Source organism: Brevibacterium sp. JSBI002 (genome assembly GCF_026013965.1).
GTDB lineage: Bacteria > Actinomycetota > Actinomycetes > Actinomycetales > Brevibacteriaceae > Brevibacterium.
In genome coordinates, this window is record NZ_CP110341.1 from 2,188,543 (window position 1) to 2,649,915 (window position 461,373).

388 protein-coding genes, 7 tRNA genes, 3 rRNA genes and 10 pseudogenes (2 of these 408 cut by a window edge) are annotated in these 461,373 nt (G+C 64.2%); 120 read left to right on the plus strand and 288 right to left on the minus strand.

From position 1 onward, the window contains the following. Nucleotides 1-2,432, plus strand: the 3' portion of a protein-coding gene (locus LJ362_RS10025; protein WP_264798900.1) for a DUF3488 and transglutaminase-like domain-containing protein. Its footprint begins 100 nt before the window's first position; 2,432 of the gene's 2,532 nt are visible here — the last part of the coding sequence; its start codon lies beyond the left edge, outside the window; its stop codon occupies nucleotides 2,430-2,432. 123 nt (nucleotides 2,433-2,555) lie between these two features. Here the strand turns inward: LJ362_RS10025 and LJ362_RS10030 are convergent, their stop codons facing one another. The 3 genes from LJ362_RS10030 to dinB form a co-directional block, all read right to left on the minus strand. After that, on the minus strand, nucleotides 2,556-3,269 hold the full coding sequence (locus LJ362_RS10030) for a YdcF family protein (RefSeq protein WP_264798901.1): 714 nt from the start codon (nucleotides 3,267-3,269) through the stop codon (nucleotides 2,556-2,558). A gap of 49 nt (nucleotides 3,270-3,318) precedes the next feature. Continuing rightward, entirely contained in the window at nucleotides 3,319-3,726 is a 408-nt protein-coding gene (locus LJ362_RS10035; protein WP_264798902.1) for a DUF3040 domain-containing protein, read from the minus strand. A 131-nt stretch (nucleotides 3,727-3,857) separates the two neighbouring features. Next, complete coding sequence (gene dinB, locus LJ362_RS10040) at nucleotides 3,858-5,093, minus strand: DNA polymerase IV (protein WP_264798904.1); 1,236 nt, start codon at nucleotides 5,091-5,093, stop codon at nucleotides 3,858-3,860. Nucleotides 5,094-5,153: 60 nt separating this feature from the next. Here dinB and LJ362_RS10045 point away from each other — a divergent pair, with 60 nt between their 5' ends. Both LJ362_RS10045 and LJ362_RS10050 read left to right on the plus strand, forming a co-directional pair. Then, the gene (locus LJ362_RS10045) at nucleotides 5,154-5,699 is read left to right on the plus strand and encodes a hypothetical protein (protein WP_264798905.1); all 546 of its coding nucleotides are present in this window, start codon (nucleotides 5,154-5,156) and stop codon (nucleotides 5,697-5,699) included. Beyond that, nucleotides 5,696-7,018: a polyprenyl synthetase family protein gene (locus tag LJ362_RS10050; protein ID WP_264798907.1), complete on the plus strand. Its 1,323-nt coding sequence runs from the start codon at nucleotides 5,696-5,698 to the stop codon at nucleotides 7,016-7,018. The genes LJ362_RS10045 and LJ362_RS10050 overlap by 4 nt, the downstream gene beginning before the upstream one ends. Nucleotides 7,019-7,108: 90 nt before the next feature. On the opposite strand, the gene LJ362_RS10055 is transcribed toward LJ362_RS10050, so the two are convergent. Continuing rightward, on the minus strand, nucleotides 7,109-7,459 hold the full coding sequence (locus LJ362_RS10055; RefSeq protein ID WP_264798908.1) for an Rv2175c family DNA-binding protein: 351 nt from the start codon (nucleotides 7,457-7,459) through the stop codon (nucleotides 7,109-7,111). Between the two features lie 129 nt (nucleotides 7,460-7,588). Here LJ362_RS10055 and LJ362_RS10060 point away from each other — a divergent pair, with 129 nt between their 5' ends. Further along, a complete protein-coding gene (locus LJ362_RS10060) occupies nucleotides 7,589-8,728 on the plus strand; it encodes a LysM peptidoglycan-binding domain-containing protein (protein ID WP_264798910.1) in 1,140 nt (379 codons plus the stop codon). Next, nucleotides 8,725-10,980 (plus strand): protein kinase domain-containing protein, encoded by a 2,256-nt coding sequence (locus LJ362_RS10065; RefSeq protein ID WP_264798912.1) that lies wholly within the window; start codon nucleotides 8,725-8,727, stop codon nucleotides 10,978-10,980. The genes LJ362_RS10060 and LJ362_RS10065 overlap by 4 nt, the downstream gene beginning before the upstream one ends. A 151-nt stretch (nucleotides 10,981-11,131) precedes the next feature. On the opposite strand, the gene LJ362_RS10070 is transcribed toward LJ362_RS10065, so the two are convergent. Genes LJ362_RS10070 through gcvH form a run of 4 tightly spaced genes read right to left on the minus strand, consistent with a single transcriptional unit; the run spans nucleotide 11,132 to nucleotide 14,543 of the window. Then, nucleotides 11,132-12,526, minus strand: a complete 1,395-nt coding sequence (locus LJ362_RS10070; RefSeq protein WP_264798914.1) for a class II 3-deoxy-7-phosphoheptulonate synthase — start codon at nucleotides 12,524-12,526, stop codon at nucleotides 11,132-11,134. A gap of 10 nt (nucleotides 12,527-12,536) precedes the next feature. After that, nucleotides 12,537-13,022 carry a bifunctional nuclease family protein gene (locus LJ362_RS10075; protein WP_101546269.1) on the minus strand — a complete coding sequence of 162 codons (486 nt, stop codon included), beginning with the start codon at nucleotides 13,020-13,022 and terminating at the stop codon, nucleotides 12,537-12,539. Between the two features lie 10 nt (nucleotides 13,023-13,032). Then, nucleotides 13,033-14,139 carry an FHA domain-containing protein gene (locus LJ362_RS16945; protein ID WP_320109115.1) on the minus strand — a complete coding sequence of 369 codons (1,107 nt, stop codon included), beginning with the start codon at nucleotides 14,137-14,139 and terminating at the stop codon, nucleotides 13,033-13,035. Then, nucleotides 14,139-14,543 carry a glycine cleavage system protein GcvH gene (gcvH, locus tag LJ362_RS10085; protein ID WP_264798915.1) on the minus strand — a complete coding sequence of 135 codons (405 nt, stop codon included), beginning with the start codon at nucleotides 14,541-14,543 and terminating at the stop codon, nucleotides 14,139-14,141. Before gcvH ends, LJ362_RS16945 begins: the two co-directional genes overlap by 1 nt. A 230-nt stretch (nucleotides 14,544-14,773) precedes the next feature. On the opposite strand from gcvH, the gene LJ362_RS10090 reads away from it, so the two are divergent. Continuing rightward, nucleotides 14,774-14,850, plus strand: a tRNA-Pro gene (locus tag LJ362_RS10090). Nucleotides 14,851-15,039: 189 nt separating this feature from the next. Here the strand turns inward: LJ362_RS10090 and LJ362_RS10095 are convergent. The 4 genes from LJ362_RS10095 to LJ362_RS10110 form a co-directional block, all read right to left on the minus strand. Further along, nucleotides 15,040-16,212, minus strand: a complete 1,173-nt coding sequence (locus LJ362_RS10095) for an MFS transporter (protein ID WP_264798917.1) — start codon at nucleotides 16,210-16,212, stop codon at nucleotides 15,040-15,042. Beyond that, a complete protein-coding gene (locus LJ362_RS10100) occupies nucleotides 16,209-17,600 on the minus strand; it encodes a sodium:proton antiporter (RefSeq protein ID WP_264798919.1) in 1,392 nt (463 codons plus the stop codon). The genes LJ362_RS10095 and LJ362_RS10100 overlap by 4 nt, the downstream gene beginning before the upstream one ends. 235 nt (nucleotides 17,601-17,835) lie before the next feature. Next, nucleotides 17,836-18,339: a DedA family protein gene (locus LJ362_RS10105; protein WP_264798920.1), complete on the minus strand. Its 504-nt coding sequence runs from the start codon at nucleotides 18,337-18,339 to the stop codon at nucleotides 17,836-17,838. Between the two features lie 152 nt (nucleotides 18,340-18,491). Next, nucleotides 18,492-19,706, minus strand: a complete 1,215-nt coding sequence (locus tag LJ362_RS10110) for a metal-dependent hydrolase family protein (protein WP_264798922.1) — start codon at nucleotides 19,704-19,706, stop codon at nucleotides 18,492-18,494. A 256-nt stretch (nucleotides 19,707-19,962) separates the two neighbouring features. Between LJ362_RS10110 and LJ362_RS10115 the strand changes: the two genes are divergently transcribed. Further along, the gene (locus tag LJ362_RS10115; protein ID WP_264798924.1) at nucleotides 19,963-23,916 is read left to right on the plus strand and encodes a Pls/PosA family non-ribosomal peptide synthetase; all 3,954 of its coding nucleotides are present in this window, start codon (nucleotides 19,963-19,965) and stop codon (nucleotides 23,914-23,916) included. Continuing rightward, nucleotides 23,852-25,372, plus strand: coding sequence for a M1 family metallopeptidase (locus tag LJ362_RS10120; RefSeq protein ID WP_264798925.1), 1,521 nt, complete (start codon nucleotides 23,852-23,854; stop codon nucleotides 25,370-25,372). The genes LJ362_RS10115 and LJ362_RS10120 overlap by 65 nt, the downstream gene beginning before the upstream one ends. A gap of 104 nt (nucleotides 25,373-25,476) precedes the next feature. Here LJ362_RS10120 and LJ362_RS10125 read toward each other — a convergent pair whose 3' ends face one another. Both LJ362_RS10125 and LJ362_RS10130 read right to left on the minus strand, forming a co-directional pair. Then, nucleotides 25,477-26,361: a GNAT family N-acetyltransferase gene (locus LJ362_RS10125; protein ID WP_264798927.1), complete on the minus strand. Its 885-nt coding sequence runs from the start codon at nucleotides 26,359-26,361 to the stop codon at nucleotides 25,477-25,479. Then, nucleotides 26,358-27,674 carry an MATE family efflux transporter gene (locus tag LJ362_RS10130; protein ID WP_264798928.1) on the minus strand — a complete coding sequence of 439 codons (1,317 nt, stop codon included), beginning with the start codon at nucleotides 27,672-27,674 and terminating at the stop codon, nucleotides 26,358-26,360. Before LJ362_RS10130 ends, LJ362_RS10125 begins: the two co-directional genes overlap by 4 nt. A 341-nt stretch (nucleotides 27,675-28,015) precedes the next feature. Between LJ362_RS10130 and LJ362_RS10135 the strand changes: the two genes are divergently transcribed. Further along, nucleotides 28,016-30,934: an HNH endonuclease signature motif containing protein gene (locus LJ362_RS10135; protein ID WP_264798930.1), complete on the plus strand. Its 2,919-nt coding sequence runs from the start codon at nucleotides 28,016-28,018 to the stop codon at nucleotides 30,932-30,934. A 191-nt stretch (nucleotides 30,935-31,125) separates the two neighbouring features. Here the strand turns inward: LJ362_RS10135 and LJ362_RS10140 are convergent, their stop codons facing one another. Beyond that, complete coding sequence (locus LJ362_RS10140) at nucleotides 31,126-32,325, minus strand: acetyl-CoA C-acyltransferase (protein WP_264798932.1); 1,200 nt, start codon at nucleotides 32,323-32,325, stop codon at nucleotides 31,126-31,128. 51 nt (nucleotides 32,326-32,376) lie between these two features. Continuing rightward, nucleotides 32,377-33,118 (minus strand): annotated as a pseudogene (locus tag LJ362_RS10145) (SDR family oxidoreductase). Nucleotides 33,119-33,565: 447 nt separating this feature from the next. Here LJ362_RS10145 and LJ362_RS10150 point away from each other — a divergent pair. From LJ362_RS10150 to LJ362_RS10175, 6 genes are all read left to right on the plus strand, one after another. Beyond that, on the plus strand, nucleotides 33,566-34,780 hold the full coding sequence (locus tag LJ362_RS10150) for an ABC transporter substrate-binding protein (RefSeq protein ID WP_264798934.1): 1,215 nt from the start codon (nucleotides 33,566-33,568) through the stop codon (nucleotides 34,778-34,780). Between the two features lie 84 nt (nucleotides 34,781-34,864). Then, nucleotides 34,865-35,731 (plus strand): branched-chain amino acid ABC transporter permease, encoded by an 867-nt coding sequence (locus tag LJ362_RS10155; RefSeq protein WP_264798935.1) that lies wholly within the window; start codon nucleotides 34,865-34,867, stop codon nucleotides 35,729-35,731. Between the two features lie 5 nt (nucleotides 35,732-35,736). Further along, on the plus strand, nucleotides 35,737-36,777 hold the full coding sequence (locus tag LJ362_RS10160) for a branched-chain amino acid ABC transporter permease (RefSeq protein WP_264798936.1): 1,041 nt from the start codon (nucleotides 35,737-35,739) through the stop codon (nucleotides 36,775-36,777). Continuing rightward, nucleotides 36,774-37,406 carry an ABC transporter ATP-binding protein gene (locus tag LJ362_RS10165; protein ID WP_264798937.1) on the plus strand — a complete coding sequence of 211 codons (633 nt, stop codon included), beginning with the start codon at nucleotides 36,774-36,776 and terminating at the stop codon, nucleotides 37,404-37,406. The genes LJ362_RS10160 and LJ362_RS10165 overlap by 4 nt, the downstream gene beginning before the upstream one ends. Nucleotides 37,407-37,408: 2 nt before the next feature. Continuing rightward, the gene (locus LJ362_RS10170; RefSeq protein ID WP_264798938.1) at nucleotides 37,409-37,546 is read left to right on the plus strand and encodes a hypothetical protein; all 138 of its coding nucleotides are present in this window, start codon (nucleotides 37,409-37,411) and stop codon (nucleotides 37,544-37,546) included. Continuing rightward, nucleotides 37,546-38,250 (plus strand): ABC transporter ATP-binding protein, encoded by a 705-nt coding sequence (locus LJ362_RS10175; protein WP_264798939.1) that lies wholly within the window; start codon nucleotides 37,546-37,548, stop codon nucleotides 38,248-38,250. Before LJ362_RS10170 ends, LJ362_RS10175 begins: the two co-directional genes overlap by 1 nt. A gap of 230 nt (nucleotides 38,251-38,480) precedes the next feature. Here the strand turns inward: LJ362_RS10175 and LJ362_RS10180 are convergent, their stop codons facing one another. The 24 genes from LJ362_RS10180 to LJ362_RS10295 form a co-directional block, all read right to left on the minus strand. Beyond that, a complete protein-coding gene (locus LJ362_RS10180) occupies nucleotides 38,481-39,107 on the minus strand; it encodes an L-threonylcarbamoyladenylate synthase (RefSeq protein WP_101546252.1) in 627 nt (208 codons plus the stop codon). Nucleotides 39,108-39,187: 80 nt separating this feature from the next. Further along, nucleotides 39,188-40,498 (minus strand): AI-2E family transporter, encoded by a 1,311-nt coding sequence (locus LJ362_RS10185; protein ID WP_264798941.1) that lies wholly within the window; start codon nucleotides 40,496-40,498, stop codon nucleotides 39,188-39,190. Then, on the minus strand, nucleotides 40,499-42,010 hold the full coding sequence (gene der / locus LJ362_RS10190; RefSeq protein WP_264798943.1) for a ribosome biogenesis GTPase Der: 1,512 nt from the start codon (nucleotides 42,008-42,010) through the stop codon (nucleotides 40,499-40,501). After that, on the minus strand, nucleotides 42,007-42,666 hold the full coding sequence (cmk, locus tag LJ362_RS10195) for a (d)CMP kinase (protein ID WP_264798945.1): 660 nt from the start codon (nucleotides 42,664-42,666) through the stop codon (nucleotides 42,007-42,009). The genes der and cmk overlap by 4 nt, the downstream gene beginning before the upstream one ends. Further along, complete coding sequence (locus tag LJ362_RS10200) at nucleotides 42,663-43,751, minus strand: prephenate dehydrogenase (RefSeq protein WP_264798946.1); 1,089 nt, start codon at nucleotides 43,749-43,751, stop codon at nucleotides 42,663-42,665. The genes cmk and LJ362_RS10200 overlap by 4 nt, the downstream gene beginning before the upstream one ends. Next, a complete protein-coding gene (locus tag LJ362_RS10205; protein WP_264798948.1) occupies nucleotides 43,748-44,608 on the minus strand; it encodes a pseudouridine synthase in 861 nt (286 codons plus the stop codon). Before LJ362_RS10205 ends, LJ362_RS10200 begins: the two co-directional genes overlap by 4 nt. Nucleotides 44,609-44,625: 17 nt before the next feature. Beyond that, the gene (gene scpB, locus LJ362_RS10210) at nucleotides 44,626-45,279 is read right to left on the minus strand and encodes an SMC-Scp complex subunit ScpB (RefSeq protein WP_264798950.1); all 654 of its coding nucleotides are present in this window, start codon (nucleotides 45,277-45,279) and stop codon (nucleotides 44,626-44,628) included. Continuing rightward, nucleotides 45,276-46,064 (minus strand): segregation and condensation protein A, encoded by a 789-nt coding sequence (locus LJ362_RS10215; RefSeq protein ID WP_264798951.1) that lies wholly within the window; start codon nucleotides 46,062-46,064, stop codon nucleotides 45,276-45,278. Before LJ362_RS10215 ends, scpB begins: the two co-directional genes overlap by 4 nt. 101 nt (nucleotides 46,065-46,165) lie before the next feature. Next, entirely contained in the window at nucleotides 46,166-47,032 is an 867-nt protein-coding gene (locus tag LJ362_RS10220; RefSeq protein WP_139908278.1) for a ParA family protein, read from the minus strand. 38 nt (nucleotides 47,033-47,070) lie between these two features. Beyond that, nucleotides 47,071-48,021: a site-specific tyrosine recombinase XerD gene (gene xerD / locus LJ362_RS10225; protein ID WP_264798953.1), complete on the minus strand. Its 951-nt coding sequence runs from the start codon at nucleotides 48,019-48,021 to the stop codon at nucleotides 47,071-47,073. Nucleotides 48,022-48,027: 6 nt separating this feature from the next. Then, nucleotides 48,028-48,732, minus strand: coding sequence for an NUDIX domain-containing protein (locus tag LJ362_RS10230; protein WP_264798954.1), 705 nt, complete (start codon nucleotides 48,730-48,732; stop codon nucleotides 48,028-48,030). An 88-nt stretch (nucleotides 48,733-48,820) separates the two neighbouring features. Beyond that, nucleotides 48,821-50,500: a CTP synthase gene (locus LJ362_RS10235; protein ID WP_413774252.1), complete on the minus strand. Its 1,680-nt coding sequence runs from the start codon at nucleotides 50,498-50,500 to the stop codon at nucleotides 48,821-48,823. An 8-nt stretch (nucleotides 50,501-50,508) separates the two neighbouring features. Next, the gene (locus LJ362_RS10240; RefSeq protein ID WP_264798957.1) at nucleotides 50,509-51,645 is read right to left on the minus strand and encodes a group 1 glycosyl transferase; all 1,137 of its coding nucleotides are present in this window, start codon (nucleotides 51,643-51,645) and stop codon (nucleotides 50,509-50,511) included. 33 nt (nucleotides 51,646-51,678) lie between these two features. Beyond that, nucleotides 51,679-52,905: a glycosyltransferase family 4 protein gene (locus tag LJ362_RS10245; protein WP_264798958.1), complete on the minus strand. Its 1,227-nt coding sequence runs from the start codon at nucleotides 52,903-52,905 to the stop codon at nucleotides 51,679-51,681. Beyond that, complete coding sequence (gene murJ / locus LJ362_RS10250) at nucleotides 52,902-54,659, minus strand: murein biosynthesis integral membrane protein MurJ (RefSeq protein WP_264798959.1); 1,758 nt, start codon at nucleotides 54,657-54,659, stop codon at nucleotides 52,902-52,904. Before murJ ends, LJ362_RS10245 begins: the two co-directional genes overlap by 4 nt. Continuing rightward, on the minus strand, nucleotides 54,656-55,522 hold the full coding sequence (locus tag LJ362_RS10255; RefSeq protein ID WP_264798960.1) for a hypothetical protein: 867 nt from the start codon (nucleotides 55,520-55,522) through the stop codon (nucleotides 54,656-54,658). Before LJ362_RS10255 ends, murJ begins: the two co-directional genes overlap by 4 nt. Then, nucleotides 55,519-56,511: a copper transporter gene (locus tag LJ362_RS10260; RefSeq protein WP_264798961.1), complete on the minus strand. Its 993-nt coding sequence runs from the start codon at nucleotides 56,509-56,511 to the stop codon at nucleotides 55,519-55,521. The genes LJ362_RS10255 and LJ362_RS10260 overlap by 4 nt, the downstream gene beginning before the upstream one ends. Next, complete coding sequence (gene steA / locus LJ362_RS10265; RefSeq protein ID WP_264798963.1) at nucleotides 56,504-57,736, minus strand: putative cytokinetic ring protein SteA; 1,233 nt, start codon at nucleotides 57,734-57,736, stop codon at nucleotides 56,504-56,506. Before steA ends, LJ362_RS10260 begins: the two co-directional genes overlap by 8 nt. 15 nt (nucleotides 57,737-57,751) lie before the next feature. Then, on the minus strand, nucleotides 57,752-59,455 hold the full coding sequence (gene recN / locus LJ362_RS10270) for a DNA repair protein RecN (RefSeq protein WP_264798964.1): 1,704 nt from the start codon (nucleotides 59,453-59,455) through the stop codon (nucleotides 57,752-57,754). After that, the gene (locus LJ362_RS10275; RefSeq protein WP_180345671.1) at nucleotides 59,456-60,397 is read right to left on the minus strand and encodes an NAD kinase; all 942 of its coding nucleotides are present in this window, start codon (nucleotides 60,395-60,397) and stop codon (nucleotides 59,456-59,458) included. Next, on the minus strand, nucleotides 60,394-61,200 hold the full coding sequence (locus LJ362_RS10280; protein ID WP_264798965.1) for a TlyA family RNA methyltransferase: 807 nt from the start codon (nucleotides 61,198-61,200) through the stop codon (nucleotides 60,394-60,396). Before LJ362_RS10280 ends, LJ362_RS10275 begins: the two co-directional genes overlap by 4 nt. Then, nucleotides 61,197-61,409, minus strand: a complete 213-nt coding sequence (locus tag LJ362_RS10285) for a hypothetical protein (protein ID WP_264798967.1) — start codon at nucleotides 61,407-61,409, stop codon at nucleotides 61,197-61,199. Before LJ362_RS10285 ends, LJ362_RS10280 begins: the two co-directional genes overlap by 4 nt. Further along, on the minus strand, nucleotides 61,406-62,383 hold the full coding sequence (locus LJ362_RS10290; protein ID WP_264798968.1) for an HAD-IIA family hydrolase: 978 nt from the start codon (nucleotides 62,381-62,383) through the stop codon (nucleotides 61,406-61,408). The genes LJ362_RS10285 and LJ362_RS10290 overlap by 4 nt, the downstream gene beginning before the upstream one ends. Next, a complete protein-coding gene (locus tag LJ362_RS10295; RefSeq protein WP_264798969.1) occupies nucleotides 62,380-64,197 on the minus strand; it encodes a hypothetical protein in 1,818 nt (605 codons plus the stop codon). Before LJ362_RS10295 ends, LJ362_RS10290 begins: the two co-directional genes overlap by 4 nt. A 612-nt stretch (nucleotides 64,198-64,809) precedes the next feature. Here LJ362_RS10295 and LJ362_RS10300 point away from each other — a divergent pair. Both LJ362_RS10300 and LJ362_RS10305 read left to right on the plus strand, forming a co-directional pair. Further along, nucleotides 64,810-66,288 carry an aldehyde dehydrogenase family protein gene (locus tag LJ362_RS10300; RefSeq protein WP_264798970.1) on the plus strand — a complete coding sequence of 493 codons (1,479 nt, stop codon included), beginning with the start codon at nucleotides 64,810-64,812 and terminating at the stop codon, nucleotides 66,286-66,288. Nucleotides 66,289-66,336: 48 nt separating this feature from the next. Further along, the gene (locus tag LJ362_RS10305) at nucleotides 66,337-67,899 is read left to right on the plus strand and encodes a GMC family oxidoreductase (protein WP_264798971.1); all 1,563 of its coding nucleotides are present in this window, start codon (nucleotides 66,337-66,339) and stop codon (nucleotides 67,897-67,899) included. Between the two features lie 142 nt (nucleotides 67,900-68,041). On the opposite strand, the gene LJ362_RS10310 is transcribed toward LJ362_RS10305, so the two are convergent. Beyond that, a complete protein-coding gene (locus LJ362_RS10310; protein ID WP_264798972.1) occupies nucleotides 68,042-69,865 on the minus strand; it encodes a BCCT family transporter in 1,824 nt (607 codons plus the stop codon). A gap of 537 nt (nucleotides 69,866-70,402) precedes the next feature. Between LJ362_RS10310 and LJ362_RS10315 the strand changes: the two genes are divergently transcribed. After that, the gene (locus LJ362_RS10315; RefSeq protein WP_264798974.1) at nucleotides 70,403-70,969 is read left to right on the plus strand and encodes a hypothetical protein; all 567 of its coding nucleotides are present in this window, start codon (nucleotides 70,403-70,405) and stop codon (nucleotides 70,967-70,969) included. Between the two features lie 207 nt (nucleotides 70,970-71,176). On the opposite strand, the gene LJ362_RS10320 is transcribed toward LJ362_RS10315, so the two are convergent. The 4 genes from LJ362_RS10320 to LJ362_RS10335 form a co-directional block, all read right to left on the minus strand. After that, nucleotides 71,177-71,572: a hypothetical protein gene (locus LJ362_RS10320; protein WP_264798975.1), complete on the minus strand. Its 396-nt coding sequence runs from the start codon at nucleotides 71,570-71,572 to the stop codon at nucleotides 71,177-71,179. Between the two features lie 154 nt (nucleotides 71,573-71,726). After that, nucleotides 71,727-71,845: ribosomal RNA gene (gene rrf, locus LJ362_RS10325) — 5S ribosomal RNA — on the minus strand. A gap of 177 nt (nucleotides 71,846-72,022) precedes the next feature. After that, nucleotides 72,023-75,141: ribosomal RNA gene (locus LJ362_RS10330) — 23S ribosomal RNA — on the minus strand. Between the two features lie 418 nt (nucleotides 75,142-75,559). Beyond that, nucleotides 75,560-77,084 (minus strand): 16S ribosomal RNA (locus LJ362_RS10335). The 16S, 23S and 5S rRNA genes sit together here, the layout of an rRNA operon. A 626-nt stretch (nucleotides 77,085-77,710) precedes the next feature. On the opposite strand from LJ362_RS10335, the gene LJ362_RS10340 reads away from it, so the two are divergent. Then, nucleotides 77,711-78,553 carry a formate/nitrite transporter family protein gene (locus LJ362_RS10340; protein WP_264798976.1) on the plus strand — a complete coding sequence of 281 codons (843 nt, stop codon included), beginning with the start codon at nucleotides 77,711-77,713 and terminating at the stop codon, nucleotides 78,551-78,553. Between the two features lie 9 nt (nucleotides 78,554-78,562). On the opposite strand, the gene LJ362_RS10345 is transcribed toward LJ362_RS10340, so the two are convergent. Then, entirely contained in the window at nucleotides 78,563-78,964 is a 402-nt protein-coding gene (locus LJ362_RS10345; protein WP_181272123.1) for a YccF domain-containing protein, read from the minus strand. Between the two features lie 314 nt (nucleotides 78,965-79,278). Further along, nucleotides 79,279-80,565, minus strand: coding sequence for a tyrosine--tRNA ligase (tyrS, locus tag LJ362_RS10350; protein WP_264798977.1), 1,287 nt, complete (start codon nucleotides 80,563-80,565; stop codon nucleotides 79,279-79,281). Between the two features lie 174 nt (nucleotides 80,566-80,739). Between tyrS and LJ362_RS10355 the strand changes: the two genes are divergently transcribed. Beyond that, a complete protein-coding gene (locus tag LJ362_RS10355; protein WP_264798979.1) occupies nucleotides 80,740-80,994 on the plus strand; it encodes a hypothetical protein in 255 nt (84 codons plus the stop codon). Between the two features lie 53 nt (nucleotides 80,995-81,047). Here the strand turns inward: LJ362_RS10355 and argH are convergent, their stop codons facing one another. The 7 genes from argH to argC all read right to left on the minus strand — a co-directional run bounded on the left by argH (nucleotide 81,048) and on the right by argC (nucleotide 88,760). After that, nucleotides 81,048-82,508, minus strand: coding sequence for an argininosuccinate lyase (argH, locus tag LJ362_RS10360; protein ID WP_413774205.1), 1,461 nt, complete (start codon nucleotides 82,506-82,508; stop codon nucleotides 81,048-81,050). Between the two features lie 121 nt (nucleotides 82,509-82,629). Further along, on the minus strand, nucleotides 82,630-83,151 hold the full coding sequence (locus LJ362_RS10365) for an arginine repressor (RefSeq protein ID WP_039206772.1): 522 nt from the start codon (nucleotides 83,149-83,151) through the stop codon (nucleotides 82,630-82,632). Continuing rightward, nucleotides 83,151-84,071 carry an ornithine carbamoyltransferase gene (gene argF, locus LJ362_RS10370; RefSeq protein WP_264798984.1) on the minus strand — a complete coding sequence of 307 codons (921 nt, stop codon included), beginning with the start codon at nucleotides 84,069-84,071 and terminating at the stop codon, nucleotides 83,151-83,153. The genes LJ362_RS10365 and argF overlap by 1 nt, the downstream gene beginning before the upstream one ends. A 102-nt stretch (nucleotides 84,072-84,173) precedes the next feature. Continuing rightward, complete coding sequence (locus LJ362_RS10375) at nucleotides 84,174-85,454, minus strand: acetylornithine transaminase (protein WP_264798986.1); 1,281 nt, start codon at nucleotides 85,452-85,454, stop codon at nucleotides 84,174-84,176. Beyond that, complete coding sequence (gene argB, locus LJ362_RS10380; RefSeq protein ID WP_264798987.1) at nucleotides 85,451-86,479, minus strand: acetylglutamate kinase; 1,029 nt, start codon at nucleotides 86,477-86,479, stop codon at nucleotides 85,451-85,453. Before argB ends, LJ362_RS10375 begins: the two co-directional genes overlap by 4 nt. Then, entirely contained in the window at nucleotides 86,476-87,654 is a 1,179-nt protein-coding gene (gene argJ, locus LJ362_RS10385; RefSeq protein ID WP_264798988.1) for a bifunctional glutamate N-acetyltransferase/amino-acid acetyltransferase ArgJ, read from the minus strand. The genes argB and argJ overlap by 4 nt, the downstream gene beginning before the upstream one ends. Next, nucleotides 87,651-88,760 carry an N-acetyl-gamma-glutamyl-phosphate reductase gene (gene argC / locus LJ362_RS10390; RefSeq protein WP_264798989.1) on the minus strand — a complete coding sequence of 370 codons (1,110 nt, stop codon included), beginning with the start codon at nucleotides 88,758-88,760 and terminating at the stop codon, nucleotides 87,651-87,653. Before argC ends, argJ begins: the two co-directional genes overlap by 4 nt. Nucleotides 88,761-88,804: 44 nt before the next feature. On the opposite strand from argC, the gene LJ362_RS10395 reads away from it, so the two are divergent. Further along, a complete protein-coding gene (locus LJ362_RS10395) occupies nucleotides 88,805-89,779 on the plus strand; it encodes a quinone oxidoreductase family protein (RefSeq protein ID WP_264798990.1) in 975 nt (324 codons plus the stop codon). 58 nt (nucleotides 89,780-89,837) lie between these two features. Here the strand turns inward: LJ362_RS10395 and LJ362_RS10400 are convergent, their stop codons facing one another. Then, complete coding sequence (locus LJ362_RS10400) at nucleotides 89,838-90,539, minus strand: hypothetical protein (RefSeq protein ID WP_264798991.1); 702 nt, start codon at nucleotides 90,537-90,539, stop codon at nucleotides 89,838-89,840. Nucleotides 90,540-90,744: 205 nt separating this feature from the next. On the opposite strand from LJ362_RS10400, the gene istA reads away from it, so the two are divergent. Together istA and LJ362_RS10410 are read left to right on the plus strand one after the other, a co-directional pair. After that, nucleotides 90,745-92,298, plus strand: coding sequence for an IS21 family transposase (istA, locus tag LJ362_RS10405; protein WP_264798992.1), 1,554 nt, complete (start codon nucleotides 90,745-90,747; stop codon nucleotides 92,296-92,298). Next, entirely contained in the window at nucleotides 92,295-93,041 is a 747-nt protein-coding gene (locus tag LJ362_RS10410; RefSeq protein WP_283255771.1) for an ATP-binding protein, read from the plus strand. The genes istA and LJ362_RS10410 overlap by 4 nt, the downstream gene beginning before the upstream one ends. Here LJ362_RS10410 and LJ362_RS10415 read toward each other — a convergent pair. Then, the gene (locus LJ362_RS10415) at nucleotides 93,005-93,874 is read right to left on the minus strand and encodes a hypothetical protein (protein WP_264798993.1); all 870 of its coding nucleotides are present in this window, start codon (nucleotides 93,872-93,874) and stop codon (nucleotides 93,005-93,007) included. The two genes, LJ362_RS10410 and LJ362_RS10415, sit on opposite strands and share 37 nt — an antisense overlap. Before the next feature lie 206 nt (nucleotides 93,875-94,080). Between LJ362_RS10415 and LJ362_RS10420 the strand changes: the two genes are divergently transcribed. Next, on the plus strand, nucleotides 94,081-94,950 hold the full coding sequence (locus LJ362_RS10420) for a hypothetical protein (protein ID WP_264798994.1): 870 nt from the start codon (nucleotides 94,081-94,083) through the stop codon (nucleotides 94,948-94,950). Nucleotides 94,951-95,085: 135 nt separating this feature from the next. Here LJ362_RS10420 and brxL read toward each other — a convergent pair whose 3' ends face one another. The 6 genes from brxL to LJ362_RS10450 are packed head-to-tail and all read right to left on the minus strand — an operon-like array spanning nucleotide 95,086 to nucleotide 106,903. Next, a complete protein-coding gene (gene brxL / locus LJ362_RS10425; protein WP_264798996.1) occupies nucleotides 95,086-97,143 on the minus strand; it encodes a BREX system Lon protease-like protein BrxL in 2,058 nt (685 codons plus the stop codon). Next, nucleotides 97,140-99,473 carry a BREX-1 system phosphatase PglZ type B gene (gene pglZ, locus LJ362_RS10430; RefSeq protein ID WP_264798998.1) on the minus strand — a complete coding sequence of 778 codons (2,334 nt, stop codon included), beginning with the start codon at nucleotides 99,471-99,473 and terminating at the stop codon, nucleotides 97,140-97,142. Before pglZ ends, brxL begins: the two co-directional genes overlap by 4 nt. Further along, nucleotides 99,470-102,655, minus strand: coding sequence for a BREX-1 system adenine-specific DNA-methyltransferase PglX (locus tag LJ362_RS10435; RefSeq protein WP_264798999.1), 3,186 nt, complete (start codon nucleotides 102,653-102,655; stop codon nucleotides 99,470-99,472). The genes pglZ and LJ362_RS10435 overlap by 4 nt, the downstream gene beginning before the upstream one ends. 2 nt (nucleotides 102,656-102,657) lie before the next feature. Then, nucleotides 102,658-106,116: a BREX system P-loop protein BrxC gene (gene brxC, locus LJ362_RS10440; protein WP_264799000.1), complete on the minus strand. Its 3,459-nt coding sequence runs from the start codon at nucleotides 106,114-106,116 to the stop codon at nucleotides 102,658-102,660. Next, a complete protein-coding gene (locus LJ362_RS10445; protein ID WP_264799001.1) occupies nucleotides 106,113-106,661 on the minus strand; it encodes a DUF1788 domain-containing protein in 549 nt (182 codons plus the stop codon). The genes brxC and LJ362_RS10445 overlap by 4 nt, the downstream gene beginning before the upstream one ends. A gap of 5 nt (nucleotides 106,662-106,666) precedes the next feature. Further along, nucleotides 106,667-106,903 carry a hypothetical protein gene (locus tag LJ362_RS10450; protein ID WP_264799003.1) on the minus strand — a complete coding sequence of 79 codons (237 nt, stop codon included), beginning with the start codon at nucleotides 106,901-106,903 and terminating at the stop codon, nucleotides 106,667-106,669. 1,082 nt (nucleotides 106,904-107,985) lie between these two features. On the opposite strand from LJ362_RS10450, the gene LJ362_RS10455 reads away from it, so the two are divergent. The 5 genes from LJ362_RS10455 to LJ362_RS10475 all read left to right on the plus strand — a co-directional run bounded on the left by LJ362_RS10455 (nucleotide 107,986) and on the right by LJ362_RS10475 (nucleotide 110,371). Further along, nucleotides 107,986-108,294, plus strand: a complete 309-nt coding sequence (locus tag LJ362_RS10455; RefSeq protein WP_009883324.1) for a transposase — start codon at nucleotides 107,986-107,988, stop codon at nucleotides 108,292-108,294. Between the two features lie 175 nt (nucleotides 108,295-108,469). Beyond that, nucleotides 108,470-108,754, plus strand: a complete 285-nt coding sequence (locus tag LJ362_RS10460; RefSeq protein ID WP_264801821.1) for a dual specificity protein phosphatase family protein — start codon at nucleotides 108,470-108,472, stop codon at nucleotides 108,752-108,754. Next, nucleotides 108,751-109,182, plus strand: coding sequence for a hypothetical protein (locus LJ362_RS10465; protein WP_264799005.1), 432 nt, complete (start codon nucleotides 108,751-108,753; stop codon nucleotides 109,180-109,182). Before LJ362_RS10460 ends, LJ362_RS10465 begins: the two co-directional genes overlap by 4 nt. Next, the gene (locus LJ362_RS10470) at nucleotides 109,183-109,566 is read left to right on the plus strand and encodes a hypothetical protein (protein WP_264799006.1); all 384 of its coding nucleotides are present in this window, start codon (nucleotides 109,183-109,185) and stop codon (nucleotides 109,564-109,566) included. It abuts the gene before it with no gap. A 97-nt stretch (nucleotides 109,567-109,663) separates the two neighbouring features. Next, nucleotides 109,664-110,371 carry a hypothetical protein gene (locus LJ362_RS10475; RefSeq protein WP_264799007.1) on the plus strand — a complete coding sequence of 236 codons (708 nt, stop codon included), beginning with the start codon at nucleotides 109,664-109,666 and terminating at the stop codon, nucleotides 110,369-110,371. A gap of 55 nt (nucleotides 110,372-110,426) precedes the next feature. Here LJ362_RS10475 and LJ362_RS10480 read toward each other — a convergent pair whose 3' ends face one another. The 5 genes from LJ362_RS10480 to LJ362_RS10500 all read right to left on the minus strand — a co-directional run bounded on the left by LJ362_RS10480 (nucleotide 110,427) and on the right by LJ362_RS10500 (nucleotide 122,141). Next, on the minus strand, nucleotides 110,427-111,980 hold the full coding sequence (locus LJ362_RS10480) for an IS1634 family transposase (protein ID WP_264799008.1): 1,554 nt from the start codon (nucleotides 111,978-111,980) through the stop codon (nucleotides 110,427-110,429). A gap of 1,662 nt (nucleotides 111,981-113,642) precedes the next feature. Then, complete coding sequence (locus LJ362_RS10485; protein WP_264799009.1) at nucleotides 113,643-114,329, minus strand: HEPN domain-containing protein; 687 nt, start codon at nucleotides 114,327-114,329, stop codon at nucleotides 113,643-113,645. A gap of 379 nt (nucleotides 114,330-114,708) precedes the next feature. Next, the gene (locus tag LJ362_RS10490; RefSeq protein WP_264799011.1) at nucleotides 114,709-115,806 is read right to left on the minus strand and encodes a hypothetical protein; all 1,098 of its coding nucleotides are present in this window, start codon (nucleotides 115,804-115,806) and stop codon (nucleotides 114,709-114,711) included. Nucleotides 115,807-115,884: 78 nt separating this feature from the next. Continuing rightward, complete coding sequence (locus tag LJ362_RS10495) at nucleotides 115,885-119,277, minus strand: UvrD-helicase domain-containing protein (protein WP_264799013.1); 3,393 nt, start codon at nucleotides 119,275-119,277, stop codon at nucleotides 115,885-115,887. Further along, the gene (locus tag LJ362_RS10500) at nucleotides 119,274-122,141 is read right to left on the minus strand and encodes a PD-(D/E)XK nuclease family protein (protein ID WP_264799015.1); all 2,868 of its coding nucleotides are present in this window, start codon (nucleotides 122,139-122,141) and stop codon (nucleotides 119,274-119,276) included. The genes LJ362_RS10495 and LJ362_RS10500 overlap by 4 nt, the downstream gene beginning before the upstream one ends. A 171-nt stretch (nucleotides 122,142-122,312) precedes the next feature. On the opposite strand from LJ362_RS10500, the gene LJ362_RS10505 reads away from it, so the two are divergent. Then, nucleotides 122,313-124,940 (plus strand): sigma-70 family RNA polymerase sigma factor, encoded by a 2,628-nt coding sequence (locus LJ362_RS10505; protein ID WP_264799016.1) that lies wholly within the window; start codon nucleotides 122,313-122,315, stop codon nucleotides 124,938-124,940. Between the two features lie 155 nt (nucleotides 124,941-125,095). Here the strand turns inward: LJ362_RS10505 and LJ362_RS10510 are convergent, their stop codons facing one another. From LJ362_RS10510 to LJ362_RS10535, 6 genes are all read right to left on the minus strand, one after another. Continuing rightward, the gene (locus tag LJ362_RS10510) at nucleotides 125,096-127,207 is read right to left on the minus strand and encodes a DUF262 domain-containing protein (protein WP_264799017.1); all 2,112 of its coding nucleotides are present in this window, start codon (nucleotides 127,205-127,207) and stop codon (nucleotides 125,096-125,098) included. 133 nt (nucleotides 127,208-127,340) lie between these two features. Further along, nucleotides 127,341-128,645, minus strand: coding sequence for an MFS transporter (locus tag LJ362_RS10515; protein WP_264799018.1), 1,305 nt, complete (start codon nucleotides 128,643-128,645; stop codon nucleotides 127,341-127,343). Then, a complete protein-coding gene (locus LJ362_RS10520; protein ID WP_264799019.1) occupies nucleotides 128,642-129,976 on the minus strand; it encodes an MFS transporter in 1,335 nt (444 codons plus the stop codon). Before LJ362_RS10520 ends, LJ362_RS10515 begins: the two co-directional genes overlap by 4 nt. Before the next feature lie 36 nt (nucleotides 129,977-130,012). Beyond that, nucleotides 130,013-131,161: a galactonate dehydratase gene (gene dgoD, locus LJ362_RS10525; protein ID WP_264799021.1), complete on the minus strand. Its 1,149-nt coding sequence runs from the start codon at nucleotides 131,159-131,161 to the stop codon at nucleotides 130,013-130,015. Between the two features lie 44 nt (nucleotides 131,162-131,205). Continuing rightward, entirely contained in the window at nucleotides 131,206-131,820 is a 615-nt protein-coding gene (locus LJ362_RS10530; RefSeq protein ID WP_264799023.1) for a 2-dehydro-3-deoxy-6-phosphogalactonate aldolase, read from the minus strand. Further along, nucleotides 131,813-132,790 carry a 2-dehydro-3-deoxygalactonokinase gene (locus LJ362_RS10535; protein WP_264799025.1) on the minus strand — a complete coding sequence of 326 codons (978 nt, stop codon included), beginning with the start codon at nucleotides 132,788-132,790 and terminating at the stop codon, nucleotides 131,813-131,815. The genes LJ362_RS10530 and LJ362_RS10535 overlap by 8 nt, the downstream gene beginning before the upstream one ends. A gap of 76 nt (nucleotides 132,791-132,866) precedes the next feature. Between LJ362_RS10535 and LJ362_RS10540 the strand changes: the two genes are divergently transcribed. After that, complete coding sequence (locus LJ362_RS10540) at nucleotides 132,867-133,637, plus strand: IclR family transcriptional regulator (protein ID WP_264801822.1); 771 nt, start codon at nucleotides 132,867-132,869, stop codon at nucleotides 133,635-133,637. A gap of 129 nt (nucleotides 133,638-133,766) precedes the next feature. Here the strand turns inward: LJ362_RS10540 and LJ362_RS10545 are convergent, their stop codons facing one another. Then, nucleotides 133,767-135,083: a restriction endonuclease gene (locus tag LJ362_RS10545; RefSeq protein ID WP_264799027.1), complete on the minus strand. Its 1,317-nt coding sequence runs from the start codon at nucleotides 135,081-135,083 to the stop codon at nucleotides 133,767-133,769. A 258-nt stretch (nucleotides 135,084-135,341) separates the two neighbouring features. Then, nucleotides 135,342-136,259, minus strand: a complete 918-nt coding sequence (locus LJ362_RS10550) for a patatin family protein (RefSeq protein WP_264799029.1) — start codon at nucleotides 136,257-136,259, stop codon at nucleotides 135,342-135,344. 181 nt (nucleotides 136,260-136,440) lie between these two features. Between LJ362_RS10550 and LJ362_RS10555 the strand changes: the two genes are divergently transcribed. The 5 genes from LJ362_RS10555 (at nucleotide 136,441) to LJ362_RS10575 (ending at nucleotide 143,084) form a co-directional block, all read left to right on the plus strand. Further along, nucleotides 136,441-137,337 (plus strand): universal stress protein, encoded by an 897-nt coding sequence (locus LJ362_RS10555; RefSeq protein WP_264799030.1) that lies wholly within the window; start codon nucleotides 136,441-136,443, stop codon nucleotides 137,335-137,337. Between the two features lie 12 nt (nucleotides 137,338-137,349). Beyond that, nucleotides 137,350-138,858: a PLP-dependent aminotransferase family protein gene (locus LJ362_RS10560; protein WP_264799032.1), complete on the plus strand. Its 1,509-nt coding sequence runs from the start codon at nucleotides 137,350-137,352 to the stop codon at nucleotides 138,856-138,858. Between the two features lie 157 nt (nucleotides 138,859-139,015). Beyond that, on the plus strand, nucleotides 139,016-140,407 hold the full coding sequence (locus LJ362_RS10565) for an aspartate aminotransferase family protein (RefSeq protein ID WP_264799034.1): 1,392 nt from the start codon (nucleotides 139,016-139,018) through the stop codon (nucleotides 140,405-140,407). 10 nt (nucleotides 140,408-140,417) lie between these two features. Beyond that, on the plus strand, nucleotides 140,418-141,497 hold the full coding sequence (locus LJ362_RS10570; RefSeq protein ID WP_264799035.1) for a phosphotransacetylase: 1,080 nt from the start codon (nucleotides 140,418-140,420) through the stop codon (nucleotides 141,495-141,497). A 15-nt stretch (nucleotides 141,498-141,512) separates the two neighbouring features. Continuing rightward, nucleotides 141,513-143,084 carry an APC family permease gene (locus LJ362_RS10575; protein WP_264799036.1) on the plus strand — a complete coding sequence of 524 codons (1,572 nt, stop codon included), beginning with the start codon at nucleotides 141,513-141,515 and terminating at the stop codon, nucleotides 143,082-143,084. 149 nt (nucleotides 143,085-143,233) lie between these two features. Here LJ362_RS10575 and LJ362_RS10580 read toward each other — a convergent pair whose 3' ends face one another. The 3 genes from LJ362_RS10580 to LJ362_RS10590 form a co-directional block, all read right to left on the minus strand. Further along, entirely contained in the window at nucleotides 143,234-144,952 is a 1,719-nt protein-coding gene (locus LJ362_RS10580; protein ID WP_264799037.1) for a cobaltochelatase CobT-related protein, read from the minus strand. Next, entirely contained in the window at nucleotides 144,952-145,902 is a 951-nt protein-coding gene (locus LJ362_RS10585) for an AAA family ATPase (RefSeq protein ID WP_264799038.1), read from the minus strand. The genes LJ362_RS10580 and LJ362_RS10585 overlap by 1 nt, the downstream gene beginning before the upstream one ends. Before the next feature lie 63 nt (nucleotides 145,903-145,965). After that, entirely contained in the window at nucleotides 145,966-146,784 is an 819-nt protein-coding gene (locus LJ362_RS10590) for an IclR family transcriptional regulator (RefSeq protein WP_264799039.1), read from the minus strand. 207 nt (nucleotides 146,785-146,991) lie between these two features. On the opposite strand from LJ362_RS10590, the gene xsc reads away from it, so the two are divergent. After that, a complete protein-coding gene (gene xsc / locus LJ362_RS10595) occupies nucleotides 146,992-148,812 on the plus strand; it encodes a sulfoacetaldehyde acetyltransferase (RefSeq protein ID WP_264799040.1) in 1,821 nt (606 codons plus the stop codon). Between the two features lie 90 nt (nucleotides 148,813-148,902). Here the strand turns inward: xsc and LJ362_RS10600 are convergent, their stop codons facing one another. After that, nucleotides 148,903-150,918 carry an ABC1 kinase family protein gene (locus LJ362_RS10600; RefSeq protein ID WP_264799042.1) on the minus strand — a complete coding sequence of 672 codons (2,016 nt, stop codon included), beginning with the start codon at nucleotides 150,916-150,918 and terminating at the stop codon, nucleotides 148,903-148,905. 337 nt (nucleotides 150,919-151,255) lie between these two features. Here LJ362_RS10600 and LJ362_RS10605 point away from each other — a divergent pair, with 337 nt between their 5' ends. Beyond that, on the plus strand, nucleotides 151,256-151,672 hold the full coding sequence (locus LJ362_RS10605; RefSeq protein WP_264799043.1) for a GIY-YIG nuclease family protein: 417 nt from the start codon (nucleotides 151,256-151,258) through the stop codon (nucleotides 151,670-151,672). A gap of 59 nt (nucleotides 151,673-151,731) precedes the next feature. Here the strand turns inward: LJ362_RS10605 and dctP are convergent, their stop codons facing one another. The 4 genes from dctP to LJ362_RS10625 all read right to left on the minus strand — a co-directional run bounded on the left by dctP (nucleotide 151,732) and on the right by LJ362_RS10625 (nucleotide 156,299). Continuing rightward, nucleotides 151,732-153,009 (minus strand): TRAP transporter substrate-binding protein DctP, encoded by a 1,278-nt coding sequence (gene dctP, locus LJ362_RS10610; RefSeq protein WP_264799044.1) that lies wholly within the window; start codon nucleotides 153,007-153,009, stop codon nucleotides 151,732-151,734. A gap of 154 nt (nucleotides 153,010-153,163) precedes the next feature. Then, on the minus strand, nucleotides 153,164-154,768 hold the full coding sequence (locus tag LJ362_RS10615; protein WP_264799045.1) for a TRAP transporter large permease: 1,605 nt from the start codon (nucleotides 154,766-154,768) through the stop codon (nucleotides 153,164-153,166). Next, nucleotides 154,765-155,259 carry a TRAP transporter small permease gene (locus tag LJ362_RS10620; RefSeq protein ID WP_264799047.1) on the minus strand — a complete coding sequence of 165 codons (495 nt, stop codon included), beginning with the start codon at nucleotides 155,257-155,259 and terminating at the stop codon, nucleotides 154,765-154,767. The genes LJ362_RS10615 and LJ362_RS10620 overlap by 4 nt, the downstream gene beginning before the upstream one ends. Next, nucleotides 155,259-156,299: a LysR family transcriptional regulator gene (locus LJ362_RS10625; RefSeq protein ID WP_264799048.1), complete on the minus strand. Its 1,041-nt coding sequence runs from the start codon at nucleotides 156,297-156,299 to the stop codon at nucleotides 155,259-155,261. The genes LJ362_RS10620 and LJ362_RS10625 overlap by 1 nt, the downstream gene beginning before the upstream one ends. 121 nt (nucleotides 156,300-156,420) lie before the next feature. Here LJ362_RS10625 and LJ362_RS10630 point away from each other — a divergent pair, with 121 nt between their 5' ends. Then, a complete protein-coding gene (locus tag LJ362_RS10630) occupies nucleotides 156,421-157,134 on the plus strand; it encodes an aspartate/glutamate racemase family protein (protein WP_264799050.1) in 714 nt (237 codons plus the stop codon). Between the two features lie 140 nt (nucleotides 157,135-157,274). Here the strand turns inward: LJ362_RS10630 and LJ362_RS10635 are convergent, their stop codons facing one another. The 7 genes and pseudogenes from LJ362_RS10635 to pheS form a co-directional block, all read right to left on the minus strand. Continuing rightward, nucleotides 157,275-158,141, minus strand: a complete 867-nt coding sequence (locus LJ362_RS10635; protein ID WP_264799051.1) for a hypothetical protein — start codon at nucleotides 158,139-158,141, stop codon at nucleotides 157,275-157,277. Nucleotides 158,142-158,165: 24 nt separating this feature from the next. Continuing rightward, on the minus strand, nucleotides 158,166-159,014 hold the full coding sequence (locus LJ362_RS10640) for an aminotransferase class IV (RefSeq protein WP_264799053.1): 849 nt from the start codon (nucleotides 159,012-159,014) through the stop codon (nucleotides 158,166-158,168). Further along, a complete protein-coding gene (gene pabB, locus LJ362_RS10645; RefSeq protein WP_264799054.1) occupies nucleotides 159,011-160,690 on the minus strand; it encodes an aminodeoxychorismate synthase component I in 1,680 nt (559 codons plus the stop codon). Before pabB ends, LJ362_RS10640 begins: the two co-directional genes overlap by 4 nt. A gap of 248 nt (nucleotides 160,691-160,938) precedes the next feature. Then, a pseudogene (locus LJ362_RS17100) lies at nucleotides 160,939-161,579 on the minus strand (anthranilate synthase component II); the annotation flags it as partial. Next, nucleotides 161,470-162,351: an SDR family oxidoreductase gene (locus LJ362_RS10660; RefSeq protein ID WP_264799056.1), complete on the minus strand. Its 882-nt coding sequence runs from the start codon at nucleotides 162,349-162,351 to the stop codon at nucleotides 161,470-161,472. The pseudogene LJ362_RS17100 and the gene LJ362_RS10660, both read right to left, overlap by 110 nt. A gap of 178 nt (nucleotides 162,352-162,529) precedes the next feature. Beyond that, on the minus strand, nucleotides 162,530-165,115 hold the full coding sequence (gene pheT, locus LJ362_RS10665) for a phenylalanine--tRNA ligase subunit beta (RefSeq protein WP_264799057.1): 2,586 nt from the start codon (nucleotides 165,113-165,115) through the stop codon (nucleotides 162,530-162,532). A 1-nt stretch (nucleotide 165,116) separates the two neighbouring features. Next, entirely contained in the window at nucleotides 165,117-166,160 is a 1,044-nt protein-coding gene (pheS, locus tag LJ362_RS10670) for a phenylalanine--tRNA ligase subunit alpha (protein WP_264799058.1), read from the minus strand. A 247-nt stretch (nucleotides 166,161-166,407) separates the two neighbouring features. Between pheS and LJ362_RS10675 the strand changes: the two genes are divergently transcribed. Continuing rightward, on the plus strand, nucleotides 166,408-168,039 hold the full coding sequence (locus LJ362_RS10675) for an acetolactate synthase large subunit (RefSeq protein ID WP_264799059.1): 1,632 nt from the start codon (nucleotides 166,408-166,410) through the stop codon (nucleotides 168,037-168,039). Nucleotides 168,040-168,118: 79 nt separating this feature from the next. Here the strand turns inward: LJ362_RS10675 and LJ362_RS10680 are convergent, their stop codons facing one another. Then, on the minus strand, nucleotides 168,119-168,778 hold the full coding sequence (locus LJ362_RS10680; RefSeq protein WP_264799060.1) for a pentapeptide repeat-containing protein: 660 nt from the start codon (nucleotides 168,776-168,778) through the stop codon (nucleotides 168,119-168,121). 73 nt (nucleotides 168,779-168,851) lie between these two features. On the opposite strand from LJ362_RS10680, the gene LJ362_RS10685 reads away from it, so the two are divergent. Then, the gene (locus tag LJ362_RS10685) at nucleotides 168,852-169,268 is read left to right on the plus strand and encodes a VOC family protein (protein ID WP_264799061.1); all 417 of its coding nucleotides are present in this window, start codon (nucleotides 168,852-168,854) and stop codon (nucleotides 169,266-169,268) included. 255 nt (nucleotides 169,269-169,523) lie between these two features. On the opposite strand, the gene LJ362_RS10690 is transcribed toward LJ362_RS10685, so the two are convergent. The 5 genes from LJ362_RS10690 to infC form a co-directional block, all read right to left on the minus strand. Further along, nucleotides 169,524-170,306 (minus strand): hypothetical protein, encoded by a 783-nt coding sequence (locus tag LJ362_RS10690; protein WP_264799062.1) that lies wholly within the window; start codon nucleotides 170,304-170,306, stop codon nucleotides 169,524-169,526. A gap of 487 nt (nucleotides 170,307-170,793) precedes the next feature. Beyond that, entirely contained in the window at nucleotides 170,794-171,615 is an 822-nt protein-coding gene (locus LJ362_RS10695; protein WP_139908370.1) for a TrmH family RNA methyltransferase, read from the minus strand. A gap of 191 nt (nucleotides 171,616-171,806) precedes the next feature. Next, a complete protein-coding gene (gene rplT / locus LJ362_RS10700; RefSeq protein ID WP_025779787.1) occupies nucleotides 171,807-172,196 on the minus strand; it encodes a 50S ribosomal protein L20 in 390 nt (129 codons plus the stop codon). Nucleotides 172,197-172,324: 128 nt separating this feature from the next. After that, nucleotides 172,325-172,531, minus strand: a complete 207-nt coding sequence (gene rpmI / locus LJ362_RS10705; RefSeq protein ID WP_039206667.1) for a 50S ribosomal protein L35 — start codon at nucleotides 172,529-172,531, stop codon at nucleotides 172,325-172,327. Between the two features lie 100 nt (nucleotides 172,532-172,631). Next, a complete protein-coding gene (infC, locus tag LJ362_RS10710; RefSeq protein WP_229664191.1) occupies nucleotides 172,632-173,282 on the minus strand; it encodes a translation initiation factor IF-3 in 651 nt (216 codons plus the stop codon). A 278-nt stretch (nucleotides 173,283-173,560) separates the two neighbouring features. On the opposite strand from infC, the gene LJ362_RS10715 reads away from it, so the two are divergent. Beyond that, entirely contained in the window at nucleotides 173,561-173,932 is a 372-nt protein-coding gene (locus LJ362_RS10715) for a DUF1844 domain-containing protein (RefSeq protein WP_039206663.1), read from the plus strand. A 158-nt stretch (nucleotides 173,933-174,090) separates the two neighbouring features. On the opposite strand, the gene LJ362_RS10720 is transcribed toward LJ362_RS10715, so the two are convergent. The 3 genes from LJ362_RS10720 to LJ362_RS10730 form a co-directional block, all read right to left on the minus strand. Beyond that, nucleotides 174,091-174,453, minus strand: coding sequence for an ArsR/SmtB family transcription factor (locus LJ362_RS10720; RefSeq protein ID WP_166823805.1), 363 nt, complete (start codon nucleotides 174,451-174,453; stop codon nucleotides 174,091-174,093). Beyond that, nucleotides 174,450-174,647, minus strand: coding sequence for a hypothetical protein (locus LJ362_RS10725; protein WP_264799067.1), 198 nt, complete (start codon nucleotides 174,645-174,647; stop codon nucleotides 174,450-174,452). The genes LJ362_RS10720 and LJ362_RS10725 overlap by 4 nt, the downstream gene beginning before the upstream one ends. A gap of 410 nt (nucleotides 174,648-175,057) precedes the next feature. Continuing rightward, the gene (locus LJ362_RS10730; protein ID WP_264799068.1) at nucleotides 175,058-175,738 is read right to left on the minus strand and encodes a TetR/AcrR family transcriptional regulator; all 681 of its coding nucleotides are present in this window, start codon (nucleotides 175,736-175,738) and stop codon (nucleotides 175,058-175,060) included. A 135-nt stretch (nucleotides 175,739-175,873) separates the two neighbouring features. Here LJ362_RS10730 and LJ362_RS10735 point away from each other — a divergent pair, with 135 nt between their 5' ends. Further along, complete coding sequence (locus LJ362_RS10735) at nucleotides 175,874-176,893, plus strand: NAD-dependent epimerase/dehydratase family protein (RefSeq protein ID WP_264799069.1); 1,020 nt, start codon at nucleotides 175,874-175,876, stop codon at nucleotides 176,891-176,893. Between the two features lie 12 nt (nucleotides 176,894-176,905). On the opposite strand, the gene LJ362_RS10740 is transcribed toward LJ362_RS10735, so the two are convergent. The 9 genes from LJ362_RS10740 to LJ362_RS10780 form a co-directional block, all read right to left on the minus strand. Beyond that, complete coding sequence (locus LJ362_RS10740; protein WP_264799070.1) at nucleotides 176,906-178,555, minus strand: AbgT family transporter; 1,650 nt, start codon at nucleotides 178,553-178,555, stop codon at nucleotides 176,906-176,908. Between the two features lie 49 nt (nucleotides 178,556-178,604). Beyond that, on the minus strand, nucleotides 178,605-179,951 hold the full coding sequence (locus LJ362_RS10745) for an amidohydrolase (RefSeq protein ID WP_264799071.1): 1,347 nt from the start codon (nucleotides 179,949-179,951) through the stop codon (nucleotides 178,605-178,607). 67 nt (nucleotides 179,952-180,018) lie between these two features. After that, the gene (locus LJ362_RS10750; RefSeq protein WP_264799072.1) at nucleotides 180,019-180,855 is read right to left on the minus strand and encodes an SseB family protein; all 837 of its coding nucleotides are present in this window, start codon (nucleotides 180,853-180,855) and stop codon (nucleotides 180,019-180,021) included. A gap of 4 nt (nucleotides 180,856-180,859) precedes the next feature. Further along, complete coding sequence (gene priA / locus LJ362_RS10755) at nucleotides 180,860-181,597, minus strand: bifunctional 1-(5-phosphoribosyl)-5-((5-phosphoribosylamino)methylideneamino)imidazole-4-carboxamide isomerase/phosphoribosylanthranilate isomerase PriA (RefSeq protein ID WP_139470134.1); 738 nt, start codon at nucleotides 181,595-181,597, stop codon at nucleotides 180,860-180,862. A gap of 58 nt (nucleotides 181,598-181,655) precedes the next feature. Beyond that, nucleotides 181,656-182,339 (minus strand): imidazole glycerol phosphate synthase subunit HisH, encoded by a 684-nt coding sequence (gene hisH, locus LJ362_RS10760; RefSeq protein WP_264799073.1) that lies wholly within the window; start codon nucleotides 182,337-182,339, stop codon nucleotides 181,656-181,658. After that, nucleotides 182,336-182,938, minus strand: a complete 603-nt coding sequence (locus tag LJ362_RS10765) for a hypothetical protein (protein ID WP_264799074.1) — start codon at nucleotides 182,936-182,938, stop codon at nucleotides 182,336-182,338. Before LJ362_RS10765 ends, hisH begins: the two co-directional genes overlap by 4 nt. Continuing rightward, the gene (hisB, locus tag LJ362_RS10770) at nucleotides 182,935-183,531 is read right to left on the minus strand and encodes an imidazoleglycerol-phosphate dehydratase HisB (protein WP_172174436.1); all 597 of its coding nucleotides are present in this window, start codon (nucleotides 183,529-183,531) and stop codon (nucleotides 182,935-182,937) included. Before hisB ends, LJ362_RS10765 begins: the two co-directional genes overlap by 4 nt. Next, nucleotides 183,528-184,706 carry a histidinol-phosphate transaminase gene (locus tag LJ362_RS10775; RefSeq protein WP_264799075.1) on the minus strand — a complete coding sequence of 393 codons (1,179 nt, stop codon included), beginning with the start codon at nucleotides 184,704-184,706 and terminating at the stop codon, nucleotides 183,528-183,530. The genes hisB and LJ362_RS10775 overlap by 4 nt, the downstream gene beginning before the upstream one ends. 138 nt (nucleotides 184,707-184,844) lie before the next feature. Continuing rightward, nucleotides 184,845-185,183: a LysM peptidoglycan-binding domain-containing protein gene (locus tag LJ362_RS10780; RefSeq protein ID WP_264799076.1), complete on the minus strand. Its 339-nt coding sequence runs from the start codon at nucleotides 185,181-185,183 to the stop codon at nucleotides 184,845-184,847. Between the two features lie 234 nt (nucleotides 185,184-185,417). On the opposite strand from LJ362_RS10780, the gene lexA reads away from it, so the two are divergent. Then, the gene (gene lexA / locus LJ362_RS10785) at nucleotides 185,418-186,173 is read left to right on the plus strand and encodes a transcriptional repressor LexA (RefSeq protein ID WP_092012603.1); all 756 of its coding nucleotides are present in this window, start codon (nucleotides 185,418-185,420) and stop codon (nucleotides 186,171-186,173) included. 66 nt (nucleotides 186,174-186,239) lie between these two features. Here the strand turns inward: lexA and LJ362_RS10790 are convergent, their stop codons facing one another. Both LJ362_RS10790 and hflX read right to left on the minus strand, forming a co-directional pair. After that, on the minus strand, nucleotides 186,240-188,210 hold the full coding sequence (locus LJ362_RS10790; RefSeq protein WP_264799077.1) for an ATP-dependent DNA helicase: 1,971 nt from the start codon (nucleotides 188,208-188,210) through the stop codon (nucleotides 186,240-186,242). Beyond that, on the minus strand, nucleotides 188,207-189,679 hold the full coding sequence (hflX, locus tag LJ362_RS10795; protein ID WP_264799078.1) for a GTPase HflX: 1,473 nt from the start codon (nucleotides 189,677-189,679) through the stop codon (nucleotides 188,207-188,209). The genes LJ362_RS10790 and hflX overlap by 4 nt, the downstream gene beginning before the upstream one ends. A gap of 85 nt (nucleotides 189,680-189,764) precedes the next feature. Between hflX and LJ362_RS10800 the strand changes: the two genes are divergently transcribed. Continuing rightward, nucleotides 189,765-190,379 carry a class I SAM-dependent methyltransferase gene (locus tag LJ362_RS10800; protein WP_264799079.1) on the plus strand — a complete coding sequence of 205 codons (615 nt, stop codon included), beginning with the start codon at nucleotides 189,765-189,767 and terminating at the stop codon, nucleotides 190,377-190,379. Nucleotides 190,380-190,400: 21 nt separating this feature from the next. On the opposite strand, the gene dapF is transcribed toward LJ362_RS10800, so the two are convergent. The 15 genes and pseudogenes from dapF to LJ362_RS10870 form a co-directional block, all read right to left on the minus strand. Next, complete coding sequence (gene dapF / locus LJ362_RS10805) at nucleotides 190,401-191,390, minus strand: diaminopimelate epimerase (protein WP_264799080.1); 990 nt, start codon at nucleotides 191,388-191,390, stop codon at nucleotides 190,401-190,403. A gap of 75 nt (nucleotides 191,391-191,465) precedes the next feature. Further along, nucleotides 191,466-192,386 (minus strand): tRNA (adenosine(37)-N6)-dimethylallyltransferase MiaA, encoded by a 921-nt coding sequence (gene miaA / locus LJ362_RS10810; protein ID WP_264799081.1) that lies wholly within the window; start codon nucleotides 192,384-192,386, stop codon nucleotides 191,466-191,468. 6 nt (nucleotides 192,387-192,392) lie between these two features. Then, on the minus strand, nucleotides 192,393-193,058 hold the full coding sequence (locus tag LJ362_RS17105) for a hypothetical protein (protein ID WP_413774206.1): 666 nt from the start codon (nucleotides 193,056-193,058) through the stop codon (nucleotides 192,393-192,395). Nucleotide 193,059: 1 nt separating this feature from the next. Next, a pseudogene (gene miaB / locus LJ362_RS10815) lies at nucleotides 193,060-194,555 on the minus strand (tRNA (N6-isopentenyl adenosine(37)-C2)-methylthiotransferase MiaB). A gap of 35 nt (nucleotides 194,556-194,590) precedes the next feature. Beyond that, the gene (locus LJ362_RS10820) at nucleotides 194,591-195,544 is read right to left on the minus strand and encodes a regulatory protein RecX (RefSeq protein WP_264799083.1); all 954 of its coding nucleotides are present in this window, start codon (nucleotides 195,542-195,544) and stop codon (nucleotides 194,591-194,593) included. Continuing rightward, nucleotides 195,525-196,616: a recombinase RecA gene (recA, locus tag LJ362_RS10825; protein ID WP_264799084.1), complete on the minus strand. Its 1,092-nt coding sequence runs from the start codon at nucleotides 196,614-196,616 to the stop codon at nucleotides 195,525-195,527. Before recA ends, LJ362_RS10820 begins: the two co-directional genes overlap by 20 nt. A 191-nt stretch (nucleotides 196,617-196,807) precedes the next feature. Next, complete coding sequence (locus LJ362_RS10830) at nucleotides 196,808-197,215, minus strand: VOC family protein (RefSeq protein WP_264799085.1); 408 nt, start codon at nucleotides 197,213-197,215, stop codon at nucleotides 196,808-196,810. A 121-nt stretch (nucleotides 197,216-197,336) separates the two neighbouring features. Then, complete coding sequence (locus tag LJ362_RS10835; protein ID WP_264799086.1) at nucleotides 197,337-197,564, minus strand: DUF3046 domain-containing protein; 228 nt, start codon at nucleotides 197,562-197,564, stop codon at nucleotides 197,337-197,339. Continuing rightward, nucleotides 197,564-197,893: a helix-turn-helix domain-containing protein gene (locus tag LJ362_RS10840; RefSeq protein ID WP_139470108.1), complete on the minus strand. Its 330-nt coding sequence runs from the start codon at nucleotides 197,891-197,893 to the stop codon at nucleotides 197,564-197,566. Before LJ362_RS10840 ends, LJ362_RS10835 begins: the two co-directional genes overlap by 1 nt. 177 nt (nucleotides 197,894-198,070) lie before the next feature. Next, nucleotides 198,071-198,613 (minus strand): CinA family protein, encoded by a 543-nt coding sequence (locus tag LJ362_RS10845; protein WP_320109117.1) that lies wholly within the window; start codon nucleotides 198,611-198,613, stop codon nucleotides 198,071-198,073. Next, entirely contained in the window at nucleotides 198,606-199,274 is a 669-nt protein-coding gene (gene pgsA, locus LJ362_RS10850) for a CDP-diacylglycerol--glycerol-3-phosphate 3-phosphatidyltransferase (protein WP_264799087.1), read from the minus strand. The genes LJ362_RS10845 and pgsA overlap by 8 nt, the downstream gene beginning before the upstream one ends. 125 nt (nucleotides 199,275-199,399) lie before the next feature. Next, nucleotides 199,400-202,183, minus strand: a complete 2,784-nt coding sequence (locus tag LJ362_RS10855) for an FtsK/SpoIIIE family DNA translocase (protein WP_320109118.1) — start codon at nucleotides 202,181-202,183, stop codon at nucleotides 199,400-199,402. Between the two features lie 427 nt (nucleotides 202,184-202,610). Beyond that, entirely contained in the window at nucleotides 202,611-203,270 is a 660-nt protein-coding gene (locus LJ362_RS10860; RefSeq protein ID WP_264799089.1) for a response regulator, read from the minus strand. Then, nucleotides 203,267-204,679 carry a sensor histidine kinase gene (locus tag LJ362_RS10865; protein WP_264799090.1) on the minus strand — a complete coding sequence of 471 codons (1,413 nt, stop codon included), beginning with the start codon at nucleotides 204,677-204,679 and terminating at the stop codon, nucleotides 203,267-203,269. Before LJ362_RS10865 ends, LJ362_RS10860 begins: the two co-directional genes overlap by 4 nt. A gap of 143 nt (nucleotides 204,680-204,822) precedes the next feature. After that, nucleotides 204,823-205,026, minus strand: a pseudogene (locus LJ362_RS10870) (sensor histidine kinase); the annotation flags it as partial. Nucleotides 205,027-205,268: 242 nt separating this feature from the next. Here LJ362_RS10870 and LJ362_RS10875 point away from each other — a divergent pair. After that, entirely contained in the window at nucleotides 205,269-206,762 is a 1,494-nt protein-coding gene (locus tag LJ362_RS10875) for a CitMHS family transporter (protein WP_264799091.1), read from the plus strand. A gap of 13 nt (nucleotides 206,763-206,775) precedes the next feature. Then, nucleotides 206,776-207,237: a universal stress protein gene (locus LJ362_RS10880; RefSeq protein WP_264799092.1), complete on the plus strand. Its 462-nt coding sequence runs from the start codon at nucleotides 206,776-206,778 to the stop codon at nucleotides 207,235-207,237. 98 nt (nucleotides 207,238-207,335) lie between these two features. Here the strand turns inward: LJ362_RS10880 and LJ362_RS10885 are convergent, their stop codons facing one another. Then, nucleotides 207,336-208,490 carry an FAD-binding oxidoreductase gene (locus LJ362_RS10885; protein ID WP_264799093.1) on the minus strand — a complete coding sequence of 385 codons (1,155 nt, stop codon included), beginning with the start codon at nucleotides 208,488-208,490 and terminating at the stop codon, nucleotides 207,336-207,338. Nucleotides 208,491-208,652: 162 nt separating this feature from the next. Further along, on the minus strand, nucleotides 208,653-210,257 hold the full coding sequence (aceB, locus tag LJ362_RS10890) for a malate synthase A (RefSeq protein ID WP_264799094.1): 1,605 nt from the start codon (nucleotides 210,255-210,257) through the stop codon (nucleotides 208,653-208,655). A 281-nt stretch (nucleotides 210,258-210,538) separates the two neighbouring features. Between aceB and LJ362_RS10895 the strand changes: the two genes are divergently transcribed. Beyond that, nucleotides 210,539-212,455, plus strand: coding sequence for an L-lactate permease (locus LJ362_RS10895; protein ID WP_264799095.1), 1,917 nt, complete (start codon nucleotides 210,539-210,541; stop codon nucleotides 212,453-212,455). A gap of 288 nt (nucleotides 212,456-212,743) precedes the next feature. On the opposite strand, the gene LJ362_RS10900 is transcribed toward LJ362_RS10895, so the two are convergent. Together LJ362_RS10900 and dapA are read right to left on the minus strand one after the other, a co-directional pair. Beyond that, complete coding sequence (locus LJ362_RS10900) at nucleotides 212,744-214,390, minus strand: ribonuclease J (RefSeq protein ID WP_264801824.1); 1,647 nt, start codon at nucleotides 214,388-214,390, stop codon at nucleotides 212,744-212,746. 34 nt (nucleotides 214,391-214,424) lie between these two features. Next, nucleotides 214,425-215,348 carry a 4-hydroxy-tetrahydrodipicolinate synthase gene (gene dapA / locus LJ362_RS10905; protein ID WP_139468766.1) on the minus strand — a complete coding sequence of 308 codons (924 nt, stop codon included), beginning with the start codon at nucleotides 215,346-215,348 and terminating at the stop codon, nucleotides 214,425-214,427. A gap of 155 nt (nucleotides 215,349-215,503) precedes the next feature. On the opposite strand from dapA, the pseudogene LJ362_RS10910 reads away from it, so the two are divergent. Continuing rightward, nucleotides 215,504-216,022, plus strand: a pseudogene (locus tag LJ362_RS10910) (AAA family ATPase); the annotation flags it as partial. A 38-nt stretch (nucleotides 216,023-216,060) separates the two neighbouring features. On the opposite strand, the gene LJ362_RS10915 reads toward LJ362_RS10910, so the two are convergent. The 3 genes from LJ362_RS10915 to LJ362_RS10925 form a co-directional block, all read right to left on the minus strand. Continuing rightward, nucleotides 216,061-216,684: a TetR/AcrR family transcriptional regulator gene (locus tag LJ362_RS10915; RefSeq protein ID WP_264799096.1), complete on the minus strand. Its 624-nt coding sequence runs from the start codon at nucleotides 216,682-216,684 to the stop codon at nucleotides 216,061-216,063. Continuing rightward, the gene (locus LJ362_RS10920) at nucleotides 216,681-218,681 is read right to left on the minus strand and encodes an FAD-dependent oxidoreductase (RefSeq protein WP_264799097.1); all 2,001 of its coding nucleotides are present in this window, start codon (nucleotides 218,679-218,681) and stop codon (nucleotides 216,681-216,683) included. The genes LJ362_RS10915 and LJ362_RS10920 overlap by 4 nt, the downstream gene beginning before the upstream one ends. Nucleotides 218,682-218,842: 161 nt before the next feature. Continuing rightward, a complete protein-coding gene (locus LJ362_RS10925) occupies nucleotides 218,843-219,721 on the minus strand; it encodes a neutral zinc metallopeptidase (RefSeq protein WP_264799098.1) in 879 nt (292 codons plus the stop codon). A 68-nt stretch (nucleotides 219,722-219,789) separates the two neighbouring features. On the opposite strand from LJ362_RS10925, the gene LJ362_RS10930 reads away from it, so the two are divergent. Then, nucleotides 219,790-221,070: a DUF1624 domain-containing protein gene (locus LJ362_RS10930; RefSeq protein WP_264799099.1), complete on the plus strand. Its 1,281-nt coding sequence runs from the start codon at nucleotides 219,790-219,792 to the stop codon at nucleotides 221,068-221,070. On the opposite strand, the gene LJ362_RS10935 is transcribed toward LJ362_RS10930, so the two are convergent. From LJ362_RS10935 to LJ362_RS10970, 8 genes are all read right to left on the minus strand, one after another. Beyond that, on the minus strand, nucleotides 221,033-221,491 hold the full coding sequence (locus tag LJ362_RS10935; RefSeq protein WP_264799100.1) for a tetratricopeptide repeat protein: 459 nt from the start codon (nucleotides 221,489-221,491) through the stop codon (nucleotides 221,033-221,035). The two genes, LJ362_RS10930 and LJ362_RS10935, sit on opposite strands and share 38 nt — an antisense overlap. After that, on the minus strand, nucleotides 221,491-222,237 hold the full coding sequence (dapB, locus tag LJ362_RS10940; protein ID WP_264799101.1) for a 4-hydroxy-tetrahydrodipicolinate reductase: 747 nt from the start codon (nucleotides 222,235-222,237) through the stop codon (nucleotides 221,491-221,493). Before dapB ends, LJ362_RS10935 begins: the two co-directional genes overlap by 1 nt. 222 nt (nucleotides 222,238-222,459) lie before the next feature. Beyond that, nucleotides 222,460-223,029: a GNAT family N-acetyltransferase gene (locus tag LJ362_RS10945; protein WP_264799102.1), complete on the minus strand. Its 570-nt coding sequence runs from the start codon at nucleotides 223,027-223,029 to the stop codon at nucleotides 222,460-222,462. Nucleotides 223,030-223,149: 120 nt separating this feature from the next. Then, entirely contained in the window at nucleotides 223,150-223,776 is a 627-nt protein-coding gene (locus tag LJ362_RS10950; protein ID WP_039210893.1) for a superoxide dismutase, read from the minus strand. A gap of 184 nt (nucleotides 223,777-223,960) precedes the next feature. Further along, on the minus strand, nucleotides 223,961-225,127 hold the full coding sequence (locus LJ362_RS10955) for an acyl-CoA dehydrogenase family protein (protein WP_264799103.1): 1,167 nt from the start codon (nucleotides 225,125-225,127) through the stop codon (nucleotides 223,961-223,963). A 70-nt stretch (nucleotides 225,128-225,197) separates the two neighbouring features. After that, entirely contained in the window at nucleotides 225,198-226,832 is a 1,635-nt protein-coding gene (locus LJ362_RS10960) for a thiamine pyrophosphate-binding protein (RefSeq protein ID WP_264799104.1), read from the minus strand. Nucleotides 226,833-226,834: 2 nt separating this feature from the next. Further along, a complete protein-coding gene (locus tag LJ362_RS10965; protein ID WP_264799105.1) occupies nucleotides 226,835-228,922 on the minus strand; it encodes an acetate--CoA ligase family protein in 2,088 nt (695 codons plus the stop codon). Nucleotides 228,923-228,926: 4 nt separating this feature from the next. Further along, nucleotides 228,927-230,111: a Glu/Leu/Phe/Val dehydrogenase dimerization domain-containing protein gene (locus LJ362_RS10970; RefSeq protein ID WP_264799106.1), complete on the minus strand. Its 1,185-nt coding sequence runs from the start codon at nucleotides 230,109-230,111 to the stop codon at nucleotides 228,927-228,929. A 115-nt stretch (nucleotides 230,112-230,226) separates the two neighbouring features. Here LJ362_RS10970 and LJ362_RS10975 point away from each other — a divergent pair, with 115 nt between their 5' ends. Beyond that, complete coding sequence (locus LJ362_RS10975) at nucleotides 230,227-230,892, plus strand: SDR family NAD(P)-dependent oxidoreductase (RefSeq protein ID WP_264799107.1); 666 nt, start codon at nucleotides 230,227-230,229, stop codon at nucleotides 230,890-230,892. 106 nt (nucleotides 230,893-230,998) lie between these two features. On the opposite strand, the gene LJ362_RS10980 is transcribed toward LJ362_RS10975, so the two are convergent. From LJ362_RS10980 to rimP, 15 genes and pseudogenes are all read right to left on the minus strand, one after another. Further along, on the minus strand, nucleotides 230,999-231,661 hold the full coding sequence (locus LJ362_RS10980) for a TetR/AcrR family transcriptional regulator (protein ID WP_264799108.1): 663 nt from the start codon (nucleotides 231,659-231,661) through the stop codon (nucleotides 230,999-231,001). Between the two features lie 77 nt (nucleotides 231,662-231,738). After that, nucleotides 231,739-231,915 (minus strand): hypothetical protein, encoded by a 177-nt coding sequence (locus tag LJ362_RS10985; RefSeq protein ID WP_264799109.1) that lies wholly within the window; start codon nucleotides 231,913-231,915, stop codon nucleotides 231,739-231,741. Then, nucleotides 231,912-233,009, minus strand: a complete 1,098-nt coding sequence (locus LJ362_RS10990) for a M16 family metallopeptidase (protein WP_264799110.1) — start codon at nucleotides 233,007-233,009, stop codon at nucleotides 231,912-231,914. Before LJ362_RS10990 ends, LJ362_RS10985 begins: the two co-directional genes overlap by 4 nt. Nucleotides 233,010-233,071: 62 nt before the next feature. Next, nucleotides 233,072-235,294, minus strand: coding sequence for a polyribonucleotide nucleotidyltransferase (locus LJ362_RS10995; protein ID WP_264799111.1), 2,223 nt, complete (start codon nucleotides 235,292-235,294; stop codon nucleotides 233,072-233,074). 388 nt (nucleotides 235,295-235,682) lie between these two features. Beyond that, the gene (gene rpsO, locus LJ362_RS11000; RefSeq protein ID WP_101547286.1) at nucleotides 235,683-235,952 is read right to left on the minus strand and encodes a 30S ribosomal protein S15; all 270 of its coding nucleotides are present in this window, start codon (nucleotides 235,950-235,952) and stop codon (nucleotides 235,683-235,685) included. A 91-nt stretch (nucleotides 235,953-236,043) separates the two neighbouring features. Then, a complete protein-coding gene (locus LJ362_RS11005; protein WP_264799112.1) occupies nucleotides 236,044-236,982 on the minus strand; it encodes a bifunctional riboflavin kinase/FAD synthetase in 939 nt (312 codons plus the stop codon). An 89-nt stretch (nucleotides 236,983-237,071) separates the two neighbouring features. Further along, nucleotides 237,072-237,443, minus strand: coding sequence for a hypothetical protein (locus LJ362_RS11010; RefSeq protein ID WP_264799113.1), 372 nt, complete (start codon nucleotides 237,441-237,443; stop codon nucleotides 237,072-237,074). Then, nucleotides 237,433-238,053: a hypothetical protein gene (locus LJ362_RS11015; protein WP_264799114.1), complete on the minus strand. Its 621-nt coding sequence runs from the start codon at nucleotides 238,051-238,053 to the stop codon at nucleotides 237,433-237,435. Before LJ362_RS11015 ends, LJ362_RS11010 begins: the two co-directional genes overlap by 11 nt. 99 nt (nucleotides 238,054-238,152) lie before the next feature. Then, on the minus strand, nucleotides 238,153-239,091 hold the full coding sequence (gene truB / locus LJ362_RS11020) for a tRNA pseudouridine(55) synthase TruB (RefSeq protein ID WP_264799115.1): 939 nt from the start codon (nucleotides 239,089-239,091) through the stop codon (nucleotides 238,153-238,155). Between the two features lie 11 nt (nucleotides 239,092-239,102). Then, nucleotides 239,103-239,984: a ligand-binding protein SH3 gene (locus tag LJ362_RS11025; RefSeq protein ID WP_264799116.1), complete on the minus strand. Its 882-nt coding sequence runs from the start codon at nucleotides 239,982-239,984 to the stop codon at nucleotides 239,103-239,105. Between the two features lie 194 nt (nucleotides 239,985-240,178). Continuing rightward, nucleotides 240,179-240,613, minus strand: coding sequence for a 30S ribosome-binding factor RbfA (gene rbfA, locus LJ362_RS11030; protein WP_139468786.1), 435 nt, complete (start codon nucleotides 240,611-240,613; stop codon nucleotides 240,179-240,181). A gap of 190 nt (nucleotides 240,614-240,803) precedes the next feature. Next, a pseudogene (gene infB, locus LJ362_RS11035) lies at nucleotides 240,804-243,724 on the minus strand (translation initiation factor IF-2). A 130-nt stretch (nucleotides 243,725-243,854) separates the two neighbouring features. Next, nucleotides 243,855-244,193, minus strand: a complete 339-nt coding sequence (locus LJ362_RS11040) for a YlxR family protein (RefSeq protein WP_320109119.1) — start codon at nucleotides 244,191-244,193, stop codon at nucleotides 243,855-243,857. A 9-nt stretch (nucleotides 244,194-244,202) separates the two neighbouring features. Beyond that, nucleotides 244,203-245,165 (minus strand): transcription termination factor NusA, encoded by a 963-nt coding sequence (nusA, locus tag LJ362_RS11045; protein WP_264799118.1) that lies wholly within the window; start codon nucleotides 245,163-245,165, stop codon nucleotides 244,203-244,205. A 137-nt stretch (nucleotides 245,166-245,302) separates the two neighbouring features. Then, nucleotides 245,303-245,767 (minus strand): ribosome maturation factor RimP, encoded by a 465-nt coding sequence (gene rimP / locus LJ362_RS11050; protein ID WP_169252659.1) that lies wholly within the window; start codon nucleotides 245,765-245,767, stop codon nucleotides 245,303-245,305. 295 nt (nucleotides 245,768-246,062) lie between these two features. Between rimP and LJ362_RS11055 the strand changes: the two genes are divergently transcribed. Together LJ362_RS11055 and LJ362_RS11060 are read left to right on the plus strand one after the other, a co-directional pair. Beyond that, entirely contained in the window at nucleotides 246,063-247,061 is a 999-nt protein-coding gene (locus tag LJ362_RS11055) for a hypothetical protein (RefSeq protein ID WP_264799119.1), read from the plus strand. Further along, a complete protein-coding gene (locus tag LJ362_RS11060) occupies nucleotides 247,058-248,077 on the plus strand; it encodes an aminoglycoside phosphotransferase family protein (RefSeq protein WP_172174321.1) in 1,020 nt (339 codons plus the stop codon). The genes LJ362_RS11055 and LJ362_RS11060 overlap by 4 nt, the downstream gene beginning before the upstream one ends. A 68-nt stretch (nucleotides 248,078-248,145) precedes the next feature. On the opposite strand, the gene LJ362_RS11065 is transcribed toward LJ362_RS11060, so the two are convergent. Further along, nucleotides 248,146-248,913 (minus strand): TSUP family transporter, encoded by a 768-nt coding sequence (locus LJ362_RS11065; RefSeq protein WP_264801825.1) that lies wholly within the window; start codon nucleotides 248,911-248,913, stop codon nucleotides 248,146-248,148. A gap of 51 nt (nucleotides 248,914-248,964) precedes the next feature. Then, nucleotides 248,965-250,812, minus strand: a complete 1,848-nt coding sequence (locus tag LJ362_RS11070; protein WP_264799120.1) for a proline--tRNA ligase — start codon at nucleotides 250,810-250,812, stop codon at nucleotides 248,965-248,967. 205 nt (nucleotides 250,813-251,017) lie between these two features. Here LJ362_RS11070 and LJ362_RS11075 point away from each other — a divergent pair, with 205 nt between their 5' ends. Next, the gene (locus LJ362_RS11075) at nucleotides 251,018-251,878 is read left to right on the plus strand and encodes an NUDIX hydrolase (protein ID WP_264799121.1); all 861 of its coding nucleotides are present in this window, start codon (nucleotides 251,018-251,020) and stop codon (nucleotides 251,876-251,878) included. Next, nucleotides 251,878-252,294, plus strand: coding sequence for an RNA-binding S4 domain-containing protein (locus LJ362_RS11080; protein WP_139468792.1), 417 nt, complete (start codon nucleotides 251,878-251,880; stop codon nucleotides 252,292-252,294). The genes LJ362_RS11075 and LJ362_RS11080 overlap by 1 nt, the downstream gene beginning before the upstream one ends. Before the next feature lie 12 nt (nucleotides 252,295-252,306). Here the strand turns inward: LJ362_RS11080 and LJ362_RS11085 are convergent, their stop codons facing one another. Both LJ362_RS11085 and ispG read right to left on the minus strand, forming a co-directional pair. Continuing rightward, on the minus strand, nucleotides 252,307-253,188 hold the full coding sequence (locus tag LJ362_RS11085; RefSeq protein WP_264799122.1) for a DUF4081 domain-containing GNAT family N-acetyltransferase: 882 nt from the start codon (nucleotides 253,186-253,188) through the stop codon (nucleotides 252,307-252,309). Nucleotides 253,189-253,269: 81 nt separating this feature from the next. Beyond that, nucleotides 253,270-254,433, minus strand: coding sequence for a flavodoxin-dependent (E)-4-hydroxy-3-methylbut-2-enyl-diphosphate synthase (gene ispG / locus LJ362_RS11090; protein ID WP_264799123.1), 1,164 nt, complete (start codon nucleotides 254,431-254,433; stop codon nucleotides 253,270-253,272). A 199-nt stretch (nucleotides 254,434-254,632) separates the two neighbouring features. On the opposite strand from ispG, the gene LJ362_RS11095 reads away from it, so the two are divergent. Further along, nucleotides 254,633-256,033, plus strand: a complete 1,401-nt coding sequence (locus LJ362_RS11095) for a serine hydrolase domain-containing protein (RefSeq protein ID WP_264799124.1) — start codon at nucleotides 254,633-254,635, stop codon at nucleotides 256,031-256,033. Nucleotides 256,034-256,118: 85 nt separating this feature from the next. Here LJ362_RS11095 and LJ362_RS11100 read toward each other — a convergent pair whose 3' ends face one another. Then, nucleotides 256,119-257,669, minus strand: coding sequence for a M50 family metallopeptidase (locus LJ362_RS11100; protein ID WP_320109120.1), 1,551 nt, complete (start codon nucleotides 257,667-257,669; stop codon nucleotides 256,119-256,121). Next, nucleotides 257,666-258,886, minus strand: coding sequence for a 1-deoxy-D-xylulose-5-phosphate reductoisomerase (dxr, locus tag LJ362_RS11105; RefSeq protein ID WP_264799125.1), 1,221 nt, complete (start codon nucleotides 258,884-258,886; stop codon nucleotides 257,666-257,668). The genes LJ362_RS11100 and dxr overlap by 4 nt, the downstream gene beginning before the upstream one ends. A 159-nt stretch (nucleotides 258,887-259,045) precedes the next feature. Here dxr and LJ362_RS11110 point away from each other — a divergent pair, with 159 nt between their 5' ends. After that, a complete protein-coding gene (locus tag LJ362_RS11110) occupies nucleotides 259,046-260,245 on the plus strand; it encodes an acyl-CoA dehydrogenase family protein (protein WP_264799126.1) in 1,200 nt (399 codons plus the stop codon). A gap of 200 nt (nucleotides 260,246-260,445) precedes the next feature. On the opposite strand, the gene LJ362_RS11115 is transcribed toward LJ362_RS11110, so the two are convergent. The 9 genes from LJ362_RS11115 to rpsB form a co-directional block, all read right to left on the minus strand. Continuing rightward, nucleotides 260,446-261,261 (minus strand): N5-glutamine methyltransferase family protein, encoded by an 816-nt coding sequence (locus tag LJ362_RS11115; protein ID WP_264799127.1) that lies wholly within the window; start codon nucleotides 261,259-261,261, stop codon nucleotides 260,446-260,448. A 109-nt stretch (nucleotides 261,262-261,370) separates the two neighbouring features. Beyond that, a complete protein-coding gene (locus LJ362_RS11120) occupies nucleotides 261,371-262,045 on the minus strand; it encodes a hypothetical protein (protein WP_264799128.1) in 675 nt (224 codons plus the stop codon). Continuing rightward, nucleotides 262,038-262,598 (minus strand): DivIVA domain-containing protein, encoded by a 561-nt coding sequence (locus LJ362_RS11125; protein WP_025777300.1) that lies wholly within the window; start codon nucleotides 262,596-262,598, stop codon nucleotides 262,038-262,040. Before LJ362_RS11125 ends, LJ362_RS11120 begins: the two co-directional genes overlap by 8 nt. Nucleotides 262,599-262,698: 100 nt before the next feature. Beyond that, the gene (gene rlmN, locus LJ362_RS11130) at nucleotides 262,699-263,928 is read right to left on the minus strand and encodes a 23S rRNA (adenine(2503)-C(2))-methyltransferase RlmN (RefSeq protein WP_264801827.1); all 1,230 of its coding nucleotides are present in this window, start codon (nucleotides 263,926-263,928) and stop codon (nucleotides 262,699-262,701) included. 186 nt (nucleotides 263,929-264,114) lie between these two features. Continuing rightward, on the minus strand, nucleotides 264,115-265,137 hold the full coding sequence (locus LJ362_RS11135) for a phosphatidate cytidylyltransferase (protein WP_264799129.1): 1,023 nt from the start codon (nucleotides 265,135-265,137) through the stop codon (nucleotides 264,115-264,117). Beyond that, nucleotides 265,137-265,694 (minus strand): ribosome recycling factor, encoded by a 558-nt coding sequence (gene frr, locus LJ362_RS11140; protein WP_101544639.1) that lies wholly within the window; start codon nucleotides 265,692-265,694, stop codon nucleotides 265,137-265,139. Before frr ends, LJ362_RS11135 begins: the two co-directional genes overlap by 1 nt. 197 nt (nucleotides 265,695-265,891) lie before the next feature. Beyond that, nucleotides 265,892-266,644, minus strand: a complete 753-nt coding sequence (gene pyrH / locus LJ362_RS11145; RefSeq protein WP_264799130.1) for a UMP kinase — start codon at nucleotides 266,642-266,644, stop codon at nucleotides 265,892-265,894. 184 nt (nucleotides 266,645-266,828) lie between these two features. Beyond that, nucleotides 266,829-267,656, minus strand: coding sequence for a translation elongation factor Ts (tsf, locus tag LJ362_RS11150; RefSeq protein WP_101544635.1), 828 nt, complete (start codon nucleotides 267,654-267,656; stop codon nucleotides 266,829-266,831). Between the two features lie 33 nt (nucleotides 267,657-267,689). Next, the gene (gene rpsB, locus LJ362_RS11155; RefSeq protein WP_101544634.1) at nucleotides 267,690-268,607 is read right to left on the minus strand and encodes a 30S ribosomal protein S2; all 918 of its coding nucleotides are present in this window, start codon (nucleotides 268,605-268,607) and stop codon (nucleotides 267,690-267,692) included. Between the two features lie 644 nt (nucleotides 268,608-269,251). Between rpsB and LJ362_RS11160 the strand changes: the two genes are divergently transcribed. Beyond that, nucleotides 269,252-270,229 (plus strand): D-alanyl-D-alanine carboxypeptidase family protein, encoded by a 978-nt coding sequence (locus LJ362_RS11160; protein ID WP_264799131.1) that lies wholly within the window; start codon nucleotides 269,252-269,254, stop codon nucleotides 270,227-270,229. A gap of 35 nt (nucleotides 270,230-270,264) precedes the next feature. Here the strand turns inward: LJ362_RS11160 and LJ362_RS11165 are convergent, their stop codons facing one another. The 20 genes from LJ362_RS11165 to smc all read right to left on the minus strand — a co-directional run bounded on the left by LJ362_RS11165 (nucleotide 270,265) and on the right by smc (nucleotide 289,904). Next, nucleotides 270,265-271,320, minus strand: a complete 1,056-nt coding sequence (locus tag LJ362_RS11165; RefSeq protein WP_264799132.1) for a tyrosine recombinase XerC — start codon at nucleotides 271,318-271,320, stop codon at nucleotides 270,265-270,267. A gap of 77 nt (nucleotides 271,321-271,397) precedes the next feature. Next, complete coding sequence (locus LJ362_RS11170; protein WP_264799133.1) at nucleotides 271,398-272,072, minus strand: maleylpyruvate isomerase N-terminal domain-containing protein; 675 nt, start codon at nucleotides 272,070-272,072, stop codon at nucleotides 271,398-271,400. A gap of 63 nt (nucleotides 272,073-272,135) precedes the next feature. Then, nucleotides 272,136-273,365, minus strand: a complete 1,230-nt coding sequence (gene dprA, locus LJ362_RS11175; protein ID WP_264799134.1) for a DNA-processing protein DprA — start codon at nucleotides 273,363-273,365, stop codon at nucleotides 272,136-272,138. Next, nucleotides 273,362-275,017, minus strand: coding sequence for a YifB family Mg chelatase-like AAA ATPase (locus LJ362_RS11180; protein WP_320109122.1), 1,656 nt, complete (start codon nucleotides 275,015-275,017; stop codon nucleotides 273,362-273,364). Before LJ362_RS11180 ends, dprA begins: the two co-directional genes overlap by 4 nt. Next, nucleotides 275,014-275,433: a YraN family protein gene (locus LJ362_RS11185; protein ID WP_264799135.1), complete on the minus strand. Its 420-nt coding sequence runs from the start codon at nucleotides 275,431-275,433 to the stop codon at nucleotides 275,014-275,016. The genes LJ362_RS11180 and LJ362_RS11185 overlap by 4 nt, the downstream gene beginning before the upstream one ends. A 169-nt stretch (nucleotides 275,434-275,602) precedes the next feature. Then, nucleotides 275,603-275,920, minus strand: coding sequence for a DUF2469 domain-containing protein (locus LJ362_RS11190; protein ID WP_025777313.1), 318 nt, complete (start codon nucleotides 275,918-275,920; stop codon nucleotides 275,603-275,605). Beyond that, nucleotides 275,917-276,705 carry a ribonuclease HII gene (locus LJ362_RS11195; RefSeq protein ID WP_264799136.1) on the minus strand — a complete coding sequence of 263 codons (789 nt, stop codon included), beginning with the start codon at nucleotides 276,703-276,705 and terminating at the stop codon, nucleotides 275,917-275,919. The genes LJ362_RS11190 and LJ362_RS11195 overlap by 4 nt, the downstream gene beginning before the upstream one ends. After that, nucleotides 276,705-277,412, minus strand: a complete 708-nt coding sequence (gene lepB / locus LJ362_RS11200; RefSeq protein ID WP_264799137.1) for a signal peptidase I — start codon at nucleotides 277,410-277,412, stop codon at nucleotides 276,705-276,707. Before lepB (LJ362_RS11200) ends, LJ362_RS11195 begins: the two co-directional genes overlap by 1 nt. Before the next feature lie 105 nt (nucleotides 277,413-277,517). Next, nucleotides 277,518-277,946 carry a signal peptidase I gene (gene lepB / locus LJ362_RS11205; RefSeq protein WP_264799138.1) on the minus strand — a complete coding sequence of 143 codons (429 nt, stop codon included), beginning with the start codon at nucleotides 277,944-277,946 and terminating at the stop codon, nucleotides 277,518-277,520. Then, complete coding sequence (locus LJ362_RS11210; protein ID WP_264799139.1) at nucleotides 277,928-278,140, minus strand: S26 family signal peptidase; 213 nt, start codon at nucleotides 278,138-278,140, stop codon at nucleotides 277,928-277,930. The genes lepB (LJ362_RS11205) and LJ362_RS11210 overlap by 19 nt, the downstream gene beginning before the upstream one ends. 31 nt (nucleotides 278,141-278,171) lie before the next feature. Next, nucleotides 278,172-278,513: a 50S ribosomal protein L19 gene (gene rplS, locus LJ362_RS11215; protein ID WP_025777317.1), complete on the minus strand. Its 342-nt coding sequence runs from the start codon at nucleotides 278,511-278,513 to the stop codon at nucleotides 278,172-278,174. 173 nt (nucleotides 278,514-278,686) lie between these two features. After that, the gene (gene trmD / locus LJ362_RS11220; protein WP_264801829.1) at nucleotides 278,687-279,505 is read right to left on the minus strand and encodes a tRNA (guanosine(37)-N1)-methyltransferase TrmD; all 819 of its coding nucleotides are present in this window, start codon (nucleotides 279,503-279,505) and stop codon (nucleotides 278,687-278,689) included. Between the two features lie 56 nt (nucleotides 279,506-279,561). After that, on the minus strand, nucleotides 279,562-280,062 hold the full coding sequence (rimM, locus tag LJ362_RS11225) for a ribosome maturation factor RimM (protein ID WP_264799140.1): 501 nt from the start codon (nucleotides 280,060-280,062) through the stop codon (nucleotides 279,562-279,564). 180 nt (nucleotides 280,063-280,242) lie between these two features. Next, nucleotides 280,243-280,473 (minus strand): RNA-binding protein, encoded by a 231-nt coding sequence (locus LJ362_RS11230; protein WP_039210974.1) that lies wholly within the window; start codon nucleotides 280,471-280,473, stop codon nucleotides 280,243-280,245. Nucleotide 280,474: 1 nt separating this feature from the next. After that, on the minus strand, nucleotides 280,475-280,906 hold the full coding sequence (rpsP, locus tag LJ362_RS11235) for a 30S ribosomal protein S16 (RefSeq protein ID WP_264799141.1): 432 nt from the start codon (nucleotides 280,904-280,906) through the stop codon (nucleotides 280,475-280,477). Between the two features lie 157 nt (nucleotides 280,907-281,063). Then, the gene (gene ffh, locus LJ362_RS11240) at nucleotides 281,064-282,674 is read right to left on the minus strand and encodes a signal recognition particle protein (protein WP_264799142.1); all 1,611 of its coding nucleotides are present in this window, start codon (nucleotides 282,672-282,674) and stop codon (nucleotides 281,064-281,066) included. 308 nt (nucleotides 282,675-282,982) lie between these two features. After that, on the minus strand, nucleotides 282,983-284,203 hold the full coding sequence (locus tag LJ362_RS11245) for an ammonium transporter (protein ID WP_264799143.1): 1,221 nt from the start codon (nucleotides 284,201-284,203) through the stop codon (nucleotides 282,983-282,985). Nucleotides 284,204-284,412: 209 nt separating this feature from the next. Beyond that, nucleotides 284,413-285,555: a signal recognition particle-docking protein FtsY gene (gene ftsY, locus LJ362_RS11250; protein WP_172171297.1), complete on the minus strand. Its 1,143-nt coding sequence runs from the start codon at nucleotides 285,553-285,555 to the stop codon at nucleotides 284,413-284,415. Nucleotides 285,556-285,715: 160 nt separating this feature from the next. Next, a complete protein-coding gene (locus LJ362_RS11255) occupies nucleotides 285,716-286,117 on the minus strand; it encodes a hypothetical protein (RefSeq protein ID WP_025777325.1) in 402 nt (133 codons plus the stop codon). Nucleotides 286,118-286,355: 238 nt separating this feature from the next. Then, nucleotides 286,356-289,904, minus strand: coding sequence for a chromosome segregation protein SMC (gene smc / locus LJ362_RS11260; protein WP_264799144.1), 3,549 nt, complete (start codon nucleotides 289,902-289,904; stop codon nucleotides 286,356-286,358). Between the two features lie 87 nt (nucleotides 289,905-289,991). On the opposite strand from smc, the gene LJ362_RS11265 reads away from it, so the two are divergent. From LJ362_RS11265 to LJ362_RS11275, 3 genes are all read left to right on the plus strand, one after another. Then, nucleotides 289,992-290,064 (plus strand) — tRNA-Asn (locus LJ362_RS11265). A 141-nt stretch (nucleotides 290,065-290,205) separates the two neighbouring features. Continuing rightward, nucleotides 290,206-292,017 carry a BCCT family transporter gene (locus LJ362_RS11270; protein WP_264799145.1) on the plus strand — a complete coding sequence of 604 codons (1,812 nt, stop codon included), beginning with the start codon at nucleotides 290,206-290,208 and terminating at the stop codon, nucleotides 292,015-292,017. A gap of 88 nt (nucleotides 292,018-292,105) precedes the next feature. Beyond that, nucleotides 292,106-292,588, plus strand: a complete 483-nt coding sequence (locus LJ362_RS11275; RefSeq protein ID WP_264799146.1) for a hypothetical protein — start codon at nucleotides 292,106-292,108, stop codon at nucleotides 292,586-292,588. 231 nt (nucleotides 292,589-292,819) lie between these two features. On the opposite strand, the gene LJ362_RS11280 is transcribed toward LJ362_RS11275, so the two are convergent. The 8 genes and pseudogenes from LJ362_RS11280 to LJ362_RS11315 form a co-directional block, all read right to left on the minus strand. Further along, nucleotides 292,820-293,215 carry a DoxX family protein gene (locus tag LJ362_RS11280; protein ID WP_264799147.1) on the minus strand — a complete coding sequence of 132 codons (396 nt, stop codon included), beginning with the start codon at nucleotides 293,213-293,215 and terminating at the stop codon, nucleotides 292,820-292,822. 308 nt (nucleotides 293,216-293,523) lie between these two features. Continuing rightward, the gene (gene mutM, locus LJ362_RS11285) at nucleotides 293,524-294,447 is read right to left on the minus strand and encodes a bifunctional DNA-formamidopyrimidine glycosylase/DNA-(apurinic or apyrimidinic site) lyase (RefSeq protein ID WP_264799148.1); all 924 of its coding nucleotides are present in this window, start codon (nucleotides 294,445-294,447) and stop codon (nucleotides 293,524-293,526) included. 60 nt (nucleotides 294,448-294,507) lie between these two features. Further along, nucleotides 294,508-295,211: pseudogene (rnc, locus tag LJ362_RS11290) on the minus strand (ribonuclease III). Nucleotides 295,212-295,215: 4 nt separating this feature from the next. Continuing rightward, nucleotides 295,216-295,419, minus strand: a complete 204-nt coding sequence (rpmF, locus tag LJ362_RS11295; protein WP_025777330.1) for a 50S ribosomal protein L32 — start codon at nucleotides 295,417-295,419, stop codon at nucleotides 295,216-295,218. A gap of 2 nt (nucleotides 295,420-295,421) precedes the next feature. Next, nucleotides 295,422-295,985 carry a YceD family protein gene (locus LJ362_RS11300; RefSeq protein WP_264799149.1) on the minus strand — a complete coding sequence of 188 codons (564 nt, stop codon included), beginning with the start codon at nucleotides 295,983-295,985 and terminating at the stop codon, nucleotides 295,422-295,424. Between the two features lie 74 nt (nucleotides 295,986-296,059). After that, a complete protein-coding gene (locus LJ362_RS11305; RefSeq protein ID WP_264799150.1) occupies nucleotides 296,060-297,247 on the minus strand; it encodes an MFS transporter in 1,188 nt (395 codons plus the stop codon). A gap of 3 nt (nucleotides 297,248-297,250) precedes the next feature. Beyond that, nucleotides 297,251-297,757, minus strand: coding sequence for a pantetheine-phosphate adenylyltransferase (coaD, locus tag LJ362_RS11310; RefSeq protein ID WP_264799151.1), 507 nt, complete (start codon nucleotides 297,755-297,757; stop codon nucleotides 297,251-297,253). Between the two features lie 25 nt (nucleotides 297,758-297,782). Further along, nucleotides 297,783-298,586, minus strand: a complete 804-nt coding sequence (locus LJ362_RS11315; RefSeq protein ID WP_264799152.1) for a GntR family transcriptional regulator — start codon at nucleotides 298,584-298,586, stop codon at nucleotides 297,783-297,785. 116 nt (nucleotides 298,587-298,702) lie between these two features. Here LJ362_RS11315 and LJ362_RS11320 point away from each other — a divergent pair, with 116 nt between their 5' ends. The 4 genes from LJ362_RS11320 to ehuA are packed head-to-tail and all read left to right on the plus strand — an operon-like array spanning nucleotide 298,703 to nucleotide 301,869. Further along, nucleotides 298,703-299,581 (plus strand): transporter substrate-binding domain-containing protein, encoded by an 879-nt coding sequence (locus LJ362_RS11320; protein WP_264799153.1) that lies wholly within the window; start codon nucleotides 298,703-298,705, stop codon nucleotides 299,579-299,581. A 20-nt stretch (nucleotides 299,582-299,601) separates the two neighbouring features. Beyond that, nucleotides 299,602-300,414: an ectoine/hydroxyectoine ABC transporter permease subunit EhuC gene (ehuC, locus tag LJ362_RS11325; RefSeq protein ID WP_264799154.1), complete on the plus strand. Its 813-nt coding sequence runs from the start codon at nucleotides 299,602-299,604 to the stop codon at nucleotides 300,412-300,414. Continuing rightward, nucleotides 300,414-301,070, plus strand: coding sequence for an ectoine/hydroxyectoine ABC transporter permease subunit EhuD (gene ehuD, locus LJ362_RS11330; RefSeq protein ID WP_264799155.1), 657 nt, complete (start codon nucleotides 300,414-300,416; stop codon nucleotides 301,068-301,070). The genes ehuC and ehuD overlap by 1 nt, the downstream gene beginning before the upstream one ends. Further along, the gene (ehuA, locus tag LJ362_RS11335) at nucleotides 301,057-301,869 is read left to right on the plus strand and encodes an ectoine/hydroxyectoine ABC transporter ATP-binding protein EhuA (RefSeq protein ID WP_264799156.1); all 813 of its coding nucleotides are present in this window, start codon (nucleotides 301,057-301,059) and stop codon (nucleotides 301,867-301,869) included. Before ehuD ends, ehuA begins: the two co-directional genes overlap by 14 nt. On the opposite strand, the gene rsmD is transcribed toward ehuA, so the two are convergent. From rsmD to thiL, 4 genes are read right to left on the minus strand one after another with little or no spacing between them, the layout of a single operon-like run. Continuing rightward, nucleotides 301,866-302,468: a 16S rRNA (guanine(966)-N(2))-methyltransferase RsmD gene (rsmD, locus tag LJ362_RS11340; protein ID WP_264799157.1), complete on the minus strand. Its 603-nt coding sequence runs from the start codon at nucleotides 302,466-302,468 to the stop codon at nucleotides 301,866-301,868. The two genes, ehuA and rsmD, sit on opposite strands and share 4 nt — an antisense overlap. Before the next feature lie 10 nt (nucleotides 302,469-302,478). Then, nucleotides 302,479-304,626 (minus strand): ATP-dependent DNA helicase RecG, encoded by a 2,148-nt coding sequence (locus tag LJ362_RS11345; RefSeq protein WP_264799158.1) that lies wholly within the window; start codon nucleotides 304,624-304,626, stop codon nucleotides 302,479-302,481. Next, entirely contained in the window at nucleotides 304,623-306,254 is a 1,632-nt protein-coding gene (locus LJ362_RS11350) for a DAK2 domain-containing protein (protein WP_264799159.1), read from the minus strand. The genes LJ362_RS11345 and LJ362_RS11350 overlap by 4 nt, the downstream gene beginning before the upstream one ends. A 1-nt stretch (nucleotide 306,255) precedes the next feature. Further along, the gene (thiL, locus tag LJ362_RS11355) at nucleotides 306,256-307,293 is read right to left on the minus strand and encodes a thiamine-phosphate kinase (RefSeq protein WP_264799160.1); all 1,038 of its coding nucleotides are present in this window, start codon (nucleotides 307,291-307,293) and stop codon (nucleotides 306,256-306,258) included. A 32-nt stretch (nucleotides 307,294-307,325) separates the two neighbouring features. On the opposite strand from thiL, the gene LJ362_RS11360 reads away from it, so the two are divergent. Continuing rightward, nucleotides 307,326-307,850 carry a DUF3515 domain-containing protein gene (locus tag LJ362_RS11360; protein WP_139468830.1) on the plus strand — a complete coding sequence of 175 codons (525 nt, stop codon included), beginning with the start codon at nucleotides 307,326-307,328 and terminating at the stop codon, nucleotides 307,848-307,850. A 4-nt stretch (nucleotides 307,851-307,854) separates the two neighbouring features. On the opposite strand, the gene LJ362_RS11365 is transcribed toward LJ362_RS11360, so the two are convergent. The 7 genes from LJ362_RS11365 to leuC all read right to left on the minus strand — a co-directional run bounded on the left by LJ362_RS11365 (nucleotide 307,855) and on the right by leuC (nucleotide 315,048). Next, the gene (locus tag LJ362_RS11365) at nucleotides 307,855-308,970 is read right to left on the minus strand and encodes a D-alanine--D-alanine ligase family protein (protein ID WP_264799161.1); all 1,116 of its coding nucleotides are present in this window, start codon (nucleotides 308,968-308,970) and stop codon (nucleotides 307,855-307,857) included. A gap of 90 nt (nucleotides 308,971-309,060) precedes the next feature. Beyond that, nucleotides 309,061-309,594, minus strand: a complete 534-nt coding sequence (locus LJ362_RS11370; RefSeq protein WP_264799162.1) for a YbhB/YbcL family Raf kinase inhibitor-like protein — start codon at nucleotides 309,592-309,594, stop codon at nucleotides 309,061-309,063. Between the two features lie 44 nt (nucleotides 309,595-309,638). Then, complete coding sequence (locus LJ362_RS11375; RefSeq protein WP_264799163.1) at nucleotides 309,639-310,652, minus strand: NAD(P)H-dependent glycerol-3-phosphate dehydrogenase; 1,014 nt, start codon at nucleotides 310,650-310,652, stop codon at nucleotides 309,639-309,641. A gap of 79 nt (nucleotides 310,653-310,731) precedes the next feature. Next, nucleotides 310,732-311,430 carry a lysophospholipid acyltransferase family protein gene (locus LJ362_RS11380; RefSeq protein WP_264799164.1) on the minus strand — a complete coding sequence of 233 codons (699 nt, stop codon included), beginning with the start codon at nucleotides 311,428-311,430 and terminating at the stop codon, nucleotides 310,732-310,734. Next, nucleotides 311,427-312,743 (minus strand): UDP-N-acetylglucosamine 1-carboxyvinyltransferase, encoded by a 1,317-nt coding sequence (gene murA / locus LJ362_RS11385; RefSeq protein WP_264799165.1) that lies wholly within the window; start codon nucleotides 312,741-312,743, stop codon nucleotides 311,427-311,429. The genes LJ362_RS11380 and murA overlap by 4 nt, the downstream gene beginning before the upstream one ends. A gap of 205 nt (nucleotides 312,744-312,948) precedes the next feature. Further along, nucleotides 312,949-313,548 carry a 3-isopropylmalate dehydratase small subunit gene (gene leuD / locus LJ362_RS11390; protein ID WP_101544568.1) on the minus strand — a complete coding sequence of 200 codons (600 nt, stop codon included), beginning with the start codon at nucleotides 313,546-313,548 and terminating at the stop codon, nucleotides 312,949-312,951. Between the two features lie 15 nt (nucleotides 313,549-313,563). Beyond that, nucleotides 313,564-315,048, minus strand: coding sequence for a 3-isopropylmalate dehydratase large subunit (leuC, locus tag LJ362_RS11395; protein ID WP_264799166.1), 1,485 nt, complete (start codon nucleotides 315,046-315,048; stop codon nucleotides 313,564-313,566). 176 nt (nucleotides 315,049-315,224) lie between these two features. Between leuC and LJ362_RS11400 the strand changes: the two genes are divergently transcribed. From LJ362_RS11400 to LJ362_RS11415, 4 genes are all read left to right on the plus strand, one after another. Further along, nucleotides 315,225-315,941: an IclR family transcriptional regulator gene (locus LJ362_RS11400; RefSeq protein ID WP_166972796.1), complete on the plus strand. Its 717-nt coding sequence runs from the start codon at nucleotides 315,225-315,227 to the stop codon at nucleotides 315,939-315,941. Nucleotides 315,942-316,008: 67 nt separating this feature from the next. After that, nucleotides 316,009-316,767, plus strand: a complete 759-nt coding sequence (locus tag LJ362_RS11405) for a DeoR/GlpR family DNA-binding transcription regulator (protein ID WP_264799167.1) — start codon at nucleotides 316,009-316,011, stop codon at nucleotides 316,765-316,767. Between the two features lie 149 nt (nucleotides 316,768-316,916). Beyond that, nucleotides 316,917-318,614 carry a sodium:solute symporter family protein gene (locus LJ362_RS11410; protein ID WP_139468839.1) on the plus strand — a complete coding sequence of 566 codons (1,698 nt, stop codon included), beginning with the start codon at nucleotides 316,917-316,919 and terminating at the stop codon, nucleotides 318,612-318,614. Nucleotides 318,615-318,631: 17 nt separating this feature from the next. Next, nucleotides 318,632-318,925 (plus strand): hypothetical protein, encoded by a 294-nt coding sequence (locus tag LJ362_RS11415; RefSeq protein ID WP_264799168.1) that lies wholly within the window; start codon nucleotides 318,632-318,634, stop codon nucleotides 318,923-318,925. 24 nt (nucleotides 318,926-318,949) lie between these two features. Here the strand turns inward: LJ362_RS11415 and LJ362_RS11420 are convergent, their stop codons facing one another. The 4 genes from LJ362_RS11420 to galT all read right to left on the minus strand — a co-directional run bounded on the left by LJ362_RS11420 (nucleotide 318,950) and on the right by galT (nucleotide 322,469). Beyond that, entirely contained in the window at nucleotides 318,950-319,894 is a 945-nt protein-coding gene (locus LJ362_RS11420) for an alpha/beta fold hydrolase (protein WP_264799169.1), read from the minus strand. A gap of 99 nt (nucleotides 319,895-319,993) precedes the next feature. Continuing rightward, on the minus strand, nucleotides 319,994-320,632 hold the full coding sequence (locus LJ362_RS11425; protein ID WP_264799170.1) for a galactokinase: 639 nt from the start codon (nucleotides 320,630-320,632) through the stop codon (nucleotides 319,994-319,996). Further along, on the minus strand, nucleotides 320,629-321,252 hold the full coding sequence (locus tag LJ362_RS11430) for a galactokinase (RefSeq protein WP_264799171.1): 624 nt from the start codon (nucleotides 321,250-321,252) through the stop codon (nucleotides 320,629-320,631). The genes LJ362_RS11425 and LJ362_RS11430 overlap by 4 nt, the downstream gene beginning before the upstream one ends. Continuing rightward, complete coding sequence (gene galT, locus LJ362_RS11435; protein ID WP_264799172.1) at nucleotides 321,249-322,469, minus strand: galactose-1-phosphate uridylyltransferase; 1,221 nt, start codon at nucleotides 322,467-322,469, stop codon at nucleotides 321,249-321,251. Before galT ends, LJ362_RS11430 begins: the two co-directional genes overlap by 4 nt. Before the next feature lie 118 nt (nucleotides 322,470-322,587). Here galT and LJ362_RS11440 point away from each other — a divergent pair, with 118 nt between their 5' ends. Together LJ362_RS11440 and LJ362_RS11445 are read left to right on the plus strand one after the other, a co-directional pair. Then, on the plus strand, nucleotides 322,588-323,589 hold the full coding sequence (locus LJ362_RS11440; RefSeq protein ID WP_264799173.1) for an aldose 1-epimerase family protein: 1,002 nt from the start codon (nucleotides 322,588-322,590) through the stop codon (nucleotides 323,587-323,589). Nucleotides 323,590-323,695: 106 nt separating this feature from the next. Beyond that, nucleotides 323,696-324,358 (plus strand): DUF4282 domain-containing protein, encoded by a 663-nt coding sequence (locus LJ362_RS11445; protein WP_264799174.1) that lies wholly within the window; start codon nucleotides 323,696-323,698, stop codon nucleotides 324,356-324,358. Nucleotides 324,359-324,559: 201 nt separating this feature from the next. Here the strand turns inward: LJ362_RS11445 and LJ362_RS11450 are convergent. The 5 genes from LJ362_RS11450 to LJ362_RS11470 form a co-directional block, all read right to left on the minus strand. Next, a tRNA-Glu gene (locus LJ362_RS11450) sits at nucleotides 324,560-324,632 on the minus strand. A 38-nt stretch (nucleotides 324,633-324,670) separates the two neighbouring features. Next, nucleotides 324,671-324,742: transfer RNA gene (locus LJ362_RS11455), tRNA-Gln, on the minus strand. A gap of 181 nt (nucleotides 324,743-324,923) precedes the next feature. Next, nucleotides 324,924-326,219, minus strand: a complete 1,296-nt coding sequence (locus LJ362_RS11460) for an alpha/beta hydrolase (protein WP_264799175.1) — start codon at nucleotides 326,217-326,219, stop codon at nucleotides 324,924-324,926. Continuing rightward, entirely contained in the window at nucleotides 326,216-327,682 is a 1,467-nt protein-coding gene (gltX, locus tag LJ362_RS11465) for a glutamate--tRNA ligase (RefSeq protein WP_264799176.1), read from the minus strand. The genes LJ362_RS11460 and gltX overlap by 4 nt, the downstream gene beginning before the upstream one ends. A gap of 111 nt (nucleotides 327,683-327,793) precedes the next feature. Beyond that, the gene (locus LJ362_RS11470; RefSeq protein ID WP_101544555.1) at nucleotides 327,794-328,600 is read right to left on the minus strand and encodes a fumarylacetoacetate hydrolase family protein; all 807 of its coding nucleotides are present in this window, start codon (nucleotides 328,598-328,600) and stop codon (nucleotides 327,794-327,796) included. Nucleotides 328,601-328,683: 83 nt separating this feature from the next. Here LJ362_RS11470 and LJ362_RS11475 point away from each other — a divergent pair, with 83 nt between their 5' ends. The 3 genes from LJ362_RS11475 to LJ362_RS11485 all read left to right on the plus strand — a co-directional run bounded on the left by LJ362_RS11475 (nucleotide 328,684) and on the right by LJ362_RS11485 (nucleotide 333,642). Then, a complete protein-coding gene (locus LJ362_RS11475; RefSeq protein WP_264799177.1) occupies nucleotides 328,684-331,497 on the plus strand; it encodes an ATP-dependent RNA helicase in 2,814 nt (937 codons plus the stop codon). A 37-nt stretch (nucleotides 331,498-331,534) separates the two neighbouring features. After that, a complete protein-coding gene (locus LJ362_RS11480) occupies nucleotides 331,535-332,503 on the plus strand; it encodes a 3-methyladenine DNA glycosylase (RefSeq protein ID WP_413774207.1) in 969 nt (322 codons plus the stop codon). An 83-nt stretch (nucleotides 332,504-332,586) separates the two neighbouring features. Then, complete coding sequence (locus tag LJ362_RS11485; protein ID WP_264799178.1) at nucleotides 332,587-333,642, plus strand: zinc-binding dehydrogenase; 1,056 nt, start codon at nucleotides 332,587-332,589, stop codon at nucleotides 333,640-333,642. Nucleotides 333,643-333,730: 88 nt separating this feature from the next. On the opposite strand, the gene LJ362_RS11490 is transcribed toward LJ362_RS11485, so the two are convergent. The 12 genes from LJ362_RS11490 to LJ362_RS11545 all read right to left on the minus strand — a co-directional run bounded on the left by LJ362_RS11490 (nucleotide 333,731) and on the right by LJ362_RS11545 (nucleotide 346,625). Further along, nucleotides 333,731-334,165, minus strand: a complete 435-nt coding sequence (locus tag LJ362_RS11490) for an HIT family protein (protein WP_264799179.1) — start codon at nucleotides 334,163-334,165, stop codon at nucleotides 333,731-333,733. An 82-nt stretch (nucleotides 334,166-334,247) separates the two neighbouring features. Further along, nucleotides 334,248-334,826 carry a maltokinase N-terminal cap-like domain-containing protein gene (locus LJ362_RS11495; protein WP_264799180.1) on the minus strand — a complete coding sequence of 193 codons (579 nt, stop codon included), beginning with the start codon at nucleotides 334,824-334,826 and terminating at the stop codon, nucleotides 334,248-334,250. A gap of 119 nt (nucleotides 334,827-334,945) precedes the next feature. Further along, the gene (gene thyX / locus LJ362_RS11500) at nucleotides 334,946-335,731 is read right to left on the minus strand and encodes an FAD-dependent thymidylate synthase (RefSeq protein ID WP_264799181.1); all 786 of its coding nucleotides are present in this window, start codon (nucleotides 335,729-335,731) and stop codon (nucleotides 334,946-334,948) included. Nucleotides 335,732-335,844: 113 nt separating this feature from the next. Beyond that, nucleotides 335,845-336,687 carry a peptidase E gene (locus tag LJ362_RS11505; protein WP_264799182.1) on the minus strand — a complete coding sequence of 281 codons (843 nt, stop codon included), beginning with the start codon at nucleotides 336,685-336,687 and terminating at the stop codon, nucleotides 335,845-335,847. Next, nucleotides 336,666-337,745 carry a biotin/lipoate A/B protein ligase family protein gene (locus LJ362_RS11510; protein WP_264799183.1) on the minus strand — a complete coding sequence of 360 codons (1,080 nt, stop codon included), beginning with the start codon at nucleotides 337,743-337,745 and terminating at the stop codon, nucleotides 336,666-336,668. Before LJ362_RS11510 ends, LJ362_RS11505 begins: the two co-directional genes overlap by 22 nt. A gap of 10 nt (nucleotides 337,746-337,755) precedes the next feature. Continuing rightward, nucleotides 337,756-339,942, minus strand: coding sequence for a prolyl oligopeptidase family serine peptidase (locus LJ362_RS11515; RefSeq protein ID WP_264799184.1), 2,187 nt, complete (start codon nucleotides 339,940-339,942; stop codon nucleotides 337,756-337,758). A gap of 74 nt (nucleotides 339,943-340,016) precedes the next feature. Continuing rightward, on the minus strand, nucleotides 340,017-340,337 hold the full coding sequence (locus LJ362_RS16950) for a GNAT family N-acetyltransferase (RefSeq protein WP_320109172.1): 321 nt from the start codon (nucleotides 340,335-340,337) through the stop codon (nucleotides 340,017-340,019). Further along, entirely contained in the window at nucleotides 340,225-340,683 is a 459-nt protein-coding gene (locus LJ362_RS11525; protein WP_264799185.1) for a hypothetical protein, read from the minus strand. Before LJ362_RS11525 ends, LJ362_RS16950 begins: the two co-directional genes overlap by 113 nt. 79 nt (nucleotides 340,684-340,762) lie before the next feature. Further along, the gene (locus LJ362_RS11530; protein ID WP_264799186.1) at nucleotides 340,763-342,520 is read right to left on the minus strand and encodes a DUF222 domain-containing protein; all 1,758 of its coding nucleotides are present in this window, start codon (nucleotides 342,518-342,520) and stop codon (nucleotides 340,763-340,765) included. A 173-nt stretch (nucleotides 342,521-342,693) separates the two neighbouring features. Continuing rightward, the gene (locus tag LJ362_RS11535) at nucleotides 342,694-344,130 is read right to left on the minus strand and encodes an MFS transporter (RefSeq protein ID WP_264799187.1); all 1,437 of its coding nucleotides are present in this window, start codon (nucleotides 344,128-344,130) and stop codon (nucleotides 342,694-342,696) included. Nucleotides 344,131-344,281: 151 nt separating this feature from the next. After that, on the minus strand, nucleotides 344,282-345,373 hold the full coding sequence (locus tag LJ362_RS11540; protein ID WP_264799188.1) for a branched-chain amino acid aminotransferase: 1,092 nt from the start codon (nucleotides 345,371-345,373) through the stop codon (nucleotides 344,282-344,284). 214 nt (nucleotides 345,374-345,587) lie between these two features. Further along, a complete protein-coding gene (locus LJ362_RS11545) occupies nucleotides 345,588-346,625 on the minus strand; it encodes a 3-isopropylmalate dehydrogenase (RefSeq protein WP_264799189.1) in 1,038 nt (345 codons plus the stop codon). A gap of 297 nt (nucleotides 346,626-346,922) precedes the next feature. Between LJ362_RS11545 and LJ362_RS11550 the strand changes: the two genes are divergently transcribed. Then, nucleotides 346,923-347,774: an HpcH/HpaI aldolase/citrate lyase family protein gene (locus LJ362_RS11550; protein ID WP_139468861.1), complete on the plus strand. Its 852-nt coding sequence runs from the start codon at nucleotides 346,923-346,925 to the stop codon at nucleotides 347,772-347,774. Next, nucleotides 347,771-348,472 (plus strand): phosphatase PAP2 family protein, encoded by a 702-nt coding sequence (locus LJ362_RS11555; RefSeq protein WP_264799190.1) that lies wholly within the window; start codon nucleotides 347,771-347,773, stop codon nucleotides 348,470-348,472. Before LJ362_RS11550 ends, LJ362_RS11555 begins: the two co-directional genes overlap by 4 nt. 22 nt (nucleotides 348,473-348,494) lie before the next feature. Here LJ362_RS11555 and serA read toward each other — a convergent pair whose 3' ends face one another. From serA to LJ362_RS11580, 5 genes are all read right to left on the minus strand, one after another. Beyond that, entirely contained in the window at nucleotides 348,495-350,087 is a 1,593-nt protein-coding gene (gene serA / locus LJ362_RS11560; protein WP_264799191.1) for a phosphoglycerate dehydrogenase, read from the minus strand. Between the two features lie 127 nt (nucleotides 350,088-350,214). Next, entirely contained in the window at nucleotides 350,215-351,507 is a 1,293-nt protein-coding gene (locus tag LJ362_RS11565; protein ID WP_264799192.1) for a GNAT family N-acetyltransferase, read from the minus strand. Nucleotides 351,508-351,703: 196 nt separating this feature from the next. Further along, nucleotides 351,704-352,735: a ketol-acid reductoisomerase gene (gene ilvC, locus LJ362_RS11570; RefSeq protein ID WP_264799193.1), complete on the minus strand. Its 1,032-nt coding sequence runs from the start codon at nucleotides 352,733-352,735 to the stop codon at nucleotides 351,704-351,706. A 106-nt stretch (nucleotides 352,736-352,841) separates the two neighbouring features. Beyond that, complete coding sequence (gene ilvN / locus LJ362_RS11575; RefSeq protein WP_101544532.1) at nucleotides 352,842-353,357, minus strand: acetolactate synthase small subunit; 516 nt, start codon at nucleotides 353,355-353,357, stop codon at nucleotides 352,842-352,844. Continuing rightward, nucleotides 353,354-355,288 carry an acetolactate synthase large subunit gene (locus LJ362_RS11580; protein ID WP_264799194.1) on the minus strand — a complete coding sequence of 645 codons (1,935 nt, stop codon included), beginning with the start codon at nucleotides 355,286-355,288 and terminating at the stop codon, nucleotides 353,354-353,356. The genes ilvN and LJ362_RS11580 overlap by 4 nt, the downstream gene beginning before the upstream one ends. 371 nt (nucleotides 355,289-355,659) lie before the next feature. Here LJ362_RS11580 and LJ362_RS11585 point away from each other — a divergent pair, with 371 nt between their 5' ends. Beyond that, nucleotides 355,660-357,450 (plus strand): ABC transporter ATP-binding protein, encoded by a 1,791-nt coding sequence (locus LJ362_RS11585; protein ID WP_264799195.1) that lies wholly within the window; start codon nucleotides 355,660-355,662, stop codon nucleotides 357,448-357,450. After that, nucleotides 357,447-359,267 carry an ABC transporter ATP-binding protein gene (locus LJ362_RS11590; protein ID WP_264799196.1) on the plus strand — a complete coding sequence of 607 codons (1,821 nt, stop codon included), beginning with the start codon at nucleotides 357,447-357,449 and terminating at the stop codon, nucleotides 359,265-359,267. Before LJ362_RS11585 ends, LJ362_RS11590 begins: the two co-directional genes overlap by 4 nt. 2 nt (nucleotides 359,268-359,269) lie before the next feature. On the opposite strand, the gene LJ362_RS11595 is transcribed toward LJ362_RS11590, so the two are convergent. Then, a complete protein-coding gene (locus tag LJ362_RS11595; RefSeq protein WP_264799197.1) occupies nucleotides 359,270-359,884 on the minus strand; it encodes a protein-L-isoaspartate O-methyltransferase family protein in 615 nt (204 codons plus the stop codon). A gap of 90 nt (nucleotides 359,885-359,974) precedes the next feature. Between LJ362_RS11595 and LJ362_RS11600 the strand changes: the two genes are divergently transcribed. After that, the gene (locus LJ362_RS11600) at nucleotides 359,975-360,493 is read left to right on the plus strand and encodes an adenine phosphoribosyltransferase (RefSeq protein WP_264799198.1); all 519 of its coding nucleotides are present in this window, start codon (nucleotides 359,975-359,977) and stop codon (nucleotides 360,491-360,493) included. 25 nt (nucleotides 360,494-360,518) lie between these two features. On the opposite strand, the gene LJ362_RS11605 is transcribed toward LJ362_RS11600, so the two are convergent. Beyond that, nucleotides 360,519-360,971 (minus strand): PTS glucose transporter subunit IIA, encoded by a 453-nt coding sequence (locus LJ362_RS11605; RefSeq protein WP_264799199.1) that lies wholly within the window; start codon nucleotides 360,969-360,971, stop codon nucleotides 360,519-360,521. 123 nt (nucleotides 360,972-361,094) lie between these two features. Further along, on the minus strand, nucleotides 361,095-361,457 hold the full coding sequence (locus LJ362_RS11610; RefSeq protein ID WP_264799200.1) for a PTS glucose/sucrose transporter subunit IIB: 363 nt from the start codon (nucleotides 361,455-361,457) through the stop codon (nucleotides 361,095-361,097). On the opposite strand from LJ362_RS11610, the gene LJ362_RS11615 reads away from it, so the two are divergent. After that, nucleotides 361,445-362,815, plus strand: coding sequence for a PTS transporter subunit EIIC (locus tag LJ362_RS11615; RefSeq protein ID WP_264799201.1), 1,371 nt, complete (start codon nucleotides 361,445-361,447; stop codon nucleotides 362,813-362,815). The two genes, LJ362_RS11610 and LJ362_RS11615, sit on opposite strands and share 13 nt — an antisense overlap. A gap of 3 nt (nucleotides 362,816-362,818) precedes the next feature. On the opposite strand, the gene LJ362_RS11620 is transcribed toward LJ362_RS11615, so the two are convergent. Next, nucleotides 362,819-363,766 carry a hypothetical protein gene (locus LJ362_RS11620; RefSeq protein WP_264799202.1) on the minus strand — a complete coding sequence of 316 codons (948 nt, stop codon included), beginning with the start codon at nucleotides 363,764-363,766 and terminating at the stop codon, nucleotides 362,819-362,821. A gap of 236 nt (nucleotides 363,767-364,002) precedes the next feature. Between LJ362_RS11620 and LJ362_RS11625 the strand changes: the two genes are divergently transcribed. Further along, on the plus strand, nucleotides 364,003-364,824 hold the full coding sequence (locus LJ362_RS11625; protein WP_264799203.1) for an aldo/keto reductase: 822 nt from the start codon (nucleotides 364,003-364,005) through the stop codon (nucleotides 364,822-364,824). 141 nt (nucleotides 364,825-364,965) lie between these two features. On the opposite strand, the gene mdlC is transcribed toward LJ362_RS11625, so the two are convergent. Both mdlC and LJ362_RS11635 read right to left on the minus strand, forming a co-directional pair. Then, on the minus strand, nucleotides 364,966-366,603 hold the full coding sequence (mdlC, locus tag LJ362_RS11630) for a benzoylformate decarboxylase (protein WP_264799204.1): 1,638 nt from the start codon (nucleotides 366,601-366,603) through the stop codon (nucleotides 364,966-364,968). 95 nt (nucleotides 366,604-366,698) lie between these two features. Continuing rightward, nucleotides 366,699-367,640, minus strand: a complete 942-nt coding sequence (locus LJ362_RS11635) for a D-2-hydroxyacid dehydrogenase family protein (RefSeq protein WP_264799205.1) — start codon at nucleotides 367,638-367,640, stop codon at nucleotides 366,699-366,701. 56 nt (nucleotides 367,641-367,696) lie between these two features. On the opposite strand from LJ362_RS11635, the gene LJ362_RS11640 reads away from it, so the two are divergent. Continuing rightward, on the plus strand, nucleotides 367,697-368,278 hold the full coding sequence (locus tag LJ362_RS11640; protein WP_264799206.1) for a PH domain-containing protein: 582 nt from the start codon (nucleotides 367,697-367,699) through the stop codon (nucleotides 368,276-368,278). Nucleotides 368,279-368,355: 77 nt separating this feature from the next. On the opposite strand, the gene LJ362_RS11645 is transcribed toward LJ362_RS11640, so the two are convergent. The 11 genes from LJ362_RS11645 to cysK all read right to left on the minus strand — a co-directional run bounded on the left by LJ362_RS11645 (nucleotide 368,356) and on the right by cysK (nucleotide 381,953). Then, nucleotides 368,356-370,053, minus strand: coding sequence for an ABC transporter family substrate-binding protein (locus LJ362_RS11645; protein WP_264799207.1), 1,698 nt, complete (start codon nucleotides 370,051-370,053; stop codon nucleotides 368,356-368,358). 52 nt (nucleotides 370,054-370,105) lie between these two features. Next, the gene (locus LJ362_RS11650) at nucleotides 370,106-372,211 is read right to left on the minus strand and encodes an ABC transporter ATP-binding protein (protein WP_264799208.1); all 2,106 of its coding nucleotides are present in this window, start codon (nucleotides 372,209-372,211) and stop codon (nucleotides 370,106-370,108) included. Continuing rightward, the gene (locus LJ362_RS11655; RefSeq protein ID WP_264799209.1) at nucleotides 372,204-373,121 is read right to left on the minus strand and encodes an ABC transporter permease; all 918 of its coding nucleotides are present in this window, start codon (nucleotides 373,119-373,121) and stop codon (nucleotides 372,204-372,206) included. The genes LJ362_RS11650 and LJ362_RS11655 overlap by 8 nt, the downstream gene beginning before the upstream one ends. Nucleotide 373,122: 1 nt before the next feature. Then, the gene (locus LJ362_RS11660; protein WP_264799210.1) at nucleotides 373,123-374,106 is read right to left on the minus strand and encodes an ABC transporter permease; all 984 of its coding nucleotides are present in this window, start codon (nucleotides 374,104-374,106) and stop codon (nucleotides 373,123-373,125) included. Nucleotides 374,107-374,604: 498 nt separating this feature from the next. Beyond that, nucleotides 374,605-376,317, minus strand: a complete 1,713-nt coding sequence (gene ilvD / locus LJ362_RS11665; protein ID WP_264799212.1) for a dihydroxy-acid dehydratase — start codon at nucleotides 376,315-376,317, stop codon at nucleotides 374,605-374,607. A gap of 182 nt (nucleotides 376,318-376,499) precedes the next feature. After that, nucleotides 376,500-377,444 carry a 2-hydroxyacid dehydrogenase gene (locus LJ362_RS11670; protein ID WP_264799213.1) on the minus strand — a complete coding sequence of 315 codons (945 nt, stop codon included), beginning with the start codon at nucleotides 377,442-377,444 and terminating at the stop codon, nucleotides 376,500-376,502. Nucleotides 377,445-377,534: 90 nt separating this feature from the next. Next, nucleotides 377,535-377,999 (minus strand): MarR family winged helix-turn-helix transcriptional regulator, encoded by a 465-nt coding sequence (locus LJ362_RS11675; protein ID WP_264799214.1) that lies wholly within the window; start codon nucleotides 377,997-377,999, stop codon nucleotides 377,535-377,537. A 1-nt stretch (nucleotide 378,000) separates the two neighbouring features. Then, complete coding sequence (locus tag LJ362_RS11680) at nucleotides 378,001-378,714, minus strand: NAD(P)H-dependent oxidoreductase (protein WP_264799215.1); 714 nt, start codon at nucleotides 378,712-378,714, stop codon at nucleotides 378,001-378,003. Then, nucleotides 378,711-379,913, minus strand: coding sequence for an LLM class flavin-dependent oxidoreductase (locus LJ362_RS11685; RefSeq protein WP_264799216.1), 1,203 nt, complete (start codon nucleotides 379,911-379,913; stop codon nucleotides 378,711-378,713). Before LJ362_RS11685 ends, LJ362_RS11680 begins: the two co-directional genes overlap by 4 nt. Nucleotides 379,914-380,205: 292 nt before the next feature. Beyond that, on the minus strand, nucleotides 380,206-380,880 hold the full coding sequence (epsC, locus tag LJ362_RS11690) for a serine O-acetyltransferase EpsC (RefSeq protein ID WP_264801832.1): 675 nt from the start codon (nucleotides 380,878-380,880) through the stop codon (nucleotides 380,206-380,208). Nucleotides 380,881-381,026: 146 nt separating this feature from the next. Further along, entirely contained in the window at nucleotides 381,027-381,953 is a 927-nt protein-coding gene (cysK, locus tag LJ362_RS11695) for a cysteine synthase A (protein WP_173155842.1), read from the minus strand. 382 nt (nucleotides 381,954-382,335) lie between these two features. Here cysK and def point away from each other — a divergent pair, with 382 nt between their 5' ends. Beyond that, nucleotides 382,336-382,908, plus strand: coding sequence for a peptide deformylase (gene def, locus LJ362_RS11700; RefSeq protein WP_208634987.1), 573 nt, complete (start codon nucleotides 382,336-382,338; stop codon nucleotides 382,906-382,908). 76 nt (nucleotides 382,909-382,984) lie between these two features. Here the strand turns inward: def and LJ362_RS11705 are convergent, their stop codons facing one another. The 10 genes from LJ362_RS11705 to LJ362_RS11750 form a co-directional block, all read right to left on the minus strand. Next, the gene (locus tag LJ362_RS11705) at nucleotides 382,985-384,019 is read right to left on the minus strand and encodes a hypothetical protein (protein WP_264799217.1); all 1,035 of its coding nucleotides are present in this window, start codon (nucleotides 384,017-384,019) and stop codon (nucleotides 382,985-382,987) included. 213 nt (nucleotides 384,020-384,232) lie between these two features. Beyond that, entirely contained in the window at nucleotides 384,233-385,714 is a 1,482-nt protein-coding gene (gene gatB / locus LJ362_RS11710) for an Asp-tRNA(Asn)/Glu-tRNA(Gln) amidotransferase subunit GatB (protein WP_264799218.1), read from the minus strand. A gap of 7 nt (nucleotides 385,715-385,721) precedes the next feature. Further along, nucleotides 385,722-387,209, minus strand: coding sequence for an Asp-tRNA(Asn)/Glu-tRNA(Gln) amidotransferase subunit GatA (gene gatA, locus LJ362_RS11715; RefSeq protein WP_264799219.1), 1,488 nt, complete (start codon nucleotides 387,207-387,209; stop codon nucleotides 385,722-385,724). Nucleotide 387,210: 1 nt separating this feature from the next. Further along, nucleotides 387,211-387,516: an Asp-tRNA(Asn)/Glu-tRNA(Gln) amidotransferase subunit GatC gene (gene gatC, locus LJ362_RS11720; protein WP_062862017.1), complete on the minus strand. Its 306-nt coding sequence runs from the start codon at nucleotides 387,514-387,516 to the stop codon at nucleotides 387,211-387,213. A gap of 153 nt (nucleotides 387,517-387,669) precedes the next feature. Next, nucleotides 387,670-388,248, minus strand: coding sequence for a hypothetical protein (locus tag LJ362_RS11725; RefSeq protein ID WP_264799220.1), 579 nt, complete (start codon nucleotides 388,246-388,248; stop codon nucleotides 387,670-387,672). Nucleotides 388,249-388,417: 169 nt separating this feature from the next. Continuing rightward, nucleotides 388,418-390,646, minus strand: a complete 2,229-nt coding sequence (gene ligA / locus LJ362_RS11730) for an NAD-dependent DNA ligase LigA (RefSeq protein ID WP_264799222.1) — start codon at nucleotides 390,644-390,646, stop codon at nucleotides 388,418-388,420. Next, the gene (locus LJ362_RS11735) at nucleotides 390,643-391,731 is read right to left on the minus strand and encodes a hypothetical protein (RefSeq protein ID WP_264799223.1); all 1,089 of its coding nucleotides are present in this window, start codon (nucleotides 391,729-391,731) and stop codon (nucleotides 390,643-390,645) included. The genes ligA and LJ362_RS11735 overlap by 4 nt, the downstream gene beginning before the upstream one ends. After that, nucleotides 391,724-393,775: a S9 family peptidase gene (locus tag LJ362_RS11740; RefSeq protein ID WP_264799224.1), complete on the minus strand. Its 2,052-nt coding sequence runs from the start codon at nucleotides 393,773-393,775 to the stop codon at nucleotides 391,724-391,726. Before LJ362_RS11740 ends, LJ362_RS11735 begins: the two co-directional genes overlap by 8 nt. A 66-nt stretch (nucleotides 393,776-393,841) precedes the next feature. Beyond that, on the minus strand, nucleotides 393,842-395,056 hold the full coding sequence (gene mnmA / locus LJ362_RS11745; protein WP_264799225.1) for a tRNA 2-thiouridine(34) synthase MnmA: 1,215 nt from the start codon (nucleotides 395,054-395,056) through the stop codon (nucleotides 393,842-393,844). Beyond that, on the minus strand, nucleotides 395,053-396,264 hold the full coding sequence (locus LJ362_RS11750; RefSeq protein ID WP_264799226.1) for a cysteine desulfurase family protein: 1,212 nt from the start codon (nucleotides 396,262-396,264) through the stop codon (nucleotides 395,053-395,055). Before LJ362_RS11750 ends, mnmA begins: the two co-directional genes overlap by 4 nt. Before the next feature lie 114 nt (nucleotides 396,265-396,378). Between LJ362_RS11750 and LJ362_RS11755 the strand changes: the two genes are divergently transcribed. Continuing rightward, nucleotides 396,379-396,729 carry a hypothetical protein gene (locus LJ362_RS11755; protein ID WP_025778593.1) on the plus strand — a complete coding sequence of 117 codons (351 nt, stop codon included), beginning with the start codon at nucleotides 396,379-396,381 and terminating at the stop codon, nucleotides 396,727-396,729. Between the two features lie 113 nt (nucleotides 396,730-396,842). Further along, nucleotides 396,843-397,235, plus strand: coding sequence for a hypothetical protein (locus LJ362_RS11760; RefSeq protein WP_264801833.1), 393 nt, complete (start codon nucleotides 396,843-396,845; stop codon nucleotides 397,233-397,235). Between the two features lie 30 nt (nucleotides 397,236-397,265). On the opposite strand, the gene LJ362_RS11765 is transcribed toward LJ362_RS11760, so the two are convergent. The 4 genes from LJ362_RS11765 to LJ362_RS11780 all read right to left on the minus strand — a co-directional run bounded on the left by LJ362_RS11765 (nucleotide 397,266) and on the right by LJ362_RS11780 (nucleotide 401,854). After that, nucleotides 397,266-398,909, minus strand: coding sequence for a hypothetical protein (locus LJ362_RS11765; protein ID WP_264799227.1), 1,644 nt, complete (start codon nucleotides 398,907-398,909; stop codon nucleotides 397,266-397,268). A 188-nt stretch (nucleotides 398,910-399,097) separates the two neighbouring features. Further along, nucleotides 399,098-400,078 carry a tetratricopeptide repeat protein gene (locus tag LJ362_RS11770; RefSeq protein ID WP_264801835.1) on the minus strand — a complete coding sequence of 327 codons (981 nt, stop codon included), beginning with the start codon at nucleotides 400,076-400,078 and terminating at the stop codon, nucleotides 399,098-399,100. A gap of 157 nt (nucleotides 400,079-400,235) precedes the next feature. After that, nucleotides 400,236-401,465, minus strand: a complete 1,230-nt coding sequence (locus LJ362_RS11775) for a hypothetical protein (RefSeq protein WP_264799228.1) — start codon at nucleotides 401,463-401,465, stop codon at nucleotides 400,236-400,238. Beyond that, nucleotides 401,381-401,854 carry a hypothetical protein gene (locus LJ362_RS11780; RefSeq protein ID WP_264799229.1) on the minus strand — a complete coding sequence of 158 codons (474 nt, stop codon included), beginning with the start codon at nucleotides 401,852-401,854 and terminating at the stop codon, nucleotides 401,381-401,383. Before LJ362_RS11780 ends, LJ362_RS11775 begins: the two co-directional genes overlap by 85 nt. Nucleotides 401,855-402,126: 272 nt before the next feature. On the opposite strand from LJ362_RS11780, the gene orn reads away from it, so the two are divergent. After that, nucleotides 402,127-402,762: an oligoribonuclease gene (gene orn / locus LJ362_RS11785; RefSeq protein ID WP_264799230.1), complete on the plus strand. Its 636-nt coding sequence runs from the start codon at nucleotides 402,127-402,129 to the stop codon at nucleotides 402,760-402,762. Between the two features lie 5 nt (nucleotides 402,763-402,767). Here the strand turns inward: orn and LJ362_RS11790 are convergent, their stop codons facing one another. Then, nucleotides 402,768-403,688 (minus strand): SCO6745 family protein, encoded by a 921-nt coding sequence (locus LJ362_RS11790; RefSeq protein ID WP_264799232.1) that lies wholly within the window; start codon nucleotides 403,686-403,688, stop codon nucleotides 402,768-402,770. 309 nt (nucleotides 403,689-403,997) lie between these two features. On the opposite strand from LJ362_RS11790, the gene LJ362_RS11795 reads away from it, so the two are divergent. The 8 genes and pseudogenes from LJ362_RS11795 (at nucleotide 403,998) to LJ362_RS11830 (ending at nucleotide 411,804) form a co-directional block, all read left to right on the plus strand. Further along, nucleotides 403,998-404,993 (plus strand): (Fe-S)-binding protein, encoded by a 996-nt coding sequence (locus tag LJ362_RS11795; RefSeq protein ID WP_264799233.1) that lies wholly within the window; start codon nucleotides 403,998-404,000, stop codon nucleotides 404,991-404,993. Continuing rightward, the gene (locus LJ362_RS11800; RefSeq protein WP_264799234.1) at nucleotides 404,990-406,513 is read left to right on the plus strand and encodes a lactate utilization protein B; all 1,524 of its coding nucleotides are present in this window, start codon (nucleotides 404,990-404,992) and stop codon (nucleotides 406,511-406,513) included. The genes LJ362_RS11795 and LJ362_RS11800 overlap by 4 nt, the downstream gene beginning before the upstream one ends. Then, on the plus strand, nucleotides 406,510-407,232 hold the full coding sequence (locus LJ362_RS11805) for a LutC/YkgG family protein (RefSeq protein ID WP_264799236.1): 723 nt from the start codon (nucleotides 406,510-406,512) through the stop codon (nucleotides 407,230-407,232). The genes LJ362_RS11800 and LJ362_RS11805 overlap by 4 nt, the downstream gene beginning before the upstream one ends. 73 nt (nucleotides 407,233-407,305) lie before the next feature. Beyond that, nucleotides 407,306-408,040 carry a DUF2993 domain-containing protein gene (locus LJ362_RS11810; RefSeq protein WP_264799237.1) on the plus strand — a complete coding sequence of 245 codons (735 nt, stop codon included), beginning with the start codon at nucleotides 407,306-407,308 and terminating at the stop codon, nucleotides 408,038-408,040. A 78-nt stretch (nucleotides 408,041-408,118) separates the two neighbouring features. Then, nucleotides 408,119-409,626, plus strand: a pseudogene (locus LJ362_RS11815) (SulP family inorganic anion transporter). A gap of 52 nt (nucleotides 409,627-409,678) precedes the next feature. After that, nucleotides 409,679-409,831: a hypothetical protein gene (locus tag LJ362_RS11820; RefSeq protein WP_264799239.1), complete on the plus strand. Its 153-nt coding sequence runs from the start codon at nucleotides 409,679-409,681 to the stop codon at nucleotides 409,829-409,831. A 142-nt stretch (nucleotides 409,832-409,973) separates the two neighbouring features. Then, entirely contained in the window at nucleotides 409,974-411,314 is a 1,341-nt protein-coding gene (gene nhaA, locus LJ362_RS11825; protein WP_413774208.1) for a Na+/H+ antiporter NhaA, read from the plus strand. 139 nt (nucleotides 411,315-411,453) lie between these two features. Then, nucleotides 411,454-411,804, plus strand: a complete 351-nt coding sequence (locus LJ362_RS11830; RefSeq protein ID WP_264799240.1) for an antitoxin — start codon at nucleotides 411,454-411,456, stop codon at nucleotides 411,802-411,804. A gap of 139 nt (nucleotides 411,805-411,943) precedes the next feature. Here LJ362_RS11830 and LJ362_RS11835 read toward each other — a convergent pair whose 3' ends face one another. Together LJ362_RS11835 and LJ362_RS11840 are read right to left on the minus strand one after the other, a co-directional pair. Continuing rightward, complete coding sequence (locus LJ362_RS11835) at nucleotides 411,944-412,603, minus strand: hypothetical protein (protein WP_264799241.1); 660 nt, start codon at nucleotides 412,601-412,603, stop codon at nucleotides 411,944-411,946. A gap of 74 nt (nucleotides 412,604-412,677) precedes the next feature. Next, nucleotides 412,678-413,544 carry a hypothetical protein gene (locus LJ362_RS11840; RefSeq protein ID WP_264799243.1) on the minus strand — a complete coding sequence of 289 codons (867 nt, stop codon included), beginning with the start codon at nucleotides 413,542-413,544 and terminating at the stop codon, nucleotides 412,678-412,680. Between the two features lie 247 nt (nucleotides 413,545-413,791). On the opposite strand from LJ362_RS11840, the gene LJ362_RS11845 reads away from it, so the two are divergent. Both LJ362_RS11845 and LJ362_RS11850 read left to right on the plus strand, forming a co-directional pair. Further along, nucleotides 413,792-415,123, plus strand: coding sequence for a glutaminase (locus LJ362_RS11845; RefSeq protein ID WP_264799244.1), 1,332 nt, complete (start codon nucleotides 413,792-413,794; stop codon nucleotides 415,121-415,123). A gap of 156 nt (nucleotides 415,124-415,279) precedes the next feature. After that, nucleotides 415,280-416,098 carry a siderophore-interacting protein gene (locus LJ362_RS11850; RefSeq protein ID WP_264799246.1) on the plus strand — a complete coding sequence of 273 codons (819 nt, stop codon included), beginning with the start codon at nucleotides 415,280-415,282 and terminating at the stop codon, nucleotides 416,096-416,098. A gap of 139 nt (nucleotides 416,099-416,237) precedes the next feature. On the opposite strand, the gene LJ362_RS11855 is transcribed toward LJ362_RS11850, so the two are convergent. The 4 genes from LJ362_RS11855 to LJ362_RS11870 form a co-directional block, all read right to left on the minus strand. Next, nucleotides 416,238-418,463, minus strand: coding sequence for a choice-of-anchor I family protein (locus tag LJ362_RS11855; RefSeq protein WP_264799247.1), 2,226 nt, complete (start codon nucleotides 418,461-418,463; stop codon nucleotides 416,238-416,240). A gap of 179 nt (nucleotides 418,464-418,642) precedes the next feature. After that, complete coding sequence (locus LJ362_RS11860) at nucleotides 418,643-419,536, minus strand: dihydrodipicolinate synthase family protein (RefSeq protein ID WP_413774253.1); 894 nt, start codon at nucleotides 419,534-419,536, stop codon at nucleotides 418,643-418,645. 132 nt (nucleotides 419,537-419,668) lie between these two features. After that, entirely contained in the window at nucleotides 419,669-420,514 is an 846-nt protein-coding gene (locus LJ362_RS11865) for a PfkB family carbohydrate kinase (protein WP_264799249.1), read from the minus strand. Between the two features lie 138 nt (nucleotides 420,515-420,652). Continuing rightward, nucleotides 420,653-420,725, minus strand: a tRNA-His gene (locus LJ362_RS11870). A gap of 227 nt (nucleotides 420,726-420,952) precedes the next feature. Between LJ362_RS11870 and LJ362_RS11875 the strand changes: the two genes are divergently transcribed. From LJ362_RS11875 to LJ362_RS11910, 8 genes are all read left to right on the plus strand, one after another. After that, the gene (locus LJ362_RS11875) at nucleotides 420,953-422,623 is read left to right on the plus strand and encodes a hypothetical protein (RefSeq protein WP_264799250.1); all 1,671 of its coding nucleotides are present in this window, start codon (nucleotides 420,953-420,955) and stop codon (nucleotides 422,621-422,623) included. Between the two features lie 131 nt (nucleotides 422,624-422,754). After that, on the plus strand, nucleotides 422,755-424,383 hold the full coding sequence (locus tag LJ362_RS11880) for a hypothetical protein (protein ID WP_264799251.1): 1,629 nt from the start codon (nucleotides 422,755-422,757) through the stop codon (nucleotides 424,381-424,383). A 6-nt stretch (nucleotides 424,384-424,389) separates the two neighbouring features. Further along, a complete protein-coding gene (locus LJ362_RS11885; RefSeq protein ID WP_264799252.1) occupies nucleotides 424,390-425,112 on the plus strand; it encodes an ASCH domain-containing protein in 723 nt (240 codons plus the stop codon). Between the two features lie 96 nt (nucleotides 425,113-425,208). Next, complete coding sequence (locus tag LJ362_RS11890; protein WP_062862037.1) at nucleotides 425,209-425,493, plus strand: DUF3618 domain-containing protein; 285 nt, start codon at nucleotides 425,209-425,211, stop codon at nucleotides 425,491-425,493. Further along, nucleotides 425,486-425,806: a GroES family chaperonin gene (locus LJ362_RS11895; RefSeq protein WP_039209700.1), complete on the plus strand. Its 321-nt coding sequence runs from the start codon at nucleotides 425,486-425,488 to the stop codon at nucleotides 425,804-425,806. Before LJ362_RS11890 ends, LJ362_RS11895 begins: the two co-directional genes overlap by 8 nt. Nucleotides 425,807-425,956: 150 nt before the next feature. Continuing rightward, a tRNA-Lys gene (locus LJ362_RS11900) sits at nucleotides 425,957-426,029 on the plus strand. A 290-nt stretch (nucleotides 426,030-426,319) separates the two neighbouring features. Next, the gene (gene nhaA / locus LJ362_RS11905; RefSeq protein ID WP_264799253.1) at nucleotides 426,320-428,173 is read left to right on the plus strand and encodes a Na+/H+ antiporter NhaA; all 1,854 of its coding nucleotides are present in this window, start codon (nucleotides 426,320-426,322) and stop codon (nucleotides 428,171-428,173) included. Nucleotides 428,174-428,617: 444 nt separating this feature from the next. Beyond that, the gene (locus LJ362_RS11910; RefSeq protein ID WP_264801837.1) at nucleotides 428,618-429,811 is read left to right on the plus strand and encodes an alcohol dehydrogenase catalytic domain-containing protein; all 1,194 of its coding nucleotides are present in this window, start codon (nucleotides 428,618-428,620) and stop codon (nucleotides 429,809-429,811) included. 410 nt (nucleotides 429,812-430,221) lie between these two features. Here the strand turns inward: LJ362_RS11910 and LJ362_RS11915 are convergent, their stop codons facing one another. Then, the gene (locus LJ362_RS11915; RefSeq protein ID WP_264799254.1) at nucleotides 430,222-430,860 is read right to left on the minus strand and encodes a GntR family transcriptional regulator; all 639 of its coding nucleotides are present in this window, start codon (nucleotides 430,858-430,860) and stop codon (nucleotides 430,222-430,224) included. A gap of 323 nt (nucleotides 430,861-431,183) precedes the next feature. Between LJ362_RS11915 and LJ362_RS11920 the strand changes: the two genes are divergently transcribed. From LJ362_RS11920 to LJ362_RS11955, 8 genes and pseudogenes are all read left to right on the plus strand, one after another. Then, on the plus strand, nucleotides 431,184-432,356 hold the full coding sequence (locus tag LJ362_RS11920) for an NRAMP family divalent metal transporter (protein WP_264801838.1): 1,173 nt from the start codon (nucleotides 431,184-431,186) through the stop codon (nucleotides 432,354-432,356). 2 nt (nucleotides 432,357-432,358) lie between these two features. Next, on the plus strand, nucleotides 432,359-433,144 hold the full coding sequence (locus LJ362_RS11925) for a LamB/YcsF family protein (RefSeq protein ID WP_264799255.1): 786 nt from the start codon (nucleotides 432,359-432,361) through the stop codon (nucleotides 433,142-433,144). Continuing rightward, a complete protein-coding gene (locus LJ362_RS11930) occupies nucleotides 433,141-433,959 on the plus strand; it encodes a putative hydro-lyase (RefSeq protein WP_264799256.1) in 819 nt (272 codons plus the stop codon). The genes LJ362_RS11925 and LJ362_RS11930 overlap by 4 nt, the downstream gene beginning before the upstream one ends. After that, nucleotides 433,956-435,671 (plus strand): urea amidolyase family protein, encoded by a 1,716-nt coding sequence (locus LJ362_RS11935; RefSeq protein ID WP_264799257.1) that lies wholly within the window; start codon nucleotides 433,956-433,958, stop codon nucleotides 435,669-435,671. The genes LJ362_RS11930 and LJ362_RS11935 overlap by 4 nt, the downstream gene beginning before the upstream one ends. A 3-nt stretch (nucleotides 435,672-435,674) precedes the next feature. Next, nucleotides 435,675-437,442, plus strand: a pseudogene (locus tag LJ362_RS17110) (acetyl/propionyl/methylcrotonyl-CoA carboxylase subunit alpha). Nucleotides 437,443-437,581: 139 nt separating this feature from the next. After that, the gene (bcp, locus tag LJ362_RS11945) at nucleotides 437,582-438,055 is read left to right on the plus strand and encodes a thioredoxin-dependent thiol peroxidase (RefSeq protein ID WP_101553572.1); all 474 of its coding nucleotides are present in this window, start codon (nucleotides 437,582-437,584) and stop codon (nucleotides 438,053-438,055) included. A gap of 136 nt (nucleotides 438,056-438,191) precedes the next feature. Next, a tRNA-Leu gene (locus tag LJ362_RS11950) sits at nucleotides 438,192-438,273 on the plus strand. Nucleotides 438,274-438,403: 130 nt separating this feature from the next. Continuing rightward, a complete protein-coding gene (locus tag LJ362_RS11955) occupies nucleotides 438,404-438,868 on the plus strand; it encodes a GNAT family N-acetyltransferase (RefSeq protein ID WP_264799258.1) in 465 nt (154 codons plus the stop codon). 117 nt (nucleotides 438,869-438,985) lie between these two features. Here the strand turns inward: LJ362_RS11955 and LJ362_RS11960 are convergent, their stop codons facing one another. The 3 genes and pseudogenes from LJ362_RS11960 to LJ362_RS11970 form a co-directional block, all read right to left on the minus strand. Continuing rightward, a complete protein-coding gene (locus tag LJ362_RS11960; RefSeq protein ID WP_264799259.1) occupies nucleotides 438,986-439,615 on the minus strand; it encodes a maleylpyruvate isomerase family mycothiol-dependent enzyme in 630 nt (209 codons plus the stop codon). Beyond that, nucleotides 439,612-440,048: pseudogene (locus LJ362_RS11965) on the minus strand (ASCH domain-containing protein). The gene LJ362_RS11960 and the pseudogene LJ362_RS11965 overlap by 4 nt, the downstream one beginning before the upstream one ends. A gap of 80 nt (nucleotides 440,049-440,128) precedes the next feature. Then, the gene (locus LJ362_RS11970) at nucleotides 440,129-440,758 is read right to left on the minus strand and encodes a TetR/AcrR family transcriptional regulator (protein WP_264799260.1); all 630 of its coding nucleotides are present in this window, start codon (nucleotides 440,756-440,758) and stop codon (nucleotides 440,129-440,131) included. A 131-nt stretch (nucleotides 440,759-440,889) separates the two neighbouring features. Between LJ362_RS11970 and LJ362_RS11975 the strand changes: the two genes are divergently transcribed. The 4 genes from LJ362_RS11975 (at nucleotide 440,890) to LJ362_RS11990 (ending at nucleotide 445,774) form a co-directional block, all read left to right on the plus strand. Beyond that, a complete protein-coding gene (locus tag LJ362_RS11975) occupies nucleotides 440,890-442,536 on the plus strand; it encodes an amidohydrolase (protein WP_264799262.1) in 1,647 nt (548 codons plus the stop codon). Between the two features lie 15 nt (nucleotides 442,537-442,551). Next, a complete protein-coding gene (locus LJ362_RS11980; RefSeq protein WP_264799263.1) occupies nucleotides 442,552-443,913 on the plus strand; it encodes an APC family permease in 1,362 nt (453 codons plus the stop codon). A 545-nt stretch (nucleotides 443,914-444,458) separates the two neighbouring features. Next, complete coding sequence (locus LJ362_RS11985; RefSeq protein ID WP_264799264.1) at nucleotides 444,459-444,806, plus strand: PadR family transcriptional regulator; 348 nt, start codon at nucleotides 444,459-444,461, stop codon at nucleotides 444,804-444,806. Then, nucleotides 444,803-445,774 (plus strand): HAAS signaling domain-containing protein, encoded by a 972-nt coding sequence (locus LJ362_RS11990; RefSeq protein WP_264799265.1) that lies wholly within the window; start codon nucleotides 444,803-444,805, stop codon nucleotides 445,772-445,774. Before LJ362_RS11985 ends, LJ362_RS11990 begins: the two co-directional genes overlap by 4 nt. A gap of 56 nt (nucleotides 445,775-445,830) precedes the next feature. Here LJ362_RS11990 and LJ362_RS11995 read toward each other — a convergent pair whose 3' ends face one another. The 7 genes from LJ362_RS11995 to LJ362_RS12025 all read right to left on the minus strand — a co-directional run bounded on the left by LJ362_RS11995 (nucleotide 445,831) and on the right by LJ362_RS12025 (nucleotide 455,048). Continuing rightward, nucleotides 445,831-447,099, minus strand: coding sequence for a class I SAM-dependent methyltransferase (locus tag LJ362_RS11995; protein WP_264799266.1), 1,269 nt, complete (start codon nucleotides 447,097-447,099; stop codon nucleotides 445,831-445,833). 53 nt (nucleotides 447,100-447,152) lie between these two features. Next, complete coding sequence (locus LJ362_RS12000) at nucleotides 447,153-447,434, minus strand: HPr family phosphocarrier protein (RefSeq protein ID WP_264799267.1); 282 nt, start codon at nucleotides 447,432-447,434, stop codon at nucleotides 447,153-447,155. A gap of 121 nt (nucleotides 447,435-447,555) precedes the next feature. Beyond that, nucleotides 447,556-449,226 carry a phosphoenolpyruvate--protein phosphotransferase gene (gene ptsP / locus LJ362_RS12005; protein ID WP_264799268.1) on the minus strand — a complete coding sequence of 557 codons (1,671 nt, stop codon included), beginning with the start codon at nucleotides 449,224-449,226 and terminating at the stop codon, nucleotides 447,556-447,558. Between the two features lie 38 nt (nucleotides 449,227-449,264). Beyond that, nucleotides 449,265-451,415 (minus strand): fructose-specific PTS transporter subunit EIIC, encoded by a 2,151-nt coding sequence (locus LJ362_RS12010; RefSeq protein WP_264799269.1) that lies wholly within the window; start codon nucleotides 451,413-451,415, stop codon nucleotides 449,265-449,267. Beyond that, nucleotides 451,412-452,599, minus strand: coding sequence for a 1-phosphofructokinase family hexose kinase (locus LJ362_RS12015; protein ID WP_264799270.1), 1,188 nt, complete (start codon nucleotides 452,597-452,599; stop codon nucleotides 451,412-451,414). Before LJ362_RS12015 ends, LJ362_RS12010 begins: the two co-directional genes overlap by 4 nt. Beyond that, nucleotides 452,596-453,390 carry a DeoR/GlpR family DNA-binding transcription regulator gene (locus LJ362_RS12020; RefSeq protein ID WP_264799271.1) on the minus strand — a complete coding sequence of 265 codons (795 nt, stop codon included), beginning with the start codon at nucleotides 453,388-453,390 and terminating at the stop codon, nucleotides 452,596-452,598. The genes LJ362_RS12015 and LJ362_RS12020 overlap by 4 nt, the downstream gene beginning before the upstream one ends. A gap of 281 nt (nucleotides 453,391-453,671) precedes the next feature. Continuing rightward, nucleotides 453,672-455,048 (minus strand): MFS transporter, encoded by a 1,377-nt coding sequence (locus LJ362_RS12025; RefSeq protein WP_264799272.1) that lies wholly within the window; start codon nucleotides 455,046-455,048, stop codon nucleotides 453,672-453,674. 315 nt (nucleotides 455,049-455,363) lie between these two features. On the opposite strand from LJ362_RS12025, the gene LJ362_RS12030 reads away from it, so the two are divergent. Further along, entirely contained in the window at nucleotides 455,364-455,774 is a 411-nt protein-coding gene (locus LJ362_RS12030) for a universal stress protein (RefSeq protein WP_264799273.1), read from the plus strand. Nucleotides 455,775-455,892: 118 nt separating this feature from the next. Here the strand turns inward: LJ362_RS12030 and LJ362_RS12035 are convergent, their stop codons facing one another. The 4 genes from LJ362_RS12035 to sucC all read right to left on the minus strand — a co-directional run bounded on the left by LJ362_RS12035 (nucleotide 455,893) and on the right by sucC (nucleotide 460,171). Continuing rightward, nucleotides 455,893-456,681 carry a 5'-nucleotidase, lipoprotein e(P4) family gene (locus LJ362_RS12035; protein WP_264799274.1) on the minus strand — a complete coding sequence of 263 codons (789 nt, stop codon included), beginning with the start codon at nucleotides 456,679-456,681 and terminating at the stop codon, nucleotides 455,893-455,895. A 111-nt stretch (nucleotides 456,682-456,792) separates the two neighbouring features. Beyond that, entirely contained in the window at nucleotides 456,793-457,935 is a 1,143-nt protein-coding gene (locus LJ362_RS12040) for a threonine aldolase family protein (RefSeq protein WP_264799276.1), read from the minus strand. A 151-nt stretch (nucleotides 457,936-458,086) separates the two neighbouring features. Beyond that, the gene (gene sucD, locus LJ362_RS12045; protein ID WP_139468939.1) at nucleotides 458,087-458,983 is read right to left on the minus strand and encodes a succinate--CoA ligase subunit alpha; all 897 of its coding nucleotides are present in this window, start codon (nucleotides 458,981-458,983) and stop codon (nucleotides 458,087-458,089) included. 18 nt (nucleotides 458,984-459,001) lie between these two features. Then, nucleotides 459,002-460,171: an ADP-forming succinate--CoA ligase subunit beta gene (sucC, locus tag LJ362_RS12050; RefSeq protein ID WP_139908545.1), complete on the minus strand. Its 1,170-nt coding sequence runs from the start codon at nucleotides 460,169-460,171 to the stop codon at nucleotides 459,002-459,004. Between the two features lie 197 nt (nucleotides 460,172-460,368). On the opposite strand from sucC, the gene LJ362_RS12055 reads away from it, so the two are divergent. Both LJ362_RS12055 and LJ362_RS12060 read left to right on the plus strand, forming a co-directional pair. After that, complete coding sequence (locus LJ362_RS12055) at nucleotides 460,369-460,863, plus strand: MarR family winged helix-turn-helix transcriptional regulator (RefSeq protein ID WP_173151983.1); 495 nt, start codon at nucleotides 460,369-460,371, stop codon at nucleotides 460,861-460,863. A gap of 75 nt (nucleotides 460,864-460,938) precedes the next feature. After that, nucleotides 460,939-461,373, plus strand: partial view of a GNAT family N-acetyltransferase gene (locus LJ362_RS12060; protein ID WP_264799277.1) — the 5' portion only. Its footprint extends 255 nt past the window's final position; 435 of the gene's 690 nt are visible here — the first part of the coding sequence; the start codon lies at nucleotides 460,939-460,941; its stop codon lies off the right edge, out of view.

The following is a 461,373-nucleotide window of genomic DNA, read 5'->3' on the forward strand; positions in this document are numbered from 1 at the left end:
GCACGGGTTGGCTCGAGGCGATCGTCGTCTTCGTCGCCATGGCCCTGACCGTTGTCGCCGTATCGGCGGTCTTCAAGGACTTCGCCTGGGTCTCGCCCGTCCTGGTCGCCGTCGCCGTCGTCGTCATCGTCGGCGCCGTGTTCCGCACCGTTCCGGCACTGCGCTCGACCGGAACCGCGGTCATCGCCCAGTGTGTGGCCGGTCTCATCGCGGTCTTCATCGTCTGTGCCGGGGATTCGCTGCTGCTCGGGTTCATCCCGACCGGTGAGTCCTTCGGAACGGTGATCGATCTGCCCTCCGAGGGGGTCAGCGACCTCTACGCGACCGCTCCCCCGGCGGCGAGCACACCGGGCTTCATCGCGATGCTCACGATCGCCTTCACCCTCATCACGATCCTCATCGACGGCCTCGTCTCGGATCTGCGGGCGCCGAAGGTCGGCGGTGTGCTGCTGCTGGTGCTGTGGATGATCCCCGTCTACTTCGCCGCGCAGGAGGTGAAGTGGTGGCACATCGTCGCGATCCTCGCGGCGTTCCTGCTGCTCATGCTCAGCCCCTATCTGCCCGCGACCCGGTGGCGCGGAGGCATGACGGCGATCCTCGCCGGAGCTCTGGCTCTGGCGATCGGCATCGGCCTGCCCATTCTGCTGCCCCCGGTGCCCACCCTGCCCGACCGGGCGTCGAAGGGCCAGGGCGACCTGACGGTGACGAACCCATTCCTCAACCTGCGCCAGAACCTCGGTGACCGGGATGACACGACGCTGTTCAGCTACCAGACGACGGACGAGGACGCGGATCCGATCCGGTTGACCTCGATCGACGACTTCGACGGTGAGAACTGGGCACCGAGCCCGTTCAGCCTCGATCCGTTCGCGATCGCCGCCGACGGAATGCCATGGCCCGCGGGGATGCCGCGGGACAAGAACTTCAAGGAGCAGACGATCAGCGTCGCCGTCGGCGACAACTACGACCAGCAGTACCTGCCGTCTCCGTATGCTCCGCAGCAGCCGAAGGATCTGAGTCGTCGGTGGATCTTCGACGAGAAGACCCTGACGGTCGTCGGCAACGGTGAGAAGACCGGTGGACTGCAGTATTCGATGGACTATCTGTCCCCGAATCCCGACGTCGAGGATCTGCAGTCGGCGACTCCGGTGTCCGAGAGCGACTTCGAGACCGAACTCGCCGTCCCCGATTCCCTGCCGACCAGCGTGAAGGAGACCGCAGAGCGGGTCACCGCCGATGCGGATAACCAGTGGGAGGCCGCAGTCATGCTGCAGGCGTACTTCCGCGGCGGCGACTTCGAGTATTCGCTCGATGCCCCCGAACGGGCCAGCGGCGACGCGATCTCGGACTTCCTGGCCGATAAGCAGGGCTACTGCGTCCAGTTCTCCTCGGCCATGACGATCATGGCCCGGACGATGGGAATTCCGGCCCGCATCGGCGTCGGATACGCCGGCGGGGACGAAGCCGAGAACGGCATCGACGTGAGCATGCAGGATTCGCATGCCTGGCCGGAACTCTACTTCGAAGGTGCCGGTTGGGTCCGCTTCGAACCCACCCCCGGCGGTCCCGCCGGCGATCCGCCGAAGTGGACCCTCGCCGATGGCGCCGACCAGCAGGAGGAGGGCGACGAGTCGGAGTCTGCGAGCCCGAGCGAAGAGCCGACCGAATCTGCTTCGCCGACCGGTGGCTCCGAGGAACCCACCGAGGAGGGGACGAGCACTCAGGCCGCAGAGCCGGTTGGTTCGAACTTCGGCACTGTCTTCGGCATCGCAGCCATCGTGCTCGTCCTGCTGCTGCTCGCCGCACTGCCCGCGATCTGGCGTTCGATCCTGCGCTCGCGCCGGACGAAGGATCCGCAGAACCTCGAGGCAGTGTGGACAGAGGTCCGTGCTCTGGCCACCGACTACGGGCAGAGCTTGGATTCGAGCCGGACCCTGCGCTTCAACGAGCTCGTGCTCGCCGGTGCCGTCCCAGCGGCCGGAGCTGCCGGTGCCGCCGGCGGTGGTGGCACCGAGGCTGCGGATGCCGCGAGCTCGACCGATGCGGATGCTGGCCCCACGGCACCGGAGATCGATGCGGACACCGGCGAACCGATCCGAAAGTCCGCCGCCGAGGCGGCTGCCGGTTCCGGTGCCGCCGGTGAGAATGCAGCCGGTTCCTCGACGTTCGATCGTTCGGACGAACGGTTGCGGCGCTTGAGCAGTCCGGCCCCGTCACGTCCGTCCGAGTCGGGTCGTGATGACTCTGCGCTCGGAGCGTTCGTCGATGCCCTCGAAGCTCAGCGCTACGGTGCCGCTCCCGAGTCGCTCGATGACTCGGAGGTAAGTGCGCTCGTCGACGAGGTGAGGACGGACCTGTCGGAGAGGGCCACGCCGGGCAGTCGGATCTCTGCGAAGATCTGGCCGGCCAGCCTGTTCAATCGTCCGAAATGACGAGGAGCTGACGATCCAGGCCGGTACCTGACGGTCCTGATCGATGTGCGAAGAGGCGGTCCTGCGGGGCCGCCTCTTCGCTGTCTCGCAGAGTCTGGGCGCTCAGTGCGAGAGTCTGGGACCTCAGCGCCCTGCCGCGCGTTTCGAGTCCTCTCGATCGAGTGCACGCAGGGCGAGCAGGCCGCGCACGGCGGCGATGGGCTTCACCAGCGGCTGTTCACCGAATCGGTAGTCTCCCCCGCGGACCAACCGCCTGGCCAGGTCCGGGCGCATCTGCCACAGGTGGTCACGGGCTTTCTCGGCATGGTGGGAGTTCGAGACGATGCTGATCGTCGTGGCCGGGGTGAGCTCGCGATCGATGATGGGGATCGCGTTGGCTATGTTCTCCCACGTCGTTGTGCTCTGCTCCTCCAGCACAGCTCGGCCGGTGTAGCCGAGTTCGTCCCGGGCGAAGCGTTCGAGGATGAGGGCCTCCGGTGTTCGTCCTGTGACGGCGCCTCCGCAGAAGATGAGGAGAGTCGACCGGGCTGCCGGAACGATCGACCGCAGACCCGCGCGGACCCGGAACCGGTTGATTCCGTTCGGTCGCTGACCGCGGTTGGCATATCCGAGGACGATGATGATCTGGTCGCTGTCGGCTGTGGTCTCGTCTCTGCCTGCCGCGGTCAGGGCCCGAACGCCTGGAATCGACCGTCGATCGCTCCGTGGTCGCCGGCCACCAGAGGCATCACAGGCTCCCAGCCGACGGCGGCTCGATCGCCAGTGCGCTGCCTCGGCGAAGGCGGAGCCGCCGGCAAAGACAGCAAGGGCAGAACCGGCGAGTACGCGGACCGGCATTGAAAAAGGCACCCTCATGTCGAGAGTGCCTTGATCGCAGAGAGCAGGATCATTCGCCGCGCTGGCGCTTCTCCCACCGGTCTTCCATTCGGCTCATGAATCCGGAGTTGCCCTTGGACTCGGTCTTCGCTCCGGAGGTCCGGGAGTCCGTCTGAGTGGTGTGCACATGGCCGGGACGGCTGAACGCCCAGTACATTCCGGTGACCATGAGGCCGAAGCCGACGACGCCGAGGGCGATCCACCAGGCGGAGTTGGAGACGAGCGAGATCGCGAGGATCGTCGCGGCCAGTCCGGCGAGAGCGATGAGGATGCCGAGGACGAAGCGCTTGGCGGAGAACCCGGGCCCCGTGGCCGCGGCCTGGGTTTCCGAGATATTCCGGGCAAAACGAGGGTCTTCACTGCGCAGCTGCTTCTCCAGTTGATCCAACAGCTGCTGTTCGTGATCGGAGAGTGGCATCTCGAACCCCCGTTTCGCTACTCAAGTCTTTCCCACAATCATAGTCTCTGAGGCTTGAAAAAACATCTCCGGGGGCCGTCAGGAGCAGGATTCCCACGGGGTCTTCAGACTGTGCTCCCGCTCACCCGGTCTCAGGCCTCGGGACGCTTGCGCAGAAGTGAGGCCTGAGAGATCGCTTCGCTGCCGAATCGCCGCCTCACCTCGTCGAGGGCGACCTCGGCTTCACGTCCGGAATGAACTGGTTCGTCCAAGGTGGCCTGCCGCCCGGTGACGGCGAAATCGCTGAGGCCGGCGGCGCGGACGCCGAGCAGCCTGACTCCCTGGGGACGCTGCTCACGCAGCTTGCGCAGGGCCGGCCGCAGCGCCTCGTACATCTCCCGGGCCAGATCAGTCGGTGCCGACAGAGTCACAGACCTCGACAGAGTCGTGAAATCGCCGAGGCGGTACTTCAGTCCGAGGCTTGTGACGACCTTTCCCTCCGCACGGACTCGGTAGGCTACCTTGTCGGCGAGGCGCAGCAGTTCGTGCTCGAGCACGGCGATGTCCCAGATGTCCTCGCCGAAGGTGTTCTCCGCACTGATCGAGTGCTCCTTGGCCTGGTGGTCGAAACCGGACGAGTCCTGACCGTGGGCAGCTCGCCACAGCTGATGGCCGTGCGCACCGAAGACACGTGCGGCCCAATCCTCGTCGACTGCGGCGAGGTCGCCGATGAGGCGGATTCCGTAGCGGAAGAACCCCTCCTGAGTCTTCTCCCCCACGCCGGGCAGCGCTTCGATCGGCATCGGGTCGAGGAACTCCTGGGTCGCGGCCGCGGGCACGAGCAGCTGACCGTTCGGCTTCGCCCTGGTCGAGGCGAGTTTGGCCACGACGCGGCTGACGGCGATGCCGACCGAGGCGCTCAGACCGGTGCGCTCCTGGATCTGGGCGCGCAGCTGCGTGGTGATCTCCACCGGAGAGCCGAGCCGGCGCACGGCTCCGGAGACGTCGATATAGGCTTCGTCGACGCTGACCTGCCGCACATCGGGGGTCACCCTGGCGACGAGATCGAAGACTTGGCGGGAGTACGAGGAATACAAGCCGTGGGACGGCGGGATCACCTCGGCGACGGGGCACAGGTTCATGGCCCGCGACATCGGCATCGCCGCATGCACACCGAACTCGCGGGCTTCATAGCTGGCCGAGACGACGACTCCGCGTCCGCTGCGTCCGCCGACAATGACCGGGCGGCCGACGAGGTGCGGGCGGCTGAGCAGCTCGACGGAGACGAAGAACGAGTCCATGTCGAGGTGGAGCATGGTGGCACCGGTGTCGTCCGTGCCCAGACGGCTCAGATCACCTCCGGATCGCGCCAGCTGCTTCCGACTCATCGCCTGCCCCTCGCCTTCGTTCCTTTCGGCTCCGCCGAACAGTCCAGGTACTCTTGAAGCATGGTATCGCGCACCGCTGTCATAACACTGCCCATCGTTGCCGCGTTCGCTCTCGCGGGCTGCTCGGGAAACGGTGGAGACAAGGCCGAATCGACCCCTTCGGCTTCTCAGGAGGCCTCGGCTTCCGCGTCCCCGTCCGAGGACCAGACCGCCTCGTCCGAAGCATCGACCGAGGCCACGGGCTCGGACCCCGACACATCGAACGATGTGAAGGATCTGCCCGAATACATCAAGGCGTACCCGGATTCCGAGGTGCTCTCGGCTTCGATCGTCAAGGCTCACAACGACAAGGACAAGAAGCTGCCCGAGCAGGTCAGTCTCGTCGTCACGGCGAAGGCCGATGCCAAGGACATCTTCGAGTTCTACGAGAAGGAGCTCGGCAAGGCGGACTTCGAACGCCTCGGCGATGAGGTGAAGACGAAGAGCGCCCGCGTGGTCAACTTCAAGCACAAGGACAATGACAGCGTCCTCGTCGTCACGGTCGCCGAGGATTCGGAGGACAAAGCGAATTCGATCGTGTCCGTCGGCGGAAACATCAGTTCATGACCTCGCGCAGATCAAGGTTGACCGGCGACTCCCCTGAGTCCGCCCCGTCCGACTCCCCTGAGTCCGCCCCGTCCACCGCGCCCGCCTCGTCCGACGCTCCCAGCTCGGCCGACGCCTTTCCCATCCTCGTCGAGTCCCTCGACTCTCCCGAGTCCATAGCCGCTGAGGTGTCCGCCCAGCTGGAGGCCTTCCTCGCTGAGAAGGCTGCCGAATTCGAGGCTATCTCACCCGATGCGACAGCGATCGGCGATGCGCTCATCGAGTTCACCCGCGGCGGCAAGAGGGTCCGTCCCGTCCTGCTGTGGTGGGGCTTCCAGCTCGCTGGCGGTGACCTCCGCGCCGGCGTGGCAGGCGGGACCGCAGCCGACCGGGCAACCGGCTCTGCAGCCGACGTCACCGTCGGTCTGGCTCAGGCAGCCGGTTCGCTCGAGCTGCTCCACGCCGCCGCGCTCATCCATGATGATGTCATCGACAATTCGGACACCCGTCGCGGCCGTCCGGCCCTGCACCGACAGTTCGAGGCCCGACACCAACGCTTCGGCTTCCATGGCGACGGCGCGTCCTTCGGCGTCTCCGCCTCCATCGTCATCGGCGATATCTGCCTGGCGCTGAGCGAGGAGCTCTTCGAACGTTCCCAGGAGACCCTGGGCAACGGCCGCACGGCCCTCGAACTGCGGGGAACCGTGCGCCGCGATGTCATGGTCGGCCAGTACCTCGACGTGCTCGCCGAGGTCATACCTCTTGGCGACGACCGGATCGCCGACCGCGCATGGGAGGTGCTCAGCTATAAGTCCGCGAAGTATTCGGTCGAACAGCCGCTCCTCCTCGGCGCGGCCCTGGCTGGTGCGGACTCCGAACAGCTGCAGGAGATCTCCGCTTTCGGCCTTCCGCTCGGACAGGCGTTCCAGCTGCGCGACGATGTGCTCGGCATCGCCGGTGACCCCGCGGCCACCGGCAAACCCGCCGGCGACGATATCCGCGAGGGCAAGCGGACCGTGCTCATCGCCGAGACCGCGGCCCGGATCTCGGCGGATCAGCTCGAGATCCTCGCCGCACGATTGGGCGATCCGGATCTCAGCGACACCGAGGTGGCCGATTGCGTTGACATGATCACGGACTCGGGCGGACTCGCCGCCGTCGAATCCTTCATCGCGGACAAGCATGCCCACGCAGCGACGATCGTCGATACGTGGGCAGAAGGTGCCGCAGGTGCAGCATCAGCGGAACGGTCGGCCGCCTCGGCGCAGGTGCGCATCGGGTCGGCCGCGCAGGAGCGGCTCAAGGGATTCGCGAAAGCCCTGAGCTACCGCTCCAGCTGAATCCGTCAGACCGCTTCAGGCGTACCCGACGGATCAGTTCGCTCACGGCGCTTACGGCTGAAAGCGCTCACTCTGCGCGGGAAGCCCAGATCAGAACGCGAGGGCCTGAGCGCGGCGACGCACTTCCTTCTTGTTGCCGGCGCGAAGCAGGTCGATGGGTCGGCCGGGCAGGGACTCGTCGTGAGTGAAGAGCCACACGATGGCTTCTTCGTAGTCGAATCCGGCGTCATAGAGGGTGTGCAGGGTGCCCTTGAGCGGTTTGACGACCTCGCCGTCGACGAAGAAGGCCAACGGAACCCGCAGAACCTTCGGATTGCCGATCTTGATTCCGCAGATGGCGCCGTCTTCGAGCAGCCTCCGCACTTGGGAGATGCCGAGCCCGGTGAGCTCTGCGATGTCGGGCAGCGGGGCCCAGTCCTGGACGAGTTCTTCGGTATTCACGCCCTCAAGCGTAGCAATATTCGGCAGAAACACCCCGCCATGCGGTGCCGAATGCTCGGGTCGAGCCCGCCTACTCGTTAGGCTGGAGACCGTAGCTTCCCCACTCGACATGAAGTCAACAGGTGACAGATGACACGACCGCGACGGCACAGGCCCGTCACCGCCGCTCCTGACATCCGCGCCGCATCGAAGGTGAATTCGACCGGTCCGATCCCAGGAGCCGAACGGGTCGACCCCGAAAACGACTCCCCCACCGAGATGGCTCCCACCATCGAATCCCCCGACGATCAGTCCGATGACGCCGTCGAGTACACATCCGACCGTCGCTCCGCTGACGAAGACGCAGCCACCTCGAGCACCGGTCCGCAGTGGATCTCGGGCACCGCGAGTGCCACCGTTCCCGTCACCCACGGCGGCCGCACGTACAAGGTCAAGCAGGGCGACACCCTCTATGGTGTGGCCAGCAAGCACGGCGTCTCCGTGCCTGCGCTGGCAGAACTCAACCGCATCTCGCCGCGCCAGAACCTCCACCAGGGTCAGGTCCTGTCCCTGCCGGAGAAGAACGATCTACCCGATGACGATCCCTCACACGTCGTCGCGCCCGGTGAGACCCTGCAGGGAATCGCGGCGCGGCATGGAATCTCGCCGGCGACCCTGCGGCAGGCCAACGCCATGGGCGATGACTCGTTCATCATGGTCGGCGAACTCCTCCTGCTGCGTCCGTCGAAGGCCCGCCCGCGTCGCACAGCCCCCGAAGCGCCACGTGACATCCCCCGCGTCGCCGCCAGCGCGCAGGTCGAGGGCATCCGCCCCTCGGTGCTCCACGCGGCGCGACTGAACAAATACACCCTGCTGCACCGCCGCCATCCGGCCCCGGCTCAGGCGAAGCTGCTCGTCGCCTCACTGGCTGTCGAACTCGGCGCAGATCCCGCCCTCATGCAGGCCGTCGCCGCCGCGGAATCCGGATTCCAGCACACGACGGTCTCGGCCGGCAACGCGATCGGAATCATGCAGGTCACTCCCCGATCCGGTCGCTGGGCGTCCGATATCGTCGGTCGCGGACTCGACCTGCTCGACATCGAAGACAATATCGTCGCTGGCACTGTCATCCTCGGCTGGCTCATCGAAACCGCCGAATCGGACAACGAAGCCATCGCCGGCTACTACCAGGACCTGCGCTCGGTTCGCGTCGACGGGCTTCTGCCGGAGACGAAGGCCTTCGTCCGCGCCGTCCAGCTGCAGCGTGCGCGTTCGGAGGAGGCCCTGTGACCGCGCGCCGAGACCCCCTCATCGGCACGGTGCTCAATGACCGCTACCGCATCGATGCCAAGATCGCCCGCGGCGGTATGGCCATGGTCTACCGCGGCACGGACCTGCGACTCGACCGAGAGATCGCGATCAAGGTCATGCACGAGCACCTCATCTCCGATGACACCTTCGTCGAACGCTTCCGTCGGGAGGCCATCAACGCCGGTCGGCTCACCCACCCGAACCTCGTGGCCATCCACGATCAGGCGCGCGACGGCGACATCGTCTACCTCGTCATGGAATACCTGCCGTCGGTGACGCTGCGCCGCGAGCTCAAGCACCGCGGAACCTTCACGCCCAGACAGGCGATCGTCGTCCTCGATGCGATCCTCGCCGCGCTCGAGGCCGTGCACTCGACCGGGATCATCCACCGGGATCTCAAACCCGACAATGTGCTGCTGGGCACCGACGGTCAGGTCAAGCTCGCCGACTTCGGACTGGCCCGTGCCGTGACCACGGCGACGACGACCAAGACCCTCATCGGCACGGTCGGCTATGTTGCACCCGAGCTCGTCACCCGAGCCGGAGCCGATGCCCGCACCGATCTGTACACGGTCGGCATCATGTTCTACGAGATGCTCACCGGTGCTCAGCCGTATACCGACGACGTACCGATCCAGGTCGCGTACCGTCACGTCCACGACACGGTTCCGCCGCCGTCGGACGTCGTCACCCGCCTGAGTCCGCGCTTGGACGCACTCGTGCTGTGGGCGACGTCGAAGGACCCCGAAGACCGCCCTGCCGATGCCGCCGAATTCCGTCTGGCCCTGGCCGAAGCACGTGCGGAGATGTCCGAGGCCGATCTCGACCTCGGAGATCCGCAGATCGCCACCGGTGAGCACTCCCCCGCGCTCACCGCGAGCATCGACCTCGGCGAAGAGGTGCCGAAGGAGAAGCGCTCCCGCACCGACGAGATCCCGTATCTCGAAGGCGAAGAGGACGACACCGAGGCGGACACCCGTGCGGCCGGTCCCGACAATGCCGATGACGACGAGTCCTCCGCCGAGGAGGCTTCCCACGACGATGCCGACGGGGTCGACGGCACCGAGTCGGACGACTCTGATCCTGACGATGACGCCGACTCCGATGACTCAGGTCGTGGCGATCACGACCACGCGGACGGTGCTGACGGCGCGGCCGCCGTCGCTGCGGCCGGAGTCGGAGTAGCCGGTGCCGCGGTTGCCGGTGCCGGTGCCGCCTCGGAATCCCCCGACGCAGACACGACAAGCGCCGATTCCGCAGGCGCTGCCGACGCCGCTGCAGACTCGGACGCTTCGGACGACTCCTCTGACCGAGCGGACGCCGACGACGAACCGGAGTCGCAGCATTCGGATTCCGACCGCAACGATAAGGCCGCGGTCGTCGCCGGCTCCGCCGCAGCCTCGGCGGTGGCCTCTCCCGCCCGACGTCGCCGACGTCGCGTCCTCACGGGACTCGTCGCCGTGGTCGCCGTCCTCGCTCTGGTCGCCTGGTTCGTGGTGGCGAACCTGCCCACACCGAAATCCATCGTCCCCGGTGAGTTGGCCGGCAAGCCCGTCGGGGAAGTCACCTCGCAGCTGGAGGACAACGACCTCAACGCCGAGCCCAAAGAGGTCTTCGACGACAAGGTTCCCGCCGGGACTGTCATCGGCACCGAACCCGTCAGTGGTGCGGAGCTGGCCCCCGACTCTTCCGTCACCGTCGTCGTGTCCAAGGGAGAAGAGAAGTTCGCGGTCCCGAAACTCGAAGGAACGAGCCGCGCCGAAGCTGAAGCTGCGCTGAAGAAGGTCAACCTCAAGGTCGGCAAGGTCGAAGAGAAGTACAGCGACACTGTCACCAAGGACACCGTCATCTCGGCATCGCAGAAGGCAGGGACGAAACTGTCGAAAGGCGAGAAGATCGACCTCGTCGTGTCCAAAGGCGTCGCGCCGATCCCGGTTCCCAACGTCGAGGGGCTGACCTTCGACGCCGCCTATGCGACCCTGGCCAAGCGTGGATTCCGCGTCGGCAAGGACGAGGTGTTCTCCGACGACGTCCCCAAGGGCAAGGTCGTCTCGCAGTTCCCGAAGAGCACCGAGGCTAAGCCCGCGAACTCGCTCATCATCGTCCGCGTGTCCAAGGGCAAGGAGAAGAAGGAAGACTCCGGCTCGAAGGAAGACAAGAAAGACGAGAAGGACGACTCCAAGGACAAGAAGTCTGACGACGATAAAAAGGACGACGACAAAGACAATTAGGACTCGCCCATCAGCCACGTTGGTCGGTCAGGCACCACTGTCGGTCGGGCACCAGGGTCGGTCAGGCGAAGGTGTTCCCGTCGGTCAGACGACAGAGCCGGGGGCTCCGCAGAATCTTCTGCGGAGCCCCCGGCTCTGTCAGTTGTGGCGGTTACTGCCGGCGAGTGAGGTACTCGGCGACCTGGAACGCCATCTCCAGCGACTGATCGTGGTTGAGGCGCGGGTCGACGAGGGTCTCGTAACGGCGACGCAGGCCCTCGTCGTCGATCTCGGTGGCCCCGCCCATGATCTCGGTGACGTCATCGCCGGTGAGTTCGATGTGCAGTCCACCGGGGATCGTGCCCGCATCGCGGTGGGCGTTGAAGAATCCCTCGACCTCGGCCATCACATCTTCGAAGCGGCGGGTCTTGTACCCGGTGTTCGAGGTGATCGTATTGCCGTGCATCGGGTCGCAGACCCATGTCACATGCGGCAGACGGTCGCCGACGCCTTTGAGCAGAGCAGGCAGCGACTCACCGATCTGACCGGCACCCATGCGGGTGACGAAGGTCAGGCGGCCGGGCTCGGCGTCCGGGTCGAGCTTCTCGGCCAGGGCCAGGGCGTCATCAGACGTAGCAGTGGGGCCGAGCTTGACGCCGATGGGGTTGCGCACCTTGGACAGGAAGTCGACATGGGCACCGTCGATCTCGCGGGTGCGTTCGCCGATCCACAGGAAGTGGCCGGACACGTCGTAGGCTTCACCGGTGCGTGAGTCGATACGAGTCAGTGCACGTTCGTATTCGAGCAGCAGCGCCTCGTGGGCGGCGTAGAACTCGGTGGTCTTGAGCGCATCGAAGTCGGCTCCGCAGGCATCCATGAAGCGGATGGCACGGTCGATCTCGGCAGCGGTCTGCTCGTAGCGCTGGTAGCCGGGGTTCGATGCGAGGAAACCGCGGTTCCAATCGTGGACGAAACGCAGATCGGCGAAGCCGCCCTGGGTGAACGCACGGATGAGGTTCAGCGTGGAAGCGGAGATGTGGTACGCCTTGAGCAGACGCTCGGGTTCGTGGCGGCGGGATTCCTCGGTGAACTCGTAGCCGTTGACGATGTCGCCGCGGAACGACGGCAGGGTGACTCCGTCACGGGTCTCCATGTCGGCGGAGCGCGGCTTCGCGAACTGACCGGCCATGCGGCCGATCTTCACCACGGGCATCGATCCGCCGTAGGTGAGCACGGCCGCCATCTGCAGAACCGTCTGCACACGAGCCCGGATCTTGTCCGCCTGGGCTCCGTCGAAGGATTCGGCGCAGTCGCCGCCGGCGAGGACGAAGGCTTCTCCGCGCGAAGCTGCGGCGATCCGCTGCTTGAGCACATCGGCTTCACCGGCGAAGACCAGCGGAGGTGAGTTGCGCAGATCGGTGAGCACCTCGTCGAGCGCGGCACTGTCGAGATACGTCGGCTGCTGCTTCGGATCCATCTCTCGCCAGTCGTCGAGACCGCGGAGATTGTCGTGGCCGGCAGCGGCGATTTCTCTGTTGGACAAGACCGGATCGGTGTGGAGACTCAATGTTTCACTTTCATGGGTTTTCGGTACCGGTCTCGAAGTCCTCGGCCGACACATTGTCGAGGAAGTCTCTGAACTGTGCGACTTCCTCTTCATCGGCCTCGGGAGCTTCGATTCCGGACTCTTCAAGCAATTGTGTTTCGACGAACACGGGGCAGTCGGCTGTCAGCGCCAGAGTCACCGCGTCCGAAGGGCGCGCGGAGATCGACTTCCCGTCATTCGTGTGCAGCTCTGCCAGGAAGATCTGACCGTCCTTGCCGGTGATCGTCACATCCTGCAGCTCGGCCCCGTACTTCTCGAGGACGTCGAGGAGCAGAGCATGTGACATGGGGCGCGGCGGGGTCAGTCCCCGCTGCGCGATCGAGAGCGCATTGGCCTCGATCGCACCGACCCAGATCGGCAGATAGTAAGCAGGTTCGCTGGCCTTGAGCAGCAGAATCGGTTGGTTGGCGGGCATTTCGATGCGGACGCCGACAACCTCGACTTCGACTTTTGACATTATCCCCCGGTCAGGAGCGCGGACGCTGCTGGAAGATCATTCGGAACTTGCCGATCTGCACATCGGCTCCGTTCTGCAGTTCGATGGAGTCGATGAGCTGACGACCCACATAGGTGCCGTTGAGCGAGCCCGTGTCGCGCAGAGTGAACCCGCTGGGTGTGCGGATGAACTCGGCATGCTTACGCGAGACGGTGACGTCATCGAGGAAGATATCGGCGTTCGGGCTGCGGCCCACAGTGACCACGTCCGTGTCGAGCAGGATCTGCGAACCGGAGTCCGGTCCGGAGACCACGACGAGCAGAGCATCGGCATCCTGCAGACCGTCGAGGTCGGGAACCGGGTGGATCTCACCGGTGTGCGGATCCAGGATTCCCTGGAACTGCTGGCTGCCCGAATCGTTCATCGCGTCCTGTCCGCCGTTCCTCGGCGCGCCCTGCGGCTGACCGGACTGAGGCTGACCGTACTGGCCGGGGCCGGGCTGGCTGCCCTGCTGCTGATTGGGATCGAACTGGCCGTACTGGCCGGCCCCGTTCGAACCGTACTGCTGCTGGCCGCCCTGCTGCGGATAGTTCTGCTGCTGACCTTGGCTGCCCTGAGGCTGCGCGAACTGGCCGGCACCATTGGAGCCGTACTGCTGCTGACCCTGGCCGCTCTGCGGCTGGCCGTAGTTCTGCGGCGGATACTGATTCTGCTGAGGCTGATACTGCGGTTGCCCCTGGCTGCCCTGACCCTGTCCGGCATACGGCTGATTCGCCGGCTGCGACGCACCATAGTTCTGTCCGCCCTGCGGGGCACCGCCGACCTGCTGACCGTTGCTGTACTGCTGGCCGCCGTGAGGCGTGCCACCGTAGTTCTGGCCGCCCTGCGGCGTTCCGCCGTGGTTCTGGCCGTTGCCGTACTGCGGTGCCTGCGGGGCGCCGTCGGCAGGCTGCTGACCGTAGGGAGGAGTGTTCCCCTGACCGTTCTGGTCGACCTGAGGATTCATCCGAGTCGCCGACTCGTCAGCGCCGTTGCCGTTTCCGGCTCCGAACGGGAACTTCTTCGACTGCGGGACCTGTCCGTTGTCATACCAGGGCTGCGAGGGGGTCGGACGATTCTGATCGTGGTTCTGCGACATTACGGCTCCTCGCTCTGAATGAGCTCTTTGTACGCTTCGCTGTCCATCAGCGATTCGAGCTGTGCGGGGTCACTGAGTTCGACGAGGTACATCCACCCGTCTTCGAAGGGAGACGAGTTCACGGTCTCCGGTGAATCGTCGAGTGAGTCGTTGACCTCTGTGACGGTCCCCGACACAGGTGCGATCAGGTCGGAGACACTCTTCGTGCTCTCGACTTCGCCGCAGGACTCCCCTGCGGTGACCGAATCCCCGGTTTCAGGCAGGTCGACATAGACGACGTCACCCAGCTGTTCCTGGGCGAAATCAGTGATACCCACACGGACTACTGCGTTGTCTTCCGTGGTCGCAACCCACTCGTGGTCGCGCGAGTACCGCAAAGACACTGGATAATCCAGATCTGCCATGTCGACTCCTCTAGTTTGTCGGTGTACCAAGCATAGCCGCCTGGGCCACCTTCATAACAATCACGAAACGGAAATGTTACTGAGTCACCCTGTCAGGCATCTGCACGTCCCGGTTCTTCGGTATCTACCTGGGATGATACCTGTTTTTCGAAGGTCACGGAACGCGGTTTTGGCAGTTGGCCACTGATCGGTATAAGCTAGTTCTCGTTGCCCACGAGGGAGTACGGTAACGGGCTATGGCGCAGCTTGGTAGCGCGCTTCACTGGGGGTGAAGAGGTCGTGGGTTCAAATCCCGCTAGCCCGACCACCGGGGTCACCACCCGCCTTCAATAGAATGTGTCGCCACTTCGCTGAGACGAAGGAGCGGCACATTTTTCGTTGCCCGCAGCTATGAGACCCGCGTTGCGGCGTCGCCTATCCAGCTCAGGTCAGGAGACTCAATTCGAGCCAGGGAACATCCCCCAGTCCGAGCCAGGGAACTTCCCGCCCACATCCGTCAAGCCCGATGCACGTCCAAGCGGTCTGCAAAGACCACAGTCACGAGTCCGACGAGCACGAGGATGCCGAGTCCCCACCGCAGTCCCGCTCCCGTGGCGACGACCCCGACCAGCGGACTCGTCCCGAGGTATCCCACCCGCATCAGCCAGTTCACCAGAGTCACTCCCCCGGCACGGCCGACCCCGGGCAGACGACCTGCCGCTCCGAGTGCGCCGGGCACGAGCGTCGCTGAGCCGAATCCGAGTGCTCCCATCGCAACGAGCAGCAGACCGGGTTCTTGGGCTGCGATGACGCCGACTCCGCCGACGGCGATGAGTCCGCCCCCGAGGCGGGCGATCCGACCGACCCCGAACCTCATCACGAGCACGTCCCCGCTGAATCGTCCGAAGCATTGGCTGCCGATGACGACGCTGAAGGCGATCCCCGCCGAGGCGGCCGGAAATCCCGCGAATTCGACCGCGGCCAGCCCCGCCCAGTTGTTCGCAATGTCTTCAACCGTGGCCCCGCAGATCGCGACGATCGCCAAGGGCAGCGCAGCCCAGAGGACCATCCGTTTCGATCGCCCCACGGCTCCGTCTCCGCTACGGCATTCAGGTGCGGCGTCGGAATCGGCGACCCGCCTGGGCGAGGCATAGTCTCCGATCAGTCGGCGCCCCACGATCGTGATGACCACGGCCGCGACGCCGATGAGCCCCAGCCATATTCGCATGTCGGCACCGGAGCTGGCGGCCGCAGTTGCGGCGGCTCCGCTGAGCAGACCGCCGAGGCTCCACAGCGCATGCATCGACGACAGGATCGTGCGTCCGGCCCGCTCCTGGACGGAGATGCCGACGACGTTCTGCGCGACATCGACGATCGCATCGCAGCATCCCAACAGGAGCAGGCAGATCGCCATCATCACGCCGTTGACCGACCACGCCGTCGCCGAAGCGGCCACACCGAGCAACACCGTCCCGCCGATGACGACGCGGTGGGCTCCGAATCGGGCGATGAGAGCGGCGGGCAGAGCCGAGGACAGCAGCGATCCGACAGCGAAGCAGGCGACGACGAGGCCGAACTGCCAGGAGCTCAATCCGAGTCGGTCGACGAGCAGCGGATACCACGGCAGGAGGGCGGCGAAGACGGCGCCGTTGCCGGTGAAGTAGAGGCCGACCCCGGCCGCGGCCCTCATTCTGCCTTCACGGCTTTCGCCGCGCGCAGGTCACGCCCGGCCTGCCCGAGGATCACGAGCGCGACCAGGACTCCGAGCAGAATCCACCACAGTGAACCGGTCATGAAGATGAGCGCCATCGAGGCGAGGATCGGCGCCAGACGGCGCAGCGACCACCACACGTAGCCGCCGAAGCTCGGCATCGCCACGTACGCCGATTCTGCGACGGACTTGACCATGAAGTTCGGTCCGTTGCCGATATACGTGATAGCTCCACCCATGACGGCGCCGAGCGAGACCGCGATGAGCAGCGTTTCGGGCACTCCCGCCACCTTCGGTTCGCCCGGCACCTGGGCCGCCATCTCGAAGAAGGTGACATAGGTCGGAGCATTGTCGAGGACGGAGGAGAGGCCTCCGGTGAAGATGAACAGGGAGATCTCGCCCAGCGGGATCTTGTGGGCGACCTGCCCAAGGTACTGCAGGGCGGGCATCATCGTGAGGAAGATGCCGATGAAGAGCGATCCGACCTCGAGGATCGGCGTCCAGGTGAACTTGTTGAGGTTGAATCGAGCACCGCGGTCACCGCTGAGGAACGACGCCACCGCGGAGCCGAGCATGACGAGCTCACGCCACGGCACGAAGTCCGAGGCGCTCGCATGTCCTGTTTCGATCGCATGCATGTCGACCGAGGGGATGAACGCGACGGCCACGATGATGATCGCGAGGAACAACAGACCGCTGGCGCCGCGCAGACCGAGCTTCGTCGCATAGTCGGCATCTTTGGCCAGCGCCTCGGCCGGTTCCTTCGCGTACATCTTTGAGTCGAGGGTGAAGTAGCTGATCAGCAGCAGAGCGTTGACGAACAGCCAGTACGGCCAGAGCCCGAATGTCCATTCGAAGGGCACGCCGCGCAGCATGCCGAGGAACAGCGGCGGGTCGCCCAGAGGCGTGAGCAGACCGCCGCAGTTCGCGACGATGAAGATCGTGTAGATGACGGTGTGGGTGCGGTGCCTGCGGTCTTGGTTCGTGTTGAGGATCGGGCGGATGAGCAGCATCGCCGCACCCGTGGTGCCGATGAATGAGGCGAGCACGCCGCCGACGGCGAGGAAGATCGTATTGTTCCGAGGTGTCGCCTTGATGTCGCCGACGAGGAAGATCCCGCCCGAGGCGACGAAGAGGCTGCCGATGAGCATGATGAATTGGAAGTACTCGAGCAGCGCGTGGATGACGGTCGTCGTCTCTCCACTGAGCAGGAACCACACGGCGATCGGCACACCGAGGATGAGCGCGACGATGAGCTTGACGAGGTTGCGATCCCAGATCTTCTCCGTGGCCGGAATGAGCGGGAGCACCGCGATGCACACGAGCAGCAGAACGAACGGAATGATGCTCCACCAGGCCACGACCATCCGGGACTCCTTTACTCACTCTTGACGAGCAGGCTCGTCCAGTCGACGTTGACGCTGTCTTACTCTACTGAACTCGCACAGCGCATCGGGCCATGGTCGGACACACGGACTCAGCTTGCCGAATGGACACAGTGAGCCGCGGGCGAGGATCATCAATTTCGCCGAGGCGGCCCGTCAGTCGGCAGGGGTGCCGGTAAGTCAGCAGGGGTGCCGATCAGTTCGCCGAAGCAGCCGGTCAGTTCGCCGAGGCGGAGGTCGACTCCTCGGCGGGAGTGCGATCCTTGCGCAGTCCGATGAGAAGACCGCCGATCGCGACGACGAAGACGAGGCCGAGCCCGACGGTGAGTCCCGGTTCGGCTTGGTAGGCCTTGGCCACTGCTTTGAAGCCGAGGAACCCGACGGTCGAGTAGATGAGTGCCCACAGCGATCCGCCGACGGCGAGCGCCGGGACGTAGCGGCGGTAGCGCATCCCCGTGGTTCCGGCAGCCAGATTGACCACTGACTGCAGTCCGACGGTGAGGAAGCTCAGAGCCACGACGGGCGCCCCGAAGCGGTCGATGGTGTCTTCGGCACGCCGGTACTTAGGTCCGGCCATGATCTTCTCGACCCGGTGGAACTTGCGGATTCCCTTGCGGGCGAAACGGCCGAGGAGGAAGGTGCCGCCGGCGCGGACGACGATGATGCCGAACATGATCAGCCATGTCACTGCGATCGGAAACGACCAGTCGAGCGGGTTCATCGTCGGGGCGCACTCCTCTCTCTGGGCATTCCGCTGTGCGGACGCACTGCGGCTTCACGGATCGGTCGCTCCCATCATAGCCCCATTAGGTTAGGTTTCCCTCACAGGGCGGCCGGTCGAGACCGATCTCACCCACCGAGGCGGTGAACCGCTCAGACGAGCCCACCATCGAGGTAGACCGCGTTGACCCGGTTCTCGATTCCGCGGACGTCGGCGGTGCGCAGGTCGCCGTCCACGACGACGAGGTCGGCCAGTCCGCCCTCGCTGATTCGGCCGACCCGATCGTCTTCGAGCAGGCGGGCGGCCACGGAGGTTCCGGCGGCGAGCGCCTCCGTCGTGGACAGTCCCACCTCGGCCAGCAGGCTGATCTCTTCGAGGTTCTCCCCGTGCGGTCCGACTCCGGCATCGGTGCCCAGCGCGATCGGTATTCCTGCTTCGTTGGCCCGGCCGATCGACTCCTGGTGGGCGTCGACGACGCGACGGGCCTTGTCCACGACGGAGGCGGGCAGTCCGGCACCGGCGTCGGCGGCTTTGATGACGGCCTGCGGGGCCTGCAGGGTCGGGACGAGGTAGGTGCCGTGCTCACACATGAGGTCGATGGCTTCGTCGTCGAGATAGATTCCGTGTTCGATCGAACGCACCCCGGCGCGCACGGCGTTCTTGATTCCCGGTGCGCCCTGCGCGTGGGACATCACATGCGCGCCTTGGGCGGCCGCCTCGGCGACGATGACGGCGATCTCGGCTTCGGTGAACTGGGAGTGGCGCGGATCGTCGCGTGGGGAGAGCACTCCCCCGGTCGAGCAGATCTTGATGTGGTCGGCCCCGGCCCGCAGCAATTCGCGGGTCTTCTTCTGCACCTCTTCGAGTCCGTCGGCGACGCCCGAGGGCCGGCCGGGGTGCGGGGCCAGGAAAGGAGACTCCGCCCCGGAGACGAGGTGGAAGTCTCCGTGGCCACCGGTCTGGGACATGATGTTGACGGCGATCGTCAGCCGCGGCCCGCACACCACACCGGTCTCCACGGCCACCTTCGCACCGAGGTCGGTGCCTCCGGCATCGCGCACGGTCGTGACTCCGCCCTTGAGGGTGGCCTCCATATTCTTCACGGAGTCATAGAACTGGAGCGAGAACGGGTCGTGGAAGTTCGAGGTGGCTGCCGCTCCGCTGCTCGTGAGGTGGACGTGACAGTCGATGACTCCGGGGATGATCGTCTTCCCCGTGCAGTCGATGTGGTCGTCTCCGGCGTTGTGCGAACCCTGCCCTCCTTCCGCCACCGAGGCGATCCGTCCGCCGTCGATGACGACGTCCCGGGTGCCAGGCAGGAAGCGGGTTCCGTCGAAGACCGTGGCGTGGGTGAGAACTGTGACCATGGGCGTGCTCCTCATCGTTGAAAATCAGCTGGTCGACCGTGGATGGCCGTCTCCTCACATCTATCACGGACGACCGCTTCGTGACGATCAGTGCGGTGACTGGGAGAACGGTGGCTTAAGATCAGACATCGGAACCGGAATGCGCACAGTTCGCGCCCCGACCCGTGTTCACGTCCGCGACACCTTCTTGGGTTATGGTCACCGGCGGCGCCGGTCGGCCCGGCGCCGATCAGCTCCCGAACGACCCGGAAGACACGTGAGAGAATACGCACCGCAGTTCCCGTCCCCCGTACGGCCCCGTGAGGACCGCACCCTCATCGACGTCCTCCTCGAGTCGGCCGCCGCGCATCCCGATCAGCCGGCCCTCGACGACGGCGCACGGGTGCTCAGTTACTCGGAGCTCATCACCGCGATCCGCGATCTCGCGCTGAAGATGGCCGAAGCCGGGATCGGTCCCGGTGACAAGGTCGGCGTCCGTGTCCCCTCAGGATCGGTGGATCTGTATCTGGCGATCCTCGCCACGCTCATGCTCGGCGCGGCCTACGTTCCCGTCGACGTCGACGACCCGGATGAGCGGGCGCGCACCGTGTTCACCGAGGCGGCCGTGACCGGAGTGGTGACCGCCGGACCACACATCGAGTCCCGCACCGACCGTGGCCCTCTCGACCGTTCCGAGCTGCGGTCCCCCACTCCCGATGACGACTGCTGGGTGATCTTCACCTCCGGGTCGACGGGCACTCCGAAGGGCGTTGCCGTCACCCACTGTTCGGCAGCGGCATTCGTCGACGCCGAGGCAGCCCTGTTCTGCGTCGAGGAGCCGCTGGGTCCCGGCGATCGCGTCCTCGCCGGACTGTCCGTGGCCTTCGACGCCAGCTGCGAGGAGATGTGGCTGGCGTGGCGGAACGGCGCGTGCCTGGTCCCCGCCCCGCGTGCGCTGGTGAAGTCCGGGATGGATCTGGGCCCCTGGCTGTCGTCGCGGCAGATCACCGTCGTCTCGACCGTTCCGACCCTGGCCGCGTTGTGGCCGGCGGAGAGTCTCGACAATGTCCGTCTCCTCATCTTCGGCGGCGAGGCGTGTCCGCCCGAGCTGGGGCGCCGGCTCAGCGATGACGACCGCGAGGTGTGGAACACCTACGGGCCCACCGAGGCGACGGTCGTCGCCTGTGCCGCCATGCTCGACGGATCCGAACCGGTGCGCATCGGCCTGCCGCTCAAGGGCTGGGACCTGGCCGTCGTCGATGCCGAGGGCACGCCCGTCGCCGAAGGTGAGACCGGTGAGCTCATCATCGGCGGAGTCGGACTGGCCCGCTATCTCGATCCGGCCAAGGACGCCGAGAAGTTCGCTCCCATGCCGAGTCTCGGCTGGGAGCGGGCGTACCGATCTGGAGATCTCGTCATCAATGATCCGGCAGGGCTGATCTTCGTCGGCCGCGCCGACGAGCAGATCAAGCTCGGAGGCAGGCGCATCGAGCTCGGCGAGATCGATGCTGCACTGCAGGCCCTGCCCGGTGTCGAAGGTGCCGCCGCGGCGGTGAAGAAGACCGCAGCCGGTACAGACGTCCTCATCGGCTACCTGGCCCCCGGTGCGGGTTCGGGCGAGGCCGATCTTCCCGCCTGGGAGGCCCGACTGCGTGACGAACTGCCGGCCGCGCTCGTTCCCCGTCTGGCTCTCGTCGAGGACCTGCCCACGAAGACCTCGGGCAAGGTCGATCGCAATGCTCTGCCCTGGCCGCTCGATGACGGCGCCGATGCGGCCGGGTCCGATGAGGTCTTCGACGCGGACACGGAATGGGTTGCCGAGCAGTGGGCCGCGGTCCTCGGTGCCCGGCCGGGCAGAGATTCGGACTTCTTCACCGCCGGCGGCGGTTCCCTGGGCGCGGCGCAGCTCGTCTCCCGGCTCCGCACCCGCCATCCCAGCGTCACCGTCGGCGATATCTACGCCCATCCTCGCTTCGGCGCCCTGTCCAGGCTCTGCCGCGGCGAAGAAGGGTCCGGCATCGGACCGACGGGACCCAAGCGCACGATCACACGGACCTCCCGGGGGATGCAGGCCTTCCAGGTTCTGCTCGGGATTCCGGTGCACATCCTCGGCGGGGTCCGATGGGTGGTGCTGGCGATGCTGGCGGCCAATATCGGGGTCGGACTCGGCGCGGATCTGCCGCTGACTCCGTGGCCGGTCGTCGCCGTCCTCTTCCTCGTCTTCGTCACCGCCTGGGGACGGATGCTCATCTCAGCCGGAGCAGCGCGTCTGCTCATGATCGGAATCCGGCCCGGGGACTATCCGCGCTCGGGCTGGGTGCACAAACGGCTGTGGCTGGCCGAGCACATCGCCGATCTCGCTGCGGCAGTCTCGGTGGCGAGCGCACCCTGGGTGACCTGGTATGCGAAGCTGCTGGGCAACCGCATCGGGCCCGATGCCGATCTGCACTCGGTGCCGCCGGTGACCGGTTTCCTCACCCTCGGCGAGGGTGCGGCGGTCGAACCCGAGGTCGATCTCAAGGGCTGGTGGGTCGACGGCGATCTGCTGCGCATCGGACGAATCGACATCAGTCGCAATGCCACGATCGGCGCCCGGTCGACGCTCATGCCCGGCGCCGAGGTGGGGGTCGGCGCCCTTGTCGAAGCCGGATCCGCAGTGACCGGTCGGGTTCGGAAGAACCAGATCTACTCGGGTTCGCCGGCCGTTCGCGTCGGGAAGGCGAAGAAGTCCTGGCCCGCTCCCCCGCCCAGGCGGCGTCTGCCGTTCCTGTTCTATGCCGTCGGCTCCCAGATCAATGCGCTTCTGCCGTATCTCTCTGTGGTACCGGGCGTCGCCTTGATGCTCGCCGTCTCCGGGATCGAGGTCGTTGAGTCACCCTGGCTGCTGGTGGCGTGGTCACCGGTGGTGGCCTGTCTGTGGTTCTTCACCACTGCACTGTTCATCCTCATCGCTGTGCGGCTCCTGGCGATCGGCATGGAGGAGGGAGAGTTCCCCGTCCGCTCGGCCCGCGGTTACCGGGTGTGGGCGACGGAGCGGCTGCTCGACATGGCGCGGGACCTGCTGTTCCCCCTCTACGCTTCGATGCTCACCCCGTGGTGGCTGCGCCTCCTCGGCGCGAAGGTAGGGCCGGGCACTGAGATCTCCACGGTCGTCTTCGTACCGAAGATGACGACGATCGCGGCCGGTGCCTTCCTCGCCGATGACACGATGGTCGCCAGCTACGAGCTCGGCCATGGCTGGATGCGGGCCGGCCGAGCGAAGGTCGGCAAACGTGCCTTCCTCGGCAACTCGGGAATCGCCTCTCCCGGTCGCAGGGTGCCGAAGAACTCCCTCGTGGCGGTGCTCTCGGCGGCTCCGGCGAAGGCGAAGAAGGGATCGTCGTGGCTCGGCTCTCCCCCGGTGCAGCTGCGCCGCGCCGCCGTGGAATCCGACGAGTCGCTCACCTATGCCCCGACCTTCGGGGTCAAGGCCGCTCGTGCCTTCTGGGAGACCCTCCGGATCTCCTCGATCATCGCCGGCGGTGTGCTCATCACCGCTGTCGTGCTCACCATCTGGTTCCTCCTCGGTCTGCCTGGCGGGGTGGCCGCTCAGTCGACGACGTTCATCGCCTCCGTGCTGCTGGCCCTGCTCACCTCGGGGATCGTCATGATGGCCGCCGGTGCCGTGGCGGCGGGACTGGCCGTGGCCGCGAAATGGATCCTCGCCGGACCGATCCGGCCCGGGGAGCATCCTCTGTGGTCGTCATTCATCTGGCGCAACGAGGTCGCCGACTGCTTCGTCGAACTCGTGGCCGCCCCCTGGTTCGCCCGGAACGCCGTGGGCACTCCTGCCATCGTGTGGTACCTGCGGGCGATGGGTGCGAAGATCGGTCACGGCGTATGGTGCGAGTCCTACTGGCTGCCGGAGGCCGACCTCGTCGATCTCGGGGACAACTCGACGGTCAACCGCGGCTGTGTGGTCCAGACTCACCTGTTCCATGATCGGGTGATGAGCCTCGATACCGTTCAGCTCGATCCCGGTGCCACTTTGGGGCCCAACAGCGTCATCCTCCCAGCCTCCACCCTGGGCGAGAACGCCACGGTGGGAGCGACGTCGCTGGTCATGCGCGGCGAGTTCGTGCCGGCCCATGCCTACTTCAGCGGCAATCCTGTCATACCCTGGGTGGATGCCCCAGAACTTCCCGCGCTCGAAGAAGACGGCCTCCATGAAGCAGGCCGATCGCATGCTTGATTCCTATACCCAAGGCGTCGGCAACGCCGACCTTCGCATCGACCACTACGATCTCGACCTCGACTACCGAATCGGTCCGAACCGTCTCTCGGCCAGGGCGGTACTCAAAGGTCGAGTGCTCACGGACACCTCGTCGATCGTCCTCGACCTCACGGGCCTGCGGGTGACCAAGGCCAGCGTCAACGGCAAGAAGGTCCGCTTCTCCGCGCAAGGGAAGAAGCTGCGACTGACCACCCCTGCGCTGAAGAGCGACAAGCCGGTGGTCATCGACATCAGCTACACGGGCAATCCGGAACCGGCGATCGGCACCTGGGGCGATGTCGGTTGGGAGGAGCTCGAAGACGGGGTGCTCGTGGCCGGTCAGCCCGTCGGTGCCTCGACCTGGTTCCCGTGCAATGACCATCCGTCGAACAAATCCCAGTACAGGATCTCGGTGCTCGTCGAGTCCGAGTACACGGTGGTGTCCAATGGGTCGCTGACGAAGAAGACCCGCAAGGCCGGACGGACCCGCTGGACGTATGAGTCGGCGACTCCCTTGGCGACCTACTTGGCGACGGTGCAGATCGGTCGCTACAAATACGGGCAGATCCCGTTGAGTTCCGGAACCTCGGGGTTCGGTGCTGCGATGCGGGGCGCGGCGAAGGATGCCGTTGCCGGCTCGGCCAGAGATGCCCTCTCCAGCGCCGTCCGAGGAGTCACCGGCCCTGCCGGCAAGGACGTGTCTGTTCACGATTCGTCGGGCAAGCGTACAAGGCACAGCCGGACCGAGTCCCCTGTTCCCCTCGGCGTCTACGCCGACGATCATTGGGATGTGGCCGTCGAGCGCCTCGGCGTCCAGCACGGAATGATGAATCTGTTCATCGAACGCTTCGGCCCGTACCCGTTCGACGTCTACGACGTGGTCGTGACCGATGATGTGCTCGAGATCCCGCTCGAGTCGCAGCCGCTGTCCGTGCTCGGGCCCAATCATCTTGGGCCCGAGTGGGAGGCCGAACGTCTCGTCGCCCACGAGATGGCCCACCAGTGGTTCGGGAACTCGCTCACGCCGTCCCGGTGGAAGGACATCTGGCTCAACGAGGGCTTCGCCTGCTATGCAGAGTGGCTGTGGTCGGAGGAGTCCGGGCGTGCGAGTGCCGATGAGCGTGCGCGGCAGTGGTGGGACGAGCTGTCCGCTCAGCCGCAGGACATCATGCTCGGTGATCCGGGAGGGCCGGACATGTTCGACGACCGCGTGTACAAGCGCGGCGCACTCTGTCTGCATGCCCTGCGCCTCGAACTCGGCGATCCAGATTTCTTCACCGCAGTCGGCGAGTGGACGAAGCGGTACCGTCATTCGTCGGTGAGCACCGGGGAGTTCATCCGCTGCGTCTCGGAGGCGGCAGCCCGTGACATCGCCGAGGTGGTCCGCCCCTGGCTCGAGGAGCTGGAGCTCCCGAAGCTGCCGGAGCTTCAGTAAGGGCCTGGCTGCGCCTCAGCAGGGTTCGGCCGCGCCTCGGCTGGGACTGGCACGCTTCAGCCGAGACCGGACGCTCCTCGGCCGAGTTCGCCCGTGCTTTTCTCTCAGCCGAGCTTGCGAACGAGCACGTCCGAGTCGCCGTTGCGTCCGACGGACACGAATCCGTGGTCGGCGTAGAGTTTCGCCGCCCCATTGCCGTCTTCGACGGACAGGCTGACCGCGGGGAAGCCGCTCATCCGCGCCAGAGCACAGACCGTGTCGAGAAGGGCGCCGCCGATTCCCTGCCCCTGGTGGTCGGGCAGCACTGCCATCGAGAGTTCAGGGATGTCGGCCGCCACCCAGCCATATCCGGTGAAAGGCATCTGGTCATCCGTAGGCGTCAGATCGGCGGCCGTGGTCGATGCGGTACCCTCGTCTGCTCCACCAACCGCGGGGCTTTCTCCGGCTGACTCGGCGTAATCAGCGCCCTTCACAGCCCGTGAATCGTGCTCGACTTCGTCTGCCGCATCCTCGGGCACAACTTCGCTGCGGACGACCTCGTTGCCGGTCTTATCCAGGGCGGCGGCGAAGTCTTCGCCCACCCGCTCATCGGCTTTGCCGACAACGTCGTCGATATTCGCCAGTCGCACCCAGGCGAGGCCGACGATCGGTGACTGCGCATCGGCTTCGGCATGCGCGGCGACGGCGATGTCTCCCTCGCGTCCCCAGCCGCGGTAGTAGAAGACGGCGTCGCTGCGGTATCGGAGGTCCTCGAGTTCGATTCGGGCCCTGTCCATCGACCAGTTGAAGCACAGGTCGAGGAACGGCAGGAAGGTCTCGTCATCGGTCTCGGCCGGGAGCGGACGGATCCGTCCGCGCAGGGAGGCGGCGGCCGCCTCGGCGGTGGTGTCCTGCGAATCAGCTGTGGGGTTTTGCGAATCGGCGGTGGTGTCCTGCGAATCTGCGGAAATGTTCTGCGAATCATGAGCGTCAGTGTGTGCAGCGTTCATGAGATTCCTTTCTCGACGGCGCGTTCGATCCACGCCCGGTTACGTACTCGCCAGCCCAGTGTCAGGGCGCGGAAACCGACGAATCCGATGCAGAAGCCGGCCCAGAGCCCGGGTGCTCCCGGCCAGATGTTGATGATCGGAATGAGCAGAATCGCGTATCCGATCACAGCGACCAATTGTGCCAGAGCCAGATACTTCGCGTCCTCAGCTCCCATGAGCACTCCGTCGAGGACGAAGACGTACCCGGCGATCGGCATGCTCAGGGCGAGGACCGGCAGGAGCGCGGCCAGGGCCGTGACCACCGCCGGGTCGGAGGCGAAGGCGCGGGGGATGATTCCGGAACCTGCGAACAGGACGACACCGACGACGATGCCGAAGACGATCCCCCACAAGCACAGGCGACGGTTGATCGCGGCAACCGCCTCGGTGTTCTTCGCCCCCAGCTCGAGGCCGATCATCGCCTGGCCCGCGATGGCCAAGGAATCGAGGGCGAGCGCAAGGGCGAAGAAGATGCTCTGAGCGACCTGGATCGCGGCGAGGTCCGTCGTGCCCATTGCGGTGGCCAGGAAGACGAGGAGGATGAGGGCCGCGCGCAGCGAGGCGTTGCGCACCAACAGCCATCCGGAGGTCTTCGCCGAGGTGAACACGCCTGTCCAGTCAGGGCGGATGCTGGCGTGGAGGCGACGCGCCGCGCGGATGGAGATGGTGAGGTAGACCGCGCACATTCCGGCCTGCGCGATGACCGTGCCCATCGCCGATCCCGCGACTCCCATGTCGAGGCCGTAGATGAAGATGGCATTGAGGCCGATATTGGCGATGCAGCCGGCGGCGGCGACGACCAGCGGGGTCTTCGTGTCCTGGAGTCCGCGCAGCAGTCCGGTGGCCGCGATGACCATGAGCATGAATGGCAAGCCCCACCATGAGATCGCCAGATAGGAGTGTGCTCCCGCGGTGATGGTCGGATCCGGGCCGAACGCTTCGACCGCCGTATTCAGAAGGGGCAGTCCGATGATAATGAGCAGGACGGAGGTTCCCAGTGCCAGCCAGATTCCGTCGAATCCGGCCGTGATCGCGCCCGGCCGGTCCCCAGATCCCATCCGTTTCGCCACCCGCGGTGTGGTGGCATAGGCAAGGAAGATCATCAGACCGAGCACCGTCTGCAGGATCGTCGAGGCGATCGCCAGCGATCCCAGAGCACCGGCACCGAGGTGGCCGACCATGGCCGTGTCAGTGAGCAGGAAAATGGGTTCGGCGATCAGGGCTCCGAGTGCGGGAAGGGCCAAACGGAGAATGTCTTTGTCGATCGCTGCCACGTCCCCGATTCTAGCGAACCGGTCTCGCTGGGCCCGAGTGCCGAGGATCGCCCCTGCGCGAACGGGGGCCTCCAGGTTTCCAGGTTCCGAGGATCGCCCCTTCGCGAAGGCGGGCTCACCTCGATCGCACTGTCGTGTCAGTGCCGAACTGTAGAGTCAGAGGACAAACAGATCAGTCTCGATTATTTTGATAGCGAATTGGTTTTGATCTATCCTATTAGATTTTCTGTTCTATTTGTAATCGCATTGTTACATCAATTTATAGCGACAGATCATATAATTGAGATAGGCGACTTTCCTGGTGACTGGCTTCCACAGAGGCGTGGAGAGGTGAGAGACCGATGAAGAACATCGGAGACAGCGACGGACGGGTATTCGGCCTGCCCGCCGCTCCCCCTGCGGAGGCGGAAGGCCGAACTCTGTCCCAGTTCCGCCGCGCTCATGGACTTCGCGTGGAGGTCGCCGAGGATTACGAACTCGTCGACCTGCTGGATGCCTATACGCGGAGCAGCCTCGCGCAGGTCAATTCCCTTATCGCCACCAGTCATGTCGTGGCGCAGGACGTCGCCTACGCTCTCGGGCTCAAGGACGGTCAGCTCGACGCGGTCTACGAGTTCGCGTCGTTCACGGAAACGTCGACCCGTTACTCCTCTCCAGAATCACGCAGCACAATTGCCGCTCGCCACGAGAGGAAGGCTCAAACCGAAGCAGCCGACAGCAGCCCCGTCACGCGCCAAGGCATCAGCGCCGAAGCCATCGACCAGAAGACCTGCGCCGTCGACATTCCTTCCGAGGATCTCTTCTCCACTCGCAGGACCTGGACCAACAGAGAGAATCTGGCATGGACCCAGGCTGTGGCTCAGGTCGAAGCGGAATCTGGAACGGAAATCGGCGTCAGCGCCGGTCCGAAGAAGGACCGCGCCGCCGGTCGCCGCCTCCGCCGAGTCCGGAAGTTGGCCGAAGAGCTCTTGTCCGACCCCGCACTGCTGCCGGACTTTCCCGGTTTTGACCCGGAACTGACTTTCTTCACATGGCTGCGCGGCAGCATCGAGCCGACCGAAGCAGGCGTGTACTCAAGTCTCCTCGGCACGACCACGAGCAAGTCGCTTCAACACATGACCTCGTCGATGACGCTGGCACATGGTCTTCCGCGGTTCCTCAAGCGCTGCCTGGCTGGAGACTTCACGATCGAATATGTCGACTGTGTGACTCGTGCATGCCGCGACCTGCACTTCAAGCATTTGCCTGCGATGGACGACTACCTGGCGCACAGGCGCGCCGACATCACGATTGAGACTTTCAAGCGCTCGCTCGCCCTGCACATTGCAGTGCTTCAACCGAGTGAGGATACGTTGAAGAGTGTTTCGCTGCGTCGCCGAGTTGACTTCTGCACCGGTGACGACGGAACTGCCTACCTCACGCTGACCGGTCCCGCCCCGGAGCTTCAGGCCTGCTTCAGGAGGCTCGATGCTTTCGCTCGTGCAGTGCATAAGAACAATACAAGTGCGTTCTCGAGCCAGCTCAAGGCAGGTGACTGCTTTGAGGAGGAGCGTTCGGTCTCCGCTCTGATGTTCGACATCCTCACGCGCACCCGTCCTCAGCTGAAGCTGCGCATCATCAGCACGAACGAGGCAGACGGCTCGTCAACGAGCTCCGACTTCTCCCTCGACGGCCTCTTCGCCGGCCCCGAGGGCATCCCGATGCACGAAGGCGAGGCCCTGCTCGACTACATCGAGCGGGTATTCGACGATATGGACACGAACGGTGACGAGGCACCGCCGCAGACTGCGTCGGCCGATTCGGGAGCCACAGCAGAGAGCGTACCCAGCCCCAAGGCGCCGATCACTCCGGCAGGACGCACTTTCGAGTCCCGGCTGCTCGAGGCCATCCTCAGCAGCAACAGCACGACCAATCACAACACGGCCGATTCGCTCTCGGCCCTCATCGGCTCGCGTGCGGACGGAGCCCGCCCCGCCGCCGAGGGCACCGCTGCTGCAGCAGCCGGCGCTGTCGACGCGTTCGGCAAGCCCATCCTCGATGCCGGCGAGCGCCGCATCAGCTTCGAATTCCTCCTGGATATGCCGACCAGCGAGTATTGGCTGGCGAATCAGGCGAGCACATTTATCACTGTTCCTCTGCTGACGCTGCTCAGCCAATTCCAGTCGGAAGACGGCAGTCCTCCGCTGCCGCCCACGGATCCCCCGGGTGCACCACCGGCGAGCAGCGAACCCTCAGGTGCACCGCCGCCGACGACGGACGCCTCAGCTCCCCCACTTCCCCCCGAGTCACCAACACCCCCGATCACCCCAACAGCGCAGCCCACAGGCCCTGACGTACCGCTAACCTCAAGTGAGGTGTGTGATCTGGCGGGCATGCTTCCAAACGGGTCGCCGATCCCTGCCGACATGGCACGACGAGTCGCCGGCTACTCCACCACGTGGACCAGGCTGCTCACCGACCCGGCGTCCGGAACACCTGTCGACGCGAAGGCAACGTCCTACGCGATTCCCAACAGCGTGCGCAAAACTCTCGTCGCCCAGTTCGTGACGTGCACATTCCCCGGGTGCACACAGCCCGCTGAAGTGACAGAGGTCGACCATATTGATCCGTTCAATCACTCCGACCCGACCCAAGGTGGCCTCACCCGCTTCGGAAATCTCCACTGCCTGTGCAAGGCCCACCACCTGCAGAAGACCAACGGCAATTTCGACGTGCGGATGACCGAGCCCGGCCACCTGGAGTACGTCTTCCGCCAGGGTGTCACCGCGGAGGTCATCTCCCCGGACAACCCCATCAGCGTCGAACATGCCCGGCTGTTCCTCGAACGATTCGGCAGTGGCCTGTCCCGACAGGACCGAGCAGTCACACCGGAGCAGTCGAGCGCTGAGGATCTGCTTGAACACGAGTATGTTCCGGGGCCCGAGCGCGATTCTGACATCGAGCGAGAACCTGACGTTGGCCGTGGATCTGACGCGGAGCCGCCTAGTGCTCACGCTGAGCCATCTATTGCTGACGGCGGTAGGGCAGATGCGGACCACCCTGTTCCCGGCGACCGGAAACAGGCGAGGGAATGCCCGGAACCAGCGGCAGCTGCCGGAACCCCCGGCTGGAGAGAACTCGTTGCCGGGGATCTCTACACATTCACACCGAAGCCTGCGACGTGCACCCCCGATCAAGCATCTGGCGCCGGGCAAGCGGACGAGGACAACTCCGAGCTGCGCGACTGGTTCTGGGACTCGGGCGAACCTCCGCCGTTCTGAGGCGGCATTCATCCGGCGAGACGAGGAGCACCGCTTCACCCGGGCCTCACAGTGACGAAGATCCACCTCACGTGTTTGTCAGACACAACGAAGGCCGACGCCACTCGGATCAGAATCGATCCGAGTACCGTCGGCCTTCTCAGCTCAGCGGCATAGTTTCATTGTTCCGGCTCAACGGCTGGCTGAAACCCTCAGCAGACTTCGAACAGTGCGGCAGCGCCCTGCCCGCCGCCGATGCACATCGTGACGACGGCGTACTTCACTCCGCGGCGACGTCCTTCGATGAGTGCGTGTCCGACGAGACGAGCGCCGGTCATCCCATAAGGATGCCCGACGGAGATGCCACCGCCGTCGACGTTGTACTTCTCCGGGTCGATGCCAAGCCGATCACGGCAGTACAGTGCCTGCACGGCGAACGCTTCGTTGAGTTCCCACAGGCCGATATCGTCGATCGACAGACCATGGGTCTTCAGGAGCTTCGGAATGGCGAAGACGGGACCGATGCCCATTTCGTCCGGCTCGCAACCGGCCACAGCCATACCGCGATAGATGCCCAGCGGTTCGAGTCCGCGTCGGCTGGCCTCATCGCCCGACATGACCACCGAAGCGGATGCTCCGTCGGAGAGCTGAGAGGCGTTGCCGGCGGTGATGCTCGGAACCTTCGATGCGACACCAGGCTCGAGCACGGGGTTGAGTCCGGCCAAGCTCTCAAGAGTCGTCGACGGGCGGTTTCCCTCGTCGGCTTCGAGCAGCACATCCTGACGCGAGGTCTCCTTCGTCTCCTTGTCGACGACGACCTTCGTCGTCGGCAGGGGCACGATCTCGTCATCGAACCGTCCGGCTTCCTGAGCGGCGGCCGTACGCTGCTGCGAGGACATAGAGTACTCGTCCTGAGCCTCACGGCTGACACCGTAGCGTTCGGCAACGACCTCGGCGGTGGCCAGCATCGGGTAGTAGATGCCCGGAATGCGTTCTTCAAGCCACGGATCCTTGGCCCGGAACGTATTCATCTTGTCGTTCTGGACCAACGACACCGACTCCACGCCACCGCCGACGGCGATCTCCTGGCCGTCGAAGAGGACCTGCTTCGCCGCGGTCGCAATGCCCATCAGCCCGGACGCACACTGCCTGTCGATCGACATTCCCGGAACCGTCACAGGAAGGCCGGCTCGCAGCGCTGCCTGACGAGCGACATTCGTACCTTGGCTGCCCTGCTGGAGGGCGGCACCGAAGACGACATCCTCGACCTCTCCGCCTTCCAGACTGGCACGCTCCACGGCGTGCTTGATGGCGTGGCCGGCCAGCTCCTGAGCCTGGGTGTCGTTGAACGCACCACGGTAGGCCTTGCCGATCGGCGTGCGCGCCGTCGACACAATGACTGCTTCTCTCATGGGACTCACCTTTCGAAGATGTTCGTGAACTTGTCGTGAGGACGGTGGCGATCAGTCCTTCGGACCGCCAGCGACGTAGATGACCTGACCGGAGACGAACCCGGCACCCTCGGAGGCGAGGAACGACGCGGTGTGGGCGATGTCCTCGGGCTTGCCCGATCGTGCCACGGGAATCTGCTGGACCGAGGCTTCGACGAATTCCTCGAAGCCCATACCTACGCGCTCGGCGGTGGCCTTGGTCATGTCGGTTTCGATGAAGCCGGGAGCGATGGCGTTCGCGGTGATGCCGAACTTGCCGAGCTCGATCGCCCAGGTCTTCGTGATTCCCTGGATACCGGCCTTGGCGGCTGAGTAGTTCGTCTGTCCGCGGTTGCCTGCGCAGAGGTGGAGGACATCGAGATGATGCGGCCGAACTTCTCTTCGACCATGTACGACTGCACGGCCCGAGCCATGAGGAACGCTCCCCCGAGGTGGACGGAGAGAACCTTGTTGAACTCCTCGTGAGTCATTTTGAACAGGAGGTTGTCACGCAGGATCCCTGCGTTGTTGACCAGAACGGTCGGCGCGCGAGGGTCTCGGCGACCTGCTTGACCGCAGCGTTGACCGAGTCCTCATCAGAGACATCGGCTTCGAGGCCGAGCGCTTCGCCGCCGGCTTCCTTGATGGCGGCAACGGTCTCATCGGTGGGGCCCATATCAAGAACGGCGACCTTGAGTCCGTCGGCTCCGAGTCGCTTGGCGATGGCGGCTCCGATGCCGCGGCCCCCACCTGTGACGATTGCTGTACGAGTCATGAACAAGCTCCTAAAGATGATGTTGCGTCATTGCCGTGGCGAACCGAGTGTTCGGCTGCGGTTCGTGGCTGCACCGGAACCGATGTGACACAGCTCTCCCATGCAGCTAAGGCCACTGTAGACCAATTCCGTTACTGAACGATTGTTTGCTCACCTTTCAGACATATAGCCGGGTCCAGCGCCTCAAAATCTCGACGCCGTTCTGCGAAGCTCCGCTCGCAAGCACCCCGACCTCGCCTTATGCTCTCCGCGCCTGGGTCAGCCCCGAAGATTATCGAACGTTCAAAAATCTAACCCAAAACCATTGACTTCACCAGGGTGATTTGGAATTGTTCACATCAGTCGAAGTCCATTACGGATTGCCGACGACTCCGAGCACCGTCACTGACGACGGCTCGGGCAACGTGTGGAGCAAACGTGTTCCAAGAGCTTTTCAAAGGAGAAAAGATGAACTCTATCTCGCGAAGTCGCCGCCGCAGACTCTCGGCAGCCGCAGTTTTGGGAGCAATCGCATTGACTGCCACAGCCTGCGGAGGCGGTGGTGGCTCGGGTGAGGGCGACACGGTCGTCATCGGCTATACCGGACCGCTCAGCGGAGGTGGCGCTGCGTACGGCGAGAATGTGAAGATCGGTCTCGAAATGGCCATCGACGATCTCAATGCAGACGGCGTAGAGGTCGACGGCAATCCCGTGACTCTGGAGTTGAAGTCCCTCGACGACAAATACGCACCATCCACCGCCGCTAGCAATGCTCAACGATTAGCAGATCAGGACAAGGCGCCGGTCGTCGTCTCCCCGAACGCCGGAGCCATCAAGGCGATTCAGCAGATCAACAGCGGCAGGTCGAACTTCCTCATCTCCGCCTACACCTCTGACCCGGCAATCGTGCAGGCCGACAACCCTCTGACGATGATGATTCCTCCGAACTTCGAGTCCTATGCCGAGGAATTCTCCGAAACTGCCATGGAGCACGGAGGCAAGAAGCTCGCTCTGCTCGGAACTCAGAGTGAGTACGGACAACAGTGGACCAAGTCGATCAAGGATGCGTGGAGTGAGGCCGGTGGGAAGATCGGAGGCGACAACAGCGTCGACTACGCCACCGTGTCCGACTTTGCGGGCCCCGTCTCGAAAGCCCTGTCAGAGAAGCCCGATGCCATCTTCGTCGGCGGACCTTCCCAACCGACAGCGCTGATCATGGAGGAAGCTCGAAAGCAGGGCTTCAAGGGCAGCTTCCTCGTCATGGACCAGGCGAAATTGGATGAAATGGCCACGGTGACGAAGCTCGACAATCTCAAGAATTCGGTCGGAGTCCTGCCGGTCTCCGAATATGAGGATCCCGGTACCGAGGACTTCCTGAAGAAATTTGCCGAGAAGGCCGGAGAGAAGAAGGTTCCGACCAGTGAAACGGCGCTGAACTATCAGGGTATTGCGATCATCGCGAAGGCGATGGAGACTGCGGGGACAACCGACGATCCCGAGAAGATTCGCGAAGCCATCAGTGAGGCACTGCCTGAGGTCGATGACAAGTACAAGGTCAATGGCTTCCCCGACGAGATCACGGAGCAGGGTCACCTCCTCAATCCCAACCTGGAAGCAACCTTCCTCAACGAGGACGGCGAATACACCAAGGTGCCGATCAAACAGGTATCCGACGACAAGTAATCTCCGTCAGCGGCCATTCTGAAGGTGAGGCGCATCGATGCGCCTCACCGGGCCGCTCTCATGCCTGCAGAGGACCCGAAAATCATGACCCTCTTCATCCAGCAACTCTTCAATGGCCTTGCACTGGGCGGTGTCTACTGTCTTGCTGCCATCGGTCTGACATTGGTGTTCGGAGTGCTGCGCATTCCCAACCTGGCACACGGTGCGCTGTATATGCTCGGTGCTTACATCACCTATTTCTTCCTCACAACGGTCGGCGTTCCCTATATCGCCGCGATCGGCATCGCGGCGATCATGCTCTTCGTCGTCGGTGTTGGGCTCGAACGCCTCGTATTCCACCCCTTGCGCAACTCCCCGCATACCCACCACATGATCGCGGCCGTCGGTGCGATGTTCTTCTTCCAAGCCCTGGCTCAAGCGATCTGGGGTGCTGACTTCCGACGCATGGACACACCCATCACCGGCGAACTGCGCATCCTCGGTGCCGAGATCTCTGCTCAGCGGATCGTCATCATCGTCACTGCGGTGATCGTCTTGGCGCTGTTGGCGCTGTTCATCAAGCGGTCCATCCACGGCCAGACGATCGAAGCGATCGAACAGGACCGCGTCGGTGCATCGCTGGTCGGCATCAACCCGTCGATGGTATCGATGCTGACGCTGGGGCTGTCCGCCCTGCTGGCCACAATCGCGGCGGGCCTCGTCGCACCGATCAATCTCCTGTCTCCGACGATGGGCGATGCGCTCAACCTCAAAGTGTTCGCCATCATCATCCTCGGTGGTCTGGGTTCGATTCCGGGCGCCATCGTCGGCGGATTCGCACTCGCCATCGCAGAGACGATGACGGCGACCTACATCTCCTCAGCTGTCGGAGAGGCCGTGGCATTCGTCGTTCTCGTCGCTGTGCTGGCCATCAAACCGAACGGACTGTTCACGAAGGCGGTGCAGCGATGAGCTCAATGAAGAATCCTCGGATCATCGGCACCATCGCCGTCATCGTCCTGCTCGGCCTCACACCCCTGGCGTTTGCGCAGGAGAACTACACGATGCGAGTGATCACCGTCGGCATGTGCGCGGCGATCGCTGTCTACGGTCTCAACATCATCCTCGGCTTCACGGGACAGCTGAACCTCGCCCAAGGAGGGTTCTTCGGCATCGGCGCCTACGGAGTCGGGCTGCTCACCACCGATTACGACTGGAGCTTCTGGACCGCATTCGTCGCAACCGTCATCGGAACTGCGGTCATCGGCTACCTCTGCGGGCTGATCGCCCTGCGCACGAAGGATGAGTACTTCGCCATCTTCACCATGGCCATCGGCTTCATCATCTTCCTCGTCATCAGCCGTTGGGAGTCCGTCACTCACGCACATTCCGGCGTCAACAACGTGAAATTCCCCGAAGGCGGAGGACTCATCGATTTCGAATCTCCGGTTGCGATGTTCTACCTGGTCTTCGCCACCCTGCTCGTGTGCATCTACACGACGTACGCGATTCGGCGCTCGAGTGTGGGTCGCACGCTGCTGAGCATCAGGACGAGCGAAGATCTGGCGGATGCGATAGGTGTGCGCGTCGGATTCAGCAAACAGCTCGCATTCGCCGCCTCGGCTGTCCTCGGAGGAATCGGCGGCGGGCTCTACGCAACTGTGGTCGGATTCATCGGCCCCCATGCGGCATCGATCGACAAGACCTTCGAATTCCTTATGTTCATCCTCGTCGGAGGCATGGGCACTGTCGCAGGTCCGCTGCTTGGAACCATGATCGTGACATTCCTGTTCGAACTCTTCCAGGACTTCCAGGCCTATCGATTCATCGTGCTGGGACCCATCATCGTCGCCCTCGTGATCTTCGCACCGCGGGGAATCGTCGGATACCTCGGCGGATTCGTCGACAAACGCAATCGACGACGAAGGAGTGCAGAGGCCCGCGGTTCAGAACACAACGAGTCCTCACGATCGGATTCAGCCGCCTCAGTCGGCACCAACTCCGAGGAGGAGAAATGACGCTGCTCGAAATTCGCGGTCTCGGTAAGCGCTTCGGCGGGCTCGATGCGGTCAAGGACGTCAGTCTGGACGTCGAGGCAGGTCAGATCACCGCAGTCATCGGTCCCAATGGAGCAGGCAAATCAACGCTGTTCAACCTTGTCCATGGTTTCTATCGGCCCACAGCCGGGACCATCAGCTTCAAAGGCGAGGACATCACTCATTCGTCTCCACACCGGACTGTAGCCGGCGGCATTGCCCGCACATTCCAGACAACGAACCTGTTCGATGACAGCACTCTGTTGGAAAACGTCTTGGCTGGTCGAATCGTCCGTTCGAAATCCAACGTCTTCGACGCGGTCTTCCACACGCCTCGGCACCGTCGTGAATCACGCATCAACGAAGGCAAGGCGATGGAATCTCTTGAGTTCTGCGGCGTCGCGGAATATCGGCACGATCTCGCGTCCAATGTTCCGCAGGAGGTGCAGAAGCGCACCGCAGTGGCCATGGCGCTGGCCACGGAGCCCGAGCTGCTGCTGCTCGACGAACCGCCGGCGGCATCCCCGAAGAGGAGACTGTCGATTTCGGCGACCTCATTCGGTCGTTGCCACAGCGAGGCGTCTCCGTCCTCCTCGTCGAACACAAGATGACGATGATCATGGATCTCGCGGACACGATCCTCGTCCTCGACCACGGGCAGAAGCTGGCCCTCGGCGCACCTGCGGAGATCCAATCGAATCCGGATGTCATCCGCGCCTATCTCGGTTCGACTGCACAGGAGGAGAACTGATGCTCACTCTCGACAATGTCAGCACCGGGTACGATGCCACCGATGTGCTCCATGGGGTGAGCATCACGGCGAATCCAGGAGAGCTCACCGTGGTCCTCGGTGCGAACGGATCCGGCAAGACGACTCTCTTCAAGACCATCAGCGGACTCATGCGTGTTCGTGCCGGGTCGATCGCCTATGAGGGCCGTCAGCTTCATCGAGCTCGCCCGAATGCCATCGTCAAGGCCGGTATCGCGCACTGCCCCGAAGGTCGCCACCTGTTCGGCAAGATGTCGGTGGAGAAGAATCTGCGTCTGGGGTCTTATCCTCACCGGAACAAGTCGCGAACCGAAGAGATCTACGCTGACGTCCTCGATATGTTTCCTATCCTCAAGGAGAAGGCGAAGCAGCCGGCAGGCTCCCTGTCCGGCGGACAGCAGCAGATGGTCGCAATCGGCCGGGCATTGATGTCGGATCCGAGCCTGCTGATCCTGGATGAGCCGTCGATGGGCCTGGCTCCCATCGTCGTCGAGCAGGTCCTTGAGTCAGTCGCTCAGATCAATCGAAACGGCATCGGCGTCCTGCTCAGCGAGCAGAACGCGAAGGCATCACTGGCGATCGCCCACAGAGGATACGTCCTTGCGGAGGGGCGGATCGTCCTCGCTGATGATGCTTCCCGGCTGCTCGACAACCCCGAAGTGCAGGCCGCCTACCTCGGTCTCTGACAAGTGAACGCCACCCATTCCTTCAGGGAGGCAGCGCAGAACAAGAATCTCGCCGAGGCGGCTTGGCCACCTCGGCGAGATTTCGTTGAGTTATTCTGCCAGATCGTTGAGACCCTCGGTCACGCTCGTTCAGTGCGGCGGGTTCATCAAGACCGACTTCCATTCCGTCTGACTCATCACGGTCAGAATTCAGCCAGCCGGACACATCATTGGAGACGTTGCCCGCTGTCTCACTCGTCTTGGAACCGGGAGACGTCCCCGGCTCCGACGCGAGCCACCTCGGGATACCGTCCGGTGAAGTCGATGACCGAGGTCGGCACGACTCCGGGGACACCGGACTCGATGACGATGTCGAGGTCATTGCCGAGCTGGTCCATGACATCCTCGGCGTGGGTCAGCGGATCCTCATCGCCGGGCAGCAGCAGCGTCGAGGACAGGATCGGCTCCCCCATCGCCTCGACGAGGGCGAGTGCCGTGACATTCTGCGGAATCCGAGCGCCGACGGAATGCTTCTTCGGGTGCATCATCCGGCGCGGAACCTCCTTCGTCGCCTTCATGATGAACGTGTACGGCCCCGGCGTCATCGATTTGATGGCGCGGAAATCGGAATTGTCGACGATGACGAACTGACCCAGCTGAGCGAAGTCATGGCACATCAGCGTGAAGTGGTGCTTCGAACCGAGGTGCCGGATGCGGGTGATCCGCTCGATGCCTTCCTTGTTGTCCAAAGCGCAGCCGAGGGCATAACAGGAATCCGTGGGATAGGCGATCAGGCCACCGTTCCTGAGTGATTCAGCGGCCTTCTCGATCAGTCGGTCCTGCGGGTTCTCCGGATGGATATTCAGTAGTGTCGCCATACTTCATGCTAACCACTCAGCCGTCACAGTGCGAGGGGTTGACAGGCAGCCGACTCATCAGCCCGAACCCGCGGGACACGTCAGGCCGAGGTCACCGGTTTCTTCAGGCCTTTGACCAGCTCGGCTCGACCAGTGCGCGGATCGGAGGCGAGCAGGATATTGACCCACCTGGCCCTCGGATCCGCGTCGACCAGCAGAGCCTTGATCAGCAGGGTCGCCGGCAGCGCCAGCAGAGCGCCGAGCCAACCGAGGACCCACACCCAGAACAGCAGAGACAGGAACGAGATCAGCGGAGTCACACCCACCGACTCACCCGTGAACTTCGGTTGGATGATCGACTGAATGACGAAGTTGAGCACGCTGTAGGCAATGACCACCCACAGTGCCGACTGCCATCCGCTGTCGACCAGGGCCAGCACAGCGGGCGGGAGAAGACCGATGACGAAGCCGATGTTCGGGATGTAGTTCGTCAGGAATGCAAGCACTCCCCACACCCAGATGAGCGGGACGTCGATGATCGCCAAGGCGATGACGTCGAGGAATGCGACGATGAGACCGAACACCGTGGCCACCACCCAGTATCGGCGCACGCCGACCGCGAAGTCGCCGATCGACGCGGACAGCGAAGGCTTCACATCAAGCAGCATCACCATCCGCTTATCGATGCCCATCGAGTCCATCGCCACGAAGAACACCGCCATGATCACCGTGGTCAGCAGGCCCGCAACCGATGACAGATTCGTCAGCAGCGGGTAGACGGCGTCGAGGACGGAACGGACGTCGAAGCCCGAGAGCTGCTGCTGGATCACCGAGGAGGTCACCCCGATGTCAGACAGCAGCGCCAAGGTGCTCTGGTAGGTGGCCACGAGCTCGTTGCTGTAGCTGGGGATGAGGATGACGAGCTCGGCAACCGACCATGCAGTGAGTCCGAAGAACGCGAAGATCATACACAGCACGAGCACGACCGAGATACACGCCCCGATCGCCCGCGGCACCTTGATCCTAGTGAGCAGCCGCTGCACCGGGTAGACGACGATATAGAAGTTGAGCGCGAGGAACACCGGAGCCACGATGTCCTGGAGGCCGCGGAAGAACATCAGCGCGTACGCCAGCCCTGCCAGCGTCACCGCGATCATCAGCGCTCGCGCCGGCGGCCGCGCGTGCCAGGGCCGTGCCTCGCGTGCTGCGCCGGAGGCGGCGTATCCGACCTTCCCCGACGCAGAGTCAGCGTGTGCAGACTCCGAGTCCGCCACAGGGCCCGTGGGCCCGGACGACGAACCGGCTACCGGTGTTGAGGACGGCGCAGGCTCGGCTGGGCGCGCGGCATCGCCGGCTGATCCGGCCGCACCGTCAGCGGCGCCCGACGCCTTCGCCTGCTCGTCCTCGTTCATTCAGCGTCCCCGACGCTTCTCACGGATGCGCATCGACACCTCGATGGGAGTGCCCTTGAATCCGAAGGTCTCGCGCAGTCGGCGGATGATGAACCGGCGGTAACCGGGATCGAGGAAGCCTGTGGTGAAGAGCACGAACTTCGGCGGACGCGACTGCGCCTGAGTGCCGAAGAGAATGCGCGGCTGCTTACCTCCGCGCACCGGGTGCGGGTTGGCCGCGACGAGCTCACCGAGGAATGCGTTGAGTCGTCCCGTCGGAATGCGAGTGTCCCAGCCTTCGAGAGCGGTCTCCATCGCCGGCACGAGCTTCTCCGCATGACGTCCGGTCTTCGCCGAGATGTTCACGCGCGGTGCCCATGCCACATGGCCGAGATCCCGTTCGATCTCCCGCTCCAGATAGAAACGACGTTCGTCATCGAGCAGATCCCACTTGTTGAACGCCAGCACCACGGCACGTCCCGCCTCGACGGCGGTCGTGACGATGCGGACGTCCTGCTCGCTCAGCGGATCCTGGACCTCCATGAGGACGAGAGCCACCTCGGCGCGTTCGAGCGCGGTCTGCGTGCGCAGCGCAGCATAGAAGTCGGCACCGCTGGCCTGATGGGCACGACGGCGGATACCGGCAGTGTCGACGAAGCGCCACTGCTTCCCGCCGAGCTCGATGAGTTCGTCGACGGGGTCACGAGTGGTTCCGGCGACATTGTCGACGAGCACCCGGTCGGTACCGATGAGCTGGTTGAGCAGGGAGGACTTGCCGACGTTCGGGCGACCGACGAGGGCCACACGACGCGGTCCGCCTTCTTCGACACGGGTGTCGACGGCCGAGACCTCGGGCAGGATCGTGAGCACTTCGTCGAGCAGGTCGGCGACTCCCCGACCGTGCAGCGCCGAGACGGTCCATGGCTGGCCGAGGCCCAAGCCCCAGAGTTCGGCGGCCATGAGCTCGCCGCGCTCGTCGTCGACCTTGTTCGCAGCGAGGAGCACCGGCTTCTTCTTCCGGCGCAGCATCTTCACGACCATCTCATCGGTCGAAGTCGGGCCGGTCGTGGCATCGACGACGAGGAGCACGGCATCGGCCATGTCCACGGCGACCTCGGACTGGATCGCGATCCGCGAGGCCATGCCCTTCGAGTCCTGGTCCCAACCGCCGGTGTCGACGAGGGTGAATTCCTTCGTGTTCCACTCCGCCCGGTAGCTCACGCGGTCACGGGTGACTCCCGGAACGTCCTCGACGACGGCTTCACGGCGGCCGAGGATGCGGTTGACCAGCGTCGACTTGCCGACGTTGGGGCGACCGACGACGGCCAGCACCGGGGCGGCGCCGAGGGCCTCGTCTTCGTCGTCGTCGAAGCCGTAGGCATGCAGCAGCGCACGGTCCTCGTCTTCGAGCTCATAGCTTTCGAGCCCGGCCTCGAGCGCGGTCGCCCGCTGCTCGGCCTCCTCGTCGCTGATGCTCTCGACACGGTCGACGAGGTCGTCGTCGGGTGTCTCATGGAATTCGGATTCGCTCATTGTGAGTCCTTCACCAGTTGCAGCACCGTCTCGACCACCTGGTCGAAGTCGATGTCGCTGGTATCGAGTGTGTACACTCCGTCGGCGGCCTCTAAGAAGCTCGTCGTGGCGGAGTCCTTGGCGTCACGGCCCGTGACGAGGTCTTGGGTGGCGGCGATCGCCTCGGCGTCGGCATTGCCGTGCACTTCCTTCGCCCGGCGGGCCACGCGGACCTCGTCGCGGGCGGTCATGAGGATCCGCACGTCGGCGTCGGGGGCCACCACGGTGGTGATATCCCGGCCCTCGACGACGATGCCCTCGGGTGCGGCGGCGATATAGGCCCGCTGCATGTCGATGAGCTCCTCGCGGGCGTCGATGACGCCGGAGACCGTCTGCACGTTCGCCGACACGTCCTCACCCCGGATGTCCTCGGTGACGTCGATGTCGTCGACGGAGACGAAGAATTCGTCGGGGCTGAGCGAGATCTCCAGATCCGCCCCGCGCACCTGCTCGAGCACGTCGACGGGGTCGGTGACTCCGCGATTGAGGCACAGCCACGCCATCGCCCGGTACATCGCACCGGTGTCCAGGTACTGGTAGCCCAGCCGACGCGCCACCTCCTTGGCGGTGCTCGACTTGCCCACTCCGGACGGTCCGTCAATGGCTACGACGCTCATGCAGTTCCTTCTTTCTCGATGGCGGATTCGGGGATCTGCCATCCCTTCGACAGCAATCCGATCTCCAGCTCCTGCTGGATGGCCGGGACCACGGACACGTCGACCATGCCCAGCTTCCGACCGGAGGCGTGATCCATCCGGAAGTCCTCGACATTGACGCCGAGGTCGCCGATGTCCTTGAACAGCCGGGCCAGCATTCCGGGCGTATCCGGAACCAGGATCGTGACAACAGCATAGGTGGTCGGCGGCTGCCCGTGCTTGCCGGGAATCCGGTCGTGTCCCTCGTTGCCCAAAGCGATCGCCTTGGCGAGCAGCCCCGTCGACCCGGGTCCGAGTTCGAGTGCGCCGATGACCTCGTCGAGCTCGGTGCGCAGATCGACGAGGACCGAGCGGACCTCTTCGGCGTTCCCGGTCAGGATCTGCGTCCACAGACCCGGGTCCGAGGCGGCGATGCGGGTGACATCGCGCAGTCCCTGCCCTGCCAGCGAGATCTCCTCCAGAGGTGCGTGCCGCAGCTGGGAGGCGACCAGGGAGGACACGATCTGCGGCACATGCGAGACCTTGGCAACCGCGGCATCGTGGATGCGCGGATCCAGGTGGAGCACCGAGGCGCCCGTGTCCTCGGCCATGGCGATGACCTCGCCGAGGCGGTCGGCCGGGGTTTCCTCATCCGAGCAGATCACCCAGGGCCGGGCCGTGAACAGGTCCGACTGGGCGGCGATCGCCCCGGACTTCTCGCGTCCGGCCATGGGATGGCATCCGATATAGCGATCAAGCTGAGGTCCGGTGACCAATTCGCGCACCGCCTCGAGGAGGCGGGTCTTGACGCTGGCGACGTCGGTGACCGTGGCGTTCGGGTAGTCCTCGAGCGCCGAGGCGATGACCCGTGCGGCGACGTCGGGCGGAGTGGCCACGACGACGATGTCCGGGTGTTCGGGTGAACTGACCTGACCGGCACCGAGATCCGCGGCGAGCTGCTGTGCGGTCGGTGAGGTGTCTTCGAGGGTCACCTGATGGCCCTTCGCGCTCAGCGCCAGCCCCAGGCTGGCACCGAGCAGGCCGGTGCCGATGATGTGGACTCTCACAGACCGACGGCCTCGAACAGTGCGCCGACCTCATCGGAGCGCAGCGGGCGGATCTTGCCCTGCTTCTGCTCGTCGAGGACGATCGGTCCGAACTTCAGCCGCACGAGGCGCTCCACCGGGTGGCCGATCTCGGCGAGCAGGCGGCGTACGACGCGGTTGCGGCCGGAATGGAGGGTGAGTTCGACGACGGACTTGCCCGGGGTCGAATCGACGAGCTTGAAGTCGTCGACCTTGACGAAGCCGTCTTCGAGGTCGATTCCCGCCTTGAGGATGGCACCGGCGTCCTTCGCCAGCTGCCCCTTGACCTTTGCGAGGTAGGTCTTCGGGATCTCGTAGCGCGGATGGGCCAGGCGGTTGCTCAGCTCCCCGTCGTTGGTGAGCAGGATGATGCCCTCGGTCTCGGTGTCGAGACGGCCGACGTGGAAGAGGCGCTCGGTGTTGCTGCGCACATAGTCGGCCAGGCAGGGGCGACCCTCGGGGTCGCTCATGGTCGACACGACTCCCGCGGGCTTGTTGAGCACGAGGTAGACCTTCTTGGTCTGTGTCGAAATTCTCACTGTGTCCACGTACACAGATTGTGTTTCGGGGTCGATACGGGTGCCCAGTTCGGTGACGATGGACCCGTCGACCTCGACACGGCCGTCGGCGATGAGCTGCTCACAGGCACGGCGCGATCCCAGACCCGCCTCGGCGAGCACCTTCTGCAGCCGCACACCCCCACTGACGTGGGCGTCTGATTTCTGACCGGCTCCCGAACCGCCCTTGTTGGAGGCCTGATTCGCCGTCGCTGCGCGCTGTTTTCGGCTGGGTCGGTTCTGGCGCCCGCCGGGGGCGCGGTGATCACGGTAGGGACTCATACTTCCATTCTCTCAAATCAATCAGCGACTCGTGACATCTCGGCGGCCGAATCGGAATCGTCGTCGAGATCGTCGTCGAGGGCGCCGTCGATTTCGGCGAGCACTTCGGTGTCCTGCGAGCCGAGTTCGGCGACGTCGGCGTCTTCGGGCAGGTAGGGGGCGATATCGGGCAGATCGTCGATCGCGTTCATGCCCATCGTGTCGAGGAACTGCGGCGTGGTGGCATAGAGCAGCGCCGAGGTGGACGCCTCCTTGCCGGCTTCGACGATGAGTCCGCGCAGCAGCAGGGTGCGGATGACGCCGTCGACGCTGACTCCGCGGATGGCTGCGATGCGGGGCCGGGAGATCGGCTGCCGGTAGGCGATGACTGCCAGAGTCTCGAGCGCGGCTTGGGAGAGCTTCGCACTCTGCCCGGCGGTGAGGAAGTCCTTGACGACTTCGTGGTAGTCGCCGCGGGAGAAGATGCGGAAGCCGCCGGCGACATGGCGGATCTCGAATCCGCGCTGCCGGTGGTGCTCGTCTCCGTCATAGTCGGCTTTCAGCGTCTGGATGGCTTCCAGCACGGTGTCCTCATCGAGGCCGAGGGAACCGGCGAGGTCGGCGGCGGACACGGCCGAATCGGTGATCATGAGTACGGCTTCGATACCGGCGAGGATCTCATCGTCGATCATGTTTGTTCCCCTTCTGCTTCGTCTCCGCTCCAGTCGCCCTCGGTGCGCAGGTCGACTCCGTCTTCGTTCATCTCGGTGCGGTGGATGAGCAGCCGTCCCAGAGGTTCGGGCTGGTCGAAGTCGCAGAGGCCGACCTTGAACAGTTCGAGCAGAGCGAGGAACCTCGCCACGACGACCAGGGTGTTCTCGGCTGTTTCGAGCAGATCCTGGAAGTCGACGTCTCCGGCGCGCAGCAGGGACAGGATGTGCCCGCGCTGCTCGGACACGCTCACGAGCGGCAGGTGGATATGGTCGACGGCCACGCTCGGCGGGGTGTGGTCGCGTTGGAGCACGGTGGCGAAGATGCCGGCTAGCTCACCGGGACCGATGTTCAGCTCCAGCGGCGGCAGCACATCTTGGAACTCCGGTTCGAGGTCGACATCGCGTGGGGCCCGGATCGACCCGGCGGCCATTGCTTCGGCGAGATACCCGGACACGGACTTGTAGGCCTTGTACTGCAGCAGCCGGGCGAAGAGGAGATCGCGGGCCTCGAGCAGCTCGAGGTCGAGGACCTCTTCACCGTCTTCGTGCGGCAGCAGTCGCGCGGTCTTGAGGTCGAGCAGGGTCGCGGCGACGAGGAGGAACTGGGAGATCTCGGCGAGGTTCGCCTGATCCTTCAGCTCTGTGGTGTAGGCAATGAATTCATCGGTCACCTCGGCCAGCGCGATCTCCGTGACGTCGAGGCGGCGCTTCGAGATCAGTCCGAGCAACAGGTCGAAAGGACCGGTGAAGTTGTCCAACCGCACCTGGAAACCCTGCGCTGAGTCATTCTCGGAGGCCGTGTCATCGCCGGAAACGGCCTCGGTCGGATCAGACGCCGCTTCCTCCAAGTCTGTTACGGAGTCGCTCAGGGTGCGCCTCCGCGGGCGATGAGCTCCCGGGCGAGTCGGCGGTAGGCTTCGGAGCCGGCGTGCTTCGGGGCGAAGCTCGTGATCGGTTCGGCGGCCACCGAGGCGTCGGGGAACTTCACGGTGCGGTTGATGACGGTCTCGAAGACCTTGTCGCCGAAGGCTTCGGTGACTCGCGACATGACTTCCTTCGAATGCAGGGTCCGCGAGTCGAACATCGTGGCGAGGATTCCGTCGACCTCGAGCGAGGGGTTGAGCCGGTCCTGGACCTTCTCGATGGTCTCGACGAGCAGGGCGACGCCGCGCAGGGCGAAGAACTCGGTCTCGAGCGGGATGACGACACCATGGGCGGCGGTCAGAGCGTTGACGGTGAGCAGTCCCAGCGAGGGCTGGCAGTCGATGAGGATGACATCGTATTCGTCGGCGACCTTCGACAGGGCACGGGCGAGCACCTGCTCGCGGGCGACCTCGCCGACGAGCTGGACTTCGGCGGCGGAGAGGTCGATATTGGCCGGCAGGATGTCGATGTTGTCGAATTCCGTTTCGACGATGACCTCGTGCGGGTCCAGTCGCGGGTTCATCAGCAGGTTGTAGATGCTGATGTCGAGCTCATAGGGGTTGAGTCCCAGCCCGACGGACAGTGCGCCCTGCGGGTCGAAGTCGACGAGCAGCATCTTGCGGCCGTAGGCGGCCAGAGCCGCACCGAGGTTGATCGACGAGGTCGTCTTGCCGACCCCGCCCTTCTGGTTGACCATCGCGATGATGCGGGCGGGTCCGTGTGAAGCCAGGGGTGCCGGCTCCGGGAAGTCCTGGGGCTCGTCTGCGGTCCGCTGCTGGGGGATCTCCAACGCCTCTTGCGTATTCATCTCTCGGATGGCCACCTTTCGTTGCTCTACGTCCAACCCTACCGCGCTCGGGGGTGCGAGGTCGCGTACACTTCCCGCAGTGTCTCCTCGGAGACTTTCGTATAGATCTGCGTCGTCGTCACCGAGGCATGGCCGAGCAGCTCCTGGACGACGCGGATGTCCGCACCGCCTTCGAGCAGATGCGTGGCGAACGAGTGTCGGAACGTATGTGGAGACACCTCGGCGTCGATCTTCGCGGCCTCTCCTGCATCCTTGACGATCTGCCATGCCGAGACTCGGGAGAGCCGGGTTCCGCGTGCGTTGAGGAACAGCGCCCCGGCCGCAGCCGAGGATCTCGCCTTCGCCGCCATCGACGGGCGCACCCGTGACACCCACGCTCCCAGGGCTCGGGCGGCGTGGGATCCGAAGGGCACGATCCTCTCCTTCCCGCCCTTGCCGTAGAGCCGGACGAGTCCGGAGTCGAGGTCGACATCGTCGAGATCGACTCCCACGGCCTCGGAGATGCGGGCTCCCGTGGCGTAGAGGAGTTCGAGCAGGGCCGCGGCTCGGATCTGCACGGGTTCCTCGCCGTCGGTGGTGGCGATCATCGATTCGATCTCGTCGAGGGCCAGTGCTTTGGGCAGCCGCAGCCCTTCCTGCGGTGGGCTGACCTCGGAGGCCGGGTCCGTGGGCGCGAGGTTCTCCCCCAGCGCGAACGTGTGGAATCGTCGCACCGCGACGAGCGCGCGTGCCCGACTCCGCGGTGCCAGCCCAGAATCGAGCAGGTGCAGCGCAAAGCTCTCCACCTTCTGCCGATCGATCTCGCCGAGGCGGCTCACCCCGTCCTCGGTCAGCCAGGTTCCGTATCGGGCGAGGTCACGAGCATAGGCGTCGATCGAGTTCATCGACAGTCCGCGTTCGAACCGCAGGGAGGCGAGATAGGACTCGAAGGCGCGCCGCAGGTCCTCAGGGCTGTCCTCCGGCAGAAGTTCGGCACCGTGCCGAGCCACAGGTTCTCAGTCCTCGCTCGAATCGGTCGTCTCGACCTGTGCGCCACGGCCGAATTCGGGGCGGCCGTCGACGAGCCGTCTCGGCGCATCGACGGGACGGAACTCCACCGGTGCTCCCGACGCTTCGGCGCGCAGCACCCGGTCGACCTGGAAGATCGCGAGCTGGGCGATCGCGTTGGTGATCCGTCCATCGGCCACGGCGTCAAGTGCGTCGTCGATGCCGACCCAGGCGTAGCGGAATCCTGCCTCTTCTTCGCCGCGTTCGTGACGGTCGGCTTCGGGAACAGAGGCCAGCCCGCGGGCCAGGTAGAGACGCATCGTCTCCGAGCTGCCGCCCGGTGTCAGACAGGAGTCGCTGAGGACGTCCCAACGATCGGCCGTGAGGTCGGCCTCCTCGACGAGTTCTCGCTTCGCCGCCTCGAGCGGGTCCTCTCCGGGGACGTCGAGCAGACCGGCCGGGACCTCCCACAGCCTGGCCCGGACGGGATGCCGGTACTGCTGCGCCAGGAGGATCCGCTGCTGATCATCGACGACGGCGACGCCGACGGCACCGGTGTGCGCCATGAGATCGCGGACGAGCCCGGACGCCTCGGGCAGGTCGAAGGTCTCCCTGCGGATGTCCCACACCGCGCCTTCGTAGACGACCTCGGAGTGGGTGATCGGCGGGATCACGGGATCGTCCTGCAGGATCTCATCGTGCTGAGTGCTCATCGGCTGCCTCCCGAAACTCGACGGTGGTGGAACGGCGAATGCCGCCGGCGCTCTGGCCGACGGCATTCGCTGTGAAGATGGACAACGGTCACTGACGCTCGAGCGCGGCGGCGACCAGACCCGCGAACAGCGGATGCGGTGAGGTCGGACGCGACTTCAGCTCGGGGTGCGCCTGAGTGGAGACGTAGAACGGGTGCGTCTCGTGCGGAAGCTCGACGAATTCGACGAGCTCACCGTTCGGTGAGGTTCCGGAGAACTCGAGCCCCGCCTCGGCGAGCTGATCCCGGTAGGTGTTGTTGACCTCGTAGCGGTGACGGTGACGCTCACTGATCGTCGTGTCGCCGTACACGCCGGCCACGACGCTGCCTTCGGTGAGCTTGGCCTCGTAGGTGCCCAGGCGCATGGTGCCGCCCAGGTCGCCTTCGCCCTCGACGATCGAAAGCTGCTCGGCCATGGTCGCGATGACCGGAACCGTGGTCTCGGGGTCGAATTCGGACGACGAAGCCGCCTCGATGCCGGCGACGTTGCGTGCGTACTCGATGACCATGCACTGCAGACCCAGGCACAGGCCGAGGGTCGGAATGCCGTTGGTGCGGGTGTATTCGAGTGCGCCGAGCTTGCCTTCGATGCCGCGGATGCCGAAGCCGCCGGGCACGCAGATCGCGTCGAGTCCGGACAGTGCCGACGCGGCGCCGGCTTCGGTGGAGCAGTCATCGGACTGGATCCACTTGATCTTGACCTTCGCGTCGTTGGCGAAGCCGCCGTGGCGCAGTGCCTCGGTGACGGAGAGGTAGGCGTCGGGCAGGTCGATGTACTTGCCGACGATGCCGATGGTGACTTCCCGGGACGGGTTGTGCACGCGTTCGAGTACCCAGTCCCACTTCGTCCAGTCGACGTCACGGAAGGGCAGGTTGAGGTTGCGGATGACGAACACGTCGAGGCCGCCGTCGTGGAGGACCTTCGGGATGTCGTAGATGCTCGGGGCGTCGACGCAGGACACGACGGCTTCGGTCTCGACGTCGCAGGCACCGGCGATCTTCGCGCGGATCGAATCCGGCAGCTCACGGTCGGAGCGCAGCACGATCGCATCGGGCTGGATGCCGATGGAGCGCAGGGTGGCCACCGAGTGCTGGGTCGGCTTCGTCTTCAGCTCTCCGGAGGGCCCGAGGTAGGGCACGAGGGAGACGTGGATGAAGAACACGTTGTCCCGGCCGATGTCGTGACGGACCTGGCGGGCCGCCTCGAGGAAGGGCTGGGATTCGATATCGCCGACGGTGCCGCCGATCTCGGTGATGATGACATCGGGGCGGTCCGCCTCGGGGCGTTCGGCCTGGGCACGCATGCGCGCCTTGATCTCATCGGTGATGTGGGGGATGACCTGGACGGTGTCGCCGAGGTACGCACCGCGGCGTTCCTTCGCGATCACCGAGGAGTAGATCTGTCCGGTGGTCACATTCGCGGCGCCGTCGAGGTCGTTGTCGAGGAAGCGCTCGTAGTGGCCGATGTCGAGGTCGGTCTCGGCGCCATCCTCGGTGACGAAGACTTCACCGTGCTGGAAGGGGTTCATCGTGCCGGGATCCACGTTGAGGTAGGGATCCAGCTTCTGCATGGCCACGGTGAGGCCGCGCTGAGTGAGCAGATGGCCGAGGCTCGATGCCGTCAGACCCTTGCCCAACGAGGAGGCGACGCCTCCCGTGACGAAGATGTGCTTTGCCGTATGTGTGCCGCCTGGGCCAGTTCGATTCACCACGGGATTTGATTCTATCAAAGTCCGGCTCACGAATCCGAGACGGCGTCGACCTCGGCGTACAGATCGAGCAGCGTCTCGGAGATCGCCGCACCATTGCTCACGTCGATGACCCGCTTCTTTGCTGCCACAGCGGAGGTTCCGCGTCCGGCCGGGTCGTCGAGAAGATGATTGATCTCACGCAGCAGCGCCTCCGTGTCGTCGGCGGGAACGGCCTTCGCGGCCTCTCCCCAGATGCCGGCGCGGCGTTCGCTGCCGATGAAGACCGCGGGCTTCGACAGCTGCATGAGGTCTTCGTGGGACAGTCCCGTCATCGTCTCGCTGGCGATGACGACATCCGAGGCGGCCGCGACATCGACGAGGTCTCCGGCGGGTGCCACGAGGACGCCGCGGTCGGCGAATTCGCGGGAGATCGTCGAACGGTCCTTGCCGGTGCCGGTGAGGACGAAGACGACCTTGCGGTCACGGCGACGCTGGTTGATCTGGTCGGCGGCGTCGAGGACCGTCGCCAGGGCGGTGTGGTCACGCAGCGCGATGGGGCTGGCGACCATCCAGGTGCCTTCGGACAGGCCGAGTTCGCGACGGACCTCGGCGCGCGGGGTGCGCACTGTGAGGTCGACGTCGATGTCCGGGTGAACGAGTTCGGCGCGTTCGACGACCGGGACGCGGCCGCCGTAGTAGTCGACGACGGGTTCGGTCGTGCCGAGCACCGCGGTGGCCGTGCGACCGACGATCTCGGCTCCGGTCTTCTCGATGACGTTCGCGGAGTCGAAGGATTCGATGGTGGCGACGACCTTCGGGTGCAGGCGGGCGGGCAGACCGGTGAAGGCCAGTCCCGCGAGCGTCGCCGCATGCAGTCCGTGCGCGTGGACGATGTCCACGTGCTGGTAGTACTTGTGAAGAGTGAAGGCGGTGTTGGGGTCGGCCATCGAGAAGCGTCTGCGTGCTGCGAGTTCGATCTCGCGGAATTCGCCGGCCAGTTCCTCAGGGACTCCGAAGGTGCCCAGCAGTGACCGGTGCGCGGCGACGGCGACCTTGAAACCGGCCCGGAGGTGACCGAGCACGGCGAGCTTCGCCACTTCGACGACGGGACCGGTGGTATCGGCGAGCACGTGCAGAATCCTCGTGTCTGCGCTCAGTGGGTTGACCTCGCCGGATTCGCTCATTTCCTCATCCTCTTCTTTCGTTCGACGCTGGTTCTAGCCTACCTGGGCAGGCACGAGATCCGTGTAAAGACCTGCGAGTTCTTCGGCAACTTCCCTCTCATCGGGAAGCTCCGCTCCGCGCGCCAGGGCCCTGGCACCGAGTTCAGCGCGGCGGGCCGGATCGACGGCGAGTTCGGCCACGGCTGCGGCGAAGGCGGCATCGTCGTCATGGTCGATCAGCATCCCCGCGTCGCCGACGAGTTCGGCGCTGCCGCCGGTGGCGGTGGCCACGATCGCCTTGCCGGTCATGAGCGCCTCCTGGAGTACGAGCGCCCGAGCCTCCCACACGCTGGTGAGTGCGTAGATGTCCGCAGCCGCTGCGAGTTCGGCGATGTCATCGCGGGGTCCGAGGAAATGCAGGGCCGGAATCGCCGAGGCGGCTGCGGCGTCGTCGTACTGAGCGCGGACATCGGCGAGCACCTCCTCGTCGGCGGCTCCGGCGATGAGGGCGACGATCTCGCCGTGTTTGTCTGTTCGGCTCTGTCGGTTCTCCTCGCCGAGGCGGGTTGAGGAGGCGCGGCTCTGGGGCGAGTCCGTCGTGGCGGGTCGGTCCTCGCCGAGACGGGCGAGTGCGCGCACGAGCATCGGGTAGTTCTTCTGTTTGGCGACGCGGCCGACGGCCAGCACGATGAGCGCCCCGGGATGGAAGTCGAACTCCTCGGCCAGCGCCGCTCGGGTGGCGGCGGCCGCCTCGGCGGATATGGTCGTCACCTCCGGTGCGGCGGCCGGGAGGAACCGGGCGTTCTGCGCACCGAGTTCGCGGGCGCGATCGACGAGGTCGGTGTTGGCACCGAGGACGAGGTCGGATCCGCGGGCGAGCATCGTCTCGACTCGGGTTTCGACCCGACCACGCAGTCCCTGTCCGCTGGCCTGGTTGTGGAGGCTGAGGACGAACTTCGGTCGGATCTTCAGCGTGCGCAGGGTCAACAGAGTGATGAGACCGGCGCGGAAACCGTGGGCATGGACGATCTGCGGGGCGAAGCTGCGCAGCAGTATGCGCTGCCGGCGGACAAGAGCGGCGTCGGAGACGCCGATTCCGGTGCCGAGTTCGAGGACGCCGAACCGGACTCCGGGCAGCAGCGAGAAGCCGAAGTGTTCGTCGGTGGCGGCCGGTCCGATGACGCCGATCTCATGTCCGGCGGCGGCGAGGTCACGGGCGAGTGCATGCACATGGGTGCCGACTCCCCCGGTCGAGGTGCCGATGGTGAAGACGATTCTCATGAGTCTTCCTCCCTGTCGGTGTCGCTGGTTCTGTCGATGTCGCTGGGTCCGTGGTCTCTGGTCTTCGCTTCGGCGGCGTGCACGGTCGTCTCGTCGTTGACACCGGCCCGGTTCCGGTCGGCGAGCAGACCGCGGACTTCGCCGAGGAACCCACGGTCGACGACGAGCACGATGATTCCGAAGACGACGCAGCCGAGGAGGGCGGCGACGATTCCGGCGGTGACCGCGGAGCTGGCGGAGTTGTCGAGGAGTCCCCCGAACCACTGCGAGGTCACGACTCCGGCGGTGCCCGCGACGACGGCGGCCCCGAGTGCGAGCAGCGACCGACGTCCGACGAGAGCGAGTCCCGCGGGGCCGAGGACGCGGCGCATATTCACGAGCAGGAATACTCCGGCGACGGTCATGCCCAGCACATAGCCGCTGCAGATGCAGATGAGGGTCAGTCCGGGATTGCCGTTCGAGCCGGTGACGAGGATGGCTCCGACCATGCCGACGATGACGAGGATCCACCCCGTCGTCGTGGCGGCCGCCGAATAGCGGGAGCGTTCGACTGCGTAGAAGACGCGGGTGCCCCACGCCACGAAGGACCACCCGGGCACGGCCAAGGCCATAACCATGATCGCCGTGGCCATGGAGTCGAAGGGTGCGGCGGATTCGCTTTCGGCGTCGATGGCGATGAAGAAGGTCTGCAGGGGGCCGGCTGCCGAGAGCAGGATGACGGCGCCGAGTCCGCCGATGGCGATGATGAGCGCCGTCGTCGTCGAGGTCACCGACCGCATCCGCACCCCGGCTTCCGCACGTCTGTGCTCGGTCGCCTCGGGGTCGGTGGATCGTCCCACCCAGGTCGACAAGGTCGGGAAGACCACCGTCGCCACGGTCACGGCGAGCACCGCGTAGGGCAGCAGGTAGACGGCGTTGATGTAGCTGAAGAGGACGAGCGTGCCGTCCCCACCGACATGGTTGGCCAGGCTCAGGGTTGCGAGCACGGCGGCCTGCTGGGCGAGCAGGGCCGACATTCCGGCGCCGGCCAGGCGCAGCGCACGGTGAGCGACTCCGGGTGGGAAGGAGAAGGTGGGACGCAGCTTCAGCCCGGTCGTGGCCATCGGCAGGGCGAGCGGCAGCGCGAGGGCTGCCACGCCGACGGTGGTGCCCCAGCCGAGCCATCCGAGGTGGGTCTGCCAGGTGTCGTCGCTGCCGCCGACGGAACTGTAGGCGATGTAGCTGCCGATGACGATGAGGCTGGACAGAAGCGGGGCGAACGCCGGCCACAGGAACTTCCGGTGGGCCTGCAGCACTCCGGTGAGCACGGCGCCGATTCCGTAGAGGACGAGCTGCGGGGAGAACATGAGCAGCAGCTCCACTGTCGCCTGCACTCCCGCGGCGCTCGTCTTCGTGTCGACGAGGATCCTCGCGATCTGCGGGGCGAACACGGCCAGCAGGATCGACAGGGGCAAGGTGACGCTGACCGCCCAGGTCAGCAGACCGGAGGCGATGCGTCCGGCGGTCTCCCGGTCCGATCGGGCCAGCGGCACTGCAAGCAGCGGGATGACCGCTCCGGCCAGGGCGCCTCCGGCGACGACCTCGAAGAGGATGTTCGGGACCTGGTTGGCACTCTGGTAGGCGGTGCCGACGGTGCCGGCGCCGACGTTTGCCGAGAACACCAGCCAGCGTAAGAAGCCGACCAGTCGGGTCAGCAGGGTGATGATCGATACGAGCAGCGCCGTGGAGGCGAGGACTCGAACGAGCTTGCTCACTGAACCTCGCGGCCGAACGAGTCGATCTCCCGCAGTCCCGGAGTCGATTCGATGACGGAGGTGAAAGAGACCTTCTCGCTGGCCAGGGTGAGTCCGGCGAGGACAGCGAGGATGAGGCGTCGCTGTGCCGATGTGGCGGTTTCGGCGAGGATCACGCCGATCGCCGCTCCCAGGGCATTGGCTCCGGTGTCGCCGAGCATCGCATCACCGGCGAGGTCGTCGGGCCAGGCGGCTGCCGTGGCACCGGCGATCGCTCCCGACGGAGCCCATGACACGCGGCGTTCGTGGTCGGTGAAGGCCAGGGTCAGTGCTCCTGCCTTGAGTGCCCGGCCGGGCCGCAGGTCGAGGAGGTTGAACAGGTTCGCAGAGCCCGCGATCACTCCCCCGGTGACGATGACATCCGCGGCGGCCGCGTACCAGGGCCGGTCGTCCTTATGGCTGATCCCGAAGATCCCAGTCGGGCGGGTGCGGCTGCGCAGGATCGCTGCGGCCGCGATCGATGCGAGCGGAATGCCGGTGACCTTGATGGCCCCGGTCGTGATCTCCCCGCGGGCCAGGGCCGAAAGATGACCGCGCAGTCCCTTGGAGGTTCCGGATTCGCAGAAGTCGTCGACGGCACCGAGGCTGCCCGCCGCGGCCGTGGCCAGCAGGGTCGCCGACCGCTGCCGAGGATCTTCGATGAGGAGGCTGCCTGCCACCAGTCCCGCTGCGACGGCAGGGCCCTCGGCGAGCGAGACGTCGTGTCCGGCGTGGTTGGTGCGCACCACGGAATCGTGGGTGCGCAGCCGTGATCTGAGCACGGCTTTCGTCGCGGCGAAGCCGGCGAGCCCGGCGACGGCGGTGCTGACGATGGAGCGGATCATTTCTCGTCTCCCTTCGAAGTGTCGTCGGTCGACTCCTCTTCGATCTTGCCCGGCAGGATGCCTTCGGCGTCCTCGGCGAATCCGAAGTGTCCGTGCTTTCCGGCTTCTCCGGAGGCCAGTGCCCGCACGGTGATGACGGGACCGGCGCCGAGGCCGAGGCCGTCGACGGTGCTGGCACGGGACTTCTCCGTCCGCAGCACGTTGACGAGTCCGTTCTGTGCCGATCCGGCGTCGCCGGCGACGACCACCGAGTTCGCTTCGGCGGTGAGCGCGGTGATGAAGTCGGTGACGAGGGTGCGGGTGCCCTTGTCGTCGGTGGCCTTCGGGCTGGGTTCGGTGTCCTCGGCCAGTGTCGAGTTCTCATCGTCGATGACGATGAACAGCGAAGTGGTCTTGTGGTCCGTGTCGGTGCGCAGACGGTCGGCTTCGACGAAGACGTCGTAGAGCTTCGCAGCCTGCTTCTCCGCATCGGCCTGATCGTCTTCGTCTTCGAGCATCGAGGCGTCCCCGGTCAGGGCGATGACGAGAGCGGCGCGGATCGCGGTCGAGTCGTCTTTCGGCAGGTGCGGCACGACAGTGCGCAGCCTCTTGAGGAACTGGGTGGAATCCTCGAGGCTGAGCGTATTCGGCACGAACGAGACGTCGCCGGCGATGGTGCCATCGGCTTCCTTGACCCGGTTGCTGACCTCTTCGACCTGTTCGGAGTCCGCCTCGGGGGCGGCGATGATGCTCACTTCCTGCCCGTCGAGGGTGCCGTCGATGAGTTCCGGGGCCGCGGCGGTGACGAATTCGTTCTGCTTGTCGATATTGCCCTTGGCGGCGTCGAGGTCGGAGCGCAGACTGTCGCGGTCCGAGCGCAAGGCGTCGACCTGGCTCTGCAGGGACTCCCCGATCGGTTCCTTCAGCGGTCCCGCGCCGAGGACGATGCCGACGGCCAGCGCCAGGAACACCGAGACGAGGGAGACGAGGTGGTAGCGGAAATCAATCACTGGTCAGTCCTTGGATGAGGCCGGCGGAGTCGGTCGATGCTGCGGGGTCGCCGCCGAAGAGGGAGCCTATCCAGCCGAAGAGGCCGTCGAGTTGGGCGCCGATGAGCCCGAGGAAGGTCTGTCCGGCCGAGGTTGCGGTCATCGCCACACCGAGGGCGACGAGTCCGGCGATGATGAGCACGGCCAGCTGCAGGCTGGAGATGCGCTGCCGGTAGAGCAGGGACACGCCCTTGGCATCGATGAGCTTCGAACCCACACGCAGTCGGGTGATGAAGGTCGAGGCCATGCCCTTGCGGCCCTTGTCGAGGAACTCCATGACGGTGTCGTGGGTGCCGACGGCGACGATGAGTTCGGCACCCTTGTCATCGGCGAGCAGCATGGCTATGTCCTCGCTCGTACCCGAGGCTGCGAAGGCCACGCATTCGACTCCGAGGGCTTCGACCCGTTCGGTGCCCGGGGCGGTGCCGTCGCGGTAGGCGTGGACGACGATCTCGGCCCCCGAGGTCAGAGCGGTATCGGACACGGAGTCCATGTCCCCGACGATCATGTCCGGTCGGTAGCCGGCTTCGATGATGGCATCGGCTCCGCCGTCGACGCCGATGAGCAGCGGCCGGTATTCGCGGATATAGGAGGCCAGCATCGCCAGGTCCTCCTTGTAGTGGTATCCGCGGACGACGATGAGCACATGCCGGTCGGTAAACGTCGTCTTCACCTCCGGCACGACGAGCTCGGCCGAGAGCAGATCGGAGTCCTTGCGGATGTATTCGATCGTGTTGTCGATGAAGTCCACCAGCACGGAGTTCATTCCGGCCTCGGCGGCGTGCATGTCCTCGGAGATCGTCTCGGCCGTCTGCCGGACTCCTGTGGCCACCTCGGTCTCACCTGCGAATACGGTGGCGCCCTCGATGGAGATCTCGGCGTTCTCGTCGACCGCATCGAAGATATCGGCTCCGGCGGCGTCGATGAGGGGGATGCCTGCGTCGACGATGATGCTCGGGCCGAGGTTCGGGTAGCGGCCGGAGATCGACTTGTCGGCGTTGATCACCGCGGCCGGCCGGCAGGCGACGAGGGCTTCGGCGGAGATGCGGTCGATATCGGAGTGCTTGATGACGGCGATGTCGCCTGCTTGGAGGCGTTTCGTCAGATTCTTCGTGCGTCGATCCAAGCGGGCAGGGGCGGGGCCGAACCGGGTCGGTGCGGTGAGGTTCTGTCTGCGCACTTTCATGGTCCGCCCATTCTCTCATCTGCTGCCAACGCCGGCCTCCTTGACCTGCCGAGCGTTGTCGAGCAGTTCGGCTGCATGGGCCTTCGCCGAGGCGGAGTCGTCCATGCCCGCCAACATGCGGGAGAGTTCGACGACGCGTTCGGCATCGGTCAGCTCCTGCACTCCCGAGCGCACGGTCTCGGCGTCGTCGTCCTTGACGATGGTCACATGGGTGTCGGCCCAGGCGGCGACCTGCGGCAGGTGGGTGACGACGATGACCTGGGCGCCCTGGGCGAGTTTGGCCAGCCGACGGCCGATCTCCACGGCCGCTTTGCCGCCGACTCCGGCATCGACTTCGTCGAAGACGTAGGTGGGGATGGATTCGCTGGCAGCCCTGACGACTTCGATGGCGAGCATGACACGGGAGAGCTCACCGCCGCTGGCGATCTTCGCGATGTCGTCGGGGATCGAGGATTCGTGGGCGGCGAAGGTCAGCCGGACCTCGTCGGCCCCGTGGGTGGTGGGTTCGCGTTCGGAGATCTCGAAGGCGACCGTGGCCTTCGGCATCGACAGGGCGGTGAGCTCTTCGCTCACCGCAGCGGAGAATTCGTCCGCGGTGGCCCTGCGGATCTCGGTGAGCGCCGAGGCGGCCGCCTCCATGGTCTCGCGAGCCTCGGTGAGTTCGGCGTCGAGTCCGTCGAGGTCGCGGTCCTCGGCTTCGAGTTCGGCGAGTTCCGCGGCCGAGCGGGATTCGAAGTCGAGGACTTCGGCGACGTCCTGGCCGTAGGGAGCCAGGGTGCCGAGCTCCGCGCGGCGTGCTTCGGTCTCCTCCAGCGAGGTTTCGCCGAGTTCGTCGAAACCGGAGAGGTAGTTCGACAGTTCCGCGGCGGAGTCGGATAGACGCAGCACGGCGTCGCCGAGGGCTTCGCGTATGGTGACGAGTTCCTTGTCGGAGCCTTCGACATCGGCGATCGTGCTGATGGCCTGGTGGACGAGGTCGACGGCGGCGCCGGCATCGTCGATCTCCGAACCGAGCAGCAGGTCGTGGGCGGCGCCGACGGCGCGAGTGATCTCGGCGGCGGCACCGAGTTTCGCCGACTGCGCGGCCAGGGTCTCGTCTTCGCCGGGTTCGGGGCGGACCTTGTCGATGGTCTCCAGACAGCCGCGCAGCCACAGGATGCGTTCGCGGCGGGCGGCGGTGGAGTCTTTGATGCGGCTGACGCGGGCTTCGGTCTCGCGCCAGTTCTCGAAGGCGGCGCGGTAACGGTCGGCCACCTCGGCGAGAGCAGTGCCACCGGCGGCATCGAGGAGGTGTCGCTGTTGGGCGGCGCCCTTGAGGCGCAGCTGTTCAGACTGGCCGTGGAGGGTGATGAGGTCCGAGGAGATGTCGGTGAGCACGGAGATCGGCACGGTCCGGCCGCCGGCCGTGGCCCGGGCACGGCCCTTGAGCGCGACGGTGCGGGAGATGATCGCTTCATCGTCGGCGCTGCCGCCGGCCTCTTCGATGCGTTCGCGCACGGGTTCGGCCACATCGGTGAAGATGCCTTCGACTTCGGCCTTCTCTGCGCCTTTGCGCACGACTCCGGAGCCGACCTTGCGGCCCATGAGCAGGGACAGGGCGGAGACGAACATGGTCTTTCCCGCACCGGTCTCACCGGTGACGACAGTGAAGCCGGTGTCGAGTTCGACGGCGGCCTCGGCGATCACGCCGAGATGGGAGATGCGCAGTTCGGAGATCATTCAGGCCTCCTTGATCGGTCCTCGCCAGCCGGAGACGGGCAGGCGGAACTTCGCGACGAGTCGGTCGGTGAAGGGGCCGGTGTGGAGGCGGGCGAGTCGGATCGGTGATTTTGAGCGGGTGGCTTCCACGCGGGCCCCGGACGGCAGTTCGAGGGCGCGGCGGCCGTCGCACCACAGCACTGCGGAGAATTCGGGGTTCATCTGGGAGATCTCCACGCCGAGGCGGGAGGTCGGGTTGACGACGAGCGGTTTGGAGAACAGCGCGTGGGCGGAGATCGGAACGAGGATGAGTGCTTCGACCTCGGGCCAGACGATGGGTCCGCCTGCGGAGAACGAGTACGCGGTAGAGCCGGTGGGGGTGGCGAGGATGACGCCGTCGCAGCCGAAGGAGGACACGGGGCGGGCGTCGACACCGAGGACGACGTCGATCATCCGGGATTTCGAGGTCTTCTCGATGGTCACCTCGTTGAGTGCCCAGGCGTTGAAGATGTTCTCGCCTTCGTGCCACACGGACACGTCGAGCGCGAGCCGCTCCTCGACGGAATAGTCACGTTGGGAGGCGCGGTGGACCGCCTCGGCGAGGTCTTCCTTCTCGCTTTCGGCGAGGAAGCCGACATGGCCCAGGTTGATGCCCATGAGCGGGGCGCCGGAGCCGTGGAAGCGTTCGGCGGCGCGCAGGATCGTGCCGTCGCCGCCGAGGACGATGACGAGTTCGCAGGCGTTCTTCCACTCACCGAGTTCGGAGGGGTCGATGATGACGCAGTGGTTGAGGATGGGTTCGTCGTCGACGGCTTCGGCCTGGCGGGCGCGGATGCCGACGATTTCATCGGAGAGGACGACCGGGGTGACCCCGTCGTCGAGGAGGGCCTTGAACACGCTGACGGCGGCCACGGCCGACTCATCACGCTGGGGGTGCAGCAGCACCATGATGTGTCTGGTCACGACTCTCCTCTCATCATTTCGTCCAGGTGGGTGGGGATGTCTGCTTGGTCGAGCCTATCGGACTGGTCATGTGTTCGGCCTGGCCGAACACGCAGGAAGTACTCCCGATTCCCGCTGGGGCCCGGCAGCGGTGAGGGTGCGATGTCGGTGACGCGGGCGTCTTTGTCGGTCACGGCGTCGAGGACGGAGTCGATGGCGCGGCGGCGTTTCTCCCGGCTGGTGACGACTCCGTGTTTGTCCAGGGAGGCGCGTGCCAGTTCGAATTGCGGTTTGACCATGAGGAACAGTTCTCCCGTCGCGGCAGTCGCGGCCAGCAGCGGTCCGATGAGCAGGCGCAGGGAGATGAAGGAGACGTCTGCGACGACGAGGTCGACGGTCGGCACGTCGGAGTCGGACAGGTCGCGGAGGTTGAGTCCTTCGCGGACGTGGACGCGCGGATCGTCGCGGAGGACGGTCGCGAGTTGGTCGTGGCCGACATCGACGGCCCAGACGTGTGCGACACCGTGATGCAGGAGGACTTGGGTGAAGCCACCGGTGGAGGCGCCTGCGTCGAGGGCCGTCAGACCCTGAAGTCGGTTGGTGAGGTCGAAGGCCTCGAGCGCGCCGAGGAGTTTGTGGGCGCTGCGGGCGACCCAGGGGTCGGGTTCGGTGACGGAGACGTCGTCGGTGTCTCGCACATCTTGGGAGGCCTTGGTCGCGGTGCGGCCGTTGACGCTGACGCGACCGGCGGCGATTTCGCGGGCGGCGCGGGAGCGGGAGTTCAGCAGTCCGCGGTCGACGAGTGCCCGGTCGAGTCTGCTCACAAGGAGCCCACCTGCGCGTCGAGGTCGCCCAGCAAGGAGTTGAGAAGTTCGTGCCGTTCGGCCGCCGGTGCTTCTTTGGCCTCGTCGAGGCTGGACCGCCAGGTCTCGATCGGCACGTCCCCGCTCACCGAGGCGGGGGTTGGGGCAGGACCTGGGCCGGGAGTCGAGTTCGGGCCGGGATTCTGGCCGGGTGACGGGGTCTGGCTCATGAGTCCTCCCCGATCCGTCGAGGCAGGTGTCCTTCGGACAGGACCGCCTCGGCGTCGGTCTCCCCCGCATCGATGGCTGCCCAGGCTCGGCGGAGTTCGGCTTCGATCCGGGCGGACTCGCCGCGGTCGGTACCGGTGATGAGCGCTTCGAGTCCGCGCAGATTCGGCAGGATGAACGCCGGTCGACGCTCCGGGCCAGCACGCAGGGCATCGTGGATGTCATGGATTCCGGTGAGGACGAGGGCGGTGTCGATGCCGGCGGCACAGCCGCCTTCGATATCGGTGTTGAGACGGTCGCCGACCATGAGGGGCCGGTGCGCGCCGAGGCGTCCGGCTGCGAAGTCCATCATGTGCGGTGCAGGTTTGCCGACGATGACGGGGGTGGCGTCGGTGAGTCGGGCGATGAGTTCGACGAAGGCACCGTTGCCGGGGACTTTCCCGGTTTCCGTGAGGAGGGAGAAGTCGGGGTTGCTCGCCCACCATTCGGCGCCCGAGCGGATGATTTCGCAGGTGCGCACGATCTTCGCGTAGTCGATCTCCGGGTCGAGTCCCTGAGCGACGGCGACGGGTGACGCCTCGAGTGAGTCGGTGATCTCGAGGCCCGCCTCTTCGAGTGCGACCCGCAGTCCGGTCGTGCCGAGGAGGTGGACGTGGGCGCCCGGCCCGAATCGATCGGCTAAGCGTTCGGCGAGCACCTGCGCCGAGGTGGTCACTTCGTCCGCGGAGACGTTGACGCCCATTCCGGTGATCTTCTCGGCGGTGGCTGCGGCCGTGCGAGTGGCGTTGTTCGTGACGTAGTTGACCGGGATCGACTGGGAGTGGAGCCAGTTGATGCCGTCGACGGCGCCATCGACGGCGTGGGTTCCGTGGTAGACGACTCCGTCGAGGTCGAACAGGACACAGTCGATGGGCGTGCCCGTAGATTCGGGCAGGCGCCCATCTGCTGAGCTGTGCTGATCGGCGGTCAGTGTCACTGCTCTCCGTCGGCCTCGGGTGCTGTTGTGCCGGGCTCGGAGCCTGCGTCGGCGTCAGTCTCGACGTCAGCCTCGGCGTCGGCGAGGATCTCGTCGAGTTCGGCTTCGATCTCGTCGTCGGTGACCTTGACCGACTTCAGTTCCTTCGCCGAGACATGTGTCTTCGACTTCGGTGCTGCGGCTGGGCCGGCGGTGTCGTCCCCAGCTTCTGATCCCTCCGCGGAAGCGGCGACAGCGTCGGCAACGTCAGATTCCGTCTGCGACGTCTTAGCTTCGGGCTCGCTGGCCGAGCCTTCTGCGGCTTCGGCCGTCTCAGCGGTTTCAGCGTCGGCAGGCTCAGAGTCGGTTGTCCCGTCATCGGCGGCCTCACGTTCGGCTGACTCAGCGTCGGCGCCTTCGGAGGTCTCGGCTTCGGGAGCTTCGGGCTCGTCCTCGACTTCTTCGACTGTCTCGATTTCGACGCCGGCGTTGAGGTCGGGCTCTTCGTCGCCGAAGAGGGTGCCGGTCGCCTTGGCGGTCCGGCGGGAGAGCTCTTCGTATTTGTCGGCGAGCTCGGTTTCGCCGTCGATGCGCAGGACCTCGGCGTAGGCGGCCATCAGACGGACGAGTCCGCCGCCGGGCTTCTGGGTGAAGTCCTCGGCTTCGATGAGTCGGCGCGCACCGGCGATGTCGTCGAGGTCCGACTTGGCTCCGGCCGCGACGATGACGAGTTCGGTCCGGGTGTCGTTGTCGAGGTCGAGCTCTTCTGCGTTCTTCAGCAGCTCAATGGCCTTCTCGGGCTTGCCGCGGCCGCGTTCGGCGTCGGCGATCAGCGCGATATTGTCATTCGAGCCGGAGATGCGGCGGTGGGTGCGCAGTTCGCGGACGGCTTCGTCGTAGTTCTCCACGTAGTACGCGGCGATGCCGAGTGCTTCGCGGACGACGGCGACACGACCGGCGCGGGCCATGGCGGCCTTGGCGTGTTCGTGGGCGCGCTCCGGGTCGAGATCGAGCAGCCCGCCTGCGGCGACGAGGTGCTTGGCGACCATGTCGGCGTTCTCTTTGTCGAGGGAGCGCAGCTGTGACGAGATCTCTTTGTCGAGTTCGCGGCCGGTGACGCCCTCGGGGATCTCGGGCTCCTGAATGCGCGGACGGCGGGCGCGCTGTTCGCGTGCGTAGTCGCCTGTGTCGGTCTTGCGGGATGCACGGCGATCGTTGTCGTTGCGGCCGTAGCCGCCGCGTCCTCCGCGGTTGTCGTCCCGTCGGTTTCCGCGGTAGCCGCCCCGGCGATCGTCACCGTCGCGACGATCACGGTTGAAGCCACCTCGGCGGTCATCGTCGTTGCGGCGATTGCCCTGGTAGCCGCCCCGGCGGTCATCTCCATCACGACGGTCGCGGTTGAACCCACCACGGCGATCGTCGTCGTTCCGGCGGTTGCCCTGGTAACCGCCTCGGCGGTCGTCGTCGTTGCGACGGATACCTTGGTAGCCACCTCGACGGTCGTCACCATCACGGCGATCCCGGTTGAAGCCACCACGACGGTCATCGTCGTTTCGGCGGTTCTGTCCGTAGCCGCCTCGGCGGTCGTCGTCGTTGCGGCGATTGCCCTGGTACCCACCGCGACGGTCGTCATCGCGACGGTCTCGGTTGAATCCGCCACGGCGATCATCGTCGTTGCGACGATTGCCCTGGTAGCCGCCTCGGCGGTCGGACTGGCGTGGCCCGCGACCGTCCCGGTTGTCCGGTCGACGGTTGCGATTGTTGTCGCGATCTGAGCGGTGACCGCCATCTGCGCGGCGGTTGTCCTGGCTGTCTCGCGAATCCCCTTGGGCCACGATTCTCCCTATGAAGTCTTTTCGGTGTTCCGCTCTATTCTAGTCCACTTACCGTTTCATCGCCGTGTGGGCGGGGACACGTCAGCACCCTACTTCTCCCCGTCACTGTGCCCGTCGTTCTGTGAGCCGATGCCCAGGTCACCGCCTCAGCGCTCTGTTAGAATCAAGGCGAATCCAGTGGAACGGCCGACGGCAATCGAAGAGGTTCGGCGGCAGCGGATGCCCGCGCCGCCTCGACACCAGGGGATGAATGACATCTGACGTGGAAGCTCATTGTGCGGATGACGGATGTCTCCGCGATTCCACGATCAGAATTTCCGGCGCCATTGCCTGCATGCCCCCCATTGCCGCCGCCGTCCCCCGCCACGCGATGACCAAGATCACTTGCCGGTGTGACCAGCATCATCGGATTGCGCATTCGGCCCCGGACTTCGCTTATTGTGATTGCCGGAAGCATGTGCATGAGTGCCGCCGGAGCAGTTCGAGTCGCAGGTCAAACGGCAGTTCCGCGGCAGTTCGGAAACGCCCCGACACCTCAGGCTCCACTGCCGCGACTGCGCGTTCGGCCCTTCAGGTCGCACAACCGTTCACCCGCTAGGAATAGGAGAAATCGTGCCAAACACACTTTTCATCGACGGACAGTGGGTTTCAGCCGTCAATGGTGGAACCCGAAAGATCCATAATCCGGCCGACGGCAGCTTCGTCGCCGAGGTGGACGAAGCCAGCCCTGAGGATACCGAGCTGGCGATCGAGGCCGCTCGCCGTGCCTTCGACTCCGGCGTCTGGTCGTCGGTACCCGCCAGCGAACGCGGCGATCTGCTCCTGAAGTTCGCTGCCGTTCTGCGTGAGCGCAAGGACGAGTTCGCGCGTGCCGAGTCCCTCGACACCGGCAAGCGCTTCGTCGAATCGCAGATCGACATGGACGACATCGCGAACTGCTTCGACTACTTCGGCAAGCTCGCCGCAAACGATGCCGGTCGAGTCGTCGACGCCGGCACCGACACCGTGGCCTCGAAGATCGTGCACGAGCCCGTCGGCGTCTGTGCGCTTATCACCCCGTGGAACTACCCGCTGCTGCAGGCAGCGTGGAAGATCGCCCCGGCCATCGCCGCTGGTAACACTTTCATCCTCAAGCCTGCCGAGCTCACCCCGCACACGGCGATCCTCACCATGCAGGTGCTCGAAGAGCTGGGTCTGCCGGCTGGAGTCGGCAACCTCATCCTCGGTGCGGGTGCCGATGCCGGTGCCCCGCTGTCGACGCATGAGGACATCGACATGGTCTCGTTCACCGGTGGCCTCGTCACCGGTCGTCTGCTGTTCCGCAACGCCGCCGACTCGATCAAGAAGATCGCCCTTGAGCTCGGCGGCAAGAACCCGAACGTCGTCTTCGCCGATGCCGACTTCGATGCGGCTCTGGATAATGCTCTCAACGGCGCCTTCGTCCACTCCGGTCAGGTGTGTTCGGCCGGCGCCCGACTCATCGTCGAGGAGTCCATCGCGGAGGAATTCGTCAACCGCCTCGTCGAGCGTGCCGAGCAGATCCGCCTCGGCGGCCCCTTCGATGAGAACGCCGAGACCGGTCCCCTCATCTCCGCCGCTCACCGCGACAAGGTGCATGCCTATGTGGAGAAGGGTGTGGCCGAAGGTGCGCGTCTGCGCTGCGGCGGCAAGTTCGGTGAAGGTGACCTGGAGAACGGGTTCTACTACCTGCCGACCGTGCTCGACCAGGTCAAGCGCGGAATGTCCGTCGTCTCCGACGAGGCTTTCGGTCCCGTAGTCACGGTCGAGACCTTTTCCACCGTCGACGAGGCCGTCGAGATCGCCAATGACACCTACTACGGTCTGGCCGGGGCAGTGTGGAGCCAGGATGCGGGCAAGACCCAGCTGGTCGCTCAGCGTCTGCGGCACGGCACCATCTGGATCAATGACTTCCACCCCTACCTGCCGCAGGCCGAATGGGGCGGCTACAAACAGTCCGGCTTCGGGCGCGAGCTCGGCCCCACGGGTCTGGCCGAATACCAGGAAGCCAAGCACATCTACCAGAACCTCGAGCCGGCAGTCACCGGATGGTTCCCCGATCACACTAAGTGATCCGCCGCAGCCTGTAGACGAATACCGCAGTTTAAGGAGAGATGAACAGTGAAGACTACTCATAGCTTTGATTACGTCGTCGTCGGCGGCGGCTCCGCCGGCGCAGCGGTCGCGGCCCGACTGAGCGAGGACCCCGAAGTCACCGTCGGACTCCTCGAAGCCGGCCCCACCGACACGGACAAGGACGTCGTCCTTGAGCTCAACCGCTGGATGGAGCTCCTCGAATCCGGCTACGACTGGGACTACCCGATCGAAGAGCAGGAGAACGGCAACTCGCACATGCGCCACGCCCGCGCCAAGGTGCTCGGCGGCTGCTCCTCCCACAACTCGTGCATCGCCTTCTGGGCTCCGCGCGAAGACCTCGACGAGTGGGAAGAGAAGCACGGCGCAGCCGGATGGGGTTCGAAGGACACCTTCGGCCTGTACAAGAAGCTCGAGAACAATGAGCTGCCCGGCGACCACCACGGCCATGACGGTCCGGTCCGTCTGATGAACGTGCCCCCGGTCGATCCCTGTGGTGTCGCGCTCCTCGACGCCTGCGAGCAGGCCGGCATCCCACGTGTGCAGTTCAACGAGGGTCAGACCGTCATCAACGGTGCGAACTTCTTCCAGGTCAACCGCAAGGACGACGGCACCCGTTCGTCCTCCTCGGTGTCCTACCTCCACCCGATCCTCGACCGTGAGAACCTCACGATCCTCACCGACACTCAGGCCAAGGAGCTCGAGTTCGACGAGGACGACAACTGCACGGCCGTACTCGTGGTCAACAATGCCTTCGGCAAGACCAACCGGATCGAGGCGAAGAAGGAAGTCATCGTCTCCTCCGGCGCGATCAACACCCCGCAGCTGCTCATGCTCTCGGGCATCGGCCCGAAGGCCCACCTCGCCGAGGTCGGCATCGAAGCTCGCGTGGATTCGCCGGGAGTCGGTGAGCACCTCGGCGATCACCCGGAGGGCGTCATCTCCTGGGAGGCCAAGAAGCCGATGGTCGAGGATTCCACCCAGTGGTGGGAAATCGGCATCTTCTCCCCCACCGAGGAGGGACTCGATCGTCCGGACCTCATGATGCACTACGGTTCGGTGCCCTTCGATATGCACACCCTGCGGCAGGGCTACAAGACCTCGGAGAACTCCTTCTGCCTCACCCCGAATGTCACTCATGCGAAGTCGCGCGGCACCGTGCGCCTGCGTTCGAAGGACTTCCGTGACAAACCGAAGGTCGATCCCCGCTACTTCACCGATCCGGAAGGCCATGACATGCGCGTCATGGTCGCCGGCATCAAGAAGGCCCGCGAGATCGTCGCCCAGGACGCCATGTCTGAATGGGCCGGCGAGGAGCTGTTCCCCGGCAAGGACGTCCAGACCGACGAGCAGATCGCCGACTACATCACCCGCACCCACAACACCGTCTACCACCCGGTCGGCACGGTGCGCATGGGAGCTGCCGATGACGAGATGTCGCCGCTGGATCCGCAGCTGCGGGTCAAGGGCGTCAACCGTCTGCGCGTCGTCGATGCCTCAGCGATGCCGGAGATCACCACGGTCAACCCCAACATCACCGTGATGATGATGGGTGAGAAGTGCGCGGAGATGATCAAGAACGGTCAGTGATCTGACATAGCTATCTGATCCGAAGATGCGAAGGGGGCGCTGCAATCGCAGCGCCCCCTTCGTCGTGTCCGGCCGCGCCGATCAGGCTGATCGCCCCGGGTCGCGACAACCAGACTGTCGCCGCTGGCCACGGTGAGCCACCTCAGTCTGCGCCGTCGTCCTGCCCTGGGTCACCGCCCTTATCGTGGCCTGAGCTCCTCGAACGGCTGCCGGTGCGGCTGGCCAAGGTCCCCTCGCGCCGGCTCTTCTTCTCGCGGGATTCCTCGATATACGGATCCCGGAACTCCGGTGCCGGTTCGACCGCTTCGGGTTCGGTGACGACTTCCTCATCGTCGTCGTATTCGTGTCCGAACTGTTCGTCTCCGCCGAGTCGGCGTTCGACCTCTTCGGGTGGCAGGACCTTCTTCCAGCGTCGCATGCGAACGCGCGGCAGAACGCCCGCATCCTCTCGCAGGGCTCGCATGAGAGCGTAGATCTGGAAGTAGGCGATGATGAAGAACGGCAGGCCGACGAGGATGATCGTCGACTGCAGCGCTTCGAGTCCGCCGGAACCGGAGAAGACAAGCAGTGCCGCGGTGACGACGGCGACGGCGAGGGCCCAGAAGATCCGCTGCGGCAGCGGGTTGAAGTCCTCGTGGCCGTTGTTCATCGTGTCGACGACGAGTGCCGCGGAGTCGACCGAGGTGACGAAGAAGACCACCACGAGCACGATCGCGATCACCGAGACGGGTGCGGCCAACGGATAGTGGTCGAGGAACGCGAACAGCGCACCGGGGATGTCGCCTTGGTCGACGACTCGGTCGACCAGTCCTCCGCCTTGGTTGAGCTCGATGTCGAATGAGGCGTAGCCGAAGATGCCGAACCACAGAATCGAGAAGGCCGAGGGGATGGCGAGCACGCCGATGACGAACTGGCGGATGGTGCGTCCGCGGGAGATGCGGGCGATGAAGATGCCGACGAACGGCGACCAGGTGATCGTCCACGCCCAATAGAAGACCGTCCAGGTGTTCTGCCAGCCGGTGTCGGCGAATGTGTCGTTCCACAGCGCGAGTTCGGGCAGCTGTTGGATATAGGAGCCGAGGGATTCGAAAACGCCCTTGGCCATGAACAGGGTCGGGCCGAAGACGACGATGAAGACGAGCAGCAGCACAGCCACGACGATGTTGAGGTTCGACAGGACCTTGATGCCTTTGTCGAGGCCGAGCGAGACCGAGATCGTAGCCAGTCCGCAGACGACGCCGATGATGATCAGCTGCCACAGAGCGTTCTCGGGGATGCCGATGACCTGGGCGAGACCGCCGTTGATCTGCAGCGTGCCCAGACCGATCGAAACGGCGACGCCGAAGACGGTGCCGATGATGGCGACGACATCGATCGTCTTGCCGATGGGACCGTGGATCTTCTCACCGAGGATGGGCTGGAAGATCGAGCTCACGCGCGGCGGCAGATTCCTCTTGTGGATGAAGTAGGCGAAGCACAGCGCGGGCAGGGTGAAGATCGCCCAGGTGTGCAGGGTGAAGTGATAGTACGTGAAGTTCATGGCATCGACCGCGGCGGCAGGCGTGCCCGGTTCGATGCCGAGGGAAGCACGCGGTGGATCGCCGAAGTGGCTGACGGGTTCGGCAACGCCCCAGAACATGAGGATCGAGCCGATGCCGGCGGCGAAGAGCATGGCGAACCAGGCGCCGTTGGAATGCTCGGGCGGTTCGTCGTCGGGGCCGAGTTTCGCTCGCCCGTAGCGGGAAGCGGCGACGTAGATGAGGAACGCGACGAAGACGGTGACGCCGAGGATGTAGAACCAGCCGAGGTTCGTCAGCAGCCAATCCGAGGCCACCGAGACGCCTGCGTCGAGCTGATCGGTGAAGAAGATCGTCCCCAGGACGAAGATGATGATCACGGCCGCTGAGGAGAAGAAGATGGCAGGGTTGGTGCGGAGTCGAAGTGCGTCGTGCAGCTTATCGAGCATAGGGTGCCTTCCTTAGGATCTTGCCGTACACACTACAGAAGCATCAATCGATTTCAACGCAACCGCTTGTCACGAATTCGTGTCGTTGTTCTCAGCTCGATCCCTCGCCGAGGCGGCTGTTCCCATCCGAAGCACGATCGCTTGCAGTGCCCGGAGGTCCGAGACCAACGAGACGGTGCCCGAACCGTGAGTGGTTCGGGCACCGTCTCATCTGACTCAGGCCGATGATGCGTCAGTGTTTCGGAACGTCGGGGTCCCCTCCGTCATCGAACGGATCCACCCTCCGATCGCCGCGAGCGTAAGGGTCGTGAGTGCCGCGTCGGTCGACTCGAGGATCGGCCTCCTCGGCTAGCGGTTCCTCGGCGTGGGGCCGGACTCCGTTTTCCGGCGGTCGTTGGTCCGCGCGGATGTCCTGCTCCGCGTACGGATCGCGGCGCACGGGTTCCTGAGGGCCAGGCTGGTCCGGACGCGGCGCATCCTTCCGAACAGGCTGTTCCACATAGGCGTCATCACGATGACCATGATGGTCCTGACGAGGTGCGTCCGGCCGAACAGGCTGTTCATGGCGGACATCGTTTCGCTGGACTGGCTCGTCTGGCCGATGCCCGGCCTGCGGTACGGTTTCGTCGGGGCGGTGCTCAGTCTGGCTGTTCGTCGACGTCCCATGGGCCCCGGCCGCGGCGCCCCAGCAGCACCGGCGTTGTCTGCACGACGAACGTCACCGGAATCCTGCTGTGTATCCGGGTCAAGTTCGTCGGCATGTTGCAGCCTGCGGTCGTGCTCGAGCCGTTCGGCCTTCACAGCTTCTTCGCGCTTCGCGGCCTGAGTATCCAGCTGTTCAGCCTCGGCCGCCTGACGATCAGCCTCGGCAGCTCGAGCATCGGCCTCAGCCTTTGCGCGCTTTGCATCTGCCCTCTGTTTCTCGACTTCGGCCTCTCGAGCACGAACATCATGTTCGGATTCAGCAGCTTCCTGTCGAATCTGGGCGGCTTCTTGTCGCTGGTGTTCGCGCTTCTTCGCCGCCGCTTTTCGGCTGACTGCGATGATGATCCCGACGATGATCAGGACCACGACGATGGCGACGACGATCCAGACGATGGTTGATACGTTCATGCGGTCTCTCCCTTGCTGTCTATTCGGATGTCACTATTCACTTGCATCCGGCGCAGCGGACAGTTTCATCGTGACATGCAACATAACTATGGACAAGCATTTGAGCTTCGGTAGGAGAACGCGTCGCCTACCATCCGGAAGGGATCTCCTCCGGACGACACCGGGTTGAAAGTCGTCATTGGACTGTCGGGATGAAAGTCAGATCGGGTTGCCGCGTTCCATCAGTTCCATGACGATCCATTTGGCCAGATCTTCCGGATCGACCGTGAGCATATGCGGCAGACGCAGCGAACGCCGGCGGTCAGGGGTATCGGGAGTTCTGATGCTCACATCGATATACGAGCTGACGTTCACCTTGGTGATGTGGACTTCGAGAATACGAGCCCATGGCACGCCGCCTTCGGGGAATCCGTCCACGGCGGCCCACAGACCGAAGTTGTTGACGATCACCTGTGGTGAGGGCGGAGAGGAACGGCGCAGCCCGAGAAAACCTGCAGGGTTCCGCAGAAGCTGTTTCGCCCGGTTGAACCCGATCGCCACCTCACCGTCGCGAGCAAGCTCGGCTCTGAGAGCGTCAATTGTCTTCGCCTCCATCCCTTCCCCTCTCCTCTCCTAATTGCTACCTGACGGGGGCCCAGCAACCTGGCGCCAGGTAGCTGCGCCCCCGTCAGGTAGCAATAACCGGTGAATACAGTGATGGCCCCGCCCAACCCAAAGGATTGAACGAGGCCATCACCACTAAAAAATATTGCGGCAGTCACTTACTCTCCCACAACCACCAAGTTGCAGTACCATCAGCGCGAATGGGCTTAGCTACCGGGATCGGAACGGTTAACCGGGCGTTTCCCCACCACTATCACCACCGCAAAACCAACAAACCACACTCACCCAAACCCATGTTTGGGTGGTAGTGGTCCAAGAACCGCACAGCGAACGCGAACACCAAAAACTTATACAACATGCACACCCGAAAGTGTGAACTCTTCAAGCCATCCCAGAAAAGACGAAACAATCTCTCACACACACCAACCCCACATTGGAATGGTTGATGAGTGATCGGTGTATTAGTACCAGTCAACTCCACACCTCACAGTGCTTCCATACCCGGCCTATCAACCCCATCATCTATAGGACACCTCCCCTGACTCAAGGTCAGTTGGAAATCTCATCTCGGAGCCGGCTTCCCGCTTAGATGCTTTCAGCGGTTATCCATCCCGAACGTAGCCAACCAGCCATGCTCCTGGCGGAACAACTGGCACACCAGAGGTTCGTCCGTCCCGGTCCTCTCGTACTAAGGACAGACCTCCACAAATTTCCTACGCACGCAGCGGATAGGGACCGAACTGTCTCACGACGTTCTAAACCCAGCTCGCGTACCGCTTTAATGGGCGAACAGCCCAACCCTTGGGACCGACTCCAGCCCCAGGATGCGACGAGCCGACATCGAGGTGCCAAACCATGCCGTCGATATGGACTCTTGGGCAAGATCAGCCTGTTATCCCCGAGGTACCTTTTATCCGTTGAGCGACCACGCTTCCACAAGCCATGGCCGGGTCACTAGTCCCAGCTTTCGCTCCTGCTCGACACGTCCGTCTCACAGTCAAGCTCCCTTGTGCACTTACACTCGACACCTGATTGCCAACCAGGCTGAGGGAACCTTTGGGCGCCTCCGTTACTCTTTAGGAGGCAACCGCCCCAGTTAAACTACCCATCAGGCACTGTCCCTGAACCCGATCAGGGTCCGAAGTTAAGGAATCCACTATGGTCAGAGTGGTATTTCACCGATCGACTCCACCCCAACTAGCGTCAGGGCTTCCCAGTCTTCCACCTATCCTACACAAACCACACCGAATCCCAATACCAAACTATAGTGAAGGTCTCGGGGTCTTTCCGTCCTGCTGCGCGTAACGAGCATCTTTACTCGTAATGCAATTTCGCCGAGTTCGTGGTTGAGACAGCAGAGAAGTCGTTACGCCATTCGTGCAGGTCGGAACTTACCCGACAAGGAATTTCGCTACCTTAGGATGGTTATAGTTACCACCGCCGTTTACTGGGGCTTAAATTCTCCGCTTCACCCTTACGGGTTAACAGGTCCTCTTAACCTTCCAGCACCGGGCAGGCGTCAGTCCGTATACATCGACTTACATCTTCGCACGGACCTGTGTTTTTAATAAACAGTCGCTTCTCTCTGGCCTCTGCGACCACCACCAGCACATCCCACAGCAAAGTGTGGTTCACCGGGATGGTCCCCCTTCTCCCGAAGTTACGGGGGCATTTTGCCGAGTTCCTTAACCACGATTCTCTCGATCACCTTAGTATTCTCTACTCGACCACCTGTGTCGGTTATAGGGTACGGGCAACACACACCCTCACGTCGATGCTTTTCTCGGCAGCAGAGGATCACCAGATCACCCCACCAATGTGGGGCGCCCATCAGCTCTCACACTCTATGCGGGGACGGATTTACCTACCCCCACGTGCTACAACCTTAGACCGTGACTACCATCGCACGGCCTGGCTACCTTTCTGCGTCACACCTCACGCTTACCGACTCCACACTCAGGTCCCCCACTCAAACCCAACCACAGGCCCGAAGGCCTGACGGGATCATCACGGGGTTAGTATCGTGTGTTTTGGTACTGTCGGTTGTGTGTCGGTACCAGAATATCAACTGGTTGTCCATCGACTACGCCTGTCGGCCTCGCCTTAGGTCCCGACTTACCCAGGGCGGATTAGCCTAGCCCTGGAACCCTTGGTCATCCGGTGGACGGGTTTCTCACCCGTCTTTCGCTACTCATGCCTGCATTCTCACTCGAATCGCCTCCACCACTCGTTCACACGGCAGCTTCTCCGGCAACTCGACGCTCCCCTACCCAACACCACACCATTACGGCTTAACTGTGGTGCTGCCACAACTTCGGCGGTGTACTTAGCCCCGCTACATTATCGGCGCTCAATCACTTGACCAGTGAGCTATTACGCACTCTTTCAAGGGTGGCTGCTTCTAAGCCAACCTCCTGGTTGTCTTCGCAACTGAACATCCTTTCCCACTGAGCACACGCTTAGGGGCCTTAGTTGATGGTCTGGGCTGTTTCCCTCTCGACAATGAAGCTTATCCCCCACTGTCTCACTGCCACGCTGAACCTTGACTGGCATTCGGAGTTTAGTTGACGTCAGTAACCCGGTAGGGCCCATCAGCCATCCAGTAGCTCTACCTCCAGCAAGAACCACGCAACGCTGCACCTAAATGCATTTCGGGGAGAACCAGCTATCACAGAGTTTGATTGGCCTTTCACCCCTAACCACAGGTCATCCCCTCCATTTTCAACTGAAGTGGGTGCGGGCCTCCACGCGCTCTTACACACGCTTCACCCTGCCCATGGCTAGATCACTCCGCTTCGGGTCTAGGACACGCGACTGACTCGCCCTATTCGGACTCGCTTTCGCTACGGCTACCCCACACGGGTTAACCTCGCCACGCACCGCTAACTCGCAGGCTCATTCTTCAAAAGGCACGCCATCACAGTCATCAAGATACTGCTCTGACGGATTGTAAGCACATGGTTTCAGGTACTCTTTCACTCCCCTCCCGGGGTACTTTTCACCATTCCCTCACGGTACTTATCCGCTATCGGTCATCAGGAAGTATTTAGCCTTACCAGGTGGTCCTGGCAGATTCACACGAAATTCCACGAGTTCCGTGCTACTCGGGCATGCACACACTGCGAACAGTCAATGTTTCGTCTACGGGACTCTCACCCACTCCGGTCCTGTTTCCCACCAGGTTCGACTACACCAACAACACTCACAGACCGGCCATGCTGGACCGGACCACGTACACCCCACAACACCCCTGCAGCAACACCAGCACGCTTGACACTGCACAGGTTTAGGCTCATCCAGTTTCGCTCGCCACTACTCCCGGAATCATTGTTATTTTCTCTTCCTGCGGGTACTGAGATGTTTCACTTCCCCGCGTTCCCTCCACATGCCCTATATATTCAGACACGGGTCACCACCCTCACGAGTGGCGGGGTTTCCCCATTCGGAGACCCTCGGATCAACGCCTGTTTATCGGCTCCCCGAGGCTTATCGCAGATTTCCACGTCCTTCATCGGCTCCTGATGCCAAGGCATCCACCATGCGCTCTTACACACTCACCCAACCCCCAAAGGGACCGGCTTCGTGTGTGCGAAAAATTGTTTCATTCACCTTAACTAGATGATGACAAGAAAAATCACATTACATAAACACCACTTACTCGCGGTGTTTGATGCTCGCGTCCACTATACGATTCTCAAACCACTACCAAACACCCACCACCACACACCAGAAATCTCTGCTGCTTGGTGGCCGGGTTGGTCCTGTTGGTTGAAACCACACCCAACAACCGTTGGGGTTTGTGATTCCAGGACCCAATAACGTGTTCGTCCTAGCCCACCCAAAAACCACATCCGCACCCGGGGCATTGACCCCAGCCAGGCTGTGTGAGCGAGCGAGTGTTGTGATGTTCCACCCTTGAGCTCCCAACCAGATGACGCATTCGATCACTGCGTTGGGGTTCTTATGTGTGCTCCTTAGAAAGGAGGTGATCCAGCCGCACCTTCCGGTACGGCTACCTTGTTACGACTTAGTCCCAATCACCAGTCCCACCTTAGACGGCCCCCTCCACAAGGGTTGGGACACCGGCTTCGGGTGTTACCGACTTTCGTGACTTGACGGGCGGTGTGTACAAGGCCCGGGAACGTATTCACCGCAGCGTTGCTGATCTGCGATTACTAGCGACTCCGACTTCACGTAGTCGAATTGCAGACTACGATCCGAACTGAGACTGGCTTTAAGGGATTCGCTTACCCTCACGGGTTCGCCTCTCTCTGTACCAGCCATTGTAGCATGCGTGAAGCCCAAGACATAAAGGGCATGATGATTTGACGTCATCCCCACCTTCCTCCGAGTTGACCCCGGCAGTCTCCTATGAGTTCCCACCATCACGTGCTGGCAACATAGAACGAGGGTTGCGCTCGTTGCGGGACTTAACCCAACATCTCACGACACGAGCTGACGACAACCATGCACCACCTGTACACCAGCTCCAAAGAGAAGAACTGTTTCCAGAACGGTCCAGTGTATGTCAAGCCTTGGTAAGGTTCTTCGCGTTGCATCGAATTAATCCGCATGCTCCGCCGCTTGTGCGGGCCCCCGTCAATTCCTTTGAGTTTTAGCCTTGCGACCGTACTCCCCAGGCGGGGCACTTAATGCGTTAGCTACGGCGCGGAGAACGTGGAATGTCCCCCACACCTAGTGCCCAACGTTTACGGCATGGACTACCAGGGTATCTAATCCTGTTCGCTCCCCATGCTTTCGCTCCTCAGTGTCAGTTACAGCCCAGAGTCCCGCCTTCGCCACCGGTGTTCCTCCTGATATCTGCGCATTTCACCGCTACACCAGGAATTCCAGACTCCCCTACTGCACTCTAGTCAGCCCGTACCCACTGCACGCGCAACGTTAAGCGTTGCGTTTCCACAGCAGACGTGACCAACCACCTACGAGCTCTTTACGCCCAATAATTCCGGACAACGCTCGTACCCTACGTATTACCGCGGCTGCTGGCACGTAGTTAGCCGGTACTTCTTCTGCAGGTACCGTCACTTTCGCTTCTTCCCTGCTGAAAGCGGTTTACAACCCGAAGGCCGTCATCCCGCACGCTGCGTCGCTGCATCAGGGTTTCCCCCATTGTGCAATATTCCCCACTGCTGCCTCCCGTAGGAGTCTGGGCCGTGTCTCAGTCCCAGTGTGGCCGGTCGCCCTCTCAGGCCGGCTACCCGTCGTCGCCTTGGTGGGCCATTACCCCACCAACAAGCTGATAGGCCGCGAGCCCATCCCTGATCGAAAAACTTTCCACCAACCCTCATGCGAGGGTTGGTCGTATCCGGTATTAGACCCGGTTTCCCAGGCTTATCCCGAAATCAGGGGCAGGTTACTCACGTGTTACTCACCCGTTCGCCACTCATCCACCAGAAGCAAGCTTCTGGCTTCAGCGTTCGACTTGCATGTGTTAAGCACGCAGCCAGCGTTCGTCCTGAGCCAGGATCAAACTCTCCATAAAAAAATTATGTTACGAATGAATCCCAGCAAGACAGCCAACCCCTCACGGGGTGAGAAGGTTGACCAAAAAAACACTGACCAAACACGAAGGCCACCCATGTGATGCGGGAGGTTCGGCGAAGAACCACCCACACGAGGCGACACCATGTTCGATCAGATGATTGTCTTACCAGAAAATAAAATGTTCTGGCATCACAACTTGTTCAAACAAACACGCTATTGGATTCTCAAACCACAAACACACACCCATCACCACACCACAAAAACAGCGTGTTCACTGGGGGTATCAGTTTCATTTTTTGGTTCCCCACCCGGTGTTCTGAACCCTTGGATCAAACTGTGTTTGTCCTGGTCAGACCCGGTAGAAACTCTGTCTCGAAGACGGTGTTTCCGGCGGGGCAACGAGATATAACTCTAGACCACCCCAGAGGCGACGTGCAAATCGAAAGCGGGAATTCCGCTGTGACACCCGTCACTGGCTCCAGAAGCCCGGTTTCGCGCCTACTTCCACAGGCACAAACGCACGGCCGCAGAACCCCGCCACACGCTTGACGGCGGCGGCCGATTGCCCTCACCGTGCAGATGGTTCCCAGCGTTTCGCCCCGCCCCTGCCCCTACACTGGCGGAATGACTCAGAAAGAGCAGCGAAAACGACTCGGCCGCAACGATCTCGATCTCGAAGACGCCCTCATCGACGAGGCGGCGAATACAGTCACGGAGGGTGCCAAGCGGCTCAACCGGAAGTGGACGGAACTCATCGTCACCGGGCTCTTCGGCGGCATCGATGTCGGTCTCGGCATATTGGCCATGGTGCTCGTCAAGCAAGCAACCGGGTCGGAGATTTTGGCAGGGATGGCGTTCGGCATCGGGCTGTTGGCATTGAGGCTGGCGCATTCTGAGCTCTTCACCGAAGAGTTCCTCCTTCCGATCAACGCCGTCATCGCCGGCCAAGCGAATTGGGTACAGGTATTCCGCCTCTGGTTGACCACCCTCGTGACAAACATGGTTGGCGGCGCGGTCTTCGCCTGGCTGATCGTCATCGCCCTCCCGGACTATCACAAGACGATCGCGGATATGGCGCTCGGCTATATCAACCAGTCGTCGCTCATCGTCATGCTCGCTCTCTCACTTCTCGCCGGCGCGACGATCACTTTGTCGACCCGTATGCAACAGGGAACGTCGAATGATGTCGTCAAGGCCATCGTCTGTATGATCACCGGCTTATTGGTGATCGGCGTCAGCATGTTGCACGGAGCCATCAATGCGATTCTCATCCTTGCCGCCATGATGACGGGCGCGGACGTTGCGATCCTCGATTTCCTGCAGTGGTTCGGAATCGTGATCCCGTTCAACATGCTCGGCGGACTGCTGATCATTACCCTGCCCCGAATCGTGCGCACTCGCCGCGTGCTCTGGGCAGTACGCCAAGGCCGCATCTCTCTCGAGGACCTCGAAGAACAGAGTTCCTGAATCCGTGGTTCAGGCTCCGCGGTAGCCGGGCATCAGCCGGTCGCTGTCGACGATCTGCTTGCCCAGCGGCATGAGCGAGACGGGGATGAGTTTGATGTTCGCCCAGCCGAGTGGGATGCCGATGATCGAGACGAACAGCGGGATCGAGGTGACGACGTGTCCGATGGCGAGCCAGACGCCGGCGACGATGAGCCAGATTATGTTGCCCAGGGTTGTCGCCACTCCCGCCGGGCGGGTTTCGATGACCTCGCGGCCGAAGGGCCACAGTGCGTAGTTGCCGATGCGGAAGGACGCGATGCCCCACGGGATGGTGACGATGAAGATGCAGGCGATGATCCCGGCGGCCCAGTATCCGAGCGCCAGCCAGAGACCGGAGAAGATGAACCAGATGATGTTGAGCAGGGTGCGCATGATCTCCTCGTGCGTTCGTCAGTCGGTATTCGTTCGGTTGTCCGTCAACTGCCAGTCTGCTCGATGACCGCTTGCTTTTCCATGGTGATGGCCCCACATCGCCGGTCCGGTTGCCCGCAGGCTGCCAGAGCGCACGCTGATTGACAGCATTCCCTTGACCGCAATGCTGCCGTTGAAGCCGTCTCTACAATGCGACCTCTTGTATTCGTCGATGACAAGGATTCCCGTTGTCGAACGGGCCCAACCGTCATGAATACGACAATGCCGCGCCCTCCGGGTGCGGAGAACACGGCATTATCAGTAACGGAGGCTGCTCAGCCGACGATGTCGACAGCACCCAGGGTCTTCTTGCCTCGGCGCAGGAGGACGACTCCTCCCGCTTCTGTCGAGAGCACATCACCGGAAGTCAGAGTCTGCTCCTGGTCGGCGACCTTGACGTTGTTGACGTACGCTCCCCCGTCCTTGATGGCACGGCGAGCCTCACCCTTGGACTTGACGACGCCGGAAGCGACGAACGCATCAGCAACAGGCAGGCCTTCGGCCAGCTGGGTCGTCGACACCTCACCGCGCGGCAGCTCGGAAGTTGCGGCACCCAGCGTCGAGGCATCGAGACCGGCGAGCTCTCCCCCGCCGAAGAGGGCGGAGGCCGCGGCGATGGCCTGTTCGTAAGCCTGGCGTCCGTGGACCAAGGTGGTGACATCCTCGGCGAGGGCCTTCTGCGCCACACGGGTGTGCGGGGCGGCGGTGAACTCGGCTTCGATGGCTTCGATTTCGTCGAGCGGGCGCAGCGAGAACACCTTGAGGTACTTCACCACGTCGCGGTCGTCGGCGTTGAGCCAGAACTGGCTGAACGCGTACGGGCTGGTCAGCGACGAGTCGAGCCACACGGTGCCGGATTCGGTCTTGCCGAACTTCGTTCCGTCGGCCTTCGTGATCAGCGGGGTGGCCAGGGCGTGGACGGACTTCTGCTCGACGCGGCGGATGAGGTCGACGCCCGAGGTGAGGTTGCCCCACTGGTCGGAGCCGCCGGTCTGCAGGGAGCAGCCGTAGCGGCGGTTGAGCTCAAGGTAGTCGTTGCCCTGGAGGATCTGGTAGGAGAACTCAGTGAAGGAGATTCCGGCTTCGCTGTTGAGGCGCGCGGAGACGGATTCCTTCGCGAGCATCCGGTTGACCGGGAAGTGCTTGCCGATGTCGCGGAGGAAGTCGATGGCCGACAGCTGCGAGGTCCAGTCGAGGTTGTTGACGATCTGGGCGGCGTTGGGGCCGTCGAAGTCGAGGAACTTCTCGACCTGGGCGCGGATCTTCGCGACCCATTCCTCGACGACCTCACGTGGGTTGAGCGTCCGCTCCCCCGACATGCGCGGGTCGCCGATGAGGCCGGTAGCGCCGCCGACGAGGGCCAGCGGGTTGTGTCCGGCCTGCTGGAGGCGGGCGGCGGTGAGCAGCTGGACGAGGTTGCCCATGTGCAGGCTCGGGGCCGTCGGATCGAAACCGACATAATAGGTCAGCGACTCCTCGGCCAGGGCTTTCTGCAGGGCGGTCTCGTCCGTGGAAACTGCGACGAGCCCGCGGGCCTTGAGTTCGCTGAAGATGTCGGTCACTTCGGTCCTTTCGAATCTTTGGTCTGTGCCGGCGCGGAGCCGACGGGGTCAATTCTACGTGTTCGCCGAGGCGGCACTTCCCTTGCCTGCCATCTGAGCAACAGCGACGGACTGAACAACCCGCGGTTCGCCATCTCGCCCTCGGCGCAGGAGCACTATCCCTGCACCCGCGCCGTGGCCAAGGCCAACCATGGGTCTACGCAGAATCTAGCGGGAATCGTCTGGCACTCTCGCCAGACTGAGCTCAGCCACCATACCGACTCCGAAGCCCTGATCCTTTTCGCTGCTCGATTGGCCAAAGGTCGCAATGCTCTGGATCTCACACATTCACTGACAGCGGTCGGAGCGATCGGCGAAGAAGCCGGATGCATCGTTTTGGACGAACTGCTCGAGGATCTCGGCGTTACCGTAGTCTCGCCGCTCAGCTGAGGCCGCATCCCGACTCACCGGCATTCCGAGGAGTGTTTAATCAACCGAACCAGTCACACGCTGCGAGCCGACCCGGCGAACTCACGCAGACGCGTGACCTCGGCCTTCGCGTTGGCGATCTGCTGATCGACGGCCGAGCGAGCCGTGCCGCCCTTGGCATTGCGCGAATCGATCGACCCGAGCGTCGTGAGTACCTCACGAACGGCCGGCGTCAGATGCTCGGAGATCCCCGCAAAATCCTCATCGGTCAGGTCCCACAATTCGACGTCCCGCGATTCGGCCAACTGCACGCACGCCCCCGAGAGCTCGTGGGCCACACGGAACGGCACGCCCTCACGCACAAGCCATTCGGCGATGTCCGTGGCCAGGGCGAATCCACGCGGAGCCAGGTAGGCCATCCGCTCGGTGTCGAACTTCAGCGTCGCCACCATTCCGGTGAACGCCGGCAGCAGCAGCTCGAGGGTGTCCGTGGCGTCGAAGACCGGCTCCTTGTCCTCCTGCAGGTCCCGGTTGTACGCCAACGGCAGCGCCTTGAGCGTCGAGAGCAGACCGGTGAGATCACCGATGAGGCGACCCGACTTGCCGCGGGTGAGCTCGGCGACGTCGGGGTTCTTCTTCTGCGGCATGATCGACGACCCCGTCGAATACGCATCGTGGAGGGTGACGAACGAGAACTCCTTCGTCGCCCACGCGATGACCTCCTCGGACAGACGCGAGAGGTCGATGCCGATCATCGTCGTGATGAACAGGTACTCGGCGAAGACATCGCGCGACGCGGTGCCGTCGATGGAGTTCTCCACCGAATCGTTGAATCCGAGGTCCGCGGCCACAGCCTGCGGATCGAGCCCCAACGACGACCCGGCCAGAGCACCCGAACCATACGCAGAGACACCGGCCCGCGCATCGAAATCGACGAAGCGGGCGACGTCGCGCAGCAGCGGCCACGCATGAGCAAGCAGATGATGGGCCAGCAGCACCGGCTGAGCGTGCTGAAGGTGGGTTCGTCCAGGCATCGGCGCCTCGGGGTGCTCTTCGGCCTGAGCGATGAGCACCTCGACGGTGTCGAGGACGAGACCGGCGACCTCACGAGCATGGTCACGCAGGTACATCCGCCCCATCGTCGCGATCTGATCGTTGCGGGACCGTCCGGCACGCAGCTTCCCGCCGAGCTCGGGCCCGGCGATCTCGATGAGCCCGCGCTCGAGCGACGAGTGCACATCCTCGTCGGATTCAGCGGCGACGTATTCGCCGGCTTCAACGCGGCGCAGCAGCTCGTCGAGGGCCGAGTGCATCCCCGACAGCTCGTCATCGGTGAGCAGTCCCGCGTGGTGGAGGACCTTCGCGTGGGCCTTGGACCCGGCGATGTCGTACTTCGCCAGGCGCCAGTCGAAGTCCGTGGACTTGCTCAGCGCGGCCAGGGCATCGGCCGGACCGTCGGAGAATCGTCCGCCCCACAGGCTCAGTCGTTCGCTCACAGATCGTCCTTTCCCACCAGCACGGATGCGCCGGCCCATTTATTGAAATGATGAAACTCAGTTGTCATTGTTCCAGTATTTTTCTCGCCGAGGCGGCCGTCCGTCCCGTGGAATCCCCGCCGAGGCGGCACACCCAATTCCAGGTCCAACCGACCGAGGTTCACCCCTCGGCCAGCCCGCCCGCTGCGTATTCGAGGAAGGTTTCGGCCAGGGCCGCTCCCCCGACGGCGGCATCGGCGATGACGAGCACGGTGTCATCGCCTGCGAGGGTGCCGAAGATCCCGACCATCGATGATCGGTCGATCGCCGAGGCCAGATACTGTGCGGCTCCCGGCGGTGTGCGCAGCACGACCGTGTTGTCCTGAGACACCGCGGAGACGAGCAGTTCCTCGAGGATCCGCGGCAGCTTTGCGTCGAGGCTCTCCCCCGTCGACTGTTGCAGGGACCGGTCCCCGCCCTCACCGGGAACGGCGTACACGGATCCTGCGGTGGACCGGATCTTCACGGCCCCCACCTCGGCGAGGTCGCGCGACAGGGTTGCCTGGGTCACGGTGATGCCCTGCGTCGCGAGCGCCTCGGCGAGTTCGATCTGGGACCGCACGGACTGCCGGGTGATGAGATCGATGATCTTCTGCTGTCGGGCCGTCTTCGTCAGCGGCGCACTGTTATTCGTCTCGGCCATCATCGCTCCAGGAGGAAGGTCATGAGTGCCTTCTGCGCGTGGAGGCGGTTCTCGGCCTCAATGAAGACCACCGAGGCGGGGCCGTCCATGACCTCGGCCGTGACCTCTTTGCCGCGGTAGGCGGGCAGGCAGTGGAGGAAGATCGCGTCGTTGCCAAGGTTCATGAGTTCTTGGTTCACCTGGAACTTCGTGAACGGTGAGGCCTCGTCGTCGCGTCCGGCGGCGTCCTGCCCCATGGATACCCAGGTGTCGGTGACGAGGACGTCGGCGCCGGTGGCTGCGGCCACCGGGTCGTCGGTGACGGTGAGCGATCCCCCGGTCTGGGCCGCGAGGGCTTCGGCTTCGGCGACGATCGCTGCGTCGGGCTGGTAGTCGGCTGGGGCGGCGATGCGCACGTGCATTCCGGCGTTGACTCCACCCAACGCGTAGGAGTTGGCCATGTTGTTCGCCCCGTCGCCGAAGTACGTCATGGTCTGGCCCTTCACGTCACCGCGGTGTTCGCGGATGGTGAGCAGGTCGGCGAGGATCTGGCAGGGGTGGAAGTCATCGGACAGGGAGTTGATGACGGGCACCGAGGAGAATTCGGCCATCTCTGCGAGGCCCGCCTGGGCGTAGGTGCGCCAGATGATCGTCGAGACCATCCGGGACATCACCTGGGCGGTGTCGGCGATGGATTCCTTGTGCCCGAGCTGCGCCTCACCGGGGTTGATGATGAGCGGCTGCCCGCCGAGCGCGGCGATGCCGGCGGCGAACGAGACCCGGGTGCGCGTCGAGGTCTTGTCGAAGATGACGGCGGCGGTCTGCGGGCCGGCCAGCGGGGTCCGCGAGTAGGGGGCGGCCTTGAGTTCGACGGCGAGGTCGAGGACCTCGGCCTGCTCGGCCGGGCTGAGATCCGTGTCCTTGAGGAAGTGGCGTGTCATAACGTGTCCTTCGAAAGTCTGAGTGAGTGGTGCCGGCGCCGAGGCGGCCCGCCGATCCGTGCGAACCCTGGTTTGCGATCAGCGCTGGGTTCGCGGGGCGGCTCAGCCGGTGATGAAGCCGGGCAGGGCCTCGATGAACGGGGTGAGCTCGTCGGTGGTAATGGTCAGCGGCGGGGCGAGGCGGAGGCGTCCCGGGGCGACGGGGTTGATGATGAACCCGGCTTCGAGGGCCCGGGCGGCCACGGCCTTCGAGTCCGGGACCTGGCCGTCGGTCTGTCCGGCCGCGCCGTCACCCGACGCACCGGCTGTCAGCTCGAGCCCGAGCAGCAGTCCCTTGCCGGTGATCTCGCCGATGCCGTCGACCTCCGCCAACTGGGCCTTGAGCCAGTCGCTGACCTCGGTGACGTGGTCGAGGAGGTTGTCCTTCTCGATCGTCTCGAGCACGGCGAGTCCGGCAGCACACGACAGAGGGTTGCCGCCGAAGGTCGTGCCGTGCTGACCGGCTTCGAGCAGACCAGTATTCGCGTCACCGACGGTGATGGTCGCGCCGATCGGCATGCCGCCGCCGAGCCCCTTCGCTGAAGTGATGATGTCGGGCGTGACGCCCTCACCGATCTCGGGATCCTGGTGAGCAAACCAGGAACCGGTGCGGCCGATGCCCGACTGCACCTCGTCGAGGACCATGAGCGCCCCGACCTTCTGCGTCAGTTCCCGTACCGCAGTGAGGTAGCCGGCCGGATGCGTTCGCACGCCGACCTCACCCTGCACGGGTTCGATGAACACGGCAGGGGTGTTCTCGTTGATGGCAGCCTCGAGGGCCTCGACATCCCCATAGGGCACGTGGACGACTCCGGGGACTCCGGGTGCGAAGGGGGCGCGGTACGCTTCCTTCGCGGTCAGGGCGAGCGCTCCCATGGTCCGGCCGTGGAAGGCGCCGTCGATGGCGATGATGAAGGGCCGTCCCCCACCGGCGGCGCGGCGGGCCATCTTGAAGGCCGCCTCGTTGGCTTCGGCTCCCGAGTTCGAGAAGAACACGGCGGACCCGGCCGGTAGGTTGAGGATCTCGTGGAGCTTCTCGGCCAGGCCGATCTGGGCTGGGGAGGTGAAGAAGTTCGAGATGTGGCCGAGCGTCGAGGCCTGCTCGGTGATGGCGCTGACCCATGCGGGGTGGCAATGGCCCAAAGCGTTGACGGCGATGCCGGCGAGCAGGTCGAGGTACTTCTTGCCCGAGGCGTCCCACACGTACGAGCCCTCACCGCGGACGATGTCGAGCTGCGGGGAACCAAACACCGGGGACAGCACCCGCGAGAAATCGTCGCGCCACGTCTGTGCTTGGTCAGAAGCCTGCGCAGCCGAATCCTGCGTACCCGTCTGATCACTCATGAACGTCCTCCGTTGCTGTCGTTGCTAGCGTTCAAACCGTCCGTCGGGGCCGCCTCGGCGGGGTTCGCTTGGTGCCCGTCGCCCAGCGGTGCGGGTTCGACGATGGTGTCTTCGACCATGGTGCCGATCCCTTCCGAGGTGAAGACCTCGAGGAGGAGGGAATGCGCCATCCGGCCGTCGATGATGTGGGCCTGCTTGACCCCGTGCTCGATCGCCTCGAGCGCCGCGGTCATCTTCGGGATCATTCCCGAATCGAGCGACGGCAGGAGTTCGCGCAGCTTGTCCGGGTCGATGCGGGAGATGAGCGAGGACGTGTCCGGCCAGTTCGCGTAGAGGCCGGGCACATCGGTGAGCATGATGAGTTTGTGTGCCTTCAGCGCCTTCGCCACCGCCGAGGCGGCCAGGTCCGCATTGATGTTCAGCGGCTTCCCCGCTTCTCCCCCGATCTCGGAGGCGATGGAGCAGATGACGGGGACCCGGCCGGCGTCGAGGAGTTCGGTGAGCACGGTCGTATTCACCTGGGCGAGCTCGCCCACCCGGCCGAGGTCGATGACTTCGCCGTCCACCTCGGCGGTGGTTTTGTGCGCGAGAAGGAGGTCTGCGTCTTCACCGGACAGGCCGATCGCGGCGTCACCGTTCTGGTTGATCCGGGACACGATATCGCGGTTGACCTGGCCGGACAGCACCATGCGGATGACCTCGGCGGCTTCCTCGGTGGTCACGCGCTGTCCGGCCTTGAACTCGGATTCGATGCCCAAGCGTTTGAGCATCGCCGAGATCTGGGGGCCGCCGCCGTGGACGACGACGGGGCGGATGCCGGCGAAGCGGAGGAACGCGATGTCATCTGCGAAGGATTGCTGCAGCTCCGGGGAGACCATGGCGTTGCCGCCGTATTTGATGACGATCGTGGCGCCGGCGAAGGTCTTGATCCAGGGCAGCGCCTCGGTGAGCGCTTCGGCCTTGACCTGGGCGGCGGCGAGCCGGGCGGCCGTGGATTTCGTGGACATGTCGACAGGGGTGTTCATGAGGAGTAGGCGCTGTTCTCTTCGACGTAGTCGTGGGTGAGGTCCGAGGTCCACACGGTGGCGGTGTCGTCACCGGCGTGGAGGTCGATGACGACGTCGACGGTGCGGTCGAACGTGACGTTCGCGGGGTCTTCGTCGGGGCCGGAGGCCGTGCACACTTGGACGCCGTTGATGATCACGTCGATCTGTGTGGGATCGAAATCCGCCGAGGTGGTTCCCACCTGAGCGACGACACGACCCCAATTCGGGTCCTCCCCGAAGATCGCGGCCTTGAAGAGAGCCGACCGTGCCACAGAGCGGGAGACTTCGACGGCGTCGGTCTCGCTGGCGGCACCGCGTGTGGTGATGGCGATGTCGTGGTGGGCGCCTTCAGCGTCGACATGGAGTTGGTGCATGAGGTCGAGGCAGAGTTCGCGCAGCAGGGTTGTGAACTCGTCCGTGTCGACGACGGCGTCGTGGGCGCCGGAGGACATGAGGATGACGGTGTCGTTCGTCGACATGCAGCCGTCAGTGTCGAGTCGGTCGAAGGACTGGCTCGTCGAGGCACGCAGAGCCTGGTCGAGCGTGGTCTGGTCGAGTTTGGCATCGGTGGTGATGACGACGAGCATCGTGGCGAGTCCCGGTGCGAGCATGCCCGCGCCCTTGGCCATGCCGCCGATCGTGTACCCGCTGGAACCGGTGCGGGTGGCAACTTTTGCGACGGTGTCGGTGGTCATGATCGCTTCGGCGGCGGACTGTCCGGCTTCGACGCTCGTGTCGGCGGCAGCGACGAGTGGGGCGAGGTTGCCCACGATGGAGTCGCGGAAGTCCTGTCCGCCGACGCCGATGAGGCCTGTCGAGCAGACGAGTACGTCTTCGGCCGGGGTGGTGGTGCCGGCGTCGGTGAGGAGTTCGGCGGTGGTCTGCGCGGTCAGCGTCGTCGTCTCGTAGCCGAAGTCACCGGTGTAGCAGTTCGCTCCCCCGGAGTTGAGAACGACGGCGCGGGCCTGCCCGTTGGCCGAGGCCTTCTGCGACCACAGCACCGGGTTGGCCTTGCACCGATTCGATGTGTAGACGGCGGCGACGGCGGTGTCGGGGCCGTTGTTGATCACCAGGGAGAGGTCTTTGGTTCCGGAGGGCTTGAGGCCTGCGGTGAGTCCGGCGGCGGTGAAGCCGAGTGGGGCGGTGACGCTCATGGGGCGACTCCTGTCAGCGGAAGGGCGGTGGTCTCGTCGAGACCGAGGGCCAAGTGGATGGATTGGATGGCTTGTCCGGCCGTGCCGCGGACCAGGTTGTCCAGTGCAACGACGACGAGGATCTTCTCGGCGCGTTCGTCGACGGTGAACTGGATCTGCGCGACATTCGACCCGGTGGTGGCCGCGGTCTGCGGCCACTGGCCTTCGGGCAGGACACGGACGAATGGTTCGTCGGAATACGCCTGGTCGAAGGCGGCGGCGAGCTGGTCCTTGAGCGCGGCAGTGTCGAGGAGTCCCTCGGCGGTCCGCGGCGCGGCTTCACCGGCGTCGGCGGTGATGGTCGCGAGGATTCCTCGGGCCATGGGCACGAGTGTCGGGGTGAAGGAGATGCGGGTGGGGCCATCGGTGGCGTCGGCGCCGAGGACTCCGTTGAGGTTCTGTTCGATCTCGGGCACATGCCGGTGCGTGCCGCCGGTGCCGTACGGCGAGGCGTTGCCGAGGATCTCGGCGGCGGTGAGGTGCGGCTTGAGCGCCTTCCCGGCGCCAGAGACACCATTGGCGAGCACGGCATTGAGCCCGGCCGGCGCGGCGAGACCTGCCTGGATGAGTGGTGCGAGGGCGAGGCTCACTGCGGTGACATTGCAGCCAGGCACGGCGACGCGCTTCGCGGACTTCAGCGCCTCGCGCTGTTTGGTGCCGTCGGCGGTGAGGAGTTCGGGCAACCCGTAGGTCCAGGTGCCCTGGTGTGCGGAGCCGTAGAACTTCTCCCACGCGGCTGCGCTGATGAGCCGGTGGTCGGCGGCGAGGTCGACGATGAGGGTGTCCGGGCTCGACTGCTCGAGCTCGGCGGCGATCTGTCCGGACTGACCGTGCGGCAGCGCGAGGATCACGACATCGTGGCCGGCGAGCACCTCGGCGGTGGACTCTTGGACCACGAGGTCAGAGAATCGGGGAAGATGGGGTTGATGTCGGCCGAACTTCTCACCCGCGGTGGAATGTCCGCACACCGTGGTGACGTTCAAGTGGGGGTGAGTGCTCAGCAGCCGGAGGACCTCTCCCCCGGCGTATCCGGTGGCACCGGAGACGGCAACCGTAAGATCGTTCATATGTATAACCATACCAGGCAATTAATTTATATGCAGGAGGCGTCATGACCCAGGCAGTTCGTGCAATGCAGGCCGGCGGACCCGAGGTCCTTGAGTTCGGAGAGATCGAGACCCCGAAGCCAGGCCCCGGTGAGGTGCTCGTCAACGTCGAGGCTGCCGGCGTAAATTTCATTGACACGTACCGTCGTTCGGGTGTCTATCCGATGGAGTACCCGCATGTCGTCGGCGTCGAGGGCACCGGGCATATCGCCGAGGTGGGCGAGGGCATTGAGAGCTGGCAGGTCGGCGACCGTGTGGCCTGGCACGAGGGTCCGGGTTCGTATGCGACGCAGGTCGTCGTCAACTCCGATTTCCTTCTGCGCGTACCGGAAGGCGTGTCCGCCGAGGTGGCTGCGGCGATGCCGCTGCAGGGCCTGACCGCGCAGTACCTGGCGACGAGTTCGCATGAGATCAAGCCGGGCCAGACGGCTCTCGTCCATGCTGGCGCCGGCGGCGTGGGTCTATTGCTCACGCAGATCATCAAACACTTGGGTGGCAATGTCATCTCGACGGTGAGCACGGATGAGAAAGCGGAACTGTCGCGGAAGGCCGGCGCGGATGAGGTGTTCCTCTATGGCGAGGGCGTCGACATCACAGCGAAGGTCAAGGAGCTCACCGATGACGAAGGTGTCGATGTCGCGTATGACGGTGTCGGTAAGGATACGTTCGATGCCTCGTTGGCGTCGATCAAGCCGTTGGGTTCGATGGTGCTCTTCGGCGGAGCTTCGGGCCAGGTGCCGCCGTTCGACATCCAGCGCCTGAACTCCTCGGGTGGAATCTTCCTCTCCCGCCCATCGCTGGCCTGGTTTGTTCGCAACTCGGAAGAGCTGGCAAAGCGTTCGGCTATGCTCTTCAACGGCATCGAGCACGGCTGGCTCAACTTCCGTGTCGGGGCGACGTTCCCCCTGGCCGAAGCCGCGGATGCACACCGTGCGCTGGAGGGCCGCAAGACCACTGGCAAGGTTGTGCTGACCGCTTGATCCGGAGGCTCAAACTGGATGGGGTCGGGTTCTCTGAAAGCAGAGAACCCGACCCCATTCAGTTTCGTCTGTTCACTTCTCTAAGCTGTTTGCGCACTTCGGCCCTGCGTTGCACCTGAACGAGTCGCTTCTGTTTCCAGCCTTCGACCGCTTTGAGCACAGTCGCTTGAAACTCATCGAAGGCCATAGCGACGTCAATGAAACGGACTTCTTGGTCATTGACGCTCACCCCGCGGTACCGAGTCCTATCGTAGTCTCGCAGAACCCTTACATCAGGCCTGCCTGATTTAGCTTTTCCGCTGTCCGACTGGCCGCCCGGATCCAGGCACGGTGAGAACTCCAACAAGAGATGAGCCACGTTGTTGTTCTTGCTGAGGAGCGAACCAAAGTTCTGTACGTATCGAGCGACCACGGCTCGCACTGCCGCAGAGCAAACCGCGCCGATGACACCCCCGGGAATCGCCTCTGAAAGCGCGTCCAACTGCGCGATTTCAGACTTCGCAAATACAGCGAACACTGACTCCAGCTCAACCAGAGTCTCCCAAATCTCAGCTCGCAGTTCTTTCAGTTGCTCAAGCTCGTCGACCGATTGCTGAGACTCGCCTATGGGCGAAGCGTCATAGCCCAAACCGTCTTCGCACGTTGTCTCGTACCCCCTATTGGCGGGCAGTTTGGCGGAAAGCAAACGTTCGTCGGCCTTGAGCTGTTTGAGGTCGCTGCTCAATTCAGCAGTTCGATCGAACAGTGAATCGTCAATCATCTCTTGTAGTCACCACCATTACTCGGGAATATAGCCTCGCCATTGAATATCCGCTTTATTGGGGGCCGTCAATCGTGGGTTCGGGGGCCGGACGCCTGATCAGATAATCGTGTGGTTCGGGGCCAGCTATGGCGTGCATGGGGGCCACTGACGTATAAGCTCCTTCCGCCGCGTGTATAGGGCACGCGGCAGAAGGAGAATATTCATGGTACGCAAGATCAGAGCGAAGCTGGTTCTACAGCTTCGGGCCGAGGGGCTCTCGGGAAGAGCTATTGCATCGTCTCAGGCGATGTCCCGTAAGTCTGTCACCCAAGTCCTCGATGCCGCGAATGCTGCCGGCCTGAGTTGGGATGATGTCAAAGACTGCCCCGATGGTGAGGTGTACAGTCTGTTGTTCCCGGGCCGCGGCGACCATCACAGTGTGTTCGCCCAACCCGACTGGGAACGAATCCATAAGGAGATGGCTCGGGTCGGGGTGACGCTGAAGCTCCTCCATGGCGAGTATGTCGATGCATGCGCTGCTGCTGGTGATGCGGCGATGAGCTACGACCGGTTCTGCCGCACCTATCAACGTCATGTGCTGGTCACTGGCGCCGCTTCCCGAGTCGGTCACAAGGCCGCGCAGACGATCGAAGTCGATTGGTCGGGGCCGACGATGCGACTGTATCCGTCGGGGGCGAGTCAGCCTGTGACCGTGTATCTGTTCGTCGCGTGTCTGCCATTCAGCCGGTACGCGTTCGTGTATCCGAGTCTGGATATGAGCCAGGATTCCTGGTTGCGGGCGCATGTGGCAATGTTCACCGCTTTCGACGGATCGACGCCGAGGATCGTGCCGGACAACCTCAAAACCGGAGTGATCGCTCATCCCCGCGATGGTGAGGTCGTGCTCAACGATGCTTATCGGGAAATGGCTGCCCACTATTCGGCGGCAGTGCTTCCGGGCCGGATCAGAGCACCGAAAGACAAGGCGAGTGTGGAGAACACTGTCGGGCATGTGGCCACGTGGGTGATCGCGGGACTTCGGGACCGACGGTTTGCTTCGCTGCCGGAACTGGCATCGGCGATCGAGGAGCGAGTCGCAGCCTATAACGCCGAGCCCTTCCAGAAGCGGCCAGGTTCCAGACTCAGCGTCTTCACCACCGATGAGCAGCCACTGCTGAGGCGATTGCCGCAGGTTGCCTACGAGATCAGCCGGTGGGTCTACGGGCGCCGGGTGGCCAGGAATGGGCATGTCAGTTGGGCGCGGAACTATTATTCAGTGCCGTTTGCCCATATCGGCGCCAAGGTTGATCTGCGAATCACCGATCGCAGTCTTGAGGTCTATTCCGGCCATGAGAGGATCACGACGCACCTGCTGCTACCGGTAACGGCAGCGAATGAGTATCGGACGAATGAGGCCGACCTGCCGGTCGGCGAGAAGTACCAGCTGTGGGACAAACCGCGAGCCCGCCAGTGGGCCGAGCGGATCGGTCCATCGGCACTGGTTGTCATCGATCGCATTTTCGAGTCTGTTCCCATCGACGAGCAAGGACTCAACCCGGCCCTGGCGGTGTTGAGGCTGGCCCGCCGTTACTCTGCTGAAAGGGTCGAGGCGGCCTGCCGGATCGCTTTGGCCGGTCCGGTGAGGTCCCCACGCTATGCGCATGTGAACCCGATCCTGGTCACAGGGCAAGACCACACCAGAGCCGACGAGGCTCAGCCTGTCGAGCACGGCGGTTACGTTCGTGGAGCCTCCTACTATGCAGGAGGCCGACAGTGACGGCGATCGATACAGAAACCAAGCGCAAGCTGCGCGAGATGGGTGCGACACCTTTGCTGGAGGCACTCGAGTCCCAGGACGAGGACCTGACTATGGGAATGAGCTTCGATGAACGCCTGCAGTTGATCGTCGACGAAGCCCACTCGAGGTTCAACCATGCCAAAGTTGAAGGACTCATCCGCCGGGCCGGACTACGATACCCGGCAGCGGACCTGCGGCAACTGTCCCGCGTCGATGAGAGAGGACTGGATCAGAACGTGATCGCGCAGCTAGGAACCTGCGGCTTCATCGACCGCGGCCAGAACGTCGTGTTCCAAGGATTCACCGGTTCGGGAAAGTCCTATCTGGGATGTGCTCTAGCAAAACGAGCCTGTCAGCACCGGATCCGAGCTCACTACATTCGCATGCCTGATCTGGAAGAGGCCTGGGCACTAGCAAAGGACAAACCGCTGGGCACGACGAAGTTATTGAAGAAATACGCCGCGTTCACCGTCCTCGTCATCGACGAATGGTTACTCGATCCTCCCGATGAGGCTATGCGCAGTATGCTGCTGGAACTGCTCGAGCGCCGCTACGACACGGCATCGACGGTGTTCTGTACCCAGTATGCGAAGAAGGACTGGCATCAACGACTGGGGTCTGGAGTCCACGCGGATGCGATCATGGACCGAATCGTGCACAACACGATCTGGGTCGAGACTGGCAGTCATAACATGCGTGAACATGCTGCTCTGAATTCGTGAGAAACCGTCGGTGGGTGGCTGGTGGACCCGATAGTCCCGGCTGCTGGCCCCCACCGGCAATATCGGTGGCTCCCAAACGCACGATCGACTGGTCCCCAAAGCTTCAAATACTCATCGCCATATGAGTACTCGCGTTCTTCTGGCACTGAGAACGTTTCACGTTCCATGGTTTCAGCGCGCTCAGAAGACGAAGCTTCACCGATGAAGCCACTCGCAGTGGCCGCGATCTGGTTGACGAACTCGGTGACCGCTTGCGCCTCGTCGATCTTTCTGACCTCGTCACCGCCAACTCTGATGCCATTACACGGTGTACCGCTTCCCTCAGATAACCGAACCATGTCCAAACCTGAGAGTGGCTCCGGGTCACCCTTAGACTGCTCCGGCAGGCCGAGCTCATCGGAGAATTCTAAAAGATACTCCACGCTCGAGTTCTTTCGCTCGATGTGCTCCTCGAACTGACTAGTGAATGAGTCGAGCACCGCAGTGATAGCGAACGCGCACTGTTCAGCAAGTCCACCCAGCGCCGAGCCTGCCTGAAGTTCGGAGATGCTCTCCAACTCTTGATTCGCGAAGTTCTGATACGCCTGGCGCATCTTCGCAACCAGAGATTCACGGAATGCCTTCATTGAAGCGAGAGAAACTTGGCCTTCCGAAAGTATACGAGTCAGTTTCATCGAATTAAGCGGACCAGAGACCAGGTCTAGCTCACCAAACTTGTCGTCGTTCTCACCACGCTGTGGCTCTCGCCAAGGCGCGGCTACGATTCGCTCGTCAAGCATGGTGATACCGCGGTGCAGCCTCGAAATCTTGAAGAAATAGTCGTTCTCGGCCATCCCAAAAGCGCCTCCCTCTGTTCATCGATAGCGTCACTAGTTCGTCATAGGGTGAGGCTAACGTCAGGCGCTGACGCAGAGAGGTCACATGGTTCATTCCTGCCGTAGCCGGGCCACAACCAACCAGCGCTGCCTGCCTGTGCCTTCGGTTGAATCGCGCTGCCCTTACGGCCCCGTTTTCAAGGAATCGTGCCTAAGCTGTGATTATGACTACTCCAGATGCTCTGATTACCACGTATGAACGCTGGCAAAAGGCTGGCCGGCCGACTCAAATCCCGTCCCCGTGGAAGCTGAAATCATGGACGAACCAGCTGGGGCATTACAAAGAATTCTTCAATCGTCTTAACGGCGATCCCATTGATCGCAAGCAGGCAGTTCAGCTCTCCCCCATAGTCACTAACGAAGAAGAAGCCGTACAGGTTTTCTTGTTGGCAATGTTGTGGGGCCATGGACTCGTCGGCTATGGACCATTCCGAACAAGTCGAATCTTGGACCGGCCAGAGGCCGCAGCCGAGCTATTAGAAGTTGCGCAGGTTGCACAGCGCGATGGCGGGCTGGCTGCCTTCAAACTGGTTGTGGACCGCCGCAACGGAGAGTCTAGGTCTTTTCTCAAATGGCTCGGTCCTGCATTCGGTACAAAGTACATCTACTTCCTCACAGCGAAGAACAATCCTCAAGAACCTGCGCCAGTTATGGATGCTGTGGTCTACCGATGGTTCCGAAAACATGCTCCAGATCGCAAACTCCGTGTCGACTTCTGGCATACCCCGAGCTATGAGCAGTTCCTCAACAGTCTCGAGGAATGGGCATCGGATATCGCCCAACGGTTCGGTCAGGAGATTCGGATTGATGATGTGGAGTACCTGATCTTCGCCGAGGGAAGCAGGTTCGAAGGCAACGATTGGTCCGAATTATGGGAAGCCGAGCAACGAGCAGCATCTGCTTCGTTGCTATTCGACCAGCTGAGGGCACTGGCCAGTTCGCATCAAAACCACCAATTCTCGTTCGAGCTGATCGACAAGCTCGAAGCTCATCTTCTCAAAAGCGATGCGTCGGAACAGCCCCCTCAATGTTGATGCTCGAGGTAGCTCTCACAATCTCAATTCGTAGTTGGTTGACAATGCTTAGGACGGAATTTCCTATGAAACATAACTGTTTAAACGCGTAAGCACGGATCCAAAACCCAACTAGATCCTGATCGCAATCACTCCCTATTCGTCGAGCGCTTTGGCTAACGCGTCTTTAGCATCGTTGTAAAAAATGAACGTAACCTTTGTCGCAACTTCGTCGCTAACATCGAGGAGCTGGCGACGAGCGTTCACTGGCAGGAGGAGCAACGACGCTCCCTTTTCCATTGCGTGCTCAGCTAAAGTTACTGCATTGACTACGGTCTCTACTCCGCCGCCCAAGGATAGATTGCCCACTACAATCATGCCTCCTCTCACGGATCTCTCAAGCATCGCAGAACACTGAGCCAAGAGTATTGGCATCCCGAGACCTGCACCAGAGTTCGCAGCGTCAAGCGCTCTCACCTGCGTGGTTAGAATGTGACTTCGCGGGTCACGATCTCCCACAAGCACGCGAGACTGAGCAAATAGGTTTTGTTCGGCCACTTTGAAGCTCTCGCGAAGTGACGCTGGAGCGGCCTGATTGAGTAATCCTCCCGAGCCAGTGCCAGGTGTGTCTGAGGTAACCACTCGATAAAGGCCAGGGCCATTGTCTCCCATGTTTTCGGACATCGCCCAGACTTGGCCCGGAGGAAGTGGATCCAAACCAATGGAGTCTGGACTGGCGAGTTCCGGAGTCGAGACGAATTGTTCCGCCCCTTCGCCGAGGCGATAGCCGAACTGGGTATTGCGAAATTCCGCTGAACCGATGCGGCGCTGTTGTTCTTTGACTCGACGTCGGCACTCTAGTGCAATCCGCACCGCCCATTCGAGATCCTCATCAGTAATGAGAGCTTCGGAGTCCGGATACAGGAGCTTCAAAAGCCCGTCAACCGTCTTTTTGACCGCAGAGAGGTCACGGCCCGACAGCGCATCGGAATAGTTGATTCGGCCTTGGATCGAAGCAAGTCGCGATTGATCACGAAGACGCGACCAGCATTCGGAGAGGAAATCGCTTACAAGTCCAAAGTGATCGGTGAAGTAGGAGGGATTCAGCTTCGGAACGTCCCAGCCAGGCAAGTATGCGTGGATCCGATCCATAAATGCAGTATCGTCTCGCATCTCCGGCGGCAAAGGCGATAGCAAGTGCCCTATGCGTTGCTGATGAGCGACGTCCACGTCGAAGTTGCCGACGAGCATGATCGAACCATCGGCGCGAATGGACTCACGACCCCGGGAAAACTCACCCGATTCCATGTATCCCTTCATAATGTTGACGCCATCCTTTTGATCGAAGGAGACGCCAGACACCTCGTCGAAGCAGACCACGTCGTACTGAGCAACTAGGCCACGCTGGCCGGTTGCGTTGTTGACGAACATCCGAGCTACCGAAGCTTTGCCCCCCGAAATTAGATGCGCGTACGGGGAAACCTGCTGGAATAGGTGTGATTTACCAGTGCCGCGCGGGCCCAGCTCGACCATGTTGAAGTTTCGTTGTACGAACGGAACCATTCGCAATAATAGAATGTCCTGCTCACGACTACTGAGTTTCTCGGGCTCAAAGCCCACCGACCGAAGTAGAAGGTGCTTCCACTGTTCACTATTGAAACGAGCACGGCCTTCAGCCAATCGTGTAAGCGAATCGCGCGTTGAAAGCTGAATGGGACGAAGTGAACCCACTGCAAATGCCTTGCCGTTCTTCTCTTCAGCGATAGCGGCATCGTAGAACAAATCCACCTCAGCGTAGAAGCCGCCAGTGAGCATGCGCTCATTTTCCCTGACAATTGCATCGTCGATTCGTACATCACGAAGACCGAGACTCGGTAGCTCAGCAACATACGAGTTGGACTTCGCATCAAGCCGGGCTTTGACAAGATCGATGAGCTTTACAGTTGTACGCTCGCGCGCACGAGACTTGAAGAGCTCCTCTTCTCCAGCCCGCACAGTACGGTCAGCAAGCAGCCGTCGAACTATCTGAAGTCCTTCTTCGATTTCCTCCAAGTCGGTTGTGGCACAGTAGCGTCCGATGAGGAACTCGCCGACGTAAGTAGGGACTGGATAGGCACCCTTGAATTGCTGAGCGAGGTCTTTACGGACGACATACCCCTCGAATGCCGAAGCCGCAGTCTCGTCTATCGAATCAAGTGAGACGATCTCAGTCATTCGCTACCCCCGACCGTCGTTTGCGTTTGCGCAAGTACCACTTCGTCTCCATCAAGCAACACAACCCACGCCGTTTCCCCCGCAGCGGCCTGCTCCTCGTCCACGAGAACCTTGACCTCGCCCGGTTCAGTTGGCGGCTTCGGGCCTCCGACCGCGCTCGACGCATCAGCAGGGCGAAGCCGAATTTCGGCGACCACTTCAGCTTCGGCAGGACCGAAGTCGATGCGACAACGTTGCCCTGTCCACCGAACGCCTTCAATCTGAACTGTCTCAGAAGTCGAGGCTCCACGTGCCACGCGGATGACGGGAATTACGCACTCTTGGAGACTCAATCCGCCATGCTCGTATAGGCAAGCCGACTCAAACGCAGCAGCTCCGGGTGCGCTGACCATGTCGACGGAGGAGTCCCAAGTCCAAGGCAGGACTTGAAAATTCGGGCGTGCTGCGGCGGCCTTCAACCGCGCCACACGTGGCTTGCGGGCAGCATCACCTTCCGTCACTTGTATCGGCAGGTGGACCTTCTGCGCTGCTTGGCCAGGCAGGAGGAACCCGTGATCGGTGACCACGACGACATTCCGCCAACCCGCATCAAGCAGTGCACGAACACGCTCCGCGACAAGGTCAAGGTGGTGGTCGATCAGGTCTGCCAGCTGCCGCCCGTGCGAGTGGCCCAGCGAGTCGATCATGTTCGTCTGCGTCCACGCAGTTCCGGCTGGGTCGCCGACCTGTGCGGTGTCCCAGTCGAGGAACTGTACTCCCGCCTCAGCGAGAGCCGACCGCAGCACTGAACCTTTTACAGATCGCCCTTGATCATCAGCCGCATCAAAGGCTGTACCGCCAGCCATCCCGATCTTAATCGGGGCCACCGCCGGCTGGCCGGTTGGCGTGACGCTGGGGAAAGCCGCCTGGCGCGGCTCTACAACCGCTGCGACCCCTGACAATCGGCGAGTAACACGAATGGCCAAGTCGTATCGCAGTGCATCGACAAATACCACGCATGTTCCTTCGAGTACGTCGAGGCCCGTCTGACCATGGTAGGCGCCAACTGCGGCTTTCTGGAATTCTCGTGCCGACTGATCAACCCACGGGTCGTAGATCGCGCCTAACGCGCGAGCGACCGCGGATCTATCCTGTGCGGTCTTGGCCGTCGCGATAGTACGCAGCGCAAGGTCGTCAATCATGTGGCCCTCCTCGCTGTACCATTCGATCTGAGAGTTGAGATCGGTGGCTGCCGAGACGGTCGCTACACGACCTGCAAGCTCGGCGAGGTGACCAACAGAGCTAGCAAGCGGTGCTTGACCGAGAGCGGCCCAGACCATGTCCTCGCGCGACGTGTGCGCGGCAGCGAGCTCTTCAATTCGACCACGCGGGTCAGGATGATTTCCCAATGTGGCGAGTGACAACCTAAGTGCGTCCTCCTGGTCGCGGTTCCACGAAGGCCACGAGTCAGGGTGTAGGTCGGTGTCCCCAAAAAGCGCCACCGTAGAGGGGCGCGCCTGGTCGAGCAAGGCAGGAATATTCGGATAGCGGCTTGGGTTCTCCGCAAACCGTTGCCAGACCGCCCCCCACTTCCCAGTTCGGCTGCCGAGCTTGCTGGCCGCGGTAAGTGCGCCGTCGTTCTCAGGGCCAAAGCCGTAGACTGACTTACATGAGGCGACGAGGGCCTGCCATTGCGAACCTTCCAGCGAAGCTCTCACCTCGTCCGGCTCGTTCATCCATTCAAGGAGGGTGCGAACCGTGTCATCGAGCACAAGTCGGTGCAGGCGCGACGAATCGAGGCGCCCTATACGCTTGAGATTGTCGATATCCTCGAAGAGAAACTTGTCCAACACCTGGGCAAGCGCCGCTTTCGTCGCGCTGTCGCTCGCGATGTCGAGGCCCGCACCCTGCTTCGACGTAAGGAACGAATGTGGCGTCCAGGGCGCCTGACTGTAAGCAGAGGGCCACCAGTTCGAGCGGATCGCAATCTCGGCGAGCGGTACGAGTGAGTCGTCGAGCGTCATTGCTTCTGCCACGGAGCCTCGACTGATACCAGGCAGGTAGATCACCCACGGGTTCTGTTCGTCTCGTTCGGCGAGATGGGCAGGTAGATCCGCTGACTCGGGCGAGGAAAGTACAGCCCGAAGCCAAAGTTCCGGTCCCCTTGCAATTTCAGGCTCATACTTTCCTAGAACAAGGATAGGCACTTTCTCCTGCAGATGGCCAACCACCCTTTCCCAAGCGTGGCCAGGGTCAGGCCACAAAACAGCCACCGGAGCTGAATTCGTCCCTTCGTTGAAGGCCGCGGCATCCCGGAGCGCTTGGACGACGGCTTCACGAACTAATGTCATTCTGCGATCCCCGCTTCGCGCCTGGCAACACGACGTTCTTCAAGGGCTGGGTGCAAATCATTATTTCGATCTGTCCCGTCGGGATTCTTTCCACGGTCCTTTCGCCAATGCACGTTTACTTTAGACCGGAGCACACCGGCAATCACAAACGGACGGATATTAAAACGAACGCCGTCATCCGTGTCAGGTTCCCACCCGATGGGTTGATCGGCCATTTCCTTCCACCGAACGTAAATGTCATAGGGAGGTACACCGTCAAGAATTAGCTGAAGCCTATGCTGAAGATCTTCGGCAGCGGCCAGTCGCTCACTGGCACCGGAACGCTCTGCACGTGCCTCGTGCTTCTGCCGGTTGATCCAGGCCCCCAGAGAGGTAAAGGTCAATTTCTCCAGCGTTTGACGATCAAGCTTGTGGTAATTGACGATCGCCGAAAATCCGTCTTTCCGGCCATCCCAGATGTGCCATAAGAAGGGCCGGTTTTCAAAGACCTTTACGTGTTGAGCGAAGAAAGTGTCTCGAAGCCAGTCGTTCAAGTGGCCGTTCTTCCCTCCTGCATCAGTAATGAGCGTCCGCTCGAAGCCACTTGACCAATGGTCACCGTAAGCTGTCGACAGAAGCGCACGTAAACGTGTGGCGAGATCAGGCTCATTTGGCAGTGCCTGTAAGCTGGCAAAACCATCGGAATCCGCAAAATGGTCAAACGCATCGGAAGTCTGTTGTGGCCATGAATAGCCAAGCAGCCGCGCGATCGCCACTTGCAGGGGATGCGACGCTGCAAGAATATCGCCTCTGAACAACGCTTGAGTTGGGTCCGGCGAGTAGGGCTCTGGCAATGGCCCCTCCTGTTCGGCGACTTTCGACCAATGTTCCGTATCGAAAGGAACTTTTGCCAGGGTTGCGTTTGTAACTTTCAGAGATGTATCAATTTCTCTAACTGCTACTGAATAATCTGGCGACGATAAGAAATGCCAAAGCGCCGACAATAACGACTCATCATACGGGACGACCGCTGACGCGTTAGTATCGAACAATTCCCCGGTGTAGAGCGTCACTGGCAGGTCTCCCATCTGGCTGACCAGAACGCCGACCTTTCCCCATGCCCCCTTGCCAACAATACGAGAACCGCGGCTTTGAGCCATTGCCCCCTTACCCTCATCCCATGCAACGACATAACTACGTCCAGCATAGAACTCGGTTGCAGAAACCGACGACAAAAACAGTTGCCAACGAGGTCCACCGATTCCGCTGACTTCCCAGAAGTAACGGCGGAAACGACTATCGTCCCCGGTCTTGATTCCCTGAAGCCCCGGAGCCACACCTGACAAAAGTGCCTGCGGTTTGGATGTGGTCAACGTGATTCGGTGGTCAGTGTTGGCCATCTGCTGCGTCCGCGTAGTATGACAGAGTGGTACCTCAGTAAGGAATTCGGCAATCTGTGTAGGCGAGTTTCCGGCCGCGGCATTTAGACCAGTAACCGCCTCCGTGCGCTGACCCCCTTCGACCAGCAGATCCGTATGGAAGTCCCACATGGTGACCGAGAACCCGGATACTCCGAGTGCAGCAATGAACTTTTGGCCGTCCAAGCTAAGCCGCGCCTTCCTGAAGGCCGAGTAATTGGTCTGAAATCGCCAACTCTGTGGAATCACAAATGCCCGCGTTGTAGCTCCACTCCATCTCGAGAGCATCGAATAAGCCAGGTTGCCCGATGCATCCCGATCCAAATGCTTTGTGAATCGCTGGACGGCCTCAGCCTGTTTTCCAGAAGAAAGGAACGGCGGATTTGTAGCGACAAGTGTGTAAGACCCTGACAATAGCTTTGCTGCGCGAATAATGTCATCAGCCGCGTACCCCACGACCGAGCTCTCCTGGGCCTCAGCCGAAAAGACTTGTGAAAGAGATTCTCGAATCGAATCCCAGCTGACACCAAAGCTGAGATCACTACCGAATAGAGAGTGTTCTGAACCATCAGCCCGTGGTTCTATTAGCGAACCAAGAGAGTCTGCATTTCTAAATTGAGAATGAAGATGGCCAAGGACCTTCCGGAGCTCACTGTCTTTTCCAGCAATCACTTCCCAGTCGCCCCGCGTCGAACGAATCGGTACCCCCGAGCATGCAATCTGAGGTACCGGCAACTGGCGGACTCCCCCCTGTTTCCAGGCTTCAAGGGTCACATTAAAAGCGGCGATCTGAGCACAGCGTGGATCAAGTTCGAGACCGTGCAAATTGTCGCGGAGAACGGCATCTTGCGCATCTGCTGGTGTGAGATCCTCCTCCTCAGCTCGCATACGCCAAAGCATCCCGAACATTGCGACGAGAAAGTGGCCGGAGCCGCAGCACGGGTCTATCACTTTCACATCGGCGGTCCGGTCAGGCCATTCGTTGAACAAGCCCGCTGCGGGAGCGCCATCCTCGGTACGGCGGAGATACACCCAGTCTGCAATGAGGGAAGAGTTTGGATGCAGGGTAGCCCACCATGCCCCGAGCGAGTTCTCTAACAGAAACCGCACCATGTAATTCTCGGTGAACAGTTGTGTGACTGGTGAAAGGTCGGCCCCACTGATCTTGACACCGGATTCGTTGACTCGCTTCTTTTCGGCCGTCTGCCAGAACTGATATACCCAACCGAGCGCGTCCTCCGTCCTGAATACCTCGGATGGAATGTCGAGCAGGAGGCGCTCAAGCGTATTGCGGTGTTCGGCTGCGAACCGGACTTGTACCGCAGGGTCGGTGAGGCGGAAGACGCCGGGAAGGATCTCCGAAGCGAATCGCGCGGCAACCGCCCACCCATCTGGCTCACCGAGGTCAGAAGCGAGGTCGCCACAATCCTCTAGAGTTAGTGTGATCTCACGATACTCCGCATGCCGAAGAAGGCCGTTGACTTCCAGGAATCGGGCGAACAGCAACCGATGCCATTGCTCGTAGGCGATGTCGTGCACAAGATTGGTAAGCCGTGTACTCGCACGTGTGGTGTCATCGCCGAGCTGCCGCGCCTTGTCTCGGAGCGCAACCCGGAGTTTGTTTTGCTCGTCACTTAGGTAACCCGGGCGACTCGGCTCGGCGACCGCGAGAGCACGCAGAGCATCCTCGGCAGCGCGTTGTGCTGCAACGCGGGCGCTCTGCGTCTGCGCGTCGAGATAGCGTCGTTGGTCGGAATTGAGGACCTTGGTAGTTACCGTTGACATGGTCAGCCCTTCACCATCACTGTGTCGTTGCCGCTGTTCAGGGCGCCGAGAAGCTCCACCCGCAGGGCCTCGATGTAGCGCTCAATCTCGTCGGCGCTGCTAAAGCTCGCTGTCGAAACCCGAACCGTGGTCATTTTAGCCGCAGGTGCCGTGAGCTGAACAGCCGCTTCCAACGCACGCGAGGCCCGCTGCGGGATCGCATCGAGTTCAGCGGTCCACCCTTGGAGCGGCCGAGCCTGCACCGCTGTCAGGACGGCACCTGCATCTGCGAGCTTGGGTTCCAACTCGGTGCCGAGATGGTGTTCCGTGAGGAGAGCCTCGCGCTGTCCATCGTCTAGAGCCGTCCATGCTGGCTGCTGCTGGAGACCAGCAATAGCTGTCGCTCGGGCGTCGCTCAACGCAACCGCTGCCTTGTGGATAGCATCGCGAAGTGCCTCGGCAAGTTCGTTGACAATCGGGGCAATTGGATCGGCGTCAGCGAGGAGATCGCGGCTCGCGGCGAGTGCGACGAGCCGTTCACGGGCCGCCGACGCGGACTCCAGCTCTGTGGCCGAAGACGCAAGCGAATGCGCTAATTCGAGCGAATGCTTTCGGCTCTCTAACCTGCGTTCCAGGTCTCCGAGGCGGTCGTTGAAACTAGTGAGGTCAGTTTTCGCTGACAGCAGGGCGTGCACGCGATCGTTGCCCGACGCACTCAGGATCGCCTGGATGCTACCTGGCACAGTGATATCAGGGAGCGGAGCAGGTCCACTCACGCCTTTCGCACGGTCGACGAACAGCTTAGCGGCCTCTTCTACGGTCGAGGCGAGTCCGTCATTGTCAGTCGGGAAGCCGAGGTTGCTCAGGACCTGACGTGCCTGGATTTTTTCGGCAGGCTTGAGCATCGTGACCTCACGGCGGAGCTGCACGTTGCCGAGGCGGGTCTGCTTGAGCACATCTGCTGTGGTAGCGTCGCTACCGTTAAGCGTCGCGCGGATCACTCCAGTGTCGAGAAGCACTCCGATCGAGGCCATGAGCGCGTCGCGTGGCCAGCCCAACGGCTTCGCTGTCACGATCTTCTCCACGTCACTCGCCGATGTGCCTACTGAACTAACGTGGCCTAGGACCTCTTTGACGACGATGTGCTTTTCAGGATCGGCTTCGTGCTGGATCGCCTTGAGCGCGTCGGCTGCCGATCCGCTTCGCACGCGTGCCATGACCTGGGGCCAACGGTTGTCATCAGCTTCTGAGAAGCGCGGGAAGAGGCGGGTCGCGGCAGACTGTGCACCAGCTTCGATACGTTCACGCAACGAGTTCCCACTCGGGGCGGTGCCGCCTCCAAGGAGCACGTTTGCTTTGGAGATTACTTCACGTACATGAGTATTCACGCGGTCCGTCGCACGGTTGAGGCGGGTTTGCATTGCGCTTCGGGCCTGTCTGCCCTCGTCGTCCTGTGGTATCCCCTGCTGATCGATTACGCGTTTCGCGGCGAGCTTATTGCGAATCGCAGATTCGAATGCTGAGGCTTCGACCTTTGGAAGGTGGACTAGGACCATCGGTGACTCAACGCCGAGACTGCGCGCAACCTCGTCGAACTGTTTCGAGGTGATTCCTTCATCCCATTCGGATCGCAGCCAGATCGGGATTGAATTGGATTCCGGTGGAAGCGAGACATCTGCGTGGAGCGCGAGCTTGCGCGATTCCTTGGCACGACCTTGCTGAATCGTCGCGGGCAGAGCCCGGTTGACTTCCGTGAGCAACAACGAGTCTCGCTCTGCGCTCAATTCGCTGTCGCTCAGCTGCGCATATTGCCTGCGCACGGCCTCGTCCCACTCGCGACCGGCCTTGGTCTGGAGCCGGTATTCCGCGCCGTCTTGCTGGAGCACTCCCTCGTCAGCGAGTGCTTCGAGTATCGCAGGAACCTGCTGTCGAAGCTGATCGCTATCATGGGCGAGGTCCTCGACGAGTAGGTCTACAAGATGATCTGCCGTCGCGCGCACGCCGATATCGACGTGGCCCGACGTCGGCAGTAAACCGATTAGATGGATGAGGCCGAGGATGCGGCCGCGCAGGGGAGCCTTTTGCCCTTGTTCATGGATCAGTGTCTGGGTCTCTTTCAGTAGAAGACCCGCGCCGTTGAGGTCTTCATTCTTCTGCGCATAGAGGAAATCGGCACCGACCACTGTACCCACCGGTTGGGGAGCGGCCTTGCGGTTTGCCTCATGCACGATGCGGAGTTGGGAACGCAACTGACCGGCGCGGCCAGCGTCGGCCTGGCGAAGCACACTCTCCCAGAATCGCCGACGCACCGGCAGTAGCGGGTAGTCGTCAACGAGTTCTTTATCATCCTCGACAGTATGTTGAATTTTGCTACCGATGAGTTGTCGGGAAATCTGCCCGGCGACAGAAGCCAGCGTGTTGTCGAGAGTGGGTTTCTTGGCGGGTTCCTTGCTCAGCAGCACGCGGCGGACAACAGCGTCTACGTCCTGATTCTTGAGCACGACCTTGACGGTGAAACGGTCCTGAATCTTCTGAAGTGTCGAATCGGCCGTCAGTTCCTGCTGGCCCGTGGCAACGAGCAACACACGACCGTTCAGTTCACGCGACACTGACTCGACGAGGTTCTGCACTTCCATCGCCCGTCCGCCGTCGCCACTGATGTATTGTTGCACCTCATCGAGCACGACCAGCGACGGCGGAATCTGGCCGTTACCGACGTACTCCAGAATCTTCTTAAGTAGCGCAATTGTCTCGTCAGTAGAGAACCAGCGAGTATTTGGCGGAAACTGGTTGCGTAACGCAGCACGGACGTCACGGGCTGACGACGCGAACTGTGGTTCAACGGCTAGGATTGCGTTCGCGAGCAGTGTACTGAGATTGTACTCACTCAGCTCCTCGATGAGGTCCCCTCCATTCAGCGCGACGTGGTCGCGCACGGCTTCGAGGTGACCGTTGCCGGCTAGCCACAGCGCGACTTGGGCGGGTGCGACGCGCGTAGGCAGTCCTGCGGCCCCGAGGACGATGGAAAGAAACACCGAATTGAGGGAGTCGCCGCTGCGGTCGAGTGCGCCAGCGGCCGCCCACGGTGCGGCTCCGTCGCGTCGGCTGATTGTTGTCAACTCCGTCAACTGCTCATGGATGCCCTGAGGTATGTTTGTCAGACCGCGCGCGGTTGCGCCGTTCGGGAACTCTGTGTCGGCCCAGAGATGCTGGAGGACTCGAACGAGGTGGGACTTACCACTGCCGTAGAAACCCGACACCCACACGGCAGGTTGCGTCGTCCGGTTACGGTGTCCGGTGTAGGAGTCAAGAATTCGCTGAAGGCCGTACTCGTACTCGCCCTCGCAGACGAAGCTCTCCAGCTCATATTTGAGGACCTCCCACTGGCTGGACCCCTCGGGACGGTCCACGTTGGTTACACCGTCGTTCGGAATCTCGAAGCTCAGCGGCGGCCGGATAAAGAGGTCGTTGTTGGTAGTCACGCGAAGCCCTTCTGCGAATCAATGACACGAGCACGGTAGTTGAACCCATCGCGCGCGTCGAGTAGGCGGAATGAATGAGTCGCCGGGTCATGAAGCCCGGGAAAGAGGACGAGAAGGCGACCGGTGACTGTAGAGTCGATGGATTTGATCACGCTTGACGCCCTCAGGAACGGAAAAATAGAGCCGATGCCAACGAGTGCCACGATAGCGTTAGCGGGAGCCGCTTCGAGCGCTTGGCGTATGCGCTTCACTAGAATTGTCTCGAATTGGTCCAGGATCGATTGCGTGAGATCACTCGGTTCCTCATAGAACGCCTCGGCGTGGCGGTGCGACGACAGCCAGCGACCGAAGTCATCGGTAACGTCGACGATGGCCCAGCCGCGGCCCGCTTGGCTGGTCGCAAGTTCCAAGCTAGGCAGCGCATGCCGAATCTGGCGTTCGAGTTCCGGCGGGTAGACGAGCATCCACACGCGTTCGCCGCCCGAGACGTTGTCTTTCCAAGTCAGCGTTAACTCGGCTTTGTAGGCATCGACAAGATCGGACACGCGGCTCATCCTGCACCTCCGAGAGCCGGGAACGACACGTCAACTACATTGCCCGCAACGAGCAGGTCGATGAGACCCTGGGTGTGCGCTCCGCGCAACGCCTCTAAGGCACTGCCGGGGGCCACCCCCAGAATCTGCGACCAAGAGTTGTTGAGTACGCCGAGACCGCGCCCGCCAGCGAGGTAGCCGAGGAATGCCGCATACGCGATGGCGACCGGGCGGGCATCCACTTCAGTGCGCACCTTCTTGGCACGACCAGCGAGATGACCGGTCTGGGTCCAACAGGACCCAGTGTTTCGCCCCGTCTTATCGAGGGTTGACTCCGACATTTCGCTGCCGAACTGCGCGGCGACGGCAACAGTCAAATCTGACGACGTCACGGTCGACCCCGCCGGGAGGTCCGCGATCGCGGCGAACGAAGCCCGGAGCACCTCGTCACGTGTGAAGGCCAGTAGCCCCGCAAGAAGTGGGCGTGACGCGTGATCAATGTCCCAAAGCGACCTTAACGCTGAAAACTCTGGGAAAGCCGGGTCCAAGAAATACAGCTCACGAAGGTGACGGAATGACCTCTGGCGACCAGCCTGGGTCGGGCGACCGAGAACGTTGCCCTCAACCACGGCATCACGATATTGCTCGGCGGTTGCGTCAGACGGCAAGGAGCGGAGAAGCTCAACTAAGTGAGTGACGCCGATTGTATGGCTGGCTGTTGTCCGTAATGTTCCAAGCTCGAGTCTCCCAAGGTTTGGATCGGCAGTCGTCATCTTCCCAACTTCCTCCCAGATCATCCGTCATTTTTGCCTGGTTGAAGTCGACATTAGCATCTTGCCCGTTAGCTAGCTCCAGAGAAGGGAGTACGGCCTAAGTTGCTTCACTTTAGTGTCCCGATCTTGGCCTGAAGTTCTTGATGTTTTCGACCTGCACCGCTACAAACAACGGGATCGCAGGCGGGGAACACGGCCGTTCCTTCATCAAACTGAATCACGAACTAACACAACGGGCGCAGCGTGGGCTGCCCCACATTAACGTTCGTATAGTTCCGGGCAAATAGGTAGCCCGTGTTTTTGCCAAGGCTGCTCAGGCAGTCGGTCGGATCTCTCGAACCGGCCAGATGAAGCTCGGTCATGTGTATCAGCCTTAAACCAACGACCCAGCGTTCACCCCATTCGATGTCATCCTGTAAACGCTGTTGCGGTCGAATACTGACTTGAAGACTCCTCGGCGATTCAGAACTAAGTAGACAGCAAACTGATGCGTCGGGACTGATGCAGGTTTAGGTGACATCTAATCTGGCTTGTTCATAGGCAAGCCTGGAAGGATAGACACCATGCCACAGCCCTACCCGAAAGAATTCCGCGACGACGTCATCCGCGTCGTCCAGACCAGGGATTCCAAGACGACGATCGGACAGATCGCCAAGGACTTCGGAGTCCACGAAGGCACCATCAACAAATGGCTCCGCCAAGCAGAAATCGATGCCGGCAACAAACCCGGCAACACCAGCGACGAATCCGCCGAACTACGAGAGATGCGTCGGCGCAATCGTCTGCTTGAGCAGGAGAACGAGGTCCTGCGCCGCGCAGCCGCGTATCTGTCACAGGCGAATCTGCCGTCAAAAGGCTCTACCCGCTCGTGAGAGAGCTCGCCGCCGACGGGATCCCCGTGGCGGTGTCGTGCCGGGTCTTGAAGCTCTCCCGCCAGCCCTACTACCGGTGGCTGGCAGCACCGATCCCTGAAGCAGTCGTCATTGAGGCATATCGGGCCGATGCGCTCTTCGATGCCCACCGCGATGATCCCGAGTTCGGGTACCGATACCTTCAGCATCGCCGGCAGACAACCAGTACGTCGATTTCACCCTCACCGAGGCGGCCGACATGGTCGCGCGCATGCGGCGGGAAGGTAAGACGGTTCTGCTTCACTGCGTGCAGGCTCACAGCCGAACGCCGACTGTGGGTGCACTCTATGCGGCGCGCCACCTCGGCGTGCCCATCGATGATGCACTACGCAAAGTTAACGCCGTCTTGCCGATGGCGAATCCCAACCCTGCCTTTGTCGCGGCCCTCCGCCGTATCACCGTTGAAGGACAGAACGCATGAACGAAGAGTCCGTCTACGACGGCGACAACATTGACGGTGCCGATGAAGAGGACTTTGTCATCACCAATCTGGATTCCGTGCACGACCTGAACGACGCATTTCGGCCTAACGAAATCTTTCTGGCGCGCGGGCCGTTCAAGGTCCACTCTCCCAGAACACAGAAGTGGACGTGGGGTTATCGTCTCGAACAGGTGGTCCGCCATCTGATCTTTCAGGACGGATCCGAGCTGGGCCGGACGGTGATGACCGACGGCATGAGCGTGCGTGCCAGCGATGATGGGTCGATCATCTGGTTCTTCGGATTCGAAGATGACAGCCTGACAGTCCTCACTCTGTCGACGGCCACGATCGATGACTATCAGGCAGCCGCGCCCGAAGGCATCGCAATCGAGAGTTTCTCGGACGGAGCCCGGGTGGTCATGGCGTAGTTGGAGAAAAAGCGGCGAGCAAAAGTCGGCTTGGATTTTGAATGTGTCCTCGCCGGTCGGTTCGCCGTAGTCTTTCGAGCGCGTCCCGGCACTCCGGTCCAGGGCATCTTCTATTTCAGCCAGCTCGGCAGCGTCTACGCTCGGCATGATGGCCGTTGGCTCAAAAGTACATTCTCCGAAGACGGGCCCGTCCTTGGTGACGATGAGCTTCTGCTGTCGCCGATACTGAAGTCAGGTATCGCGTTCTCTGATGCTCTCTCTGAGACCGATGGCGCACTGACTTTGGATCGGCTTCGTCCATTTATCTATCCCAAGTTCGACATCGACGACTCCGAATCATGGCGCGACCTTTACGCCGATGGTGATTGGGAGATCGTCGATTGAAACACGGGTAGATTATCTGTTGCCGGCGCGAGCCGACGATTCTCACAGGCACTTGTACCAATAAGGATGGATCCACTTGACGAACGTACGAGAACGAATGGTGTTCCTGCAGTCATGGTGGGTTGCGTCGGAGCTGATTCGCCGTCATCCGGAGCTTGAGCTGGTCGAGACGCACCCGGGAGACGGCCAATATGACTGTCTAACCGTCCTGAGCGATGAGGGCCCCGATGGACTTTATATCGATCTGAACCGCAGTGGGAGCATGAACATCCGCTCTGAGATATCAAACCGGTTCGACCGCGCCCTGTGGAATATTCAATACCCCATTGATTGGTCGGCCGAGCTTGGACAAGAAAACCGGCGCTTGGTACCGCTCGTCCTAGAAGAAGCTGCAGGTTTGCACGCTCCATCACAAACGCCGACAACAACACAGAAGTCACTCGTTTTCCGGATCATTTATTATCTATTGCTGTTCTCATTAAATGAACCAGTGGACTGGGACGCCCGAAACGGGTACCTTGGCTTCACCGGTATGGGCAGTGGCAACGAGCGCCCCTATTTCGACGAGATTCAGTCGGCTCAGATCGCGCTTCGCCAATCTCGCCCACAGGGTTGGAAAGCCAGCGCTCCTCGATATGACTTCTGGGGCGTGCTGCGAGACGGAAGGTGTCTGGGCCTACTCCAAATCGACGGAACTCTCCATCTCCCCAATACAGACCCCGTCAACCTTATGCAGATCTACAACTCGAACAAGCGCGACATTCTGCCGACTTCTATGCAGGTTCGGGACCTTCTGACCTCGTAGCGCTCTATTTGACCTGAGTTGCACAACTTTAGTTACCCACCGCTGACAGCCGAATTTACGACTTTTCTAGCGCCTGGAGCATGTTCTCGACGGCCCTAGGTACTTCCGGTGTGAACGTGATGTCCTGCCCACCGACCCGCCCGGTGAACTCCCGCAACGGGCGCAGACTCGTGATGATCTTCTTCAACGACGCCCCAGTCGCGGCCTGCATGAACCTCGACACGGCCAACGCCGTGAACACGACAGTCAGGTGTGCCTCGATCGCATCCCGTTTCCGGTGGAAGATCGGGCGGGCTCTCAAGTCGGTCTTCGACATCCGGAAAGACTGCTCGACCTGCCACAGGTCGTGATAACTACCGATCACCTCCGCCGCAGGCATAGTCCCGACGGGAATGTTCGTCACGTAGCCCTTGAACCCCGTCAGCTTCATCGCCCGCTCATACGCCTTCTCATCGAAGGCTTTCTCCTCATCGGTGACTTTCACGAACCGGGCCTTCTTCGCCGGCTTGTCCCCATCGATGATTGCCAGTGCACGGTTGCGCTGCAGGTTCAGGGTCTGCTCATCACGCATCGCCCTCTTGCGCCGGTACTGCCACACCACTCGCCACGCATCCGGATGTTCCTCCGCTGACCAGACGGGTTCGCGTCTCTTCTTCACCCTCTCCGGATCGAGTCGCTTCACACCTTTCGGAGTAATCGTGTCGATGATCTGCCCATCGTCGGTGTACTCGCCATTCCACCGAAAATGCGTCGCCAGGTCATGTGGTGCTTTCGTCTGCCTCGACCCGACGATGAACCGCAGCCCAGCATCGTCGAGTTCTTTGAGGTTCTTCGCCGACAACATGCCGGCATCGGCGCCGACGACCATGTCTGTCACACCGTGGCGGTCTTGGAAGGCTTTGATCACGGGAATGATCGTGTGGGTCTCGGCCTTCGCGCCTTCGAAGCACCCGATCTCGAGTGGGAACCCCGTCCTGTCGACGAGCAACCCGACGACGATCTGCGGGTCCACGCGACGTTCTTTCGAGTACCCGACCTGGCGAAGGGCGTCTTCCTTCTCAGCCTCGAAATAGAGGGTCGTGACGTCATAAAGCAACAGACTGATCCCGGTGGTAGCGACGCTGTGGGCGAAGCATTTCTCTGCGATCTGGGCCCGGTAGTCGCGGTCTTTTGCCCGGACAAGGCTGTTGAGGAACGTGTTGCGGTGAACGACGTCGACACCGAGCTCGTCAAGGACTCTGACACTGTCGGACTTCGACGTCGGCTCAACCAATCGGGCAGCGACGAGTTGGAAGAACGCTTCATCGTCGATGATGTCGAACCCGAGCCTTTCGTACACGGTGCGGATCGTGTCGATGAGGAGCCCGGATCTGCTGGACTTCACGACTGCCGATGCCACTCGTGGTTTGTCGGCGGTGTCGAAGTCGAGTGTGGCCTGTCCGGGGTCGCGCAGTTTGGCTTTGCCTGCCTCGACGAGAGCGGCGAGGTCTTCGGGTGTGTGGGCCGACCCGAGGTGTTCGACGATGCGGTACTTCCCGCCAGTCTTATCGGCGATCTGTACGGCTGTGGCGCCCGACGCGGTCAGGACCTTGCGCACGAATGGGCTCATTCCACCATGATAAGGCTCAAATTAGTTACCCGAATCCGAAACAAGCAACCTCCTGACCAGGAGGAATATGCTCCGTGGCCCCGAAAACCTCATCTACTTGTGCAAGTCAGGTGTCTGGGCCTACTCCAAATCGACGGAACTCTCCATCTCCCCAATACAGACCCCGTCAACCTTATGCAGATCTACAACTCGAACAAGCGCGACATTCTGCCGACTTCTATGCAGGTTCGGGACCTTCTGACCTCGTAGCGCTCTATTTGACGGTCAGTCCCAATTTGCAAGCAACGATCGAGACGAACAACTCTACGTGCAATCTCACCGTTCAACATCAAGAACGCTAGCCGCTAGCCGACCACTGGTCCGAAGCACTCTCCCTGGATGTAGTAAATCAAGTCCATACACGTGCAGTCCTTGTATTCGTCAGAACTAGTTCTCATATTTGGCACCCTGACGCGTGCACCGATCCGCCGCTTCAAATTCTGAAACATCAGAATGCAGAACATTCGGAACCCTTTTCTGTGGTCTATAGGCGCGGACTTGTCACTACCGACTTCTCGCTACTCAGTCCGCCACTCTTTATTCGTTCATCCTCGCTTCGGGATATCCAAGCCAGCCCGCAAAGAAGACACATCGCCATCTGCATGCACTACCATCGATCTCGACTTCAGCGACGGCTACCCGGTCCCACAGCTTCGACCAAGATCATGGCTGCAGTATCTATGGGTAGGATAGCTGCATAGGCACTGATTAAGGCAATCTTGGAAAAGATCACCGAGTCCTACTCTACAATCACCTCTATAGGCACGTTCACACCAACATTTCGTCCGCCAGAGCCAACCCACTACCGGTCGATTCAGATACCAGTAGAGGCTCGAACGCGATCAGGAGTTTATTATGACCTGGGGAACCGTCCCGGAATGGATATCAGCAGTATCCACGATTGCCGCGCTTACCGCGATATTGATGGCTGTAACTCAGATGAGACTACAAAGCCAACAGATGCATAGAGAACTTGAAAGCCAGTATACCCAGCGCTTCTGGACACTATGGGACTCCCGCCCATTGACTTTTCTAGAGACTAATAGAATAAGCCCCTCGGATCGGCCGTGGATAGAGAGCTATCTCGCACTCTGTAATGACCAAGTAGAACTTCGCGAAAGAGGTCGAGTCACTGACGGCACTTGGGATTACTGGGCGCGAGACATTGCTCGATTCTTCCATACCTATGACTCCTTAGCCACAGCGGCGAAGGATGGGTATCCGTCATTGCAGAAAATGCTGGAGTCCGAAAAGACTAGAGCGCTGTTTAGTGACGACGATGTAGTTGAAAACACCGTATCGAACCGCCCTGTTTACGATCCACTTACCTGGAAAGTTCGGAAGCGCAAGAGTCAAGGATTGGCCGACCCCAAATAGACCCATCGAAGAAAAGGAACGCTGCCACTGCAGCTAACAGTTACGCGACTGGCACAAACAGTCCTAGTGCGTGTCCAGAAATCCTGCAGACCATTCTCGAAACGTGCACGTGCGGCGGTTTTCGCCAGAAGATATCCGCCGCACGCCACGCTAGTCAAACATAACGCCGCGCAAGTAGGTTAACGTCAGGAAAGCGTTAGCTACAATGGCATCGGAAGTCCTAATCTAAGCGTCGAAAATGTGAGCCTATGCTTGATCAAGATCTCCGCCAACTAGCTCGGACAGATATAAGTTCAACTTAGAGTCGAACTGTTCTCGAAGTCGTTTTATAAAGTCAATCTGCGAACGAACCACCGGCAGTCCCAACTTCCCTTTGGCCTTACCATCGCTCGCCGCAACTCCGGTATGGACGATAGCTCCACGTTCATAAACCAGAGCTTCAATCTCCTCCACCACTCTCTGATTGGGCATTCCCTGCCAGCTGATTTCACTCAGCGGCTCGTATCCTAAGATTTCAAGATATAGACTTTTGACTGCCTTGGAATTTGCGGAATTGAACCCATTTTGACCGTCTTTTCCATATAGGCGAAGATTAATAAGATTCATGCATTCAAGTTTCCAGCCGTCGCCTGCAAATTTCCACGGATCATTCTTTCCGTACGTGGTCGCAACCCATTTCCGCAAAGATGCGGGTAGTCTATCCGCATCAAGATTCTCAATAATGTATTCAACGGCCCCATGTAATGCCTCTTCTACGTACACCTCCCATGCTGCATAACAAAGTGCAACACAGGAACGCAGGAGCGGATCGACTCCAACGCCACCAGTCGGACGACCTCGTTTAGCCTGATTCGCTGCTGGATGGTTTTCCAATAGAGATTTGACATCGTCCAATAATATCTTGCTAGCCTCTAACGCCTTACTCTCTGTCATTGATTTCCTCCGAGTAGATAATTAATCAAATATTTTGATTAAGACTGAACGCCTACACGCAACCGGAAACTAGTTGCAATTGTCAATCCGAAATGCTAACCGTCAATTTTTCCAAGATTGGGAATGTGCTGAAACACAGTCTTGGGGCAGTCCTTGACATGAAATTCGATATAAAAGGAGAGTTCAGTTGCGTAATGCCTTCCGCAGTACATGCTCGTCGTCAGTTCGGCAGATTCGTCGCCATGGGCTCCCCACTGAATGAAATGCGTGGGGGAATCGACACAGACGCTCTGGTGCCATTCGCAGCCTCGTGGTCGGTCCCCGCCGTCGTCCACCTCTGGTAGTCCGATTCCGCTGTCAACACTTGTGCCTGTCGCCATCACTTTTCCTCCTCGATGAGCGCCTGCAATTCGCTTTCCGCTCGATTGATCCCCTCGGCAATCTCGGTATCTGTGAGAGTAATCCTTTCGTCGAGGAAACGCCCCCACTCGCTTTCCCACGCCCGTTGCTTACGATTGGCCCTGTCCCGTACATCGGTGACCAGCACGTCAATTCCAACCTGTGCGCCGTCTTCATCGTGGTGAACTTCGATGTTGGCACCAGGCCACGGCAACGGCAGAGCGACGTCCGAATCCAGCACTCGGATGACAAGCCAGTCATCACTCCCGCTCTCCAAGGGAGAATCATTCCGAGTGAGGTCTCCCTCCTCCGTCAGCTGATTCCATGACAGTGCGTAGTCGGCTTCGAGTTGCTCCCGCTGAGCACCCAGCATCCGAATGTGCACGAACGGACTGTATTTCTTGTCTCCGAAGGCGTGCTCCATCCAGTCCTGAGAAATGTAGCTGGTGGAGAACGGAATGGGAGCCCACCCGTCGACCTCATCGTCCTTGAACCGGCGAAGCATCGTCTGGTCGGAAATCTTCTCCGCCTCGAAAGCGTTGCGAACCTTCCAGACTTCGGCCTTCACCTGGGTCGTGGACAGTGCGTCCTCTAACCACTTCGATATCTCGGCCGCCGACGAGAAGCTTTCGACCGCTATCTCGTCCCTACCATAGGCCACGATGTTGTGTTCCATCCGGGAAAACGCACTCTCCAAATCCTGGCCCGACCACGGCGAGTTGTGCTCGGATTCGTGCCCTTTCGCATCTTCGATCGCGATCGCGTCATACCAATCAGCCACAGTCGCCAGTCCGCCGATCCGCTTCGAATAGGGGTGTTTCACCGAACGCTGCTCCCCGTCGACGACCACATCACACGTAGCCAGTTGAGAACTCGGTGATAGCTCGTCTCGCTCGGGCGCCTGCTCAACGTCGTTGGCCAGCGTTATCGTGAACTCACCCCGATCGCCCTGCTTGGTGAGGCAGTTGATCCGCCATCCCTGCTCGGGCGGTGCATCGATGTGTTTAAACTGCTCAGGTCGAACGGATGTGCCATATATCGGTCGATGATCTTCCGGCAGATAGTCGCTGATTGTCACGAGTGCCTCCCTTGAAACGGATTCCAGAATTGATATCGGTGGGTTCTAGGTGCCTGTCGGCGGGGCTTCGTTCGTCTCCTAGCACCGCAATCGAACTTCAAGTACTTCGGATTTCAGCGGGAGGTGAATCAGCACCCGTGTAGGTGCTGCTCCCTGCGCAGTCTCAATCGCGTGAGAATAGGTGGCCAATTGCCCCAGGTAGTTGTTGGCAACGTGTCCGATCGAGTCGGTACCGGGGTACGACTTGTGATCGACGAGGATGTGCTCACCGTTCTGCAACAGAATTCGAGCGTCGATCCACCCTTCCATGACCTGCCCTTCATCATTACGCCACGCGATTGGGGACTCGGTAACCACCTCGGCGCCGGGGAACGTCTCTTCGATCCACGTGCTCCACCGGTCGCCGAGCTCAATCAGCAGGGCTGGGGACAGGGTGTTCGTGGAATCCCAACGCGCCAATATTCGATCAGCCGCGGACTGTTTGGCCCCGGCCGGTAGAAAGGCCAGCGGAAGACCCAGGTAGGCGTGGATAGCGTCCCCGACGCGATCCCACTCCTGTCCACCGTGTGCCAACAGCGGATCGCCGAGCGACGCGATGATACTCACGTCCGCGTCGACGCCTTCCGATGGCACACTGCTCGCTGTGAATCTCGCAGGCAGAATCGGCACACCTGCGGCCGGTGCCCCGCGCGGGATGTATGTTTGGGCAAAGAACGATCGTGGTTCTATGCTGGCTTCCCTCGCACCGACTGTCACCCCGTCGATGGAGAATGCACTGATCCGCATCGCCAGTTCACGTGGTTTTGCTGATCCGCTGGCTCGGTTTGCACGGAGATCAGCGATCCGAACGACTCCGGCTTCCTCGACCGCAGGCGATGACGCATCACTCAACGTCGGGAGGTCCCATTCGAGGAATCGTTCATCGTCCGACGTGCTGAGGACGTTGTTCTTGCCGGTGGGATCACCGAACGCCACGATGCTGTGGCACTCTGCTCGGGTCAGTGCAACGTAGAGCAGCCGTTCGGTCTCCCGTTTCTCTGCTGACCCGGCATTCCGCACCGATTCCAGGCCGGCGAGTCGATCTTTCAATGGACCGTAGTCCTTGATCACTCCGGGCAGGTACCGCAGCGACCGGTTGGCCAGCGGCTGCCTGGCGTCGAACATCGGAGCCTTTTCCACAGTGATCTCCCGGTGGCCGAAGTCTTTAGCGACTGGGATTCCAACGATGACGACTGGCCATTGCAGACCCTTCGATTGGTGCATGGTCGTCACCAGCACAGCGTCATGTGCGGTGGTCTGTTCATAGGATCCTGCCGCCTCGGTGAGGTGATCGAGCAGGCCCGCCGGAGTGATCGGCGAGCGTGTCTGCTGTGCGGAATCTTCGTACTCGGCAGCGATCTGGCACAACGCGTCCAATGTGGCCAGCCGTGTCTCCGGGTGCGTCCAAGCCTTGATGCGCTGGGGAAGGTCGAGGGCATCGATGACAGCAAGCACCAGTTCTGCTGACGAGTATCGAGCTGCGTTGACCTCGAGCTCTTTAAGTGGTGCCAGTGCGGGGTCGTCCCACCAGGTCCGGTAGTGCTGGTGCCGTTCGGTTTTGTCGTGGATCCGTGCCGTCTCCTCAAACCACGTATGGTGGCTGCCGTGGTCAGGAACGAGAGTGACGAGTTCAGTCAGCGCCACAGCGTCATCACGGTCGACGACCGCGGCCAGCCCCGAAGCGACGAACTGTCCTTCCCTCGTTGACAGCAGATCGGTGGTCGACCCTATCGCTCGAATGCCACGTGCCTGCAATTCCGCAACCACCGAGTCAACCTGGGAGTTAGTGCGCACGAGAATGGCAATATCACTGTTCGTCACCTCTCCTCCGGGCAATTGAGGCGAGCGCCCGAGGAGATCGACGACTCCTTCTGCAATGGCCCTGACCATCCGGGAGTTCGCTTGTTGATTCTTGCCTTTGTCAGTGTTCGGCACCCAGAGTTCGCGGCCGCCGACATTGCGCAGGTGCTCGCGTTGCGGTGGAATGCGCAACACGACCTCGTCTTCGTCCTGGTCGGAGAACACGGAGCTGAAGAGGGTGTTCGACAGTTCGAGAGGCGGCTCGGTTGAACGCCATGATGCGTCGAGGTTCTCCGAGGTGGCCGTTCCCAGATCTGTCGATCCTGAGATCAGCGCGGCGAAGACGTCGTTCATCAGTTCTGGATCGGCTCCGCGGAATCCGTAGATCGCCTGCTTGCGGTCCCCCACCCAGATGACCTCGTCGACGAGGTCGGCGAGCTCCATGAAGATAGCCAATTGGATCGGTGACGAGTCCTGAAATTCGTCGACGGCGAGCAAGCGGTATCGGGAGGCCACAGAGGCTCGTACACGGTCGCTCGAGCGAAGCAGATCGAGTGCACGAACTTCCTGGTCGACGAAGTCCATGACGCCGAGGCGGTTCTTATGGTCCTCGTAGGCGCTGAGAGACGCAATCGCAGTATCGATGACGAGATCTGTGAGAACGGCAAAGTCTGTGTGGAATGCGCTGTTGGACAGCAGTTGGTCGCTGACGAGTGATGCACTGGAACTCTCGAGCACTGCTTTCGGCACGACTCCAGGCGCCTTCCCACCTTGCGCGGCTGAGTAGGACGCCTTGGCTACTCTCACCCATGTCGACCATGGGGTACGCGCGAATGGATCGGCATCTTCAGCGTGAGTGTCAAGATCCCGGAGGAAATGGTCGAGCGTGACGATGCTGCCTTCAACGTTGTCCGCACTCGACCTCGTCATCTTCGGCACACCGTCCGGCAGGTCCTCTCCATCCCGGAAACGGCGCACCGACTCTCGTAAGAGGTCGATGTCGCTGGCGAGGCAATCTCTCCACATCTGACGGTTATCAGCTTGCTTCGACGGCAGAGCAGAAAGGAAGAGCTCGACAGAGTCCCGCGCAGAAGCGCGCAGTTCAGCCTCGCCGAGGTGGTTCGATCGTGCCGCCTCGGCGATGTCCTTGACGAGAGTCGACCAGACAACCGGTCCGCTGCCGTACGGGTTTGCGTTTTCCGGTCTGCCGTTGTGTCCGGTTCGGACGAGGAGATCTCGGTGGGCGATTTCGGCATTCGCGACGACTTCGTCGACAGCGGCGGCGAAGACGATCTTCTGTTCGTTCTCATCGAGCACGCGCAGTTCAGGCGAGTAACCGGCATCGATAGCGTATTCGGAAACGAGTCGGCCCGACATCGAGTTGATAGTTCTGATAAGTGCTGTGCCGATTTCCTCGGCTGCGGTGATGTTCCCATCGTCGAGGAGTCTCTTCTGTGTCTTCTCGATGAGGTCGGCGGCGGCCCGAACGGTGAACGTAGTGGCGATGACCTCGCTGGCACGCAGAAGCGGCTCACCTGCGGAGTCCTTCTGTGATAGCCGTTCGGAGAGAACCTCGGTCAGTCGAAAGGTCTTGCCTGATCCCGCCGAGGCGGTGATGACGTGGACGCTCATGATTGGTCTCCCCCAATGCCGTAGATGAGGTTGAAGTCGCTGAAGCTCTGGCCCTTGTTGACGAAGAGGCGTCCCTCAGCCAGTTCTTCTTTCTTGAACTCGGTGACGGTTTTGTCGACCTCTTTGCCGGATTCTCCCGGCTTGGCCTCGAGCGCTGCGTGAATATCAGCGACCGGAGAGTCGAATCGTCCGGCAGCGATGTTCGAGAGTGCGTGCTCGATCGATTCTTCGATGATCGTCCACAACCCTGCGGGGTCTCCTCCGAGTCCGTCACCGTCGTCATCGAGCGGATCTGCGCCCCCGGACGAGAGCGGATCGAGTGCGGGATCGGCAGAGACGAACCGGCCCTGCTTGAGCATGAAATAGGCTGTCAGCGGGCGAGTTTGGGAGCTGGATTCCGTGGTTCGTGAGTACACGCTCAGCTGAACGGCTTCACCGTCGTGGATCAGTTTCTGGTATCGCTTAGCCGAGTTCGCCCATTTGAGATCGATGATCACCGGCCGACCGTCGACGAACGCCCCCTCGAGGTCCCTCTGTCCGCGAAGCTGAATTGAACGAGGCGCACCATCTACGGTCAAGGTCCAGTCGAAGGTGAAGTCCGCCTCGGCGCCGGTGATAGTGAACCCACGGTCGTGGGCCGCAGTGAAAAGCTGGGTGATCGATGAAACCGCGGTCGAGCGGATCGCATTCATTCGGGCGAGCTGCCCTGACAGGAGCAACTCTGAGGCGAACCGTGGGACAAGGTGATTGAACGTGGAAGCGATCTTCGCCGCTGAAATTTCTGCCCCGTTAATGACATCTGCAGATCGCACCAGATATTCGACGACAGCGTGGACGAGTGTCCCGATCATGCGGTTGTCGGTGGGGACGTCGAAGGTGTAGCCGCGCTTGAGCCCCATGGCTCGCGACAGAACCCATTCTTGTGGGTCGCTGAGCAGCATGTCGATCTGCGAGTATGACAGCGTTTCTGGCAGGAGATGGGTGAAATCTCCTTCGAGGGACCGCGAGACCGATGGCGGTCGCGTGCTCTGCTCGAGTGCGACAGTCGAAGTCGGAACCGCCACATCGCGCAGAAGCCACGTGTCTCCGTCGAAGAGCTCTGCGACGGGCCGGGTCACTGTCGCATCGGTAAGAACCGAATCCACCGAGATTGAGGAGAACCGGTCGGGACGGGCGGCTGCGATGAGCTCGCTCAATCTGGACAACGTCGGGTGAAGGGCGACCGGTTCGCCTCGACTGGTCTCGGGGCAGAAACACACCAGATTTGACGCGGTACGGAGTCCTTCGAGCTCAGCTGTCTGGCGGAGTCGTTCACGACTGGCCGCAGTCGCGATGTCGACTCCCGCGTGCGCGAGGGCATCGACCTCGGCGGGGTCCCAGGTCTCGTCTGCGGCTGCGTCGCTTCGGCGGGAGGACCACCAGATGATCGTGTCAGTGCCGGTGGGCACCTCGGAGGGTCCGGCGACAACAGTCCAGTCGGCGGCCTGTGCGGGCACAGACGCTTGCGCCGAGGTGGGAGCGCAGGATTCGACGATGTCGAGGAGTTCTCGGGTGCGCAGTGAATCTGTTCCGACCTTGCCGAGGGCAGCGCGGAGTGAGTCGAGGTGTCCGGCTGCCTCGACAATAAAGGTGTCGGTCGCCGTTTGGGTGTCGGCTGTTGGTGTGCCTTCGCTCTTGGCCGGGTGATGTGCGCGCAGTCGTCGCAACCGCGTGCTCAACCAATCGAGCGCGGGAGTGAGCGAACTGATAGCGAGCTCGTCATCACGGATGAGAGGTGGTGACACCCGCAGGAACTCGTCGAGGGTCTTCGCCGTGTTCCAGGCGGTGGTCGACGTCTCGGGATTCTTCAGTGCCCGATCTTCGACCGTTCGCAGTGCTGTCATCCAGGCGGAGGCATGGTCGTCTGAGATGCCTGGTTCTTGTGCCAGCGCATTGAGCAGAGCGGAGGAGACTGCATGAGGGATCAGCTTCTTCTCGGGTGAGTCTCCGCCATTGGAGCCAAATGAAAGACGGAGGAAATCCGCGACCCGACGTATGTCGGTCGGGAACAACACTGCCCTGAGGAATACTGGGAGAACCTGAGCAGACGGTGAAGTCGAGGTCGCGCTGGGAATGCCGAGAGTCGGTGTCTCTCGTCGTGCCAGCTGGTGGTCAAGGACCGAGGTCGAATCTCCAGCGATGATGCAGAGGCGATCACGGTTGGGCAAGTGAGCGAGATAGCGTGCGGCCGCCTCGGCGGTCGACCATTCGTCGGTTCCACGAACAATGGCGAGATCTGGGATTGACGAGTTCGTCACCGATTCGGTCACAGCGATTCCGGCGGACTCTGCCGCATTGATGATGTCTTGCCACACTCGGGGAAGCGCTTCTCGCTGATCGCGGAGCTCGAGCGACGAGATACCCAGTGGCCACTCGGCGCCGTGACGCCGGAGTGTTTCGAGAGTTTCGCGAAGATCGTCGGCGCGGCCCGGTACCAGTGTCGCGTCAGTGTCATGCGAGGGCTCGAGCACGACCAGCTCTTCTACCTTGGACAGGGCGTCAAGTCGTGGATGAGCGGAATAGTCCACATCATCGAGGTTCGGATCCCATCCGGCTTCGATGGCGTCGTCGCGCAGCGCGAGCAGGTGCTCAGCTGTGTGCCAGGGGTCGTTGAGGAACGACTGCCGAAACCAGGGGTGACCGGCGCGCTCCAGCAACGCCCGGTATTGGGCGATTCTGATGGATCTGTCGACTGTGGGGCGGGTCGTCCCCAGTCGGGTCTGCAGAATTCCGAGCATGCCAAGTGGACCAGTGACCACGGTGGTGCCGGTGTCATCTGTCGTCCACGGAGCGCGGTCGAGGTTCCATCCGAAAACAATGCGCATGCTGGTCCTTCCCAGAGCAACTAAGCAGAGATTATTCCGAAATGACGGTTTCTACAAATGCTTGTGAGAGTTCCTCCGACTTCCGGCATAGTACGGTTTGATTTGGTTAAAACGACTCATGTCAGTGGCGACATCTACTGTGGTTTCTAACACTGAGAGAAGGAGACAACGATGAATGTTCGTTCCGTTACACAGACACCAGTTCGAACGTTGATCAGCCGTGCCCACAGCATCGATGATCCGAGCGCCACTCTGCCCACTGGCGCTGATGTCTGCGCAGTTGCTGATTCGGTTGATGTTGTCAGGCAGAGGCCGCAGACCAACGATCACTTCATCAACATCGTGGCTTCTCGTCCCAGCCGCGAAGTCAATCCTCACCTGTGGACGTGGCAAGCAGAAGCTCTGGACGCCTGGCATCAATCTGGCTGTCGAGGCGTCGTCGAAGCCGTCACGGGAGCCGGTAAGACGGTGATCGGAATCACGGCCGCGTTCGAGGCGTTTCGCCAAGGGATCAAGGTTCTGGTCCTCGTGCCGACCGCCGAACTGCAGACACAATGGCAGCGCCGTCTGATGGAGACTCTCCCCCAGGCTGATGTTGGCACGCTCGGCAATGGTCGGACGGATTCGCTCACCGGGTGTGACATTCTGGTGGCCATCATCAACTCGGCGACTCGAGGCGATCTGTTGAAAGAACATTCAGAAGGCCTGCTCATAGCTGACGAGTGCCACCGGTATGCGGCGAAGTCCTTTGCGCAGGCTCTGCAGTCGGATTTCCGTTACCGACTGGGTTTGACTGCGACCTATCAGAGACCGGACAGGGCAGACGCAGCCGTTCTCGATCCCTATTTCGGCGGCGTCGTGTTCCAGATGTGGTACGACCGTGCTCTGCGCGATGGTGTGATTGCTGAGTTCGACGTTGCTTTCGTCGGGGTCACGTTGACTGACGCGGAGCGCGGCAAATACCAGGTTGCAAGTTCAGCGATCAGCAAGCTCGGGATGACGTTGAAGACCAAGCTGGACCTGCATGGAGCATCGTTCGACCAGTTCATGGCGGCTGTCCAGTCTCTTGCCAAACGCAAGAATGATCCCTCCCCTGTCGTGTTCATGGCGCGCAAGTATCTGGAAGCGGTCGTGAAGAGGCAGCAGGTACTCACCAATGCGAAGAACAAGATGAAAGTGCTCGAAGGCATCGCACCAGTCATTGCCGATTCGCGAGGAACCCTCGTCTTCTCGCAGACCGTCGATTCGTCAACGCAGGCCGCTCACCTGCTTCAACGCTCAGGTATCGAGACTAAGCCTGTGTCGTCGAGTTCGAAGCCGCACGAGCGTCATGGTGCGATGCAACTGTTCGCCAACGGTTTGGCGAAGGTGCTGTGTGCTCCGCGGATCCTAGACGAAGGTATCGACGTCCCCGACTCGGACCTGGCTGTCGTGCTCTCGGGCAGCAAGCAGCCCCGCCAGACGATTCAGCGTCTCGGACGAGTCATTCGTCGCAAGGCTGACGGACGTCATGGACGATTTGTCGTCCTCTATGCCATCAACACCATCGAGGACGAGACGCGTAATCGTGACCAGCAGTTCGGAGCGGTCGTTCCTGCTGCACGACGAGTCGCGGACTTCAACGAAACTCAGATCCGCGAGTTGAGAAAGTTCCTACGGGCTCCCGCGCCCAAACGGCAGGAAGCCCCCGCCCCATCGCTGTCCGGAACGGATGATCCGGCGGACGAGGCCTCGACGTCGAAGACTGAAGTGAACGTCGATGGTTCGGAGCCTGGTATCGACGAACCGAACTCAGCCAAAGCGCCTGAAGCGCCCAACGTCGTCCCTCAACCGTTTGTCCTCCTCAAGGAGGTGGATGACGAGGGCGAGTTGCCCGAGGTGCTTCGAAAGGTACCTGATCCCGACGATCTTGAGGGCCTGTATCTGAAGCAGATCGGACAGTTTCCGCTGCTCAGCGCAGAAGAAGAGGTTGAAGTCGCGAAGCGCATTGAGGCCGGCATGTATGCGGACCATATCCTCGGCATGGGTCGGTACTCAACACGACGAGAACGTCGTGACCTTGAGTGGATACAGTCCGATGGCCGCGCCGCGTTCAACCAGATGGTGACTTCCAACCTCCGCTTGGTCGTGTCGATCGCCAAGAAGTACTCCCGCTCCAGACTGGAATTTCTCGACCGCATTCAAGAAGGAAATCTCGGCCTTGTTCGAGCGGTGAAGAAGTTTGACTACACCAAAGGCAATAAGTTCTCCACTTACGCAACATGGTGGATTCGTCAGGGCATTGACCGCGGGATCGGAGATTTTTCCAATACGATTCGCATCCCGATCCACCTCGTCGAACAGTTCCCAGAATTCTGGGAATGCACGAAAGACGAAGAATCACGGGCCGCCTGCGACCATGATCATTCGAAGGCGGAGGCAGCTCTCCGGATGCAACCAGCTTCACTGGATGCATACCTTGACCTGCAGTGGGACGGACACTATGCCGAGAGCCGGACGTCATTCGACGATCGCATTGCCGTATCGGATTTCTTCACCATTGATCCCGAGCAATTCATCTTGGAGGAGGAACACGTCAAGATGGTCAATGGTTTACTCAAACTGCTGTCGGAGCGCGACGCTGAGATTGTCAGACGCCGCTTTGGATGGCTGGACGGTGAGCCACAAACGCTCGAAGCAATCGGTCAGGAGTTCGACGTCACCCGCGAACGCATTCGTCAAATAGTTAAAAACTCAGTCGCACTTATTCAAACCAGCTTGGTGGCTTGGGCACAAGAACGATCGCAGGTATCACATTAGCTCAGCCGGACCGCTGGTCTGTCTAACAGCCATCTTCTCCGTTTGCTCTGCCATATGGCTATTGATGCTACGTTGAAATTCTGCACCTTCGGCTGGGCGGGGCGCAATGCCTACTCAAACATGTCGAGCAGGAGAACGACTTGCAGTGACTCGGCTCAGGCTTCCGCCCCGTTCCGAGGAGAATTCTGGAACTCCGCGCGCACATCCCTCAGTCTGCGCCCGTCACTCACCGCCCAAAAATACCACCCGTTAGTGGCCTTCTTCCGCAGTGCATATCCGGCAGCCGACGGAGTTCCATATTTCTTTCCATCAAGCTCGATCGCTCCGTCTGCCGTCAAGGTAGCACTCTTGCCCTGAAAATCGCGGTGAGTAGCCGTAAGTACCTCGCCTGGTTTCAGATTGCCTGCTTCAATGAGGTGCTTCAGTTCAATCCAATCTCCCGCCTTTGTTTGCGGGTCAACTACTTGCCCCGTATGGCCTTCTGGAACTGGCCACACTGTGAGTAGGACATCGATCAGTTCTTCTGTCCTCTGGTCGATCAGCTCTTCGTCCCAGCCGTGACCTTCAGTCCTGCTGACCACTCTTCCAGTCATGCTGATGGTGTTGTGGTCTAACAGTGCTGCTCGTTTAGCCAACCACGGCCCGTTGGACACTTTCGAGTTGAGTGACTGTGTGAGCAGAGTCAGATTGCCCAGACGATGGACTCTAGCCTGCCGTTCTTCCTCGTCTTCAGGCGAATTCACTGGCCAGTTTTCCTGCCAAGATCGGGGAAGGATGTGTTCGATCGGGTAGTTCTTCCTCTCGATCTGGGGTTGCTTTGTCTCTTGCCGGAGACGATCTTCAGCGGCTTCAAGGAACATCCTGAGCCTGCGACGAGGGAATCGTGTGTAGGCGGATTCTGTGCTCAACACGTTTCGCACTTCGTCATTGCCAGGCCAGTAAGTGCTTGTAACGTTGAGTCGAGTCAGGTGGCCGATGATTCGATCATGAAGATCTCCGTCCGGAGCGTCCTCATTGGCGGCGATAATATCAGCGACGATACGTCCAAGATCGCTGTTCGACAGTCGAAGAATCTGTCGGCGGTACATCCAGCTTTCTGCAGCCTGAATGATTCGTCTCAGGTCTTCGTCGGACAAGGCACGACCTGGAGCGTGCAACCAGATGACTAGGGGTTTCAAGGCTTCGACTCCGCTGGCATCCATTCTGTAGAAGGCCATCGATGCTGGCTCGAGACTTCCGCCTTCGTTCTTGGCCCGCAACGTCCAGTCCTCATATTGTGTTGCTTGTGCTTTGATATCCACCAAGAGGTCCTGCATCGCTCTGCCTGACTCCTGCTCGACCCAGGATTTGAATCGAGAAAACGTCGATTGCGGACCAATATCCTCGCCTGTGGCTGCGACTAGCCACTGATTGAGGAAGAGTGAACTGCGGCTCACGAAATTCCTGCCGACGCTCACCTGCTTCATCCAGAACTTCGATTCAAAAGGCCAATCCTCATGGTAGGCGCGCTTTGTGTCTGCGCCCTCGTGGTCGAGCCGCTGAAATACGAAGTTCCTGATCAGATCGGCTGCGGTCAGCGGAGTACCGCGAGCATTCAGCGTTTCGAAGATCTCTTGGGAGTTTTCTGACGCATCAAGTTCGATGGACACGAACTGCAGCCCATCCAATAAGACGCTGGTCAGTTCTTCGGCCCGGTCTTGAAAGCCACGAGTTTCTGGATCGCCGAGCCAACGCTCTATGACTGTGGTGAAGTAGCGATGGGCGGCAACGATTTGTGAATCTTGGTTCCGTAGGGCTGTGTAGTCAACCGGTGGCTCGGCGGTCATTACTTCGCTGAACGGCAGTCCGTCCTTATTCAGGTGCTGCAGCTTGAGTCGGCTTGTGCCCTCTTCAACATAGCGTTCTGAGTTATGCGTCAAGTCATCCAGCTGTCCCGCCAATCTCACTTCATCGGCGTTCTCGAGCAACGCGCAGACTGCATCGGCCATAATCTGCAGCGTCGTCAGCCTTTGCTGGCCGTCAATGACGTTCCAGGCAATCAGCCTCCGGCTCTGAACTTCCTGGGCTTGGAGAACTACTGCGCCAAAGAAGTGAGTGGCCTCGCGGTGCGGCTCCGCGATTCGGATCTCCGCAACGCGTCGGATGTCGTTCCATAGCGGTTCCCACTGTTCTGCTTCCTGCCAAACGTACGGCCGTTGGAACAAGGGGATGATGAAGTGCTGGGGAAGATTGAACAACTGCATCGGTGTCCGTTTGAAAGTCTCCATTTTCCCAAGATACCCGACACGATATTCGAATGGTTCAACGGCGTCAGTTGTTTGATTCCGGAAACGAAAAACGGGGCGGATCAGCCTGACAAAGCCTGCTGAACCACCCCGTTGATCAATGTTGCGTCTTGCGTCACTCCTCCACGCGCTCAACCTTCCCAACGAGGAACACGTACGACAGCACACCGACGATGGTGACAGCGGCCATGTAGACGAACGCCGGGGCGAAGTCGATGTCGGTGACGAGGAAACCGATGACGATCGGGGTTGCGATCGACGAGAGGTTACCGATGAAGTTGAACATGCCTCCGGTCAGACCCAACAGTCGCTCAGGTGCAAGCGCAGACACCAGTGACCACGTGATGGAGGCGAAGCCGTTGCCGAAGAATGCAATCGACATGAACACGATGACCCAAGCCGAGGAATCCGTGTAATTCGCACCGAGCATGAACACCGTCATGGCCAGACCGATGATGATCGGGAGCTTCCGCGCCATTCCCAGCGACAGGCCCTTCTTTACCATGAGGTCAGACACCGTGCCTGAAAGCAGCACTCCGACGAGCGCGGCGATGAAAGGCAGCGATGCCATGAAGCCTGATTCGATGTAGTCCATTCCCCGGTAGTCGACGAGGTAGGTCGGGAACCATGTGAGGAAGAACCATAGCGTCGAGGTCAGGCAGAACTGGCCGAGGTAGATTCCCCAGAGCTTCCGGCGGGTGAGCACGACCTTAACGTCGGACCAATTCAGCTTCGGCTTGGCCTCCTTCTTGACACCCGATTCGACATCGACCAATCCGCCGCCTGAAGCAATGAGGTCGATCTCAGCTTGGTTGACGCCCGACTTGTCGCGCGGCTCACGGTAGACGAACCACCAGATTCCGGCCCAGATGATGCCGACGAGACCGGTGAGGATGAACACCCAGTGCCAGGTGAGCACCGTCTGCAGCCACGACAGCACAGGAGTGAGCAGTGCGAGACCGATGAACTGGCCCGAGGTGTAGAAGGCGATGACACGTCCGCGTTCACGCTCCGGGAACCACGCGGTCGCAACCTTGTTATTGATGGGGTAAGCCGGTGCTTCGAAGCCACCGACCATGAGCCTGAGGATAATGAGTGCGACGAACCCGCCGGACATTCCCATGAAGAGTGTGGCCAGGGACCACAGCACCAGGCATGAGGCGTAGAGCACGCGTGGTCGCACGCGGTCGACGAGCCATCCGCCGGGCAGCTGCATTGCCGCATAGGTCCAGCCGAACGCAGAGAGCAGCAGCCCCTGTTGTCCTGTGGTGAGGTCGAACTCCTGGGACAGAGCCGGCATCGCGATGGACAGGTTGGCCCGGTCCATGTAGTTGATGACGACGGTGATGAAGAGCAGAACCGCGATGATGTAGCGGATCCGTGTGGGGCGAGTGGCGACTGCGGTGTCGAGTTTCGTCATGGCGTCGGGTTTCCGGTTTCTGTTGAGTTGCTGGTTACGCGTATCGGAGCCCGCAACAGGAGCAGGTAGGCGATTCCCGCAATTACCGCGACGACGGCGCCCAGGAGGAAGGGAACGAGGTATGAGTCGGTGGTCGTCACCAAGACTCCGGTGAGCCAAGGCGAGAGTGAACCAGCGAAGTAGCCGCCGAAGTTCTGGATAGATCCCAGCGAGGCGACGCGACTACCAGTGACGACATCAGCAGGGGTCGACCATCCCACGGCGCTCAGTGCTCCGCAGAAGAACAGTGCAAGGCTCATCGCCGACAGTTGGAGAACAAAGTGACCGGTGGTCACTCCGACAAGGACTGAGCATACGGCGAGTGCGCCGCCATAGATTGCAGCGATCTGTCGTTTGCAGACCAGAGGAGCTAATTGGTCTCGCATCCGCGAATACTTCGTGGTGAACCAGCCGCCGAGGATACCGCCGATGCCTCCGACCGCGAATGGAATCGCCGTGTACCACCCCAGTGCGGCATCGGCCACAGAGTAGATGTCATTGAGCATCAGGGGCAGAAAGGTCACGAAGATGTTCAGTGTCCACACGACGGCGACGAATCCCAGCACCATTGCCCAAGTTTGGGGCTTGGTGAAGAGCTTCAACCAGGGGATGTGACCGGTCGGGGCATTGTCGTCTTCTTCTCGAGCTCGGATGTGCTCGAGTTCAGCCGCCGAGACCCTGCGGTCATGCTCCGGGGAACGGTAGAAGACCCAGAAGCCCACTGCCACGATGACACCGAGCACACCGAGGATGACGAACATTGCTCGCCAACCGAAGCCCATAATGAGGAAGGTGAGGATCGGCGGAGCGACGGCGGGTCCCCATTTGCTTCCCGAGTCGTAGACGCCGACTGCAGCTCCGCGCTCTCGGGGTGGGAACCACTCGGCGACTATCTTCGCTGAAGTAGGCGATACCGGGGCTTCGAAGACTCCGAGCAGGACTCGTGACACCATAAAATGCCACATGTGGTGGCCAAAAGCCATCAGCGCAGTGGCGATCGACCAGAGCCCCAACGCCATGACGTATACCGGCTTCGCACCGAGACGATCGGTCAGCCATCCACCTGGTAGCTGAAAGAACGCGTATGTCAGTGAGAACGCAGTACCCAACAGCCCGATGTCCGCGGCGGTCAGACCGAGTTCGTCGATCATCTGTGGAGCTGCGATCGACAGTGACGATCGATCCATGTAGTTGATCATCATCGCTGCGAGCAACCATCCGAGGATCCACCACCGGGCTCTCCCCAATGAGGCTACACGTCGCGACACCGTAGCTTCAGTCTTCGAGCTCATCGTCGAACACCCTTCTCTTCTACCGATCCCATCCCCTCACCATTCCGCGAAAGAGCCGTCAGCGTGCCGCCAGATCGGGTTGCGCCACCGGTGTCCTTCAGCGGAGCGGTCGATGACGTACTCTTCGTTCACCTCGATGCCCAAGCCTGGACCATCGGGGATCGTGATCATTCCGTCGTCGTAGTCGAAGACCGAGGCATCGGTGACGTAGTCGAGCAGATCGTTGCTCGTGTTGTAGTGGATGCCCAGGCTCTGTTCTTGAATGAAGGCGTTGTAGCTGCCGGCATCGACCTGCAGGCAGGAGGCGAGTGCGATCGGCCCCAGCGGGCAGTGCAGTGCGAGTGCCACATCGTAGGCTTCGGCCATCATCGCAACCTTCCGCGTCTCTGTGATGCCGCCGGCGTGGGAGACATCCGGCTGGATGATGTCGACGGCACCGGAGGCGATCACCTCACGGAAGTCCCACCGAGAGAAGAGCCTCTCGCCCAGCGCGATCGGCGTCGGTGTGTTCGCCATGACGTCGCGGAGTGAACCGAAGTGTTCGGAGAGCACCGGTTCTTCGATGAAGAGCAGCCGGTAGGGTTCGAGTTCCTTGATAAGGACCTTAGCCATCGGCTTGTGCACGCGGCCGTGGAAGTCGACACCGATGCCGAAGTCCTCACCGGTGGCTTCCCGGATCGCCTGGACGTTCTCGATGACCTGGTCGACCTTGGTGTACGAGTCGATGAACTGCAGCTCCTCGGTCGCGTTCATCTTCACGGCGGTGAATCCGCGGTTCTTCGTCTCCAGCGCAGCTGCGGCGGTGTCGCCTGGACGGTCACCGCCGATCCACGAGTAGGTGCGGATCCGATCCCGGACCTTCCCGCCGAGGAGCTGATGCACAGGTTGGCCAAGCGCCTTACCCTTGATATCCCACAGGGCCTGATCGATGCCAGAGATCGCGCTCATGAGGATGGGGCCACCGCGGTAGAAGCCACCGCGGTACATGATCGTCCACAGGTCTTCGATGTTCGCGGGGTCCTTGCCGATGAGCAGGTCGGAGAGCTCATCGACGGCGGCGGCCACGGTGGCTGCCTTGCCCTCGATGATCGGCTCACCCCAACCGACGATCCCCTCGTCGGTTTCGATCTTGAGGCAGAGCCACCTCGGCGGCACGGTAAACGTCGTCATCGACGTGATCTTCATTGTTCTGGCCTTTCGTTCGGTGATCGTCGTTGATGGAGCGGTGTTCAGTTGGTGTGCACCCACGCCGAGGCGATCGCCTCGGCCCGCACGCGTACGTCATCGGGGCGGTCGCCTCGGCGATAGAGCGAGGACCCCAGGCCCAGGCCCGCGGCTCCGGCGCCCCGCCATTCGGCGGCGTTGTCGACTCCTACTCCCCCGACGGGAAAGAGTTCGGTGCCGGTAGGCAACACCTCGCTCCAGGCCTTCATCCCGCTGATCCCCACCGCCGAGGAGGGGAAGAGTTTGACCTTGGTGGCACCTGCTTTGATGGCGGCGAACGCCTCGGTCGGTGTCGCGGCTCCCGGGTAGGGGGTGAGTCCCATCCCGAGCGCGGTCTGGATGACTTCGGAATCTGTGTCGGGGGCGACGATGATGCGGGCACCCGCTCGCTTGCAGTCGCGGACCTGGTTGGCGGTGAGCACGGTGCCGGCACCGATCTCCAGGTCATTGCCGAACCGTTCGACCAGCGCGGCGATCGAGTCGAGCGGGTCGGGTGAGTTGAGCGGAACCTCGATGGCGGAGAACCCGGCGGCGACGATGCCCTCGGCGATGTCGAGGACTTCGTCGGGGCGGACACCGCGGAGGATGGCGATGAGGCCGGTGGGGACAGTTTCAGGCATGAGTGTGCTCCTTGGTCGTTACGAGGCCGGATTGTTCGGCGATGCGAAAAAGACCTGTGGCAGCAGCGCGCGGATTCGCGTTGATCGTCTCTCGGCCCGCTCGGTGCAGTGCGCGGGTGTAGCGCTTCGTCAGATCTGTGGTCCCGCAGACGATGACGGGGGCGCTCGACTCAGCGACCACGGTGAGCTGGTGAGCCACCTCGGCGCCGATGAGCATTCCCGAGAGGTAGTCGTTGATCTCTTCGGCGCGCAGGCGTCCGTTCAGGGCCCAGGTTCGGGCCGAGAAGATTGAGGACGTCAATGCGGCGGGGTTGTCGCCTACGTTCAGTCCCCAATCGAAGGCCTTGGAGTGGAAGCCCGCGGTGGGTTCAGCGAGGCGGCTGAGGATTGATGACGTGCTGAGCAGGCCGAAGAGCTCTCCGCTCATCGAGGTGGTGAAGTCGGTGACTCGTTGTCGGTGGCAGCTCACCCATTTGGTATGGGTACCAGGGAGGATCACCGTGCTGGGTTCGTCCTCATCTTCGCCGAGGAGGCCGAGCAGTTGGGTCTCTTCCCCGCGGATGACGTCGGGAGCGGTCGCCTCGGTCGGGGTTTTCTGCAGGCCGGGAACGATGTGGAGGTCACCCGTCGTCAGGTTGACCGTCGTCAGTTCCCCGCCCATGTCGCTGAGGTCGGTGGGCAATTCGAGGTAGCCCGCCTCGGCGACACCCTGTGTTGAGCCGATCATTCCGCAGGCGAGCATCGGCAGGGGGCCGTAGCTGGTGAGCCAATCACCGGCCGCGGTTTCAGCGATTCGGGAGAAGTCGCCTCGGAGGTCTGTGGTGTCGGAGCTGACGGCCATGATGCCGTCGGAACCATTGCGTTCTGCGAGGACCTGTCCGTCGCTGCCGATGAGGAAAGCTCTCAGCGAGCTCGTTCCCCAGTCGAGGCCGATCATCTGTGGGGCCTCGGGTGGTGCCAGATTTGCCATAAGAGCCACTATGGGCACGTGTTCCACCATGCGCCACCGGTGTCCCTATATGTGGGATAGGTGACATACTGGGGTGATGATCGAAGATTCTGGAACTGTTATCGGCGAAGCCATTCCGCAGGGCACTCAGACCCTGGCCAGAGGGCTGCAGATCGTCAGCGCCGTGGCTCATGGCTCGACGACGCTGAAGTCGATCGTTGATTCGACGGGTATCGGTCGGTCAAGTGCACACAGGATGATCCAGCTGTTGGTGCAGATGGGGTATCTGCGGCATGGGTCGCCGGGAGAGTTTCGGCTCGGGCCGACGCTGATCGAGTATGGTTTCACCGCGCTCAATCAGGATCCGCTGCCGGTCGTAGCCAGGGAGAGCCTAGAGGCGTTGGCTGAACGGACTCAGGACACGATCCATCTCTCGGTCGAGGATGGTGAGTCGGTGCTCTATCTCCATAAGATCCCAGGTACCCGTGGGGCCGAGATGCGCTCACGCATCGGCCATAGGATGCCGATGACACGCACCGGTGTCGGCAAGGCGCTGTTGCTGGGACAGGATGACCGGTGGGAGCGTTTGTTCGTTGCAGAGAACCCTGGTGCGGACTCCGCTGCGGTGGATGCATTCGTCAAGCGGATGCAGGGCTACACCCGCGACGGAGCCTCACTCGATCTCGAGGAGAATGAGCCGGGGATCCGGTGTGTGGCTGCTCCGGTTCGGGACGGCAGCGGAGACATCGTCGCCGGAATTTCACTGTCGGCGACGCGTCCCTTCATGCCGAAGGATCGGATGCAGGCGTTGGTGCCGGTGATGAAGGCGGCCGCGCGGGAGATTTCAGTGAAGTTGGGGTTCAAGTAACCCTACGCCGGGCGCTTGCATTCCGACGAAGCTACTTGAACCAAATTCAGACCACCAGGCATATAACGCTACAAGCAATTAAATCGAACGGCTCATCCCCACCTCTGAATTAAGAGACGCACGCACTAATCAACTCATCCTGAAGAGCTGTTTGGCCAGCGAAGATCTAGGAATCACGGTCCCGTCAAACTCGAACTCGAAGAGGTGCATGCCTGTCTCTTCGGCCCACTGGATCGCTTGAGCCGAGTACCCTCCCAGCGAGAAAAATAATGCTAGCACATCACGATGCGCTGCTATGCCATAAAGCCGTTGAAGCTGCTCGCGAGATGATCGTCTCCCCTCAAGCTTGACCTGCGCAATTGCTTCCGTTGACTCAACGTCGATCCCGCCGTCAGCTCCCAAGCCAGTGGGGACGACGTTCGTGAACCCAGTTGCTTCCATAACTTCTGCTGCATAAATTTCGGCATCGCGAGGAGTCTTAATCAATCGTGGCGACGGAAGCCTCAGCGAACTACCAACATCCGCACCGCCATCTATTTGCATTGGTTCAAATATCTGACGACTACCAGGCATTCTCGTGCCTGGTATCGCAGCATTCAAAATCTCTTCAAACCTGGCGTCTCTGTCTTGCCACTCGCGTAAGTGAGAATCGCCGATCAGGCTACTTCTCCTAATTAAATAATCATAGTCCTGCTCAAGTTCCACCCAGGATTCATAGCTCACCCCAGGGATTCGCAAATTGCAAAATGCCCTATCTAATTGGTTAAAGAAATGGATGGACTCCGCCAAAGATGCACTAGGGAGCTTCCGGTAAGTCGCTGAATTATAGGCAGTGCAATCATTAGTGTTCAGTATATCCAGCATAATTTCGGGCCCCCGGCGCCCTTCGGTTACCAGCGCCACTACTAGCGCAACTACTCGCGTACCAAAGGTAATCGAACAATCGCTGACCACCTGATAATGCGTGGTGGATCCAGACGGACGAAACTGCGGCAACTGGCCGGGACCGCTTGGCGCTTTAATGTGTCCCTCCAGCAACAAGGTCGGCCAGCTCACTATTGAATTGGCTTCGTACTTCTGAAGGAGATCTGATTCCACATCTGAAAACTGGGAATTATCTACGGTGGGCTCGACAAATGCCAACGGCCTAGCTAAAAGTGCACCGCTGAGTGGATCGAGGTCATCCACGTATGCAATTAAATTAAGAGTAGTTTGGATGTCAAACATAAAGCCTTCGGCTTTACGCTCTTTTGAGCCGGCGTCGGGGAACGCCATTACAAACTGGTTGTGCTGATCGATCAGGGCAGAGATTGAGGTGTCCCAAGGAAAGACTGGGATCTCCAGGTAGCTATGAATCGCTTCTCGTTGCGCCTTGGTTGGGCGAGACCGCCTGAACAGGTCGGTTTCATCAGATTCTGGCGTCTTGAACCAATCCGATATTGCCATCATTGCTCACTTTCGGTCTCCACCACTGTTGTCTCCCAATGATAGAGGTCAGAGCACAGGCCCATTCGTGTTCTGTCAACATGTCAGACAACAATTCCCATGAGCTGTCACCCAAGTCGAGTCTCAGTCAAATTCGCATCCGCCGACACCGGGCCAGGCCCGCTCACTAAATCAACGCCAGCAAAAACTCGTCCGGAAGCAGCTGTGCCCCGATTGGCCCATTATATTGGATGTCTTGCCCCGCCTCCGGGTCGCTTTCTAACTGAGCCCAACACCAAGAAACTCCCGTATCACCGGCAGCTCCCGCTGTGCCTGCGACAATCCCATCCGGTGAGCGGCAGCTAGACGTGACAGGTCGCGGGTGCTGTTGTCGACCGGCATGCGTTCGGGAGCAAACACATGCGCTTTCCCTTCTTCCTCGAGAGCAAAGATCTGTTCACGAGTCTCGTTGTACCGCTTCCACCGAGTCAACAAGGCATCGGCCAGTGCCGGATACTTGCGGAAGATGCCGCGATAGACCGCGGGGAATCGCTGCGGTGCCTTCCTGTACGTTCGTTCCTGGGTGAGCACGATGACGAACTTCTCGAACCCCTCGCGCTGGGCCTGGCTCAACGCGATCCCGCCGTCCTCCCCCATCGCACCGTCGACGTAGACGTGACCATTCAAATGCACCGGAGGCATGAGGCCCGGCATCGTCGAGGAAGCACGGACTCGAACCATGAGGTCATCAATGTGTGGTGTGTCCTTCTTCGACCACACCACATCGTCACCGGACTCCGCGTTGAAGCCGATGATCCGCATATCGCCTGTACTCGACTGGAATGAATCCCAGTCGAACGGAAGCGCCTCATTCGGCCCGCCGGCTTTCTGGTAGATGTATTCCGCATTGAACATGCCTTGACCGCGCGCAAAATAGCGCAGTCCCCCGAACTGCTCGTCGGCTGCGAATTCGACGAACGACCGGCGAGCGCGCCACGCATCTCCGGACAGATAATTCACCGTGTTCGAAGCGCCTGCACTGATTCCGGCGACCCACTCGAATGACAGACCGGCCCCTAGTAAGGTGACAACCATGGCGCTGGTCAGCGAGGCTCGCATGCCACCACCTTCGAAGATCAGAGCAGTGTCTTCGATCCGCGTGGTCTCAGCCGTCGCCACCTGTCCAGCATTCGTCATAGTCGCCATCCTAACGAAAATCGGCCAGCTGATTACTCATCGGTAATCCACGGCTCGGCTGAGAAGAATGCGACGCCGGGCGTCATCCCCTCAGCCCGCGTTGTCCGCGTTCGTCCGACTGTCCTATAGTCAACACGTCGGCCTCACCCGCCGCAGAACGATTCGAGTCGAAGGAGACTTCATGCGCTACGTCGTCGGCATCACCATGGACAGACGCGGACGTGACGCGGTCTCGCTCGCCCTCACCCTGGCTCAGTCGACACTGTCGTCCCACCCCGTCGAACTCGACCTCGTCCATGTCCTCCGCGGATCCCCGCCGGAGCAGACAGCGTCGAAACCCGAACGGGAGTACCAGAAGTTCTGCCTCGACGAGGCCGAGCAGTGCCTTTCCAAAACGCACGACCTCGTTCCGAAATCCATCCGCTCGACGACCTCGGTCCATTTCGCCGATTCCATGGCAGCAGGCCTCATCGACGTCGCCACCACACGTCCCTGCGATCTCATCGTCGTCGGCGCGGCCAGTCACGGCCCGCTGCGGCGCTTCACCGTCGGTTCCGTGGCCAATGCGCTCCTCCACGCCTCCCCGGTGCCGGTCGCTCTGGCCCCCTCCGGATACCTGCCGCCCAGCCGCCTCACCCGCCTCACCTGCGCCCTGGGCACTCGTCCCGGCGCCGAGGTGGCCCTCGACGTCGCCGTCCAGTCCTCGGTCCGGCACGACGTGCCGTTGCGGCTGATCTCGCTCATCGGCCTCGACTCCAGCACCGGAACCGAAGAGAGCGCCGAGGCGGCCCGTACTCATGCGAAGAATCTGCTCCTGCGTGCCTCCCAGTCCGTCGACGACGCCACAGAGGTCATGGTCGATGTCGCCGATGGCCGATCCATCGAAGCGGCCATCGACAAACTCACCTGGGATGACGGCGAAATCGTCCTCATCGGCTCCAGTCGGCTGGCCAGAAGCCGGTCCATCTTCCTCGGCACGACCGCGAACAAGATGTTGCGCAGTCTCCCCGTCCCGATGGTCGTCGTCCCCCGCTACCCTGCGCCCGACACCGCTTTCGACAAAGACCTCTCCGTCTGAGCTGCGACATCTATGACCTCCCACGACCACAACATCGCACCCGCACACGACTCCCCCGCCCGATCACCGATCGAGATCTCTCCGAATTCGAAGGAACCGCTCTACCGGCAGCTGCGCAGAGCGCTCGAACACCAGATCCTCTCTGGTGCCTACAGCCCGGAGGCGGCGCTCCCCTCGTCACGAGACCTGGCACATGAACTCGGGCTTTCGCGCAATACCGTCAACGCTGCCGTCCAGGAACTTGTCGCCACCGGACTCATCGAAGCCCGTCCGCGCAGCGGTCACTTCGTCAACAGCCGGCTGCTCGCCGAGCGCCGCCATGAGGAGGATGGATCCGAACCTGCCGCCGGGTCCATCGATTGGGAGCAGAAGATCAGGCCTGTCCGCGACATCCACCTGCCGGAGATCACGAAGACCAAGAACTGGCAGACCTACCCGTACCCGTTCGTCGCCGGACAAGTGGACCCCGACGAGTTCCCCCGGCTCGCCTGGGCCAAGGCCCTGCGCACCGCTATGGAACCCGAGCATCTGCCGTTCTCCGTCCGGGACGCCATCGACGAAGACGATCCGCTGCTGGTCAAACTGCTGTGCCAGCGCGTTTTGCCGAGCCGGGGCATCCATGTCGATCCCGACAATGTCCTCATCACAGCAGGATCCCAACAGGGACTTGACCTCCTGGCACAGCTGCTCGTCGGGCCGGACACCACCGTCGGCGTCGAAGACCCCGGATACGTCGACGCCAAACATGCCTTCGCCCGCGTCGGCGGCCAACTGTTTCCCTTGAAGGTCGACGATCGCGGCATGGTCCCTCCACCGAACGGACTCGACCTCGTCTACGTCACCCCCAGCCACCACAGTCCCACGAACGTCACTCTCGATTCCTCGCGTCGCACGCAGCTGCTGACCCGTATGCGCGACTCGGACTCGCTCATCATCGAAGACGACTACGATTCTGAGTTCCGCTACCGCGGCAAACCCACTCCCGCACTCAAAGCCTTGCCCGGTTCCGAGCACGTAATCTATCTGGGCTCATTCTCCAAATTCCTCGCCCCCGGCCTGCGACTCGGTTACATCGTCGCGGAACCCGAACTCATCAGACGCATGCGCAGGCACAGACGCTACTCCATCCGCCACGTCCCCGGACACACCCAACGCGCCATGGCGCTGCTCATCGATTCCGGCCAATACCACCGTACGATTTCGCGTCGCCGCACCCAGCTGCGAAAGAAATGGGAGACGCTCGCTGCTGCGCTCGAGAAGCACCTGCCGTGGACCGTGCCTTTCCCCGCCGGAGGGGTCAGCGTGTGGATCGAAGCCCCTGCACATCTCGATGCGAGACTCCTCGCCGACGAATGCCTGCGCCGAGGCGTCGTGATCGAACGCGGCGATCCGTTCTTCCTCTCCCCCGGCTCCCACCGGAACAACTTCAGACTCGGCTTCGCGGCCATCGACATCGAATCCATCGAACCCGGTGTGCGACTTCTCGCTGAGGCGATCGACGCAATCCTCACCGACCACTGACCCTCCCCTGTTAACTGGCACCAAATAACTCGCAACGGACTGGGACTTCATTCGGAACCAGATAATCGCGAGAGTGATGTCAAGCACACCAACGAAGGAGTGCCGGAGTCGGGACGCCTCGACGTACCGACCCACACAGTTCGAATGGAGGGTTCGCGTGACGATCTCGGATTATGCAAATCGTGCCCAGCAGCACCTTTTTCCCCACTTCACCACCGGCAAGGTGTGGAACGACGCTGATCTCCCGATCATCGTCGAAGGCCACGGGAGCTACCTCACCGATGAGCGGGGCGACAAATACCTCGACGGTCTGGCCGGACTGTTCTGCGTGAACATCGGGCATGGCCGCCAGGACATCCCCACTGCCGCCTACGAGCAGATGAGCCGTCTGTCCTATTGGACCAACTGGGGTTCAGCCCACCCTGCCGCAGTGGATGCGGCGACCCGCATCGCCGGCCATGCCCCCGGCGACCTCGACACCGTCTTCTTCGTGAACTCGGGGTCCGAAGCAGTCGAATCCGCCGTCAAGTTCGCGCGCCAGTACCACCGGTCGCAGGGACAGCCCGAACGCACGAAGATCATCGCCCGAGACATGGCCTACCACGGCACCACCCTCGGCGCTCTCGCCGTCACAGGCATCCCCGCGTACAAGGAGCCCTTCGGCGAACTCATGCCCGGCGTCTTCCACGTTCCCAACACCCTGGGCGAAAAGGTTCCGGCAGGCGGCACTGCAGCTGATCTGCCCTCGATCCAGGCCATCAGAGAACTCATCGACAGAGAAGGCGGAGGCACCTTCGCCGCCCTGTTCGCCGAGCCCGTCCAGAACTCACGCGGAGCCCTCGTCCCGCCCGAGGGCTACTGGCAGGAGCTGCGGAAGATCTGCGACGAACACGGGATCCTCCTCGTCGCCGACGAGGTCATCACCGGATTCGGGCGTCTGGGCGAATGGTTCGGCTCGATCAAGTTCGATGTCGTCCCCGACCTCATCACCTTCGCCAAGGGCTCGACCTCGGGCTACCTCCCCCTCGGCGGGGTCATCATCCGCAAGCCCCTGGCCGAGGCGCTGCTCGACTCCCCCGGTGCCGGGGTCTTCACCCACGGTGCCACGTGGGGCGGCCATCCGGTCGCCACTGCTGTCGCCAGCGCGAACCTCTCCGCACTGGAGACCGAGAACATTCCGGGCAACGTCCGCAGCCTCGAGCCGTACTTTCAGAACGGTCTGGACCGGATCGCCGAATCATACCGGTGCATCAGGGAATACCGCGGCACCGGGTTCTTCTACGCCATCGAGATGATGGCCGACCGCGACACCGGGGCCGAGCTGACTCCCGAAGCTTCGAAGCAGGTGCTCACCGAAGTGATCCCGACGTCGATGAAGGAAGTCGGGCTCATCACTCGCCCGGACAACCGCGGGGCCACAATGCTCGTCCTCTCGCCGCCGCTGGTCGCCGACCAGACCGTCCTCGACGATCTGCTCGACAAGGTCGACCACGTCATGGGGGCCGTCGACAAGCACCTCGGCGTATCTGCCCTGTCGGCTGCGGTCTGAGGGACGCACCATGTTGAAGACGCCGGCAGCGCGCGATCTCGAGCCCGTGACGATCGACCCGATGCTTCGTGATCGGATGCTCGGGCTGCGCAATCTCGGGTCTCGGCCGAGGATCATCCTCGCCGAGTCTCACGATGAGCGTGTCCTCCGCGCTGCCGGCGCCCTCGCCGAGGTGGGCGTCCAGCCCATCCTGATCGGTGACGGGAACGAGGTCCGGAACCGCGCGAGGCACCTGGGCATCACCGATGCCGACGGCTGGTCCGTCGACGAGCCGGCTAGGCTCGCCGCCGGCCCGGCTGGGGAGAGAATCCGCAGCAGCGCAGAGAGGAAGCGTCCCGAACTTGCCGAGCAGTGGCTGACCGATCCCGTCTTCCTCGCCGCCGCGGCCGTCAAGGAAGGATTGGCCGATGCGGCGGTCGCCGGCGCGGACCGGCCCACCGCCGATGTCATTCGGGCAGGGCTGTCGGTAGTCGGGCTCGCTCCGGACTCGTCTCTGCTCAGCTCCTCGTTCCTCATGCGCCTGCGCGACGGACGGTATCTGGGCTTCGGGGACTGCGCGGTCATCCCGGTCCCCGACGACGAGCAGCTCTCGGCGATCGCCATCGCCACGGCGAGAACCTTCGCTGCCATCACCGATGAGCATCCGTCCGTGGCGATGCTCTCGTTCTCCACGGCCGGTTCGGCCCAACACTCCGACATCGATCGAGTCAGACTGGCCATCGAGCACATTCGCAGCCGCTGCCCCGAACTCGAGGTCGACGGCGAACTGCAGTTCGACGCAGCCATCGTCGAATCCGTGGCGAAGTCGAAGTGCCCCGAATCCGCTGTCGCCGGCCACGCGAACGTGCTCGTCTTCCCCAATCTCGCAGCCGGAAACATCGGCTACAAGATCGCCGAGCGCCTCGGTGGAGCTGCCGCCTTCGGCCCGCTGCTCCAGGGCCTCGCCGCCCCGATCAATGACTTGTCTCGCGGGGCGAGCGTCTCCGACATCGTCAACGTCGGTCTCATCACCTGCCTGCAGGCGCTCACTCCTGCGGCAGACGCCCAACAGCGAACCACATCCACTGCCCATACCTTCACAACGAAGTGACGAAAGTAAGGTGCCATGTCGAAATCAATAGAGAACCCACCCCAGAACGTCGCCTCCTCCCCGCCGGGGGCCGGGGACGGTCAGCAGCCGGAGAGGATGGCGAAGACGCTCAAGCCCCGTTGGGTCTTCGCCATCGCCCTGGGCTCGGCGGTCGGGTGGGGCGCATTCATCCTCCCCACCGACTGGCTGGCCATGGGCGGTCCGCTGGGCACACTCGCCGGATTCTCCATCGGTGCCGGGCTTATGCTCGTCATTGCCGTCAGCTACGGCTTCCTCATCCGCACCTTCCCTGTCTCCGGCGGTGAGCTGGCCTATGCACTCATCGGCTACGGACGCGTGCACGCCTTCTTCGCCGGGTGGTTCCTCACGCTCGGCTACGTCTGCATCGTCGCACTCAATGCCTCCGCTCTGGCCCTGCTGTTCCGCAAGATCATGCCCTCGGTCATCGAGCAGGGCTATCTCTACACGGTCGCCGGCTGGGACGTGTATCTGCCGGAGATCATCATCTCGGTGACAGCACTGGTCGTCTTCGCCGTCCTCAACATCCGCGGCACGGCCCTGTCGGGTCGTGTCCAGTACTGGGCCTGCGTGCTGATGATCATCGCGGTCGCTGCGATCATCGTCTCCGTGATCGCCAGTCCGACGACCCATTTCGGCAATATGTCTCCCGCATTGCCCGACGGCGTCAGCCCGGTCGCGGCGATCATCGCGATCGTCGCCATCGCTCCCTGGGCCTTCATCGGCTTCGACAATGTTCCGCAGGCGGCCGAGGAGTTCGACTTCTCGCCGTCCAAGGCTCTGCGCCTCATCGTCCTGGCCATCGTCACCGCTGCGGCCCTCTACATGGCGATGATCGTGTCCGTGTCGATGGCCGAACCGTGGCAGGCCCTGGCCAATTCGGGATCGGCCTGGGGCACCGCCGACGCGGTCACCGGCGTCATCGGCGGCTCAGGCCTGCTGCTGCTCGCCATCGCCATCACCATGGGAGTGAGCACCGGCCTCAACGGCTTCTATGTCTCGGCCAGCCGTGTGCTCATGGCCATGGGACGCGCACAGATGATCCCGCCGATCTTCGCCCGCCTGCATTCGAAGCACAAGACCCCCTACGTCGGCATCATCGCGGTTCTCATCGTCTGCCTCATCAGCCCTTGGTTCGGACGCGCGGCGCTGACGTGGGTCGTCGACATGTCCTCGATCGGTGTGACGATCGCCTACCTCTACACCTGTCTGTGCGCATTCCGGATCTTCCGCCCCACTCATGAGGCGCGGGATCCCAAGGCCCTGCCGGGAATGTACTCGACGACGAAGAAGGTGCTCTCCGGTGTGGGCGCGGTCATCGCGATCGTCTTCATGCTGCTCCTGCTCATCCCGGGGTCTCCCGGTGCGTTGGGACCGCAGTCGCTCATCGCCCTGGCCGTCTGGATCGTCATCGGAGTCGTGTTCTTCCTCTCCCGGATCCGGCACAACAGGAAACTCACCGATCATCAGGTCGATCGCCTCGTCTTCGGTGATGATCGCCCAGCCGTCACCCGATTCAGCGAACGCGCTCAGCTGCGCCGCGAAGGACGCCTGTCCACGGACGGCTGAGACGGTTCCGGACTGCCCCGGACAGCACCAGCGGTCGGCCCGCTGCCAGTGATTCCTGGCAGCGGGCCGACCGCTGTCGTCGGTTCGACCGCCGAGGTGGGTGTCCAGACGAGTTTGGGCGTTCGCTCCCCTCGTACTGGTGATGTCGTTCAGCGACCGAGGACGGTGCGGAGTCCGTCGACGATCGCCCTCACCGAGGCCCGGTCCCCCAGAGACTCGGAGTCGAGTTCGACGCTGGTGGGGTAGATGAGACCGGGGTCGGTGCCGATGCCGACGCCGAGGATGCCGATGTCGCCGGCCCGTCGCAGACCGGCCACCGTCGTCTCGAGGTCCCGGGCGAGGTAGTCGTCATCATTGGCGACGGCCGTGGCAGAGTCGGCGGGCAGACCATCGCTGATGACGACCACGGCCGATTTCACCGCCTGCTGACTGCGGAGTCTGTCGACCGCCCATCGCAGGGCTTCGGCTTCGATGCCCTCTCGATACAGCGAGGTCTTGAGCAGTCCGCCGAGGTGGGTGCGCGTCCGCCGCCACGAGGACGCTCCGGACTTGATCACGAGGTGATGGAGTTCGTTGAGCCGTCCCGGCCGCTCGGGCGAGCCGGCCTTCTTCCACTCGCTTCTCACTCGTCCGCCGTTCCACGCATTAGTGGTGAACCCGAGGATCTCTGTGGTCACATCCAACCGGTCGAGGGCCGTGACGAGGACGTCGAGAAGCGCGCCGAGTCCGAGCGCATGAGGTTTCATCGACCCCGAGAGATCGAGCAGGAAAGTTACGGCGCAATCGGTCTCGGCCCGCTGCGAACGCCCGCGGAAGACGCGCGGGTCGCCAGGAGAGGTGATCAGCCGTGACAGCCGGGAGGGGTCGAGGATCCCGTCCTCGGAGTCGACGAGTTCATGAGCCTCCTTGGCTGCCTCCACGACACCGTGCAGGCGGGAGACGACCGGCGCCAACGGCACCGACCGACGTGCCGTTTCGGCGGCGATGGCGCTCCGGCCGCTGCGCAGACTCTCCGCCCGGACCACCTCGGCGATGGTCGATTCACGGTCGAACCGTCTAGTCCACACCCCGTAGCCGCGGGCGAGGTGGAGCTGCCCACCGGAGTCTTCCGGGACGGGAGCGAACAGGTCCTCGGCGATGTCGAAGACCAACGGCAGGCTCGGGGCGGCATGACGCTCGCGCGCCCCGGACCGCGTGCGTTCTCGCTCTTCGACGGCGGCGATCCGGCCGGCGAGCGTGCGCGCGAGGTCGCGGGCCACCTCGGCGAAGGCCCGCTGATCGTGCCGGCTATCGCGCAGGGGAAGGAGGAAGGGCCCGAGATCGGGTGAGAGTTCGAACCGGGACTCTTCGACCAGGTCGGAGTCATCCTGACCGATCGGCTCACGATTCACGACCGACCGGGTGACGAGGATGACCGTGTACAGAAGCATGCCGAGATGGGTTTCGTGCAGACGGCTGCGCAGAAATTCGCTGCGCCAGTGCGCATGACGCTGAGACAGGTTGCTGCGGACGCCTGCCTGTCGAGCCAGGGATTCGCACCGGAACTGTTCGAGGATCTCGACGATGAGGCGCTCTTCGCGCGCCGCGGGGAGCATCTGTCGGTGGAGTTCGGGATCGCTCAACTTTCGACGCATGGCCATGGCGTCCGTGGCTCCGCGCAGGGAGGGCAGCTCTGATCGGGCAGGGTCAGGGTAGAGATGGGGCGCGTTCATCGGCAGCAGACCGTTCGCATCGGCCGGTCGGTGCGCCCACAGGTCGACGTCAGCGTCCTGGCTCAGCGCCCTGAACACCGAGGCCAGCCGCCGTTCGAGGTCGTACTCCTCTCGGGCCGAACGCGGAATCGCCGACTGCTGACCGAGATCTGTCATCAACTTGCCGTCGCCGCGTGGTCGAGGTCGAGCTCACTGCCGAAGCAGCGTTGGTAATATTCCGCGACGAGTCGATGCTCGGTCGAGTCGCAGCGGTTGAGGAAGGAGAACCTGAACGCCAATTCGACATCGCCGAAGATCACCGAGTTCTCCGCCCACGAGATGACTGTGCGCGGTGACATGAGAGCCGAGACGTCGCCGGCGGCGAAACCGCTGCGCGTCAGCTGCGCCACCTCGATCATCGTCGCCACCGTCTCCTCGCCGAGCTTCGTCGCTGCCTCCGGCACCTGTCCGGTGACGACGAGGAGTTCTTCGGCGGGGTCGAGGTAGTCCAGCGAGGCGATGATGTTCCACCGGTCGAGTTGAGCCTGGTTGAGCCGATTGACTCCGTGATAGAGGCCGTTGACATTGCCGAGGCCGACTGTGTTCGCCGTAGCGAAGAGCCGGAAGTGCGGATGCGGCCGAATGACCCGGTTCTGCTCGGTGAGGGTGAACAGGCCATCGCGTTCGAGCAGGCGCTGGATGATGAACATGACCTCTGGGCGGCCGGCGTCGTATTCGTCGAAGACCAGCGCCATCGGCCTCGTCAGCGCATAGGGGATGACACCTTCTTCGAAGGCAGTGCGGGGCTGTCCGTCCTCGATGACGACTTGGTCTTTGCCCACGAGGTCGGACCGCGAGATCTGCCCGTCGAGGTTGACGCGCATGAGCGGCCAGTTGAGTCGGGCGGCGATCTGTTCGATGTGCGTGGACTTCCCCGTCCCGTGCAGACCCTGCACGAGCACGCGTGATCCGTGGGAGAACCCGGCGAGGATCGCTCGGGTCACCTCAGGGTCGAAGCGGTAGTTCTCATCGATGCGCGGGATCAGATCACTGTCGTCCTCGAGCATCGGCACGGGCATGTCGGCATCGATGCCGAACAGTTCTCGCAGTGTTGAAACGTCGGCCATGAGCGCCGTCCTTTCCTGGTCGTGGTTCAGCCTCACTGTGGCAGCCGGTTGGCCGGCCGCGGTTCAGGCCGAGTTCTCGTCGGCGCGATCGATCTCATCGAGCACAGCCATGCGCTGAGCGGCTTCTCGGACCACCGGCAGGAGTTCGACGAGATCGTCGATCGACTTTCGGATCACGGGGGCCTGAACTGCCAGCGCCTGGTTGGACCGACCGATGTCGGTGGGAATAAGCACGGCAAGGCAGACGAGACCTTCGAGGTATTCCTGCCGGTCAAGGGCATATCCAGAGCGTCGAGCCGCATCGAGCTCGGCCTCGATCTCCGCGGGATCGGTGAGCGTGTGCGGCGTGAACTCCTTCAAGAGCGAACTGGTCAGCAGTCTGCGACGCGGCGTCTCCCCGTACTGGGAGGCGATCATCTTCCCACTGGCCGAGGCATGGATCGGCACACGGCTGCCGGCTTCGAGATGCACGCGCAGCGGGTGTGAGGTCTCGACCCGGTCGAGGTAGATGACCTCATCGCCGGAGACCGCGGTGAGGTTGCAGCTCTCACCGACCTCCTCGGACAGCTGCGAGAGGATCATCCGCCGCGCTCCCTGTCTCGAGTCATTGAGCAGAACGTCCTCAGCCATTCTCCGCAGTCTCGATCCGGTGCCGTAATGGCGGCCGTCGCTGTGCCGGGTGAGCAGTCCCGCGCCCTCGAGCTGCTGAAGCATCCGGTGGAGGGTGGGTTTGGGCAGCCCTGTCTGTACGACAAGAGACTGAAGCGTGAAGATCTGGTCGCGGGTGGAGATGAACTCCAACAGCGACACCAGCCTCAGTGCCGGAGTCTCACCGGCGAGTGACACGCCTTCGTCGAACCCAGGCTCAGCCAGATCATCCATGGTCTCCTACCTCTCCGGCCCGCTGTCGGCCACGTCCCGAAAATCATCCTGTCTCGAATTATCGTACCAAATGAAATCTTTTCCGGAACTCTATTGACACCTGAGGAGCTCGACTCTTAGATTCGAGGTGTTCCGCTTTTCGAAGTGAAATGAACATTAAAACGAGACCACAAAGCAGTGGTCCTAGGACGAACAGGAGACGTTGCGATGACGGAACTGGCCGATCGAACCGAGAGTGCGGCGCTGAGCGACGCGGTCACCACTCAGAAGATCACCTCTTCAGAGGCCTTCGTCGAAACGATGGTGGCCAACGGTGTCACCGATATCTTCGGCATCATGGGCTCGGCGTTCATGGACGCAATGGACATCTTCGCTCCCGCCGGAATCGACTTCATTCCCGTGGTCCACGAGCAGGGCGCAGCGCATATGGCTGATGGCTACGCCCGCGCATCGGGACGGCACGGGGTGGTCACCGGCCAGAACGGGCCGGGCATCTCGAACTGCGTGACAGCGATCGCCGCTGCCTTCTGGGCACATTCGCCGGTCGTCATCGTCACCCCGGAGGCAGGCACGAACTCGATCGGGCTCGGCGGCTTCCAAGAGGCGAATCAGCTGCCGATGTTCCAGGAGTTCACGAAGTACCAGGGCCATGTGTCCAATGCGTCCCGCATGTCCGAATTCACCGCCCGCTGCTTCGACCGCGCGAAGTCGGAGATGGGGCCGACCCAGCTGAACATCCCCCGTGACTTCTTCTACGGGGAATGCGATCCGCAGATCCCCCAGCCGCAGAAGATCGACCGCGGACCCGGTGGTACGGAGTCCCTCGAAGAGGCAGCAGCACTGCTCGCCTCGGCGAAGAATCCGGTCATCGTCTCCGGCGGCGGTGTCGTCATGGCCGACGGCGTCGATGAGTGCATTGCCTTGGCCGAGCGCCTCGGATCCCCCGTGGTCAACAGCTACCAGCACAATGATTCCTTCCCCGCCAGCCACCCGCTGTGGGCCGGACCGCTGGGGTACCAAGGTTCGAAGGCCGGGATGACGCTGATCAACCAGGCCGATGTCGTCCTCGCGCTGGGCACCCGTCTGGGACCGTTCGGCACACTGCCCCAGTACGAATTCGACTACTGGCCCACCAATGCGAAGATCATCCAGGTCGACGCCGACCAGAAGATGCTCGGTTTGGTCAAGAAGATCGATGTCGGCATCTGCGGTGACGCCAAGGCCGTCGCCGAGGATCTCCTCGCCCGTCTCAACGACCGCGAGGTCGCCTGCGACGCCACGAAGGACCAGCGTGCCGAACTCATCAAAGCAGAGAAGGATGCGTGGGAGGCCGAGCTCGATTCCTGGACTCATGAGAAGGACGAGTTCTCTCTCGACGCCATTGAAGAGGCCGAGAAGGAGGACGGCAACTGGCTGCATCCGCGTCAGGTGCTGCGCGAGCTCGAGAAGGCGATGCCCGCCGACGTCATGGTCTCCACCGACATCGGCAACATCAACTCGGTCGCCCACAGCTACCTGCGTTTCGAACGTCCCCGCAGCTTCTTCGCTCCGATGAGCTTCGGCAACTGCGGCTATGCGCTGCCGACGATCATCGGTGCCAAGCGCGCCGCTCCCGAACGTCCTGCCATCGCCTACGCGGGTGACGGCGCCTGGGCGATGAGCATGGTCGAGGTGCTCACCGCCGTCCGCCACGACATTCCCGTCACCGCCGTCGTCTTCCGCAACCGGCAGTGGGGTGCGGAGAAGAAGAATCAGGTGGAGTTCTACGGTCACCGTTTCATCGCCGGTGAGCTCGACAACGGTGAGAGCTTCGCAGCCATGGCCGAGTCGATGGGAGCCGACGGCATCGTCGTCGACGACCTCGCCGAGGTGGGCCCGGCCCTGCAGAAGGCCGTGGACGCACAGATGAACGAAGGCAAGACCACTGTCATCGAGATCATGTGCACGAAGGAGCTCGGCGATCCCTTCCGCCGCGATGCTCTGCGCAAGCCGGTTCGGACTCTCGATAAGTACAAGGACTACGTGTGAGCGTCCGGCACGACTGAAGGTTCGACAGGCTGGGGCACCGTTGCTGGTTCAGGCGCGGTGCCCCAGCTTGTGTGCCCGGTGCACCGACAGCTAACCCAGCCCTTCCCACGTCATGCGCTGCCTGAGTGCCGGTGCGAGGACCAACGCCGCTATGACGCTGCCGGCGAGGAGCATCCACGCGCCGAAATACGTGAAAAGTTTGAGCTCAGGGGCCAGAGCGGGCCCGAAGTTGGCTGCCATGAGAATCACTCCGCCGAGGATGAGCGCGGTGGAGACGATCACCTGAATGAACTGCTCGACGGTCGAGACCAGCAGATTCTTGATCGTGGAGATGTTCAGCCCACTCGTGCCGACGTCGAGAGTACCGTCCTGCAGATGTCCGGCAATGCGAGAGATCTGCCCGGGCAGTTCAGCGATCTGTGGTGCGGTCGCTGCCGCGTAGAGCGTCATCTCGTGTCGGTCGACTCCCAGTCCCCCGACCTCGCGCAGCAGTGTCTTGCCGTTCTGCGTGACCAGCGCCAGCAGATTGAGTTCCGGCACGAGGCGAGTGATCGACCCTTCGAGCGTGCTGATGGCACGGAACGCCGTGGCCACCGAGGCCGGCATCGGGAATCCGAAGTCGACGACGAAGTCGATGAGTTCGCCGAACAGCGCGGCCGACGTCGACCCCGGGGCACCGTCTCCGTATTTGAGCATGATCTGCCCGATCTCGCGTTGCAGCTCCCGCAGGTTCACCTCACTCGGCGTGCCGAGAAGTTCGAGGATTGCGGCTGTCGCGGCCTGCGAGTTCTGCGAGTCGAAAGCCATGAGCAGCAAGGCGATTGCTCGGCGGTCACGTTTGTCGATGCGGCCGACAGCACCGAAGTCGACGAGGCCGGCACGCCCGGCGCTTGAGATGACGATGTTTCCCGGGTGGAGGTCCGCGTGGAAGATTCCCTTGCCGAGCACCTGACGGACGACCATGAGGAAGAGGTCCTGGGCGATCTCTCTGCGCGCGATTTCGGAGAGGTGGTCGACCACCTCGGCGCCGTGGGACAGAGGGGAACCTTCAACGAGATCCATGACGATGACGAACTCTCCGGAGAGTTCCTTGTACACGTGCGGAATATGGACGACGGAATCGGTCTGCGTCGTCGACCGACCGGTCTCGTCGGCGAGACGGAGAGCCTCGATCTGGGCGAGCTCCCCACGGTAGTCGAGCTCGCCCTGCAAGGAATCGACGAAGCTGCGGGCGAGTTTCGCGATGCCGATCTTCTTCGCCCAATCGGTGGTGCGGTCGAGCCGGTCGGCGAGGGTGAGGACGATATCGCAGTCGGCGCGGACCTGTCTGCGAATCTTCGGCCGTTGCACTTTCACTGCGACCACACGCCCTTCCCAGGTGACGGCTCGGTGGACCTGGGCGACGGAGGCGCCGGCGAAGGGCTTCTCATCGAACTCGGCGAACACCTCGGCGACGGGTCGGCCCCATTCGGCTTCGAGTTGGTCCTTTACCTCGGCGAAGGGAACGGGCTTCACTCCGGCCTGGAGGGTGGAGAACTCCTCGACGAATTCGTGCGGGATCATGTCACCGCGGGTGGCGATGAATTGGCCGAGCTTGATGAATGTGACCCCCGAGGCGGCCAGTGCGTCACGGGTGGTGGCGGCGATTTCTCGGAGGGAGACGCGCAGTGTCGGGATTCGGGGCCTGAGGTAGCGGGAGAGGCCGAATTTGATGAGGATCTTCTGGATCTGGGCCAGGCGATTGACGCGGCGGTACCAGGTGGGGATCTTCGGTGCGTTGCGGATGAGTGAGCTCAGGGTGCCCGAGGGCATGATGAGTTCGATCGCCAGGAGGACGAACATCTGGATGACGATGAACCAGGCGAAGAGCAGCAGGAAGACCATGATGGCGGGGAAGCTCATCGACAGGTTCGGGTACTGGTCGGATTCGGAGATGCCGAGGAGTTTGTACGCCTGGAGGGTGATGGGCCAGATGGAGAGGCCCATGATGAGGGAGACGATGGTGTTGCGGGCGGCTCCGGTGCCGGTGAGCATCATCCGCCGGACGAGGAATCCGACGATGAGCGCGCTGAGGACGCCCAGTCCGATGGTGTAGAGGATCGTCACCCGTCAGCCCTTCCGTCGTCTGTGGTCTGTGCTTTGTTCGGCACGGTTGACCATGTTCGGTGCGCTTTGGTTCGGCACCCTTACCAGCCTAGTAGATGCCCACTGGGTCAAGAGTTGCTGAGAATGGGAGTTTGCGGTGCATCGGGGCATCTGTCCGCCATCAACGACTTCGGCGGATAGTCTCAAGAGTGCATCAGCGCAGATTCCACGACTGAAGGGCGGCAGACTCTTGACCATCGGATCTTTCGGCACGTTTTGGCAGCGCGATCTTGTCGACTGGCAAGCACACTCTTGGAGGCTTCTGGGACGCCGAGGTCTCAACAAAGGTAACCTGCGAGTGGCCGACTTTCGTCGAGCTCGTGGCGTATATGTCCTCTACAACGACATCAACGTGTACTACGTCGGGCTGGCAACCTCTCAGAGAGGCATCGGCGGGCGACTACACGATCACCTAAACGATGAACACTGGGCAGGGTGGAATCGGTTCTCATGGTTCGCATTCGACGGCCCTGACGACGATACCGTCTTGGACAGCGACGGAGTAGTCCGAGTTGTACAGACGTACACGTCAGTTCAGCTCGACGCGCCAGTTCTGATTAGGGACCTCGAGGCACTTCTCCTAGCAGTAACCAAACCTATGGGAAACATCAGTTCCACGAACTTCAGCGAAGCAAAAGAATGGCTGCAGGTCGCCACCAAAACTCCAAAGTTGAAGACCTTCGACGACCTCAGAGAGAAGCTCGCCGTTGATTAGTGCCTGCGGCTGATGCTGTATATTACACCGCTACAACGAGTAAAAACGCTATCGTCATCTCACTCCGGCCGATGCTCAGCCATGACCTTCTCGAACAGCTCGTCGCTGAGCTTGTCGTACGAGGCATCCTCCGGGTACCACTCGTCGAGTGAAGCGAAGTCGCCCTTGTCGTCGTAGCCGAGCTCCGACACGGACTTCGCCCACTCGGATCCAGCAGAGCCCAGTGTCTTCGGCGCATCCGTGACGCCAGCCTTCTCAGCGGTCTTGTCCGACAAGGTCTTCGCGTACTTCGCCATCTGCTTCTGCACATCATCGTCGAAGGGCTCGACCTTGCCGTCGTTGTCCTTCGCCTGCTCGACGGCCTGCGCCTTCGCTCCGATGACGACCTCCATCATCGTGGAGAACGTCGTCGACATCGAGTCGAAGATGACCTGCTGGTAAGCCACCGGCAGCTCCGAATACTTCTTGCCTGCCGTGATCGCACCCGCCGAACGCGCAATGCCAGCGTCCGATGCAACACCGATATTCGGGGCCACCTCGAAGGTGCCCGCCTCGACATTCGGCGCCAACTGACCGAGATCGCAGTCAACGGTTCCGCGCTGCAGCGCCTCATAGGTCTCGGGGAACGACAGCGATACCGGCGTCGCGCCTAGATCGGTCACCTGCTTGCCCGCTGCAGCCGAACCGACACGCACCTGCTTGCCTTTCCAATCATCAAGCGAGGTCATCGGCTTCGAGCACATCGTCGAGTACCCACCCGCGGCGAGCATCGGAATGAGCGGAACGAGGTTCTTCTTCTCGAACTCCTCAAGCACCTCGGGCGTCTCCCACGCCGCCTGGACCCCAGCAGCGTTCGCCGCCAGATCACTGGCCACCGGCGACGACGGCAGCGTCGACATGGCCGTGCCGATCGCGTCGAAGGCCGGGTATTCGGACGGGGTGTACGACGGCAGAGTGAATGCGAGGTCCACGCGCCCATCGGCCAGGGCGTCATCGACGTCTTCGTAGCTGGCGATCGCCTGACCCCACACGATGTCGACCGTGATCTTTCCGCCCGAGCGTTCCTCAATGGCCTTCTTCACGTCGAGGCCGTTCGGCGCGAGGATCGACTTCTCCGACATCGCCGACGGCTGGAACTTGATCGTCACCGGGTCGAGGTCGGCCAGCGCCTCATCGATCTCATCTTGGGAGGCGTCATAGGCGAAGCCCTCCCCCGCGGAGTCCCCCGCACCCGATCCGTCGCCGCCGACAGATCCGGCGCATCCGGCCAATAGTGCCAGCGATGCGACCGCCGCGATGGCCTGGGCGGGGCGTGCTGCCGAGCGGAAGCGCTTCATGGGACTCCTTTGAACGAAAGCTGAGAAATCCCTTAAATTCTATTCCTTTAATTCTCAACCTTCACCATGACTCCTCTCACACCGAGCCACGGAGGCCTGCGGCAGCCATTCGAACGACACAGGTCACGGGTGGGTGGGGCCGCCTCGGCGAGGGTTATCCGGCCATTCCGCCGCTGGTGCGGCTGATGAGGTCGGGCAGCCATTCGGTCATTCCGGGCACGGTGATCATGAGGATGAGGAAGACGACGGCGACGGGCAAGAACCACAGCAGGGAGGTGAAGATGTCGCGCAGCGTGACCGTGGCACCGAGGTTGACCTCGGGGTTCTTCGCGATCGAGTGGACGATGTAGGGGATGATGCCGACCGGCGGGGTGACCATGGCGAACTCGCCGAGGAGGACGACGAAGACCCCGAACCACAGCGGGCTCACGCCCATCGTTTCGAGGGTGGGCAGGAGGATCGGGATGGTCAGCAGCATCATCGACAGGGTGTCGAAGAACATGCCCATGACGATGTAGAGGACGACGAGGACGAGCAGGAATCCGATCCGCGACAGTCCGAGGTCCGTGATGAGGCCGGTGAGGATGGGCGCGAGTCCGGTGATGGCGAGCAGGCTGGTGAGCATGGTCGCGCCGATCATGATGAAGAAGATCGCCGAGGTGGCCGCCACCGTGTCCATGGCCGATTCCGCGACCTTGCGCCACGGTTTCTGGCTTCGCTTTTCCCACAGGCACAGCAGCAGTGAGCAGAGTGCGGCGGCGGCTCCGGCTTCGGTGGGGGTGAAGATGCCGGAGAACATGCCGCCGAAGAGGACGATGAGGATGATCGCGAAGCCCCAGATGCTGGCCAGGGATGACCATCGCTGCGTCCACGTGGGCGTGGTCCGCTGTGGTTCGTCGACTCCCCCGCCGCCTCTGCGGCCGGCTCCACGGCCGACTTTGCGGCCGACGAGTCTCGGGGCGAAGACGCCGATGGCGAAGATGAAGACCGCGAAACAGACGGCGAGCAGAATCCCGGGCAGGGCTCCTGCCATGAGGGCCGGGCCGACGGGGACGGAGGCGATGCCGGCGTAGACGACCATGAGAATCGAGGGTGGGATGAGGTTGCCGGTCATTCCGGAAACCATGATCGTGCCGACGGCCATTCGACGGTCGTAGCCGGATTTGAGCATTTCGGGGATGCCGGCTCGGCCCAGGGCGTACGTCATGCCGATGGTCGATCCGGTGACGGCGGACAATCCTGCCCCGGCGAAGGTGGTGCCGATGCCGATGCCGCCGGGCAGCCAGCTGAACCAGTGGTCGGCGACGCGGTAGACCTTGCCGGAGAGTCCGGATTGGGTGAGCAGCATACCCATGAAGATGAACATGGGGAGCACGCTCAACGACCAGTCCGAAACGGCACTGAACGGGGCGGTGGAGAGAATGTTCATCGTCGCCGGGATGCCGGACACGGCGTAGACGCCGATGATCGACGGCACCGAAAGTGCAATGGCCACCGGAACGGAGAGGAAGAGGAGGACGAGCATCATCCCGATGGACCAGGCCCCGCCAATCGCGGCACTTGGGCCGGTGAAGAGGCCGATGAGGCAGACGGCGACGAGCCCGAATCCGATGGCCAGAGCCAGAGTGCCGGGCCGTTCGCGGCGGGAGCCGGTGGGGAAGAGCTTCGTGGTGTTCGGGGGTTGGGCGCCGGTGATGTTTGCGCTGCTCGAGTCTCCTGGGGGCAGGGGTGTGCCGGTGAGGTCGGTGTTCGCGTTCACTTCTCCTCCCCTGTTTCTGCGGGGCGGCGGAGGATCGCGACGGCGTCGAGGATGTAAAGCACGGCGAGGAGCACGAACACGATCGGCACGAGGTAGTACACAGGCCAAGTGATGACATCGGAGACGTCGGCGGTCGACCCAATCGCTGTGTTCTCCAGCGCCTTGCTCAACCCGAACCAGGCGAAGGACACGGACACGAGCGCGCCAAGGAGGCAAGCGAAGACAGTGAATACTGCGGCGGTGGCGGGTTTTACCCGTTCGATGGCCATGGTCACGGTGATATGTTCCTTTTGGAGCTGGGCGGCGGGGATGCCGAGCAGCGCAACGATGGGCAGGTACCAGTATTCGACGATCTCGTTGGTGCCGTAGATCGGGGCGTGGAAGATCGACCGGGCCAGGGCGTGGGTGACGATGTGGAGCATCATCACGATGATCGCCACGGCCGTGGTGACAGTCAGCCACCTATCGAGGACTTTGGTGAACGTGCTCATCAGGAGCCACTGTAGCCGTCAGTCGCGGTGCTCGTGGCGCGTGCACCGTTGGCGGCTTCTGCATCGGTTGCGGCGTCGGTCACGGTGTCTGTCCCGCTGTTGGTGACGGCAGCAGCTCGCAGCGCATCGATCAGGTCGACAACCTCGGAGGAGTCTGCCAGACCGTCGGGAATCATCGCGATGACTCGGCGGGCACCTGCCTCTTGCAGGGCGATCGGGTCGATGCCCGAGATCTGGGACCAGCGGCGGGCACTGCGGGGCAGCAGTGCGACACCGAGTCCGTTGGAGACGAGTGATTGGATGGCGCCAGGGTTGTCGGTGATGTGGCGAGTCCGGGGTTCGAAGCCAGCGGTACGACAGAGGCGTTCGGCGGTGGAACGGCAGCGCACGCATCCCATGATCCACGGCAGTTCGGCGACATCGCTGAGGTGTTTGATCTGCCCGGCTCGGTTCCAGCGTTCGGGGACGAGCAGGTCGAGATGGTCGGCACCTAGGTCGACGGTCATGTGTCCGGCGAGTTCGGGCGGTGTTTCGTCTTCGTGATGGAAGAGGAAGGCGATGTCGATGGCACCGTCGTCGAGCATGCGCAGCGCTTCAGGTGGTTCGGCCTCGGAGACTTCGTAGGAATGGTGACGCGGTGAGTCAGTGCCGGAGCCCGCGTTGGCTTCCAGCCTGCCGAGTGCTGCGGCCAGCGGGCCGATGACGAAGCTGGGGAAACCGGCGAGGCGGACATTGCGTCCGCCGAGCCCGAAGGCTTTCGCAAGGTCGCTGCGCAACCCCGTCACCGAGGCGGCTACCTCGCCTGCGCGGATGCGAGCGAGTTGGCCGGCAGTGGTGAGTCGGATACCGCGTGGGGTGCGGTCGAAGAGGGTGACACCGAGATCCTTTTCCAGCGCATTCATATGTTGCGACAGTGCCGGTTGGGACCAGCCGAGGACGCGGGCGGCGGCGCCGATGCTGCCGGATTCGGCGATGGCGCCGAAGATGAGGAGGCGTTTGGGCTCGCCGAGGTCGAGAGCCTGTTCGAAGACAGTAGCCATAAGTCCAGCTTATGTCAGAGCAGAGCTAACTGGGTCTACCGAGAGTTTCCGGTTCACGCGAGACTGGTCACAGAGGACGACTTTGATTCGTCGCGTCATCGTTGAGTTGAGGAGTGGAAGTATGCGCAGGATCGGCCTGCTGGGTGGAATGAGCTGGCATTCGAGCATCGAGTACTACACGAAGATCAATGATGCCGTGGCCAAGCAGCTCGGTGGTCATCACTCGGCGCAGATCCTCCTCGACTCGTGCGATTTCGCGGATATCCGAGTGCTGCAGGAGGCCAACGATTGGGCGGGCAACGATGCGTCGCTCGTCTCGACGGCACAGCGTTTGGTCGATGGCGGAGCCGAGGCCGTCGCGATTGCCACGAATCTCATGCACAAGTGCGCCCCGGCGATCGAGGCGCAGGTCGATGCACCTCTCATTCACATGGTCGACTCGATCGCAACGATGGCGAAGCGTCGGGGCTATTCGACGCTGGCCGTGCTGGGCACCCGATGGACGATGCTTGAGGATTTCTACACGGGCCGGCTCGAGGCGCAGGGAATCACGACTCTGGTGCCGGATGAGGCCACCTGCTTCGAGGTCGACCAGATCATTTGGGACGAACTCACCCAGGGAGTCTTCACGGACGCATCACGTGCTCGGTACATCGAAATCATGAACGACCTCAAGGTTCGCGGCGCCGACGCGGTCGCACTGTCATGCACGGAGATCGGCCTGCTGGTCCCACCGGAGGCTGCTCCTCTGCCGGCCATCGACTCCGTTGATGCGCACGTAGCCGCGATTGTGGAGTGGATGATGGCCGAGGAGCCTGCGCTTGCGCCGGCGTGACTGAAGAGTAGGTACCATCGGGTTCTGACAACGTAATCAGCCTGACCATTCTCAGCTCAAGGCCAATCAGTTTCCGCCGAGGTCGTGACCAGATCGATGAGGCGTTCGTCTCATCGATTTCGATTCACCGGTCATGGTCGTCAGTCCGAATCGCTGTCCCGCTGGTCCGAGGCGGAATCCGCTGGGCCAACGTCTTCATCATTATCACTGTCACGCGCCGACTGAGATTCTTCCAGCTTCTTCTTGCGGCGATTGAGATTGCTGCGGCTAGCAAAATAGGCGACGAGCACGAGCAGCGCGATACGCAAGGTTGTGCTCACCCAGTCTGGGATTCCCACGGAAATTCCCGGGATCCACCCGAACAGCAGATTGAACAACCAGGCGAAGAACTCGCCCACCGGAGTCAGAACCGCCTGCAACCAATGAGCGATCGGCGCGAACCTCGGCCACACATTTTCCTTCAGCCACTGGGCAATCGGATCAAACAGCCACGCAAACAATGCGCCCAAGCCCATGAACGGAATCAATAGGCGCACCAGCCTCGTCAGCCCAGAGGCCAGCGCGTACCTCTCCGGGTGAGCCGCGCGCTTGCGCTCCCTGACCTCCGACCTACTGCCAGCTTCGGGCAGCAACGGCACAATGTCGAGATTCTTACGCACCTCGGCTTCGCCGGCGCGACCTGCGAATGCGCTGGATACGTGAATCTCCTCTTTGTCCTCCATCGACCCGTCGGCGTTCCGCCGGCGCACCTTGAGCCGAACCTTCAATAACCCGGATGCCCGAACTTCGACGTCCGATTTGTTTTCGTCACTATCGGGGATCTTCCTGCCAAGGGGATACTCGACGCCATCAATGGCGACGTCAGTGACCGACGTCCGCCACGGAGCATGCTTCGCCGTCACCGAGTACTCATGACCGAATGCCTTGCCGGTGTATTCTATGGTTCCAGCACCCCGCAATGTATCGGCCGAGGGGCTCCCCTCTCCGGCAGACAATCTTGTCATCATGACGGCAGAAAACCTTGTCGGTTGTCAGTTGCCGAGTGGAACCCTATCCGCTTCCAACCAGTCTCGCCAAGATTCGAACCGCTCGACGTCGTCACCTTTGAGATCGGCGACATCGGTCGCTAGCTTCCCGCCTTCCTCGGTTTCACTGCCGACACCGCCTCGCCCGTCGACGAATTCTCGGGCCCGCCGAATTCCGTGCAGTGCGTTGACCAGCCATACCTCGTAGTTGATGAGCTCTTCGGGACGCCCCCGACGAAACTCAACCGGGATCGACCGAGCGCGAGCCGCATCGAGGATCACCGCCGAGGTCACCCCCTGCAACGCGCCCAAACCCGGGTCGGGCGCGCAAAGAATGTCGCCGTCCCACCACAATAGACTCGTCGTCGCACCTTCGATGACAGCCCCGTCCTCGCTGGTGAGGAGCACCTCGTCACAGCCGTACTGTTCGCGAGCATCCGCCCGCACACTCTCGAGCAATGCGATATCCGGGCCTTTGCGCCCCGGAGTGGTGCGCGGGTCGGAATGTGACGGGACTAGAACCCGTAACTCACGTGCCCGAGGCGGCGCCGACCGCAGTAGGAATGCCAACTTACGCTCGGATCTGGTCGAAGCTTCCAGGACATCCACACGCGGGAACCACTCCCCCGTTGATGGAATCTTCTCGAGTACTGCCGCCCAGAAATCATCGGTGGCTGCTTCGGCCATTCCCACCTGGGCAGCCACACGAGTGAACCGCGCCCGATGACGATCGAACGCGCGTACACGACTGTCTTGAACGAACCACGAATCGGCGGCCACCAACGTCCACGAGGCGATATCCTCCGCCAGCTCCTCGAAACGGCGATCCTGTTGATTCCACAGCCACACGCTCATCTTTCGGCTCCGCTCGAATGCTCGGCTACGAAAGATTCGGCCTGTCCGGCCTCCTCGGCGGGAATCAGAGTACGGAGATCACTATTGCCTGACTGCTCATCCGTTCGAGGGCGCGTCGACGTTTCGGGTGGCTCGACCTCATCAAGGTCGTCCGCGCCGGGGAACTCCGCTCTGCCAAGCAACCTCAGCACCGGAACCGCCTTCACAACGGTCTCGGCATACTCCTCCTCGGAATCGGAGAGTGCGACGATCGCCCCGCCGAACCCGTATCGCAGCGTCTCACCACGGACCACGAGTGTGCGGATGACGACGCTGAGATCGACGGCGCCGCCGAGCGAGAAGTACCCGACCGCTCCGCTGTACACTCCACGCGCTCCGGCCTCGAGCTCATCGATGATCGCCATGGTCCGCAGTTTCGGTGCCCCGGTCATCGACCCTGGTGGGAACGCCGCCCGCACACATGCCACCGGACTGGCGTCCTCGGCCAAGCGTGAACTCACCGTCGAAACCATCTGATGCACCGTCGCATACGACTCCACCCCGAACAATGTGTCGACCTGCACCGATCCCAACTCGGCCGTGCGGCCCAAATCGTGCCGGACGAGATCGACGATCATGAGGTTCTCAGACCGATCTTTCACCGAGGCGGCCAGTTCGGCCTTGATCGCCTCGTCCTCCTCCGAGGTTGTTCCCCTGGGACGAGTGCCCTTGATCGGCTTCGATTCCACACGACCGTCGACACCGACCCGCAGAAATCGCTCCGGCGAGGTACTGAGAATCGCTGCCTCGCGTGTGCGGATGAATGCCCCGAACGGCGTCGGGTTGTCCGCGCGCAACCTCAGGTACATGTCGAGCGGAGACTCTTCGCCGTCGGCCGTGGCCTCGAGCATGTTCGTCAGGCACACCTCGTAAGTCTCGCCATCTGTGATCTTCTCTTGCACCTGGTCGATGAGGTCGAGATATGCCCGCCGACTGTGCCGTGCCACGAGGTTTGAATCGCGTCGTTCCGCTGGGGTTGCGATGTTCACCCTCGCCGAGGTGATCCACCCTTGGTCGGCGTCACTGGCTTCGTCTGTGGGGATCGATGCGATCCGTGTACGTGTGAGCTCGAGCCAGTCCTGGTTAGTTGCGTGGCCGGCGGGGTCGTCAGCCAGACGAAGTGCAAGAAGGTGGATGCGGTCGGTGCCGTGATCGATGACCAGGGCACGATCAAGAAACATCATGACGGCGTCGGGCAACTCGGATTCATGCCGATTCGGCGACCCGACCTCGGTCTTGAGCTCGTACCCGAGGTAGCCGACCCACCCGAGGCGGAACTCGAATGGCAGTTCCTTACTCCCCCTGCTGCCGTTGGGGAATGTGTTTTCGTCACCGGACGCTGCAATGTCTGAGCCCGACACCACGACGGTCGTGCCTGCGAGCTCGGCATCGAGCCAGTCGAAGATCCCGGACGAATGAATCGAACCCTCTGATTCGCCACTGGCCAAGCGAACTTCGACAGTCCCCTCCGGCACCGAGGCGGTCGCTACTTTGCTCAGCGGACCGGACGGCGCACCCATGATTGAGTACCGGGACGAGTCGTTGCCAGGTAAGTTTCCGTCGAGCCAGACGGCCTCGGGTTCATCGCCGAAGAGTTCGACGAACAGTTGTTCGTCGGAGACTGTCTGAGCGAGCACATCGGTGTCGAGAATGTAGTGGTGCTGATCGTCAGTAGAGTGGGTAGTCGCTTCGGAGCGATTGAGCGCTGCGCACGTTCCCGCGGGACGTCAGATTCGGAGACAATCTCCTCGCCATCCCACGCCTCATTTACCATACCGTCACCCTGATGCTCAGTCATCCGGTTCCATGCCACAGTCAGCTCGCCGAAGTTCCGCAGCAGCGTCCGCGCATCCTCGGAAGCGATCGACTCCGGGTGGAACTGGACTCCCCACTGCGGTTTGGTCCGATGCCGCAACGCCTGGATGACGCCATCTTCGGACCACGCGATCGCTTCCAAACAAGCGGGCAGGTCGGTCACCGCTAGAGAGTGGTACCGCACCGCCGAGAACGGCGTAGGGATACCGGCGAACAGCTCGGTCTCGGTGTGACGGATCTGGGAGACTCGACCATGCCTTGGCTCCGGAGCGTGCGCCACGAATCCCCCGTGCACATGCGCAATGCCTTGATGGCCGAGGCACACGCCGAGCACCGGGATCGGAGAATGTTCGATCACCTCGGCGCAGATTCCGAAGTCGCCGGCCGCTCTGGAGTTCCCGGTCCCGGTGAAATGACGACATTGTCGAACTCGTCGAGCACGCTCAGCTCGAACTCGGCCCAATCGTTGGGCACGAGCGTCGGGGCGCACCCGTTCACCTCGGCGAGCAGGTGAAAGAGGTTCAGCGTGAACGAATCGGCATTGTCGATGAGCAGAGTTCGCAGCGGCCTCGTTGTCGCCGACGCTCCGTCTGGAACCATCTCAGCCGAGCACGAGCCGGCGGGTCGAATCCGACAAGCCACCAGCTGCCTCGGTGAGCAGGGACTCCTCCGAATCCTTACCCGCACGCACGTACCGTCCGGTGAACGCATCCAAGGTTCCCGAAGCCAGCGCCAGCGCGAGGTCCGTGACCTGCTCCGGCGAAGTCCAGTCGTCGCCGGTGCGGAAATCGTGAACGGGCATTGATTTCGTCATCGCGGTCTCGACGACACCGGGCGCCATTTCGAAGATCCGTAGCCCCTTCTCGTGCCCGAAGTGGACGACCGAATCGGCGAGACGGAACAGTGACGCCTTTGACGCCGAGTACACGGCGTACGCGGGAGTGCCTTGCGCCCCCGATCCCGAGTTGAGGTCGATGATGCGGCTGGGTCGGCCGGTCGCCTCCGCGCCCGCAATCAGCACCGGCGCGAAGACATTGACCATGAGCGCCACACCGGTGACGTTCGCGTCGACGACGCCCTTGAGGCTCTCGGGATCGGCGTCCCACAGCGGACCCTCGGTCGACTCGATGCGCCCGGCATTGTTGATGAGCACCTGCAGGCGCTTGCCCGTCTCGGCCTCGAGCGCGGTCACGGACTCACGCAGCGCTTTCACCGAGGCGATATCGTCGGTGCGCAGTCCGACTCCGGTCACCGCTCCCCCGGTCACCTCGGCGATCTCATCGGCTGCGGCCTCCGCATTGTCCGCCGAGGTGGCCGTGACGATCACGTGATACCCGGCCGTCGCGAACGCCTCCGACAAATGCCGTCCGATTCCGCGGGCACCGCCGGTGATGAGTGCGATCGTCTCGGACGGGACCGCGGTCGCTTCAGAGGACCCATCGGTCGTCGGCATGTTAGTTCCGTAGGGCAGCTTCTCAGACATTTCAGGACTCCTCGGTGCTGGTCGGGTGCAGGTGTTCAGGTGTCGTGGCGTGAGGTACAGGTGCTCGCGCCCGCGCGTTCGCTTACTCGCGTGCTCGCTGCCGCGATGCTCAGCACGGATACGACAGAACCCGGTCGAACCACTGTATCGGTCGACCGGGCTCTGTGACGCACTGTTCTCAGCTGCGGACTTCAGCGCCGTGACGCTCAGCGGCCAATGCGGTCGCCGCCTCACGCATCGCCGAGGCCTCATCGGCCTTGAGCGTACGATCCGGGGCCCGGAAGGTCAGGCGGAACGCCAGAGACTTCTTGCCTTCAGGCAGCTGGTCGCCGGTGTAGAGGTCGAAGGTCTCGAGCAGTTCGAGCTCCTCCCCTGCACCTTCGCGCAGCGTCGCCGCCAGAGTCTGCGTCGGCAGCTCGGCATCGACGATGAGCGCGACGTCCTGGCGGGACACCGGGTAGGTCGACAGAGCGCCGTCCCAGGCCCGCAGGTCGTCCTGGGCCAGCAGCGCATCGAGTTCGATCTCGAAGGCGACGGTCCGCGCCGGCAGGCCGAGGTTCTCGCACACCTTCGGGTGCAGCTCTCCGGCATGGCCGAGCAACTGACCGTCGGCGAGGACAAACTTCGCGGCACGGCCCGGATGCCACGGAGCGATCTGATCGGCCTCGACGGTGAGCTCGAGTCCGTTGACGGATGCGATCCGGCGGACGGTGTCGATGACGTCGGTGGCCTCGGCCTTGCGGCCCTTGCCCCAGACTCCTGGCATCTCCGCGTTGCCGGAGATGATGCCCGCGTAGTGGTAGGGCTGGTGCGGCACCGAAGCGTAGATTGTCGACAACTCGTCGTCGCTCGGGTGGTATCCGGGCAGGTGACGCGGTCCGGGACCCTCCGGCAGGCCCGCCGAGGTGGACACGAGCCCCGCCTCGAACAGAGCGACATCCTTCGCCCCGCGGCCCTGGTTGCGAACCACGAGGTCGACCAGCGTCGACAGCAGGTTGGTGCGCATGAGCGGCAGGTCCTCGGACATCGGATTGGCCAGACGCACATGCTTGCGCCGCACGTCATCGGCCTCGAGGCGCAGCTGGTCGTCCCGTTTGTCGTTCGTGAACGGATACGACAGCACCTCGGTGAACCCGTCGGCGGCCAACAGGTTCGAGATCCGACGACGCGTCTTCTGCGCGACCGTCAGCCCCTTTCCGGCCCTGGCCGCAGGCTGGATGGATGGGATGCGGTCGTAGCCACCTGTGCGGGCGACTTCCTCGATGAGGTCGACGTCGTCGGTGATGTCCGTGCGCCAACTGGGCACGGTCACGGCCAACCGGTCCTTGCCGATGACCTCGATGGTCGCGCCGATGCCTTCGAGCAGGCCGGTCACCTCGGCGGTCGTGTACTCGACTCCAACGAGCGAGGCAACGCGCTCGACCGGGAGTTCGATGACAGTTGGCTCCGGAGCATGGCCTACCTGCGTGGTCGCCGGGCTGAGCGTTCCGCCGCCGAGCTCGACGAGCAGATCCGCGCAACGTCGAGCCGCCACCGGCCCGAGCTTCGGGTCGACGCCGCGCTCGAAACGACGCGAGGCCTCCGACGACAGCTTGTGTCGACGCGAAGTGCGGGCGATGGAGATCGGATCGAAGTGAGCGGCCTCGATGACGACGTCGGTCGTCTGGTCATTGACCTCGACATCGGCTCCGCCCATGACGCCAGCCAGGCCGATGACCTTGCCACCCTTGCCGCTGGTGTCGTCCCCGCGGTCGGTGATGAGCAGATCCTCGGGATCGAGCATGCGCTCCACATCGTCCAGCGTCGTGAACTTCTCCCCCGCACTCGCACGGCGGACGACGATCTCGTCGCCGAGCAGCGCGGTGTCGTAGGCGTGCAGCGGCTGACCGAGTTCGAGCATGACGTAGTTCGTGACGTCCACGGTCAGGCTGATCGGCCGCATTCCCGCCTGCTGAAGGCGACGCTGCATCCAGAACGGAGTCTTCGCCTGAGGATCAAGCCCGGTGACCTGAAGAGCGGTGAACTGGTCACAGCCGGCCACCTCGTTGATGGGGTTGTTGTCCTCGATCGCAACCGGGAATCCATCGTCGGTGGCAGCGTTGGTGGGTGCCACCTCGGCGGATCCGATATCGGTGAAAGTCTGGCCCTTCATCTGCGCGTATTCGCGTCCGATGCCGCGCATCGACAGCTGGTAGCCGCGGTCGGGGGTGACGTTGACGTCGAGGGTGAACTGGTCGAGGCCGAGCAGCGCGATCGCGTCGTCGCCTGGTTCACCGGTCAGCCCGAGGTCGGTCAGGACGATGATGCCGGAGTGGTCCTCACCGAGGCCGAGCTCCTTAGCCGAGCAGATCATGCCGTCGGACTTGTGTCCGTAGGTCTTCCGCGCAGCGATCTTGAAGTCGCCGGGCAGGACGGCTCCGGGCAGGCAGGCGACGATGAGGTCGCCGGGCACGAAGTTGTGAGCACCGCAGATGATGCCGCGGCTGGGCACCTCGGGTCCGGGCTGCGGGTCCTTCGGGTCGTCGAGGTCCTCGTTGTGTTCGGGTCCGACGTCGACACGGCACCAGTTGACGGTCTTGCCGTTCGAGTGCTCTTCTTTGACGAGTTCGAGCACGCGACCGACGACGAGAGGGCCGGTGATCTCGGGTCCGAAGAAGTCCTCTTCCTCGAGACCGACGGCCGCGAATTCGGCGGCGAGGGCATGGGGGTCGGTCTCGGCTGGGAGATCGACATAGTCGGCCAGCCAGTTCAGTGGGACGCGCATATCAAGCCTTCATTCCGAAACGGGCCGAGAAGCGCACATCGCCTTCGACCATGTCATGCATATCGTTGATTCCCTCGCGCAGCATCAGGGTGCGTTCGATGCCCATGCCGAAGGCGAAGCCCTGGTAGACGTCGGGATCGATGCCGGCGGCACGCAGCACGTTCGGGTGGACCATTCCGCAGCCGCCCCATTCGATCCAGCCGGGGCCGCCGACCTTGTTGGGGAACCAGAAGTCCATCTCCGCGCTCGGTTCGGTGAACGGGAAGAAGCTCGGGCGCAGTCGGGTCTTCGACTCCGGCCCGAACATCTCACGGGCGAAGCCGTCGAGGGTGCCCTGCAGGTTGGCCATGGTCAGGCCCTTGTCGATGGCGATACCTTCGATCTGGTGGAACACCGGGGTGTGGGTGGCGTCGAGCTCATCGGTGCGGAAGGTCTTGCCCGGGCACACGACGTAGAGCGGGACACCGCGTTCGAGCAGGGAGCGTGACTGCACCGGTGAGGTGTGGGTGCGCAGGACGAGGCCGGCCTCGGGTGGGTCGACGAAGAACGTGTCCTGCATCTGGCGGGCCGGATGATCGGGCCCGAAGTTGAGCGCATCGAAGTTCAGCCACTCGGATTCGATCTCGGGGCCTTCGGCGACCTCCCAGCCGAGGCCGACGAAGTAGTCCGCGGCCTGTTCCTGGATGAGAGACAGGGGATGGCGAGCGCCGAGGCGGCGACGGTCGGTGGGCAGGGTGACGTCGATGGCCTCTTCGATGAGCACGGCCGCATCGCGTTCGGCTTCGAGCTCTGCCAGGCGTGCGTCGTGGGCCTGCTTGACCGCTCCCCTGGACTTGCCGACGATCTTGCCGGCGGCGGCCTTATCGGCCTTGTCGAGTTTGCCGATGGCTCGGTTGGCGAGCGCCAGCGGGGCTTTGTCGCCGGTATGGTCGATCTTCGCCTGCTTGAGCTCGTCGAGAGTCGTCGCATCCGCGAAAGCCTTGAGTGCCGCGTCGACGGCCTGCTTCACGGCCGACTCGTCCAAGGGGTCGAGTTGGTCTGTCATCAATGTCCTTTTGTCCGTACTTGCCCGCAGCTGAGGGGACGTCGTTTCTCTTCGTCAGTCAGTCTATCGTCTCCCCCGGCAGGGCCCTGGTCTGGTCCGCTGGGTGGGTGGGCCGCCTCGGTGAGCGATCCCCTCGCCGAGGCGGCCGTGCGGTTGCGCACGTTAGCTGGGTGGGTGGGCCGCCTCGGTGCCGGTGGTGTGGGGCCGGTCATAGGGACAGGGCCGAGAAAAGCGTAGGGTCGGGCACATGACGACACAACGTGCATCAGATGTCATGGTCAAGGCCTTGGAGAACGAAGGCGTCGAGCGGATCTTCGGCATTCCCGGCGAGGAGAACCTCGACTTCGTCGACTCCCTGCGGAACTCATCGATCGAACTCATCCTCACCCGGCATGAGCAGGCGGCCGCGTTCATGGCCGCCACCTACGGCCGGCTGACCGGCAAGCCCGGGGTGGTGCTCACAACTCTGGGGCCGGGCGCACTCAACCTGGCGACCGGGGCTGCGTACGCCCACCTCGGCGGGATGCCGGTGATCATGATCACCGGGCAGAAGGGCATCCGCACCGCTGAGCAGGCGGCGTTCCAGATGGTCAATACGGTGGCGACGATGGATCCGCTGACGAAGGTGAGCAAGCAGATCACCTCGGCGGCGATGATTCCGACGATAATCCGTGAGGCGTTCCGCGCCGCTCAGGCCGAGCGTCCGGGACCGGTGCACCTCGAACTGCCCGAGGACATCGCGGGGATGCCGGTCGACGGGTTCGAGCTCGTCGAACCGCATACGAACGGTCGCCCCGTCGCCGGGGATACGGCGATCGCGAACGCTGCGAACGTCATCAAGGAGGCGAAGTACCCGCTGCTCATGCTCGGTGCGGATGCCTCCCGGGCTTCCAGCAGTGAGGCGCTGTCGCGTTTTGTCGCCCAGATGCGCATCCCCTACGTCACCACGCAGATGGGCAAGGGCTCGGTGACGGGAGCGTCGGATCTGTACATGGGCACGGCGGCGCTGACGTCCGGTGACTACGTCCACGACGCGATCGATGCCGCCGATGTCATCGTCACCATCGGTCACGATACGACGGAGAAGCCGCCGTTCACGATGGATGAGGCCGGGCCGATCGTCGTGCACATCGGGTACCGTCCCGCCATCGTCGAGCAGGTGTATTTCCCGCAGTTCGAGGTCATCGGAGACCTGGGTCCGTCCCTGGACAGGCTCGCCGAGGTGCTCGGGTCTCCCGTGCCCACCGCCGAGGCGCTCCTGCCGATGCGTGATGAGATCCTCATCAAGATCCACGAGGGAGCCGATGAGGATCGGTTCATCCCAGAGCGGATCGTCCAGGAGGTCCGTGACGTCGTGCCGACCGATGGGATCGTGGCCCTGGACAACGGCATGTACAAGATCTGGTTCGCCCGCAACTACCGCACGACCAGGGCGAACACTCTGCTGCTCGACAATGCCCTGGCGACGATGGGAGCCGGGCTGCCCTCGGCGATCGGTGCGAAGCTGACCTACCCGGAGCGTCGTGTCATGGCCGTGGTCGGTGACGGCGGGTTCATGATGAACAGCCAGGAGCTGGAGACCGCCGTGCGTTTGGGTCTCGATCTTGTTGTCGTCATCCTCGAGGACAACGCCTACGGCATGATCCGGTGGAAGCAGGCCGCGGACGGATTCCCCGACTACGGGCTGACTTACGGCAACCCGGACTTCGTGAAGTACGCGGAGTCCTATGGGGCCACCGGCACCCGCGTCGAGGATGTCGACAGCATCAGCGATGCCCTGGAGAACGCGTTCTCATTCGGCGGAGTGCACGTCGTCGTCGTGCCGATCGACTACTCGGAGAACAAGCGTGTGCTCATCGATGAGTTGGGCAAGCGGTAAGGTATTCGACTCGCTCACAGTGAGTAGACGCCTGTGACGAAGGCAGAGTCCCTACGTCTCCGCTGGGCGGTGCCCACACTCATTCCACGGAAATGCCGAGTTCCGAGGCGAAGAGTTCGGCAAAGAGCATGAGCTGGGTGTCGTCGATGGTCGCTCCGCGCAGAGAGTGCACGCCGGAGATCTTGTGCGGTTCCAGCCCCCGGATATCGACGTTGCCGAGAGTGGCGCCTTCGCATTGGAAGACGCCGACACTGCTGCCCGGAAATGCGACCCGGCTGACTTTCGCTCGGTCGAGGTCGATCTCGTCGATCTTGCAGTCGCGGAACTCGACGTCGGTGAGCTTCGACTCGCGCAGGTTGAGATAGGAGATGCGGCAGTTGGTGAACCGCACCTTCTCCCACACGCTGTCATAGACAACGCCCGCGCCGATCCGTGTTCCAGATATCTCGGTGTGCAACAGGTTCCCATGGGGCATGTTCCAGGTATCGGCGCGGCAGTCCGTGACCTCCGTGCCGGAGAACTTCGTCCCGGTGAGATCGACCGGTGCGTCGACATCGCCGAAATTGACGTTCGACCATCGACAGTCGAGGAACGTAGCTTGGGTGGCATCCGCCTCGGCGAGGTTGAGATCGGTGAATTCCATCCCTTCGAGGAACTCCTCTGGACCGATATCGCCGAGGTAGCCCTCCGCCAGGTTCTGGAGGCTGATCTTCGGTGGACGTGGGGCTGAAGTCACCATGTGCCCACCCTAACTGCTGCTGGCGACACGGCTGCCCCTGCCCAACCGTGTTCGTCCCCACTAGACTGCAGGCATGAAGCCCCTGACAACGATCCTGTCATTGCCCGTCGCCGACTCACAGGCCACAGCGAACTTCTACTCAGCAGGCCTCGGACTCGAAACAGACGGTGTGGAGGACGGCATCGTCGCCTTCGAACTGCCGAATCTCTTAATCTTCTTCATCACCGCAGACGAATACGGCCAGTACCTCGAGCTCTCGGGGCAGCCCGGTTCGAAGAATCCGGTTCCGGGCGCCAGCATCATCTCGTGTGCCTTCGCCACGCGAGCCGAGATCGATGAGGTGCTCGACCGTGCCGTCGCCGCTGGTGGTTCAGCCGATGCGGGTCAAGACGTCGATGGATCATACATGGGCTACTTCGCTGACCTCGATGGCTATATCTGGGAACTCGTCGCCAACGAGCAGACCGCCAAGGCTGCTGAGCAAAGCTGATCACCGATACTGCGCCCCGCTCGATCGTCCCGACTGCCACGTCTTCGATTGCTCTGGCCGAGACTGCCGTTGTGAGCTCATCGCAGTCACGGGCGTGGACGAATTCGGCGATCTCCTCGGCGCCCTAGTCTACAGTCGAAGATTGTTCGGAGTTACGGCTCACTTATCGGTAGGGTCGAAGAATGCGTCGTGGGCGACGTGCTTTTCGAGCTGAGGGATAAGTGAGGCGCGGTGCACCACCGGTCCTGGATGCGCTCAGGCCCGCGCGCTCCGGCGGTTCGCCATCGTCGCTCTTATTCTGAGGAACACATCGGCGGCGAAGAGGTCCGTCCACTTGATGCGAAAGACGGTATAGCCGAGATTGCGCAGCTGGTACTCGCGCTGCCTCTCGAGTTCGAAAGCAACTTTCGGGTCGTCGTTGTCGATGTAGTACTTGCCCGCTCCATCGAACTCGGCGATGACTTTGCCGGGCTCATTGGCGAAGTCAGTGCGCGCGACGAAGTTCCCTCGTTCATCGCGGATGGTCACCTGCGGTTCGAATCCAGAAATCGAGTGCTCGACGAATCTCACTGCACAGATCGACTCTCCGATGGACTCGCGTCGTTCGTCGATATTGTCGATCACGGCGGCGATTCTGCGCTGACGCGTCCGCACTGGGTGCGCATCACAATAGGCGCGGAAGGACGCAGCTGTCACTGCGGACTTCCGAATTGCAGCATCAACCACCGCGACAGCGAATGCGAGCGCATAGTCACGGGAGACATCGAGCAGAGTCTGTTCCACTGATGTCACAGGACAGCCGTCCAGCACGATAACAGAGCTCGACTCGAGGTCTCTGTACCGGACGAAGAGGTTAGTCCGCCTGCTCCCCCGGTTCGGGTGGACAGCCTCGACAGTGAGCGGATCGTTGCGTTCGAAGTACGGAATCGGCAGTCCGTGGGCAATAAGCGCACTCCGGTGTGAGAGTACGGCGCCCGGTGGCAGCCGTCCCACGTACGAGCGTGCCTTGATGCTCAGATCCTCAGCCTGCTTCAGCATGCCCGACGTTTCATGAGGAAGGCACACGTCTTCGGCAGAAGCCAGGGCGGCAGTGAACTCGTGGGCCGGCCGAGAACACTCCGCGGTAACCACATAGACACCTCGGCGCACCTTGTCCAGACAGCATTTGAGCGCCTGACTGATCTGATATGCCGACCAGCCGGCGGACCTGAGTTGTGCTGCGGAAACACATGCGTGCATGTCTCCAGCATGGTCAGGTGCAGGTCACTGAGGCAATGGCGAGAATTCGGCCTGTGGACAACCTCCCACTCGTGCGCACAGGGTCATGGATCTCCTGCCGCTGACCGACCTCAAATAGTGAAAACGAGAAAAGCGCAGTCAGCGTTGGAGCCCACTTACTGGCCGAAACAAAGAACACGTCGTTGGAGGCGAGTTCTTCGGCGGCAGTGATAAGTGAGCGGAAGTACCTGGACACGACCGCCTCGCACGCAGTCAATCGGCGTGCACCACGAGGCCGCCCAGGCCCTCACATCCGCTGGTTGCGAGCACTTTCGTAGATGCACACTCCGGCGGCGGTGCCGAGGTTGAGGCTTTCGGCTGAGCCGTAGATCGGGACGGCGACGGATGAGTCGCACAGCTCCAGATCCTCGGCGCTCATCCCCCAAGCTTCGTTGCCGAAGACCCAGGCGGTACGTGCGGTCAGGTCGAGGCCCGTCTCCCAGGGGTGGTGAAGATCGTGGGCTTCGTCGTTCGCGTCGGCGGCGAGCACCTGCAGGCCGCGGGCACGGGCCAGTTCGGTCACCTCGGAGAGTCCGACTCCGGTGACGACGGGAATGTGGAAGAGCGAACCGGCAGTCGAGCGCACGACCTTGTCGTTGTAGACATCCACCGACGACGATGTCAGCACGACGGCATCGGCGCCCGCAGCATCGGCCAGGCGAATGATCGTGCCGGCGTTGCCCGGATCGCGCACTTGCGACAGGACGACCACGAGCTGCGCTTCCTTGTCGAGCACGGAGGTCAGCTCTACGTCGAGCGCCCTGCACACGGCCACGACGCCTTGTGAGTTCACGGTCGAGGCGAGCTCAGTGAGCACCTCGGGGGTGACGGTGCTGCACTGCATACGCCCGTGCTTGGCCGTGGAGACGAACGAGGGATGCTCCTCGGCGGCCTCCTCGGTGATGAACAGCTCGACGACGGAGCCCTTTCGCGCCAGAGCCTCACGGACGGCCTGCGGACCTTCGACGAGGAACTGCCCCGTGGCCTTGCGATCACGACGTTTGAGCAGTTTCGCGGCATTCTTGATCCGCTTCGACTGAGGTGAGGAGATGACGTCAGGGAGTTTCATGAAACCGTGTTCTCGATCCGTTGAATGCTGAAGTGGAAGAAGTGGGGCCCGAAGGGACAGGAGCTGATATGGGGACCATGCGAGTCCGAGCGAAAAGACCGACGGCCCCGAACCTGCAGTTCGGGGCCGTCGTCGATCACCGAGGCGATCGGTCAGTCACTTAAGTGACCGGAGTTTAGATAAGACGCTGCTCAGGCGGCGTCGGTCTTCGCTGCGTTGACGTCAGCAGGAAGAGCATCCTTGGCGACCTTGACCAGGTGCGCGAAGGTGGCCGAGTCGTTCACGGCGAGCTCGGCGAGCATGCGACGGTCGACCTCGACTCCAGCGGCCTTGAGGCCCTGGATGAAACGGTTGTAGGTCATACCGTTGGCGCGGGCGCCGGCGTTGATGCGCTGGATCCAGAGACGACGGAAGTCGCCCTTGCGCTTGCGACGGTCACGGTAGCTGTAGACCAGCGAGTGGATGACCTGTTCCTTGGCCTTGCGGTACAGGCGCGAGCGCTGTCCGCGGTAGCCGCTTGCCCGGTCGAGGATGACCCGGCGCTTCTTGTGAGCGTTGACCGCTCTCTTCACACGTGCCACGTGTTACTCCTTTAGAAAGTTCGTATCTGCCGGCGGTGCCGGACTCTGGTTCAAGCTGTGGGAGCCGCTTTCGACTGCCCGTGGGAGATCCCGGAGACTGTCCGGGAAAGAAAGACCCGAAAGGGGTCTCACCTGCCCTTGAGCTTGCCCAGAAGCTTGCGGGCCATGGCGCGGTCGCCGCCGGTGAGTTCCTGGTCGGTGGACACGCGGCGCTTACGAGCCGAGGACTTGCCCTCGAACTTGTGCTGGTTGTTCACGCCTTCACGCATGATCTTGCCACTGCCAGTCACGCGCATACGCTTCTTGGCGCTGCTGTTCGTCTTCTGCTTCGGCATAGTGCCGTTCTCCTTTGCAATTCGTTGCCCGCGTCAACCGCTGGCAACTACTTCACACGCACAGACCAGGACGGACCTGGAACGCGACGTACTTAATTTCTCACGCGTCCGGGCGAGCTGCGTTCTTCTCTGCAGCGACCCGATCGCGACGGGACTTCACCTCAGCGGACTTTCCCTTGGCATCTGCCGATGCCTTCCGGGCCTCCGCCTTGGCGTCAGACTTTGACTTGTGCGGGGCGATGACCATCACCATGTTGCGTCCGTCGACTCGCGGTGAGGATTCGACGGAGCCAAGATCGGACACATCTTCGGCCAAGCGGTTGAGCAGCTTGATGCCCATCTCGGGACGGGACTGCTCACGTCCGCGGAACATGATCATGACCTTGACCTTGTCGCCGCCTTCGAGGAAGCGGGTGACGTGGCCCTTCTTCGTCTCGTAATCGTGTTCGTCGATCTTGAGACGGAAGCGGATCTCCTTCAGCGCAGTGTTCGCCTGGTTCTTCCGGGCTTCTCTGGCTTTCTGGGCAGATTCATATTTGAATTTTCCGTAGTCCATGAGCTTGGCTACGGGTGGCTTCGCCTGTGGGGCTACCTCGACGAGGTCGAGGCCGGCTTCACCGGCGAGATCGAGTGCCTTGCGAATGGCAACGATACCGACCTGTTCACCATTGGGTCCGACCAACCGGACCTCGGGAACCCGAATCCGGTCATTGATGCGCGTCTCGCTGATGTGTTCACTCCTTTTGCTCAAATGTGGTCGTGACAACGAAAAAGGCTCCCGTTGACACATGCCAAGGGAGCCTGCACACACGAGCAGTACGGTAGACGTACGTTCAGTGAATACACCTCGATCTGCACCCGATCAGACTATGCCTGACGGACAGATCTTTGGACCCGATCGCTCTTCGCGATCAAGGTGGGAGACAGACTCCGCTTCGCACCAGCTACCAGTGTACTACGCTTCATGACTCTTCGCACATCGAGGCCCTGGTGTGATCGCCGCATTGATTTATATGTCAAGCTTATGGCATGAGTTCCGAAGAATCTGTTCCCGCCGAAGCGATCGCCGACGTTACGCGCGACATCGCCGAGGTCCCCGCTGTCGAGGTCATCACCTCCAGCGCCGTCCACCTCATGTCCGCAGCCGCTGTCAAGTGCGGCCTGGCCGAGGACACCGCCGAAGGGCGCGGCGCCGACCTCCAGGACCTCGATGAGGCCCGCAAGCTCATCACCGCACTGGCCGGCTTCGTCACCGGTGCTGCCACCGTGATCGGCGACCACCACGCCCGCCCGCTGCGCGATGGGCTGCGCAGCCTGCAGCTGGCCTTCCGTGAGGCTTCGGAATACCCCGACGCCCCCGGCGAAGGTCCCGGAGAGAAGTTCACTGGCCCCGTCCGCTGACACATCCATCACCGAGGCGGCCCCCGACTATTCGTCGGGGGCCGCCTTCGTCTGTGGTTCAGCCGTTCGTCGGGGAGGATGGCCCACCGGGTCCGCCGAATCTCCGGTGCAGCGTCTCGGCTGAGAGGCGGCTCCGAAGGCGAAGCAGTGCTGACGGATCAGGGGTCCTCACCTGCTCGCTCCGCCTGCGCCTTGATGCCGCGGAGGCGACGATCCCATCCTTGGGCGACGATACCGAGCAGATCGGATACTTCGCGGATCTGCGACGGGCTCACCGAGTGCACGCGGCGCGATGATCGGGTCGCCGAACTCACGATTCCTCCGCTCTCGAGAATCCGCAGCTGCTTGGCCACGGCCTGTCGGCTCAGCCCGAGATCCCGTGCCACGGCGCCGGCGTCGTCGGGCGACTGGGACAGCCGAACCAGGATGCGGCGTCTCGTGTGGTCGGCCAGCGCTTTGAAGACGAGGTCCGCCTCGCCCGACAGCAATCTGTCCTGAACGGAGTCGTCTGCAGAACTCATCTCGCCGACACGGCGAGTCCCCTCGCCACCACGAGCTCTTCGACCCAGCCTTCGGCATTCTCCTCGAATCGTCGGCGTCGCTCGGCGGCATCGTCGCTGAGCCGGGCGAACCCACTCTCGCGGACGGTGAGCAGGACGCCCTGGCCCTCTGACTCGATGGTGAACTCGATAGTGTTGCTGGGAAAGTCCTCCAACGATCCGGGCGTCCGCCGAGCCAGCGGAACACGGCACGACGAGGCGGATCGAGCTCCTCCGTGCCGATGGCGAATTCGCCGACGTTCGGGTCAACCACCCGAGAGACACCATCCTCAGAACTGATGTCATGCTCGGTGTAGCTGCCGTCATTGATGAACCAGCCGGGTTCGCTGATGATGTCCCACACCGTTTGCGCGTCGGCGTCGATGTGGATGCTGCGGACGATCTCGTCGGGCACATCATCCGCAGCGATGGGTCCGTCGTTCTCGGTCACGATGGTTCCTCTCGTCGGTGAGATCGGCACTGGGGCGCGTTGGCGACGACTCTATCTCGCACCCCGCCAAAGTGCAACCATTCAGTTGCACTCGCATTCATCGGTCGGCCGCCGATCCCCACCCCGCCCCGCGGTTCATTCACCGAGGCTGCCGATGACTCCGCGCATGAGTTCACCCTCGATTTCGTCGAAACCCGGACCGAATTGGCCGAAGCGAAGACCGTTGATCAGACCGATGACAGCGACCCAGATCGTCACGGTTCTCAAGATGGTCCCGTCCGAGTAGTCGAGGCCGAGCTCCTCGAGGCCCGCACGCAGCGGCTTCAGCATGTCAGGATTCGACCCAGACGGTCCTCCTTGGCGCCGCCGCGCCGGCTCCGCCGCGGACGCAGCACCCCCGTCCTCCGCCACCAGCTCCGCGAGCGTCACCATGATCCGCGTTCCCGGGACCACGGTCTCCTCTCGCGGAGCCTCGTAGTCAGCGATCGGGGTGCCGTAGATGAGCGCCCACCGATTCGGATGGTTCCTCGACCAGTCGAGCATCGCCAGCGCAAGGGTCTCAACACTTCGACGCCCCGCCAGCGCTTCATCGACGGCATCGGCGATCTGCGTGAAGGCATCGCGGATGAGGATCGTCAGCAGTTCATCACGACTCTTCACGTACCGGTACACCGCACTGGAGACAACTCCGAGCTCACGAGCGATCGCCCGCAGCGACAGCCCGTCAACGCCCTCGTCATCGATCATGCGATTGCCGATGGCCGTGATCTGCGCTTCCGTCTCGATGCGGGCGCGCTGCCGCGGGGTCTCAGTCATGGCTTCACACTACGTTCCGAGAGCAATGATGACAACAGTGAGCACTGCTCTTGAATTGCCGACGCATGAGGCCTACGCTGAATCGAGAGAGCACTGCTCTCATTCATTACTCGGAAACATCGGAAGGTATCCGTCATGAAATCAGCACTCGTCATCGGCAATGGTCAGATCGGTTCGGAGATCGCGGCTCAACTCAGCGCATCAGGCACAGATGTCCGCATCGCCACCCGCTCCGGCAGCGGTTCATCCAGTGCCGGGGCCGGCGCGAGCAACGCGACCGCCCCGTCGGAAACGTCGTCTACGTCTGGCACGACGACAGTCAGCGCTCCAACTCACCTCAAGGCCGATGCGAGTGATCGCGCCCAGCTGGCCGAGGCCGCTCAGGGAGTCGATGCGATCTTTGCCTGCGCACACGCTCCCTATGACAATCGGAAATGGGAGCAGGTCCTCCCCCGCCTCGACGCAGCGATCCTCGACACCGCCGCAGACCTCGGCATCCCCGTCGTCTTCCCAGAGTCGGTCTATGCCTTCGCGGGACTGCGCACCCCGATCACCGAAACCTCCTCGTTCGCTCCGGTTGAGGACAAGGGACGAATCCGGCAGCGGCTCATCGAAGCCCGTGACTCTCATCCCGCAACAAGCGCAAGCGTCATCGCCGGGGATCTGCTCGGCAGGACAGCAGAGAAGTGGTCGTCGGTCGTGCGGATGTGCATCACCGAACCCGTTTCCGCCGGGCGCAGGGCCATGGTGCCGGCACGGACTGATGTCCCGCACGGAATCACCGTCATCGCCGACCACGCAGCCGCAATGATCCAGGCGGCAGAGGATCTCAAGCGCGTCCCCGCGGGGACGCATCAGCTGCGGATCGCACCGGCATCAAATCCGACACTGGCCGAGATCGCCGACTTCACCGCGGACACTCTTGGGCAGAAGCGCAAGCGTCCGCTCCCAGTCCCACGCTGGGCGACCCGTGCCATCGGTGCTTTCGAACGCTCCTTCTACGAGCTCAACCAGTTGGCACCGATCTGGTACGAACCCTGCGTCATCGCCTCCAGCGATTTGGCCGAAACAGTCGGAACAACCGACTGGCGCGAGGGCGTGCGACAGATGCTCGCCGCGGAAACGTCTGAGACTCCTGCGCGGCAGCCTCGGTGAGCGAACGAGGCCTCACAGCCGGATCCCGTTGCCCGGGCCCAGCGGCAGGTCGAAAAGGAACCAGATGCCCAGCAGCACTGCCCAGGCCAGCCAGAACGGGATGACGAATGGGAACATCCGAGAGATGACCGTGCCCAGCCCGGCGTTCGGCTCATACCGGCGGACGAGACCGAGCAGCACGATCATGTACGGGTTGAGCGGGGTGATGACCTGCGTGGCCGAGTCACCGACGCGGAAACCGGCCTGGATGAACGCCGGTTCGTAGCCGAGCAGGGAGAAGAGCGGGACGAACACGGCGGCCATGAGCGTCCACATCGACGATCCTGAGATGATGAACAGATTGAGCAGGCTGGCCAGGAGCATGAACCCGATGACCGCGGCGAACCCTGTCAGACCGATCGCCTCGAGCCCCGACGCCCCTGCGACGGCGATCCACGAACCGATGCCCGTCCAGTTGAATAGGGCGATGAACTGGCCGAGGATGAACGCGAGAATGAGGAACGACATCATGTCGATGATCGACTGACTCATCATCTTCACCAGGTCGTTCATCGACCGCACGGTGTGCACGACGAACCCGTAGACGACGCCCATAAGCATGAAGTAGGCGAAGACGATGAACACGATTGACGACAGCAGCGGGGACTCCGGAAGGAATCCGCCGTCCTCGTTCCGCCAGGGAGAACTGGGAAGGAGGAAAGCGAAGAGGAAGACCGCGGTGAGGACGAGCCCCGAGACAACCGCCCAGATCAGCCCTTTCTTCTCCTCCGGTTCGAGTTCGGCCTTGATCTCTGTGCACGAATCATCGTCCGAAGACTCAGAGGATCCCTCTGTTTTCGCCGAGGCATCTCCGTAGGGGCTGTCGGGTGCCTGGTATTCGCGGGCCAGTCCGCTCGACGAGGCGTTCGCGTATTCGCGGGGCGCTCCCTTGCGCACCATGTTCGGTTCGATGAGCCGGTCGATGATGAATCCGGCGATGATCGCGAGCACGATCGACGAGGCGATATTGAAGTAGTAGTTCGATACCGGGTTGACTGCGGTGTAGTCGGTGTTCGGCAGGGTCTCCATCACCGAGGTGGTGATCCCGGCGAACAGAGCGTCGAGGCTCGTGGGGACGATCGAGGTCGAATAGCCGGCACCGGTGGCGGCGAACCCGCCGATGAGACCGGCCATCGGATGCCGTCCTGCCGCTTTGAATACGAGCGCAGCCAGAGGCGGGATGATGACGAACGCCGAGTCGGCCATGATCGACCCGACCACCCCGACGAAACCGACGGCATAGGGCAGCAGCCACTTGGGGCTCTTGCCGAAGGCGATGCGCACGGCCGCGGCGAGCATTCCCGACTTCTCGGCCACTCCGACGGCCAGCAGAATCGGCAGCACCGTCGCCAAGGGCGGGAACCCGATGTAGTTGTCGCCCATCGTCGTGGTCAACCACGCCAGGCCCTCCCCGGTGAACAGGCCCTTGATCGCGATGGTCTCGTCGCCGCCGGGAATGGCCACGGTGACATCGGCCATGGCCATGGCTGTGGAGACGAGTCCGGTGATGATGAACAGCCCGAGGAACAGCGTGAACGGTTCGGGCAGTTTGTTTCCGATGCGTTCGATCCAGTCCAGCGTGCGCTGGCCGAAACCGACTTTCCCATCTGTCGTCGTCGACATGAGCGGTCCTTCTCTTCGATGGCGCGGGTCTGGGTGCGACGGGACGATCTCAGTCGAAGAAGTGCTCGACGTCGATGGCTCCCCCGTCGCGGGCGAACTCTTCGGTCACCTCGGCGGCGAGGGCATCGTCGGCGAGGAAATCCAGGGCGGTGCACGCAAGACCGTAGGCCCCGTCGAGCGCCGCGGATTCGGCCGCAGGGGTCTCGGCGGCTGCAGCGAATTCTCGGGTGTGCAGGGCCACCTCGGCGTCGGCGGTTTTGATGAGCGGATGGATACCGGGAATCCGATAGGAGACGTTGCCGAAGTCCGTCGACGCGGCAATCGATTCGTCGAGGACCCCGGCAGGAAGCGGCTGGCGACCGCGCGCCTGTTCGTGTTCGGCCCAACGGGCGGTCAGCGCCGAATTCGTACGCACGGGCAGCGACGGCGGATGTTCGTCCCAGCCGACGGTGACGCCGGTGCCGGTCATGAGCGCGGCACCCTTCGCCGCGTCCTCGACCCGGTCGGAGAGTTCTTTGAGCGTCTCGGGGAACTTCGAACGGACGTAGCACTGCACGGTGGCCGATTCGGTGATGATCGACGGCCTCGTTCCGCCGTCGGTGATGACCGCGTGCAGACGGGAGATCGGCGGCAGCTGCTGCCGCATCAGGCCCAGCCCCTGGTAGAAGAGATTCGCCGCGTCGAGGGCGTTGCGCCCCATGAAAGGCTGCGCCGAGGCGTGGGCGGCGACCCCTGAGTATGTGACCTTGAGCAGGCGGCGTCCCTGCCACACCTGGTCGGCGCAGTCGTATCCGTAGCCGTGGACCATGATGGCCGCGTCGATGCTGTCGAAGGCGCCGGCCCGGGCCATGACCTCTTTGCCCGAATGGCCTTCTTCGGCCGGGGTGCCCAGCAGCACGACGGTGCCCGGCACGGCGTCGGGGTCTTTCTCGTACAAGGCATGGAGGGCCAGGAAGGCACCGACTCCGGCGGTGGCGATGATGTTGTGTCCGCACGCATGCCCGATCTCGGGCAGGGCATCGTATTCGGCGAGGATCGCGATCGTGCGACCGTGACCGGAACCCGTCGTCGCCCGCAGCGTCGTCTTCACACCGTAGAGGCCGGTCTCGACGTCGACTCCGTGTTTCTCCAGCACCGAGGCGATCGCAGCGATCGAATCGAACTCTTCGAACGCGGTCTCGGCGAGGTCATGGACGGTGTGGAGCAGGCCCGTGAGGCCGCCTTCCGCGGCGTCGAGGCCCGCGGCGATGCCGGACCGGCTCGTCTCCGGGGCACCGGTGAAGTCGGAGGCCCACTCGGCGGCCTGCTCGGCCCGAGCCCGGGTCTGTCGAGCCATCTCGTCGAGGTAGCTGTCGTCCGGTGCGGTCGAGTGGGCGAGGTCACGGATTTCGCTCATGGGTCATAAGCATAGGTGCCCTGCCGATCTGACACGCCCGGAACGGTCAGGTTTCCGCGTCGGAGCCTCAGACTTCAACGAGGCGAATGGCCAGGGAGTCGATCTTCGCGACGAGGTCCTCGTCACCGGCGACGGTTTCCTGGAACCGGCGCACCTCTCCCGGCGGCACCTCGGACTCGACGCCCAGTGTGATGCCGAGCTCCGGCCCACCGAGGTGGACGCTGTTGCTGCCGGGGCTCACACCGATCCGAGCCAGCCACGGGACGGACTCGGCGATGGCACGCAGACGCTGGGCCACCTCGGCGTCGGCCCAGGACGGGGTCCAGGGCTGGGACTGCACGAACGCGAACATGGCGGGGCGGCGCAACAGGAATGAGGACTCGGCTCCGGGGTCGAGGACGACGAGCTGGGATTCCGCCTCGATGGCCCCGAGGACGAGCCGTTCGGACTCGATCGGGACGGGTCTGGCATCGGAATGCCACGCCGTCAGCGGTGGGATTCCGGAGAATCCGGGGGTGCACTCGCGGCCGTCCTCGGCTTGGAGGCGGACCATCGCCATCTCCGAGGAGTTGTCGGCCATGAGCCCGTTCTCTCCGACCTCCTGGTCGAGAACCATCGGCACGATCGGGGCATAGAGCCTGGCCCCGGACAGAGCCGTGACGACCTGCTGGTGTGCGGCCGGATCCAGGGGTGTCTGAGCGACCTGGTTCATGGCCTCCAGCAGGGCCGCATCCGCCAGCCCGGTATCACCGGAGAACGGGTTGGGTTTGAGATCCCGGCCCTCCCACGCCTGTCCGGCGGAATCCGTCGGGGCGTGGGCCTCGCCTGCCTGGTCGGCAGGCGCGGCGGACCGTGGCTCGTCCGGCCCATGCGGCTGGTCCGGATCGTGCGAGTGCGTGCTCACAGACTCACCGTCCTGCGACGTCGAGGGCTTCTTCCAGAGTGAACTTGCCGGCGTAGAGTGCCTTGCCCACGATCGCCGAGTCGACGCCGAAGGGCACGAGCTCACGGAGGGCTCGCAGGTCGTCGAGGCTCGAGACTCCGCCGGAGGCGACGATCGGAGAGTCGGTCTTCTGCGCGAGATCCTTGAGCAGGTCGACATTGGGTCCCTGCAGGGTGCCGTCCTTGCGCACATCGGTGACGACGTAGCGGGAGCAGCCGGCGGCTTCGAGGGTGGCGAGAACTTCATAGAGGTCGCCGCCGTCCTTCGTCCAGCCGCGGGCGGCCAGGGTGGTTCCGCGCACGTCGAGGCCGATGGCGACCTGATCGCCGAAGCGCGAGATCATCTCGGCCGTCCACTCGGGGTTTTCCAGGGCGGCGGTGCCGATGTTGACGCGCTCGGCTCCGGTGTCGAGTGCGCGTTCGAGGCTTTCGGTGTCACGGATGCCACCGGAGAGTTCGACCTTGATCCCCACGGCCTTGACAACCTGGTTGAGCAGATCCGAGTTCGATCCGCGTCCGAAGGCGGCATCGAGGTCGACGAGGTGGATCCATTCGGCACCACGGCTCTCGAAGTCCTGAGCGGCGTCGATGGGTGAACCGTAGTCGGTTTCAGTTCCGGCTTCGCCCTGGACGAGGCGGACGGCCTTGCCGTCGGCGACGTCGACGGCGGGGAGGAGGACCAGCTTGTTCGAACTGTCTGTCATTGTGACCTTTCTGCCAGGGTGCCACGGGGTTTGAGGCAACCATAGTCGGTGTGCTCGGTCAGGAGCTGAGTGAGTCTGTGGGGTTGGCGCCTGAGCTGTCGGTGCTGCCCGAACCGCTGCCCGGGCTGCTGTCGGCGGCGAACGAGGCCAGCCAGTTGCGCAGGAGCCTGGCGCCCGCCTCGGCGGATTTCTCGGGATGGAACTGTGCTGCCCAGGTGGTTCCGTCTTCGACAGCGGCGATGAAGTCATTGCCGTGGCGGGCGGTCGTGACCGTCGCGTTCGCCGGCGGCTCGGTCGCGGCGTAGGAGTGGACGAAGTAGAAGCGTTCGTCTCCGATTCTGGCGAACATGGCCGAGTCTGCGGGAGCGTTGACCTTCGACCATCCCATATGCGGGATGACCGGCGCTTCGAGGCCGGTGACGGCTCCGGGCCACAGACCGATGCCCTCGGTCTTGACTCCGTGTTCGACGCCGCGGGCGAAGAACACTTGGAGGCCGACGCAGATGCCGAGCAGCGGTCGCCCCTGTTCGTGGCGTGCCCGGATGAGGTCGACTCCCCCGACGTTCTCCAGTCCGGCCATCACGGCCGAAAACGCGCCGACGCCGGGGACCAGCAGTCCGTCGGAGTCGTTGATGACATCGTGATCGGCCGTAAGCGTGACCTCGGCACCGGCCGCGGCGACCGCACGGACGGCGGAGCGCACGTTTCCGGCACCGTAGTCGAGGACGGCGACAGTCGTCATCGCTTCGCCCCCTTGCTCAGCACCGACCAGATCCTCCACAGGGAGAACCCGAGGACGACGGCACCGAGTGCGGCGACGACCCAGGCGATGGTGTTCCCACCCAGGGCCAGGGCGATGCCGAAGGCCACGACGAGTCCGGCGAGGACGGCGGCGATGATCCACAGCAGTGCCGTGCGTGCCATGGAGGCCCGACCCGGGCTCATCGTGGCCGCACTGGCCTGCAGCTTCGTCATCGACGAGGTCGGAATATTGCCTTCGACGTCCTCTGCGGCAACGGTTTCGAGCAGCAGACCTTCGAGCACATCGGGCAGGTTCTTCAGCGCCAGCCCGGCCGGCACATCGGACTCCCGGGCGCCGTGGCGGAAATGGCCGGCGTCGATCTGCTCTTCGCTGCGCACGAGGAGGAGGACCTCATGTTTGCCCGCGAGCTTCGAGATCGCTGCGGCCGCCTCGTTGCCGGCTTTGACATCCGTGTCGGCGAGCACGATTCCGCTGAACTCGCCGATCGGCACGATGGTGCCGGAGATGTTCGACAGCACGCAGGCGGCGGCCAGCTGTTGGGCGACCCCGAACGGGGTCACGATGACGGTCGTGCTCACAGGACTCCCTTGGTGCTGGGAACGGAATCGCTGCGCGGATCGGTTTCGACGGCCTCGCGCAGCGCGCGGGCGAAGGCCTTGAACTCGGCTTCGACGATGTGGTGCGGGTCGCGACCGCGCACCAGGTCGAGGTGGACGGTCAGGCCGCCGTTGAAGGCGATCGATTCCAGCGAGTGGGAGGTCATCGAACCGGTGAAGTGGCCGCCGATGAGGTGGTACTGCTGGCCTTCGGGCTCGCCTTCGTGGACGAAGTAAGGGCGCCCGGAGACGTCGACGACGCACTGGGCCAGGGCCTCGTCCAGCGGCACGGCGGCGAAGCCGTAGCGGCGGATGCCGACCTTGTCGCCGAGAGCCTCACGCAGGGTCTGACCGAGCACGATCGAGGTGTCTTCGACGGTGTGGTGGACGTCGATGTGGGTATCGCCGGTGGCGGTGATGTCGAGGTCGATCATCGAGTGCTTCGACAGGGCGGTGAGCATATGGTCGAAGAACGGCACGGAAGTCGAGATGTTCGAGGTGCCGGTGCCGTCAAGGTTGACGGACACGGACACCGTGGACTCGGACGTGGTGCGCGAGTTCTGGGCCTGCCTCATGAAGTGCCTTTCGTCGGGGCGGCTGATGACGGGGTCGGAGACTGCGGACGGTCCGCGAGGACGTCCGGTGCTTCGGCGAGGATATCGTCGATGGCGGTCAGGAACGCTTCGGTCTCTGCCTCGGTGCCGGCGTTGACGCGGGCGTGGCCGGTGATGCCGATATCGCGGATGAGGACTCCGCGGTCGAGCAGCTTCTGCCACAGATCAGCCGGTGAGGCGATGTTGCCGAAGAGGACGAAGTTCGAATCGCTGTCGTGGACGGTGAAGCCCGCCTCGGCGAGGTGGCTGGAAATCCGGTTGCGCGAGTCGATGAGACGGTCGACATTGCCCAGCAGCAGCTCGGCATGTTCGAGTGCCGTGCAGGCCAGCACCTGAGTGACCTCGGACAGGTGATAAGGCAGGCGGACGAGACGGAGGACGTCGATGAGCTCGGGTGCGGCGATGGCGTAGCCCAAGCGCAGGCCGGCACAGGCGAAGGCCTTGCTCATGGTGCGGGAGACGACGAGGCGGGGTCGCCCCTCAAGCAGAGTCATCGCCGAGGACTTGGCGGGGCGGGAGAACTCCGCATACGCCTCGTCGACGATGACTATCCCTGCGCAGTTGTCATAGGCGGCTTCGATGACGTCGAGACCGATCGATGTTCCGGTCGGATTGTTCGGGGTGCACAGGAAGACGATGTCCGGATCCGCCCGAGCCACCTCGGCGGCGACCGTTTCTGCATCGAGGGTGAAGTCGTCATTGCGTTCGACGTGCTGCCATTCGGCACCCGTGCCCGTGGTGATGAGCGGGTGCATCGAGTACGAGGGGGTGAAGCCTAAGACAGTGCGGCCCGGACCACCGAAGGCCTGGACGATATGACTGAGCACTTCGTTCGAGCCGTTGGCGGCCCAGATCATGGAGGGATCGAGGTCGACGGAGTCACCGGCGCGTTCGTTCACACCGTCCAGATAGGTGACGAGGTGTTCGCGCAGTGCGGTGAATTCGCGATCGGGATATCGGTTGAGTCCGGCGAAGTGATCGTCGACGGCTGCGCGCATGCTCTCGACGACGACGTCCGGAAGCGGATATGCGTTCTCGTTGACGTTGAGCTGGACCGGCACATTGAGGTGCGGAGCCCCGTACGGCTTGAGGCCGACGAGGTCTGAACGCACTGGCAGAGAGTCGATGTTTCCCACGGCGATCATTCTACCGAGAGGCCCCCGCCGCCCGGGCGGCGGGTCGGGCATCGAGATACACCGGTCGGCTCACCCGATCAAACGGGTCAGCGCGCTGCCGTTCGGGCCGGCGCCCTACCGGTCGAGCAGGGTTCGACCTCAGCGGACGGGGACGTCGAGGGTCTGGCCGGGGTGAACAGTCGGGGTGTCCAGGTGGTTGATCTCGACGATATCGGCAACGACATCGCGGGTGTCGCGTTCGATGCCGAGATTCGAAGCCACGGTCCACAGCGATTCGCCCTCACCGACGACGACCGCCTCGGCGTCGATGCCGATGCTCTCCGTCTCCGATTCGGCAACAGCAGCTGCCGAGAACGACTGGGTGGCGAGGAGGACCGCCCCGCCGATGACGACGAGAGCGACGAGCAGGGTCCGGAGAAGGCGCACAGCCTGGCGTCCACGAGGGGTCAGGTGCAGCTCGGTGTTCTGTGCAGACATCGCATTACCTCTTTCATTCGTACGATTCCACCAGTAATCGGTAGAACGTCTGTTCTATTCAACATGCCAATCGAACAAATGTCCAGTCCAACTCGAACATCTATGCGACAATGAGTGGGAACCAGCGTTGTTGATTGATCTGTCAGAACCATCTCAGTCGGCACTGACACGAGAATTTCCGAAGCGGAGATCACGGCGTTCAGCGGCAGGGAATAGAACGAAGGGGAACGAGCAATGGTTCAGAACAAACGGGGCAGAGGCAGGCCTCGCAACGAAGATGTTGCCAGCGAGATCGCTGCCGCTCGCACCGATGACGACGTAGTCCAGATCCCTGAGGGGTCATCCGGGGAGGGCGACTTCCGCCTCACTCCCCGTCAGCGTCTCGTGCTCGAAACCATCGAACGCGCGGTCGTGACCAACGGCTACCCGCCGAGCATGCGCGAGATCGGCAAGGCCGCCGGACTGGCCTCCCTCTCCAGCGTCGCCCACCAGCTCTCCCAGCTCGAACGCCTCGGATATGTCCGCCGCGACCCGAAGCGCCCGCGTGCCATCGAAGTGGTCAATCCGTTCGAAGAGGAAGAGGCCGAGCGCGCGAAGTACGAGGAGCTGGCCAACAACACCGTGCAGGTGCCGGTCGTCGGACGCATCGCCGCCGGCGGCCCGATCCTTGCCGAGCAGGAGGTCGATGATGTCTTCTCCCTGCCGACCCAGGTCGTCGGCTCCGGAGAGATGTTCCTGCTCAAGGTCGTCGGCGATTCGATGATCGAAGCCGCCATCTGCCACGACGACTGGGTGGTCGTACGCAAGCAGCACACAGCTGACAACGGTCAGATCGTCGCCGCCCTCCTCGACGGCGAGGCCACGGTGAAGACGCTCAAGCGCAAGGCCGGTCAACAGTGGCTGATGCCGCAGAACGAGAACTACGAACCCATCGACGGCACCTACGCGCAGATCATGGGCCTCGTCGTCGCCGTCATCCGCCGCCTCTGATCTTCCGTCGGCTCTCCGCAGTCTGAACACAAAGGCCCGCGACCGATACGGTCGCGGGCCTTTGTGTCATCCTTCGTCGGTTTCGGACAGCCTCGTCAGACTCTTGCGGACGAGACCGGAATTCGTCGTCGGCCACATCCTCGGCATCGAATTGACGAGGAACCCGGCATACCGGGCCGAACGCAGCCGCGAGTCGAGCACGGCCACCACTCCCCTGTCCTTGGTCGACCGGATGAGGCGTCCGGCGCCCTGAGCCAGACGCAGGGCAGCATGCGTGGCCGACACCGCCATGAATCCGTTGACTCCCCGCTGGTCGGCATCGCGTGCTCGCGCCTGCATGAGCGGGTCGTCGGGGCGTGGGAACGGCAGACGGTCGATGATGACCAGGCGGTTCGTCCGTCCCGGCACATCGACTCCCTGCCACAGTGACATGGTCCCAAACAGGCATGACTGATCATCGGCGGTGAATTGGGAGACCAGCGCCGGCAGGCCGTCGTCGCCTTGGAGCAGGATCGGGAAATCGAACTTCTCCCGCAGATGTTCGGCCGCCGCATTGGCCGCCGCCCGGGAGGAGAACAGGCCCAGTGCCCCGCCGTTCGAGGATTCGACGAGTTCCTCGAGTTCGGTCAGCGCCTCCTCGCTCAGTCCGCTGCGTCCGGGTTTGGGCAGGTGAGAAGCGACATAGAGGATTCCCTGTTTGCCGTAGTCGAAGGGAGATCCGACATCGAGGCTGTCCCATTTCGGCGCGTCGGGTCCGAAAAGTCCCAAGGAGGCTGCCACCGCGTCGAAGTTGCCGCCCAGGGACAGAGTCGCCGAGGTGGCCACGACCGTGGATTCTTCGAAGATGCCGTTGCGCATGGTCCCGGCCACGCTCAAGGGCGCGACGACGAGATTCGTCGTCTCCTTCTCCCGGAAGGTCGAGCGCGACAGCCAGATGACGTCGTTCTTGCCCGGATCGCAGAAGCGTTCGGCGAGTTCGAAGATCTCCTGGCAGCGCGCCTTGGCCATCTGCCGGCCGGCATCGGCGTCCTCGGTCTTGCCGCCGATGTCGTTGATGATCTGGCGGGCGGAGTCGCGGATCTGTGCCAGGGCCAGTCCGAGCGCCTCGCTCATATGCAGGATGAGCCCCTCGGGTACCGAGGTCTGCGCACGTTCGAGGGCCGCCGCGGCGGAGTCGAGCAGAGACACGACGCCGTCCTGGACGGTGGTGTGTTTGCGTACGGAGCTTGTCGCGGCCGAGAGCATGCTCGTATTGATCTGCCCGGACAGGGCGCTGGTCACCCGGTCCTTGAGCTCATGGGCCTCGTCGATGATGATGACATCGTGCTCGGGCAGCACGTTCGATTCCCCGAAGGCGTCGATGGCCAGCAGAGCATGGTTGGTGACGACGATGTCCGCCTCGGCGGCCTTGTTCCGGGCGATTTCGGCGAAGCATTCGGTGAACAGCGGACAGTTCGAACCGAGGCAGTCGAAGGCGTTGACGGACACCTGCGACCAGGCACGATCACTGACGCCGGGCAGGAGGTCGTCCCGGTCGCCGGTGTCGGTGGTCTTCTCCCAGGTGCGGATCCGCTGGATCTCCTCCCCCAGGCCGGAGCGTTCTGTGGGTTTGCGTCCCGCCTCAGCGTCGGCACCGAGGTCGAAGAGCATGCCCTCGCCCTCATCCGGGTATCCTCCGGCGAGCTTGTGCTTGCACACATAGTTCCGGCGCCCCTTGAGCAGTGCCGCCCGGGGCAGCGGATCGAGGTCCTTCTTCACAGCCTTGAACAGCCGGGGCAGGTCGCGGTGGATGATCTGCGTCTGCAGAGCCAGGGTCGCCGTGGACACGACGACCTTCCCGCCGGTGCGGGTGACGTACTCGGCCGCCGGCACGAGGTAGGCCAGCGATTTGCCGGTGCCGGTTCCCGCCTGCACGAGCAGATGGATTCCCTTGTCCAGCGACGAGGCGACCGCCTGCGCCATCTCCTGCTGACCCTCTCGTGGCGATCCGCCGATGGCGCCGACAGCGGATTCGAGGAGGTTCTCGACTGCCTTCACTCGTCGATGACCAGGTCCGGACGTTGGAATTCGCGCAGTTCGTCGACGAGCTCGGTCGGCACCTTGGCCTGCAGGCTGGTGCCCTCCGTGCCGTGCGATTCGTGTTCGACAGTGCCGAGGGCGTAGATCTTCGACACGAGGTCACCGCGTTCATAGGGAATGAGCACGGTCATGTCGATGTCGGGGACGGGGAGACGGTTCTCGATGGCCTCGATGAGGTCGTCGATCCCTTCCTTCGAGACGGCGGAGACGAACTGGGCGTCGGGGTACTCCGCGCGCAGCCCGGTGATCACGGCCTCCTCGGCGATATCGGATTTGTTGAACACGAGGAGTTCGGGGATGTCCCCGGTCTCGACATCTTTGAGGACGTCGCGCACGGCCTGGATCTGTCCGTGCGGATCCGGATGGGAGGCATCGACGACGTGGAGGAGCAGATCCGAACCGGCGGCTTCCTCCAGGGTCGAGCGGAAGGCCTCGACGAGCTGGTGGGGCAGGTTGCGGACGAACCCGACGGTGTCGGTGTAGGTGAACACGAGGCCGTCGGCGGTCTTGGCCTGCCGGACGGTCGGGTCGAGGGTGGCGAACAGGGCGTTCTGCACCATCACCTCGGCGTCGGTGAGCAGGTTGAGCAGGGAGGACTTGCCCGCGTTCGTGTAGCCGACGATCGCGACGGAGGGCACGTGGTGGCGGGCGCGGTTCTTCCGCTTGGTCTCCCGGGAGGGCGCCATGGCGTTGATCTCGCGGCGCAGCTTCGACATGCGCGTACGGATGCGGCGACGGTCGAGTTCGATCTTCGTCTCACCGGGTCCGCGGGAGCCGATTCCGGCACCGCCGGCGACACGGCCGCCGGCCTGACGGGACAGCGACTCACCCCAACCGCGCAGTCGCGGCAGCAGGTATTCGAGTTGGGCGAGTTCGACCTGGGCCTTGCCTTCGCGGGACTTGGCGTGCTGGGCGAAGATGTCGAGGATGAGCGCGACTCGGTCGACGACCTTGACCTTGATGACGTCTTCGAGTCCGCGCCTCTGGCTGGGGGCGAGTTCGGAGTCGATGATCACGGTGTCGGCGCCGACGGAGGCGACGACCTCGGCGAGCTCGACGGCCTTGCCTTTGCCGAGGTAAGTGCCTGGGTCGGGTTTGTCGCGTCGCTGGATGAGCGCGTCGAGGACTTCGGAACCGGCGGTTTCGGCGAGTGCGGCGAGTTCGCGGATCGAGTTCTCGGCTTCGGCCTGGGTGGTGTTCCAGATGCCGGCGAGGACGACGCGTTCGAGGCGGACCTGACGGTATTCGACCTCGGTGATGTCTTCGAGCTCGGTGGAGAGTCCGGCGACGCGGGTGAGGGCGGCGCGCTCGGCGAGCTCGAACTGGTCATCGCCCGGGATAGTCTCGTGATCATCGAGCGCTTGGGCGCCTCGGGAGAGCACACGGTCGAGCATCGCGTTGCGACGCTCTTTGTCTTCAGACGTCATTCATTCCTTTGTTCTCTGCCGTCGGCCGCATGTCGCACCGACAGTGGTGTCCATCAATTCTCCCACAGCCGTCTAGACTGAAACGGTGTCAGAGCACTATTTCACTGAATCGCCGAGCAGCGAGGCCAAGTCGCGGCTACTCAACCTCGATTTGGCCGGCCGCGCCGTCATCGTCGAAACCGTATCCGGCACGTTCTCGCCCACTCGCCTCGACCTCGGCACGGCTGTGCTGCTGCGGCATCTGCCTCAGCCGCCGGCGGGCGATATCCTCGATCTCGGGTGCGGTTGGGGTCCGATCGCCCTGCACACGGCCTTGGATGCCCAGGACGCCGAGGTGGATGTGCGAGTGTGGGCGCTCGACGTCAACTCCCGGTCCCTGGAGGCCACTGCGGCGAATGCGCGGAGGCTGGGTCTCGATACGATCAACACCGTCACCGCCGCGGATGTTCCCGCCGATCTGCAGTTCGCCGCGATCCGGTCGAATCCGCCGATCCGCATCGGCAAGGAAGCGCTGCACGAGCTCTTGGAGACGTGGCTGCCGCGTCTGGCCCCGGGTGGTCGCGCCGATCTCGTCGTATCGAAGAACCTCGGTGCCGATTCCCTGCAGAAGTGGATCGCCGGGATGCTCGGCGACGGGTTCGAGGTCGTGCGCACGGGGTCGTCGAAGGGCTTCCGCGTGCTCACGGTCGAACGCGGCTGAGAGACTCTTCCCGGCTTCGGCTCAGCTGATCGTGCCGCTGGCGACGAGGACCGCGGGGCCGGCGAGGCTGACGCGTCCGCTCGTGCCTTCGGCATCGGGTTCGATCTCGATGCGCAGCTGACCGCCGGGCACGTCGACTCTCCACTGCAGAGGTGACTTCTCGCCGGCCCAGTGGTGGGCTGCGATCGCTGCCGCGCAGGCTCCGGTTCCGCAGGAGCGGGTCTCACCGACACCGCGCTCGAACACGCGCATGCGCAGGGCGCCTTCTCCTCCGGCCACATCGGACCGGGCGGGTTCCATGACGATGTATTCGACATTGGATCCCTGCGCCGGGACGGGGTCGAGGACGGGTGCATCGCGCAGTTCGGCTGCGGCGAGTTCGGCGTTCTCGGCCAGGGCGACGACGGTGTGTGGATTGCCGGTGGCCACGCGCAGTCCGGGACGAGCGACGTCGATGCCGCCGGTGGTCACGAGCACGCTGTTCGCGGGGTCGAGCGACCATTCGCCCATGTCGATCGTGTACCAGGCGTCGCTGGCGGATCCGGGCCCGGCTGTGCCGGTGTCGACCACATCGTCTCCGGTCTGGACGCCGAGGGCCGGATTGAGGGTGGTGCGCACGGCTTTGATGCCGTCACGGGTGCCGACGAGGATCTCGCGGGCATCGGCGGGGACGCGACCGCTGGTCACGAGTGCGTGGGCGAAGACGCGAACGCCGTTGCCGCACATCTCGGAGAGGCTGCCGTCGTTGTTGTAGTAGTCCATGAACCATTCGGCACCGGCGTCGGCCTGTTCGGCGGCTCCCGGGATGCCGCTGGCTGCGGAGCGGACGATGCGGATGATGCCGTCGGCACCGAGTCCGGCACGTCGGTCGGCGAGCGTGGCGACGGTTTCGGGATGCATCTCCAGTGCGCTGTCGTCGTCGGAGAGCAGAACGAAGTCGTTTTGGGTGCCGTGCCCCTTCACGAAGCTGACATCGGTCCAGGCGGCGAACGGGGTATCCGGAGTGCTCATGGCTCCATCTTATCGGTGGGCGTCCAGTCAGGTCTTCAGTGCCCGTTCAGGACGTCGAGTGCCGTCGTTATGTCGTCAGTGCCCATTCAGAGCGTCGAGTGCGGTCGCCAGATTCTGTTCGGCGTCGGCGGCGCTGCCGTCGATCCAGCGGATGCGCGGGTCGCGGCGGAACCAGGTGTCCTGTCGGCGTGCGAACTGCCTTGTGCGGATCGTCGCCTCTATCTTCGCCTCGGCGGCGGTGAGCTCTCCGGCCAGATGGCGCTGGATCTGTGCGTAGCCGATGGCGCGAGACGCCGTCTTGCCTTCGGCCAGGCCGACGTCGAGCAGCCGCGTCACTTCGTCGACCCAGCCGTGGTCCCACATCAGCTCGACTCGAGTGGCGATGCGCTCATGCAGAATCGCCCGGTCCATGCTCAATCCCAGATGGATGGTCGGCTCGATCTCCTGGTAGTCCGGCAGTTGAGCACTGAAGGGACGTCCCGTGAGTTCGATGACTTCGAGGGCTCGGGCGATACGTCGTTGATCGTTGACGGTGATCTTCTCTGCCGCTTTCGGGTCGAGATCGCGCAGCTTCTGGTGCAGCGCCCACCGGTCACCGGCAACCTCGGCCTCGAGGCGGGCTCGCACCTCGGGATCCGTGCCCGGGAACTCCATATGGTCGACCGCAGCACGCACGTAGAGCCCTGACCCGCCGACGAGGACCGGCCGCAGTCCGCGCTCCCGGACCTCCGCGATCGCTGCTCGCGCACGTGCCTGGAAGTCCTGAACGTTCGCCTCTTCGGTGACTTCGAGAATATCGATGAGATGGTGCGGAATCCCCCGTCGCTCATCGACCGGCAGCTTCGCCGTGCCGATGTCCATCCCGCGGTAGAACTGCATCGAATCCGTGTTGATGATCTCCCCGCCGAGGCGGCCGGCCAGATCCAGCGCCAGGTCGGATTTCCCGGTGGCAGTGGCTCCGACGACGGTGATGATCGGCGCAGTGTCCTCAGTCACCGGCGATCACTCCCAGAGTCCGGTGCCGCAGAGAGAACGCACCTCGTGGACACGTTCGTCGACGACCGGCTCCAGAGTCGAGGCACGAGCGCCCTGGTCGACGGCGTGGCGGATGCCAGCAGCCAGCACACTGAGGTTGGCGGCCATGGCCCTTGCTTGGTCGCAGAGGTCGAGCAGTCGTTCGTTGTCGATCGACGTCCCGGAGGTGATTGTCTCGACGACGGCACGATCGAATTCCTCGGCACCGTCGATCGGGGCCAAGGGAGCGTCCTCCGTTGCGGCTCCGGACAGATCGATGGGGAGCAGGAGGTTCTCGCTCGATCCGAGCGGGCCGATGTCGATGCCGACAGCGTGAGCGTGAAGGATCGCGACGATGATGGCGGGGTCGGCCGCCTCGGCGAGTCTTCGTTCGTCCAACGTCAGGGTTTCAACGGTCTCGACCCAGTCGGGCCCGGACAGATACTGCCCGGTGCGAGTATCGACGCCGCGATCGATTCCCCAGCCGCCGAGTCCAGCCACTGGTGGCAGGGTGTCGATGGGCAGCGTCCAATCGGTCTGCGTCCTCAGAGTGTCGCGGATGACGGTCCGCAGTTCGACCATGCGAGCAGTCTCGCTGCGGTCGATGTTCTCGAGCAGCACCGGGGCTGCCGGGATGATGGCGAAGGCGCCCATCTCAGCCGCGGGGGCGGATCGTCGCATGCCGAGGTTCGTTGCACCGGCGGCACCCTGTCCGGGGCTCGGTGCGCCGCAGCTGTCGGCCTGTGCCCGGTCGTAGGCGTCACCGGCTCGGGACGGGCGTACGGAGAATCCGGAGTCGGCGAGGAGGAAGTAGGGCTTCGCCTCGGTGACGGTGGCAGTGACGAAATCACCGGGCCGCGGCATCTGAGCGCCTTCGGGGATTCCGACGTGGACGAGGCGGTTGTCGGCGGCGCGACCGCTCAGTCGTGGGGAATCGTCATGGGGCAGCTTGGTCACGAGCACCTCGACCTCACGGCCGATCTGGGCTTTGTTCTCGTCCCAGGCGATCTCGTCCTGGAGCGCGGTGAGGCGTTCGAACCGCTCCTGCACGACATCCTTCGGCACCTGGTTGTCCATCGTGGCCGCCGGTGTGCCGGGGCGGATGGAGTATTGGAAGGTGAAGGCCTGCGAGAAGCGGGCACGCCGAACGATGTCCATCGTGCCTTGGAAGTCCTCTTCAGTCTCTCCGGGGAAGCCGACGATGATGTCGGTGGTGATGGCAGCGTGCGGGATGCGTTCGCGCACGGAATCGAGGATGTTCATGAACCGCTTGGTCCGGTAGGAGCGGCGCATTGATTTGAGAATCGTGTCCGAACCGGATTGCAGCGGCATGTGCAGCTGCGGCATGACTGTCGGGGTCTCTGCCATTGCGTCGATGACGTCGTCGGAGAAGGCGGCTGGGTGCGGGCTGGTGAAGCGGACCCGTTCTATTCCGTCGACGTTGCCGACGGCGCGGAGCAGTTTTGCGAATGCGCCTTTGTCGCGGAATTCGGCGCCGTAGGAGTTGACGTTCTGGCCGAGCAGGGTGACCTCGACGACTCCGTCGGCGACGAGGGCTTCGACCTCGGCGAGGATATCGCCGGGGCGGCGGTCCTTCTCTTTGCCGCGCAGGCTGGGCACGATGCAGAAGGTGCACGTGTTGTTGCAACCGACCGAGATCGACACCCATCCGGAGTGCTGGGATTCGCGGCGGCTGGGCAGGGTGGAGGGGAAGACGTCGAGGCTTTCGAGGATCTCGACCTGGGCTTCCTCGTTGTGGCGGGCGCGTTCGAGCAGCGCCGGCAGGGACCCCATGTTGTGGGTGCCGAAGACCACGTCGACCCAGGGGGCCTTCTTCACGATGGTGTCGCGGTCCTTCTGTGCCATGCATCCGCCGACGGCGATCTGGAGGCCGGGGTGGTTCTCTTTGACCTTCGCGAGCTGGCCGAGGTTGCCGTAGAGGCGGTTGTCCGCGTTTTCGCGGACGGCGCAGGTATTGAATACGACGACGTCGGCCTGGTCGTCGGTGTTCGCCTGAACGTAGCCGGCATCGTCGAGCAGTCCGGACAGACGCTCGGAGTCGTGCACGTTCATCTGGCATCCGTAGGTCTTGACCTCGTAGCTGCGAGGGGTGGTTCCGGATGTCGTCGGGGATTCAATCAGTTCAGTCATGGCGCACCCATTCTAGCCGTTCCCCATGTGCCGTTTCAGTCTTCTGCGAGCACTTCCCGTGTGACCTTGATGCAGATCGCCGAGGGGAAGCCGCGGCGGGCGAGCATGCCGAGGATTCGGCGCTCTCGCACGGCATACTCGAGACGCCAAGTGGAGGCGGCTTTCTTCTCGGCGACTTCGCGGGCGAGCTCTTCCTCACCGTCGATCTCGGCCACGGCGTCGGAGGCGAGTTCGGGGCTGATGCCCTTCTTGCTCAGTTCGCGTTTCAGCACGGACCGGGAGAGTTTCCGGTTCTCGCGCTGTGCCCGTGCGAAGCGGTGCGCGAATTCCTCGTCGTTGAGCAGACGCGAATTCTGCAGCTTCTCGATGAGGACATCGATCGCTTCGGGCATGAGGTCGCGTTTGAGGAGTTTCTTGCGCAGTTCGTCGCTGGAGTGGTCGCGCATGGCGAGCATGTTCATCGCCGTCTTCTTCGCCTGCGCGTAGTCCGCGTCGAAGTCGGGGGCGTCGTCTTCGTCGTCGAAGCTCAGCCCGGGACCGGCAGCGAAGTCAGGCGCGGCGTTGCCATCGCTCGCCAGGGAATCTGGACCATCATTCTCGGCTGCAAGGAAGTCAGGGGCGTCGATGAAATCCGGAGTCGAGTCGGTACCGCCTTCGACCCACCCGTTGTCCGGTTCCTTCTGCTGTCGCTTCCACCCGCTGGAGTTCTTCTTCCGCTTCGGCCCAGAGCTCTTTCGTTTGGCAGTTCGACCATTGCCACCGGTGACATCGTCGTCGAGTCCGGAGAGGCCTGCGAAGAACCCGGCTTCTCCTTCGGCATGACGTTGGTCGATCTCCGAGATCGCACTGCGCAGCTGCGAAAGCGTCTCGGTCTGAGACGAGTCGGTCCGACCCGAGTCCCCCGCGCCGACCGTGTCGGTCGATGCGGCGGGCTCGCGGCCTGGGAATTCGTCGTCGGTCGACGAAGCGTCAGGAGACTTCGACGTCATCCGTCTGTGCTTCTCCGGCCGCCTCGGCGCCTTCCTCGGGTTCGTCGACCTGGATCAGGCCGAGCTTGTGCTTGATCTTCAGCTCGATCTCTTCGGCCAGGCCCGGGTTGTCGCGGAGGAAGTTGCGGACGTTTTCCTTGCCCTGACCCAGCTGATCGCCGTCGTAGGTGAACCAGGATCCGGACTTGCGTATGATGCCGTTGTCGACGCCCATATCGATGAGGCTGCCTTCGCGGGAGATGCCGTGGCCGTAGAGGATGTCGAACTCGGCCTGCTTGAACGGCGGAGCGACCTTATTCTTCACGATCTTCGCACGGGTCCGGTTGCCGACCGCGTCCTGACCTTCCTTGAGGGTCTCGATGCGGCGGACGTCGATGCGCACGGAGGCGTAGAACTTCAGTGCCTTACCGCCCGAGGTGGTCTCCGGCGAACCGAAGAAGACGCCGACCTTCTCACGCAGCTGGTTGATGAAGATCGCGGTGGTCTTCGACTGGGCCAGGGCACCGGTGATCTTACGCAGTGCCTGCGACATCAGGCGAGCCTGCAGGCCGACGTGGCTGTCGCCCATCTCGCCTTCGATTTCGGCCTTGGGCACGAGGGCGGCGACAGAGTCGATGACGATGATGTCGAGGGCACCGGAGCGGATGAGCATATCGGCGATCTCCAGTGCCTGCTCACCGGTGTCCGGCTGGGAGACGAGGAGCTGATCGGTGTCGACTCCGAGCTTCTTCGCGTACTCGGGGTCCAGAGCGTGCTCGGCATCGATGAACCCGGCGATTCCGCCGGCCTTCTGTGCGTTCGCCACGGCGTGGAGAGCCACCGTCGTCTTACCGGAGGATTCCGGACCGTAGATCTCGACGACGCGACCGCGCGGCAGACCGCCGATGCCCAGAGCGATGTCGAGTGCGACCGAACCGGTCGGGATGGAGGCGATGGGCTCACGCACACCGTCGCCGAGGCGCATGATCGCGCCCTTGCCGTAATTGCGATCGATCTGGCCCATTGCGGCTTCGAGTGCCTTCGACTTGTCTCCGCCGGTGGGAACCTGGAGGTTCTTGGGTGTACGTGCCATGACGTCTCCTCTTCGTTGCTTTTCCGTTGAGACCAAGGCTAGAAGATGGCACTGACATAACGACAGAGGAAGCGATCCCCCCGTGGATAACCAGCCACTCATGGTCACAGGTCCCGTGATTCCTCACCAGGATAACCCACATGGGAACAGGTGTTCTATATATTCGGGTGTGTCGCGTGTCTCCGGGAGAGTCAGGCCTGGGCCAGGCCCAACTGCCAGGTGAGGCCGAACCGGTCTCCCACCCACCCGAATGGCCCGAATCCGTAGTCGTCGAGCGGCATGAACACAGTTCCGTCTGCGCTCAGTGCGGTGAAGATGCGCTCGAGTTCCGCGGCCGATTCGCAGTCGACCATGAGTGACACGCCGGGAGTGATGTCCCACTCGTGTGCGACGAAGCTGTCACTGAAGCGCAGTCTCTGTCCGGCGATCTCGATCTCGGACATGATGACCGTGCCCTCGGCGCCCGGACCGTCGGGACCATAGCGATTGTCGAGGATCACTCGCCCGTCGGCGAATACCTCGAGGTAGGTCTCCATGGCCTCGGCGGCGCTCTGTCCTCGACTGGGCTGGAAGGTGACGAACGGGATGGCCTGATTCATGCGGTCAGTCTACACTCGGCCAGCCCGGCGCCGACAGAGAAGGACCGGCGCTGCTCTGACCAGACAGAGTCACAGACGGTGCGAGGCAGCTGCGATCCAGCAGAACGGCGTCGAACCTCGGTCAGAACGGCGTCGCGCGCGGCTTCTCCTTGCCGAGGCGCCGAGATTCGGGAACGCCCATGGAATCGCAGACGGCGGTCCAGATGTCACGGGGTTCGACTCCGGCTTCGAACGCCTGGGCTGCTGTCCGCGAACCCAACGAGCTCAAAGTAAGATCGGTGTGCAGAGAGGCCGCGCGGGCCTCACCGAACTCCTCGTTCATGAGGGTCCAGTAGAGCGTGTGCCGCATCAGGGCTTAGCAGCCAGCCGCGGAGCAGAGTATCCCTCGGGGTGACCGAGGATCTTGTCCGAGAGCTCCTGCGGAATGGTGTCGGGGATCTGCACGCCTTCTTCGAGAGCGAAGCGATCGGACACAGACGACAGCAGTGCCGACAGCGGCAGGTCGAGTGCTTCGCAGATCGCCGACAGCAGCTCCGAGGAGGCTTCCTTCTGTCCGCGCTCGATTTCGCTGAGGTAGCCGAGCGAAACGCTGGCCCCGGTCGAGACATCGCGAAGGGTGCGTCCTTGACGACGGCGGGCGGAACGAAGTGCGTCGCCGATTTCGACTCTCAGTAACATAACGCGGCCCTCCCTTTGTCAGCGCGTCCCGTCAATGTAGTTCCAATAACTTTACAACCTGGCCGTGACACAGCACCAACCTGGTGCCCCGAGCGGATGGTATTGCCAGTCCATTCGAAGACTTTGGAGAATTTTCGTCCGATGGTCATCACCCGGTCAACCCCACAGCAGACGAACTTATTCCGTGGCGTCCTCGCCAGCATTCGACGCCTGCCCGACCTCGGGCCCGAAGGCGAGTTCGCCGACGAACTCGTCGAGGTTGACGGCCATCGCCTGCACCGTCTGGCTGCGGATCGAATCGCGGTCGCCGGTGAAATCGTGTTCGAAGACCTTCGCTTTCCCGCCGAAGGCAATCGCCGTGTAGACGAGTCCGACGGGCTTGTCGTCCTGCGGGTCGGGGCCGGCGACTCCGGTGCAGGAGATTCCGATATCGGCGACGCACTGCACGGCCGTGCCGACGGCCATCTGCGCGGCGACGACCGGGTCGATCGGCCCGGTCTCCTCTAAGTGGTCGGCATCGACTCCGGCCAGGCTCGCTTTGAGGTCGGTGGCGTAGGTGACCAGTCCGCCGCGCACCACAGCCGAGGCGCCCGGCACATCGACGAGCGAGGCGACGAAGCGTCCCCCGGTCAGCGATTCCGCCGACGCCAGCGAGATCCCCAGCTGAGAACAGGTGGAGATGATGCGACGCGCGGTCGCCATAAGCTCCGTCTCAGCCACGCTGCGCGTCCCCTCCGGTCTGCGTGCTCCCGTCGCTCTTCGCATCCTTGTACAGCTTGGCCGCCTGCACGCAGTAGTCGACGCCGGTGACGATGGTGAAGACGATGGCCGCGGTCATGATGATCCAGGCGACGACGAGCAGGATGAAGTAGACGACAGAGGGCACTACGTCCGAGAGCGGGAAGACCAGCAGGAACAGTCCGATCGCAGCGGTCTGCAGCACGGTCTTGATTTTGCCTCCGCGTGAAGCGGGCATGACTGCGATGCGGATCATGAAGAACCGCAGCACGGTGATGCCGAATTCGCGGACGAGGATGATCACGGGCACCCACCACGGCAGTTCGACGATGATCGCCAGACCGATGAGTGCGGCCGCCATGAGCGACTTGTCGGCGATGGGGTCGGCGATCTTGCCGAAGTTCGTGATGAGGTTGTTCCGCCTGGCCAGATAGCCGTCGACGAAGTCGGTGAACATGGCCAGCAGGAACACGATGAGCGCCCACCAGCGCAGGGTCACATCGTTGCCGCTGTCTGCCAGCAGAAGCACGAGGAACAGAGGCACCATGAGGATGCGCAGCACCGTGAGTGCGTTCGGAATGTTCCACGGACTCGGTTCTGCGGAGGGCTGCTGAGAGGCTCCGGCCTCGACTCGATCGTTCACGCATCCAGCCTATCGGAGTGAGCTGAGCAGATCATTCCAACCATGGGAATGACGACCATAATCGCCGAGGCGGCGCACCGTCGGTACGGTGCGCCGCCTCGGCGAGGGGTGGGGTTCGGATGGGATCAGCGGCCGGTGAGCTGCCAGGCGTCCTCTCCGCTGGCCTCGACGACCTCGAGCCCGGTCTCCGGGTCGACGTCGCCGACGGTAAGGTCGCCGGCATGGCCGACGCCGTTCGCGTAGCGGTCGGACGATGCCGAGCTGTACGCCGACGCCGAGCCGTGGGATGTCTCGCCGTAGTCGTCGTCGAACTCCTCGTCATAGTCCCCGGCTGCCGAGGCGTGCCCGGATCCGGTCTGTTCGGACTGGCCGTGGCCTCCGTCGGTCGGGACGTCGGCAGAGGCGCCGCCGGAATCCTCGGGCGGGGTCTCGCCCTTGATGATGGCCAGGGTGCCCGGCAGATCGTCGGGGCGCACGAGCACGTCGCGGGCCTTCGATCCCTCGGAGGGCCCGACGATTCCGCGGGACTCCATGAGGTCCATGAGGCGACCGGCTTTGGCGAAGCCGACGCGCAGCTTGCGCTGCAGCATCGAGGTCGAGCCGAACTGCGTGGTGACGACCTGCTCGATCGCCTGGAGCAGCAGTTCGAGGTCGTCTCCGATGTCCTCGTCGATCTGCTTCTTCGGCGCTTCGACGGCCACGTCTTCGCGGTAGTTCGGGGTGAGCTGGCTCTTGACGTGTTCGACGACCTTCTCGATCTCGGACTCGTTGACCCAGGCGCCCTGGACACGCATCGGCTTGGCCGCGCCCATCGGTAGGAACAGGGCGTCGCCCTGACCGATGAGCTTCTCTGCGCCGGGCTGGTCGAGCACGACTCGGGAGTCGGCAAGCGACGAGGTCGCGAATGCAAGGCGGGAGGGCACGTTGGCCTTGATGAGACCGGTGACGACGTCGACGCTGGGTCGCTGGGTGGCGAGCACAAGGTGGATGCCGGCGGCACGGGCCAGCTGTGTGATGCGCTGGATCGAGGCTTCGACGTCGCGCGGGGCGACCATCATGAGGTCGGCGAGCTCGTCGACGACGACCAGCAGGTACGGGTAGGGCTGGAGGACGCGTTCGGATCCGGCGGGCGGCTGGATGCGGCCCTCACGGACGGCCTTGTTGAACTCCTTGACGTGCTTGAACCCGTAGTTCGCGAGGTCGTCGTAGCGGGCGTCCATTTCGCGCACGACCCATTCGAGCGCCTCGGCGGCCTTCTTCGGGTTCGTGATGATCGGGGTGATCAGGTGCGGGATGCCTTCGTAGATCGTGAGCTCGACGCGTTTGGGGTCGACGAGGATCATGCGCACCTCGTCGGGGGTCGCGCGCATCATGATCGAGGTGATCATGGAGTTCACGAAGCTCGACTTACCGGCACCGGTGGCACCGGCGACGAGGAGGTGGGGCATCTTCGAGAGGTCGGCGACGACGAATCCGCCTTCGACGTCCTTGCCCACGCCCATGACCATGGGGTGGTCGGTCTTGCGGGCGGCCTTCGAGCGCAGCACATCACCGAGCGCCACGTTCTCGCGGTCGGTGTTCGGGATCTCGATGCCGATGGCCTTCTTGCCGGGTATCGGCGAGAGGATGCGGACATCAGCACTGGCCACGGCGTAGGCGATGTTCTTCGACAGGGCCGTGACCTTCTCGACCTTCGTGCCGGCGCCGAGCTCCACCTCGTAGCGGGTGACCGTCGGTCCGCGGGAGAAGCCGGTGACCTCGGCGTCGATCTTGAACTGCTCGAGCACATCGCGCAGGGCTTCGACGACGCGGTCGTTGGCCTCGGAGCGCTCCTTCGCGGGAGGTCCCGGCTGGAGGTTGTCGGAGGCGGGCAGGGTGTAGGTGACGTCGCCGGCCAGGGTGAGCTGCTCGACGCGTTCGGGCAGCTGCTCCGTGGGTGGAGGTGCGGGTGCGTTCGTGATCGGCACCGGCGCCGAGGCGGCAGCGGGCTCGGACTTCTTCGCCTGGTTCGCGGCGTCGTCGTCCATCCCGATGGTCTTCTTCAGCTCGGCCATCTCACGTTCGGCCTTGGTGGGGCGGCGCTGGCCGGGCTTGAGCTTGGGCTCCGGGCTGGTTTCGATGCGCGTGGTGTCGGCGTCTTCGTCGCTGACGTCATCCTCGTGGATATAGGCCTTGTCGTAGGCCTTCGTGGCGGCGTCGTCGTCGGCGGATTCGGCGTCGAGATCCGGGATCTCGGTCTTCTTCTTCCGGCTGCGGCGCTTGGCGCCCATCACGGGTTTGAGGTCGGAGGTCCGGCCGTTCTCGGCAACGAGGTCGGACTGTTTGGTCTCGGCCGCCTCGGCGTCGGTTTCGGGTCGAGCACCGCCGGTGAGCCGGTAGTACAGATCGGTGAGGCGACGGGGAATCGCGCGCACCGGTGTCGCGGTGACCACGAGCAGGGAGAACAGTCCGAGGAGGACGAGCAGCGGCACCGCCACGTACACGGTGGTCGCAACGACCAGCGGTGAGGACACGACGAATCCGAGAGCGCCGCCCCCGTTGGCCATGGCTTCGCGGGAGTTCGTGAAGGTCGGGTTGCCGGCGGCGATATGGGCCAGGCCCGAGGCGGCGAGCAGGCCGAAGATCATTCCGATGAGGATGCGGTTGTTGCCGCGGTTGTCGTCGCCGCGCAGGAACAGGCGGATCGCGTAGCAGGTGAAGACCACCGGCAGGGCGAGTGCCACTCGGCCGAAGGTGCCTTCGACGATTCCGCGGACGCCGTCGCTGATCGCGCCGGGGATGTTCCACCATTCGAAGGCGGCGATGATGATCGAGAGTCCGATGAGGAAGAAGGCTGTGCCGTCCCGCTTTGTGGGTGATTGATCGGTCGGTTCGTCGCTGAGAGTCTTTCGCGCACGGTTTCCGGCCATGTGGGCCACTCCCCTCCATGCACCGGTGACAACGTTTGTCCCGGGTTCTTCGGTCCCCGCTTGACCGGACCGACCAGCGTTTTTGCGCGCTGTGCGTTTCCCGGAACCAGAAGCGGGGGAAGTCGTTCTGGTCGCCATGTCTCTCATCTTAGGACGATATTGCGCTCCTGCCCAGCAAATCCGCAGGTTTCGGCGTGCCACCAGGGGCGATGTTCGGCCCCGCGTGTCACCGCGGCTGCGCTAGCCCGGAACATCCGGTTTCGCGGCCGTGAGCGAGATAAGTGTGCTCAGATTGCACGTTTTCCTCGCCTTTTTGGCAATCTGCGCACACTTAACTTGCCGTTCGCGGCAGAATCACTGCGGCCAGGCAGCGGCGAAGTCGTCGATCGAAAGAGTTCGAGAGTGACCGAGACGAGCCCGACCCACCTCAGCGGGTGGCGTAGAGGTGCTCGGGGCGGCCGGTGTTGCCGTACTGCAGGGACACCGTGATCGTGCGGGCTTCGGCGAGTTTCGCCAGATGCCGCTGCGCGGTCGCGCGGGACGCACCGACCGCCTCGGCGACTTCGAGGGCCGTCATCGGGCCGCTCGCCTCCTCGAGTGCCGCGAGGATCCTAGTCGTCGTCGACGATCCCGCCGGGCTCGCTCCGGTCCCGCCGACGGCCGCGGCATCGTGGAGGTTGCGCAGCTGCCTCTCGAGATCGGTCTGCCCGACCTTCTCCCGCTCCCAATAGCGGAGGAACCGGGCGTAGCGGCGCAGGAAGTTCTGCAGCACCTCGGCGGCGAAGGGCTTGACGATGTACGTCATCGCCCCCGCGCGCAGCGACGAACGGACCACCTGCGGATCCGTGACCGCCGAGAGCACGATCGCATCGATATCGGTCTCACGGACGAGGTCGACACCGGTGCCCTCGGGCAGCACGTAGTCGACGAGAAGCAGGTCGACGTCGTTCTCGGCGATGACCTCGCGCGCCGTCTTCAGATCGCGGACGGGTTCGAGCGCCGAGAAGCCGGGCACCTCGTCGACGTACCGGGCATGGATCTGCCCGACGAAGAAATCGTCATCGAGCACGAGAACGTTGACCATCATCTCACCTCATCAATTGGGAAGTCGTTGTCGTCGGCGATCGCATCGTCGTCTTCGCCCGCATCGCCCACGTCGGCAGGATCGTCCAGGGCGTCAGGCAGGCGCATACCGAAGCTCGCCCCGCCGAGGTCCGGGTCGTGGCCGTCGATGAGCCACACCGCTCCCCCGCCCTTCTCCGCGACCCGGCGGCTGAGCGCAAGGCCGATGCCGAGTCCGTGGCCGTCCCCGGTGCCGGTTCCCGTGGTCAGTCCGATCCCGAAATCCGGCGCCGAGGCGGCCTTAGAGGTCGAGAATCCCTCGTCGAAGATCTTCCCCGCTACCTCGTCGTCGATCCCATCGCCGGTGTCCGTGACGACCGCGTGGAGTTCCGTCCCGGAGCTGAGCACCTGCACTTCGACTCGGCCTCCGTCCTCGGCGTACCGCCGGCCCGAGACGGCCGCCCGTACGGCGTTGTCGATGAGGTTGCCGAGGATGAGCGTGACCGCTTCCGGGTCGCGGACCGCACCGACCGCCAGGGAGTCGGGGGTGACGGCCAGGGCCACTCCCGCCTCGGCGGCGGTCGTGCCCTTCGCTTCCAGAACGGCGCGCAGGTAAGGATCGGAGATGAGGTCGATGTCCTCGACGGGAGTCGTGATCGGCCCGGTGCCCAGGATGGAGGACAGGTAGGTGTGGGCCTCATCGGTGGCGCCCGTGTCGACGAGTCCGAGCACGGTGTGCAGCCGGTTCGCGAACTCGTGCCGCTGAGTGCGCAGGGCCCGAGCCATCGCAGTGACGGACTCGAGCTGGCGAGCCATCGTCAGCATCTGGGTCTCGTCCCGCAGGGTCACGACCCCGCCGACCGAGACCCCGTCGCGCTGGACCCGCACCGCTGTTGCCAGCAGAATCCGGTCGCCGATGGTGATCCGCCGCCGCAGGGCTCCGTCCGCCGGGGCGTCGGCCATGAGCGCGGTGATCTCATCGGGCACATTGACGAGTTCGTCGTCTGAGACGGCAGCCAGTTCGCGGTCGGAATCCCCCGCCGAGGCGGCTCCGCCGTTCGCGTCGCCCGTGCCGTTCTCATGCTCGACGTGCTTCGCCGAGGCGGCACGGAGCAGCTCCTTCGCGTTCGAATTGCTCAGGGTCAGCTTCCCGTTCGTATCGAACCCGAGCACCCCGTCGTCGAGGCCGTGCAGCACCGCACCTTGGTCGCGAGCCATTTCGGCGAGATCTTCGGGTCCGACGCCGAGCGTCTCCCGCCGCAGCCGACGCCCGAGCCAATACGAGACTCCGACCCCGAGTGCGAGCGCAAGCACTGCCACGGTTCCGAGCAGCAGCATCTCCCGACGCACATCAGCATCGAGCACGGTGGCGAAAATGCCCACCGAGACCTCGCCGACGACGGTCTTGCCGTCCTCACTCGAATAGATCGGCACCTTCGCCCGCACCGTCTCGCCCAGGGTCCCGGATTCGTGGGAGACGTTCTCGCGTCCGGCGAGTGCCTCATCCGGCGACGTCGAGACCTTGTGCCCGATCTTCGACGATCGGGGTGGGTGAGTCGGATGCCGCGATCGTCGGTGATGACGGCGAAGGTGATGCCCGACCGGTCGCGCAGATCATCGGTGATCCTCAGCATCGAAGTCACGAGCTGCTTATCGGGTTTCTCAGCGTGCTCGGCCGAAGCCTGGGTGGCGGCGGCGCGGACGGCCGGATCGATCGCCAGCGTTCGGGCAGTGGCCAGCGCCTTCGTCTCGGTCACCTCGGTGACGGTGCGCGCCCCCATCCACGCGAACACTCCGGTGACCAGGGCGAGGATCACGATGACGAGCGCGAGCTGAGAGATCAGTACACGTCGGGAGAACGAACGATGGGGCCGGGGCACGCGCTCAGCGTAGCCGCGTTTGAGCGCAATGCGCAAAAGGCGCGCAACGATCTAAACGCCATCAGTGCACACAAGCGCGCGCGGCCCGTGATCTGGGCCCTACGGTGTTTCGAGCCTCACATTCGCCTTCGAAGGAGAAGCTCGTGCTTGTCATTCTCGGTTTTGCCATGATCCTCGTTTTCATGACGCTGATCATGACCAAACGACTCTCGCCGATCCTCGCGCTCATCCTCGTGCCCACGATCTTCGGCCTCTTCGCCGGGGCCGGTCTGGGCATCGGGGACATGGTCATGGACGCGATCGCCTCGATGTCGTCGACGGCAGCGCTGCTGCTCTTCGCCATCATCTACTTCGGCATCATGATCGACGTCGGCCTCTTCGACAAGCTCGTCGAGTTCATCCTCAAGGTCGCCGGCAACGACCCCGTCAAGGTCGTCCTCGGCACCGCGCTGCTCACCGGCGCCGTGTCCCTCGACGGTGACGGATCGACGACGTTCATCGTCGTCACCGCGGCCATGCTGCCGATCTACCAGCGCCTCGAGATGTCACCCGTGGTGCTCACCTGCGTCGCCGGTCTCATCAACGGCACCCTCAACATCGTCCCGTGGGGCGGCCCGACGGCCCGAGCCTCCTCGGCGCTGCAGATCGACGCCAACGAGATCTTCGTCCCCATGGTCCCGTCCCTGGTGGCCGGCCTGCTCGTGTGCCTCATCTTCGCCTACGTGCTCGGCATCTCCGAACGCCGCCGCCTGGCCAAGAACGGCGTCGCCTGGGTCGAGGACCGCGGTTCGAACCGTCGCAAGGACCTCGTCGGCGCCGTGGCCGGAGCCAGCACGACCGCGGGCTCGTCCGCGGGCACCACCGCGGGCGGGCACGGACACGGATCCGGCTCGGCCGCCTCGGCGAATGATGACACTGCCACCGAGGCGATCCCCGCCTCCGCAGGCGACGCAGACGGATCCGCCGGAACTGGTTCGGGCCTGTCGAACACCGCGCTCGATCCCAACCGCGCGACGCTGCGTCCGAAGCTGTTCTGGTTCAACCTGGCGCTGACCGTGGCCGTGATGGTCCTGCTCATCGTCGACATCCTGCCGCTGCCGTACCTGTTCATGATCGGCACCGTCATCGCGCTCATGGTCAACTTCCCGAAGATGAAGGACCAGCAGGAGGAGCTCGCCTCCCATGCGACGGCGATCATCTCCGTCGTGGCCATGGTCATGGCCGCGGGCGTGCTCACCGGCATCATGTCCGGGACCGGAATGGTCGACGCGATGGCCGAATGGCTCGTCGAGGTCATCCCGAACTCGATGGGACCGTACATGGCCGTCATCACCGGCCTGCTGTCGATCCCGATGACGTTCTTCATGAGCAACGACGCCTTCTACTTCGGCATCCTGCCCGTGCTCGCCGAGACCGCCTCCCACTTCGGCATCTCCGCTGCAGATATGGCCCGCGCCTCGATCACCGGCCAGCCCGTGCACATGCAGTCGCCGCTCGTGCCTGCGATCCTGCTGCTCGTGTCCCTGTCCGGCGTCGAGCTCGGCGATCACCACAAGAAGGTGCTGTGGCGCGCGCTCATCGTCGCCCTCGTCATGCTCGCCGTGGGTGTCGCCGTCGGCGTCATCGGAATCAGCTGAGCGGAGGACTGCGATGACTGATCTCTATTCGACCTCACACCCTCGCTTCCCTGCCCCGTCCCGGCAGGTCACCGCCTCACCGGGCATCGGTTCGGCCTCGGCGACCGTAGTTCTGGCGCTGCGTCCGGATTCCTCGGATGAGGTGCTCGAGCAGGCGATCGCTGCGGCCCGCCGTGAGAACGCTGCGGTGCAGGCGGTCGTGTTCGGCACTGATACGACGACGGCTCCGTCGACGTCGTCCCTGTCCGAATGCACCCGGTTGGGTGCCGCCCTCGCCGAGGCGGGGCTTGAGTATGCCGTGCACCGTTCCGGTCCGGATCCGGCCGAGCAGATCCTCGGTCTCGCCGACGATTACGATGCCGTGTTGATCGTCATGAGCACGAAGCGACGCTCGCCCGTGGTGAAGCTGCTCCTCGGGTCGAGTGCACAGCAGGTCATCCTCGAGGCCGAGTGCCCGGTGCTGTTGGTCAAGTAGAAGTTCGGGACCGTCGCCAGCCGTTCGAGCCGGTCGCGCGAACTGGTCGCACGGCGCAGTTCGCCCGGCCCCGGTCGCGCAGCCCCGGTCGCCCGACTCTAGATTCCGGCGATTCCCCGCCCCGGAGCCAGGATTCCTCGCGGATCGACCAGTTTCTTGATGTCGCGCACACCCGCCCGTCCCGGCTGCGGACCCCAGGCATCCACCTCGTCCCAGACAGGTGCGGGTGCATGGATGAGCCGGGCGGCGATGAAATGCAGGCCGAAGCTGCGCAGATGTTCGAGGACCACACGGGTGGCCACTCCCGGTTCGGATTCCGGTGCGCCGATGCCCAGTTCGAACGTGCCCGTGGCACTGCCGCGCAGCTGCAGCGGATAGCCGATCGTCGTCTCCAACCGGGCGACGGCATCGATGAGCGTCGGAATGAAACTCGGCGCCACGGACACTCCGATGGTCGCAGCCAGCCGCGCTCGACGACCCCACCATTCCGGCTCCCCGCACGGGGTCGCACCGGGGATCCGATCGACGAGGTGGCCCACTTCGGCCTCCACCTCGTCGGCCTCCCCTTCCACGAAGATCACTGTCGCCGCCGGTGAACCGGGTGGTCGTTCGATGACGACCGCGTCCGGGACTCTGCGGGCAACGAGGAGGTCGGCGGCCGCCTCGCTGCCGGGGATCCACACGAATCTCTGCGCTTCGGGTCGCTCGTTCAGACAGATCTCGGCCTCGACGATGATCGCTCGACTTCCCCAGGATCCGGTGACGAGTCCGGGCAGATCGCGGCCGCCCAGATTCGGGTGCAGCCCATGCGCGGTGCGGGCGATGGTCCCATCGGCGGCGACGGTCGTCACGGACAGCACTGTCTCGGCCAGCCGGGGACGGCGCAGGCGGCGGGGCCCGGTGGCTGCGGTGGCGATCATTCCTCCCAGCGTGGCGCCGGCCTCGATGCGGTCAAGCGGTAGGTCGGCGAGGATCTCCCGTCCAGACTGGGCGGCAGTTCTGTTCAGCGCACTGGTCCGAGCGCCGGCTCCGGCACGGATCGTGTCGCTGGAATGGTCGGCCACCTCGGCGATCGAGGTCAAGTCAATGAGAAGCCCCGGAGTGGACACGGGTGGGTGATCGTCGAAGGCGGTGCCGCCGCCGAACACAGCCACGGTGCGGTGCTCGGCATGGGCACGGGCCATGAGTTCGGAGAGTTCGGCAGTGCTTGAGGGACTGGCCAGTCGGGGCAGTTCGTCTGTGGTCAGGCTCATCCCCACCTCCGTGTATCCATCCGTCGTCGGCGCCTCCCACGTGCGAGTCGATCTGCGACCGTCACGTAGGAGTGTGTATGTCGAGCTTAGCGAAGAACGCCCCCGAAATCGGTGCTTCAGGCACAGATTTCGGGGGCGTTCGGCGTCGTCAGCGAGTGCCGATCACGGCATGCGGGCGTAAGCCGGCAGGGTGAGGAAGTCGACGTACTCGGGGTCGAGGGCGACCGAGACGAAGGTGTCGGTGGCGTCCTTCCAGCCTGCGTCGTCACCGGGCAGCTTGGCGACTTCCTCGGCGACGATGCGCTCGACGAGCTCCTTCGTCACCTTCTCACCGGAGTCCAGGGTGATTCCGGCGTCGAGCCACTGCCACACTTGGGAGCGGGAGATCTCAGCGGTTGCGGCGTCCTCCATGAGTCCGTTGATGGCGACCGCGCCGTTGCCTTCGAGCCAGGCGCGCAGGTACTGGATGCCGACGGACACGTTGGTGCGCAGGCCTGCCTCGGTCATCGAGCCCGGGGTCGACTTCACGTCGAGCAGATCGGCGGCGGTGACGTTGACGTCTTCGCGCTTGTTGTCGATCTGGTTGGGCTTGTCGCCGAGGGTCTCCGTGAAGACCTCCTTGCACAGTGCCACCATTCCGGGGTGAGCGACCCAGGAGCCGTCGAAGCCCTTGCCGGCCTCACGCGACTTGTCCTCACGCACCTTGTCGAAGGCGGCCTTGTTCGCGGCTTCGTCCTTCGAGGGGACGAAGGCGGACATTCCGCCGATGGCATGTGCGCCGCGCTTGTGGCAGGTGCGCACGAGCAGTTCGGTGTAGGCGCGCATGAACGGCACCGTCATCGTCACGTCCGAACGATCCGGCAGCAGGTAGTCGGAGCCGCGGGAGCGGAAGTTCTTGATCACGGAGAAGATGTAGTCCCAGCGGCCGGCGTTGAGTCCGGCGGAGTGCTCGCGCAGCTCGTAGAGGATCTCCTCCATCTCGAAGGCCGCGGTGTAGGTCTCGATGAGCACGGTGGCGCGGATGGTGCCGCGGGTCAGGCCGAAGGCGTCCTCGGCGTGTTCGAAGACCTGGTTCCACAGGCGGGCCTCGAGGTGGCTCTCCATCTTCGCGAGGTAGAAGTAGGGGCCGCGGCCCTTCTCGATCTGGATCTGACCGGCGGTCGAGAAGTAGAGGGCGAAGTCGACGAGCGAACCGGAGGTCTCCTCACCGTCGATGAGGATGTGCTTCTCCGGCATGTGCCAGCCGCGGGGGCGCACGACGATGGTCGGCAGCTCCTCGTCGGGGGCGAGCTTGTATTCCTTGCCCTCGGGCGAGGTGAAGTCGATTTCGCGGTTGAGCGAGTCGAGGAGGTTGATCTGGCCCTGGATGACCGAGTCCCACTGCGGGGTGTTCGCGTCTTCCTGGTCGGCCAGCCACACCTTCGCTCCGGAGTTGAGCGCGTTGATCGTCATCTTCTTGTAGGTGGGGCCGGTGACCTCGACGCGGCGGTCTTCGAGACCGGGTGCCGGGGGTGCGACCTGCCAGGAGGGATCGTTGCGGATCTCCGCGGTCTCGGGGAGGAAGTCGAGGTCCTTGCCCGCGGCGATTTCGGCCTGGCGTTCCTTGCGAGCCTCGAGGCGCTCGAGGCGGTCGCCGTTGAACTTCCGGTGCAGATCGACGATGAGCTCAAGCGCCTTGGGCGTGAGGACCTTCTCAGCCCCGTCCGGCAGCTCACCGGTGATCTCCATCCCGGCGGGGATGTCCAGGTTTTCGATATGAGCGGTCATCGATGGTTCTCCTTAGTCAGCACATCGGTGCTGCGTCCTTTTCCACATCTGGTGATGCGATATGTTCGCTGGTCAACGGGGTTTTGACTGCGAAACTTTCACACTGTGAAAATGTTTGTTCACACAACGAAAGAATATGAGGTGATGCACGTCTCGTCAAACCATATCCTGCATTCGAGACGGTGTGTTCATTGACTCCGCCCAAGGGGCCGGAGAGGATAAGGGGAACATCTCTCATGGACTCGCCGAGGCGGCAACGACGCCGCGGATCGGACTGAAAAGTGGACAACCTCGCTGTTGCAGCTCTCTTGGCCCTCTCCCCCATTCTCTTGGCCGGAATCCTTCTCATCGGATTCCGGTGGCCTGCGAAATACGCCATGCCGATCGGACTGATCGCTGCCGCGCTCGTGGCGAACTTTGCCTGGCAGATCGAGTGGGTGACGATCGGCGCATCGGTCGTCCAGGGCCTCCTCGTCGCGATCGGACTGCTGTGGATCGTCTTCGGCGCGCTTCTGCTGCTGGCCACGGTCACCCGGTCCGGGGCGATCGAGACGATCCGCTCCGGGTTCATCGCGATCTCCCCGGACCGGCGCGTGCAGGTCATCATCATCGCATGGCTCTTCGGGTCCTTCATCGAGGGTGCCGCCGGCTTCGGCACTCCGGCGGCCGTGGTCGCCCCGCTCTTGCTGGCCCTCGGTTTCCCCGCGATCGCCGCGGTCCTCGCCGGTCTCATCATCCAGTCGACTCCGGTGAGCTTCGGCGCCGTGGGCACCCCGATGGTCGTGGGCATCGGCACCGGCCTGTCTCAGGAGGACGGCTCGATGTCGGCCGATGTCGCCGAACGCGCCGGCCAGCTCGGCCTCGGCCAGGCCGAGTTCGTCGCTCACACCGCCACCCAGGTCGCGCTCATCCACGCCTGCTGCGGCATTCTCATCCCACTGCTGCTGTCGTGCCTGATGACCGGGTTCTTCGGTGCCAATCGGCGCTTCGCCGACGGTCTGGCCATCGCCCCGTTCGCGATCTATGCGGCCGTGGCGATGATCGTCCCCTATCTCATCGTGGCCAATGTGCTCGGACCCGAGTTCCCGTCGCTGCTCGGCGGACTCATCGGTCTGGCCATCGTCGTGACGACCTCGCGGATGGGCTTCCTCATGCCGAAGAAGACCTGGGACTTCGCTCCGCGTGAGACGTGGCCGGCGATCTGGATGGGCACGGTCGACCCGAACAAGGAGAAGGCGCAGCTGACGAAGAAGATGTCGCTGGCCCGCGCCTGGTCGCCCTATCTCATCGTCGTCGCTCTGCTTCTCATCACGCGCAATGTGCCCGCGATCAAGGAGTTCCTCACCGGTCCAGCCGTGATCAAGATCGATAACATCTTCGGCACCCCGATCAGTCAGAACATGGATCTGCTGTGGTCGCCGGGGGCCATCTTCGTCCTCGCATGCGGGCTGACGTACTTCATCCACCGGATGACGAGGAAGCAGGTGGCAGGCTCGTGGCAGATCGCCGGTTCGCAGATCGCCGGCGCGGCCGTTGCCCTGCTGTGTTCCCTGCCGCTGGTGCGCGTGTTCATCAACTCCGGTGCCGACTACAACGGGGCGGGCCTGGATTCGATGCCGGTCACTCTCGCCGAGGCGGCCGCCAGCTCAGTCGGCGACGCCTGGCCGCTGTTCGCCCCGTTCGCCGGTGCGCTGGGTGCATTCGTGGCAGGGTCGAACACCGTCTCGAACGTCATGTTCTCGCAGTTCCAGTTCTCCACCGGCACCGCGATCGGCGCGGCCAGCCCCGAGACCGTGGTCGCGGCTCAGGCGGTCGGTGGCGCCGCTGGAAATATGGTGGCCGTCCACAACGTCGTGGCCGCCTCGGCGACGGTGGGGCTCATCGGTCGGGAAGGCGAGCTCATCCGGCGGACGGCGATCCCGATGCTCGTCTATTCGCTGACTGCGGGCGCTCTGGCGTTCATCGGACTCAACGGGCTGGGCTTCAACGCGGGCACCGTCGTCCTCACCGCGATCATCATCGGCCTCGCCGTGGTCGTGGTGATGATCCGCCGCTCCCCGGGCAAGCCCCTGCCGGGGCTCGAGGAAGGTGTTGGAGGCGGCGCGACCAGCGCGGCCGTTGTGGACGGAGTCAGCGGCGGAGCGGCTGGCGGAGGCTCTGACATCGACGACGAGCAGGAGCCCACCGCCCGCTCCTGAGCGCTGCGCTCAGCAGTTGCTTCCTGCGGGTGGATCCTCCGCGATTTCCATCGGGATTTCGAGGCGGATCTGCCCCAGGCGACACCGCCCGGAGCGGACTGCCGCCGGAGTCATCGCCTTCTGATCCAGGCATCGGGTTCAAACGCGATGCGCCGATCAAAAGGCGATTCACCCAGAACGCGACAACGCCCGCAGGACCTTCAGGCACCTGCGGGCGTTCGCGGTTTCGTCGGTGCAGCAGACCGACAGCCGAGCCGACCGCCGACGGAGCCGCTCGAAGACTGGGTCTCAGACGATGACGACCATGGGGACGATCATCGGCTTGCGGCGCAGCTTCGAGGACACCCAGCGGCCGACGGTGCGGCGCACCACCTGCTGCAGCTGGTACTGATCAGTGGTGCCGTCACGCAGGGCATCCTCGACGGCCTTCTGGACCTTCGGGACGATCGAGTCGAAGACGTCATCGGACTCGGCCACACCGCGGGCGTGGATCTCGGGTCCGGCGATGAGCGACTTCGTCTGCGAGTTCACGGCCATGAAGATCGTCACGAAGCCCTCACCGGACAGGACCAAGCGATCCTTGAGGTCCGCCTCGGTGATCTCACCGACCGAGGAACCGTCGACGAAGACGTAGTTGCAGTCGACGGCGCCGACGACCTCGGCATGACCGTCCTTGAGGTCGACGACCCAGCCGTCATCGGCCAGCACGATATTGTTCGGGTCGACTCCGGTCGCCTCGGCGTGACGGGCGTTGGCCAGCAGGTGGCGCCACTCGCCGTGGACGGGCATGACGCCGCGGGGCTTGACGATGTTGTAGCAGTAGAGCAGCTCGCCGCCGGAGGCGTGGCCGGACACGTGGATCTTCGCATCGGCCTTCGAGATCACGCGGGCGCCGAGTTTCATGAGGCCGTTGATGACCTTGAACACGGAGTTCTCATTGCCCGGGATGAGCGAGGAGGCGAGGATGACTGTGTCGCCGTCGCCCACGTCGACGCGGTGGCTGCGGTTGGCCATGCGGGACAGGGCGGCCATCGGCTCACCCTGGGAGCCGGTGCACATGAGGACGATCTGATCCTCGGGGAAGTCGTCGACCTTCTTGATGTCGATGAGCGTTCCGGCAGGCACGTTGAGGTATCCGAGGTCTTCGGCGATCTTCATATTGCGCACCATGGACCGGCCGACGAGGGCCACCTTGCGACCATGCGCCGTGGCGGCGTTGAGCACCTGCTGCACACGGTGGACGTGGGAGGAGAACGAGGCGACGATGATGCGGCGTTCGGCGGTGCCGAAGAGGTTCTCGAGCACGGGGCCGATGTCCTTCTCCAGCGCAGTGAAGCCTGGGACCTCTGCGTTCGTCGAGTCCGTCATGAACAGGTCGACGCCCTCTTCGCCGAGGCGGGCGAAGGCGCGGAGGTCGGTGATGCGGCCGTCGAGCGGCAGCTGATCCATCTTGAAGTCACCGGTGTGCAGGATGTTGCCGGCGCCGGTGCGGATGAACACGGCCAATGCGTCGGGGATCGAGTGGTTGACGGCGACGAATTCGAGGTCGAAGGGACCGAGCTGGTCGACGTCGTCTTCCTTCACCACACGGGTGATGGGCTTGATGCGGTGCTCTTTGAGCTTGGCTTCGATGAGCGCGATGGTCAGCTGCGATCCGAGGATGGGGATGTCGCCCTTGCGACGCAGCAGGTAGGGAACGGCACCGATGTGGTCTTCGTGGCCGTGGGTCAGCACGAGGCCGATGATGTCATCGAGGCGGTCGTCGAGGTACGAGAAATCGGGGAGGATGAGGTCGACGCCGGGCTGGTCCTCTTCGGGGAAGAGCACACCGCAGTCGACGATGAGGAGTTTGCCGTGGTATTCGAAGACGGTCATATTGCGGCCGACTTCGCCGAGTCCGCCGAGCGCGACGATGCGGACGGCTTCTCTGTCCATCTTCGGCGGGAGGGACAGTTCTTGGGTCAATGCATTATTCACTGAGGTAACCACTCCTGGTCAATTGGGCGGCGACGAACGCCATCTGCTCCTCATCAGCTGGGAGCAGCGGCATACGCACGTCGCGGTTGTCGAGTATTCCTTGGGCCTGCAGAGCGGCCTTCGCCGAGATCACTCCCGGCATGTGGTTCATGAGCGCATCCACCACGTCCGCGGTGTCGCGGGAAAGGGTGCGTGCGGTGTTGAGGTCGTTGTTCGCCACTGCGGAGACCATGGCGGCGAACCGGTCCGAGCAGACATGTCCGGCCACGGACACGAGTCCGAGCGCGCCGAGCGACAGCAGCGGCAGGTTGAGGGCGTCCTCGCCGGAGTAGTACACGAGCGAGGAGTTGTTCATCACGAACGAGGAGGCGAAGAGGTCGCCCTTGGCGTCCTTGACCGCGAGGATGTTCGGGTGGTCCGAGAGTCGCAGCAGGGTGTCCGTGATGATCGGGGCACCGGCACGGCCGGGAATGTCATAGAGCATGACCGGCAGGTCGGTGGAGTCGGCGGCCGCGCGCATATGGGCTTCGATCGCCGGTTGGGTCGGCTTCGAATAGTACGGGGTGACGAGTAGGATCCCGTCGGCTCCGGCATCGGCCGAGCGGCGGGAGAGGTCGATGGTGTGTGCGGTGACGTTGTTGCCGGTGCCGGCGACGATCTTCGCCCGCTTGCCGATGACACCGCGGACGACGCGGATGAGTTCGACCTTCTCGTCGTCGGTCGTCGTCGGAGATTCGCCGGTGGTGCCGGAGACGACGAGCATGTCGTTGCCGAGCTCGACGAGGTGGTTCGCCACCTTCTCCACGGACGCATAGTCGATGCTGCCGTCGCGCTTGAATGGAGTCACCATTGCAGTGCCGACGGAACCGAACGCGTCAATGGCAGTCGCTGCTGCCTGGTCACCGAGAATCGCCATAGAACCAGGATAGCGCCCACGTCCTCTCATGAGTGCAGTGGTCCACCCGCGTTGCGGGTGTCGTTCGCCTCGCCTGCGGTGCCCGTGCGGTCACGTTGAGAGACGGATCACACCTGCAGCCGCTCGATCGTCTACTCTTGAGCCCTGCCCGCCACATCGATGAGGTCGAGGAGATCGCGTCGAAGCGCGGGGGTGAGCCGCCGTCGCCGACGCAGGGTGTGACGAATGAGCTGCTCAAGCAGGTCGGTCAGTTTCGAGATCGGGAGGGTCGGCTGCTCATCTGTGCGACGAACTTCGTCCGTGCCCTCGATGCGGCGTTCCTGCGGCACGGGCGCTTCGACTACGTCATTCCCATCGGGTTGCCCGATGCCACCGCCAGGGAGGCGATCTGGTCGCGCTACATTCCCGAGCACACGATCGCCGGTGTCGATCTCGACGTGCTCGTCAATGCCAGTGACGGTCTGACCCCGGCCGATATCGAATATGCTGCCCGGCGTGCTTCGCAGGAAGCGCTGGCCTCGTAGCTGCGACAGCAGCACGTCGATATCGCCTCCCGGTCTGATGTGCTTTCGACCGATGACTATCTCGAGGCACTACGGGCGACGCGGGCGACGGTGTCCGAGGCGACTGCCCGGGAGTTCGGCGAAGACGTGGAGACGATCGCGCGGCTGTGAGACGGCCGCGCCCACCCGTCGCGCGGGCGCGGTGCCCCCTACCCTTCGAGCAGGCGGTCCGCGGTCTCGATGAGGATCCGCGTCATCGTGGACGGATCGGGACCGTGACCGGCGACGGTGGCCAGGTCGAAACCGTCGATGATGGCGACGAACGTGTCGACCACCTCGGCGGCGGAGAGCTGGAAGAGCCCGAATTCGTGCCTCTTCAGCCCATCGTCGACGATCGTCCGGAACAGCTTCCGCCATCCGTCGAACACGGCATCGACACAGTTCTGCAGGCCTCCGTCCGTGCGAGCGGCGGTGACGAGTTCGAGCCAGATCCGCGACCGCTGCTCGTGCATTCCCACCCCATGGACAGCCGCGAACGCATCGTGCAGGCGATAGCGAGACATTCGACCGCGCGGATCATCGCCCGGCTTCGCCATCTCCTCGAGGTGCAGCAGCACCGTCGCGGTGTGGAAGGAGAACGCCTGGGCGAGCAGGTCGTTCCGGGACTCGAAGTAGTACTGCACGGTGCCGATGGACATGCCGACTGCTTTCGCCACGTCCCCGAGCCGGACCGCGGCGGGACCTTTGGCGACGATGGCGTCGAGGGTCGCCTGGATGATCGCGAACTTCTTCGCCTCGGCCTGCTCGGGCGGCTGAGCCGGACGGGGGCTCATGCCGTGACCGATTCTCGTCGTTCGGCCAGGGCGGTGGCCGCGGTCAGTCCTTCGTACACGGCTTCCTCGACCGTGCGCGGGGCCAGGGCGTCGCCGATCACCGTCACCGAGGCGGTCCCGAAGTCGAGGTCGACCGGCACCGATCGCGGTGCACCGGAGACGATCGTCGCGGCGACGCCGTCGACCTCGTGGACGACCTCGCAGAGGGTGGACTGCAGGTAACCGGTGTCGGCATCGACGCCGACGAGGCGAGCGTCGTTAACGAATTGCACCCGACCGGTCCGCAGCGCTTGGGACACGAGCAGGGTGCGCGTGTACTGCTGGATCGCGGCACCGGCGAAGTTCGCCGCCGTCGCCAAGCTCACGTGCCGCCCGGCCTCGGCCAGCCGCAGGGCGATGCCGAGTCCGATCCAGTCGCCCTTCCAGTCCGTGACGAGCACGCGTCCGGGCGGAAGATCCGGGGGCTCTCGCAGATAGTCGCGAGCCCCGATGACGAGCGCATCGTCGGCGATCTCGAGGGCAGGCATGCGCTGTTCGGCTCCCGTGGCGATGATGAGGTGGTCGGGGGCCACCTCGGTGATGAGGTCCTGGGTGGCCGGTACGGAGGTGCGGATGTCGACGCCGGCGCGGGCCGCCTCGGCGGTGAGGTTCGTCGCCGCTCCCCCGAATTCGGACCGATACGGCAGTTCCTGAGCCAGGAGAACCGCCCCGCCGAGGTGGGGCTCCCTTTCGCACAGGACGACGTCATCGCCCTGTTCGGCGGCGACCGCGGCGGCCTTGAGTCCGGCCGGTCCCCCGCCGATGACGAGGATCTTGCGTCGTGTGCGCACCGTCGGTCGGGGAAGGAAGGTGAGTTCCCGGCCGGATTCGGGGTATTGGATGCACGAGATCGGCACACCCTGTTGGAAGTGGCCGATGCAGGCTTGGTTGCAGCCGATGCAGGCGCGGATCTCATCGACCTTGTCGGATTTGGACTTGTTCGCGATTTCGGGGTCGCAGATCATCGCGCGGGTCATGATCGCCATATCGGTGCGGCCCTCGGCGATCGCGGCTTCGGCTTCGTGGGGTTGGTTGATGCGGCCGGCGACCATGACGGTCTTGTCGGTGATCTTCTTGACCTGCTCGGACAGGTCCGCGGCATAGCCGGGGTCGATCTGCATCGAGGGCACGATGTGGACGGCGCCCTGCAGAGTGGAGGAATCGCCGGCGGTGATCGAGAAGTAGTCGAGGCAGTCGACGCCGTCGGTGGTCAGGGAATCGAGGTGTTCGATGAGGTCGAGGATCTCGGTGGCGACGAGGCCGTCCTCGGTCTTCTCCTCACCGGAGATCCGCACGCCCACCACGACATCAGGGCCGACTGACTGACGGACGGTCTGGGCCACCTCGGTGAGGAACCGGCGACGGTTCTCCGGGCTGCCGCCGTAGTCGTCGGCGCGGGTGTTGACGGAGGGGTTGAAGAATTGGATGGGCAGGTAACCGTGGCTGGCGACGATCTCGACGCCGTCGATTCCGGAGTCGGCGATGCGTTTCGCGGCATGTCCGTAGCCGGCGATGATGTCTCTGACCTCAGCGGTGGTCAGAGACTCGGGGACGACTTTGAAGCGTTCCTGCGGTTCGTCGCTCGGGGCCTTGGCCCGTGCTGCCATGCCGCGCTCGCCGTCCATGACTTCTCGGCCGGGGTGGAAGAGCTGGGCGAAGATCGTTGCTCCGTGGCGGTGGACCGCCTCGGCGACGTTCTGGTAGCCGGGGACGGAGGATTCGTCGGTGGCCATGAGGACGTGGCTGGTGTAGCGGGCGGTTTCGTGGACACCGGAGACCTGGAGGACGATGAGTCCGGCTCCGCCTTTCGCGCGGGCCTCATGGTAGGCGACGAGGTCGTCGCCGATGTGGCCGTGATCGTCGAGGACGGTGTCATGGCCGGAGGACACGATGCGATTGCGGATCGCCGTGGAGCCGATGGTGATGGGTTCGAAGAGGTGTGGGAACAGCTGAGACATGATCGTCCTTGATCAGTTCGTCGGGTGGGGCTGGGCGGCCGCCCTCGATGGGGCTGCCTCAGTTATTCATATCACCGTATGACGAACGGCGGCAAGGGTGGGCTCACGAAGTGCCGACCGCCGATGGGGTCGGCTCGATTGCTGTCGGACTGAACCGTCAGTCATAGCTCGCTGCCGGAGACTGCGAAGGTGTCGCAGCTGCTCAGGCCCTCGTTGTATCCGGTGGTGAACCATTTCTGGCGCTGCTTGCTCGAGCCGTGGGTGAACGATTCCGGATTGACGAAGCCGGACTCCTCTTGGATGTGGTCGTCGCCGACGACGAAGGCCGCATTGAGGGCGTCGTCGAGCTGTTCTTTGGAGGGTTCTTCGAGATACGGAGTGCCGTTGTCGTCGGTGAGAGTGGTGACCTTGCCCAGCCAGGCACCGGCGTAGCAGTCGGCCTGGAGTTCGGTGCGCACGCCGTTGCTCTCCGGACCCGTGCCGTTGTTCGGGTGCTCGCTCATCACGCCCGTGATGTTCTGGATGTGGTGGCCCCATTCGTGGCCGACGATATAGAGCTGGGCGAGCTCATCGGCCGAGGCACCGTACTGCTGACGCAGAATGTCGAAGAAGCTCGGGTCGATGTAGACGCCCTGATCGGCCGGGCAGTAGAAGGGTCCGACCTGGTTCGATGCGGTCCCGCAGCCGGTCGACGTCTGACCGTCGACCAGTGTCATCGCCGGCGGTTCGTAGCCGTCGACCTGCTGTGCCCAGTAGTCATCGAGGACGACCTGTGCTCCGGCCATTCGACAGTCGATGTTCGTGTTCGCATCCTCACCCGTATCGCACTGGGACATGCTCGTCCCGCTCGACTGGTTCTGGCTGCCATCGTCAGGGGTGATGCCGCCCATCAGTCCGGTGACATCAACGCCGAGCAGCGGTCCGATGAGGAAGACGAGCAGGCCGACGATGCCCACGCCGCCACCGCCGACGATCGCGGTGTTGCGACCGCGTTTGCTCGTCCTGTTGCCGCTGATATCGGCGTTCGGGTTGAAGGTCATGGCATAAAGATACCCCGGGAGCGTACGCGGGAGGGCGCGCAGAAGTGAAGTCGTGTGAGAATCGTTCCATGAGCTCTCACCCGGCGAAACCTCACCGAGCGCACGACGCGGACTCCAGGGCCACCTCGGCGAGGGTTGCCCGTCGTCTCAGCCCTGACGGTCGGCTCATCGGACTCGATGTCGCCCGCGGGATCGCGCTCTTGGCGATGATGGTCACGCACATCTTCGCGCTCGGCGACGAGACGGGGATGCCGACCTGGGCGGCGGTCTTCGCCGGGCGCGCCTCGGCTCTGTTCGCGGTCCTCGCCGGCTGTTCCCTCGTCCTCGCGACCCGATCCCGGATGGCGGTGTCGGGGCGGTTGCGCGATGCGGCACCGAGCGTGCTCATCCGGGCGGCGGCCATCGTCCTCATCGGGCTCTGCCTCGGGTCGATCTCCGGACTGCTCGCGGTCATCCTCGTCAACTACGGGATCATGTTCGCCCTCGCCCTGTTCTTCCTGCGGCTGCGCGCGGGAGTACTGTTCGCGATCGCCGGGGTCTGGATGGTCGTCTCCCCCGTCGTGTCGATGTGGGTGCGTTCGACGTTCTTCCTCGAACCGAGCTACCTGCCGATGGGCTTCTTCGACTTCGCGACGCCGGGGACGATGCTCACCGACCTCTTCCTCACCGGCTATTACCCGGTGCTGCAGTGGCTGTCGTACATTCTGCTCGGCATGGCCGTGGCGAAGCTCGACATCGGACGCCACCTACTCGCGCTGTTCACCGCCGGACTCGGGCTCTTCGTCGTCGGACGCGGTGCCTCGTGGATTCTGCTCAATGTCTTCGGCGGTGATGACGCGCTCGTGGAGGTTTCGCAGATGTGGGGCACGGATCTCACGGCGGCACTGTTCACCGGCAGCTACGGGGTCACTCCGGCGACGTCGTGGTGGTGGCTGGCGATCGCGGGACCGCATTCGGGAACGCCGTTCGATCTGCTCTCCACGGGTGGAATCGCGGTGATGACGATCGCTGCCTGCCAGGCCGCTGCAGCGCTCTTGGGTCGCCAGTCATGGGTGCTCGCACCGCTGTCGGCTCCGGGATCGATGCCGTTGAGCGTGTATTCGGCGCACGTCGTGCTGTTGGAGATCACGAGGTCTCAGATCGTCGGCGATCCGTTGGAGGAATCCGCAACTGCTGGCGAGCAGACTCTCGAGTTCGTCATCCACGCACTCACATTCGTGCTGCTGCCTCTGCTGTGGAAGTTGGTTGTCAGCAGCCGCGGCCCGTTGGAAGGCGGGATCGCGGGCATCATCAGGGTGGCGTCGCCGGGACCTAAGCACCCAGCTTCTGACCTTCCCGGAAGAGGCTGATCGATTTGCGCATCGTGGCCCGCGCCCGTTTCCGGTCGCCGCTGGCATCGTAGGCGCACGAGAGCCGGAACCAGGATCGCCAGTCCTCGGGGGCGGCCTCGGCTTCGGCCTGGTACTTCACGAATTCCCTATCGGCGGCCTCGCGGATGATCTTCCCGCCCGGCGTCCTGGGCAGGTCGTCGACGGGCAGTCCGCCTTCCTCGCCGAGGATACGCGCGAGCTTCTCCGTACGGGCGCCGAAGACGAGTTCGACGATGAGCGTCCACGCACCGATGACGGGCAGGACGAACAGGGCGATACCCATGATCTTGGGGATCATCGCGGGTTCGCGGACGAGGATCCACGCCCGCTGTCCCATGAGGACGAAGTAGAAGACGAGGACGACGGAGACGATGATCGCTCCGATCTTGGCCTTCGACATCAGAGGTCGAGCATGTTCTCGAGGCCGTGGATGAGCCCCGTGTAATCAGCGATGGATCGCACGGCGGTGACGATGCCGGGCATGAACGCCGAGGTGGAGTGCGAGTCCGTGCGGATGGTCAGGGCTTCGCCGTCCGAGCCGAAGAGTATCTCCTCGTGGGCGTTCATGCCCTGCTGACGGATGGCGTGGACGTGGATTCCGTCGATGATGGCGCCGCGTGCACCCTGCGGATCAGATTCGGTGGAGTCGGGAACGGCGGGCAGTCCGGCGGCATTGCGGGCGGCGGCGATGCGCTGGGCCGTGTGGTTCGCCGTGCCGGACGGGGCGTCGAGTTTGCGGGTGTGGTGGATCTCGACGACTTCGGCCGAGTCGAAGTAGGGGGCCGCGAGCTCGGCGAAGCGCATGGCCAGGACGGCACCGATCGAGAAGTTCGGGGCGATGAGCACCGCGGTCTTCGGGTGGTTCTTCAGTGTGGCTTCGAGCTGGGCCAGACGGTCGTTGTCCCAGCCGGTGGTACCGACGACGGTGTCGATGCCGTTCTCGACGAGGAAGGTGACATTGTCCTCGGTGGATTTGGGCACGGTGAGTTCGACGGCGACGTCGATGTTCTGCTCGATCAGGGTCTCCAGCGAATCGCTGCTGCCGAGTGCGGCGACGAGTTCGAGTCCTTCGGCATCGTTGATCGCATCGACGGCGTGGGATCCCATCCGACCCTTGGCTCCGATGACGGCTACGCGAATGCTCATATGCTGCTGACTCCTTGTGCGATGATCCCTGCGAGGTGTGCCGGTCGGGCCGAGGCGAGACGACCGAAACGATCTCCGCCAGTCAGTCTAGCGACCCTGAACGGGTCTCTTCACATCCAGTGACCATCCGAACACTCCCAATTACTACCTGACGGCGGCGCAGCAACCTGGCGCGAGGTTGCTGGGCCGCCGTCAGGTAGTTCTGGAGGGGACGATGCGGGGTCAATGAGGTGCGTCGAACGGTATGCGCGGTCCACGGTGCCGCGGGTCTCCACTCAGCCGAGCGCAGACCTCGGTGTCGTAGCGGATGCCGTCGTAGAGAAGCTTCTCTCGTTCGCGGCCTTCGACGATGAAGCCCGCATTCCTGGCGACTGCGGCCGAGGCCGGATTGTTCACTCGGTAGCCAAGTTCGAGCCGGTGGATCCCGAGTTCGTCGTGGAGGAGGTCGACGAGGCTGCGCAGCGCCGCCGATACCAGGCCCTGGCCGCGGGCCTCGGCCACCGACCAATAGGAGATCCACGCGCTCGAGTGCCGGCGTTCGATCCCGGAGGCCATGACATTTCCAAGGATTCGTCGCCCTGAACGATCACCGTCATCAATGATCGCCCGAGCGCAGAGGTCACCGGCTGCCTCGGCGTCGGTGATGGTCTCCAGCCATGTCCGGGCACCACCGATCGTGCGGTCGTCGGGGATGTTGCTGAGCAGTGCGTCATCGGCCCGCTCATACACCTCAGCCAACGCCTCGGCATCACCCGAAGCGCCTGACTGCCAGGGTCGGAGAATTGCGCTCATCCGGCCACCTTATCCGCAGTCGCCGGTCCGCCAGCGCCCGCTCCGTGGTCTCAAACAACCTGACGGCGGCCCAGCAACCTCGCGCGAGGTTGCTGGGCCGCCGTCAGGTAGCAATTAGTGTCAGCCGAGGAGGAGGCCCTTGGTCTGAGCGACTGCGCGGTCGAAGCGTGCGCCGGCGTCTGCCCAGTTGACGATGTTCCACCAAGCCTTGACGTAGTCGGGCTTGACGTTCTGGTAGTCGAGGTAGAAGGCGTGCTCCCACATGTCGAGCTGCAGAACCGGGGTGCCGCCGAGCTGGATGTCGGACTGCTGGTCCTTGAGCTGCTCGATGAAGAGGTTACCGCCGAGCTGATCGTAGACGAGGACAGCCCAGCCGGAGCCCTGGATCGTGGTGGCCGCGGTAGTGAAGTGCTCGCGGAACTTGTCGAACGAACCGAACTGGTCGTCGATGGCTGCGGCGAGTTCACCGACCGGCTTGTCTCCACCGTCCGGGGACATGTTGTTCCAGAAGATCGAGTGGTTGACGTGACCGCCCAGGTTGAACGCGAGGTCGCGCGTCAGCTTCGGCACAGCGGCGAGGTTGCCGGATTCGCGAGCTTCGGCCAGCTGCTCAACGGCGGTGTTGGCGCCCTTGACGTAGGTGGCGTGGTGCTTGTCGTGGTGCAGCTCCATGATGCGAGCCGAGATGTGCGGCTCAAGAGCGGAGTAGTCGTAGGGCAGTTCCGGAAGTGTGTACTGCTCAGCCATGAGATTCCTCCTGATCAGATTTGATGACCACCACATCGGTGGCTTCATTTCGACCCTATCCCAGGGTCTCATCTCGGACAACAAGGGGATCCGTCATCCTATTCCATATGACGCGCGGTGACGGGATCACTTCCCCGCCCGCGATTGCTTAAGACACCTCCGCCCGAGATCGCTCAAGACACCTTCACCCGAGGTTGCGTGAGATGAGCAGCCGCATGATGTCCGAGGTGCCCTCCTCGATCTCCTCGAGCTTGGCATCGCGCATCCACTGCTCGACGGGATGCTCTCGCGAATACCCCCATCCGCCGAGGGTCTGCACGGCCGCCCAGGTGCAGAACATGGCCGTCTCCGAGGCGTTCAGCTTCGCCATCGCCGCCGCGGCCGTCATCCGCTGTCGATCAACGGCATCGCCGGCGTCGAGCATCCGCGCCGCATTGAGCACCTGCAGCCACGCCGCATCGATCCGCGAGGACATGTCCGCCAGCCGAAACGCGACGGCCTGATGATCGATGATCTTCGTCCCGAACTGCGTGCGCTCCCGCGCATAGTCACGCGCATATTCGAAGGCCGCCCGTGCCGTGCCGAGCGCCGCGGCACCGAGCACCACCCGAGAGATGTCGAAGGTGCGCATGAGTCCGTAGAAGCCCTGCCCCTCCTCGCCGAGGCGGCCCGACATGGGCACGAATGCGTCGGAGAAGAAGATCTCCCGACACACGATGGCTCGCTGTCCCATCTTCTTCATCGACGCACCGAACTCCATCCCCTCGGTCTCCCTGGGCAGCAGGAATGCGCTGATTCCGCGAGAGCGCCGGCTCGAGTCGGTCTTGGCGAAGACGACGTAGAAGTTCGCGAGTCCCGCGTTCGAGATCCAGGCTTTCTGCCCGTTGAGCACGTATCCGCCGTCGACGGCATCCGCCCGGGTGATGATCGAAGCCGAGTCCGATCCGGATCCGGGTTCGGTCGTGGCCAGCGCCGTGATCTTCGGGTCTGCTCCAGTCAGCGGGCGCAGCCACTCCTCCTTCTGCTCCGGCGTGCCCAATGCGAGAATCGGGTCGGCGAAGAAGCCGTTCGAACACACGAAGTTCCCGATGCCCGGATCCCCGAAGCACAGCTGTTCCTGGACAAGGCACTGAGTGAAGACATCGGTGAATCCGCCGCCGCCGTATTCCTCGGGAATCATGAAGTCGGTGATCCCGAGCCGTGCTGCCGCCGCAAAGATGTCGACGGGCGATTCGGTATCGGCCTCGTCGACGCGGCGACCGGCCGGGCGGATCGTGTCGTGGGCGAATCCGCGCACGAGGTCGAGGATGTCATGCTGTTCATCGCTCAGCGGCCAAGGTGTGTAGCTCATCAGTTCTCCTTCGAAGTGTCAGTGGAGGTCGGGCGCCTCACTGCGCCCGGCCGACGTCCCTCGTCCCCGGTCAGTCGAGCATGTCCGCTCCGGCCCGGGAATCCTCGGTGATGTGGATGAGCGTCGGGCCGACCGCTGTCTCCGCCTCGCTGAGCGCGGCCAGCAGCGCGTCCGCGCCGTCGACGTGGATTCCGCGTGCCCCCATCGCCTGCGCGAGTGCCGGGAAATCCGGCCCGGTGAGCTTCACCCCTGACGGAGTGTCCCCGCGGTCCTCCATCTCATTGCGGATCTCCCCGTACCCGCCGTTATCGACGACGATGAGGCACATCCGCACGCCCGCCTGCACGGCCGCGGCGAGTTCGGCGATCGTGAACATCGATCCCCCATCGCCTTCCACCGCGACCACTCTGGCCTGCGGAGCAGCGAGTTTCGCACCGATGCCGGCGGGCAGCGCGTAACCGAGCGTGCCCGCCCCGGCCGGGTAGAGGAACCGGTCACCGGATCGAGCTTTCCACCCGGTCTGCACCCCGTAATAGCAGGCCATCGTCGAATCCGCTGCGACGAAGAGCAGTGAGGTGTCCGATTCCGCGAACGCTGTGAGTGCGGCCGACAGATCGGCCCAAGGTCGGCCGTCGGTTTCCATCGCCGAGGCGGCCCTGCTCCTCCAGCCGGCCGTCCAGTTCCGTGCGGCGGCGGTCGCGGACTCCGTCCGCAGCGCTGACACTTGTTCGTTCAGGGCCGCTGTCGCGTTCTTCGCGGCGGCGAGGACCGGATGGGTGACGGTCGCGTTCGTGAGCATCTGCACTTCGTCGATGTCGATGCGCACCACGGTGTCGGGCAGCGGCAGGGGTTCCGGCCAGAAGTCACTGGGTGCCAGTTCCGTACCGATCGCGATGACCGCATCGGCATCGCTTGTGAGTTCGGGAAGCAGCTCGAGGACCCCGACGGCGCCGATGGTGGTCTCGGCGCGGTCATCGACGAGTCCCTTCGCGTTCGAGGACAGGACGATTCCCGCTCCGAGTGACTCGGCCAGAGCGGCGACCTCCGCTCCTGCTCCGTGTGCTCCGGCCCCGGCGATGATGAGCGGGCGCTGGGAGGAGGCGATCGCCTCGGCTGCGGCCTCGATCTCGGGGGCCACGGGAGCCGGCAGCGCCCGGGCCAAGGACGGATGGAGCGTGCCCGGGCCGGCGATTTCGATGAGATCGAGAGGGATCTCGATGGCGGCCGGGCGGGTCCGGCCTGAACGCATCGCCGACAGTGACTGCCCGACTGCCAGCGACACCTCGCCGGGACTCGTGACCCGCATGACCTCGGTCAGTACCGCCGAGAGGGCCGCGGACTGGTTGCGCACTTCGTGCAGGAGTCCGTTCCCGCGGCCGGGGTGGGTCAACGGCATGCCGGGGGTGATGAGGAGGACGGGCACGGAATCGGTGAAGGACTGCAGCAGGGCGGTGAGTGCGTTGAGCGCGGCCGGCCCGGTCGTCGTGACGATGACCTGCACCTCGCCGGTGACGCGGGCGGCTCCATCGGCCATGTAGCCCGCGCCCTGCTCGTGGCGAGGTGAGACGATGTCGATGCCTGCGGCGCTCAGCTGCGCGAATATTTCGAGGTTGTGGGTGCCGGGGATTCCGAAGACGCGGGTGATCCCTTCGGCCTGGAGCGCACGAGCCAGGTGTGCTCCGCCGGTGATGGTCGTCTGGTCCATTCTCATTCCTCGCTGTTCGGTTTCTCTGCTGGCACGTTCTCTGCGGTCGGGTTCTCCGTCGTCACGACGAGTGCGTCGACGGCCAAGGCGCCGTCCGGGGCAACTCGCACCGGGTTGATCTCGATCTCGGCGATGGCGTTGTTCCCGGCCACCATTCTGGATACCGCGACGATGATTTCGGCGAGGGCGTCGATATCCGCGGCGGGTCTGCCCCGCCATCCGGTGAGCAGCCGCGAGCAGCTCAGCCGCGAGATCATGTCCAGCGCTTCGGTGTGGGTGACGGGGGCGAGTTCGAGCCACGTGTCGGCGAAGAGTTCGGTCTCCGTCCCGCCGGCGGCCACGATGACGAGCGGCCCGAAGTTCTCGTCCTGCCGACCGCCGACGAGAATCTCGACGACGTGATCGCGTGTGTCCATCTCCTCGAGGATGTACTCACCCTCGCCGAGGCGACCCACCATGTCCGCGTATGCCGTTTCGACTGCGGGGAGATCGCTCAGTCCCAGGACGATGCCGCCGACCTCGGTCTTGTGGGCAGGCCATCCGGCCTTGAGCGCGAACGGCGGTCTGAGTTCGGACGCCTTGGCCGCCTCGGCGGGTGCACGAGACTCCCCCGGGCCCACGCTGCCCACAGTCACAGCGGCAGGAACGGGAATCCCCGCGCCCTCGATCATTGCTCGAGCGGCCGCATATCCGGTGCCCCACGGGATGACGGGGCCGGTGAGTTCGAGGGATTCGGTGAGCCGACCCGAATGGGCGGCGTAGAAGCCGGCGCGGGCGAGCACGCGCATGGCCGCTTCGATGGAGGTGTAGGCGGGTATGCCGAACTCCCAGAGGCGGGTGACGACGGGCGACGATGCGCTCATCGAGTGGACGATGACGGGCTTCTTCGCCTCGGCGACGAGCTCGCCCAGACGATCGACGACAGCCAGTTCTCGGTCGCGCAGGTCGGGGACGTCCTCGCCGTAGCAGCCGAAGTATCCGGAGACGACGACAGCGTCGATGTCCGTATCGGTCAGCAGCACCTCGGCGAGGTCAGCATAGACATCAAGGTTCTTCTCTCCTGCGCCGTCGAGGTCGATGGGATTAACGATGTGGTCGGCCTCGGGCAGCAGTTCGCTCACGCGTCCGGCACCGCCGGCGCTGAGTTCGCGCACGTCGAGTCCCCAGCTCTCGGCGGTGTCGGCGGCGATCGCTCCCTGTCCACCCGAGTCGGAGAGCACACCGATGCTCCGGTCTTTCGGCAGCCAGGCGGAGGCGAAGAATCCGGCGAGTTCGACGAGTTGTCCGGGGGTGGCCAGGCGGATGGCGCCGGCGGCCCGGCAGGCGGCATCGACGGTGTCCATGGCCGAGGTCATCGATCCGGTGTGGGATCTGGCGAGACGCGCTCCTGCGCTGGATGCTCCTGTAGTCAGGATCATCGTCGGCTTCCCGGCGGCGCGCAGGGCTTTGAGGGCTGAGACGAGGGCGGTTCCGCCGGTGAAGGATTCGAGGTAGAGCGCGACCTGAGCGGTGGCGGGGTCGTCGACAAGGGTGGCGAGCACCTCGGCGGCGCGGACGTCGGATTGTCCGCCGATCGAAGCGAATCGGGAGACGCCGAGTCCGCTGCGGGCCGCGAGTGTCGCGATCTCCGTGCCGAGCTGGCCGCTCTGGGTGACCACGGCGAGACTTCCGGGTATGAAGTTGCCCCAGGCCAGGAGCAGATCGGCGTGTGAGTCGACGATCCCGAGCGAGTTCGGGCCGATGAGGCGGCCGCCGGTCTCACGGATAGTGGCAGCCAGTTGGTCGGCGTCGGGGACGCGGGCGGAGATGATGAGGAAGGCGCGCACTCCGTTCTCGAGTGCTTCGGCGACGACTCCCGCCACGGTGGGGCCGGGCACGGAGATGACGAGCAGCTCGGGCGTCTCCGGCAGGTCTCTCAGGCGAGCGTACGTCGGCTGGCCCTGGATCGAGCCGGCTTTGGCGTTGATGAGGTAGACGCGGCGGCGCTCGGCCCCGCGCAGAGCTCCGGCGGCGAGCCAGAAACCCCATTTGCTGGAATCGTTCGATGCTCCAAGGACGGCGACGCTGCCGGGATCGAAGAACGCGTCCATATCGCTAGCTTTCCGTCACCGAAACGGCAGCGGCAGCACGATCGCCCAAAGCGGCGAGATTCGCATCGACCTTCGCCTGAGCGGCCGCCCGGGGACTGATGCCCTGGTCACGGGCGGCGGTGAGGACCTCGATGGTGAGATCGTGCAGGGTCGAGGTGACGATGGCGCGGCTGTCGTCCCAGCTGCCGTCGACGTCGCCGAAGGTCACCCACCACCACCAGGCGTTCGTCGCCGAGTTCGCGAGGAAGTCCGGGACGACGGTGACTCCGCGAGCCAGCAGCGTCTCTTCGGCTGCGGGCAGGACAGGCATGTTCGCGGCCTCGACGATGAGTGAGGCGGTGACGCGGTCGCAGTTGTCCGGCGTGATCGAGTAGCTCACGGCTGCGGGAACGAGGACGTCGGCGTCGGCAGCGAGCCAGTCGTCGCGATCGCCGACGTGGTCCTCCGGGCGCAGCGCTTCGCGGTCGATTCCGCCGAACTGGTCCCGGGTGGCGAGCAGAGCTTCGACGTCGAGCCCGGCAGGGTTGGACACGAACCCGTCGGCGTCGGCGATGCCGACGATGCGCAGTCCTGCCTCGGCGAGATAGCGGGCGGTGGCACCGCCCATTGAACCGAATCCCTGGAAGACTGCGGTGGAATCGCTGGGGTCACGTCCGGAGTCGTGCAGGGCAGCGATCACCGAGGTGGCCACACCGAGGCCGCCGACGAGTTCGTCCTGGGCGACGCCGTCGACCACGGCGGAGAAGGCCTTAGTCGTGCGGGCCTCGACGGCGGCCGGATCGTCGACGAGCTTGTTGACGGCGGAGAGCCCCGAGCCGAGTTCGCGGCGGGCGAGGATCTCGTCGATGTCGTCCTGGCGAACGCCGAGGTCTTCGCCGAGGGCCCAGTAGGCGTGCATGATCGGGTTGATGTCGACGAGGAAGCGTTCGAGGACATCCTTGGCTCCGGGTGAGCGGGGGTCGAAGTCGATTCCGCCCTTGGCTCCGCCGACGGGCACATAGTGTCGTCCCTCGCGGAGGTGGATGGCTTCCTTGCGGGTCATCCCCTGGGCGAGTCCGCGCACTTCTTCGAGGGTGCAGCCTTTGCGCATGCGCACACCGCCCGAAGCGGTGCCGCGCACAAGGGTGTCGATGACGACATACCCGAGTGCACCGGTGTCCGGATCCTGCCAAGTGATGTCCATGAACATGGGGCTCCCAAAAGATCGGCGTCTCAAGACTCTTACTGAACCGCTATTCAGTAAGACATGTGCCTCCAGTCTGTCCGGGTAAGGGCCACCACGTCAAGGCCGCTAGGATCGAAGCATGCCGACAGCACTCATCACCGGAGCCGGACGAGAGAACAGCATCGCCGCGGGAGTGGCCGCACGACTGTCGTCCGACGGCTGGACCGTGTGCACGAGCGATCTCGATCGCGGAGACTACCCATGCGACCTGTCATCCGCTCACGAAGCGCAGGAGCTGGTCGGTCGGGTGAGCAGGGATCACGGCACGATCGACGGGTTGGTGCTCAGCCACGCTCACGGCGAAGAGTCCGGAATCTTGGACACCACCGTCGACAGCTTCGACCGCCACGTAGCTGTCAACGCTCGCGCGTCGTTGCTCCTCATCGCGGCGTTCGCGAATCAAATCGGCGAGTCGGGAGGCGCGATCGTCGCCTTCACCAGCGATCACGCCACGGGCAATCTGCCCTATGGAGCATCGAAAGGCGCGCTCGATCGCATCGTCATCTCCGCTGCGCGGGAACTCGGACCGAAGGGGATATCGGCGAACGTCGTCAATCCTGGGCCGATCGATACGGGCTGGATGGATCACGAGACGAGAACAGGGCTGGTCCCCTATCAGCCGCTCGGCCGCATGGGCACTCCTCGCGATATCGCCGGAGTCACGGCCTTTCTGCTCTCAGATGAGGGCCGGTGGATCAGCGGCCAGCTGCTGTCTGCCGACGGAGGGTTCTCCGCTCGCTACTGAATTAAGCGCACGGCAGTCGGCCTCAGCCGCATTCGGAGGCAATTGTTGGGTCGATCCACGGTGTTCTGGACGTCCAGACCGCCGTGGATCGACCCAACAATCGCCCTCAGTGAAGTTCGCGGGTAAGGAAGTCGTCGACCCAGGTGTTCAGCACCTCAGTGTCAACGGTCTCAGAGTTGACCATCAGCTGGATCGCTAGGCCGTCCAGGAACGCGAGTATCCGCGTCGCACACGCCTCGGTGCCGCCGTCAGGTGCCGCGGACTCCCCCGCAGCGATGGCCTCGTCCATGAGGCGCACGAGGATCGACTTCCATTCCTGGTCGAGAGCGGCGAAAGTCGACCGCAGAGCATCATCGAAGAGCCCGGCCGACCAGCCATCGATCCAGATCTTCCAGCTGCGGGAGGATCCACTGGGCAGGTACCAGCCGACGACGTCCCGCAGACGCTGGAGTGCGGATCCACTCCCCCCCGCCGAGGCGGCTCCTGTCGTGGCATCTCCACCGCCGTCGTGTGGTTCTTCCGTCGCCGCCGATGCGGTCCCAGCCGCCAGCTCCCGCGCCCGATCGATGTCCTGACGCCCGGCGAAGTCGAACGCCTCGGCGACGAGGGCTTCCTTCGTTTCGAAGTGATAGATGACGAGACTGGCGCTCAGACCCAAACGCGCGGCGACGTCGGAGACGCGCAGCGCACGCAGACCCGTTGCCTCGATCTCCTCGACCGTGGCCGCCAGGATCTCCTCCCGGCGGACCGCTGCGCTCTTCCTCGCCATCTCGCCTGTCTCCTTTCACGTTCCAGCCGGACGGCATCCCGTGCCCGAGGCTCGAAGCCCCGAACGCGGCGACGCACTCAGGGCAGTTCGACCTCGGCGGCCGGTCCGACCAGCGCCAGAGCCTTGGGCCGCGACAGCAGCCGCCCGGCCATCTCGCTGACGTCCTCGGCCGTGACCGAGCGGACGCGTTCGATGAGGTCCATCGGCGATTCGAGCGGCAGCCCGAAGATCTCTGACCGGGCGAGACGATTCATCGCGCGGCAGAGGACTCGAGTCCGAGCACCATCGACCCCGACAGCTGGGACACGATCTCGTCGAGTTCGAACTGGCTCGGTGTCTCCTGTGCCAACCGATCCCATTCGCTCACCGCCAGATCGACGACGGCCTGAGCGTTCTCGGCCGTGCATCCAGCATAGATGCCGAAGGTGCCGGTATCCGTGAACTGACTGGCCACGCAGTTCACGGCATAGGCCAGTCCGCGCTCCTCGCGCACGCTCTGGAACAGCCGCGACGACATTCCGCCGCCGAGCATCGTCAGCATCACCGAGTAGATGAACCGGTCGTCGTCGCCTTCGGGCAGGCCCTCGCAGCCGAGCATGATGCCCAGCTGTTCGATGTCTTTGACGGTGTGCGACTTCCCGGAGTGGAACTCCGGGCGCACCCGTGCGGCCCCACCGAGGTGCGAACCCTTCGCCACCGAGGCGGCGTCCCCGGTCCCCGCGCCCGACCAGACGTCGGCTCGGGATCCGAGCCCCGCCTCGGCGAGGGCATCCTCAACCATCGCGAGGACCTCTTCATGGGTCGCACCGCCTGCGGCAGCGATGACCAGACGAGGCGGAATATACGTCGACTGATAGTGGTCGATGACCGTGTGGTGGCCGAGCACGCGGATCTGATCCTTCGTCGCACCCACGGGCCGAGCCAGCGAATGCGAACCGAAGACCAGGGAATCGAAGTCGTCGAAGAGGACGTCGCCGGGATCATCGGCGGACATGGCGAGCTCTTCGATGATGACACCGCGCTCGCGTTCGAACTCCTCGACGTCGAGCTGGGAGTTCGAGACCATATCGACCAGCAGGCCGGTGATGTTCGGCAGATCCGTCACCAGGCACCTGGAGTAGTAGCAGGTGAGCTCCTTGGCGGTGATCGCATTCGAGTCCCCGCCGGTGCGATCGAAGGCAGCAGCGATGGTCTTCGCATCGCGGCTGCCGGTGCCCTTGAACAGCATGTGCTCGAGGAAATGCGTCGAGCCGGCGGTCTCGGCGGATTCGTCACGGGACCCGGCTGCAACCCAGATCCCGATCGTCTCCGAGGCCAGACCCGGCATGTGTTCGGTGGTCAGCGTCAAACCACCGGGGAGGACAGACCGATCGATTCGGCTGCCCTCCCCGGTGTGCGAACTGCTCAGTATCAGTTGTCTGATCCCTCTTCGTCCGATTTCTCGTCTTCGTCGGTGACCGGAGCCAGCGAGAGCTTGCCGCGGTCATCGATCTTCGTGATCTCGACCTGGACCTTCTGGCCCACACCGACGACGTCTTCGACGTCCTCGACGCGCTTGCCGTCGTTGAGCTTGCGCAGCTCGGAGATGTGCAGCAGGCCGTCCTTGCCCGGGGTCAGGGAGACGAATGCGCCGAAGCTCATCGTCTTGACCACGGTGCCCAGGTAGCGTTCGCCGACCTCGGGAACCTGCGGGTTCGCGATCGCGTTGATCATCGAGCGGGCGGCCTCGGCGGCCGGTCCGTCGGTGGCACCGATGAGGACGGTTCCGTCGTCTTCGATGCTGATGTCCGCGCCGGTGTCCTCCTGGATCTGGTTGATCATCTTGCCCTTGGGCCCGATGACCTCACCGATCTTGTCGACGGGGATGTTCACGGAGATGATCCGCGGAGCCGTCGGAGCCATCTCGGCCGGGGCGTCGATGGCCTCAGCGATGACGTCGAGGATGACCATGCGTGCTTCGCGGGCCTGCTTGAGGGCGGCACCGAGCACCGAGGCGGGAAGGCCGTCGAGCTTGGTGTCGAGCTGGATCGCGGTGATGAAGTCACGCGTACCGGCGACCTTGAAGTCCATATCGCCGAAGGCATCTTCGGCACCGAGGATGTCGGTCAGAGCCGCGTAGGCGGTCTGCTCACCCTGGTCGGTGGAGATGACGTCGGAGACGAGACCCATGGCGATGCCGGCGACAGGCGCCTGCAGCGGCACACCGGCCGAGAGCATGGCCAGCGTCGAGGCGCAGACCGAGCCCATCGAGGTCGAACCGTTCGAACCGAGGGCCTCGGAGACCTCACGGATCGCGTAAGGGAAGTCCTCACGCTTGGGCAGAACAGGCACGAGGGCGCGTTCGGCCAGTGCTCCGTGGCCGATCTCGCGGCGCTTCGGGCTGCCCACGCGGCCGGTCTCACCGACCGAATAGGGCGGGAAGTTGTAGTGGTGCATGTAGCGCTTCGACGTCTCGGGTGAGAGCGAGTCGATGGTCTGCTCGAGCTTGAGCATATTCAGGGTGGTGACACCCAAGATCTGGGTCTCGCCGCGTTCGAAGATCGCCGAACCGTGCACGCGCGGGATGACGTTCGTCTCGGCGGTGAGCGGACGGATGTCTTTGAGCCCACGGCCGTCGATGCGGACCTGCTCGGTGAGGATGCGCTTGCGCACGACCTGCTTGGTCAGGGCGTTGAGAGCGTTCGCGATCTCCTTCTCACGGCCTTCGAAGCGCTCTCCGAGCTTCTCGAAGAGTTCGTCGAGGAGGGCGGCGCCGGCGGCTTCGCGCTCCTGCTTGTCGGCGATCTTGAAGTTCTCGGTCTGCTTCGCCTCGGCGAGTTCCTTCACCGCTTCGAAGACGTCGTCCTCGTAGTCGCGGAAGACGGGGAATTCGACGGTCGGCTTCGCGGCACGATCGGCGAGCTCGGACTGCGCGCGGCAGAGCTCGGCGATGAACGGCTTCGCAGCTTCGAGACCTTCGGACACGACCTCCTCGGTGGGGGCCGCAGCACCGGTCTTGATCTTGTCGATGGCGTTGTCGGTGGCTTCGGCTTCGACCATCATGATGGCGACGTCGTCACCGACAACACGACCGGCGACGACCATGTTGAACACGGCGTCCTCGAGCTGCGAGTGGTTCGGGAAGGCGACCCACTGGCCGTCGATGAGCGCGATGCGCACACCGCCGATGGGGCCGGAGAACGGCAGACCCGAGAGCTGAGTCGACATCGACGCGGCGTTGATGGCCAGAGCGTCGTAGATGTGGTCGGGATTGACCGACATCACGGTGACGACGACCTGAACCTCGTTGCGCAGGCCCTTGACGAACGACGGGCGCAGCGGACGGTCGATGAGGCGGCAGGTCAGGATCGCGTCGGTCGAGGGGCGTCCCTCACGGCGGAAGAACGAGCCGGGGATGCGGCCGGCGGCGTACATGCGCTCTTCGACGTCGACGGTCAGCGGGAAGAAGTCGAAGCCCTCACGGGGGTTCTTTCCGGCCGAGGTGGCCGAGAACAGCATGGTGTCGTCGTCGAGGTAGGCGACGGCGGACCCGGCGGCCTGCTGGGCAAGTCGTCCGGTTTCGAAGCGAATGGTGTGTTTGCCGAAGCTGCCGTTGTCGATATGGGCAACGGCGGATTCAGGGTTGAGTCCCACGTAGTCTCCTAGTTTGTGCCGGTGCGCGGCGGTCATCGCAAGACCTGCAACGCCCGAGGGAGTCCCCTCGGCGCGAAGAGGCAGCGCTCTGCATTGCACAGTGCGAAGCCCCGCGCCCTTCCGGCGGGATATTGGCAGTGGACGATGCATGGATCCACGCCGGTCATCGATCGGGGCCCACGGAACCGGTGCCGGCAACCACTTGCATCTGCAAGCCTGTGTCAGCGCGCGTTCCTCCGGAGGCCACTACCGAAGACCGAAACGTCCATGGCATGTGCGTCCACGCTTGAGTCTACCGCAGAAGCACGAAAGCGCCCCACCGAGAGGTGGGACGCTTCCGAACAGTTCGAGACGGTCCGATCAGACGGCGCTGATCAGCAGACTCGAATCAGCGGCGCAGGCCGAGGCGCTTGATGAGCGAACGGTAACGCTCGATGTCGACCTTCGCGAGGTACTTGAGCATGCGGCGACGCTGGCCGACGAGGAGCAGCAGGCCACGACGCGAGTGGTGGTCGTGCTTGTGATCCTTGAAGTGCTCGGTCAGGTCGATGATCCGGCGGGTCAGCAGTGCAACCTGGACCTCGGGAGAACCGGTGTCGCCCTCATGAGTTGCATATTCCTTGATGATCTCTTGCTTCACAGCGGTATCGAGAGCCATGGAGTTCTCCTTCGTGTCGTTGCGCGGCGCAGGGACCTGAAGTCTCTGCCCTATGGGACCGCGGCCGGTGAAAACGGCAGAGTTCAGCTTATCAGGTGTGCAGGACCTCGCGCACATCGGCGATGTCCTCATGCATCTGCACGATGAGGTCGTCCATCCCGGTGAACGCGACCTGCCCGCGGATGCGGGAGACGAATTCGAGAGTCATCTCACGGTCGTAGACGTCGAATTCGCCGAATTCCTTGTCGAGCACGTACGCCTCGACCCGTCGGACCTGCCCCTGGAAGGTCGGGTTCGTGCCCACGGAGATCGCGGCCGGGTACGCCTGATCCTCACCCGAGAACGTCGCCCAGCCGGCGTAGACGCCGTCGGCGGGGACGAGCCCGTCGGGATTGTCCGAGAGGTTCGCCGTCGGGAATCCCAGGTCGCGTCCGCGGGCATCGCCGTGGACGACGGTGCCGTGGAGTGCGTGGTAGCGCCCGAGCTGGTCGGCCGCCTCGGCGACATCACCAGCAGTAAGCTGCTCCCGGATCCGGGAGGACGAATACCGGCCCCCGCGCCCGACTTCGTCGATCGTTTCGACACGGAACCCGAATCTCTCGCCGAGGCGGCGCAGAGTCTCGATCGTACCCTCGTTGTCCCTGCCGAACCGGACGTCGTCGCCGACGACGACGATCTTCGCTCGCAGGGCTTCGACGAAGTACCGGCGCACGAATTCCTCGGCCGACTGGGCGGCGAAGTCGAGGTCGTAGGGCTGGATGAGGAGGCCGTCGATTCCGGTGGCGGCAATGAGGTCGGCGCGCTGCCGGGTCGAGTTGATCATCACGGTCGGCTCTTCGGGGCGGTGGACCGTGCGCGGGTGGGGATCGAAGGTCATTGCGATCGAGCGCAGGCCCTCTTGCCTGGCCAGGGCGGCCACGGTGGTCAGGACCGTTTCGTGTCCGCGGTGCACGCCGTCGAAGTTGCCGAGGGTGACGACGGTGCCGACAGCGTCGACCTCGACTTCACCGAGTCCGTGATACAGCTCCACCAGACATTCGCTCCTTCCGCGCACCGATTCAGATTATCGCAGAGATCTTCCGCCTCCTAACCCGGACCTCGCCGAGGCGGGAGGACGGTTCAGGCGATGATCGCCCACCCGATGACGCCGAGGAGGGAGGCCAGGGCGATGGAGACGAAGGTGCCGATGATGAACCGCTCCCCCGCGACCGCCGAGGATTTGATCTCTGCGAAGCGTCCGAGTCCTTTGACCGCGATGACCACGGCCATGAGTTCTGGGCGGCCGAGCACGATCGCTCCGGCGATGAGTGCGCGTTCGACGATGCCGATCCACAGTCCGCCGCGCAGGACTTCGACGTCCTCGGCTCCTGTGCGTTCTGGTTTGGACCCCGGGCCGGCATGGGTCAGGCGGAGGAGCAATGGGACGAGCGGCCAGCCGATGAGGGCCGCGATGATGGCGGCGGCGATGGCGACGAGCAGGTCAGTCCACATGTGCGTCTCCTTCCGACAGGGCTCGTTGGAGCCGGTCGAGGTGATGTCGGGCCAGATGCTCGGCTCCGGCGATGATCTCGGCGGGACCGGCCGCCAGCACCCGGGAGACCGCTTGCTGGGAGACGTCGAATTCCGCGGCGATCTCGGCTTGTGTGGCGTCCGGATGGTCGAGTCGATACCCGACGTAGCCGCGGGAGTTACCGCGCAGCTCTGTCAGCGTGCTGATGAGGAGCCGCAGAGCCGCCTCCGCGAGCCCACGATGCTCACTGTCCGCATCGGCGCTGACGACGAGGTGGGCGGGTGCGGATTTGGCCGCTTCGACCGCCTGGCGGGCGGAGTAGAAGGCCTCTCCCCTGCCCTCGGTGGTCGTCTCGGGCAGCGGCCGTTCGACCTCGCCGATTCCGAGGCCGATATGCCAACCGGAGTCGATGCCGATACGGCGTACCGCCTCGGCGACGGCGTCGGGATCGTCGAGGACCCCTTGGACCTCGTCACCGATGGTGCGGGCGAAGGGAACGACCGTGTCGATCGGAGAGAGAGCATCGAGGATCCGGGGCACCGCGTCGGCGTTCGACCGCGAATCCTGCTGGTCGATGGTCAAGACGAACATAGGACAAGTAGACCAGATGATCGCATCGGATACAAGAGTTTCGGTTGTATTTGACAGATACAACTTATTTCATTGATTCGAGCGTGGAAGCTGGCCCCTTCAGGCGAGGTCGATGGCAAAGGCGGTCAGAGACTTCAGACCGCCGTTCCGACGCACTTCGGCCACGGAGACGAGGGCATCGTCGCAGATGACGGCGACCTCTCGGTTCCCTGTGTCGTCGGCACCGGGGTCGGTATGCCAGTCACCAGCAGCAACGGTCTTGCCCTGCATGAGGGCGCGGGCCCGATCGGCATCGACGGTGACGACGGGCAGGAGAGTGCGGGCCGTCTCGGCGAGGGAGATGAGGGTGGGCGCGGGAACGTCGAGGTCCTCGGGCAGGGTCACGGCCTGGTCGATGTGGAAATCGCCGACACGCGTCCTCCGGAGCGCGGTGAGGTGCCCGAAAACGCCGAGATCGGTGCCGATATCGCGGGCCAGGGCGCGCACATAGGTGCCCGACGAGCAGTCGACTTCGACATCGACGTCGATATGCCCGTCCTCGGCGGCGAAGCGGATGTCGATGATCTGGAACTCCGAGACTTCGACGCGGCGGGACTTGAGTTCTACGTTCTCACCGGCACGGACCCGGGCGTAAGAACGCTTGCCGTCGACCTTGATAGCCGAGACGGCACTGGGCACCTGGTCGATGGGGCCGCGCAGCTTGGCCACGGCGGCTTCGATAACCGCAGCGTCGACACGAGCGAGATCGGACGGGTCAGCAAAGCGATCGGGCTCGGAATCGGCGTCATCGGTCGGGGTCGACGACCCCAGGCGGATGGTGGCGAAGTAGGTCTTCGATACCCCGGTGATGTAGGTGAGCAGCTTGGTGCCGCGGCCGAGGCCGAGCACGAGGACGCCCGTGGCCATCGGGTCGAGAGTGCCGGCGTGGCCGACCTTCTTCGTCCCGAACCAGCGGCGGATGCGGGAGACCACGCCATGGGAACTCAGTCCCTGCGGTTTGTCACAGACGAGGACGCCCTGTGGGGAAGTATCGCTCACTGGGTGTGCGATCAGTTGAAGGACGCGTGCACGTGGTCGAAGTGATTGGCGGTCGCGTCTCCGCGGTCCTCCATGCCCTTCCAGCCCTGTCCGGGCATCCAGATGCGCTGCTTCCAGATGACGTACTTGACGTTGAGGGCGCTCTGGTTCTGGATGAGGTACTCGGCGATGCGGTCACCGGTGGATCCGGTGATCATGATATCGACTGCTTCACCGGTGTTGTGGTCCGAACCGGTGCCGGGGCGACGTCCGCCGAAGGTCTTGACCTCGGGGAACTTCGCGCAGACTGCACGGTAGCCGTTGACGGCATTCGGCAGCAGGCCGGACTCGATCGAGGAGGACACGCTGCACGGCGGAGCCGAGGTGTCCGAGGAGGTGCCTTCGCCCTCACCGGACGACTTCTCGTCCGAAGACTTCTCATCGGAGGACGAATCGTCGCTCTTCTCCGAGGAGGCCGAGGATTCGGCGGTCGGCTTGGGCTTCGGCGGAGCCTTGACCTCGAGATCGGTCTTCGAGGTCTTGTTCTTGTACTTCGGGTCGTCCTTGACCTTCTCCAGGTACTCTTCGCCGGCCTTCTTGCGTTCGGCGTCGAGCTCTTTCTGGCTCGGGGTCGAGGCAGCGGTCGACTCCTCGGGGGTCGTCGATGCAGCCTCGGTGGTGACGTTGCCGGATTCGGGTGGCCCCATGACGACGGTCGAACCGACGACGGCGGCGGTCGCGGCTGCTGGAACGGCGATCGCGGCGACGACGGGACGCTGCTTGACGGTCGCCAGCACGGAAGTCGCCGAGGACGGCGCATTCGCTGCGCGTCGGCCGGCGGAGCGCCTGCCGGGAGCCAGGTCCCGGATCAGCTGCTTCGCGAACGACGGCTTCGGTGAGGAGTGCTTACCCAATGCAGAATTCCCTTAACAGAGTCGTAATCATTTCGTTACCGCAAAAAGTCTACGACATCTCGGAAAGATAACAAAACTGTTACGAGAACTTTTTTTCGCGACGTGACGAAGCTCAAATCGGGCAGATAGCCGTCATTCTGCCGCTCTCCCCCGATGACCAGGCGCGATGCACTCTGTTCGGTGGGATGCGACGATCACTCTTCGTCGGCGTCGTCGGCCTTCTTGTACGGGTCGGATTCACCTGCATGCTGCGCGTTCTTGGCCAACCCGGCCACTCGAGCATCGTCGGCGGCAGCCTGAGCGAGCAGTCCGTCGAGACGGGCGGCCGCCTCGGGGACGGCATCGGCGATGAATTCGAGACTCGGTGTCAGACGGATCGTCAGCCCCTTGCCGACCTCGGACCGGATGAAGCCCTTGGCCGATTCGAGAGCATGGCCGGTGCCGACGAGATCCTGGTCGTCGCCGTAGACGGTGTAGAAGATGGTGGCGTGCTGCAGATCGCCGGTCACACGCACATCGGTGACGGTGACGAAGCCGAGGCGGGGATCCTTGAGCTTGCGCTCGATGGTGCTGGCGACGATGACCTTGATCTGGTCGGCGATCTTGCGGGCCCGTGTCGAGTCTGCCATGGTGTGTGTCCTTCTGTTCGGGGCCGGAACAACTCTTCCGGCCCTATGATAGCTGTGCAATCGAACCGGCTCCGGCCGGTCCCCCATTCAGGGGGCCGACCGGAGCCGTCGACTCACGATGTGAGTCCCATCCTCCTCGGCTGCGCTGCTGCGCTGTCGGATCAGCGGGTGCGACTCGCTGTGCGACCGATCAGTCGCGCGGCTTCTCCTGCATCTCGAAGGTCTCGATGATGTCGCCGACGCGCAGGTCGTTGAACTTGCCGAGTCCGATACCGCACTCGTAGCCCTCGCGGACCTCGGTCGCATCGTCCTTGAACCGGCGCAGCGATTCGATGTGGACGTTGTCGCCGATGACGATTCCGTCGCGGGTGACCCGAGCGGTCGAGTTCCGCTTGATGAGGCCGTCGCGGACGATCGAACCGGCGATGTTGCCGAACTTCGAGGAGCGGAAAACCTCGCGGATCTCCGCGGTACCGGTCTGGACCTCTTCGTACTCGGGCTTGAGCATGCCCTTGAGCGAGGACTCGATGTCGTCGATCGCCTGGTAGATGACCGAGTAGTAGCGGACGTCGACGCCTTCGCGGTCTGCCAGGTCGCGAGCCTTCGCTTCCGGACGGACGTTGAAGCCGAGGACGATCGCGTTGTCGACCGTGGCCAGGTTGATGTCGTTCTCCGTGATCGCACCGACGCCGCGGTGGATGATCCGCAGGTCGACGTCGTCGCCCACATCGATCTTGAGCAGCGAATCCTCGAGCGCTTCGACTGCACCGGAGACGTCACCCTTGAGGATGAGGTTGAGCATGTCGACCTTGCCCTCAGCCAGAGCCTTCGTGAAGTCCTCGAGGCTGATGCGCTTGCGACCGCGGGCCTGAGCGGCGTTGCGCTCGATGGCATCACGCTTCTCAGCGATTTGGCGGGCCGTGCGATCGTCATCGGTGGAGATGAACGAGTCACCGGCACGCGGGACGGACGACAGACCGAGCACCTGCACGGGGCGGGAGGGTCCGGCCTCCTCGACGACGTTTCCGTTCTCGTCGAACATCGCACGCACACGTCCGTAGGCGGTGCCGCAGACGATGGCGTCGCCCTGGCGAAGGGTGCCGGACTCGACGAGCACGGTGGCGACCGCACCGCGGCCCTTGTCGAGCTTGGCTTCGATCGCGATGCCGCGAGCGGACTTGTCGGGGTTCGCCCGCAGGTCCAGGGCCGCATCGGTGGTCAGCAGAACGGATTCGAGCAGCTGGTCGATGCCCTCGCGCTTGAGCGCGGAGATCGGCACGAACATGGTCTCGCCGCCGTATTCTTCGGCCACGAGGTTGTATTCGGTCAGCTGCTGCATGACCTTGGCGGGGTTGGCGCCTTCCTTGTCGATCTTGTTCACGGCCACGACGATCGGCACATCGGCCGCCTGAGCGTGGTTGAGAGCTTCGATCGTCTGCGGCATGACGCCGTCGTCGGCGGCGACCACGAGGATCGCGAGGTCCGTCGACTTCGCACCACGGGCACGCATGGCGGTGAACGCCTCGTGACCAGGGGTATCGAGGAAGGTGATCTTGCGATCTTCTCCCTCGTGCTCGACCTCGGCCTGGTAGGCACCGATGTGCTGGGTGATTCCGCCGGCCTCGCGGGAAGCGACATTGGCCGAGCGGATCGCGTCGAGCAGCTTGGTCTTACCGTGGTCGACGTGACCCATGACGGTGACGACCGGCGGACGTGCCTGCAGGTCCTCGTCGTCCTCTTCTGCGGCTTCGGCATCGAGGTCGATATCGAAGGTCTCCAGCAGCTCACGGTCTTCGTCTTCGGGAGAGACGATCTCGATCTTGTAGCCGAGCTCTTCGCCGAGGACCTCGAAGGTCGCCTCGTCGAGGGACTGGGTGATCGTGGCCATCTCACCGAGGTGGAAGAGCACGGTCACGAGGTTCGTCGGATCGGTATTGATCTTCTCGGCGAAGTCGGCCAGCGAGGAGCCGCGACGCAGACGCAGCGGCGTGTTGCCGTCTCCGCGCGGAACGGTGACGCCACCGACCGAGGGAGCCTGCATCTGCTCGAGCTCTGCGCGCTTCGCCCGCTTCGACTTGCGTCCCTTCTGACGGGGACCGCCGCCGCGGCCGAATGCACCCTGCGTGCTTCCGCGCCCGCGACCTGAACCGCGACCACCGGGACCGCCGCCGGGTCCACGACGAGGACCGCCGGGGGCGCGCCCGGGGCACCGGGTGCGCCGCCGCCTGGGGCGTTTCCGCGTCCGCCGCCGCCGCGACCGCGGCCGGGAGCGGGTTTGTTCAGTGCCGAGTTCTTCAGCATCGACGGGTTCGGGCGTGGTGCGCCCGGGCGAGGTGCCGGACGGGGACCGCCCGAGGATTCCTCACCGGATCCGCGCTGCTTCTGGCCGGGCTTCGGCATTCCCTGCGAAGGCGCGAACGGGTTGTTGCCGGGGCGTCCGCCCTGGCCACCCTGACCGCCTTGGCCACCCTGGCCGCCGGAACGTCCGCCGGGCTTGGATCCGCGACCGGGCTTCGGCATTCCCTGCGAGGACGCGAAGGGGTTGTTACCGGGACGCGCGGCACCGCGACCGCCGGGCTTAGCAGCACCCGGCTTGGGTGCTCCGGGTTTCGGCGCTCCGGGCTTGGGCGCGGCAGCCGGCTTCGGAGCACCGGGCTTCGGCGCCGAGGAGGCAGCCGGCTTGGCTGCGGGCGCCTCGGTCGGTTCGGCTGCCTTCGGGGCAGCCGGGGTCGCCGGCTTGGCGGCAGGCTTCGGTGCGGACTTCGCAGCGGGGGCGGCATCCTCGGTGGGGGCCGATTTCTCCGCACCGGCGGACTTCGCAGCACCCGGCTTGGCAGCCGACTTCGCGGCGGGCTTGGGTGCGGGCTTCGCACCGGGTTTCGGGGCTCCGGGCTTCGCGGCCGGCTTGGCGGATTTCTTCGCGCCGGTGGACTTCTCACCATCAGCGGAAGAGGAATCGGCGAATGCCTCCTTCACGCGGCGCACGACGGGCGCTTCGAGCGTCGAAGAGGCGGAGCGAACGAATTCGCCCATGTCCTGGAGCTTTTCGAGGACGTTCTTACTTGTTGTGCCGAGCTCTTTCGCGAGCTCATGGACACGGGGCTTTGCCACAGTTCTCCTGTCCGGGTTCTTTCCCGGTCAGGAAAGAACCTCATCAATGAAGAGCAGTACTCATTTCACTGCTCTCTCGAATTCCGTTTGGGTGTCATCGTGCGACACTCACAACTTGTCATCCATTCGGCTACCCGATCTCTTTGGGTTCGGTGTCCGGCCTCGGGAGGTCCGAGGCGGTGATCTTCGTTCGAAAGGATCGAGCGAAGGCGGCAGTGGTCAGGGCCTTGTCCAGGCACTTCGCATCAGGATGCACCCACGCACCACGTCCCGGCAGTGTCGCTGACACATCGCGGACGACGGCGGGGTGCTGATCGGGGCGGAACACGAAGCGTGTCAGCTCGTCCCGACCGGCCTTCTGCCTACAGGCGATGCACGTCCTTACGGGTCCATCACCAACATTCACAATGAATGATTCTACAGCACCGGCACCCCCGCTCGCGCCAAGGGGGCCAGTGGTGCGAATCACTGCACGAGGCTATTTGCCCGCGACGATGTCGATCTTCCAGCCGGTGAGCTTGGCTGCCAGGCGGGCGTTCTGCCCTTCCTTGCCGATGGCCAGGGACAGCTGGTCGTTGGGGACTACTGCGCGGGATTCCTGAGCGGCGGCGTCGAGGATCTCGACGCTTTTGGCCTTGGCCGGGGACAGGGCGTGGGCGATGAATTTCGCCGGGTCGTCGGAGTAGTCGACGATGTCGATCTTCTCCTGTCCGAGTTCGTTCATCACCGCGCGCACACGGGAGCCGAGTTCGCCGATGCACGATCCCTTCGCGTTGACTCCCGGCTTCGTGGCGCGCACGGCGAGCTTCGTGCGGTGGCCGGCTTCGCGGGCCAGGGACACGATCTCGACGGTGCCGTCGGCGATCTCCGGAGCCTCATGGGCGAAGAGTCGACGCACGAGGTTCGGGTGGGTACGGGAGACGGTGACCGAGGTGCCCTTCGTGCCCTTGTGCACGTCAGCGATGTAGACGCGCAGGCGGGTGCCGTGGGCGTAGGTTTCGCCGGGGACCTGTTCGTGCGGAGGCAGCACGGCTTCGACGTCTCCGATGTCGACCTGCACCATCTGCGGGTCGCGGCCCTGCTGGATGATGCCCGAGACGATCTCGCCCTCACGGCCCTTGAATGTGCCGAGGAGCGTCTCGTCCTCGACATCACGCAACCGCTGGTGGATGACCTGCCTAGCGGTCTGGGCGGCGATGCGGCCGAAGCCGGTGGGAGTGTCGTCGAACTCGCCGATCGGATTGTCGTCGTTGTCGAATTCAACGGCGAGGATGCGCACCTCGCCGGTGGACTTGTCGAGTTCGGCACGGGCGTCGGGCCAGGCCCCTTCGGTCTTCTGGTAGGCGAGGAAGAGCGCCTGTTCGATGAGTTCGATGAGGGTTTCCAGCGGAATCTCACGCTCTCGTTCGATGACGCGCAGAACATTGAGGTCGATGTCCATGTCTAAGTCCTCTCTCGCTCAACCGAGCATTGAATTGTCTGTGTTCACTTATGCAGGCGCAACAGTCTATCCCAGTCTGCGCCCGCACTCTGTCTGCGAAGGGGCCGCCGCACCGCCGGAGGTACGTGAGGTTCGCCTCAGCGGAACTTCAATTCCACCTGGGCCTTGCGGATCTCGCCGAGGTCGACCGTCTTCGACTCCTTGCGCTGGGGGTCCGTGCCCGTGATCGAACTCTCCCCCACCTCGGCGAGGTCGAGCTTGAAGGTGTCCTTCTTCGTCGTGATCTCCAGCCGACGGCCGATGACACGCCGGAAGTGGCGTGGGGTCTCGAGCTTCCGGGTGGCACCGGGGCTCGTGACCTCGAGCTGGTAGGGCTTGTCCCGGAAGATCTCGACCTCGTCGAGGGCGTCGCCGACGATCTTCGTCGATTCGGCGATCTTCTCCATCGACATCGGATCGGTGCTCGATTCGTCGAGGTCGACGACGACGGTGAGCGTGCGCCGCGGACCGGCCGCCACCGCTTTGACGGTCTCGAGGTGGAATCCCGCATCCTGCAGGGGCGGGGCGAGCAGGCCCTTGATCCGCTCGACGTCTTCGTCCATTTCTCCTCCATATCCTTGTGCGTCCCCTTCGCCGAGGCGGGGCGAGAGGGCCGGCGCACCGTGCACGTGTGCGACCGCCGTGTTCTCACCCACCCTAAGCGACAGCCGCCGTCGAGGTTAAGCCTTCGGCGCGGTTCTGCCCGGTGCGCGTCTCATTCTGCGGTCGGGCGGGCGACGGGCAGGGGACGGTCGAAGGTCCATCGGCGACGGCCGGAGGTCCCTCGGCGATGGCGGGTGCCCCGAGGCGTTGGTGGGTATCCCTCGGCGGTGGCGGGGCATCCGATAGGATTGCCGTATGCGTTTTCCCGTCAGTCGCCGCGGCCTGCTGACTGCCGGCGTCGGCGGGTTGAGTCTGGGCCTGCTCACCGCCTGCGGCCTGCGACTTGATCAGGATCCCGAGATCCCCACTCTTGATGCGACTCAGCAGCTGCGCAATCGTCTGGCCCGTATCTTCGACTCCGCTTCTCCCGGCGCAGGGGATCCCGAATCTGCTGGTGAGAACCTTGCCGACTTCGTTGCGGCGATCGGTCCCGAATGGAATCCGCCGACCGAATTCGCCACCGAGGCGCCTCCGACCGAGAAGGACCGCACCTTCGTCCAGGCCGCCGAGGTGGCTTCCCGCGCCGTCTTCGAGGCCTCAGCGTCCTTGGGTTCGGATCTCATTCCCGTCCTGGCCGATGTGGCCACAGGCCTTGCCCTGGTCGCCGGGATGAAGAAGCCGGAGATCATCACCACCGCCGACGAACTCATCCGCGCCGGCCGTGAGGAACTCGACCAGAGCAGGGACGGCGGCGATGATGCGACGGCGTCACCCAATGCCACCGGCGGAGCCGACGCCGATGCCAAGACGAACGACTCAGGAAGCCAGGTGCCGAAGGGGCAGGCGGAGATGTTCAACGCGATCCTCAATCAGTCGCGGGCAGCCGCCTACGGCTATGAACGGCTGGCCGTGAACTTCGATTCGAAGTCACGCGAACGCAAAGCGGCGCTGGCCAGGCTCGACTCCTTGGGTGCCCTGTCCGGGGAGATGCTCGAACGCCTCGGTGAGGATGCAGCCGATCCGGCCGCCTCGGCGTGGAAGCTCGATCCCTCACCGACGGATGCGGACTCCGCGAAGGAGCTGGCGCTGTCGTTGGAAGACGGCATCGCCTCCGCGCTTCTGCCCTGGTTGGAGGCGGACGCCTCGGCGATTCTCAGGCTCTGGGAATCGGCCCGGTTGCGGATGGCCTTCGCCGATCCGCAGCCGCTGCGTTTCACCTATGACGAACCCGGGCAGGCGGAGGTGCAGGAGTGAAGGTCCCACCGGTCCTCTACCGCGCGACGCGCGAGATCATCGGCGAATATCGCACCGATTCGTGGGTTGCCGCACTCGACTATATGGCCAATGAGCTCCTCGACCGGTGGAAGCTGCGCTTCGACGATGTGCCGGGAGCGCCGTGGGCGGGGTGCGAGTCCTTGGTGATTCCGGTGCTCACTCAGGAGAACTATCAGGGGGTGCTGCGGTTCGCCGCTCCCACCTCGGCGCACACGGCCGCGCATGCGCAGGTGCTGCGGGCGCTGAAGATGTGGAACGGACACGGGGCGGTGCGGGTCATCAGGGATGATCGCAGCTTCCGGGTCACTCTGCAGGAGCGGCTGCGCACGAAGGACAATCTGTCGGTGCTGCCTCTGGCCGATGTGCCACCGGTATGGGGTGCTCTGCAGCGGTCCTTGGAGATTCCGGCGACCTCGGAGTTCCTGCGGGTCCAGGATGTCGTGGCCGGGTGGCTGAACTCGTTCGATGCCGATGCCGCGCTGCTGACCGGGTGGTCGGAGGCGGGTCCGCACGATTCCCTGCTGCTGTCGTTCGCCCGCAACTGGATGCAGACTCTGGCCTCGTCGGATGAGAACTGGCTCATCCATGCCGATCTGCACTACTACAACATCCTTGCCGGCAATCCCGATCCGACGGGCATTTCGACGTGGAAGGCCATCGACCCGCAGCCCTTGGCCGGTCCGACGGCGTACACCTTGGCTCCGGTGCTGTGGAACCGCCTGGCCGAGATCCCCTCGGATCATCCGCAGGCGCAGGCGGCGTGGCTGCGCGGCTTCGCAACGGACTTGGCCCTGTGCGCCGGGGTCGATCCGCAGTACGGGATGGGGGCGACCGTGGCCAGGGAGATCACGAATATGTTCTGGTATCTGCGCGCGGCCTCCGGCGGGTCGAATTCGAGCCTGGCCGATGCCGCCCGTTCCCTGTGGGTGGCCCGCGCGCTATCCGGCGCCGATGTCGCCGGAGTCAACGCCCACGCCCTCAAACCCATCGGCTGACCCCTATTGCTACCTGACGGCGGCCCAGCTACCTCGCGCGAGGTTGCTGGGCCGCCGTCAGGTAGCAATTAGTGGATGAGGGTGGAGATGAAGTCGAAGCCGAGTTTGAGGATCAGCGCGGAGACGACGATGACGAAGACGACGCGGACGAACCCCGAGCCCTTCGCCAGCGCGGTGCGGGCACCGAAGATCCCGCCGGTGACATTGCCGACGGCCATGATCACACCCAGCAGCCAGACGACCTGACCGTCGGGGATGAAGTAGACGAGCGCTCCGAAGTTCGTCGCCCAGTTGATCACCTTCGCCGTGGCCGAGGCGTGCAGGAACGAGAATCCGATGATCGAGACGAAGGCGATGACGAGGAACGATCCCGTCCCCGGCCCGAGCACTCCGTCATAGATGCCGATGACGAGCCCGATCAGCCATGACAGCGCGTGGTGACGTTTAGAGGTTTCCCCGAACCGCAGCGTGGCATCGGCGCCGAGGCTCGGATTGAGCACGGTGAAGATCCCGACCCCGATGAGCGCGAGCAGAATGATCGGGGTGAACGCGTCGCTGGGCACCAAGGTCGCGAGCTTCGCCCCGAGCACGGCACCCAAGAACGCCGAGGCCGCGGCCGGGATCGTCGCCGACCGGTCCGGGGTGATCTTGCGCAGATAGGTGACCGCCGAGGCGGTCGTGCCCGCAATCGACCCGACCTTGTTCGTCGCGACCGCTTGGACGGGGCTCATCCCCGGCACGAGCAGCAGCGCGGGCAGCTGGATCAGTCCGCCCCCGCCGACGACGGCATCGATCCACCCGGCCAGGACTCCCGCGGCGAGCAGCCACAGGACCATCGTCCAGGTGACATCGATGCCTCCGGCGAGGGCTTCGAACACCGAGGCGGCTCAGGCGTTCTGGTCGGCGCTGATCGCCGCGTCGGCTGCGGCTGCTGCCTTCGCATACGCCTCACGCACACGTGCCACAGTGGCAGGGACCACCTCGGCGACGGGCTGGTCGGACTTCCCCCCGGCCAACCGGTCGCGGACCTCGACGACGCCGTCGGCCAGACCGCGGCCGACGACGATGACGGTGGGAATTCCGATGAGCTCGGCATCGGCGAACTTGAATCCGGGCGAGACCTTGTTGCGGTCATCGAGCAGGACGCTGACGCCTTCGGCCTCGAGTGCGGTCGTCATCTTCTCTGCGGCTTGAGCGATCTCCTCGCCCTTGCCGGCGACGATGATGTGCACATCGGCCGGGGCCAGGTGCTGGGGCCACAGGAGTCCGTCCTCGGAATGGTATTCCTCGGCGATGCAGGCCATGACGCGGGTGACGCCGAGGCCGTAGGAGCCCATGGTCACGGTCGTCGCCTTGCCGTTCTGGTCGAGGACCTTGAGGTCGAGGGACTCGGCGTACTTGCGGCCGAGCTTGAAGATCTGACCGATCTCGACACCGCGGGCCAGCTCCAGCGGACCGGAGCCGTCCGGTGCCGGATCGCCGAGGACGACCTGGGCGGCTTCGATGGTTCCGTCGGCGGTGAAGTCGCGTCCGGCGACGAGGTCGAAGACGTGGCGTCCGGGCTCATTGGCTCCAGTGATCCAGCGGGTGCCGTCGACGACGCGAGGATCGAGGAGGTAGCGGATCTTCGAGGGCGATTCGAGGCCGAGAACCGGCGCGTCGAGGGAGTTGCCGGGTCCGATGTAACCCTTGACGAGCTCCGGATGGGCGGCGAGATCCTCAGCCGTCGCGGCTTCGAGGTCGACCTCACCGTCGCCGAGCATTCCGGTGCCGGCGGCCCGGTCGAGATCGACTTCGCGGTCGCCGGGCAGGCCGATGACGATGATCTCGCGGGTGCCGTCGGGGTGGGTGACGGCGCAGACGACGTTCTTCAGCGTGTCCGCGGCCGTCCACTCGCGGTCGTCGCGCGGATGCGAGGCGTTCGCGGCTGCCACGAGGGTCTCGATGGTCGGAGTGTCCGGGGTGTCCTCGACATGCGCGGCAGGCGACTGCGAGTAGGGAATCGCCTCGGGCACGATCGAGGTCACGGCCTCGACGTTCGCGGCATATCCGCCGGGCGACCTCACGAACGTGTCCTCCCCGACCTCGGAAGGGTAGATGAACTCCTCTGTCCCGGAGCCGCCCATGGCACCCGGGGTCGCCTTGACCGGCAGGCACGGCAGCCCGAGGCGAGCGAAGGCACGCAGGTAGGCCACGCGCATGGCCTCGTAGGAGGCGTCGAGTCCGGCATCGTCGATGTCGAAGGAGTAAGCGTCCTTCATGATGAACTCGCGTCCGCGCAGGAGTCCGGCCCGAGGGCGAGCCTCGTCGCGGTATTTGGTCTGGATCTGGTAGATCGACAGCGGCAGGTCTTTGTACGAGGAGTAGAGGTCCTTGACCAGAAGGGTGAAGACCTCCTCATGGGTGGGAGCGAGGATGTAGTCGTTCTCGCGGCGGTCCTTGAGATGGAAGAGATCGGGCCCGAAGGCCTCCCAACGGCCGGACTTCTTGTACGGGTCGGCGGGCAGCAGGCCCGGGAAGTGGACCTCCTGAGAGCCGGCGAGCGCCATCTCTTCGCGCACGATGGCTTCGATCTTGCCGAGCACGGCCAGTCCCAGCGGCAGCCACGTGTAGATTCCCGGTGCTGACCTGCGGATGTATCCGGCACGGTGGAGCAGTTTGTGGCTGGCCACCTCGGCGCCGACCGGGTCTTCCTTCTGGGTTCGCACGAACAGGGACGACATGCGCAGGGCCATGGGTAAATCTCCTCAACTTGTCAAGACTCAGATCGAACACTATCGCACGCGGGCGAGCCGGAGGGAATCGGAGCGGGCGCGGATTCGTCACCTGCGGGAAGAGAATTAGACTGGTGGCTGCAGCACCGAAGCCCGGCATCGGTCGGGGCCGTCCGGTCCCCGCCCGGTCCCCGCTGAAATGACGAGTCCGAACGATACGAAGAGCATGCCTGATCCCAGCCAACTCACGCAGTTCCCGCGGCCCTCGGTCGCGGTCGATACCGCGGTCCTCTGCCCCGTGCCCGGCCGTGGCCTGCATGTTCTCATGACCCATCCCGGAGATGGGGTGTGGCAGCTGCCCGGGTCGATCCTGCGTCCGCAGGAACGCCTCGCCGAGGCGGTCGCCCGCTGTCTGCGCGAAAAAGCTCGGTTGGTCGACCGCGCCCCCGTTCAGCTGCACGTGTTCGACCAACCCGACCGCGATGATCGCGGCTGGGTGATCTCCGTGGCCCATCTCGATGTGCTCTCCGCAGCCGATGTCGGACTCGCCGAGGAGGTCGATCCCACCGAGGCGGCCGTGCCCGATGCTCCGTCACAGGAGACGGAGTCGTCCCCCACCGAGGCGGTCCTCCCCGAGGCGGCCGACTCCGATCCTGCCGAATCGGATTCCGATCACCCGGACTCCCCCGTCCACCGGCGGAAGCTCGTGCCCGTCCACGACGTCGGCGAGCTCAGCGCCGAACATCAGGAGATCGTGCGCGTGGCCGTGCACCGACTGCGGTCGTTCCACGAACGCACTCCGGATCCCTTCGGGCTGTTGGAGAAGGAGTTCTCGCTGCGGCAGCTGCGCGAACTCCACGAGATCATCGCCGGGGAGAGCCTGCAGGCCGATACGTTCCGCCGCACCATGCTGCCGCTGCTCGACCCCACCGGGGAGGCCGTCAGCCAGGGGCGAGGCCGTCCCGCGCAGACGTTCACCCGGCGCTCGGCACTGGCGCTGCGCGCCGACTCCCGGATACCGGACCCCGATGGTGCCGATGCCGGCACGCACTCGTCCGGCACGAATTTCGCGGATGGTCATCGCTGATGACCGAGATCAACCGCGATGCCGGAAAGCACATGCGCGTCGACGTGTGGCTGTGGACGACGCGGATGTTCAAGACTCGCAACCTCGCCACTCAGGCCTGCCGCGGCGGGCATGTGCAGGTCGACGGTCAGCGCGTCAAGGCCGCGCAGAAGGTGAGCATCGGCCAGGAGGTCCGCGTGCGCAAGGCCGGGTCCGAGTTCATCTGGAAGATCACCGGTTTCATCCCCACGAGGATGCAGGCCTCCATCGCCGTCCAGTGCTACGAGGACCTCACTCCCCCACCTGATCCCGCACTGCGCGGATTCGTGCCCCGGCGCGACAAAGGGCTGGGGCGTCCGACGAAGAAGGACCGCCGGGAGATGGAGAAGTTCCTCGGCGATATGGCCAAACCCCAGTCGCGCAACCGCCGCGACTGATCCGCCGGGAGCTCAGTACATGACGGTGGCGAATGTGCCGACCTGTTCGAAGCCGACGCGGGCATACATGCGCAGCGCCGTCTCGTTGTAGTCATTGGCATACAGGCTCACCGTGGAATGGCCCTTGTCACGGGTGCGCTGGACGACCGCGGCCATGCCCGCTGCTCCGAGACCCTGATTGCGCACTGCGGGATGGACCCATACGCCTTGGACCTGGACGATCCGACGGGCGCGGATGCCGATATCGGCCTTGAACAGCACCTGTTCGTCCTGCTCTTCGGCCGGCCACCGCGGCACCGCACCGCCTTGGGGCAGGATGGAGGAGATCCGGGCATAGCAGTTCTTGCCGCGGATGATCCCGCGCACCCTCGCCAGGTACCCGGCGGTGCCGTCCTCGATGGGTGAGAATCCGACCTCTTTGGTGAACATGTCCACACTGGCGGGAAACACCGCACCGAGGTCATCGAGCGTCACTCGGTGCACATGCTCATCGGGGGTGACCAGCGGATCCGAGCTGATGGCCAGAAGAGGCTGCCGTTCACGTACTCCCCGCGGTCGGCCCCAATTGAGTCGTTGCTGCAGGTCGAGGATGACGGACCGGGAGCCGATGAGTGAACAGGACACGCGACCGTCGGCATTGAGTTTCCGGGCAAGGACCTCATTCGTCGCCGGGGTCGCCGCGACCGGGATGATATTGCCGCCCACCCAGTAGGCGGCGACGGGCCGGTCCCCGTCGAAGATTCCGTACAGGGTGCCTGCCGGGGAGCCCAGACGGGCGGTGCCCGTGACTTCGAGCAGGGAGATGAGGTAGACGTTCTCGCAGGGGTTGCGCGCAAGCAGGTCCGTCAGCCAACGGGTGTGCTGATGTTCCAGTCGTGCGATCCTCAGCGCCATGTGCCCCTGAACTCTTTCTCAGCCTTCAGCATGGGCCAATGACTGGACCATGAATCTGTTCGTCCTCACAAGGTATCGCACCTAGCCGACGGTCACTTCAGGCGGCCCCGACTCAGCGCCCGATGGCTGCCCCGCTGCCTCCTCGGCGATGCGGTTGGCCTCGTGGATGAGGGTCTCGACGATCTCGGATTCGGGCACGGTTCGGATGACCTCGCCCTTGACGAAGATCTGGCCCTTGCCGTTGCCGCTGGCCACGCCGAGGTCGGCGTCGCGGGCCTCACCGGGGCCGTTGACGACGCACCCCATGACGGCCACCCGCAGCGGCACCTCCATGCCTTCGAGTCCGGCTGTGACGCGTTCGGCCAGCGTGTACACGTCGACCTGGGCACGCCCACAGGACGGGCAGGAGACGATTTCGAGCTTTCGGGGCCGCAGGTTGAGGGATTCGAGGATCTGGTTGCCGACCTTGACCTCCTCGGCGGGAGGCGCGGACAGGGAGACTCGGATGGTGTCTCCGATCCCCTCGGCCAGCAGGTGTCCGAAGGCGGTGGCGGATTTGATCGTGCCCTGGAAGGCGGGCCCCGCCTCGGTGACGCCGAGATGGAGCGGCCAATCGCCTCGCTCGGCGAGCAGCTCATAGGCGCGGACCATGATCACCGGGTCGTGGTGTTTGACGGAGATCTTGAAGTCATAGAATCCGTGCTCTTCGAACAGGGACGCCTCCCACAGCGCGGATTCGACGAGCGCTTCGGGCGTGGCCGTGCCGTATTTGTCCATCAGCCGTTTGTCCAGGGATCCGGCGTTGACGCCGATGCGGATGGACACGCCCGCCTCGGCGGCGGCCTTCGAGATCTCCTTGACCTGGTCGTCGAACTTGCGGATGTTGCCGGGGTTGACTCGCACTCCCGCACAGCCGGCGTCGATGGCGGCGAAGACATATTTGGGTTGGAAGTGGATGTCGGCGATGACGGGGATCTGGGATTTGCCGGCGATGATCGGCAGGGCCGCCGCGTCGTCGGCGGTGGGACAGGCCACGCGCACGATATCGCAGCCGGCGGCGGTGAGTTCGGCGATCTGCTGCAGGGTCCCGTTGATGTCCGTCGTCTGCGTCGTCGTCATCGACTGCACGCTCACCGGGGAATCGGAACCGACCCTCACCTTTCCGACATTGATCTGCCTCGTCTTCCTCCGCGGAGCGAGCACGGGAGGCGGCGGTGCGGGCATTCCGAGATTGACCGATGTCACGAAGGATCCCTTCAGTCAGGCTGTTGACCAGCCACAATGTCCGGGCCGGCGCCGATGCGGGACCCGGATTGTGCGAACCATCACCATTGTAGGACCTCCCACTGACACAGGACGCTCCGTCCGCAGGGCGTACCCCGAACAGTCCACCGGCTGACGGTAGTGTGAAGGTGACCTGATGTCGGTACGAAGGAGCAGCCCTGTGAGCACACCCGGATTCGTCGAACCCGATGTCGAGGCGATGGCCGCGGCTCTCGAGGCCGAAGCACAGAAGCTCGACGACAAGGGTGCTTCCCTGGCATGGGGAATCTTTCGCCGAGGCGGCCCCGCCCGAACCGTGAATGGCGAGGTTCCGTACCGGATCGCTTCGATGACGAAGTCTTTCACCGCCGCAGCCATCGGGCTCCTCGCCGCCGACGGACTCGATCTCGACGCACCCTTCGGTGCCCCGCTCCCGGAACTGGCCGATACGGCCATCGCCGACCGCACCTGCCGACAGGCATTGACGATGAGCACCGGTTTCACGAAGGACGACCCGTGGGCGGACCGGATGGAGGCGATGACTCCGGCCGAGCTCACCGACTGGTTGCACCGCGGCGCCATCGCCTGCGCGCCCGCCGACACCGGCTATGAGTATTCGAACCTCGGCTATGCGCTTCTCGGCATGGTCGCCGAGGCGGTCACAGGCAGGGCGTTCACCGAACTCGTGTCCACTGAGATCTTCGATCCCCTGAAGCTCACGCGCACCGGTTTCGACCACACGGACTTCCCGGACCTGGCGACCGGGTTCCGCGTCGACCTGGGCGGCCGCCTCCACCCGGCCGAACTCACCGGCCCCGGAGTCTTCTCCCCCATCGGCGGGGTCATCTCCACGGTGAACGACATCGGCACATGGATGGATGCGCATCTCGACGCCCTCGAACGCATGGACACCTATGCTCCCGGGTCCTGGTCGCGGATACTGACCGACAACCAGCAGCCACGACGGACCATGGAAGTCCAGACAAGCGACCACCATGCGGAGACGCTCAGCTACGGGTACGGGCTCGAGACCCGTTTGGACACACGTTTCGGCCGCATCGTCTGCCATTCCGGCGGCTACCCAGGATACGGCTCACATATGCGCTGGTTCCCCGATCTGGGGCTCAGCCTCGTCGTGCTCGGCAATACGACCTATTACCCGGCGCAGCGCGTCGTCCAGGACGCGCTCGACCTCGGTTGGGCGGCGGCCACGGGACGACAGGGCACCCGGCTGGAACGTCGGGCCACCTCGGCGCCGGTGCCCCGTTATCCCGCCGCCCAACCCCAGATCGATGCCGTGATGGCCGCGGCGAACCTCGTCAACGACTTCGACGACACCGTCGCCGAGGCGATCTTCTCCATGAACATGGACCTCGACGAACCCCGCGAAGAGAGGCGGGAGCGCTTCGCCCGGTGGCGGGCGGAGAAGCAGATCGACCGTCCTGTCACCGAGGCGGACCTCGAGATGGTCTCCCCGTTGCGCGGAGTGGTCACAGTGCCGGGCACAGCAGATGAGAACGCCACGATCACGGTCGGCCTCAATCACCTCGGCGAGGTGCAGACGATCACCCTCAGTGCCTGAACGGGTGCGGCTCCCCTGAGCCCGTTTCGCCGGCCCGTGAACCGGCTCGCCCGAGCGACCCGTGAGCCTGCCCGAGCGACCCGGCCTAACCGCCGGAGTTGAAGATCGCGTCGAGGGTGATGGGTTTGACGAGGTCGACGTAGACGAGCAGCGCCGTCATGCACAGCATCAGCCCGATGCACACGTACGTCAGCGGCAGCAGCTTCGCGGTGTCGAAGGGGCCGACCAGTCCGCGGCCGCGCCACCGGTTGATGCGGCGGCGCGCACCTTCGTAGAGACCCACGGCGATGTGTCCGCCGTCGAGGGGCAGCAGCGGGATCATGTTGAACGCGAAGAGGAAGATGTTGAGCGAGCCGAGCATGCCCAGCCCCATCTGCGCCTTGTCGACGACGTCGATCTGATCGGTGGACACGATCTCACCGGCGATGCGGCCCACGCCGACCATGCCGACGAGCCCTTCGGCGTCGCGGTCCTTCGTGCCGACGGCCACCTCGCCGATGTCGACGAGTTTGACCGGCAGGGTGATGATCGCGTGGAAGACTCCGGAGACCTGGTCCCACACGGCGCCGGGGAACTCCGCGAGCGGCAGGGACTGGCGTTCCTGGACGGGTCCGACGCCGAAGAATCCTTGGGTCTCGGTCTGCGGAGTTCCGTCCGGGTTGAGCACGGCCTTGCCTGCATCGTCGACCTTCGGCCGTTCGGTGGCGATGATCGGCACCGTCACCGTTTGGGCCTGACCATCGCGGATGAAGTCGACATCGACGCGTTCGCCGGCATGTTCCTTGATGACCGAGGACAGCTGGTCCCAGTCCCTCGTCTCGACGCCGGCGATCGAGGTGATCTCGTCACCCGGCTTGATCCCAGCCTCCCACGCGGGGGTGAGCTGATCATCGGGACGGCAGGTGTTCTGCTCCGAGGCGGGACGCTGCTGCGCTTCGGAGGCGGGCACCGCACATTCGACGACGGTCTGGACGGTCGTCGTCGGAGTGACCACACCGATGCCCAGCAGCGAGATCCCCATGATGAGGATGCCCAGGACGAGGTTGACGAAGGGACCGGAGAACATGACGACGAGGCGTTTGGGCACGCTGAGTGCATAGAACGTCCGGTGCTCCTCCCCCGGCTCGATCTCCTGGTTCGAGAACTCGCGGGCATCGGCCATCGTGTCCTCGAACAGCCGCCCCTTCCGCTTCTTCCGGTCCCGGCGCAGCGGAGCGGCATCACCGTCGTCCATCCCCTCGCCGAGGCGGCCCGAGGTTTCGCTGCCCGTCGAGTCGAGTGCAGCGCCCGGTTCGCCGAGGCGGCCCGACGTGCCGTCGACCCCGCCGTCGACGCCGGCGGCCGTGCCGCCCTTCTGCGCAGCGGCGGCGGTCTCATGGCGAGCCTTCGTCGCCTCCTCGGGCGGATACATTCCCGGCATCGCGATGAACCCACCGAGGGGGAACGCTTTGATGCCGTACTCGGTCTCACCGCGGCGGAAGGAGAACAGGGTCGGTCCGAAGCCGACCATATAGTGCGTGACTTTGACCCCGAACTTCTTCGCCGGGGTGAGGTGGCCGAGTTCGTGCAGCGCGATCGAGATCGAGATGCCGACCAGGAACAGGATGATCCCGACGATGTAGAGCACAACGGTCATCGGCGGCCTCCGTTCTGTTCGGCGACGTCGGCGCGAGCGAAGTCCCTGGCCCAGGCATCGGCGGCCAGCACCGTCTCCACCGTGTGTTCGGCCGCCGGTTCGTGGGCGGCCAGAGCCCGGGCGAGGCCTTTGTCGATTCCGGTGAAGGCGATGTCTCCGGCGATGAATGCGGCGACGAGTTCCTCATTGGCAGCGTTGAGCACGGCCGGGTAGCTGCGGCCCTTCTTGCCGGCGTCGATGGCCAGACCGAGCGCGGGAAAGGCGAGATGGTTGACCGGTTCGAACGACCAGTGCATGGGCTGGCCCCAATTGTGCGGAACGGCCCCCGAGGTCAGTCGCTTCGTCGTTCCATCGTCCTGTGTGCCCAGCGCATAGGAGATCGGCAGGCGCATATCCGGTGGGGAGATCTGCGCGATCGTCGAGGCATCGGTGAACTCGACCATTGAATGGATCTGCGACTGAGGATGCACGACGACTTCGATGTGGTCGAAGTCGATGTCGAAGAGCAGATGGGCTTCGATGACTTCGAGACCCTTGTTGACCAGGGTCGCCGAGTTGATGGTGATCATCGACCCCATCGACCACGTGGGATGGTTGAGCGCCTGGGCGGGAGTGACCCGGCGCAGGGCATCGCGGGTCATGCCGCGGAAGGGACCGCCCGACGCGGTGATGATGAGCTTGCTGACTTCACCGTGCGTGCCGGCGCGCAGCGCCTGGGCGATGGCGGAGTGCTCACTGTCGACCGGCACCAGGCGGGCCCCGGAGGCACGAGCGGCGTCGAGGACGATGGACCCGCCGATGATGAGGGATTCCTTGTTCGCCAGGGCCACATCCGTGCCGCGTTCGAGGGCGGCCAGGGTCGCGCCGAGACCGGCGGCACCGGTGATCGCGTTGAGGACCATGTCTGCGGCCAAGCTCGCGACCGCCTCGGCGGCGGCGTCCCCGAGATGGATGGCTTCGACAGGATCGGCGGTCCCCCGCTGGGCAGCCAATTCGTTCAGGCGGGCACGCACCTCGGCCTCGCCTCCGGCGGGTGGGGTCGTGAGTCCGATGACGGGGACGTGGAAATCGAGGGCCTGCTCGAGCAGAAGGTCGATCTGGGACCCGGCTGCCAGGCCGATGATCGCGTGCTCGTCCCGGTGTTCGGCAAGGACATCAAGGGCCTGGGTGCCGACCGAACCGGTTGAGCCGACTACAATGAAACCACGTTTACTCACGCCAACCGATGATGCCAAAGTTCTCTGGGAAATGACTCGACACGGACTCGTGTGTCGCCTAGCGGAACCTGGTCATCAGTAGTGCTTCGGGACACCGATCTTCCACCGGGTTCCGGTAAAAGAAGTGAACGAAGACAATCAATGGCGAAAGAGATGGATATGAGCAAGACGCTGAGCCCCGACGACATTCTTGGACTGGATTCGGTCTTCGAACCCGATGACCTCGAATTCGCATCGATCGTGAAGAAATGGCTGGACGAGAACGTCCGGGAGAAGATCGGCGACTATTTCCTCGACGCCACCATCCCCGCCCGAGAACTGGCCGAAGGACTCGGCGAGCTCGGTCTGCTGGGCATGCACCTCGACGGCTACGGCTGCGGCGGGTCGACGGCGACTCAGTACGGACTGGCCTGCCGCGAACTCGAAGCCGTCGACTCCGGTCTGCGCTCCCTCGTCTCAGTGCAGGGTTCGCTGGCGATGTTCGCCATCCACCACTGGGGGTCGGAAGCACAGAAGGAAGAATGGCTGCCGAAGATGGCCGCCGGCAAGGCCATCGGCTGCTTCGGTCTGACCGAACCCGATGTCGGCTCCGACCCGTCGGGGATGAAGACGACCGCGAAGAAGGACGGATCCGACTGGATCCTCAACGGCGCGAAGATGTGGATCACGAACTCCCCGGTCTCCGATGTCATGGTCGTGTGGGCCAAGACCGAAGAGGTCGACGACAAGGGCAAGAACGTCGTCCGCGGCTTCGTCGTCCCCTCGAACACCGAGGGTGTGCAGACCCCGGAGATCCACCGCAAGATCTCGCTGCGTGCGTCGATCACAGGTGAGATCGTCCTCGACAACGTCCGCCTGCCCGAGGATGCGATGCTGCCGAAGGCCAAGGGACTCAAGGGCCCCCTGTCCTGCCTGTCCGAGGCCCGCTACGGCATCGTCTTCGGTGTCACCGGTGCAGCCCGAGACGCGCTGCTCTCCGCACTGGAGTACACCGGCACCCGTGTCCAGTTCGATCGCCCGCTGGCGTCGTTCCAGATCACGCAGCAGAAGCTGGCGAAGGCCTTCGGCCAGTACTCGCAGATCACTCTGCTCGCCGCTCACCTGGGCAAGCTCAAGGACTCCGAGAAGGGTGTCCGTCCCGAGCAGATCAGCCTGGGCAAGATGGTCAACGTCGATACCGCGATGAACGTGTGCCGTGACCTGCGCGCCCTGTTCGGCGGGTCGGGCATCACGAGCGAGTACCCGCCGCTGCGTCACGCGGTCAACCTCGAGACAGTGCTCACCTACGAAGGCACGCACGAGGTGCACCAGCTGACCCTGGGTCGGGCGATGACCGGGATCAACGCCTTCGCGAACTGAAACCAGTGAGCAGGGCACCCGCACTCCTCTGAACACAGTCAACGCCCGCCGATCCTGCTGAGGTTCGGCGGGCGTGCTGTTTCTGCAGTCACCGGCTGGTTCAAAGTGCTGACGCACAGACTTCGCGCCCCGCGCCCGCACTTCGAACCCGTCGGCACGCAGCCGGCCGGCTGAAATCACTCGATTTCAGCCGGCCGTTGTCAGTTTCGACGGCGCAGTTCGAGCACGACCGTCTGGTCACCCTCGCCGAGGTGGCTCCGGGCTTCCAGCCCCTGCTCGGCTGCGAACCCGGCGGCCCCTGCAACCTGACCTCGCCCGAGCTCGATGAGCAGCAAACCATCCGGGGCCAGCCAGTCCAACGACTCCGTGATGAGTCGACGGATAAGGTCGAGTCCGTCGGAGCCGCCGAAGAGTGCGCTGCTCGGTTCGAAGTCGAGGGCCTCATGCGGCAGAAAATCGGCTGCCGTTTCAGGAACGTACGGCGGCACGGCAGCGATCACGGAGACTGAATGCCGCAGCGTGTGGGGCAGTCCGTGCAGGCAGTCGAGGACATGCCCCGACACGGTGGTGCCGGACTCATTTGCCTGTTCGGACCCGCCGGCCTGCGTAGACTCCCCCGCGTGCGCAGAGTCCCCCGATTGGATGCAGCGTTCGACATTCTCCACTGCACACCGCACGGCCTCCGCCTGAGCATCGCCGACGTGGATCTCCACCCCCGGCACCAAGGAGGCCACCACTGAGGCGACCGGGCCGACTCCGCTGAACGCTTCGAGCACAACGGGCCGGTCGGCATCAGAGTTTGAGCATGCGGTGGTCCTGGCCCCATTTCCCTGTGGGTCCAGCATCCGTCGGGTCACCGCGACTGCGTGAGCCGCAAGCAGAGCAGTCCGCTGCCGCGGCACAAACACTCCGGGACGCACGCTCAGTCGCAGACCCGCGACATCAACCCAGCCGACGATCTGCTCGAGGGGTTCACCGGCCACGCGTCGTGCAACGAGCTCATCGAGTTTCGGCACAGAGCCAGCTGCTGACTCCAGCAGGATCGCAGCTTCGTCCTCGGCGAAGACGCAGCCGGCCGCGCGCAGAGCAGCCGCCGTCTGCGAAAAACGTGGATCAGACCCTGGCTCAGGAGGCAGAGAGGACCTCGGTGCGGTACCAGTCGAGGCTCGAAGCCGCCTCAAGATCACCGTCATCGGTGAGCACCAGCGTGCGCTGCGGGTCGAGCGGCACTACTGCAGCGAATTCGACGCGGGAGTCGCGCATCGCCTGGTCGAGGTTCGCGGTCTCGGAGCCGATCGTCACTCCGACGCCTTCGAAGCGCGACCGGGTGACCCGCACGGAGGCACGCCCCGGCTCGACCGGTTCGTCTTCGATGGCGTGGAGAACCACTAAGTCTGAGGCAGAGTCAGACGGAGCTCCTGCTCGCAGATCCACGACGAGCCCGATCCGGGCGGCAGCAAGAACACCGAGCGCCCGCGCCAACGGCGGGACATCCTCGGCGAAGGTGAGCCGGGCACCGGATTCGGGAACCACGCCCATGGCACGGAGCACTCCGGCGAGCTTCGAACTGCGGTCGAGCACCTCGGCGCGGTCGAGCTCGACGGGAACGGACAGGGCCTTGACCAGGCGGGGATCCGTGACTTCCCGGCCGTCGACGAGCGGTTTCTCCGGAGCGGGTCCGGTCAGCACGATATCTTCGGCCTTGCCCATCGCGATAGGGAAATCGAGGAGTTCGTATACCGGGTTGAGTGTGCCGGGATCGGTCGCGGTCGGGACCGCGAAATAGTGGAAATCAGTCAACGGAAGCCATCACTTCGACGACGCGGTCGATGAACGCATCGACCTGGTCCTCGTTGTACGCCTTCTTGCCTTTTGCGGTCTTGAACAGCACACGGCGGACCTGGTCGACGCTCATCGCCACGCCCTGCGTGAAGTACGAGTTGACCTTGTCGCACATATCGTCGACCTGGGTGATGTCATAGCCGATGACTCCGGGAGGCGGATTGTCGAAGCGCTCACCGGGCTCACGGACCAAGCGTCCCCGCAGGGACGCGGCCACACGGGTGAGCTCGGAGACCCAGGCGTCCTGACCGGACTGCGCGATCAGACGGTCACGCGCCTGCTTGGCGAATGCGTCTTCGAGACGGTCGAGTGCGGCGTCGACGACAGCGACGTGGTAGCCCTTGCGGACGAGGTCGAAGCCGACAGTGCGCACCGCCCGGGAGTCGAGGTCGCCGGGCTGCGGCGTGGGCCGTTCGAAGGACTCACGTGCACGCTTGAAGAAGCTGTCGACCTGCTTGGGGTCGTATCCGTTCTTCCAACCGGACATTCGAGGGAAAGTCGTGTCCGCCATGTCTCCTCCAGAAGCGAGTGGCTGTGGTGTTTCCACCATGATAGATGGAAGCCGCAGAAATTGCGTTGCCGCGGTCCGCAGGTGCCGATCCGAACGTCGATCAGTCGGCTGCGGCGAGCTGGCCGCAGGCGCCGTCGATGTCTGAGCCGCGAGTATCGCGGATCGTCGTCGGAATGCCCTGATCGATGAGGCGGCGGACGAATTCGTCGGCGACCTCCGGTTCGGAGGCCGTCCACACCGAACCCGGGGTCGGGTTGAGCGGGATCGGGTTGACGTGGACCCAGCCGCGTCCGCGGGCGTTGAGCTTCTTGGCCAGCAGTTCCGCACGCCACGCGTGGTCGTTCATGTCCTTGATGAGCGCGTATTCGATGCTCACCCGGCGTCCGGTCACCTGGTAGTAGTTGTAAGCTGCGTCGATGGCCTCATCGGCCTTCCACCGCGTATTGACCGGGATCATCTCATCCCGCAGCTCGTCATCGGGCGCGTGCAGGCTGAGGGCGAACGTGACGGGGATGTCCTCGGCGGCGAGCTTGTTGATGCCCGGCACGAGCCCGACCGTGGAGATCGTGATCCGCCTGGCCGACATGCCCAGTCCTTCGGGGCTCGGTCCGACGAACCGGCGCACCGCGTTCATCACTCGCTTGTAGTTGGCCAGGGGTTCGCCCATGCCCATGAAGACGATGTTCGAGACCCGTTCGGGGCCATTCGCCGAGGCGGCCGTGGCCTCCCCGTCGAATCCGGCTTCGCCCGCCGCTTCGTCTTCGTCGGCTTCCGCGCCGAGCGCGGTCTCTCCAGCACCGGGCATATCCGACTTCGGAGCTTCGGCGAGTTCGCCGGCGGCGATGACCTGGTTGGCCCGGACGACCTGTCCGACGATCTCGGCCGTGGACATGTTCCTGGTCAGCCCCTGCTGGCCGGTGGCACAGAACGGGCAGTTCATTCCGCAGCCGCACTGGCTGGACACGCACAGGGTGACCCGGTTGCGGTAGCGCATGAGCACTGACTCGACGAGTGCCCCGTCGAAGAGGCGCCACAGGAACTTGATGGTGTCGCCGTTCTCTGTGCGCAGGCGGCGCACTTCGGTGAGCAGGTGCGGGAAGAACCGTTCCTGGATCTCTGCCCGCTTGTCCTTGGGCAGGTCCGTCATCGCCTCGGTGTCGGTGACATAGTGGCTGAAGTAGTGGGTGGAGATCTGCTTGGCCCGGAAAGCGGGCAGTCCCATCTCCTTGACCGCGTCGATGCGTTCGTCCATCGTCATATCGGCCAGGTGCTGGGGAGGCTGCTTGACCCGTGCGGACTTGAAGTTGAGAAGGGGGCGGCCATCGCGCATCGGGGTCTTCGATGTCGTGCCGTCGGCATGTTCGACGACGGGCCTGGTCTGCCTTCTGCCTGCTTGAGAACTCACACGGCCATTGTCTCATGTTCGCTGCGCGGCTGTCGTGTGTGAGTCGCCACGTCGGGCGGTTGCGAACCGGACAGGGTCAGAGGCGGCTCGGCAAACGGCCTCGCGGGCCGGTCAGAGGTAGCCGGGCAGGACCGAGAAGAGAACGAGCGCGACCGGGGCGGTCGGCAGGATCGAGTCGAGTCGATCCATAACACCGCCGTGGCCGGGCAGCAGGGTGCCCATGTCCTTGAGTTCGAGGTCGCGCTTGATCATCGATTCGCTGAAGTCGCCGAGAGTGGCGAAAGCGGGGATGACGGCACCGATGACCAAACCGGTCCAGAACGGAGCATCGACGACGGTGACGGCGAGGACCGTTGCGACCGCTGCGGCGAAGACAGTGGAGCCGAGGTAGCCTTCCCAGGACTTCTTCGGAGAGATCCTCGGAGCGATGGGGTGCTTGCCCCAGAGCACGCCGAAGACGTAGCCGCCGGTGTCGGAGGCGACGACCGCGGCAAGGAAGATGATGACGTAGAAGTTGCCGTCCGGCTGGGTGAGGATGTAAACGATGAAGCAGGCCATGAGGCCGACGTAGGTGAGAGCGAAGAGGGAGAGCGAGACGTCTTTGACTGCGTTCTTCCGGCGCTCGACCATCGTGAAGAGCATGACTGCCCCTGCACTGGCGGCGAAGGTCACCCAGAGTGCTTCGCGGCCCCCGATGAAAGTCGCCACGACCATACAGGCTGCCGACACCATGGTGGGCACGCGGGAGACGAGGGAGCCGGAACGTGACAGAGCGTTCGCCAACTCCCACATTGCGGCGACGATGCCGACGAGGACGATGAAGAGGAACGAGATCGGCAAGAAGATCAGGGACGCGAGCACCACGCCGCCGATGAGCAGTCCCATGCCGATCGCGGCCGGCAGGTTGCGTCCTGCTCGACCATAGTCCTTCGGTTCAGGTTCGGAATCGGCCGCAGCCGCCTCGCCGGTCGGATTCGACTCCGGGTCGTCAGGCGAATACGGCTTGTCCGAGTTGCGCAGGTCTCGACGCTTGGGGAAAGGGGTCTCGACCCGCGCGGCCTCGTCTGACGGATCCGGCTCCCCGACGGGAGCCGGATCTGTTGCGGGGCTGTCGGACCCTGTCACGGCGATCATCAGACCTCGAGCAGCTCAGCTTCCTTCTGCGCAAGCAGCTTGTCGACGTTTTCGACCTTGCTCTTCGTCAGATCGTCGAGCTCGGAGATGCTGCGAGTGACCTCGTCCTCGCCGGCTTCGCCGTCCTTCTTGATTCGTTCGAGAGTCTCCTTGGCGTGACGGCGGATGTTGCGGATGGAGACCTTGCCGTCTTCGGCCTTGCCCTTGACGATCTTGACGTATTCCTTGCGGCGTTCCTCGGTGAGGTCCGGGAGGACGACGCGGATGACGTTGCCGTCGTTGGCGGGGTTCGCGCCGATGTCGGAGTTGCGCAGAGCGTTCTCGATATCGGTCAGCGTGCCCTTGTCGTAGGGGGTCACGAGGATCGTGCGTGCCTCGGGCGTCTGGAACGAGGCGAGCTGCTGCAGCGGTGTCGGTGCGCCGTAGTAGTCGATCTCGATATCGGCGAACAGTGCGGGGTTGGCACGGCCGGTGCGGATCGACGCGAAGTCCTCCTGCGTGAATTCGACGGCCTTGTCCATCTTCTCTCTGGCTTCGGCCAGTGTCTCTTCAATCACGGTTGCCTCTTTTCCCTCTTCTTAAAGCTTTGGGTTCATTCTATGGGTCATCACTGAAAAATGCCGCACCGAATCATCGCAGGGGTGTTCTCACCTGCGTGGATACCAAGCGGATGACCGCCTCGGTGGAGACGGTCCCCCCCCGCCGTGAGAATCCGCCAGCGTTCAGCGTCGGAGCGCCTCGGTGAGGGTGGGTATCAGTGGACGACCGTGCCGATCTTCTCACCGATGATGGCCTTGCGCAGGTTGCCCTCGCCTTCCATGCCGAAGACGTGCATCGGCAGCTTGTTGTCCATGCACAGGCTGAAGGCGGTCGCGTCGACGACCTTGAGGCCGCGCTGCAGGGCGTCTTGGTAGCTGATCTCGGAGATCTTCTCGGCATTCGGGTCGACTTTGGGGTCGGCGGTGTAGACGCCGTCGACGCCGTTCTTGGCGATGAGGACCTCATCGGCATGCACTTCGAGTGCGCGCTGAGCGGCCACGGTGTCGGTGGAGAAGTACGGAAGTCCGGCGCCGGCGCCGAAGATGACGACGCGGTTCTTCTCCATGTGCCGCATGGCGCGGCGGGGAATATAGGACTCGGCGACCTGCGACATGGGGATCGCGGTCTGCACGCGGGTGTCGACACCCGTCTGTTCGAGGAAGTCCTGCAGTGCCAGGCAGTTCATCACGGTGCCGAGCATGCCCATGTAATCGGCACGGGTGCGGTCCATGCCGCGCTGGGACAGTTCGGCTCCGCGGAAGAAGTTGCCGCCGCCGACGACGATGCTGACCTCGACATCCTCGGTGGTGGGAGCGACCTCGCGGGCGACTGCGGCCACGACGTCGGGATCGACGCCGATCTTGCCGCCGCCGAAGACCTCACCGGAGAGCTTGAGCAGAACGCGGCGCCGATGGGTGCGCACCGCGCGGCTGGCGTAGCTGGATTCGTGAACAGGAGTGCTTGTCATGGAGTCCTTCTTCCGTGCGGGCAGGTCTGTGCCCGGTGGGATCGTCACTGTGATCGGGCGTCTGGGTCAGTTTAGCGAAAAACGGGGCCGGACCGATTGGTCCGACCCCGCTCCTCGGGTGAGTTCTCACTCACTCGGTGAACCTGGGAAGCAGAGATCTGTCTGCTTCGCGGTCAGTGGTGAATCAGGCTCCGACGCGGTAGCGCAGGAAGCCGGTGGCCTTGACGCCGGCAGCCTCGAGCACCTTGGCCACGGACTGCTTGGGATCCTTGGCGAATCCCTGGTCGAGCAGGCAGTTCTCCTTGAAGAAGCCGTTGACGCGACCCTCGATGATCTTCGGCAGAGCCTGTTCGGGCTTGCCTTCGTTCTTCGCGGTGTCTTCGGCGATGCGACGCTCGTTCTCGACGAGGTCGGCGGGAACGTCTTCGCGGGAGAAGTACTTCGGAGCCATGGCGGCGATGTGCACGGCGACATCGTGTGCCACGGTCTCGTCGTCACCTTCGAATGCCAGCAGCACGCCGACCTGCGGGGGCAGGTCCTTGTTGGTGCGGTGCAGGTAGGAGGCGATCTTGGAGCCTTCGACACGGCCCACGCGACGCAGTTCGACCTTCTCGCCTAGCGAGGCACCGGATTCGGTGATGAACTGGGAGACGGGCTTGCCGTCGGTCTCAGCGGCGAGGAGTGCCTCGGCCGAATCGGCCTTGTTGGCCACGGCCAGCTCGAGGACCTCTTCGGAGAGCTTGACGAACGGTTCGGACTTCGCAACGAAGTCGGTTTCCGAGTTGAGCTCGATCATGGTGCCGACTCCGCCTTCGACGGAGGTCGCGACCAGACCGTCGGAGGTAGAGCGGCCTTCGCGCTTCGTGGCGCCCTTGAGGCCCTTGATGCGCAGGGCTTCCATGGCCTTCGTCTGGTCGCCGTCGGACTCGTCGAGAGCCTTCTTGACGTCCATCATTCCGGCGCCGGTCTTCTCGCGCAGTGCCTTGATATCAGCGGCAGTGTAGTTTGCCATTCCTTCTCCTCAGGATGGTGGAGTTAAACGAAATCAGGACTCGGTCGACTCGGTGGAGTCGGCAGCTTCAGCGGCCGGAGCGGCTTCGGCGTTCTCGGCGTCGGCCGCAGGAGCAGCCTCAGCGGCCGGAGCGGCTTCTTCAGCCGGGGCAGCAGCCTCGGTGCCGTTCTCTTCGGTCTTGCCTTCGAGGAGCTCGCGCTCCCACTCGGGCATGGGCTCGACGGCGGAGACGTTCTTCTCACCGCTGGCGTCGTCCGAGGAGTGGCGGGCGATGAGGCCCTCGGCCACGGCGTCGGCGACCACGCGGGTCAGCAGCGAGACGGAGCGGATGGCGTCGTCGTTGCCCGGGATCGGGTAGTTGACGTCGTCCGGGTCGCAGTTGGTGTCGAGGATGCCGATGACCGGGATGCCCAGCTTCTTGGCTTCGTCGACCGCGAGGTGTTCCTTCTTGGTGTCGACGATCCAGACGGCCGACGGGGTGCGCTGCATGTCGCGGATGCCGCCGAGGGTCTTCTCGAGCTTGTCCTTCTCGCGACGCAGGATGAGCAGTTCCTTCTTGGTGTGCGAGGAACCTGCAACGTCGTCGAAGTCGATCTCTTCGAGTTCCTTGAGGCGGCGCAGACGCATCGAGATGGTCTGGAAGTTCGTGAGCATACCGCCGAGCCAACGCTGGTTGACGTAGGGCTGACCCACGCGCTGAGCCTGCTCAGCGATGGATTCCTGGGCCTGCTTCTTGGTGCCGACGAAGAGGATCGAGCCGCCGTGGGCCACGGTCTCCTTGACGAATTCGAAGGCGTTGTCGATGTAGCCCAGCGACTTCTGCAGGTCGATGATGTAGATGCCGTTGCGCTCGGTGAAGATGAAGCGCTTCATCTTCGGGTTCCAACGACGGGTCTGGTGTCCAAAGTGAACGCCGCTGTCGAGCAGCTGGCGGATGGTGACGACGGCCATGCCGACGCCCTCCTTTCTGTGCACCCTCAGGGTGCTTTTACGTCACGCGCGCGTCGATCGTTCTCAAGGCGAACCTCTGAGGGTCCGCATCGATTCGATCGACGGGATGCGTCGATGACATTTTCGGTTGATTCCTGGTACCCGGTTCGTCCGCCCCACAGGCACACCTGACGGCTGCCTGCACCATGGGAAGGAGAAGAATTCGGATACGCGTAGTCAGAAGACACGCTTCTGCTGGGCTTAAGTCTATCCCGGTTGGGCAAGTCATTTCCAATCGAGATCGATCCCTCGCCGAGGCGGCCCACCGACCCGCATCGCCGCACCGACTCGTACGTCGACCGGTGTGGATCGATGGGTGCGGTCGAGTGCCGGAGCGCAGGGTCCCGTCGGTCACGAGGAGCTGAATCGCCGTCGATTCGGTGCACTTGCCCATCGATTCCTGTGGACTGCCGTCACACTCGCACGTCGTTGACCTGTGGATAGACGCGGCCCGTCCACAGCACTGATTCTTACGGGTGACTCGGTAGTGCCCCAGGGGGTTGCATGCTCCCATGACTCACTTCGCGCTCGACCGGCTCCGCCAGCTGTTCCGTCTCCGAACGAGACGCTCAAGCCTCGGCTCGCCGCAGTCACTGCTCCTTGCCGTGACCATTGCGGCTGCACTGGTGCTCACGGGCACTCCCCCAACGGCGAGCGCCGCCTCCGGCTCCGCGTCGACACGGACACAGGTCAGCTTTCAGAGGAGCGCACCGACGAACTGGGTCACCCCGGTGCCGGCGATGGAGATCATCGAAGCCTTTGATCCTCCGGACAAGCCGTGGCTCAAGGGGCATCGCGGAATCGACGTGCTCGCAGTCGAAGGCGAACCGCTGCGAGCGCCGACGGAAGGGACGATCCGCTTTGCCGGCACGGTGGCGGGGACTGCGACCGTCAGTATCCTCACCGAGTCCGATCGTGTGCTCACGTTCCAACCGGCCGCGACGTCGTTGAAGAAGGGTGAGGGATTTGCCGCGGGCGAGGAGATCGGCACGGTGGGCAGCGGTGGCCACTGTCAGCGTTCGTGCCTGCATATCGGAGCATGGCCGGCCGCGAGCGATAAGAGGTATGTCGATCCGGGCAAGTTCTTCGGTCAGGAACAGTCTGCGCTGCTGCCTCTGTCACGGAAACCCGCGAAGGAGCCGACAGGCGGCGGAGACTCGGCCACTTCCGGTGCCGGCGCGTGGGGCGGTCACAGCAATGGGCGGATTCCCGCCTCGGCGATGTGTCAGTTGGATTCGGCTCCCGGGCAGATGCTGCGATGCGATGCTCAAGCGGCTTTCGATCGGCTCTCCACGGCGTTTGAGGCTCGGTTCGGCGCCCCGATCTCGGTCACCGATGCCTACCGGGACTACGCCACGCAGGTGATTCTCAAACGGCGAAAGGGGCGGATGGCGGCGACGCCCGGAACGTCGAATCACGGGTGGGCGTTGGCGGTCGACCTCGGGAGCGGGATCAATTCCTTCGGAACAGCGCAGCATCAGTGGATGCGGGCGAATGCGCCGAAGTTCGGGTGGATCCATCCCGGCTGGGCTCGGCAGACGGGGTCGCTGCCCGAGCCCTGGCATTGGGAGTTCCGCAAGTAGGCAGCCGCGGTCAGCTGGACGACGAGCCGAGAGTCTCAGGCCCGCGGGTGCGCTCGGCGGTAGGTGTCCTGCAGCCGCTGCATGGAGACCTGAGTGTAGATCTGCGTGCTGCTCATCGTGGAGTGGCCGAGCAGCTCTTGAATCTGTCGCAGGTCGGCACCGCGGTCGAGCATGTGGGTGGCCGCCGAGTGTCGCAGTCCGTGCGGTCCGATGTCCGGGGCGCTGGGGTCGTCGGAGCCGTAGCGGTGAACGAGTTCGCGCACCTGCCGCGCGCCGATGCGTCCCCCGCGGACGCCGAGGAACAGTGCGTCGCCGCTGCGGGGACCGGCGAGCAGTTCACGGGCGGCCAGCCAGTCCTCAAGGGCTTGGCGAGCTGGAGTGCCGAACGGGACACGACGTTCTTTGTTGCCTTTGCCGAGCACGGTGATCATCGACGCCCGGTGGTCGATATCGCTGCGGTCGAGCCCGGTCAACTCCGAGACGCGCACCGCAGTGGCGTAGAGCATTTCGAGGATCGCGGCATCGCGGATGCGTTTGGCTGCATCGAGGGGATCAGGCTTCCCTTCAGCCGAGGCATCGTCTGTCTCCGTGCAGCTGCGGGCGGACCCATCCGACCGTCGAAGCCCGGTGTCGCGTTGTGCATTGCGGGATCTTTCGGCGGCGGAGATGAGGTCGGCGGCCTGCTGAGGTTTGAGCACCGTGGGTAGGCGGGAGTCCTTCTTCGGAGTCCGCAGACGCGCGGCCGGGTTGTTCGGCAGTCCCAGGTTGCTCACACCGTAGGCGAAGAAGGAGCGCACTGCCGCGATCTTGCGAGCCACCGTCGATTTCGCGGCACCGGCATCGTCGAGGGCGATGAGCCAGGACCGCAGATCGTCGAGTTCGATCGCAGCGATGTCGATCCGTGCGCCGGATGCCGTCGCGAGGTGCCCCTCTCCGCTCCCCTGTCGGAGCTTCGTCGAGTGCACGGCGTGATCGAGGAAGTCGGAGACGTCGGCGACGTAGGCTCGGGCGGTGTGTTCGGAGACGTCACGAGACCTCAGGTGGTCGGCATAGCCGGACACCACCTCGGCGACGGTCGATGATGTGCTCACGTCCCCAGGATACGCGGCGCCGAAGGAGGCCGCCGTTTTCCGTCGGCCATCAGGCGTCAGGTGTCGGCCATCAGGCCTCAGCTGAGGATGAACGGCAGCCGTTCGCCTATGTCGCCGAGGACCGATCTCTGCGCCGCGTCCGGTGGTCGTCGTCCCGTGCCGATGAGCAGTGCTTCGGCATCGGTCAGCTCCGCGGGGATCGTCGCCCCGATAGCGTCCTCGAACATCGTCCGGCTTCGGGCGACGCAGCCTGTCGGCGGAGTCGATGCGTCCGGCAGGTGTGCGATGAGGTCGAAGTGGTGAAGGGTCCATTCGAGGACATACGCGTTGAGGAAGTCTCCGATCGTGAGCACCATGTGCTGAGTCTCCACCCGTCGTTCGGTGTCGGCGAGCCGAGCGGCCCGGTCAGCGGCTGGGCCCACATCGTCGAGGTGGAACTTCAGCAGCTGTGGATCCTCATAGGCGGCGGCCAATCGTGGAATGAGCGCGTCGAGGGGATCATCCCCGGTCGGAGGGGAGTCTGTGACAGTCCAATAGGTTGCTGCGTCGTGGGTCGGTGCGCCCTCGCTCGGTGTCACGAGGGTGAGGAGGACGTCCTGGGCATCGATGATGAGGTGGCACACGAGGTCTCGGACGCGCCATCCGGCACAGCCGGAGGCTCGTTCGAAGTCGCTGCCGGCCAGTTCGGCGACGGTTCTAAGCAGTGCTGTCCAGGCCCGAGAGAAATAGTCGGCGGGAGAGTCTGTGCTCACGTTCTCAGGATACGCGGCCTCCGCGGGACGTCGGCACGGCCGGCCGGCCGGTCGTCGCACGGATCAGGATCGCGGTTTGGCCAGCTTCACCCATCCGGTGTCGCGGCGTGCGGCCAGTCCGGCCAGGTCGAGTGCGGTGAGAGAGTTGAGCGCATCCGCGATCGTCAGCCCTGCCCGGGAAGCGATGGTGCCGACGTCGAGCGGCTTCGACACGGTCAGCGCATTCAGACAGATCTTCTCCCGCTCGTCGAGCCCTTCGCGGGGATCGAGAGACGGCGGGCGTTCTCCACTCCCCACAGCAGCACTGAGCACGGCCGTGTCGAAGAGTGCCGGGGTGTCATCGTCCATGAGCGCGATGACATCGTCGCTGCAGGTGACGAGTTCCGCTTCGTGTTCGCGCAGGAGCTTGTGTGCTCCGGTCGAGGACGCCGAGTACACGGACCCGGGGAAGGCCGCGACCTGGCGGGAGAGTTCGAGGGCATGCCGGGCGGTGTTGAGCGCCCCGCTGCGCCAGCCTGCTTCGACGACGACGCTCACCTGCGACGAGGCGGCGATGAGTCGATTGCGCAGCAGGAACCGGTGACGCATCGGCGTCATTCCGGGTGCAGTCTCGGACACGATGGCACCGGTGGCGAGGATCTGTTCGAACAGGTCGGCGTTCGCCGCCGGGTAGAAGCGGTCGACTCCCCCGGCCATGAATGCCACCGTCGGCGATTCGCGGGCGATGGCGGCACGGTGGGCGGCCGCGTCGATGCCGAACGCACCGCCGGATACGACGGTGATTCCGCGAGCGGCAAGATCCCACGCAAGGTCAGAGGCGCATTTGGTTCCATAGTTGCTGGCTGCTCTGGCCCCGACCACGGCTACGGAACGAGTCAGTGTGGCACCGAGGGAAGCTGCTCCTCTCAGCCATAGGCCCAGCGGTGCTGCAGGGCCGAGGTCGTCGAGCATTCGTGGCCACTCATCGTCATCGGGAATGACCAGTCGGCCGCCGATTCTCGCGATCTTGTCCAGATCGCTCCCGACTGCGTCGGCTTCGCCGGCTCGCACAGCCCACCGGTCGATGGCCGCTGGCAGCTGACTGTGTTCGGCCGCCTCGGTGCCGGTGTCGGCCAGACCTTGGACAGCATCGTGCGCGGTGGTCTCACCGCGACCGACGGCCGTGATGATCGCCAGAGCGGCGACCGGGCCGATTCCGTCGACGAGCTGCTTGAGCAGTCCGTCACCGGGCTCACCGATGCGCAGCAGTGAGGCGATGGCCATGCGTACGTCCTCATGTGTGTTCACGGTCATGACTCCTGTGTCCGCAGGGCGAGCGCCATTCTCATCGTGTCGGGGTCGGGACCCTGCTTTTCCGCCAGGTCGGCCAGAGTGGTTGCCACACGCAGCACCCTGTCATAGCCGCGCATGGTGATCCGTCCGGTGTCGAGTGCCCGGTCCAGGTCCGTCAGGTCTGTCGGTGTGAGTGCGAAGTGTTCGCGCAGCCAGGTTCCGGGCGCTTCGGCATTGAGCCTCCAGTCACAGTCGGCGAAGCGTTCCGACTGTCGCTTCCGTGCGCCTGACACACGGGCGGCCACCGTGGTGCTGGTCTCCTGGTCCCCGCCGAGCCGAATGTCGGCGGGAGAGACGGGGAAGAGCTCGAGCTGCAGGTCGACGCGGTCGAGCAGCGGCCCGGAGAGCCGATTGCGATAGCGGCGTTTGTCCAGAGGGGTGCACCGACAGTCCCCGCCGGCGCCGGCCATCCCGACTCCGCAGGGGCAGGGGTTTGCGGCCATGATGAGCTGGAAGGATGCCGGAAGCACCATCGATCCCCAGGCGCGGTGGATGTGGACGCGACGGGATTCCATCGGCTGCCTCAGGGCTTCGAGCACATCGCGTGAGAATTCGGGTGCCTCATCCATGAACAGAACCCCGCGGTGGGCTCGGCTGAGGACTCCGACCGTTCCGGGGCGGCGTCCGCCGATGAGCGCAGAGGCGGTGCTGCGGTGATGGGGTGCCTCGAACGGCGGGCGGTGATCGAGTCCGTCGCTGCCGTCGAGTTCTCCGCGCAGGGAACGGACGGTGGCGACTTCGACGGCTTCGTCGTCATTGAGCGGCGGCAGGATTCCGGGCAGGCATTGTGCCAGCAAGGTCTTTCCCGCTCCGGGTGTTCCGCGCATGAGCAGGTTGTGGCCACCTGCCGCGGCGACCTCGAGACCGAAGCGCCCTTCGGCCTGTCCTTGGACTTCGCAGAGGTCATGGAGTTCCGGAGTGACCGGGACGGGTCGATCCATCTCGAGGACCGCAGGCAGTGCGGGGACGGCCATCGATCCACCATAGGCATTGACGACCTCGGCCAGCGAGGCGACCGGAAGGACTCTTGCCCGTCCGATCAGCCTCGCCTCGTCGGCATTGCCGATGGGAACGACGAAGCGGTCGAACCCAGCTTGCAGCGCGGTGTGCAGGGACGGGAGCACCCCGGTGACGGGACGGATTCTGCCGTCGAGCCCGATCTCACCACAGTGGATGACGCTGCCGGTGTCGTCGTTGGTGATCAACGAGAGTGCTCTGAGCACGGCGACGGCGATGCCGAGGTCGAATCCGGTGCCGATCTTCGGTACCGTTCCCGGGGTGAGGTTGATGGTCAGGTGTTCTGTGGCGACGGGTTTGCCCAGGTAGGCCAGGGCCGCACGAAGGCGCTTGCGTGATTCGCTCACCGAGGCATCCGGCAGTCCGACGATGTCGATCCCCGGCAGACCGGCGCTCACGCTCGCTTCAATCGACACGATCTTCCCGGTCAGCCCCCACAGGGCCACGGCAGAGGCCCTACCGATGATGTGCGCCGAGGATGGCGGTTCGACTTCGTCGGCCCCGGCTGACTCGACCAGCTCCGGCGGATCGACCGGCTCTGGCGGTTCGACCGGATCGACCGGCGGTTCTTCCCGTCCCAGGGTCTCCTCGCTCACGAGTCGACCTGGATGTTCGGGCAGTGGAAGTACTGCACGCGCGGTTCCATGATGATCCCGAGTGCGTCGATGCGTGTGGCCGGGAAATATTCGTCCTGCCCACTCAGCCAGATCCCTGCCAGCGCGCGGATGCGGGCGAGCTTGGTTCGGGTCACTGCCTCCAGCGGTGATCCCAGCATCGCGGTGCGACGCGTCTTGACTTCGACGAAGACCGCGGTGTCACCGTCGCGGGCGATGATGTCGAGCTCACCGCGAGGGCACCGGAAGTTGCGTTCGAGAACGACGAGTCCAGCGTCTTCGAGGAACGCAGCGGCGAGGGCCTCTCCCCTGCTGCCGAGCGCCTGCTTGCGCAGGCCCTTTACGGTCCGTGTGCTCTTCGACGTTCGTGTCCGACCGGGTGTTCGTATCCGTCCCATGCCGACCAGATGACCATGTCCACCTCGCCTCGGGGAAGGACAGATAGATGGCTTGTGGAAGAGGCCGACTCATCCACAGGAGTTCTACGTTCGAGTCAGTGCCTCGTCCACAGCGATCGGTGCAGGAGTGAGTGCGGCGAGGAGCCGTGACCCGCCCCGGCGCCCCGTCTCAGCCGCGGATCGCCGTCGGCGGTTCGAGATCGGACTTCGCGATCTCCTCGATGTTGACGTCCTTGAACGTCAGGACGTGCACGGTCTTGATGAACCGTGCCGACCTGTAGCTGTCCCACACCCAGGCGTCGCGCAGGGTGAGTTCGAAGTACACGTCGCCGGCGTCGTTGTGAGCCTTGAGGTCGACATGGTTGGCGAGGTAGAACCGGCGCTCGGTCTCGACGACATAGGCGAAGAGACCGACGACGTCCCGGTATTCCTTGTACAGCGCAAGCTCGAGTTGTGCTTCGTAGTCGTCAAGATCATCGGCGCTCATGACAGGCCCTCCTTCGCTCCTGAGTCCGCGGTCAGGCGGAAGCTTCTCCGGTGGTGGATGCTGGGTCCGAGTTCGGTGATGCCCTGCCGGTGCTTCACCGTCCCGTATCCCACGTTCGATTCCCAACCATAGTGCGGATGGGCCTCGGCGAGTGCGATCATCGTCTCGTCGCGTGCCACTTTCGCCACGATGCTCGCCGCCGCGATCGCCGGAACGGAGCCGTCCCCCTTGATCATGGTGCGCACACGCGGCAGTTCGAGGTCGGCACAGTCGCCGAATATCCCCAAGCAATCGAGGGTGAGTGGGGCAGAAAGCCAATCATGTCGACCGTCAAGGAGCACCATCGTCCGGCCCGGGAATTCCCACGCCGAGGCGGCCGTTCCATTGCCATCGACACCTCCCGAACCGTGCCCGTCGGAACGTGCGTCCGCCCATTCGCGCAGCATCGAGATCATGGCGCGACGTCCGGCGAGGTTGAGCGCCATCGTCATCCCCACCTCGTCGAGTTCGGCCGGCGTCGTCGACCCCACTGCCGCGGCAGTCGCCCACAATCGCACACGGTCGGTTGCTTCCTGCCTCGACTGCGCACTCAGCTGCTTGGAATCATGGATGCCGGCGGGCACTTCGGCGGCGGTGAGAATGCGCAGATCGAACAGGGCGACACCGACGCTGACGGGCCCGGCCAGGGCACCACGGCCCACCTCGTCGACGCCGATGACGTAGTCGAATCCCTCGCTCAGCAGTTCCCGTTCGACGCTGAGGTCGGTCAGTCCACGTGCGGCCATCAGTTCCCGCTGAGTCCCTCGGCGGTGTCCGGCACGTCTGCGAAGACCTTGTCGGGTGTCGAGACCCAGCTGAAGTGCTTGAACGGCCAGTTGATGAGGAACACGGTGCCGACGACGTCGTCCTCGGCTACGAACGGGTCGGTGTCCATGTGGTAGCGCGAGTCGGCGGAGTTGCTGCGGTTGTCGCCCATCACCCAGTAATGGCCTTCGGGCACTGTGACTTCGAATTCGACCTCCGAGGGAGCGGTGCCCTCATCGAGATAGGTTTCGTCGATCGGTTCGCCGTTGACCAGCAGGCGTCCTTCGGCATCGCAGCACTTGATCGTGTCGCCGCCGACGCCGATGACCCGTTTGATCAGCTGGTTCCCCGAATCCGCGGGAGCCAAGCCGATGAATTCGAGGACCGGGTTGGGCGTGTATTCGGCGGTCTCAGCGGCCGAGAGCCAATGGTCCGGGTCATCGAAGACGATGATGTCGCCGCGGTCGGCGGGTCCGAAGCGGTGAGCCAGCTGGTTGACGAGCACCCGGTCATCGACCTGCAGGGTCGTCATCATGGATTCGGACGGGATGTAGAAAGAACGGACGACCCACGTCTTCAAGGCCGTCGAGATAAGCAGGGCGACGACGATGATCGCCAGGGTCTCCAGCAGACCGCGCGCAAACCGTTTCGAGGCGGGCGGCGGGGAAGCTTCGGATTCGCTTGTCATTCGTTCGCTTTCACATCGGACCAGGACTGCGGCTGTGGACTGAACCGAGCGTATCAGCACGACTCTCGCCCCACACTCAGCCGCAGTGCAGTTCCGTGTGTGCGCTCAGTCGATCGAGGACCCGTGCCCGATCACGGGGCCGATGATCCGGTCGGTGGGGATGAATCCCCCACCGGGCCGTCCCAGCAGCGACCTGGAGTCGGCGGAGTCGTTGCGGTTGTCGCCCATCACCCACATGGTGCCCTCGGGGACTTCGATGGAGAATTCCACCGCCGAGGCGGGGGTCGGCGCATAGTCTTCGTTCAGAGGCTTGCCGTTGAGCAGCAGACGACCCTCTGCGTCGCAGCATTCGAGGCTGTCACCGCCGACGGCGATGACGCGTTTGACGTAGTAGACGTCCCGAGGTCCGAGTCCGACCCAGGAACCGATCTTCTGCAGAGGAGTGGGCAGCGCATCGTCGACGAACGATCCGCGGCCGTCGAAGACGACGATGTCTCCGCGTTGGAGGTCTCCGCTCAGGCGTCCGGGCGCCACACCGTGATCGAATCATCGACCTTGAGCGTCGGCTCCATCGAGGCACTCGGAATGGTGAAGCGCTGGATGACGAATCCGCGGATCGATCCGCCGAGCACGATGATGACGACGACGATCGCCACGATCGCCTTCCAGAACCGTGCCGAAGACAGAAGACGCGACCCGAAGGTCGCGTCTTCATGTCTGTTCGGCACCGTGTGGTCATCTCCCACAGTGCCGGGCAAATCAGGCCTTTTCGCGGATACGAGCAGCCTTGCCGCGCAGTTCGCGCAGGTAGTACAGCTTCGCACGGCGCACGGCGCCGCGGGTGAGGACCTCGATCTTGTCGACGTTGGGCGAGTGCACCGGGAAGGTACGCTCCACACCGACGCCGAAGCTGATCTTACGGACGGTGAAGGTCTCGCGAACGCCGTCGCCCTGGCGACGGATGACGATTCCCTTGAAGACCTGGATACGCGAGCGCGAACCTTCGATCACCTTGACGTGAACGTTGAGGGTGTCGCCCGGACGGAATTCGGGAACGTCAGACTTCAGCGAGGCTGCATCTACAACATCGAGCTTCTGCATTGTGGTTTCTCCTGTGGCCTCTGCTTCAGGTCGAGGACACGCATATCGGACCGGTGTACCGGTAGCTGGATCGTCTGTCGGGATCTCTCCCCGTCGACCCGTCGAATCGATGCGACGGGCCACCGTGGGCACTCATCCCCCTGAAGCAGGTGAGCGCCAACAAACGCGACGCTCTATTCTGTCACGGTTGAGCGCTCAGACTCAAACCGCTCGAGCGCCGCCAGGTCATCTCTGCTCAGGTCATCGAGCTTCTCGAGCAGATCCGGTCTGACATCCGCGGTGCGTTCGAGACGTCGGTCACGTCGCCACCTGGCGATCGCGGCATGGTTGCCGCTGAGCAGGATCTCGGGCACTTCGCGTCCGCGCCAGTTCGCCGGCTTCGTATAGATCGGGTATTCGAGCAGTCCGTCTTCGTGGCTTTCCTCGGTCAGCGACTCGGGGTTTCCGATGACGCCGGGGATGAGGCGGCTGACCGCTTCGATCATCACCATCGAGGCGACTTCACCGCCGTTGAGGACGTAGTCGCCGATGCTCATGGGCAGCAGGTCGAAGTGCTCCCCGGCCCAATCGATGACGCGCTGGTCGATACCTTCGTAGCGTCCGCAGGCGAAGACGAGGTGGTCGCGGGCGGCGAGATCCTCGGCGATGCGCTGGTCGAATACCTGCCCGGCAGGGCTGGGCACGATGAGCGTCGGCTTGTCTCCGGCTGCAGCACCCGCACTCTGAGCACTTTCCGCACCTTCACCCTTCGCAGCGCTGCCGCGTTCCGCGAGGATGTGCTCGAGAGCCAGCGCCCAGGGTTCGGCTTTCATGACCATTCCCGCTCCCCCACCGTAGGGCGAGTCATCGACCGTGTTGTGCCGGTCGAAGGTGAAGTCCCGCAGGTCGTGGACGCCGAGGCTCAGCTGACCACGGTCGACGGCTTTGCCGATGAGCGAGAGCTGCAGTCCGGTGAGGTATTCGGGGAAGATCGACACGACATCGATCGACATCTGCGGTCCGACCGCCTCGGCGCGGGTGTCGCTGCCATTCATCGGGGACGGTTCGCTCATTCGGCGTCGAAGAGGCCGGCGGGCGGGGTGACGGTGACGCGTCCTGAGGCGATGTCGACGTCGGGCACGATCTCGGTGACGAAGGGGATGAGCACAACGTGTCCGGCGGTGTGCTTCATGTGGAGCAGATCCTGGGCGGTGCCGTTCGTGACGTCGACGATCTCGCCGACGAGGGCGTCGTTCTCGTAGACCTTGAGGCCGATGAGGTCGTCGAGGTACCAGGCGTCGGTTTCGTCTTCGTCCTCATCCGCCTCGGCGAGGATGAGGGTGTTGCGGATCTCCTCGGCGCGGTTGCGGTCGGGGACCTCATCGAAGGCCAGGAGCAGGCGATCGCGGTGCCACCTCGCCGACTTCAGCGTCAGCAGTCCTATATCGGGATCCGTGGCGAAGGTCGCCCCTGGATTGAGCCGGTCCTCGGGTCGGTCGGTGCGCACCTCGACGGTGAACTCGCCCTTGATTCCGTGCGGCTTGCCCAGCCGGGCGATCACCGTGTCCATACTGCTCCTCGAAGTCTGCTGTCGCTGTCTGTTCGGCCGGCCCTGCACTGAGGTGACTGCGCTTCTGCGGTCGTACGACGGGCCGCCGTGTTCTGGCACCAGTGTAGTCGGCGACGGTTAGGTGAATACACGAGAGGGGATGCAGCGCATGTGCGCTGCATCCCCTCTCGAATGTTGGATTTACGCCTCGATGAGGTCCACTCGCACCGACTCACGGCCGGCCAGCGAGTTCATCACGGTGCGCAGGGCCTTGGCGGTCCTGCCTGCACGGCCGATGACCCGGCCGAGGTCTTCGGGGTGAACCCGGACCTCGAGGGTCGTGCCGCGCTGCGAAGAACGCGAACGAACGGAGACGTCGTCGGGATGATCGACGATTCCGCGGACCAGATGTTCGAGCGAATCAGGCAACATCTCAGGCTTCAGCGCTTTCTTCAGCGGCCTCAGGTGCCGCCTCGGCCGGCGCCTCGGCAGCTTCAGCGGACTTGCCGCCCTTCTGCGTGATGGCTTCCTTGATCACCGATTCGGCGTTCGGGGCCACGTAGGCTTCCTTCTCAGGCTGCGGCTTCACGGTGTTGACCGCTTCACCTTCGCCCTTGAACTTCTGCCAGTCGCCGGTGAGCTTGAGCAGAGCCTTGACCTGGTCGCTCGGCTGTGCGCCGACGCCGAGCCAGTACTGCGCGCGCTCGGAATCGATCTCGATGACCGAAGGCTCACGGGTCGGGTGGTAGATGCCGATCTGTTCGATGGCCTTACCGTCACGACGAGTCTTCGAGTCAGCGACGACGACACGGTAGAAGGGTGCACGGATCTTGCCCATGCGGGTCAGACGAATTTTGACTGCCACTTTAGTGGTGTCTCCTTTTGTGTTCTGTGTGCACAGCTGTACCAGAAGAATCGTGGGGTTGATCTGCTGGAAGCCGCGGCTCGGACTATCACTTCGGCGCGGATGAGAGGGCCCGGACCGAGAGCAAAAGTACAAGAGTCAATTGTGCCAGATGGCTCTACTTCTTGCCACCTGGGAAGATTCCGCCGAAGCCCTTGGGCAGGTTCGCCGGATCGAATTCCTCGTCCCCGCCCAGATCGACTCCGCCGAAGGCCGAGCCGACCGGGTCCTGGGTCTTGCCCGCCTTCTTGTCCGCCAGCGCCTGCGCCTCCTGCGCACGTTTGGCCGGGTTGCCCGACTGACCGCCCTTGCGGCCCTTCTTCTTCCCTGCGGGTTTCTTCTTCTTACCACCGGCGGCACCAGGCATTCCGCCCATCCCGGGCATCTGCGGCATACCTCCGCCACCGGGCATTCCGGGCATTCCGCCACCGCGGGTCATCGACCGCATCATCTTCTGCGCTTGGGTGAAGCGCTCCATGAGCTGGTTGACCGCGGTGACCGTGGTGCCGGCGCCCTTGGCGATGCGGGCACGGCGAGAGCCGTTGAGGATCTTCGGGTTGGAGCGCTCCTGGGGTGTCATCGATCTCACAATCGCTTCGACCCGGTCGACCTCACGCTCGTCGAAGTTCGCCAGCTGCTCCTTGTACTGGCTCATGCCGGGCATCATGCCCAGCATCTTCTTCATCGAGCCCATCTTCTTCAGGCCCGCCATCTGCGTGAGGAAGTCGTTGAGGTCGAAGTCCTCGCCGGATTCGACCTTCTTCTTGAGCTTCTCGGTCTCTTTTTCGTCGAAGTTCTTCTCGGCCTGCTCGATGAGCGTCATGATGTCGCCCATGTCGAGGATCCGGTCGGCCATCCGGTCCGGATGGAACTGCTCGAAGTCCTTCATCGATTCGCCCGTGGAGGCGAACATGATCGGCTTTCCGGTCACCTCGGCGACGGACAACGCGGCACCACCGCGGGAGTCACCGTCGAGCTTCGAGAGCACGACACCGGTGAAATCGACGCCGTCGAGGAACGCCTCGGCGGTCTTCACCGCGTCCTGACCGATCATCGCGTCGATCACGAAGAGGACTTCGTCGGGGTTGACCGCGCTGCGGATGTCCGCGGCCTGCTGCATGAGCTCCTCGTCGATGCCGAGGCGACCGGCCGTATCGACGATGACGACGTCGTGGAGTTTGGACTTCGCGACCTCGATCGAGTCGGTGGCGACCTGGATCGGATCGCCGACGCCGTTGCCCGGTTCCGGGGCGTAGACCACGGCACCGGCACGTTCGCCGACGATCTGGAGCTGGTTGACGGCATTGGGGCGCTGCAGGTCGGCCGCGACGAGCATCGGCCGGTGGCCCTCGGACTTCAGCCAGTGCGCGAGCTTTCCGGCCAGGGTGGTCTTACCTGCACCCTGGAGGCCGGCGAGCATGATGACCGTCGGCGGCCGCTTGGCGAAGTTGAGTCGACGGGTCTGACCGCCGAGGATGCCGACGAGTTCGTCGTTGACGATCTTGACGACCTGCTGGCCGGGATTGAGTGCGCCCGAGACCTCCTCGGACAGGGCGCGTTCACGGATCCGGCCGGTGAAGGCACGCACGACAGGCAGAGCGACGTCGGCGTCGAGCAGGGCACGTCTGATCTCACGGATGGTGGCATCGACATCGGCTTCGGACAGCCGGCCCTTCCCGCGCAGATTCTTGAAAGTCGCGGTGAGCCTGTCGGACAGAGAGTTAAACACGTACAAGCCTTCTTCACGATGGTTTGGTCGACTCTCTAGACTAGCAACTCACCCGGGTCCGGCTGAAACCAAGAGTGCTGACAATGCCCCGTGAACTCTCGCCTAGGTGGCGCTGGCCTTCCCGTATTCGTCAATTGCCGAACGCCGAGGCGGCACGAATGCTTCACCTGCAAGCGGAACGGCCGATCGCCTCGGCGGGGTGGTCTGCTTCCACCCTGCCGAGGCGATCAATGAGCACGACGTCGCACTCTCCCCCGTTCACGCGGCCGGCGAGACCCACTGGCCGCCTGGACGGGCGTCTGTTGGGGTCACCGGAACGAGTAGGCCTGCTCGGCGTGTTCGAAGGTGTCGATTCCCTCGAGTTCCTCCCGCGGGTCGATCCGCAGCCCCATCGTCGAGCGCAGGACCAGGGAGATCGCGAGCGTGACGACACCGGCGAAGACGATGGCCACGAGACAGGCGAGCACCTGTGCAACGAGGAGTTCGAGTCCGCCTCCGTAGAAGAGGCCGGCCGGTCCGTCTTCGTTCGGGAAGGCGAAGAACCCGATCATCACGGTGCCGATGATTCCGGCGACGAGGTGGACGGCCACGACATCGAGCGCATCGTCATAGCGCAGACGGTTCTTCGCTTCGACCGCGAAGATCGCACCGGCGCCTGCCGCGATTCCGATGAGGATGGCCGCATAGGGATCGACGTTCGCACACGCCGGGGTGATCGCGACGAGGCCGGCGATAGCTCCCGAGACGCTGCCGATGCTGCTCGGTCGCGAGGCCCGCAGGCGTTCGATCATGATCCAGGTGATCATGCCGGCGGCAGGTGCTGCCAACGTGTTGATCCAGATGAGTCCGCCCTGTTCGATGGTGGTGGCGGCACCGCCGTTGAACCCGAACCAGCCGAACCACAGCAGCGCAGCCCCGAGCACGGTGATCGGGATGTTGTGCGGCTTGTGCGGGGTCGAGAAGCGGGCGCGACGACCCATGACGACGACGAGCACCAGGGCGGAGATGCCGGCATTGATGTGGACGACCGTGCCTCCGGCGAAGTCGATGGCCGGCCCGAACAGACTGCCGATCGCGCCGGATTCGCTGAGCAGTCCGTCTCCCCAGACCATGAACGCCAGGGGGCAGTACACGAGGGTCACCCACGCGGCGGAGAAGACCAGCCAGGTGGAGAACTTCGCCCGGTCGGCGACCGCGCCGGCGATGAGGGCGATCGCGATCATCGCGAACGTCGAACCGTAGCCGATGGAGATCAGCGAGGCCGGGTCGTTCGCGACCGAGCCGGTGAGTCCGAGTTCGGACAGCGGGTTGCCGACGATTCCGGCGATCGAGTCACCGGAGCTCAGTCCGTAGCCGAAGAGGACCCAGACGAGTCCACCGACGGCCATCGCGGAGAAGACCATCATCATCATATTGATCGCCGAGGTGATCCGCGTCATTCCTCCGTAGAAGAACGCCACCCCGGGGGTCATGAGCAGCACCAACCCCGCGGCGACCATCATCCATACATTCACTGCATCGAGTTCCATGTCGTCTCTTTCGTGTCTCGGCCGGTTCCGAAACGAACCGGGCAGACACAGTCTGCATGACGCATGTCACAGTGGTGAGTCGTCAATGTTTCCGGAATGTGACAAGCCTGGTCTCACCCTGCGAATATGCGGGTGAGACCAGGCTCGAAGAATGTGCGGGATCAGTTGCGCGACAATGCCGTCGGGACTGCTGAGCGTTCAATCAGCCCTCAGTCGAGCAGTGCGTCGACGAACCCTTCGGCGGTGAATGGCGCCAGGTCGTCGGCGCCTTCGCCGAGGCCGATGAGTTTGACCGGCACCCCGAGTTCACGCTGGACGGCAACGACGATTCCGCCCTTCGCTGTGCCGTCGAGCTTGGTGAGCACGATTCCGGTGATGTCGACCGCCTCGGCGAAGACCTTCGCCTGCTGCATGCCGTTCTGACCGGTGGTGGCGTCGAGGACGAGGAGCACCTCGTCGATCTCGTGGCCCTCCCCCAGCGGTCGGGTGGCCACTCGCTTGACCTTGCCGAGTTCGTCCATGAGCCCGCGTTTGTTCTGCAGACGTCCGGCGGTGTCGATGAGTACGACGTCGGAGCCGTCGGCCTGTCCCTTCTCGACGGCCGAGTAGGCCACCGAGGCGGGATCGGCACCTTCTTCCTTGCGCACGGTTTCGACGCCGACACGTTCACCCCATGTGGCCAGCTGTTCGGCCGCGGCAGCGCGGAAGGTGTCCGCGGCGCCGAGCAGCACGGACTTGTCCTCAGCGACGAGCACGCGGGCGATCTTGCCCACCGTCGTCGTCTTCCCGGCACCGTTCACCCCGACGACGAGGATGACGGAGGGGTCACCGTCCTTGCCGGTGTCGGCGAGCGAGCGGTCCATCGTCGGATCGACGAGTTTGATGAGCTCTTCGCGCAGCAGCCCGCGGACCTCTTCGGGATCCCGGGTGCCGAGCACCTTGACGCGTTCGCGCAGGCGGTCGACAAGCTCGGTCGTCGGTTCGACGCCGACGTCGGCGAGGATGAGCGTATCCTCGATCTCCTCCCATGCGGACTCGTCGAGGTTGTCACGGGAGAGGAGGTTGAGCAGTCCGCGTCCGAGCCCGCTGTTCGACTTCGCCAGGCGCTCGCGCAGGCGGACGAGGCGGCTGGCCGGTTCGGTGGGGACCTCGGAACCGCGCGCTTCGGCTTTGTCCTTCTCGACCGCCTCGGCGACGTCATCGATGCTCAGCTCACCGGTGACCTCCGCATCGATGCCGCGCCTGTCATCGAGGCCTTTCTTCCGCGCGTTGACGCGCAGCGAGATGCCCACGCCGACGACGAGAGCGAACACGATCGCCGCGACGATGAGCAAGATGATCGGCTGATCCATGGTTCTTCCGTCCTCCTTTGAGTGCCGCCGTTCGGGCCGCCGGCACTCGAGTTCCCGGACTCTTCCGGTGGTGTCAGTGTGTCGGTGAGCGCGCCGGAATCAGTCGGCGCGGTCTCCATTGTCGCGGGCCTCGACCGCTCGAGGCCGCATGGGTCTCAGGTCAGGAACCGCGGCTGCCGAAGAGCAGCCCGGCGGTGGTCTTCCACCCTGTTCCCGACTCGGGGATCTTCCAGTGGCGGGTGCGCGGGCGGACCGTGATGAGCGAGGGCGCGGCATGGCGTCGGGGCTGTGGCCGGAGCACATAGGAGTGATCGCGGATCGCGGTCACCGCCGCCTGTTCCCTGGTCGCCAGGTGCGAAGTGCCGTCATCGTGGCCGAAGAATTCGTGGACTTCGTCGTCGTAGCCGGTCCACTCGGGCGGCAGACGGAATCGCTGCACGTCGGAGGAGTATCGCAGGCGTCCTTCGGCGCGCAGGCCGGGCAGAGCCACGAGAAGGACGACGACGAGTGCCAGGGCGAAGGAGATCGCGAGTCCGACGATGACGACAAGTACCGAATTCATGCCCTCGAGCCACCTCGCAGTACAGCAGCCTCGGCCATGGACGTCCCGCTCCTCACGTTCTTCGAATACCTGTATCTCGGCCCAAGTCTATAGTCCCCGGCCACGACTATTGTGCTCGCCCGCCGTACGGCAGTTGCAAAATTCCCTGGGACTGTCCTGGGCATCACCGTCAAACGGCCTTGTGCCCCAGCGGCGGGCCTGCCACCTCGGGCGCGCCGGCCGAAGAGCGGACTGCCGATCACGGAATCCGCTGCGATATGACTTTCGACACCCCGTCGCCGTGCATCGTCACTCCGTAGAGGGCATCGGCGATCTCCATCGTCCGTTTCTGGTGGGTGATGACGATGAGCTGCGAGGAGTCCTGCAGCTCCTTGAACACCGTGAGCAGACGCGAGAGGTTGAGATCGTCGAGGGCCGCTTCGACCTCGTCCATGACGTAGAACGGGCTCGGCCGGGCCTTGAAGATCGCGACCAGCATGGCCACGGCCACCAGCGACCGCTCCCCGCCGGAGAGCAGGGACAGACGCTTGACCTTCTTGCCGGCCGGGCGGGCATGCACGTCGACGCCGGTGGTGAGCATATCGTTCGGATCGGTCAGGCTCAGTGCGCCCTCACCGCCCGGGAAGAGACGGGAGAAGATGTCCTCGAACTCCCGCGCCGTATCCGCATACGCCTCGGCGAAGACGCGTTCGACGTGCCGGTCGACCTCCTCGACGAGCTGCATGAGGTCCTTGCGGGAGGATTCGATGTCCGCGATCTGCTTCTCGAGGAACTGATGCCGTTCCTTCAGCGCCTCGTACTCCTCGAGCGCGAGCGGATTGACCGTGCCGATGCGCTTGAGCTGCGACGCCGACTGCTTCTGCCGCTTCTCCACTTCCGCGCGCACATACGGCCGGTCCTCGACGTCCTCCTCGAACGACGGAACGGGCAGATGCGGTCCGAATTCGTCGATGAGGCGGTCGATTCCCAGCCCCGTCTCCTCCTCCGATCGATGCGCGATCTCCTCCAGCTTCAGCCGGAAACGCTCTTTCGCGAGTTCGGCTTCGGCGGCGGCGTCCTTGAGCTTCTGCAGCTGGGTTCGCGTCGACCCCAATTCCTCGCCGAGGCGGCCCTTCTCTTCGCGCAGAACACCGCGTTCGTCGACGAGGACCTGGATCGCCTCACCGAGCTCGGCCACCGTGGAGGTGGCCAGCTCCGCGGCTTCGGCCGCGGTTTCGGCGATGAGCTGCACCGAGGCTGCCGCGCGCTTCTTCTTCGCGATAGTGCGCTGCGTCTGCTCCCGAGCCGCTTCTTCGGCCTTCGCAGCCCGCAGGAGGGAGTCCACTCGGTCGCCTAAGAACCGGGCCCGGTCGGCAGCCGACCGGTGGCTGATGCGGGCTTCGACGAGGTCTTCCGAGGATTGGGCGACCTGTGCGCTGAGTTCGTCCCGCGCGGCGGTATCGACGACTTCGTCGACCTCGGCGGCTCCGGCCAGTGCTGCCGCGGCCGATTGAGAGTCGCGTTCGGCGGCGGCGAGGCGGGATTCGAGTTCGGTCGCGTTCTCCTGCGCGCGCTGCAGGCGAGTCCGAGCCACACCGATCTCACCGGTGATGCGCGAAACCTCCTCGGCCGCGGCCATGATCTTCGCATCCGAGGAGTGGAGAGCATCGAGGGCTGCCGCGGATTCCTCACGTGCCGCGGTCAGGCGCGGTTCGAGTTCCCTCACGGAGGCGTCGAGCTTCCCCGCCCGGTCGTCGAGGTCGGCGATGAGGGAATGGGTGTCCTCGAGCGCGGTCTGTGAGGCCAGCCGTGTGCCCGAGGCGGTGCGGGCCCGGCTGATGCGGGTCGCGGTGAGCACTTCACCGTGGACGGTGACGGCGGTGAGTTCGGGCCGGGCCTCGGTCAGCTCGATTCCGGTGCGCGCATCGGGCACGCAGATGACACCGTTCAGCGCCCGGGACAGCAGAGCGCGCAGTTCGGGGACGTCGCTGTCGACGACGTCGGAGAGCCATCGCAGGCCTTCTGACGCAGGCAGCTCCGGCCGGGCCGGCAGCGCGTCAAGGGCACCTCCACCGCCCTTCCCGGCCGCTGGTTCGACCCCGGAGGGGATCGTCAGTGACACGTTCGTGTCCTCGCCGAGGTGGTCGAGCACTGCCAGCGCTGCTTCGCTGTCGTCGACGATGACACCGGAGACCGTCGTCGACAGGGCCGCGGCCGCGGCCATCTCGAACCCATGGTCGACGCTCAGCCGTTCGGTCACAGCGGTGCGCACTCCCGGCAGGTCCGCATTGACGATGTCTTCGAGGTCGGCTTCCAGGGCGGTGCCCAAGGCCAGGGCTTCCGCGCGGGCCTTTGCCGATGACAGTTCGGACGCGACCTGCGCCCGCTGCTCCTGCAGCTCAGTGCGTTTGGTCTCCAGCTTCTCGAGCGTCTCCTGCGCGGCCTCGTAGGCGGAGTCGAGTTCGGTCTCACCGGCTTCGACGTCCTCGACGCCGGTCTCGGCCGATTCGAGTTCCCTCTCACGCTCGGCGATGCGGGCGGTGACGGTGTCGATCTCAGCACGGTTGGCTTCGATCCGGGACTTGAGGTCGGTGATCCGCTCGGCCGCCTGCGTCTGCTTCGACTGCAGCGCCGAGCGGTTCTTCACCGCTTCGGTGATGGCGATCTGTGCGGCCTTGACCTCGTCTTCGGCGGTGCGCAGGGCTCGGGTGAGCTCTTCCTTCCGCTGCTGGCTGGCCTCGAGCGCGGTCGTCTTCTCGGTCACAACCGCCTCGGCGTCGGTGAGTTCGGAGCGATTGCGTTCGGCCTGGGCGCGCAGCTCTTCGGGTGACTTCGCTTCCCTCTGCCCCAGGCTCGTGACCTCCGAGAGCAGGTGGGAGCGCTTGTCCGCGGCGCGTTGGCTTAAGCCCTGAGCACGCACGACTTGTGTCTGTGTCCGCGATTCGGCGGTGCGTTGGACTTCGAGTTCGCTGTCGAGCTCGGACAGCCGAGCTTCGATCTCCGACAGGCGCGCCTCGGTGCGGGTGCGGCGGTGGTCGAGTTCGGCGATGCGGTCGCTGTGGTCTTCGCCCTCGCTCGTCGAGGCCAGGGAGGACTGCATCCGCACGGCATCATCGGCGAGCAGTCTGGCGGTGGCGTCACGCAGCGTCGCCTGCACGGTCGCTGCCTTCGCGGCGGCTTCGGCCTGCCGTCCCAAGGGCCCCAACTGCCGGTTGAGTTCGGTGCGCAGATCGGTGAGCCGGTCGAGGTTCGTCTGCAGTCCGGTGAGTTTGCGGACCGCTTTGTCCTTGCGGCGTCGGTGCTTGAGCACCCCGGCTGCCTCTTCGATGAAGCTGCGGCGCTCCAGCGGGTCGGCGTGGAGGATCGCGTCGAGGCGGCCCTGACCGACGATGACGTGCATCTCCTTGCCGAGGCCGGAGTCGTTGAGCAGCTCTTGGATGTCGAGCAGCCTGGCCGGGGCACCGTTGACGGCGTACTCGGATCCGCCGGTGCGGAACAGAGTCCGCGAGATGGTCACCTCGGTGTAGTCGACGGGGATGGCTCCGTCGGTGTTGTCGATGGTCAGAGTCACCTCGGCGCGTCCCAGGGCCTGGCGTTTCGAGGTTCCGGCGAAGATGACGTCGTCCATCTTTCCGCCGCGCAGATTCTTCGCACCCTGCTCACCCATCACCCAGGACAGGGCGTCGACGACGTTGGACTTGCCCGAGCCGTTGGGTCCGACGACGCAGGTGATCCCCGGCTCGAATCGGAGAGTCGTCGCCGAGGCGAAGGATTTGAATCCCCGCAGTGTCAGGCTTTTGAGATGCATATTGGGCACCAGCATATCCGCAGGCGGCGGCGAGATCCCGAATCTTTTGGTAGAGTTTCTCCTCGTGCGCAGGCGACTGCGCCGTTTTCCTCCGTAGCTCAGTTGGCAGAGCATTCGACTGTTAATCGAAGGGTCGCTGGTTCGAGCCCAGCCGGGGGAGCTGGAAGGGGCCCTGTCGTGCGCGGCAGGGCCCCTGCTTGTGCCACCCGTCCGATGCAGTCCAGTCAAGGAAGGAACGCCGAGGCGGCAGTCCGTTCTCATTCGCATCGCCGAGGACTCGCCCCCGATCGGCCCGATCACTATGAGCAGTGAACATACCAAGACTCAGGAGCTCATCGAGCACCTGAAGCATCCGACGACCGCGCTCCGGCCCTTCAAACGTGAGGGTCTGGACAAGGTGGTCTTCTTCGCAGCCGGCATCCTCGCCGTCGCGTTCGTCGTCTGGGGCTTCGTCTCCCCCGAGACTCTCGGTTCGATGGCGGGAACGCTGCTGACCGGAGTCATGGACAACTTCGGGTGGCTCTTCGTCATCGCCGCCACGATCTTCACGATCTTCGTCATCGTCGTCGCCGTCAGCAGGTTCGGTCGGATCCCTCTGGGCAAGGATGATGAGAAGCCGGAGTTCAAGACCTCCTCGTGGATTGCGATGATGTTCGCCACGGGCATGGGCATCGGACTCGTGTTCTCCGCGGTCGGCGAGCCTCTCTTCTTCTACATGTCGCCTCCCCCGAACACAGTCGACGGGTCCACGCCCCAGGCGATGGGCACGTCCATGGGAACGACTCTGTTCCACTGGACCCTTTACCCGTGGGCGATGTACGCCATCGTCGGTCTCGGCGTGGCCTACGGTTCGTTCCGTCTGGGACGCTCGCAGCTGTTCTCGTCGATGTTCACCCCGCTGTTCGGCGAACGGGCCGTCAACGGAATCGGCGGCAAGGTCATCAACATCCTGGCGATCCTCGCGACTCTGTTCGGTTCGGCCTGTTCGCTGGGCCTGGGCGCCATCCAGATCGGCGGCGGCATCGAGTCCGCCGGCATCATGTCCGAAGTCACCTCACCGGTGCTCGTCATCATCATCGCGATCCTCACGGCCGCCTTCGTCGCCTCCGCGGTCTCGGGTGTGGAGAAGGGCATCCAGTGGCTGTCGAACATCAACATGGTGCTCGCGGTCATCGTTGCCCTCATCGTCTTCATCGGCGGTCCGACGCTGTTCATCCTCAACGTCATCCCCTCCTCGGTGGGTTCGTTCATCCAGGATCTGCCGCAGCTGGCTTCCCGCACGGCCGCCGACGGTCAGGGTGTCAATGAGTGGCTGTCGTCGTGGACGGTCTTCTACTGGGCATGGTGGGTGTCATGGTCGCCCTTCGTCGGCCTGTTCATCGCGCGCATCTCGCGCGGTCGCACCGTCCGTCAGTTCGTCACCGGTGTGCTCATCGTCCCCTCCGTCGTCTCGACCATCTGGTTCGCGATCTTCGGCGGCGGCGCCATCGGCATCCAGGAGCGCGCCGAACGCGGCGAGGGCACGGTCAAGGCGCTCGCGAAGGTCGTCGACGGCGAACCGGACATCAACATGGACACGATCCTGTTCGACCTCCTCGGCGCTCTGCCGCTGCCGAACCTCATTGCGATCATCCTCATGATCGTCACGGTCGTCCTCATCGCGATCTTCTTCGTCACCGGCGCGGATTCCGCGTCGATCGTCATGGGCACCCTGTCGGCCAACGGCATGCAGGAGCCGGGCAAGGGCCTGGTGATCTTCTGGGGCACCGCGACCGGTGCCGTGGCTGCGGTGATGCTGTTGGCGGGTGGAACTGATCCCGCCGAGGCGCTCGACGGACTGAAGAACATCACGATCGTCTCCGCCCTGCCGTTCGTCATCGTCATGCTGCTGCTGTGCGTGGCGGTCTGGAAGGACCTGTCGAAGGATCCGCTCATCATCCAGGAGCAGCTGGCCGCACACGTCCTCGAGACCTCGGTGGCCACCGCGGTCGACGCGTACGACGGTGAGATCTTCGGACTCGAAACCTCGGAACTCCAGATCGAGGACGACCCGGCCGAGTCTTCGGAGGATGCCGCGAAGTCCGCGGACAAGGACACGTCAGCAAAAGACTAACCCCAATTGCTACCTGACGGCGGCCCAGCTACCTCGCGCGAGGTTGCTGGGCCGCCGTCAGGTGGTTTGAACGAAAGGAAGTCGATAGATGAACAGAGTCATCAGACGCGAGGGCAACATCTCGAAGTTCATCGGCTGGATGCTCGTCGTGATGGCCATTCTCGCGTTCATCACGGTGATCATCCTGGCGATCTTCGCCGAACCGGCACTTCTCCTCTTCCTCTTCGGCCCGGTCATCCTGCTCATCGGCGCCTGGGTGAACTTCCACATGGGTGCTCGTGCCCGACTCGAGATCACACCTGAGGAGTTCATCTGGTGCGGATTCACCGGCAGACCCCGCCGGATTGCCTGGCGGGATCTCGACCGCATTCTCATCCCCGCGCCAGGGTCTCGCCCTCGGCTGGCGGCGGCCGCGCGGCTCAGAAACGGTAGGATCGTCGAGGTCGACTCGCTGTGGTTGTCTCCGACGAACCCTGCGAACATACTCACCCCGCCCGACCACGGCGAGGCGCAGAGAGCCCTCATCGACGGCCACAAAGCGTATCTCGCGAGGACGTCCTGGACTCCATAGCGGGACAGAGTCCTGCCGAAGCCCACGATACCTGGTCGGTGTTCGTCGAGTTCATCCTCTTCGTGGCGCGCCGCTGCGGAGAGGCACTCGACGAGATCGATGATCGGTGCCGAGAACTCGAAGCACAGTCCGCGTCTCAACGCGATGCTCGGCGACATCCTCAACGAACATGACTCCGTCGTATCCGAACGGCTGACACATTCGTCCTGAGCCGGCCGAATCCCGTCGCTGTCACATCCCGAACAGTGCCGGAATGGCGATCGGTCCGGCACCGAATGCAGTGATGACGGCAGCCAGCACCAACAGGAGCAGGTCGTATTCGGGACCACCCGCCGAGGCCCAGTACTTCGAGTGCCATTTGAAGACGTGCAGGCTCGTCGTGATGAGCATGAGCACGACCACGCCGAGACCGGCCCATTGAGCGAGGACGCCGGTGGCGAATGAGACTGCGGCGGCGAGCTCGGCGATGGCGACGAACCATGCGGTCGGAACACTGAGCCCATCCGCCTCGGCGAACCGCGGAATATCCTTGGCCTTGACCATGAACTCGCGGACGAAAGCCACGGTCAGAACTGCCCTGACGAGCAGGAGCACGATCCCTGCAGCGATCGTTGGAACCGTGAACATGAGCATTCCTCTCCGCCTGAGCACCGAGGTGGCGACCTCTCGCCCGAGTCTACGCTTCACTGCGTTGAAGCCGGAGGTCTCGACAGCCTCTCCTGCCCGGGATCCATCACCCGGAGTTTCATTGCACCGCGCTGCAGCGGTGCATAATGCCGCTGCCGGTGACCGATGGACCGTTGCCTGTAGGACTTGCGGCGAAGGCGAGGGACTGCGAGCAACGGTGCGGGATGCTCTTGGCCGCTGGGGTGCACCGCGCCTGAGGCTCGGCAACGAAGCCAAACAGCTGCGACGCCACCAGCAGGTTGCTCTGCCTACCTGTACCGCGGGGCCTTCTGGCACACGGGGCAGTAGTGGGTTCCGCGCCCGCCGACGGTGATCTTGACGATCTCGGTCCCGCAGCGCACACATTCCTGTCCCCCGCGCCCGTAGACGAGCAGAGCCCGATCGAAATACCCGGATTCGCCGTTGACGTTGACGTAGAGAGCGTCGAAGCTCGTCCCGCCCACGGCCAGGGCGTCGCTCATCACTTTCGTTGCGGATTCGAGGACCGCGGTCAGGCGGCTCTTCCGTGTACGTGCCGGCACCGCCAAGGGGTGGACTCCCGCCCGGAACAGCGCCTCGTCGGCGTAGATGTTTCCGATCCCGCTGACCAGCGTCTGGTCGAGCAGCGCGGCCTTGATCGCCGTGCGCTTCTTCTTAAGCTCCGCCACGACCCGTTCCGGATCGAACGCGGGTTCGAGCGGATCGGGGGCGATATGGATCGCCGAGGCGGGAACGAGGCGCCCGTACCCGTGGACGAGAGGTTGGACGCCGATATGGCCGAAGATCCGTTGGTCGACGAAGCGCAGTTCGCGGTCGCTGTCGAGGTGCAGAACCGCACGAGTGTGCCGGTGGAACTCCTCGCCGGGCGGATGGATGCGCAGCTGTCCGCTCATGCCCAGATGCACGAGTATGCCGAGTTCGGGCCTCGGCACAGACGAAGCGACCGAGACCGAGGAAGACACAGTCCCCTCCCCCAGGCTCAGCCACATGAACTTCCCGCGCCGTTCGGCCTTGAGGATGTGCGCCCCGGTCACGGCCGAAACGAACCCGGAGACCGCGGACGGATCGATGCGCCGCTGGGACGTCGTACCCAGAATTCGGGGGTCGGCCACCTCGGCGCCGGTGATCGTGGTTCCGGCCGTCCATTCGTCGACGCCGCGACGGACGCTTTCGACCTCGGGAAGCTCAGGCATCAGATGGGTGCCCCAGCAGAGCGCGAAGACCCGAGAAAGACCTCACGTACACGGTGAGTCTCAGCGCCGGTAGTCCGGGTAGATGGTGCGGATAGCTTTGACGGCCACCTCGGCGGCCGCGGCTTCGGCGGCCTTCTTCGAGGATCCGTCGCCGGCGCCCCAGTTGTTCGCCCCGAGCATCGCGGTGGCGGTGAAGACCATCGCATGGTCGGGCCCGGCCGAGGTGATCTCGTAGCTCACTGCGCCGAGGTCGAGGTCGGCAGCGGCCTCCTGCAGGGTGGTCTTGAAGTCCATCCCCGCGCCGAGGTTGACCGCGTCGTCGAGCATTCCGTCGATGAGTCGGTGGACGAAGGCGAAGGCCTCTTCGCGTCCGCGGGAGACGAAGGTCGCGCCGATGAGGGCCTCGACCGTGTCGGCGAGGATCGAGTCTTTGTTCCGGCCTCCGGTCAGCTCCTCACCCTTGCCCAGAAGAATGTGCTCGCCGATGCCGTGTCGGCGGGCGATCGATGCCAGGGCGCGCGTGTTGACGACGGCCGAACGCATCTTGCCAGCTGGCCTTCGGGCAGGTCCGGGTTGTCGTAGAACAGCGACTCGGTGGCGACGAGGCCGAGAACGGAGTCGCCGAGGAACTCGAGGCGCTCGTTGGTGGGGATCCCACCGGCCTCGAAGGCGAAGGAGCGGTGCGTGAGCGCGAGACGAAAAGTCTCGGGATCAATATCGATCCCGAGACTCTTCTTCAGTGCTGCTGTGGTGTCAGTGTCCACAGTCTCAGACGTCAGCGACCTTGCGGCCCTTGTACTCGAGGTACAGCGGGGTGCCGGCTGCGTCTTCGACGACCTTGGCCTGATGGGGGCGCGAGTACACAACGCGACCGTTCTCCACAGTCTTGACCAGGTTCGGAGCCTTGGCCTTCCACTGCGAACGACGGTGGCGGGTGTTGCTGCGCGACAATTTACGCTTCGGAACAGCCACGTCTAGCTCTCTTTCTTCTCTTCCAACAGATTCTTCAATGATGCGAACGGCGATTCGGATTCGTCCTCGTCCACCTCGAGGTCCTCCCCCAGGGTGTAGCTGAACTCCTCGCTCTCATCCCGCGAGGGATTGAACGGCAGAGCCATCACGACGGCGTCTCTGATCGCGGGCTCGAGGTCGAGCTGATCCCGGTCGATGACGTAGGAGTCCTCGTCCCCTTCGGCCTGCTCATAGACGTACATCTCCTGGATGTCCACATCTATAGGCAGCTCGATGGGTTCGAGCGTCCTCGCGTCTTCGCCGCGGGCCATCGCCGAGACTGTGCCCGACACGTAGATTCCCTCCGACACACTCTCGAACATCAGCTCGAGCGTCAGTGGTGAACCTTCCGCAACCCCGATCACTTCGATCTTGAGATCCGCTGGAGCCGACAAGGTGGTGTTCACCCGTTCCCACTCACCCGGATGACCGAGCAATCCCATGGATCTGAGATCATAGACGAATTCAGATCTGTCCTTCATGCCCTGTCCTCCTGGTGCGTTTGAGGATGTCGCTCCTGCGTTCACACGCGACTCACCATTCTAATCATTGTCAGCGGTCATTACCAATCGGTCTTCATCCGCCGTGCAGGTGTTCCTCGTCACCATCGTTCGTGATGATTGCGCCAGGTCACTGCCCCGGCGATGAGGAGCAGCGCTCCGGACATCGTGAACACGATCCCGGAGCCGGCGACGATCGTCAGCGCCGAGGCGGCCGAGGGAATCGCGACCTGGCTGAGTCGGTTGCCCGCCAGGCGGATCGAGAGCACCGCGGCCCGATTCTTCGCATCGGCCAGCGCGGACACCCACGACATGGTCAGCGGCTGGGTGAGCCCGAAGCAGAATCCCGCGACCGCGAGCAGCACCCCGAGCGTCCACGGTTGGCTGAACACGGGGATGAGGACGACGCTGATGCCGGCTATCGCCGAGGCGGTCCACAGCAGAGACAGGTCCCGCCACCTGGCCGTGAGGCTTCCGATGAAGAGCCGTGAGACCACCGAGGCCAGGGTGCGCAGGGCGAGCAGCCAGGTCACCGTGGTCACGGACAGTCCGTTCTGCTGCCCGATGAGCGGCAGGTAGGCGGTCATCAGATCGACGGCGGCGAGCGTAGCCATGGACGCGAAGATCGCCGGTTTCATCCCCCTGATCGCCAGGAGCGCCCACGGCGTCTGCGCCCCTTCGGCCGCCTCGGCGCGGGAGACGTGCGGAGTCCTGCCGCGGAGCATGACGATGACGGCGGCGATGAGGGTGAGCGCGGAGACCGCGGTCATGAACCACAGGGCGTTCGTGATGTGTGCCTGCCCGGAGGTCGCGTCGGCGACCATTCCCGCCAGCGGCAGTCCGATGGTCTGCCCGATCGAGACGCCGAGGGTGAGGTGGCCGAACTTCGATGTCATCTGGGCCGCCGGGAAACTCTGCGGGATGAGCGCTTGGGAGGCGACCGTGGTCAGCAGCTGTCCGACGCCGAGGCTCATCGTGGCGACCAGCAGCACGCCGAGGTTGGGGGCCATGGCCGCGAGCGCGACGGGCAGGACGGACAGCACGGTGCCCGCCCACAGCACCGCGGTGGCATAGCCCCGATCGACGAGGCGGCCGATGAAGAGAGCGGTGAGCAGTGGGACGAGCGAGTACACGGCCGTCATCAGGCCGAGGACGAACCCCGTTCCGCCGAGTTCGAGGGTGCGGTAGGAGATGAGGACGCGGACGCCGTTGTAGGTGGCGTGCGCGAGCACGGTATGGATGACGAGGCCGGGAAACCACGCCCGGTTGGCTGGAGTCGCCGCGCCCATCCCTCAGCGAGCGCCGTCGCCGGGAATGTCCCCCCGCAGGGCGTCGAGCACCGAGGTGGGGACGAGGCCTTCGATGTCTCCGCCGCCTCCGTGGACTTCCTTGATGAGTGAGGAGGAGACGTGTTCGAACTTCGGGTCGCCGGGGACGAAGATCGTCTCGAGCTCGGACAGGTGTTTGTTCATCAGCGCCATCGGCAGTTCGTAGGCGAAGTCGGTGCCCGAGCGCAGGCCTTTGACGACGGCGGGGGCGCCGATTCTCGTGCAGTAGTCGACGAGGAGGCCCCCGGAGACGAGGTCGATCGTGATGTTCTGCGCTTCCCGGGTGCGTTCATCTTCGGCCAGGGACCTGCGGATGAGGTCGGCACGGATCTCCGGGTCGAAGCGACCGGACTTCGAAGGATTGTGGACCACTGCCACGACGACCTCTTCGAACATCCGAGAGCAGCGGGCGATGATATCGAGATGACCCATGGTGATCGGGTCATAGGAACCGGGGCAGACGACCTTCATGCCCTCATCGTATCGTCTGCCCCGATCAGAGGCGGGCAGATCCGTGTGACGGACACGTGAGGTCGCAACCGTCAGTGCGCCTGTTCCGCAGCCGCAGCCACTGATCGTCGGCGGGAGTTTCAGCGTCGGTGCCTTTGACCACTTGACCGTCGAAATCATCCACCGGTCCGTGCAGGCGAGAAGCCGCCTCGGCCATGATCCGGGCGACGATGGCAAGGGAACGGGGTTCATCCCCGGCGGCGACTGCCTCGGCGAGGTTGCGGTGACTGTCCAGGACATCGCACCGAACCTCATAGCCGCGCTTGTCCGACAGCGACAGCAGGCGGGTGTGAACCATCGAGACCTTCATCAGTTCGGTCAGCCGCGCCGATCCGGAGCACGCGACGATCGAGTGATGGAAGTTGAGGTCGGCGTCGCCGATCGTACGCGCGACATTCTCCTCGATCGCACGCTCGAGCTCCCTCAGCGCGCGGCTGATCCGCGCCGTCGAATTTCCGCCCCGGACAACGAGCTTGACCGCCTGCGATTCGATCGCCTCCCGCACGGCATAGACGTCGTCGATATCCGCCGTGCGCATCCGTCTCACATGCACACCTCGTCCTGGAGCATGCGTCATCACACCTTCGCTGATGAGACGTTGCAGGGCCTCCCGCAGAGACGGCCGTGAGACTGCCAGCAGCTCGGCCGTGCGCACCTCATTGATCGACTGACCGGGCTCGAGCGAGCCGGAATAGATGGCATTGCGGATCTGGTCGACGATGAGATCGATCGTCGAAGAGCGGACCACTTTGCGCAGCACCGGCAGCTCGGAAGTCGGAGGATTCGTCACGGTCACGATCATATAACGTTGTCAGACAGTGTGACATCCGGACAACATGAGTATTGAATACTGTTCCAGAGACGCACGTCACGTTCATGTGTCGACGTTCAAGGAAGGAACAGCAAATGAAACTCAAAGGACTGGCCGCCGCGACATCGATTCTCGCGCTGACGCTCACCCTCGGTGCCTGTGGCGGAAGCGACTCCGATAAGTCGACTCTGCAGAAGGCCATCGACGACGGAAAGATCACTGTCGGCTTCGCTGGTGAGGCCCCATACAGCTTCGAAGAGGGCGGCGAACTCCAGGGAGCATCGGTGGCACTGGCCAAGGCTGTGTTCAAGGAACTCGACGTCGACGACGTCGAAGGCGTCAACACGGAGTTCGGTTCGCTCATCCCCGGCCTCAACGCAGATCGCTTCGATGCGATCTCGGCCGGCATGTCGATCCTGCCCGACCGCTGCGAACAGGCGTCCTTCGGTGATCCCGAATTCATGTACACCACTGCCCTGATGACCAAGGAGGGCAAACTCGACGGGATGAAGAACCTCGATGACGTGAAGAAGAAGGGCGTCAAGCTCGCCACCATGACCGGTGCCATCGAGTCCGACTACGCGAAGGACCTCGGTATCAAGACCCAGCAGGTCGGCACCCCGCAGGACGGCATGGATGCCGTGACCACCGGTCGCGCCGATGTCTTCGCGCTCACCGCCATCTCGCTCAACTGGATGGAGAAGAACACCGAGGATTCCGGTGTCGAGGTCAGCGATTCCTTCGTCCAGGAGATCGACGGAGTCCCGCAGGTCGGTGCCGGTGCCACGGTCTTCCGCACCGACGACAAGGAACTGCGCGACGAATGGAACAAGGGCTTGGAGAAGATCGTCTCCGATGAGAAGTCGTACCTCGACGTCGTCGGCGACTACGGCTTCACGAAGGAAGAACGCCCCGACGGTTCGATCACGACCGATCAGCTGTGCAAGGGCGAACTTCCCACCGCTGACTCCTGAGTCGGTTCCTCTCACGCACCATGAATGACAATGTCTCCACGTTGCTGAACTTCCTCCCACAGCTGTGGGAGGGAGTTCAGACAACCATCATCCTCACGGTGGCCGGCAGCATCGGCGCCGTCCTCATCGCACTCATCCTCGGTCTGACGATGACCTCGCCGAGCGCCTGGCTGCGCATTCCGGCCCGCATCGTCGTCGAGTTCTTCCGCGGCACTTCTCTGCTCGTGCAGCTGTTCTGGCTGTTCTACGTGCTCCCGCTCCTCGGCGTCGATTTCGATCCTATGGCCTGCGGAGTCGCCGCTCTGGCACTCAACTACGGAGCCTATTCCGCCGAGGTGGTCCGGTCCTCGATCAAGACCGTGGCCCCCGGTCAGTGGGAAGCAGCCATCGCTCTGAGCCTCTCCCCCACCCGCCGGATGATCCGCGTGATCTTCCCGCAGGCCTGGGCGCTCATGATCCCATCCCTGGCGACCCTGCTCATCCAGCTGCTCAAGGGCACGGCAGTCGTCTCCTTCATCACGCTGTCCGACCTCACCGACAAGACCGAACAGCTGCGCCAGTCGACCGGCGACACGATGTTCGCCTACTCGATCAGCCTCCTCATCTACTTCGTGCTCGCGTGGCTGCTCCAGGAATTCATGAACTTCCTCGAACGCAGAGCGACGAAAGCTCTCGGCCGTCGTCGCCCGAACTCTCGCACCGATCGTCGTGAGGCCAGGCGTGCAGCCCGTGCCGATGCCGCGCGCCAAGACCGTCTCAAGTCACACGTTGCCGCTGGTGAAGGTGCCGACCGCTCCAAAGGTCCGTTCCCAGGACAGGGAGGTGACCTCTGATGTGGAACTGGGAATTCGCCGCCGAGGCCCTGCCGATCCTGCTCCGCGGTTTCGTCAATACCCTCATCGCCACGGTCGTCGGCACGGCCATCGCCGTCGTCCTCGGACTCATCCTCGCCGTGGCCATCCGCGGCCTCCCGCGGTGGATCAACTGGCTCGTCCGGCTCATCGTCGCGTTCATCCGAAACACCCCGCTGGTCGTCCAACTGCTGTTCGTCTACTATGCGTTCTCCGATATTCCAGGACTCGTCGATGTGCCCGCTCTGGTCATCGGCTTCATCGTCATCGGCATCCACTATTCGACGTACATGTCCGAAAGCTACCGCGCCGGAATCGATTCCGTGCCGCCGGGACAGTTCGAGGCGGCCACCGCGCTGTCGCTGCCGCCGGTGCGCACGTTCACCGCGATCGTGCTGCCGCAGGCGCTGCGAGCGACCATCCCTTCGCTGGGAAACTACGCGGTCGCAATGTTCAAGGACACGCCGTTCCTGTTCGCGATCTCCGTCGTCGAGCTCGTCACCGCTGCGAAGGAATTCGGCGGTTCGACCTTCGCCTACACGGAAGCCTTCACCCTGGCCGGAATCATCTTCCTCGCCGCCAGCTACCCGACCTCACTGCTCATTCAGAGATTGGACCGACGCCTTGCCACCTACTGATAACACCCCAGCCAATTCCTCCACTCCCGGCGCAGGCACACCGGCGATCGAGTTCAAAGACGTGGAGAAGAGCTTCGGCCCGACCACCGTGCTCAAGGACCTCAACTTCACAGTGGCACCGGGCGAGCGCGTCACACTCATCGGTCCCAGCGGTTCGGGCAAGACGACGATCCTGCGCCTTGTGATGACGCTCGAGGAGCTCACCGGCGGATATATCTTCGTCGACGGTCAGCCGCTGACTCACGAGGACCGCGGAGGCAAACGCGTGGAACTGCCGAAGAAGCGCACACGTGAGATGACCACGCGCATCGGCATGGTCTTCCAGCAATTCAACCTGTTCCCGAACATGACCGTGCTCGAGAACATCATCGAAGCTCCCGTCCATGTGCTCGGCAAGTCCAAGGCAGACGCGACCAAGGAAGCCAAGGAGCTGCTCGAACGCGTGGGCCTGGCCGACAAGGCCGACGCTCACCCGACTCGTCTCTCCGGCGGTCAGCAGCAGCGAGTGGCGATCGCCCGTGCGCTGGCGATGAACCCGGAGATCCTCCTCCTCGACGAGGTCACCTCGGCGCTTGACCCCGAGCTCGTCGGGGACGTGCTCGGAGTGCTGCGCGATATCGCCGAGACCACGGACATCACGATGCTGCTGGTCACACACGAGATGCAGTTCGCCCGCGACGTCTCTCACCGCGTGATGATGTTCGACGGCGGTCAGGTGCTCGAAGAGGGTCCTCCGGATCAGATCTTCAACAATCCGCAGCACGAGCGCACGCGCAAATTCCTCTCCAGCGTGCTCTAATCCTCTGCGGCGCTCACTTCCTCCGGCTCTGCGACGAGCTGGACGAAGTGGATCGCGGTCTCGCCGAAGGTCTTCGCGCGGAATACTTCGAGCCCCTCGGGCATGGTCGGCTCCGGCGAACGCGCGGCACGTTCGACCACGACGATGGACTCCATGTCCAGATATGTGCTCAGCCGCCTGAGGATCTGCGTGACGGCATCCTCCCCCAACGGGTACGGCGGATCCATGAACACGAGGTCGAAGACGCGTGACTCCGGGTGGTCAGGACCCGGCAGTCCGCCGAGAAAGTGGAGCACGTCCCCGGTGTGGACTTCGGCCGAATGGTCGAGGCCGAGCTTGTCCGCATTGGATTCCAGAGCACGGGTCGCGGCCAGGGATGAATCGACGAAGTCGACTTGTGCTGCGCCCCGCGACATCGCCTCGAAGCCGAGTCCACCGGAACCGGCGAAGAGGTCGAGGACGTTCGCTGCTGGCAGCACCCCGTAGCCGTCGAGCATGGAGAACAGGGACTCCTTGACACGGTCGGACGTCGGCCGGGTGTTCGCCCCCGATGGGGAGGTCAGTTTGGCGCCTTTGTGTGCGCCGGCGATGATTCTCATATCTGCTCCCTCAGCCTGCCTCGATGAAGTGGGCGTCGTCCTCGGGCAGGACGCGCCTGATGAAGGCCTTGAGCGCGGGCACCGCCTCGAGGGTGGGGTCGATGGCGACGATCTGCTCCGCGATCGTCTTCGCTTCGGCGACCATCTCGGAGTCGCGGAGGATCGACAGATGCCGCAGCGAGGATCCGCCCCACTGGGAGCCGCTGAGCACATCGCCTTCGCCGCGGGCGTCGAGATCGTATTCGGCCAGGGCGAAACCGTCGAGCGTCTCGGCCACGGCCTGCAGCCGCCCATAGCTCTCGTCCTCAGCACTCATCTCGGTGAGCAGGAAGCACAGGGCCGAGCTGCCGTCACGTCCGACGCGTCCGCGCAGCTGGTGCAGCTGTGCGACACCGAAGTTCTCGGCTTCGATGATGACCATCATCGTCGCCCTCGCAACGTCGACGCCGACCTCGATGACCGTCGTCGAGACGAGGATCTCGATGTCGCCTCTGACGAAGTCCGCGAGCACCCTGTCCTTCTCCGCCGTCGACATCCGCCCGTGCAGCAGACCGAACTTCAGACCAGCCAGTTCTGGGGTCTCTGACAGCTTACGTGTGATGTCCTCGATGCCCTGCTTCTGCCCGACCACGTCCCCGGACTCCGGATCTTCGATATCCGTCGGTTCGATCCGCGGGAAGACGACGAAGACTCCCTTCTCAGCCTCCACGGTCTGCCGCATGAGCTGACGCACCCGGACGTACCAAGCGGGTTGGTCGACGATCGGCACCACATGAGTGGCGATGTCCTTCGGCCCGGCCGGCATCTCCTTCAAGGTCGAGATATCGAGGTCGGCGAAGACCGTCATCGCCACGGTGCGCGGGATCGGCGTCGCCGACATCACGAGAGTATGCGGGGTCGTGTCCCCGCCCTTCGCGCGCAGCGCTTCCCGCTGTTCGACACCGAAGCGGTGCTGTTCGTCGACGACGATGAGACCGAGGTCTGAGAACATCGTCGACTCCGACAGCAGCGCATGCGTGCCGACGACGATGTCGATGTTGCCTGCGACGAGGTCGAGGGCGAGTTCGCGACGCTCCTTCGTCGGCATCGATCCGGTCATCAGCGCCACTGTCACCTGGTCGTCGTCGGCCAGCAGCGGGGACAGCGCCATCTGCTCGTCGAGGAACGTCTGGATCGAATGGAAATGCTGAGTGGCGAGCACCTCGGTTGGGGCGAGCATGGCGGCCTGGGCACCGGAGTCGACCGCGGTGAGCATGGCCCGCAGCGCCACAAGTGTCTTACCGGAGCCGACGTCACCGTGCAGGAGCCGGTGCATCGGCCGGTCCGCGGCCATGTCCTCGGCGATCTCCTCACCGACCCTGACCTGGGATGCGGTGAGGGTGAAAGGCAGGTCTTCGTCGAAGCGGCGGCTCTTCGCCCCTTGAGTGAGCAGCGGAGTCGCCTTCTCCGCGGCCAGAGTTGCTTTGCGGGCAGCGAACTCGGTCTGCAGGGCGAGCGCCTCTTCCCACTTCCACCTCAGCCGGGCCCGTTCGACGTCCTCGATCTTCCGCGGCCGGTGCATGTCCTCCAGCGCCGTGCGCAGATCCGGCAGTTCATGAGCGTCGCGCAGCCCTTTCGGCAGCGGATCCTCGAACTCCTCGTCACCTGCGACGGTGAGCAGGGTCTTGATCGAACTCCACAGCCGGGACTGCGCGATCTTCTTCACGGCCGGGTAGATGGGGAACGGCGAGTTGAGGTCCTCGGGCGTCCACTCGTGGTCATCCTCGGTGCGGTTGAGCCACACCGGAGACGCCAGGGTCAGCTGCCCGCGGAACGATTCCACCTTGCCGCCGAAGACGACGGTCAGTCCCGGCTTCAGCGCCTTCTCCAACCAGTGCTGGTTGAAGAACGCGATCTTCATCGACTGCTTCCCGTCGTGGACGATGACCTCGGTGATCGTGCCTTTCCGCTGCTTCATCCGCCGCGTCTCCACCTTGATGACTTCGGCCTGGATGATCGCGGTCTCCCCCAGCGGCAGGCCGCCGAGTTCCGTGCGCTCCCCGGGCACGAGGTAGCGCCGCGGGAAGAATCGGAGGAGGTCGGTGACCGAATGCACCCCGCGCTTGGCGAGGTTCTTCCGATCGGCCGGCCGGAAGTTGTCCTCAAGCCGAGTCGTCATTCGACCCCCATGATCACGAGCACCCCGGAATCTCTGGCATCGATGTCCTGGAAGTGGACGGTCTCATGCGATTTCTGGATCCAGTCCCGCAAGTGGTCGAGCACTTCCGGAGCGCAGTCCGGTCCGTGGACGACGGTGAGCAGCTCTCCCCCTGCCCCGAGCAGCCGATCGGCGAGCTTCTCGACCAGAGTCCGCAACTCCGTGCTTTGGGTCTTCGCGCGGCCTTCGATGAAGACCCGGTAGAACTGCGCCGGATGAGCCGCCACTGCCGTGCCCCCACTCGGACGATGAGCCGTGTCCGCACCCGGAACACCGCCCGCACTCGATCCTTCGTCCTCGCGAATCACCGGCAGCATCCCCGTCGGCGGATCGGTGGCGAGCTGGTCGGCCGAATAGATCGTGCCCACCCTCGTGCCCGCGGCCGCTTCGGTCATATCCGCGAAGATCTCCCCCGCCGGAGCGAAGGGATCGTAGACGGCCAAGGCCGAGAGCAGGGTGCCGACGTTGCGAGAGCGCACGACGTGCGCCCCCAGCCCTGCCAGGGACTTCAGCGCCGAGGTGGAGCTGGGAATGACGATGACCTCACGGTCCTCGGCTGCGATGAGTTCGGACATCGTCTCGAACAGGCCCCCCACCTCCGGAGTCAGCGCCGTGGCTCCGTTGAGTGCGGTGTGCATGAGCAGTCCCGTGCCCTTGACCAGGGCGATGAGCTTCGTCTCGCCCTCCTCCTCGTGCATCCGCAGGTCTTCCATATCGAGCCGGGCGATCCCATATTCGCCGAGGCGGTCGATGACGGTCGCGGCGGTCGTTTCGTCGGCGACGTGGACGTGGACCTTGGCCGCATTGATGACGATCGAGGTCCCGCCGAGGCGGTCGAGATCCTCGGCGAGAGAGTCCGCTGGGGTGTCGGCGAGGATGGCGACGATCTCGAGTTCGTCGGCGGTGGCTTCGTGGATGATCTTCGGGGCGCGGGCCACCTCGGCGAGCATCGAATCCTGCGGGGTGCGGCCGGTGACGGTGGCGTAGAGGAGGTCGAAGAGTTCGACGATGCCCGTCGATCCGGCGTCGACGACCTCGGCTTCGCGCAGCACGGTGAGCTGTCCGGTGGTCTCACGCAGAGCGGTGCGGGAGCGTTCCCGCACAGACGCGATGACGTCGATCAAGGAGGCTCCGTCGTCGGCGCGTTCGCGGGCCTCGGTAGCCATGGCGTCGAGCACGGTGAGCATGGTGCCGTCGACGGGTCGGGCGACAGCGGCCCGGGCCCGGTCCGACGCGGTCTCCAGGGCGGTGGCCATGGCGTCGGCGGTGGCCACGGTGACTCCGGCCAGAGCATCGGCGACTCCCTGCAGAGCGACAGCGAGGATGAGTCCGGAGTTGCCGCGCGCACCACGTCCGGCTCCGGCGGCCAGTGCCGCGACGACCTGTGGGAGGGTGACGGGGCCGGTGAGCTCTTCGACGGCGAGGTAGGCGGCGCGCAGGGTGTGGTACATATTCGTGCCGGTGTCGCCGTCGGGGACGGGGAAGACGTTGAGCTCGTCGATCTCGGTGCGTTCCTTGCGCAGCCGGTCGACCGCACGGCGGGCCCAGCGGGCGGCCAGACGACCGTTGAGGCTGATGGCGTTGCTCATGTCACTTCCCGAAATGGCTGAAACCGCTCGCCGGCACGGGTGTGCCGTCGAGGCTGACATCGTGTCCGGTGCGGATCTCACCGATTCTCCGCCAGCCTACTCCAGGCGCGGCGGCAGGCGGCGCAGACGCGGCGAAGCCGTGGTCCTCTCCCCCGTCGAGGACCCAGGACAGCGCCAGATCCTCTGCCGTCGTGGCCCTTTCCGTCTCACCGACCCCATCGCTTGGCCCTGTCGTCGCTCGGGCATCGAGCACGAATTCGGCCGCCGGCAGCAGCGGGTCGACGAGGTCGCGCAGGAGTGATCGGTCAAGGTCGACTCCCACCCCCGAGGCCGTCGCCACCCGGGCGAGGTCGAGGCTGAGTCCGTCGGAGACGTCGATCATCGCAGAGGCGGCTTCAGCCGTGCGCAGTGCCCCGTAGTCAGGCTGCGGCGCCAGTTGGGTGTCGATGAGCCAGCGGAGTTCAGGCCCGGCGGTGTCTGGTCGCGCTCCGGCGAAGAGCAGGTCGAGTCCTGCGGCGGCTCGCCCGACCGTTCCGGCCAGGAAGAGTCCGTCCCCGGGCCGGGCGCCCGATCGCAGGATCGCGGACTCCTCACCTACGGTCCCGAGTGCGGTGATGGCGATGACGATGAGACCCGAGGACGACAGGTCCCCGCCGATGATCGGCACCGTGCAGTCCAAAGCCGTCCCTGCTCGTTCCGCTTCGTCGAAGAGCCCGGAGTACAGGGCTTCGAGACAGGCGATGTCCGTGTCATCCGGAACGGCGACGGAAACGAGCAGTCCGTGCGGGATCGCTCCCATGGCACAGACGTCGGCCAGGTTCTGGGCCGCTGCCTTGACTCCGAGCTTCTTCCAGTCCAACCACTCGCGAGTGAAGTCCTCGTGCTCCACGAGCATGTCCGCGGTCGAGACGAGTCGCCCCTCAGGTGCGGTCACGGCCGCATCGTCTCCGGGTCCCACGATCACGTGCGTGCTGCTGGGATTGCGGCCCAGCACGCGGGAGATGATGTGTGATTCGCCAAGTTCGGACAGTTGGGTCATGGCTCCAGGTTATCGGGCGATACGGTAGTCCTATGAGATCTCGCCCTGCTTCGACGCGCCGCAACGCCCGGCCCGCGCACCGTCGTCGTTCTCTCACCTTCGTCGCATTGGCCACGGTGCTCACCGGTCTGGCGGTGACCGGGTGTTCGCGCACCGTCATCGTCGAACCGGCCAAGGATGCGGCGAATCCGAAGTGTGCCGACATCCTGCTCACCCTGCCCGATGAGATCTCGGGTGAGAAGGCACGCACGACCTCCTCGCAGGGCACGAAGGCGTGGGGAGATCCCAACGTCGCGGTGCTGCGCTGCGGAGTCACTCCCCCCGGGCCGACGACAGATCAGTGCGTGAGCGTGTCCGGAGTCGATTGGATCTCGAAGCCGGTCGAGGACGACGATTCGACGTGGAGGTTCACCAGCTACGGGCGAACCCCCGCCGTCGAGGTGCTCGTCAACCGCAAGGCCGAGTCAGGCAATGACGTGCTCGCCGCGATCTCACCGACCCTGTCGAAGTTCCCTCCGGAGAACGAGTGCGTCGGAGCCGAGGACATCGCCGGCTAGAGCGCTATTTCGCGCGGGCGTGGTCGATCAGGGCGATCGAGATGAGTTCGCCGATGAGTTCGGAGTATTCGAGTCCCGACTGCGCCCACATGAACGGGTACGCCGAGGTGGGGGTGAACCCGGGCAGGGTGTTGAGTTCGTTGATGACGACCTCGCCGGTGTCCGTGACGAAGGTGTCGACGCGGGCCAGACCGGTGCAGTCGAAGAGACGGAACACCGAGGCGGCCAACTCCTGAACCCGGGCGGTCACCGTCTCGTCGAGATCGGCCGGACAGGTGACCTCCGCGGCGGCAAGGTCGAGGTACTTGGCGTCGAAATCGTAGAAGGAGTGGTCGCCGCTGACCCGTATCTCTCCGGGAGAGGACACTCGCAGCTCCGTGTCATAGACGGAACCGAGCACTGCGCATTCGACCTCACGACCGCTGACCTCGGGTTCGACGATGACCTTGGAGTCGTGTTCGAAGGCGCCGAGCAGGGCGGCTTCGAGGTCGGCCGCCTCGGCGACCCGGCTGACTCCCATGGACGATCCGGCTCGGGCGGGTTTGACGAACACGGGCAGGCCGAGCTCGGCCACTCGCTTCTCCGCCTCCGCGCGGTCTGCGGCCCACATCGTCTCGGTCACGAGCTCCCACGGGCAGGTTGGGATTCCGGCGTGGGCCATGAGTGACTTCGTGTAGTGCTTGTCCATGCTCGCTGCGGAGGAGAACACTCCGGAGCCGACGAACGCGGTGTCGCTGAGTTCGAACAGTCCCTGCAGGGTTCCGTCCTCACCGAAGCGTCCGTGCAGGAGTGGGAAGAATACGTCGACCGCACCCAGCTCGGTGTAATTGCCCTCGGCATCGCGGTGCAGCAGCGGTGACCCGTTCGCGGAGACCGGAGGGATCACCTCGGTGCCGTTGTCCGTGACCTCAGGCATGTTGTCCGGGTCGAAGCGCATGCTCGCCCAGTCGTCGACGACCCGCCACACACCGGTCTTCGTGATGCCGATCGGCAGTACGTCGAAGGCATCGGCGTCGATGGCACCGATCACACCGGCCGCGGTGACGCAGCTGACGGAGTGCTCGCTCGAACGGCCTCCGAAGAGGACTGCGACAAGGGGCCGGTGATCGTTGTCTGCCATGAGTTTCCTTTGAACTGGTACTCCCGCGAACTGGGGCAGGACACGGGTGCGCACAGCGGGTCAGGTGTGCGTGGACTGAAAGACTTTAGCTCACTTGGCCTCGAACGTGCATTCCAGCCACGCCCGGCCGATGCCCTTGAAGAACATATTGAAACCGGCGAAGGCCGGTGTTGCGGATTCGTCGATGCCCAGCGGTTCGGCCAGAGCGGTGACGATGAAGAAGTAGCGGTGCGGTCCGTGGCCCTCCGGTGGGGCGGCTCCGACGAAGCGGGGTTCGCCGGCGTCGTTGCGCAGGGTCACGGCTCCGCTGGGCAGGAGGTCGGCGGCCGGGTCGCCGGCGTTGGCCTCCAGGCTCGTCACCGAGGCGTCGAGGTCCGTGACGACCCAGTGCCAGAAGCCCGAACCGGTGGGAGCGTCGGGGTCGTAGCAGGTCACGGCGAAGGCCTTGGTCTCTGCGGGGAACCCGGACCAGGACAGCTGCGGAGAGACGTCCTCACCGCCGGGCACGCCCATGGCCCCGGAGAGCTGGGGGCCGGTGAGCACCCCACCGTCTTCGATGTCGGTGCTCGTCAGCGTGAAGGTGGGAAGTTCGGGAAGGTTGAAGAACGGTGAGTTGGCGCTCATGGGTGCTCCTAGTTTTCCAGCGGGTGCCTGAGATTCGATGTGGCTCAGGCGGGTGGTCCTTCGTGCTTACGTTTCCGAGACAACAGCAATCCGGCGAGTTCGTCAACCTGCAGTTTTCCGCCCAGCACCGCGCAGACCGCCTCGGTGATGGGCAGGTCGACGCCGTTGCGTCGACCCAGGGCGAGGACGGCGGGAGCGGATTTCACGCCTTCGGCCGTCTGTGAAGTGTGGGCGATGACGTCCTCGAGGCTCATCCCCTCACCGAGGTGGCGCCCGAAGGTGCGGTTGCGTGACAGGGGCGAGGCGCAGGTGGCCACGAGGTCGCCGAGTCCGGCGAGCCCGGACAGAGTGTGCGCCTCGGCGCCCATGGCCGCGGCCAGGCGAGAGGTTTCGGCGAGACCGCGGGTGATGATCGAGGCCTTCGAGTTGTCGCCGAGCTTCTGTCCGTCGGCGATGCCCACGGACAGGGCGATGATGTTCTTGATCGCACCGCCGATCTCGACGCCGACGACGTCGGTGTTCGTATACGGCCGGAAGTACGCGTTCGCGCTGATCTCCGCGACCACCTCGGCGGTGGTGATGTCGGACGAGGCGACGACGGTGGCGGTGGGCTGCCGGTCGGCGATCTCACGGGCGAGGTTCGGACCCGAGACGACGGCGATCTGGGATTCGGCGACCTCGGCGACCTCGGCGATGACCTCGGACATGCGTTTGCCGGTGTCGACCTCGATGCCCTTCATCAGGCTCACGAGCTTCACACCCTCACGCAGGTGCGGCTTCCAGCGGGTGAGGTTCTTCCGCAGGGTCTGGGCGGGGACGGCGAGGACGATGACCTCGGCATCGGTGACGGCGGCGATGTCGTCAGCGGTGGCGCTCAGCCCCTCGGGCAGAACCCGTTCGCCCAGATAGCGCTCGTTGGTGTGCGTGGAGTTGATTTCTGCAGCGACCTCGGGGCGGCGAGCCCACAGGGTGACGGGGAACCCGGCGTCGGCGATGACCGCGGCATAGGTCGTCCCCCACGATCCGGCTCCGAGGACGGTGATCTTGTCGACGCTCATTCGCCAGACTCCTTAGCTGTGAAACGCTCCGGCAGTTCGCGTTCGGACAGTTCGGCCACCATCGCCGCCACGGTGTTCTTCAGCCGGTGGGAGAGCTCCCCCATGGTCGACTTCTCATTCCGGTGGGGCCACAGGTCCGAGTAGTCGAGTGCGGGCCCGAACTCGACGACGCAGTCGTGGCTGAAGGGCCTGAAGCACAGACGCTTCTTGTCCCGCGCGGGTAGATCTCGTTCAGCCCCCAGTGGGCGACGGGGATGATCGGCGCTCCGGTCTCCAGCGCCAGGCGGGCGGTGCCGGTCTTGAAGTGCTGGGGCCAGAAGTCCGGATCCTTCGTCAGCGTGCCCTCGGGGTAGATGACGACGGTCTCGCCCTTAGCCAGGGCCTGCTTCGCATATGCCAAGGAGTCGCCTGCCTGCGCCGAGGCACGGAGGACGGGGATCTGACCGATGCGTTTGAGAAGCATGCCGAGGATGCCCGTGAACAGGGTCGACTTCGCAAGGAAGTGCGGCATTCGGCCGTTGCGTTTGAGCGCGAGGCCCACGAGGATCGGGTCGAGGTGGTTCGCATGGTACGCTGCGACGATCATGCCCTCCCCCTCGGGCGGGAGGTTGCCCAGGCCCTTCACGCGGATCTTCGTGGCCGTGCGCATCAGGCCGTAGGCGGCCGTGGCTGCGACGGTGCCGGCCCGGTTCTGCGAGCGCACCGAGGCGGGGTCGAAGGAGACGAGTGCGTGATCGTCCACGTCCGCTTCGCGTCCGGGACCGTGGTCGGCCCTCATGCGGACACCTCGGCGCCGAGTCCGATGAGCTTGTCGAGGAAGTTCTCGTAGCCGCGGTTGATCAGCTCGATTCCGTGGACTTCGCTCGTGCCCCGGGCGGCCAGTGCGGCGATGAGGTGGCTGAAGCCGCCGCGCAGATCGGGGACGTCGATGCGGGTGCCCGTGAGGTCGGTGGGCCCCGAGATCACGGCCGAGTGCTGGTAGTTCCGCCTCCCGAAGCGGCAGGGGGTGCCGCCGAGGCATTCGCGGTAGAGCTGGATCTGCGCACCCATATCGCGCAGGGCGTCGGTGAAGCCGAACCGGTTCTCGTACACGGTCTCATGGATGATCGACAGCCCCTCGGCCTGAGTCATTGCGACGACCAGCGGCTGCTGCCAGTCGGTCATGAAGCCGGGGTGGACGTCGGTCTCCAGCGCAAAGGATCGGAGTTTGCCGCCGGGATGGCGGAAGCGGATGCCGTCCTCCCGCACCTCGAATTCGCCGCCGATCTTGCGGAAGACGTTGAGGAAGGTGATGAGCTCCGGCTGGCTGGCGCCTGCGACGAAGATGTCTCCGCCGGTGGCCAGTGCCGCCGAGGCCCAGGATGCGGTCTCATTGCGGTCGGGCAGGGCGCGGTGGCTGAACCCGCGCAGGGTGTCGACGCCTTCGATGCGCACCACACGCTCGGTGTCGACGGTGATGATCGCGCCCATCTTCTGCAGCAGCGCGATGAGATCCATGATCTCCGGTTCGATGGCGGCGTTGCGCAGCTCGGTCACGCCTTCGGCGCGGACCGCGGTGAGCAGCACCTGTTCGGTGGCTCCGACAGAGGGGTAGGGCAGTTCGACCTTGGTTCCCTGCAGGCGGCTGTGCGCCTTGAGCATGATGCCGCCGGGGGTCTTGTCGACCTCGGCGCCGAACTTGCGGAGCACATCGAGGTGGAAGTTGATGGGGCGGTCGCCGATATGGCAGCCGCCGAGGTCGGGGATGAACGCCTGACCGAGGCTGTGCAGGAGAGGTCCGCAGAAGAGGATCGGGATTCGCGAGGATCCGGCGTGGGCGTCGATGTCGACGATGGAGCCCTGAGCCACATCGGCCGGATCGAGGTGGAGTTCGCCGTCGGGCTGGTCCCCGTCGGGGCCGGAGGTCACGCGGACTCCATGGAGCTCGAGGAGTCCGGTGACGATCTCGACATCGCGGATCTGGGGCACGCCGCGCAGCACGGACGGGGTCTCACCGAGCAGAGAGGCCACCATCGCCTTGGGCACCAGGTTCTTGGCGCCGCGGACTCGGACGGTGCCGTCCAGCGGATTTCCCCCACGTACTTCGAGCATGTTCCTCCCTGATTCCGAAGACCGGTTCCGGGCGGGATGCCACCCGGAGACCGTGCCCGACGATTGCTGCGGGCACCGTCCTAGACTAACCCAGCCGACGGTATCCCTCCGATTCGCTTAAGCCGGCGCCGAGGTCGCGTCCGACCGTGGTGGCGGGCCGCCTCGGTGGGGGTCCGATGGCGGCGGTGGGCCGCCTCGGCGAGGGTCAGACCTTGGCGGGCAGGGTCGTGGGCTTGAAGGCGAAGCGGGAGGATTCGTAGGCGACGATCTCGTCTTCCTTGGCCAGGGTGAGGCTGATGTCGTCGTGACCTTCGAGCAGGCGCCAGCGCGTGTAGTCGTCGATCTGGAAGGACACGGTGACGGTGTCGCATGTCACGGTCTTCTCGTTCAGATCCACGGTGATCGAGGTGCCGGGATGGTTCTCGAGGATCTTCCAGATGAGTTCGATGTCGGCCTGTTCGAGCTGGGCGGCCAACAGGCCCTCCTTGCCGGAGTTGCCGCGGAAGATATCGCCGAAGCGGGAGGACAGGACGACCCGGAAGCCGTAGTCCTTGAGCGCCCAGACGGCGTGTTCGCGGGAGGAGCCGGTGCCGAAGTCGGGGCCGGCGACGAGGACAGAGCCGGATGCGAAATCGGGGTCGTTGAGGACGAAGTCGTTGTTGGTTCGCCAGCGGTAGAACAGGGCGTCCTCGAAGCCGGTGCGGGTGACCCGTTTGAGGAACTTCGCGGGGATGATCTGGTCGGTGTCGATATTGGATCGGCGCAGAGGAACGCCGATGCCGGTGTGGGTGGTGAAAGCTTCCATGGCTCGTCCTCCTTATCAGTCGTTCGCCGAGACGGGTGTCAGGTTGAGGGACAGGCGATTGTCGGCCCATTCCACGGGTTCGGCATCCCGCGGCAGGTCGGCGACGTCGCCCGGTGACGACAGCGTGCCGCGCACCGCGGTGGCCGCGGCCACGAGCGGCGAGACGAGGTGGGTGCGACCGCCCTTGCCCTGGCGGCCCTCGAAGTTGCGGTTCGAGGTCGAGGCGCAGCGTTCGCCTTCGGCCAGCTGGTCCGGGTTCATCCCTAGGCACATCGAGCAGCCGGCGAAGCGCCATTCGCCGCCGAAGTCCTTGAAGATGACGTCGAGGCCTTCTTCTTCGGCCTGGAGGCGGACCTTCGCGGAGCCGGGGACAACCATGAAGCGGACGTTGTCGGCCTTCTTGCGTCCGCGGACCACCTCGGCGGCGGCCCGGAGATCTTCGATCCGGGAGTTCGTGCAGGACCCAAGGAAGACGGTGTCGACTTCGATCTCGCGCAGCGGCGTGCCCGGGGTCAGACCCATATAGGCCAGCGCATTGGCGGCGGCGGCCTTGTCGTTCTCGTCGGTGAAGTTGTCGGGGCTGGGCACGCTCGCCGACAGCGGCAGGCCCTGGCCGGGGTTCGTTCCCCAGGTGACGAACGGTTCGATGTCTTCGGCCTTGAGGACCACCTCGGCGTCGAATTCCGCGCCTTCGTCGGTGTAGAGGGTCTTCCAGTACTCGACGGCGGCGTCCCAGTCTTCGCCTTCGGGAGCGTGGGGGCGGCCCTTGACGTACTCGAAGGTCGTCTCGTCGGGGGCGACCATTCCGGCGCGGGCACCGGCCTCGATCGACATATTGCAGATCGTCATCCGGGCTTCCATGGACAGCTGGCGGATGGCCGAGCCGCGGTATTCGAGCACGTAGCCCTGTCCCCCGCCGGTGCCGATCTTCGCGATGATGGCGAGGATGATGTCCTTGGCGCTCGAGCCTTCGGGCAGGTCGCCGTCGACGGTGATCGACATCGTCTTGAAGGGCTTGAGGCTGAGCGTCTGCGTGGCGAGCACGTGTTCGACCTCGGAGGTGCCGATGCCGAAGGCGAGCGCTCCGAAGGCGCCGTGGGTGGAGGTGTGCGAATCGCCGCAGACGACCGTGGTGCCCGGCTGAGTCAGGCCCAGCTGCGGTCCCACGACGTGGACGATGCCCTGGTCGGCGTCGCCGAGGCTGTGCAGGCGGATGCCGAATTCTTGCGCGTTCTTGCGCAGGGTGTTGATCTGCGTGGCCGAGGTCGGTTCGGCGATCGGCTTGTCGATGTCCCAGGTCGGGGTGTTGTGGTCCTCGGTGGCGATGGTGAGGTCGGGGCGGCGCACGGGGCGCCCGGCGAGTCGGAGTCCGTCGAAGGCCTGCGGGCTGGTCACCTCGTGGACGAGGTGGAGGTCGATGTAGATAAGGTCCGGCGCACCGTCAACACCTCGTGAGACGACGTGATCGGCCCAGACCTTCTCGGCCAATGTGCGTGGCATGGTTCCTCCCGCCGGTGCAGGGATCTCTGCACCCGATGTAGACCTGACGGGCCGAGGTACGACCGCGTCGATGAACTGCGATTTGCGCACTGGAGTGAGTGCGTATTCGAAATCTACTCGGCCGTATCGCAATGCGAACTTGCATCTCGCCCACTGAGACGCGCACAATGGTGCCTATGACAAGCAATGGTAGCGGCGTCGGGGTCATCGACAAGGCCGCAATGGTTCTCTCCGCACTTGAGGCCGGACCCGCCTCTCTCGCCGAATTGGTGACGCTGACCGGACTGGCGCGCCCCACTGCCCACCGCCTGGCTGTTGCCCTCGAATTCCACCGCATCGTCGGTCGCGACCTGCAGGGACGTTTCGTCCTCGGGCCGCGTCTGGCCGAGCTGTCGTCGGCCGCCGGCGAGGACCGCCTGTTGGCCGCGGCCGGCCCGGTGCTCGGTCAGCTGCGCGATCAGACCGGTGAGTCCGCTCAGCTCTTCCGCCGTCAGGGCGATCTGCGTCTGTGCGTGGCCGCGGCCGAGCGCCCCGTGGGTCTGCGCGACTCCGTGCCGATCGGAGCGACCCTGTCGATGCGCGCCGGTTCCGCCGCTCAAGTGCTGCTGGCCTGGGAGGAACCGGATCGTCTGCACACGGGTCTGCGCGGTGCACGGTTCTCCGCGACCATGCTCTCCGGGGTCCGCCGCCGCGGCTGGGCCCAGTCGATCGCCGAACGCGAACGGGGGGTCGCCTCGGTGTCGGCGCCTGTGCGCGGTCCGAGCAATCGGGTGGTCGCGGCCGTCTCGATCTCCGGGCCGGTCGACCGACTCACCCGCCAGCCCGGTCGCCTGCACGCGAAGTCCGTCATCGATGCAGCCCGCACACTGACCGAAGCGCTCGTGCGCGGCTGAGCGCAGCTGAACCATTCGCGGGCCCGGGAGATCTCTCTCCCGGGCCCGCTGTCTGTACTATGGCCCCATGATCGCCGCTCAGAGACGCAATATCATCGTCGACACGATCGAGAGAGACGGCGCCGTCTCCATCACCTCCCTGTCGGAGAAACTCGATACCTCGGCCGTGACCATCCGCCGTGACCTCGATCAGCTCGCCGAGGAGGGCAGGCTCCTCCGCACCCACGGCGGTGCCGTTCTCGCGTCGAGCGCGCGCGAGTCGAGTTATGCGGAGAAGCTCGAGCAGGCGCTGGCCGAGAAGACTGCGATCGCCCGCGCCGCGGCAGCGCAGGTTCGCAACGGTGATGTCGTGGCCCTGGGTCCCGGTACGACGACCGAGCTGCTGGCAAAGGAATTGGTCACCCGTTCGGGTCTGCGCGTGGTGACGAATTCGCTGCTCGTCGCCGAGGCCATGGTCTCCTCCCCCGACAACGAGGTCATCGTCGTCGGCGGACTGCTGCGCCATTCGATCCGGGCCTTCGTCGGCGGCGGCACGGTGTCTCAGCTGCTCGGCCTGCGTGCCGACACCGTCTTCCTCTCCGGGAACGGACTGGCCGCGGACTTCGGCCTGTCGACACCGGCGTTCCCCGTCGCCGATACGGATCGGGCCATGGCCGCCGGGGCAGGGCGCGTGACCGCGCTCGTCGATCATACGAAGGTCGGCCTCCGCTCATCGGTGCTCACCGTTCCGACCGAGCAGATCCAGCAGCTCATCACCGATTCGAAGAGCGAGGAATTCGAACTCACGGCCCTGCGTGAGGCAGGCGTCGAGGTCGAGGTCGTCTGACCTGCCGACCAAACGATCAAAACTGTTCAGGTTCGATCACTAGCGATCAGGCTCACAATCCTCTAAAGTGTCCACTCGGGTGTCGCACACCACAAGCATCCATGCATTGACGCATTTTGAAGCCATGCACTGACGCATATGGAGGAACCTTGGAAGCAATCCGCTTGGACGCACAGTGGATCGACTATCTGCTGATAGCGATCTACTTCATCTTCGTCCTCGGCATCGGGTGGTTCGCCAAACGCGGGATCTCCTCGAGCATCGAGTTCCTCCTCTCCGGACGGAGCCTTCCGGCTTGGGTCACGGCTCTCGCCTTCGTCTCGGCCAACCTCGGCGCCGTGGAGATCATGGGCATGTCCGCCACTGGCGCCCAGTACGGCATGCCGACGATGCACTACTTCTGGATCGGCGCGGTCCCGGCGATGCTGTTCCTCGGCGTCGTGATGATGCCCTTCTACTACGGTTCGAAGGTCCGGTCGGTTCCGGAGTTCATGCGCAAGCGCTTCGGCACGGGTGCTCACCTCGTCAACGCACTGTCATTCGCGGTAGCGCAGCTGCTCATCGCCGGCGTCAACCTGTTCCTGCTCGGCACGATCGTCAATCGTCTGCTCGGGTGGCCGCTGTGGATCACCCTCATCGTCGCCGCCGCGATCGTCCTGTCCTACATCACCCTCGGCGGACTGAGCGCGGCGATCTACAACGAGGTGCTGCAGTTCTTCGTCATCGTCGCAGCTCTCCTGCCGCTGACTCTCATCGGACTCAACCGCGTCGGGGGTTGGGACGGACTCGTCGACAGGGTGAGCAATGACGGAATGCTCGGCGCAGAACAGCTGAGCAGCTGGCCGGGCGAGCAGCTCTCCGGCTTCTCCAACCCCGTGCTCTCGGTCGTCGGCATCGTCTTCGGCCTCGGCTTCGTGCTGTCCTTCGGCTACTGGACGACGAACTTCGTCGAGGTCCAGCGCGCCATGGCCTCGAAGTCGATCAACGCCGCGCGCCTGACGCCGATCATCGGCGCGTTCCCGAAGATGCTCATCCCCTTCATCGTCGTCGTCCCCGGCATGATCGCCGCGGTCCTCGTACCGCAGATGACACAGTTCAAGGAGATCTCGGCCTCCATCGACGAGGCGACCGCGCTGGAGCAGACGGGCGTGACGTACAACGATGCGCTCCTGCTGCTCATGCGCGAAGTCCTGCCCAACGGTCTCCTCGGTGTGGCGATCGCCGGCCTCCTCGCCGCGTTCATGGCCGGTATGGCCGCGAACATCTCCGCGTTCAACACGGTATTCAGCTATGACCTGTGGCAGCAGTACGTGGTCAAGGACCGCGAGGACGACTACTACCTGAAGATCGGCCGCTGGGCGACGATCGGCGCCTGTGTCGTCGCGATCTTCACAGCGCTCATCGCGGGCAACTTCTCCAACCTCATGGACTACCTGCAGACGCTGTTCGGCTTCTTCAATGCCCCGCTGTTCGCCACGTTCATCCTCGGTATGTTCTGGAAGCGGATGTCGGCGACCGCCGGTTGGGTCGGCCTCGTCGGCGGCACGCTGTCTGCCGTGTTCGTGTTCATCCTCGCCGAAACCGGAGTCCTCGACCTGCCCGGCCAGGGTGCCGCATTCCTCGCGGCCAGCACGGCGTTCGTCGTCGACATCGTCCTGTCGGTGATCGTCACCCTGTTCACCACGCCGAAGCCGGCTGCGGAGCTGCGCGGACTCGTCTACTCGGAGACCCCGAAGTCCGACTTCGAGGACCTCAGCGAACCGAAGGCGCCGTTCTGGAAGCGCCCCGTGCCCGTCGCGGGTGTCGCCCTGGTGCTCGTCATCATCCTCAACGTGACTTTCGGCTGAAGGAGCCAGTGAGACTCATGAGCAAATCCAACGAACTGACCAAGACCGCAGGCGCGTTCGACGTCCGCAACTTCATCGGTGCACTGCTGGCGATCTTCGGCGTCATCCTCACGATCGCCGGAATCGTCGGCTTCACTCCCGACGAAGCCGAGCGCACTGGCGGGGTCGACGCGAACCTGTGGACCGGAATCGGCCTCATCATCGCCGCAGCCATCTTCCTCATCTGGGCGAAGCTGCGTCCGATCCGCATCGTCGAAAATCCCGAGAAGGGTGCGGACGCCGGCACCGAGGCGGCCCCCGGCACCGACTGACACCGCAGTCCGCGCGGCACCTCCTCAGAGCGCGGCCATCGCTGCCGCAACCTCGGGGATGTCCGCGACCGGTACGGCAGTCGAGGCGTCCTCGAGGATCAGCAGCCGGGCACCGGGAATCCCTCGGGCGAGCGCCTCTCCATTGCCGACGGGGAAGAACGGATCGCTCCCGCCGTGCACGACCAGCGTCGGCACGCACAGCTGCGGCAGGCGTTCTCGCCAGCGTGGCTGGCAGTCGAGGCGGGAGAACACCATTCCCAGCTGATCGGCCAGATGAGCTTCCGGATCTGAGTTCTGTGTCGGATCTGAGCCCAGTTCTGAATCAGAGCTCTGGGTCCGCTCCCAGATCCGTACGGCGACCTTGCGGGCCTCATCAGGATCGTCGCCGAGGATCCGAGCACCTTCGGCCATATAGTCGGCCACCGAATCGACATCCGCCCAGTCCGGCTGCGATCGGGAGAAGAGCGGACCCATCGTCGCCTGATCATGATCCGGCAGGTCATCATCGACAGGTCCGGGAGCGATCGGTCGGGTGCCGACGAGAGTGAGCGACGAAAACGCCTCCGGATGGTCGAGCGCCGCGACCTGCGCCACCATCCCGCTGATACCGATTCCTGCAAGATGAGCGGGCCGACCGTCGAAGGCCCGTGCGAGTTCGGCGGCATCAGCGGCGAGGTCTCGCAGGGTGTAGTCCGGTGATTCGAGATCACCATGGCTCGAGGCCCCGGCATCGCGGAGATCGCAGCGCACAACGCGAGGTCCCTGCTCTGCCAGCTGCTCGCACAGAGCATCGGGCCAGGACAGCATCGTCGGTGCCCCGAGGCAGAGAACCAGTGGCGCCTCCCGCTCACCGAACTCCTCGACGCCGAGGCTCACTCCATTGACCTCGCAGATGTCCATACCGCTCCCCCGCCTCGTCACGTCTCCATCGACCGCCGACTCGACCACAGCCGACTTCGGTTCAAGCATGAGCCGCTGGGGTTCCGGGAGTCAACGGTCGTGGCTCGGTCCGCGAACTGGCCGAGACTGCAGACCCGGTCGAGTCTGCGGCACAGTCGACCCCGCCGTTCAATCGAACCGGGCAGCGCCCCCGCCTGCGCTGACGGCGAAGATGTCCGGTTCCCTAAAGCCGTGTTCGGCGAATGCTGCGGTGACGGCGTCGCCGACCAAGTCGACCTGGTATGCGTGGATGAGGGCGATCGCGGAGCCGCCGAAGCCGCCGCCGATCATCCGCGCGCCGAGCGCTCCGGCTCCCATCGCGGCGGCCACTGCCACGTCGAGTTCGACGCACGAGACCTCGTAGTCGTGCTGCAGAGATTCGTGGGAGGCCACCAACAGGTCGCCGATGGCACTGATGCGCGCACCATGCTCGTCGCCAGCTGCTCGTTCATTGTCCTCGAGCAGTTCGACGGTGGCGCGGACCCGGGCGTTTTCGGCGATGACGTGGCGCACCCGCTTCCGCTGCTCCTCGGTCAGTTCGCTCAGGTCGACGTCATCGGCGAGTTCCCGCAGACTGTCGACTCCGAAGCTCGCAGCGGACTCCTCACAGGTCCTCCGCCGGGCGCCGTACCCGCTTTCACTGTGCGAATGAGAGACCTTCGAGTCGATGACGAGGAGTCTGAGCCCCTCGGCGTCGAGGTCGAAGGGAATCTGGCGAGCGCTGAGGTCGCGGCAGTCGAGGAATAGCGCATGCCCGGCCTCGGTCATGATCGACGCCGCCTGGTCGACGATGCCCGTCGGTGCACGACGAAGTCGTTCTCGGCTCGCTGTGTCAGCAGGACCTTCTCGCGGTCGTCGAGACCGAGGTCGAACACCTCGTCGAGGGCGATGAGCACCGCGACTTGAAGTGCGTGAGATGAGGACAGCCCGGCACCGACGGGCACGGTGGATTCGATATAGAGGTCGACTCCGCCGACCACCGTGCCGGTGGTCTTCGCGATCTCATCGACGACTCCCGCAGGGTGGCTCAGCCATCCGGGCAGGGTTCCGGGCACGAGCTCCGCGGCCGCGAACTGGCCGGACATCCTCTGACCGGTGTCATCGCGATGGTCGGAGACGATGCGGGTGCTCTCCCCACGCCGAGGCGGCCGCACAGTTCCCGTGTTCTCTGCACTCTCGGGTCGCCGACCGATGGCGACGTACACCGCCCGGTCGATGGCGATGGGCAGGACGAAGCCGGCGTTGTAGTCGGTGTGTTCGCCGATGAAGTTGACCCTGCCTGGTGCACGGAACGAACCGATCGGACGGTATCCGAACAGGGCCTCGAACTCCTCGGCGAGGTGTTCGGGGGTCGGCGTGGATACGGCCCCGGGGGTCTCTGTGGTCATGAACGATCGCCTTCCGGGTCGAACGCCGAAGCCGTGCTCACATTCGCGCTCACGGGTACGGCCGCCTCGGTGAGGGGTTCCAGGGTCACCGCACGCAGTCTGGCTGCGGTCTCCTCGGCGGAGACGTCGCCGACGAAGGCGCCCATGGCGGCCTCCGAACCGGCGAGGAACTTCAGTTTGTTCTCCGCACGACGGGGGCTCGTGATCTCGAGGTGGAGCCAGTCGGCGCGGCGGTCGGCACTGTTGACCGGCGCCTGGTGCCAGGCAGCGATATACGGTGTGGGACTCGGGTAGAGGCCGTCGATGCGTCGCAGCACCTCCGGATAGACACGGGCCAGGTCGTCGCGTTCGGTGTCGTCGAGTTCGTCAACGCTTCCCACCTGGCGGTGCGGAACGAGGTGGACTTCGATCGGCCAGCGGGCCGCGAAGGGCACGAAGGCGGAGAAGTGATCGGTCTCGAGAATCATTCGCTCCCGTGCCTCGCGTTCGAAGGCGAGCACATCGCCGAGCAGCGGCCGACCGTTCCGGCGCAGATGTTCATGCGCCCGGGCCGAGGTGATCGCGGTGTGCGGGGTGACATACGGGTAAGCATAGATCTGTCCGTGCGGGTGGTTCATCGTCACCCCGATCTCCTCCCCGCGGTTCTCAAACATGAAGACCTGTTCGATGCCCGGCAGGGCGGAGAGTTCGGCGGTCCGATCGGCCCAGGCGTCGATGACGGTGCGGGCGCGTGCGGTGCCCAGGCATGCGAAGGAGCCCGTGTGCTCCGAGGAGAAGACGACGACTTCGCAACGGCCGTATCCCGGGCCCGACAGCGCGGAGGTCACGGATTCGGCGGAGTCGACGGCCGCCTCGGCGAAGGTGGTGTCCACCCTCTGAGCGGACGGGACTTCACCGAGGCCGGGACCGAGGGAGGGGAATCGGTTCTCGAAGACGGCGACGTCGAAGTCAGCGGCCGGGATCTCTGTGGGACGGTCCGGCGTCGACGGGCACAGCGGGCATTCGGCGGCGGCGGGCAGGTGGGTGCGGGTCTGTCGGTGGGTGGCCACGGCGACCCATTCGCCGGTCAGGACATCGAAGCGCAGGGTGCCGCTGTCGGGGCGCGAATCGTGTGGCCGGGGGTCGGCGGCGATCGTCGGTGCAGGTGAGTCGGGGTCCTGGAAGAACAGGATCTCACGACCATCGGACAGGTTCGCCCGGCGATGCGACGCTGGCATCAGACCTCCCAAAAGTTATCATTTTCGATCATAATGGTAACATCTGGCGGCCCGGATGCGTGCGGACGGCGTAGAATATCTGCAACTGTTCTTCCGCGCTCGAGCACCCTGGAGACCCATGACCGCCACCATCGAACTCGCCTGTGACGAGGCAGGCGCGGTCATCTCCCCCATCGGCGCGAGCCTGGTTCGCTTCAGCGTCGGCGATCGTCCGGTCGTGGTGCCGATGAACGCGTTCGACGGCGCCGTACTCGCGCCCTGGCCGAATCGGATCGATGGGGGTCACTTTGACTTCGCCGGAGACAGCCACCGGCTGCCGATCACCGAGCCCGAACGCAATACCGCGCTGCATGGCCTCGTCGCCGATGCGCAATGGTCGGTGGTCGAGCGCACCGAGTCGACGGCCAGTCTCGAGTACACGCTGGAGCCGACGGAGGGGTATCCGTTCGCGTTCGATCTGCAGGTGGACTTCGAACTCGCCGAGGCGGTGCTGCGCATGCGCGCACGGGCCCTCAACACGGGGTCGGCCCCCGCTCCGTTCGGCTTCGGATTTCATCCGTGGCTCTCCCCGGGCACAGCCCCATCGGGTACAACCGACCTTGTTGACGGTGCCCTTGTCGACGAGGCTCAGCTCGTCATTCCCGCTGCACACTGGCACGAGACCGATGAGCGGCTCATCCCCACGGCTGTTCGCCCCTTCGATGACGGCACAGCGGTCCCGGCCGATCACGCATCCGATGATTCCGCATGCATGGTGTGCAAGGACTTCCGGGCGCTGCGCCTCATCGGCGGTACGATCCTCGATGATGCGTACGGCTCACCTCGGCGCGGGGATGACGGATGGTCGCGGGCACGGCTGAGAGGTACCGATCTGCGCGAGGTCGTCGTCGGGATGGGTCCCGGGTTCCGCACCTGGCAGGCGTGTACGGGCGACGGACTCGAAGAGGATCTGGCTCGGCGGGCAATCGCGATCGAGCCGATGACGTGCCCTCCGAATGCATTCGCTGCGGGCGAAGCCGGCGAGGACTTCGACGTCGTCGCCCCGGGTGACGAGCTTGTCGTCGAGTGGAGCATCGCCTTGACTGAGGACGACGACACTTCGTGCTCCCTTCCACAATGACAGTCGCCCTGCCGCGAGTGGGCGCATCCTGATAGGTTGCGACTACAGGCAGATATCAGGCGAGCGTGCCCTGCCGTGGGTGCGTTCCATTCTCGAAGGGGACACCATGTCGACACCGCAGAACCCGAACGACCCGAACAGCAGCTCGGCCGAGCAGAACCTCGACGGCCAGAACCCCGGCACGGGAGATCAGTCGGAGAGTGCCCAGGCCGCTCAGCCCACCTACCAACAGGGCACTTACGATCCCAATGCCTATCAGGCACAGGGCCAGCAGTATCAGCAGGGCGGATACTCGCAGCCTGGCGCTTATCAGCAGGATCCCTATCAGCAGGGCGCTTACTCGCAAGGCGCGGCCCAACAGCAGGCGTACGGCCAGCCCGCTTACGGCCAGCCAGCGTATGGTCAGGCGCCGCAGTCGGCGCCTCGGCAGGCAGGCTTCTTCAAGTCGCTGTTCGACATCCGCTTCGACAACTTCATCGCAGTGAAGTGGGCGGGCTTCATCTACATCATCGCGATCGTGGTCGCGGCCCTGTCCTATCTCGGCACCATCGTCGCCGGAATCACCACGGGAATCGCCGCCGGTGCGACCGCAGGCTACTTCAACGACGGACCGAGCTTCAGCGTGCTGCCGCTGATCCTCTCGATCGTCTTCGGCTGGATCATACCGGCACTGTGGGTCATCGGCGTCCGCCTCGTGCTCGAACTCATCGTCTCCAACATCAAGACTGCCGAACATACGAAGCGCATCGCCGATTCCGTCTCCCGCTGATTCGGCTCCGAGCGCTTACTGCCCTGAGGCGACCACGGCACTGTCCGAGTCCGAAAGCACTCTCCGAAACATGTGCTTTCTGACTCAGACAGTGCCGTTGCCAATTGGCTGTCCCGAAGAGCATCTCCCGAATACCACCGCAGGAAAACACCGGTGAATTAGAGTGAGCCCCGCACCGAAATTCGATGCGGGGCTCAACCGTACCCCCGAGCAGATTCGAACTGCCGTTACCGCCTTGAGAGGGCGGCGTCCTAGGCCACTAGACGACGGGGGCTTAGAACAACACTCCTGGACTGATCCAGACTGTGTCCGCTGGGCTACCAGGACTTGAACCTAGACTAAATGAACCAGAATCACTCGTGCTGCCAATTACACCATAGCCCAATGTTTTTCAAGGCATTCCCCGTGGAGAATTCCCTGAGCAACGAGATATAACTCTACACAAACACACCGCCTCACGACAAATCCGAGAGGCTCCTTTTCGGTGTGACCTTCTTAACACAACAGGCTGACCGAGACAGGCCCGCCGACATGCTCAATTCTCCCCTGCCGACGAACCCCGGCCTCACCCGCGAGCGAGGCCTATGAGCCGGTCGAGGACCCTGTATCCGTCGGCGCGCAGACCGTTGTGTTCGTACTCGTTCGTCACCCACGGCTGCACCCCTGACAGATGCTCGGCCGTGGCCAGCGAATACTCCACCGGCACGTAGGCGTCCTCGAAATACACTGCCGCAGCACCGCGCACCGAGGCGGTCCGCAGAGCGTCGACATCGTAGAGACCGGGCCACTGACGTGCGGCGACGAGCTCGGCCACCTCGGCGAAGGGCTCAAGCTCCGGATCCTCGTGCAGCGACTCAGGCCCGGCGTGCTCACCGGCCAGCAGAGTCGGATCCTCGGCCACGACGTCGGGCATCGCCCGCCTTGCGGCCCAGTTCGTCACAGTGCCGTCGGCCCAGCAGGATTCGTGGATGACGGCATAGAGCGGATTGCGCCCCGAGAAGGGCAGAGACGCGGCAAGGTCATGCCGGAATGCCCCCGACGAGAAGTCGAGATCGAGCAGATAATGCAGCTTCTCCGGACCGTCCGAGGCGCCGAGGAAGTGCCCGAGCAGACGGATCCGCTCCGGCGTCGCCCGCGCGCCCCCAGGCAGGGCGAGACCGTCACCGAAAGACGCAAGCTCGACGAGGCGCCGCACCTTCTCACGGTCGCCGGGGAACGCTGCGTAATACTGCTCGGACTTGCGGATCATGCCCTCCCACGTGCGTCCGTAGACGGTCGCCGGGTCGAGGCCGATCGCCGGCAGACCGCCGGTGAAGTACACCTCGTGAAGGGCACTCGAATGCGCGGAGATATAGCGCAGAGTCGTGAAGCCGCCGAAGGACTGACCCAGCAGGGACCAGGTTTCCGCGCCGAGGTAGCCGCGCAGGATCTCCGCGTCCTCGACGATCGAATCGGCGCGGAAGTACGACAGCGCCTCAGCGATCGCGGCCGGGTCCTCCCCCACCGTCTCAAGGCCGGTGATGGCCCCATCGACGGAGCCGATCGGGTTCGATCTCCCGGTTCCGCGCTGGTCGAGCATGACGACCTGGAATTCCTCGAGGGCACGCTTCACCCAACCGGTGGGACCTCCGGCGATGCCCGGGCGCGGAGCTTCCACGCCGGGCCCGCCCTGCAGGTACACGAGGTAGGGCTTCCGGCTGTCCGCCTCGGTGGCGATGATCCGCGCGAACACGTCCACAGTGTCCGGCAGCGTCACCTTCCCCGAGGCGGCATCCCCCGACCGTCCGAAATGGTCGAAGGGCACGGTGATCGTCACGTCTTCGAAGTGCAGTCCCCCGCGGGCCCAGACCGTCTGATTCACAGCTGCGCCGCGAGTGCCTTGAGGCGTGTCATGGAGGAGTCCTTCCCGAGGATCTCCATCGACTCGAACAGCGGTGGAGAGACCTTGCGACCGGACACGGCCACGCGAAGGGGGCCGTAGGCCAGGCGCGGTTTGATCTCCATCTCGTCGACGAGCTTCGCCGACAGGACTTCTTCGAGCTTCGCCGTGGTCCAGTCGTCGAGCCCTTCGAGGGCCTCGATGGAGGCGGCGAGCACCTCGGGGGCGGAGTCCTTGAGCGTCTTCAATCCGTCTTCGGCCATGACGAGGTCGCCATCAGAGGTGAAGAGGAACGCGAGCAGGTCAGGAGCCTCTCCGAGCAGCTTCATGCGGGTCTGCACGAGCGGAGCCGCCTCGTTGAGGATCGCCAGCTGAGCGTCCGTCGGGGACTCCGGGAGCACCTCGGCGGCCTGGAGATACGGCACCAGACGGTCACGGAAGTCATCCGGCTCGAGGAGGCGGATGTGGTCGGCGTTGATGGCGGTGGCCTTCTTCACGTCGAAGCGGGCCGGGTTGGGCAGGACATCGTGGATGTCGAATGCTTCGGTGAATTCCTTGACGCTGAACACGTCGCGGTCGGGTCCGATGGACCAGCCGAGCAGGGCGAGGTAGTTGATGAGTCCCTCGGGGATGAATCCGTTCTCGCGGTGGAGGAACAGGTTCGATTCGGGGTCGCGCTTCGACAGTTTCTTGTTGCCTTCGCCCATCACGTAGGGCAGGTGGCCGAACTCGGGGGTCGCCTCGGCGATGCCGATGGCCTTGAGGTGTTCGTAGAGAGCGATCTGGCGCGGGGTCGAGGACAGGATGTCCTCGCCGCGGAGCACATGGGTGATGCCCATGAGCGCGTCATCGACGGGGTTCACCAGGGTGTACAGGGGCTGGCCATTGGCACGGACGACGACGAAGTCGGGCACGGTGCCGGCCTTGAAGGTGATGTCACCGCGGACGAGGTCGGTGAAGGTGATGTCCTCATCGGGCATGCGCACACGCCAGACCGGTTCGCGGCCCTCGGCGCGGAAGGCAGCCTTCTGCTCGTCGGTGAGGTCGCGGTCGTACCCGTCGTAGCCGAGCTTCGGGTCACGGCCCGCGGCCTTGTGCCGGGCTTCGACTTCCTCGTTGGTCGAGTAGGACTCGTAGATGTGGCCGCCGGCCATGAGCTTCTCGATGACGTCGGCGTAGATCTCGCCGCGCTGCGACTGGCGGTAGGGTCCGTTGTCGCCGCCGACCTCGATGCCTTCGTCCCAGTCCAGGCCCAGCCATTTGAGAGCTTCGACGACCTGGCCGAAGCTCTCCTCGGAGTCACGTGCCGCGTCGGTGTCTTCGATGCGGAAGACGAGCTTGCCGCCGGTGTGCTTGGCGTAGGCCCAGTTGAACAGGGCTGTGCGGACCATGCCGACGTGCGGGGTGCCGGTGGGTGATGGGCAGAAACGAACTTTGACGCTCACGATTGTCCTTTGCGTGATCTTCTCGGGTGTGAGTCTGTGGTGTGCGCGGTGGCGCTGGTGGTGTGGCGGCTCTGGTGTTCCGTGGATGCGATCGCCGAGGCGGCGGTGGGTTCAGGCGTCCATGACCGGGTTCGACAGGACGCCGAGTCCTTCGATGGCGATGTCGACGCGGTTGCCGGACACGATCTGGCCGACCCCCTCCGGGGTTCCGGTGAGGATGACGTCGCCGGGCAGCAGGGTGATCGTCTCCGACAGGTGTTCGATGATGGTCGGGATATCGAAGATGAAGTCGGCGGTGGTGCCGTCCTGCTTGAGATCCCCGTCGACCCAGGACCGGATGCCGAGGTCGTCGACGTCGAGTTCGGTTTCGATCCAGGGACCCAGCGGGGCCGAGGTGTCGAAGCCCTTCGCCCGCGTCCACTGTTTGTCGGACTTCTGGAGGTCGCGCAGGGTGACGTCGTTGCTCGCGGTGTAGCCGAGGACGCAGTCGTTGGCGTTCTCCGCCTTCACACCCTTGGCCACACGGCCGATGACGACGGCGAGTTCGGCCTCATAGGAGACGTATTCGCTGATCGCGGGCAGGCGGATGGGGTCGCCCGGGCCGATGACCGCGGTGTTCGGTTTGAAGAAGGTCACCGGGGTCACGGGAACCTCGTTGCCGAGTTCTGCTGCGTGTGCGGCGAAGTTGCGGCCCACGCCGATCACCTTCGAACGCGGCAGGATGGGGCTGACCAGACGCACGTCGTCGATCTTCAGCCTCTCGCCTGTCGATTGGGCCGGAGAGAAGAAGGGGTCCGAGTCGAGAACGGCGAGTTCGAGTCCCGACGTGTCCCAGCTTCCGTCGGTGATCGGCGGCACTTCACCCTCGACGACTCCGTATTTGGGTTCGTCCTGATGTACAAATCTGGCGATACGCATGTGTCACAGTCTAGTCAGTGCCTGGTGCCTTCCGCGCGTCGGTGCTCGTCGGCGTCGCGACGTCGACCTGCGAGACTGGTGACATGCCCGATCAGCACGTCCCGCACACCTTCGATCTCGCCCGCATCGGGGCCGACTTGCCCGCCGCCGCGCTCATCGATGAGCTGGACCTCGCCGAGGCGGCTCCCGCCCCAAGATTGGTCGTGGAGGCTCCTCCCGGAACCGGTAAGACCACCGTGGTGCCGCCGATGATCGCTGAGCACCTGACTGGTACGGGCCGCATCATCGTCACACAGCCCCGCCGGATGGCGGCCCGCGCCGCAGCCAGGCGGCTGGCGTCTCTGACGGGGACCCGCCTCGGCGAGGTTGTCGGTTTCACCGTCCGCGGAGAGTCGCGGAGCTCGCGGGCCACACAGATCGAGTTCGTCACCACGGGCGTGCTTCTGTCCCGGCTGCTGCGCGATCCGGAGCTGACCGGAGTCGCCGGGGTCATTCTCGACGAGGCGCATGAGCGACAGTTGGATACGGATCTCGCGTTCGCGATGTGCCGGGAATTGGCGGATCTGCGTGAGGATCTGGCGCTCGTCGTCATGTCCGCGACCCTGGATGCACAGCTGTGGGCCGCGCGCCTCGGCGACGGTCAGCAGGCACCGGCGACCATGCTGTCGGTGGCCGCCGATACTCATCCTCTGGAAGTCCGGTGGGCACCGGCGAAGGAGCGGCCGCTCGATGCACGGGGTGTGACCTGGGATTTTCTCGATCATCTGGCCGCGACGACGGTGCGTGCGTTAACTGATACCGGCGAGGGCGATGTCCTCGTCTTCGCTCCCGGTGCACGCGAAGTCGACGAGGTGGCCTCCCGCGTGCGGCGCCTCGTGGAGTCGGGTGGCGGTTCGGGAGCCAGTGGTGGACCGTTCGGCTCTGGTGGTTCGGGCACCGGTGACGTGGTTGAGGTGCATACCTTGACGGGTCGAACCCCTGCGAAGGAGCAGGACGCGATCCTGCGCCCGCGCACCGACCAGGAGCGCGGCCGACGCGTCATCGTCTCCACCTCGGTGGCGGAGTCGGCGCTGACGATCGACGGAGTCCGCATCGTCGTCGATTCGGGACTCTCTCGGGGACCACGGCTGGATACGCGGCGACGCATGTCCGGGCTGGTCACGGTGCGGGAGTCGAAGGCGTCGGGAACACAGCGCTCCGGTCGAGCTGCGCGGCAGGGTCCGGGTGTCGCGTATCGGTGCATGTCAGAGGCTGATTGGGCGAGCCTGCCCGAGCACACTCCTCCCGAAATCGCGACCTCCGATCTCACCTCCGCAGTGCTCGCTCTCGCTGTGTGGGGCGGCGACGACACCCTGCTGCCCGATCCGCTGCCGGCCGGACCGAAGCGGCAGGCGGTCGACAATCTTATGGCGATCGGGGCCGTCGACGTGACCGGCGGTTACCCCGGCGACCGCGACTCCGACGCCGGCGAGCGCGGCGGCGCGGCAGCCCCTGACCTTCCGATCTCCGCTCTGCGCGTAACCGAGACCGGTCGGGCGATCGCGGCGGTTCCCGCCTCGGTGTGGTCGGCGCGTGGCCTCCTCGACGGGGCTGCGCTGCTCTCACCCGCGCGTGCGGCAGAAGCGGTCGCCGTCATCGAATCCGATCAGAGGGCTCCCGGCGCCGATCTCTCCGCTCTGCTGCGGCAGCTGCGGCGCAGCAGGGATGCTCGATTCGCTCAGGACCGCAAAAGGTTCGCGTCGATCGCACGGGAGTTCGCCTCCAGCGGCGATGGCGGCGACACGGGAGACGACGGAGGGAACGGCGGAATCGGCGACCGTGCTGAAGTCACCGGCGGTTCCGGCACAGCGCTGACTCCCGAGGACCTCGGGCTCGTCACGGCGCTGTCCTATCCCCTGCAGATCGCGCGTCTGCGCAGCGCCTCCGATTCCGAATACCTGCTCGCCTCCGGCACGGCGGCGAGCCTGCCCCGAGACTCCTCACTGCAGGGCAGCCCATGGTTGGCCATCGCCGAGGTGGGCCTGGTCGGATCGCGGGCGATCATCCGATCAGCTGTCCCCATCGACGTCGACACCGCGGAACTCGCCGGAGCCGGGCTGCTGCACACGGAGGAGACGGCGACGTTCGAGTCCGGGAAGGTTCGTGCGGTTCGACACAGCCGCCTCGGCGGAATCGAACTGACCTCCACCCCGATTCAGGCCGGCCCTGAACTCGCCCGCCGTGCCATCGCCGAATCGGTGCGCGAACGTGGAGCCCGCGAGGTTCTGCGTCCCTCCGAGGCTTTCGAATCGCTGCGGGCCAGACTCGGTCTCCTCCGCGCGGTCTTCGGCGAACCGTGGCCGGAGGTGACGTGGGAGCACCTGTCGGTCACGCTCGATCAGTGGTGTCCGGAGGCGCTCGACCGGATCGCGAAGGGCTCCGACCCTGCTCGCGTGGATCTCACATCTGCGCTGCGCACTCTGTTGCCATGGCCCGAAGCGGCCCGGCTCGATGAGTTGGCCCCGACCCATATTGAGGTGCCCAGCGGTTCCGCGATCCGTCTCGAGTACCCGGATCCCGATCTCGTCGAACCAGGCACCACTTCCGACGCGGACGAGGAGGCGACGGCCGCACCCGAGCGCACCGAGCTCCCGGGCCCGATCCTCGCAGTCAAACTCCAGGAGTGCTTCGGCTGGACCGATGTGCCTCGCGTCTGCGACGGGCGGGTGGCGGTCACCTTGCACCTGCTCTCCCCCGCCAGGCGGCCCTTGGCGGTGACCAGCGATCTCGCCTCTTTCTGGGCGAACGCATATGCCCATGTCCGGGCCGAGAACCGGGGCCGCTACCCGAAGCATCCGTGGCCGGACGACCCACTCACCGCACCTGCGGCGAAGGGCACGAAGCGCTCCGGTCGCTGAGCTGGAGGCCGACTCGACCGTCTGGGACAATGGTGCGGTGACTTCCGCACTCTCGACCACGACCCCCGCCCCTTACACGGCGGCGACCGAGCGTACCGATAGATCGTCGGGCCGCCACGGTGATGGTGTCGTTCCTGCCGAGATCTGGCGCGAGCTGCGTGATGAGCACGAGCATCGGATCGCCGAGCGTACCGATGCGCATATCGGACGGCGGATGCGACAGGAGACCCACCCGGTCGAAGACTTCCTCTTCACCTACTACCCGTTCAAGGTCGGGCAGCTGAAGAAGTGGCATCCAGGTCCTGGTGTGCGCGTCGCGCTTGAGACGGCCGAAGATCGTCGGTATTTCGACCGTCGGTGGTATCGCATCGACGATGCGCAGAATTTCGCCGAGGTGGACCTCGAGTCCTGGCGCACCGACCGTGGGGACGGAGCAAAGTTCATCGCCTCGCTGCTGTCGTCGACATTGGGTCGGGAAGCGAACTTCGGGTGCTTCGGCATCCACGAATGGGCGATGGTCTACCGGCTCACCGACGAGCAGCGCCGGCATCAGCAGGTGCCGCTGCGGCTGAGCCCCGCCGAGACCGATGCCGTGGTCGAAGGCCACCGCATCCAGTGTTCGCATCATGATGCGTTCCGTTTCTTCACCGAACCCGCGCGTCCTCTCAACACCTTGCAGCCGAGCCGTGAGGGCATGGTCGCCAACGAGCAGCCAGGGTGCCTGCATGCGGGGATGGATCTGTACAAATGGGCGATGAAGATCTCGCCGATCGCTGATTCGGATCTCGTCATCGACTGCTTCGACCTCGCCCTCGACATCCGCACTCTGGATATGGAGGCCTCCCCCTATGACCTGCGTGGTTGGGGGTACGGTGTCGTCGCCATCGAGACCGCTGCGGGCAAGGCCGAGTACATGGAGCGGCAGAAGGATTTCTCCGGCAGGGCGCAGGCGCTGCGGGCTCGGCTGCTCGATGCTTTGGCGGCAGCCGGGGTCCACCCGCGCTGAGGTTTGCGGGTGGTGCCGACGTGCCGCTGCCACTAAACGGACACGCTCGGCTCCCACCCGGCACGCGCTCTACGATCGACGGTATGCGTGCCATTGTCTTCGATCAGTTCTCCGTCCGTCCCCGACTCGATGAGATTTCCGCTCCCACGGCCCCCGATGCCGGCGTCGTCATCGATGTCGAAGCCACCGGGGTGTGCCGCAGCGATCATCACGCGTGGGCCGGCCACGATGCGACGATCGCTCTCCCCCACGTGCCCGGGCATGAGCTGGTCGGTCGGGTCGCCTCGGCGGGTGTGGGCGTACAGGACTTCCGTGTCGGCCAGCGTGTGACCGTTCCTTTTGTGTGCGGGTGCGGGAGCTGCCGCTGGTGCGTTTCGGGCAATGCGCAGGTGTGTCCCGATCAGACGCAGCCGGGATTCACACATTTCGGGTCGTGGGCGGATCAGGTCGTCATCCGCAATGCCGATGCCAACCTCGTGGCCGTGCCCGAGGATCTGCCGGCCGCGGCCGTCGTCGGGCTCGGGTGCCGATTCGCCACGGCCTTCCACGGTCTACGGGTGCGGGCTCGGCTTGCCGCGGACGAGACGGTCGCCGTCTTCGGCTGCGGCGGGGTGGGGCTGTCGGCGATCATGATCGCCCGGGCCCTCGGCGCGAAGGTGGTCGCCATCGACGTCAGCGATGCGGCCCTGGAATCCGCCAGTGAGTTCGGTGCCGAACGATGCGTCAACGCACGGGATCTCAGTCCCGAGGGGCTGAGCGCCGAGGTGGTTGCGCAGTTCGCGTCGACCGATCCTGACGGGGTGGCCGTGACCGTTGATGCCCTGGGTCGGGAGGACACGATTCGGGCGGCGGTCGGTGCCCTGGCACCCCTGGGTCGGCATGTGCAGATCGGACTGCTGCCTGCCGAACCGGTCGTCGATCTGCCGCGGGTGATCGCTCTCGAGCTCAGCGTGCTCGGCTCTCACGGAATGGCCGCGGCCGAGTACCCGGAGCTCGTCGACCTCGTCGTTCAGGGGCGCTTGCGACCGCAGGATCTCGTCACGAATGTCATCGGCCTCGACGAAGCGCCCGCGGCGATGGAAGCGATGGGCTCCCCCGCTGCCTCGGCGGGGATGACGATCATCGACTTGGCGCGCTGAGCGGGCCTGCGACCTGAGCACTGTGCACCGCCTCGGCGAGGTCGGCCGCGGCGATAGAGTCCGCATCTGCGGCGGCCACGGCGATGCATCATCCCTCGCCCAGTGCCGCGCGGATGCTCGCGGCCAGTGAGCCGATGAGCTCCTGATCTCCGCGGACGCCGGGTTCGAACGGCAGCCTCAGGCGGTCTTTGTCCTTGTCCCGGTAGCGCGGAATGACGTGCATATGGAAGTGGAAGACCGTCTGCCATGCATCGGCACCACAGCAGTTGAGGAGGTTGACGCCATCTGCTCCCCACGCGTCGAAAGCGTGCTTGGCGATGCGCTGGGACTCAAGCACCACCGCGGACAGATCCTCGGCCGGGATATCCCGCAGGTCCGTGCTGTGACGTTTCGGAACGACGAGCAGATGCCCATCGGACCCGGGCCGGATGTCCATGAACGCGAAGGTCGATTCGGTCTCGGCGATCGGCGCACTCGGTGCGGCACCTGCGACGATCGCACAGAAAATGCAGTCGCTGCTCATCAGTTCCGATTCTTCCCCCGCTTTGAGTTGGCTGTGCCGTACGGCGTTTGGCCTGGGCCCTCAGATCGTGATGGCAGGCCTCTCAGACCATGATGGCGAGGACGACGTTCGTGTCCTGACCGTCCCAGCGGCCCAGCAGCAGACCGGCGTCGGACTTCTCCGCCGGAGACTCGGGCGACAGGCGGTAGAGGATCTCGACGTCGCCGGCACCCGGCAGAGGTCCCGTCCCGAAGGCGTGGGCCACCTCGGTGATCTCTTCTCCCCGGTTGCCCTCAGCATCGACGCGGTACTGCTTCGCTGCGGTCGACGCGGTGGCGATGGTGTGGTCGAGGCGCTGCCGGAACAGCGGGTCGCCCATGCCGGCGTAGACCCACCGCTTGCCGAGCACCGAGTGATCCATGTTCGCCACGAATGCTTCGTCGGCACCTTCGAGCGGTGCTCCGCGGTAGGTCAGCGGCACCTGCAGCAATTGGTCGCCGCTCTTCACGATGTGGATCTCGATGCCCACTTCGCCGGCAGGGTCGTCGAAGCGGTACGCGGTAACAGCCTCGAGCGGGTTCGCCGCGAGGTCGAGCTCGGCGGCCCAGTCCTGCTTGGCAACCCAGTCGGTGACGACGTCGAGCTTGCCGGGATTGAGCTGAGCTGCGTAGATATCTGCCATGACGGTTCCTCCTGAAATCTGTCTGACGTCGGCGTCAGGTGTGGCTGAGCGGGTCAGGTGTCTGTAGGTGTGAGGCGATCGGAGGTCTCCGGACGCTTCGCAACAGGCCTTGCGTGGTCTCAGGCCTTGCGCGTGCCGGGGATCCATTCTCCTTCGACGACTTCATAGTCAGCGAAGACTGCCGGTGCCTCTTCGCGCATGACCTCGCCGATCTTGTTGAAGATGAGGCGGATCTCCTCTTCAGCGCCCTTCGCAGTGCGCATCTCGATGACGTGGCGCAGAGAACGCAGGTTCGCGGTGTAGACGATCCCGGTGGCCAGGCCCTCGGGGGCGAAGCGGCGCATGAACGAGGTCATGTGCTTCTTGTGGGAGAACTTCGTGCCCTCCCCGTCAAGCTCGAAATGATCGGCCATCCACTGCTGGTGCTCCTCGAGGGTGTCGAGGACCTTGAGGCTGCGTTCCATGAGTTCGGGATCTTCGCGGGCCCACTCGGGGAACCAGAACGGGATGTCCGTGAGGCGGACGTAGCGCAGCGATTCCTGCGAGAACGCCGATCCTGCGCGGTGGCGGATGAGTTCGTGGGTGAGCACGCGCGAGACGTTGTGGAGCACGAAGGTGAAGTTCGCGTGTTCGAGCACGGACCCGTGCTGGGACTTCACGACGTTGCCGAGGTACTGCGCGGAATCGGTGCGCACGCGCGAGACGTTCGGGTTGAGTCCCGGCTCCCACGAGCGGTAGCACATGCGTCCGGAGAACTCGAGGAGATCCTCGGCGTCGGGAGATTCCGCACCTTCGACCCGGTCCGCCCAGGAGGTTCCGCCCACCTCGTCGAGGTAAGTCCTCATCGCTTCCCAATCGATATTGGGCTTGGCGAGCAGTTCAACGGACGGTTCGACCTGGCGCATGACTCTCCTAGTGAAGGGGACGTGATTGACTCCCAATCCTACAGACCCTCAGACCGGTGAGAACCATGCGCCCACCTATAGTTTTCGTTCAGTACCGCGGTGCCCTGCAGCTCCTAGAATTCGCGCGTGAGAGGCCCCGGTGCTGCCGTGGACAGGTCCCGAAGTCTCCCGTGTTCACAAACGGTATAGGCTGCGGCCCCCGCAGATTCCACCATCACCGAGGTGGCCGCACCGTCGACGTACACGACCGCCGCACGATCGTCGATGGCGATTCCGGGGCCGGGAAGTCGGCCCTGTGCGATCCATTCCCGGAAGGATTCCTTCCGCCCGGGTTCTCCATGGAAATGCGGACACGCACTCCCCCGCAGGAATCCGAGCCCGTCATTCAGAGGAGCCAACGGACCGAACGAATCCGTCGAGGAGGCCTCGAACCAACAGTTCGCACCGGCGCTGATGCCGGCGAGGATGGTTCCTCCGGCAGCAGCTTCTCTCATCCGGTGGTCGACGCCATGCCTGCGCCAGAGACTGAGCAGGTTCGCCGTGGAGCCGCCGCCGACGTAGATGAGGTCCATGTCGAGCAGCATCGCCGGATCCTGGTAGTCCCACGGACTCTGCCCGAACAGGGAGAGAACATGGGTTCGTGCCCGCACCTCGAATGCCGCTTCGAACCTTTCGATATAGTCGCGGCTGTCGCCGGATGCAGTCGGGACGAAGCATACGTTGGGGAGTCCAACAGAGGCGCGGAAGCCGCTCTGAGCACCGGCCTCGTCCTCAGTGCCGGCGCGGATCCGTCTGGCGGCCATGCGCACCAGCTCGTCATCAATGGCCGATTCCCCGGTCTCGGACATCGAGAATCCACCACCGCCGAGGGCCACGATCGTGCCCCGGAAAGCGGTGGGTTCAGCGTTGCCCACGGCACGCTGTGCGTCAGCACTCACGGCACGCGGTGCGTCCATTTCTCGGTCCCGAACTTCTCATCGACGAGTTCCTGTGCCCGCTTGAGCTCCTCCTCGGTGTAGGTGCCGTAAGTGGCCCCATAGCGGGTGGCGAAGGTGTCCGCCATGACATCGATGATGTCCTTGCGTGCCTCACCGGTCTGACTCCGCAGCGGGTCGACGCGTTTCTTCGCGCTCGCTACTCCCTTGTCGGAGATCTTCGCTTCGCCGATGCGCAGAACTTCGACCATCTTGTCCGCGTCGATGTCGTAGCTCATCGTCGCATGGTGGAGCAGCGTGCCGTCGCGATTGCGCTTCTGTGCGGCACCGCCGATCTTGCCTCCGGTCGAGGAGATGTCATTGATCGGCTTGTAGAACGCCTCCACACCGAGGGTCTTGAGCGCCGCGAGCACCCACTGGTCGAGGAACACATACGACTCCTCGTAGTCGAGACCGGCGACGAGGGCAGGCGGGACGAACATCGAATAGGTGATGCAGTTGCCGCCCTCCATGAACATCGCACCTCCGCCTGAGATGCGACGCACGACCTGGACGTCGTGCTTCTCCACACCTTCGGGCCGCAGCTCGTTGACGTAGGACTGGAAGGCACCGATGACGGTGGCCGTGTCCTCCCATTCCCAGAACCGCAGGGTCGGCTGTCTGCGACCTGCTGCGACTTCCTCGAGCAGAACCTGATCGAGCGCCACATTGAGCTGGGTGGGCAGCACCTCGCCGCGGATGACCTGCCAGTCGAAGTCAGTGAAGTTCGCCGCCGAACCCAACGCCCGGCGCACGACAGTGGCGATATCGGCGGTGGAGAAGCCGTGCATCGCCAGTTCCGAACCGTAGCCGGCCAGAGCCTCGTCGAGGCGGCCGCGCAGAACCGAATTATCGGCATTGACGCTGGCGCCGACGAGGGCCGGTGCAAGGTCGAAATAGGCTTCCTCGGGTTCGAGGAAGAAGTCCCCGGAGATCTTCACCTCGGTGATGGTCCTGCCGTCGGTGGTGACATCGGCGACGACGAGTTTGCCGCCGATCACCTTGTATTCGCCGTGGAAGCGCTGCGTCTCGTTCGTCATGTCTCCCAACCTACTCCCCTGTCAATGCGTTCCACATGAACCGGTAGCTCAGCGCCCGGGTGAACGCGGTCTGCTCATTGTCCGAAGCGGCGGAATGTCCGCCTGCGGTGTCTTCGAAGAACCACACGTTCTCGATTCCGTGCGCCTGCATCCGGGCGGCCATCTTCCGTGCCTGCACTGGCCCCACCCGATCATCCGACGTGGCCGTCCAGAACAGCACCGGCGGATAGTCCTGTCCGTCGTCGAGGAGGTGATAGGGGGAGAATTCACTGATGAAAGCCCAGTCCTCGGCGACATCCGGGTCTCCGTACTCGGCCTTCCATGAATAGCCGGCGCTGAGCTTCGTGTATCGGGCCATGTCCAGCAACGGCACTCCGCAGGACACAGCGCCGAAGAGCTCGGGATATTGCGTGAGCATATTACCCACCAGCAGGCCCCCGTTGGATCCGCCGGCGCAGGCGAGCGTCGCCGGGCTCGTCACGCCACGGGCGATGAGGTCACGGGCTACGGCCGAGTGGTCTTCATAGCAGCGCATGCGGTTCTCCCGCATCGCCGATGTGTGCCACTCAGGTCCGTATTCGCCTCCGCCGCGGATGTTCGCGAGAACATAGACGCCTCGGCGACCTGCTGGGAGGGTACTTCCGGTGGTGCTGCGGCTGAGCCAGCCGATGCCGACGACGGGTGAGTATCCGGGTGTGCGGCTGACTTCGAAACCGCCGTAGCCGTCGAGCAGGGTGGGATTCTCTCCGTCGAGCGCGAGGTCGTCGGCTCCGATCTGGAAGTACGGGATCTTCGTTCCGTCGGCGCTGGTGGCGAAGTGCTGCTCAACGCTCAGCCCTTCTGCATCGAACATCGCCGGTGCCGATTTGACCACCTCGGCGTTGGGCTCGCCGGAGTCCCGTCCCAAGGTGCCGTACGACAATGTCGAGGGCGTGAGGAAGCCGGTGCTGACCATCCAGAAGTCGTTTGCGGTGGCCGGGTCGTACTTGTCGACCGCGCCGAGGCCGACCATATGGTTGGCCGGGACTCCGGGCAGGGCGGACTCGGCGAAGTCGTTGCCCAGGTCGAGGACCGTGAGCTTCGACTGCACGTCGGCGAGCAGCTCGAGCACGAGGAAGTCCCGGGTGAAGGTGAAGGACTGCAGCGAGGTATGGGCGTCAGGGGTGAAGATCACGCGCGGAGCGATCTCGCCTGCCTTGACCGCATCGATATCGGCGATGGCGAGACCGCCGGCGGCCACCTCGGTGGTGGCGGACTTCCATGTCGACTGGGGTCGGAAGAGCACGAGGTCGCGCTCGAAGCCGACCTCGACGTCGGTGGGGACGTCGACCCTGTTGAGCGCGTCCGCCCATGCCGTCGGTTCGACCGACAGCGAACCGTCTGCGCTCGTGATGTCGGTGAGGTCGAGAAAGCTCATCGTCGAGTTGAAGAAGTCGATGGCGTCGATGATGACGGCGCGATCGGTGGCCTCGGAATCGGGGCGGATGTCGCTGCCGACGAAGATCGCCACGTGGTCGCGGGGCACTTCGGCGACGATCGGGGCGTCGTCGAGGCTCTGACCGCGGCGGAGAGCTCGGGCTTGGCGCGGATAGGAGGAGGTCGTCAGCGAGTCGGCGTCGGTTTCAGTGGCGACGAGCACGGTGTCGTCGTCGAGCCAGGCCAGTCGTGTTTTGGCGGCGGGGATGTCGAAGCCGCCGTCGATGAAGACGCGGTCGTCGAGGTCGAATTCGCGGACTCGGTGCGAGTCGCCTCCGTCCGGGGACAGGAGGACGAGTGCGCGCCGATTGTCGCTGCGTCGCACCATCGCACCTGACCAGACCCAGGCGGTGTCTTCCTCTGCGGCCAGTTCGTCGAGGTCGAGCAGCACCTCCCAGTCGGGTGCGGCAGTGCGGTAGCTGTCCCAGGAGGTGCGTCGCCACAGGCCCTTCGGGTTGGTTTTGTCACGCCAGAAGTTATAGAAGTGATCCCCGCGTTTGGTGACCATCGGGATGCGGTCGTCGGAGTCCAGTGCGGTGCGCAGATCACCGGAGATGTCGTCGAAGAGGCCGTCGTGAAAACGTTCGAGGGTCTTCGCGTTCTGGTCCTTCACCCAGGCGATCTGCTCCTCGCCGTGGATGTCTTCGAGCCAGAGGTTTTCGTCGTCGGGCAGTTCGGCGTTCACCGTCGAGGCCGTCTTAGAGGAGTCTTCTTCACGCATGACCCCATCCTAGTGAACGCCGCTGACTCAGCCGCTTGGTGCCGCTGACGAGGAACTCTTCTGACGAGGATTTCTCACCGCGGGCTGCGGAACATGACCAGGCCGGGGTGCCCGCTGGGAGCCTCAGGCCCGTGGCCGAGTTCGGTGAAGCCGAGTTCTTCGTAGAGGCGTCGTGCCGGGCTGTCGATATCGTCGGTCTGCAGCCAGCAGCCGAAGCGTCCGACCTCGCTGATCCACGTTTCGAGAGTGCGTCGCCCCAGGCCTCGTTGGCGCTGTTTCGGATCACGGGCGAGCAGGTTGAGAGCGAAGGTCGATTCGAGTTCTGTCGAAGCCCCGCCGAGGCGGCTCTGCAGTTCGAATGCCCACGGATATTTCTGTTCTTCCCCTTTTCCAATGGTGTCCGTAGGCGAATGAGCTCAGTCGTCCGTCGGGCTGGGTCCGGGTCAGTGTCATAAGGACCTGTCCGTTGCGGACGGAGACGTCGTAGACATCGGCGAACACTGCCGCGAACCGCGGGTCCTCGTTCATCAGCGGCGGCTCGGCGGCAGCAGCCCCATAGACGGCTTCGACCTCGTTGCGAGGAGGGAGGACTCCGGCAATTCCCGGCCCTGATGGCACGCCCTGCCACAGCGGGCCCATCCCCGTCGGCATCCCCCACACGATTTCGACCGTGGGGTCGTCAGTTCGGCAGGACTGCGCGATGTGGTCAGCGGGCGACGGCTGCCCGTTGAGGTCGTTCATGACTATCACCATAGTCCCGCGACAGAGCGGGGCAGTTGAACTTTCGGTGTCCACTTGTCATCGCTTCGGCAGACTCGGTTCACAGCCTGCCTCTGTGTTCGAGGATTGCGGCGCAGAGGAGTTCTTCGGTGGGACTCATCGGGCGTTCGTCGGCATCGAAGATATCGATTCCGATGGTGGTTCCGCCGACGTCGACGGTTGCCGGCTGCGACGTCCGGCGAACGTACCGCCATGGGATCAGCACCGAAAACGCGTGTTTGGCTTCGTCTGGTGCAGCACCGTCACGGTCACTCGGAGGAACGGCACGAGCTCCGTCGCCCGGCGGCGCGGCACGTGTTCCGTCACCGGGCGGCGCGGCACGCGTTCCCTCGCCGAGCGGCGCGGCACGGGTTCCGTCACCGGTCGACGCCGTCGCCTCCGCTGCTTGAACGGGCCCGAGTCCCGTTTCGGGACCAGAGCCTCGTCCCGGCTCGGGGCCGTGTTGTCGACCGGGGAGTTGCTGCCGTTCCCGATCGTGCTGCTGATCAGGAGAATCCTGTTGGCCCGGGCCATGCCTCGCACCGAATCCCTCGTCCTGACCAGAGGCGCATCCGGGATCGGGGCCGCTGAGTGGTTTGGTGCGGGTCCTGTAGTGGTGGCCGGTCGGCGTGACGACTTCGAGGGCGTCGGCCGTCGCCTTGTGGCGCCACCCGCTGAACTCTTTGAGATAGTTGCAGGCGGCGCACAATCCCGAGGCGTTGTCCCAGTCGGTTTCGCCGCCGGAGGCGGCAGCGTCGGCATGATCAGCATGCTGGATGGGTGCCTCGCACCAGGGCGAGCGGCAGACGTCGTCGCGGAAGACGACCATGCGTCGAAGCAGACCGGAGAATTCCCTGCGGCGCGAGTCCATCTTCACGAGCTGTCCGTCTTCGGGCCGCGTGTACAGCCTGCGGATGAAGGTGGCGGCTTCGTTCTCGGCAACGACGGTCCTCGCAGCTTGTGCCGGGATCGGGCCGACTCCGGGGAACCATGCCGACTCCTCCCCGGGCCCGAACAGACTGCTGTCCTGCATGATGAGGTGGATTTCGGTGGGCACTGCCGCAGCAGCAGCCTGCCCGGTCAGTCGCTCGACGAATAGATCAGCAACGATCTGATTCTGACCTCGGCCGTCGGCTTTTCCGGTGGCGATGACGGTCTGCGCCGACTTCTTGAGGTTGGCGAATGCGGCGACAGCCTGCGGCATCGGCAGCAGAGCGGTCAGATAGGCCATGTTTCCCGGTGCCGGACGCACGCTGACCGAGCGCTCTTCGATACAGCGCTCGAGGTGGTCGACTGCAGCCTTCTGGTCGAGCTTCTGCGCCAAGGCCCTCACTTCATTGCCCAGTCTCCTGACGCCAACTTCGGCCAGTCGATCGGCCATCCGCTCGTCGAGCTCGTGCTTCTTCTCCCGCGGAAGCCAGTCGGATTCCTTTGCGACCGTACGGGCCTTCTCTTCAGAGATGTTGCCGCCCTTCATCGCCGTGTAGACATTGGGCAGGTCCAAGAGCAGGGTGCGTGAGAATTTGAGCAACGCGTTGCCACGGTGCCGGGAGACCTTTCTGGCCAAGCCGATCTCCGCACCGACTCCGAGTCCCTGTTTCTTGCTCGGAACTCCGTCTTCGGCTTCCCGATTCTTGCGGTGCATATCGAACGTCAGGGTCTCGCGGGCCTGCGCGGCGGCGCAGGCGGAGGTCAGCTCCTCGAGTGCCGAGATGCGATCGATCGCTTCTTCCTCCGTCGCAGCCGGAGGCAAATCGGACAGCCCGTCACGCCACCGAAGTATGTCGGTGAGTACGTCTGGAACCTGCTTTGCCTCCATGCCCAGAACACTACAGTCCGGCACTGACACAAGAGTCCACCTGGGCATCTGTCCAGGTCAGACGTCCGTGGAGGCAGATCGGGCGCTGACCTCAATGAGGCGGGGACAGTGGCACTTTCGGCTGAATGCTCCGTTGCTCCTGTGGCCGGATCAGCCCGACTCCCGCGGCCGGATCAGCTCAGTTCTTCGCCGGTGGTCTCTCGGACCAGGAAGCCCATGAGCAGCACGGCGACGACCACGAGCGCTCCTGTGAGGACGAACGTCAGGGTCAAGCCGAGTACGGGCCACATGAACGCGCCGAAGACGATCGGAGCGATACCTGTCGCCAGTCGAGACGCTGCCGATGCCCAACCGAATCCGGATCCGCGCAGCCGGGTCGGATAGAGCTCGGAGACGTAGGTGTAGAGCGTCGGGATGGCGATCTGGATGACTAAGCCGAACCCGATGATTGCAGCCTTCGCCGCGAAGGTGAGATCGGCGCCGGAGGCTTCGATGAATACGGCAGATCCGACGAGGAGGACGGCGGCCACGATCGATGAGACCCCGAGCACCCATTTGCGACCGAATCGTTCGACGATGAGCGCGGAGACGATCACGCCGAGGATGCCCACCGCGGTCATCGATCCGGTGACGAGGAATGCCGCCTGATCGGCCAGCCCCTGCTTCTTGAGGATCCCCGGCAACCATGTCAGTGCCGCATAGTAGACAAGGAGGACAGAGACGAACAGCGACCAGGCGACGAGAGTCGTCCTCGCGGAGTGCTGCCATAGCTGCACCAGCTGACCACTGGCCGCGCGCAGCTGCCTGCTGACCTTCGGCCCTGAGCCCGAAGACGGCACGGTCTGCGACAAGGCAGGGTCTGTCGTCGGCGTCGCAGCAGCCCCTCCGACCGGCTCATGGGTCCATTCGGTGACGTCGGCACCGGTGCGCTCGACCAGTCGCTTGATGATCGCATCGGCCTCTGCGTAGCGTCCGACCGAGGCCAGGTAGAGAGGTGATTCCGGAATCCCGAAACGCACCGCCACCGTCAACAGGGCCGGCACGATCATGACGAGCATGATCAGGCGCCAGTCCCCGAACCCGAGCAGATAGGCCGAAACGAACGCGCACAGCGAGGCTCCTATCGGCCACCATCCGTCCATCGCCGTGAGCACGCGTCCGCGGTGGCGGCTGGGAGTGAACTCCCCGACGAGGGCATAGTCGACGGGGATGCATCCGCCGAGCCCGAATCCGGCGAGGAAGCGGAAGAGGATGAACCACCCGTATGCGGGTGCGAAGGCTCCGGCGACGGTGAAGATCGAGAACACGAGCAGGGTGAGAGTGAATGCCTTCTTCCGGCCGATGACGTCGGCGATGCCGCCCCAGGTGAAGGCACCAAGCGCCATGCCGATGAGGTTAGCGGTCGCGATCCACGCGGCCTGGCCGACGCTGAGGCTCCAATAGTCGCTGAGCAGCGGAATGAGGAATCCGTTGAGGGCAACGTCCCATGCGTCGAACATGAAACCGAGCCCGCCGATGATGAAGATGGCACCTTGAGTGCGCCACTTCCATGGCAGGTGAGCGATGACTTCGGAGGCTGTCGGAACCGACGCCGAGGTGGTCGTATGCACGTGGCCACAGTACCCTAATTAACGCACAACTGAGTAAAATAACTGCCGACCGGTCACCCCGTAGTCAACGGCTCCGCAACAGCAGCCGGACTGACACAAAGGGCCGGACTCCGCGATCATCGCGACGCCCGGCCCTCCAGAGCCCCGCCCCTCAGGCCAGACGCACGAGCCAGTTGTTCTTGTCCTCGACGCGTCCGTACTGGATGCCGAGCAGCGTCCTGCGCAGCTCCATGGTCTTCTCACCGGCCTCTTCACCATGGTCGATGGTGAAATCTTCGCTGACGAGCTTGCTGATCGGCGTGATGACCGCAGCGGTGCCGCAGGCGAACGCCTCGACGATCTCGCCGCTGGCCGCGCCCTCGCGCCACTCCTCGATGGAGATCTGACGCTCTTCGGCCTCGAGTCCGAGCTGCGGTGCCAGTTCGAGCAGCGAACGACGGGTGACGCCGTCGAGGATCGAATCGCTCAGCGCCGGGGTGAGCAGCTTGCCGCTCTTCGTCACGAGCATGAGATTCATGCCGCCGAGCTCGTCGATGTACTTGTTCTCAACCGAGTCGGTGAACAGCACCTGCTGGCATCCCTTGGCGGCCGCCTCGTTGGTCGCCACCAGCGACGATGCATAGTTGCCGCCGCACTTGGCGAAGCCCGTACCGCCTGCGCCGGCGCGCTTGAGCTTCGGCGAGAGCCAGATCGACACCGGCTTGATGCCGCCGGAGAAGTACGGACCGGCAGGTGAGGCGATGACGTAGTAGTCGACCTCGTGGCTGGCCCGCACGCCGAGGAACCGCTCCGTGGCGATCATGAACGGCCGCAGGTACAGACTCGACTCATCCGCGTCCGACTCCGGCGTCGGAACCCAGGCCTGATCGAGACTGACCAGGTGCTTGAGCGAGTTGATGAAGTCCTCTTCGGACAGCTGCGGCAGCGCGAGACGCTCGGCGGACTTGTTGATGCGCGCTGCGTTGCGCTCGGGTCGGAACGTCCACACCGATCCATCGGCATGACGGTAGGCCTTGAGCCCTTCGAAGATCTCCTGGGCGTAATGCAGGACGGCGGCCGCCGGGTCGAGCAGCAGCGGACCATAAGGGCGGACCTCGTGTCCCTGCCAACCGTCACCGATCGTATAGCGGATGTGCGCCATGTGGTCGGTGAAGTACTGGCCGAAGCCGGGGTCCTTCTTGATGTTCTCGCGCACCAGCTCGGGTTGCGGCTGGAGGTTCTTAAGAACGGTGAAATCTGTCATGAAAACTCTTTTCTCACTTGTGATGAGTGACACTTCCAGGGTAGTCCACCACCCCGGCGCTCGTCGCACCGGGGTGATGTCGTCAAACCCGAAATCGGGTGTCGCTCGGTTGGGTTCATCCTCGCAGAGGTGACCCCATGGTTGCCCATCCGTCCCCTCGCAGAGGTGACCCCGTGGTCACCCACTCGTCCCCTCGCCGAGGCGGTCGATCCGGTCAGCCGAGGCGTGCCGCGATCGCGTCGCCCACCTCGGCGGTGGACCGCTTCGTTCCGTCGCGCTCGGCGAGGTCGCCCTCGACGGCCGTCTCAATCGCCTTGGCCACGGTCTCGAGCCCCAGATGCGAGGCCATGAGCGCCCCCGACAGGATCGAGGCGGTCGGGTCGGCGATCTGCTGCCCCGCGATGTCCGGAGCGGATCCGTGGATCGGCTCGAACAGGCTCGGCGCCGTTCCTTCGACATTGAGGTTCCCCGAGGCGGCCAGACCGATTCCGCCGGTGACCGCGGCTGCGAGGTCGGTGAGGATGTCGCCGAAGAGATTGTCGGTGACGATGACGTCGTAGCGCTCGGGATTCGTGACCATGTAGATCGTGCACGCATCGGTGTGCTCGTAGTTGACGGCCACCTCGGGGAATTCCTGCCCGACCTTCTCGACCACACGACGCCACAGGTGACCGGCGTGGACCATGACATTGTGCTTGTGCACGTAGGTGAGCTTCTTGTTCCGCGCCTGAGCGCGGGCGAAGGCATCGCGGACGGCGCGCTCGACGCCGTACCAGGTGTTGACCGAGACCTCGGTCGCGACTTCCTGCGGGGTGTCCGTGCGCACGGAACCACCGGAACCGGTGTATGACCCTTCGGTGCCCTCGCGGACGACGACGAAATCGATCTTCCCGGGGTCGGCCAGCGGGCTGGTGACTCCGGCGAACAGCTTCGACGGACGCAGATTCACCGCGTGCCCCAGCCCGAAGCGCATCTTGAGGATGACCCCGCGCTCGAGCACACCGGAGGGCACGGACGGATCTCCGCAGGCGCCGAAGAAGATGGCATCATGTTCACGCAGCGATTCGAGCTCCTCGTCGGTGAGCGTCTCACCGGTCTCGTGGAAGCGCTGAGCACCGACCTTGTAATCGGTGAGTTCGAGTTCGACGGGCTCGCCTGACACCTCGATGGCGCGCTTGAGGACTTTGAGGCCTTCGGGGACGACCTCGTTGCCGATTCCGTCTCCGGGCATGACTGCGATTGAGAACTTCATGCTCAAAGAATAGAGCTCAATCTCACGATACAACTACGGCGTCTTACAATGTGAACCGTCGTCCGCGCCGTCGCAGAGGGCGGAGATGCAGCGACGTCGGCGCAGCAGCGGCGCGGACACATCGGACGAAGACCCCCGCACCCGCCGCTGCCCCGCGCTTCGTGTGCCGACATGAACAAATTCACGTCTCAATCACTGTTCTCGGCTACACATCCGACGCCGCAGGGACGAAAATGGAGACAGCACCCCAAACCCCGTGGGGGCCGACCGCAACCAGCCCCGAGAGAAAGTCGATCATTGACCGAAATCATCCGCAACGCCCGCGCCGCAGCTCTGCCCGCCAAACTCTCCCGGTCCTGGCTGCTCGTCAATGCTGCGAGGGAGGAGCTGTTCACGCCTGCGCAGACCTCGGAAGCGGATTCCGTCATCTTCGACCTCGAGGCTTCTGTCGCCGATGACAAGAAGATCGAAGCCCGCGACAATGTCGTGCGCGCCCTCGACTCGGGAATGTCCGCCTGGGTGCGGATCAACAAGATGGAATCCGAGTTCTGGGCCGACGACCTCGCCGCCGTTGCCATGCTTCCGGGCCTGCGCGGAGTCATGCTGCCTGAGACCGAACGCCCCGAGCAAGTGTCCTACACCGCGATGCGCGCAAAGGCCGGCCTGCCCGTCCTCGCCCTCCTGGAATCGGCCCGCGGAGTGGAGAACGCCACCCGCATCGCCGAGGCGCCCGGTACTTTCCGCCTCGCTTTCGGCACCAATGACTTCCGCAAGGACACCGGCTTCTCCGGCGATCCGATGGCTCTGGCATATGCCCGCTCACGCCTGACGATCGCCTCTCGCATGGGCGGCCTGCCCGGACCCATCGACGGCCCTTCGGCCGCCGATGCCGATGATGAGAAGGTCTGGGCCGATGCCGAAGTCACACACATGATGGGCATGACCGGAAAGCTCGTCCTCACCGTCGACCAGGTCAACACCCTCAACGAGGCCATGAGCCCGAGCGAAGACGAACGCGATTGGGCCCGCCAGATGCTCGAAGCCGCCGAAGGCGGATCCGAGATCACCGACGGCTCCTACCTGCCGCGCCTGGCCCGCGCCAAGAAGATCGCGTCCATGGCCGACGCCTACGGTCTCTGGAACGCTTGAGCCGACAGCCGCCTTGGCTGCTGTGGGCAACACTGCCCGCCGTCCTGCTCGTCATCGCCTTCGGACTGTGGCTGCATCTCGAGCGCATCGGCCCCACGCCGGTCGATCAGTCGTGGCTGGAGTTCGCCGGCCTCGATAGAGGCTCGGTGCCGTACTGGATCGCCGTCGTCCTCGCCGAGGTCGGCGGCGGTAACGGTGTGGTCATCTGCACCGCGCTGCTCGCGAGCATCTTCGTGCTGCGCAGACGCCTGCGCTCGACGCTCTTCCTCGTCACCACGATGCTCGCCGGCATCGCCGCCTCGGAGCTCCTCAAGGCCATCGTCACCCGGCTGCGCCCCGGCGACCAGCTCTACGCATCCTTGGGATTCTCCTACCCCTCTGGGCATTCGATGGGCGCTGCCGCACTGGCCATGAGTCTGGCCATCATCGCCTGCCGCCGTCATCAGCGGCGCGGGTCGGCAACCCAGGCAACAGAAGCACAACCACCGAGGATGGGCTTCCATTGGTCGTTCATCCTCGCCGGGATCTGGATCCTCGGCATGATGTGGTCGCGGACCGCGCTCCAGGTCCATTGGCTCACCGACACGATCGCCGGTGCCTTCATCGGCATCGCCGTCGCCGTTCTCGTCGACGAATTCTGGACCCTGACAGCGCAGAGGACCCGCTCACCCCGCTTCGCTCAGTGGCTTGCGGGTTGAACGGGTCCAGCTGCTGAGGGGCTCAGTCCTCCTGGAGCGAGACGCCGGTGAAGGCCGAAGCGTTCACGGCACCGGCCACGGCCTTGACGACCTCGTCCGAGACGACCGAATCCACTGCCAGGACGGACAGCGCCTCGTTGCTCGTCGACGCGGGCGAAACCTGCATTCCGGCGATGTTGACGTTGTTGGCACCGAGCGCCAGACCCAGCTGACCGATGATTCCCGGACGGTCCTCATAGCGGAAGATCAGCAGGTTGTCGGTCAGTTCGATCTCGAGCGAGTAGCCGTCGACCTCGGTGAGCTTCTGCACGAGCTTCGGACCGGTGACCGTTCCGGACACGGAGATGCGCTGCCCGGTGCTCGTCGTCGCGGTCAGACGGGTGATGTTGCGGAACGATTCGCAGTACGGATCGGTGACGAGCTCGACGCCGATTCCGCGCTCTTCGGCCAGCAGCGGAGCGTTGACATAGGAGACCTGATCGGACACGACGTCCTTGAACAGGCCCTTGAGCGCGGAGAGCTTGAGGACGGAGACGTCCTTGTCGGCGATCTCGCCGTTGACCTCCACCTTGAAGTGCGTGACCGAGGAATCGGCCAGCGCATTGACGACCCGTCCCAGACGCTCGGCCAGAGGAATGCCCGGACGCACATCCTCGTGGATCGCGCCTCCTGCGACGTTCACCGCATCGGGAACGAGTTCCCCGGCCAGGGCCTTGCGCACGGACTTCGCCACGGCGACGCCGGCCTTCTCCTGAGCTTCATGAGTCGAGGCTCCGAGGTGCGGGGTGACGTTGACGGCGTCGAGGTCCATGAGTGCCGAGTGCTCCGGCGGTTCGACGTTCCAGACGTCGATTCCGGCGCCGCCGACCTCGCCGTTGGCCACGGCCTCGGCCAGGGCCGCTTCGTCGATGATGCCGCCGCGGGCGACGTTGATGAACCGAGCTCCCGGCTTGGCCGCCTTGAGCTCCTCGGTGCTGATCATGCCGACCGTCTCCGGCATCTTGGGCATGTGCACGGTGACGAAGTCGGACACGGCGAGCAGGCCGGGCAGGTCGAGGACCTCGACGCCCATCTGAGCCGCGCGTGCCTGAGTGATGTAGGGGTCGTAGCCGACGAGTCGCATGCCGAAGGCCTTCGCGCGTTCGGCGACGAGTCCGCCGATGCGGCCGAGGCCGACGATGCCCAGGGTCTTCTCGTAGAGTTCGACGCCGGTGTACTTCTTCCGGTTCCACTCCCCCGCCTTCAGCGAGGTGTTTCCGGCACCGAAGTAGCGAGCCGAACCGAGGATGTGGGCCATCGTCAGCTCGGCTGCGGAGATGATGTTCGAGGTGGGTGCGTTGACGACCATGACACCCGCCGAGGTGGCCGCGGGGACATCGACATTGTCGAGTCCGACTCCGGCGCGGGCGATGACCTTGAGATTCTTCGCCGCGTTGATGGCTTCGGCGTCGACCTGCGTGGCAGACCGGACGAGGATCGCATCGGCGTCGGCGATGGCGGGCAGGAGCTGGGATCGGTCGGCGCCCTCGGTGTGACGGATCTCGAAGTCTCCTCCGAGAGCTTCGATGGTGGCCGGTGACAGTTCTTCGGCGATGAGCACGACGGGCTTGGGCACTGATTTCCTCCTGTTGCGTCCGGGACGCGTCCACCTTATGAGACTTTCAGGATTCCTTCACAAGGTCTCAGATTCTGGGAAGAATCGCTCAACAGACCATTCGGGTCGCTAAGAATCCGCGGCGTGCTCAGAACCCGTTCGGCGAATACGGCGCGCGCCCCAAGCTGAACATCGCGCTGGCAAGCACGGCGGATCCCGGCGTCTGCTCATCGATGCGTCCGGCCCGGGCGAGGATGACGGGATCGGCGCCGCCGAGGTACAGCGACCCGAGCTCGGCGATGCCGAGCCCCAGGTCTGCCGGCGTCGAATCGGAGGCGGGGGTCACCTCGGCGCTCTCACCATCCGAGGTGATCGTGAAGCGTCCACCGGCGAGGTCGAGGGAATCGTCGATGTCGATCGTCAGCGTTCCGGGCACGTACCAGGGCCGGGCTTCGAGCGCGGCCTTGACGTCGAGGATCCGGATCCAGATGTTGTCCTCGCTCGCGACGGTCTTCACGCGCCGGGAATCGGTGAGCAGCCACGGCAACGGCGAGTACTCGGCGGACTCGCCGAAGGTCACGCGGGTCGACAGGTCGATGGCGGCGAGGAACGACCACAGGGAGGCGTAGGCCGCATCGGTGGCGGCCACGAAGTCGATGATGTCGACGGTCGGCGGGGTCTTCGACCAGCCGGCGAATTTGTAGGACACATAGCCGTCGGGCTCGCCCTGTTCGTCGAAGTGCAGGGCCGCGCGGACGCCGCGATCTTCTTCGCCGGTCTCGGTGTTGAGGGCGCCGGTGGCGCGTTCGATGTAGGTCTGCTGGCGCTCCATCGCTCCGGGCGAGGTGCGCATGAATCGGTCGTAGATCTTCGGAGCGAGTTCGCGCAGCTCGCCGGGCAGGCACATCTCGACCCGGCGATCGGGTTCGCGGACCATCTTGAACCCGGGTGAGGTGTCGACCTCGATCGAACGCAGCCAGGTGGCCACGCCGAAGCCGAAGCGCGAGTAGATTCCGCCTTCGGTCGCAGTCAGCGCGGCGAACGGATAGCCGGCTGCTTTCGCCTCGGCGAGGTCCGTGGTCATCAGCGACCGCAGCAGTCCGCGCCGACGATGAGTCGGCCGTACCGTGATCCAGGTGATGAGGTGCCCGGGGACCAGCCGACCGCCGCCGACGTTGACGAGCTTCTCGAACCAGGCGAAGGTCGCGACCGGGATCGACGACTCCAGTCCGTGGCCGAACTCCTGGTCGGCATAGACGGCCGTGAGCTTGCGCCCATCGGCGATTCCCCGCTTCACCCTGCCCAACAGGGCCGCATCAGTGGAGCGGGGGTCGTGGAAGCCGACGCTCGTCGAGGCGAAGTACCCCTTCGTGCGCTCGTCCGGCTCGCCGGTGGCTTCGTCGATGGTGGGCTCGAAGTCTTCGAATCTGTAATTCGTCACACATCCACAGTAGTCCAGATCGGTGCCGCCGTCGGGAGATTCTCCCAATCGATCGATGTCTGTCGCCCGGGGATCGCCGAGGTGAATGCGAAGGAGCCCCGGACATCTGTCCGGGGCTCCTTGTCTCAGTCGGCCGCGCTGGAGCGGACCCAGCGTCGCAACGTTGGGGCCGCCTCGGCGGGATTGAGATTCAGACTCAGCGAGCGGCAGTGCCCTCGGTGTAGTCGTCGTCGGAATCCTTCAGCCATGCGAACATCTTGCGCAGCTCGCGACCGGTGGACTCGATCGGGTGAGTCTCTTCCTTGGCGCGCAGCTCCTTGAACTCCGGTGCGCCGTTCTTCTGGTCGTTCATGAAGCGCTCGGCGAACTTTCCGTTCTGGATGTCGTCGAGGACGCCCTTCATGTTTTCCTTCACCTCGGGGGTGATGACCCGCGGGCCGGAGACGTAGTCGCCGTACTCAGCAGTGTCGGAGCAGGACCAACGCTGCTTGGCGATGCCGCCCTCGACCATGAGGTCGACGATGAGCTTGAGCTCGTGGAGGACCTCGAAGTAGGCGATCTCGGGCTGGTAGCCGGCCTCGGTCAGGGTCTCGAAGCCGTACTGGACGAGGTGCGAGACACCGCCGCAGAGCACGGTCTGCTCACCGAACAGGTCGGTCTCGGTCTCCTCGGTGAAGGTGGTCTTGATGCCGCCGGCACGCAGGCCGCCGATTCCCTTGGCGTAGGACAGCACGGTGTCCCAGGCCTTGCCGGAAGCGTCGACCTCGACAGCAACGAGCACGGGCACACCGCGGCCGTCGACGAACTCACGACGAACCACGTGGCCGGGCCCCTTCGGGGCGACCATGATGACGTCGACGCCCTCGGGAGCCTTGATGTAGTCATAGCGGATGTTGAAGCCGTGGATGAACACGAGGGTCTTGCCAGGAGCCAGCTGATCCTTGATCTCGTTGTTGAAGATCTCGGCCTGAACCTGGTCGGGTGCGGCGATCGTGATGACATCGGCCCATGCGGCCACCTCGGCGGGGGTGCCGACCTCGAGGCCCTCAGATGCGGCCTTGTCGCGGCTGGCCGAGCCTTCCTTGAGGCCGATGCGGACTTCTGCGCCGGAGTCGCGCAGGCTCAGCGAGTGGGCGTGGCCCTGGCTGCCGTAGCCGATGACGGCGACCTTCTTGCCCTGGATGATCGACAGGTCTGCGTTGTCGTCGTAATAGCGTTCTGCTGCCATAGTTCTAGCTCCTTCGGATTACGGGGTGATGTCCCCATTGTTTCACAGTTCGGTACTGCTGTTCACGTATTGAGATGAGCGGGGTTCCACAAGTTGGAACGCTAAATCAGCTGCGCAGTGCGCGGTCGGTGATCGACTTCGCCCCGCGGCCGATGGCCACGGTTCCCGACTGCACGATCTCCTTGATCCCGAAGGGTTCGAGGACCTCGCGCAGGGCTTCGACCTTGCCGAGCTCGCCGGTGGCCTCGATGCTCACGGAGTCGGGTCCGACGTCGACGATCTTCGCCCGGAACATCTCCACCGCCGAGGCGACCTGGGGTCGTGTGGCCGCATTCGCCTTCACCTTGTAGATGATGTGCGCACGGCGCACCGAGGACTCGGGTTCGAGTTCGACGATCTTGATGACGTTGACGAGCTTGTTCAGCTGCTTCGTCACCTGCTCCAGCGGAACGTCGTTGACGTCGACGACGACGGTGATCCGTGAGAGCTCCTCATGCTCGGTCACACCGACGGCGAGGCTGTGGATGTTGAAGCCGCGGCGGGCGATGAGCCCGGTGAACCGGGTGAGCACGCCTGGCTTGTTCTCGACCAGGACAGAGAGTGTATGTCGGCTGCTGTTCATTCCAGGCCTCCTTCGATCTGAGCCACGGAACGCACCGTGCCGTCTTCGTTCGCTCCGGCCTCGGCGATGGCGGCCTCGGCCTCCTCTTCGCCCTCTCCGTCGAACTCGGGGCGGATGCCGCGGGCGCATTCGATCTCATCGTTCGACACGCCTGCCGCGACCATCGGCCACACCATCGCATCCGGTGGGACCGTGAAGTCGAGGACGACCGGTCGGTCGTTGATCGACAGCGCCTTCTCGATCGCGGCGTCGACATCCTCGTTGCGGTCCACGCGGATCGCCTCACAGCCGTAGGCTTCTGCCAGTTTGGCGAAGTCGGGGATGCGGATCGTCTCGTGTCCGGTGTTGAGGTCGGTGTTCGAGTACCGGCCGTCGTAGAACAGGGTCTGCCACTGGCGGACCATGCCCAGCGACGAGTTGTTGATGATCGCGACCTTGATCGGGATGTTGTTGAGCGCGCAGGTGGCCAGCTCCTGATTCGTCATCTGGAAGCAGCCGTCACCGTCGATCGCCCACACCACACGGTCGGGCTGGGCGACCTTCGCGCCCATGGCAGCCGGCACGGAGTAGCCCATGGTGCCGAGTCCGCCGGAGTTCAGCCAGGACTTGGGGCGTTCGAATTCGACGAACTGAGCTGCCCACATCTGGTGCTGCCCCACCCCTGCGGCATAGACCGCCTCGGGGCCGGTGAGAGCCGAGATCCGCGAGATGACGTACTGCGGATCGCACAGTTCGCCGTGCGTCTCATAGCCGAGCGGGTAGGTCTGCTTGAGACGGTTGAGGAAGCGCCACCACGGTTCGCGCTGACGTTCCAGAGCCTTGGGGAACTTGCTGCGCATCTCGGCGAGCATCTCGGCGAGCACTTCGCGGGCATCGCCGACGATGGCGACGTCGACCTCTCGGTTCTTGCCGATCTCGGCCGGGTCGATATCGGCGTGGATGACCTGGGCGTTCGGTGCGAACGAGTCCAGCTTGCCGGTCACGCGGTCGTCGAAGCGGGCACCGATGGCGATGAGCAGGTCGGCCTTCTGGAAGGCAGTGACGGCAGGCACGCTGCCATGCATTCCGGGCATGCCCAAGTGCAGCTGATGCGAGTCGGGGAAGGCTCCGCGCGCCATGAGCGTGGTGACCACGGGGATGTTCGTCGCCTCTGCCAGGCGCAGCAGCTCCTTCTCGGCCTCCGAGCGGATGACTCCGCCGCCGATGTAGAACACCGGGCGCTGAGCCTCGGACATCAGGCGTGCGGCCTCGCGGATCTGCTTGGCGTGCGGCTTGAGGATCGGGCGGTAGCCGGGCAGCACCGGCTCTTCCGGCCAGACGAACGGGGCCGTGCCGGTCTGCGCATCCTTGGTGATGTCAACGAGCACGGGGCCGGGACGGCCGGTGGTCGCGATGTGGTGGGCGTTGACGAGCGCCGCCGGAATGTCCTCGGCACGGGTGACGAGGAAGCTGTGCTTGGTCACCGGCATCGTCATACCGACGATATCGGCTTCCTGGAAGGCGTCGGTGCCGAGCAGCGTCGAGGCCTGCTGACCGGTGATCGCGAGCATCGGCACGGAGTCCATGTGCGCATCGGCCAGAGCCGTGATGAGGTTCGTCGCGCCCGGGCCCGAGGTGGCGATGCACACGCCGAGCTTGCCCGATGCGGCCGCATAGCCTTCGGCCGCGTGGCCGGCGCCCTGCTCGTGACGGACGAGGATGTGACGGATCTTGTCCGTCTCGAACAGCGGGTCGTAGGTGGGAAGGATGGTGCCGCCGGGAAGCCCGAATACCGTGTCGACCTCGAGCTTCTCGAGGCTGCGGACGATCGCCTGTGCGCCGGTGAGGACCTCCGGCCCGGTGTTGCGGCGAATGCTGGACGGTGTGGCTGTGACCGGTGCGGACGCGGGTTGAGTGCCCGTGTCTTTCGCGGTCGAGGGCTTGGCTGCCATCGATTCCTATCCTTCCTGGGTTTCCTTCTCATCTCCGCATTAAAAAAGCCCCTCCGGATTCGGTAGGGGCGCGCGGAACGTGTCGTCTCGACAGGCTACGGAAGATCCGCGCGCTGGGTAATAACGACGACAAGAAGGTGAGTCATGCCTCAATAGTTCCCCGCAGCACTCGAGGGTGTCAAACCTCGCAAACGTTCGTCCCGACATTCGAGACCGCCAATGGTTGCCAGGCGAGACTCGCCGAGGCGGCCCAGTGTCCACATCTCCCATTGCCCCTCCGCCTGACCGGCATATTCAGCGCACAGAGAAACGGGAAGCCAGTTTGCCGGATTCGTGGAATAGGTCACAGTCTGCGACTAGGCTTGACTCTCGTGCGCCCCCTCCTCCGTTTCTGGCCTGATCTCCGCTCCCGCATCGGCGTGTACGTCCTCGTGCTCGTCCTCACTCTCCTGGCCAACGGAATCCAGCTCATCGTCCCGGTGATCACCGGTTACATCGTCGACGGACCCATCGCCAACCGAGATCTGTCGGGACTGTGGCTGCCGGTCCTCGGGGTGCTGCTCATCGGCATCGCCGAGGCTGTCGGCATGTGGGCCAGGCGCATGGTCGTCGCCCCCGTCGTCTCCCATTGGGAAGTGACGTGGCGTTCGCGTCTGTTCGATCGCCTGCAGTACACCTCGGTGGCGATCCATGACTCCTGGGAGTCCGGCCAGCTCCTCTCGCGCGCGGTGAATGATCTGTCCCAGCTGCGCCGCTTCTTCGCGTTCGGGCTGCCGTTCCTCCTCTCCACACCGATCGTGCTCGCCGTCGGCACGGTGATGCTCGTGGTCATGCAGCCGGTGTTCGGTCTGATCATGATCATCATGGCGGTGCCGGCGATCATCGCGGTCGCCGTCTTCGAGAAGCACTATCGGGAGACCTCCCGTCGGTCGCAGGACACTATGGGCGAACTGACCACCGACGTCGAGGAGTCCATCCAGGGCATCCGCATCCTCAAGTCCTTCGGACGCTCCCCCTGGGCCGCCGAGCGCTTCTCCGAGATCTCGACCCGGCTGAAGTCCTTGGAGATCCGCAAAGCGAAGCTCGACTCGTGGCTGTGGAGCGTACTCCTGCTGCTGCCGACTCTGGCTCAGGCCGCGATCGTCGCCGTCGGCACGTGGGGTGTCATCGAGGGCTGGACGACGATCGGCACTGTCGTGGCGGCCGTGACGATCTCGATGGTGCTGCGGATGCCCATCGAGATGCTCGGCTTCCTGCTCGCCGATGCGCTCATGGCGCTGACCGCCGCAGGACGGTACTGGGAGGTCATCGACATCCGCCACGACATCACCGATGCCGACGGCGGTGTCGACGATGCCCCCGAAGTCGGCCGCTACCGCGGGAAGCTGCGCTTCGACGATGTCGATTTCCACTTCGCCGATACCGAGCGACTGACTCTGCGCGGTCTCGATCTCACTATCGAGCCCGGTCAGACTCTCGCTCTCGTCGGGGCGACCGGCTCGGGAAAGACGACGCTGGCGTCACTGGTGCCCAGGCTTCAGGACGTCTCCGCCGGCACGGTGAGCATCGACGACGTCGACATCCGAGACATGCCGGTCAACGAGCTGCGTCACCTCGTGTCCGTGTCCTTCGAGGATCCGATCCTGTTCTCGACCTCGGTGGCCGAGAACGTCGAGATGGGTGCCCCGGGCGCGAGCGAGGAGGAGATCTGGGAGGCCCTCGAGATCGCGGCGGCGAAGGATTTCGTCTCCCGACTGCCCGATGGTCTGGATACGCAGGTCGGCGAACAGGGACTGTCCCTGTCCGGCGGTCAGCGTCAGCGCCTCGCTCTGGCTCGTGCGGTCATCGCGCGTCCGCGCATCCTCGTGCTCGACGACCCGCTCTCGGCCGTCGACGTCGACACCGAGGACCGAGTGCAGCGAGCACTGCGGGTGATCCTGCCGGATTCGACGACTCTCATCATCGCCCACCGCCCATCCACAGCTGCATTGGCCGATGTGGTGGCGGTGCTCGACGAGGGCCGGATCGCAGCGCTCGGCACCCACGAAGAGCTGCTCGAGTCCTCGAAGCTCTACCGCGAACTCATGGGGGCGAGCGCGAAAGCCGATGCGCATACGTATCCGGGGGCGGCCGCCTCGGCGAAGGAAGGAGGGACACCATGAGCATGCCACGTCTCGACAGCGACGACGAGATCGAGTCGCTGCCGCCGGACATTGCGAAGAAGGCCCGCGCCCTGCTGATGTCGCTGGTCAGGCCGCACCTGGCGATGGTCGTCTTTCTCGCTGTCATCGTCGTGCTAACCGCGGCGCTCATGGTCATAGGGCCGGTGTTCATCGCCGACGCCCTCGATCAGGGTGTGCCCTCAGCCATCGACGGCGATATGGATCCGCTGATTCGGGCGGTCACGCTCTTCGTGGTCTCCGCAGTCGCCTCGGCGGTCTTGGCTTTCACGTCGACCAGGCTCGTCGGAATCACCGCGCAGAGGATCCTCTTCACCCTGCGCGAGCGGGTCTTCACGCATGTGCAGCGTCTTGACCTGGGCTATCACGAGAAGTCGACCTCGGGTCGGCTCGTGTCCCGGCAGACGTCGGACATGGAATCGGTGCAGCAGTTCCTGTCGTATTCGCTCTTCGACACGGCGCTGGCGGTGCTGCAGATGCTCTTCATCGCCGTCACCCTCGTCGTCCTCGATGTGCCGCTGGCGATCGTCGTCTTCGCCGGTTTCGTGCCGCTGTTCTTCATCACGAAGGCTGCGCATACGACTCAGCGCAGCGCCTACCGGCGCACGCGGACGTCGATTGCGAAGGTCATCGTCCACTTCGTCGAGACGATGGGCGGCATCCGCGCCGTGCAGGCGTACCGGCGTCAGCCCGAGCGGCGCGGGACCCTGAGCGATCAGGATGCGCGCTATCGGGATGCGAACACGGACGCCCTGCGCGGGGTGGCGTGGTTCGCCGGGTGGACCCGGCTGATCGGAAATATCACGCAGACGGTCATCATCGTCATCGGTGCGTGGCTCGTCATCGAGGGGTGGACTCAGATCGGCGTGCTCGCCGCCTTCATCCTCTACCTGCGCCGTTTCTACGGTCCTCTCGATGAACTCGTGCAGGCGTTCAATCTCTACCAGTCCGCCTCGGCGGCGTTGGAGAAGATCGCGGCGGTGCTCGACACCGACCCCGAGGTGGTCGAACCGACCCAGCCGCAGGCTCTGCCTGCGCACGCAACCAGTGACGCGTCTGCCAGCGGTCGTGCCCTCGATCTCGACGGCGTCCGCTTCGCCTACTCCGACGGCCCCGATGTCCTCCCCCGCTTCGATCTCCACATCCCGGCGGGACAGATCGTCGCGCTCGTCGGCGCCACCGGCGCGGGCAAGTCGACCCTGGTCAAGCTCGTCACCCGCTTCTACGATCCAAGCGTTGGTCGGATCACCCTCGACGAGGTTGATCTGCGTGACCTCGATGATGCACAGCTGCGATCGTCGGTCGTCATGGTCACTCAGGAGTCGTTCCTCTTCGCCGGCACCATCGCCGACAACATCCGCATCGGCAACCCGGGCGCCGGCGATGACGATGTCGTGGCGGCCGCGACCGCGGTCGGCTTGGACGCGTACATCCGCCGACTGCCCGAGGGCTATGCCACGGATGTGAAGAAGCGCGGCGGCCGGCTGAGTTCGGGCCAGCGTCAGCTCGTGTCCTTTGCCAGGGTGTTCCTCGCCGATCCGGATGTCGTCGTCCTCGACGAGGCGACCGCGCACCTCGACATCCCGTCCGAGCGTCTGGTGCAGAACGCTCTGGCCACAGTGCTCGAGGGCAGAACGGCGATCATCATCGCCCACCGCCTGTCGACCGTCGAGATCGCCGATCGCGTGCTCGTCATGGAATCCGGTCGGATCATCGAGGACGGGACACCGGACGAGCTCATTTCCGGAACGGGCAAGTTCGCGCAGCTGCACCAAGCCTGGCGCGACTCCCTCGTGTGAGGTCACTCGCTGATCAGCGGCACGAACCGGTACCGGCCGTGACGAGTGATCGTCAGCCCGTCGGAGCCAGGGCCGCCACGGACGACGCGGAGCATCTCCCCCGCTACGGGAATGACCATCGTGGCACCGACGGCCAACTGATCGACGAGCTGGTCGGGCAGTGATTCTGCCCCAGCGGAGACGAGGATCCGGTCGAACGGTGCCTCAGCCGGGAGACCGAGTGCGCCTGGAACGGCTTCGTGGATGGCCACGTCGGCGAAGGTCTCCCGGTCTGCGGACTCGGCGATGACGGCCTCGATGGCCGCCCGCGAGGATTCGACGAGCTCGGGATGCCGTTCGACCCCGAGCACCCGCCCGGTCGGCCCGACGAGGACGGCGAGCAGCATCGACGTCCATCCGGAGCCCGATCCGAGGTCGAGGACGGTTTCACCCGGCTGCGGATCGAGGAGTCGGAGCATGTCAGCGACGGTGCTCGGCTGCGAATTCGTCTGCCCGCGCCCGATCGACAGGGGCACATTGTCTAAGGCATTCTGACGTTCCGCCATCGGCAGGAAGCGTTCGCGCGGAACCCGGGCGAACGCCTCGGCGATTCGACCGTGCGTCGCATCCGATGTCATTGCTCCTCCGATCCACGACGGTCTTCGGTACCTTCCCATTGTGCCGATCCGCGGGGAGGGCACAATGGCGCCACCGAGTATCGTTGTGCCGTGACCCAATCCGATCTCTCCCGCGCCCAGAGCCTCATCACCTCGATTCCCGACTATCCCGAACCGGGAGTGGTCTTCCGCGACATCTCCCCGCTGCTCGCCGATGGTCCGGCGATGCGGGCCGTCACCGAGGCGCTCATCGAACCGTTCGCCGGACAGTTCGATATCGTCGGCGGACTCGAGGCCCGCGGCTTCCTCTTCGCCGGTGCCGTCTCCGCGATGACGGGAGTCGGAATCCTGCCGATCCGCAAGGCCGGAAAACTCCCCCGCCCAGCGGCTGCCGTGTCCTACACCCTCGAATACGGCACCGCCACGATCGAAGGCCCCGATGTCCTGGCGAAGGGCGAGCGCGTCCTCCTCATCGATGACATCCTCGCCACCGGCGGAACGCTCACAGCGGCCCAGTCCCTAGTCGCCGATCTCGGCGCTGAGGTCATCGGGTCAGCCGTCGTCCTTGAGCTCACCGCGCTCGGCGGACGCGAGCATACGGGCGAGGTTCATACCCTCTTCGCGGAGTGAGACGCCTCAGCCGATTCGGACATCCTCAGCCGATTCGGATGAGGGCATCGCCGGCAGAGATCGGTCCCGCCTCGGCGAGGGTCAGGTTCTCGGCGTCGGCTTCGAGGACGACAACCGGAACGACCACGGACTTCTCCGCTTCCCGCGCGGCTGCCAAGTCCCAGACGACGATCTCTTCGCCGGCCTCGACCTGCTGCCCGGCCTCGGCACGGAGCGTGAAACCCGCTCCCTTCAGGTGAACGGTGTCGATGCCCAGGTGGACGAGCACACCCTGATCGGGCCGGTGGGAGATGACGAAGGCGTGGGGCTTGAGGCTCGTCAGCTTTCCCGAGACAGGAGCCGTGACGGTCAGGTTCGCTGCCTCGCCGGGGTCGATGGCCGCTCCGGGGCCGACGAGCGCTTTTGCGAAGACGGGGTCGGGAACCTCCGTCAATGGGATCACCGTGCCGGTGATGGGTGCAGCGATCGTGACTGCCATAGTCAGCAGGCCGCCTTTCTCCAAAATCAGTTGTACTTCGCCTAGACTGACCTCAGACTACAGACAAGGATCACTGTCGACCAGCAGATGCTCATCGGCGAGCAGAGGAGACGAAGACGTGACTCAGCCCATGAGGTCTTCGATGTCATCGACGAGGTTGTCGGCCTCCGGACCGACGACGACCTGGACCGCGCTTCCCTGCACCACCACGCCGAAGGCACCGGCTGCCGTGAGCGCCTGTTCGTTGACGAGAGAGTCATCGTCGACCTCGACGCGCAGACGAGTGATGCACGCTTCGATGTCGTCGATGTTGTCGGCACCGCCCAGTCCGGCGAGGATCTGCGCTGCTTTGTCCATGTCTGTCACCTTCATCTCCGGCGTCCATGCGCCGGCGTCGATTTCACGTTCTGCGATCTGCGTCACAAGTCTACGGCGACTGGTGACCAACTGCCCCACTTCCGAGGAGGAAACCGATGACCACCGCATCCGCTGAGGCACCCAAGAATCGCAGGAAGGCGATACCGGGATTCGCCCAGCTCCAACGCGTCGGACGCTCCCTCATGCTCCCGATCGCCGTGCTTCCGGCCGCGGCCCTGCTGATGCGCTTCGGCCAGCCGGACATGCTCGGCGCCGACGGGCTCGGCCAATTCGCGGACTGGCTGCTGCCGGTGGCGACGGTCTTCGCGGCCGCCGGTTCGGCTCTGTTCGACAACCTGCCGCTGATCTTCGCCGTCGGTGTGGCCATCGGCTTCGCGAAGAAGGCCGACGGCTCCACGGCACTGGCCGCCGTCGTCGGCTATATGGTCCTCACCGGAGTCTTCACGGCCATGGCTCCGGGCTTCGGCTCGGACAACGGTGAGGGCGAGAACGTCATCAACTTCGGAGTGCTCGGCGGAATCGTCGTCGGCATCATCACCGCCCTGCTCTATCAGCGCTATCACCGAATCAAGCTGCCGACCTACCTCGGCTTCTTCGGCGGTCGCCGTTTCGTTCCGATCGTCACTGCGGTCGCGTCGATGGTCATCGCCGTGATCATGGCGCTCATCTACCCCGTCTTCGACTCCCTCATCAACAAGGGCGTAGGCGGCTTCCTCATGGAGCACGGAGCCAACCCGGGCACAGGGTTCGTCTTCGGTACCATCAACCGACTCCTCATCCCCTTCGGACTGCACCATCTGCTGAACAACCTGCCCTGGTTCCAGCTGGGTTCGTGCACGACCTCCTCGGGGGACACCGCGCACGGCGACATCACCTGCTTCTTCTCCGGTGTGGACGGCACGGCCGACTGGACGGGGTCGTTCATGACCGGTTTCTTCCCGATCATGATGTTCGCGCTTCCCGCCGCAGCCCTGGCGATCTATCGCACCGCGCACCCGCAGCGCCGCAAGGTCGTCGGCGGCATCATGCTCTCGGTGGCGCTGACAGCGTTCATCACCGGAATCACGGAGCCGCTCGAATACGCCTTCGCCTATGTCGCATTCCCGCTCTACGCGGTCCACGCCGTGCTCACCGGCACGTCCCTGGCGTTGGTGAATGCGCTCGGCATCAAATCCGGATTCGGCTTCTCGGCCGGCGCGCTGGACTATCTGCTCAACCTCGGACGAGCCTCCGAACTGTCCGGCGGCATCGGGCCGGTCCTGCTTCTGCTGGTCATCGGCCTGGCCTATGCGGTCATCTACTACTTCCTGTTCCGGTGGGCGATCATCAAGTTCAATCTGCACACCCCGGGTCGCGAGGACGAGACCGACACCGGCACCGGAACTCCATCGGTCTTCGACGAAGCGCAGCTCGCCGCCGATGAGTCCACGGGCAAGAAGCGCGCTCAAGACGAAGGGCGGAGCTGACACTCACTGGCACGTGTCGTACAGAGCTCGCAGCTGATCCTCAACCGTCTGTGCCCCTGTGGTGGACTGCGAGTCTGGTTCATCGCCATAGTCGCAGCCGCCCACATTGACCCACCCTGGATTCCACTGATTGTTCGGCCCCGCGTTGAGAGTCCAGTGGAAATCCCAAGACTGAGTGTTGACAACGTCAATGCGTTCGATTTTGTCTCTCAGCTGACTGACCGCTTCTGGTCCGTCAGGGATTTCAACAAAATAGCTCGACACCTGGTCGTCTTCGATCCTGATCTCATCATTCTGGTCAAGGATCGGGCTGATTGCAGTCTCCAGACGGTTCTGCGCCTGCTCTGAGAACGGGAAATCCACATTCCACTCAGCCTGGGACGGAGCTCTGGTCCTCAGTTGGAAGTCTTCGGAGCCGAGCTCTGTCCGTACCGCACTGATTGTCCGGAAGGGGTCAGTCTGCGCGTCGCTCAGCTCCAGTGAGTCTTCGAAGGTACTCTGCTTCGACTGTCTATTCCACTCGATCCGATCGGCGGACAGTGATGCAGCGAGGATAAGAAGATGCGACGTTCGCTCCGCCATGATGTCACTACTCGTGTTGTCTCTGATGTCAAGTTCCTGATCCGAAACCAGGAGCGTGAGCTCCTGGTCATAGCGATCGAACTCCGGACCGGTCTCCTGATCGAACGCGGCGGCCACCTCGAGGGTTTGATTGTGTGTCGCATCGGTGGACATTGTGACGGTGTGAGCCAGCAACCGACCCGAATCGAAGCCGTTCTGGTAAACGGTGCTGACATCTTCGACCCCCGCCTTAGTCGACAGCACCGCGCCGATGTCATGCGCACGGTCGCTGAGATCTGGTCCGAAACACCCGGACAGCCCGACCGCCGCAACAATGACGGCACCGACAGACGCGATCCGGCGGCGATGATGTGCTCTTCGTTCCCCCATGTCTCGAACCTATCGGTCTCACACTCGCTTCCACGGTCACAACGTGTGCCAGTCTCGACACTGATCGCTCGTGGCGGCATCGAAAAATGAAGAAACAGAGAGAAATCGGGAATGATCGCCAACGACACTGTCGTTATAGAGTCGCTCGGGATCACCTTCAGATTCCCGAATCCGCGGAGACATCGCACAAGGACGTTCCGCAGATCATTCCAGCCCCGTGACGAAAGGCGTACACCATGACGGTTCCCACACTCACTCTCAACGACGGCAAGACGATCCCGCAGCTGGGATTCGGCGTCTTCAAGGTCGACCCCGACGAGACGGAACGCATCGTCACCGACGCCCTCGAAGTCGGCTACCGCCACATCGACACCGCCGCCGTCTACGGCAACGAGGAAGGTGTGGGCCGGGCCATCGCGAAGTCCGGGATCGCCCGTGACGAACTCTTCGTGACGACCAAGCTGTGGAACGACCGCCACGGTGCGGAGGAGTCCAAGCGGGCCCTCGGAGAATCCCTGGAGAAGCTCGGCCTCGACCATGTCGACCTCTACCTCATCCATTGGCCGACCCCAGAGAATAAGAACTCCGTCGAAACTTGGGAGGCCTTCCCCGGTTACCGCGATCAGGGCCTGACCTCCTCGATCGGCGTGTCGAACTTCGACCACCGCTTCCTGCCCGAGATCCTCGACACCGGCATCATCCCCGCCGTCGACCAGATCGAGGTCCACCCTCAGTTCCAGCAGGTCGAGACCCGTCCGCTGCTGGCCGAGCACGACATCAAGGTCGAAGCCTGGGGCCCGCTGGGTCAGGGCAAGGTCGACTACGCCAACACCGTCATCGGTGAGATCGCCGCCACCCATGAGAAGTCCTGGGCTCAGGCCATCATCCGCTGGCACCTGCAGAAGGGCCACGTCGTCTTCCCGAAGTCGAACAACCGCGACCGCATGGAACAGAACTACAACGTCTTCGACTTCGAACTCACCGACGCCGAGGTGGCAGCCATCGACGCGCTCGAGAACGGCGGCCGCGTCTCGGCCGATCCTGCCGAGGTGAACTGACCCGGTCAGCTTCGACCAAAACCTCGCCGAGGCGGCCCACCCCGACCAACGGTCGTGACCGACGAGGCCGGTTGAGCAGTCAGGTCGAGCAATGACGAAGCCGCCGGAGAGTTCCGACTCTCCGGCGGCTTCGTCGTTCTGTCACTCCGCCGGCTTGCCATCGACACCGAGGACGACGGCGTCGATGAGCACCGGCCCGTCGGCCTGCAGCGCCTCGCGGTAAGCGGCTTCGAATTCTTCCCGCGTCGTGGTGCGCTGAGCCGGAACTCCGTAGCCCTGTGCCAACGACACGAAGTCGATCGCGCCCAGAGTCAGCCCTGGGGTATCGGGAACTCCCATCCGCTCGGCGAATCCGGACAGCGCACCGTATCCGGAGTTGTTGACGATGACGAAGATCGTCTTCGTGCCCAGCTGAGCGGCCGTGTACAGAGCCGTGAGCCCGTAGTTCGCAGACCCGTCGCCGACGGTGGCGACAACAGTCTTCTCCGGGTCGCCGAGGGCTATGCCGACGGCGACCGGCAACCCGAAGCCCAGTCCTCCCGAGGCCGGGAAGTGATACATTCCGGGCCGGTCGATGACGATCCGCTCGAGGTATTCGAGGTCGAGGGTGGTCGTCTCATTGAGGTAGACGACACTGTCGTCGACGTGCTCGTTGAGGACATCGAGCACCTCGGTGCCGGCCATCCCCTGCTCCGATCGGGCAGGAGCGGTGACGACTCGGGACCCGCGGTCGCCTCGGCGAGTTCCTCGATCCGTCGTCGCTGCAGCGAGGTCGGCAAGCGCGGTCGCGACGTCCGCGACGACGGCACGGCCGAACGGTGCCCGCGTCGCCTCCCGTGGATCCTGGGTGATCTGGATGACCTCGGTGCCCGGCTCCAGGTAGTTCGCCGGTTCCCAGCGGTGGTACCGGAACGTGGCTGCACCGATGACAAGGACGACGTCATGGCCGGACAGTCGGTCGCGCACCGACTTGATGCCCGGAACCAGGACGCCTTCGAAGTTCGGATGGGTTGTGGGGAACGGGCACCGCGTCGGCGAGGGCGCGACATAGACGGAAGCACCGAGGCGCTCGGCCAGCACCACCGCGTCCTCATAGACCGTCGGATCGTCGACGGCGGCGGCATCGACCTGTGGCCCGAGGACGAGAGCGGGGTTCTGCGCCCCGTCGAGGACGTCGGCGAGCTCTCGCCGCAGCGACTCCGACATGGTCCCGGCCGTCGTCACCGAACGCTTCGTCAGCAGCTCGTCGTCGGCAAGTGCTGGCTCGTCCCAGTCGTCGAGGGGGACGGACACATAGACGGGCCCGCTCGGTTCGGTGGCTGCCTCGAATGCGGCCTGCGACAGGGTGCGCGGCACGTCGGTGGCCGACAGCGGCTCGTGTGAGTACTTCACCAGCGGAGCAGGCAGGGTCGAAGCATCGACGCTGGCGAGCATCGTCTCCTGACCGACGGTGCGGCGCACCTGCTGACCTGCGAGGACGACGAGCGGAACGTGGCCGTAGCGGGCGTTCGTCAGCGCACCCACGCCGTTGCCCGACCCCGAGGCGGCGTGCAGATTGACCAGCGCCGGTCCTCCCGCGGCCCGTGCGTATCCTTCGGCCATGCCGACGACGACCTGCTCATGCAGACCGAGGACGAACCGGAAATCCTCGCCGAGTCCTGCGAGGAACGGCAGCTCGTTCGAACCCGGATTTCCGAAGATCGTCGTCATCCCGTGAGCACGGAAGACCTCCAGACTCGCGTCGAGGACTGTCTTCTCACCTTCGGGCTGATCGGCCATTGTGCCTCTGCTTTCGTTTTGGGTGCTCTCGCGGTGGGGCGACGAGGGATGGCGTCCCTCTCACCTCACCATAGCCGTGGCTCATACGTTCCGGCTCAGGCCAGCACGCGGATCGGCTCTCCCGAAATCCAGGCGGCGATGTCCTCGACCGCTTGGGTGAAGAAGATCCGGTACGTGTCCTCGGTGACGTATCCCAGGTGCGGGGTGAGCACGGTGCGCGGTGTGCTGCGCAGGCGATGGTCGACCGGCAGCGGCTCTTCGTCGTGGACGTCGAGTCCAGCACCCCGGATCCCTCCTGCCTCCAGCACGGTGATGAGTGCGTCGGTGTCGACGAGTCCGGCACGCGAGGTGTTGACGAGGATGCTGTCGGGCTTCATCGCCTCGAGCTCGGCTGCTCCCACGAGTCCTCGGCTGCGTTCGCTCAGCTTGTAGTGGATCGTCACCACGTCGGCGGTGGAGAACAGTTCGTCCTTGCTCACCGCGCGCACGCCCAGGGCGTCCGCCCGTTCCGCGTCGAGGTTCTGGCTCCACGCCACGACGTCCATGCCGAAGGCCGCACCGACCCGCGCGACCTTCGTTCCCAGACGTCCCAGACCGACCACGCCGAGGCGGTGCCCATCGAGGTCTCCCCCGACGGTCGACTGCCAGCCCCCGCCTCGGACGGCGGCGTCCTCGGCCGGGATGCTGCGCAGGACGGAGAGGATGAGTCCCCAGGTCAGCTCGGGTGTCGCCGAGGTGGTCGACTCGGTTCCGCAGACCACAATCCCCTGCGCACGCGCCGCCTCCACGTCGATGGAGGCGTTGACCCGTCCCGTGGTCACGAGCAGACGCAAGTTCGGCAGCCGTTCCAGCCGCACGGCGGTGAAGGCGGTTCTCTCTCGCATCGCCACAGCCACCTCGGCACCGGAGAGGACCTGCACCAGGTCATCGTCGTCGACGATGGGACGATCGATGAACTCGACCTCGGCGTCGAGACCGCTCCAGTCCGCGAACTTGCCTGCCACCTGCTGATAGTCATCGAGAACGACGATGCGCATTGTGTTCCTCTTCTGAAGTCGTGTGACCTACATCCTAGAGCCGATACGCTGGGCTGGTGAGTGCACCGATCATCCTGAGACAACGCAGCGGCCCCATCATCACGGTCATCGTGTGGGCGTTCCTCGCTTTCCTCCTCGGCGACGCGCTGCTGCGCGGGGCGTGGGACACCGTCGGTCGTTTCGGTCCAGGTCTTGTACTCATCGGCTGGCTTGCATTCATCATCCTCTGGCGGCCGGCTCTCGTCGTCGGAACCGACGAGGTGGAGGTCAGGGAGATCCTGCGTACGACGTCTGTGCCGTTCACCCGAATCCGTGATATTCGGCTGGGTTCTGTCGTCACGATCGAGACCGCCTCGGCGGAGGGGGCCGAGCGGACCATTCGACCGTGGAACGCTCCCGGAATGCCGCGACGGAAGATCGATTCCGGACTGACAGGCGGAACGCGACCGGAGTCTCTGGACAATCACCCCGCGTTCGAACTGCTGCGCCGATGGGAGCATACTCAGGCCCATGCGCCTGAAACGGCTGTGCGAAGCGGTCCCTCCGGCCTTGCCGAGGACGTCAGCACTCGATGGAGCCTCGGCGTCATCGGGGTGACTCTGGTGCTGGTGCTCCTGGTGGCAGTCGGACTCATCTGAACAAAGAAAGACCGGCCCCGTGGGGAACGTGAACCCACGGGGCCGGCAGTCTCGGATGGCTTCAGTCGATCAGTGCATCACTTCTTGAAGCCGATCTCGGTCCAGTCAGGCGATTCCAGCTGACGCGGCCCGAGGTTGACGACGTCTTCCCTGACACCCCAGACATAGGGGGTCGGATAGAACGGGATGAGCGGCTTGAGCTTCAACACCTCGGCATCGCCCTCATTCGCCAATTTCTTGGCTTCGGCGGGATCAAGCGTCTTCGTCGCGGCCTTGAACTTCTCGCCGATCGCATCGCTGGAGATCTTCGAGTGGTTCTGCTCCGAATCTGCGGGGTAGAACAGGTTCGAACCCGAAGAGATCGGGAAGGCCGTTCCCTCCCAGGTGAAGGTCGCCATGTCGAAGTTGCCGTTGAGCACGTGATCGGCGAAGTACGCAGCCACAGGGACGGTTTCGATCTCGATCTTGAAGCCGACCTCGTTGAGGTCCTTCATGATCTGTTCGGCACGCTGCGCGTTCGACGCGGTGTCGGCGGGAACGACGATCTTGAACTGCAGCTTCTCGCCGTCCTTCTCTCGCACTCCACCGTCGCCTTCGGCCCAGCCGGCGTCGTCGAGGATCTTCTTCGCCGCCTCCTGGTCGAAGTCGAGGCTGCCGTCGGTGTTGTCCTGGTAGCCTTCCTGCCCGGGCATGAAGGTGACGTTGTTGACCAGGGTCACGGGCGCCTCAACGGGGCCGATCGCGGCCTGGGCGATAGCTTCGCGATTGATGGCGTGGCCGATCGCGTCACGGACCTCCTGTTCCTTGAGCGCACCCTTCTCTGCGTTCATCGTCACATGGGTCCATTGCATGCCCTGCGACTTATAGATCTCACCGTCTTCGCGTTTGTCGGCCATCTTGTAGGAGTCGCCGTCGGTTCCCACATCGACGAGGTCGAGCTCCTTATTCGCATACGCCTGGGCCTGCTGCGCCTGAGACACGACCTTGAAGATCACCTTGTCGAGTTTGGGCTCCTGGCCCCACCACTTGTCGTTCTTGACCATCGTGATGACGCCGGACTTCGTGTCGACCTTGTCAGCCTTGAAAGGACCGTTCGAAGGCAGGACCTTCTTCGTGTAGTCCTTGTTGAAGGAGTCGGCATCCTCGGTGATCTCGTTGGGCAGGGGCGCAGCGATATAGTTCGGCCAGTCGATGTTCGGGGTCTTGAAAGTGATCTTGACCTCGTGCTTGTCCTTGCCGGATTCGATCTTCTCGATATCCTCATAGCCCTTGGTCGAAGCAACCTCGAACTCGTCGTGTTTGCCGTCGCGGGTCTGCCAGAACGCCTTGTAGTCGTCGACGTCGATCGGCGTGCCGTCCTCCCAGACGGCGTCTTTGTTCAGCTTGACGTCGATGACCAGCGGATCCTCGCTGGCGATCTCGACGCTCTCGGCGTAGTTCTTGTCGACTTCCCAGGTGCCGTCGTCCTTGATCGTGACGGGCCCGCCCAAGGTGGTGCCGTAGATGTTGTTGTTGTCTACGTGCGCGCCATCGGCGTGGTAGTAGTTGAGGCTCGCGGGGATTTCGGTGATCGGGTAGGTCAGCGTGCCGCCGTCCTTGACCTCGTCGTATCCGGCTTTCTGGTAGTCGGTGGTGGGGAGTCCGGAGATCTCCTTGTCCGCCTTGTCGCTGTCGACTCCGCCGGAGTCCTTGTTCGCCTGCTGGCAGCCGGACAGTGCCAGGCCCAGCGCAGCGGTCGCGGCGACGACCATTGTCGCCTTCTTCCTCATTCTCATGAGTTCCTCATTTCTAGTGTGGTGTTCCTCGAGGTGGGCTATGGGTGCGGCTTCAGGTCGCGGTGTCGAGCTCCCTGATCCGCTCCGCATGGTGGCAGGCGACGAGGTCGCCCTCCAGTGACCGCGGACGGGGGTCATCGGTCAGGCACATCTGCCTGTCCCCGTCCGGCAGCAGGTTGAACAGCGGGCACCTGGTGCGGAAGTTGCAGCCGGAGATCTCATCGGTCGGGCTCGGCAGATCTCCGGTGAGCAGCACCCGTTCCCGAGACCGTTCGACTTCGGGGTCGGGGACGGGGATCGCTGACATCAGTGCTCGCGTATAGGGGTGCCGCGGCTGCCGATAGAGCGCGTCGGATTCGCCGTACTCGACGATCCGACCGAGATACATCACGGCGACATAGTCCGATATCTGTCGGACGACCGCGAGGTCGTGAGCGACGAACAGATAGGACAGTCCCAAGGTGTCACGCAGGTCTTCGAGCAGATTGATGACACCTGCTTGGACGGAGACATCGAGAGCCGAGACGGGTTCGTCGAGGACGAGCAGCTTCGGGTTCGTCACCAGGGCCCGAGCGATGCCGATGCGCTGACGCTGCCCACCGGAGAACTCATGCGGATAGCGTTCGGCCATCGCCGCGTCGAGGCCGACGAGTTCGAGCATCTCGGCAACCTTGTCGTTGCGCTCCTGAGCTGGCACCTTGTGCACGGTCAGCGGTTCGGCGATCACTTCGCCGACCGGCAGCCGCGGGTCGATGGCGGCCATCGGATCCTGGAAGACGACCTGGACGTCTCTGCGCATGGCCAGACGTTCACGCTTGTTCAGGTCCGCGACATCGATGCCGTTGATGACCAGCCGCCCCTTCTGCGGAGCGACCATCTCCAGAACCTCACCGATCGTCGTCGACTTCCCGCAGCCCGATTCGCCCACCAGTCCGAGGGTCTGGCCGGCCTTGATCTCGAGATCGATTCCGTCGACGGCTTTCACCGTGCCGATCTGTCGCTTGAACACGGCGCCTTTGAGCAGAGGGAAGTGCTTCTGCAGACCGGTGACCTCAAGGATGTTCGGTGCTGCGTCATCTTTCACTCGAGTCGCCACCGGGTCGGGGCGCGGGTAGATGTCTTTGGCTTCCAGATCGCCCCGGGCGATCTCGTCGGCACGGTGACAGGCCGCCTGCACGCCGGTGACACCGTGTTCGACGAGTTCGGGCTCGACCTCGCTGCATTTGTCGACCGCGATCGGACAACGCGGTGCGAATGGGCACCCGGGCGCAAGATTCGACAGCGACGGCGGTTTGCCCTCGAGCGGAACGAGTCTCTGGGTTCCCGCTGTGGCAAGGTTCGGCACCGAACGCAGCAGTCCTGTCGTATAGGGCATCTGCGGGCTGTGGAAGACCTGCTCCACTCCCCCGGTCTCGACGAGGCGGCCGGCGTACATGACAGCGATTCGGTCGGCGTTTCCGGCCACCACACCGAGGTCGTGGGTGATCAGCACGATCGCGGCACCGGTGATCTCGCGTGCTTTCTGCAGCACGTCGAGGATCTGAGCCTGGATCGTCACGTCCAATGCCGTCGTCGGCTCGTCGGCGATGATGAGATCAGGATCGTTGGCGATCGCAATGGCGATCATGGCTCGCTGCCGCATGCCTCCGGAGAACTCGTGCGGATATGACTTCACCCGCCGCTCCGCCCCTGGGATGCCGACGATTCTGAGCAGTTCGATCGCCCTATCGTTCGCCGCCTCTTTCGACAAGCTCGGGTCATGGATGATCAGACCCTCGGAGATCTGTTCTCCGATCGTATAGACGGGAGTCAGTGCCGACAGCGGATCTTGGAATACCATGGCGATCTCGCGGCCACGCAGCTTCGACATCTGGTGGTCGTTCATGTCGAGAAGAGACTGCCCGCGATACCGGATGGAGCCGGCGATCTGAGCGGTGGAGGGAAGCAGACCCATCACAGCCATCGAGGACACGGATTTGCCTGAGCCGGATTCGCCGACGATGCCGAGGAACTCGCCCGGTCTGACCTCGTAGTTGACCCCGCGCACCGCTTGAACGTCGCCGTTGGGGTTGGGGAAGGTCACCGTCAGGTCTCTGACTTCAAGGATGGGTTCTGCCGCGATGACGGGGGCGAGGTCGATGTCAAGGGTTTCAGTCACGGTTGACTCCTGAGGTCGGATCGATCGCATCCCGCAGGGCATCGGCCATGAGACTGATCGCGAAGAGCATGAGCACGAGCACCCCTGCGGGGAAGACGAACAGCCAGGGACGTGTGGCCGCCGCTCCGGAGCCTTCGGCCAGCAGAGTGCCGATCGACACGTCGGGTTTCTGTATGCCCAGGTTGAAATAGCTCAGGGACGTCTCGGCGAGGATTGCGGAGACGACGCCGAGTGTCGCATCGACGATGAGGATCGAGGCCACGTTGGGGATGATGTGCCGGCTGAGGATCTTCGGAGTCGAAACCCCCATATAGCGGGCGGCTCGGACGAAGTCGCGATCCTTGATCGCCTTGGTCTGGTTGCGCACGACTTGAGCCATGATCATCCAACCGAAGAGCACGAGGAAGACGACGATGGCCGTCCACGACAGCTGCCTCAGCAGAGGCGCCATGAGCACAAGGATGAAGAAGGACGGCAGCACGAGCAGAAGGTTGATGAACCAGACGATGATCGTCTCGACTCGACCACCGAAATAGCCTGCCGTCGATCCGATGATGGCGGCCAGAATGCTCGCACACGGCCCGGCGATGATGCCGATGAGCAGGGATTTCTGCAGTCCCACGACGGTCTGAGCGTAGATGTCCTGGCCGATCGTGTTCGTACCGAACCAGTGCTGGGCACTCGGGCCCTCATTGAGTGCGAAGACATCCTGGTCGGTCGGCGAGTAGATGTTGATGGTGTTGCCGAACAGAGCGAAGAGAACGAAGAATGCGAGCAGGATCCCGCCGACCCAGAAACGTGGCGTCGAGCGCAGGCGGCGCCAGATGAGCATCGCCCGAGAGGTCGGCTTCGAACGCTTCGTCACCACCTCGGTGTCGGGATCTGTGGAGATCGGAATATCTGTTGCCATGTCAGATCCTCACTCTCGGGTCGAGTGCGGCATAGAGCACCTCGGACAAGGTCGAGGCCAGGAGCGTGAGCACTGCGACGAAGAGAACGGAGCCTGCGGCCGCGTTTATATCGGACTGCAGGATCGAGTTGATGGTGAACTGGCCCATGCCGTTCCACGAGAAGATGACCTCGAGCATCGACGAGCCGGCGACCAGTGTGCCGAACGCGTAGGCGAAGTACGTCGACATCGGGATGAGTGCGACGCGCACGCCGTGCTTGACCAACGCGGTTCTGCGGGTGCGCCCTTTGGACCTGGCGGTGCGGATGAAATCCGATGCAAGCACGTCGAGCATGACCGAACGCTGGTAACGCGAGTACGTCGCGGCGCCCATGAGCACAAGCGCCAGGGTCGGCAGCAGCATATGTGACACCTGGTCGGTGAACCACGGGACGAATCCCGGGTCGATATTCGCCGAGTAATCACCCGAGAAGCGGATGAGGGTCGTGCCGAGGGCATTGTTGAATCCGGTGGCGATGATCATGAGGATCACGCCGATGACGAATGTCGGAGTGGCGATGATGAGGTAGGACGCGTAGGTCACGACCTGGTCGGATGTCTTGTACTGTTTGACGGCTCCCCAGACTCCGAGGATCACGCCGAGGATGGCTCCGATGATCGATCCGATGAGCAGGAGCTTGAGGCTGACACCTGCCCGAACGAGGATCTCCTGCAGCACCGGTGAGTTGTGGACCGTCGTGCCGAAATCACCGTGGAGGAAGATGTTGGTCAGCCAGTGCCAGGTCCTCTCGAGGATCGGGACTTCGGGGTTCGTGCCGTGGCCGTTGAGGATGGACCGAATCGAATCTTCTGACAGCGGCGGATTCTGACCACGGTACCGGGAGGCCGGATCCATGAATGAGCTGGAGGTGATGTAGGCGGTGACCGTCGCTATGAACGCGAGGATGAAGTAGTTGATGAACCGCCGCAGGACGTATTTTCCCATGGTGCCGACTACGACACAGGGATCAGCCGAGCCTCACTGGACGTCGAGGAATGGTGCATGGGACCCGGAAGCTGGGAGTAGATCTCACGGCGAATCGGGAAAGCGGTGCGAATCATCAACGATCAAGGTTCCTTTGCGCGAATTTTCCTCTGATCAGCCACTATGAGTGAATCATCAATGGTTCATCACAGAAAACTGAACGTAGTTCGCACTGTATCCCCATGTGACCTGCTGCACAAACGTCCCTTGCAGTATTGATTGCGACAAGGCGCCGTGTCCCCCGGGAACTCGCGCGACACGCCGAAGTAACTTTTCGGTAACTGTAGTTTCGTGTCGCGGGCTCAGAACGGTCCGTACTGCGGTCAGGAACGTTCCCCACCGAAATCGCCGAGGCGGTGCAGACGTGACGTCTGCACCGCCTCGGCGATGGAGGAACCGGACCGTATCGCTGAGTGTCACCCGAGGGTGAGCGGAATCAGCAACGGACCTTGAGGTGGATCAGAAGCAGACCGCGCCCTTCGACGCCGACTGCACGAGCTTCGCGTACTTGCCGAGCACGCCGGTGAGGCGATGGTTGTCCGGGATCGTCCAGGACTTGCGACGCTCGGCCAGCACCTCCTCGTCGACGTGGAGCTCGATCGAGCGGGCCGCGATGTCGACGGTGATCTTGTCACCGTCCTCGACGAGCGCGATCGGGCCGCCGTCGACTGCCTCGGGGGCGATGTGGCCGATGCACAGACCGGTCGAACCGCCGGAGAAGCGGCCGTCGGTGAGCAGCAGGACGTCCTTGCCGATGCCCGCACCCTTGATGGCGCCGGTGATCGCGAGCATCTCGCGCATTCCGGGTCCGCCCTTGGGTCCTTCGTAGCGGATGACGACGACGTCGCCTTTCTTCAGTTCGCCGTTCAGCACGGCATCCATCGCCGGCTTCTCCTGGTTGAAGACGCGAGCGGTGCCTTCGAAGACATCGGCGTCGAAGCCCGCGGACTTCACGACGGCGCCTTCGGGCGCCAGCGATCCCTGCAGCACGGTGAGGCCGCCGGTGGCGTGGATCGGGTTGTTGAGCGCGCGCAGGATCTTCCCGTCCGGGTCCGGCGGGTTGATCGACTCGAGGTTCTCGGCCACGGTCTTGCCGGTCACGGTCAGGCAGTCGCCGTTGAGCAGACCGGCGTCGAGGAGGGCCTTCATGATCACGGGCACGCCGCCGATCTTGAAGACGTCGTTCATCACGTACTGGCCGAAGGGCTTGACGTTGCCCAGGTGCGGAACCTTGTCGCCGATGCGGTTGAAGTCATCGAGATCGAGCTCCACTCCGGCCTCGTGGGCGATGGCCAGCAGGTGGAGGACCGCGTTCGTCGAACCGCCGAAGGCCATGACCACAGCGATCGCGTTGTGCAGCGATTCGCGGGTGATGATGTCCTTCGTGGTGATGCCCTGGCGCAGCATGTTGACGACTGCCTCACCCGACTTGCGGGCGAACATCGTGCGGTTGCGGTGGATGGCCGGCGGAGCGGCCGAACCCGGCAGCGACATCCCCATGGCCTCGGCGGCCGAGGCCATCGTGTTCGCGGTGTACATTCCGCCACAGGCACCCTCACCGGGGCAGACGGCGCGCTCGATGGCGTCGACGTCCTTCTGGGACATGGTGCCCGCACGGCAGGCGCCGACGGCTTCGAAGGCGTCGATGAGGGTGACTTCCCTCTCCGAGCCATCCTCCATCTTCGCGGTTCCGGGCATGATCGAACCGTTGTAGAGGAAGACGCTCGAGAGCCCGAGGCGGGCGGAGGCCATGAGCATTCCGGGGATCGACTTGTCGCAGCCGGCCATGAGCACGGAGCCGTCGAGGCGCTCGGCGCTCATCACGGTCTCCACGGAGTCGGTGATGACCTCACGGGAGACCAGCGAGTAGTGCATTCCCTCGTGGCCCATCGAGATCCCGTCCGAGACGGAGATGGTGCCGAATTCCAGGGGGAAGCCACCGGCCTCGTGGACGCCTTCCTTGGCGGCCGAACCGAGACGCTGCAGCGACATGTTGCAGGGGGTGATCTCATTCCACGAGGTTGCGATCGCGACCTGCGGCTTCACCCAGTCATCGTCGCCCATGCCGACGGCGCGCAGCATGCCGCGTGCGGCGGTGGCCTCGAGGCCGTCCGTGACATCGCGAGAACGGGGTTTGATGTCGGGAGTGGTGTTGTCTGTATCGATGCTCATGCAGGCATGCTACGCCCGATTTCAGCATCCGCACGCCGGACTCTCGCATGGTGGAACCTCTTCTGGGAACCATGCGAGAGTCCGACTGCGAGGCGGTGGTCAGGCCCTGCTTAGATCAGATTTGCGTGACCTAATGACGGCACGTCAGCCCTGTTCGAAAGCCTCAGTGCTGCGGTGGAACATCAGGCCTTGATGAGATTGACCGGCTGCTCGCCGTCGTTGATCCGCCTGACCTGCTCGGCGAGGATCTTCACGACCCGGGGCTCGAACGCCGAGGTGTCGCCTCCGACATGGGGTGTGATGAGAGTGTTCGGGGTGCCCCACAGCGCGTGGTTGCGCGGCAGCGGCTCCGGGTCGGTGACGTCGAGGGCGGCATGGAGCCGACCCGTGGCGAGCTCCGCCACAAGCGCGTCCGTGTCGACGACCTTGCCGCGCGCGACATTGACGATCAGCGCGTTGTCGGGAAGCAGGCTGAGGAACTTCTCATCGACGAGGCGGTGGGTGCCCTCGTTGAGGGGAGTGATGAGCACGGCCACCTCGGTGTGGGGCAGAAGCTCCGGCAGCTCGTCGACGCCGTGGATCTTCCCGCGTTCGTCCTCACGTGCGGTCGAGGCGACTCGGGTGAGCTGGACTTCGAAGGGGTCGAAGCGGTCGGCGATGGCCGAGCCGATCTCGCCGACGCCGATGATCATCACCCGCCGGTCCTGCAGCGAGCGGTGGCGCTGGTGCTCCCATACCCGCGAGACCTGCGAGCGCACGGCGTCGTCGATTCCGCGCAGGCTGGCCAGGGTCAGTGCCAGGGCGAGCTCGGCGGTGCCTCCGGTGTGCACGCCGGAGGCGGTCGCCACCTGGATTCCGCGTTCGGGCAGGTGGGCGACGGGGTCGAATCCGGTCGTCTGCGTGATGACGAGGCGCAGGTTCGGCAGCTCGTCGAGCAGCTCGATCGTCGGCCCGGAATCCATGTACGGCAGGACGACGACGTCGACATCGTCCCGGCTGAGCTTGGCCGACCGTTCGGCATCGGAGAAGACGACGAGGTCGACGTTGGCGCGCTGGTGAGCGGGGATCCGAGCGATCACTCGGTTGCGGAGCTCGGAGTTCGGGAAGGCGATTGTGGTGATGGACATGCCCTCATTGTGGCACGCACCCCTGCCCGGTGCCGAGGGCTTCGTCACTCTGAGATGACGGGCCTCGTCGCTCGGGCAGAGCCCGCCTCGTCACTCGGGCAGCGCTTTCCCGATCCGCGTGAACACGGCCTCGAGCACCTCGAGTTCGGCATCGCTGACATGGTCGAAGAAGATCTCGTCGACGTAGCTCTTGTGCTGGGCCCCGGCGGACAGGAATGCCCGCGCCCCCGCCTCGGTCAGCGCGACATTGTGGGCACGCCCGTCATCGCGACACTGGGTCTTCGTCACCAGCCCCGCGTCGACGAGGACCTTGATCCGATAGTTCAGCCGCGACGGCGAGAAGACGAGCTTCTTCGCCAGTGCGCTCATCGTCAGCGTCCGCTCCGGCGCTTCCCACAGCAGGAGCAGAGTGTTGTAGTCGCTGACATCGAGCCCCGCATCGTCCTTGAGCTGGACCTCGAGGGCCTGACGGAGACGCTGCGAAGTCTCGAAATAGGTCCGCCACGCATTCTGCGCCAGCGTCTCCCTTCCGAGCCCGAATCTGATCTCCGTCATCTCAGCCCTCGAGCAGCTGCGCGAAGGGAGTGACGTTCGCCGGGTCGAATTCGTCGACGATTCCGCGATTCGCCGAGGAGGTGCCCCGGGTCGCGCCCGCCCCTGCACCTGCGTGCGAATCGGGGTCGGCCACCTCGGCGAGGTCGTCATTTCCGGCCCCGATGATCGTTGCAGTCAGGGGCACGAGCTCCTCCCCCGCCTGACGGATCCGGGCGGTCAGCGCGCGGCCGCCTTCGACGGTTCCCCAGTCGTCGGTCGCGGCGAACACCGTGGTGGGCACGACGATGCCCTTGAGGTAGGACAGCATCGGCCGCAGCACCGCGTCCCCGGCCAGCGAATGGCGGGCGGTTCCGCCGGTGGAGGCGATGAGCACGGGTTTGCGGCTCAGCGCCTTGTCGTCGACGAGCTGCCAGAACAGGGTGTGCAGGCCGACGGGGGCGGCCTTGTACACCGGTGCGACGGTGACGATCGCATCGGCGGCGGCGATGGTCGCGAAGGCCTGCTCCAACGCTTCGGACCGGAACCCGGTCAGGGTCATATCGGTCAGCGCGGTGGCGAGGCTGCGGACGTTGATGACGTCCGTGGTCACGTCGATGCTCACCGACTCCCCCGCCGAGGCGGCCTGACCGAGGACCCGGTTCGTGAGCTTGAGCGTGGTCGAGTCCTCGCTCAGCGAGGTGGTCACGGCCACGATGGTCATCGTGTTCGCGCTCATGAGCGGACGGCTCCTTCCGGTGTCGTATTCTGGGCGTTGTTCTGGGCCGCTTCGGCAGCGCGTGCCTGGCGGTCCTCGAAGGCACGCGATCCTTCTCCGCCGCCGGGGATCGGATCCCGGCCTTCGCGGTGGCGGATGACGAGGGACCCGTGCGTCGGGGCATCGGGGACGTCGGCCGGGCGGCCCTTCGCGAACTCCTCGCGGAGAACGGGGATGACCTCTTCGCCGAGGAGGTCGAGCTGCTCGAGCACCGTCTTCTGCGGCAGTCCCGCATGGTCGATGAGGAAGAGCTGACGCTGGTAGTCTCCGGCCCAGTCGCGGAAGCTCAGGGTGCGCTCGATGACCTGCTGGGGTGACCCGACGGTCAGCGGAGTCTGCGTCGAGAAGTCCTCGAGGCTGGGCCCGTGGCCGTAGACAGGGGCGTTGTCGAAGTAGGGACGGAACTCGCGGACGGCGTCCTGGGAGTTCTTGCGCATGAATACCTGACCGCCGAGGCCGACGATCGCCTGGCTGGCCGTTCCGTGGCCGTAATACTCATAGCGCTGACGGTAGAGCTGAATCATCCGCGCGGTGTGCGAGGTCGGCCAGAAGATGTTGTTGTGGAAGAACCCGTCGCCGTAGTAGGCGGCCTGTTCGGCGACCTCGGGGCTGCGGATCGATCCGTGCCAGACGAACGGCGGCACTTCGTCCAGCGGGGTCGGGGTGACGGTGAAGCCGCCCAGCGGAGTGCGGAACTTGCCTTCCCAGTCGAGGTTCTTCTCACGCCACAGACGGTAGAGCAGGTTGTAGTTCTCGACCGCCAGCGGGATGCCGGCACGGATGTCCTTGCCGAACCACGGGTAGACGGGACCGGTGTTGCCGCGGCCCATGATCAGGCTGATGCGGCCGTCGGAGAGGTGCTGCGCATACGAGTAGTCCTCGGCGATGCGCACGGGATCGGTCGTGGTGATGAGCGTCGTCGCCGTGGAGAGTTCGAGTGTCTGCGTCTGCGCTGCGATATTGGCCAGCAGGATCGGCGGATTCGCCGGCGCCACGAAGGGCGGGTTGTGGTGCTGACCGGTGGCGAAGACGTCGAGTCCGACTTCCTCGGCCTTCTTGGCGATCTCGACGGTGTTCTTGATCCGCTGGTGTTCGCTGACTGTGGTGCCGTCGGTCGGGTCGGTGGTGACATCGCCGATTGTGAAGATTCCGAATTCCATGGCGCCTCCTGCGTCTGGGCTCCTGCGGTTCTCGCGGCCGCCCTGCCGATTGGACTAGCTTCAATTTTGAAGTAACTAGTTGAAATCTTAACAGAAGCGGTCGCGAAAGTATTCCCGGCCCCTGAGCGGGCGTCCGAACGGCTCGAGCACGCTATCGCCGCAAGCAGCCGATTGTTGGGTCGATCCACGGCGGTTTCGCCGCTCAGAACAGCGTGGATCGACCCAACAATGCACGAAAAGCGGCTCCCGCCCGAAGGCAGTAGCCGCTTTCAGTCCGACTGCAGGAGTCGACTCAGATCCAGAGGGCCGGGTCCTCGAGGACGAAGTCCGGGTGCGTCGTCGACGACTCGGCGCCCACCTTCGCCGAGGCGGCGCCCTCCTTCTTCTTCGAGCGCACGGTTGCGGGGATGCCCACGGCGCTCGAGTCGGCCGGCACGTCCTTGACGACGACGGCGTTGGCTCCGACCGCGGAGTTGTCGCCGACGACGACCGGACCGAGGATCTTCGCCCCGGCTCCGACGAGCACGTGATTGCCGATCGTCGGGTGGCGCTTCGTCTGCGCCATCGAGGTACCGCCGAGGGTCACCTGATGGTAAAGCATGACATCGTCCCCGACTTCCGAGGTCTCCCCGATCACGACTCCGTTGGCGTGGTCGATGAAGAAGCGACGCCCGATCCTGGCCCCCGGGTGGATCTCCACCCCGGTCAGCGTCCGCACGAGCTGGGACATCAGTCGCGCCGGAACCTTTCCAACGTCATGCTGCCACAGCCGGTGGAGTCCGCGGTGCGCCCAGATGGCATGCATCCCCGGGTAGGAGACCAGGGAGACGAAATCATTGCGCGCCGCCGGATCGCGTCGCTTCACCGTCTCGAGGTCTTCTCTCAGCGTCTCGCGCACACCGGGTCGGCTCAGTCCATAGGCGGCCGCCCCCACAGCCGCCGTGGCCGCTGCCCACAGTGCCTTCATCATTGACTCCCTTGCTCAGTCGTCTCGTTCTGTCTCGTGCAAGTCGGATCCGGTCGGAAGAATTCCCGCAGCGGTCCGACATCGGACTCTGCAGACAGCGAGGGCGCCAAACCGAAGTCTGACGCCCTCGTGCCGCTGACATGGAGTCAGTCCATGTACTCGGCAAACAGCGGAGTCGACAGATAGCGCTCGCCGTAGCTGGGAATGATGACGACGACGCGCTTGCCGGCGTTCTCCGGTCGAGACGCGACCTTCTCGGCAGCGAAGAGTGCAGCACCGGATGAGATGCCGACGAGCAGGCCCTCTTCGAGAGCGACGGCGCGAGCCCGCTCGAAGGCGTCGTCGTTGTCGACATCGACGACTTCGTCGTAGATATCGGTATTGAGCACCTTCGGCACGAAGTTCGCGCCGAGGCCCTGGATCGCGTGCGGTCCGGCCGTGCCTTCGGTCAGCAGCGGCGAAGCGGCGGGCTCGACGGCGATGATCTTCACATCCGGGTTGGCCTCGCGCAGCGCGGCTCCCGCACCGGTGATGGTTCCGCCCGTGCCGATGCCGGAGACGAAGATGTCGACCTTGCCGTCGGTGTCGGCGAGGATCTCGGGACCAGTGGTGGCCTTGTGGATCTCGGCGTTGGCCTGGTTCTCGAACTGGCGCACGAGGACGGCGCCGTCGGAAGCAAGCTCTTCAGCCTTAGCCACTGCACCCTTCATGCCTTCAGCCTTGTCGGTGAGGACGAGTTCGGCTCCGAATGCGCGCAGCAGAGCGCGACGTTCCTTCGACATCGACTCGGGCATCGTCAGCTTGACCTTGTAGCCTCGGGAGGTGCCGACCATGGCCAGCGCAATGCCGGTATTGCCCGAAGTCGCCTCGACGATGGTCCCGCCGGGCTTGAGTTCGCCGGATTTCTCGGCGGCGTCGATCATCGCCACGCCGATGCGGTCCTTGACGGAGTTGCCGGGGTTCGAGGATTCGAGCTTCGCCACAATCTCGGCGCCCGACCGGTCACTGGCCTTGTTGATGCGGACCAGCGGCGTGCGGCCGACGAGTTCGGAGACATTGTTGAAGATGGTCAAAGTAAGTCCTTTCACGATTCTTTGTGCACCGCCGTCGGCGGCCACTCGCCGTTCGGCGTACGTGCACCTGAACGGGTGGAGCGACAGCTTGCATCTCGTGGTCCGAGACGGCTTGCCCTCATCATAACCACGCCGACCCTGAACGTGTTCCCAGATATGTTGCTCAACAATCTGTGTTCGCTGGGGGCGAAACTTTATGACGGCTCCTATCACATACCGAAGATAGCCGCATATCCATCCACCTGATCGAGTGCGGGATACGATCAACCGCTGAGCAATCGGTGGACACGATCACCGAGGCGGCCCTTCCCCGAGATCGCTCCCAAGCGCTGCGATCGGGAGGAGTCTGAGACGGTCTCAGGTGACCGATACGATTATCCTCATGGCTATTCATCCCATCGTCGTCTACGGCGAGCCCGTTCTGCATCGTCGTGCCGAGAAGATCACCGAGTTCGACGAGGACCTTGCCGAACTCGTCGCAGACATGCACGAGACGCTCGACGCCAGCAACGGTGTCGGACTGGCCGCACCGCAGATCGGTGTCGGCAAGTCCATCTTCGTGTTCAACGCCGACGATGACTATGGTGTGCGTCGTCGCGGCACCTTCGTCAATCCCGTGCTCATTGCCTCGAAGGTTCCCGACACCCGTCCCGATCCCGACGATGAGACCGAAGGATGCCTGTCGGTTCCGAGTCTCGATTTCCCCCTCAAACGTGCCGACAGGGTCACCGTCAACGGCTTCGATGAGAAAGGCGAACCGGTGACCCTGAGCGCTGACGGGTGGTTCGCCCGCATAATGCAGCACGAATACGACCACCTGCAGGGCACCCTCTACGTCGACCGCCTCGACAAGCGGTGGTCGAAGAAGTGGAAGAAGGCCCAGGAGGCTCACGGCTATGATCAGCCGGGCCTGTCATGGATGCCGGGAGTCGACCCCGACCCCTTCGGTCACTGAGCCGGGAGCGGGCGGGCCGACGAGCTGAGACACGTCGGCGAACCGGGATCGGTCGACCATTGAGCCAAGGCCGAGCTCAGGCTTCGAGCTCGTCCACGGACTTCTGCGCCGCAGCCAGGCGGGAGTCGAAGTCGTCGAAGTCATCGGCGGTCTGGTCGAGTTCGGCGACGAGCCCGGAGATGATCGACGACTGCGAATCCGCATCGATGCGCAGCTCCCTGAACTGCCAATCGGCGGAATCATCAGCCGCGGTGCGAGACAGCACGTCGAGCACCCGATCACCGAGCTCGCGGGAGCGTTCGGAGTTGTGCAGCAGCATCAGCTGCTGATCGAGTTCGAGGAGGCGCTCGTAGTATTCGTGCATCGACTCCACGCGGCGGGCCATCGACGAGAAGGCAACGGCCAGCTTCGACAGATAGGTCTCCACCGACTTCGCGGTTCCCGCATCGCGGATGCCTTCGATCTCCTCACGCAGGCTGACGAGTTCCTGCAGCCGCACTCCGATGGAGGCCACAGCATGGTCGAGGTCGACGCGGGAGACGTGATCTTTGAGTATCGGGTGGGTCCACGCGCGGGTGCGCACGATCTTGCGAGCGATTGTGACAGCGAGATGGAACAGACGCTGCTCGTCGGTGTCCCGGCCTTCCTTGCGCCCAGGCAGATAGCCGAGACTGGCCGGAGTCACCCACTGGGCACCCGAGACCTTGCGCCGATTCGTGCGGCTCAGACGCTTCGGATCACGCAGGTATTTGGGGCCCGTGACCGCGGCGAAGATTCCGGTGCCCAGCGCCGTGGCCGCACCCATTCCGCCGAAGGTCAGTGCGGCATCGGCGAAACCCGAGACCAGAGCCAGTCCCCCGGGCGCCGCGAATCCCGCGGTCACGGCGGTACCGGCGGCAGTGCCGCCCTTGAACAGGACGCTGGAGCGGAAGAAGTTCCGGCTCATCCCACCGGTGAGCAAGATCGCGCTCGGGGCTCCGGCCGTGTAGCGGTATCCGCGGGCACTCCAGGCTCGCAGCACCGCCTCGTTGACGCTGTCGGGCACGAGCACCCGATAGATCGGCGCGGACTTCCCGCATTCGCTCTTCCACAGCGATTTCCACTCAGACACCGCTTCACCTCCACGCGTGTGGGTCACGCACTCGGCCCTGTCCCTTCGGACCATCGGTTGCGGGGAATGCGAACAGCCACACCCTCCGCTGTGTTCGGGAGACCGGTCGGTTCCCTTGGACGCACAGTCTAGAGGGTGTGGCTGGATCAATCCTGAGTCCTGCTCGGCACCATCAGGCGCCGGCGTCGACCAGGATCGGAGTCGAACCTGGACTCAGACGCCCAACTTGGCGAGGATGAGGTCCTTGGCCTTTCCGGCATCGGCCTGTCCGCGGGTGGCCTTCATGATCGGGCCCATGAGCGCGCCGATGGCCTGCATCTTTCCGCCCTTGATCTTCTCGACCACATCGGGGTTGGCCGCGATGGCCTCCTCGACGGCGACCTCGAGTGCACCGGTGTCCTCGACGATTTCGAGGTCGCGGGCCTTCATCACCTCGGCGGGCTCGCCTTCGCCGGCTGAGACTCCGGTGAGCACATCCTTGGCCAGCTTGTCGTTGAGCTTGCCCTCGTTGATGAGCTCGACGAGTCCTGCCACCTGGGCAGGTGTGACGATCTCGGTGGGGTGCTTGTCCTCCTGGTTGGCCAGGCGGGCGACCTCACCGGTCCACCACTTGCGTGCCGCGGCCGGCTTCGCACCGGCGGTGACGGTGTCCTCGATGGCTTCGAGCAGTCCGGCGTTGACGATGTCGCGCATCTCCAGGTCGGAGAACTTCCATTCCCCGAGGAGGCGGCGGCGCTTCTGCGCCGGCAGCTCGGGCAGGCTCGCCCGCAGCTGATCGACCCATTCGCGGGACGGCTGCAGCGGGACGAGGTCCGGCTCGGGGAAGTAGCGGTAGTCGTCGGCGTCGGACTTCGGACGCCCCGAGGAGGTCTCCCCGGTCTCCTCGTGGAAGTGACGGGTCTCCTGGACAACCTTCTCCCCCGCTTCGAGGAGAGTCGCCTGGCGGGCGATCTCGAAGCGCACTGCGCGTTCGATCGAGCGGAAGGAGTTGACGTTCTTCGTCTCCGTGCGGGTGCCCAGCGGTGCCTCGGGGTTCTCCCGCAGGGACACGTTGACGTCGGCGCGGACGTTGCCCTGTTCCATGCGGGCCTCGGAGACGTCAAGGGCGCGGAAGATGTCCCTCAGGGTCCGCACATAGGCGGCGGCCACCTCGGCGGCCCGTTCCCCTGTCCCGGTGATCGGGTGGGTGACGATCTCCACGAGCGGCACACCGGCTCGGTTGTAGTCGACGAGGGAATGGTCGGCACCCTGGATGCGGCCGGTGGCGCCTCCCACGTGGGTGTTCTTGCCGGCGTCTTCCTCCATATGGGCGCGCTCGACGGGGACGGTCACGATGGTGCCGTCTTCGAGCTCGACCTCGACCTGGCCTTCGGCCGCGATGGGCTCATCGGACTGGCTGGTCTGGAAATCCTTGGGCACGTCCGGGTAGAAGTAGTTCTTGCGGGCGAACCGACAGGTTTCGGCGATCTCGCAGCCGAGGGCCAGACCGATCTTGATCGCGTACTCCACGCCCTTCTCGTTGACCACGGGCAGGGAGCCGGGCAGGCCGAGCGAGGTGGGGGTCACGTTCGTGTTCGGTCCCCCGCCGAAGGTGTTGGGGGCGGCGTCGAACATCTTGGTCGCGGTGCCGAGTTCGACGTGGACCTCGATGCCGATGACCGGATCGTATTTCTTGATCGCGTCTTCGTATTTCACTTGGCGTTCAGTCCTTCCGCGAGAGTGTCGAGCACACGTCGCGCGATTCGAGTGCGGCTTCCAAGGGTCCGGCCACCTCGTAGAGTTTGATGTCCTCACGGGCCGGAGCCAGGATCTGGAAGCCGACGGGCAGACCATCGGCCAGGCCTGCAGGCAGGGACAGTCCGGGAATGCCGGCGAGGTTCGCCGGGATCGTCGCCACGTCGCCGAGGTAGAGGGCCATCGGGTCGGCGGCCTTCTCCGCACCGAACTTCAGCGCGGTCGTCGGGGTCGTCGGGGACACGAGGACGTCGCAGGCGGCGAAGGCCTTGGCGAAGTCGTTCTGGACCAGGGTGCGGATCTTCTGCGCCGAACCGTAGTAGGCGTCGTAGTAGCCGGCCGACAGAGCGTAGGTGCCGAGGATGATGCGGCGTTTGACCTCCGATCCGAAGCCTGCAGCACGAGTGGCCGACATGACGGTCTCGGCGGTGACGGGACCGGATTCCGGTTCCACGCGCAAGCCGTAGCGCATGCCGTCGTAGCGGGCGAGGTTCGAAGACACCTCGGAGGGCATGATGAGGTAGTAGGCGTCGAGGGCGTAGGAGATCGACGGGCAGTCGACCTCGACGATCTCGGCTCCGGCAGCGGCAGCGGTTTCCAGCGCCGCGGTGAACGCGGTGCGGACGCCGTCCTGGTAGCCTTCACCGGCCAGCTGCTTGATGACGCCGAGCTTCTTGCCCTTGAGTTCGCTGGTCTGGGCGGCATTCAGGAATCCGCCGACCTCGTCGGGCAGCGACGTGGAGTCGAGCGGATCGTGTCCGGCCAGCAGTTCGTGCAGGGCTGCGGCGTCGGCGACGCTGCGGCCCATAGGTCCGACCTGGTCGAGGCTCGAGGCCATCGCGATGATGCCGAAGCGCGAGATCGAACCGTAGGTCGGCTTGACGCCGACGGTGCCGGTGAACGCGGCGGGCTGGCGGACGGAGCCGCCGGTGTCGGTGCCCACGGACAGCGGGGCCTGGAATCCGGCCAGCGCTGCGGCCGCGCCTCCGGAGGATCCGCCGGGCACGTGGTCGAGGTTCCACGGGTTGCGGGTGTTGCCGAAGGCCGAGTGCTCGGTCGTCGAACCCATGGCGAATTCGTCGAGGTTGGTCTTGCCGAGCACCGGCAGTCCGGCGGCCTTGACTTTGTTGTGCACCGTCGATTCGTAGGGCGGAACCCAGTTCTCGAGCATCTTCGACCCGGCGGTCGTAGGCGTGCCTTCGGTGACGACGAGGTCCTTCAGGGCCACGGGCACACCGGCCAGCGTGTGGAGGTCCTCACCGGCGGAGCGCTTGGCGTCGACGGCTTTCGCGCTCTCCAGGGCAAGTTCGTCGGTGACGGTGATGAAGGAGTTGAAGTCATCCTCGGTGGCAGAGATGCGGTCGAGGTGCGCCTGCGTGACGTCGACGGAGGAGAACTCGCCGGATTTCAGTCCTGCGGCGAGTTCGAGGGCGGACTTGTTCGTCAGTTCGGTCATCTCACTCCTCCCCGAGGATCTGCGGAACGAGGAACTTGTCGTCCTCGGCGGCCGGAGCCGAGGCCAGAGCCTGTTCGCTGGAGAGCGTCTCGCCCACGACGTCGGGGCGCATGACGTTCGTCAGCGGGATGGGATGGCTGGTTGCGGGCACATCGTCGCCGGCCACTTCGTTGACCCTGGCGACGTTTCCCAGAATTGTGCTCAGATCACCGGCGAGCGATTTCAGCTCATCTTCGCTCATGGCGATCCGAGACAGTGAAGCCAGATGCTCCACCTGTTCGGGGGTGATTGCGGAAGACTCCGTCATTCCCTGCCTTTCATCGTCGTTTTCACTCGCCCCCAGTCTAGTCTCTTCAGCGGACCCGCCCCCGCCGTTGCGCTGTGACCTTCCCCCAGAACTACCTGACGGCGGCCCAGCAACCTGGCGCGAGGTTGCTGAGCCGCCGTCAGGTAGTAATTGTTAGGCGGAGGGGCGTTCGGGCCAGGTGCGGGTGCCTTGGATGTATCCGGCCATGTCAGCCACGACGCGGTCGGCGTCGGCCTGGGTGAACTCGCCGGCTGAGACTCCGGCCTGGAGGTCGGCGGCGAGATCGGCGATGCGGGTCCGGGCGTCGGCCGCGGTGGCCGCGACGAGTTCGGTGCCGGTGGACAGTGCGCCGGACGAGTGTGTGCCGGCCGCCTGGCTTGCGGTGGAAGGCGATCCGTTCGCCGAGGCAGTGTCGGTGAACGAGGCGCCGTTCGCCGAGGCAGTGTCGGTGAACGAGGCGCCCACTGCAGGATCGTCGACGATGGTGCCCTCGATGACCTCATTCGCGTCGGTCGAGGCGCCAGCGAGCGCGGTCGGCGACTCCTCGGTTCGTCCGGTGGCCGGAGCAGCCGGGGTGCGCATGGACGTCAGTTCAGGCTGCGCATTGCGTTTGGTGCTGTTCGGTCCCGGCCCCAGCACCAGGTCGGCCAGGCCCGCCGTAACCGGCACTGCGGTCAGGGCCGCGGCGACGACCACGCAGGTACCGGCGAGAACTTTGGGGATCCATCTCATGTCCCACACTCTTCCACTCGAAGCTGTTTCTGAGCTTGGCTGAGTCTGAACCCCGGCTTCGAGTTCGGTCACGAACGAATCACAGCCGCACCAAGGAACCTCCCCGAACCGGAATGTATTCCCTCCGGCAGCGAGGCACCAGGGACCAGGCACGAGGCCCGGGCACACCTCAGTCGAGTCTGCCGGTCTCCAGCAGAACCCTGAACTGGTCCTCGTCGAGGACGGGCACGCCCAGCGACTCAGCTTTCTCCAACTTCGACCCGGCGTTCTCACCGGCGACGACGTAGTCGGTTTTCTTCGACACCGAACCCGCCGCCTTGCCGCCGGCGCCGAGGATCGCCTCCTTGATTCCGTCGCGGGTGAACGAGCTCAGTGATCCGGTCGCCACGATCGTCAGCCCTTCGAGGGTCTGCTCGGCGGCCTCGACCTCGTCGTCTTCCATCCGCACCCCTGCGGCCGCCCAGGTCTCGACGATTTCGACGTGCCAGTCGATCTCGAACCAATCGCGGATGCTCTGGGCGATCGTCGGACCGATGCTCTCGACGGCGGAGAGCTCCTCTAGGCTGGCCTCACGGATGGCCTCGAGGGTGCGGAACTTCGCGGCCAGTGTCCGTGCGGCGGTCGGTCCGACATGGCGGATCGACAAGGCGACTAGCACCCGCCACAGATCCTGATCCTTCGCCTTCTCCAGCTCGTCGAAGAGCTTCTTCGTGTTCGCGCTCGGGGCGCTCGGCTTCTTCGCTGTTCCCCGGGTGTAGAAGTACGGCACGAGCTCACGCTCACCGGTCTCCACTCCCTTCGACTTCTTGTTCCGCCAGATCTTGACCTCGGCCAGATCCTCCGGGGTGAGGTCGAAGAGGAAGGCCTCCGACGTCAGCGGGGGCGTGTCCGGTTCGGCCGGCGCCGTCAGCGCCAGTGCAGCCTCCTCGCCGAGGGCTTCGATGTCGAAGGCCGCGCGGGAGGCGAGGTAGAAGATGCGGTTGGCCAGCTGTGCCGGGCACGATCGAGAATTCGGGCACCGCAGATCCTTGTCGCCCTCCCTCTGCTCACCGAGCTCGGTTCCGCATGACGGGCAGTGGGTGGGCATGACGAATTCGTGTTCGGATCCGTCCCGCAGGGCCGCGACCGGGCCTAACACCTCGGGGATGACGTCGCCGGCCTTGCGCAGGGTGACGGTGTCGCCGATGAGCACACCCTTGCGTTTGACCTCGTAACCGTTGTGCAGGGTCGCCCGCTCGACGGTCGATCCTGCCACGGTGACCGGTTCCATCACGGCGAATGGGGTCACTCGCCCGGTCCGACCCACCTGCACCTGGATGTCGATGAGCTTCGTCGTGACTTCCTCGGGCGGGTATTTGAAGGCCGTCGCCCACCTCGGTGCGCGAGAGGTGTAGCCCAGCGTCTCCTGCACGGCGATATCGTCGATCTTGATGACGATTCCGTCGATCTCGTGGGTGACATCGTGACGGTGTTCGCCGTAGTAGGAGATGAAGTCTTCGATCTCGTCGACGGTGTCGAGGACCTTGAAATAGTCGCTGATCGGCAGACCCCAGGACCGGAACTGCTCGTAGACCTCGGACTGGTGGGCCGGTTCAGGATGCGAATCATCGGCCGGTGTCCACACGGCGATTCCGTGGACGAGCATGTGCAGGGGCCGGCGTGCGGTGACGGCCGGGTCCTTCTGCCGCAGCGAACCGGCCGCGGAGTTCCGCGGATTCGCGAACGGGGCCTTGCCCTCGGCGACGAGGGAGGCGTTGAGTTCGGCGAAATCCTCGACGGGGAAGAACACCTCGCCGCGGATCTCGACCTCGGCCGGCGGATGCTCGGTGTCGAGGCGGTGCGGGATATCGGAGATCGTGCGCACATTCGCGGTGATGTCCTCACCTATGCGTCCGTCGCCGCGGGTCGCCGCCCGCACGAGTTCGCCGTTCCGGTAGAGCAGATTGACGGCGAGCCCGTCGATCTTGAGTTCGCACAGGAACTTCGACTTCACCGAGGTGGCCGACCGTACCCGTTCGTACCAGGCTCGCAGTTCCTCATAGTCGAAGACGTTGTCGAGGCTGTACATCGGACCGATGTGTTCGACCGGGTCGAAGGTCGAGGTGTCGACGACGCCGCCGACGGTCTGCGTCGGTGAGGAATCGGTGACGAGTTCGGGGAACTGCGCCTCGAGGTCTTCGAGACTATGGACGAGCTCGTCGTACTCGGCATCGGAGACGAGCAGGGAGTCCTGATAGTAGGCGGCCCGCAGCTCCTCGATCCTCTCCGTCAGCTGGGCATGGGCCTGAGCGCGAGCGGTCGCGTCGGTGAGGTCGAGGCCCTGCAGCTCGGGTGTGGTCGAATCCGAGGTCTGGTGCTCGGGCGTCGATGAGTCGGCGTTCTCCGGTGTCGTGGTCATTCGATCTCCTCAAGAGCCCGCCGCAGACCGGCGGCGATGGTCATGGTTCCCCGATTGTGCTCGGGCCCGATCCCCTGCTGGTCCTCCAACAGCGGCGGGTAGGTCATCGGCAGTTCGCGGCCGGCGATGATCCCGAATTCGCGCAGGCTCGCGACCCCCATGCCGATGCGCGACCACGGGGTGCGGATCCGCTCGCACCAGTGATTGACCGCGTCCGATCGCCCACCGGCCGCCGCCGGCAGGTGGATCCAGGTACCGAGCCCCGCCTCGGCGAGGATCGCCAGCTGTTCCCAGCTGTGTGGTTTCAGGCTAGCCAACGGCACTGACACGGAACGGGCGCCGGTGCGGCGGACCACCTCGGCAGCGGGAATCTCCTTGCCCTGCAGGTGCACAGAATCGAGGTCCGGCAGGGCGAGCACGGTGGGTGGGAGGTGGCGCAGCGTGGATTCGAGCGCCGCCCACACCTGGGTTTCGCTGATGGCGGGCAGGCTCGCCCACCCGGACACCGTCGGCCAGGTGCCGGTGAGGACCGGGTTCAGGCGGGATTCGACGAGGCGGACGGTCGGCTGCATGCCCAGGCCCGCAATGCGGTCGGAGAAGGCCGCGATGCCGAACGTGTAGGCCTGGACGACGTCGCGGCGGGCTCCATAATCGCCGAGCACACGGGCGCCGGAGCTCAGGCTCAGCGCGGTCACGAGCGTCCACGGTCCCGGCAGGCTGATCTGGACCTGTCCGGACCGAGACTGGCCGTATTCGGCGATCGCGTCGAAGGCTTCTCTCAATGCCGAGTCCTCGAGCCGTTCGTCTTTGCCGGCCGAGGCGGTCAGCCGCCAACCGTAGGATGTGCGGTCGACGTGAAGTTCGGTGAGCAGGCCGACGGCGCGGCCGATGGCGTCGGCACCCCATCGCCCCTCGGACTGATGCGCGGTCAGGGGCACCGGCGGAAGCTGATCGGCGAGGAGGTCGAAACCGGAAGCCGCGGCCTCCCGGACCGGACTTGTCGCGATATAGCCGCGGCGCGGATCGCGGACTCCGGGCAGCCAGATTCCCGTGGTCGTGGCGGCAGGCAGAACTCGGTCAGCCATGCTGGTGGGCGCGGGGGATTCCGAAGACGTCGACATAGAATCCGAACTCGCTTTCCAGGGAATCGATGATGGTCTCGGCGCGGACGAAGCCGTGGGATTCGCCCTTGTACAGACGGTAAATGTACTCCACTCCGGCCAGTTCGAGTGTATCGACGAATTCCTGGGCCTGTGAGGGTGGGACGATCGGGTCGCGGTCGCCTTGCATCACAGCCACAGGCACGGTGATGTCTGTGGTCCGGCGGATCGGAGACCGGGTGATGTATTCGTCCTGGGCGGCGGGCCAGGGTCCGACGAGGCCGTCGATGTAGTGGGATTCGAAGTCGTGGGTGTCGACGACGAAGCGCATGAGGTCGGTCACCCCGAAATACGAGGTGCCGCACGCGAACACGTTCGTCGAAGCCAGGGCGGACAGCACCGTCCATCCGCCCGAGGAGGCTCCGGAGATGGCGATGCGGTTCGGATCGGCGAGTCCGGCCGCGACGAGTCCGTTGACGGCGGCGACGGTGTCCTCGACGTCGACGACTCCCCATTGCCCGCGCAGCCGGTCACGCCAGGCACGACCGAATCCGGTCGACCCGCCGTAGTTGACTTCGAGGACGCCGATGCCCTGGGAGGTGAAGAAGCTCGTGCGTGCCGTCATCTCCGGGGTCGCCTGCCCCGTCGGTCCGCCGTGGATCGAGACCACGAAGGGCGGGAGTTCGTCGACGAGAGCGGCGAAGCGAGGATTGTGGGGCGGGTGGATGACGACGGGCACTCCCCCGAGCTCGCCGACCTGCGGGCGGGAGTAGTAGCCCTGGTGGGTGTCAAGGCGTTCGCTGGCGATCTCGGTGAACAGGCCGGTCACCCGGTCGACGGCGTAGAGGACTCCGGGGCGCCTGGTCGACTTCGCCGTCAGCAGCAGGTGGGTGCGGCTGAGGTCGAGGAGTTCGATCGTGCCGAAGACCTCCCCCGTCGTATCGATGGTCTCCCAAGTCGTGTCGGAAGGGGTGAGCGTTTTGTCGGATAGGCTCAGCCGGCGGCGCACGAGGGATGCGGTGGCCGCCTGCGAATGGGCCCACACCTCTTCTCCGTCGTTGAGGTGCCACCTCGTGCCCAGCTGCCAGAGGGCGCCGCCGATCTCCTCGCCGGTGTCGATGACCGGTCGCAGCCGGTCGACTCCGATCTTTTCGGGCGCCGGTGGCTGGCGTTCGTCGGTGGCCAGGGGTCGCGCGGTGACGGGGTCGATGTCGAGCCCGAATAACGACCAGTGCCCGTGATGGTCGGAGATGACGTGGAGGGAGGAATCGGAGGTGAACTCCGGCTGGAGCAGGGAGATGCCCGGATCGGTCGGGCTCGGCATTCCCGGATCGGATCTGCGTGGCCGTTCGACGCCGTCGCCGCTGAGCACGGCGACCGCAGGTGTGGCCGGCGTGCGCACATCGACCAGCCACAGGGTGGTCCCGTCCCAGGGCATGTTCGGGTGCTCCCAGCCGACGAATGCCAAGGTGCTGCCGTCGGGTGAGAGTCTGGGCCAGGCCATGAAATGAGAGTGGGTCGAGAGCACATTCGTCGTCCCGTGCTTGGTCAGCAGCACAATCGCGCGTTCACGACGGGTGGACCGGCAGTCCTCGCGCACGCACAGCAGTCCCCACGGACTCATGTGCAGATCTCCATAGCGGATCCGCCCCGAGGTGTCCGGGGTCAGGGCATGCGGGGCTCGGCCGGGAATGATCTGCCAGACGCGCTGATCAGCGGCGTTGACGAAGTAGATGACTTCGCTGTTCTGGTCGAGAGCCCACGAGGCTCCCCCGTATTCGTGGACGGCGGAGCGGATGTTGAACCCGGTCGGAATGACCTGCTCACGCTCTCCCGGACGCGACAGTGAGGTGCGGACGAGCCCGGTGCGGGCTTTCTCGGTGGGGATCTTCGTCGAATAGAAGATCTCGTCTCCCCGGAAGGCGGCGTCGAAGATCGGAGCGGCACCGGCGGCCACCTCGGCGGCGCCCAGAGGTGAGGACCACGTTCCATAAGGTGCCGTGACGACATCTTGGGGACTTTCCTTCATGCCCCCAGAGTATCGCCAGTGGCCGACATCGGCCCCGAAGCAGTCACCTGAGTGAGGTGGGGCGGCTCAGGCGCCTGCGAATTCGGGTGCCGAGGTGATGCGGTCCTTAGCCGTGGAGTCGATGGTGGCCTGGCCGAGGACACGGGTGCCGCGGTAGATCACCATGGTCTGGCCCGGGGCCACTCCGGAGAGCTCCTCATCGACGTCGACGTGCATGAGCTGCCCGGCCGGACGTGCGGCGGGCACCTCGACCTCGTCGATGATCGGATTCGCCTCATGTTCGGGTGCCTCGGCGACGAATTCGCCGAGCCAGGCACGGGCCGGCACCGGGTCGGCGTGGGCGCGGATCTGCACTTCGCAGTCGATGCCGGTCTCCGGGGTGTCCCCCATGTCCGACGGCGCTGCACCGGCCCAGGAGGTGCGGATGCCGGTCAGATGCGAGACCGCGAGATCGGCGCGCGATCCGACGGTGACGGTGTTCGTCGCCGGGTCGAGGCCGGTGACGAAGCGCGGCTTGCCGTCGGCAGCGGGCTTCTCGATGCCCAGACCCTTGCGCTGGCCGATCGTATAGGTCATCGCCCCATCATGTTCGCCGAGCACTTCGCCTTCGGAGTCCTTGATGAGTCCCGGACGCATCGGGATCTTGTCGGCCAGCCAGGCCTTCGTGTCCCCGTCGGGGATGAAGCAGATGTCGTAGGAGTCGGGCTTGTTCGCGACGGAGAAACCGCGCTCGGCCGCCTCTGCGCGCACCTCGGCCTTCGACGCCGTCGCACCGATCGGGAAATAGCAGTGCTCGAGCTGGTCGGAGGTGAGCACACCGAGGACGTAGGACTGGTCCTTGGCCAGGTCCTCACCGCGGTGGAGTTCGGGGCGACCCTCATCGTCACGGAGCACCTCGGCATAGTGGCCGGTGGCGATGGCGTCGAAGCCGAGCGCCAGGGCCCGGTCGAGGAGGGCTGCGAACTTGATGCGCTCATTGCAGCGCATGCACGGGTTCGGGGTGCGCCCGGCGGCGTATTCGGCGATGAAGTCATCGACTATGTCTTCCTTGAACCGCTCGGAGAAGTCCCAGACGTAGAAGGGGATGTCGAGCATTCCCGCCACCCGGTGGGCGTCGCGGGAGTCTTCGATCGTGCAGCAGCCGCGCGATCCGGTGCGCAGGGTCCCGGGCATGCGGGACAGGGCGAGGTGAACGCCGACGACTTCGTGTCCGGCGTCGACGGCACGGGCGGCTGCGACGGAGGAATCGACTCCGCCGGACATGGCAACGAGTACTCTCATGATGCTCCTTGCATCCATCGGGGTGTTGCCGAAACCATCCCGGCTCGGCGTGCCTGGTCGACGACCTCGGGCAGGGCCGCGAGCAGGGCATCGACATCGGCTTCGGTCGTTTCGTGACCGAGCGTGAAACGTTGAGTGGTGCGGGCGCTGTCCTCATCCATCCCGCATGCCAAGAGCACACGGGAGGGACGGGAGACACCGGCAGAACAGGCCGATCCCGTCGAGGTGGCCAATCCCCGGGCATCGAGACCGAACAGCAGCGAGTCCCCCTCGCAGCCCGGGAACGTGAAGTGGGCGTTGGCCGGCAGGCGGTCCGCTCCGCGCGGACCGGAGAGCCGTGCCCCGTCGATGCTCGATTCGATTCCCGCGATGAGGCGGTCCCGCAGTCCCGACAGTCGTGCCGCCCGGGCCTCGAGGTCGTCTGTGACGAGGTCGACGGCGGCGGCGAAGGCCACGGCGCCGGCGACGTCGAGGGTGCCCGAGCGCACGCTGCGTTCCTGTCCCCCGCCGTGGAGGATGGGCGTCGGGCTCGCTGCGCGGTCGAGCAGGAGTGCGCCGATTCCGACGGGGCCGCCGATCTTGTGCGCGGTGATCGTCATCGCCGTGGCCTTGAGTGCGGTGAAGTCGAGCGGGATCTGTCCGAGCGCCTGTACGGCGTCGATGTGGAAGGGAACGCCGAGTTCGGCGGCGATCTCACCGATCTCGGCGATCGGCTGCAGAGTGCCGATCTCGTTGTTCGCGGCCATCACGCTGATGAGCGCGGTGCGTTCGGGGTCGCGCCGCAGTTCGGCGGTCGCCGCGTCCAGATCGAGACGTCCTGCCGGGTCGACGTCGAGGTAAACGGCTTCGGCGCCGAGGCTCTCCAGCCACTCTACGGCCTCGAGGATCGCAGGATGTTCGATCGTCGTCGTCAGCACTCGCGGGCGGGCAGGCTCCGTGAACGTTCCGCTGTTGCGGGCGAGGTAGAGGCCTTTGAGAGCGAAATTGTCCGCTTCGGTGCCTCCGGATGTGAAGATCACCTCCGACGAGGTGGCCGCACCGACCGCGCGGGCGATGCCTTCGCGTGCTTCTTCGATGCGCATCCGTGCCGCCTGACCGACCGCGTGCAGGGCCGAGGGGTTGGCCCGACGGGCCAGCTCCTTCGTGTACACCTCAAGCACCTCGGCGGGCATCGGCGAGGTGGCTGCGTGATCAAGATAGATGGGCACCCTGCAATTTTAGGGCGTGAGCCAGGCTGCGGCCAGGATCCGTGCGGCATCTCACCTGCCAAGCGGCACATCCGGACGAGTTGCCTGCCGGTATGGCCGACTAAACTGGGTCGGGTGTTCACCGTTTTCACCATCGTCCTCTATGCCGCCACCGGCATCCTGACCCTGTGGTCGATCATCGAGACCATCCGCAACCGCCCGGCCGGCAAGGCTCTGCTCGGCGGTGCCGCACTGCTTCTGCTGCTGCTCATTGTGCAGCTGATCATCTCGATTGCGACCTTCGGCTCCACACACGATGTCGACCCACTGCTCTACTTCGGCTACATCATCACGGCAATCATGGTCATGGCGCTGGCCGGGTTCTGGGCGTTCGCGGAACTGAGTCGTTGGGGGCCGGGTGTGCTGGCCGCGGCAGGACTGACGGTGATCGTGATGATCGAGAGATTGGACCAGATTTGGCAGTGACCAGGCGCAATCGGTTCGGCGGGGACCCCGCCGACGATGCGAGCTCAGCAGGCAACGCGGACTCCACGGCCGCCTCGGCGAGGGGAAAGACGGGACGGTCGCCGTTCTCGGCGATGCATACCGGACCCGGACGGGCGCTCACGGCGGTGTACGGGGTCTTCGCGCTCTCGGCCACGGCCCGAGCGGGCTACCAGCTCATCCGCGAATTCGATGTCGCGCCGATCGCGTACTCGCTGTCCGCGCTGGCTGCGGTGATCTACATCCTCGCCACGGTCTGCCTGGTCATCGGCAACCGCGTCTCACACCGGATCGCCGTCGCCGCCTGCGCGATCGAGTTCGTCGGCGTCATCGTCGTCGGCATCCTCAGCCACACCCACCCCGAGGACTTCGCGAAGCCGTCGGTGTGGTCGAACTTCGGCAGCGGATACGGCTATATTCCGCTGCTCCTGCCGCTCATCGGCCTATGGTGGCTGCTGCGCGTCGGCCGCCGCGCAAACCGCGACTGACACGCCAAACGAACCGCGGCTGAGCGCGCCTCACTCCACCTTGGAGGACAGGACGTTCCAGTCGGTGGCGACGGCGGTGAGTTCGTCACCGGTCTTCATCAGCACATAGGGGTGCGCGGTGTCGACCTTGATGGTGTCGCCCTCTTTGTCGTTCGTCTTCACGGCTTCGACGGTGTCGCCGAGGTCGAGAGCGTAGTCCGACGGTGCCTTGATCGTCAGGGTGCAGCGCACCTCGCCCATTCCGATCGCACCGTTCTCGGTGCTCAAGGACATGTCCTCGAACTTGAGGTCCTCATAGGGTTTGCAGTCGACGTCGACCTTGTCGAAGCCGGAGTCCTTGTCCCGCAGGTCACCCAGGTAGTCGCGGAATCCCTTGAATCCGCCCTCCTTGAGTCCTTCGGGTCCTCCGGACTTCGCCTTGCCGTCGACGAGGAACGATGAGACGTCACCGGATGCCGTGGTCAGGTCCTCGGAGAAGTCCTCGGGTCCCTTCTCCACGGCGCCGCTGTCATCGGCCATGAGGGTGGGCATCTGATCGGTGGGGATATAGGACGCCGAACGCACGAGCGGATCGGTCGACGCCGACTCTCGCGTCACCAGCATCACCTGGGTCAGCTGCTTGTCCCCATCCGTGGAATTCTTGTCCGCGGTTCCGAAGGCGTAGAACCACATCGGATATTCAGTGAAGTTCGGGCTGCCGGCGACGACCTCGGTGAAGTTCGGTGCGCGCAGCTTCTGCTTCGCCTTGTCCGCGATCTGGATCTGCGCGCGGGTGTGGTCGATGAGCGGTGCCGCCTGGATCTTGTCGAGGTCGGAGCCCTTGTCGCCGAGGGTCTTGTCCAGCGATTCCGTGTAGTTCGTCATGAACTTGCCGGCCTCACCGGGGCGCACCGCCGTGCGTTCGTACGGGGTGGTGTCCGGGCTGCTGGGTTTGGCGATCGGCATGTTCGCACAGCCGCTGAGCACCAGCCCGGTGCCCAAGACGGAGGCCGTCACTGCGCGGAAGGACCGCCGGTTCCGCAGATCCCGTCGCCGAGGCGGCGCTTGGCCGGCCGTGTCCGGCTGCACTGTCGAGATCGGCTGGGTCGCCGGTCCCGGCTCGCCCGTGGCTGTGCGGTCATCTGCCGGTCCCCGGCCGCCTCGGCCCGAGCCGCTGCCGCCTCCGGGTCCGCTGTCGCTGCTGTCCGGTCCGCCGCCCTCGTCGGGTCCGGTGCCGTTCGGGCGTCCGACGTCCTTCTTCGGCGGGCGGATGCGCGAGTCCCACCAGCGCATGAAGAAGAACACCGAGAATCCGGCGAGGATGATCGTGCCGGCAATGCCGAGCAGGCTGAGTGCGAACACGCCCTTGACGCGCATCTGGAGACTCACCGTCGTTCCGTCGAGACTGTCATCGGAGTTCGCAGGAGCGATCACGAGCACCTGCGGTTCGGCATCGAGATCGAACGTCTTCGCGACCGTCTTTCCCGTGTCCTGGCTGATCCACCAGTCGCGATCGGCGATATCGGCCTCCGGCTTCTCATCACCGGGAGTGAACCGGTGGGTCGCGGAATTCGGGAACGACACATCACTGATCTGCTCCTGCGCCACCCCGTCGAGGTAGCTGTCGGCGTCAACTCCGCTGGCGGTGCCGACGAACAGCTCCGTGCCCTTCGAGTTCTTCGCCGTCACGGTCACGCTCGAACCCGAATAGGGCACGATGGCCTCGTCGAGGACGACGGCGTAGGCCCCGTCCTTGACCTTGAAGGCAGGGGTCTCGGTGATCTCGTCGGTGCCGACGACCGAGAGCGCAGAGATGACCAGTCCGGCGAGCGTGAGTGCTGCTACGCCGAAGAGGATGGCGGTGAAGAGTCGGATTCGCTGGATCAGAACAGTGCCCTCATGAGTGCGGTCCGTGCCTTGGTCACGGCTGGGTCGTCGGCGCCGAGGACCGCGAAGAGATCGAGGACACGCAGGCGCAGGGATTCCTTCTCATCACCGGTGGTGGTGCGGATAAGAGAGATGAGTCGGTTGAAGGCGCTGCCGGCATTGCCGCTGACGACTTCGGCGTCGGCCGCGGCCTTCGCGGCCTCGACGTTTTTGGGGTCCGCATCGGCGGCGGCGATGAGATCGGCCGGTTCCTGGTCGATGAGGCGGCGTCCCAAGCCTGCCCGGGCGAGACCGAACTTCGCCTCTTCATCGGCTGGAGAGTTCGCCAGCGCGGCCTTGAAAAGGTTCTCTGCGGTGTCGAAGTCGCCCTTGGCGAGTGCCTCTTCGGCCTCCGGGTGGGCGGGGCCGACCGGTTCGGGCTCGGCTCCCCCGACGACCGCATGGCCGGTCACACCGTTCTCACCGGCGAGCTTGAGCAGTTCGTCGAAGTACGCCTGGACCTGCGGTTCGGGCAGAGCACTCTGGAACAGCGGCACGGGCTGACCCTTGATGAGGGCGACGACCGTGGGGATCGACTGGACTCCGAAGGCCTGCTGCAGACGCGGGTTCGCATCGACGTCGACCTTGGCCAGAACCAGACGTCCCCCGTACGAGGTGACGACGCGTTCGAGGATCGGCGAGAGCTGTTTGCACGGTTCGCACCACTCGGCCCACAGGTCGATGACGACGGGCACGCGGTCGGAGATCGCCACCAGGCTGGTGAACGTCGATTCGTCGACGTCGAAGACCAGTCCCGGAACGGCGACCGTATCCGGGTCCCCACCGGCCGGGCCGCCGGCGGCACCGGCTCCCGCACCGGCTCCCGCACCGGCGGCCTGACCGGCCTGACCGGCCTGTTCGGCGGGCATGTTCTTGCTGCGCACCGCCGACAGGTCGAGTCCCTGATTGGGCTGCGTGCTCTCCTGCGAGGGATCCATTGACACGTGGTCTCCTTTGTGACGCGGTCGGTGGACTCGGCGCAAACCGTGACGCACCTGGTCCTTGCTTATCCAACAGAACGTATCAACACCGGTGCGCCCACGGCTATTTCCTCAGCCGTCACGGAAGGAACACCACGGTGCCGACCCTTCCGCCTCAGCCTGCTTCGGCTCCGGCGAGAGTCTCGAGACCGCCGATGAGCTTGACCTTGCCGTCCTTGGGGACGAGGAAGGTGAGCACCTGGGTGGTCTTCGTCGTCACCGGCTCCTTGGTCGTCGCGGAGCCGACGAGTTCCTTCTGCGGCGACGACAGCGACAGGGTGCCGGTGCGACCCTCTTTCGACTCGGGGCTGATCGTCGATTCGGCGTCGATGACTCCGGTGACGATGGCGGCGTCCCCGGCGGTGCCCTGGGCGACGAGTTCCTTGCCCGGAGTGTACTTGTAGTCGACTTCGGCCTTGCCTTCTTCGGCGCTGGCCTTCTGGTCCTTCTGGTTCTTCCAGATGGACTTCGAGAAGTCATCGGACTCGAACTTCTTCGCCTCCTTCGAGTCCGCCCCGCTGCCGAGGGCCTTAGCGTAGTCGGCAACGGCCTTCTCCGGAGTGGTGACGAAGTCCTTGGATCCGGGTTCGAGCATCTTCGCCCCCTGACGCGAGTCGGGCAGTTCGGGCAGCTTCGTGCCGGCCGTCAGCTGGGTCTGCGACCACAGTTTGTAGTTGCTGCGCGGATCCTCCTGGGTCAGCACGAGCAGCTGCGAATTCCCACCGGCGGAGGTGATCAGGCTGGTCACGCGCGGCCAGGCATCGGTGGCCGAGGTGTAGTTGGCGACGATCTCCTCGCTGGCCACCTCCGGCGCCATCTTCTGGTCTTCGACGTCGTCTTTCACCTTGTACAGGTCTTCACGCTGCTTGAGCGCGGGACCGGCAGCGCGTTCGACCAGTGCCTTCTTATCGGTCTTTTTGTCTGCGGCTTCGACGTCGGCGGCCACGGAGTCGAGGATCCGCTTGGCCTGGTCATCGGTGACGCCCGCGGCCGCGGAGCTCGGAGCCTCGGAGGGCTCGGGCTTCGGCAGCTCTTCGGGCCCGCAGGCACTGAGTGCGAGCACGGGAACGACGGCGAAGGCGGTGCCGTATTCGGCGAGCTTGCGGCGGCGCTCCTGGCGCGCCTTGCGGCGGTTCGCTTCCTTCTTCGAATTGTTCGCACCGAGGAAGAGGAGGACGACGCCGATGACGAAGAGGACGCCGCCGATGATCATCAGCGGGAGTGCCCAGGGTGTGTCGGCGTGGTTGGGCCAGGTGAGGGTCACAGATTTGACCGCTCCGGCTTCGCCGTCACCGGCGACGAGGAATCCGGTGCGGTTGGCCTCGTCGTTCCATTCCAGCTCCACAGAATCGGTGCCGGTGACCTCGGACTGCCACAGATCGGCCCCGGCGGGTTGGGAACCTTGCCCTCACCGTCGGTCGCCTTGACCGTGAGCTTGCCGCCTTCGGCGATCCCGGTGACGCGGTCATAGGCTGACTGTCCCGCCCAGGCTTCGACGTTCTCGATCGGGGCTTGGGCGATCGTGAGATCACCGCTGCCCTTGACCTCCAGGGTCGCAGGCGTTTCGTAGAGGTTGAGCATTCCGGGGTCGACGATGACTGCCGGTTTGTCGGCATCGATCTGTGCGGTGGCAGTGATCGTATCCTCCGGAGCCCACAGGGTCTTCTGCAGGATGCCGAGGCCACCGACGACGACACCCACCACCATGAGCATCACAGCGAATGTGTAACGCACGAGCGAACCTTCCCTCAGCCGAGCAAAATGGCACCCCAGTTCGGGGACTCTTCAAGTTTAAGTCACATACCGGACATCGACTCTGTGCGCACGCTCAGTGTGTGTCGACGTTCACATGCCCGCTCCTTCCCCGGGTCGTTCCCGATCGGCCGTCGGACGATCGCTCCATCCCGACAGTCACCCTCGCCGAGGCGGCCGTTCCCCGGCCGTGGAGAGGTTCCGATCGCACCCCGGAATGTCCCGTTCCCCGCTGTCTGCCCTAAGCTGGGCGGGTGAGCAACAACAGAATTGTGTGGATCGACTGCGAAATGACCGGCCTCGACGAGGTGCGAGACGAACTCATCGAGGTGGCTGCCATCGTCACCGACTTCGAGCTCAACCCCCTCGACGACGGAATCGACATCGTCATCAGGCCCTCGGCGGATGCACGGGCGAACATGAATGAATTCGTCACGAACATGCACACCACCTCGGGCCTGATCACCGAACTCGACGCGGGCACCACCGTCGCCGAGGCGCAGTCCCGGGTCCTCGAATACGTGAAGAAGCATGTCCCCGAGGCCGGCAAGGCACCGTTGGGCGGGAACTCTGTCGGCACCGACAAGGTGTTCCTCACCAAGCAGATGCCCGAACTCGTCGAGCACCTGCACTACCGGATCATCGACGTCTCCTCGATCAAGGAACTGTCCAAGCAGTGGTTCCCCCGCGCCTACTTCCAGGCGCCGACCAAGCATGGTGGGCACCGCGCACTCGGCGACATCATCGACTCGATCATCGAGCTCCAGTACTACCGGAAGGCCGTGTTCTCCGCCGAGGGACCGAGCTCCGACGAGGCGAAGTCGATCGCCGTCGAGGTGGCCGAGAACTACTCGAACCTCACCGAGGCGAGTTCCTCCGACGAGAGCTGAGCGCCTCAGCCGGCCTTCTTCTCGGGGCGGGCGAAGATGTTCGACGGGAAGGCACCTGACTTCGCGATGACGCGCAGCAGGTCCCGGCTAGGCGAGAGCAGCGATTCGATCGTCTGATCGTCGAGGACAGACCAGGCGGCTGCAACGGTGCCGTCGGTCAGGGCTTCGACCTGTTCCTTCAGATCACGTCCCGCCTCGGTGATGACGGGGAGGTCGTGCCCGCGGTCGTCCTTGTCCACGGTGATCAGCCCCGCCTCGGCGAGCCTGGCCTGCGCGGTCTGCCATTCCTCATCCGTGTAGCCACGGGTCTTCTGTGCCGCTCGCGGGCGGAATCCGGCACCGGTCGCGACGTCGAGCATGAGGGCGTCGATTCCGGGCACACCGGCGGTGACGAGGGAGGCGACATGGCCGTCGCCGCGGAATTCGCGGGCCACGGTTGCCACATCCCACATCTTCTCGAATGCGGTGGCCGCCTGATGCCTGCCGATGACGTCGGCGGTGGCCGCGGCCAGGGTGCGGCCGGAGAAGTCCATGGCGGCGCGCACGGGTGCCAGCGTCTGAGTCATCTGGGTGGCCGCCTCGGTGAGCAGGGCGATGTCGTCACGGTCACCGAAGAGTTCAGCCATGTATGCGCTCACTGCGTCGAAGCGAGCCTGGACCATCTGCTCCGGGCTCACCGTCTCCCACAGGCGCGGCAGCATTCCGGCGACGAAATTCGGGGAGTAGTTGTAGTACGCAGCGGACACGACTCCGGGGTTCACCCGTCCCAGCGGGGCCGAACGGGCGGCCATATTGCCTTCGACACCGGGTTCGAGTCCGTACTTGGCGTACTCGGCGCCGACGGTCTCTGAGAAGTAGATCGACGAGTGGAAGGAGTTGATGCGGGCCGAGACCGTTCTGATGTTCTGTGTGCGCTGGGATTCCATATCGTCATCCTATGGGCGGTCCCGTCCCAGGTAAATGGGTCTGCGCGTGCATCGTCGCCGCTCTGGTCGGCGCTGGAGATTAGCGCAGTTTCATAGGACCTAAATCGCCTGCCCCTTCCCCGAGGCGGCCGGACTTCCGCGTCGATCCTCGCACCGGCGCGCCCGTCCGGTCGCGCACATTTGCCGGGTCAGGACCCGGTGCTACGGTCTGAGTATGGAGTGACACGGACCGTTTGCGACCACGGCATCGTCCCGGTCGGAAGCCGATCCCGCAAACCGCATCAGCACAGCGTCCGGCTTGGAGGTCAGATGAGGATCGCACTGTTCGCCACATGCATCGTCGATGCGATGTATCCCGAGGTCGCGCAGGCGACCGTGAGTATTCTGCGCCGACTCGGCCATGAGGTGATCTTCCCCGAAGGCCAGTCGTGCTGCGGGCAGATGCACATCAACTCCGGCAAGTTCGCGCAGGCCGAACCGGTCATCGCCAATCACGTCCGCGCCTTCACGAGCACCGAATGGGATGTCGCCGTCGCCCCGTCCGCCTCCTGCGTGGCCTCGCTCGGCCACCAGCAGCCGATGGTCGCCACCCGGGTGGGCAATGATGCCCTGGCTTCCGAGGCCGCCGAGGTGGCCGAACGCACCTACGAGCTCACCCAGTTCCTCACCGACGTCCAAGGCGTCACGGATGCCGCTGCCGATCTCGGGTCCTATTTCCCGCACCGCGTGACGTATCACCCGTCATGCCACGGAATGCGGCTGCTGCGCCTCGGCGATCGGCAGTCCTCCCTCATCCGGTCCGTCGAGGGCATCGACTTCGTCGAACTGCCTCTGGCCGATTCCTGCTGCGGGTTCGGCGGCACCTTCTCCGTGAAGAACCCGGAGGTGTCCTCGGCGATGCTCGCCGACAAGGTGCGCACGATCCAGGCGACCGAAGCCGATGTCTGCACCGGCGGCGATGCCTCCTGTCTGCTGCACATCGGCGGCGGAATGTCGCGGTTCGAACGCACCGGCAGCTTCGACGGCGCCCCGGACGTCACCGCCGTGCACGTCAAGGAGACGAGCTCGACCGATGAGCAGGGGCACACGACCGAGACGCTGACGACGGTCGTCGGTGCCGACGATGACGACCACCTCACCCCGGGCCATCGGGGCACCGCTCCGGCCGAGCCGAGCCGCACTCAGTCCGGATTCCGCGTCGGTCAGGCCGCGGTCCATCTGGCCCGGATCCTTGCCTCGACGAAGGAGGACCCGTTGCGGGTGCCGAGCGAAGGAGCAGAAGTGAGCGGAGGGAGCCTGCGATGACGTTTCTGGGAATGCCGCTGCTGCCGTCGAAGCGACGCAGCGATCTGCCCGGCGGGCAGGGCAACATCATCGAAGCCGAGGCTTTTCCCGAGGTCTCGCACGAACATCTGAGCAATCAGCAGCTGCGCAACAACATCGGCCACGCCACCTCGACGATCCGGTCCAAGCGCGCCGAGGTCGTCTCCGAGCTCGACGACTGGGAAGCCCTGCGCGACGCCGGTGAGGCCACGAAGAACGAAGTGATGGCGAACCTGCCCGAATACCTCGCGCAGTTCGAAGAGGCATTCACCGCCGCCGGCGGGATCATCCACTGGGCCAGGGATGCCGATGAGGCCAATGCCATCGTCACCGAGCTCGTCGAGGACAATGCGCCGGTGCTCGAGACCGGGCGTCGCGAGGTCATCAAGGTCAAGTCGATGGCCACCCAGGAGATCGGGCTCAACGAGCACCTCGAGCATGAGGGCATCGATGCGTTCGAGACGGATCTGGCCGAGCTCATCGTTCAGCTCGGCGAGGACAAACCCAGCCACATCCTCGTTCCCGCCATCCACCGCAACCGGGATGAGATCCGTGAGATCTTCATGGACAAAATGCCCGACGCCGGGGAGCTGACGAACGAACCGGCCGTCCTCGCCGAGGCGGCTCGCCGTCACCTGCGCCACAAATTCCTCACCACGAAGGTTGCGATCTCCGGAGCGAACTTCGGCATCGCTGAGACCGGCACCCTCGGAGTGGTCGAGTCCGAGGGCAACGGGCGCATGTGCCTGACCCTGCCGGAAACGCTCATCACCGTCATGGGCATCGAGAAGCTGCTGCCGAGGTTCGCCGATCTTGAGGTTTTCCTGCAGCTGCTGCCACGCTCGTCGACCGGTGAGCGGATGAACCCGTACACCTCGTTCTGGACGGGGAAGTCCGAGGGAGACGGTCCGCAGAACGTCCATCTCGTTCTCCTCGACAACGGACGCACCAGGGCCCTGGCCGATGAGCACGGACGCACGGCGCTCAACTGCATCCGCTGCTCGGCATGCATGAACGTCTGCCCTGTCTACGAACGCACAGGCGGCCACGCCTACGGCTCGACCTATCCGGGACCGATCGGAGCGATCCTGTCCCCGCTGCTCACGGGAGTCGAAGAGCAGGGCAACGGTTCGCTGCCGTACGCGTCGAGTCTGTGCGGCGCCTGCTACGACGTGTGTCCCGTGAAGATCAACATCCCGGAGATCCTCGTCCATCTGCGCAACGAGGATGTCAAAGCCAACCACTCCCCTGTGTCCTCCCAGCTCGACGCCGCCCTCACCGGCGCGTCGTGGATGATGGGCGACGGGAAGCGGATGGCCGCGGCGGAGAAGGGACTGCCTCTCGCGCACAAGGTCACCGGCGGTGAGCAGATCAACGCTCTGCCCGGAATCGCCGGCGCCTGGACATCGAGCCGGGACATCCCGGCCCTGCCGGAGAAGAGCTTCCGACAGCTGTGGGCCGAAGAGGAAGCGAACGACCGCGACGAGGAGGGGCAGCGATGACCGATACCGCCCGCGAGGAGATCCTCGCCCGCATCAGTGAGGCCCTCGGTCGTCGTGGCGGCGGGGAGTACGTGCCGTCGTCTCCGCGGACGGCGGCACCAGGCACCGGCGGCACGGCACATGCCGAATCCAACGGAGTCGCCTCGGCGAACACTGCCGCCACGGCCGCCGACGCCGGATACCACCATGAGGGCACACAATCGGGTGAGGACCTCGTTGAGCTGCTCATCGACCGTCTCGTCGATTACAAAGCCAACGTCCACCGCGCCGACGGCGACCCGAGCGCGACGATCGCCGAACTCATCGGGGACCATTCCACGGTCGTCGTCCCCCGCGGTCTCGACTCGTCCTGGCTGGCGGGGTACGCCGGTGAGGTGCGGATCGATGCACCGGGTGAGGAGCTCAGCGTCGACGAACTCGACGCTCAGGGGGCGGTGGTGACCGCCTCGGCGGTGGCGATCGCACAGACGGGCACCATCGTCCTCGACGGATCGAACGAGTGCGGGCGGAGGGCGATCACGCTCGTGCCCGACCATCATGTGTGCATCGTCCGGACGGACGACATCGTCGACATCGTCCCCGAGGGAATCGCCCGGCTCGACGCGCACGCGCCGCTGACGTTCATCTCCGGGCCTTCGGCCACGAGCGATATCGAGCTCAGCCGGGTCGAAGGTGTGCACGGACCGCGCACCCTCGACGTCATCATCCTCAGCAGTTGAGCGCAGCGGAGACCTTCGACTCTGCGGGACCGGCGAATGCGCACGGACCGGCGAGTGCGGAACAATGGAGTCCATGACCACGGCGCAGACCCTTCAGTACCCGCGGCCGGATGACCGGCCTCGTCGTCGCACCCGGCGGACGACATTCATCGTCTCCGCGGTCGTCATCGTCCTCACCCTCATCGTCGGAGTGATCGCGGCCGACCGCATCGTCGACTACACCACGGAGCAGCGCATCGCCGACGGGCTTGCCGACTACGGTGAAGCCGAGGTCTCCGTCGAAGGCTTCCCCATCCTCACGCAGCTGGCTTCAAGTGAGCTGAACTCGGTGCATGTCACCGCCGATGAGGCCACCTATGCGGGCGTCGACTTCACCGACGTCGACGCGAAGCTCTATGACGTTCCGACCGGCGAATCGAAGCCGATCGGCACCGTCGACGGCACTGCGGTCCTCCCCCACTCGACCCTCGACGAGCTTGCCGCCGAACATGCGAACCTGCCCGAAGGAATGTCTTTCACCACCGTCGACGGCGAACTCTTCCTCAAGGGGTCGATGCTCGGTCAGGATCTGCTTGTGGGCATCGACCCGAAAGCCGACGGCAGGAGGGCCGTCGTCGACGCGACGACGATCAAGCTGGGTTCGGCGGAGTTCTCCCTCGATCGCCTGCCGGGGTTCCTCACCTCGGAGATCTCCGATATCGTCATCGATCTCGACTTCCTGCCCGCCGGTCTCGAGCTCACCGACCTCACCGCCACCGACTCGGGACTGCGGGTCCGCCTCCACGGATCCGGAGTCCGCCTGCAATGACCGGCGGGGAACGCAGCCGGCCATGGTCGGAGCGGGCCGCCTCGGCGATCGGGTAATGTTCCGGTCGTGACGACTCCCATTCCCGCCGAAACCGCCGATGATTCCCGCCGCTACCGCCCCGATCCGACCGTCCTCACCGCGCTGACCTCACCGAGGCTGCTCACCCGTGAGGTCCTGGCCGGACTCGTGGTGGGGCTGGCCCTCATCCCCGAGGCGATCGCGTTCTCGATCATCGCCGGGGTCGATCCGAAGGTCGGGCTGTTCTCCGCGTTCATCATGGCCACCTCGATCGCGTTCCTCGGCGGACGCCCGGCCATGATCTCCGCGGCGACTGGAGCCGTCGCCCTCGTCATCGCCCCCGTCGCCCGCGAGCACGGGATGGACATGTTCATAGCCACCGTCATGCTCGGCGGTGTGTTCCAGATCCTGCTGGCCGTGGCCGGAGTCGCGAAGCTCATCCGGTTCATCCCCCGCAGCGTCATGGTCGGGTTCGTCAACGCCTTGTCGATCCTCGTCTTCGCAGCACAGGTCCCGCACGTCATCGGAGTGCCGTGGATGGTCTACCCGCTGCTGGCCATCGCCATCGTCGTGCTCGTGTTCATGCCGAAGCTGACGAAGATCGTGCCGGCACCGCTGATCACGATCGTCATCATCACCGGCATCGTCGTCATGTTCGCCATCGATGTCCCCACCGTCAGCGACCAGGGCGAACTGCCGCGCAGCCTGCCCGAACTCTTCATCCCGCACGTACCGCTGACCTGGCAGACCTTCACGACGATCGCACCCTACTCGCTGGCCATGGCACTGGTCGGGCTGATGGAGTCACTCATGACGGCGAAGCTCGTCGACGAGATCACCGACACCCACTCGAACAAGACCCGTGAGTCCTGGGGTCAGGGTGCTGCTAACATGATCTCCGGTCTCTTCGGCGGGATGGGCGGCTGCGCGATGATCGGGCAGACGATGATCAACGTCCGCGCCTCGGGGGCGAGGACTCGGATCTCGACGTTCATGGCCGGAGCGTTCCTGCTCCTCCTCGTCGTCGTGCTCGGTGACATCGTCGGCATGATCCCTATGGTCGCCCTCGCTGCCATCATGATGATGGTCTGCGTCGACACCTTCGACTGGCATTCCATCCGTCCCTCGACGCTTAAGATGCTGCCGAAGTCCGAGACCTTCGTCATGATCGCCACCGTCGCCGTCGTCGTGGCCACCGGCAACCTGGCCATCGGCGTCGTCGTCGGAGTGTTCGTGGCCAGTGTGCTCTTCGTTCGGAGGGTCGCCCACTTCGTCACCGTCGAACGCACGATCGAGACGACCTCCGCCGAGGCGGTCGCCCGCTATGTGGTCCGCGGCGAGCTCTTCTTCGCCTCCTCGAATGACCTCACCACTCAGTTCCGATACACACATGATCCCGATCGGTCGTCATCGATATGACGGAATCGCATGTCTGGGATGCGTCGACCGTCGCCGCCCTCGATGCGATCGTGACGAAGTACGAAGCACTGGGCACGAGTGTGGAGATCACCGGAATGAACGCGTACACCGAGACTCTGCATACTCGACTCTCCGGCGGGCTGGGTTAGCTGCCCGGTGAAGTCAGGCAGCTGCGCGATCCGCTGAGGTAGACTGTCCGCAATGTCAGAGTCAGCCCCGGATGCCGCTTTCCACCCGAAAACGTGGGTACTTCCGCATTCGGGCACCAACGGCTACATCACCTCGTGGGGCGAGATGCAGTCGGGCACACAGCCGTTCACGCGCGGAGATCTTCCACTCCGACCCCTGGTGTGATTCCCCGACAGATCTCATCGTCCGAGCCGACGACGTCCGCTCGAATCACGCACGTACGCTCAGCGTCGACGAACTGAGCACTGTCTGCACATCCACTCTTCGGGTCGAGCCATATTCTCTGCCGACCACGAACAGGATCACTGTGACCACCACTTCTGCAATCGCTTTGCCATCAGCCTCACCGACCCCTTTGGGACAGCGCTTCTGCCAGGCGCTCCGCAGCGACACCGTCGGCGGTGCGCTGCTCCTCATCGCCGCAGCTGCCGCTCTGATCTGGGCGAACTCACCGGCGTCGGCCGGATACTTCGCACTCCGCGATATCGAGTTCGGTTACGAACCGTGGCATCTGCGGCTGAGCATCGGGCAATGGGCCGCCGACGGACTGCTCGCAGTCTTCTTCTTCCTCGTCGGCATCGAGCTCAAGGCGGAATTCACCCGCGGTGATCTGCGTCGGCTCCGCACCGCCGTCGTCCCGATCACCGCGGCAGCCGGCGGAGTCCTCGTCCCCGCCCTCATCTGCGCGGCGTTTCTGCTCACCCGCCCAGAGCTGCTGCGCGGCTGGGCCATCCCCACGGCAACCGACATCGCCTTCGCCGTCGCCGTCCTTGCGATCGTCGGCTCCCACCTGCCGAAGGCGCTGCGCCTCTTCCTGCTGACCCTGGCCGCAGTCGACGACCTGCTGGCGATCGCCATCATCGCGATCTTCTATACCGAGTCCATCGCTGTTCTCCCCCTCGCCGCGGCGCTCGGAATCGTCATCGTCTACGGGCTCATCGCGAGCCGATTCCGTCGCTACTTCGTCGACCGTGCCTGGTCCGCGTGGGTCATCCTCCTCCCCCTCGGACTCACCGCCTGGGCGTTCATGCACGCCTCCGGCGTCCACGCGACCATCGCCGGAGTGCTGCTGGGCTTCACGATCCCCGCAGTCGTCGGTCGTGGCTCGAAACGCACAACCGATGCCGACTACGGCACTTCGAGAGACATCGATCCTTCCGCCGACGGCAGGTCCGGAAGCGACCTCGCCGAGGCGCTCGAACACCGCCTTCGACCGCTGTCGGCCGGTTTCGCCGTCCCGGTCTTCGCGTTCTTCGCCGCCGGCGTCGATATCGGCGGAACCCCCGGTCTGGCTTCGGCGTTCTCCCACCCGCTGACCTACGGGATCGTGACGGCACTGATCGTGGGCAAGCCTGTCGGCATCCTCGTCTCCACCTGGTTGGTCACCCGGTTCACCGGTGGGTTGAATCCTGATCTGCGATGGGCCGATCTCACCGGCGTCGGGCTGCTTGCCGGCATCGGCTTCACCGTCTCGCTCCTCGTCGCCGAGCTCAGCTTCACCGCCGGTTCGGTCGAACACGATGTGGCGAAGGTCGCCGTACTCAGTGCTTCTCTGCTCTCGGCCGCACTCGCCGCGCTCATCCTCACCGTCCGCAATGCCCAGCACCGTCGCCGGTCTGAGGGGCACCCGCGCCGATCGCAGGTGTGAACGAGCTCGCTGACCAGCGCATCCGCACCAGGCGCTTGCCAGTTCCGTCACAGACTGCCGCACTAGGATTCGAAGCGTCCCTGTTCATCCCCACGATCAGCATCGACAGAGCATTCGACCAACTGAGAAGGACCCTGCCATGGCATTCGACAAATTCCTCGACAAGGCCAAGAACCTCGCCAATGATCCTAAGGTCAAGGACAAGCTCAACTCGGACAAGGCGGAGAAGGTCACCGACTCTGTCCTCGACAAGGCCGCCGGTGTCGCCGACTCCCTGACCGGAGGCAAGCACTCGGACAAGATCAAGAAGGCCCGGGACGCCGCCGACAACGCCATCGGCAATGACCGTCAGACCGGGAGTGCGAATCGCGGCGACGAGCAGCCCGGCGGTGCGACCCGCAGCGACGAAGTTCGTGAGAACGATGTCCGCGGAGATGATCGTGACGACAGTGGATTCGACAGTGGCAACGGACCTGCCGGAGACCGCTGATCTGCTGTTTCACCCGATCGAGCCCTTGCCGACTGCGGCAGGGGCTCGATCTCTGTTCGGCGGTCTCAAGCGGACGCAGCGGTGCGGCTGGCGGTGGGACCAGCAGGGTCAGATATGCGACGGTGTCGACTATCCGGACTCAGGAATCGATGTCCGGGGCCGGCATTCCTTTCGGATCGGCGTCGATCGTGATCCGCACTGCGTCGATGACGGCAGAGTCGCGCAGCAGCTCGTCACTCGAGACTGCCCACCCATCTCCCCTCTTCTCGCCACAGGACTTGCCGTACGGAGCGACGACCTCACAGTCGACCGCGGTGATCGGTGCCGCTGACTCGATGACGAGGTCTCCGCGGTCCAGGGGACGGACGTACACGACGACGCCGTCGTCCTGGTCGCCGTTCACGTCTGCGGCCGGCACCGCTGCCCCGGCAACCTCGTAGTCAAGGACTCCTCGGTGAGATCCCGCAGTGAGCCTATCCGTGGAGAAGCCGATATCGACGGAATGCACCTCTGTCTCAATGGTCGCCTCGGCGGGATCCGAATCGATGGTTCCCTGCGGATTCGAATAGTGCACCCGCAGGTACGGCGGCAGCAGAGCCTCGGTGTCGGGCAAGCGGAAACCATCATGGATGTCACCGCCGAATCCCCATGTCGTCTCCAGCGCCAGGTCGAGTTTCGTATCCATTCGCACCGAGTAGCTGCCGTCGGCGGCGATGCTGACCGTGTGCTCAGCAGTCTTGTCCCGCAGCGGGTTCGGCGCTGCGTCTACTCCGCCGGACGCTGCAATCACAGCCGTCATCGTCGCAGTCGCGGCGAGCGCTGCCGTGACGGAGGACGCACGGCGGCGTCCACATCTCGGTTCCATCTCGCTCGTCACTGCCTCTCATGCGCGGGGGTCGGGGATGCCGTCATACCCGCAGGAGGGGCGAAGGCGATGACTTCTCGATTGTCGGTGTAGGACTTCCGCCAGACCACGTGGGTTCCGTCGCCGCTGCTGATCGCACCGCTGTCATCGACTCTCGAGAATGCTTCAGCGTCGCAGCCGTCACCAAGATCGAAGTCGACGTTGTCGGCCGGACAGTACACCGGCCCGTCGGTGTCGATCTCCAGAGTGTGCGTCTTCACTGTGTGGTGACCATTGCCGATCGACGGCAGGGGCAGTGCGAAGAATTCTTCGCCGGACACTGTCAGGAACACTTCGGCGAGGGCATACTCGAGCTCGACGACATGACGACCTTCGCTCCACCCCACGGCCGCGCCTTGAGAATTCTGCGGACTGAGCGTGAAGTGCACCGCCGGATGGTCGAAGCCCTGCCGCCTCTCTTCGTCGACGGTGATGTCCAACTTCCCGAGCGTCTTCGGCGAGGTTCGAGTCGAACCGGCTGCCGTGCTCAGTTCGACTGCGCTCAGCGAGGACACCTTCGGCATCGTCGCCAGTCTGTTCCCGGTTTGCGGATTGCGACCCAAGCCCGCGTCGCTGATCCACAGCCCCACCGTTGATCCGTCCTCGGGTGGGACCTCGAAGATCAGCCTTTGGCGGATCTGGGCAGTGCCGTCCTTGTGCGGGGCCACCTCGGTGATGGTTTCCTGCGGGGTCAGCGCGTGTTCGGGCAGGCTTGTGGTCTCAGGGTGTGGAGCCGTATATCGCAGCACCAGCGCCGTTACGATCACGCCGATGACCACGACGGCGACCGCGGTGGACGCGATGCCGATGAGGAGGAGCAGCCTGGGGCGGGTCATGACTCCACACTATGGCCAGGGCCCGTCACAGGAGCTGCACGTTCGGTGCCAGACCTGGAACAATCGCAGGTACGCTGCTGCGGCTGTGCCGCCGATTGCGTCGTCGAAGTTCCGCCGCACCGGTCCCGTTCGGCCGAATCGGTGGCTCTGCTGCCGACGAACGGCAGCCGGCGGAGGAGTGTGTGAGAATGGCAGTCTGCGTCAAACTACGCTGTGCCCACCGACCACGACTGCAGCAGGAGGTGCCATGCGATCGCCTATCCCGGATTTCCTCGATGAGACGCTCGAACGATTCCGACCGGACCGGTCCGGGGAGAATGCGGACTACATCCCGGACCTCGCCTCAGCGGATCCGGAGAAGCTCGCGATCTGCATCTCGACCCTCGACGGCGTCGAATACACCTCCGGTGATGCCGACTTCGAATTCTCGATCCAGTCGATGTCGAAGCCCTTCATCTACGGGCTCGCCCTCGAGCAGGAAGGCCTGGCCGGAGTCCTCGAGATGGTCGGCGTCGAACCCAGCGGTGAGAAGTTCAACGAACTCTCCCTGGACAAGAAGTCGGGCCGACCGCTCAACCCGATGATCAACGCCGGGGCGATGACAATCCACTCCATCCTCGGCGCTCCCGGTGCAGGCTTGGCCGAACGCACGGAGATCGCGCGCGCCGGGCTCTCCCGCTTCGCCGGAAGGGAGCTGTCGATCGACGAATCGGTGGCCGACGGCGAATGGCGGGAGGCATACCGCAACGTCGCGATCGCGAATATGCTCCGGTCCTACGACATCTTCTACGACGACCCCGACGAGGTCGTCCGCGGCTATATCGAACAGTGCGCGATCACCGTCACCGTCAAAGACCTCGCCATCATGGCCTCGACTCTGGCAGGCGGCGGCATCAACCCGCTGACCGGTGAACAGGTGCTCTCCCCCAGGGTCAATCGGCAGGTGCTCGCCGTCATGATGACCTGCGGCATGTACGACGCGGCCGGCGACTGGATGACAGAGATCGGGATCCCAGCCAAGAGCGGCGTGTCCGGCGGTGTCTTCGGCGTCATGCCCGGTCAGGTCGGCATCGCCACGTTCTCTCCGCGACTGGACAGGCACGGCACGAGCGTCCGCGGAGCGAAGATCTTCCAAGACCTTTCCGACAGGTTGAGCCTGCACATCATGGATGCTCCGGAACCGGCGCGCTCGATCATCCGCCGCGACCGTCGCTTCGTCGACTCGGAGGGCAAGATGGTCCGCATCTGCAGCCTGCAGGGACTCATCCAGTGGAGCGGTTCGGAGAACGTCCTGCGCACGATGGACGAACCCAGTTCCACCACGAACACCTTCGTCCTCGACCTGCGCCGCGTCAACGAGATCAACTCCGTCGCCCGGAGCATGCTCACCGAGGCGCTGTCACGAATGAAGGACGATGGGATCCGCGTGGTCCTGCTCGACCCCGACGACATGATGCAGTGCAAAGGACCGAACTCCGCCCTTCCAGGTGTGCAGATCCTCGATTCGCTCAAATCGGTCAAAGGACTCAAACGCATCCGCGACGATCGTCGTCGGGAGATGGCCGATCGCTCCAACTGACGGGGGCCGGTGGGACCGCCCTCTGGGCTCGGGGCCGGTGGGTGGTCGAGAGAGATTTGATAAGGTGAGCCTTACTGAACCCCTGCGCCGAGGCGGCTCCACACTTCAAGGCCGACCGTGAGCTTCCAGGGGCACCCCGTTTGAGAAAGGCCGCCTGTGACGACCGCACCCAACACCCCCGAACGCACCGCACGACCTGTCCGCCAGCAGGCTGTTCTCACCGTGCTCGAGACGACCGAAGTCAGCCCGCACCTGGTGCGGATCCGCCTCGGCGGGGACACCTTCGACAACATCGATTCGAACGATGCGACCGACAAGTACGTCAAGCTCCTCTTCGCCGATCCGGCCCACGGGCTCGTCCCGCCCTACGACCTGACGAAGCTGCGCGAGCAATCCCCCGAGAAGCTGCCGAGTCGCCGTACCTACACGGTGCGCGAGATCAACCTAAACGAGAAGTGGCTGAGCATCGACTTCGTCATCCACGACGATGACGGAATCGCCGGACCGTGGGCGAAGAGCGCGAAGCCGGGAGACACGCTGGTCCTCTCCGGCGCGGGCGGCAAGTACGCCCCTGCCGCCGAGTCCGACTGGCACCTGCTCATCGCCGACCATTCCGCGATCCCCGCGGTGAGTTCGGCCATCGAGGCGATGCCCACCGAAGCCACCGGGGTTGTCCTGGCCTATGTCGCCGACGATGCCGACCGGGTTCTGCCCGAGGCGCCGGAAGGCGTCGAGGTGAGATGGGTGGACTCGGATAGGGAGCTCATTGCCGCAGTCGAGGGGCTCGAATGGCGTGCGGGTACTCCGCAGGTCTTCGCCCACGGCGAGCGCGAGACGATCAAGGCGATCCGCAAGATCCTCAAGGACCGCGAAGTGCCGCGGGAGTCACTGTCGATCTCCGCCTACTGGGCACGCGGCCGCGCCGAGGACCAGTTCCAGGCCGAGAAGCGCGAGCCCATCGGCCAGATCGACTGATTTCCCTGCCTGGTCACACTGACCGCTCAGGTCGCCGTCGACCGCTCTAGTCAGCGTCGGCGCCGCCGCTGACCGCTCGTGCCATAGGGTGAGCGGTCGACGCTGAGGTGAGCTGTCGGCAGTCGTGTGCGGCTAGGTGTCAGCTGCGACGGCGGGCGAGGAAGAAGGCCGCAGTGCCGATGGCGATGAGACCGACAGCGATGCCGCCGAGGATGAGGTACTGACCGAGGTCGGCACCGGTGCGCGGCAGCGGGTCACCGTCACCGTCGGCGTCGTTGGAAGCTTCGGAACCGTCTGCACTCGAGCCCACGTCTGAAGCGCTTGAGTCCGACCCTGCGTCAGGATCGCTGCTGGAGCCTGCGTTCGAGTTGCCTGCCGAGTCCGATTCGCTGCCCGAATCTGATTCGCTGCCCGCATCGGCCCGAGCGTTGTCGTTCGCACCGGCCTCGGAGTTGGACTCACTGCCGGCCGCGTCAGCCTGAGCATCCTCGTGCGCGTTGTCGTCGGCACCCGCGTTGTCGTCTGCGCCGGCTTCCTGATCAGTACCGGCGTTGTCGTCGCCACCGGCGTCCTCATCAGTGCCGGCATCCTCATCGGCACCCGCGCCATCGGCATCGGCGTTCTCATCGTCGCCGTCGTTGCCACCGTTTGCGAGATCGGCCACCGAGTAGAGGCTCGTCGTTCCCGAGACCTCATTGCCGACGACGAGCGCAGCCTCACCCGTCGGCGACTCATCGGGGCCGAGGAACGTGATGCCCTCCGGCCCGAGATCCCCCGCGCTCGAGAGCAGCGCAGCAGGTTCAGTGGCATCCTCGATCTCGTCCTCGACGGAGACCGAGAAGTCCCTGTTGTTGAAGTAGGTCGCGAACTTCGGGGCGCTCGGGTCGCTGAGGTCGAAGGCCGCGATTCCGCCGATGCGTTCGAAGCCGACGAACGCGTAGGTCGTCTCCCCCACTTGACCGATGGTCAGCGCCTCGGGCTCGGGCCCCTTGTCATCGCTGCGTCCTTCGAGGTTCGACTCGGAGTGGTTGGAGTTGAAGAACTCGGCCACAGCCTCGGCGGTCAGACGTTCGAACTCATCCGCGGAATCGGCGACGAGCTTCCCGTCGGTGGTCCACACGGAGAATGAGCGGGCGCCGAAAGCCACGAGCTCCTCATAGCAGTCGCCGGCGTCGTTCAGACCCAGATCGGTGATGATGTTCAGTCGTCCGAGGTCCTCGTCGCCGAGCTTGTCCGCCAGCGGCGAGGTCTCGCAGACCTGCGCGAGGCCGTCCTCGCCGAGGTCCTTGACCCTGGCCGCATCGACGAAGTCGCCCCATTCGCGGGAGTCACCCTCGTTCGCGGTCACCAGGTAGTCGGTTCCGCCGGAGGTGAACGTCGAGATCGTATCGGGCATGTAGGCGCCCTTGAGCCCCTCGTATGCCGTGATGTTCACGGTCGGAGCATCCTCGGGATCCCGGTCGGACGCATCGAGTCCGTTGCCTGCCCGGCCATGATCTTTGAGTCCCAACGGGAGGATCTCCTCGACCGACGCCGAGGCGATGTCGACGACCGCGATCGCGTTCGCTTCCTGCAGGGTTGCGTAGGCCTTGTCACCGGCGACGGTGATGTACTCGGGTTCGAGATTGCGCGAGATCGGCAGGTCCTCTTCGGGTGTGGGTCCGAAGATCCGCACATCCTCGGGCAGGGTCTTCGCTCCGTCGTCCTCGAACTCGTGGAAGTCCGCTGTGTGCACGTCCGCGTCCGACGGCGCGGCCACCTCGGCGGGAAGGTCGATGACGGACACCGACCCTTCCGGATCGGTCGAGAAGTCATCGGCCGGTTCGCCCTCGTTCGCCACCAGGGCGTGGGCGCCGTCCGGGGTGACGGTGACCATGTCGGGCAGGGACCCGACGGGAACCTCGCCGAGGATGTCCGCCTCGGGGTCGTTCGCGTCGAAGAACATCACGGTGCCCGGCTGCGTTTTGTCCTCGTCCTCGAGGGCGATGACGCCGAGACCGTCCTCGCGGACGGAGATCGAGTTCGCGACCCCGGTCCCGGTGATCTCGGAGACCTTCTGCGGGTTGGTCGGGTCGGAGGCGTCGATGACGTCGACGGTGGCCGCCTGCGCGTTGACGGTGAAGACGGTATCGCCGTGGACGGCGGTGATCTCGGCGGCGGATTCGTCGAACTGTCCGGTCTCGTGGGAGCCGAGGAAGTCCATCTCGATCTGTGCGTCCGAAGCCGAGGAGCTGATCGGATCGTCCACTTCTGCGGCGTGGGCGGTGCTCGTGCCCGTCGTTGTGCCGCCGATTGTGAAACCGGTGGTCAACAGCAGGGCGGCCGCCGAGGCCGTGAGCGTTTTCGCGGACAGTGGGATCGTCATCGGTTCTCCGGATTTCGAAAAGATGTCGCGGGCCGAATGGACCCACAATCACCTATTCCTAGACACCCGGAATGGACCGGTTCCGAACCGCAGATGGACGGACGGTGAACTCGTTCACCCGGAACCGTTGCGGTTCGAAGTGAACGGCGGGGTTTCGGAGTGGACGGCAGGGGGCGAGCTCAGGCGAAGTCGAGGCTCTCGGCCACCTCGGCGACCTTGCGCTTCGCCGCGTCGTCGAGATCGCGGACCGGCAGGGGCAGGCTGTCCGCGCCTACGAGACCGAGGTGTTCGGCGATGGCGGCAGTCACGCGCAGGCTGCCGCCGAACTCGGTGAACAGATCCCACAGCGGCTGCAGCTCGGCGGACAGTTCGCGGGCGAGATCGGCGTTGCCGAGTTCGGCCGCCCGGGTGATCTCAAGTACCGGTTCGGGCAGGGTGCCGCCGATGACCGTGTACCAGGCGTCGCAGCCGGCGATGAGGCCCTCCGCTCCATGGGCATCGCCGGAGATGCCGATCGTCACCTCACTGCCGATGGCCGCACGGATCTCGCCGATGCGCTCGTCCCATCCGGCGGGCGAGGCAGGTGCTCCGGGGATCTTGATCGAGGCCACACCGTCGAGCCCAGCCAGACGCGAGTAGAGCTCGGTGGTGAACGTGAAGTGCGTGGTGCCGGGGTTGTCGTAGACGACGACGGGCAGGTCGGTGGACTCTGTGACGGTGCGGAAGAGTGCGAACACCTCATCCTCGGTCAGCGGCTGATAGCTCACCGGTGCCAGCAGCAGCCCCTGCGCTCCGGCCGCTTCGGCGGAGGCGACATTGGCCAGAACGTCTCTCGTCCGCAGCGCACCGACTCCGATGAAGACGGGGATGTCCAGGGCGGTTTCGACGCTCAGCTGCGCCACCCGGGCGCGTTCGTCGGTGTCGAGGTAAGCATACGAACCGGTCGATCCGAGCGCCGTGATCGAGTCGACTCCGGCGAGAACGAGACGTTCGATGAGCCCGATGAAGGCATCCTCGTCGAGGGAATCGTCCTTCAGCGGGGTCAGCGGAAAGGCACTCAGCCCGGTGAACAGGGACGGGTCGGGGGTGTTCGTCAATGATCCTCCTCGGGTGGACGCGGGCCACCGATGGCGCGAACCTCGGGTGGCCGCGACGAAACGCGGTCGGCAGCAGCGGATGGGCCCGCTTGCGTTCAGTCTGCCAGGTCAGTCGAGAGTAGGCAGGTACGTCTCGAACGGGTCGAACTCCGGTTGCGCCGAGGCGACTTCCACAGCCGCAGCACCGACGGCGTTGGCTGCCCGCAGCGCGCGTTCCGGCTCGAGTCCGCCGGTCAGACCGATGGTCAGCGCCGCGCAGTAGGCGTCTCCGGCACCGACGGTGCTGACGGGATTCGCGGGGACCGCCTCGGCGAAGGCGATCTGCTCACCTCTTCGCAGCAGCGCCGACCCTTCCGCCCCGTAGGTGACAGCCACGAGCTGCGCGGTCTGCAGCTGCGGCAGCTGGAAGTACTCGTATTCGTTGACGATGATGAGATCGGCACGGTCGACCACCTCGGCGGGCAGCTGAAGGGCGGGAGCCGCATTGACGGCGAGGAACCCGGGCACGCGGTCGGCGAGTTCGACGATGAGGTCGAGGGAGATCTCGAGTTGAGTGAGCACGGCTTCGTCGGCACCGAATTCGATTCCAGCGAGACTGACCTCGGCATTCGCTCCTTCGCAGACGGCGATCTGATTCTCACCGTGAGTGTCGACCATGATGAGCGCGGTCCCGGTCTCGGCGGTCGCCTCGGCGATGTCATCGGTCCGGACTCCGGCAATCCGGAGGGCCTCGAGCATTGCCCTGCCGTCGGAGTCCGGGCCGACTGCACCGATCATGCGGGTCCGCGCACCGAGACGCGCGGCAGCGGCGGCCTGGTTCGCCCCCTTCCCGCCGGGAGAACGGGACAGTCTGCCTCCCCCCACGGTCTCACCGGCGGCAGGGAGGCGGGTGGTGGTGGCGGTGATATCGGCGTTGATGCTGCCGACAACCGTCAGGGAGCAGTCGATGGTCATGGCCCCATTATCGACGATCGAGAGAAGGCAGGCTGTCGACGATCGGGGTCGGGCGGGTGTGGGCAAAACATGGGCACACGGCGGGCATGAGAGAAGCCCCGTGATCCATCTGCACAGATCACGGGGCTTCCCGATCGGGGTGAGTAACGGGACTTGAACCCGCGACATCCGCGACCACAACGCGGCGCTCTACCAGCTGAGCTATACCCACCACATGCGCTGCACCTCAAGGCGCAGACAGCAAGATACATCTTAACCGCACCCGCCTGACCCGGGCAAACCAGAACCGCCCCTTCCGCCGGATGAGACGCAGATCTCATTACGTGCAACGATTCAGTAGCGATCTATAACGGTTTCGGAAAACTGGTAGGAGCGACCCTCGACATTCATTAGTATTGACTCGGCCCTGTCCTCGATAGCTGTCAAGGAACCCTGTACATGCCTCGTGCGTTGATCTCCGTCTCCGATGACGGGTTCACCTACACCACCCTCAACGGGGCGACGAGTCGCTATTCGGACACCGGACAGGCCATCTCCTACCTCGGCGACTATGCCAAGGAGACCGCGACCCCTCTGACCGTGACGATCGACGACGGCACGAAGACGGCTGAGATCGGCATCGATGAGAATGGCCGAGTCGGGGCGGTTCCCACATATGACTCCGGCGCCGAGGAGGTCGCGGACGAATCGTCGACCGCTTCGTCCGTGCATGGTTCGGCTGAGCCGACCGGAGATTCGGAGAACGCCGACCAGAGCACAGGCAGCGAGAACACTAACGGCCGGACCGCCAGCGGACAGAACGGCTTCGCAGCCCAAGAAGACTCATCAGGGTCGAACGGCGACAGCTACCCGATGGGCACGCCGTTCTCCGGACCGGCCACACCGGCCGCGCCGACGGTGAAGAAGACACCGGTGCGCAAACGGTCGGCACGCAATCGTCCGCAGCGGCTGAAGAAGATCACCATCCCAGGGCTCGTGCTCATCGGTCTGGCGATCCTCATGATCGGCGCTTTCGTCGTTCCCAATATCGTCCCCGTCGACTCCCCCGATACCCCGCAGACGATCGGTTCGGAGCAGCAGGTCAACCCCGCCTCCGAGCTCTCCGTCGACAATACCCAGGACATTGTTCCCAGCTACGACAACTCCCCCACGTGGGAAGCCGAGGTGCCCAAGCGCGCCTCGGTGACGGCTTCTGATCGCGGTGTGCTCCTCGTCAACGACAACCGCCTCGAAGTCCTCGACGCCGACACAGGCAAGTCGCGGTACAAGGCCAAGATCGATGAGTCCCCGACTTTCGCCGTCGACACCGTCATCGACGGTCGGCCGGCCCTGCTGTGGCAATCGGGCAATACCGCCGAGGCGCTCTTTGACGGGGAATCGAAGCCGAAGACCTACCAGCTGCCGGAGACGGCACGCATCACCTCCGCCGGCAAGAGCGTGCTCATCAAGTCGGGCAACAAGCTCTCGACCTTCGGTGCCGATGGCCTGGTCGACGTGCCCACCCCGCAGGCCGGTTCGACACCGATGGCCATCGATGACGATGAGATCTTCAGTTCGGACTGGAACGGTCCGGTCAAAGCGAAGAACATCAAGTCCGGCGACGAACGCAGCATCAAGCTCGAAAGCCCCGGCGACGAATTGAGGGTCATCGACTGGATCTCGGCCGGCCACGGAAAAGCGATCACGCTGTGGGGCGAACAGGGCGCTTCGACGAACTCCGGTCACAGGATCCAGCTCGTCGTCCATTCCCTCGACGACGGGTCGATCCTCTCAACCGTGACGACGACGACCGACATCGTCGGCGAGAAGTCCTGGGTGCGCGGGCAGGCGGGAGAACGCGCCTATATCGGTCCGTATCTCTTCGACCTGGAGTCGGGTCTGCTGCTGATGGACGTCTCCAGCCGCGATATCCATCTCTCCGAACCGCGCGGATCCATCGTGCCCTGCACGATGGACACGAGCACCTCGTGCCTGCTCGCCGGCAAACATGCGTTCAAGACCGACACCGATCTGCTGGCGGTCGTCGACAAGGGCAACGAGGCCCTGGTGCTCGGCGACGACTCGACAGTTCGGGCATATCCGAAGAAGTCAGAGACGCAGGATCGCTGATTCCGCGCCACGGCGAAACACGCCTATGGCTTTAACACATCTGGCCGAGACACTAAGATAGTGCCCGATGTGTCTGAACGTCATGTCCCCTTGACCCAATGAAGTCGGAATCCCCACCGCGAAGGAACGTAGTGCCAGTCTCACACAGGTTCAGCCGCAGAGCCGCCGCAATCGGCGCAGCGCTTGCCCTGGCAGCACTACCGATCTCGGCGACGTTCACACCTGCATTCGCCCAGCCGAGTCCCAGTCCCACGGCCGAAGCCAGTGCGAGTGCCGAGGCTGGCGCTTCCGCCGGAGCCGATTCATCTGCCGACGATGATGGTGGTTCAACTGCTGAAGGCACCAATGGTGCCGACGCGGATTCGAGCAGCGCCGAATCCGAGGGAGGGGCCGACAGCGACCCCGATCCGGATCCGACCGAAGACGGTGACAAGGCCTGTAAGGATCCGAAGTGGAACTCGGACGAACCGTGCGAGATCGAAGGTGAGCTCACCGCCAAGTGGCAGACGATCGGCAGTCAGCTGTCAGTTCCAGCGAACGATCAGGACGAGCCTGAAGGCACCCTGCCGAACAGCTGGGTCGGAAAGCCATTCAAAGTCCCCAAACAGGCGATGAAGCGCATTCCGGCGCAGTCGTCCGACACCAATTCCGATGCGTCGACCGAGAACGATTCGGACACCGACGACAGCGGCCAGCTCGTCGCCGAAGCTACCGCACAGGCTTCTATCCCAAATAGCGTTGAGTTCAATGAAGACGGCGTGATCGTCGGTGCCGACGGTTCCGGTCCAGTGGAGTTCGAGAACTTTGATGCCGTCAATGGGCCTGACCCCGCCTGGACTTTCGCGCTCAACGACAACGGCCAGATCGCCGTCACCGATGGGCAGCCCTATCCCGACAACGAGGACGGGGCCGGCGCGTCCACCGACCCAGACGGTTCCTCCAACGACGGCTCGAACGCCGGCACCGAAAAGGACGGGACGGCCGACAGCGGCTCCTCTCCAACAGCGGATGGGTCGGACTCGTCTGACGGCGCCACCGCCAACAGTGACCCGGACGAAGGCAAGAACGCCAGTAAGGACGGCGCCACCTCCGACGACGGCTCTGCGAACGACCGCGGGGCTGGCAAGGACGGCTCTTCCTCGGCCAGCGAAGCCTCTGACGACAGCACTACCTCGACCGATGGCTCCACTTCGTCGGATTCAGGATCGAAGGACCGCGCGAACACGTCTGGCGACAAGGACTCCGACGGCCGAGAATCTGACGCCGACACCGGCTCAGGCTCGGACGGCTCACGCGGCAGCGATTCCGACAGGTCGGGCTCCAGTTCGGATTCCGGCGACGATGACGAGAAGGATTCGGACAAGGATGGTTCCGGCTCGTCGATCGGCGCCTCTGATGCCGACGGCACCACCCCGGACCCGTCGAACGGCAACGGCTCCCCCGATGATGAGCGCGAGACCATTCCCGGCAATGCTGGTGATGAATGGCTGCCCGGGGATGACGAGGATACCGAAACCCCTGACTACTCGGACCCTGTGCCTCGCAACCCCGACGAGCCTGCGCCCAAAGACGATACGGACCTCATCACGGGTGGCGATCAGCCGTCCCCGCGAGCCAACCAGAATCCGGCGACCTCGTTCGGCGAATCCATCATCTCCACGATCGTCAGCTCCTGGCCCATCTTCGTCCTCGCCGCCTCCGGTATGGCCGCGGTCGGGTTCATCATCTACCTCATGGGACGCCGCGGAAAACAGGAGTGAGGCCGCGTGGACCTATTCGACTCCGAACTGCGAGTCATCGCCGCTGCCGAGCAGCTCGTTAGGGGACTCGGCAGCGATGACAACCACACCGTTGCCGCTGCCGCGATGGACACCTCCGGTCGCATCTACACCGGCGTCAACGTCTTTCACTTCACCGGCGGACCCTGCGCGGAACTCGTCGTGATCGGTGCCGCCGCGGCAGCGAACGCCGGACCACTGGTCACGATCGCTGCGGTCGGCGACCGGAACCGCGGTGTGCTGGCCCCGTGCGGACGCTGCCGTCAGGTCATCCTCGACCTCCATCCTGATGCGCTCGTCGTCGTACCCGACAACACCACTGGCCAGACGTCGATCGCCCCGATCCCCGCCCTGCTCCCCCACTCCTACCGACATCCGGATTCTGATCCCAAACGGCTGCTGAGGTTCCACGCTAGATACTTCGAGGCCGTCGCGGACGGGACGAAGACGCTGACGGTGCGGTGGAACGAAGGCCACCGCACGGGTCCGGCTCTGGCGTACTTCGAGAACACCGCGCATGGCACGCTCCCCGTGGAAGTCGCCTCGGTGATGGTGAAGCGACTCGACGAACTGCGACCTGAGGATCTCGACCTCACCCGCCCGAGTGGATTGGAGCGGTATATCGCCAATCTCCGCGGGCACTACCCGACCATGCCCGCGGACGCGAGCGTCGAGATCGTAAGATTCCGTCGAACCGCGGCCGATATCTGACACTCACAGTGCCCAGCCGCTAAGCTGGACAGCGAAGCACTGTGGCACAAGGTCACAGACGCAGCAAAGCATTCTCGACCGGGAGGACTCGACCCGATGACTGACAACGTCTACACCTCAGATGTGACCGTCGACCAGGCGACAACCGCGCAGCTCGCGGAGTCGATCCGACTGCGCGAGGAGCGCATCGCCGAGAACATCGACGAGCTCGTCGGCCGCATCCACCCAAAGGTGCTGGCGACGCGCGCCGTCAACAAGGCGAAGTCCGAGGTCGTCGAGGAAGACGGCTCCCCCAAGCCCGAAATCATCGCACTCGGTGCCGGTGCCGTCCTCGGTGTGGCCGCCCTCATCGTCGGACTCTCCGGTCGCAAGCGTGGCTGATGCCGCACTACCGATCCGGATGCTCCATGATCGGATCCTGCTCGAACCCAGCGCGGAAGCCGGGGAACGCAAATCCTCGGCGGGCATCGTCATTCCCGCCACCGCCAGCATGGGCAGACGCCTCGTGTGGGGCAAGGTCGTAGCGGCCGGCCCGCACGTGAGGCAGGCCAACCTCGGCGATACCGTACTCTACGATCCCGAGGAACTCGCCGAGGTGGAGCTCGAGGGACGCGCGTATGTGCTGTTGCGCGAACGCGACGTCCACGCAATCTCCGAACCTGCCGAACAGTCGAGTTCCGGAATGTACCTGTAGGGATCCTTTGGGGTTCGCAGCCCCATGGAAAGGGACTCTGACCAGGAGCTTGCGACCTTCATCACAAAACTGAATATGGGCCGATCTCGGTTTGCATGATCGGTCGACACCTGAGTAATATTAATTCTCGTTGCACAGCATGTGCGGCAAGCACCTCTAGCTCAATTGGCAGAGCAACTGACTCTTAATCAGTGGGTTCCGGGTTCAAGTCCCGGGGGGTGCACAGAGAACTGAGAACCGCCATTCGGATCATCCGGGTGGCGGTTTTCTGTTCTCTTTCCCGCGAAGAGAATCGTGGGCTGTAGGCCAAGATTTGGGTCTGGACTGGACGTGTCAGCCTCGACACTGCTTTCGGTCCCTGAGAAGCCGATCGTCTCCTCCCAGCCCATCTTGAGTTTCGCCACCTTCGGGGCCCCACGCGATGATAGCCAGGCCCAGGGACTACCGAACAACCACTGGTCCTCAGGTGCCTCGGTATGAAGATACAACAGCAAGTTCAGATAGACTCCCTCCATGCAGAACTTCGCTGACCGTAAGCCAGGTCTCGGTCAAATCGTACGCAGTCTACGAACAGAGTCCGGATCGGCGATGTTTCTGGCGCTGGTCACAGTATTGGCGCTTGCGTGGGCGAACTCGCCGTTATCTGAAAGCTATTTCGCGCTCTGGCATCAGGAGGTCGGCTTCGATGTCGGTCCCGTGGGCATGCATATGACTCTGCACCACTGGATCAACGACGGACTCATGGTGATCTTCTTCTTTGTTGTCGGACTGGAGGTGCGGCAAGAGTTCGCGCACGGATCTTTGCGCGATCGAAGTCGTGCTCAACTCGCTTTGATAGCTGGCGTCGCAGGCGTCGCTCTCCCGGCTCTCGTGTATGCGTTTGTCGTCAGCTTGTCCGGCGGCAGCGGACTTGGCGGATGGGGTGCTGTCGTCGGAACGGATACAGCGTTCATGCTCGGCGCCTTGGCAATAGTGGGTCCACGACTGTCAGGTCAGTTGCGTGTCTTCCTCCTCACCCTGACAGTGGTCGATGACTTCCTGGCAGTATCGATCATCGGCATTGTCTATAGCGATGAGATCAAGTTTGTCCCATTGTTGATCGCTCTAGCCTGCCTCATCGGCTTGTGGGCGCTTGGCCGTTCACGACAGTGGATTACGGGGCCTTATGTGATCATTGTGATTGTTCTGTGGTTCGCCACTGTCTCTTCCGGGGTTCATGCTTCACTCGCGGGCATGATAGCCGGGCTGCTCATCCCTGCCTACCCTACCCAGCGCCAAGAGGTAGTTGCTGCCCGCCAGCTTTTCCGTGACTTCTGGCAGTCGCCCAGCGCCGCCTCGGCGCGCGGTGTCAACCGCGGCCTCGCACGGGGGATCTCGGTGAACGAGAGAATGCACGAAGTCCTTCGCTGGCCCACTGCGCTGCTTGTCGTGCCGATCTTCGCACTCGCCAATGCCGGCGTCGACCTCAGAGGTGGATTGCTCGCTGATTCCCTCGGCTCTTCCGTGACCTGGGGAGTCATTGCCGGCCTCGTACTCGGTAAGCTTCTTGGAATTGGCTTTGCCACTCTGCTGGCAGTCCGGATGGGCCTTGGCCGACCGCCAGAAGGGGTGGGAATGGGCAGCGTGTTCGGCGGTGCAGCGCTTTCAGGCATCGGGTTCACCGTCTCTCTGCTCGTCATCGGACTTGCCTTCGGCTCGACAACTGATCTCGGGAGACAGGCGACTGTGGGTGTCCTGGTCTCCATGGTGCTCGCCGTTGCCCTGGGCTGGTTGATTTTCAAGATCGCTGCCAAGCGCTGGGGTGAGGAGACTGCAGATCTGCCGATGGTGCTCGATCCTACGGTCGATCCCGAAGTCGATCACATTCGCGGCCCGCAGGACGCCAAGCTGACACTGGTCGAATATATCGACTTCGAGTGCGAGTACTGTGCACACGCCACTGGCTCCTGGGACGACCTGCGCGCGCAATTCGGCGACGATCTTCGTTACGTAGTGCGGCATCTTCCCCACCACCCACACGGGCCATTGGCTGCAAAAGCGTCTGAAGCAGCTGCAAACCAAGGCGAGTTCTGGCGATGGCTCGATTTCGTATTCACGCACCAGGACGCGCTCGAGCGGGAGCATCTCCTTGCCTATGCGGAAGAGCTCGGGCTGAACGTCGATCGTTTCATCCAAGACATGGACAGCGAGGCTGTCGCGCAACGAGTCAACCGCGACCTCGTGAGTGCCGAGGCCAGCGGTGCTCATGCCACTCCAACGTTCTTTGTCGAAGGTCGGCGCCTGTTGGGCGACTATGACGCCCGGACGTTGACTGCGGCGCTCGAAGCGAGGAGGCGCGGCACACGTACCCAGGAGGCACCCCGCTGAAAGGATGGTGAGGGGGTCGGCGACTACTACCGAGGAGTGTCAACCCGCGGGTTTCCCGGAGGCTCCTATCCTGGTCTCCTTGGCAGCCGCGGGTTCTGTCGCGGACTGGTTGATCCACTCCGAATGGACCTCGAGTGGCGGGCGGCAACTCGTCGCTGGGTGCAGTCAGGTCGTGTTACACCAGGCCACAACCGCGTATTGCGTGTTCGCCCCGTTTGCGACGTCCAGATCGGCTTCGGCACGGACGACACGCTCGACAGCACGATACTCGAGCTCGTCGGCGTATTTCACTGGCAAGAGAGAATCTCGTTCCTCCAATCTCACTGCCTCTGTTATCCCTGGGGCGATTCACCTAGGCTGAGCCAGCAGGCGAAAAATAAACGCTTTCGCATGCAAGTTCCAGCAGAAAGCTGGATGATCACCCTATGGAAGGACACGAAAATCATGGCTGATGGCAATCGCGCAGTAGTGTTCGCTAATCCACAAGACATGCAGGTCGAAAATCTCGACTTCCCAAAACTGGAGATGCCCGACGGAGCAAAAGCACCGCACGGTGTCATACTGAAAATCGTCGCTACGAATATCTGCGGAAGCGACCTCCACATCTACCGTGGCTCTTTCCCAGTGCCCCAAGGCATGGTCATGGGACACGAAATGACAGGCCAGGTAGTTGAGCTCGGATCCGATGTCACTTTCCTCAAGGAAGGCGATCTCGTCTCGGTGCCGTTCAATGTCGCTTGCGGCCGGTGTCGCAATTGCCGGGCGCGCAGGACGGAAGTCTGCGAGACTACGAATCCAGATGTCGCCTGCGCAGCCTACGGGTTCAACCTCGGCAATTGGCAAGGTGGACAGGCGGAATACCTGTTTGTGCCCTATGCCGACTTTCAGCTGCTCCGCTTCCCAGACAAGGACCAGGCCATGGAGAAGATCCGCGACTTGGCCCTCCTATCGGACATTCTTCCCACTGCATTCCACGGACTCATGGAGGCTGGCGCCAAGCCAGGCTCCACAGTCTATATTGCCGGCGCGGGACCTGTCGGCCGGTGCGGGGCAGCGGCAGCTCGCCTCCTCGGAGCGTCATGCATCATTGTCGGCGACTACCACAAGGACCGCCTCGATCTGATGAAGCAGAACGGCTGCGAGACCATTGACCTCAACGAGGATGTTCCTCTGACCGATCAGATCGAAGCTATTCTAGGCGAGCCCATGGTGGATTGTGCGGTAGATTACGTGGGCTCGGAAGCGCATGGAATCGGTCGTGACGCCAATGATATGGATCCTGCGCACGCGATCAATCAGGTCATGGACGCCACCCGACCTGGCGGGGCTACTGGCATCATCGGAGTGTACGGCCCCGATCCGCTTGCAGAGTCGAAAGCAGAGCAGGAAGGAACTTTCCCACTCGACTTCGGAAAAGCATGGATCAAGTCACCTCGAATCTCGGGCGGCCAGGCACCGATCATGCACTACAACCGCGAGTTGATGATGGCCATTCTCTGGGACCGCATGCCGTACCTCAGCGACATGCTCAACACGAAGATCATCAGTCTCGACGATGCTCCAGACGCCTACGCAACCTTTGATAAGGGTGCTTCGGACAAGTTCATCATCGATCCGCACGGGCTCATTCCAGCCTGACCTGATCCACCCTCCAGAAGGACTGCAAGCTTCATTTAACGACATCAGAGAACGGGTTCGGGTGCTGCCTTTGGTGGCACCCGAACTGCACTGACTGTCCGATCAGTCTGTCTTCACATCGATTGACACGGCTTCGCGCGAAGCTAGGTGTTGTCGTGACCTTAGTGAGCCAACTCTGCCACCCGCCAGATTTCAATCGGCCAGCTGGTCAACTCTGAAGAGCTCAAGGATTGATGCTCCAGACTACTGGCAGCACATTCGTAAGCAGGCTTACCTTGGTGTATCCAACGGCCCCTTCTCATCTAAGCTCAAAGGCGCGTCCAAGCTGACTCCTCAGAACGACCGCTATTCGCAGCTCGAGGCGTCATCGATTCCGGTTCAATAGCGCTCACGAGCCCCAGCTTCCCAATTCAGTCCTGACCGGCGCGGGCATAGGCACCGAGAACCTGTCTCTCCGAATCCCCGAGGTAGACGGCAAGCCTAGCAGCGGCGGCCCCCGGCCCATCAGAGCGATAGATCTCGACCACCTCGCGGTTGCGCTCGATGAAGGGCGCATGGAGGAAGTCGAGGACCTCGACTTTGAGGAACGCCAACCGCAGCTCGGCGAGCACATTGGAGAACGACTGCATCAGCCGCCGGCTGTCCGAGAGCGAAACGACGGCATTGTGGAACTCCATGTTCGCCGTTCCCACTTCCAGCCAGTTCTCCTCGGCAGCGAACTTCTCAGCGGCTTCGACGGCCGCCTCCATCCTCACGGCGTTCGGGTGATTGCGCGGAGCATGCTCAAGCACCGAGCACTCGACATGATGGCGCACCCGGTAGATGTCGACGACATCGGCGGTGCTCGGTGACGCCACGGACACACCTCGGTGCGGGATGTGCGTGATCAAGCCCTGCTCCCCGAGGACTCGAAAAGCCTCACGCAGAGTATTGCGCGAAACATCGAATTCCTTCGCCAGCGCGGTTTCGGACAGCCGCTCACCGGGGCGCAGCTCTCCAGCGATGAGACGGTCGGTGAGCCTGTTGACCAGGGACGAATCGTGATTCACCTCTCCATCCTACTGAAACAGCGCCCCGAACTCCCATCCGCTCGTCGACAAAGCGACGACGAAAAGTGTGACCCCCGTCTATGTTTGTTGAACAATAGGTGCTAGATTGTTTACCACTTCACGTGTGCCAGGACACAGACATCGCTGTCCTCACCCCATCGGCGCACACGAAGAAACAATTGACCACCAGACATTCGGAGACTCCTATGTCACACGCACCGGAATCCTCTTCTGCGGATGGGACCGCCTCAGGCCTTGACAATGCCAAGAGCGAAATCGGTTCGAAGATCAGCCGCAGCGCGATCATCGGCGCCATCTTCCTCATGGCCACCTCGGCGATCGGCCCGGGCTTCATCACCCAGACAGCCACCTTCACGGCTCAGATGGGTGCGGCCTTTGCCTTCGCGATCTTCGCGTCGATCCTCATCGACATCGCCATCCAGCTCAATATCTGGCGGATGGTGACTTCTTCGGGCAAACGTGCTGCCCAGCTGGCCTCCTCGGCAGTGCCGGGATCGGGCATCCTCCTGTCCATCCTCATCGTCGTCGGCGGCCTGGCCTTCAATATCGGCAATATCGCCGGCGGCGGCCTCGGCCTCAACGCGCTGCTGGGCATCGACCCGAAGTTCGGCGGACTGCTCACCGGCGTCCTGGCAGTCGGCATCTTCCTGTTCAAACGCGCCGGAAAGGTCGTCGACACCGTCGTCCTCGTCCTCGGCATCGGGATGATCATCCTCACCTGCATCGTCGCCATCGTCTCGAACCCTCCGGTCGGTGAGGCGATCAAACAGTCATTCGTGCCCGACACCATCAACTTCGCCACGGTGACCACGATCGTCGGCGGCACGGTCGGCGGCTACATCACCTATTCCGGCGCCCACCGCTACCTCGACTCGGGCAAGACAGGGCCGGAGAACGCCGGCTCCGTCATGCGCTCGGCTCTGTCGGGCATCGTCGTCACCGGTGTCATGCGCTACGTCCTCTTCCTCGCCATCCTCGGCGTCGTCGCCTCCGGCGTCGCACTCGACCTCGACTCGAGCGTGGCCAACCCCGCCGGTCAGGCCTTCGCCGCAGTCCTCGGCGATGCGGGAATGCGCATCTTCGGAGCGATCTTCTGGGCCGCGGCACTGAGCTCGGTCATCGGCGCCGCCTATACCTCGGCGACGTTCCTCTCGGCGTTCTCCAAACGCCTCAAAGGCGGTTGGCCGCTGCAGCTGGCGACAGTGGCCTTCATCGTCGTCTCGCTCGTCGTCTACCTCGTCCTCGGCACGGCGCCTGCCACGCTGCTCGTCTTCGTCGGCGGCTTCAACGGTCTCATCCTGCCGATCGGTCTGACGATCTTCATGTACATCGGCTGGTTCAGGCCGCGCCTGCTGCGCACTGATTCGTACCCGAAGTGGTTGCTCATCATCGGCACCGCGGCAACACTGGTCACGTGGTACACGGCCACACAGTCCATCGGCCCCATCTTCGCCATGATCGGAATCGGAGGGTGACATTGTCTGTCAACAGCGAACTGAGAATCGACCTCAACTCTGACCTCGGGGAGAACGTTCCCGACCGCGTCGTCAGCGACGATGCCGCCATGCTCGGCCTCGTCACCAGCGCCAACGTGTCCTGCGGTTTCCATGCCGGAAACCCCGAAGGCATCCGCGCCACCGTCGCCGCCGCGACGAAGGGCGGAGTCGTCATCGGAGCACATCCCGGCTACGACGATTACGAAGGATTCGGTCGCCGCGCCCTCGACGTACCGGCAGCGACCCTGCAGGCGCAGGTCGAATACCAGATCGGCGCACTCATCGGACTGACCACCGCCGTCGGCGGAACCGTCTCCTACGTCAAGCCCCACGGCGGCCTCTACAACGCGATCGTCCACGACGAAGCGCAGGCGAAGGTCGTCGTGGACGCGGTCAAAGCCATCGACGACTCGCTGGTTTTCCTCGGCCTCGCCGGCAGCGTGGCCAACCGCGTCGCCGCCTCGTCCGGGCTGACCGTTGCCGCCGAGGCTTTCGCCGACCGGTCCTACAACCCCGACGGTTCCCTGGTCTCCCGGTCGGAGCCGAACGCGGTCCTCCACGACCCAGAGGCCGTGGCTGCGCGCGTCCTGCGCCTCGTCCAGACCGGACAGGTCGAAGCCATCGACGGCAGCCACGTCGACGTCGATGCGCAGTCCATCTGCTTCCACGGCGACAGCCAGGGATCCATCGACATGGCCCGGGCCGCCCGTGATCTCCTCGAATCCGAAGGCGTCACGATCGCCGCCTTCGCCGGAGCCGAACGATGAGCGCCGCCACCCCCACAGGCACCTCTGCCATGGACACTATGAGGGCGGCCGGTGCGGAAGCTCGCGCACGCATCCGGGCAGGATTCGACGGTCCCACCTCGGGGATGGCACCGGGACTCGTCCAGGCGAACCTCATCTCCGTCCCCGTGGACTGGGCCTTCGACGTCCTCCTGTTCACCCAGCGCAACCCGAAGCCGTGCCCGGTCGTCGACGTCCTCGAACCCGGGCAGCTGGCATCCGCACTCGCCCCCGGCAGCGATATCCGCACCGACATTCCCGGCTACCGGATCTGGGAGAACGGCGCGCTGACCGGCGAGGTCACCGATGCCACTTCAGTTTGGGAGCAGCATCCGGACCTCGTGTCCTTCCTCATCGGCTGCTCGTTCACCTTCGAGAACGGGCTGACCGAGGCGGGCATCCCGATCCGCCACCAGGAGGCCGGCCGCAACGTTCCGATGTACCGCACGTCGACGGCCTGCCGTCCCGCCGGCCGGATCAGCGGGGACATGGTCGTGTCCATGCGCCCGATCCCGGCCTCCCAGGTCGCCGAGGCGGTCCGCATCACCGACCGCTTCCCCGCAGTCCACGGTGCCCCGATCCACATCGGCGAGCCCTCCCAGATCGGCATCGACGACCTCGGCGCCCCGGATTTCGGTGACGCCCCGGTCATCGAAGGCGGCGACATTCCCGTCTTCTGGGCCTGCGGAGTCACCCCGCAAGCCGCCATCCAGGCCTCGGGAATTCCCTTCGCGATCACGCACTCACCTGGGAAGATGTTCATCACCGGCGAACCGGAAGACACCTACCGCCAATGACCTCGACACCGCAGGCCGACTCCCTGACCTTCCACACCGCGTCGAAGCGCCACCTCCTCGTCGAATGCGCGGACCTGAGCGCGACGATGGCGTTGCACCACAGCCTCGAAGCCGCCGACCTGCGCGGCGTCACCGAACTCATCCCCGCCGCCCGCACCGTGCTGATCAGCTTCGATCCCGCGCGCACGAACGCCGAGATCCTCGCCGAGGCAGTGCGCGGGCTCGGGCACAGCGAGTCGGCCTCGGATACGGCCCGGGAGGTGATGATCGACGTCCACTACGACGGGGACGACCTCGCCGAGGTGGCCGACCTCCTCTCCGTCTCCCCCACCGAAGTGGTCAACCGCCACCAAGCCGCCACCTGGCAGGTCGCGTTCGCCGGGTTCGCCCCCGGCTTCGGCTACCTTGCCGGCGACGATGAGCTGTTCAACGTGCCCCGCCGCTCGTCCCCACGCACACGTGTGCCCGTGGGTTCGGTGGCGCTGGCCGGAGAGTTCACCGGTGTCTACCCACGTTCCTCCCCCGGCGGCTGGCAGCTCATCGGCCGCACCGATGCAAAGCTGTGGGACCTCGAACGGGAACCACCGGCCCTGTTCGTCCCCGGCACGATCGTGAAATTCGCCGAGGCGGCGCGTGACACGGTGGAGGTCGCGGGCTCGAGTGTGGGGTCGGGTGCCCCAGGTTCGCAGGGTTCGTCAGATGCTGAGGCAGCTGCAGAGTCCGCAGCTGCCACCTCCGACTTCACCGCGGCTTCCCACTCCCTCGAGGTGCTGCGTCCCGGGCTGCAGCTTCTCGTCCAGGATCTCGGGCGGCCCGGTTTCGCTTCGATGGGAGTCTCCGCCGCCGGTGCCGCCGACCGCACAGCGTTGACCACCGCCAACCGTCTTGTGGGAAACGCCGAGTCCAGTGCCGGGCTGGAGAGCTTCGGCGGCGCAGTGCTCCTGCGCTCGACAGGTGACGGCGTCGCCGCTGTCACCGGGGCCACCGGGACGATCACCGTGACCGCTGCCGATGGCACAGTGCTCACGCCCCGCCTCGGCGAGGCCTTTGCCGTGTCCGACGGAGACGAACTCGAACTCGGACCCGCCGAGCGCGGAGTCCGCCGCTACCTCGCCGTGCGCGGTGGAATCGCTGTCGAGACGGCTCTCGACAGCAGCTCCGCCGACACCCTGGCCGGGCTCGGTCCGGCCGCTGTGGACAAAGGCACCACGGTGGGAGTGCACGATCCGCGGACGGCGCCCCACCTCGTCGATCCCGATCCCACGCAGCCGAGGAACCTGCCGCAGGCGGGTGAAACGGTGACGCTGAGCGTGACGCTGGGACCACGTGAGGACTGGTTCACCGAAGGCGGGATCGAGACTCTGCTGTCACAGGAGTGGACGGTCACCCACGAATCCGACCGGGTCGGACTGCGACTGAACGGTGAGGTTCCACTCGAACGTGCCCGCACGGGCGAGCTGCCCAGCGAAGGCGCGGTCACCGGTGCCCTGCAGGTTCCGCCGAACGGACAGCCGGTGCTCTTCGGGCCCGACCATCCGCTCACCGGCGGCTATCCGATCATCGCCAGCGTCGATGATGTAGACCTCGCCGCGCAGCTGCCTCCCGGCGTGAAGCTTCGCTTCACCACCTCTGCCGAACCGTCGCCGAACGCCCATCCGACCGAGGCGTCCAGCACCGCCGCAGGACCCCGCACCTACGAGAACGAAGGCTGAACAATGTCGAGAATCCTCATCGCCAACCGCGGCGAGATCGCCGTCCGCATCATCCGCGCCTGCGCCCAGCACGGGCACACTTCGGTGGCTGTCTACGCTGATCAGGACGCCGACGCCATGCATGCCCGGTTCGCAGACGAAGCGTTCGCTCTGCCCGGGACGACAGCGGGTGATACGTACCTCAACATCGATGCGATCCTCGCCGCAGCGAAGTCCGCCGGTGCCGATGCCGTCCACCCCGGGTACGGATTCCTGTCCGAGAACGCCGATTTCGCCGCCGCCGTCGAAGGCGCCGGCCTCATCTGGATCGGTCCGACCGCGGACACGATCACGGCCCTCGGCGACAAGGTCACGGCCCGTCAGCTCGCGCAGAAGGTCGGCGCTCCCCTGGCACCGGGCATCGATCGACCGCTGAAGAACGCGGCCGAGGTCGAGTCCTTCGCCGCCGAGGCGGGACTGCCGATCATCATCAAAGCCGCCCACGGCGGTGGCGGACGCGGAATGAAGATCGTCCATGAGCTCTCCGAGGTGGCCGGTGCCTTCGAATCGGCGACTCGTGAGGCGGTCGAGGCGTTCGGTCGCCCCGAATGCTTCGTCGAGAAGTACCTCGAGCGCCCCCGCCATGTCGAAGTCCAGATCGTCGGCGACGGTCAGGGCCGTGTTGTGGCCGTCGGCGACAGGGACTGCTCGGCGCAGCGCCGCAACCAGAAGCTCATCGAGGAAGCCCGGCGCCGGGCTGACGGCAGAGCAGCGAGAGCGTCTGCACCGTTCAGCCGAAGCAATCTGCGCCGAGGTGGACTACCGCGGTGCCGGCACTGTCGAGTTCCTGCTCGCCGCCGATGGCACGATGACGTTCCTCGAGGTCAACACACGTCTGCAGGTCGAGCACCCCATCACCGAGGTGACCTCCGGAGTCGACCTCGTTTCCGAACAGTTCCGCATCGCCTTCGGTAAGGGTCTATCACTGGAATCGACTCCTGAGCCGGTCGGTCATGCGATCGAGCTGCGCATCAACGCCGAGGATCCCGGCCGCGGCTTCCTGCCGACTCCGGGACGCATCGATGTCCTCGACGTGCCCGGGGGCCTCGGCGTGCGCTGGGATTCCGGTGTGCGTGCCGGTGACACCGTACAGCCGGCCTTCGATTCCCTCTTCGCGAAGCTCATTGTGGCCGGTCCCGATCGTGAGGCTGCGATCGCGCGCACAGTGACTGCGGCGAAGGAGCTCAACGTCGAAGGTGTCGCCACCGTGCTGCCATGTTCGTTGGCGATCCTCACCGATGAAGCGTTCTTGGGCCTCGGCGTCGAAGGCGTCGACGGCATCCACACACAGTGGATCGAGGCCGAACTGCTGCCGCGCTTCGAGGTTCAGGACCGTCCGGATCCGGTGGCCGGTGGTGAGATGCAGCGGATGTCGATCGAGATCGACGGGAAGCTAACGACCATCGGACTGCCCGCCGGACTGCTCGCGGCCCTCGGCTCGGTCGGTGGGACCGGTCAGGGCACCAACGGTCTGGGCGGTGACGGCGGCAGCGCCGGAACCGGTGGAGCCGCCTCGGCGAGCGCCGGGGATATCACCGCACCTGTGCCGGGCAACCTTGTGGACTTCCTCGTCGAGGATGGTGCGCAGGTGGCTGCCGGTGACGAGGTCGCGGTGCTCTCGGCGATGAAGATGGAGACCCGGGTCGAAGCCCCGGTCGCGGGAACGCTGCGCCAGGTCGCGGCGATCGGCGACGTCGTAGCGGTCGGTCAGGCCATCGCACGGGTCGACTGAGACGGCGAGCCGCCTCGGCGAAAGGATCGGTCGAAGTGGTTGCGTGCATCGGCCTGAGCATCGGGCCCGGCAACGGAATAGAGTGGTGGTCAGCAATGGTTGTCCATCACGTAGACCACCCCGATCAGGAGGAGCATTCATGTCACGTCTGTCGGTCGGCGACACCGCCCCGGAGTTCACCCTCGTCAACCAGGACGGGAAGTCCGTCAGCCTCAGCGATTTCCGAGGTCAGCGGGTCGTCGTGTACTTCTACCCCGCCGCTATGACCCCGGGCTGCACGACCGAGGCCTGCGATTTCAGGGACTCGCTCTCGGCACTCAAGGCCGCCGGAATCGCCGTCGTCGGCATCTCCCCGGACAAGCCGGAGAAGCTGCAGCAGTTCATCGAGAAGGAGGGGCTGAACTTCGATCTCCTCTCCGATGAGGACAAGACGATGATGACCGAATGGGGTGCCTTCGGCGAGAAGAAGAACTACGGCAAGGTCGTCCAGGGCGTCATCCGCTCGACAGTCGTCGTCGATGCCGAGGGCAAGGTCGAACTCGCCCAGTACAACGTCAAGGCCACCGGACACGTTGCCCGCGTGCGCAAGGAGCTCGGCATCGACGCTGCCTGAGTCCGCTGCAACTTGAGCGTCGGGCGGGCTGAACTGCCCGTACTCAACGTGAGCATCGGGGCGGTCCGAGTTTTCAACAACTCGGGCCGCCCCTGCTAATCTTGAGGACGTTGTGGCCGCGACTGTGGCCGCTTCAGCGCGAGTGGCGGAATTGGTAGACGCGCTGGATTTAGGTTCCAGTGTCTTCGGACGTAGGGGTTCAAGTCCCCTCTCGCGTACCGCGGTCCCCGGCGCGGAAGTCGACAGGCTTCCGCGCCGGGGACTTTTCTGTCATCACATCTGTACGCGAACAGCCGCGGAGAACGTAGTGTGGTCATTGGTGCACCGAACCTAGTGAGAGGACTGCCGATGACGACGTCCCCAGCCCCGACGATCCGCCCTACCACGCCCACCGACGAGGCCCGCTGGAAGGAGCTCTTCCGCGCCTACCGCGAGTTCTACCGACTGGCGCCGTCCGAGGAGATCGTCTCTCGCGTGTGGTCGTGGCTGACCGACTCCGCCCATGAATGCCAGGGACTCGTCGCCGAGGCGGACGGATCGATCGTCGGAATCGCCGACTACCGTCGTTTCTCACGGCCCTCGACCGGCAGCGTCGGCATCTGGCTCGACGATCTCTTCACCGATCCCGAGGCGCGCGGCCGAGGTGTCGGCCGTGCCTTGATCTCCCGGCTGCAGATGATCGCCGCATCCGAAGGCTGTTCGGTGGTCCGGTGGATCACCGCCGATGACAACGCTCAGGCTCAGGTGCTCTATGACGATGTCGCGGCGAAGACTAACTGGCTCACCTACGACGCGAAGCCGACGGAGTCGTGAGCAAGGAGTTGCCGAGTGAGGAGAGGCCGAGCTCGGTAGGCCAGGGCGAAGTGCTGCTGAACGAGCAGGATCAGCGCCTCGAGCAACAGTAGGCGAAGCGCTCCGACCGCTGAGGTTTCAGTTCATCCGTCGCCAGAGTTCGGAGACTCCGCTCCCGGTCAGAGCTGTCAGTGCTTCCGGTCGGCCGGCCATGGCCAGGACGAGGTCGAGCACACGACCGGTCACCTCCGGCCCGCTTCCGGATTCGAAGTCGGCGTCGACAGCACTGAGTTTCAGCCCTTTGACCAGGGTCTTCGAGTTCACGGCGAAGTCCTTAGAGGCAAAGTATCGGGCCACCTCGACTGTCGTCTCGGCGTCGGGGGTCAGGTCGCGCTCCAGTGGTCGTGCGATGTCCTGTCCGTGGACGATGACTTCGCCGAGGAAGGCCGGGAAGTCTTTGGTCGGCGCGATAGTCAGTGGGATCGAGCTGTGGAACTTCGCAAGGGTCTCCTCTGGTGAGTCACCGAGGCTGCGCTCGAGCAGTCGCGCATTGTGTTTGGCAGGATCGAATCCCGCCCGGACGATGCTGCGGATCCAGGCCCACTTCCCGGTGTTGGCTGCGGCCGTCAGGTGGGCGACGACCTGCTCGACCGTCCAGTCTGCACACAGAGTGGCGAGCGCCCACTGCTCGGGTTCGAGTGTGGTGAGCAGATCGGCCAGGCGCGCGCGTTCCGTGTGGATGAGATCCCAGGATTCGGTTTCGCTCATGGGCTCGTCCCCTGTGATTCGTCGCCGGAGACGCTCACGCGCCCTTCGTCTTCTATGTCGAACAGCAACCGGAACCGTTCGCAGACGACCGGCATCTCGGGCGCGAATCCGCGTTGACCATGCTCTTGCCAAAAGCGCTCATGGATCTCGCGCCAGGCGGCCAGGGTTCGGTCGCCCTCCCCCTCCGAGTGGGCATGCTCGGCGGTCACCTCACAGAACGGAACGATGTCGATCGCCGTGGTTTCAATGAGGGCCCTCGGCCGCCGCGGCCGTCGAGGATGATGCTCAGTTCACCCACCTCTGGTACGGATTCGTCATCGGCTTCGATGTCCCACAGCGCCGAGGCGGTGCCCGTCTTGGTCCCAGCCAGCACGAGAGCGAGGAGGTCGTCCGCATGCTTGGGAGTCGCGCCGAAGGCCCATGCTTCAGGCATCGCCACCGGTAGGTCGGGGATGCAGCTGCGGACCCGCACCCAGAACGAGTCGAGTGTGACATCGAGCCTTGCCGAATGACTCACGACACGACCTCAAGCCGATGCCTCAGGCCTTGGATCAAGCTAGCCAGACCGAACTCGAAGGACGCAACCGCTGACGAGTTCTCGCCGAATCGAGGATCCAGCGCACCTCGGATCTCCGCAAATCTGTCTCCGGCCGATTCTTGAGTGATGAGGTCGACCGGAGCGACGATGTCCAGAGCGGAACCGAGGACATAGGCTTCGACAGACCGCATCACCGCCACAGTCTGACCCTGCGGCCATCCCCCTCGACGAAGTCCACCGATCACGGAGTCATACATTTCATACGTTGAGAGGTCTCGAATCGAGGTCGTGGCCAGCAAACGGATGAGGTTCGGATGGTCGGCAAAAGCCCTGAGATACGACCGCGCCCACAGCTCCACAGCCCTGTCCCACGGCATGCTCTCCGACGAACCCTCGACACCAGCAAATACTTGAACGTCGATTCCAGCCACTATACGCGCGCGCATCAATTCGATGAGTTCACCTCGGCCGGAGACATGGTTGTACAGAGAGGACACCTGCCGGTCGACGCGAGCCGCCAGAGTTCGCATCGACAATGCCTCTTCGCCGAGGTCGTCGACAAGCGCGAGCGCGGCATCAACCAGCCGACCCTGATTCAATCTCACAGAATGCTCGCTCTCAATTTCGCACTTCCTTCCACCTTTCGAGCAGTGTATCGTGTTCCCAGTCACACACGAACACTGTTCGTGTAAACGCCGGTGCGGCCGGCCATACGCAATGGAGCAGGAGGACGGCCATGAAGACTCAGCACTTCCACAACGGCACCATCTGGTTGGGCGCCGGCGCCCAAACTGAGGATTCCCTTGTGGTTCAAGACGGCACTGTCGTTGCCTCTGGTTCACATGCGGTGGCGGCCGTCCTCGATCAAGTCTCGAGCCACGTCGGCGCAGAGCTTGAGTCAATAGACCTCGATGGCGGGTTCCTCATGCCGTCCTTCGGCGACGGCCATGCTCATCCGATCTTCGGTGGCATGGAAGCAGAGGGCCCACAGGTGAGATCGTGCACGAGCGTCGAAGAGATCATCGCCGAAGTGGAACGGTACGCCGAGGCGCATCCCGACGACGACTGGATCACTGGTGCCTCATATGACGGCAGCCTCGTACGTGACGGTCTCTTCGACGCCGAATGGCTCGACAGAGCCGTGTCCGACCGACCGGTCGTCCTTCGCGCCTGGGACTACCACACCGTGTGGTGCAATTCTCGAGCATTGGAACTCGCGGGAATCACCGCTGCAACACCTGAACCGCAGATAGGCGAGATTCCTCGCCGAGACGACGGCTCACCGCTTGGCACTCTGCGTGAATGGGGTGCGGTAGATCTGATCGATGCTTTTCGTCCGCCGCACCACGAATCCGTCCGACTTCGCGCTCTCGATCGGGCAGCCGACTATTACCTGGCTCGAGGCGTCACTTGGGTCCAGGACGCGTGGGTGGAACCAGCCGATGTCGAGACCTATGTGTCCGCCTCTCAGCAGGATCGGCTCAAACTGAGATTCAACCTCGCGTTCTACGCCGATCCCCGCCGCTTCACGCAACAGCTGCCCGAAATGCTCTCAGCGCGCCAAAGGATCGAGGGACTGTCGGATCCGCTCCTGACCGCTCGGACCGTGAAATTCTTCGCCGACGGAGTCATCGAGAACGAAACCGGTGCACTCATCGAGCCCTACTGCACTTCCCTTCACAACCACGGCATGCGAGTCTGGGAAGGAGATTCGCTGGCAAAGGCGGTTCGCGAAGTCGACGCGGCAGGGTTTCAGGTCCACATCCACGCCATCGGCGACGCGGCCGTTCGACAGGCATTGGATGCCATCGAGTACACAATCCGGCACAACGGTGCCCGTGATCGGCGGCCGGTGATTGCACATGCCCAGATCATCGACTCTGCCGACCTGTCCCGCTTTGCTGAACTCGGCGTCATCGCGAATATGCAGCCTCTGTGGGCGCAGCTCGATGACCTCATGACGGTACTCACCGTCCCCCGGATCGGCAGAGAACGCGCCGTGGCCCAATATCGGATGCGCAGTGTCCTCGACAGCGGCGGGCACCTTGCGTTCGGGTCGGACTGGCCTTGTACTTCAGGGGCACCACTCGAGGGTCTCGCCATTGCCGTGAGCAGACAGACCGACGACGGTGAGCCCGACGGCGGGTGGACTCCCGAAGAGATCCTCGACATCGAACGCTCTCTCGACGCCTATTCGGCCGCGGTTGCCCACCAAGCATTTGCAGACCAAAGATCCGAAGAGTGGGGAGTGATCCGTCCAGGTGCGAGCGCCGACTTCATCATTCTCGGTACCGATCCTCGAACACTGCTCCCACAGGAACTGTCTGATGCCCCAGTTCGCCGCACATACCTGCGCGGCGTGGCCGTCCATTCAGCGGACTGAATCGAAAGGACAATGATGTCCCATTCCAATCACAACGCCACCACTCAAGACACCTCCCAAACCCACCTGAAACGTGCACTCGGGGTACCTTCACTCGTCTTCTTCGGCCTCGTCTATATGGTTCCGCTGACAGTCTTCACGACTTACGGTATAGTCACCCAGGTCACCGGCGGCCGCGTCCCGGCCGCTTACGTCATCACGTTGCTGGCAATGGTGTTCACCGCGCGGTCCTATGCGAAGATGGCTGCCGCAATGCCCTTCGCCGGTTCGGCATACACGTACACGCAGAAGAGCTTCGGAGCAGGAATCGGCTTCGTTGCCGGCTGGGCACTGCTTCTCGACTACCTGTTCTTGCCGATGATCAATTATCTCGTCATCGGCATCTACCTCAGCGCAGCCTTCACCATGATCCCTGCCTGGGTCTTCGTCGTCTCTGCCATTGTTCTCGTCACCGTCCTCAACGTCATCGGAATCGTCTCCGTTGCACGCGCCAACATCGTCATCATCGCTGCTCAAGCAATCTTCATCGTTGTGTTCGCAGCGCTCGGCATCGCCTCATTCACCGGATCCGGTTCTGTCGACCTCACCGCCCCATTCACCGGTGACGGTTCTGCACCCGGATTCGACAACGTCATGGCCGGCGCAGCGATTCTGTGTCTGTCATTCCTCGGCTTCGATGCGGTCTCGACTTTGTCCGAGGAAGCCAAGGACGCGAAGAGAGCAGTCCCCCGCGCAATCGTCATCGCCACTGTCACCGGCGGCCTCATCTACATTGTTCTGTCATACCTGGCCCAGCTGGTCTACCCGTCGAATCAGTTCGCCGATGTCGATTCAGGCGCGCTCGACGTCATGGCCGCGGCCGGCGGCGAATTTCTCACCGCCTTCTTCACCGCCGCCTACGTCGCCGGAGCATGCGGCTCAGCTCTGACCTCGCAAGCATCAGTCTCACGCATTCTCTTCGCGATGGGTCGAGACGGCGTGCTCCCGAAAAGCTACTTCGGCCGCTTGTCACCGCGCTTTCACACACCCACGATTGCAACCCTGACCGTCGGCGCAGTCTCTCTGCTTGCGCTCGCCGTCGATTTGGCCTTCATATCGGAGATGGTCAGCTTCGGTGCTCTGATCGCGTTCTCAGCAGTGAATCTGTCGGTCATCAAACACTTCATCATCGACGAGAAGAATCGTGGTTCACGTGCTGTTCTCAGTTCGATCGTTCTACCGGGAATCGGATTCTGTCTGACCCTGTGGCTGTGGACGAGCCTGTCTCCGCGAACTCTTCTCATCGGCGCAATCTGGCTGGTTCTCGGAGTCGGATACCTCGCTTTCGTCACACGGGGATTCCGTCGGCCGACACCAATGCTCGACCTGACGGACTGACGTTGACCTACTCGGCTCAACGGGCACGCGATCACCCTCGACACGATCCGGCTCGTCATCGGAGCCGTCATCCTCATCCCTGCCGTGGCAACGAAGGGCTTTCGCACCCAGCTTTCCGAATTCGCCAGTGACTCCGTCGACTCCGAACAGCCGGATGCCGTGGCACGGGCCTGACGCGATCGCGCTTCATTCATCGCCTGCGGGGCCGGGACTTCACCGTCCGTACTCCGCAGGCGATGGCACATCCTGCGACCATCCACTCGCCCCACGCCTGCCAGGCTGCAGGGACATCCAGCAGTCCTGGACAGCAGCATCAGCACCGCAGAGGACCCTGCCAGCGGCAGGCTTGAGACTTGGCACACCCTGCCCCAAAATGCACGCCGAGGAAACTGATCCGTTGACAGGAACCTGTACCAAAACGGCTGTCGACGCCGATGGTCTGCCGTGGCGCACGCTGCAACGTGTTTCGCTGTGCCGCACACCGTGCCGCAGCAAAAAAACTCCGCCTCTTGTAATAGTGTGCGTCACACACTATCGTGTGATGCATGAACGAGGATGAATACAAGGCACTGGCCACCCACGAACAGGAGCTGCGACGCGGCACCGTGGTCTTCGCCAGCCTCGTCGCCTGTCGACGGCCGCAGTACGGCTACTCGCTGCTGACGACGCTGACTGAAGCAGGCATCGCCACCGAGGCCAACACCCTCTACCCCCTGCTGCGGCGGCTCGAGAAACAGGGCCTGCTCACATCGGTTTGGAACACCGAGCAAGCCCGCCCCCGCAAGTACTACACACTCACCGACAGCGGCGCCGAAGTCGCCGCCGCACTGCACAGCCACTGGCTCGAACTCAACTCCAGCATCACCCAGCTCTGGAAGGACGGCACACCATGAGTGCGCTCACCGAAATCTACGTCGACAACGTCACCCGCCACCTCCCCGAAGACTCCCGGCCCGACATCGCCGCCGAGATCACCGCCACGATCGACGATATGGTCGACGCCCGCCTCGGCGAGGATGCGGACACGTCCCCGGATCACACGGCCGCCGTCGAACGCGAAGTCCTTGAGGAACTCGGCGACCCCGTCGCGCTGTCGCGGGAGTACTCGAACTCGCCGCAGCACCTCATCGGCCCGAATTCCTACCCGGTCTTCGTCTGGGCGCTGCGCTGGGTCCTGCCCGTCGTCGGTCTGCTCGCCGTTCTCACAAACGTCGTGACCACCATCGCCATCTCCCCCGGAGTCCAGATCGGAGAGATCATCGGCAAAGCGGCGGGCAACACGGTCATCGCCCTGTTGACCGCATTCGCCGCGATCACGATCATCATCGGCCTCGGCGACCGCGGAATGGACGGCGGCGCAGCCGATTCGCTTCGGAAACGGAAGCCGGGCACGTGGACGGTTGATGATCTCGACCGACGTGATTCCCACGGCAAGCAGATCCGCGCCGAGGCGGGGCTCGGGCTGGTCTTCATCGTCGCCCTGGCAACGGTCCCGCTCATCCCGACGACCCTGCTCTACGTCGGTCACCTCAACGATGGGGAGACGTTCATCAACCCCGCTCTCGGCGTCGGATGGTTGGTCGGCTACTGGGCGTTCCTCGCGCTCATGGCCGTGGTCGAGATCATCAAGTTCACGACCGCCTCGGCGAAACCGACCGTGGCCGTCTTCGGCGGAATCGTCGACCTCGCGATGGCTGTCTTCCTGACCATTGCGCTGCTCACTCAGCCGGTCCTCCATCCCGAGCTCACGAACACTGCGAACGCCGACATCCAGCAGATCATCACGGTCATCGCGATCTGGATCATCACCGTCTGGGACCAGGTGAGCACCTGGCGGATCTATCGCCGCAATCGTCGGTGAGTTTGTGCGATCGGGACGGCCACCAGCCGACCCGATCGCACAGCTGCTGAGAGATATCAGTCGCGGCGACTGGCGATGACCGTGAACTTCTTGTTCCGGGCCAGCTGCCGACTCGGTCCGATGATCGATTCGAGACGATCCCGGTAACGCAGGTGCGAATTGAACACCGTGAGTACCTGCCCGCCCGGCGCCAGATGCTCGGCGGCCGCGGCCATGAGCGCCGCGGCCGTCTCGGTCTCGATGGCCGTCCCCTGATGGAACGGCGGATTGAGCAGGATGAGGTCGAATTCGCCCAGTCCCGCGAGCGCCGGCTCCTCCGAGTCCGCGGCATCACCGAGGATGACGTCGACTCCGACTCCGTTCGCCTCCGCCGTGGCCCTCGCCGAGGCGACCGCCGCCTTCGACACGTCGACGCCGAGTCCCGTATTCGCTCCCGAGGCTCGCATGGCCGCGGTGAGCAGCCAGCCATTGCCGCAGCCGAGGTCGAGCACGGACTCCGGCGCTTCGTCGGCCAGCAGTCCCAGCAGAGAGTCGACGAGCAGCTCCGAGCCCTCATCGCTCTTCGTCCCGGAGAAGCATGCCCCATGCGCGCGGACTTCGAGCTCACCGACACCGCGATGGGTGATCACCCCGCGGCGCGGGAATTCCGGCAGGCTCGGCGAGGACAGGGGGCGGCTGCCGATGATCATCCGGTGTTTGCCGACCCCGGGCGAGACATCGACTCGGCCGAAGCCGCGGGCGAGCTCCTTGTTGACGCCCCGGCTCATCGCATCGCTGCGGCCGATGACGATGATGGTGCTCACGAATGGCTGCAGCACCGCGATCGTCTCGGTGAGCGCATTCATCGCCTTCGGAGCGTTGACGACGGCCCACGTCTCCCCCACACCGAGTTCGGCCAGTCCCGCGATCTCACTGAGCTCGCTCACCGCCAGCACAGGGGCCGCCTCTGTGACGACCTCTCCGGCCGATTCGCCGGCTCCGGCCAGGGACTCGACCGCTGCGGCCAAGGTCCGTGCCTCGTCGAGCCGGTCGTTGTATGTGCATACCTGCGTCAGCCGGCTGAGTAGGGTCGCCTGCAGACCGTGCGCATCGTCGACGAGGATGAGGTTCTCGGGGACCTCGGCTGAGAGTTCGGCGGCGACGAATGTGCCTTCGGTGTTACGACCCGATACGTCGAGGGCTCCGCAGCGGCGGCCGATGACGTAGTCGATGAGCATCCGCGCCTGCGGCAGACCGGGCAAGTCGCTCAGCTGAGGGAATATCGCCAGCAGATCCCGGCTGCGGTGGGCGGCGGCAGAGTCAGAGGGCAGCAGGGAGGCGGACATTCGATCAGTCTAAACCGAGCGGACCGGTCGCCGCCTCCTCGGCAGAGCGGCGCTCAGCCTTCGGCGTCGTGGTCGGTCTCGATGAGCTGCTTGAGGTTGGCCAATGCTTCGTCGGCTCCGTCACCCTCGGCGCGCAGCACGACGTTCTGACCGTATTCCGCACCGAGGCCCATGAGGGAGAGCACGCTGGCTGCATCGAGGGCGTCCTCAGCCGGTTCGCCCTCCAGGGCGATGGTGATCTCGAGGTCATAGTCTGCGGCGGCCTCGGCCAGCAGTGCTGCTGGACGGGCGTGCAGGCCGACGGTGCTTCCGACTGTTGCGATGGTCTCTGCCATGAGTTGTCCTTCCTTGTCAGACCGGCCGTGGTTCGGCCTGCCCGGTGTTTCGGCATTTTCTGTTGATGATGTCTGTGGTGGTGCTGAGTATGTCATGGGGTCACTCCCCCGACGGCCGGGCTCACAGGCCGAGCTCATCGAGGATCGGCAGCTCGGCTCGGACTGCGGCCTTCGCCTCGTTCGGGCTGCGTGCCGCAAGTGCGCTGCGGGCGATCTGCTGCGCCTGGTCCAGGGAGACACCGGACAGCACCTCGGCGACTGCCGGCAGAGCCCGCGGCGCCATGGACAGACTGGTGACTCCGAGGCCGACGAGGACAACGGCCAGCGCCGGATCCGCCGCGGCCTCTCCGCACACGCCCACCGACTTCTCCGCCGCAGCTCCTTGCGCGGCAGCCATCCCGATGAGCTGCAGGACTGCCGGCTGCCATGAGTCGCTGAGTTCGGCCAGACCGCCGAGCATGCGGTCGGAGGCCATGACGTACTGGGTCAGATCGTTCGTGCCGATGGACGCGAACTCGACTTCCTCGAGGATCGCTGCCGCCTGCAGCGCCGCCGAGGGAACCTCGACCATGACACCGGCGGTGGGGAGTCCTGCCGCATGGACGAGTTCGGAGAACTGCCGGGCCTCGTCTGCGGTGGCGATCATCGGAGCCATGACGTGGACGGTCACCGCATGCTTCGAAGCGGCCAGCGCGATTGCCTCGAGCTGACGTTCGAGGACTCCCTGAGCGCGGCGGCTGGTCCGGAAGCCACGTACACCCAGGGCCGGGTTCGGTTCATCGGAGTCGGTGAGGAACGGCAGAGGCTTGTCGGCTCCGGCGTCGAGAGTGCGCACGACGACCTTGTGATCGTCGAAAGCCGCGAATACCTGCCCGTAGGCCTCGGCCTGCTCCTCGACGCTGGGTTCGGTGTCGCGATCGAGGAAGCAGAACTCGGTGCGCAGCAGACCGACGCCTTCGGCACCGGCGGCCGCCGCTGCCCGTGCTTGAGCGCCGTCTCCGACATTCGCACGCAGCGGAATCCGTGTGCCGTCCCTCAGCAGACACGGACCCGTGAACGACTGCAGCCGAGCGGCCGTCTCCGACCACGCCAAGACGAGGCCGGTTTCCGTCGCACCGGGTTCGGTGCGCAGGACGCCGGTACCGCCATCGAGGAAGACCGGTGTGCCGTCGGTGATGTCGCGGACGCCGGAGGCCGCCACTACGGCGGGAATGCCCAGCGACCTGGCGAGGATGGCCGTATGGCTCTGCGGTCCACCCTCTGCGCAGACGAGTCCGACGACCAGCTCCGGGTCGAGCGTCGCGGTGTCTGCGGGAGCGAGATCCGCGGCGATGAGCACGAAGGGTTCGGCCGCGTGTGGAATACCGGGTGCGGGCACTCCGCGCAGATGGGCGACGAGGCGGGCACGGACATCGAGGACGTCGGCTGCGCGTTCGGCCATGTAGCCGCCGAGCTTCTCCAGCTGCGCAGCGGTCTCGGCGGCCACCGTCCAGATCGCGGTCTCCGCGTCGGTCTCGGACAGGCGTTTGATCGCCGTCTTCACCAAGGTCGGGTCCTTGGCCATGAGCGCCGTGGCCTTGAGTACGTCGCGGGCGTCTCCTGTGACGGATTCGGCTCGCTCACGCAGTTCGGCGTGGACGACGGCCGAGGCCTCACGGATCCTGTTCGCCTCCGCTTCGGGATCGGCCAGGGCGGGCTTCGCCACGGGTGCGGACACGGGGTCGGGCATGGTCAGCGCCGGGGCGATGACCCGCCCGGGTACGACTCCGATGCCTGAGAACTCTGCGGACATCCCCATTCCTTCCTGTCTTGCCTCTTCAGTGAGAGCAGTCAGACTCGTGTGGCGTCAGCGTTCGACGATACCGGTTCGGACTGCTCAGCCTCACCGGCCGAACCGGATCCGGTGGTCGGACCGGTCGACGCGGCTGCAGTCGTCGCCGATGCGGACCGGTCGGCCGCCTCGGCGAGGCTCGCCGCTCTGCCCTTGCGGACGAGGATCTTGAGCGCGAGCACCAGCACGGCGCTGATGATCGTGCCGACGACGACGGAGAGCAGGAACAGCAGGAACGAGTCGATGGCGAAGAAGACGAACACTCCGCCGTGCGGGGCCTGGCTGGTCACGGAGAAGGCCATCGTCATACCGCCCGTGACGCCGGCACCGACGACCGAGGCAGGGATCACACGCAGCGGGTCGGAGGCGGCGAAGGGAATCGCGCCTTCGGAGATGAACGCGGCGCCGAGCAGCCAAGCGGCCTTTCCGTTCTCCTTCTCCGCTTGGGAGAAGATGCGCGGGCGGACGGCGGTGGCCAGCGCCATGGCCAGGGGTGGAACCATTCCGGCGGCCATGACCGTGGCCATGATCTCCCACGGCACCGGGTTCTCCACGGAGCCCGCGGCGAGCCCGGCGACGGCGAAGGAGTACGCGACCTTGTTGACGGGTCCGCCCAAGTCGACGGCCATCATGGCGCCGAGGATGAGCCCGAGGACGACAGCGGCGGTTCCGGTCATCGAGCTCAGCCAACTGTCGAGACCCTTGGTCAGGGCGCTGATCGGCCCGCCGAGGACCATGAACATCAGGCCGGAGGAGACAAGGGAGGCCACCAGCGGGATGATGACGACGGGCATGAGTCCGCGCAGCCACCTCGGTGCAGCGAAGGCGCCGATCCAGTGGGCGATATAGCCGGCGAGCAGTCCACCGATGATGCCGCCGATGAACCCGGCGCCCATGAGCACGGCGACGGCGCCGACAGTGAAGCCGGGAGCGATTCCGGGGCGGTCGGCGATGCCGTAGGCGATGTACCCTGCCAGGGCGGCGACGAGGAAGCTCATCGACAGGTTGCCGATCTGGAAGGCCACGGCGCCCAGGTAGGCGCCGACGGGTCCGAGTGCCAGGTCACCGTATTCGGTGGGCAGGTTCCACAGGGAGTTGCCCAGGACGATGTCCTCGGCGTAGTCGGGGATGTCGAATCCGCCGAGGAGGAACCCCAGTGCCATGAGCAGACCGCCGGCGGCGACGAAGGGGATCATGTAGCTGACACCGGTCAGCAGCACGCGCTTGAGGTGGGCGCCGACACTTTCGCGTGAGTTTCCTGCCGAGGACGATTCGTCGTCGGCGGCGGCGTGAGCGGCGGCCAGCCTGCGGCCGTTGGGAGCGTCCGCCTCGGCGAGGGCCTTGCGAATGAGGCCCTGCGGATCATCGATTCCCGCCTTGACCGGCACCTGCACATAGGGTTTGCCGGCGAAGCGGGCCTTGTCGCGAACGTCGACGTCGACGGCGAAGACGACGGCGTCGGCGGCATCGATGACGGACTGGTCAATCGGAGTCGTGCCGCTCGAGCCCTGGGTCTCGGTGACGACGTCGATGCCCATCTCGGACCCGGCCTGGGCGAGGGCGTCGGCGGCCATATACGTGTGGGCGATTCCCGTCGGGCAGGCCGTGACGGCGACGACGCGGCGGGGGCGCTCGGCCGAGGATGCGGGGGTCTCGGTGGGGGCCGCCTCGGTGCTGGCCTGCTCTTCGGGCGTCTCGCGCAGGCCGAGGGCGGTTTCGACGAGGTCGACGACTTCCTGCTCGGTCGTCGCCGCGCGCAGGGAGGCGACGAAGTCCTTCTTCACCAGCGACCGCGCGAGTTTCGACAGGAGCTTGAGGTGGTCCTTCCCTGCGCCATCGGGGGCCGCGATCATGAACACGAGGTCGGCGGGGCCGTCCTTGGCACCGAAGTCGACTGGCGGGTTCAGTCGGGCCATTGCGAGGCTGGGTTCGGTGACCGCCTCGGTGCGGGCGTGCGGGATGGCGATGCCGCCGGGAACGCCGGTAGGGGTCTTCTCTTCGCGGGCGATCGCCGCGTCCGCCAATCCGTCTGCGGAGTTCGCGCGGCCCTGTTCGGCGATCGTGGCGGCCAGAGCGCGGATGACAGCGGACGACTCCGTCCCCTGATCCGCGTCGAGGACCACCAGGTCTGTTGTGATGAGCGATGTCATCGTGCCTCCTCGGCTTCGGGGGCTGTGCCCTCATGTCGGTGGGAAGTGTCGTCGGTATGCGTGTCTGTATGTGCTGTGGGACTACCTGTCAGCGGTGCTGCGGATGTCTCAAGTGGCATCACGGTCACTGCGTCGGTCCGAGCGTCCGCTGAGCTCGGCACCCCGGTGCCGCGCAGACGGGCGGCTGCAGCTCCGTAGGCGACGGCTCGGGCCAGGGCCGCATCGGGTTCACGGCCGTCGGTCAGCCCCAGCAGGTACCCGGCAAGGGTGGAGTCGCCCGCGCCCACGGTGCTCACGACCTCCATCGGCGGATGCTGGGCATGCCAGGCGGTGTCCGGCTGGGCGAGAACTGCGCCGCCGGCGCCCAGGGTCGCAAGGATCGACCGCGGGCGGGGGCCGCGCGCGTTGAGCAGGGTCGATGTGGCGCGGGCGGCGAGCTGCGGTGACGATTCCAGCCGGTCGGCGATTGCGTGCAGTTCTGCGGTGTCGAGGGGTTCGGCGGGTCGGTGCAGTTCGGCGGCATCGCGTGAATCGGAAGCACCGCAGTCGCTGTGCGCTCGGGAATCATCGCGGAGACCAGCGGCGTGCAGGAGGCCGGCGGCGTTGAGGAGCTCGGCGAGTTCTTCGGCGTTGGGTTTGATGAGATCCGGTGAGGCCATCAGGGCCGCAGCCAGAGGAGCACCGGAGGTGTCGACGGCGATCAGCGGCGGACGATCAAGCTGGCGGATACGTTTGATCACGCGGGCGTAGAAGTCATCGTCGACTCCTGGAGGCAGCGAACCGGCCAGGACGACCCAGCTCGCACCGACTGCCTGCTCGGCCACGAGGTCGAGCAGTGCGTTCTGAGTCTGCCGGCTCAGAGGCGAGCCTGGTTCGTTGATCTTCGTCGTCGTGCCGTCGGGTTCGGTGACAGTGATATTGGACCGCAGCGGTGTGCCGGTGGGAACGGCGCGATGGGCCAGTCCGATCGCGTCGAGTCCGGTGAGCACCGGGTCGTCGAGGTCTCCCGGCAGGACCGCGAGGGTGTCACGGTCGGCGGCCGCCACGGCACGGGAGACATTGACTCCCTTGCCGCCGGGCTGCTGTCCTGCCCAGACGGCACGCTGCACCTGACCGTGGAGAACCGGTCCGGACAATTCGATGGTCCGGTCGAGGCTGGGGTTGGCTGTGAGGGTGAGGATCATGGAGTGACGACCTCGACTTCCGCAGTCTCCAGATCGGCCGACAACGGCTTTTCTGGCGTCTCATCGGAGATGAGGACATCGATCTGGTCGAGTTCCGCGAACCGCACCAGAGAGACGGCATCGAACTTTGCGGAGTCGGCGAGCACAGCGACCCTGCGTCCGGAGGACACAAACGCCGACTTCGTCGCCGCCTCGTCATGGTCGGGCGTGGAGACGCCGTCACCTGTGAGGCCATTGGTGCCGAGCACCGCGAGATCCACTCGATGGCCTTCGACGGCCGAGATCGTCTGTGGTCCGACCATGGCCCGCGTGACCGGGCGGAACCGGCCGGGGAGGACGAAGATCTCGACGCCGGGCGCACCGGCCAGACTGTCGATGGCGGACAGGGAGTTCGTGATGACACGCAGCTGTCGCGGCGTCTGTCCGGCGACGAGGCGGCCATGGGCGTCGTCGGCGATCGCACGGGCGAAAGCCGCGCAGGTCGTGCCGCCGTCCACGGAGATGCTCATCGTCTCCTCCAACAGGCTCAGCGCGGACCGGGCGATCGCGGTCTTCTCATCGAGATTGTGGATCTCACGATCGTCGAAGGTCGGCTCTTCGAGGCTGTGGGGACGGCACGGCACCGCGCCCCCATGGACGCGCTGGAGGACTCCGGCCTTTTCGAGGGCGGCGAGGTCGCGTCGGACGGTTTCCGTGGTGATGTCGAAATCGGCGGCCAGGTCGGTCACATTGACCCTGCCCGCTTCGCTGACCAGCTCAGCGATGCGGCGTTGCCGTTCTTCAGCGAACACGTCCGGCCTTTCCTTTCGCGCGGCGCATCGTCGATTCGGACGAATAGCCACGTGGCTATCTGTTGGTTTGATCGATCATAGGAGTCTATTCACAAACCGTCAATCACATTCCAACATTTTTCCAACCATTCCCACATCGGATTGTGGTCGACCGGGCAAGGAGGCTCACCCGAGGCGACGGGGTCGATGAATGACGAGTGCCCCAGAACTCAGCGTTCTGGGGCACTCGTCATTCGCGGCCGGGGCGGGCCGCCTCGGCGATGGGAGCAGCCGTCTGGAAATCAGCTGCCGATGCGTTTGTACGCCGAGGAATCGGCGTTGTCGATCGTCGAGTGTTTGCGGTTGTCGTGCATGAAGGCCACGGCAACGAAGCCGACGATCGCGATGACGACGACGTAGACGGCGAACCAGGTGCCGATTCCCGCGTTGCGGAACCACAGCGCGACGTACTCGGCGGAGCCGCCGAACAGCGAGTTGCCGACCGCATAGGTGAAGCCGACGCCGATTCCGCGGATGTGGGCAGGGAACATCTCGGCCTTCACGATTCCGGAGATCGAGGTGTACATGCTGATGAACGCCATGGCGATGACGATGAGGATGCCTGCGGTGAGGACGGAATCGGCCTTGCCGATCATGCCGAGCAGCGGGATGGGCAGCGCAATCATGCCGATGACGAAGATGAGCATGTTGTTCTTGCGGCCGATCTTGTCCGAGATCTTGCCGGCGATGGGCTGCATGACGACGAAGATGAGCAGGCAGATGGTCATGAGGTCGGCGATGGAGCCCTTGTTGAACACGGCTTCGCCCGCGGTGCCTTCGTTCTGCAGCAGCAGGAACTTCTGCATGTAGGTGGTGAAGACATAGAAGACGAGCGATCCGACGCTGGTGATGCCGAGGACGACGAAGAAGGCGCGAGGGTGGCGCAGCACTTCGCGGAAGCTGCCCGAGTTCTCGTCCTTGCGGGTGTCCGCCGAGGTGGTCTCCTCGAGTCCGCGGCGCAGCCACAGGGAGACGATCGCGGCAGCCGCGCCGATGGCGAAGGGCAGTCGCCACCATCCGGCCTCGATCTGGTCGGTGCCCAGGGTGTGGGTCATGATGACCGCCAGCAGGCTGGCCAGCAGCTGGCCGCCGATGAGCGTGACGTATTGGAAGGAGGAGTAGAAGCCCCGCTTGCCCTCGGTGGCGACCTCGGACATGTAGGTAGCGGTCGCACCGTATTCGCCGCCGACGGCCAGGCCCTGGATCATTCGCACGATGAGCAGCAGGATCGCCGCCCAGGAGCCGACGACCGCGCTCGTGGGCAGCAGCGCCATCATCAGCGAGCCGGCGCACATGAGCAGAATGGAGATGAGCATCGAATTCTTGCGCCCGAGGCGGTCGGCGGCGCGACCGAAGATATAGCCGCCGATGGGACGCATGAGGAAGCCGACGAAGAAGACGCCTGCGGCCTGCATGAGGGACAGCGCCTGGTTGTCAGCAACGAAGAACTGATCGGCGAAGTACACGCTGAAGAAGGCGTAGATGTAGAAGTCGAACCACTCGACTAGGTTGCCCGACGATGCCGCCATGATGGCCTTGACCGTCTGCCATTCCGACTTCTTCTGCGTTGGGGTCTCACCGGCTTCTGCCTGGTCGAGATGCGTATTCTGATCTGTCAATGCTTCTTCTTTCTCACTCGTACACGGCGCAAAAGCGCCCAAGTCACCTTACTGCCGCATCGACGGAACCGACGATTCGGTCGGTAATTGAGATCTGCGCTCGGATGGCCGATTCCGCGAAGTTTTCGCGCGGTTTCCGCGCGGTTACAGAGCAGAAATCGTTCGATGGTGACGGACCCACTTGTGGCGAGGTGAGGAAGATCTCAGCCGAAGCTCCCCGATTCCCTCGTCGCAGAGTGAGCTGCCGTCCGTCCGAACAGGGCGGATATGCTACTAATTGAGAGAGCTTCGTCCAATGTCGCACCAGGAGAGATCATGACAATCCTCGTCGGTTATTCCCCCTCGCCCGAAGGCAAGGCCGCTGTCGAATTCGGCATCGAACAGGCCCGCGCATTCGACGATGTCCTCGTCGTGCTCAATGCCGGAATCGGTGAGACTCCCGACGAGCGCGGCGTCGCCACCAGCAAAGACATCGAGGAGCTCAAGAAGACGCTGAAGTCTTCCGAAGTCTCCCACGAGATCCTTCAGTTCCTCCGCGGCAATGATCCCGTCGAAGAGCTCCTGGCGCTGGCCGAGGCGACCGCCGACACCCGCATGATCGTCATCGGTTCGCGTCGCCGCTCCCCCGTCGGCAAGCTCATCATGGGTTCGACGGCCCAGCGCATCATCCTCGACTCCGACGTCCCCGTCGTCTCCGTCAAGGTCGATCGCCGGAAGAAGAAGTAACCGCGGCGGTTCGCTGGAACGAGAATGCCCCGCACTGTCGTCAGTGCGGGGCATTTTCGATAGGATCGCTGCTTGGGTCGGCGTTCAGCCGGGCCCGCAGTCGGTTCGCCGACCGACTTCAGTCATCATCGCGAACCGGTGCGTCCCATGCGTCCAGGTCGGATTCGCTCCAGTCGCCGTAGGTCGGATTGGGTAGGACGATCCATTCGGTGCCGAACTTCGCACGGTTCCTCTCCACCAGTTTCCTCTGCTCGTCGACGGACGCATCCGCGAATGCGCCATCGAAATCGTGCAGGGTGTCACCGAGCTGCATGAGCAGGGTGTGGTTCGCCTCGACATTCGCACGCCGTTCATCCTTCGGCGGGCCAAGCAGCATCACGTGTTCGTCATCGGCCTGAGGCAGGCCCAACTTGGCAATGGCTTCGACATTCTTCGCCCGATTCTCTTCCGTCCGGTCCGAGACGTAGTAGATGTCGACTCCGAGCTGGTCGGCATGTTCGAAGAACTCCAACGCACCGGGGATCATTGTCGGCTCCCCGTTCTTCTCCCAGTCGTCCCAGGTGTCCCAGCCGCTGAAGTCATGGCACTTGGCGATATCACGGGCCAGCAGCTTCGAATTGTCGATGGCAGTCTCGTCGAGGTCGGTCATGATAGCCAGATCTTCCCCGTCCGGGGCCTTGGAAACGGCCTTGTCGAGCTGACGCGCAGCCATCTCATAGGTCTGTCCCTGCAGTGCCATCGCCTCAGCGCTCTGCTGCTGCCACTTCACACCCATGGTGTAGGCCGAGACGTCGCAGTCATCCGCCGCTTCGTCGCCCGATACCGGACCCGAATTGAGGATGTATCCGATCACCCCGACGATGAGCACGAGCAGAATCGTCAGGGCAGGAACGAGGGCTTTCTTCATTCATCTTCTTTCTTCAGTGTTCTTCTCTGCGGACAATTGTCAGTTCAGGCGGTTATCAGTCGTCGTGGCTGGCACGGCCGCTCGACGGTTCCGCAGCCTGGGAGCGTCGGATCAGTCCCCTGCGATGGCGGCGACGAGTGCGTCGATGTCCTCGGTCGTCGTGTCGAAGGCGCACATGAGGCGGACGATGTTCTTCTCCAACGGCCAGTTCGCGAAGGCGAACTTCTGCCGGGCACGGGCGGCCACCTCGGCGGGCATCGCTGCGAAGACGACGTTCGACTCGACCTTCTGCACGATCTCGAGTCCGAGGACTCGGTCGCTGTCGACCACCTCGGCGAGCTTGTCGGCGAGGTACCGGGCCATCTCATTGGACCGGTAGGCTGAATTCCTCCACAGGTCACCTTCGTACAGGGCGCCCAGCTGCGCGGAGAGGAAGCGCATCTTCGAGGCCAGCTGCAGGTTCATCTTCCGCAGGAAGCGCATGCCGTGGCCGATGTCGGGATTGAGGACAATGACCGCCTCGGCGCCGAGCAGGCCGTTCTTCGTTCCACCCAGGCTGATGATGTCGACGCCGACCGACGTCGTGATATCGCCGAGTCCGACACCGAGGAAGGCCGCCGCGTTGCCGAGGCGGGATCCGTCGACGTGGAGGATCATGTCGTTCTCGTGCGCGGTGGACGCGATCGCCGCGATCTCCTCCGGGGTGTAGGTCGTGCCCCACTCGGTCGATTGGGAGATCGACACGGCCAACGGCTGCGCATTGTGTTCACTGCCGCGGCCGATGATCGCACCCGTGATGATCTCGGGAGTGAGTTTGCCGTTCTCGGTGGCGGCACCGACGATCTTGAGCCCGCCGACCTTCTCCGGGGCCCCGGTCTCGTCGTAGTTGATGTGCGCCGAGGCGGCCGTGATCACCGCTGCCCACCGCGGCAGCGCCGACTGCAGGGCCAGCACGTTCGCGCCGGTGCCGTTGAAGACAGGAAACGCCTGAGCCTCAGGCCCGAAGTGGTGGGCCATGATGTCGTGGAAGCGAGCCGTCCAGGGGTCACCGCCGTAGCCGGGGGTGTGGCCGACGTTGGCCTCGGCGATGGCCGCGAGCACCTCGGGGTGGACACCGGCCCAGTTGTCCGAGCCGAAGTTGCGCGGGTGCGCCTCGGGGCTGGTGTCGACGGGCGGCGCGGCGGTGCCGGTGTTGGGGAGGGTGTCCGCGGGGTTCGTCGACTGCGCCGTCTGATCAGATGTCTGGGAGTTCACATTCTCAGACTAGTACGTGCCCCGTGACGTGTGCAGTGCAGTCCGGGCGTTCCCGGAACGCACTGCGGCCCGCCTCCACGAATGGAGGTGGGCCGCAGTGTGGTTCGGATCAGTGCCGGTCAGGCGCTCACCCGTTGCGGGAGTGCTCGACTCAGCCGAGGAGTCCGCGCATGAGTTCGGCGGTCTCGGTCGGGGTCTTGCCGACCTTGACACCTGCCGCTTCGAGAGCTTCCTTCTTGGCCTGAGCGGTGCCCGAGGAACCGGAGACGATGGCGCCGGCGTGGCCCATGGTCTTGCCCTCGGGAGCGGTGAAGCCTGCAACGTAGCCGACGACCGGCTTCGTCACGTTCTCCTTGATGAAGGCGGCGGCGCGCTCTTCGGCGTCTCCGCCGATCTCGCCGATCATGACGATGGCTTCGGTCTCCGGGTCGGCCTCGAAAGCTTCGAGCGCATCGATGTGCGTGGTGCCGATGACCGGGTCTCCGCCGATGCCGATGGCCGTCGAGAAGCCGAGGTCACGCAGTTCGTACATCATCTGGTAGGTCAGGGTGCCGGACTTCGAGACGAGGCCCAGCTTGCCCTTCTTCGTGATGTTGGCCGGGATGATGCCGGCCAGCGACTCGCCGGGAGTGATGATGCCGGGGCAGTTGGGTCCGATGATGCGGGTGGCGTTTCCGGCCGCCTGCGCACGGGCCCAGACCTCTGCGGAGTCCTGCACCGGGATGCCCTCGGTGATGATGACGAGCAGACCGATCTTGGCGTCGATGGCCTCGATCGCGGCGTCCTTGGAGAACGCCGGCGGCACGAAGGCCACGGACACGTCGGCACCGGTAGCTTCCATCGCCTCGGCGACGGACCCGAAGACGGGGAGTTCGACCTCGTTGCCGGCCTGGTCGTTGTGCTTGACGGTGGTGCCGGCCTTGCGGGCGTTGACACCGCCGACGACGTTCGATCCGGCGGCGAGCATGCGGGCGGTGTGCTTCGAGCCCTCTCCGCCGGTGATGCCCTGGACGATGATCTTCGAATCGGAATTCAGGAAGATAGACATTGTTGTAAAGACCTTTCCTTACTTGGCAGCAGCCAGTTCGGCGGCCTTGTCGGCTCCACCGTCCATCGTGTCAGTGAGCGTGACGAGCGGGTGCGCGGCCTTCTGCAGGATGGCGCGTCCCTCTTCCACGTTGTTGCCGTCGAGGCGGACGACGAGCGGCTTGGTGGCCTGGTCGCCGAGGATCTCGAGGGCCTTGACGATGCCGTCGGCCACGGCGTCACAGGCGGTGATTCCGCCGAAGACGTTGACGAAGACGGACTTCACCTGATCATCACCGAGGATGACGTCGAGTCCGTTGGCCATGACCTCGGCCGAGGCGCCGCCTCCGATGTCGAGGAAGTTCGCGGGCTTGACGCCGTTGTGGTTCTCACCTGCGTACGCGACGACGTCGAGGGTCGACATGACCAGTCCTGCGCCGTTGCCGATGATTCCGACCTCACCGTCGAGCTTGACGTAGTTGAGGTCGAGCTTCTTGGCCTTGAGCTCCAGCGGGTTCTCTGCGCTGATGTCGCGCAGCTCCTCGTGCTCCTTCTGGCGGAAGTCGGCGTTGTCGTCGAGCGAGACCTTGCCGTCGAGGGCGATGATGTCACCGGCACCGGTCTTGACCAGCGGGTTGACCTCGACCAAGGTGGCGTCTTCCTTCTCGAAGACGGTCCACAGGCTGGTCAGAACGGGGGCGACCTTAGCGGCGGTGTCGGCATCGAAGCCGGCCGCCTCGGCGATCTCTGCTGCCTTGGCATCGTTGATGCCGTCGATGGCGGAGACGGGGATCTTTGCGAGCGCTTCCGGACGTTCCACGGCCAGCTGCTCGATCTCCATGCCGCCTTCCTTCGAGCACATGGCCAGATAGGTGCGGTTGGACCGATCGAGGAGGACGGAGAAGTAGTACTCCTCAGCAATGTCGGCACCCTCGGCGATCATCACCTTTTCGGTGATGTGGCCTTTGATGTCGAGTCCCAGGATGTCCTTGGCGCGAGCCTCGGCCTCATCGGGGTTCTTGGCGACCTTGACGCCGCCGGCCTTTCCACGGCCGCCGATCTTGACCTGAGACTTGACGACGACGACACCGCCGCCAAGATCTTCGGCTGCCTTCTTCGCTGCTTCTGGCGTCGTCGCGACCTGGGCCTTGAGCACGGGCACTCCGTGCTTCTCGAACAGGTCACGTGCTTGATACTCGAAAAGATCCACGTGTTTTCCTTCGTTTCTGCTGCCGGGTGGTTGGCCCCTGCAGGTTCGTTGACGGATGCAACAACCAAGGACAACCATATTCCCAAACGCACCCGTCCATCCAAACCTGCAGGTTAAACGGACCCTGAGAGTAAGGAATCTCTCGTCAAAAAGTATCTTTGCTCTCAAGATTCTTGATATGGACGTAAAATCGATTCATGGACGAAGTGGATCGAATAGTCGCAGCCTGGCGACGTGAGCGTCCGGATCTCGACGTCTCCCCGATGGAGATCCTCTCCCGAGTCTCGCGGCTGGCCAGGCAGTTGGACCTGGCACGGAAGGCGAGCTTCTCCGATTACGGAATCGAGGGATGGGCCTTCGACGTGCTCTCCGCCCTCCGCCGAGCCGGTGAGCCCTATCAGCTCTCCCCCTCGACCCTGCTGCAGGAGACGCTTGTCACGAGCGGCACCATGACCAATCGCATCGACCGCCTCGTGGCCCGCGGATGGGTGGAGCGTCGCCCCGATCCGGGTGATCGCCGCGGAGTGCTCGTCCACCTCACCGACAGCGGCCGCGCCACCGTCGACTCCGCATTGGCGGATCTGCTGGTGAAGGAGCGCGAGATCCTCAGCGGCCTCACCCCCGCCGGCAGTCGCAAACTCGCCGGGCTGCTGCGCGAGCTGTCCACCGGCTTCGACGGCGGCGAGGACTGAACCCCAGTCACACCTGCCCAACCACAGGCACGGACGCACAAACCCCACCCGAACCCCAACGACGAGGACCCAACCATGAACGACGACCTCACGAATTTCACCGGTGCACAGCCGCCTCGGCGAGCGCCCATCCACGGTCATTACGTCGATCTCGAACCCCTGGATCCTGCCGTCCACGGCGATGATCTGTTCGCTGCGGTCTCAGTTCCCGACGGGATCGAGGAGCGGTTCCGCTACCTGCCGCAGTCTCCGCAGACCGAACGCAGCGACTTCGATACCTGGATCGCCGAGGCGGCCACGTCGTCCGATCCCCTCTTCTTCGCCGTCGTGGACCGATCCACCGGTCGAGCCGAGGGGCGGCAGGCACTGATGCGCATCGACACCGCCAACGGGGTCATGGAGATCGGGCACATCCTCTGGGGTCCGGCGCTGCGGCGGACGCGAGCAGCCACCGAGGCGCTCTTCCTCTCCGCCGATCTCGCCTTCGCCTCCGGTTTCCGACGCTTCGAG

Bases quoted from the DNA above. Each gene is read 5' to 3' on its own strand.
- LJ362_RS10030 (WP_264798901.1), bottom strand. From the start codon at position 3,269: ATGCCGGTCCGCGTACTCGCCGGTTCTGCCCTTGCTGTCTTTGCCGGC.
- LJ362_RS10035 (WP_264798902.1), bottom strand. From the start codon at position 3,726: ATGCCACTCTCCGATCACGAACAGCAGCTGTTGGATCAACTGGAGAAG.
- dinB (WP_264798904.1), bottom strand. From the start codon at position 5,093: ATGAGTCGGAAGCAGCTGGCGCGATCCGGAGGTGATCTGAGCCGTCTG.
- LJ362_RS10045 (WP_264798905.1), top strand. From the start codon at position 5,154: ATGGTATCGCGCACCGCTGTCATAACACTGCCCATCGTTGCCGCGTTC.
- LJ362_RS10050 (WP_264798907.1), top strand. From the start codon at position 5,696: ATGACCTCGCGCAGATCAAGGTTGACCGGCGACTCCCCTGAGTCCGCC.
- LJ362_RS10060 (WP_264798910.1), top strand. From the start codon at position 7,589: ATGACACGACCGCGACGGCACAGGCCCGTCACCGCCGCTCCTGACATC.
- LJ362_RS10075 (WP_101546269.1), bottom strand. From the start codon at position 13,022: ATGTCAAAAGTCGAAGTCGAGGTTGTCGGCGTCCGCATCGAAATGCCC.
- LJ362_RS16945 (WP_320109115.1), bottom strand. From the start codon at position 14,139: ATGTCGCAGAACCACGATCAGAATCGTCCGACCCCCTCGCAGCCCTGG.
- gcvH (WP_264798915.1), bottom strand. From the start codon at position 14,543: ATGGCAGATCTGGATTATCCAGTGTCTTTGCGGTACTCGCGCGACCAC.
- LJ362_RS10095 (WP_264798917.1), bottom strand. From the start codon at position 16,212: ATGAGGGCCGCGGCCGGGGTCGGCCTCTACTTCACCGGCAACGGCGCC.
- LJ362_RS10100 (WP_264798919.1), bottom strand. From the start codon at position 17,600: ATGGTCGTGGCCTGGTGGAGCATCATTCCGTTCGTTCTGCTGCTCGTG.
- LJ362_RS10105 (WP_264798920.1), bottom strand. From the start codon at position 18,339: ATGAACCCGCTCGACTGGTCGTTTCCGATCGCAGTGACATGGCTGATC.
- LJ362_RS10110 (WP_264798922.1), bottom strand. From the start codon at position 19,706: ATGGTCACAGTTCTCACCCACGCCACGGTCTTCGACGGAACCCGCTTC.
- LJ362_RS10120 (WP_264798925.1), top strand. From the start codon at position 23,852: ATGCCCCAGAACTTCCCGCGCTCGAAGAAGACGGCCTCCATGAAGCAG.
- LJ362_RS10125 (WP_264798927.1), bottom strand. From the start codon at position 26,361: ATGAACGCTGCACACACTGACGCTCATGATTCGCAGAACATTTCCGCA.
- LJ362_RS10135 (WP_264798930.1), top strand. From the start codon at position 28,016: ATGAAGAACATCGGAGACAGCGACGGACGGGTATTCGGCCTGCCCGCC.
- LJ362_RS10140 (WP_264798932.1), bottom strand. From the start codon at position 32,325: ATGAGAGAAGCAGTCATTGTGTCGACGGCGCGCACGCCGATCGGCAAG.
- LJ362_RS10150 (WP_264798934.1), top strand. From the start codon at position 33,566: ATGAACTCTATCTCGCGAAGTCGCCGCCGCAGACTCTCGGCAGCCGCA.
- LJ362_RS10155 (WP_264798935.1), top strand. From the start codon at position 34,865: ATGACCCTCTTCATCCAGCAACTCTTCAATGGCCTTGCACTGGGCGGT.
- LJ362_RS10160 (WP_264798936.1), top strand. From the start codon at position 35,737: ATGAAGAATCCTCGGATCATCGGCACCATCGCCGTCATCGTCCTGCTC.
- LJ362_RS10165 (WP_264798937.1), top strand. From the start codon at position 36,774: ATGACGCTGCTCGAAATTCGCGGTCTCGGTAAGCGCTTCGGCGGGCTC.
- LJ362_RS10170 (WP_264798938.1), top strand. From the start codon at position 37,409: ATGATCATGGATCTCGCGGACACGATCCTCGTCCTCGACCACGGGCAG.
- LJ362_RS10175 (WP_264798939.1), top strand. From the start codon at position 37,546: ATGCTCACTCTCGACAATGTCAGCACCGGGTACGATGCCACCGATGTG.
- LJ362_RS10180 (WP_101546252.1), bottom strand. From the start codon at position 39,107: ATGGCGACACTACTGAATATCCATCCGGAGAACCCGCAGGACCGACTG.
- LJ362_RS10185 (WP_264798941.1), bottom strand. From the start codon at position 40,498: ATGAACGAGGACGAGCAGGCGAAGGCGTCGGGCGCCGCTGACGGTGCG.
- der (WP_264798943.1), bottom strand. From the start codon at position 42,010: ATGAGCGAATCCGAATTCCATGAGACACCCGACGACGACCTCGTCGAC.
- cmk (WP_264798945.1), bottom strand. From the start codon at position 42,666: ATGAGCGTCGTAGCCATTGACGGACCGTCCGGAGTGGGCAAGTCGAGC.
- LJ362_RS10205 (WP_264798948.1), bottom strand. From the start codon at position 44,608: ATGAGTCCCTACCGTGATCACCGCGCCCCCGGCGGGCGCCAGAACCGA.
- scpB (WP_264798950.1), bottom strand. From the start codon at position 45,279: ATGATCGACGATGAGATCCTCGCCGGTATCGAAGCCGTACTCATGATC.
- LJ362_RS10220 (WP_139908278.1), bottom strand. From the start codon at position 47,032: ATGAATACGCAAGAGGCGTTGGAGATCCCCCAGCAGCGGACCGCAGAC.
- LJ362_RS10230 (WP_264798954.1), bottom strand. From the start codon at position 48,732: ATGAGCACTCAGCACGATGAGATCCTGCAGGACGATCCCGTGATCCCG.
- LJ362_RS10240 (WP_264798957.1), bottom strand. From the start codon at position 51,645: ATGAGCGAATCCGGCGAGGTCAACCCACTGAGCGCAGACACGAGGATT.
- LJ362_RS10245 (WP_264798958.1), bottom strand. From the start codon at position 52,905: ATGAGAATCGTCTTCACCATCGGCACCTCGACCGGGGGAGTCGGCACC.
- LJ362_RS10255 (WP_264798960.1), bottom strand. From the start codon at position 55,522: ATGATCCGCTCCATCGTCAGCACCGCCGTCGCCGGGCTCGCCGGCTTC.
- steA (WP_264798963.1), bottom strand. From the start codon at position 57,736: ATGAAAGTGCGCAGACAGAACCTCACCGCACCGACCCGGTTCGGCCCC.
- recN (WP_264798964.1), bottom strand. From the start codon at position 59,455: ATGATCTCCGAACTGCGCATCTCCCATCTCGGCGTGATCGCCGAGGCC.
- LJ362_RS10285 (WP_264798967.1), bottom strand. From the start codon at position 61,409: ATGAGCCAGACCCCGTCACCCGGCCAGAATCCCGGCCCGAACTCGACT.
- LJ362_RS10310 (WP_264798972.1), bottom strand. From the start codon at position 69,865: ATGCTCGATAAGCTGCACGACGCACTTCGACTCCGCACCAACCCTGCC.
- LJ362_RS10320 (WP_264798975.1), bottom strand. From the start codon at position 71,572: ATGGAGGCGAAGACAATTGACGCTCTCAGAGCCGAGCTTGCTCGCGAC.
- LJ362_RS10340 (WP_264798976.1), top strand. From the start codon at position 77,711: ATGACTCAGAAAGAGCAGCGAAAACGACTCGGCCGCAACGATCTCGAT.
- LJ362_RS10345 (WP_181272123.1), bottom strand. From the start codon at position 78,964: ATGCGCACCCTGCTCAACATCATCTGGTTCATCTTCTCCGGTCTCTGG.
- argH (WP_413774205.1), bottom strand. From the start codon at position 82,508: ATGGGCCGGCGCATCCGTGCTGGTGGGAAAGGACGATCTGTGAGCGAA.
- LJ362_RS10365 (WP_039206772.1), bottom strand. From the start codon at position 83,151: ATGGCCGAGACGAATAACAGTGCGCCGCTGACGAAGACGGCCCGACAG.
- argF (WP_264798984.1), bottom strand. From the start codon at position 84,071: ATGACACGCCACTTCCTCAAGGACACGGATCTCAGCCCGGCCGAGCAG.
- LJ362_RS10375 (WP_264798986.1), bottom strand. From the start codon at position 85,454: ATGAGTGATCAGACGGGTACGCAGGATTCGGCTGCGCAGGCTTCTGAC.
- argB (WP_264798987.1), bottom strand. From the start codon at position 86,479: ATGAACACCCCTGTCGACATGTCCACGAAATCCACGGCCGCCCGGCTC.
- argJ (WP_264798988.1), bottom strand. From the start codon at position 87,654: ATGAGCGTCACCGCCCCACTCGGCTTCACCGCCGCCGGACTCACCGCA.
- argC (WP_264798989.1), bottom strand. From the start codon at position 88,760: ATGAACGATCTTACGGTTGCCGTCTCCGGTGCCACCGGATACGCCGGG.
- LJ362_RS10395 (WP_264798990.1), top strand. From the start codon at position 88,805: ATGACCCAGGCAGTTCGTGCAATGCAGGCCGGCGGACCCGAGGTCCTT.
- LJ362_RS10400 (WP_264798991.1), bottom strand. From the start codon at position 90,539: ATGATTGACGATTCACTGTTCGATCGAACTGCTGAATTGAGCAGCGAC.
- istA (WP_264798992.1), top strand. From the start codon at position 90,745: ATGGTACGCAAGATCAGAGCGAAGCTGGTTCTACAGCTTCGGGCCGAG.
- LJ362_RS10415 (WP_264798993.1), bottom strand. From the start codon at position 93,874: ATGGCCGAGAACGACTATTTCTTCAAGATTTCGAGGCTGCACCGCGGT.
- LJ362_RS10420 (WP_264798994.1), top strand. From the start codon at position 94,081: ATGACTACTCCAGATGCTCTGATTACCACGTATGAACGCTGGCAAAAG.
- brxL (WP_264798996.1), bottom strand. From the start codon at position 97,143: ATGACTGAGATCGTCTCACTTGATTCGATAGACGAGACTGCGGCTTCG.
- pglZ (WP_264798998.1), bottom strand. From the start codon at position 99,473: ATGACATTAGTTCGTGAAGCCGTCGTCCAAGCGCTCCGGGATGCCGCG.
- LJ362_RS10435 (WP_264798999.1), bottom strand. From the start codon at position 102,655: ATGTCAACGGTAACTACCAAGGTCCTCAATTCCGACCAACGACGCTAT.
- LJ362_RS10455 (WP_009883324.1), top strand. From the start codon at position 107,986: ATGCCACAGCCCTACCCGAAAGAATTCCGCGACGACGTCATCCGCGTC.
- LJ362_RS10465 (WP_264799005.1), top strand. From the start codon at position 108,751: ATGAACGAAGAGTCCGTCTACGACGGCGACAACATTGACGGTGCCGAT.
- LJ362_RS10475 (WP_264799007.1), top strand. From the start codon at position 109,664: ATGGTGTTCCTGCAGTCATGGTGGGTTGCGTCGGAGCTGATTCGCCGT.
- LJ362_RS10480 (WP_264799008.1), bottom strand. From the start codon at position 111,980: ATGAGCCCATTCGTGCGCAAGGTCCTGACCGCGTCGGGCGCCACAGCC.
- LJ362_RS10485 (WP_264799009.1), bottom strand. From the start codon at position 114,329: ATGACAGAGAGTAAGGCGTTAGAGGCTAGCAAGATATTATTGGACGAT.
- LJ362_RS10495 (WP_264799013.1), bottom strand. From the start codon at position 119,277: ATGAGCGTCCACGTCATCACCGCCTCGGCGGGATCAGGCAAGACCTTT.
- LJ362_RS10500 (WP_264799015.1), bottom strand. From the start codon at position 122,141: ATGCGCATTGTTTTCGGATGGAACCTCGACCGCGCTCCGTGGACGACA.
- LJ362_RS10505 (WP_264799016.1), top strand. From the start codon at position 122,313: ATGAATGTTCGTTCCGTTACACAGACACCAGTTCGAACGTTGATCAGC.
- LJ362_RS10510 (WP_264799017.1), bottom strand. From the start codon at position 127,207: ATGGAGACTTTCAAACGGACACCGATGCAGTTGTTCAATCTTCCCCAG.
- LJ362_RS10515 (WP_264799018.1), bottom strand. From the start codon at position 128,645: ATGACGAAACTCGACACCGCAGTCGCCACTCGCCCCACACGGATCCGC.
- LJ362_RS10520 (WP_264799019.1), bottom strand. From the start codon at position 129,976: ATGAGCTCGAAGACTGAAGCTACGGTGTCGCGACGTGTAGCCTCATTG.
- dgoD (WP_264799021.1), bottom strand. From the start codon at position 131,161: ATGAAGATCACGTCGATGACGACGTTTACCGTGCCGCCGAGGTGGCTC.
- LJ362_RS10530 (WP_264799023.1), bottom strand. From the start codon at position 131,820: ATGCCTGAAACTGTCCCCACCGGCCTCATCGCCATCCTCCGCGGTGTC.
- LJ362_RS10535 (WP_264799025.1), bottom strand. From the start codon at position 132,790: ATGGCAAATCTGGCACCACCCGAGGCCCCACAGATGATCGGCCTCGAC.
- LJ362_RS10540 (WP_264801822.1), top strand. From the start codon at position 132,867: ATGATCGAAGATTCTGGAACTGTTATCGGCGAAGCCATTCCGCAGGGC.
- LJ362_RS10545 (WP_264799027.1), bottom strand. From the start codon at position 135,083: ATGGCAATATCGGATTGGTTCAAGACGCCAGAATCTGATGAAACCGAC.
- LJ362_RS10550 (WP_264799029.1), bottom strand. From the start codon at position 136,259: ATGACGAATGCTGGACAGGTGGCGACGGCTGAGACCACGCGGATCGAA.
- LJ362_RS10555 (WP_264799030.1), top strand. From the start codon at position 136,441: ATGCGCTACGTCGTCGGCATCACCATGGACAGACGCGGACGTGACGCG.
- LJ362_RS10560 (WP_264799032.1), top strand. From the start codon at position 137,350: ATGACCTCCCACGACCACAACATCGCACCCGCACACGACTCCCCCGCC.
- LJ362_RS10570 (WP_264799035.1), top strand. From the start codon at position 140,418: ATGTTGAAGACGCCGGCAGCGCGCGATCTCGAGCCCGTGACGATCGAC.
- LJ362_RS10575 (WP_264799036.1), top strand. From the start codon at position 141,513: ATGTCGAAATCAATAGAGAACCCACCCCAGAACGTCGCCTCCTCCCCG.
- LJ362_RS10580 (WP_264799037.1), bottom strand. From the start codon at position 144,952: ATGACAGATCTCGGTCAGCAGTCGGCGATTCCGCGTTCGGCCCGAGAG.
- LJ362_RS10585 (WP_264799038.1), bottom strand. From the start codon at position 145,902: ATGGCCGACGTTTCAACACTGCGAGAACTGTTCGGCATCGATGCCGAC.
- LJ362_RS10590 (WP_264799039.1), bottom strand. From the start codon at position 146,784: ATGGATGATCTGGCTGAGCCTGGGTTCGACGAAGGCGTGTCACTCGCC.
- xsc (WP_264799040.1), top strand. From the start codon at position 146,992: ATGACGGAACTGGCCGATCGAACCGAGAGTGCGGCGCTGAGCGACGCG.
- dctP (WP_264799044.1), bottom strand. From the start codon at position 153,009: ATGAAGCGCTTCCGCTCGGCAGCACGCCCCGCCCAGGCCATCGCGGCG.
- LJ362_RS10620 (WP_264799047.1), bottom strand. From the start codon at position 155,259: ATGAGCACGTTCACCAAAGTCCTCGATAGGTGGCTGACTGTCACCACG.
- LJ362_RS10625 (WP_264799048.1), bottom strand. From the start codon at position 156,299: ATGGCTACTGTCTTCGAACAGGCTCTCGACCTCGGCGAGCCCAAACGC.
- LJ362_RS10630 (WP_264799050.1), top strand. From the start codon at position 156,421: ATGCGCAGGATCGGCCTGCTGGGTGGAATGAGCTGGCATTCGAGCATC.
- LJ362_RS10635 (WP_264799051.1), bottom strand. From the start codon at position 158,141: ATGATGACAAGATTGTCTGCCGGAGAGGGGAGCCCCTCGGCCGATACA.
- LJ362_RS10640 (WP_264799053.1), bottom strand. From the start codon at position 159,014: ATGAGCGTGTGGCTGTGGAATCAACAGGATCGCCGTTTCGAGGAGCTG.
- LJ362_RS10660 (WP_264799056.1), bottom strand. From the start codon at position 162,351: ATGTCTGAGAAGCTGCCCTACGGAACTAACATGCCGACGACCGATGGG.
- pheT (WP_264799057.1), bottom strand. From the start codon at position 165,115: ATGCGCGTCCCACTGAACTGGCTGGCCGACTATGTCGATCTCCCAGCC.
- pheS (WP_264799058.1), bottom strand. From the start codon at position 166,160: ATGACAGACCAACTCGACCCCTTGGACGAGTCGGCCGTGAAGCAGGCC.
- LJ362_RS10675 (WP_264799059.1), top strand. From the start codon at position 166,408: ATGACGACACAACGTGCATCAGATGTCATGGTCAAGGCCTTGGAGAAC.
- LJ362_RS10680 (WP_264799060.1), bottom strand. From the start codon at position 168,778: ATGGTGACTTCAGCCCCACGTCCACCGAAGATCAGCCTCCAGAACCTG.
- LJ362_RS10685 (WP_264799061.1), top strand. From the start codon at position 168,852: ATGAAGCCCCTGACAACGATCCTGTCATTGCCCGTCGCCGACTCACAG.
- LJ362_RS10690 (WP_264799062.1), bottom strand. From the start codon at position 170,306: ATGCTGAAGCAGGCTGAGGATCTGAGCATCAAGGCACGCTCGTACGTG.
- LJ362_RS10695 (WP_139908370.1), bottom strand. From the start codon at position 171,615: ATGAAACTCCCTGACGTCATCTCCTCACCTCAGTCGAAGCGGATCAAG.
- rpmI (WP_039206667.1), bottom strand. From the start codon at position 172,531: ATGCCGAAGCAGAAGACGAACAGCAGCGCCAAGAAGCGTATGCGCGTG.
- LJ362_RS10715 (WP_039206663.1), top strand. From the start codon at position 173,561: ATGAGTTCCGAAGAATCTGTTCCCGCCGAAGCGATCGCCGACGTTACG.
- LJ362_RS10720 (WP_166823805.1), bottom strand. From the start codon at position 174,453: ATGAGTTCTGCAGACGACTCCGTTCAGGACAGATTGCTGTCGGGCGAG.
- LJ362_RS10730 (WP_264799068.1), bottom strand. From the start codon at position 175,738: ATGACTGAGACCCCGCGGCAGCGCGCCCGCATCGAGACGGAAGCGCAG.
- LJ362_RS10735 (WP_264799069.1), top strand. From the start codon at position 175,874: ATGAAATCAGCACTCGTCATCGGCAATGGTCAGATCGGTTCGGAGATC.
- LJ362_RS10740 (WP_264799070.1), bottom strand. From the start codon at position 178,555: ATGTCGACGACGACAGATGGGAAAGTCGGTTTCGGCCAGCGCACGCTG.
- LJ362_RS10745 (WP_264799071.1), bottom strand. From the start codon at position 179,951: ATGAGCGAAATCCGTGACCTCGCCCACTCGACCGCACCGGACGACAGC.
- priA (WP_139470134.1), bottom strand. From the start codon at position 181,597: ATGACAGACAGTTCGAACAAGCTGGTCCTCCTCCCCGCCGTCGACGTC.
- hisH (WP_264799073.1), bottom strand. From the start codon at position 182,339: ATGACGACTGTCGCCGTCCTCGACTACGGTGCCGGAAACGTGCGCTCC.
- hisB (WP_172174436.1), bottom strand. From the start codon at position 183,531: ATGAGGCAGGCCCAGAACTCGCGCACCACGTCCGAGTCCACGGTGTCC.
- LJ362_RS10780 (WP_264799076.1), bottom strand. From the start codon at position 185,183: ATGTCTGCACAGAACACCGAGCTGCACCTGACCCCTCGTGGACGCCAG.
- lexA (WP_092012603.1), top strand. From the start codon at position 185,418: ATGGTTCAGAACAAACGGGGCAGAGGCAGGCCTCGCAACGAAGATGTT.
- hflX (WP_264799078.1), bottom strand. From the start codon at position 189,679: ATGACGTCTGAAGACAAAGAGCGTCGCAACGCGATGCTCGACCGTGTG.
- dapF (WP_264799080.1), bottom strand. From the start codon at position 191,390: ATGAGCACTCCGGATACCCCGTTCGCCGCCTGGACCGATGTCAGCTTC.
- LJ362_RS17105 (WP_413774206.1), bottom strand. From the start codon at position 193,058: ATGGGCGCCTTCGCCATCATCCCGGCAGCCCCGGTGCTGCTCGAGAAC.
- LJ362_RS10820 (WP_264799083.1), bottom strand. From the start codon at position 195,544: ATGACGTCGAAGTCTCCTGACGCTTCGTCGACCGACGACGAATTCCCA.
- recA (WP_264799084.1), bottom strand. From the start codon at position 196,616: ATGGCACGTACACCCAAGAACCTCCAGGTTCCCACCGGCGGAGACAAG.
- LJ362_RS10830 (WP_264799085.1), bottom strand. From the start codon at position 197,215: ATGAATCAGGCCATCCCGTTCGTCACCTTCCAGCCCAGTCGAGGACAG.
- LJ362_RS10835 (WP_264799086.1), bottom strand. From the start codon at position 197,564: ATGCGGCACACGCTCTACTGGACCCTCATGAACGAGGAGTTCGGTGAG.
- LJ362_RS10840 (WP_139470108.1), bottom strand. From the start codon at position 197,893: ATGTTACTGAGAGTCGAAATCGGCGACGCACTTCGTTCCGCCCGCCGT.
- LJ362_RS10855 (WP_320109118.1), bottom strand. From the start codon at position 202,183: ATGGCCGGAAACCGTGCGCGAAAGACTCTCAGCGACGAACCGACCGAT.
- LJ362_RS10860 (WP_264799089.1), bottom strand. From the start codon at position 203,270: ATGATGGTCAACGTTCTCGTGCTCGATGACGATTTCTTCGTCGGGCAG.
- LJ362_RS10880 (WP_264799092.1), top strand. From the start codon at position 206,776: ATGACTGATCTCTATTCGACCTCACACCCTCGCTTCCCTGCCCCGTCC.
- LJ362_RS10885 (WP_264799093.1), bottom strand. From the start codon at position 208,490: ATGAGCCTGACCACAGACGAACTGCCCCGACTGGCCAGTCCCTCAAGC.
- aceB (WP_264799094.1), bottom strand. From the start codon at position 210,257: ATGACCGCTCATATCGAAAACCTGGACATCCCCGCCGGGATGGAGATC.
- LJ362_RS10900 (WP_264801824.1), bottom strand. From the start codon at position 214,390: ATGGACAGAGAAGCCGTCCGCATCGTCGCGCTCGGCGGACTCGGCGAA.
- dapA (WP_139468766.1), bottom strand. From the start codon at position 215,348: ATGGCGATTCTCGGTGACCAGGCAGCAGCGACTGCCATTGACGCGTTC.
- LJ362_RS10915 (WP_264799096.1), bottom strand. From the start codon at position 216,684: ATGAGCCCCCGTCCGGCTCAGCCGCCCGAGCAGGCCGAGGCGAAGAAG.
- LJ362_RS10920 (WP_264799097.1), bottom strand. From the start codon at position 218,681: ATGTCTCAGCTGTTCCCACACCTCTTCGAACCCATCACCATCGGCTCC.
- LJ362_RS10925 (WP_264799098.1), bottom strand. From the start codon at position 219,721: ATGACCTTCAACCCGAACGCCGATATCAGCGGCAACAGGACGAGCAAA.
- LJ362_RS10930 (WP_264799099.1), top strand. From the start codon at position 219,790: ATGAGCTCTCACCCGGCGAAACCTCACCGAGCGCACGACGCGGACTCC.
- LJ362_RS10935 (WP_264799100.1), bottom strand. From the start codon at position 221,491: ATGTCGAAGGCCAAGATCGGAGCGATCATCGTCTCCGTCGTCCTCGTC.
- dapB (WP_264799101.1), bottom strand. From the start codon at position 222,237: ATGAGCATTCGCGTAGCCGTCATCGGAGCCAAGGGTCGGATGGGATCC.
- LJ362_RS10945 (WP_264799102.1), bottom strand. From the start codon at position 223,029: ATGAGCGCAATTCTCCGACCCTGGCAGTCAGGCGCTTCGGGTGATGCC.
- LJ362_RS10950 (WP_039210893.1), bottom strand. From the start codon at position 223,776: ATGGCTGAGCAGTACACACTTCCGGAACTGCCCTACGACTACTCCGCT.
- LJ362_RS10955 (WP_264799103.1), bottom strand. From the start codon at position 225,127: ATGAGCTACACACCTTGGCCGCTGAGCGATGAACAGCATGACATCCTC.
- LJ362_RS10960 (WP_264799104.1), bottom strand. From the start codon at position 226,832: ATGGACCAGACGACCATCACCGGCGGAGCACACCTGGCTCGTGCGCTC.
- LJ362_RS10965 (WP_264799105.1), bottom strand. From the start codon at position 228,922: ATGGACGCGTTCTTCGATCCCGGCAGCGTCGCCGTCCTTGGAGCATCG.
- LJ362_RS10970 (WP_264799106.1), bottom strand. From the start codon at position 230,111: ATGTTCATGGACATCACTTGGCAGGATCCGGACACCGGTGCACTCGGG.
- LJ362_RS10975 (WP_264799107.1), top strand. From the start codon at position 230,227: ATGCCGACAGCACTCATCACCGGAGCCGGACGAGAGAACAGCATCGCC.
- LJ362_RS10980 (WP_264799108.1), bottom strand. From the start codon at position 231,661: ATGGCGAGGAAGAGCGCAGCGGTCCGCCGGGAGGAGATCCTGGCGGCC.
- LJ362_RS10985 (WP_264799109.1), bottom strand. From the start codon at position 231,915: ATGAATCGTCTCGCCCGGTCAGAGATCTTCGGGCTGCCGCTCGAATCG.
- rpsO (WP_101547286.1), bottom strand. From the start codon at position 235,952: ATGGCTCTCGATACCGCTGTGAAGCAAGAGATCATCAAGGAATATGCA.
- LJ362_RS11010 (WP_264799113.1), bottom strand. From the start codon at position 237,443: ATGTGGACTGACCTGCTCGTCGCCATCGCCGCCGCCATCATCGCGGCC.
- LJ362_RS11015 (WP_264799114.1), bottom strand. From the start codon at position 238,053: ATGTTCGTCTTGACCATCGACCAGCAGGATTCGCGGTCGAACGCCGAC.
- rbfA (WP_139468786.1), bottom strand. From the start codon at position 240,613: ATGGCAGACTCGACACGGGCCCGCAAGATCGCCGACCAGATCAAGGTC.
- nusA (WP_264799118.1), bottom strand. From the start codon at position 245,165: ATGGACATCGACCTCAATGTTCTGCGCGTCATCGAACGAGAGCGTGAG.
- rimP (WP_169252659.1), bottom strand. From the start codon at position 245,767: ATGGACGAAGACGTCGAGCGGATCAAGGGCCTGCTCGCCCCGCCCCTG.
- LJ362_RS11055 (WP_264799119.1), top strand. From the start codon at position 246,063: ATGCGTTTTCCCGTCAGTCGCCGCGGCCTGCTGACTGCCGGCGTCGGC.
- LJ362_RS11065 (WP_264801825.1), bottom strand. From the start codon at position 248,913: ATGGTCCTGTGGCTGCTCGCCGCGGGAGTCCTGGCCGGGTGGATCGAT.
- LJ362_RS11070 (WP_264799120.1), bottom strand. From the start codon at position 250,812: ATGGCCCTGCGCATGTCGTCCCTGTTCGTGCGAACCCAGAAGGAAGAC.
- LJ362_RS11075 (WP_264799121.1), top strand. From the start codon at position 251,018: ATGCCTGATCCCAGCCAACTCACGCAGTTCCCGCGGCCCTCGGTCGCG.
- LJ362_RS11080 (WP_139468792.1), top strand. From the start codon at position 251,878: ATGACCGAGATCAACCGCGATGCCGGAAAGCACATGCGCGTCGACGTG.
- LJ362_RS11085 (WP_264799122.1), bottom strand. From the start codon at position 253,188: ATGGCGCTGAGGATCGCACGACTGGAACATCAGCACACCCGTTGGCTG.
- LJ362_RS11100 (WP_320109120.1), bottom strand. From the start codon at position 257,669: ATGACCGTTGTGCTCTACATCGTCGGGATCATCCTGTTCCTGGTCGGC.
- LJ362_RS11110 (WP_264799126.1), top strand. From the start codon at position 259,046: ATGAGCAAGACGCTGAGCCCCGACGACATTCTTGGACTGGATTCGGTC.
- LJ362_RS11125 (WP_025777300.1), bottom strand. From the start codon at position 262,598: ATGGCGGACACGACTTTCCCTCGAATGTCCGGTTGGAAGAACGGATAC.
- rlmN (WP_264801827.1), bottom strand. From the start codon at position 263,928: ATGCGCGATGGCCGCCCCCTTCTCAACTTCAAGTCCGCACGGGTCAAG.
- LJ362_RS11135 (WP_264799129.1), bottom strand. From the start codon at position 265,137: ATGATCGCCGTGACAGGGTCCGACAGCCCCGCAACAGATCCGGCTCCC.
- pyrH (WP_264799130.1), bottom strand. From the start codon at position 266,644: ATGACAAGCACTCCTGTTCACGAATCCAGCTACGCCAGCCGCGCGGTG.
- tsf (WP_101544635.1), bottom strand. From the start codon at position 267,656: ATGGCAAACTACACTGCCGCTGATATCAAGGCACTGCGCGAGAAGACC.
- rpsB (WP_101544634.1), bottom strand. From the start codon at position 268,607: ATGGCCGTCGTCACCATCCGCCAGCTGCTCGACAGCGGCGTTCACTTT.
- dprA (WP_264799134.1), bottom strand. From the start codon at position 273,365: ATGACCGTGAACACACATGAGGACGTACGCATGGCCATCGCCTCACTG.
- LJ362_RS11185 (WP_264799135.1), bottom strand. From the start codon at position 275,433: ATGGGACGGATACGAACACCCGGTCGGACACGAACGTCGAAGAGCACA.
- LJ362_RS11190 (WP_025777313.1), bottom strand. From the start codon at position 275,920: ATGAGCGCCGATGATCTTGACGACTACGAAGCACAACTCGAGCTTGCG.
- LJ362_RS11195 (WP_264799136.1), bottom strand. From the start codon at position 276,705: ATGGCCGCACGTGGACTGACCGACCTCAGCGTCGAACGGGAACTGCTG.
- lepB (WP_264799137.1), bottom strand. From the start codon at position 277,412: ATGACAAGCGAATCCGAAGCTTCCCCGCCGCCCGCCTCGAAACGGTTT.
- rplS (WP_025777317.1), bottom strand. From the start codon at position 278,513: ATGCAGAAGCTCGATGTTGTAGATGCAGCCTCGCTGAAGTCTGACGTT.
- trmD (WP_264801829.1), bottom strand. From the start codon at position 279,505: ATGTCGATCGATGTCGTGTCGATCTTCCCCGAATACCTCACCGGACTG.
- rimM (WP_264799140.1), bottom strand. From the start codon at position 280,062: ATGGACACGGTGATCGCCCGGCTGGGCAAGCCGCACGGAATCAAGGGC.
- LJ362_RS11230 (WP_039210974.1), bottom strand. From the start codon at position 280,473: ATGTTGCCTGATTCGCTCGAACATCTGGTCCGCGGAATCGTCGATCAT.
- LJ362_RS11245 (WP_264799143.1), bottom strand. From the start codon at position 284,203: ATGGAACTCGATGCAGTGAATGTATGGATGATGGTCGCCGCGGGGTTG.
- ftsY (WP_172171297.1), bottom strand. From the start codon at position 285,555: ATGGATCAGCCGATCATCTTGCTCATCGTCGCGGCGATCGTGTTCGCT.
- LJ362_RS11255 (WP_025777325.1), bottom strand. From the start codon at position 286,117: ATGAATTCGGTACTTGTCGTCATCGTCGGACTCGCGATCTCCTTCGCC.
- smc (WP_264799144.1), bottom strand. From the start codon at position 289,904: ATGCATCTCAAAAGCCTGACACTGCGGGGATTCAAATCCTTCGCCTCG.
- LJ362_RS11270 (WP_264799145.1), top strand. From the start codon at position 290,206: ATGAGCAGTGAACATACCAAGACTCAGGAGCTCATCGAGCACCTGAAG.
- LJ362_RS11275 (WP_264799146.1), top strand. From the start codon at position 292,106: ATGAACAGAGTCATCAGACGCGAGGGCAACATCTCGAAGTTCATCGGC.
- LJ362_RS11280 (WP_264799147.1), bottom strand. From the start codon at position 293,215: ATGTTCACGGTTCCAACGATCGCTGCAGGGATCGTGCTCCTGCTCGTC.
- mutM (WP_264799148.1), bottom strand. From the start codon at position 294,447: ATGCCTGAGCTTCCCGAGGTCGAAAGCGTCCGTCGCGGCGTCGACGAA.
- LJ362_RS11305 (WP_264799150.1), bottom strand. From the start codon at position 297,247: ATGGGCGCGGCGACTCCAGCCAACCGGGCGTGGTTTCCCGGCCTCGTC.
- coaD (WP_264799151.1), bottom strand. From the start codon at position 297,757: ATGAAGGTCGTCTGCCCCGGTTCCTATGACCCGATCACCATGGGTCAT.
- LJ362_RS11320 (WP_264799153.1), top strand. From the start codon at position 298,703: ATGAAACTCAAAGGACTGGCCGCCGCGACATCGATTCTCGCGCTGACG.
- ehuC (WP_264799154.1), top strand. From the start codon at position 299,602: ATGAATGACAATGTCTCCACGTTGCTGAACTTCCTCCCACAGCTGTGG.
- ehuD (WP_264799155.1), top strand. From the start codon at position 300,414: ATGTGGAACTGGGAATTCGCCGCCGAGGCCCTGCCGATCCTGCTCCGC.
- rsmD (WP_264799157.1), bottom strand. From the start codon at position 302,468: ATGAGAATCATCGCCGGCGCACACAAAGGCGCCAAACTGACCTCCCCA.
- LJ362_RS11345 (WP_264799158.1), bottom strand. From the start codon at position 304,626: ATGACGACTCGGCTTGAGGACAACTTCCGGCCGGCCGATCGGAAGAAC.
- LJ362_RS11350 (WP_264799159.1), bottom strand. From the start codon at position 306,254: ATGAGCAACGCCATCAGCCTCAACGGTCGTCTGGCCGCCCGCTGGGCC.
- thiL (WP_264799160.1), bottom strand. From the start codon at position 307,293: ATGACCCAACTGTCCGAACTTGGCGAATCACACATCATCTCCCGCGTG.
- LJ362_RS11360 (WP_139468830.1), top strand. From the start codon at position 307,326: ATGAGATCTCGCCCTGCTTCGACGCGCCGCAACGCCCGGCCCGCGCAC.
- LJ362_RS11365 (WP_264799161.1), bottom strand. From the start codon at position 308,970: ATGGCAGACAACGATCACCGGCCCCTTGTCGCAGTCCTCTTCGGAGGC.
- LJ362_RS11370 (WP_264799162.1), bottom strand. From the start codon at position 309,594: ATGAGCGCCAACTCACCGTTCTTCAACCTTCCCGAACTTCCCACCTTC.
- LJ362_RS11375 (WP_264799163.1), bottom strand. From the start codon at position 310,652: ATGAGCGTCGACAAGATCACCGTCCTCGGAGCCGGATCGTGGGGGACG.
- LJ362_RS11380 (WP_264799164.1), bottom strand. From the start codon at position 311,430: ATGAGGGCCGACCACGGTCCCGGACGCGAAGCGGACGTGGACGATCAC.
- murA (WP_264799165.1), bottom strand. From the start codon at position 312,743: ATGCTCGAAGTACGTGGGGGAAATCCGCTGGACGGCACCGTCCGAGTC.
- leuD (WP_101544568.1), bottom strand. From the start codon at position 313,548: ATGGAAGCTTTCACCACCCACACCGGCATCGGCGTTCCTCTGCGCCGA.
- leuC (WP_264799166.1), bottom strand. From the start codon at position 315,048: ATGCCACGCACATTGGCCGAGAAGGTCTGGGCCGATCACGTCGTCTCA.
- LJ362_RS11400 (WP_166972796.1), top strand. From the start codon at position 315,225: ATGACAAGCAATGGTAGCGGCGTCGGGGTCATCGACAAGGCCGCAATG.
- LJ362_RS11405 (WP_264799167.1), top strand. From the start codon at position 316,009: ATGATCGCCGCTCAGAGACGCAATATCATCGTCGACACGATCGAGAGA.
- LJ362_RS11415 (WP_264799168.1), top strand. From the start codon at position 318,632: ATGAGCAAATCCAACGAACTGACCAAGACCGCAGGCGCGTTCGACGTC.
- LJ362_RS11420 (WP_264799169.1), bottom strand. From the start codon at position 319,894: ATGCTTGAACCGAAGTCGGCTGTGGTCGAGTCGGCGGTCGATGGAGAC.
- LJ362_RS11425 (WP_264799170.1), bottom strand. From the start codon at position 320,632: ATGACCGAGGCCGGGCATGCGCTATTCCTCGACTGCCGCGACCTCAGC.
- LJ362_RS11430 (WP_264799171.1), bottom strand. From the start codon at position 321,252: ATGACCACAGAGACCCCCGGGGCCGTATCCACGCCGACCCCCGAACAC.
- galT (WP_264799172.1), bottom strand. From the start codon at position 322,469: ATGCCAGCGTCGCATCGCCGGGCGAACCTGTCCGATGGTCGTGAGATC.
- LJ362_RS11440 (WP_264799173.1), top strand. From the start codon at position 322,588: ATGACCGCCACCATCGAACTCGCCTGTGACGAGGCAGGCGCGGTCATC.
- LJ362_RS11445 (WP_264799174.1), top strand. From the start codon at position 323,696: ATGTCGACACCGCAGAACCCGAACGACCCGAACAGCAGCTCGGCCGAG.
- LJ362_RS11470 (WP_101544555.1), bottom strand. From the start codon at position 328,600: ATGCGTATCGCCAGATTTGTACATCAGGACGAACCCAAATACGGAGTC.
- LJ362_RS11475 (WP_264799177.1), top strand. From the start codon at position 328,684: ATGCCCGATCAGCACGTCCCGCACACCTTCGATCTCGCCCGCATCGGG.
- LJ362_RS11485 (WP_264799178.1), top strand. From the start codon at position 332,587: ATGCGTGCCATTGTCTTCGATCAGTTCTCCGTCCGTCCCCGACTCGAT.
- LJ362_RS11490 (WP_264799179.1), bottom strand. From the start codon at position 334,165: ATGAGCAGCGACTGCATTTTCTGTGCGATCGTCGCAGGTGCCGCACCG.
- LJ362_RS11495 (WP_264799180.1), bottom strand. From the start codon at position 334,826: ATGGCAGATATCTACGCAGCTCAGCTCAATCCCGGCAAGCTCGACGTC.
- thyX (WP_264799181.1), bottom strand. From the start codon at position 335,731: ATGCGCCAGGTCGAACCGTCCGTTGAACTGCTCGCCAAGCCCAATATC.
- LJ362_RS11505 (WP_264799182.1), bottom strand. From the start codon at position 336,687: ATGGACGCACCGCGTGCCGTGAGTGCTGACGCACAGCGTGCCGTGGGC.
- LJ362_RS11510 (WP_264799183.1), bottom strand. From the start codon at position 337,745: ATGACGAACGAGACGCAGCGCTTCCACGGCGAATACAAGGTGATCGGC.
- LJ362_RS11515 (WP_264799184.1), bottom strand. From the start codon at position 339,942: ATGCGTGAAGAAGACTCCTCTAAGACGGCCTCGACGGTGAACGCCGAA.
- LJ362_RS11525 (WP_264799185.1), bottom strand. From the start codon at position 340,683: ATGAACGACCTCAACGGGCAGCCGTCGCCCGCTGACCACATCGCGCAG.
- LJ362_RS11530 (WP_264799186.1), bottom strand. From the start codon at position 342,520: ATGGAGGCAAAGCAGGTTCCAGACGTACTCACCGACATACTTCGGTGG.
- LJ362_RS11540 (WP_264799188.1), bottom strand. From the start codon at position 345,373: ATGACAGATTTCACCGTTCTTAAGAACCTCCAGCCGCAACCCGAGCTG.
- LJ362_RS11545 (WP_264799189.1), bottom strand. From the start codon at position 346,625: ATGAAGTTCTCAATCGCAGTCATGCCCGGAGACGGAATCGGCAACGAG.
- ilvC (WP_264799193.1), bottom strand. From the start codon at position 352,735: ATGGCAGCAGAACGCTATTACGACGACAACGCAGACCTGTCGATCATC.
- ilvN (WP_101544532.1), bottom strand. From the start codon at position 353,357: ATGAACAGCAGCCGACATACACTCTCTGTCCTGGTCGAGAACAAGCCA.
- LJ362_RS11580 (WP_264799194.1), bottom strand. From the start codon at position 355,288: ATGGCAGCCAAGCCCTCGACCGCGAAAGACACGGGCACTCAACCCGCG.
- LJ362_RS11590 (WP_264799196.1), top strand. From the start codon at position 357,447: ATGAGCATGCCACGTCTCGACAGCGACGACGAGATCGAGTCGCTGCCG.
- LJ362_RS11595 (WP_264799197.1), bottom strand. From the start codon at position 359,884: ATGACATCGGATGCGACGCACGGTCGAATCGCCGAGGCGTTCGCCCGG.
- LJ362_RS11605 (WP_264799199.1), bottom strand. From the start codon at position 360,971: ATGGCAGTCACGATCGCTGCACCCATCACCGGCACGGTGATCCCATTG.
- LJ362_RS11615 (WP_264799201.1), top strand. From the start codon at position 361,445: ATGACCACCGCATCCGCTGAGGCACCCAAGAATCGCAGGAAGGCGATA.
- LJ362_RS11610 (WP_264799200.1), bottom strand. From the start codon at position 361,457: ATGCGGTGGTCATCGGTTTCCTCCTCGGAAGTGGGGCAGTTGGTCACC.
- LJ362_RS11620 (WP_264799202.1), bottom strand. From the start codon at position 363,766: ATGGGGGAACGAAGAGCACATCATCGCCGCCGGATCGCGTCTGTCGGT.
- LJ362_RS11625 (WP_264799203.1), top strand. From the start codon at position 364,003: ATGACGGTTCCCACACTCACTCTCAACGACGGCAAGACGATCCCGCAG.
- mdlC (WP_264799204.1), bottom strand. From the start codon at position 366,603: ATGGCCGATCAGCCCGAAGGTGAGAAGACAGTCCTCGACGCGAGTCTG.
- LJ362_RS11635 (WP_264799205.1), bottom strand. From the start codon at position 367,640: ATGCGCATCGTCGTTCTCGATGACTATCAGCAGGTGGCAGGCAAGTTC.
- LJ362_RS11645 (WP_264799207.1), bottom strand. From the start codon at position 370,053: ATGAGAATGAGGAAGAAGGCGACAATGGTCGTCGCCGCGACCGCTGCG.
- LJ362_RS11655 (WP_264799209.1), bottom strand. From the start codon at position 373,121: ATGGCAACAGATATTCCGATCTCCACAGATCCCGACACCGAGGTGGTG.
- LJ362_RS11660 (WP_264799210.1), bottom strand. From the start codon at position 374,106: ATGGGAAAATACGTCCTGCGGCGGTTCATCAACTACTTCATCCTCGCG.
- ilvD (WP_264799212.1), bottom strand. From the start codon at position 376,317: ATGAGCATCGATACAGACAACACCACTCCCGACATCAAACCCCGTTCT.
- LJ362_RS11670 (WP_264799213.1), bottom strand. From the start codon at position 377,444: ATGTCCATCACCACAATCGCCTTCCCGAACTCCGAGCTCCGCAACCGA.
- LJ362_RS11675 (WP_264799214.1), bottom strand. From the start codon at position 377,999: ATGACGGAGATCAGATTCGGGCTCGGAAGGGAGACGCTGGCGCAGAAT.
- LJ362_RS11680 (WP_264799215.1), bottom strand. From the start codon at position 378,714: ATGAGCGCGAACACGATGACCATCGTGGCCGTGACCACCTCGCTGAGC.
- LJ362_RS11685 (WP_264799216.1), bottom strand. From the start codon at position 379,913: ATGGAATTCGGAATCTTCACAATCGGCGATGTCACCACCGACCCGACC.
- epsC (WP_264801832.1), bottom strand. From the start codon at position 380,880: ATGAAGGCACTGTGGGCAGCGGCCACGGCGGCTGTGGGGGCGGCCGCC.
- def (WP_208634987.1), top strand. From the start codon at position 382,336: ATGGCTATTCATCCCATCGTCGTCTACGGCGAGCCCGTTCTGCATCGT.
- gatA (WP_264799219.1), bottom strand. From the start codon at position 387,209: ATGACCGAACTGACGAACAAGTCCGCCCTCGAACTCGCCGCAGGACTG.
- gatC (WP_062862017.1), bottom strand. From the start codon at position 387,516: ATGACGGAGTCTTCCGCAATCACCCCCGAACAGGTGGAGCATCTGGCT.
- LJ362_RS11725 (WP_264799220.1), bottom strand. From the start codon at position 388,248: ATGAGATGGATCCCCAAAGTTCTCGCCGGTACCTGCGTGGTCGTCGCC.
- ligA (WP_264799222.1), bottom strand. From the start codon at position 390,646: ATGACCACGACACCGGAGAACGCCGACTCATCGACGCCCGAGCACCAG.
- LJ362_RS11735 (WP_264799223.1), bottom strand. From the start codon at position 391,731: ATGGCTGACCGAGTTCTGCCTGCCGCCACGACCACGGGAATCTGGCTG.
- LJ362_RS11740 (WP_264799224.1), bottom strand. From the start codon at position 393,775: ATGAAGGAAAGTCCCCAAGATGTCGTCACGGCACCTTATGGAACGTGG.
- mnmA (WP_264799225.1), bottom strand. From the start codon at position 395,056: ATGAGAGTACTCGTTGCCATGTCCGGCGGAGTCGATTCCTCCGTCGCA.
- LJ362_RS11760 (WP_264801833.1), top strand. From the start codon at position 396,843: ATGCATACCGGACCCGGACGGGCGCTCACGGCGGTGTACGGGGTCTTC.
- LJ362_RS11770 (WP_264801835.1), bottom strand. From the start codon at position 400,078: ATGGATCCCTCGCAGGAGAGCACGCAGCCCAATCAGGGACTCGACCTG.
- LJ362_RS11790 (WP_264799232.1), bottom strand. From the start codon at position 403,688: ATGGAATCCCAGCGCACACAGAACATCAGAACGGTCTCGGCCCGCATC.
- LJ362_RS11795 (WP_264799233.1), top strand. From the start codon at position 403,998: ATGAGGATCGCACTGTTCGCCACATGCATCGTCGATGCGATGTATCCC.
- LJ362_RS11800 (WP_264799234.1), top strand. From the start codon at position 404,990: ATGACGTTTCTGGGAATGCCGCTGCTGCCGTCGAAGCGACGCAGCGAT.
- LJ362_RS11805 (WP_264799236.1), top strand. From the start codon at position 406,510: ATGACCGATACCGCCCGCGAGGAGATCCTCGCCCGCATCAGTGAGGCC.
- LJ362_RS11810 (WP_264799237.1), top strand. From the start codon at position 407,306: ATGACCACGGCGCAGACCCTTCAGTACCCGCGGCCGGATGACCGGCCT.
- LJ362_RS11820 (WP_264799239.1), top strand. From the start codon at position 409,679: ATGTCAGAGTCAGCCCCGGATGCCGCTTTCCACCCGAAAACGTGGGTA.
- LJ362_RS11830 (WP_264799240.1), top strand. From the start codon at position 411,454: ATGGCATTCGACAAATTCCTCGACAAGGCCAAGAACCTCGCCAATGAT.
- LJ362_RS11835 (WP_264799241.1), bottom strand. From the start codon at position 412,603: ATGACGGCTGTGATTGCAGCGTCCGGCGGAGTAGACGCAGCGCCGAAC.
- LJ362_RS11840 (WP_264799243.1), bottom strand. From the start codon at position 413,544: ATGACCCGCCCCAGGCTGCTCCTCCTCATCGGCATCGCGTCCACCGCG.
- LJ362_RS11845 (WP_264799244.1), top strand. From the start codon at position 413,792: ATGCGATCGCCTATCCCGGATTTCCTCGATGAGACGCTCGAACGATTC.
- LJ362_RS11855 (WP_264799247.1), bottom strand. From the start codon at position 418,463: ATGACGATCCCACTGTCCGCGAAAACGCTCACGGCCTCGGCGGCCGCC.
- LJ362_RS11865 (WP_264799249.1), bottom strand. From the start codon at position 420,514: ATGACCATCGACTGCTCCCTGACGGTTGTCGGCAGCATCAACGCCGAT.
- LJ362_RS11875 (WP_264799250.1), top strand. From the start codon at position 420,953: ATGCCTCGTGCGTTGATCTCCGTCTCCGATGACGGGTTCACCTACACC.
- LJ362_RS11890 (WP_062862037.1), top strand. From the start codon at position 425,209: ATGACTGACAACGTCTACACCTCAGATGTGACCGTCGACCAGGCGACA.
- nhaA (WP_264799253.1), top strand. From the start codon at position 426,320: ATGCAGAACTTCGCTGACCGTAAGCCAGGTCTCGGTCAAATCGTACGC.
- LJ362_RS11910 (WP_264801837.1), top strand. From the start codon at position 428,618: ATGGCTGATGGCAATCGCGCAGTAGTGTTCGCTAATCCACAAGACATG.
- LJ362_RS11920 (WP_264801838.1), top strand. From the start codon at position 431,184: ATGGCCACCTCGGCGATCGGCCCGGGCTTCATCACCCAGACAGCCACC.
- LJ362_RS11930 (WP_264799256.1), top strand. From the start codon at position 433,141: ATGAGCGCCGCCACCCCCACAGGCACCTCTGCCATGGACACTATGAGG.
- LJ362_RS11935 (WP_264799257.1), top strand. From the start codon at position 433,956: ATGACCTCGACACCGCAGGCCGACTCCCTGACCTTCCACACCGCGTCG.
- bcp (WP_101553572.1), top strand. From the start codon at position 437,582: ATGTCACGTCTGTCGGTCGGCGACACCGCCCCGGAGTTCACCCTCGTC.
- LJ362_RS11955 (WP_264799258.1), top strand. From the start codon at position 438,404: ATGACGACGTCCCCAGCCCCGACGATCCGCCCTACCACGCCCACCGAC.
- LJ362_RS11960 (WP_264799259.1), bottom strand. From the start codon at position 439,615: ATGAGCGAAACCGAATCCTGGGATCTCATCCACACGGAACGCGCGCGC.
- LJ362_RS11975 (WP_264799262.1), top strand. From the start codon at position 440,890: ATGAAGACTCAGCACTTCCACAACGGCACCATCTGGTTGGGCGCCGGC.
- LJ362_RS11980 (WP_264799263.1), top strand. From the start codon at position 442,552: ATGTCCCATTCCAATCACAACGCCACCACTCAAGACACCTCCCAAACC.
- LJ362_RS11985 (WP_264799264.1), top strand. From the start codon at position 444,459: ATGAACGAGGATGAATACAAGGCACTGGCCACCCACGAACAGGAGCTG.
- LJ362_RS11990 (WP_264799265.1), top strand. From the start codon at position 444,803: ATGAGTGCGCTCACCGAAATCTACGTCGACAACGTCACCCGCCACCTC.
- LJ362_RS11995 (WP_264799266.1), bottom strand. From the start codon at position 447,099: ATGTCCGCCTCCCTGCTGCCCTCTGACTCTGCCGCCGCCCACCGCAGC.
- LJ362_RS12000 (WP_264799267.1), bottom strand. From the start codon at position 447,434: ATGGCAGAGACCATCGCAACAGTCGGAAGCACCGTCGGCCTGCACGCC.
- ptsP (WP_264799268.1), bottom strand. From the start codon at position 449,226: ATGTCCGCAGAGTTCTCAGGCATCGGAGTCGTACCCGGGCGGGTCATC.
- LJ362_RS12010 (WP_264799269.1), bottom strand. From the start codon at position 451,415: ATGACATCGCTCATCACAACAGACCTGGTGGTCCTCGACGCGGATCAG.
- LJ362_RS12015 (WP_264799270.1), bottom strand. From the start codon at position 452,599: ATGATCCTCACCCTCACAGCCAACCCCAGCCTCGACCGGACCATCGAA.
- LJ362_RS12030 (WP_264799273.1), top strand. From the start codon at position 455,364: ATGACAATCCTCGTCGGTTATTCCCCCTCGCCCGAAGGCAAGGCCGCT.
- LJ362_RS12035 (WP_264799274.1), bottom strand. From the start codon at position 456,681: ATGAAGAAAGCCCTCGTTCCTGCCCTGACGATTCTGCTCGTGCTCATC.
- sucD (WP_139468939.1), bottom strand. From the start codon at position 458,983: ATGTCTATCTTCCTGAATTCCGATTCGAAGATCATCGTCCAGGGCATC.
- LJ362_RS12055 (WP_173151983.1), top strand. From the start codon at position 460,369: ATGGACGAAGTGGATCGAATAGTCGCAGCCTGGCGACGTGAGCGTCCG.